Source organism: Saccharomonospora sp. NB11 (genome assembly GCF_015910535.1).
GTDB lineage: Bacteria > Actinomycetota > Actinomycetes > Mycobacteriales > Pseudonocardiaceae > Saccharomonospora.
In genome coordinates this window covers 54,722-458,142 of the sequence record NZ_JACBJG010000003.1, presented here as the reverse complement: position 1 = coordinate 458,142, position 403,421 = coordinate 54,722, and the positions used below count along the sequence as shown (strand labels likewise).

The window sequence follows — 403,421 nt, the reverse complement described above, 5'->3', positions numbered from 1 at the left end:
CCCACCGAAGCCCCCACCGACGGCCCGACCACGACCCGCCCACGACTGGCCGTCCTCGTCGGCAGTGTGCGCATCGATCGTTTCGGGCCCGTTCCGGCGGCCTGGTTCGCCCGACAGGTCCGCGAACACGCGGCTTTCGACGTCGAGGTGATCGACCTCGCCGACTACGACCTTTCGACCACACTGGCCCCGAGCGACGGCGCCGCCGCCCTACGCCCCCGACTCGCCGCCGCCGACGCCTTCGTGGTGGTGACACCCGAGTACAACCACAGCTTCCCCGCTGGACTGAAGTCGGCGATCGACCACTACCGGCAGGAATGGTGGGCCAAACCCGTCGCCTTCGTCTCTTACGGCGGTATGGGCGGCGGGCTGCGCGCCGTGGAACAGCTTCGCCAGGTCTTCGCCGAGCTGCACGCGGTGACGGTCCGCGACACGCTCAGCTTCCACAACTACTGGAACGTGTTCGACGCCGACGGCAGCCTGCGCGACACCGAGACGGAGGCGGCGGCGAAGCGCCTGCTCGACCAACTGACCTGGTGGGGCGTGTCGCTGCGGGAAGCCCGCACCGAGCGCCCGTACCAGGGTTGACCTCTTCCTTACTTGAAGTTTGACACTGTCCGAATGCGAGAGTCGCGATTCGTTGGGCGTAGGGACGAGCTTTCCACTGTGGAACGGCTGTTGAGGGACTCGCGCCGGGGAGGCGGTGGCGCCCTCGTCGTCAGAGGTGAGGCCGGGATCGGCAAGACCACGTTGCTGTCCGAGGTACTCGCCTCGGCCGACGGGATGCGCGTACTGCACACCGTGTGCGTCGAGCCGGAGATCGGCCTTCCCTTCGCCGGGCTGCACCTGCTTCTGCGCCACGTCGAGCCCGACCTCGACGTCCTCGTGCCCGCGCACGCGGAGACGGTGCGATCCGCCCTCGGGCTGTCGAGTGGGGTCGCGGCCACCGACCGGCTCGGCGTGAATCTCGCCGTGTCGGCACTCCTGGGCGCACTCGGGCGCGAACGACCGGTCCTCGTGGCGGTCGACGACGCCCATTGGCTCGACCGGCCGTCGCTCGACGCGCTCACCTTCGCCGCCCGCCGCCTCGACGGACTGTCCGTGGCGATCGTGCTCACCGCGAGGGACGGGCACGCACCGCACCTTCCCGCACCGGGACTCCCCGAGCTTCGGCTGACCGGGCTCGCCGACCGCGACGCCGAGACCCTGCTCGCCGCCCACGCGCCCGACCTGCCAACGGCCGAACGCCGACCGCTGCTCGCCGAGGCCCGCGGCAATCCGCTCGCTCTTCTCGAACTGCGGCACGCCCGGTCGAACCGCGCGGCGCGGGACGTCCGCCCGCCGCTGCACGGCACGTTGACGGCGGTCTTCGCCGAGCGCGTCGCGGCCCTGCCTGCGAGGACACGCATCGCGCTCGTGATCGCCGCCGCCGACGGCACGTGCGACACCGGCACCGTGCTGGCCGCGGCGAGCCGACTCGGCGTCGGGCTCGACGACCTCGCACCGGCCGAGCAGGCGGAACTCGTCCACTTCGACGACACGTGCCTGCGGTTCCGACACCCGCTCGTGCGCGCGGCGGCGTACCGGTCGGCACCACTGCCCGACCGCCTCGCGGCACACCGGGCGTTGGCGGCCGTGCTCACGAGTCCCGACGATCGCGACCGCCGAGCGTGGCAACTCGCCGCCGCCGCGACCGGTCCCGACGAGGACGTCGCGGCAGCACTCGAACGCAGCGCCGAACAGGCCCGCGCGCGCGGCGGGTACGCGGCCGTCGCCCGGGCGTACGAGCGGGCGGCCGACCTGAGTCCGCGGCTGAGCGAGCGGGGCAGGCGGCTGTCCGCCGCCGCGCGCGCCGCAGCCGACGCCGGGGAGCCCGAACAGGCTCTTGCGCTCGTACGGGAGGCCGAGCAGTACTGCCTGACCCCGGCGGCCCGAGTGGGCGCGGCCATGATCCACGCCTTGCTCGCCGGTGATCGACACCGCTTCGGCGAGGCCCACCAGGTCTTGCACGACGCGGCCCTGCGGATCGTGGACGAGGACCCGGCGTCGGCGTCGTCCCTGCTGTTCTGGGCCGCACACTCGGCCTGGCTCGGCGGCGAGGTGGCGAAACTCGAACAGGCCGTCGCGATCGCCGAACGTCGGGAGCTGGTCTGCGCCGAGCACGTACGCTCGTTGCTCCGCGCTGCGTCGGGCACCCCCTCCGACGCCGCCGACGCCCTGCGCGCGCTGGTGGACCACGCGGCAGCGATCTTCCCGCCGTGCGACGACCGGCCGCTGGCGCTGCGGGGCCGACTCGCGGTCGCGACCTGGCTGACCCGCCTTCACGACCACTCCGGTGCTCGCGATCTCGCCTCGTCGGTGGTGCGTGAGTGTCACACCGAGACGGCCGAGGGCGTGCTCGCGCCCGCACTGGCCGCACTCGCCCGCGCCGAGTTCGCGCTCGGCTCGCACCGGCGTGCGCACGAGGCCGCCGAGGAGGGACTTCGACTCGCGGACGAGGCGGGGCAGACCGGTGCGGCCGCCGAGCTGGCGGGCGTGCTGGCGCTGTCCGCATCGGTGCGTGGCGACGCGGACGCGGCCACGACGTACGCCGCCCGCGCCTCGCTCGCGGACGCGAGCCACGCCCTCGCGCTGCTCGACCTGGGACACGGTCGTCACGACGCGGCGGCACACCGCCTGCGGGCCACGCCCGGCCTCGTGTCGTCGGTCCCGGAGCTGGTGGAGGCCACGGCTCGCGCCCACCGCCCCGACACGCGGCAGCTCCACGACGCCCACGCCGCCATCGAGGCGTACGCCGCACACACGCGACACTGCGGCGACGGCACGTCGCGTGCCGTGACGCTGCGCCTCCGCGCCCTGCTCGCCGAGGCGACCGGAACCGACGCCGACGAGGTGACCGCGCTCTACACCCGAGCCGCCGAGCTGCACCACGACAACGACCGGGCCGCGTTCGAGCGGGCCCGCACCGAACTGAACCACGGCGAGTTCCTTCGGCGGCGCCGCCGGACCACACAGGCGCGTGCCCACCTACGGACCGCCGCCACGATCTTCGAAGGGCTGGGGGCGCGACCGTGGGCGGAGCGGGCCCACACGGAGCTGCGCGCAAGCGGGGAGGGTTCGCAGCGGCGTCCGAAAGGCCGGGACCTGATCGCGTCGCTCACACCTCAGGAGAAGAAGGTGGTCGATCTCGCCGCGAACGGCCTCAGCAACCGTGATATCGGCGAACGACTGTTCCTCAGCCCGCGCACGGTCGGCTACCACCTGTACAAGGCGTACCCGAAGCTCGGTGTCTCGTCGCGGCGCGAGTTGGCGCGCCTCGGACTGACGGGCTGAGTCCGCGCCGGGCGTGCCACACTGCGCACCGTGGAGTACCAACTCACGGCCGAACTCGCCTCGCCTCCCGAGGTGGGAGACCTCGACCCGTTGCAGCAGGTCGGCCTCGTCTCGCTGCTCGACGACCGACTGAACAGCCTCGCGAGCATCGAGGGCCCCGACGGCGTCGAGATTCTGCCGATCGAACACTCCCTCGAAGCGCACCTCGACGGCGCCGTCGTCCACTGGTTGCTCGACGCGCCCGCGTTGGTGCTCGCCGAGGAGGCCACCCGAGCCGTGCTGGAGCAAATCATCGACGAGACCGACCTGCTGGCAGGCTGGGAGGTCAAGCACTGCGCCGTGACGGCCACCGACGACCAGCTCGCGAGCGCCCTCGCGGCGTCGCTGGAGCCGGGAGAGGTGCCCGACACTCTGCCCGCCGACCTCGCCGAGGGCGTGGTGGGGCAGGCGTACGTCCTGGGCTCCGACGAGGTCGACGACATCGAGGCCGCCCGCTCGGAGGCCGAACTGGCCGAGCGCAGGTCGAGCCTGCTCCGGGCGAGCAAGTTGCTGCGCGCCTTCGACCTCGACGTGTTCGGCGGCGACGAGACGCGGGCCCGGTACGTGGCCGGAGCGCTCATGCACGGCGTCGAGATGCTCACCGACGAACTCTTCGGTGACGTGCAATTGCTCGACGACGAGGACGCCACCGCCGACGAGGTGGAGGCGCTGTGGGCGGTGGACGAACTGCCGTCGCAGTACACCGACCGCTACACCGCCCTGTTCGCCAAGCAGTTGCTCGTCACCACGGCGATTCTGGGGCACCGGCTGACCAGGCCCGACTGGCGTGGTCCGCTGTCGGTGGCCGAGGCACTCGCCCTCCGCATCGCGGAGTCACGCGCCGAGGTGGAACTCGACCTGGCCGAGTTGGTCGACCCGGACGAGATCGACAGCGTCTACGCCGCGTTCAACGCCGTCGCCTTCGACGGCCTCGACGTCGACTTGCTCTACTCCGCACCCGAGTTCGAGCTGAGCGACGACCTGCTCTTCGACGGCTGGTTCCGGCCGCGGGACGGCGACACCCCGCACCCGTACCTCGTCGACGAGGAGGACCGCGACGACTGAGCCCGGCGGCCGGTCAATCGGCCCGGCCGCCGCGCAGCCACCGCGGGACCACGAACCACAGCAGGGTGAAGACGCCACCGACGACCACAGCCAGCACCACCATCGCCACGCCCCCGAAGATCACCTTCACGATGAGGGCGACGGTGAGCGTGACGGCCACCGCGAGACACACCAACCCCGCCACGACCAGCCGATTGCCCACCCTGAGGATCTCGGTGCGCTGTCCCTCCCGGAACAGCAGCCGATGCCAGGCGGCGGGAGCGGTGAGCAGCGCCGTCGCGGTCGCGGTGAACAGCACCGTCACGAGGTACAGCGCCTTCTCGAACCCGCTCGCCGCACGGAACAGCTCGGTGAACGCCACGGCCAGGAGGAAGCCGAAAAGAATCTGCACCCCGGCCTGGGCGACCCGCAGTTCGGCGAGCAGCTCGTTGAGGTTGCGAGCGAGCTGCTGGTGGCGTGGTTCGCCGGTCACGTCGACACCTTCACGTCCTCCCCTGTGACGACCACGGTCTCGCTGCGCGACCGCTCGTGCCAGCCGAGCGCCGTCACGGAGCACACCACGACGACGAGCCCCAACCACTGCGTGGCCGTCAACGACGCGTCGAGCACCGTGACGCTGATGACAGCGGCGGTGGCGGGGAAGGCCAACTCGGCCAGCGTTGCCCGCGCGGCCGGGGTGGCCTGCATGCCCACGTAGTAGAGGCTCAACGCGAGCAGGCCGGGCACCACCGCCAACAGCACGAGACCCAGCGCGTTGTCCCAGCCCACCGCGAACGGGCTGTCCTGTGCGGCCACGATGGCGGCTGCCACCGGCAGGCCGACGCCGAATCGCAACGCCGTGACGTCCCGGGGCCGCAAGGTGGTGGACACCAGCCGCCCGAGCACGGTTCCCCCCGCCCACAGGGCGGCCGCACCGAGCGCGAGCAACGCGGTTCGCAGAGCCGACACCTGGACGTCCAACGGGTCCGCGAACGCGAGCAGCCACGCCCCGACGAGCGCGGGAAAGGCGAACAGCAGGTAGCCGCCACGCACGCGCTCGCCCAGCACGAGGAACGCGGCGAGCACCGCGAAGACGGGTTGCAGCTTCTGCAGGACCAGCGGCGTCACCGGGTCACCGGTCTGGAACGCCGCCGTGAACAACGCGGTGGCCAGCGCCGACGCCCCACCGCCGATGACGAGCACCGCGAGCCACTCCCGCCAACCGCAGCGCGCCAACGCCCGCAGCGCGGACGGCAGGAACGGCAGCAGGAACAGCACCACGATCGCGTGTTCCCAGAACACGACGCTCGCGGCGGGCAGATCCTCCGCCAGGGGGAGTCTCAACAGTCCGTCGGTTCCCCAGAGCGCGGCGGCGACGGCCACGAGCCAGGTGCGGTCGGCGCGGCCCGTTTCAGACGATGTCGGCACCAGTCCAGGCTACGAGCGACCTCGCCCTGACGGCGGTGTGAGCTTCGACAGGCCGCCACCACTCGAACGCGTGACGTCGCATTGCGACGCAGGCCAGGCCCGTGGTTGACACGAACCATGCGTTCTCGATTCGTCGCCGTCGCCACCGCCCTGTCCGTCGCCGCGACCGGAGCCGTGTTCACCGCACCCGCCGCGTCCGCCGAGGGCGGCCGGTTCAGTGCCGTGGTCACCACCTTCCAGGATCATCCCCACGGGAGCGCCGTCACCTACGACACCCGGCTCGTGCCGGTGGGCGCGCTCGCCGCGGTCGCGGTCCACCGCTCCGACACCGGCACCGTCACCGAGCTGCGGGTCCACGGGCTGTCACCGAACCGCAGCTACGGCGCGCACGCCCACGTCGCACCGTGCGGTGCCACGGGTGAGGACGCGGGCCCGCACTTCCAGCACGTCGAGGACCCGAACCAGCCGTCGACCGACCCGGCCTACGCCAACCCTGAGAACGAGATCTGGCTCGACTTCACCACCGACGATTACGGTGCGGGCGAGGCGAGGTCGGAGGTCGCCTGGACCGTCGACGACCGCCGTCCCGCGTCCGTGGTGATCCACGAACACACGACCTCCACCGAGGACGGTGCCGCCGGGACGGCCGGACGTCGCCTGGCCTGCATCAACGCCTCGTTCTGACGACATCGGTCCCACGCGGAGGGCCCGCGGCGCCCCACCGGCGCGCAGCGGGCCCTTCGTGCGTCCAACTCCCCGTTTCGGCCGCTGCGCACGACCCTCGTTCTGTCATACGGTGACACCCCGGTCACCGAGGTAGGGGCAGATGAACGACAACGCGAAGGCCAAGTCCGGCTGGGGAGAGCTGGGTCCCAAGTGGATCACCGCCATCGCCACCTTGATCACGGCGTTGGCGGGTGCGGGCTTCTTCCTCGGCCGTTCGACCGCGCCGGAGCGCGGCGGCCCCGATCCTGACGCCGAGCACGCCACCACGGTCACGGTCACCGTGCCCGACCGTGACGAACGCGTGACCGGCGGTCCGAACCCGCCGAAACAGGGGGACGTGCGCTGGAAGGGCGAGTTGACGTTCCCCAACGACGGGACGGGCTTCAATTTCGACCTCGTCCCACCCAATTTCACGGCGGGCCGCTTCGTCGAGATCTGGCTCGACGCCCTTCAGGTCCACGGCGACGCGGCCACGGTGACGGTGTGGAAGAGCGGCGGCGTCCCGGACGAGGAGGCCTGCGCCGTCGCCGTGGAGGAGGACGGTGGTACGCGCATCAGCACCGTCGTGAAGGACAACCAGGTGTGCGGTCGGACCTACGAGGGTCGGATCTTCCGCATGACGATCCTCTCCACCGACGGCCCGGTCCGCGCGGACGTCGTCGTGTGGGAGTGAGCCACCGACCGGCTCAGCGGGCGTTCGCCGCGTCGTAGCGGGCCCGCGCCGCCGCGATGTCGCCCCGATGCCGCTGCGCCCACTCGGTCAGCGCGAGCAGCGTTCCGTGCAGTCGGCGGGCCATGTCGGTGAGCGTGTACTCCACTTTCGGCGGCACGGTCGGGTAGACGGTGCGCACCAGGAGACCGTCTCGTTCCAATCTGCGCAGGGTCACCGTCAGCATGCGCCGACTGATGCCCTCGATCGTCCGCTCCAGCTCGGTGAACCGCACGGGCCCGCGTGCCGCTGCGACGAGCACCGCGATGCTCCACTTGCCCGCCACGTGGTCGAGCACCTCGGCCAGCGGACAGGCCTCCTTCTCGAACGCCTCGCTCAGGTCGCCGACCTGGTCGGACACATCCGTGTGACTCCGGGACAAGAAAGTGCCTCCTTCCGCCGTCGCCGATAGTCACACACGATGACTCCTGTTACAAAACGTGCACCAAGGAGTCGGGATGAGACCGTCGCACCACACCACCTCGACACGCTCTCGCTGGTGGGCCCTCGCCGTTCTCTGCACCAGCGCGTTGCTGGCCGTCGTCGACGAGACGATCGTGGCCGTCTCGCTGCCCGCCATCCAGGCCGAGCTGGGATTCACGAACGCGGGCGCGAGCTGGATCACCGGCGCCTACCTCGTCGCGTTCGCCGGTCTGATGCTGCTCGCGGGACGAAGCGGAGACGTGGTCGGACGACGGCGCGTCTTCCTTGTCGGACTCGCGGTGTTCACCGGGGCGTCGGCACTCTGCGGGGCGGCCTGGACACCGGCCGCTCTCGTCGCGGCGCGGTTCGCGCAAGGGTCGGGCGGCGCGGCCATGACGGCCGTGGCCCTGGGCATGATCGTCGGACTGTTCCCCGACGCCCGCGACCGAGCGCGAGCAATCGGGGTGTTCGCCGCGGTCCAGGCCGTGGGCGGCACACTCGGAATGCTGGTCGGCGGGCTCGTCACGGACGCGTTGAGCTGGCACTGGGTCTTCTTGCTCAACGTGCCGCTCGGCGTGGCGGCGTTCGCGCTCGCGGTACGACTCCTGCCCGACGACTCCGGACGGGACGCCGACGTCCGCCTCGACGTCGTCGGCGCGATCCTGGTGACCACGGGTGTCGCGACCGCCGTCTACACCGTCAGCCGCCTCGACCGGTACGGCCCGACGTCGGCACACACGCTCGGCTTCGCGGCCGTGGCCGCCGCCCTGCTGGGCGGCTTCGCAGTCCGGCAGACCCGCGCGGCCGACCCGCTCCTGCCGCCCCGGCTGCTGGTCTCGCGCCGACTCCTGGGAGCGAACGCCGTACTGCTGTTGCTTGTGGCGGCGATGTTCGGCTTCATGTTCCTCACCGCGCTCACCCTGCAACGGGCCCTCGGTTTCGACGCCTGTCAGGCCGGACTCGCCATGGTGCCGACGTCCGTGGTGATCGCCGTGCTGTCCACGGTCGTGACGCCGAAGTTGATCGGCCGGGTCGGCGATCGGAGGGTCCTGCCCCTCGGCCTCGCCGTCGTCGTGGCCGGGTTCGTGCTGCTCACCCGCGTGCCCGCCGACGCCGACTACGCGACCGACCTCCTGCCCGCCCTCATCCTGTTGGGCAGCGGGTTCGGACTGGCGATGCCCGCCCTCATGTCGTCGGGCACGGCGGAGGCCACGCCGCGGGACTCGGGTGTCGTCTCCGGCCTGTTCAACACCACCCAGCAGTTCGGCGGGGCACTGGGGCTCGCCGGTCTCCTCGCCGTCGCGGCCGCCCGTACCGACGCGGCGGCGAACGGCGGCGAGTCGGAGCGGTTGCTCGACGGCTACCGACTCGGGTTCGGGGTGGCCGCCGGGCTCACGCTCACCGCCCTCGCGGCGGCCCTGCTGCTCGGCAGGCGCAGGTCCGGGACGAGGGCCGACGCGACTCCTCCCGAGTCCCGCGCGCCGGACCCACGCGCCTGATCACCAACTCCACCGGTGACAATGGGGGACGTGACCGCGACCCTGCCCAAGCCCGCCCTGAAGATCGGCCCCTACCAGGTCGATCCTCCGGTGGTGCTCGCTCCCATGGCGGGCATCACGAACGTGGCGTTCCGCCAGCTCTGCCAGGAGTACGGCGCCGGGCTCTACGTCTGCGAGATGATCACCGCTCGCGCCGTGGTGGAGCGGCACCCGGGAACCATGCACATGATGACCTTCGGCCCCGACGAGCGGCCCCGGTCGATGCAGCTCTACGGCGTGGACCCGAAGACGATGCGGGAAGCCGTCAAGATCATCGTCGGCGAGGGACTGGCCGACCACATCGACGCGAACTTCGGCTGCCCGGTCGCCAAGGTGACCCGCAAGGGCGGAGGCGCGGCGCTGCCGTACAAGCGCACGCTGTTCGCCAACATCGTGCGCGCGTCGGTGGAGGCGGCCGAAGCCGCCGGGGTTCCGTTCACGGTCAAGTTCCGCGTGGGCATCGACGACGACCACCACACATTCCTCGACGCGGGTCGCATCGCCGAGGCCGAAGGCGCCGCCGCGGTCGCACTGCACGCGCGCACCGCGGCCCAGCGCTACTCGGGCAAGGCCGACTGGTCGCAGATCGCCCGGCTGAAGGAGGCCGTCACCAGCATCCCCGTGCTGGGCAACGGCGACATCTTCACCGCCCAGGACGCGCTGCGCATGGTGGCCGAGACCGGGTGCGACGGCGTCGTGGTGGGACGCGGCTGCCTGGGCAGGCCGTGGTTGTTCGGCGAGCTGGAGGCGGCGTTCGCGGGCAGGCCCGTCCCGGAGGGACCGAACCTGGGCGAGGTCGCGCGCGTGCTGCGTCGTCATGCGGAGCTGCTCGTCCGCCACGACGGCCCGGACAAGGCGATGCGCGACCTGCGCAAGCACATGGCCTGGTACTTCATGGGCTTCCCCGTCGGCTCGCAGCTCCGCCGTCGGTTCGCGATGGTGTCGTCGCTCGACGAGCTCGACGAACTGATCGCGCAGCTCGACCACGACGCGCCGTTCCCCACCGACGCGCTCGGCCCGCGTGGCCGGCAGGGCTCGCCGGGGAAGGTCACGCTGCCGCACGGTTGGCTGGACGACCCGTACGACCCCTGCGTGCCCGAGGGCGCGGACATGATGCACTCCGGCGGCTGATCGCCGGTTGTCGAAAGCAAGCACGCTTCGTTCGCGCCAGGCTGGAGTAGTCTCCCCTCCATGGGCGGCCGGCGACGCTACGGGCAGTACTGCGGCCTCGCCCACGCGGTCGAGCTGGTGGGCGAGCGCTGGACCCTGCTGATCGTGCGCGACCTGCTCGTCGGGCCGAAGCGCTTCACGGAACTCCGTCGTGGCCTTCCGCGCATTCCCACCAACATCCTCTCGGACCGGTTGAAGCGGCTGGAGGCCGACGGTCTCGTGCGACGGCGGCTGCTGCCGCGTCCCGCGAGCGCGGTCGTCTACGAACTCACCGAGTACGGGCACGACCTGGACGAGATCGTGCTGGCGCTCGGCCGGTGGGGCGCCCGGACGCTCGGCGCGCCGCGTGAGGACGACGTCGTCACTCCCGACTCGATCGTCACGGCCCTGCGGGCGACCTTCCGCCCGGAGGCGGCCGTGGGGCTCTCGCTGATCGTCGAGCTGCACGTGACGGACGTCGTGGTGACGGCTCGGATCGACGACGGCGTGCTGACCACGCGGGAGGGAACGGCCACAGAGGTGACCGGCGCCGAGGCCGACGCCGTGGTGACCGTCGGGCCGGGACTACGCGCTTTGCTTGCGAGAGAGATCACACCCGAGCACGCTCTCGCCGACGGTGGACTCACGGTGTCCGGGGAGCCGTCTGCGGCCGAGATACTGGGGTCGGTCTTCGTTCTCGAACCCACGCCCGCGGCGGCGCTCGACGCCCTCGACAGCGAGTCCGAGACCAGCACGAACAGTGAAACCGCACTGGGCCGTCTCCGTGACCGTCAACACGAACCGGCACCCTCCGTCGAGGGATACCCGGGAGTATGACAACGGAGCGTAAAAAGCTCGCGGCACGGTGTCGTCACAAACGGCTGATATACGTACGATAACGAAAACCGTCCTCGCGGCGATCAACAAGCAGATGTGGGAGCCCCACAAGGCAACCTGAGCGAAGGGAGCGTGCGTGTCCGACGATCACGGCACTCCCGGCCTCACCTCTCAGGCTGAGGAATGGCGAGCACGCGCGCAGCGCAACCGCGAGGAGGCCGAGAGGAAGCGACGCCGGGCGCTCGACACCCAGGGCGGCATCAGCGTCGCCGAGATGCTCGCACGGCATGCCGCCGAACGTGGCGCGGAGTCCAACGGACGGCGCTCGTCCCGGCCGCATCGACGCGCGGCACAGGAGGACGAGCCGACCCCACCGCGTCGCTCGCGGCACAGCAGCGACGACGTGGTGGCCGAGGACGAGAGCCCACTGCCGCCGACGGCAGGGCACGCGATGCCGTCCTCGCCGTCCTCACCGCCGTCGGTGCCCTCGATGCCCCCGGCAACACCGTCGGGACCCTCGGCGCACTCGGCGCCGTCGGTGCCCGCCATGCCTCCGGTGTCCCCGCCGCCCGCCCACACCAACGGACGGCACCAGCGGCCGAGCGCTCCGGAACCCCCGCCGTCCACGACGCGACCCCGGCAACCGGAACGTCCCCGGGGCGGAATCTCGCCGTCACCGGGCCTCGGTCGCCGTGACGCCGGTCGGCCGGAACCGGTACGTCCCGAGTCCGCCCAGTTCCGCCTGCCCTCGGGCGACGACGCACCGGGTGCGCCCCCGACCGACCTCGGCCACTCCCTCCCGCGTGGCCCGCAGCCCCGGACGCCGGACATGCTCCGCTCCGGCCACTTCCCCATGCCCGAGCCCGGGCCCGAGCCTCCCCGGCACGTCCCCGTCCGCGGCGAGACGCCCGGACGCGATCACCCGGCGGCGGGGCGGCCGACCGGCAGGTACCCGACCCCACCGCCGCCCTCCCGGCCCGCGCCGCCCGCGCCCGCGCGCGAGGCGCTGACCAGCCACATCCCGAGCATCGAGGCTCCGCCGGAACGGCGGGGCGAGACTCCGCCCCCGCCGTCGCGCGCCCCCGAGGCGAGCCGCGGACCGGTGCCACCGAGCGGCAACCCGCTCCCACCGCGGGGTCGGCCACCACGGCCCGCGCCCACATCCGAGCCGCCCGCGGCGCCCCCTGCCGGGCCTCCCCGGCCCGCCGAACCGGCACCCGTCGCGGCCCCGGTGGCCTCCGAGCCGGAGGAATCCGCGGAGCACCGCCCGAACCCGCCACGGCCCCGTCGTCGCCCCCTCCCGGAGCGCCCGGAACGGTCGCTCGAAGACCGGCTCACCATGACCGACCAACTGGAGCCGATCGACGACGCCACCCAGTACCGGCGCAAGATCGACGAGTCGTTGGCCCGGTTCTCCGCGGCCCACGACGAACTCGAGGCCGAGGAACGCCGCAAGCGGCAGAAGCGTGCGCGGTTGCTCGAACACACCATGACGGCGTTGCAGCGCGTCGTGCCCGTGGGCTCGCGATCTCCTCGTCGGGGTGGCCCACGCAGCACCCACACCGACCCCGACGACGACGGAGAACCTGCACCGGCCGATTCACTCGACACCGACGACCTCGCCGCCCTCGCCGCGCTTGCCGACCTCGCCACAGTCGACGACCTCGTCAAGAGTGATCACCTCGCCGAGAGTGACGACCGCGCGAAGAGTGACGATGCCGTCAAGAGTGACGACCCGGTCAAGCGCGAGGCCACCGTCAAGGGTGAGGCCACCGTCGAGCGCGAGGACACCGCGACCGACACGGCCGAGGAGTCCGACGAGGGCGAGGCCGAGGCCGACCGCCGGACCCCGGTCCGCGACCGGCGGGTCCTCGTCTCGCGGGCGACCGCGATCGTGATCGCCACCTTCGTCTTCCTCGCCAGCGGCATCGGCTGGGGCGCCAAGACCTGGTTCGAGGGGCAGTTCAACGAGATCGCCGCGCTCGACGAGGACTCCTCGGACATCCGGCGCGCATCGGCTCAGCTCGGCGACGAGAACTTCCTCATCGTCGGCTCCGACACCCGGGAAGGCGCGAGCGGCGGTGACAACGTCGGCACGGCCGACACCGTCCAGGGTGCGCGGTCGGACACCGTGATGCTCGCCCACATCCCGAAGGATCGGGAACGGGTCGTCGTCATCTCCTTCCCTCGGGACCTGGAGATCTCCCGCCCCGAGTGTCAGCGATGGGACTCGACCACCGGCGAGTACGGCGAGACGGTCGAGGCGGCCGAGGAAGTGAAGCTGAACTCCTCGTTCAACCTCGGCGGGCCGCGCTGCGTCACCAAGGTGATCCAGCAGATCACTGGTATGAAGATCAACCACTTCGTCGGCATCGACTTCCAGGGCTTCAAGGCCATGGTCGACTCCGTCGGCGGCGTGACCATGCACTTCGACGAACCCATGCGTGACGCCGAACTCGGACTGATCGTCGCGGAGACCGGGGACGTAGTGCTGAAGGGCGACCAGGCGTTGAGCTTCGTCCGGGCCCGCAAGGTCTACGGCGACCCGACGTTCTCCGACTACGGCCGGATGCAGCGCCAGCAGCAGTTCCTGTCGTCGCTGCTCAACCGGGTCATGTCGGGCGACGTGCTGCTCGACGTCGGCAAGCTCACCGGCTTCGTGCAGGCGTTCGCCCGGTCCACCTTCGGCGAGAACATCGGTGTCGACCAGATGCTCACCCTCGCTCAGTCGATGCGCGGCATGGACTCGGGCAAGGTCACGTTCCTCACCGTGCCCACCGTCGGCGAGGCGAACGAACGCGGCAACGAGGTGCTGCTCGAAGCCGACACCGACGCGTTGTTCAGCGCGCTCATCGAGAACACCCCGCTGCCCGGCGAGGAACCGCCCGAGCCGCAGCACACCCAGGTGGGGCAAGGCGACCCGGGCCGGACGCAGCAGGCCGCTCCCGCGTGAGACGAACCCGTCGAGAGGTCAGCCGAGGTTCATCCGGGGTTCATCCCGCTGTACGGCACGGGTGGTAACCCGGACGTAGAGTGACGGGCATGCGCGAGGCTTACCACGTCGAACTCGAGAACCTGGCCACAAGGCTGGCCGAGATGTCCGTCCAGGTCGCGGACGCCATGGAACGGGCCACCAAGGCCCTGCTGGAGTCGGATCTGAAGCTGGCCGAGCAGGTCATCAGCGACGACAGGCTCGTCGACGACGCCCGTGCCGACTGCGAGGAGCAGGCCTACGCCCTGCTGGCTCTGCAGGCGCCCGTGGCCACCGACCTGCGGATCGTGCTGGCCGCCATCCACGCCGCGGAGAGCCTGGAGCGGATGGGAGACCTCGCTCTCCACGTGGCGAAGGCCGCCCGGCGTCGCCACCCCGATCCGGTCCTGCCGGCGAACGTCCAGCCGTACTTCGCCGACATGGGCACGATCGCGGTGCGGCTGGCCCGGAAGGTCGAGCAGATCATCAAGACGCGGGACGTCGAGGCCGCCCGCAGCCTCGAAGAGGACGACGACCACGTCGACGACATCCACCGGCACCTGTTCAGCGTGATCATGGACAAGAACTGGGAGCACGGCGTCTCCACGGCGGTGGACGTGACGCTGCTGGGCCGGTTCTACGAGCGCTACGCCGACCACGCGGTGTCGGTGGCGCGGCGGATGGTGTTCGTGGTCACGGGGCGTATGCCGGGTTACAGCTCGTCCGACGCGTGAACCACTCGAACGAATGCTTGACACACCGGACGTCCACGTTCTGTACGCCTGAGAACCCCTGCAGAGCCAACGCAGCGTCACGCCGTCGTGATGTCGCCGTGATGTTCGCTGGATGTCCGGTTTCGTTCAACTTCCGTTCACCAACGCTGCCCTACAGCGTCAACTGCGGCCCATAGCGTCCTGCCCGTGAGCATCCCCCGAGGTCGGCAGCGACCGGCCTCCACCCTGTGGAAGAGGTCTACTGTGAAGCGTTACCCCCTGGGCCGCGTCATCGCTCTCCCGGCGGCTGCCGCGCTCACCCTCGGCATCGCGGCCTGTGGTTCGGCGAACGAGCAGGGCAGCGGGCAAGGCGGCGACGGCTCGGGTCTGTCGGGCACGATCTCGGGTGCCGGCGCCAGCTCGCAGGAGGCCGCGCAGAAGGCGTGGCAGGCCGGTTTCCTCGCCGACAACCCCGACGTGACGGTGAACTACGACCCGATCGGCTCCGGCGGTGGCCGTGAGCAGTTCATCAGCGGCGGTTCCGACTTCGGTGGCAGCGACGCGTTCCTCGACGACGACGAGCTGAAGGCCGCGCAGGAGCGGTGCGGCAACGTCGTCGAGATCCCGACCTATGTCTCGCCGGTCGCCGTGATCTTCAACATCGAGGGCGTCAACGAGCTGAACCTCAAGCCCGAGACGATCGCGAAGATCTTCAACCAGAAGATCACCAACTGGAACGACCCGGAGATCGCCGAGTCCAACCCGGGCGTCGACCTCCCCGACCTCGCCATCACCCCGGTGAACCGCTCGGACGAGTCGGGCACCACGGAGAACTTCGTCGAGTACCTGAAGGCCGCCGCGGGCGAGGAGTGGCCGCACGAGCCCAGCGGTGACTGGCCGGTCAAGGGTGGCGAGGCCGCGCAGGGCACCTCGGGTGTCGTCCAGGCCGTCACCAACGGCAACGGCGCCATCGGCTACGCCGACGCCAGCCAGGCCGGCAAGCTCGGCACGGTGAAGGTCGGCGTCGGTGACGACTTCGTCGCCTACTCGCCGCAGGCCGCCGCGAAGGTGCTGGAGGTCTCGGAGCGCATCGAGGGTCGCGGCGACACGAGCTTCGCCTACGAGCTCGCACGCGACACCACGGAGGCGGGCACCTACCCGATCGTCCTCGTCTCGTACGCTTTGGCCTGCACCGACTACGATGACCCCGCGAAGGCCGACGTCGTCAAGTCGTACTTCAACTACATGATCAGCTCCGAGGGCCAGCAGGCCTCGGCGGACAACGCCGGTTCCGCCCCGATCTCCGACGCTCTGCGCAAGGAGCTCCAGCCTGCCGTCGACGCGATCGGTGCGGGGAGCTGAGACTGACAACCACACGGGTTCCGGGTGGTCACCACTGCCGGTGACCACCCGGTCGGCGTGTCAGAAGTCGTGGAACGTCATCGTGCGGGCACCGCGACAATCACCGGAAGGGATGGCAATTGCCCAGCACAGCGGAAGGGCCGCGAGCGCGCAAAGTGCCACAGCGGCCAGGGGACCGCATCTTCGCCGGTGCCTCCACAGGCGCAGGCGTCCTGATTCTTGTCGTACTCGCGGGTGTCGCGGCGTTCCTGCTGGTCGAGGCCTGGCCCGCGCTCCTCGCGCCCGCTGAGGACATCCCGAACGGCGAGGGGCTGGCCGTCTACATCTGGCCGCTGCTGTTCGGCACCCTGCTCTCGGCGGTGTTCGCGCTGCTCATCGCGGCCCCGCTCGCCGTGGCGATCGCGCTGTTCGTGACGTACTACGCACCCCGGCGTCTCGCGCAGGTCCTGGGGTACGTGATCGACCTGCTCGCCGCCGTCCCGAGCATCGTGTACGGCCTCTGGGGCTTCAACCAGCTGGCGCCGTTGACCGTGGAGCCGACGGGCTGGCTCGCGGAGAACCTCGGCTTCCTTCCGTTCTTCGAGGGACCGCCGTCGGCGACGGGACGCACGATGCTCGTCGCGATCCTGGTGCTCGCCGTGATGATCCTGCCGATCATCACCGCCGTCGTGCGCGAGGCGTTCCGGCAGACGCCGAGGCTGCACGAGGAGGCGTCGCTGGCGCTGGGCGCCACCCGATGGGAAATGATCAAGATGGCGGTGCTGCCGTTCGGCCGGTCGAGCATCATCGGCGCGTCCATGCTCGGCCTCGGCCGCGCGCTGGGCGAGACGATGGCCGTGGCGATCGTCCTGTCGGTGTCGGGCGGCGTCACCTTCAACCTGATCAGCACCGGCAACCCGGGAACCATCGCGGCGAACATCGCGCTGCAGTTCCCCGAGTCCACCGGCATCTCCGTCAACACGCTGATCGCCTCCGGCCTCGTGCTCTTCGCGCTGACGCTGGTGGTGAACATGATCGCCCGCGCGGTGATCGAGCGGCGCAAGGAATTCTCGGGAGCCAACTGATGCCCACTTCGACGAGTTCTCCCGACACGAACACCCCCGACCTGCACACTCCGCTGTCGGGTGTGCCCCTGACCCACGGCCAGCTCCCGAAGTACGCGTCGTGGCTCGTGCTGGCGGTCGCGCTGCTCGCCGGACTCGGGCTCTGGGGGCTCGCCGACTGGAACGTCGCCGGTGCGGCCGTGGTGGCCGCCCTGGGCTACACCGTCGTCGTCTACACGTGGGCCCGTGGCGTCGAGGGACCGCGCAAGGCCAAGGACCGGCTGGTCACCGCCCTGGTCACCGGCGCGTTCCTGCTGGCGCTGCTGCCGCTGATCTCGGTCGTCGTCACCGTGGTCACGAAGGGCATGGCCCGCTTCGACGTCGAGTTCTTCACCTACTCGATGCGGGGCATCCTCGGCGAGGGCGGTGGTGTGTACCACGCCATCATGGGCACGCTGATCATCACCGCGCTCGCGACGGTGATCTCCGTGCCCGTCGGCATGCTGACCGCGATCTACCTGGTGGAGTACGGACGCGGCAAACTCGCCAAGGCCATCACGTTCTTCGTCGACGTCATGACCGGGATCCCGTCGATCGTCGCCGGTCTGTTCGCCTACGCGCTGTTCGCGCTGGTGTTCGGGCCGGGGGTGCGCATGGGCATCATGGGCGCCGTCGCGTTGAGCGTGTTGATGATCCCCGTGGTGGTGCGCTCCACCGAGGAGATGCTCAAGCTCGTGCCGAACGAGCTGCGCGAGGCGTCGTACGCGCTCGGGGTGCCCAAGTGGCGCACCATCCTCAAGGTGGTCCTGCCGACCGCGCTGGCCGGTATCGCGACCGGTGTCACGCTCGCGATCGCGAGGGTCATCGGTGAGACGGCGCCGTTGCTGGTCACGGTCGGGATCACCACGAGCGACAACTTCGATCCGTTCGACGGCCGGATGGCCACGCTGCCGGTCTTCTCGTACTACCAGTACGTGGCTCCGGGCACGCCGCCCGAGCCGGCACTCGATCGGGCCTGGGCAGCGGCGCTGCTGCTCATCATCATCGTGATGGCGCTCAACCTCGTCGCCCGGCTCATCTCCCGGCTGTTCGCGCCGAAGACCCGCGGCTGAAGTCAAGAACCTGGATAGGAAGCACTGTGGCAAAGCGCATCGAGGTCAAGGATCTCGACATCTACTACGACAAGTTCCTCGCCGTGCAGGGCGTGTCGATGACGATCCAGCCACGGGCGGTCACCGCGTTGATCGGTCCTTCCGGCTGCGGGAAGTCCACGTTCCTCCGCACGCTGAACCGCATGCACGAGCTGGTGCCGAACGCGCGGGTGGAGGGCCAGGTCGTGATGGACGACCAGGACCTGTACGCCCCGAACGTCGACCCGGTGCGCGTGCGGACCCAGATCGGCATGGTCTTCCAGCGCCCCAACCCGTTCCCCACGATGTCGATTTACGACAACGTGGCGGCCGGGCTGAAGCTGAACAACCGGAAGATGAAGAAGTCCGACATGGACGACATCGTCGAGCAGTCGCTGCGCTCGGCGAACCTGTGGAACGAGGTCAAGGACCGCCTGAACAAGCCCGGTTCCGGCCTCTCCGGCGGTCAGCAGCAGCGGTTGTGCATCGCCAGGGCCATCGCGGTGCACCCCGATGTGCTGCTGATGGACGAGCCGTGCTCGGCGCTCGACCCCATCTCCACGCAGGCCATCGAGGACCTGATGCTGGAGCTGAAGGAGAACTACACGATCGTCATCGTCACCCACAACATGCAGCAGGCGGCGCGGGTGAGCGACGCGACCGGGTTCTTCAACCTCAAGGGTGTGGGCCAGCCGGGCGAGCTGGTGGAGATCGACGAGACGACGAAGATCTTCTCGACGCCGAAGAACAAGGCCACCGAGGACTACATCTCCGGTCGCTTCGGCTGACGGGACCGCCGGGGCGTGGGCGGGGTGCGAACCCTGCTCACGCCCCCTTCGCGTACTGGACGTCCGTCTCGACCGTGGTGAAGCCGAGCTTGCGGTAGACGGCGACGGCGGGAGCGTTGTCCCCCTCGACGTAGAGGATGATGCGGTCGAGTCCACGGTCACGCAGGTGGCGCAGGCCGGCGAGGGTCAACGCCTTGCCCAGCCCACCTCCCTGCGCGTCGGGGTCGACTCCCACGACGTAGACCTCGCCCACGGGCACGCCGTCGAATCGGCGGGGGTTCGCGGGATGCACCTTCGTCCAGTGGAACCCCAGCACCCGTCCCTCGGCGTTCTCGGCGAGGAAGAAGCCGTCGGCGTCGAACCAGCTCTCGCGTTCGGCCTGCTCCAGCGCCGCGACGTCGAACGCGCTCTGCTCCGGGTGCCAGTCGAACGCCCGCGCGTTGACGTCGATGACGGCCTGCTCGTCGCGGCCCGGCACGAACGTCCGCAGCCGCACGCCCTCGGGCAGGGTCGGTTCCGGCCACTCCTGCTCCGCCGACGACGCACCCATGACCAGCAGTTCCCTGGCACGCGAGAGTCCGAACCGCTCCGCGAGCCGGACGGCGGCCGGGTGGTCGCCGTGCGCCCAGACCCGCAGCGGGCCGCTCGCCTCGCGCACCACCTCGTCGAGCATCGCCGCGCCGTGGCCGTGCCGCCGGTGGGCCGGATGCACGATCAGTTCGACGACCTGCCTGCCGAACGCGTCCGTGTCGAGGTGCGCGTAACCCGCCAGCACCCGGGAAGGGCCGTCACCGACCAGGCACAGCAGGTGCCGGGGGCCGGTGAACTCCCCCGGCAGTGCACCACCGGGCTCGACGTCCGGCCTGCCGTCGGTGTCGCGGGCGGCGAGCAGCAACGCCCGCACGTCCTCGGTCCGGTCGCCGGTCAACTCGTCGGCCCACACGAAGTCGCGCATGACCCAACCCTAGCCCGGGGGCACGTCAGCGGGACGGCACGAAGCGCAGGTGGGGACGCTGCCGCAACCGCAACGCGAACGCGCCCGCGACGACGGCCAGCAACACCACCGTGCAAAGCATTCCGTGCGCCAGCCCGCGCAGCAGGTACGCCTCGTCGACACCGTCGACCGCGTACGTGGCGATCTCCCGGCTGAACCAGAACGGCAGCGCCTTGGCCAGCATGGTCGCGGGGTCGGCCATCATCTGCAGCCCCGTCACGGCGAGCAGGATCAGCGTCCCCTCCAGTTCCCGGGGGAACACGGCGCTGAGCGCGAGCCCGAAGGGAGCCGAGATCAGCACGGTGATCGCCATGATGAGAGCCACGGAACCGTGTCGGACGTCGGCCTGGTCCACCAGGATCAACACGAAGTACGGGATCGAGAGCACGACCCCCACGAGCCACAGCGCCCCGAGCCTGCCGAGGTAGAGGTGGTGACTGCGGTAGCCGGACAGGCGCAGTCGTGGCTCCATCGAGCTGCCGGAGTTGCCCGCGAACAGCGCGGCCGTGCTCAACGCCCAGCCGAGCCCGAGACAGACGAAGCGAATCGACTGACCGAGGTGGTCAGAGCGCCTGCTGAGGTAGAACGCCAGCGGCAACAGCAGCAGGATGACCAGCACCGAACGGCGTCGCAGCACCTCCCGCAGCGCCATCTCGGCAACCGTGACGATCTTGTTCACGCGACAGCCCTCCCCGCCGAGGTCAGGTCCAACACGGTGTCCACGCGGTCGAGCTGGCTCAGCAGGTGGGTCACCACCACGACGGCCTTGCCCGCGTCCCGCCATTCCCACACGTGCTGCCAGAAGTCCAGGTAGGACCCCCGGTCGAAACCCTGGTAGGGCTCGTCGAGCAACACGATGTCGGGGTCGCCCAGACCCGCGAGCACGAGGTTGAGCTTCTGCCGCGTGCCCCCGGAAAGGTGGCGCGCCTGCCGCTCCCGGGCGGGCTGCCAGTCCAGCTCCGCGGCCCTGCGACGTCCGACGTCCGTGGCGCGCCGCCGGGACAGCCCCCGCCCGGCTCCGATGAGGACGAAGTGCTCGTCGGCCGTCAGGAAGTCGGCGGTGCCGCCGTTCTGCGGGCAGTAGCCGAGTGTCCCGTGGACCCGGACCTCACCGCTGTCGGTGCTCACCAGTCCCGCGCAGATGCCGAGGAACGTGCTCTTGCCACAGCCGTTGGCACCGACGACGGCCACGATCTGGCCCGCTCGGACCGTGAGGTCGACACCGGACAGCACCGTGTGACGGCCGTACTTCTTCGTGATGCCCCGGACATCCAGCAGGACCCGGCCGGGAGGACGCCGCGTCCTGCCGAGGCTGTCGACCACCACGTCGGCGTACAGCCGCGGGTCGCCGAAGGTCTGCACCGGCGGTTCCCCGCTGTCCTGCAGGTGAGTGGCGGTCTCGGCGACCACCTGCCGTAGGGCGGGCGGCGCCACGCCTCGCCTTCGCAGCTCACTCGCGAAAGCGGCGAGCCAGTCGTCGTACTGCGTCCTGCGCGTCGTCATCAGCGTCCTTTCCCCAGGATCGAGTCCACGCCGTGGCGGAAGGCGTGCCACTCCGCAGCGGTGTCCCGCAGGGCCTCTTCGCCCGCCGGGGTGATCCGGTAGTACTTGCGGGCCGGACCGACGGTCCCCTCACGCCACGTCGCGGTGATCAGCTCCCGCCGTTCGAGGCGCAACAGCAGCGGGTACAACGTGCCCCCTTTGACGGGGCCGAGGCCGGCTTCCTCCAGCGCGGCGGCGAGCTCGTACCCGTACGACTCCCGGCGCCGCACCAACGCCAACACACACGGCTCCAACACGGCGCGTAACCACTGAGCCCGTCGATCGTGCTGCACAGGGGCGAACGGTAACAGCAGACTAAGTAGGCTCGCTACCTAGTACCCGAAAAAGAACGCCACCCCGCCCGAAGGCGGGATGGCGGCCTCATGACGTCGAAGCAGAGCCCGAGACTCAGCGCGAGGTGAGTTCCCGGGTGTCGGGGGTCGCCCCCTCGGCGACCGGCTTGCCGGGGCGTTCGAACTTGTAGCCGACGTTGCGCACGGTGCCGATGAGCTGCTCGTGCTCCGGACCGAGCTTGGCCCGCAGCCGTCGCACGTGCACGTCCACGGTGCGCGTGCCACCGAAGAAGTCGTAGCCCCACACCTCCTGCAGCAGTTGCGCCCTGGTGAAGACGCGACCGGCGTGCTGGGCGAGGTACTTGAGGAGTTCGAACTCCTTGTACGTCAGTTCGAGGGTCCGCTTGCGCAGCCGAGCCGTGTAGGTGACCTCGTCGATCACGAGATCGCCCACCCGGAGCTCCCCCTCGGGCTCGTCCTGGGTGCCCTCGCGGGTGGCGACCAGCCTCAATCGGGCGTCCAGCTCGGCGGGCCCGGCGTTGGGGAGCACAATGTCGTCGGTGCGCCAGTCGGAGTTCACGGCCACGAGCCCGCCCTCGCCCACGACCGTGAGCACCGGGGTGGTCGACTCACCGGACCCCTTGAGCAGTCGGCAGAGGCTCTTGGCCGACGCCAGGTCGCTGCGGGCGTCGAGGACGATGACGTCACAGTGCCCCGCGTCCAGGATGGCGGTGACCTCCGGAGCGCGCACCCGTACCGTATGCGGCAGCAAGTCCAGTGCGGGGAGGACGGAGATGGCTCGCTGTTCAGGGGTCAGCATCAACAGGTCCAGGCTCATCGCCACCACCTCGCACGTCATGCTTTCCATGGACACCGAAACGGGGTCCCGGTTCGGTCGAGAATAGTGCCGGGTCCGGCGGCCACAGCAGTTCTGGAACCGGGGTCACACCAAATCGGGGCCGCTGAAACACGGAATTAACAGAACGGATGTGGTTGTGAACACCGCGGTAACCGACAGGACGCAGCCGGACGGGACAAGGAGCCGACGCCGGATGAAGCGCCTCGTGATCGTGCTGGTCGTGCTCGTGGGACTCCTCGTGGGCGCCGACTTCGCCGCCGCCACCTTCGCCGAACACACCGTGTCGCAGAAGGCCCGCGAACAACTCGATCTCACGCATGACCCGGCTGTCACCATTCACGGTTTCCCGTTTGTCACCCAGGCGTTGTCCGGCGAATACGATCACATCAACATCAGCGCCGACGGCGTGCGCGTGCAGGAGTTGCAGGACGTCTCCGTGCGCGCCGACCTCTACGACGTCACGGCCCCCATGTCGGACCTCACGGCGGGCAACGTCGACAACATCGAGATCGGTCGCCTCGCGGGCGAGATCACGCTGAAGGCCAGCGACATCGCCAGGGTCGCCCCGCTCACGAACATCGACGACCTGCGCATCGAGCCGTCCTCGAAGGCGTACGTGCTCCACGGAGAGGGCGTCGACGAGGAGCAGGAGGCCCAGGTCGAGGAGGACTCGGACGAGTCCACGGCAGGGGTGCGCCTGTCGGGCAAGGCCGACGTCGCCGGCGAGCGCATCGAGATCTTCGCCTTCGCCATGATCGAGCTGGACGGCACGACGATCCGCATCACGCCGCACCGGCTGCAGTTCGGCAACGACCAGGAGACGACCGTCGTGCCTCCCGAGGTGCAGCAAGCCCTGCTCCCGCACTTCGAGGCCGACATCAACGCGGGCGAGATGCCGTTCACGGTGACGCCGACCGCGATCCGGGTCGAGTCGGGCTCCCTCACCCTGCACGGCGAGGCCGAGAACGTCACGTTCTCGGGCGTGTCCACCGCCTTCGGCGGCTGACGGTGCGGCGATGACCGGCCTGTGGGTGCTCGTGGGCACGCTCGTCGTGGGCGTGCTCACCGGCACGCTGCTGTCCCTGCGCAACGGGAGGATCCGCCGCGCCATGTCGACCACACCGTCGAACGCGTCGTCCGCACTGCCGAGCGCCGTCGCCGACGCTCTCGACCCGCACGCGATCACCCTGGTCCAACTGTCGACCACCTTCTGCGGGCCGTGTCGGCACGCGCGTGCCGTCCTGACGCGGTTCGCCGACACCACCGAGGGCGTCACCCACGTCGACCTCGACGTCACCGACCGGCCGGAGGTAGCGCAGTCGCTGCGGGTGCTGCGCACTCCCACCACGATCGCCTACGCCCCCGAAGGCACCGAACTGCTGCGCATCAGCGGCGTTCCCACCCTGGACTCGGTCCGCACCGCCCTGGCCCCGCACACGCGTCTCACAGAGTGAACGTCGTTCCCGAGAGTGTGTGAGCTGGGTACGCTCGGTGCGTGACCAGGCTGCCCCGCTACCTGCTGACGAAACGGCGCGCCGTCGATCTGTGCCGCGTGCGGAGCAGCCTGTGTCCCACGTCCCGCGCCGCGCACAGCCAGCGATCGACGTCTCGGAGGTGACATGTCCGCCGGAGCATCCGTGGACCCACGTGGCCCTCGGTTCGCGGCCGCGGTCACCACGGTCGTCCTCGCGGTGGTCCTCCTCACCGACTGGTGGCCGCTGCTCGCGGCGCAGACCGTGGTGTTCGCACTCGGCGCCTTCCGCGGGCCGTCGGCGACACCGTATTCGGCGCTCTACCGCGCACTCGTCGCACCACGGCTGAAGCCCACCACCGAGCGGGAGTCGGTCGCGCCGCTGCGGTTCGCCCAGGCCGTCGGCCTCGGGTTCGCCCTCGTGGGCACCGTCGGGTACGTGACCGGCCTGACCGGTCTCGCGCTGGTGGCCACCGCGTTCGCGCTGCTCGCCGCGTTCCTCAACGCGGTATTCGACTTCTGTCTGGGCTGCGAGGTGTATCTGCTGCTGCAGCGGGTCACACCACGAACCAAGCGCGCCTGAACCACAACCACACCCCAGCAGCCTGGTCGTTGCCCTTTTTCACCGATGAAGAAAGTGAGTGCCGCCATGAGCCGTGAAGACGTGCTGGTCACCACCGAATGGGCCGAGGAGAACCTGAACACCCCGGGTGTCGTGTTCGTCGAGGTCGACGAGGACACCACCGCATACGACGGCGGCCACATCCCGGGTGCGGTGAAGATCGACTGGAAGACCGAGCTGCAGGACCCCGTGCGGCGCGACTTCGTCGACCGCGAGGGCTTCGAGAAGCTGCTGTCCTCCAAGGGCATCGCCAACGACGACCTCGTCGTCCTCTACGGCGGCAACAACAACTGGTTCGCCGCCTACGCCTACTGGTACTTCAAGCTGTACGGGCACGGCCCGGTGAAGCTGCTCGACGGTGGCCGCAAGAAGTGGGAGCTCGACGGCCGCCCGCTCTCCACCGACGCGGTGACCCGGGAGAGCACCGACTACAAGGCCTCGGAGCAGGACCACTCGCTGCGCGCGTTCCGCGACGAGGTCGTCGAGGCCATCAACGCGAAGAACCTCGTGGACGTCCGCTCGCCCGACGAGTACGCGGGCAAGCTCGTGGCCCCGGCACACCTGCCGCAGGAGGCGGCTCAGCGGGCCGGCCACATCCCCACCGCCATCAACGTGCCGTGGTCGAAGGCCGCGAACGAGGACGGCACCTTCAAGTCGAACGAGGAGCTGGAGCAGCTCTACCGCGACGCGGGGCTCGACACGACGAAGCCCACCATCGCCTACTGCCGCATCGGCGAGCGTTCCAGCCACACGTGGTTCGCGCTGCGTGAGCTGCTCGGGCTGCAGGACGTGAAGAACTACGACGGCTCGTGGACCGAGTACGGCTCGCTGGTCGGCGTTCCGGTGGAGACGGGAGAAGGACAGCGATGAGCGACGGTTGCGGAGCCCCCGCCCAGACCGCCACCCCGGCCGACGCGGACGCGAACGGCCAGGTGGTCGTCGCGGGCACGGTCATCGGTACGGACGGCCCGTTGGGCGGCGCGTACGTGCGGCTGCTCGACGCGACGGGCGAGTTCGCCGGCGAGGTGCAGGCGTCCCCGCAGGGTGACTTCCGCTTCTACGCCGCGCCCGGTGCGTGGACGGTGCGCGCGCTGCACCGCTCCGGCAAGGGCGAGGCCGCGTTGCACGTCGACGGCCCCGGCATCCACCGGGTCGCCGTCGCCGTGTCCTGACCTGCCGAACCGCTGCCGAGTCGACTCCGAGGCCGCCTCACCCGCCGTGGTGGGGCGGCCTCGGTTGTGTCAGGACTCTCAAGGCCCGGGCCGGTGCGGCGGGCCCGGCGCGGGTTATCCTTCGGCCGTGGAGTTTCTGTTTACGGCACTGATGGTGTTGGTCGTCGTCGCGTCCATCTGGTTCAGCGGGTACGTGGTGTACCGCCTGTACACCGACCACTGATCGACGCCCACTTCGACACCGACACTCAGCGAGCCACGACGTCATGACGAGCGGCGACGACGCTATTCGGGCTGCCGCGGAACGCGCCGAGAAGACGGCGCACCGCAATCTGCCGCAGTTCGACGACCTGCCCATCTCCGGTGACACCGCGAACCTGCGACAAGGCGCCGAGCTGAACGACGCCTGTCTGGCCCTGCTCCCCCTCGTGGGGGTCTGGCGGGGCGAGGGCGAGGTGAGCTACCCGACGGTCGACCGCACGTACCGGTTCGCCCAACAGCTCGTCATCGCGCACGACGGCAGGCCGTTCCTCCACCACGAGTCCCGCACATGGCTGCTGGACGACGACGGCGAAGTACTTCGCCTCGCCGCCCGTGAGACCGGCTGGTGGCGACCCCAGCCGGACGACACCATCGAACTCCTGCTGGCCCACTCCACCGGCATCGTCGAGATCTTCTACGGCAAGCCGCGCAGCCAGACGGCCTGGGAACTCGGAACCGACGCCGTGGTGCGCACCGCGAGCGCCAAGGAGGTCACCGCGGCCAAGCGGCTGTACGGCCTCATCAACGGCGACCTCGGCTGGGTCGAGGAGCGCGCGATGGTGAACGAGCCGATGACCCCCCACTGCTCGGCGGTGCTGCAGCGCGTGGTCGGCTGACCGCTAGGCGTACTGGCTCTCGTAGGCGTCGCACAGCTCGCTGTGGATGTCCGTGGAGTCGGGCAACCGCGTGCCGTCGAGCGTGTGCACCCGGGTCACCTTGCGCACCGACGACGCGAGGAACACCCCGTCGGCCGAGGCCAACTCGTCCGCCCGCAGGGTCTCCATCTTCACGGTCCAGCCCGCGTTCTCGGCAGCCCGGAACACGGCACGTTGCGTGGTGCCCGGCAGGATGCCGACGGTCGGTGGCGGCGTGTACAGGGTGCGGCCCTTCGCCACGAGCACCGTGGACGTCGGTCCCTCCAGCACCGAGCCGTCCGTGGCGGTGAAGATCACGTCGTCGGCGCCGCGACGGCCCGCCTCCCGCAGCGCGGCCAGGTTGACCGCGTACGACAGCGTCTTGGCACCGAGCAGCAGCCAGGGAGCGCGCTGGGAGATCTCCGGCCCGAAGCCCCGGTCGAGCGTCACCACCGCGATGCCCTCGGCGCGCGCGGTACGGATCTTGTCGTCGATGTCCATGCCGAGCGCGTAGCAGAACGGCTCGACGTCGGGGTCACCCTCGGAACCACGGGTGTAGACCAGCTTCACGGCGATCTCCGACGAGCCCTGCCAGTTGTCGATCACCTGCTGGACGGCCTGCTCCCACAGGGGCAGGTCGGGCTCGGGCAGGTCGAGCATCGCCGCGGACCGGGCCAGGCGGTCGAGGTGCGGGCCCAGTTCCCGGGGCTTGCCGTCGACCACGAGCACGGTCTCGAAGATCCCGTCACCCCGAAGCACACCCGTGTTGTCCACGCGGACGTACGGTTTCGTGGGGTCGCCGAGCGTCCCGTCGAGGAAGGCCAGAACTCGCATGGGACCACCGTACTCACCCGGGATCGACGAACCAGCCTACGATCGGGGTATGGCGTATGAGTCTCCGCTGCTGAGGCGTCCCGGCGCCGTCGCACCTCCCGACGATCTTCCCGAGGCCGGTGTGCCCTGGCACTGGGGTGACCCGTTCGCCGAACAGCGCACCGCCAGCCGCGGTGTCGCCGTCGTCGACCGATCACATCGGCAGATCATCACCGTCTCCGGCGAGGAACGACTGTCGTGGCTGCATCTGGTGATCTCGCAGCACGTCACCCAGCTCCCGGACGGTGAGGGCACCGAGGCGCTCGTCCTCGACAGCCAGGGGCGGATCGACGCGCACATGGTGCTCGCCCACGTCGACGAGGTCGTCTACCTCGACACCGACCCGGGTGCCACCGCCACCTCGGCGCTGCCGAGAGGTGAGGCCAAGCAGACGTTGTTGGCCTACTTCGAGGCCATGAAGTTCTGGTCGAAGGTCGAGATCACCGACGCGACGGACGAGTGGGCGCTGTTGACGTTGCTGGGGCCCGAGGTGCCCTCGATGCTGGAGCGGTTCGACATCGCGCTGGAGCAGCGTCCGTACGCGGTCGCGCGCTTCTCCGGCGGCGTGGCGCGCCGGATGCCCTGGCCCGGACCGTCGAGTGTGGACCTGCTCGTGCGCAGGGCCGAGCTGGACGACTGGTGGACCCGGCTCACCGACGCCGGAGCCCGGCCGACGGGCTCCTGGGCCTTCGACGCGCTGCGCGTGGAGTCGCGGCGGCCGAGGCTGGGTGTCGACACCGACGAACGCGCGATCCCGCACGAGGTGAACTGGATCGGCTCCGCCGCCCACGTGGCGAAGGGCTGCTACCGGGGGCAGGAGACCGTCGCCAAGGTGCACAACGTGGGCAGGCCGCCCCGGCACATGGTGCTGCTGCACCTCGACGGCTCCCAGGAGATCTACCCGGAGACGGGCGATCCCGTCCGACTCGGCGACCGAACGGTGGGACGGGTCGGCAGCGTGGCCCAGCACCACGAGCTCGGCCCCATCGCGCTGGCGCTGCTCAAGCGCTCCACGCCGTGGCACGCGGAGTTGACGGCGGGCACCGACGACCGTGTGGTGCAGGCGTCCGTGGACCCGGACTCGCTCCCCCGCGAACACGCCGCTCCCGGCCGAGAAGCCGCACAGCGTCTACGTGGCTGAAAGTACGCCCGTCCACTGGTGGATTCCGTCGTCGTAGAGCAGGATGACCCCGTGATCGAAGTCCGGCCCGGCGGCCGCCGTCGGATCGACCGTGTGCTGGCCGACGACTACGCGCGAGACCTCGGCGGCCTTCCGATGTCGACGTTGCGGGAACGCCGCAACGAGGCGGCACAAGAAGAGACCGACCTGTCCTACCTGCGGCGACTGCTCCACGCCCGCATCGACATCGTGAAGGCGGAGCAGCAGCGACGTGCCTCGGGTGGCCAAACCCGCGTGGTCGACCAACTCACCGCGATCCTCGCCGACAACGCGCTCGGCCCGGCCACCGGATCGGGTCGCTACCAGAAGCTGGAGCCGTCACGGGCGGGCGAGTACCGGCGCAGCGCGGAGGCACTCGTGGGGGATGCCGACCTCTCCGACGTCACCTCGTTGTCGGACGGCAGACTGTCCGAGGCCCTCGCGAGCTACCGGGAGCAGGAGAAGTCCGTCTCCCAACGTCGTCGCGAGGTGCAGGCCGTCGTCGACGCGTTCAACGCGGAGATCGCACGCCGCTACGCGCAGGGCGCCGCGTCGGTCGACGAACTGCTGGACAGCGAACGCCGTCAGAGCCCTGTCGACGGCGAGCCGGACTGAGAACGGAAGTGCATGAGTTTCGCGACGGAGAACCCGGTGCTGGTCGAGGTGGCACGGTCCGGGTTCGTGGAGAGTGTGCATCGAGGCGCCGTGGTGGTCACGGCACCGGACGGCACCGTCCGGGCCGCCCTCGGCGACGTGGACACCCCCGTGTTCCCCCGGTCGAGCAACAAGCCGTTCCAGGCGCTCGGCATGCTGAACGCCGGGCTGGAGATCTCCGACGACGATCTCGCTCTCGCGTGCGCGTCCCACTCGGGTGAGTCCGGCCACGTCGAGCGGGCGCTTGCCGTCCTGGCCGCCGCGGGCCTGGCCGAGGACGACCTGCACTGCCCTCCCGACCCGCGTCGGGCGGCGATGAACTGCTCCGGCAAGCACGCCGCCATGCTGACCACGTGCGTGCAACGGGGTTGGCCGACGGCCACCTACACCGATCCCGACCACCCGTTGCAGCGCGTCATCGCCGACACTGTGGTCGAGCTGACCGGCGAGAAGATCGCCGCCGTGGGTGTCGACGGGTGCGGCGCCCCGCTCTTCGCGTTCTCCCTCACGGGGCTCGCCAGGGCGTTCGCGGCGGCGGCCCGGACCCGCGTCGGCGAGGTGATGCGCACCTATCCGTGGCTCGTGGCGGGCACCGGCCGCGAGGACACGCTGTTGATGCTGTCCGTGCCCGGCCTGCTGTGCAAGGGAGGCGCCGAGGGCGTCCACGCCATGACGCTGGCCGACGGCACCACGGTGGCGCTCAAGATCGACGACGGCGGCTCTCGGGCCCGGGGACCGATCCTGGTCGCGGCGCTGCGGGCACTCGGCGCGCTGCCGGACAACCCGGCCGCACAGGCGGTGCTCGACGGCCTCGGCCGCGGTGCCGGTCTGGTGCTCGGTGCGGGTCGCGAGGTCGGGGAGCTGCGGGTGACCGACGCGGTGGAGGCCGAGCTGGCCCGCCTGGCGTGAGTCAGTTGAAGCGTTCGCGCGAGGCCAGGTCGCCCCAGTAGTCGCGCAGGTTCTCGAACGCCTCGGCGACCTCCTCCACCGACTCCCGACGCAGCCCGTCGAGGATCGCGTGCACCTCGTCGGCGCTCGTGTCGGTGGCGAGCACCGGGTCCTCGATGAGCTGCACGAGACCGCCGTAGTCGAGCTCGACCGCCGACAGCGGGTGGAAGCTCGACAGCCAGCGGCTGGTCTCGGCGAGGATGCGGCTCGGGCCCGAGTCCTCCCCGAGTGCCTCACGCACGAGCTGCTCGGCCTCGGTGATGCGGTCCATCGCGTCGGCCATCGCCACCCGCCACGACACCTCCCGGATCGGGTCCGACGGTCCGGTGCCCAGCACGATGCGCCGCTCGTCGGGATCGACGATGGTGAACCACGGCAGCGGGACGGTCCAGTTGGTCGACAGCACGTGCATGGTCGAGCCGTAGAGGTCGCGCAACGCGGCGGTCGAGCGGCTCCGCACCGCCTCCGGGGTGAGCCCCTTGGCGTCGAGCACGGCCGCCTGCAACGCAGGAGGGGCGTCGTCGAGGAAGCTTGCCAGGGCGGCGGCCGAACGCACCCTGATCTCCAGAGGACAGACGAGCGGCTCGGTGGCCAGCTCGACGCTGTCGTCGCTGATCGGCACCTCGCCCGGTTCGATCACGAGCACGTCGGTGCGCAGACTCGGCCCCGCCTTCCCGTCCGCCGTCTCGGCGGGCAGAGTGTGGATGGGCGAAATCTGTGACTTCAGCCATAGCCACTGCTCGCGCGCGATCGCCTCGTTCGGCGTCATCTCGGAGCGTTCGACGGCCGCGAGCAGCGCGTCGTCCGGCGGATCGCCGAAGGACGACAGCGGTTCGTACACCCTGAGGTAGGCCGCGAACGGTCGAAGCACCCGTGAATCGTGACACGACTCGCCCACTCGCCGGGCACCGGCTGGTCGCTCGGCGCCGTCGCGGGGGATACTGTCAGCGGTCGCACACCGTGCCACGTCGCATAAGCACCCGGAGGCACGGTACGGTGTGGTTAGGAAAAGTAGTCGAGACGACGCGGGGCCGCCGATTACCCCCGGCCGCCCCGCCCCTGTGCAAGGGGGTCGAGCCATGGGGCGCGGCCGAGCTAAGGCCAAGCAGACAAAAGTGGCCCGGGAGCTCAAGTACAGCGTTCCCACCACGGACTTCGATGCACTGCAGCGTGAGCTGTCGGGCAAGTCGTCCAACGACGACACCCGCGAGGACGAGGATCGGTACGAGGACCCGTACGACGACGGGTACGACGACTACCGCCGTTGATCCGACGCCGGCGCGAGGGTGGATGCGGGACACTCGAATCCCCCCTCGCGTCAGCGTGTGTGCTCGGCATCGGACTTCAGTGGTCGGCGTTCACCGGCGTGCGCAGCACCTGGCGCCGGTGAACGCCGGGCCTGTCTCACCGTTGTCGTGCTCTAAGCTGCCGCTGTGGAGACCGTGGAGCCAGTGGACTCGCCGCTGAGAGTGGGCCTGGTCGGCGCAGGGTCGTGGGCGACGCGGATACACGCGCCCGGGATCGTCGATCACCCCGCCACCACGTTGAGTGCCGTGTGGACCCGTCGGCCCGAGGCCGCGGCCGAACTGGCCGACACCTACGACGCCACCGCGTGTTCCTCCTTCACCGACCTGCTCGACTCGGTCGACGCGGTCGCCTTCGCCGTTCCCCCGTCCGTTCAGGGAGAACTCGCCGTCACCGCCGCCGAGGCGGGCAAGCATCTCATCCTCGAAAAGCCCCTCGCCGCCGACGTCGCGCAGGCCGAGCGCGTGGCTCGCGCCGTGTCGGACGCCGACGTGGTGGCGTTGCTCATGCTCACGCTGCGCTATGCCGTGCGTACCCGCGACTGGCTGGCCGGGCTCGCCGAGACCGGCGGGTGGACCGGGGCCAGCGCCCGCTGGCTCTCGGGAGCATTCCTCGGTGACCAGTACGGCAACGCCGCGTGGCGGCACGAGATCGGGGCTCTCGGCGACATCGGTCCCCACGTGCTCGACCTCGTGGACGCGGCACTCGGCCCGATCACCGACGTCGTCGCCGCGCGCCGGGACGACGGTGAGCTGTGGCACCTCATGCTCGCCCACGAGAGCGGGGCGACCAGCTCCGTGGCGCTGGCGTCACGGCTGCCCGTCCGGCCCACCGCCGTGGAGTTCGCGGTCTACGGCGAACACGGCCTGCGCGTGCTCGGTCGGGAGCACAACGGCGGACCGGAGTCGTACACGGCTCTGCTGGACGACTTCGCGGCGATGATCGACTCCGGGGTGCGGGAGCACCCCTGCGACGTGCACAGGGGTGTCCACCTGCAACGGGTGCTCGAATTGTGCCGGGCCCGCGCCTCCCGCTGAACGCCGGCGATCAGGAAGCCCCGACCTCCTCGCGGTTCCTGCCCTGCGACAGCAGGCGACGCAGCAAGGGCCAGGCCAGGATCAACGCCACCACGACGTAGACGGTCACCGCCATCGGCGAATCGACCAGACCGATCAGGTCGCCGTTGCTGATCTGCAGCGCACGACGCATCTGCAGTTCGGCCGCCGGGCCGAGGATCACGCCGATGATCGCGGGCAGCACGGGAAGCCCGAACCGGCGCATCACGAACCCGATCACGCCGACGACGAACAACAGCACCAGGTCGATCGCCTGACCACCCACGGAGTACGCGCCCACGGCGGCGAAGAACAAAATGCCCGCGTAGAGGTACGGCCGTGGGATGCGCAGCAACTTCGCCCACACCGGAGCGAGCGGCAGGTTGATGACCAACAGCAGCACCAACCCCACGAACAAGCTCGCCACCAGCGCCCACACCAGTTCCGACTCGTGGTCGAACAGCAGCGGCCCGGGCTGGATGCCGTACTGCTGGAACGCCGCGAGCATCACTGCGGTGACGGCCGTGGTGGGCAGCCCGAGCGTGAGCATCGTCGTCAACGTCCCCGCCGCCGACGCGCTCGCCGTGGACTCCGGTCCCGCCACGCCCTCGATGGCGCCCTTGCCGAACTCGTCCTTGCGCTTGGCCAGCCGCCGCTCGGTGACGTACGACAGGAACGTCGGGATCTCCGCACCACCGGCCGGAATCGCCCCGAACGGGAAGCCGATCACCGGGCCACGCAGCCACGGCTTCCAGGTGCGTCGGAGATCGTCGCGCCCCAGCCACGGCTGTCCCGCCGCCAACGGCTTCTCGGGTGTCTGACGCAGGTGCGCCGCCACCCACAGGGCCTCACCGACCGCGAACAGGCCGACCGCCACGATCACCACGTCGATCCCGTCGGACAGATGCAACGAACCGAACGTCAGCCGCGCCTGCCCGGTCATCTGGTCGAGACCCACGAGGCCGATCGACAACCCGATCAACAGGGACGCGAACCCGCGCACCCGCGACCTGCCCAGCACCGACGTCACCGCGACGAACGCGAGCACCATCACGGCGAAGTAGTCCGGCGCGCCGATGTCCACGGCCAGCGACGCCACGACCGGCGCCAGCAGCACCAGCGCGAGAGTGCCGATCAGGCCGCCGACGAAGTTGCCGATCGCGGCCGCGGCCAGCGCCTGCGGTGCCTTGCCCCGCTTGGCCAGCGGATAACCCTCGATCGCGGTCACCACCGAAGCGCTCTCGCCCGGAGTGTTCAGCAGGATCGACGTGGTGGAGCCACCGAACATGCCGCCGTAGTAGATGCCCGCGAACATGATGAACGCGGCGGTGGGGTCCAGCCCGTACGTCACGGGCAGCAGCAGAGCGACCGCCATCGCCGGGCCGATTCCCGGCAACACCCCGATGGCCGTCCCGAGCACCACGCCCAGCGCGGCGAACAACAGGTTGGTCGGGGTGAGCGCGGTGCCGAAGCCGTCGATCAGGTTCGACAGCGACGCTGTGACGTCCATCGGCTACAGCACCTCCATCAGGGGGCCACCGGGCAACGACACGCCCAGCAGCTCGTTGAAGACGAACCACGTCGTCACCGACAACACCGCTGCGATCAACGGGTCGCGCACCGTGTCACGGCTGCCCAGCGCGTAGGCCACGCCCCAGAACATCAGTGCCGACGACAACGGGAACCCGACCACGTCGATCAACGCGGCGTTGGCAAGGAACGCGCCGGAGAGGAGTAGCACCGTCCGCCGGTCGGGCGGCGTCGACAGGTCCACGTCCTCGCCGCCCTCGGCCTCGCCCCGACCCCCGCGCAGCACGTCGACGGCCAGGAAGGCCGCGACCAGCAGCAACAGGCCGCCCACGACCACGGGCACCGCCTTCGGCCCGAGTGGGCCGCGCTGGGTGAAGTCGGTGGGCAGGCTCACCGCGTCGGCGATCACCAACACGCCGAGCGCGAACAGGAACGCACAGAGTCCCAGCTCGCCGCGCCCCTGCCACCAGCGGCGTGGCGCGCGGTCGTCGGGTTCGGAATCGTCGGTGGTGTTCACGGCAGGTGCGTTCATGCCAGCCCCAGCTCCTTCAGCACCGACGCGACCCTGGCGTTCTCGGCCGCGAGGAAATCGCCGAACTCCTCGCCGGTGGCGAACGCGTCGTCCCAGCCGTTGAGCCGCAGGGCCTCACGCCACTGGTCGGTGTCGTGCATCGCGGTGAACAGGTCGATCAACTTCCGCCGGTCGTCGTCCGACAGATCCGGCGGTGCCACGACGCCGCGCCAGTTGGTGAAGCTGACGTCGACGCCCACCTCCTGCAACGTCGGGGCGTCGATGCCGGGAACCCGCTCCGGGCTCGTCACGGCCAATGCCCGCAGCTCCCCCGCCTCGATCTGGTCGCGGGTCTCTCCGACTCCCGACACGCCGAACGCGATCTTCCCGCCGAGTACGGAGGCCATCAGCTCGCCGCCGCCGTCGAACGGCACGTAGTTGACCTTCCTCGGGTCGAGTCCCACGGCCTTGGCCGTCAACATCGGCGCGAGGTGGTCCGGACCGCCGGGCGACGAACCACCGCCGACCGGCATGCCGTTCGGGTCCGCCTTCCACGCCTCCAACAGGTCGTGGACGTCCTCGTAGGGCGAGTCCTTGCCGACGACGATGATGTCGGCTTCCTCGGTGAGCTTCGCGATGGGCGTCGTGTCCTGCAACGTCGACGGCGACGAGTTCGTGTAGACGGACCCGACCACGCCGAGCCCCATCGACATGGCGAGCTTGCCGTTGCCACGTTCGGCGACGAGCCGCCCCAGCGCGACCGTGCCGCCCGCGCCCGGCAGGTTGAAGACCTCCGTCGGCCCGTTCAGGTCGGCGTCCTCGAACACCTTCACCGCCGTGCGGGCCGTGATGTCGTAGCCACCGCCCGGCGTGTTCGGCACCATCACCCGCAGACCGCGGATGCGCGAGTCCGCCTCGTCACCGCCCGTGGAGATCAACGGTGGAACGAGCAACACGAGCAGTACCGCGCCGAGCACCGCGAGCCACGTCTTCGGTTGGCGCACTTCTCACCTCACTGTGAGGGCTGATCTGACAGCGCGTCATCGTGCCCGAGCGGCCCCCATACCGTCGCGGTTACGCACCTAACGATCGTTGTGGTCGTTGTGGTCGTCCGCCGACCCGCGCAGCCGGTGTCATAGTGGCCCGGTGGGGAGCAAGAAGTCGCTGGCCAGGCAGTTGTTGGGCTGGCACCTGTCGCTCGTGTTCGCGCTGCTCGGCTGTGTGACCGTGTACTCGGTGATCCAGTCGAACGACAACTTCGTCGAGGACGAGGGCCGCGCGCTGCTGTCCGTGGCGGAGAACGTCGCGGCCACCCCCGGCGTGGGCGCGAGCCTCACCGATCCCGTCAACCACGACCCGCTGCCCGGCTTCGCCGAGAGCGCGCGGAGCCTGTCCGGAGCCGACTTCGTGGTCATCGCCCAGGCCGACCGCACCGTCCTCGCCACACCCGACCCCTCGCAACTGCGCACGCCGTTGCCACTCGGCGACAGCACGGTGACACGAGGCCGCGCCTGGGTCGGCGAGGTGGACGGCTCCCTCGTCGCGCACGTGCCCGTGATGGACGCCCGCGGCCGCATGATCGGGATCGTCGCCGCGGGCAAGGCCATGCCCGGCTTCTTCGAGGGCGTCGCCAACCGGCCCGCCGACGCGCTCGCGCTCCTCGGCATGGCGCTGGTGCTCGGCGTCGCGGGGTCGTTCCTGCTCGCGTGGCGGGTGAAGCGGCAGACCCTCGGGCTCGAACCCCGCGAGATCACCGGGCTCGTGGAACACCGGGAGGCGTTGCTGCACGGCATCAAGGAAGGCGTGGTGGGCCTCGACCAACAGCACCGCATCACGCTGGTCAACGACCACGCCCGACAACTGCTCGCCCTCCCCGTCGACTGCGTCGGCGCCGCCGTCGACGACCTCGACCTCGGCGGGCGGCTGCGCGACGTCCTCACCGGGCAGACCGACGGAGTCGACCAGATCGTGCTGCGCGCCGGGCGGGTGCTCGTGCTCAACCGCATGCCCGTGTCGCGCGACGGCCGCCGCCTCGGCGCGGTGGTGACCTTGCGCGACCGCACCGAACTCGTGACGTTGCGGGAGGAACTGGCGACCAGCTCGCGCACCACCGACACCCTGCGGGCCCAGGCACACGAGTTCTCCAACCGCCTGCACACCATCGCCGGACTCATCGAACTCGGCGAGTACGACGAAGTCCGCCAGTACGTCGACCTGGTCCGGCGCGAGCACGAGGAATGGCACGACCAGGTGACCGCCCGCATCGGCGACACCGCCGTGGCCGCCCTGCTCATCGCCAAGGCCAGCCTCGCGGCCGAACAGGGCACCGGGCTGCGACTCACCGACGACAGCTACCTCTCCGACACCGACGAACGCCTGTCCGCCGACCTCGTGACCGTGGTCGGCAACCTCGTCGACAACGCCCTCGACGCCGTACGCGGAGCACCGGACGCCTGGGTGGAGGTCGACGTCCGTGACCACGACGGGACGGTGACGGTGGTGGTGCGGGACTCCGGCCCCGGCGTGGCGCCGGAGATCGCCACCGAGGTGTTCGCGCACGGCTTCACCACCAAAGCCGCCGAACACGGACGCGGGCTCGGGCTCGCGCTCACCCGTCAGGCGTGTCGTCGCCGCGGCGGCCGGGTGGAGCTGCACAACGACAGTGGTGCGGTGTTCACAGCGGTCTTGCCCTCCGCGCCGCCGACCGAGATGGTGGCACCGTGATGCGGGTACTCGTCGTCGACGACGACTTCATGGTGGCCAAGGTGCACAGCGGGTACGTCGACCGCACACCCGGGTTCACCGTGATCGGCGCGGCCCACACCGGCGCGGAAGCGTTGCGGCTCGTCCGGGAGGAGAGACCCGACCTCGTCCTGCTCGACATCTACCTTCCCGACGTCGACGGGCTCACCGTGCTGCGGGAATTGCGCGCCGACCCGACGACCGTGGACATCGACGTCATCGTCATCACCGCCGCGCGCGACGTGGACACCATCCGCCGGTCACTGCGCGGCGGGGCGCTGCACTACCTCATCAAGCCGTTCTCCTACGCCGCGCTGCGCGACCAGCTCGACCGAGCGGGGTCGCTGCACCGGAAGTTGGCCCGGCTGGCGACCCGTCCGGCGGCAGCGCAACCCGACGTCGACGACGTGTTCGGGACCCGCCGGCCCGGCACGGCACCGCTGCCCAAGGGCCTCACCACGCAGACGGCGGAGCTGGTGAAGGGCGCGCTGACGGCTCACCCCGAAGGGCTGTCGGCGACGGAGTGCGCGCACGTGACACGACTGTCCCGCCCGAGCGCCCGCCGGTACCTCGAACACTTCGTCGACACCGGCCAGGCGGACGTCCGCCTCCGCTACGGCCACACCGGCCGCCCCGAACGGCAGTACCACTGGCGCCCCTGAGCAACCCAACCCGGCGTGTCCGCGAGCTGCGCGCGCGTGTCCGCACCTCCCGCACTCGTGTCCGCGAGTTGCGCACGCGTGTCCGCATCTCCTGCGCGCGTGTCCGCGACGTGCGGCGCAAACTTGCGTACACAGACCGGGGACACGAGTCCCCAGACCGAGGACACGAGTGCACAGGCCGAGGACACGCGCGCGCGGGCTGCGGACACGACGTCCGGGGGGGTCAGTCGTCCCAGGAGCGGCGGTTGCGCTTGAGCTGGGAGCGGCGCTTCTTGCTCGCGAGGCGGCGTTCCTGCGAGCCCCTCGTGGGCTTCGTGGGACGGCGCTTCCTCGGCGGCGGAGCCGCGGCCTGCCGCAACAGGGCGACCAGCCGCTCCCGCGCCGCCCGCCGGTTCGCCCACTGCTCCCGGTGCTCGCTCGCCACGACGGTGAGCACACCCTGGACGAGCCGCCCGCCCAACCGTTCCAGCAGCCGAGCGCGCAGCGCGTCGGGCACCGACGGCGAGCGGGCCACGTCGAACGACAGCTCGACCCGCGACGAGGTCGTGTTGACGCCCTGGCCTCCCGGGCCGGACGCTCGGGAGAACCGCTCCGACAGCTCCGACTCGGCGATCACGAATCGGGCGCTGACCCGCAGGTTCTCGGCCATCACGTCCGTGTCAGAAGCGAGGATGGTCCCCGGTCAGGGTCACGCGCGGACCGTCCGGGTCGTCCGACGGCCGCACCTCGCCCAGCACCCACGCGGGCACGTGCCGGGCCGTCAGCACCGCGAGCGCGCGATCGACGTCCTCGGGCGAGACGACGACCACCATGCCGACGCCCATGTTGAAGGTGCGCTCCATCTCCTCGCGCTCCACGCGGCCGCGCTGCGCGATCATCGCGAAGACCGGGTCGGGCGTCCACGTCTGACGTTCAAGCTGCGCCACGACGCCGTGCGGCATCACGCGCGCGAGGTTCTCCTGGAGCCCGCCGCCGGTGACATGCGCGAACGTGCGCACCTCCGCCTCGGCCACGAGCGCGAGGCAGTCCTTCGCGTAGATCCGGGTGGGTTCGAGCAGCTCCTCGCCGAGCGTGCGACCGAACTCCTCGACGTGGCCCTCCAACGGCATCCGCGCGATGTCGAGCAGCACGTGCCGCGCGAGCGAGTAGCCGTTGGAGTGCAGCCCCGTGGAGCCGAGGCCGATCACGACGTCACCCGGCCGCACCAGTTCCGGTCGGAGCACGGCCGAGGCCTCGACCACGCCCACACCGGTGGCGGACACGTCGTAGTCGTGCTCGCCCATCATGCCGGGATGCTCCGCGGTCTCTCCGCCGAGCAAGGCACAGCCGGCTCGCACACAACCTTCGGCGATCCCCGACACGATCGACTCGATCTTCTCGGGGATCACCTTGCCGACGGCGATGTAGTCCTGGAGGAACAGCGGCTCGGCGCCGGTGACCACCAGATCGTCCACGACCATCGCCACGAGGTCGATGCCGATGGTGTCGTGCTTGTCCAGCGCCTGGGCTACGGCGATCTTGGTGCCGACACCGTCGGTGGACGACGCGAGCAGCGGCTCGGTCCACCGCCCCGCCTTGAGCGCGAACAGTCCGGCGAAACCGCCGACCCCGCCCACCACCTCGGGCCGAGCCGCTCGCTCGGCGTGGGGCTTGAGCAGTTCGACGGCTTTGTCGCCTGCGTCGATGTCGACACCGGCGGCGGCATACGTGGCGCGCGCGGACTCGCTCACGGAAGCGGCTCCATCCTCACTTCGTAACGACTAGGGACGCCGAACGGCATCTTCGGCACCGTACCCCGGCGTCGCGGAGGGCAACGGACTCGGTTTGTCCGACGACTCCGTCGGGATCGCTTCGGGGCCGCTCTCGCCGAGGTTCTCGAGCACGTGCTTGCCGATCAGCTCTTCGTCGGGCAGCGGAATCGGGTACTCGCCGTCGAAACAGGCCGCGCAGAGCCGCGACGCGGGCTGTTCGGAGGCGGCCACGAGGCTGTCGAGTGACACATATCCCAACGAGTCGGCCCCGATCAGGCGACGGATGCCGTCGAGGTCGGCGCCGTTGGCGACGAGCTCGGCACGCTCGGCGAAGTCGATGCCGTAGAAGCACGGCCAGCGCACGGGCGGCGAGGCGATCCGGACGTGCACCTCGACGGCACCCGCCTCGCGAAGCATGCGCACGAGGGCGCGCTGGGTGTTGCCGCGCACGATGGAGTCGTCGACCACGACCAGCCGCTTGCCGCGGATGACCTCGCGCAGCGGATTGAGCTTGAGGCGGATGCCGAGCTGCCGGATGGTCTGCGACGGCTGGATGAACGTGCGGCCGACGTAGTTGTTCTTGACCAGCCCGGAGCCGTAGGGGATGCCGGAGCCCTGGGCGTACCCGATGGCGGCGGGGGTGCCGGACTCGGGCACCGGGATGACGAGGTCGGCGTCGGCTGGGTGTTCCTTCGCGAGCCTGCGACCGATCTCGACCCGGGTGGCGTGCACGCTGCGGCCGGAGATCACCGTGTCGGGACGGGCCAGGTAGACGTACTCGAAGACGCAGCCCTTGGGCTCGGGGTTGGCGAACCGGCTGGACCGCAGGCCACCCGCGTCGATGGCGATGAGTTCGCCGGGCTCGACCTCGCGCACGAACGACGCGCCGACGATGTCGAGGGCGGCGGTCTCGCTCGCCACCACCCAGCCGCGTTCGAGCCTGCCGAGCACGAGCGGGCGGACCCCGTGGGGGTCGCGGGCGGCGTAGAGCGTGTTCTCGTCGGCGAACACCAGGCAGAACGCGCCGCGCACGTCCGGGAGCAGTTCCAGGGCCGCGCCCTCCAGCCCCCGGTCGGCGGCGGCGTGGGCCAGCAGGCCGCAGAGCAGGTGCGAGTCGGTGGTGGCGCCGCCACGTTCGACCACGCCGAGCCGCTGCGCGCGTTCGTGCAGCTCGTGGGTGTTCACCAGGTTGCCGTTGTGACCGAGCGACAGTCCCGTGTCGGCCTTGGTCTGGTGGAAGACGGGTTGGGCGTTCTCCCACGTGCCGGAGCCGGTCGTGGAGTAGCGACAGTGACCGACGGCGACGTGGCCCTGCAACGACGACAGCACCTGTTCGTCGAAGACCTGGCTGACGAGACCGAGGTCCTTGAACACGACGATCTGCTTGCCGTTGGACACCGAGATGCCGGCCGCCTCCTGGCCGCGGTGCTGCAGCGCGTACAGGCCGTAGTACGTCAGCTTCGCGACGTCCTCGCCCGGCGCCCAGACTCCGAAGACACCGCATTCCTCACGAGGTTCCGGCTCAACCTCATCCGTCCGGACTCGATTCACGAAGAGGGCTCCCTACAGACGAGAACGGGCCGCCCTCAGTCTAGGCCCGAAGCCTCCCGGGGCGACCCGTTCCCGTGACGCGAAGCTCATGCACTGGCGCGGAGGTACACCGATCGCCCTCGGTCGTTGCCGACCCAGCAGCCTCGGCCGAGCGCGCGGGCCGTGGGCGGCGTCTCGGGCACGTCGGGCAGGTCGAGCAGCGCGTCGACGACCTCGTACATGTCACCGTCGCGCCGCCACTGCACGCTGGTCGGAGCGAGGATGTTCGACTCGTCCGACGGCATCCGCATGGCGGTCACGTCGTCCTCCGCGTCGAAACGGACGACGTCGACGACGGTCCCGTGCACGCGAACCCCGACCACCGCGACGATTTCGCCCTGGGGGTCCCTCGGGTGCACGAACGTGTAACCACGCGCGATGAGCCTGCCGAGCACGTCCTCCACCGCGGCGGCCTCGGCCTGCTCCTGGGCAGCCATGCTGTCCACATCGGAGCTGAGAGCAGTGTCCACGGCGTCCACCTCAGACAGCAAGGTCATCGAACTCACCGTCCTTGGCGCCCGCGAGGAACGCGGCGATCTCGGCTCGCGTGTAGACGAGGGCGGGACCGTGCGGGTCACGCGAGTTGCGGACGGCCACGTCACCGGAGGCCAGGCGGGCGACCTCCACGCAGTTGCCCATGGCGCCGCTGTAGGAACTCTTGCGCCAGGTCGCCTCCGGGAGACTGTCCGCGGGCACCGCAGCCGTGGTACTCGCCGTGTTCGCAGCGCTCGCGACACCGTGACCGATCGCCTTCGCCATGATCCTCACCTTCCCGACCGACAACCTTCGGAGGATGCATCTGCACGTGCATTCGATTGTGCGCGAAGAGTAGCACCGCCGCGCGCACAGGCGAATGCACGTGCAGCAGCAAGCGCGCGGGATTAATCACATGGTGATGGGGGCCACAATGAGCAACCTATAGCGCTGGTCAGTGCGTCAGGGGAACCGGGCTCAGCTCTCCGCCAAGATCTCCGCGATCAGCTTGCGGGAACGCTCCGGCGTCTCCGCGTCCACGGCGAGCCGGTCGAGCGCGCGCCCGATCAACTCGATCTCGTCCGGCTTCTCCAGGTAGATCCCGCCGGCGATGTGGTCGACGTAGCCGATGTTCGGCAGTTCGGGCTGGGCGAAACGCAGCAACGTGAAGGGACTCTCCGCCGCGTAGCCGCTGCGGCTGTAGGGCACGACCTGCACCGTGACGTTCGGCAGCGTCGTAGCGTCGAGCAGCCGTTCGAGCTGCGCGCGATGCACCGCGCGGCCACCCAGCGGCCGACGAATCACCGACTCGTCCACCACGGCCCACAGCTTCGGCGGGTTGGCGCGCAGCAGCAGTCGCTGCCGCCGCATCCGCACCTCCACCCTCGCCTCGGCGGCCGAGTCGGCGACCTCGGGCAGCCCGTGCGTGATGACGGCTCGCGCGTAGTCCTCGGTCTGCAACAGACCCGGCACGTACTGGAGCTCGTAGGTCTGGATGCGCGACGCCGCCTGTTCGAGCCCGAGGAACGGCTCGAACCACTTGGGCGTGTAGTCGTTGAACTTCTGCCACCAGCCCGGCTCGTTCGCCTCGCGAGCCATCCGGAGCAGGACCTCACGCTCGTTCTCGTCCGTGACGCCGTACAGGGTCAGCAGGTCGGCGACGTCGCGTTCCTTGAAGCCGACACGCCCCAGCTCCATGCGGCTGATCTTCGAATCGGAGGCCCGGATGTGATAGCCCGCCTGGGACCGGCTGATCTCCGCCCGTTCCCGCAGCCCACGAAGTTGCGCACCGACGATCATCCGACGAGTTGTCGGAGTGGTGGCCTCAGCTCCGACACCGTCCTGCGCAACCATCGTTCGCTGTCCGTTCCCTTCCTCGTCGTGAGAGCCGACGCTGATCGCGGCTGGTGAATCGTAACCGAGCGAAACCCCTGATCTTGGGGAAACTACTCTCCGCGTCGAAACGGTCAAGTTGCGTCACGACGAGTCGACCCGGTCATTCCGGGCGCGAGGAGGACAGCCGCACGATCGGCAGCCACTGCGAGACGTCGGCGCGCGTTCCGGACGCCGAGACGCGTCCGCTGTCGACCGCGTCGGTCCACTTCAGACGCCCCGTGGCCAGTTCGAGCCACGTGCGCGGGTCCGTCTCGACGACGTTGGCCGGGGTGCCTCGCGTGTGCCGGGGACCGGCGACGCACTGCACGGCCGCGAACGGCGGCACGCGCACCTCGACGCTGCGGCCGGGGGCCACAGCGGCGAGTGTCTTCAGGCTCGACCGCACGGCGGCGGCCAGCTCAGCCCGCGCGGGTTCGTCTCCGCCGTCGAGCCAGGGCAGCACGCGCTCGCACGCGGCCCGCAACTCGCCGGGATCAATCAAGCGTGAAGACGGCATGCCATCACAGTAAAGTGGGAACGAAAGCCGGCACGGACACCACCTGGGGAAGCACATGGCCCAGCGCGACGACCCTCACCGCCTCGTGCCCGAACAGTCCGCCGCCGTCCGCAAACCCGAGATCACGGCCGAGATGCGGGCGAACGCGCGGGCGAACCCCGGTAGCTGGCTCTACGTGATCGACGAGGCGTTCGACCCGAGGGGCAACGTGCCCGAGTGGGCCGTCGTCGGCGCCTATCCCGTCGACAACCACGGCGAGATCGTGGACGACTTCCACTTCAACGATCAGTACCGACCGTCACCGCAGGCGCTTGGTTTCCCCGAGCCCAGCAGCGAACTGGAATACCTGCTCCAGCTCGTCTACACGCGGCATCGTCCCGAGGAGGACATCGCACCCGCGGTGCTCGGCGCCGATTTGTACGTCTACGCATACAGCCCGACACAGCGCACCTTGGTCGGGTTCCACGACCTCGACGGCGACGTGGTCGTGCCCGCCTACACGGCCAAGGCACTCGCTCCCCGCGACTGGCCGTACGCGCGGAAGGTCAAGGGCGCGGACGTCGTCGATCTCCTCGGCGGGTGTTCGCTCGCGTTGAACCCCGACGACGTGATCACCGCGACCGTCACGCCGGAGGAACTGGAACACGCGCGGATGTACCCGCTCTGAGACGCCCCGCCCGGACCGCCCGGCCCGAACTACGCCGAGTCACCCGGCGTTTTTCGTTTCGAGACACCGTCGCGCCACATCCGTCTCGGACCACATCTTTCGACGGGGAATGACACCTCCTTTCGTCGGGAATCGGGCATAAAAATTACCCACTCGGCCTAAAGTCTTCACGTCAACTAGTGACATCCCGGGCGCGCTGTGCTCACAATCGACCGCCGAACCGACACCTTCAGTGAACGGTTCGGCGCGAGGGCATAGTTGATGAAAGGACATCTCCGATGGGCATCGGATGGAGAAGGTGGCGGATAGCAGCCGCCACCGTCGCCGCGTCCGTCAGCGCGCTCCTGCTCGGCGCACTGACCCCCGCGGCGGCCGACGTCGACACCAGCGCGACCGGCCAGAACCAGGTCGATCACGCCATGGGTTCGCAGATCAGGAAGCACGAGGGCGACCACTCGACCTCGTTCACAAAGAAGCGCGCCCTGGAACCGCAGGGCCTGAACTCCGACGGGATGCAGGCCTACGCCACTGTCCCCGGTATCGACGTCAGCAGTTGGCAAGGAAACGTCGACTGGGCGTACTGGTGGAATCAGGGCAAGAAATTCGCCTATGTCAAGGCGACCGAGGGAACGAACTACAAGAATCCCTACTTCGCGCAGCAGTACAACGGTTCCTACAACGTGGGAATGATTCGCGGCGCGTACCACTTCGCGCGTCCGGACGTCTCGTCCGGCGCGGCGCAGGCGAACTTCTTCGTCGACAACGGCGGCGGCTGGTCGCGTGACGGCAAGACGCTGCCCGGCGCCCTGGACATGGAGTACAACCCGTACGGCGCGACCTGCTACGGCAAGACGCAGGCGCAGATGGCGGCGTGGGTGAAGGACTTCCACGACACCTACTACGCCCGCACCGGCCGCTGGCCGGTGATCTACACGTCGACGAGCTGGTGGAACCAGTGTGTCGGCACGGCGGGCGACTTCTCCGGCACCGTCCCGCTCTGGGTGGCGCGGTACGCGTCGTCGGTGGGTGAGCTGCCGTACAACTGGGGCTACCACACCATCTGGCAGTACTCGTCCGACCCGATCGACCAGAACTCGTTCAACGGCGCGTACGACCGGCTGCAGGCGCTGGCCAACGGCTGACGTTCCACCCCGACGAGTTCGGACGAGTCCGGGCAAGTCCGGGCAAGTTCGGACACTGTGGACATAACTGAACAGTCCCACGCAGAGGGCTTCCACTCGGTCTCACCGGTGGGAGCCCTCTGTCGTGACAGTCCCATAACTGCTGCGTTGTCCGCCTTCTCGTCACGGTGAATCATCGCCTCGTCACCCGGTGACACCGGTGTGTGTCCGGACACGCCCCCGCACCTCCGGGGCACGTGCATGCAGGCAGAATGCGCTCACACCGACGCGCGCCCGGGGGAACCGAAGGATCGGGCCGCGGCGTCTGAGGGAGATCCACGACGCGCTTCACGGGGGAGCGCAGCTGAGGGAAGGCACAGCAGTCATGACCTATCCACCCCAACCCGGTCAGCCCGGACAGCCCGGACAGTCACCGTACGGTCAGCCAGGGCCGGTGCCAGGGCCGCCCTCCGGCGGTTTTCCGCAGCAGGGCGGCCAGTACCCGGGCATGCCCGGCTATCCGCAGCAGGCCCAGTACGGCCCGATGGACCCGAACCAGTACGGCCAGATGGGCGGCTTCCCACCGCAGGAGCCGAAGAAGAGCAAGACCGGCCTGTGGGTCGGTATCGGCATCGCGGTGGTCGCCGTGGTGGCGTTCGTCATCACCGCATTCGTCGTTCCCGGCTTCCTCCTGAGCGACGACGACGACAGTGAGAGCACGTCCGGCGACTCGGGAACGAGCGCGGGAGGCCAGCAGGGCGGGGACGGCGGTCCCGGTGCTCTCGCCCAGCAGATCGCCGACGCGCTGACCTCGGGTGACAGCGCCACGCTGCAGAACCTGCTCTGTGCGGACGCGACCGAGATGGTGAACGAGGCCGTCGGGATGGCGGGCTCACTCGGCCAGGTTCAGATGACCGGTGAGCCGCAGGTGCAGGGGGACCAGGCGGCCGTTCTCGGCACGGCGGGCGAGTACAAGGTCGCCGCTCTGCTGAAGGACTCGGGCAACGGGTGGTGCTGGCAGGACGTCCAGATCGACACCTCCGGCGCCGGCGGTGACATCGGGGCGCCCGCACCCGGCGACACGGGCTCCACGGGAGACACCGGTTCGACCGGCGACACCGGCTCCACGGGCAGCGGCAGCCCGTCGGACCTGAGCAGCGAGGGCCAGCAGTTCCTCGACAAGGTCATGTCGACCCTGGACAAGGGTGACAGCGCCGCCCTGCCCGGCATGGTGTGCGAGGGCTGGGAGGACGCGCTGGAAGACCTCAAGACGAAGGCCTCCAGCAGCGAGACCCTCAAGATCGAGGAGGTGGAGCTCATCGACTTCGGCGGCGGCGCCGAGGGCTTCACCGCGACGATGACGTCGGACACGGGCGGGCTCATCATGTCCGCCGAGAACACCACGGGCACGTACTGCATCTTCAGCGCTGCGGGCTACTGACGAACACGACGAGGTCGATTCCGCACACGAACAAGGCCCTGGGTACCGACAGCACGTCGGGTCCCGGGGCCTTGTCGTATTCGCTCGGGCTTCCGCGATTGTGACTCGCCTCGAACTTCGATGAGTTCCACCTGGGGCAGTCTCCGACATGCGATTCTGGCCTCTGGTCAGGCGTCGACCGGAGAACACCAGTGCTTTTGCGGTCGCTCGCGCCGCGAGTACCGATACGTACCACCGAAGCGCCTCATCAAGGAGGAAGTTGATGACGTTTCCGCCCCAACCGGCCTGGCAGCCGTCCCCCGATCAACCCCACGGTCCGTTCCCGAGGCAACCCGCAGACGGTGCGGGGCTCCCGAACCAGATCCACCAGCACCAGTACGGCAATCCGTGGCCGGGCCCCGGTCAGCAGGGCGGTTTCGAGCCACCATCGAAGAAGCCGCGCAAGGCAGGCCTCATCGTCGGTATCGGCATCACCGCCGTCGCTCTCGTCGCGTTCCTCGTCACCGGCTTCCTCACCCCTGGCTTCCTCGTCGAGCAGCGAGACCCGGTCGTTGCCCAGAACGCGGTCGCGACTGGACAGCCCGTGCCGCCGGGAGACGGTGTGGCTGGTACGACCGAGACCAGCCAGGCATCGACAACGGACCCGTCGTCGTTCGCTACTCGATTCGTGGATGCCGTTGTCGGAAAGGATACGGAGACCGCCATGGGCTTAATCTGCGACGAGATCAGAACTGACGCCGAAGGACCAGTTCAATCCGCCATCACCGGCTCAGCTCGATATTCTGTGATTGGCGAACCCCTCAAGAACCCGGGTAACGGCTGGAATGCGTATGTAGTCCAATTGTCGGGCACACTCAACAGTACGCCCGTCAAGGGCATCATCACGGTGCTCGAACTCGACAACGGAGCGAGAACCTGCATCGGCGGTTTCACACCGGACGTCTCGAACATCGAAGGCGCGGGGCCGGACGGAATCAGCAGCGACGAGTTCATGAAGCAGGTCAACGACGCTCTCGACGAGAGTGACTCCGCGGCACTGAGCGGCATGATGTGCAGCGAGCCTCGGGAGGGGGCGGCGCAAGCGGTTCAGGAAGCCGCTGCCTTGGACGGCAGCTTCACCATGGAGAACGCGGACCTCGATTCCTATACCGCACGCGCCGACTTCACACACTCGGAGGAGACACTCTTCGTCCTGGCACAACACTTCGACGAGGAAGGCGGATTCTGCATCCTCGGCGCCTATATCCACTGATCGGACTCGTCACGAGTTGAGTAGTGCAGGAGTCCATCGACACCCGGGGCCGTGGACGACATCAAGCCCACGGCCCCTCGAACATCCAGCGCGTCAGCCGAACAGCGTGGGCAGCGTGCCCTCCCAGGCCTCGCGCAGCTCGTCGAGGCCGAACTCGGCCACGTCCTGGATGTGCACGGCGTCGGCCTCGGGGTCGACCACGCCGGTCTTGCGCCACGGCAGACCGCGGGCCGAGCACATCTCGGTGAAGCGCAACTCCTCCGTCCTCGGCACGGCCACGAGCACGCGGCCCGCCGACTCGGAGAAGAGCTGCACGAACGGGTCGGCGTCCGGGTCCAGGACGATGCGCGCCCCGCACTGCCCGATCAACGCCATCTCGACGATGGTCTGGGCCAGGCCGCCGTCGGAGACGTCGTGCGCCGCCGAGATCATGCCGTCGCGGGAGCCCGCCACGAGGATCTCGGCCAGCAGCCGCTCGCGCTCCAAATCGACCTTCGGCGGCAACCCGCCGAGGTGACCGTGCACGACCTGCGCCCACGCCGACCCGCCGAACTCGTCGTGGGTCTCACCGAGCAGCAGCAGGCTCTCGCCCGCCTCCGCCCCGATGCCGGTGGGGATGCGACGGCTGACGTCGTCGATCACCCCGAGCACACCGACCACCGGAGTCGGCAGGATCGCCTGGTCGCCGGTCTGGTTGTAGAAGCTGACGTTGCCGCCGGTGACCGGAACACCCAGCTCGGCACACCCGTCGGCGAGACCGTGGACGGCCCGCTCGAACTGCCACATGACACCCGGGTCGCGGGGCGAGCCGAAGTTCAGGCAGTTGGTCACCGCGACCGGCATCGCACCGCTCGTGGCGACGTTGCGGTACGCCTCGGCGAGCGCGAGCTGCGTCCCCGCGTAGGGGTCGAGGTAGACGTAGCGGCTGTTGCAGTCGGTGGCGACGGCGACGCCGCGACCGGTGGACTCGTCGATCCGGACCATGCCGGAGTCGGCGGGCTGCGCCAACACCGTGTTGCCGCGCACGTAGCGGTCGTACTGCTGCGTGACCCATTCCTTCGACGCGAGGTTCGGCGAGGAGATCAGGCGCAGCAGCGTCTCCCGCAGCTCGTCCGGCGTGGACGGGCGGGGGAGGGAGTCGGGCGTGTCGGCCTGCAACGCGTCCTGCTCGGCGGGGCGCGCGTACGGGCGATCGTAGACCGGACCCTGGTGCGCCACCGTGCGCGGCGGCACGTCGACCACGGTCTGACCATGCCAGTCGATGACGAGTCGCTCGCCGTCGGTCACCTCACCGATGACGGTGGCGGTGACGTCCCACTTGCGGCACACCTCCATGAAGGCGTCCACATCGGACGGCCGGACGACCGCGCACATGCGCTCCTGCGACTCGCTGGACAGGATCTCGGCGGGGGTCATCCCCTCCGCCCGCAGCGGGACGCGGTCGAGGTCGATGTGCATGCCGCCGTCACCGGCCGCCGCCAGCTCCGACGTGGCGCACGCGAGCCCCGCGCCGCCGAGGTCCTGGATGCCCACGACGAGCTTCTTCGCGAACAGCTCCAGCGAGCACTCGATGAGGACCTTCTCCATGAAGGGGTCGCCCACCTGCACGCTCGGCAGCTTCTTGCGGCCACCGGAGTTCTCGTCACCGGAAAAGCTGTCACTGGCGAGCACGGACACGCCGCCGATGCCGTCGAGGCCCGTGCGCGCCCCGAAGAGGATGACCTTGTTGCCCGTTCCGGAGGCGTGGGCCAGATGCAGGTCCTCGACCCGCATCGCACCGACGCACAGAGCGTTGACCAGGGGGTTTCCGGCGTAGCTGGAGTCGAACACGACCTCGCCGCCGATGTTGGGCAGGCCGAGGCAGTTGCCGTACCCGGCGATGCCCGCGACCACCCCCGGCAGCACCCGACGCGTGTCGGGAGCGTCCGCGGGCCCGAAGCGCAGCGGGTCGGCCACCGCGAGTGGCCGCGCGCCCATCGCGAGGATGTCGCGCACGATGCCACCCACGCCGGTGGCCGCACCCTGGTACGGCTCCACATAGGACGGATGGTTGTGGCTCTCCACCTTGAACGTGACGGCCCAGCCGTCACCGATGTCGACCACGCCCGCGTTCTCACCGATGCCCGCGAGCATCTTCTCGCGCATCTCCGGGGTCGTGGTCTCGCCGAAGTAGGCCAGGTGCTTCTTGGACGACTTGTAGGAGCAGTGTTCGCTCCACATCACGGAGTACATGGCGAGTTCCGCGTCCGTGGGCCTGCGCCCGAGGATCTCGCGGATACGCGCGTACTCGTCGTCGGCCAACCCCAGCTCCACGTAAGGCTGGGCCTGCTCCGGGGTCTGCTCGGCGAGTGCGGTGGTGTCGACGGCGGGGGTTTCCACGTGAGGTGCTGCCACGGGACCAGACTAACCGCAGGCTCTCGTCAGGCCGACGTGACCAGCGACTTTGCGTCGAGTGCCGAGAGGAACACTCCCAGTCCGTCGTCGGACGGCCCGGTCAGCGCGTCGATGGCGTGTTCGGGGTGCGGCATGAGGCCCACGATGCGGCCGTCGGCGCTGCACACACCCGCGATGTCGCGTCGCGAGCCGTTGGGGTTGCCGTCGACGTAGCGGAACACCACGCGACCCTCGCCCTCCAGCTCGTCGAGCGTCGCCTCGTCGGCCATGTAACCGCCCTCACCCGACTTGAGCGGGATGAGCACCTCGGCGCCCTCGTCGTAGCGCGTCGTCCAGCTCGTCGAGGTGTTCTCGACCCGAAGCCACTGGTCGCGGCACACGAAGTGCAGCTTGTCGTTGCGCACCAAGGCGCCCGGCAGCAGTCCCGCCTCGCAGAGGATCTGGAAGCCGTTGCAGATGCCGAGCACCGGCATGCCCCGACCCGCCGCCTCGACGACCGAGGTCATCACGGGCGCGAACCGGGCGATGGCGCCGCAGCGCAGGTAGTCGCCGTAGGAGAACCCTCCGGGGACGATCACCGCGTCGACGCCCTTGAGATCCTCGTCACCGTGCCACAGGGACACCGCCTCGGCGCCCGACCGCGTCACCGCGCGGGCGGCGTCGACGTCGTCGAGCGTGCCAGGGAAGGTGATCACACCGATGCGGGCGCTCACGAGTCGATCCTCCGAACCGTCCATTCCTCGATCACCGGGTTGGCGAGGAACCCCTCGGCGATCTTGGCGAGCGTCTCGTCGTCGACGTCGTCGTCGACCTCCAGCTCGAAGTGCTTGCCCTGACGGACCTCGGTCACCCCGGTGAACCCGAGCCTGCCGAGCGCACCGGCGACGGCCTGGCCTTGGGGGTCGAGGATTTCGGGCTTGGGCATGACGTCGACGACTACTCGGGCCACGACTGGCTGCTCCTAGGCTCTGCGCAGGTCAAATGCAGTTCGAGCGTAACCCAGGGGCCGAGAAGCCCCCGACACCCCTCGGCCCCTGAGCCAGCCGGCACCGACTGCTTGCACACCTGAAGACGTGTGGACCTCGGAGGCCGTTGCTCGCACGAGCGCGAGCGAGTCGGGATTCGCCGGAACGGCCCAGGCGAGCCCCCTCGGACGGTCACGGTGCGCGATCGGCGATCCGCCGTTCCCGGGAGGGAGGGACACGGATCGCCGATCGCGGTCTCGGGGCGGTCAGACGTTGGCCACGGTCTCGGGTCGCTCCGGCGGCTGCTGCTCGGACCGACCGCGGGTCAGCACTCGACGCAGCCCGAAGGCCCCGGCGACGCCGACGAGCGAGACGACGATGAGGAAGATCAAACCGGTGAGCGGCGAGCCGGTCGCGTCCACGACCGCCGCGATGCCCATCGGCCCGAACCCACCGCCGAGGTTGCCGATGCCGTTGATCGCTCCGATCCCCGCCGCCGCGGCGGCACCGGTGAGGAACTTCGGCACGAGCCCCCACATCACCGGCTGTGCGGCGTAACCACCGATCGACGCGACGCAGATGCCGACCATCTGCAACGCCGGCGACGACACCAGCGCCGCGAGCGTGAAGCCCGCCGCCGAGAAGCCCAGCATCGCCGCAAGCCAGCCGAACGGCGTGCCCCTCGTCCTGGCCAGTCGCGGGACGGCCAGCAGTCCCACCATCACGCACACGTACGGGATGGCCGACACGAGTCCGACCTCCAGCCCCGACAGACCGCCGAAGCCCTCGACGATGGTCGGCAGCCAGAACGCCAGACCGTACGTGGCGAGCGGGAAGCAGAGGAAGAAGACGGCCATCGCGAGCACGCGGCGGTCGGCGAGCACCTTCCACGGGTTGTGCGGTTGGTCACCGGCCTCGGCGTCCTCGGCGGCGAGAGCATTCTTGAGGGCTGCGCGCTCGCCGTCGTCGAGCCACTTCGCGCTGTCGGGGTCGCGGGGCAGGAGCCACAGCACGACGGGGGCGGCGAGCACGGCGGGCACACCGGTCGCGATGAAGATCCACTGCCAACCGGCGAGACCCCACACGCCGTCGAGGTCGTTGAGCGCACCCATCAGCGGGTTGCCCACGATGAACGAGATCGGCCCGGCGAGCATGAACAGCCCGATGGCGGCACCTCGGTGGGCCGAGGGGAACCACCGCGTCAGGTAGTAGATGACACCGGGGAAGAACCCGGCCTCCGCCGCTCCGAGCAGGAATCGAGCCAGGTAGAACTGCCAGGTCTCGGTCACCAGTACCGTGGCGACGGTGACCAGGCCCCACGTGATCATGATGCGGGCGATCCAGCGGTGGGCCCCGAATCGGTGGAGCGCCAGGTTGCTGGGCACTTCGAGCACCGCGTAGGCCACGAAGAAGAAGACCTGGCCCAACGTGAAGACCGTCGCCGAGAGCCCCAGCTCCTCCTGGAGCGTGAGCTTGGCGAAGCCGACGTTCGATCTGTCGATGTAAGCGATCACGTAGAGCACCGCGAGCAAGGGCAGAAGTCGCAGCGTGATCGCTCGGATCGTGCGCGGTGAGACCCGCGAGGTGTCAGGGTGCACCGTTGTCTTCCCCGATCAGTTACGTCCGAAATTTCGGACCACGTCCGTCATTGCGTTGGCGGAACCGTAAGACCAGCCCCTTGCGCTGTCAACGGTCGCAGCCCTAATGTCGTTCGCAGACACGAATGCCATCCGATATTTCGGACAAGATTGGTGGATGCGGTGGAACGGTCGCGATCCTTCCTGCGCTCGCTCGGACTGCCTTCGACAGACCCCGGCGAGCTCCCGAGCAGCACGAAACGCTTTCCCGACGGCGCCGCGTACCGCGTCGAGATCCCCAGTGTCGAGGGGGTCGAGGCGATGGAGGCCGTCTTCAGCGAGGCCGACGCCCGAGGAGTCACCGTCCACCGGGTCTCCCAGGGCAGCGGCGGCATGCTGCTCACCCGGACCGAACTCACGGCCATGGCCGCGCTCGCCGAGGCGCGGAGCGTGGAGCTGAGCCTGTTCGCGCGCCCCGTGGCCGGGTGGGACACGGGCGCGGGGTCGCTCGCCCAGGGCGGCGGGTCGATGGCCGCGCAGGCCAGGGGAACCGAACAACTCGTCCACGTGCTCGCCGACATCCGGCGCACCGCGGAGGCTGGCGTCCGCAGCGTGCTCGTCACCGACCTCGGTGTGCTGAGCGTCGCCTCCCGCATGCGCGAGACGGGCGAACTCCCCGCCGACCTGCAGTTCAAGGTGAGCGTGCAGATGGGATTGTCGAACCCGGCGTCCATCCGCATCGCCCAGGACCACGGTGCCGACACCTACAACGTGCCCACTGACCTCTCGCTGGCCCAGCTCGCCGCGGTACGAGCGGCCATCGACATCCCGATCGACATCTACGTCGAGTCACCCGACGACCTCGGCGGGTTCGTCCGGCACTTCGAGATCGCCGAGATCGTGCGGGTCGCCGCACCCGTGTACCTCAAGTTCGGCCTGCGCAACGCGCCGAACATCTACCCGAGCGGCACGCACCTGACCAGCACCGCCGTCAGTCTCTCCCGGGAGCGCGTGCGTCGCGCCGAGATCGGCCTTGAGACCCTCGCCCGGTACGCCCCCGACGCCGTGGCGTCGACGCTGCCCGCGCAGGGGCTGGCCGTCCCCGACACCACCGCCGTCACCGAGCCGACGAGGAGTGCGACGTGAAGATCACCGATGTCGAGACGTTCGTGATGGGCACGCCGTGGCGTGATCTGACCTTCGTCCGCGTCACCACCGACGAGGGGCTGACCGGCGTCGGCGAGACTCGGATGCTCGGCCACACCGAGGCGTTGAAGGGCTACCTGACGGAGGCCGTTCCCCGGCACGTGCTCGGCGCCGACCCGTTCGACATCGAGGCCCTGGTGCAGCGCATGAAGCGCGGCGACTACGGCAGGCCCGGCGAGATCATGATGTCCGGCATCGCCTGCGTGGAGATGGCGTGCTGGGACATCGTGGGCAAGGCTCTCGGCCAGCCGGTGTGGCGGCTGCTCGGCGGCAAGGTGCGCGACCGGGTCAAGGCGTACGCCAACGGCTGGTACACCGTCGAACGCACGCCAGAGGAGTTCCACGCCGCCGCCCGGCGCGTGGTCGATCGCGGCTACCGCGCGTTGAAGTTCGATCCCTTCGGACCGGGCCAGTGGGAGCTGGACTCGCGGGAGCGCACGCGTTCGGTCGAACTCGTGGAGGCCGTGCGCGACGCCGTGGGTCCCGACGTGGAGATCCTCGTCGAGATGCACGGCCGGTTCGCGCCCGCGGAGGCGGTCCGGATCGCCCGCTCGCTCGCGAAGTTCGACCCGAGCTGGCTGGAGGAACCCGTGCCGCCGGAGAACCTCAAGGCGCTCGCGAAGGTCGCCGAGCAGGTCGACGCCCCGGTGGCCACCGGCGAGCGCATCCACGACCGGGCGGAGTTCCGTGAGCTGTTCGAACTCCAGGCCGCCGACGTCATCCAGCCCGACATCGGCCACCTGGGCGGCATTCTGGAGACCCGCAAGCTCGCGGCCACGGCGGAGACGCACTTCGTGCTGGTGGCTCCGCACAACGTGGGCGGCCCCGTGCTGACGATGGCCAACCTGCACCTGGCCGCGTGCACACCGAACTTCAAGATCCAGGAACACTTCAACGACTTCGCCGACGAGCACGTCAAGCAGGCGGCGCCCGGACTGCCTCCCGTGGAGGACGGCTACTTCACGCTGCCGACCGCGCCGGGCCTCGGTGTGGAGCTCGACACCGACTTCGTGGCCGAGCATCCGTTCCAGGCCGCGCGCTTCGACCTGTTCGCCGAGGACTGGCAGTTCCGCGGCACCAAGGCGACCGCTCCGGAAGGAGACGACGCATGACCGACGTGACCGACACTCTGCTCACCGCGGCGGCCGAGGCCGCCCGGCCGTGGGCGCAGCTTCCCGACACGACGCGCGCGAAGGCGCTGGAAGCCGTCGCCGACGCCCTCGACGCCGCCGCCGACGAACTGGTGCCGCTGGCACAGCAGGAGAGCCACCTGCCCGAGGCGCGGCTGCGTGGCGAGCTGGTGCGCACCACCTTCCAGCTCCGGTCGTTCGCGGGGCAGGTGCGGGACGGCTTCGAGGTGATCGAGGACGAGCCCGACCCCGACTGGCCCACCGGGCCTCGTCCGGCGCTGCGGCGCGTGCTGCTGCCGCTCGGCCCGGTCGTGGTGTTCGCGGCGTCGAACTTCCCGTTCGCGTTCTCCGTGGCGGGCGGCGACACGGCCTCGGCGCTGGCCGCGGGCTGCCCCGTGGTGGTGAAGGCGCACCCCGGCCACCCGAAGCTGTCCGACGCCACCGCGGCGATCGTGCGGACGGCGTTGGCGGAGGCGGGTGCCCCCGAGGGGACGTTCGCGCTCTTCCACGGCGAGGCCGACGGCCGGGACGCGGTTCTCGACCCGCGCACCAAGGCTGTCGCGTTCACGGGGTCGCTGCGGGGCGGTCGGGCGCTGTTCGACCTCGCCGTCTCGCGTCCGGAGCCCATCCCGTTCTACGGCGAGCTGGGCAGCGTGAACCCGGTGTTCGTCACCCGGGCGGCAGCACAGGCCAGGGGCGAGGAGATCGCCACCGGCTACGTCGACTCGTTCACGCTCGGCACCGGCCAGTTCTGCACGAAACCGGGACTGCTGCTCGTGCCGTCGGACTCCCGACTGCCCGAGCTGGCCGCCGAGCACGCCCGCAGCAAGAACGCCACCGCGATGCTCAACGACCGCATCACCGACAACTACACGACGGGGTTGGAAGCCCTGCGCGGCCACCCGTCGGTGCGCGTGCTGGTAGAAGGCGCCCTGGGCGAGGACGGACCGACCCCGACACTGCTCGCCACGACGGCGGCCGACCTGCTGGCCGACCCCGACGCACTCGCGACGGAGTGCTTCGGACCCACGTCGCTCGTGGTGACCTACGACGACGACGAACAACTGCTCGCCGTCGCCCGGTCGCTGGAGGGCCAGCTCACCGGCACCGTGCACGGCGAGGAGTCCGACGACGTCGCCCGCCCGCTGCTCACCGAGCTGGCCGACCGCGTGGGCCGGGTGCTGTGGAACGGCTGGCCCACGGGCGTGTCGGTCACCCCGGCCATGCATCACGGCGGTCCGTACCCCGCCACGACGTCGCCGCTGCACACGTCGGTGGGAATCACCGCCTCGGCGCGCTTCCTGCGTCCGGTTGCGTTCCAGAACGTGCCTTCGACGCTGCTGCCCCGCTGAACCACCTCGCGCGAAGGGCCGTCGCCAACCGGCGGCCCTTCGTCGCGCGGGCTCACGAGTTCACCGGACGACCGCCCAACCGGCGCGACAACTCGGCGGCGCCTTCCCGCACGAGCTTCTCCCACGTCGGCCACGCCTCGTCGCTGTGCCGCGAGGTGGGGATGGAGATGCTCATGCCCGCCACCCACTGTCCCGTGGCGTCCACGACGGGCGCCGCGACACAGCCGGCGTCGACATTGGACTCACTGCGTTCGAACGCGACCCCCGACGTGCGCACCTGATCGAGCTGCGCGCGAAGTTCGGTCCGCGACGTGATGCTGTGCTCCGTCAGGGCCACGAGTCGTCGCCCCTTCAGCCGCTCGGACAGTTCCGCGTCGGACAGTCCCGCCAACAGCACCTTGCCGACGGCCGTGCAGTGCGCCGGAAGTCGCCGTCCCACCTCGGAGATGAGCCGCACCGAGTGCGTGGAGTCCACCTTGGACACGTAGACGACCTCGATGCCGTCGAGCACTCCGACGTGCACGGTCTCGCGGCACTCCGCCGCCACCTGCCGCGCCACCGCGTCGGCCTCGGCGGCGAACTCCAGCCGCTGCTGGTAACGCGATCCGAGCTCCAGCAACCGCGGACCGAGCTGATAGGTCGTCTCCTCGCCCGAGCGCCGCACGAGGTAATGGCGTTCGACCAGGGTGGTCAGCAGTTCGTGCGCCGTCGACCTCGGCAGTTCCAGGCGTCGGCCGATCTCGGCGGCCGACAGCGTGGCGTCGTCGCCGAGGAACAGTTCGAGGATGTCGGCCGCGCGGAGCACGGCGGGCACGAGACGAGCCATGCGTCCAGCCTACCAGCAATGTCCGAAACTTCGGACGTTGTCCGGTCTCACGGACGTCGTGGTCAGCGCCGGTGCAGGAACCGCACGAGCTTGCCCACCAGCTCGTCCGTCTTGGCCGTGCGGGCGAACGTGGTCATCACCAGCGGCATGCGATAGCGCTGCCGCGCGATGGCCTTCGGCCGCGCGAACTCCCGCAGCCCCTCGGGACCGTGGATGCGGCCGAAGCCCGACTCCCCGACCCCGCCGAAGGGCAACGTCGCGATACCCGCGAACGACAACGGCGCGTTGATCGCGGTCATCCCGGTCCGCAGTCGGCGCGCCAGCTCCATCCCACGCCGACGTGAGAACACCGTGGACCCGAGCCCGTAGGACGAGTCGTTGGCCTTCTCCACGGCCTCGTCCATGTCGGCGACCTGCGTCACCGTGATCGTGGGGCCGAAGGTCTCCTCCCGCACGGCCTCGGAGTCCTCGGGCACGTCGACCAGCACCGTCGGCTGCACGTAGCGGTCGCCGACGGCGTCCGCGCCACCCACGAGCGCACGGCCGCCCTTCGCCAGGGCGTCGGTGATGTGTCGGCGCACCACATCGAGCTGCGACCGCATGGTCATCGGCCCGTAGTGCTCGCCCGGCCGGATACCCCGGGCCCGCTCGGTGAGCTTCGCGACGAACTCGTCGTACACGGCCGTGTGGACGTAGACGCGCTCGACACCGACACAGGTCTGTCCGGCGTTGGAGAAGGCACCCCACACGGCGGCGTCGACCGCCGCGTCGAGATCGGCGTCGGAGTCGACCAGCAACGGGTCCTTGCCACCGGCTTCGATGATCACCGGGGTCAGGCGTTCCGCTGCCGTGGCCATGATCTTCTTCCCGGTGGCGGCCGAACCGGTGAACGCGATCTTGTCGACGTCGGAGCGCACCAACGCCGCTCCCGTCGCGCCGAACCCGGTCACCAGCGACAACACCGGCTGCTCGGGCACGGCCTGCGCGAACGCGTCCACCAGCCAGGCGCCGACCCCGGGCGTGTACTCGCTGGGCTTGAACACCACGGCGTTGCCCGCCGCGAGCGCGTACGCGATCGACCCGAGGGGGGTGAAGACGGGATAGTTCCAGGGCCCGATGACCCCGACAACCCCGAGCGGCTGGTACTCGACGGTGGCGGCCTGGTTGGCCAGCAGCAGGCCGGAGGATCGACGCCGAGGTCCGAGCACCTTCCGTGCATGGCGCGCCGCCCACTCGATGTGCTCGACGGCCAGCACGATCTCCAACTGCGCGTCACCACGCGGCTTGCCCGTCTCGGAACTCACCACGTCGCACAGCTCGGACATGCGGCGAACGAGCACGCCCTTCCACCGGCGGAGCCGTTCGGCGCGTCCGGCGAACCCGAGCGAGGCCCACCATCGGGCGGCCTCGCGGGCCTTCGCGACGGCGGCGTCCACAGCGGCGGCGTCGTGCACCGGGTAGGTGCCCACGACCCGGTCGGTCGCCGGATCGAACGAGTCGAACGTCTCGACGGCCTGCTCGGTGCTCGTCATGCTGACAGCGTAGGGAAGCCCCCGGTTACTGCCAACCCGCCAACAAGGGAGTCACCGTGAAGTTCGTCCACTACGGGCACTCGTGCATGCTGCTGGAGACCGACCATGCCCGCCTGCTGTTCGACCCCGGCGCACTCTCCAGCGGCTTCGAGTCACTGCGCGACCTCGACGCGGTGTTGATCACCCATCAGCACTACGACCACATCGACGTGGAGAAGCTGCCCGCCCTGCTCGCGGCCAACCCCTCCGCACGCCTCGTCGTCGACCCCGGCACCACCAAGACCATCGACAACCTGGAAATTCCCGTCGTCACCGCCTCCCCCGGCGATTCCCTCGACTTCGGCGGCACCCGCGTGACGGCCGTGGGAGGGCAGCACGCGACGATCCACAGCGACATCCCCGTGGTCCCGAACGTGGGGTACGTCGTCGACGACGGCGCGTTCTTCCACCCCGGCGACGCGTTCTTCGTGCCCCCGCACCCCGTCGACGTCCTCGCCCTGCCGACGGTGGGCCCGTGGTTGAAGGCCGCCGAGGCCGTGGACTACCTGCGCGCGGTGGCACCCCGGCTCGCGATCCCCGTCCACGAGGCGCTGCTCGCCAGGACCGCGGGCTACTTCGGCCTGTACACCAACCTCGCCCCGGACGGCACCGAGGTGCGCGTCGCCCCGCACGGCGAGCCGATCACGCTCTGAGGGCCACTCGCGCTACAGGATCGGAGCCGGCTCGTAGGTCGCCGCGTCCGGGAACCGGCGCACGATCTCCTCGACGCGCGCGACGATCGTCTCCACCTGCGCGCCCGCCGTGCCGGTGAACGCGAGTCGATCGGCGAGCAACGCCTGCAACTCCTCGGCTCCCAACGGCAACCGCTCGTCGGCGGCGAGCCGCTCGACCAGGTCGTTCTCCTGCTGCCCCTGCTCGCGCATGGCCAATGCGACGGCGACCGCGTGCTCCTTGATGACCTCGTGGGCGGTCTCCCGCCCCACCCCGGCGCGCACCGCGGCCATGAGCACCTTCGTGGTGCCGAGGAACGGCAGGTACCGCGCGAGTTCGCGGTCGATCACCGCGGGGAACGCCCCGAACTCGCGGAGCACGGTCGCGAACGTCTCCAGCAGACCGTCGAGGGCGAAGAACGCGTCCGGCAACGCCACCCGGCGCACCACCGAGTCCGACACGTCGCCCTCGTTCCACTGGTCGCCCGCCAGCTCGCCGACCATGGACAGATAGCCCCGCAGCACCACCGCCAGGCCGTTCACCCGCTCGCAGGACCGGGTGTTCATCTTGTGCGGCATGGCCGACGAACCGACCTGACCGGGCTTGAAGCCCTCGGTGACCAGCTCGTGGCCCGCCATCAGCCGGATCGTCGTGGCGAGGCTCGACGGGGCCGCCGCGAGCTGCACCAGCGTCGACAGCACGTCGAAGTCCAACGACCTCGGGTACACCTGGCCCACGCTCGTGAACACCCGCTCGAACCCGAGGTGCGCGGCCACGCTGCGTTCCAGGTCCGCGAGCCGCTCCGGGCTCCCCACGAGGTCGAGCATGTCCTGCGCCGTGCCGACCGGCCCCTTGATGCCCCGCAGCGGGTACCGCGCGAGCAGGTCGTCGAGCCGCTCGAACGCCACCAGCAACTCGTCGGCGGCCGTCGCGAACCGCTTGCCGAGCGTCGTCGCCTGCGCGGCGACGTTGTGCGACCGACCGGCCATGACGAGCTCGCTGTGCTGCGCGGCCAACTCGGCGAGGCGAGCCAGCACGGCGGCCACCCGCACCCGCAGGTGCTCCAGCGAACGCCGCACCTGGAGCTGCTCGACGTTCTCGGTGAGGTCCCGCGACGTCATGCCCTTGTGGACGTGCTCGTGCCCGGCGAGCGCGTTGAACTCCTCGATGCGGGCCTTCACGTCGTGTCGCGTGACGCGCTCGCGAGCGGCGATCGAGTCGAGGTCGACCTGGTCGATCACCCGCTCGTAGTCGGCGACGACCTCGTCCGGGACCTCCACGCCCAGCTCCCGCTGCGCCTTGAGCACCGCGAGCCACAGATCGCGTTCGAGCCTGACCTTGTGCTCGGGGGACCACAGCCGCACCAACTCGGCGGAGGCGTACCGGCCGGCGAGCACATTCGGGATTCGGGGCTTGTCCGTCACACGGTCAGGCTAGCCACGCCACCTCGACCACACCGGACACAGGGTCGGCTCCGCGCCTGTCGTCCCAGTGCGTGGACGGATCGAGTCAGCTCAGTTCCTCTCGCAACACCCGCGCCGCGACCCCACGCGGATCGGGGTCCACCGCGACGAGCGCGTTCACCACGGAGCCGTCCACCAGGGCGATGAGACGTTCGAGACGCTCGGCGTCCATGTCCACCCCCGACCGCACGAAGATCTCCATGAGCAGTTCCCTCAGCTCGGCGGACAGCACCCGCATCAAGGGGCGCAGATGCGGTCGGCGGCCGGTGCCCACCAGCCGCTCGTAGCGGCCCACCACGGCCTCGTAGTGCGGGTCCCGCCCGAGCAGCAGGTCGAGCACCAGCTCGACCACGTCGTCCACCTGCCGGGTCTGCGTGGGCAGCTCCGCCAACCTCGCCCGCCCGGCCTCCAACTCGGTGCGGCCCTGATGCTCCGCCGCCGCGCACACCAGCTCGTCGAGCGACTCGAAGTAGTAGGTCGTCGACGCCAGCGGCAGCCCGGCGCGTTCGGCCACGGCACGGTGGCGGACGGCGTCGAAACCGCCTTCGTTCAGCAGTTCGGCAGCGGCCGCGACGAGCGCAGCGCGTCTGCGCTCGCCCTTCGGCGTACTCGCGGCGGAGGTCATGGCCGGATAGTCTGCCACCCCGACCCGGCGGGTCACGCGCCGTGCGAACGACGTGTTCGGTCAGCCCAGCGCGGCGGCAAGGCGGTCGGCGAGAGCGGGAAGCTCGTCCCGCAACGGCACGTCCGACTCGTCGGCGCTGCCCTCGGCGGTCGCCACCACGGTGAGGCGCTGCGTGCCGACGTTCCGATCGACCACGACGCTGGCCACCTCCGGCGGCACGGCGACGACGCCGTCAGCGTCGGGATGGAGGACGACGGCGACCACACCGCCGGGCACCCGGAACGCCGCCGAGCGCGACCCGGGATCGGAGCACGGGCCGTAGCCGACGGGCGCCTGCCCGGGATCAATCGGAAGCTCGCCAGCGAGGGCAGTGGCGAGCTCCCGATCGATCGCCTGGCACCCAGGAGTGCCCTCGGCCCGAGGGCCGTCCTCCCCGTTCGACCCGCCGCCCTGCTTCGGCGAGCCGTCGGGGAAGCTCTCGACACCCTGTCCACGCGGACCGTCGCCCTCGGGTTGCCCCGTCTCCGAACTTTTTTTCGCGACCTCCTCGGACGGCTGCGACTCGCCGGGGGCGAGCGCCGTCGTGTGGCCCTCACCAGGGCCGTTGCCCGCGGCACCCACCACGACACCGGTCACCGCGCCCACGCCCACCACGACCGCCGCCGCCACGGTCGCCAGCGAACGCCGCCGTGCCGTGATGCGCCGTGACGCGGAGGTCACGTCGTCCACCGTGAACGACGGTGCGGGCACCTCGCCCGCCGCGTCGTTCAACAACCGTTCGAGCCGTCGCTCGTCCAGCTCACCCATGCGCCTCCACCTCCTCGCCCAACGCCGCCCGCAGCTTCGCCAGGCCCCGCGCCGTCTGGCTCTTCACGTTGCCCTCGCTGCACCGCAACGCCCGCGCCGTGCTGCTCACGTCGAGGCCGTCGAAGTAGCGAAGGACGAGCACGGCCCGCTGCTTCGCCGGGACCTTCGCGAGCCCGGCGAGCAGATCCGCCCGCACGCTCACCCGATCGGCCAGCGCGTCGGCGTCGGACGTTCCCCGAGGCTCGGGCAGCTCGTCGGTGTGCTGCTCCCGCCGCCACGGCCGCCGCGACTCGTCGATCGCGGCCCGCACCAACGTCTTGCGCAGGTAGGCGTCCACGGCCGCACGGTCGCGGATCTTGCGCCAGCGCCGGTGCAAGGACACGAACGCGGTCTGGGCGAGGTCGTCGGCCTTGTGCCAGTCCCCGCACAGCAGGTACGCCGTTCGACGTACCGAATCTCGCTTGGCCGCGAAGTACTCCGCGAACTCGTCGTCGTCATGGTGGGCCACGCAGACGTCTCCGGTCGGTCTTGTTGTCGACGGTGGAGACGGAAGGACCCCGCTCCACGGTTGCACGTGCCGAGCAGTGTCACCCATCGGCGGGGGCCGAGGCGAGCGACGTCCGGCATGTGATGTCATCGGGCGCGTGACGGTCGATGACAGCTCTGCCTCGCTCCCGCCCCTGGACTTCCGTTCCGACACGGTCACGAAGCCGGACTCCCGCATGCGATCGGCGATGGCCGAGGCCGAGGTCGGCGACAACATGATCGACGTCGATCCCACCGTCCGCGCGCTGGAGGAGCGAGCGGCCGACGTGCTCGGCATGCCCGCCGCGTTGTGGACCCCCAGCGGGACGATGGCCAACCTCGCCGCGCTGTCGACCCACCTGCGCCGTGGCGACCGGTTCCTCGCGCCCCGCAACGCGCACGTGTTGATCAACGAACTGGGCTCTGCGGCGTGGCTGGCCGGAGGCATGCCCGACCCGCTCGACCACGACGGCGGCCCCGGCCGTCCCACCCCCGCGACCGTGCGCGCGGCTGCGGGCGGCGACGGACCGTACTACGCGCTGCGCACCACGCTGCTGTCGCTGGAGAACACCCACAACGCGGCAGGCGGAGCCGTCACCCCGCCCGAGGAACACACGGCGCTGGTCGCCGCCGCACACGACACGGGCCTTCGCGTGCACCTCGACGGCGCTCGCATCTGGAACGCCTCCGTCGCCCTCGGCGTCCCGCCCGCAACGCTGACCGCCGGGGTCGACAGCGTGTCGGCGTGCTTCAGCAAGGGCCTCGGCGCTCCCGTGGGCTCCGTGCTGGCGGGCAGCGTCGAGTTCGTGGAGCAGGCTCGGCGGATGCGGCAGATGCTCGGCGGTGGGGTACGTCAGGGCGGCGTGCTCGCCGCGGCGTGCCTGGTCGCGCTCGACCGCGTCGACGACCTCGCCCGCGACCACGCCAACGCGAAGCGGCTCGCGGCCGGGCTGCGCGACCAGGGTTGGGACGTCGTGGAGCCGGAGACCAACATCGTCCTCGCGGCAGCCGGCGACGTGTCCGCGACCATCGCGACGCTCCGCTCGCTCGGTGTCCTCACGCTGCCCATGGCGGGCAAGGTGCGCTTCGTGCTGCACCGGGACGTCGACGACGACGACGTGACCGAAGCGCTCGACCGGATCGGGAAGGGAATCCGCGCATGACGTGGGTCGTGTTCGACTACGGCGAGGTGCTCTGCACCCGCACCGAGGCGTTGCCCCGGCTCGCCGCTCGACTCGGCGTGTCGCCCGAGCGGTTCGAGTCCGCCTACTGGGCCCACCGCGACGCGTACGACCGAGGCTGCTCCGACGAGGAGTACTGGACCGCGGTCGCCGCGACCGCGGGAGCCGCCCTCGACGCGACCGCCGTCGAGGAACTGACCCGAGGCGACGTCCACGGTTGGTCGCAGCTCCACCCGGCGTCGGCCACACTGCTCGACGACCTCACCGAAGCCGGGGCACGCCTCGCGCTGCTGTCCAACGCACCGGCCTCGTTCGCTCGCTTCGCCGAGCGACAGCCGTGGGCCGAGCACTTCCGGGTGCGCGTCTTCTCCGCCGACGTGGCGTGCGCCAAACCCGACACGAAGATCTTCGACCTGCTCACCGACCGGCTCGGCGCCGAACCCGGTGACTGCGTGTTCTTCGACGACCGGGAGGTCAACGTCGTCAGCGCGCGGGAAGCCGGGCTCCAGGCACACCTGTGGCAGGGTGCCGACCACGCCCGCCGACTGCTGTTCGCGGCCTGATCAGGACTTGAGCTGCTTGCGCTTGTCGTTCTTGAGCGCCCCGTAGGCGGCCGCCCCGAGGAACACACCGCCGCCGATCACGGCGATCCAGAAGACCGCCTTGACGAGGAAGCCGATGGCGGCGCCGATCACGATGAAGGCCACCCACGCCAGGAGCAAGCCGCCGACGATCTTCCAGAACATGATTCCTCCGCTGCCTCGCGCTGTCGCTGTGTGCTGTCCAGCCTGTCACGGTCGGGTGCCTTCGCGCCGCAACCGGAGCCGACTTTCAGGGACATCTCCGGGTTGTGCCCTACCGGGACAACCACGCACCGAGCCGCCGCACCGCCTCGGTCACCTCAGCCTCCGAGGCAGCGTACGACAACCGGACGAAACGCCCACCGTTGACAGGGTCGAAGTCCACACCCGGCGTGATCGCCACGCCGGTCTCGTCGAGCAGCCGACGACACCAGGCCAGGCTGTCGTCGGTGTGCTCCGCGACGTCGACGTAGGCGTAGAACGCGCCGTCCACCGGGGCGACCTTGCCGAACCCGATGTCGGCCAGCCCGTCGAGCAGCACGTCCCGGTTGGTGCGGTAGCGCTCGACGTTGGCGTCCAGTTCGGCGTAGGACTCCTCGGTGAACGCGGCCACAGCCGCGTGTTGGGCGAGAGCCGGGGCGCAGATGGTGTAGTTGCCCATCAGCACGTCCACCGCGCGGTGCAGCCGCTGCGGCACGAGCGCCCACCCCAGCCGCCAGCCGGTCATCCCGAAGTACTTCGAGAACGACCCCAGCACCACCGCTTCCCGTGACGTCTGCCAGGCGCAGTCGACCTCGGCCTCGTAGCTGATGCCGTGGTAGATCTCGTCGCTGATCAACTGCACGCCCCGCGCGTCGCACCACCGCGCCACCGCCGCCAGCTCGTCGGCGGGCAACACCGTGCCCGTCGGGTTGCTGGGGCTCGCCACGATCACGCCCTGCACCTCACCCAGCTCGTCGAGCAGGTCGGTGCTCGGCTGGAACCGGGTGCGTTCGTCGGTGTCGAACTCGACGACCTCGCACCCCAGCGACGCGAGCATGTTGCGGTAGGCGGGGTAGCCGGGCCGAGCCATCGCGACCCTCGCCCCGGCCTCGAACGCCGCGAGGAACGACAACAGGAAACCGCCGGACGACCCCGTGGTGACGATGACGTCGTCGGGCGACACCGACAGCCCGTACCAGCGCGCGTAGTGCCCGGCGATCGCCTCGCGCAACTCGGGAATGCCGAGCTGACCCGTGTATCCGAGGTCGGCCTCCCCCAGTGCCCGCTGAGCGGCCTCCAACACCGGTCGGGGCGCACCCGACGTCGGCTGACCGGCGCACAAGGCGATCACGTCGCCGTGTGTGCGCTGCCGCTCCTTCGCGGCCGACAGCACCTCCATGACGTGGAACGGCGCCACGTCGCTGCGGCGAGACGGCCCGGGCATGCGTGCGGAATCGACCACCATGCCGCCACCTTAAGCGGCCCCCTGGACGGACGGGCCCGCCCCTCGTGCGGGACGGGCCCTGGCAGGTCGGCGTCCGTGCTCCAGGCCCTAGTAGCCCTGGTACGCGCCGCCCTGCGCCATCGACTTCAGGCCGGGGTGTCCCTCGAACCCGCCGTAGCGGTCGAACGTGTACCGCACGCCGGCGATGATGTTGTCGACCGGATTCCAGATGTCGTCGTGCCCGGGCAGCTTGTACGCCTCGAAGGTCGGGTCGATGCACTGCATCAACCCCTTCGACGGCGTGCCCTTCGCCGCGTTGGAATCCCAGTCGTTGATGGCGTGCGGGTTGCCACCCGACTCCTTCTCGATGATCGTCCAGATCTCGTCGATGTTGTCCTCGGTGACCGGGATGCCGTTGGCCTGGAGAATCCGGATCGCCTCGCGGATCCACTGCTCCACGTTGCCCGGGGGCGGGCCGCTGGTCGGCGGCGGTCCGCTGGGACCGTACCCGGCGAGGCCCCCACCGGTGCTTCCGCCGGACCCGCCGGTTCCCCCGCCACCGGTGCCTCCGCCGCCGGCCGAACCACCTCCGCCGGTGATACCGCCCGTCGCCTGCTGCTGGGACTGCGCCGAACCCGGTTCCGGCACGCTGGAGAACCCGTCGCCGACCTCGGTCTTCATGAGCTCCTGCGCCCGTTCGATGGCCTCGACCGACTGCCGGAGCAGCTCGTCGATCCGTTTCGCCGCGTCCTGCGCCGTCCGGCTGTTCCGCTCGCCCGCCTTGGCGATGATCTCCTCCGCCGTCGGCGACGGCGGAGACTCGCGCTCACCGTTCTCGAACGCCCGCATCGCGGCACTGGCCGCATCGGCCTCACGTTGGGCCTGCTCGTTGCGGTCGGTGATCGCCTGCTCCGCCTCGTCCTTGACCGTCTCGATCTGGCGTTTGATGGTCGAGAGCGTCTCCTGCAGGGCCGTCAGTTCGGCGGCGACCTCGTCGAGCTTGTCCCTGACCTTCTGGCCCGCCTCGGCGATCGAGTTGACGTAGTCGAAGAAGGCGTCCGCCGCCGGCCCCGACCACACACCGCCATCCCGCAGCGGCTCCGCGGCGTTGGTGAGATCGGTGGTGTGGTCGGCCGCGTTGCGCGACGCCTCGTCGAACTGACGAGCCACCTCCTCGATCGCACCCGGGTCGACCTTGTCGACCCGCGCCGCCTTCTTCTCGACCTCGGCCCACTCGGCCGGTATTCCGGCGCCGGTCATCAGAGGTCCCTCGCCGTCAGGTTCTCGGCCGCCACCGCGTCGGCCTCCGACATCGCCTCGACCGCCTTACGCAACGCCGCACCGGCAGCGTCGACCCGGCTGGCAGCCGCCGAGAACTCCGACCGCATGCCCTCGGTGAACCGCCCGACCGTGCCCGCGACCTTGTCGGGGTTGTCGGGGTCCTCCACCTCGCCGAAGGGGTTGTCGCCCTGGATGCCCTTGAGCTTGTCCATCGAAGTGCGGAATTCCTCCGCGATCTTCTCGACCCGTTGTGCCGTGATGGTCATCGATTCCGCGTCGTACACCGGCACGTCTCTGTCCTCCCCGTGACACACCTGACTCGCCCGATGCCGCAGTCAGTCACGCGTCTTCTACGACGTGGCGACCACGCCCACGGTTCCCCTGCGCAGCAAAGCGAGCACGGAGAGTGCTCAGACGTCGCCGAGCAGCTCCCACACTCGTTCCGCCAGCAGCGTGTTGTCCGCTGGAGCCACGGTGGCCCAGTCCCGGCGGTCGCCACCAGGTGCCACTTGGAACAGGTACCGACCCGCGTCGGTGTCGTAGAACGCGACGACCCGCTCGGCACGGCGCACGCGACCGTCGCGGTCGAGTCGCTGCGCACCGAACTGCCCGCGCGTCACCATGCCGAGCAACATGCCCGCGAGTTCCTGCGCCTGCCAGAGCTCGACCCCACGGTCCTGCAGGGCCGGGACGAGCGCCTTCGCGTCACCGCGTGCCTCGGCGTCGGCCTCGATGAGCACGTCGTGCGGCACACTGACCGACCGTCCCACTCCGGGAGCCAGCTCGCCCGCCACCGACACCGCCGACGCGGCGAGCGCCTCGTCGCGGGACGGGATGAGCCACACCTCGCCCGAGTCGACGACCCCCAGCACGGCGTCGCGACCCGAACTCGCCGCCAGCCCCGTGATCCGTCGGTCCGTCCACACCCACACGTCGACGCTCGTCCGCGGCCTCGCGAGCAGGTGCATCAGGTCCGCGATCTCGGGCACCACCCTGCGTCCACGGGCGAGTCCCCGATCGGCCAGGCTCTCCCAGGCCTGCTCGACGAACCGCGCGCGTTCGGTCCAGGTGACCCCCGGACTCGGTACCTCCAGCGCGACGTGTCGGCGAGCCAGGTCGAGTTCGTCCCACAGCACGTCGAACTCCAGCGCCGACAGCACCACGCTGTTGCCAGCAACGGTCACGGGCGACCGTCCGCACCGTCGTCGCCGATGACGTCCGGCGCGACCATGCGCTGGTCGGTGAAGAGGTCGTCGTCCTCCACCGCGAAGCGCCGGACGTGCTCACCGTCCTCGTCCTCCCCGGGCACCGCCTTCTCCAGGAATTCCTCCTTGCGGGGCGAGGCTCCGGGGTTGAGCCGCTCGGAACGACGCTGGACCTTGGCCTCCTCCTCCGGCAGATCACCCACCGCGAGCGGACGCGGCGACAACTGGGCGCCGGGGGCGCTGCGACCCACACCCCGGCCGGACCGTTCCTGTCCTGCCAGCGCACCGGCCACACCACCCGCACCGAGTGCCGCGATGCCACCCCCGACCGCGTTCAGCGACGAGCCGCCGCCGTCGGGAGTCGGTGCCGATCCGCTGAGGACGGCCGGTTCGTCCTCCTGGGGCACCACGGCCCCACTCGCCAGGCCGGGTGCGAGTTGGCGCTCGGTGGTCATCGACTTGGCCGTCCCCGCCCCGGCGTGGGGAGCGCCGCCCGGACTCGGAGCACCGCCGCCTGCCGACCGGGTCCCTCTGCCCGCATCCCCGTCCGACGTGGTGGGCGCCACGGGCGCTCCCGCAGTCTTCTGCCCCCGAGCGAGTTCGTCTCCACGGCCGACACCCGACGTTCCCGCTGCACCAGCCGCACCCGCTCCGGCGACACCCGCGACACCTCCGACCGCCGCCGCGGTCGGGGGCACACCGGCCCCCGCCTGCTGCGGCGTCCCACTCGGGTTCGGGGTCGCCGGAGACGACGGGGCGGGCGCCTGCGCCCCGACCCGGGCCCCACTCGTCGACCGGGCCGACGCATCGGTCGCCGGCGCGACCGACGAGGGTGTGACCACACCGGCTGCGCTCGTCGACTGCGTGGCCGACGCGGACGACGCCGCCTGGGGCGGCGGAGCGGACTGCCCCGACGACGACCCGGGAGCGGCCGGACCGGCGGACACACTCGCCGCCGACGTGGCTCCACCGGGTCCGCCACCGGCGTCGATCGACTGGGGCACGCGCTCCGGCACCTTCGCGACGAGCCGTTCGGGAGCACCCAGCTCCTCCACCCCGACGAGGTTCTCCCCGCTCTGCCGCGCGTAGGCGTCGAGCGCCTGGATGGCCTGCTCCCGCGCTTCGAGGCACTGTTCGAGCCGCTTCACCTGGTCACTCTCGAACCCGAGCAGGCTGAATGCGAAGTCGGTGAACCCGGGCTCCGGCCTCGGCGCCCGCAGGACCGCGGAATCAGGCAACGAGTGCACCGTGCGGTTGTACGCCTCCCCCTGGGCGAAGACCCGCTCGGCGGAGTCGTTCACCTTCTCGCCCGCCTCACGCGAGAAGTTCGCACCGCTGTCGACCACCGACGCCGCCTCGCGGCCCGCGTCGCTGTTCCACTCCACGCCGAGTTCGGCGAGCTGTGACCGCAGCGTCTCGTCGGTCTCCTCCAGCGCGCGGGCGACGGCCTTGAGTGCGGCGACCGTGTCGGACAGTCCCGCGACGCCCCGACCCGAGCGCATCAGGTCGATCTCGTCGGCGAGCATCGCGTCCGTGTAACCGGTGAACCGGTGGTCGCGGATTCGGGCGGCCTGAGCCGTGATGTCGACGTCGTTCATGTCGCGTCCTTGTCTGGCACCGTCTGACGACTCTTCGGAAGAACTGGGAGCAGGCCGAGCCGAGCCGGGTGACCGCGACGCCGGAGGTGCCGAGCGTGACGGTGGTGGCTCCGCGGGCGCTCCGAGCTGCACGGCCTGTCGGAGTTGTCGATCTCGTCGGAGTGGACGAGGCCGCACCACCGAGCAGGCTTCGTCACGGCTGCCGTCCCTCGCGGGAGTACCGGCCGGGACCGGCCGCCGAGACCCACCGGAGCAGGGCGCGAGGCAGGGCAGGCCGTGCGGTTCATCAGGAGCTACCTGCCTGCGGCGTCCTGGATCGCCGCCGCGCCGTCCTCGTCACCCGCCTGGTAACGGCGACCGGCAGCGCGCAACTGGTCGGCCAGGTTGTGGAGCCCCTTCACGTAGGCGAGCACCCGATTCCGGTACGAGTCCTGACCGCCGCTGATGACCGTGTTCCACACCTCGACGGCTTCTTGCGACACGATGTCGTCCGCGGGCGCGGGCAGACTCAGCGCACCGATGTGCTCGGTGATCTTGCGTTCGAGGGCTCGCGCCTGCTCCTCGATCACGTCGGCCACCGCCACGATCTTGTCCGGCGAGACGGTGATGTCCTTGATCACGGGCAGGGCCGGCACCTCGGGAGCCGGCGGTGCCGCGCCTCTCTCATGCTTCGGCCCGAGGAGCGACCACGGCGCCTGCGCGGATTGTCCTGACACTCTCGCACCCCCTGCTACGGCCTGTAGCCAGCCAACTCTCGCTGCAGGCTACCAACCGAAACGCCACCGTGGCCGACGAATCGGTGAGCGAAAGGTACCGTCGCTACGCCTATTCGCGAAGGAAAACACCCCGCCGACGTGCGGTGTGTCAGGAGTTCGGGACCGACAACTCGCCCCGAGCGGCCCGGGCCGCGATGTCGGAACGATGGTGCGAACCGGCCAGGTTGACGCGGGCCACGCGCTCGTACGCCTGCTCCCTCGCCGCGGTGAGATCGGGTCCGGTGCCGACCACCGACAGCACTCGGCCACCGTAGGACACCACGGCGCCGTCGTCCCTCCGACGAGTGCCCGCGTGGAGCACCCCCTCGGCCTCGCTTCCGGTGATCACGTCGTTGACACGCGGCTTGCCGGGATACCCGTCCGCGGCCACGACCACGGTCACCGCAGCGCCCTCGGCCCACTCCAGCGGCGGCTGCTCCGCCAGCCTGCCGGTGGCCGTCGCGTGCAGCAACTGCGCCAGCGGCGTGCGCAGCAGAGCCAGCACCGCCTGGGTCTCGGGGTCACCGAAGCGACAGTTGAACTCGATCACCTGCGGTCCCGACGACGTCAACGCCAGCCCCGCGTACAGCAGTCCGGTGAACGGCGTGCCGCGTCGGGCCAACTCGTCCACCACCGGCCGCACGATCGTGGAGACCACCTCGTCGACCAGCTTCTCGGGCGCCCACGGCAACGGCGCGTACGCACCCATGCCACCGGTGTTCGGGCCCGCGTCGTCGTCGCCCACCCGCTTGAAGTCCTGCGCGGGCAGCAGCGGCACCACGGTCTGGCCGTCGACCAGGCAGAACAGCGACGCCTCGGGGCCGTCGAGGAACGACTCCAGCACCACGGGATGACCGCCGTCGAGCAGCATCAACGCGTGCTGACGGGCGCGATCGAGCTGGTCGGTGACGACCACGCCCTTGCCCGCGGCCAGGCCGTCGTCCTTCACCACCCACGTGGGGCCGAACCGGGCGAGCGCCGCGTCGAGGTGCGCCGGGTTGTCGACCACCTCGCTCCGCGCCGTCGGCACTCCCGCCGCCGCCATCACGTCCTTGGCGAACGACTTCGACCCCTCGATGCGAGCGGCCTCCGCGCTCGGCCCGAAACAGGCGATGCCCGCGGCGCGCACGGCGTCTGCCGCGCCGGCCACCAACGGGACCTCGGGGCCGACGACCACGAGGTCGGCCTTCCACGACACCGCCAGGTCGGCGATCGCCTTGGGGTCGGTCAGGTCGACACCGAGGGTTTCCGACACGGACGCGGTTCCGGCGTTGCCCGGTGCACAGGCCAGCGCCGTCACCGCCGGATCGTGGGACGCAGCGAGTACCAGAGCGTGCTCCCGAGCTCCGGAGCCGATAACGAGGACGCGCACGGGCACAGCGTAAGCGGCAACGGTCGGGCTTCGTTCACCGGTCCGTCCCCTTGCGGACGCCGGACCGTCGCCCCATCGTTCCGGTCGAAGATCAAAGTTCAGGTGAGACCCACCCACACGTGGAAGGCGGGAGAATGCGAAGGAAACTCGCACTGCTGGCCCTGTGCGGCCTCACGGGGCTCGGGGGCGCCCTCGCCCCGGCGAGCGCGGAACCCGGCACCGAACCCGGCGCTGAACCCAAAGACGCGCGCGGGAAGGACGAGTTCGTGATCGTCGGTCACCGAGGCGCGTCGGGCTACCGGCCCGAACACACCCTGGCGTCGTACGAACTCGCCGCGCGCATGGGCGCCGACTACATCGAGCCCGACCTCGTCACCACGTCCGACGGCGTGCTCGTGACCCGGCACGAACCCGAGATCGGTGGCACGACCGACGTCAGCCGACGCCCGGAGTTCGCCGACCGCAAGACCACCAAGCTGGTCGACGGCGAGCCCGTCACCGGGTGGTTCGCCGAGGACTTCACCCTCGCCGAGCTGAAGACGCTGCGAGCCGTCGAACGCATCCCCGACCTGCGACCCAACAACACCGTCTACGACGGGCGGTTCGAGATCCCCACGTTCCAGGAGGTCGTCGACCTCTCCCGCCGGCTGTCGCGCGAGCTGGGGCGTCCGATCGGCCTCTACATCGAGACCAAGCACCCCACGTACTTCGCCGAGCAGGGCCTCGCCCTCGAACCCAAGCTCGTCGAAGCGCTCGACCGCAACGGCCTGAACCACCCGCGCGCGAAGGTCTACGTGCAGTCGTTCGAGGTGACGAACCTCAAGCAGCTCGACGACCGGCTGCGGGTCCCACTGGTGCAGCTCGTGGACGCCTCGGGAGCGCCGTACGACTTCGTGCACTCCGGCGACCCGCGCACCTACGACGACCTGCTGACGCCGGAGGGGTTGGCCGAGGTCGCGACGTACGCGGAGGGGCTCGGCCCGGCCAAGGACCTCGTCGTGGCCCGTGACGAGGACGGCAGCCTCGGCGAGCCGACCTCTCTCGTGGCGGACGCTCACCGTGTCGGTCTCGACGTGCATCCGTGGACGTTCCGGGCGGAGAACGAGTTCCTTCCCACCGACCTGCGGTCGTCGGACGACCCGGCGGCGTGGGGCCGCATCTTCGAGGAGTACGAGGCGTTCCTCGCGACGGGAATCGACGGCGTGTTCGCCGACCACCCGGACATCGCCGTGGAGGCCGTGCGCTCACACCAGGGCTGAACAACTGCGAAGACCCGTACGGGAAACGCCAACAACCGTTCCTGGACCGCGGACACGCCGGGGAGAGGTCCCCTCGCCCGGCGTGTCCGCACCTTTCGCACTCGTGTCCGCACCTCACGCACGCGTGTTCGCGGTTCGGCGTCGGGGCGGGGCGGGGCGGATCAGGCGAACTCGTGACGCACGATCGTCTGCTCGCGGCCCGGGCCCACGCCGATGGCGGAGATCCGGGCGCCCATCAGCTCCTCCAACCGCTCGACGTACGCCTGCGCGTTGGCGGGCAGCTCCTCGAAGGCGCGGCAGCCGCTGATGTCCTCGTGCCAGCCCGGCAGTTCCTCGTAGATCGGCTTCGCGTGGTGCACCCCGGTCTGCGTCATCGGCATGTCCTCGGTGCGCTCACCGTCCACTTCGTACGCCACGCACACCGGAACGGTGTCCAGTCCGGACAACACGTCGAGCTTGGTGAGGAAGTAGTCGGTGATGCCGTTGACGCGCACGGCGTAACGCCCGATGACCGCGTCGAACCAGCCCGTGCGCCTTGAACGGCCCGTGGTGACGCCGAACTCGCCACCGGCCTTGCGCAGGTTCTCGCCCGCCTCGTCGAGCAGCTCCGTCGGGAACGGACCGGAGCCGACCCGTGTGGTGTACGCCTTCAGGATGCCCAGCACCGTCGTGATGCGACCCGGCCCGATGCCCGACCCGGCGCTCGCGCCGCCCGCGGTCGGGTTGGACGAGGTGACGTAGGGGTAGGTGCCGTGGTCGACGTCGAGCAGGGTGCCCTGCGACCCCTCCAGGAGCACGGTCTCCCCGCGCTCCAGCGCCTTGTTCAGCTCCAGGCGGGTGTCGGCGATGCGGTGGGCGAACTTCTCGCCCTGCGAGAGCACCGTGTCCACGACCTCGTCGACGTCGAGCGCCTTGCGGTTGTAGACCTTGACCAGCACCTGGTTCTTGACCTCCAGGGCCGCCTCGATCTTCTGGCGGAGGATGCTCTCGTCGAGCAGGTCCTGCACGCGCACGCCGACGCGGGCGATCTTGTCCTGGTAGCACGGTCCGATGCCGCGGCCGGTGGTGCCGATCTTCTTGTTGCCGAGGTACCGCTCGGTGACCTTGTCGATGGCCACGTGGTACGGCATGATCAGGTGCGCGTCGGCCGAGAGCAGCAGCTTCGAGGTGTCGACGCCGCGTTCCTCCAGGCCCGCCAGCTCGTCGAGCAGCACACCCGGGTCGACCACCACGCCGTTGCCGATCACGTTGGTGACCCCGGGCGTGAGGATGCCCGACGGGATGAGGTGGAGCGCGAAGTCCTGACCGTTCGGCAGCACGACGGTGTGACCGGCGTTGTTGCCGCCCTGGTAGCGGACGACCCACTGGACGCGGTCGCCGAGCAGGTCCGTGGCCTTGCCCTTGCCTTCGTCGCCCCACTGGGCACCGACGAGCACGATGGCCGGCATGTAACACTCCTGGTATTCGAGGTCTGACCGTCGGGCGGGACGGATGACACGCATCAAGATGCCGGTGCATGAGCCTAACCGAGGAGCGAGGCGTGAGTGGACTGGTGTTGGCTTGCGGAAACGCGGCGGATTCGCTAACGGCCGTCGACGGCGTCCGGATCGAACGGCTGCCCGCGCGGCCGGGCAAGAAGGACGTCGACCCGCTGTTGGAGCCGACCCTGGTGGTGGCGGGGACCGACGCCGACCTGGCGGCCGTCGCGCTGCGGCTGCTGCGGAAGGACCTGCTGGAGTCGACCACGGTGGGCTTCGTGCCCACGGACCGGGACTCGGCCGTCGCGGCGCTGTGGGGCCTGCCCACCAAGCCGAGTGAGGCGTTGGAGGTCGCGACCACGGGCGAGGTGCGCCCGGTGCCGCTCGTGCGGGACGACGTCGGGGGCGTCCTGGTGGGGCGGGGCGAAATCCCCCGCGTGCGTGGCGTCGGCTACTGCGACGACACCGTCGCCCTGCGTGGTGACGCGCGCTCGCTGGAGGTCCGCCCCGGGCCGGAGGGCCTGGTCGTCACCGTGACGCGCGGTCGCCTGCGGCGACGTCGCACCACGTATTCAGGCCGGGCGTTCCAGCTCGGCTGCGACCCGGTGGTGCCCGTCTCGGACGGCGTCGCCCACCCGCGTTCCATGGAGCGCTGGACCTGGTACCGGCACACGCAGGACCTTCGACTGAGGCGTCCGGCCGCGTCCTGACCGGACGGGAAAACTTGTCCGTTCGCGCGCAAATCCGACCTGCGGTTTCGTGACTCGGGACGGAAAAGATCGGCGTGACATTGACAACGCCTGTTGTCGCAACAGAATCCGACCGGGGACAGCGTTGTCACAAGTTCACAAGGAGCGCCCATGCGTCCACCCGGTCGACGTCTTCTCAGCTCGCTCGTCACCGCCGTCACCGCCCTTCTGGTGACCGGCCTCACCGTGGCCGCGGGTCACCCCGCACAGGCCGAACCGACCGCCGCCGACGACTTCTACACCCCGCCGAGCCCGCTGACCGGCGAGCCGGGGGACGTGTTGAAGTACGAGGAGAGCACCTTCTACATCGATCCGCTGAAGCTGATCAAGCCAAACGCGGACGTGTACCGACTCATGTACCGCAGCAGCGACACGCACGGCGAGGCGAACGCCGTGACGGGGACGCTGCTCGTGCCCAACCGCGAATGGCGAGGCGAAGGCGCCCGACCGCTGGTCAGCTACGCGCCGGGAACGCAGGGCGTCGGTGACGACTGCGCACCGTCGAAGAAGTTCTCGCTCGGGCTCGACTACGAGGGGCCGTTCGTCTCCGGCCTGCTCGCCCTCGGCTACGCGGTCGTGGTGACCGACTACGAGGGTCTCGGCACGCCGGGCGTCCACACCTACGTCAACCGCGCCGCCGAGGCACACGCGGTGCTCGACGCGGCGAAGGCGGCCCAGCGCATTCCCGAGGCCGGACTGTCGGCCGACAGCCCCGTGGTGCTCGCCGGCTACTCGCAGGGTGGCGGGGCGTCCGCCGCGGCGGCGGAACTCGTCGACGAGTACGCGCCCGAGCTGGACGTCAAGGCCGCCTACGCGGGTGCGCCGCCCGCGAACCTCGCCGAGGTCGCGCCCGTGCTCGACGGCCACTACGCCGCCGGTTTCCTCGGGTTCTCGCTGCTGAGCCTCGACGCCGCGTACGACGAGATCAACCTCGACGAGGTGGTGAACGACGAGGGTCGGCGCCTGCTGGGCGAGATCGCCGACGCCTGCACCGAGGACGCGATCCTCAAGTACGCGTTCATGAAGACCTCGAAGCTCACCAAGGACGGCAGGGCGCTGCAGGAGTACCTCGACGAGGAGCCGTACGCCTCCGCCGTGGCGGAGCAGCGCATCGGGCTCCGCGCGCCCGACGTGCCCGTGTTCGTCCTGCACAGCAGGCTCGACGACATCGTGCCGTACGGCCAGGGCAGGCAGATGGCCGTGGACTGGTGCGAGCGGGGCGGGACCGTGCAGTTCACGACGTCGTACGTGCCCTCGCACATCGGCGGCATGCTGCGCGCCTACCCGGAGGCGGTGGCCTGGCTGTCCTCGATGCTGAACGGCGGGCAGCCGAAGAACAACTGCTCCAGCCTGCTCGGCTCGTGAGCCGCGAGTGACGACAGCACGGCGGGGAGCCCTCGGAGCGATCCGGGGGCTCCCCGCTCGTCTTCTCGTGTGACGTTCACCGTACGTATTGAGTTGTTCACCCGAATCGGTCACAGTCGAGTGGTGCGCAAGTCAACCACTCTCCGTGCAATAGCCATCACCGCCAGTGTCCTCTTGCTGGGCGGCTGCGCCGCCGTCAAAGACCGCGTCGAGGGGGCAACCGACAGCTCCACGACGGCCACGTCCGGTGCGGAGACGGACGCCGCGGACACCGCGCGTCGGCAGCTCGACGAGCTGAAGGTCGCCCCGGACGGCCCCATGGACGGCTACTCACGCGACCGCTTCCCGCACTGGAGCAACCAGGGCGAGGGCTGCAACACCCGCGAGGTGGTCCTCAAGCGCGACGGTGACGGCGTGAAGGTGGACGACAAGTGCCGCCCGACGACCGGCTCGTGGACGAGCCCGTACGACGGGGAGACCTGGACCGACCCGTCCGACGTCGACATCGACCACGTCGTGCCGCTGGCCGAGGCCTGGCGCTCCGGCGCGAGCACCTGGACCGACGACGAGCGCGAGCAGTTCGCGAACGACCTCGACGGCGTCAACCTGCTCGCCGTCACCGACCGCGTCAACCAGGCCAAGGGCGACAAGGGCCCCGAGTCCTGGCGGCCACCGCTGGAGAGCTACTGGTGCACCTACGCGATCTACTGGATCGACGTGAAGCACACCTGGGAGCTGACGGTGGAGGAGGACGAGAAGGTCGCGCTGAAGGACATGCTCGACCGCTGCTGAGACCCGCTCACTCGGCCAGGCCGGTGGCCTTCGGCGCCTCGGGGTCGGAGTCGGCGAGGAACGTCGAGCACCGCTCCCACTCCTCGGTCTCACCGATGTGCTTCGCCGCACGCGCGAGCGCGGCGAGCGAACGCAGGAACCCCTGGTTCGGCCGGTGCGACCACGGAACGGGACCGAACCCCTTCCAGCCCGACCTGCGCAACTGGTCGAGTCCCCGGTGATACCCCGTGCGGGCGTAGGCGTAGGCGGCGACGACCTCGCCGTCCGCCAGCGCCCGCTCCGCCAGCGCGGCCCACGCCTCGCTGAAGTCCGGGTGCTCGGCCGCGACGTCGGCCGGGTCCGTGGCGGAGTCGAGAGCGGCCTGCGCCTCGGGCCGCTCCGGAAGTCGGGTGGGTTCGGGTTCGAGGAGGTTGCCGTGCGTCATGACGTCATTGTGCGCCATGACGCACGGCGGGCCCTCGACAGCGCCGGGTCGGTCAGAGCTTGCGACCGGCCGACTTGAGGTGCTCGGCGGCCTGCACGACGCGCGCGGCCATCGACTCCTCGGCCTTCTTGAGGTAGCTGCGCGGGTCGTAGGTCTTCTTGTTGCCGACCTCGCCGTCCACCTTCAGCACGCCGTCGTAGTTGGTGAACATGTGCGCCGCCACCGGGCGGGTGAACGCGTACTGCGTGTCGGTGTCGATGTTCATCTTCACGACGCCGTACGACACCGCCTCGTGGATCTCCTCCAGCAGCGAGCCCGACCCGCCGTGGAACACCAGCTCGAACGGCTTCGAGCCCTCGGGCAGCCCGAGCTTCTCGGCGGCCACGGCCTGGCCTCGCTTGAGCACGTCGGGACGCAGCTTGACCGCGCCGGGCTTGTAGGCGCCGTGCACGTTGCCGAACGTGGCGGCGAGCAGGTAGCGGCCCTTCTCCCCGGCACCGAGCGCGTCGACGGTCTTCAGGAAGTCGCCCTCGGCGGTGTAGAGCTTCTCGTTGATCTCGTTGGAGACGCCGTCCTCCTCACCGCCGACGACGCCGATCTCGACCTCCAGGATGATCTTCGCGTCGGCGGCACGCTCCAGCAGCTCCGCGGCGATCTTGAGGTTCTCGTCGAGGTCGATGGCCGAGCCGTCCCACATGTGCGACTGGAAGAGCGGGTTCTCCCCGCGCTTCACGCGCTCCCGCGACAGCTCGATCAGCGGGTTGACGAAGCCGTCCAGCTTGTCCTTCGGGCAGTGGTCGGTGTGCAGGGCGACGTTCACCGGGTACTTCTCGGCGACGACGTGGGCGAACTCGGCGAGCGCACGCGCGCCGGTCACCATGTCCTTCACCTTCTGACCGGAGGCGAACTCCGCCCCGCCGGTGGAGAACTGGATGATCCCGTCGCTCTCCGCCTCGGCGAATCCCCGCAGCGCGGCGTTGAGCGTCTCGGACGAGGTCACATTGATGGCCGGGTACGCGAACTCGTTCGCCTTGGCCCGGTCCAGCATCTCGGCGTAGACCTCGGGTGTGGCGATGGGCATCGTTGTCCTCCTCGGGAACGGGCGCTTGCGGGACGGCGCCCTCGCGCGTCGACACGCGCGCCGGGCACCCTCTCGCCCGCATAGTACGAGCGAAGACGCACTCTCGCGGTGAGCCGCATTACCCCTTCGGACCCTGATCGATCAACCCCTTGTATCCGAATCGATCAACCTCCGAGTCCCAACGCCTCGGCGAGTTCGCGGTAGGCGGGAAGCGGGTCCGGCCCGTGCGGCAGGACCTGGACGCAGACGTGGTCGGCACCGGCGTCGAGGTGGGCCCGCACGCCTCGGGCGACCGTGTCGGCGTCGCCGTGGACGGCGAGCTGGTCGACGAGCGCGTCGCTGCCGCCGTCGGCGACGTCGGCCTCGGTCCAGCCGAGCCTGCGGAGGTTGCTGACGTAGTTCGTCAGTCGAAGGTAATGCGACACCATCGGGCGAGCGGCCGCGCGGGCCCGCTCGGGGTCGGGGTCGAGCACGACCTTCTGCTCGGGCGCGAGCAGAACACCGTCGCCGAGGATCTCGCGTGCCCGGCGGGTGTGCTCGGGCGTGGTGAGGTACGGGTGCGCTCCCGCCGTCCTCTCGGCGGACAACCGCAGCACCTTCGGGCCGAGCGCGGCGAGCACGAGGGCGTCGCGGGGCACCCCTTCGGCGTCGAGAGTGTCCAGATAGGACACGATCCGGTCGTAGGGCTTCTGGTACTCCTGCGTGACCTCGCGGTGGCCGACGCCGACGCCGAGCAGGAAGCGTCCCGGGTGCTTCGCCGCGATGCGGTGGTAGGAGCGGGCGGTCTCGACCGGGTCGGCCTGCCACATGTTGACGATGCCGGTGGCCACGGCGATGCGCTCGGTCGCGTCGAGCAGCTCCTCGACGGCACGCAGGTCGGCGGGCGGTGAACCACCCAGCCAGACGGCTCCGTAGCCGAGTTTCTCCGCCTCGGCCGCGAGCGAGGCGTCGAGGTGCGGCGCGACATGCCAGATCCCGATGGAACCGAGGTTCACTGTCATGCCCCTGGCAACGGAAGGTCGTCCGCGATCATTCCGACCACAACCCTACCGCGGAGTAGCCTACTTCGAGTAAGTTGCGGATCAGCCGTGCAGACCGCAACGAGGAGAGGCACCCGATGACGTCGCTGCCCACCTGGTGGACCACGAGGAACGTGCGCAACAAGGTCGTGCTCATCACGGGCGCCGCCCGAGGGATCGGCGCGGGACTCGCCGAACGACTCGCGGCCGACGGAGCGAAGGTCGCCCTCGTCGGTCTGGAGGCCGAGGAACAGCAGCGGGTCGCCGACCGCATCGGCCCCGCCGCCCGCTCGTGGCAGGCCGACGTCACCGACTGGAAGGCCCTCCAGGCCGCGGTCAACGGCGTCGTCGCCCACTTCGGCGGCATCGACGTCGTCATCGCCAACGCGGGCATCGCCACCACGGGCTTCGTGCGCTCGGTCGATCCGGAGGCGTTCGAGCGGGTCTTCGAGGTCGACCTGCTCGGCGTGTGGCGCACGTTCCGCGTCACGCTGCCGCACGTCATCGAGCGCAAGGGCTACCTGCTGGCCATCTCGTCGCTGGCCGCCATCACCCACGCGCCCGGCATGGCGAACTACGCCGCCGCGAAGGCCGGGGTCGAGGCGTTCTGCAACAGCCTGAGGGCCGAGGTCGCCCACCTCGGCGTGAAGGTCGGCGTGGCTCACCCGACGTGGATCAAGACCGACCTGGTGGAGAGCGCCGACGCCCACCCCGTGTTCGGCAGGCTTCGGGGATCCATGCCCGGCCCACTGGGCAAGACCTACCCGTTGCGGGTCGCGCTCGACGACCTCCAACGAGGCATCCGCAGGCGGGCCCGCACGATCCACGTCCCTCGCTGGGTCGGCGCGATCAAGCTGATCCGCGCGTTCCTTCCGCCGCTCGTCGAGCTCGGGTCACGGTCGCGGGTTCCGGCGGCCGACCGGGCGGCGCTCGACGACATCGCCCGACGAGGCGCCAAGGAAGCGGCGATCACCGGCCACGGCGGCCGAGCGGCGACCGTGAGTCGGAAGTAGGGTCCGGCCCGTGGCTGCTTCGTCGCGCCGCGACGCGATCCGGATGACCGACGACGAGGTCGCGCGATTCGTCGCCGACCGCGCCGCCGACAGCACCGTCACGATCGCCACCCTCGGCCCGAACGGCCGACCGCACCTGGTGCCGCTCTGGTACGTCGTGCGCGAGACCGACGGCTCCAAGTGGCGGCTGGCGAGTTGGACGTACGCGCGGTCGCAGAAGGCGCAGAACCTCCGCCGCGACCCGCGCGCGACGCTGCTCGTGGAGTCCGGGCAGTCCTACGACGAACTCCGCGGGGTGTCGCTGGAGTGCGACGTCGAGCTCGTCACGGACCTCGACACGGTGACGAGCATCGGACTCGCCCTCGCCCTCGCCCGCGCTCCGGAGGGCACCGACCCCGACGCCGTGCGTGGGCTGGTCGCCGCTCAGGCGACCAAACGCGTGGGGTTGGTGTGCACGCCGACGACGGTCGTGAGTTGGGACCACACGAAGCTCGGCGGCGGCTACTGACCCGTCAGCCAGGCTCCCAGCACCGGATCGAACTCCCGCACCGTGCGCTCCGCCAGCACGCCCTCCAGGTGGTACGGGTCGGCGTCGATGATCCGCTGCAGGTGTTCCCGGTCGTCCGCCCGGTAGATGACCATGCCACCCGTGTCGCCGACAGGACCCGCGACCGCCACTGTGCCGTCCTCCACCAGCGACGCCAGGAACTGCCGGTGCCGGGGCCGCACCGCGGCGAACGTCTCCGGCACGTACGTCTGCTCCACCACGAACCACGCCATGCCTCCACGCTACGGCCCGGCCGACGTGCGCGAAGAAGGCGCCCCCGACGCGGGACGCCCGTACGTTAGGTCCGCGGGTCGACAGCCGATACGCTCTTGTCCAGGAGAAGTCGACGAGGATGGGCGGGATTTTCGATGCACGGCAGCGCCGAGCCGATGCGACACCGTGGGGTCGCGCGCGGAGCGGAGCGTGACGTCGAACAGACGCTGTCCCATCTGCGCACGTTGGACGCTCCCGTCCAGCGGGTGCAGCCGTCCGGCCCGCTGACCCTGGAGGACCTCTACCGGCAGCACCGGATGCGGCTCGTGCGCCTGGCGATCCTGCTCGTGGACGAGCCCGCCACGGCCGAGGACGTCGTGCAGGAGGCGTTCACGGGTCTGCACCGCAACTGGGGCAAGCTGCGCGACGCCGCCGCCGCGGTGTCGTACCTGCGGACGGCCGTCGTCAACGGCTCCCGCAGCGTCCTGCGTCGACGCAAGACCGCGCGGGACTACGTGCCGCCGCACGTTGTCAACGCCCGCTCGGCCGAGAGCCTCGCCATGCTCTCCACCGAGCACCAGGCCGTGGTGGCCGCGCTGTCGAAGCTGCCGCCGAGGCAGCGTGAGGTGCTCGTGCTGCGCTACTACGGCGGCCTGTCCGAGGCGGAGATCTCGGAGGCCGCGGGCATCTCGCGGGGAACGGTGAAGTCCACGGCGAGCCGCGCGTTGGAGGCGTTGCAACGCGCGATGAACGACGGCCGAAACCCGAGAGGTCACTGACGCGGACGCCGACCGGCGCAAGCCACGTCACGTCCGCGACGACCCCGGACGATGGCTCCCTCTTGGTCTGGACCAATAAGATGTGACTGTGAACGGCACCGACATCGTCCTCACCGGCGCACGCGTCCACTGCCCCGACGGAACGCTCGACACGGGGTGGCTCTCCGTCTCGGGTGAGCGGATCAGCGCGGTGGGGACGGGAACGCCCCCGGCGGGCGAACACCTCGACCTCGCCGGCGCGCACGTCGTGCCCGGCTTCGTCGACATGCACTGCCACGGCGGCGGAGGCGGGTCGTTCACCAGCGCCGACCCCGACGAGGCGCACACCGCGATCGAGACCCACCGGCGGCACGGCACCACCAGCCTGGTGGCGAGTCTCGTGTCGGCGACCCCGGACGTCATCGCCGACCAGCTCGCGGCGCTGCAGGACCTCGTCACCGACGGCGACCTCGTCGGCACACACCTGGAGGGACCCTTCATCGCCGAGGCCCGGTGCGGGGCACACGACCCCGCCGTGCTGCGCGAACCCGACCCCGCCGTCGTCGAAAGCCTGCTCGACGCGGGCCACGGCACCATCCGCATGGTGACGTTGGCCCCGGAACTCACCGGCGGCATCAAGGCCGTGCGCGCGCTCGTCGAGTCGGGCGTGATCGCCGCCATCGGACACACCGACGCGGTGGGCGAGCAGGTGCGGGCCGCCGTCGACGCGGGCGCCACCGTGGCGACCCACCTGTTCAACGGCATGCGGCCACTGCACCACCGCGAACCCGGACCGGTGGGCGTGCTGCTCGACGACGAGCGGGTCAGCGTGGAATTGATCTGCGACCTCGTCCACGTCCATCCCGACGTGCTGCGGCTCGCGGCCCGGCACGCGGGGCGTTCGCGGACGGTGCTGGTCACCGACGCCATGTCGGCCACGGACGTCGCCGACGGCCGGTACCGGCTGGGCAACCTCGACGTGGACGTCGCGGGCGGGGTCGCCACGCTCCCGGACAGCGGGGCGCTGGCGGGCAGCACCCTCACCATGGATGCCGCGTTCCGCAACCTGGTGCTCGACGCCGGTCTGGACATCGCCGACGCCGTCGCGGCCACTGCCACCCACCCGGCGGCGTTGCTGGGCATCGACACCGAGACCGGTTCGCTGCGGCCCGGCCTGCTCGCCGACCTGGTGGTGCTCGACGACGACCTGCGACTCACCGGTGTCCTGCGCCGCGGTTCCTGGGTCGTCACCCCGCCAGGCGTGGTCTGAGCCGGTGGGAGCCCCGGACGCGCGCGTGCGACACCACCGTGGGGGCCCGGTCGACGTCCGACGCCCGGACTACGCTGAGCAGCGATGAGCGACGACCCGGAGCGCCTGCTTGCGGAGGCGTTGCGTGCGCAGGCGCGGTACGCACCACCGGCAGCCCCCACGGCGCCGACGGTGCCCTCGACACCGCCCGCACAGACCACGCAGCCGACGCCGCCCGCGCGACCCACCATGCCCGCCGCACGACCGGCGCCCGGCACGGATCTTCCCGGCGGCTCCGCCGGGTACGGGTTGCTCTCCGGCGCCGCAGACGGCGAACCGCCCGCCCGACGGGCGAACGACGACACCGACACCCACACCGCCCAGGCCGGACGTGGCAGTCACCGGCTGGAGACGGAACCGCTGGCCGCACGCTGGGTGTTGCTCCTCGCCGCGTCGCTCGGTCTCGCCGTGGGATCGGTGATCGGCCTGTTCACCGTGCTCTGACGGCGCGCGTCGTCAGAGCGAGAACATCGACCCCGGGTTGAACAGGTTCTCCGGGTCGAGGGCGCGCTTCAGTCGCCGGTGGACGTCGATGCCCACCGGACCGATCTCGCGGCTCAACCACTCCTGCTTGAACTTGCCGACGCCGTGCTCGCCGGTCACCGTGCCGCCGAGCGAGAGCCCGAGGTCGAGGATCGCGTCGAACGCCCGCTTGGCGCGCTCGAACTCGCCCTCGGCGTGTGCGTCGTAGACGACCGTCGGGTGCATGTTGCCGTCACCCGCGTGTCCCACGACGGCCACGGTCAGTCCCACGTCATCGGCGATGCGCTCACAGCCGGTGATCAGCTCAGCGATGCGGGTCCGCGGCACGCACACGTCGTCGGTCATGCACGTGCCCCGGCTCTCCAACGCGGTGAGCGCGACCCTGCGACCCCGCATGAGCAGGTCGCCTTCGACGGCGTCGTCGGTGTGGTAGGTCATCTCGGCGCCCGCCTCGCGGCACACCCGTTCGATGGCCGCAAGCTCCGTGCTCGCCTGCGCGCCACCCGCGTCGGACTGACAGAGCAACAGCGTTCCCCGGTCCGACCCCGTGCCGAGGTCGGTGCGCAGGTACGTCTGCACGGCGTCGATGGTCGCCGCATCCATGATCTCCATCAGCGACGGCACGAGCCCCTCACGCACGATGCCGCTGACGGCCGCGCCCGCGGCGGGAGCGGACGGGAACGCGGCCACGAGGGTCGCAGGAGCCTGCGGCAGGGGGCGCAACGCCAGAGTGGCCTCGGTGATGATCCCGAGGGTCCCCTCGCTGCCCACGAAGAGCCGGGTGAGGTCGTACCCCGCGACGCCCTTGACCGTGCGCCGACCGGTGCGCAACACCGACCCGTCGGCCAGCACGACCTCCAGCCCGAGCACGAAATCGGCTGTCACGCCGTACTTCACGCAGCACAGTCCGCCCGCGTTGGTGGCGAGGTTGCCGCCGATCGTGCACCAGTCGTAGCTCGACGGGTCGGGCGGGTAGAAGAGCCCGTGCTTGGCCACCTCGTCGCGCAGCGCCTGGTTCACCACACCCGGCTGGACCACCACCAGGCGGTTCTCGGGATCGACCTCCACGATCCGGTCGAGCTTCGTGGTGACGACCACGACACAGCCGTCGACGGCGTTGGCCGCCCCCGACAGCCCGCTTCCGGCGCCCCGGGGCACCACGGGCACCCGCGCCTCGGCACACGCCCTCACCGCGGCCTGGACTCCGGCGGCGTCCTCGGGCAACACCACGGCCAACGGAGTGCCCGCAGGCGCGAGCGGCATCTGGTCACGCGAGTAGGTCGCCATGACGTCGGGGTCCGTCACCACGGCCGCGGCACCGAGGTCGGCGCGCAGCCGGTCGAGGAGGGCGTTACTCATACACTCACGCTAACGGGTGAACCGTGAATCGTTCACACCCGACCGGAAAGTGTTCGCAGGTGCTACTCCTCACAGGTGAACGACTTGCCGGGCACCCGCCGACGCCGGGATCGTTGCCGTGACCACTCTGCTCCCCTCGACCGACCATGACAGCGGAATGAATCCATGTCTGCGCAGCTCTCCCACCCCGACGACCCCGACGGCAGCACCGACCAGGTGGCCACCCAACTGGTCCGGCTCGTCCGGTTGACCGCCCGCGCCAAGTCCCGGGTCACGAAAGAGGGGCCGGACGGTGTGGAGCGCGCGGCCTACGCGATCCTGTTCCACCTCGTCGACCGGGGACCGCAGCGCACGAGCCGACTGGCGGAGTCACTGCACTCCGACGTCTCGACGATCAGCAGGCAGATCAGCTCACTGGTGGAGCACGGCCTCGTGGAACGTCTCGCCGACCCCGCCGACCGGCGGGCCTCGCTGCTCGCCGCCACCCCGCAGGGCCGACGCGTGTTCGAGACCAACCGGGAGCGCCTGAACCACTGGCTGGAGCACGTCCTCGACGAGTGGTCCGAGGCCGACCGGGTCACCGTGAACGTGCTGCTGCGTCGCCTCAACGACCGCATCGAGACCTGCGACCCGCTGGCCGCACCGAGCACCTCCGAGCACCGGACGACCGGGCACTGAGCGTGACGCCGGGGTCGCGACACGACCCGCGTCGCCGTGGCCGCTGCGGTCCGCACCGCTTCACGTCACCGTCGATCCCGGCAGCCGGGCACCACGACGATCGCCCGGCACGTACGCTGCCGACGTGGATGCAGTCAACGCCGAAGCCACGACGATCGGACTCGACTGGCTGTCGACGGCCGGGCCGCTGTTGGTATGGCTCATCGTCCTCAGCTTCGTGTTCGTCGAGTGCGCGCTGATCGTGGGACTCTTCCTGCCCGGCGACTCGCTGCTGTTCGCCGCGGGGGTGGTGCTCGCCCAGCACGACGTCGAGGGCCAGGCGTGGGCGCTCTCGGGCGTCGCGCTCGCGACCGCGGTCGTCGGCAACCAGGTCGGCTACTACGTCGGACGGCAGACCGGGACCCGGTTCATCGCCCGCCGAGGCGGCAAGATGCTGAATCAGGAGAACCTGGACCGCGCCAAGTCGTTCCTCGACCGCAAGGGCTTCCTGGCCATCGTGGCCGCGCGCTGGATCCCGTGGATTCGCACGCTGGCCCCGTTGATCGCCGGGGCCGCGGGCATGAACCCCCGCCGGTTCATGCTGGCCACCGCCGCGGGCGCCGTGCTGTGGGTGCCCACCCTCGTGCTGCTCGGCTACTACGCCGCCGGTCTGCTCACCGCGATCCCGTGGCTCAACACCGTCCTGGTGTGGGGCAGCGTCGCGTTCTTCGTGATCGGGACCGCCTACGGTGCCTGGCGCTACCGCCAGGAGATGCGCAAGCCCGTGGACGACGAGGCGGAGGCCGCAAGCGCCTGACCGCCCCGCGTCCGCGCGGGCGGGCGGGTCACACCGCGAAGTGGGGCAGCTCCATGTCCTTGATCACCAGGTCGGCGCGCTGCGCCGTGGGGGCGATGAGGTCGGCGTTGCGCTGGTCCGAACCGCGTGCCCGCTGCTGTGCCTCCACGAGCGACCGGCCGAACTTGCGATGCCGGGTCACCAGCCGCTCGATGCGGGCGTCCTCGTCCGGTTCGAGGAACCAGACCTCGTCGAGCAGCGACCGCAACTCGCTCCACGGCTCGGTGTCGAGCAGCAGGTAGTTCCCCTCGGTGATCACCAGACGCACATGCGGCAGGACCGGTACCGCGCCCGCGATGGGCTCCTCGATCTCCCTGCGGAACTCCGGCGCGTACACGGGCTCGTCACCCGCCGCGAGACGCCGCACGAGGTTCACGTAGCCGTAGGCGTCGAAGGTGTCGGGCGCGCCCTTGCGGTCGGTGCGACCGAGGCGGTTCAGCTCCACCTGCGCGAGGTGGAAGCCGTCCATGCCGACCACGACGGCGTGAGCCCCCAGCGCGTCGGCCAACCGCCAGGCGAGCGTGGTCTTGCCCGACGCGGGCGCGCCCGCGATGCCCAGCACCGTGCGCTCACCCCGGTCCACCAGGGCGTGCGCCCGGTCCAGCAGTTCCTCGAACGACGTCATCTCTCTCCCATCATTGCCCTGACCGGGCCGATCCAGCTCCGGGGTCCCACGTGCCGCACCCGCTCGGCGGCCACAGCGTTGGCGAAGGCGATGTCCTCGACGAGGCGGTCGTCGTTCCGGTGTTCCCCGGCTCGCCCTGGGCCGAGTCGGGACACGAACGCTCCGTGCCACACGTCACCCGCCCCCAGAGTGTCCCGCGCGTCGACCTCCGGCACGGCGACGGTGCCCGAACCGCCGCGCGTCCGCCAGCGAACCGGCTCCGGCCCCGCCGTCGTGACCACCACCGCGACGTCGTCCAGAGCGCCCTCGGGGGCTCGGAACCGCGCGGAACAGGCCACCACGGCGGCGAGGGGGAACACGTCGGCGAACACGGGCTTCCAGCTCCCCGCGTCGACCACCAGAGGCCGGTCGTGACGACGCGCCCAGCGCGCGGCGGCGAGAGCGAGCGCCGGGTGGTGACCGTCGACCAGCACGGCGTCCGGCCGCCGTCGCTGCCACGCCGGGTGCTCGTCGAGGTCGAACGCGTCGACCGCGTCCTCCAGGGCCGCCGCGTTGTGCGAGACGACGGTGCGCTCACCATCGTGATCACGGACGGTGACCGAACTGAGCGGCGGTGGCGCGTCCCGTTCGGGAAGCAGGTCGATCACGGTGACCCCGTGGTCGGCGAGGTCGTCCCGGGCGAGCAGTGCCAGCGGATGGCGGCCCAGGACCGTGAGCAGCGTCGCGTCCCCTCCCAGCGCAGCGACGGTGACCGCGGCGTTGGTGGCGGGACCACCGGCGGCCACCTGGACGCCACCGGACTGCACCTTCTCCCCGGGCGCGGGCAGGTGCGTGACGCGCTGAACGAGATCGACGGTGCACAGCCCCGCCAGCAGCACGCTCACCTCTGACATGCCTCCCGGCCTCGAATTCCTGCCACGCACGGTAAGCAACGGTTAGGGTGGCGGCAAGCGTTTGCGCAAACGCTTGGCGGTGCAGATCGACGACTTGTGATCAGGAGAGGTGCACCATGCCGCCGCCCCGAAGACCGACCCAACGTGACATCGCCGAACTGGCCGGGGTCTCCATCACCACGGTCTCCCACGTGGTCAACGGAACCCGGCAGGTGGCACCGGAGACTCGCGCCGCCGTCCTCGACGCCGTCGCCCGCACCGGCTACACCTCCGACGTCATCGCGCGCTCGCTCGTGACCGGTGGGACGCGCACCATCGGCGTGGCGATCTCCCTGCTGGCCAACCCGTACTTCGCGACGCTCATCCAGGCCATCGAACGCGAGGCCGCCGACGCCGGCTACACGGTGCTGCTGTCCGACACCCACGACACCGTCGACACCGAGCAGGAGATCGTGCGCGCCCTGCGAGCCCGGCGAGTCGAAGGTCTGCTCCTGACCCCGGTTCCGGGCGACGGGAGCGTGCTCTCCGAGTTGGAAACGGTGGGCATCCCCACCGTGCTCGTCGACCGGCTCAGCCCACGGTCCGACCACGACCAGGTCGGTACCGAGAACATCCAGGCGACCTCCGCACTCACGCAGCATCTCGCCGCGCACGGTCACCGACGCATCGGGCTGATCAGCGGCGCCGCAGGACTGGCCACCAGCGACGAACGCACGCTCGGCTACCGCCTCGGCCTCGGCAGGGCGGGGCTGCCCTGGAATCCCGAACTCGTGGTCTGTGGCTTCTCCGAGCGACGCCGGGGTGCCGAGGCGCTCGGCCGGCTGCTCGACCTGCCCGAGCCCGCCACCGCGGTGGTGGTGGCCAACGACGCCATGATGGTCGGCGTCCTCCACGAGGCCAGGCGGCGCTACCTGCGGATCGGGACCGATCTCGCCGTCGCCGGCTACGACGACCCCGAGTGGGCCGAGCTCGTCGAGCCGCCGTTGACCACGATGGCGCAACCGGTGGCGGAGATCGGGAGAGCGGCCGTCCGGCTCCTGCTCGACCGCCTGCGCGACCCGAACCGGCCACCCGAGACCGTGCGGCTCGCCCCGACACTGCGCCACCGGCAGTCGTGCGGATGTCCACCGCCCCTGACGTGACCAGCGGCGTGGCACCCGGGCGTCACCAGGCCTTCGACAGGTCGGCGTGCTCCCGCACCCAGGCGTGCATGACGATGCCCGCGGCCACGCCCGCGTTGATCGACCTGGTGGTGCCGAACTGCGCGATCGACACCACGAGCGAGGCGGCCTCCTGCGCCGCCTCCGACAGGCCCGGCCCCTCCTGCCCGAACACCAGCACGCACTCCCGGGGCAGACTCGCCGTCTCGATCGGCCGGGCGCCCGGGGTGTTGTCCACGGCCACGATCGTCAGCCCGTGGTCGGCGGCGAACTGCACGAGACCGGACACCTCGGCGTGGTGATGCAGGTGCTGGTAGCGGTCGGTGACCATCGCCCCGCGCCGGTTCCAGCGCCGCTTGCCCACGATGTGCACCGCCTGCGCCGCGAACGCGTTCGCGGTCCTGACCACCGTGCCGATGTTGTGGTCGTGCTGGAAGTTCTCGATCGCGACGTGGAACGGATGCCTCCGCGCATCCATGTCCGCCACGATCGCCTCGCGCCGCCAGTAGCGGTACCGGTCGACGACGTTGCGGCGATCGCCGTGTTCCAGCAGTTCGGGGTCGTACCGGTCGTCCGTGGGCCACGGCCCCTCCCACGGGCCCACGCCCACGTCGTCCCGGTGGGTCCACTCCGTCGGCCCCACCGCCTCCGGCTCGTACGCGGGTGTCGAATTCTGGCTCGTCCGGCGGTTCACCCCGCCATTGTGCTCGCGTCCGAGGTCGTCGAGCCGCCACGGGCCCGCCAACGCAGGTACGCCCCGAGGTAGGAGAACACGACGAGCGCCAACGCGCCGATGCCGACCACCGGCAGCGCCTCGCGGGGGAACAGCGTGCCGTAGATGTAGTACTCGTTGAACCCGCCCGGCAGCGGGCCCAAGCCCTGCAGGCCGCGCAGGTGGTCCTCCAACTCCGTCAACGGACACGACAGCGGAAGGACGTTCACCGCGACGCCCCACAGAGCGAAGACGATGTGGACGAGGATCGCCCGCGGCCAGAACCACGCGAGGAACCCGCCGAGACCGATGTAGAGCAGCGCCAGGAAGTGGACACCCGTCGTCAGTGTCGTGAGAAACCCCAGCATCGGCCACCTGCCCGTGTCGACTCCCCCTGGTCAGGGCAAACGTTACTCCGACACGGGCAGGTGGGGAGGGTTTCGAGAATCGAACGGAGACCGGATCGTGAGCGGACTTCGGTCACCGGCGGGCCGTGCCGGTGACCTTCCGACACGACCGGCGGACGATCACAGACCGAGGTCGTCCAAGTCGAGCAGATACCGGTAGGGCAGCCCCCTGGCCTCGATCGCCTCACGGGCCCCGGTCGCCCGGTCGACCACCGTCGCCACGCCGACGACGGTCGCGCCCGCCTCGGTGAGGGCGTCCACGGCGGTGAGCACGCTGCCGCCGGTGGTCGAGGTGTCCTCCACCGCGAGCACGCGCTGGCCCGCCACCTCCATACCCTCGATACGTCGTTGCATCCCGTGTTCCTTGAGCGACTTGCGCACCACGAAGGCGTCGAGGACCACGCCGTCGGCCGCGGCCGAGTGCAGCATCGCGGTGGCCACGGGGTCCGCACCGAGGGTGAGGCCGCCGACGGCCACGAAGTCCCAGTCGGACGTCAGTTGCCGCAACAGCCTGCCGATCAGCGGAGCGGCGCGGTGGTGCAGGGTCGCCCTGCGCAGGTCGATGTAGTAGTCGGCCTCCACCCCGGAGGCCAGGGTCACCTTGCCGTGCACGACACAGAGTTCGCTGACCAGCCGAGCGAGTTCGATCTTCGCTGCGGAATCGAGGGAAGGGGAAGGGTTCGCCACGGACACCAAGTCTGACACGACCCGTTTTCCGCGTGGGGTGTGGCTCAGGTGCGGTCGCGTCCCGCGAACCGCGCACCGAGCCTGCGCACCAGCTCCCTCGGCAGCAGTCGTCCGACGGCCACCACCGCCTTGTACCGCCTGGTCGGCACCGAGATCACCCGACCTCGCCGCAGGTCGGCGAGCGCCTCGTCCACCACGCGGTCGGCCGACAACCAGAACGCCTTCGGACCGGCCTTCTCCAGGCTCGCGCGCTCGTGGAACTCCGTGTGGGTGAAGCCCGGGCACAGCGCCATGACGCGCACCCCCGAGCCGTGCAGCGCCGACGCGAGGCCGTCGGAGAACGACGTCACCCACGCCTTGCTGGCCGTGTAGGTGGAGCCCCGTCCGGAGAAGAACCCGGCGACGCTGGAGACGTTGACGATCGCGCCGGAACCCCGCTCACGCATCACGGGCAACGCCGCCCTGGTCAACCGGAGCACCGCCGTGACGTTCACGTCGAGCTGGTGCTGCAACTCGTCCATCGAGGCGGTCCAGAACTCACCGGCCAGGCCGAGGCCGGCGTTGTTGACGAGGAGGTCCACACCGGGGTCGGCCAGGCGTCGCTCCACCGCGGCCATGCCGTCACGCGACGACAGGTCGGCGGGCAGCACCTCCACCGTCACGCCGTACTCGTCCCGCAACCGCTGCGCCTGCTCCGTCAACCGCGATTCGGTGCGCGCGACCAACACCAGGTCGACGTGCTGCGACGCGAGTCTGCGGGCGAAAGCGGCCCCGATTCCGGCGGTGGCTCCTGTGATCAGCGCAACGGGCATGATCCCAAACTACCGCCCTGCGGAGCGCGTCACGGGACACAGGCAGTATCTTTCGACCGGAGTGACCGCGGGGCCTGCGCCGGTGCGAGGAATGACGCCACATGGAGAACGGTGAGATCGACTACCTGTCGTTCGTTCGCGGCTTCACCGCAGCGCTGGACTGCACCGATGTGTCCGAGGTGCCCGAACCGTCGGATTCGGACGTCGACCCGCGTTCCTACGCGGAGGGCGTCGCCGCGGGGTCCCAACCCGTCGAGCACACCTTGATCTACCGAGAACTGTCGACCCGGGACGAGGGTCGGTTCACAGGAACGCTCGATCTGTCCGGTCTCGATCTCGAACCCGACGCCCACAGCGTCGCGGGCCCGTGGCAGCAGCCCCTCGGCCAGTCACGCACCGAAGTGCCGCCGACTCGCGCTCCGTTGCCCGTGCCCGAACCCCAGGTGCACGAACCCCGCCTGCCCGAACCTCCGGTGGCCGAGCCGCCGCAGGACGACCGGGTGCACCTGTCGGGAACCCTCGAACTCGGCTGAGACCTCCGAGCCGGGCCGACGGACGCGGCTCGAAGATCTCAGTCCCGAGGCTTGTCGTCGGGCGCGTCGGCCGACGCTCGCCCGCTCGCGAGGCTCGGTTGCACGACGTCGTCGTCGAACGGGTCGACGATGTCGGCGATCTCGCCGAGGTCGCGCAACAGCCGCTCCAGTCGCGACGGCCCCACGTTCGGCGCGACGCTCGCGAGCACCCACTCGCCCTCCAGCCACGCCACGCCGACGTCACCGCCGAGCGCGTCGGCGGAGTCCACGAGATCCTGGCTGATCATCGCCCTCGCCCCGCTCAGGTCGTCGGCGAACGCGTACCGCTGGCCCACCGGCCCCAGCAGCTCCGGCATCTCCGCGCGCTGGAACGGCACGCTCGCCAGCCACAGCTCCAACAGCACCGGGTGGACCCGGTTGCAGCGCACGGCCACGATGACCGCGGGAATGACGTTGTCGGCCTCGATGTCGAACACGAACACCGGACGACGACCGTCGGAGGTGAAGGTGGAGCCCGCGACGACGTTCACGGCACCCTGCGCGCCGAAGTAGCCGATCGCACCACCCGACCACTGCCGGGGCAGCCGCTCGTCCTCCTCGACGTACTGCCAACCCCGCAGCTCCGCCCAGCGTGCGCGCTCGCGGTTACGCGAACTCTCCCGCGCCCGGTCGGCGGTCAGCAGGGCGAGCCCGGCCACCGCGGCGACGGCGGCGATGACGAACCAGATCCACGCTGGAATACCCACGGCGATACAGAGTAGCCGTCACGACCCGCCGACCAAGATCAAGCGGGCCGTGTCGGCCGTACCCGTTCGGAGCATTTTCGATCATTCGACCCGCGAGACCTGGAGAGCGTCCTGACCGGTGTCGATCTCGGGCGTGTCGACCAGCACCGTGTCGCCGTCCCGCACCTCGCCTGCCAGCAGTTTCCTCGCCAGCTGGTCGCCGATCGCGGACTGCACCAACCTGCGCAGCGGCCGGGCGCCGTAGATGGGGTCGTAGCCGTTGAGCGCGAGCCACTCCCGCGCGGCGGGCGTGACCTGCAACGTGAGCCTGCGCTGCGACAGCCGCTCGGCCAACCGCCCGATCTGGATGTCGACGATCGCCCCGAGCTGCTCGGTGTCGAGCGCGTGGAACACCACGACGTCGTCGAGCCGGTTGAGGAACTCCGGCTTGAAGTGCTGCTGAACCACCGCCATGACCGAGTCCCGACGCTGCGCGTCCGACAGGGTCGGGTCGGCGATCGCCTGCGAACCCAGGTTCGACGTCAACACGAGGATGGTGTTGCGGAAGTCCACCGTGCGGCCCTGGCCGTCGGTGAGCCTGCCGTCGTCGAGCACCTGCAACAGCACGTCGAAGACGTCCGGGTGGGCCTTCTCCACCTCGTCGAGCAGCACCACGGTGTAGGGCCGCCTGCGCACCGACTCGGTGAGCTGGCCACCCTGCTCGTAGCCGACGTACCCGGGCGGGGCTCCCACGAGGCGAGCCACCGAGTGCTTCTCGCTGTACTCGCTCATGTCGATGCGCAGCATCGCGCGCTCGTCGTCGAAGAGGAACTCAGCGAGCGCCTTTGCCAACTCGGTCTTGCCGACGCCCGTCGGGCCGAGGAACAGGAACGATCCCGTCGGCCGGTCCGGATCGGACACTCCCGCGCGCGCCCGGCGCACCGCGTCGGACACGACCTTCACGGCGTCGGACTGGCCGACCACCCGCTTGGTCAGCTCCTCCTCCATCCGGAGCAGCTTGCCGGTCTCGCCCTCCAGCAGTCGCCCGGCCGGAATGCCCGTCCACGCACTCACCACATCGGCGACGTCGTCCGCGCCGACCTCCTCCTTGAGCATCACGTCGGCGGCCTTCGCCTCCGTGGCGCGCGTGGCCTCCTCCAGCTCCTTCTCCAGCGCCGGGATGCGGCCGTACCGCAGCTCGGCAGCCCGACCGAGGTCGGCGTCCCGCTCGGCGCGGTCGGCCTCACCGCGAAGCTGCTCCAACTGCTCCTTCAGCTCGCGGACGCGTTCGATCGAGCCCTTCTCGTTCTGCCAGCGCGCGGTCAACGCGTTCAGTTCCTCGCGCCGCTCGGCGAGTTCCGCCCGCAGCGCCTCCAGCCGCTCCTTCGAAGCCGGATCGTCCTCCTTGGACAGAGCCATTTCCTCGATCTCCAGGCGCCGCACCGCACGCTCCACCTCGTCGATCTCGACGGGGCGCGAGTCGATCTCCATCCGCAGACGCGAGGCGGCCTCGTCGACGAGGTCGATGGCCTTGTCCGGCAGGAAGCGGGCCGTGATGTAGCGGTCGGACAACGTCGCGGCGGCCACCAGCGCGGCGTCGGTGATGCGCACACCGTGGTGCACCTCGTAGCGCTCCTTGAGCCCACGGAGGATGCCGACGGCGTCCTCGACCGACGGCTCGCCCACGAACACCTGCTGGAACCGCCGCTCCAGGGCGGCGTCCTTCTCGATGTGCTGGCGGTACTCGTCGAGCGTCGTGGCACCGACCATGCGCAACTCGCCACGCGCGAGCATCGGCTTGATCATGTTGCCCGCGTCGAGCGAGGAGTCCCCGCCGCCTGCCGCGCCCGCGCCGACGATCGTGTGCAGCTCGTCGATGAAGGTGACGACCTGTCCGTCCGACTCCTTGATCTCCTTGAGCACGGCCTTGAGTCGCTCCTCGAACTCGCCGCGGTACTTCGCACCCGCCACCATCGACCCGAGGTCGAGCGCGACCACCCGCTTGCCGCGCAACGACTCGGGCACGTCACCCGCGACGATGCGCTGGGCGAGCCCCTCAACGATCGCGGTCTTGCCGACACCCGGTTCGCCGATCAGCACCGGGTTGTTCTTGGTGCGCCGCGACAGCACCTGCACCACCCGGCGGATCTCGGAGTCCCGGCCGATCACCGGGTCGAGTTCCCCCGCCCTGGCGCGCTCGGTGAGGTCGACGCCGTACTTCTCCAACGCCTGGTAGGTGCCCTCGGGCTCGGGCGTCGTGACCCGGGCCGAGCCACGGACCTTGGTGAACGCCTCCCGCAGCGCCTCCGGTGTCGCACCGTGGCGCTTGAGCAGGCTCGCCACCGGACCGCCCTCGGCAGCGAGCCCCACGAGCACGTGCTCCGTGGAGACGTACTCGTCGCCCAGCTCGGTGGCGAGCTTCTGCGCGTGTGTCAGCGACTTGACGGCGTAGGTGTCGAACTGGGGCGTCGACACGGTGGCGCCCGTGGCCGACGGCAACCCCGCCGTGAGCGGCTCCAGCTCCTTGCGCACCTCGGCGGCGTCGGCTCCCACGGCCGCGAGGAGAGGGGCGGCCAGCCCGTCACTCTGGGACAGCAGCGCGCCCAACAGGTGTGCGGGCGAGATCTCCGGGTTACCCGCCATGGTGGCGGCCTGCGCAGCGGACGAGATCGCCTGCTGCGTCTTCGTCGTCGGGTTGAAAGCGTCCATCCCTCACCTCTGTCGTGTGCTGCGAAGAACCGTCTTCGACATCATCAACGTCAGAAAAGTTGAGTCTGTTCCGCTCAACAACCCACGATCGTGGCGTTTGGCGGTAACAATGGGTAACAGATTCACGGTGACTCTTGCCACAGCCCACCCTTTGGGGTCAACTACCGGACCATGTCTGTCATCACCAGCGTCACCGTCTCGGCGAGCCCGCCGGCCGCCACAGGAGACACGGCCACCACGGTCCTCGCGGCCGAGGGCGGCTTCCTCGGCTCGATCGAGGAAGGAATCAACAACGTCTTCCAACCGGTCACCGACGCGCTCTCCGGGTTCGTCTTCGGTGAGGTCACCGTCGGCAGCATCTCGTTCCCCTGGATCGTGGCTTGGCTGATCCTCGCCGCCACGATCTTCTCGATCTACTTCGGCTTCATCCAGTTCCGGAAGTTCAAGCTCGCCATCGACATCGTCCGCGGCAAGTACACGGACAAGTCCGAGCCGGGCGAGATCAACCACTTCCAGGCGCTGAGTTCCGCGATCTCGGGCACCGTCGGCCTCGGCAACATCGCCGGTGTCGGTGTCGCCGTCACCATCGGTGGCGCGGGTGCGACCTTCTGGATGATCGTCGCTGGTCTGCTCGGCATGTGCACGAAGTTCGTCGAGTGCACCCTGGGCGTGAAGTACCGCGAAGTGCATGAGGACGGCACCGTCTCCGGTGGCCCCATGCAGTACCTGCGGAAGGGCCTCGCCGAGCGCATCCCCAACGCGTTCGGCTCCGTCCTCGGCAAGGTGCTCGCCGTGCTGGCGGCCATCATGCTGCTGTTCTTCGCCCTCGCGGGCGGCAACATGTTCCAGGCGAACCAGACGTTCGCGCAGCTTCGTGACGTCACCGGTGGCGCCGACGGCTTCCTCGGCAGCGACGGTGCCGCCTTCGTCTTCGGTGTCCTGCTCGCGGTGATCGTCGGCCTGGTGATCATCGGCGGCATCAAGTCCGTCGGCGCGGTGACCAGCCGCCTGGTGCCCTCGATGGCGATCATCTACATCGCCGCGTGCCTCATCGTCATCGGCGTCAACATCGACGCCGTGCCCGCCGCGTTCGGCGAGATCATCTCCGGCGCGTTCAGCGCCGAAGGCGTCGCCGGTGGTGTGGTCGGCGCCCTGATCTGCGGTTTCCAGCGTGCCGCGTTCTCGAACGAGGCCGGTCTCGGGTCCGCCCCCATCGCGCACTCCGCGGTCAAGACCAAGAACCCGATCACCGAAGGCTACGTCGCGCTGCTGGAGCCGTTCATCGACACGGTGGTCGTCTGCACCATGACCGCGCTGACGATCGTCATCGCCAAGACGCAGTTCTGGGAGGACGCCAAGCTCGCCTACGTGCAGAACGGCGAGACCGCCGACGGCGTCACCGTCACCTCCGAGTCGTTCGCGACCGTGCTGCCTTGGTTCCCATACGTCCTGACGCTCGCCGTGGCGCTCTTCGCGATCTCCACGATGATCACGTGGGGCTACTACGGCCAGAAGGCGTGGGGTTACCTGTTCGGCGAGTCCCGCGGCAGCGAGCGCACGTACCAGGTGATCTTCTGCGTGTTCATCGTCGCCGGTTGCGTGCTGACGCTGGGCAGCGTGCTCGACTTCGCCGACGCCGTGCTGTTCCTGCTGGCCCTGTTCAACATCATCGGTCTGTACATCCTGGTGCCGGTGGTGCGCAACGAGGTCAAGGACTTCGCCGCGAAGCTGCGCTCGGGCGAGGTCAAGCGGGTCGACAAGGGCGAGCCGAGCGAGCCGCCGCAGACGGACAAGGTGGGCTGACACCACTCGACCCACGACGAGCGGCCCCCGGGACCGTGCGCACCGGCAAGCACCGGCGCTCCGCGGTCTCGGGGGTCGTCCGCTGCCACCATCCGCGTTCCAGCGCGAACCCCGACGTCTCGGGCACACTATGGGCGGTCGACAACTCGTCGTACGAAGGAGCCAGGGTGTTGCGTGGCAGTGCGTACTACTCGCGCTCGGCGCGGACGCTGTGAGGCGGGCTGATGACAGACACGTTGTTCAGCCCCATCCCGGAACTGGCCCCGCCTCGGGAAGCTCCCCCCGCCGTCACCGATCTCGTCGAGAACGTCGAACGCAGTTGGCAGTACGCGGCTCGGTACCGCGACCAGGTGGAGCAGGAGTTCTACCGGCTCCTGTTCCACCTGTCGCCCTCGGCGCGAGACTTCTTCCCGGTCAGCATGCAGGCCGAGAACGGGCGGGTGGTGCGGGCCCTGCTGCGGGTGCTGCGGCTCGTGCACCGGCCGGACGATCTGGTGCCGGTGTTGCGGCAGCTCGGCCGTGACCACCGCAAGTTCGGCCTGCGGCCCGACCACTACGAAGCCGTGGGCACCGCACTGCTCGGCGCGCTCAAGCACTGCCTGGGTCCGGCGTGGACGCCCGAGGTCGAGCGCGCCTGGGCCGAGGCGTACACACTCGTGGCCAGGGCCATGCAGGACGCGGCGGAGGAGGCCGACGCCGGCGGTGCCGAACCGCCGTACTGGCTGGGCACCGTCGCCGAACACCACCGGCTGAGCTGGGACCTCGCCCTCGTCCGGGTGGAGTTCGAGCACCCCGTGCCCTACCGCGCCGGACAGTACGTGAGCGTCGAGGTGCCTCAACGGCCCCGACTCTGGCGCTGTCTCTCCCCGGCCAACGCACCGGCGTCCGACGGGGCGATGGAGTTCCACGTCCGCGCGATCGACGGGGGCTGGGTGTCGCGGGCCATCGTCGGACACACGCAGATCGGCGACGTGTGGAAGTTCGGCGCTCCGATGGGGCAACTCCGCATCGACCGGGAGTCCCAGCGCCCGGTGTTGTTGATCGCGGGAGGCACGGGCGTCGCCCCGATCCAGGCGCTTCTGCAGGACCTCGGCCGGTGGGTCGACAACCCCCAGGTCACGCTGCTCTACGGAGCCCCGCACTGGGACGAGCTCTACGCCTTCGACCAGCTCTACTCGTTCTCCGCCACGAACCCCTGGCTGACGGTGTGGCCGGTGGTCGAGGACGCGGCCTCCGCGCCGGAGGCGGAGCACGGGACGCTGGCCGAGGTCGCGGCACGCTGGGGCTCGCTGCACGACCACGACATCCTGGTGTCCGGCCCGCCCGGGATGATCGAGTCCACCGTGGTGGCCCTCCGCCGCTCGGGCGTGCACCCGAGCCGGATCGCCTACGACCCGATGCTCACGCTGTGAGGGTCAGGACCGGCTCGGTCGCCACACCACCAGCGCGTTCTGCCTGCGGGTGGGAACCAGGTCCTTCCGGTAAGAGGCGTGCACGGCGGCGGCTGCCTGTTCCGCCGCCGCGTACGCCGCGGCGAGTTCCTCGGTCAGCTCGGTGACCCGCTGCTGCAATTCGCCGACCTGGTTCTCCAGTTCGATGATCCGCTTGATGCCGGCCAGGTTGACGCCTTCCTCCTGCGACAGCCGCTGCACCTCGCGCAGCTGGGCGATGTCACGCAGGGAGTAGCGGCGTCCGCCACCCGCCGTTCGGCCGGGACTGACGAGCCCCAGCCGGTCGTACGAACGCAGCGTCTGGGCGTGCAGCCCGGACAACTGCGCGGCCACGGAGATGACGAAGACGGGCGTGTCCTCGTCGGCACCGTTGGGCAGCCCGCTGGGGAAACCTGAACCGAACATCGTCAACCTCACTCCCTGTCGCGCAGTAGTGCGGTGATCTCCGGCCGCGGATCGTGCGACGCGACCGCCTCGGCGTACGCCCGCAACGCCTCGGCTGCTTGGTCGTCCAGTTTGCCAGGCACGACGACCTGCAGGGTGACGAGAAGATCACCCTTCGTTCCGTCGCGCTTGTGAATGCCCTTGCCACGCACCCGCAACACCCGGCCGCTTCCGGTGCCGGGCGGAATCTTGACCGTGACCTTCGAGTCCAGGGTCGGAACCGTGACCGTGGCCCCCAGGGCCAGTTCGGCGAAGTCGACCGGCAGCGTGACGGTCAGGTCGTTGCCGGAGCGGCCGAACACCGGGTGCGGAGTGACGTGCACGCGGACGTACAGATCACCGGCGGCAGCCCCACCACGCCCGGGCTCGCCCTGCCCGGCGAGGCGGATGCGCTGGTTGTCGTCCACCCCGGGCGGAATCCGCACCGTCAGCGTGCGGGTCCGGGTGCTGACGCCCTCACCGGAGCACTCGGGACACGGGTCGTCGATCACCGTGCCCCGACCACGGCACTCCCGGCACGGCTCGGAGAACGCGAACGCCCCCTGACTGCGGTTGACGAGCCCGACGCCCTGGCAGACCGGGCAGGTGCGGGGAGACGTCCCCGGGCGTGCCCCGTTGCCACCACACGTGCCGCACGTCGCCGGGCTGGACAACCGCAGCGGCAGCGTGGCCCCCTTCACGGCCTCGGCGAAGTCGATGCGCACGTCGGTCTCGACGTCGGCGCCCCGCTGACCCCGAGCGGTCGACGTGGACGCACCGCCGCGCCGACCGAAGAGGTTGCCGAGCATGTCGCCGAGACCGCCGAAGCCGGCGCTGCCACCGGCCGCGTTGCCGAAGATGTCGCCGAGGTTCACGCCACCGGCTCCACCGCCGGGCGGCGGGAAACCGAACCCACCGGCACCGCCGGAGCCGAACAGCCTGCGGGCCTCGTCGTACTCCTTGCGCTTCTCCGGGTCGGACAACACCCCGTACGCCTCGGAGACGGCCTTGAACTTCTTCTCGGCCTCGGCGTCGCCGGGATTGGCATCCGGGTGGTTCTCCCGGGCGAGCTTGCGGTACGCCTTCTTGATCTCGTCGGCGGAGGCGTCGGAGGAGACGCCCAACTCGCGGTAGAAATCCTTACCGAGCCATTCCCTCGCGCTCATCAGGCGTCCCCTCCTTTCCGTGTCGTGTCAGCGCTCGGTCTCATCAGCCTTGTCGACCGGCAGCTCACCGTTGACCGGCTGATCGATCGCCTCCTCGGCGTCGCCCGAGGGTTGCGGAGCCGGCTCGTGGTCGGTGACCCCGACCAACGCCGCCCGCAGCACCCGGTCGCCGAAGCGGTAACCCCGCCGCAGGACGGTGGTCACCGTGGGGCCGTCGACGTCGGGCGAGGTGTCGTGCTGGACGGCCTCGTGCACGGTCGGGTCGAACTCGTCGCCGACCGCGGCGAACGGCTCCAACCCGGCCTTCTCCAAGGTCGCCAGCAACTTCTCGGCCACTGCCTTGAACGCACCGGTGAGGTCACCGTGCGCGTCAGCCCGCTCGAGGTCGTCGAGCAGGGGCAGCAGGTCCCCGACCACGGCGGCCTTGCCGCCCTCGGTCATCGCCTCACGCTCGCGTTCGACGCGGCGGCGGTAGTTGGCGTACTCCGCCTGCACCCGCTTCAAATCCGCGGTGCGCTCGTCGAGCTGCTTCTCCAGTTCGGACACGTCCGGACCGGTGACGCCCTCGCCCGCCGTGCCCTCGGCGGCGTCCGCCTGCGCGGGCGCCGCCGAGTCGGCCGGCACTTCCTGGGCCTCCTCCGCGTCAGTCTGGGCGCCGTCCTGGGCGCGCAGCTCACCGGTCTCGGGATCGATCTTGCGACGGTCCCGCACGACCACTGGCTCCTGTTCCCGCTCGTCGGCTCGCTCGGACTGGGATTCGGTCACTTCTTGTCCTTGTCGTCCTCGTCCACGATCTCGGCGTCCACCACGTCGTCGTCGGCCTTGGCCGAGGAGCTGTCGGCCCCGGCGGCACCGGCGTCAGCACCGCCCGCCTGCGCACCCGTGTTGGCGTACAGCGACGTGGCCAGCTCCTGGGAAGCGGAGTTCAGCTTCTCCATCGCTTCCTTGATCTTGGCCGTGTCGGTGCCCTTCAGCGCCTCGTTGGCCTCGTCGATCGCGGTCTTGACCTTGCCCTTGAGTTCCTCGGGCAACTTCTCGTCGTTGTCCTTGACGAACTTCTCGGTCTGGTAGACCAGCGTCTCGGCCTGGTTGCGGGTCTCCGCCTCCTCGCGGCGCCTGCGGTCCTCATCCGCGTGGGCCTCGGCGTCCTTGATCATCCGGTCGATGTCCTCCTGCGGCAGCGCGGAGCCACCGGTGATGGTCATCGACTGTTCCTTGTTGGTGCCGAGGTCCTTCGCGGTGACGTGCACGATGCCGTTGGCGTCGATGTCGAAGGTGACCTCGATCTGCGGCACACCACGCGGTGCCGGCGGGATGCCGGTCAGCTCGAACATGCCGAGCTTCTTGTTGTGGGCCGCGATCTCGCGCTCACCCTGGAAGACCTGGATCTGCACCGACGGCTGGTTGTCGTCCGCGGTGGAGAAGATCTCCGAACGCTTCGTGGGGATCGTGGTGTTGCGCTCGATCAGCTTGGTGAACACGCCACCCTTGGTCTCGATACCGAGCGACAGCGGCGTGACGTCGAGCAGCAGGACGTCCTTCACCTCGCCCTTGAGCACACCGGCCTGCAGCGACGCACCGAGCGCCACGACCTCGTCGGGGTTGACGCCCTTGTTGGGCTCCTTGCCGCCGGTCAGCTCCTTGACGAGGTCGGAGACGGCGGGCATCCGGGTCGAGCCACCCACGAGCACCACGTGGTCGATGTCGGCCACCGAGATGCCGGCGTCACGGACGACGTTGTTGAACGGCGCCTTGGTGCGCTCCAGCAGGTCGGCGGTGATGCGCTGGAACTCGGCCCGCGACAGGGTCTCGTCGAGGAACAGCGGGTTCTTGTCCGCGTCCACCGTGATGTACGGCAGGTTGATGTTCGCGGTGCTGGAGCTCGACAGCTCGATCTTGGCCTTTTCCGCGGCCTCCTTGATGCGCTGCAGCGCCATCCGGTCCTTGGTCAGGTCGATGCCGTGCGAGGCCTTGAACTTCTCGACCAGCCAGTCGACGATGCGCTGGTCCCAGTCGTCACCACCGAGGTGGTTGTCACCGCTCGTGGCCCGCACCTCGACGACGCCTTCGGCGATCTCCAGCAGCGAGACGTCGAACGTACCGCCACCGAGGTCGAAGACCAGGATGGTCTGTTCCTTCTCGCCCTTGTCGAGGCCGTAGGCGAGCGCGGCCGCCGTGGGCTCGTTCACGATGCGCAGGACGTTGAGGCCCGCGATCTGTCCGGCCTCCTTGGTGGCCTGGCGCTGCGCGTCCTCGAAGTACGCGGGCACGGTGATGACCGCGTCGGTGACCTCGTCACCGAGGTAGGCCTCGGCGTCCCGCTTGAGCTTCATGAGCACACGCGCGCTGATCTCCTGCGGCGTGTACTTCTTGCCGTCGATGTCGACCTTCCAGTCGGTGCCCATGTGACGCTTCACCGAGCGGATGGTGCGGTCGACGTTGGTGACGGCCTGGTTCTTGGCAGGCTGGCCCGTCAGCACCTCGCCGTTCTTGGCGAAGGCGACGATGGACGGAGTGGTACGGGCGCCCTCCGAGTTGGCGATGACCGTCGGCTCACCACCCTCGAGGACCGCGACGACCGAGTTGGTCGTACCCAGGTCGATGCCGACCGTGCGCGCCATGTGTCTTTCCCTCCTGCGTTTCCTGATGCCTGTGGCCGACTCGCGGGCGAACAGTGGTGTCCGCTCCGGGAGCAGCAAACTTGAGTCAGGTCTACTCAAGTTCTAACCGGATCGAGCTTACGCCGTCAATCCGGAGTTGAGTGAGGCACACTCAAGGTTTCTGCTTCGTCCAACGAAGCCGCTCGTCCCGATGTTCCCGGGCCCCGCCGAGAGGAATCCCGCGGGGCCCGGTCTGACACGTCACACCCCACGCACCGTGACGTCCCCGCTCGTAGCGGTGATCCGCAGTGTCCGGTCGGCAGCCGGATCGTCCCCCCGAACGTCCTGGTCACCACTGGTCGTCGACACCTCGGCCCGGTAGTCGCCCTCGGGAACGACGACCTCGATGTCACCGCTGGTCGCCTCCGCCCGGACCGCGTCGACCTCCCCCACGTCGAGCGACAGGTCACCGGACGTCGCCGTCACCTCGGCCTCCCCCACCTGGTCGAGGTCGAGCACGACGTCGCCGGAGGTGACCGCGACCGCCACCCGCCGTGCCCCGCTCAACCGCACCTCGATGTCGCCGGACGAGGCGCGCAGGTCCACGTCCCCCGTGTCCTCCACCACGACGTCACCCGACGTGACCGACCCCGAGACGGTCACGTCGGGCGGCACCGTCACCTCGTAGTCCGCCGAACAGCCCGCACCACAACCGGCGAGCCTCAACGTAAAGCCGTCCACGTCGAACGCCCGGTCCGGCTCGCCACCGACGTGGGTCAGCTCCTGCCGCACCACCGTCTCGGCGACCTCCCCCGCGCGGATCTTCACCGAACCCGAGCCGTTGTCGATCTCCACGTGCCGGATCGCGGCGGACACCGTGTCCGTGCGCTCCGTCGTCGTGGTGAACGACCAGTTCGTCGCGACGGCCAACCCCACGACCACGAGGATCGCTCCCCCGACGGCCAGCCCGACGCGACTCATCTTTTCTCCGTTCCCCCGGCTCACCGTGCCTGTGCCTGTACGAGGCTAGGGAGCCGAGGCACCCCGCCACATCGGGGAAGCCCCCGAACCGACCCTGGGGCGAACCCCCGGGGTCCTCACTAACCTGACCTCACAGACATTCGGCAACTCCGACGACTGGAGGCACCCATGACCCGAGCGGGCTCGGCTCCGAACCCGTACGACGCGCTACCCCCCGTCCCGTCGTTCCGCCTGCGCAGCGACGACGTGGCCGAGGGCGAGACGCTGCCGGTGCCACAGCGCAGCGGCATCATGGGCGCGGGCGGCGAGGACCTCTCCCCCCACCTGGCCTGGGAGGGTTTCCCCGAGGAGACCAAGAGCTTCGCGGTGACCTGCTTCGACCCCGACGCCCCCACCGGGAGCGGCTTCTGGCACTGGGCGGTGTTCGACATTCCCGCGTCGGTCACCGAGTTGAAGTCCGGCGCCGGCACCCCGGACCGGGGCAGCCTGCCCGAGGGGGCGCGCATGCTGAGCACCGACGGCGGCGTCCGGCAGTACGTCGGCGCGGCCCCGCCGCCCGGACACGGCCCGCACCGCTACATCTTCGCGGTCCACGCGCTGGACGTGGAGTCGCTGGACGTCGCGGAGGACGCCACCCCCGCGGTGCTCGGCTTCACCATGTTCGGCCACACGTTGGCCCGCGCCACGCTCACCCCGATCTACGAGAACGAGGGCTGAGCGGACCACATCGCACTCGCGCGGCACGGCCTCGGCGGGGTGGACGCCTGCCCCGCCGAGCCAACCCGACGACACCCTTCTCCTCCGTACGGCGCAACGGATTCCTCCCCGAGGCCGACGTTTTCCGCGTGCCGCGAATCGCCTCCACCGTCCCTTTCGGAGTCCGTATGCTGGACGCCCGAGCGAGCGCTCCAATGCAGCCGGAGGTGGTCGGTGAGCAGCTCTGCGCCGCGTGGCCTGATCGGCTCGGCCAGGCGCGCCCTACGGGTCCTGGAGATCGTCGCCGCGGAGGGGGACGGCGTCTCCGCGAAAGCGGTGGCCCGCCGTGCCGGGTTCACCCTCTCGACGACGTACCACCTGCTCAACACCCTCGTCCACGAGGGCTACGTGGTACGCCTCGGCCACGGGCGCGGGTTCGGCCTCGGGTACAAGATCGACACGCTGCACCGGCGGCTGTGCGCGGAACTGAACGTCGACGACGTGGTGCGGGAGGAGTTGAACCTGCTGCATCGCCACGCACGGGCCGCCGCCTACTACACGGTGCTGCGCGACACCGACGTCGTCGTGGCCGCCGTCGCCGACTCCGCCCGGTATCCCCGGGCCACACCGGTGGAGTTCGGTCTCCACGAGGCGGCGCACGCCACGGCGTTCGGCAAGGTCCTGCTCTCGACGTTGACGCCGAGACAGCGACGGTCCTACCTGGAGGGCACGGGCATGCCGCGGCTCACCGACCGGACCCGCGTGCGGTTCGCCGACCTCACCCGCGAGCTGGAGCTGGTCAGGCGCTCGGGCGTGGCGAGGGACGTCGAGGAGTTCCAGCGCGAGGTCGCGTGCGTGTCGGCTCCCGTGCGGGGCGCGGACAACCGGGTCCGGGGCGCGGTGGCGTTCTCCGTTCCGATCAGCGAGTTCGCGGCGCGGCACGGGGAACTCGAACGCACCGTCGCGCGGGGCGCGGCCCGGCTCACCCGGGTGCTGGCCGACTCGGCGAGCCTCGACCCGACCGCCGTCAGTGCGGTTTGAGCAGGTAGTCCACCACGGGACGAAGTTCCTCGGCCGTCGGCGGCTCGTCGTCGATCAACCCCTGGATCAACAGCCCGTCGATGCCCGCGAGGAACACCCGGAACGGCACCTCGTCGTCGTGCTGGACCATCGACGTCAGCACGTCGAGCCAGCGACGCGCCGCAGGGCGCAGTTCGGGTCGGCGCGCGGCCAGCAGATACAGCTCGTACTCGGCCATCGTGCGCCCTCGACGCGGCCCGAGCGCCTCGGCCAGCAGGTTCGCCACCTCGTCGGCACCTCTGCTTCCTCGGGAGCGGGCGCGGTCGATCATCCAGTAGACCTCGGTGGCCATGTCCCTCGCGCAACTGATCAGGGTCGCGATGAGCAGGTCGTCGAGGCTCGCGAAGTGATAGGTGGTGGACGTGGTGGGGATGCCCGCCTCCTTGGCCACCGTGCGATGGGTGACCCCGGCGACGCCGTCCCGCTCGATCACGCGCAGCGTCGCCTCGATGATCTCGTTGCGACGCTTCTCGCCCCGGGCCCTTCGCCCGTCGACCTGTTGTCTCACTGCTGTTGACCTCCGAGTTCCAGGAGGACGACGCCGCCGATCACGAGCACCAGTCCGGCGATCATCGTGACGTTCATGCGTTCACCCAGGAACAGTGCGCCGATGACGGCGACGAGCGCGACCCCGAACGCCGACCAGATCGCGTAGACGACACCGACGGGCATGCCTGCCTTGAGCACGAGGGAAAGCAGGTAGAACGCCGTCCCGTAGGCGACGGCGACGATCACCGAGGGCACCAGCCTGGTGAAACCGTCCGCGTACTTGAGCGACACGGTGCCGGTCACCTCGGCCACGATGGCCGCCGCCAACAGGACATAGGGGTTCATGACTGTTAAAATACCTGAACGAACGTCCCAATATCCGGCGAGTCGTGCGCCACATCAGTGGGACGCCGGGAGAGGCAGTAGGTTACTCATCAGTACGAACCATTAGCCTTTCCCCGACCCACCGCGAAGCTCCCGAACCGAAAGGCCCCGAGCATGGGTGCACTGCAGATCACGATGGGCGCGATCGGCGTCCTCGTCAGCATCGTCGCCTGGTCCGTGTTCGTCTCCGGCGTGCTCCGCCAGATTCGCATCATCCGACTCGGCCAGCCCGACTCGACCCGCAACGGTCCCTTCGGGCCCCGCCTGCGCACCCTGATCAAGGAGTTCGCGGCCCACACCCGCATGAACAAGTTCCGCCAGGTCGGCCCGTGGCACTGGCTCGTCATGTGGGGCTTCTTGCTGGGCTCGCTCTCCGTCTTCGAGGCCTACGGTGAGGTCTTCGTTCCGGAGTTCACCTGGCCGATCATCGGCCACTGGAGCCTGTGGCAGCTCCTGCTCGAACTGCTCGGCCTCGGCACCGTGGTCGGTGGTGTCGCCCTGGCGATCATCCGCCAGGCCAACCACCCGCGCCGCGCCGACCGGCAGTCGCGCTTCGCCGGGTCGAACTTCGGCTGGGCCTACTTCGTCGAGGCCGTGGTGATCATCGAGGGTCTCGGCATCCTCGGCGTCAAGACGTTCAAGATCGCCAGCGGCATCGAGGACCCGGCCCTGTGGTCGAGCTTCGTCACCAAGCCGCTCGCCACCCTGCTGCCCACCAGCACCGCCGCCGTGTCGGTCATGGCGCTGGTCAAGCTGCTCTCGGCGATGATCTGGCTGATCGTCGTCGGCCGCACCCTGACGATGGGCGTGGCCTGGCACCGGTTCAGCGCCTTCTTCAACATCTACTTCAAGCGTGAGGCCGACGGCGGTGTCGCGCTCGGCGCCCTGAAGCCGATGATGAGCGACGGCAAGCCGCTCGACTTCGAAGAGGCCGACCCCGAGAAGGACGTGTTCGGCGCGGGCCGGGTCGAGGACTTCTCGTGGAAGGGCTGGCTCGACTTCTCCACCTGCACCGAGTGCGGTCGCTGCCAGTCGCAGTGCCCGGCCTGGAACACCGGCAAGCCGCTGTCGCCGAAGCTGGTCATCACGCAGCTCCGCGACCACGCCTACGCCAAGGCCCCGTACCTGCTGGCGGGCGGCAAGAAGGACGTCACGGGCGAGGAGGTCGGCCTCACCGGCGACAACCCGTACGCGGGCATCGACGTGCTGGCGCTGGCCGAGGCCGAGCGCCCGCTCGTCGGCACCGGCGACGACGGCGGCGTGATCGACCCCGAGGTGCTGTGGTCGTGCACCACCTGCGGCGCGTGCGTCGAGCAGTGCCCCGTGGACATCGAGCACGTCGACCACATCGTCGACATGCGGCGTTACCAGGTGATGATCGAGTCGAACTTCCCGAGCGAGCTGAACGGGATGTTCAAGAACCTGGAGAACAAGGGCAACCCGTGGGGTCAGAACGCCCGCGACCGCCTCGCCTGGACCGAGGACCTCGACTTCGAGGTGCCGGTCTTCGACGGTGAGCTGGGCGACGCCGAGTACCTGTTCTGGGTCGGCTGCGCCGGCGCCTTCGAGGACCGTGCCAAGAAGACGACCCGCGCGGTGGCCGAGCTGCTGCACATCGCGGGCGTGAAGTACACGGTGCTCGGCCCGGAGGAGACCTGCACCGGCGACCCGGCTCGCCGCGCGGGCAACGAGTTCGTGTTCCAGATGCTCGCCCAGCAGAACGTCGAGGTGCTGAACTCGGTGTTCGAGGGCGTGGAGCAGAGCAAGCGCAAGATCGTCGTGACGTGTGCGCACTGCTTCAACACGCTCGCCAACGAGTACCCGGAGCTGGGCGGCACCTACGAGGTCGTGCACCACACCCAGCTGCTCAACCGCCTCGTGCGCGAGAAGCGACTCACTCCGATGGCGCCGATCGCGCAGGACGTCACCTACCACGACCCGTGCTACCTGGGCCGCCACAACAAGGTGTACGAGGCGCCGCGTGAGCTCGTGGGTGCGTCCGGCGCGTCCCTGCGCGAGATGCCCCGCCACGCCGACCGGTCCATGTGCTGCGGCGCCGGTGGTGCGCGCATGTGGATGGAGGAGCGGATCGGCAAGCGGATCAACGTGGAGCGAGTCGACGAGGCGCTGGGCACGGCGCCCTCGAAGATCGCGACGGGGTGCCCGTTCTGCCGCGTGATGCTCACCGACGGCGTGACCGCCCGCCAGAACGAGGGCAAGGCCGCCGAGACCGTCGAGGTGGTCGACGTCGCGCAGCTCCTGCTGTCCGCGGTGAAGCGTGGTCAGCCGGTGGGCGCGGGTGTCTCCGGCTCGGGTGCGGCCGGCGGTGGCGCCGAGATCGGCGGTGAGGCCGAGGCCGACGGCCGCGCGGACGTCCCCACCGACGAGGTCGGTACCGGAACGACGCAGCCTGACGAGGACAAGTAGTCACCAATCGGCGGGGTCGCTTAAAAAAATCCCAAATACTCACGGATTATTCTTAAACGCGACCCCGCCGTCTGGCCCCCAAACCGCGCTAGCATGACAACCTCGCGAGCCAGTAACAAAGCGAGGACAAGGCAGCAACATGCAAGGCGGAGATTGCGTGGGTAGGCCGGACGATGCCGAACCGACAGGGGCGGGTCATGACGAGGAGGCTTTCAGCACCGACCTCTTCTCGGACCAGGCTCCGCACGAGGGCTGGCGACCCTCACCCGCCCCACGCAAGCGCACTCCCCGCCCGGCGCGCGTCGTGATGTCCCAGCACGACGCGTTCGCCGACGAGGAGGAGAGTTCCACGACGGGCAGACTGCGCGCGAGACCCTACGTCCTCACCAAGGGACGCACCCGCGCTCGCTCCGACCTCGCCGTGGAAACGCTCGTCTCCGCCGAACCCCACGCTCGATGGCACCTCCACAAACCCGGCTCCGAGTACCGCAAGCTCGGCCAACTCTGCGCCGTTCCGGTGTCGGTCGCGGAGATCGCCGCGAACCTCTCGGTACCGCTCGGCGTCGCCAGGGTCCTGATCAGCGACCTCGCCGAGACCGGTTACCTGCGGGTGCACCAGGCCGCGCCCACCAAGGGCGGCAGGCCCGACCGAGCCCTGCTCGACCGCGTGCTGGCCGGACTGCGCAACCTCTGACTCCTCGTCGTACCGCCCGTACGAGCACGCCCGCCCGACGCCCCTTGTTCGAGCGCCGGCAACGGTGCTTCACTCCGTGCTCGGCGACCACCGGCGACACCGGACCGGTCGAGCACGGTCAGCCCCTTCGCGCGAGAGGAGCCCGCGATGCCACCCACCCACGAGGTCACCAACCAGGTTCCGCTGCTCGTCGACCACGACGTGGCCGACGACCCCGCGTTGCTCGACGGTCTCCGTCGCGAAGGCGCGGACTGGGCCGAACCGGAGGTCCGTGAACTCGGCGTCCTCGCAGGCGGCGAGCAGGCTCAGGAGTGGGGCAGGCTGGTCAACGAGTACCCGCCGGTGCTGCGCACGCACGACCGCGTCGGCAGACGCATCGACGAGGTCGAGTACCACCCGTACTGGCACGAGTTGATGACCGTCGCGGTGGAACACGGACTGCACGCGGCTCCGTGGACGCAGGACCGTCCTGGCTCGCACGTGGCCCGCACGGCCAAGTTCTACGTCTGGAGCCAGGTCGAGCCGGGGCACACGTGCCCGATCTCGATGACCTACTCGGCCGTTCCGGCCTTGCGGCACAACGCCGAGCTCGCCGCCACGTACGAACCGCTGCTCGCCGCTCCGCACTACGACTTCGGCCTGCGCGTGCCCACCACCAAGCGCGGTCTGATCGCGGGCATGTCGATGACCGAGAAGCAGGGCGGCTCGGACGTCCGCGCCAACACCACCCGGGCCGTGCCGAACGGCGACGGCACCTACCGCATCACCGGGCACAAGTGGTTCACCTCCGCGCCCATGTCCGACATGTTCCTCACGCTCGCGCAGGCCCCGGGCGGACTGTCGTGCTTCCTGCTGCCCCGCGTGCTGCCCGACGGCACCCGCAACGCGCTGCACTTCCAGCGACTCAAGGACAAGCTCGGCAACCGGTCGAACGCCTCCGGCGAGGTCGAGTACGACGGTGCGGTGGGCTGGCTCGTCGGTGAGGAGGGCCGGGGAGTCCGGACGATCATCGAGATGGTCAACAACACCCGACTCGACTGCGTGACGGGCAGCGCCGCAGGCATGCGCTACGGCACGGTGCGCGCCGTGCACCACGCGCAGCACCGCCACGCGTTCGGCGCCGCGCTCGACCGGCAGCCGCTCATGACGAACGTGCTCGCCGACCTCGCCGTCGAGGCGGAGGCGGCGACCACCGTGGCGTTGCGGCTCGCGGGAGCCACCGACCGCGCCGTCCGAGGCGACGCGCAGGAGGCGGCGTTCCGCAGACTCGCCCTGTCGGTCACGAAGTACTGGGTCTGCAAGCGTGCCCCCGCCCACGCCGCGGAGGCGTTGGAGTGCCTCGGCGGCAACGGCTACGTGGAGGAGTCGGGCATGCCGCGCCTCTTCCGGGAGTCGCCGCTGTCGTCCATCTGGGAGGGCTCGGGCAACGTCGCCGCGCTCGACACGCTGCGTGCGATGACGAAGCAGCCCGAGGCCGTCGAGGCGTTCTTCGCCGAGGTCGGGCTCGCCGCGGGGGCCGACTCCCGACTCGACGAGGCGATCGCCTCGGTGCGGCGCGAACTCGGCGACCCGTCCGACGCGGAGTACCGGGCCAGGCGGGTCGTGGAACGGCTCGCGCTCGTGCTCCAGGGCTCGTTGCTGGTCAGGCACGGCGACAAGGCGGTGGCCGACGCGTTCTGCGCCTCCCGCCTCGGCGGCGACTGGGGTGTCGCGTTCGGCACCCTGCCCCGGGGAACGGACGTCGAGCGGATCGTCGCCCGGGCCCGGGTCGCTCAGTAACCGAAGTTCTGCGTCCAGTACCAGCCGTCGGGGTTGAGTCCCACCCCGATGGCGGTGATGTCGCAGTTCAGGATGTTGCGGCGGTGGCCGTCGGAGGACATCCACGCGTCCATGACGGCCTCCGCCGACGACATGCCCATGGCGATGTTCTCGGCGGCCGGGCTCGGGTAGCCGGCGTCCTCGATGCGGTCGTCGAATGACCTCCCGTCACGGGAGGTGTGGGAGAGGTAGCCGCCCGCGGCCATGTCGTCGCTGTGTCCCTGAGCCGAGGCGACGAGTCGGTCGTCCACGCGCACCGCCGCGCACCCGGCCTTCGCGCGTTCGGCGTTGACGAGCTCGACGACCTGCTCCTGCGCGGAGCCCGTCGGGTTCTCGGCACCGTCGGGGGTGGTGCTGGTGGTGGAGTCGGTCGTCGGGGTGCTCGACTCGGTGTCGGGGGGCGGGGAGCTGGTCTGCGACGAGGTGGTGGGCTCGTCCTGCGCCTCATCGGTGTCGGGGGTGGAGGTCGTCGGCTCGGTCGTCGGAGTGGGGCTCGGCTCCTCGGACGACGTCGCGGTCGTGGTGCTCGGCACCGGCACGCCACCGGCCTGCGCGCCACCGGGCCGAGGCTCGGAGGCCGTCAGCACTCGGGTGTCGTCCGGGCCGGGTTGCAACCAGAGCAGGTGACCGCCGGCGGCGACAGCCACCCCGACGAGCACGCTGGCGAACACCAGCAGTGACCGGATTCGGGAACTCGGGGCAGGCACGGCGCGAGAAGTTACCACCGACGAGTGCTTTATTGAACCGTGATGTGATTGGCGGCAACCTTGTGACGCCCCGTGGATCGGGGAGGTCAGCGGCGGGTGTCGACCCGGTCGAAGTTCTTGTAAGCCCTGCTCGGAGTGGGTCCACGCTGGCCCTGGTACCGCGATCCGACCTCGACCGACCCGTACGGATACTCGGCGGAACTCGTGAGCTGGAACAGGCAGAGCTGGCCGATCTTCATGCCCGGCCACAACGTGATCGGCAGGTTGGCGACGTTCGACAGCTCCAGCGTGATGTGCCCGCTGAAGCCGGGGTCGATGAACCCGGCCGTCGAGTGCGTGAGCAGCCCGAGCCGCCCCAGCGACGACTTGCCCTCCAGGCGACCCGCGAGGTCGTCGGGGAGCGTGAACAGCTCGAAGGTCGACGCCAGCACGAACTCGCCCGGGTGCAGCACGAACGGGTCGTCGTCGCCGTCCTTCTCCACCAGCGACGTCAGCTCGTCCTGCCGCAGCTTCGGGTCGATGTGGGTGTACTTGCTGTTGTCGAACACGCGGAAGAAGCGGTCGAGCCGTACGTCGACGCTCGACGGCTGCACCATCGCCGGGTCGAACGGGTCGATCTTCAGGCGTCCCGACTCCAGCGCCTTGCGGAGGTCACGGTCACTCAACAGCACCGCTTCACCCTAACCGGGCCGTCGTCGGCCTCGTCCGGGCGGCGGAGGACGGCGGGACGGTGGTGCGCATGTGCCGGGAATAGGTGGGGTCGTGCTCGACCAGACGTGAGAGTCGTTCGGCGTAGCGTTCTCGGGCGAGCGCGCCCAACCGCTCCTGGAGACGCGTCGCGCCCGGAACCCACTGGCGGACGGTCTCGGCGGCGAAGTTGCCCGCCGCCGCGGCGACGACGGCGGCCTGCGCGATCGGGTCGTCGGGAAGACCGAGGAAGTCCGCGTTCCTGCTGCCCAGCACGAGGCGACTGATCGAGCCGTGGACCCGCACCGACAGCTCACCCAGCACCTCACCGAGTCGACCACGGTCGGCCGCCACACCGGCGTGCGACCGCAGCAACGCCGCCGCGAGCCGCTTCGAGTCCTCGTCGGGCAGGAACTCCGTGACGGCCAGCAGCCACCACAGCCGCCAGGCGTCGTCCTCGGTGGCGGGCAGCAACTCGTCGTCGACGCCCATGAGCCAGCCCACGTACCGCCAGAGGTGGAGGATGTCGGCCCGCTCGGCCGCCGTGTACCGCACGCCGAGCAGCCGCATGCCCAGCACGTACACCAGCGAGAACAGCATGAGCGTGCCCGCGGTCTGCACCTGGTTGATCGGCCGGTCCCACGCGGCGTAGTCCCAGTCGTCCCGCTTGTTCATGGCGGCGCGGACGTGGGCGTGGACGATCCGCACCCGCAACGCCGCCGCGTACCCGGTGGCGTTCACCCGCAGCGCGCCCGGGGTGGTGACGTCGAGCCACCAGCGGGTCGTCTCGATCAGCCGACGGGTGGCCGCGTACTCGATCGCCCCCGTTCCCACCAGCGATTTCGCGGCGCGCGAGGCGAGATAACCGCCCATCAGGGCCACGTCGCCGAGGGGGAAGAGGCTCAGCACTCCCGAGCGCACGATCGCGCGGGCACCCCGGTCGAGGCGACGCTGGTCCACCCAGTACGGCGTCGACTCGACCGTGGCGAAGAAGTCGACGAGTTCCTTCGGCGGGTCGTCGAGGGAGGCGACGCCCTGCTCGACGGCCTGGTCGAACAACGCCCGACCCCGACCACGCGGCAACCGACGCATCATCGCGACGACGGCGTCGGCCAGCGGGTCCTCCCGCTCCGCGAACTCCCGCAAGCGACGTCGTTGCCGCTCGGTGGCCCGAATGTCCTTGGGAGCGAACAGCAATGTGGCGAGGCGGAGGCCGCCCTGGCGTAGCAACTCCGGATCAGGCACCCGCTCGTCGGCCATCATGGACAACAAGTGTTGTCAGTTCGTGTGCGCAGCGTCAAGAGCGACGAACAGGGAGAAGACAGAACTCGAACGCGCCGACGAGCGACACACCGCCGAGGGACCACCCGCGTGCCGTCGAGTGATCGGCATCGTGTATGCTGTGAGCTGCTGCGGATGTAGTTCAATGGTAGAACATCAGCTTCCCAAGCTGAGAACGCGGGTTCGATTCCCGTCATCCGCTCTCACCGAAACCCCCAGGTCGATCCGGCCCGGGGGTTTCGTCGTCTTTGGGCTCGCCCCCGCGTCCCCTCCGCCCCGCGCAATGGGCCGATCGGCAGGCAGGACGACCCCGAACGTCCCCGTCCACCTCTTCCAGCTCGGTGAACCGTGAAACCCGGACGACACGACCGGTGTCCTCCGCCGATGAACGGGAAGAGATGACCTGCCATGGCACGGCAGAAGGAGGGCGACCAGGTCAAACGCAAGCTCAGGAAGTGGCCGTGGATCTTCGCGATACTCGCGGTGCTCGTCGTCGTGATCGTCGTGAATACCAACCGGGACGGCGGCGACACGGCCACTCCACCCGCCCCGGTGCCCGAGGAGGTGGCGGAGCCCCAGCCCGCGGGAGTGGGCCAGCCGGTTCGAGACGGGCTGTTCGAGTTCACCGTGCTCGACGTCCAGGACAGCCCGTCGGTGGGCGACGAGTTCCTCTCCGAGACCGCCCAGGGCCGCTACGTGCTGGTGAGCGTCCGGGTCGCCAACGTCGGCGACGAGGCCCGTAGCTTCCTCGACTCCGACCAGTACCTCTTCGACGCCGCCGATCGGCGGTTCTCCACCGATCTCAGCGCCGAGTCGTTGCTGCCGGACAACGACGTGCTCACCAACCCGATCAACCCCGGCACCGTGGTCGAGGGCACGCTCGTCTACGACGTGCCCGTGAACGTCGAGCCCACCCGGATCGAACTGCACGACTCGTCGTTCAGCCAGGGAGTGTCGGTCGACCTGCGATAGGCAGACGCGTTCCCACGACGCCCACACGCGTCCCCACGACGGCAACATGCGTTCCTGCGACGCCGACATGCGTTCCTGCGACGCCAACACGCGTTCCTGCGACGCCGGCATGCGTTCGCCGGGTGCGGACACGCCGCGTGGGACCGGGAGCTTCGGCACACTCGCACCGTGGACACGACATTTCGTGGAGCCACGACTGACCCGGACGGCCCCGCGCCCCACGACTGACTTCGACCCGGACCGCTATGCGCCGCGACTCACCCCGGACGTCAGCCGTCGAGCCGCCTGCGCAGTGTCGCGGGTGCCTTCCGCCGCCACGCCTGCTCCACCAGCTCGGCCAGTTCCTCACCGTCGATCTCGTCGAGGTCGACGAGCACGGCACCGTAGCCGTCGTAGTGCGGGGTGGTGTGGAAGGCGAGCGAGCCGGACGCGAGCATGGCTTCCTTCTCGTCCAGGCCGCACATCACGACGAGCCAACCCTCGGCCTCGGTGCGCAGACGCAGGAAGGTCCGACCCCCGACCTTCGCCGCCGGGGTGCGGTAGGACGTCGCGATCTCGACCCCGGGCAGCTCGCTCGCGAGCCGCACGACGTCGTCCCAGGTCTGCATCTCGTCGATCCTCCCACCGCCCGTGTCCTTCGGCGATCGGTCATCGGCCGGACGGCCGAGGCACCCCGCGAGGGCGGTCCGCTCGACCGAGGTTTCCCACCCCCACCGCGCCATAGCGTCGAGGCATGACGACGGCACAGCAGACAGCACTGGCGTACGGGTTCGGCGGGTTCCTGGTGGTCTGGACCGTGCTCGTGATCCCGCAAGTGATCGTCCACCTCGCCAGATTCGGTCGCGTCGATCGTCGCCGTGTCCTCACCACCGGCGTCGTCACGCTGTACCTGTGTCTCGCGGTGGCGGTGGTGCTGCTGCCACTGCCCGCGCCGGGAGACGCACGCTTGACGCAAACCGTGCAGCTCGTGCCGTTCCAGTGGGTCGACGACATGGGTGTCGAACTGGCGAAGTACGGACTGCCGGACAGCCACGCCCTGCTCACCCAGACGTTCCAGCAGCTCGCGATGAACGTGTTGCTGTTCGTTCCGTTGGGCGCGCTCTGCGTCCTGCTGTGGCGACGGGGCCTGGTGGCGACCACGGCGATCGGGTTCGGCGGGTCCCTCCTCATCGAGATCACCCAGCTCACCGCAAACTTCGGCACCGCACCGTACGTCTACCGGATCTTCGACGTCGACGATCTGATGGCGAACACGGCGGGCGCGGTGCTCGGCTGGACGGCCACCACGCTGGCGCTGGCGTTGCTCCGCCTCAGGAAGGCGGCCGCCGACCGGGCATCGGCAACCGCTCGGACCACGCAGTTCGCGGCAGTGGTTCCGCCTCACCCAGTCGCACCAGGTGTTCGTGCCTTCGCCGGGCCTGTCGGCGTGCCTCACGCTGATCTTCGTACGCAACCGTCACCGCAGCCGCGATGAGCAGCAGGCTCGCGATGACGAAGACCAGAGCCAGTTGCACGCCATCCCCCTTGATGCCGTCGTGTGTTGCCCATCACAGAGTAGGCCGTCCGTGGCGCTGCCACCACCCTTTGTGGTGGTCAGGTGCGCCTCGGGCCGTCACTCAGCGCGGCGGGAGGACACAGAACTCGTTCCCCTCCGGATCGGCGAGCACGACCCAGGGCTGGCGCGGCGCTTCGTCGATCACCCTCGCCCCCAGCCCCACCAGCCGTTCCACCTCGTCGGCCTGACTTCCCCGGGCCGCGAGGTCGAGATGCCACCGGTTCTTGACCGTCTTCGGTTCGCCGACCGGCTGGAACAGCAGAGCGGGGTCGCCGTCGAGCTGGACGTAGGTCAGCCCGTCGGCGTCCCGCCATCTCCTCGGCTCGGCGTAGTCGAGGGCCTTCCGCCAGAACTCGGCGAGCGCCTCCGCATCCGCGCAGTCGACGACCACGGCGATCACGTGAGCGGACATGCCGACGCATACCCGGCCGAGACGAGGCGCACTCACAGCGCCGCCGTCGCACCACTCGGTGCACCTGGTGTGGTTCGGTGTAACCAGTTCGGTCCAGCGGGAATACCCCATCCAGGGGAGCGGCACGCAGGGGGCGAGCGTGCGGAGGGAGGACGGATGGCACACGGGGCACGCACCGGGCGCGGCGCGCTCGGTCTCGACAGGGCGACCCGAACATTGACCGTGGCCGCCATCGACTCGGTCCCGCTCTTCCGCGAGGGGCTCAGCGCCGTCGTCAGCCGGACACCCGGGCTGCGGTGGGGCGGGCACGCCGCCAGTCACCACGCGGGCATCGCGCTCTGCGACCAGCTCCGCCCGGACGTCGTGCTCGTCGACTCGGCGCTGGATCCGCACGGTCACCTCACCCACCTGCTGGCCGAGGGGCACCCGATGCTGGCGGTCACCGTGCTCGTCGACTCGGCCCGGCGCACCGCCGCCTACCTCGCCACGCTGGTGGACGCGGGCGCGCACGGCGTGCTCCCGCGGACGGTCGACCCTCGCCAGCTCGCCGAGGGCATCCGCCGTACCTACGTCGAGCGGCACTACACCGACCCGACCCTGGCCCCTCTCGTGCCGAAGCAGCGGACGGGTGAGGCGAGCCCGACCCGGACCCCGATGCCGTTGTCGCGGCGCGAGTACCAGGTGCTCCAGCTCATCGCCGAGGGCATGGAGAACTCCGCCGTCGCCGACACGCTCTTCCTGTCGGTGGAGACGGTCCGGACACACGTGAAGAGCATCCTGCGCAAGTTGTCCGCACGGGACCGCACGCACGCGGTGACGAAGGCGTTCCGCTCGGGACTGCTGGTCGTGTCCCCCGGCGAGGACGAGGCACGCTCACCGCGACTCTGACCTTTCGGCAGGTTCCGCCCCACACCAGGCCCGTCGCTCTCCCCGAGCGGCGGGCCGCTGTCGTTGCGAGCCGGTGAACGGGCCCGTTCCGGGCCGGATTGGGCCAGGCAGGTGGCCGCACGTCACAGTCCTGCCGCGATGCTCGCAAATGTTACCCGTTGGTATTATCCTGATGTTACCGGCCAGTAGGGCAGTGCCGGTCACGCTGATCCGCGTGTCCTGTCGGCGGCAGAAGTGCCCAGCCGGAGTGCCGAACAACCCGTACGGAGTGACGACATGGGCCACTACAAGAGCAATGTCCGAGACCTGGAGTTCAACCTGTTCGAGGTTCTCGGTGTGCAGAACCGCCTCGGCAAGGGCGTGCTCGCGGAGTCCGACGAGGAGACCGCGCGCGGTGTGCTGTCCGAGCTGAACAACCTCGCCGTCGGCCCGCTCGCCGAGTCGTTCGCCGACGCCGACCGCAACCCGCCGGTGTACGACCCGAAGACCTTCTCCGCGACGCTGCCGGAGTCCTTCAAGAAGAGCTACCGGGCTCTCTGGGACGGCGAGTGGTGGCGTCTCGGCCTCACCAACAACCTCGGTGGCTTCGGCCTGCCCCCCACGGTGCAGTGGGCCGCCGCCGAACTGATCCTCGGCGCCAACCCGGCGCTGTACATGTACATGGCGGGCCCCAACTTCGCCATGATCCTCGACCGCAACGGCACCGAGGAGCAGCGGCGCTGGGCCCAGATCATGATCGACCGCGCGTGGGGCGCCACCATGGTGCTCACCGAGCCGGACGCCGGTTCGGACGTGGGCGCGGGCCGCACGAAGGCCATCAAGCAGGAGGACGGCTCCTGGCACATCGAGGGCGTCAAGCGGTTCATCACCTCGGGCGACCAGGACATGACCGAGAACATCATGCACCTGGTGCTGGCCCGCCCCGAGGGCCCCGGCATCGAGGCCAAGCCCGGCACCAAGGGCCTGTCGCTGTTCCTCGTGCCGAAGTTCCACTTCGACACCAACACCGGCGAGCTGGGCGAGCGTAACGGCGCCTTCGTCACGAACGTCGAGCACAAGATGGGCCTCAAGGTGTCCACCACCTGCGAGCTCACCTTCGGCCAGCACGGCGTCCCCGCCAAGGGCTGGCTGCTCGGCGAGGTGCACGACGGCATCGCGCAGATGTTCCAGGTCATCGAGTACGCCCGCATGATGGTGGGCACCAAGGCCATCGCGACGCTGTCCACCGGCTACCTGAACGCGCTGGAGTACGCCAAGGAGCGCGTGCAGGGTCCGGACCTCACCCGCCAGACCGACAAGACCGCCCCGCGCGTCACCATCACGCACCACCCCGACGTGCGCCGGTCGCTCATGCTGCAGAAGGCCTACGCCGAGGGCCTGCGTGCGGTGTACCTCTACACCGCCTCGTTCCAGGACCAGGTGTGGACGCAGGAGGGCGACGCCGAGTCGCTCGACCTCGCCGAGCGCGTCAACGACCTGCTGCTGCCCATCGTCAAGGGTGTCGGTTCCGAGCGCGCCACCGAGCAGCTCGTGCAGTCGCTCCAGACGCTCGGTGGCTCCGGCTTCCTGCAGGACTACCCGATCGAGCAGTACATCCGCGACGCGAAGATCGACTCGCTGTACGAGGGCACGACCGCCATCCAGTCGATGGACTTCTTCTTCCGGAAGATCGTCCGTGACAAGGGCAAGGCGCTCGCCTACATCGCGGGCGAGATCGTGAAGTTCATCGAGTCCGAGGCGGGCAACGGCAGGCTCAAGAAGGAGCGCGAGCTGCTCAAGCAGGCGCTGGACGACGTCCAGGGCATGCTCGGCACGATGATCGGCTACCTGACCTCGTCGCAGGAGGACGTCACCAACGTCTACAAGGTCGGCCAGAACACCGTGCGCCTGCTGATGTCGGCCGGTGACCTGCTCGTCGGCTGGCAGCTCCTCAGGCAGGCCGAGATCGCCCAGGCCAAGCTCGACGAAGGTGCCTCCGAGAAGGACGTGCCGTTCTACCAGGGCAAGCTCGCCGTGGCGTCGTTCTTCGCGAAGAACGTACTGCCCGAGCTGTCGGCTCGCCGCGCGATCGTCGAGGCCACCGACAACGACCTCATGGAGGTCGACGAAGCCGCCTTCTGATCGGCGTCGCTCCGCACCGAGAGCCACGAAGGGCCACCTGCACCGTTGTGCGGCAGGTGGCCCTTCGTGTGCGCGGAGGTTGAGATCAACTCAAGTGGGTACCCCTATCGGGTCAACGAGTCCGGTGACGAGGGAGCACGCACCATGGCGATTTCGGGAATCATCTCGGCGATTCTGATCGGTCTTTTGCTCGGGGTACTCGCCAGGTTGTTCGTGCCCGGCAAGCAGAACATCCCGGTCTGGCTCACGATCCTGGTCGGTATCGCCGCCGCGTTCCTCGGCACGGCGATCGCCAGGGGCCTGGGGTACGCCGACACGGACGGTTGGGACTGGCTGGAGTTCATCACACAGCTCGTCGTGGCCGCGATCGGTGTCTCGATCGCCGCGCGCATGCACCCGCGCGGGCGCATCAGGGCCTGACCCGGGACTCGGTCGGGGGTGTCCGGCGCATCGCGCTGCCGGACACCCCCGACCGTTTGTCCGCCTCAGGTGGGAGTGCCCCACACCGTGACCTGCACCGTCGACGTCGTCGCAGCGGCGTGGACGGCAACGGCCGCGCCGGTGTCGTTGCGCACCGTGCCCTGCTCGGTGACGTGGAGACCGGCCTGGGCCAGCGCGTCGCGCAACACCGCTTCCAAGGGCGGCGGGGCACCGTAGGCGGAGAGGTCGACGGTCTCGCCGGAGCGCACCACCGCACCGTTGAGCCGCCCCAACGCCGTTCCCATGCCGGCCAGTTCCTCCGGCGAGTGCCCGGCCGACCGGGCCGTCGCGAGCACGTCCGTGATGCCAAGGGCCTGGACGTCCGCCGTCCGCACCGACGGCTCGACGGGCTGGTAGAGCACCGGCACCTCACGCCGGTCCTCCGGTGCCGAGGCCACGGCCTCGATCAAGCCCGCGAACGTCCGCTCCCAGTCGATGCGCACGCCGGGCACCGAGGGCACCACCTCGGGCACCCCCGCGCGGAACACGAGCGCGGCGTCCCGCGCCGGACGTTCGGTGTCGTCCAATTCGCCCTGCACCGCGCCCCGCAGCACGTCGGGCTTGAGAGTCACGGCCAGAATGGCTCGACCGGCGCCGTCGTCCTCACCCCCGGCGCTCTCCCCGCCGTCCCCCGCGTTCCCGTCCCCGTCGTCGAGGGGACGCACCTCGACGGCCAGCGCCCTGCGGAAGTCCTCCGGCAGGAGCACGGACTCACCGCCGTCCCCCCGCAGCACGACAGGCCCCGCCAACAACGGCCGGATCGTGCCGTCGAGCACGGTGTGCACGGCCTCCGAGGTGAGCTTGGGCCGCACCGTCTCCACGGCCACGTCGATCCGCTCGACCTGCGGCCAGTGCGCGCGGATCTCCACAACGGCGGCCTCCAGATCGGACAGTCGGACCCCGGCTCGTGGCTCGATCGCGTACGCCCTCACCCCGCCGTCGTCGCCGTCCGGCCGGAAGGCGATGCCGCCCTCGATCGCGGGCCGGTTGAGGCGCTCCTGGGCGAGGCGACCCAGCGCGATCCGCAAGCTTCGGTCGTCCACGGTCGTCACCAGGTCGAGCTCGCGGCCACCGAAGAACGAGCCGAACCGCTCCCACGGCAACCAGGGCTGCGCGCCGGCCTGCTCCACCGTGGCGGCCCAGTCCACACCCAACCCGGCCTCGGCGGGGTCGAACGACGCCTCACTCTCACCGGCCCGCACCACCACCGGTCGCGTCACCAGCGGCTCCAGCTCCCGACGCAGCCGGTCCTGCGCCTCGGCTCGGTCGAGTCCGCCGATCTCCACCCCGGCGACCGTCACCCCGCGCGGGACGTCACCGACCTCCATCAACATGTCGACGACGTACGCGATCGCGAGCAGTCCGGTGAGGGCCCCGAGGACCACGAGCACGTTGCCGAGCCTGCGGCGCCGCCGCAGCGCCGGATCGACGCGGGTGTCGTCCGCCCAGAACTCCGGGTCGCCCGGTTCGGTGAGGTCCTCGACGTCGTCGTCCCAGTCGGCGTCGAGGTCGGCGTCGGAGAAGGCACTCTCGTCGCCCGGGCCGTGAACGTCATCGCCGTCATCGTCAGCACGAGCCACGGGCGCCTCCGGTGCCTACAAGTACAGGCCCGTCCCGTGCTCGGCCCGCTCGCTCGCGACCGCGTGGATGTCGCGCTCGCGCAACACGTAGTACGCGTTGCCCTGGATCTCGACCTCCAACTGGTCCTCTGCGTTGAAGAGGACCCGGTCGCCCACCTTGACGTTGCGCACGTTGTTGCCCACTCCGAGCACGTCACCCCACGACAACCGCCGTGCCACCTGGGCGGTCGCCGGGATCACGATGCCACCGTTGCTGCGACGCTCGCCGTCCTCCGACGGCATGCGCACAAGCACCCGGTCGTGCAGCATCTGGATCTCTAGTTTGGCGTCCGAGGCGAGTGGACCGTTGGTTTCTGACACGGTATTCATGCTACGTCGCGGTAGGGAGCCGGTTTCCCGCCCGCCCCGACGCGATCGCCCGCACGAGCTGGGACGGCCTTCGCTTACTCGGCCGGGGTTCCCGCCATGACGAGAGGCAATGCCGACGCCCCACCGGATTCAATCCGAACGGGGACACCCCAGTCCTGCCGGGTGATGCGGCACACCGGGTGTTCGGCGTCCGAGGCGCAACTGGCGGCCTGCGCCACCACCTGGAGCACACCGCCCTCCACGTCGTCGGCCAGCGTCACCGTGCGTTCGAGGTCGGTGCCGACACCACCGCCGTCGACCAGCAGCTCCGGCGGCGACGCGCTCACTTCCAGCCGGGTGGACGGCCCGAAGCGGTCGTCGAGCTTCTCGCCGGGAGGCGGCACGAACGTCACTGTCAACCGCACCTCACCACCACCCAGCACCGTGGGCGGGCGTCGCACGGCGAGCGCGTCACCGGCGACCACCTCGGTGTCTCCGTGCAACGGACGCAGCCGATGTGCCGCGGACTCGACCACGAGCACGCCCGTGTCGGTGACCACCAGGTCCGACGGCTCGGCCAGCTCGCGCACGAGCGTGGACACCTCCCCGGTTCCGGGGTCGAACCGCCGCACCGCACCGTTGTAGGTGTCGGCGATGCCGATGGCCCCGTCGGGCAGGACGGTGAGCCCCAGCGGATGCTGCAACAGCGCCGTGTCGGCCGTGCCGTCCCGATGGCCGAAGGTGAACAGGTCCGATCCCACGGAGGTGTGCACCACGTACCGGCGCTCGCCGTCGGCGGCGTCGTCCGTGGCAGGCTCCAGGTATCGCAGTGCCGAGGTCTCGGCGTCCACGAACCACAGCCGGTCGTCGGCCACGGCCAACCCGGAGGTCTGCGCGAAGAACGCCTCGCCCGCCTCACCGTCGCGAAGCCCCTCCACTGTGGTGCCCGCGAACCGCGAGATCGTTCCCTCGACGGGATCGAACAGGCTCAGCGTGTGGTTGCCCGCCATCGCGATCACGACCCCGCCGGCGGTCTCCCACCACCGCACGTCCCACGGGCTCGTCAGGTCGACCTCGCCCGCCTTGCCCGAGTCGTCGCCGTCACGCCACTGCCGTCCGGTGCCCGCGACGGTGCGCACGGACCCCGTCCGCAGGTCCACGCCCCGCAGGAGGTTGTTGGCCGTGTCGGCGACGATCAGGTGGTAGCCGACCCGGTCGGCCACGTGCGGGGGCAGCAACGCCAGCCCCGACGGTTCGGCGAAGCGAGCGACGTCGAACGCACCGTCCGCCGCGCCGCGCTCACCGGAACCGAACCGCCGCAACAATGTCTCGGCGTCGGAGGCGAACTCGGCGATCGAGTGGTTCGCCGTGTCGGCGACGAGGACCCGCCCCTCCGCCGTGACGACGGCCTTCGAGGGGAACCGCAGCCCGTCGAGCCGCGCCCGCTCGGCCTCCTCCCGCTGCGTCCGTGCGATCTCGCTCCAGTCGAGCTCGCCACGACGCAACGTGCCCTTGCGCTCGTGCTCCTCCACCAGGTCGGCGATCACCCGGCGCAGGGCCTCCCCGTGGCCCTCCCCGGCAGCGACGTGCACGACGTAGCCCTCCGGGTCGACGACGACGAGGGTCGGCCACGCCTTGACCGCGTACTGCTGCCAGAGACTCATGTCGGGGTCGCTCACCACCGGGTGCTCCACACCGAGGCGCGCGACCGCGGCGGCCACCGACTCCCGATCACCCTCGTGCGCGAACTTCGGCGAGTGCACGCCCACGGTGACGAGCACGTCGGCGAACTCCTCCTCCAGCGGACGCAGCTCGTCGAGCACGTGCAGACAGTTGATGCACCCGGAGGTCCAGAAGTCCAGCAACACGACGCGGCCACGCAACCCGCGCAACGTCAACGGCTCGCCACCGGTGTTCCACCAGGCGTCGCCGGTCAACTCGGGGGCGCGGACACGGGACTTCGACTGCTCAGCACTCACGCCCGAAGTCAACAACACCCCTCCGACAGCTGTTCCGCCGAGGGGGCCGGTGTGGCCGTAGTCAACTCCATCGAGCGTCGAGGTCACGACGGACCGGTGAACGTAGCCGGCATACGTGGAGGCGGCCGCAGGGAGCTTCTGCAGCACTGGATGACGACACGCGTGCAGGAGACGGCATCATGCGTGCACAGGGCGCGGACAAGCGTGCAGGAGGTGCGGACAGGCGCGCGACGGGTGCTCAGGGCGCCCGCGTGGGACCTCCCGCCGGCTCGGTGAGCGTCACCGTCGGGGACGTCGACGGCGCACGGGTGTCCGGTGGTACGGCCTGTTTGCCCGAGCAGGCCACGAGGCCCCCGAACAGGACGAGAGCGACGACGAACGGCGGCACGAATCGCATGGTTGGTGTGTTTCACTGACGTGAGGGGGCGGGACACTCGCGTCATCGCCTCCGCCGGTCACGGTGTTACGGCGCCACACCGGATCGGCGCAGCGCACCGTCGCACGTCACGGCCGTGCCGTCAGGTGCCGTCAGGTGCCGTCAGGTGCTACTGTTGCGACGCAGCGTCCTCGTCACGCCGGCGGCCACCGTCGTGACCAGCACCCACCCCGTCGCAATGAACCCGGTCGACACCCACTTGTCGGCCCCGGCCATGTGCCACCGGCCCTTGTTGCCGAAATCCGCGATGGGAACCAGCAGGTCGACCGTGTAGAGCACGGGATTCCACTCCAGACCCGTGTCGTCCATGTTCACCGCGCAACGCTCACCGTGGACGACGAACCGCTCCTCGTCCTTGGCGCAGTCGTCGCTGCCCAGCCCGAACCACAGACTGCCCAGCACCAACAGCCCGAGCAGCCACGCCAACGCCCGCACCGGGCGGTAGCCGTAGCCGACCATCCACCGCTGCAACCAACTCCACAGGCGCACGCCCGCCCTGAAGAACCAGCGGTACCCGGAGCCGAGTGCCTCGTAGCGGTACTGCTGCTTGCGCATGAGCACCGTGTCGGCGTGTTCCTCGTTGCCGCCCGCGCGCAGCATCGCCGCGAACTGGTCGTAGGGGCCGGGTCGGTACCCGCGCATCGCGTGCCGCAACCAGCTCAGGCGTAGCTCGATCTGCCGGTCGTCCCACAACGGGATGGGGCTGTCGAGAGACTCGTAGCGGAAGTCCTCCAGCTTCACACCGCCCGTGGCGTGCCAGAACTGCTCGTTGTCGTGCAACGTCCCGCACTGGGCACCCCGTAGCGACACCCGACCGTCCGGGGCGTCGATCGGGGTGAGTTCGAACTCCTCGGCCCTGACGTCCCCGGCGTCGAGCGCGAGCCCGTTCTTGCCCGCCACGAGCCGCGCCCCCGCCAGACACAGCTTGCGTTTGATCACCGCCCCGTCGAGGGTGACGCCGCCGCCCTCGGTACGGAACGAGTGCCCGCCCCCGCTGTGCATGAGGACACTGCGCGCCACCTGCACCGACCGCAGGTCGACGGCCCAGTCTGCGGAACTCTCCGGCTCGGGATCGGTCACCGTCGTGTTCTGCATGTCGATGCTGCCGCCCACCGTCATGCCCTGCAGCCGCACCGTGCCGCGCACCCGGGACGTGCTGAGCATGAGATTGCCGAACACGTGGCTGCGTCGAGCCGAGAATGCGTCCCGCGACGGGTGCGACAGCCGAGCGTCCCTGACGAACACGTTGCCGCGCACGGTCACATCGGCCAGCCGGAACTGTCCCTCGGTGCGCAGCTTGCTGCCTTCGAGGTCACCGTTCACGAAGCTGCCGTCGAGGTGGATCGCACGGTCCATGTACGGCGGTTCGGGATTGCGCAGCACGCTCACCGTCGCTCCCGCCAACCGCAGCGACCCGCCGACGTGGATGTTCACCATGCGCAAGGTGCCCGTCGCGCGGAGCCCGTCACCCATCTCGACGTTGCCGTCGACGTGCATCCGGTCGGCGATGAAGGCGGGGTGTGGATCGACGTACCAGTCGCCTGTCTTCCAGGCGTCGACCGCGATCTCCCCCGTCGGGTCGACGGCCAACTGCGCTCCCCGGAACACGCAGTCCCCGGCCACGCGCATGCTCGGCAGGTAGACCATGCCCGACGCCGAGAACGGGCGCGGCGCGCCGGGCCGGTAGTTGTCCACCTCGCACAGCAGACTGCCCGACACGGAGATGCCGTTGCCGTTCAGCGCGAACCCCTTCGGGTTGGTCAGCCGCGCACCGGAGAAGTTGACGTTGCCGCCCGCCTTGAGACCGGGAATGCGCACCTCACCGGCGGCGGTGAGCCGGTAAGCGAGGAAGGCGCCGGTGATGTCGAGCCGGTCGGCCTGCAACGCCTTGCCGCTCGGGTGGTTGATCCGGGTTCCGGTGAGGATCACCGTGCCCTTCACCACGGCGTCGGTGAAGTTCACCGCCGCATTGGGCACCCCGCGGTCGGTCTTCGACGTCAGCACGTCCGTACCCGCGTCGGGTCTGTTCGTGTCCACCTCGACCCGGCACCGGATGAGCCGCACGTCGTTGAGGCTGCGGAAGTTGCGCGCCTTCAGGCCCGGCAGCCAGCACCGCCGGAACGAGAGGCCGAGCAGGTTCGCCTCACGCACGTCGGGCGGGAACTCGAAGCGGCAGTTCTCGAACCGGAACAACACGCCGAGATCCGCGGCCCGCAGATCGAGTCGCCCCCGGACGAACTTGTTCTCCAGTTGCAGGATCGGCGCGTTCGACGCCTGTCGACGCCACCGCAGCAAGCCACGACCGTCCTGCTCCAGAAAGGGCCGCAGCAGCTCCTCGGCGTCCACCGTCGCCGCCTCCGGCGGGTCGGGGTCGAACGGGTCGAAGTCGACCGGAGCCGACACGTCCGGCTCAGCACCGTCGGGGGAACCACCCGGGATGCGCCGCCACCTCGTCGGCACGCTTCCTCCCTCGCTCGCGCCCGAACGGCGGGATCTCCACCGCTGTCAGGTGAGACGATCGCGCGGAGCGACGAGTTCCCTGCGGAGCGTGTGGTGTGCGTCCCGGACGAGTGATCAGTCCTGCGCGTGCACCGGGTTCAGCACCCGCGAGAGGAAGGTCTGGGTGCGTTCCTGCTGCGGGTCGCCGATCACCTGCTGCGGCGGCCCCTGCTCGACAACCACGCCGCCGTCCATGAACAGCACCGTGTCGGCGACCTCGCGAGCGAACTGCATCTCGTGCGTGACGACGAGCATCGTCATGCCCTCGTCGGCGAGCTGGCGCATCACCTTGAGGACGTCGCCCACGAGTTCCGGGTCGAGCGCCGAGGTCGGCTCGTCGAACAGCATCACCGACGGCTCCATCGACAGCGCCCTGGCGATGGCCACGCGCTGCTGCTGCCCGCCGGAGAGCTGGCCGGGCATCGAGCCGGCCTTCTCCGCCAACCCCACCTTGGCGAGGTTGTCCCTGGCGATGCGCTCGGCCTCCGCCTTGTCCCGCTTGAGCACCTTGCGCTGGGCCACGGTCAGGTTGTCCAACACCGACAGGTGCCCGAAGAGGTTGAAGCCCTGGAAGACCATGCCGATGCCACGCCGGGCCCGGTCGATGTCGCAGTCGGGGTCCGTCAGCTCGAAGCCGTTGACCGTGACCGTGCCGGAGTTGGGCTCCTCCAGCAGGTTCACGCACCGCAGCATCGTCGACTTGCCGGAACCGGACGGCCCGATGATGCACACGACCTCACCCCGGCGCACCGACAGGTCGATGCCTTTCAGCACCTCCAGCGAACCGAAGGACTTGTGCAGGTTCGAGACCTCGACGATCACGTCACTCATCAGGCCGTCACCTTCAACCCTTGCTCCTCCTTGCGGCCGCTGCGGCGCTCCAGGTAGCGCGACAGGTAACCGAGCGGCACCGTGATGATCAGGTAGCACAGACCCGCGAGCAGGATCGGCGTCAGCGAGCCCGTCGCGTTCAGCCCCTCACGGCCGAACTTCGCGAGCTCGTACTCGTCCCGGGCCAGGCCAAGCAGGTAGATGAGCGACGAGTCCTTGGTCAGCAGGATCAGCTCGTTGGTCAACGGCGGGAGGATGATCCGGAACGCCTGCGGGATCACCACCGTGACCGTGGTCCTGGCCTGCGACATGCCCAGCGACCGCGCCGCCTCCACCTGGCCGTGGGGCACGGCCTGGATGCCGGCCCGCAGCGTCTCGGCGATGTAGGCCGAGCCGACGAGACCCAACGCGATGGCGGCGGTGGAGTAGATGTCGAACCTGATGCCGAACGCCAGCGGCACGCCGTAGCCCAGCGCGATGAACACCAGCAGGGCAGGGATGCCGCGGAAGAACTCGATGTACAGCGTCGCGATCCAGCGGTACGGGCCGACCGACGACAACTTCATCAGCGCCAGCACCATGCCGATGCCGAGACCCAACGCGAAGCCGAGCGCCGTGTAGACGATGGTGTTGACCAGCGCGTCGGTGAAGATTGCGGGGAACTGCGACGAGGCCGCATCGACGTTGAAGAACGCGTCCTTGACCGTCCCCCAGTCCGCCAACACCCCGATGAGCACCACGGCCAGGGCCAGCACCGCGTACTGGACCGCACGAATCACTCGGGCGCGTTTACGCCGCGACATCGCCATGACGACAATCTCCTCGCTGGGCGTGGGTGAGGGCCCGAACGGTAACCGATCCGTATCGGGCCCTCACCACTGCCTTCGTTCTTTCGAAGCAGGCCTTTACTTGCTTTCCGGCTTCTTACCGAACCACTTCTCGTAGATCTCGTCGTAGCGGCCGTCCTGCTTCGCGGCGTCGAGCACCTCGTTCACCTTGGCGAGCAGCGCACCGTTGCCCTTGCGGACGGCGATGCCGTACTCCTCACCGGTCTCGAACTCGGTGGTGACCTCCACGTCCGGGTTGCTCTTGACGAAGTCGTACAACACGGAGTTGTCGTTGATGCCCGCGGTGATCTGGCCGGTCTTCACCGCGGTCTCCAGCAGCGCGAGATCCTCGAACTGGCGGGTGGTGTAGCCGAACTCGTCCTTGTGCTCCTCGGCGTACTGCTCGCCGGTCGTGCCGAGCTGCACCCCGAGCACCTTGCCGCGCAGGTCCTCCAGCCCCTCGATGCCGGAGTCCTTCTTCACCAGCAGCGCCTGGTTGGCGTCGTAGTAGCCGTCGGAGAAGTCCATGACCTTCGCGCGGGTGTCGTTGATGGTCATGGCCGCCGCGGCGAGGTCGCACTGGCCGGTGTCGAGAGCGGCGCCGGACTCGATGCTCTCGAACGAGGTGTCCGCGATCTCCTGCTTGACGCCGAGTTCCTCGGCCACGAGGTCCACCAGGTCGACGTCGAAGCCCACCGTCTGGCCGCCCTCGGTGAACTGGAACGGCTTGTAGGGCAGGTGGGTGCACGTCGTGAGCGTGCCCTCCCTGATCAAGGTGATCTCGCCACCGGCCTCGGTGTCTCCGCCGGTGTTGACCTCCTCCGCGCAACTCGCCGCGGTGACGGCGAGAGCGAGGGCGGGCAACAAGGTCAACGCCCTGGTGAGTCGACGCGCCACGATGTCACTCCTCGTAATCCATACCGGCCAGTTCCCGCATCCTGCCACCTGGATGCGCTACAACGCAGCATCGCGTTCGTTACAGACGAGTTGCAACGTGAGTCAGCTCGTGGCGTGAGCGTCGAGCACCGTCGCCACCGTTTCGGTGACCTGCTGGGCGTAGTCGAGGTGCAACCACTCGTCCGGCACGTGCGCGTTCGAGTCCGGCCCCAGCGCGCCCGTGACGACGAACTGCGCGTCGGGGTACTTCTCGCCGAGCAGTCCCATGAACGGGATCGACCCGCCGAGCCCCACGTTGCCCCACGGCTTGCCGAAGATCTCGTCGCTCGCGCGCTGCAACGCCGCCGTCAGCCACGGAGCCGGCTCGGGTGCGTTCCAGCCGTCGGCGGCCTCGACACCGCTGAGCTCCACCGTCGCGTCGTACGGCACATCGGTGGTGAGCGCCTTCGTGATGGCCTCCAACGCGGCCTGCGAGTCGGCCGTGGGCGGGAGCCGGAAGCTCAGCGCCAGCGTCGTGCTCGTGCGCAGCACGTTGCCCGCGTCGGCCGGCTCGGGCATGCCGGACGCGCCGATGATCGACAGGCTGGGCCGCCAGGTGTTGTTGATCAGCAACTCCATCTCGTCGGACGACACCGGCTTGGTGGAGCCGTGCCACGGCGTCGTGCCGATGATCGACCCGGGAACGGCCTCGACGGTCTGCTTGGCCTCGGCGATCCGGTTGGGCGGGATCTCGACGTTGCACTCGGCGAGCGTGATCTCGCCGGTCTCGGAGTTCTCCAGCCGGTCGAGCAACATGCGCAGCACACGGAACGAGCTGGGCACCACGCCGCTCGCCATGCCCGAGTGCTGGGCGGTCTCCAACACCCGCACCGTGACGTGCACCTGGGCCAGACCACGCAGGCTCGTCGTCAGCCACAGTCGTTCGTAGTCGTTGCCGCCGGAGTCGAGACACACCACGAGCGACACCCGGCCGAGCCGGTCGGCGAGGTGGTCGAGGTAGGCGGGCAGGTCGGGGCTGCCGGACTCCTCACCGGTCTCCAGCAACACCACGATGCGGGCATGCGAGCCACCGGCCTCGCGGACAGCCGTCAGGGCCGTCACCGCCGCGTACCCGGCGTAGCCGTCGTCGGCCGAGCCGCGACCGTAGAGTCGCCCGTCCTTCACCACGGGCGTCCACGGCCCGAGGCCCTCGGACCACCCGCCCACCGGCGGCTGCTTGTCGAGATGCCCGTACATGAGCACGGTGCCCTTGTCCTCGGCCCCCTCGGTGGCGGGGACGTCGAGCAGGAGCACCGGGCTGCGCCCCGGGAGGCTCACCACGTCGACGGTCGCGCCGGGCAGGTCGCGCTCGGTGAACCACGCGCGCACGTGGTCGACGGCGGCGGCAAGGTGTCCGGTCTCGGCCCAGTCGGGATCGAACGCGGGCGAGAGCGCCGGGATCGAGACGAGCGTCGAGAGGCTGGGCAGGACGTCGTCGGCCCACATCCGACGCACTGAGTTCTTCACGCTTTCCAGTTCCACGGGCCCCATCGTGCCACCCACTCCGACAAGTGGCGTTCGTCACAATTTCAGCCGCCGGGGGCCGGGGCGGGTGCCGCCACCACTGCGTCGTGGCCCCGTCGCGCAGCGCGATCACGAGCCCGACGCCACTGGTCCCGCCGTTGCTCGCGGGTGCGACTTTCGGCGGTTGCACGGTCGGTATTCCGAGCATTTCCGCAGCTCAGACCACTGACCGCCACAACGAATCCGCTTCAGGGGCTCTCCACAACGGCCGTTTCCGTGCCAGGATGAGCGCGTGAACCGTCACCGCCGACGGTCATCCAGCGCTGCCGATCCAGTTGCGCACCCCGGTGGCCGGCGGCGCGTCGCACGCCGCCACAAGCGGTCGTGCGGCACGACACCAAGGAGATGCGATGTCGTCCCCAGAACAGTGGACGCGCCCGCAATCCGGCGCCGGTCCGGCCGCGACAGCGGCGCAGCCGACCCCGGAGCAGGTCATAGCGGGACTGCGTGCGACCACCGAAGGCGGAGCTGAGTTGACCCAGCTCCTCAACCCCGAAGGCGAGCGCCTGCCGTCGGCGCAGTTCGACCCCTACGTCGCCGACATCGATGCCGAGGCACTGCGCGGGCTGTACCGCGACATGGTGCTGGTCCGGCGGGCCGACCGCGAGTCGAACGCCATGCAGCGTCAGGGCCAGCTCGGCATCTGGGTGCCGCTGCTGGGCCAGGAGGCGGCGCAGATCGGCTCGGGCCGCGCCCTCAAGCCGCAGGACATGGCCTTCCCCAGCTACCGCGAGCACGGCGTCGCCTACGCCCGAGGCGTGGACTTCAGGGACCTGCTCGGCATCTTCCGCTGCACCGACCACAGCAGTTGGGACTTCGCCAAGCACCGGTTCCACCCGTACACCATCGTGATCGGCAACCAGGTGCTCAACGCCGCCGGTTACGCGATGGGGCAGAAGTTCGAGGGCAAGGTCGGCGACGACCCCGACGCCGAGGCCACGATCGTCTACTTCGGTGACGGCGCCACCAGCCAGGGAGACGTCCACGAGGGCTTCGTGTGGGCCGCCGTCTACGACGCGCCGCTGGTGTTCTTCTGCCAGAACAACCAGTGGGCCATCTCCGAACCCACCGAACGCCAGTCGCGCCTGCCGCTCTACCAGCGGGCCCGCGGCTACGGCTTCCCCGGCATCCGCGTCGACGGCAACGACGTCCTCGCATGCCTCGCGGTGACCCGGTGGGCGCTGGACGAGTGCCGCAGGGGCAACGGCCCGGTGTTGATCGAGGCCTTCACCTACCGCATGGACGCCCACACCACCACCGACGACCCGACGCGCTACCGCCTGTCGGACGAGGTGGAGACGTGGAAGCTCAAGGACCCGATCGAGCGGGTGCGCGCCCACCTCTCCCGCACGGGCGGCGCCGACGCCGCGTTCTTCGACGAGGTGCAGGCCGAGGCCGACCGCTTCGCCGCCGAACTGCGCGACTACTGCTTCAACATGCCCGACCCGCCGCCCGAGCGGATCTTCTCCAACGTGTACGCGGAGCCGTCGCCGCAGCTGGAGGCCCAGCGCGAGGAATACCTGTCCTACCTGTCCGGCTTCGCCGACGGAGGTGATCGTTGATGGCCGCGCCCACCCAGCCCGTGAACGCCTCCGACGCCGCGACCACCACGGCGCAGAGCAATGCCGTGCAGAAGCTCACGATCGGCAAGGCCCTCAACGCCGGCCTGCGTGCCGCGATGGAGGCCGACGACAAGGTCGTGGTGATGGGAGAGGACGTCGGCAAGCTCGGCGGCGTCTTCCGCATCACCGACGGTCTGCAGAAGGACTTCGGCGAGCACCGCGTGCTGGACACGCCGCTGGCCGAGTCCGGCATCATCGGCACCGCCGTGGGCCTCGCGGTACGGGGCTTCCGACCCGTCTGCGAGATCCAGTTCGAGGGCTTCATCTTCCCCGGCTTCGACCAGATCTCCAGCCAGCTCGCCAAGCTGCACTACCGGACCCAGGGGGCCGTCAAGGTCCCCGTGGTGATCCGGGTGCCGTTCGGTGGCGGCATCGGTGCGGTGGAGCACCACTCGGAGTCGCCGGAGTCGCTGTTCTCGCACATCCCCGGCCTGAAGGTCGTGTCGTGCTCCAACCCGGTGGACGCCTACTGGATGATCCAGCAGGCGATCCAGTGCGACGACCCCGTGCTGCTGTTCGAGCCGAAGAAGCTCTACCACTCGGGCGCGCTCAAGGCTCCGGTCGACCCGGCGGCCACGCCCGCCCCGCTGTTCACGTCCCGCACGCTGCGGCAGGGCACGGCGGCCACGCTGGTGGCCTACGGCCCGTCGGTGCAGGTGTGCCTCGCGGCGGCCGACGCCGCCGCCGAGGAGGGCACGTCGCTGGAGGTCATCGACCTGCGGACCCTGTCGCCGCTGGACCTGGAGCCGGTGTTCGAGTCGGTGCGCCGCACCGGTCGCCTCATCGCGGTGAGCGAGGCGTCGAGCGAGTCCTCGTTGACCTCGGAGATCGCGGCCCGGGTGCAGCAGGAGTGCTTCTACTCGCTGGAGGCTCCGGTGCTGCGGGTGACGGGCTTCGACACGCCGTACCCGCCGGCCAAGTTGGAGGAGCACTTCCTGCCCGACCTGGACCGGGTGCTCCACGCCGTCGACCGCGCGCTGGACTGGTGAGGGGAGTTCGATGCCCGAGTACAAGCAGTTCCCCCTGGCCGACACCGCGGAGGGGCTGACCGAGGCCGAGATCATCGACTGGAAGGTCAAGCCCGGTGACGAGGTGACGGTCAACCAGATCGTCGTGGAGATCGAGACGGCGAAGGCCGCCGTCGAGCTGCCGATTCCCTGGGCCGGTGTGGTGACCGAGCTGCTGGTCGAGCCCGGTCAGACGGTCGAGGTGGGCACGCCCATCCTCACGGTGGACGTCGACCCGAACGGCGAGGCCGCGAGCACGCCCGCGGCGTCGGCTGCTCCGGCCGAGGCCGCCGCCGACGAGGAGGAGATGAAGCCTCTCGTCGGGTACGGCTCGAAGGCGTCGTCGGCCAAGCGTCGGCCGCGCAAGAAGGCCGCCGCGGCCACCACCTCGCCCACCACGCCCACCTCGCCCACCTCGCCGTCCGCCCCGGCCGCCGCCACCGCGGCCCCGGTGCAGGCCGTGGAGGTGGTGAAGCCCCGCACGCCGGTCGAGGCCGAGGTCTCTCCCGCCGCGTACGTGCCGTTGGCGAAGCCTCCGGTGCGCAAGCTCGCGAAGGAGCTGGGGGTCGACCTGCGCACGGTGACCGGGTCCGCCGAGGGCGGCGTCATCACCCGCGAGGACGTCCGTCGCGCGGCGGAGGGTGCCACCAACGGCGTCGCCAACGGCACCACCAACGGCACCGCCGTGGCCGCCGCGTCGACCGCCGCCGGGTCGTACGACCCCGCCACGCGGGAACGGCGGGTGCCCATCCGTGGTGTCCGCAAGGCGACCGCCCAGGCGATGGTGAACAGCGCCTACACCGCACCGCACGTCACGGAGTTCCTCACGGTCGACGTGACGCCGATGATGGAGCTGCGCGACAAGCTGCGCCGCACCCCGGAGTTCGCCGACGTCAAGCTGACCCCGCTGGCGTTCGCGGCCAAGGCCGTGTGCCTGGCGGCCAAGCGCACCCCGGACGTCAACGCGGTGTGGGACGAGGCCGCGGGCGAGATCGTCTACAAGGACTACGTGCACCTCGGGATCGCGGCGGCCACCCCGCGCGGCCTCGTGGTGCCGAAGGTCCGCGACGCCGACGCGATGTCGTTGGCGGAGCTGGCCCGCGCCATCGGTGACCTCACCACCACCGCACGCGACGGCCGCACCACCCCGGAGGCGATGCTGAACGGCACGTTCACCATCACCAACGTCGGTGTGTTCGGCGTCGACACCGGCACCCCGATCATCAACCCCGGCGAGTCGGCCATCCTGGCGCTCGGGGCGATCCGGGACATGCCGTGGGTGGTGGACGGCGAGCTGGCCGTGCGCAAGGTGATGCAACTGTCGCTCAGCTTCGACCACCGCGTAGTGGACGGACAACAGGGCTCGCAGTTCCTCGCCGACGTCGGCGCGCTGCTGGCCGACCCGGCCATGGCGATCACCTACTGAGCCGACCCGACCTCCGGCCCGTCGAGACTCTCTCGGCGGGCCGGAGGCGTTCGGACCAGTTCGGGCGGCACGACCGTGTCCACCGACCTCGTAGGTCGACGTCGCCGGGAGTCAGTCGCCGGGAGTCAGTCGAGCAGACCCGCCGCGTGCAGGTGATCGAGCACGGCCCGGCTCGCGAGCGACACCGGCACGGCGTCACCGTGGCGCACCCACCGCACGTCCTCGATCTCGTGGTCGGGCGTGATCGTGCCCTCGTGCTCGGCGGTGTAGCACGTCATCCGCACCACCACGCCGTTCCCGCTGTCGGCCGGTGCCTCGAACACCCCGACCAGCGACTCGGTGCCGCGCACGACCGTCACCGAGAGCTCCTCGGCGACCTCTCTGGAGAGCGTGTCGACGTCGCTCTCCCCGGGCTCCCGCTTGCCCCCGGGCAGGTAGTAGACGTCCTTGCCCCGCGATCGGGCGAGAAGCACCCGACCACCGTCGAGTTCGATCCACGCCACTTTGTCGATCACCTTGCCGACCGGTGCGCCGGTCGCCGCGTCGCCGCTGTGCACGGCCAGCAGGCTAGAGGCCCGGGCGAGGGAGCAAATCGCCCGCCCCGTACGTTGAACCCCATATGGCCGCCATCTTCCTGCTCTGGGTGATTGCCGAGATCGCCGCGATCTGGGCCGTCGCCTCGCTCGTCGGCTTCCTCGCCACGCTCGGGCTCCTCGTCGCGGGCGCCCTGCTCGGCTCCGCGCTCGCGCGACGCGAGGGAGGCAAGGCCGCCCGCGCCGTCATGGAGACGGCACGGTCAGGCCGGTCGCCGCATCACGAGATCACCGACAGCATGCTCGTCGGCCTCGGCGGACTGCTGATCTTCGTGCCCGGTTTCGTGAGCGACGTGGCGGGTCTGCTCCTGCTGCTGAAGCCGACCCGCGGCCTCGTGCGCCGAGCGTGGTTGAAGCGCCTGGAGCGGCGCGTCCCGACCATGCCGGGCGGTTTCGGCGCGCGTCGGTCGCGAGTCATCGTGGTCGACAGCGAAGTCGTGGACGAGTCGAGCAACGACGAGCGGCGCGACCCTCCGCGGGTCATCGAGTCCGAGTGAACAACCGGACACACCCGGTGTGATCCGCCGTATCTCCTGCTCAGGTAGCGTTTGGCCCGACGACGGGAGGTACTGGTGGCGCAGGACGTCAAGCGCTCGCCCGAACGGGCCAAACGACTACCCCGACCGGTGCGGGAGAAGCAGATTCTCGACGCCGCGGTCCAGGTGTTCTCGCGACACGGCTACCACCTCGCCTCCATGGACGAGATCTCGGACGTCGCCGGGGTCTCCAAGCCGATGATCTACAGCTACCTCGGCGCCAAGGAAGAACTGTTCGGGCACTGCGTCCGCAGGGAGTCGCAGCGGCTGCTGCGGACCGTGCGAGACGGTGTCCGCACCGACGTCCCACCCGACATGCAGCTCTGGCACGGCCTGCGCTCGTTCTACGGCTTCGTGGCCGCCTACCGGGAGTCGTGGATCGTGCTGCACCGCCACGCGCTCACCGCGGGCGGTCCGTTCGCGGAGGAGATCACCGCGCTGCGGGCCCGAGCCGTCGCACTGGTCCGTGACCTCGTGGTGTCGGCGGGAACGGAGCGCGGCCTCGCCTCGCAGGCGGAGTTCTCCGGAGAAGGCATGGCCGCCGCCCTCGTCGGGGCGGCGGAGTCACTCGCCGACTGGTGGCTCGATCACTCCGACGTGGCCGACGGCGTGCTCGCGTCGTGGCTGATGAACCTCACGTGGCTCGGGTTCAACGACCTCGTGGAGGGCGACGTGTGGCGCCCCACCGAGCAGCCGGAATGACGCTCGGCGGGGCCGCCCACGCGAATGGTCGGCTCAAAGCGCCGTGATGGTGCCCTTGAGGTGTGGCTTCGGCTTGCGGGCGTTCCACAGCTCGAACGCCCACCCGGCGTCGTCGGTGCGCCAGGTCGTGAACGCCACCTTCGCGGGCAGCAGCACCGGGAGCTGGAACCGCACGTCGACGGTGTAGGCGTCCGGCAGCCTGCCCTCGAACGCCGCGAGGCAACGGGCCTTCGACCACATGCCGTGCGCGATGGCCGACTTGAACCCGAACGCGCGCGCCGTCAGCGGGTGCAGGTGAATCGGGTTGCGGTCGCCGGACACCTCCGCGTACCGACGTCCGATGTCGCCCGGGACGGCCCACACGCCGTTCGGGGCGGGTGGCGCCAGTTCGGTCTTCTTCGGTGACGAGGATCGGCCCGTACCACCCCGGTGCAGGTAGGTGCTCACGTCCGCCCAGACGGGCGTGTCCGTCGCACCGAGTTCCGGCAGCAGCTCGCTGACGACGTCGAACTGGGTGCCCTTGTCGTGCGGTCGCAGGTTCTCCACCCGTACCCGCAACGTGAACTTCTCGCCGAGCCTCACCGGCCGGTGCTGGGTGATGCGGTTGGCGACGTGCACCATGCCGAGCAGCGGGAACGGGAAGTCCGACTCGGTCATCAGCGCCATCTGCAGCGGGAACGCGAGCACGTGCGGGTAGGTGGCGGGCAGGTCGTCGGTGAGCCGGAAGCCGCACACCCGGTTGTAGGCGGCGAGGTGGCCCGGGTCGACGGTGACGCCACCGCGGACGTACTCGATGTCGGGCAGCGTGTCGGTCGCCGCCTTCGTCCTGCGGAGTCCGCCGAGCGCCGCCTTCGGGTAGAGGGTGGACAGACTCGGCGAGCTGGTCAGCTCCTTCACGGTCATGGCTCAGGCCCCCAGGAAGCCCTGGCCGCACACTCGCACGACGTTGCCGTTGACGGCGGCCGACGCGGGGTTGGCGTACCAGGCGATGGTCTCGGCGACGTCCACGGGCAGGCCACCCTGCGCGAGGCTGGACAGCCGCCTGCCGAACTCGCGGATCATGAGCGGCACCTTCGCGGTCATCTGCGTCTCGATGAAGCCGGGCGCCACGGCGTTGATCGTGCACCCGCGCTCGGCGAGCGTGGGGGCGGTGACGTCGACCATGCCGATGACACCGGCCTTGCTGGCCGCGTAGTTCGCCTGCCCCACGTTGCCCGCGATGCCGGCGATGGAGGACACGCCGACGATCCGGCCGTTCTCCTTGAGGACGTTCTCGGCGAGCAGCAGGTCGTTGACCGCGAGCTGGGCGACGAGGTTCACGGTGAGCACCGAGTCCCACGCCGACGACGACATCTTGCCCAGCGTCTTGTCGCGGGTGATGCCCGCGTTGTGCACCACGATGTCGACGCCGCCGTGGCGCTGGGTGAGGTGGTCGGCCAGCTTCCGGGGTGCATCGTCGGCGGTGATGTCGAGCTGAAGGGCCGTGCCGCCCACCCGGTTGGCCACGGTCGACAGCTCGCCGCCCTGCGCCGGGATGTCGAGCGCCACGACATGGGCGCCGTCGCGGGCGAGCACCTCGGCGATGGCGGCGCCGATGCCTCGCGACGCCCCGGTGACCAGCGCGGTCTTGCCGGCGAGCGGCTTCGCCCAGTCGGCGGGCGCCTCGGCGGTCTTGGTGCCCGCGGTGCCGACGCGGATCACCTGGCCGTCGACGAACGCCGACTTGGCCGACAGCAGGAAACGCATCGTCGACTCCGACGCCTCCTCGGCGCCCTGGGCGACGTAGACGAGCTGCGACGTGGCCCCGCGCTTGAGTTCCTTGCCCACGGTGCGGGTGAAGCCTTCGAGTGCCCGCTGGGCGATGCGCTCGCGCCCCTCGACGAGTTCGGGCGGGGTGCCGAGCACCACCACCCGGCCGGACGGGCCGATGTCCCGGATCACCGGGTGGAAGAACGAGTACAGCTCACGGAGCTGGGTCGGGTCCGTGATGCCGGTGGCGTCGAAGACGAGCGCGCCGTAGCGCACCCCGTCGCCGGGTTCCCGCACGATCTCGATGCCGGCCCTGCCGAGCTGCTCGGTGAGCGTCTTCTCCAGCCTGCTGCCCGGCGCCGCGCCCAGAAGTGCGGGACCATCGAGTGGCGGCTGGCCGGGGCGGTAACGCCGCAGCACGGGCGGCTTGGGCAGCCCGAGCTTCGACGTGACGAGCTTGCCCAGGGGTGTCGTGGTGAACTGCTGGTACTTGTCAGCCATCCGTTGCCTCCCGTGCCCAGTGTGCAGCGCCAGCCTAACCTACCGGCGAGTAGGTTACACTGTCGACGGGTCCCGAGAACGCTGACCAGGGAAGGCGAGAGCCATGAGCCAAGCGCAGAAGTCCGGCGGTGGCCGGTCGCGGTCGAGCCGGAACAAGGCAGCCGGGTCGTCGGCACCGACGTCCACCGGAACACGGTCGATCCGCAAGGTCGCGATCGTCGGCGCCAACCGCATCCCGTTCGCCCGCTCGAACGGCCCCTACGCCGACGCGTCCAACCAGGACATGCTCACCGCCGCCCTCGACGGGCTGGTCAGCCGGTTCTCCCTCCAGAACGAGGAGATCGGCGAGTTCGCCGCCGGTGCGGTGCTGAAGCACTCGCGGGACTTCAACCTCGCCCGCGAGGTGGTGCTGGGGAGCGCGTTGTCCGCCACGACGCCTGCCTCGGACGTGCAGATGGCGTGCGGCACGGGCCTGCAGGCCATCGTCAACGTCGCCAACAAGATCGCGCTGGGTCAGATCGACTCCGCCATCGCGGGTGGCGTCGACACCACGAGCGACGCGCCGCTGGCCGTCAACGACCGCCTGCGCCGCCTGCTCGTGAAGCTCAACGCCGCGAAGACCGCGGGTGAGCGGATGAAGATTCTCTCCAAGATCCGCCCCGGCCACATCGTGCCCGAGATCCCGCGCAACGCCGAGCCGCGCACCGGGCTGTCCATGGGCGAGCACGCGGCCCTGACCGCCAAGGCGTGGGACATCACGCGCGCCGAGCAGGACGAACTCACGGCGACGAGTCACCAGCGCCTCGCCGCCGCGTACGAGCGAGGCTTCTTCGACGACCTCCTCACCCCGTACCTCGGCCTGTCGCGCGACCAGAACCTGCGGCCCGACTCGACGCCGGAGAAGCTCGCCAAGCTCAAGCCCGTCTTCGGCGGCCCCGAGGGCACGATGACGGCGGGCAACTCGACCCCGCTGTCCGACGGGGCGTCCGTCGTGCTGCTCGCCACGGAGGAGTGGGCCAAGGAGCGCAACCTTCCGGTGCTGGCGTACCTGACGTTCTCGCAGACCGCGGCCGTCGACTACGTCCCCGGCGACGAGGGCCTGCTGATGGCGCCCGCCTACGCCGTGCCGCGCATGCTCGACAAGGCCGGGCTGACCCTGGCCGACTTCGACTTCTACGAGATCCACGAGGCGTTCGCCTCCCAGGCGCTCGCCACGCTGAAGGCCTGGGAGGACCCGGGCTTCGCGAAGGAACGGCTGGGGCGCGACGAACCGCTCGGCCGCATCGACCGCGCGAAGCTCAACGTCAACGGCTCCTCGCTCGCCGCGGGCCACCCGTTCGCGGCCACCGGCGGCCGGATCGTCGGCACGCTGGCCAAGCTGCTGGCGGAGAAGGGATCAGGGCGTGGCCTGATCTCCATCTGCGCTGCGGGCGGTCAGGGCATCACCGCGATCCTGGAGCGCTGAGCACTCCACACCGTTCGTCTCGCAGGGCCGCTCCCACCCGACGGGTGAGGGCGGCCCTGTCGCGTCTTCCCCCTCCGCCACGCCCGTTCCCGCTGATCACAGGCCCGGCGCCGACGCGGGCGCGCTCTTACGCTGAAGGCATGCCTCACACGGACGGCACCGTCGCTGTCCGCGCTCGCGGCGTGGTGAAGACCTACGGGTCCACGCGAGCGCTGAACGGCGTCGACCTCGACATTCCCACCGGCCAGGTCCTCGGACTGCTCGGCCCGAACGGCGCGGGCAAGACCACCATGGTGCGCGTCCTGACCACCCTGCTCAGGCCCGACGCGGGAGAGGCGACGGTGGCGGGGCACGACGTGCTCACCGAACCGGACGCCGTACGACAGAACATCGGCGTGTCCGGGCAGTACGCCGCCGTCGACGAGAACCTCACCGGCGCCGAGAATCTGTACCTGATCGGCAGGCTGTACGGGTTGTCGAAGCGCGAGGCGAAGGACCGCGCCCGCGAGCTGCTCGACCGCTTCGCCCTCACCGACGCAGGCGACCGCTCCGCCAAGGGCTACTCGGGCGGAATGCGCCGTCGCCTCGACCTCGCCGGAGCCCTCGTGGCCGAGCCCCGGGTCGTGGTCCTCGACGAACCCACCACCGGCCTCGACCCCCGCGGGCGGCTCGGCATGTGGGAGGTCATCGAACAACTGGTCGCCACGGGTGCGACGGTCCTGCTCACCACGCAGTACCTGGAGGAGGCCGACCGGCTGGCCGACACGATCGTGGTCATCGACAAGGGCCGGGTCATCGCTCGCGGCACCGCCGACGAACTGAAAGACCAGATCGGCGGCGAACGCCTCGAACTCGTCGTGGGCCAGGACACCGACCTCGAACCGGTCGTCCGCGTGCTCAAGGAGGTCGGCACGAGCGAACCGGTGCTGGACGAACACACCGGCAGCGTCTCGGTGTTCGTCGACACCGGGGCGAGTGCGCTGGTGGAGGCGCTGCGCAAGCTCGATGCGCGGGACGTCGCCCTCGCCGACGTCGCCCTGCACCGCCCCACCCTCGACGACGTCTTCCTCTCGCTCACCGGCCGCGCCACCGAGGAGGACCCGACACCGTGAACGCCACCAAGGTCGTCTCCGACTCCGCCGTCATCACGTGGCGCAACGTCATGAACGTGCGCCGCAACCCCGACTGGCTGCTCGGTGCCACCGCGTTCCCGATCATGTTCGTGCTGCTGTTCGCGTACGTGTTCGGCAACGCGATCGGTGGGGCGGGCGCGGACGGCGGCGCGGCCTACCGCGAGTTCCTGATCGCCGGAATCTTCGCCCAGACCGTCGCGTTCAACTCCTCCTATACGGTCATCGGATTCGCCAACGACCTGCAGAAAGGCATCATCGACCGGTTCCGGTCGCTGCCCATGTCACGGCTCGCGGTGCTCGTCGGCCGCACCACCGCCGACCAGGTGCTCAGCGTCGTGGTGCTGGTCGTGATGACCGTGTGCGGGTTGCTCATCGGCTGGCGCATCCACAGCGGTTTCCTCGACGCCCTGCTCGGCTACCTGATGATTCTGCTCTTCGCGTTCGCCCTGTCGTGGGTCGGCGCCTACATCGGGCTGGTCGCGCGCAGCGTCGAGGTCGCCAACAGCGCGGGCCTCATCTGGATGTTCCCGCTGACCTTCGTGTCGTCGGCGTTCGTGCCGCAGGAGAGTCTTCCCGGCGTGCTGGGCAGCATCGCGGACTGGAACCCGTTCACCGCCGCCGTCAACGCCACCCGACGCCTGTTTGGCAACGAAAGCCCGCCGGGGTGGCCCGAACCGTCCGGCTGGCCCGCCGAGAACGCCGCGCTCTACGCGATCCTGAGTTGCATCGTCATCATCGCGATCTTCGCGCCGTTGGCCACGGCCCGCTACAGCCGCGTCTCGAGCTGAGCAGGTCAGTGGCCGAACGCGGACTTCCGACGCCGCTTGTCGCGCTTGCCCGCCACCGCCGCCACCGAAGCCGGCAACGCGGCACCCTTCACGGCGCCCTTGGCCGCCTTCATGGCCTTGCCCTTGCCTTTGACGGCCTTGCCCTTGCCCTTCACGGCACCCGTGACCGCGCCGGTGGCCTTGCCCGCCCTCGTGCCGGCCGTGGAACTCACCTTCGCGGCCTTGAGAGCGGCCTTCTCGGTTGCCAGTCCCGTCTTGACGGCGGCCTTCCCGGCCTTGCGCTGCACCGTTCCGGCCGCACCCTGCACCTGGTGGCTCGCCAGCTCGGTCGTGTGCCGCGCCCGCCAGCCGAGCGAGGGCTTGCCGCCCGTGTCGGCCACCGCCAACAGCAGCCCTCCGGCGAGCCCGGCGTTGCGCAGGAACTCGACGAGCTGCTCCTGGCGTTGCTCCGGGTCCTTCTCCTCCCAGAACGCGTGCGAGGTGAGAGTGGTGGGCACGAGGCTGGTCAGCAGCAGGGCGGAGGCGACTCTCGGCAGCACCCCTAGCGAGAGCATGGTCCCGGCCGCGATCTTCACCGCGGCTTCCACCTGCACCATCGTCACCGGATCGCCCGGCAGTGCCCCTGCCGACCCTGCCGCCCCTGCCGACCCGGAGGCCTCGGCGGAGTCTGCCGACTCCCCGGACCGACGCTGCGGATCGGCGGCCTTGTCGAGGAAGGACTGGGACACCGCGATGTGGTCGTCCCGCTGCCGCAGCATGTTGACGCCGCCCAGGACGAAGACCGAGCCGAGCAACGGGCGTGCCACGCGACGGAGAATCATGAGACCTCCTAAGACGAAGTCCGGTCGTGGGAACTGTCTGGTAGCTACCCACTCCCGACCGTTCTCATCCGCGCCACGCCACCGCGGGGGCCGCTCCGACAGTGCCCGGGTGGGTCCAGACCACTGCCGGGACGCACCCACAGCCCGACGTCACTCGACGGGATGGCGCGGAACCATGGGGTGACACCCACGACCGCGCACCGCACAGGCCCAGTCCACCCGAAGGTGTGATCCACGCTACAAAGAGGTTTGGGTGTAACGCAGCCGAGACCCCGCTCGATAGACCCGGTGACCCCGTGATGCTGGCGGACCCCCGACCTGGCAGCATCACGGGGTTTCCAATTCTGGAGGCACCGCCGCGCACTGTCTCTTCCTTTTCTCAGGACACGGTCGAAGGTGGGGACCTCTCACGAAGGTCCGGACCAAGGTCCGGACCACACCGGGACGTGCCCCAGGTCGGTCCCGCGGAGAAGTGGTGCCAACATTGAGTCGTCGGAATGCCTCACTCGGTAGGGTCGTCTCGATGTCCAGACAGGGGTTAGTGCTCGCAGGAGCCGCGCTGATGGTCGCGGTCACCGTGACGTCGTGCGTCACCGAGGTGGACGGCACCGCCGCGCCACCGACCACCCACGCGGTGGCAGGCAGCACCGAGACCCCGGCCCCGTCCTCGGACTCGCGCGCCCCCTCGGGCGACGACGAAGGCATCGCAGCTCCCGGGGAGTGCGTCGACGGCAACGATCCCACTCCCGTCGACTGCGAGGAGCCGCACACCGTCGAGATCACGGCCACGGGTTCGTTCGGCGGCGCCATGGCCGAGGAACCACCAGGCCGCGACGAGATCTTCGCCGCCGTGTTCCCGTCCTGCCGTCAGGAGGCCGCCGACTACCTCGGCAGCAACGACTTCGACCTCACCACGCTGTCGGCCTGGCTGCTGTGGGCGGGTGAGGACGCCTGGGCGCGTGGCGAGCGGTGGTATCGCTGCGGTGTCGTCGAACTCGACAAGGCCAACGCGGCCAAGCAGCGCACCGGCTCGATCCGCCACGCGCTGCGGGGGGACGGTGTCCACGCCTACCGGCTCTGCTCGTTGACCGCACCGGCGGAGGAGTCGCCCGCCCCGGCGTCCTGCGACCGGCCGCACCGCGGCGAAGCCGTCGCACTCGTGCCGATGGGCGAGCGCACCGACCCGATGCCGAGCGAGCAGGACTTCCACTCGGCCGCGAAGGACGCGTGCGAGAAGGCCGTCGTCGACTACCTCGGCGCGACCCGCGACGACGTGTCCGCCGCCTGGCGCTGGCCCGACGAGACCGCGTGGAAGCAAGGCTTCAACAACCTCACGTGCTACCTGCAGACCGAGAAGCCGGTCATGGCGTCGCTGCGAGGCATCAAGACGAAACCGCTGCCGCAGTGATCGAAATGACGCGGCGAGGTTGACACGAGATCTTTGCAGCGCGCGGACTCCGGTCTAGCGTGCTCGCATGTCGAACGACACACGCCACGAGGACGTGGCGCAGAACATCCCGCAGGGCTGGAAGGAGCGCCTGCGCCACATCGGTCCGGGCATCATGGCGGCGGCCACCGGCGTCGGTGCCGGCGACCTGGTCGCCACGATGGTCGCGGGTTCGCGCTACGGCTACATGTTGCTGTGGGCCGTGATCCTCGGAACGATCTTCAAGGTCGCACTCGGCGAAGCCGTCGGACGTTGGCATCTCGCGTCCGGGCAGACCCTGTTGGCGGGCTGGCGGACGCTCGGCCGCTGGGTGCTCGTGTACTTCGGCGCCTACGCCGTCGTCTGGGGCTTCGTCTACGGCGCCACGGCGATGTCGGCCTCGGGTTTGCCGCTGAACGCCCTCATGCCGGGGTTGTCGGTGCGGTACTGGGCGATGATCTGCGGCGTTCTCGGTTTCGTGCTCGTGTGGTTCGGGCGCTACGCCGTCATCGAGAAGATCATGACCGTCCTCGTGGGCGTCATGTTCGTGACGGTCGTCGGCACCGCTGTGCTGGTGACGCCGAACCTCCTGGAGGCGGGCAAGGGACTCACACCGTCGCTGCCCGACGGGTCGCTCGTCTACGTGCTCGGCCTGATCGGTGGCGTCGGCGGCACCATCACCATGGCGGCGTACGGCTACTGGACCATCGCCAAGGGCTGGCACTCGCCACGCTGGCTCGGCATGATGCGGCTGGACAACACCGTCGGCTACATCACCACCGGGGTGTTCGTGGTGGCGATGCTCGTCGTCGGCTCGGAGCTGCTGCTCAACCAGGAGATCGTGTCCGGTGACGCGGGCCTGCTCTACCTCGGTGACGCGCTCGCGGAGGACTACGGGCAATGGGCCCGCATCCCGTTCCTCATCGGCTTCTTCGCCGTGTCGTTCACCTCGCTGATCGGCGTGTGGAACGGCGTGAGCCTGCTGTTCGCCGACTGGTGGCGCACGTGGCGGCTGCCCCGACACGTCAAGGGAGAAACGGCGGAGGCCGACCTCGACGACTACGAGCGCAAGGCCGGCGAACGCAGTCCCGTGTTCCGCGGCTACCTGGTGTGGTTGACGTTCCCGCCGATGGCGCTGCTGTTCCTCGACCGGCCGTTCCAGCTCACCGTGGCCTACGGGGCGCTGGGTGCCCTGTTCATGCCGTTCCTGGCGGGCACACTGCTGGTGCTGTTGAACTCCCGCCGCGTGGTGCCGGAAGGCCGGTCCCGCTGGGTGTCGAACACGCTGCTCACCCTGTGCCTCGCCCTGTTCGCCGTCCTGGCGGTCAACGAGCTGATCGGCCTGTTCGAGTGAGCGAGCCAGTCGTCAACGCAGCCGGGTGATCACCCCGGCGAAGGAGTCGAGGGCGTCCTCCAGCACGGTGAAGTAGGTGATGCCGTACCGCGCACGGTGGGCACGCAGTTGGTCGGCCGTCGAGCAACTGGTCGGTGCTCGCGACCTCGCGGGCCAGCAGCACCGGGTTGTAGAAGCCCGCGTTGAGGACGAACGTGCCGAGACGGACCCTGGTCGTGGCCTCCGCAGCCGCGACCAGCGCCGGGAACGGAGCGAATTTGCCCAGGTGATCGGCCACGCACACGATGTCGTAACCGAACTGCTCGGCCCGCCGAACACGATCGACCAACTCGGCGCGACTGGCGAAGCGATGGAGGTTTACACCGAACCGGAAAGGCTTCTGCTCTGCCACACGACCACGGTAACGAGACCCACGACGCCGGAAGGCCGCCTTCGCACAGAGCGAACGACGGCCTTCCGAACTGTCCTGACAGGACTGCGCGACGTCAGCCCAGTCGCTGCTTCATCGACTCCAGCTCGTCGAGCAGCGCCGCCGGGATCTTGTCCCGGCCGATCTTGTCGAACCACTCCTCGATGAGCGGGATCTCCTGCCGCCACTCGTCGGGGTTCACGTCGAGAGCGGCCTGGATGTCGGCCAACGGCTCGTCGAGACCGTCCAGGTCCAGGTCCTCGGCCCTCGGCACGAAGCCCACCGGGGTCTCCTGCGCCGAGGCCTTGCCCTCGATGCGCTCGATGATCCACTTCAGGACCCGCGAGTTCTCCGAGAAGCCCGGCCACAGGAAGCGACGGTCGTCGCCCCGACGGAACCAGTTCACGTAGAAGATCTTCGGCAGTTGCGCGTTCTCGGCGTGCTTGCCGATCTCCAGCCAGTGCTGGAAGTAGTCACCGACGTGGTAGCCGAGGAACGGCAGCATCGCCATCGGGTCGCGACGCACCTCGCCGACCTTGCCCGCCGCCGCGGCCGTCTTCTCCGACGACATGGTGGCGCCCATGAACACGCCGTGCTCCCAGTCGCGGGCCTCGTTCACCAGCGGCACGGTCGTCGCGCGACGGCCACCGAACAGGATCGCCGAGATCGGCACACCCTTCGGGTCGTCCCACTCCGGCGCGAGGATCGGGCACTGCGACATCGGGGTGCAGTAGCGCGAGTTCGGGTGCGCGGCCGGCTCACCGGCCTCCCCGTCGGCGGGCGTCCAGTCCTTGCCCTTCCACGACGTCAGGTGCTCGGGCTTGCTCGACATGCCCTCCCACCACACGTCACCGTCGTCGGTCAGGGCCACGTTGGTGAACACCGTGTTGCCCTGCTCGATGGTCTTCATGGCGTTCGGGTTGGTGTGGTTGTCGGTGCCCGGAGCGACACCGAAGAACCCGAACTCGGGGTTGATGGCGTAGAGCCTGCCGTCCTCGCCGAACCGCATCCACGCGATGTCGTCGCCGAGCGTCTCGGCACGCCAGCCCGGGATGGTCGGTTGCAGCATCGCCAGGTTGGTCTTGCCGCAGGCGCTGGGGAACGCCGCCGCGACGTAGTAGGCCTTGTTCTCCGGGGAGATCAGCTTGAGGATCAGCATGTGCTCGGCGAGCCAGCCCTCGTCACGGGCCATCACCGAGGCGATGCGCAGCGAGTAGCACTTCTTGCCGAGCAGCGAGTTGCCGCCGTAGCCGGAGCCGTAGCTCCAGATCGTGCGCGTCTCGGGGAAGTGGCTGATGTACTTGGTCTCGTTGCACGGCCAGGGCACGTCCTTCTCGCCCGGCTCCAGCGGCTTGCCCACCGAGTGCAGCGCAGGCACGAACTCCCGCTCGGTGCCGTCGGGCGCGATGAACTTGTCCAGCGCGGCCTTGCCCATCCGCGTCATGACCCGCATGGAAGCGACGACGTAGGCGAAGTCGGTGATCTCGATGCCGAGCTTCGGGTCGTCGGCCCCGAGCGGTCCCATGCAGAACGGGATGACGTACATCGTGCGACCACGCATGCAGCCCCGGTAGAGCTCCGTCATGGTCGCCTTCATCTCGTCCGGAGCCACCCAGTTGTTGGTGGGCCCGGCGTCGGCCTCGCGCTCGGAACAGATGAAGGTTCGCTCCTCGACCCGCGCGACGTCACTCGGGTCGGAGGCCGCCCAGTACGAGTTCGGTTTCGCCTTCAGGGGCACGAACGTGCCTGCCTCGACGAGCTCCGCGTTGATGCGCTCGGCCTCTTCGTCGGAGCCGTCCACCCACACGACCCGCTCGGGCGTGGTGAGCTCGGCGACCTCCCGCACCCAGGCGAGCACGCCGCTGTGTGTCGTTGGTGCCTTCTCAAGACCGGGGATGGCTACTGCAGTCATCTCTACTCCTGTCTTCGACGACAGAAGCCCACAACCTGGACGCGCGTCAGGCACACGTCCGGATGCGGGCTCCGTTGCCGGCGACCGAATGGCAAAGCGCACCGTCGAGCGGTGTGCTGGCGTTTGGGATGCCCCGAGAGTAGCGCTCCGACACAGGTCAACAGGCCCTTCGAAGAGTCGGTTCTCTCACAAGAACGATAAGGGGATCGATTCAGTTTTCGCTGAATCGCGCAAGTGCGAAAGGTCTTCCGAGACGCCCAGGCGGCCACACGGAAAAAGGCCCGGCGCCGCAGCGCCGAGCCTCCCCGAAATTCGCTTTTGTCGCTTTTCGTGGACGAGCGTTCAGTTCTGGCTGATCCACTGACCGGTGACCGAGTCGATGCGAGCCACGCCCTCCAACGGCTCGGGCCGACCCCACGCGTGGTCCGGCTCGCTCGCCGCCCCGACGGGACCGGTGCTGTCGACCTCGACCCACTCGCCGTCACCGGAGTGCTCGTAGGTCACCGCGTTGCCCGTCTCGTCGATCGTCACCGCGACGTCGGCCTCCCCGTCGCCGTCCATGTCGGTGAACGCGATGGTGGTGCCGTCCTCCGAGGTGACGACGGCCGTGTCGTTCACGCCGTCCTGGTCGGTGTCCACCGTCGCAGGCCCGACCTCGACGTCCCCCTCGTCGAACTCGGCCGTGATGGTGCCGCCCGTGCTCGCCTGTGTGCCGACGTCGCCTGCGTCCCCCTCGCCACCGGGCGACTCCTGGCCCACCCAGTCACCACTGGCTTCGTCGTACTCGGCGTACGCCGTGGTCTGCCCCTGCGCGTCCACCGCGAGGTACGCGTCGGCCTGCCCGTCGCCGTCTTCGTCGACGAACGCCTGCAACGAACCGTCGGCGTGCTCGATGACCGCGGTGTCGGCGACCCCGTCGTCGTCGATGTCGTAGTTGATCGGCGCGGAGTACTCCTCGCCCTCGACGGTGACCAACAGGTCGTCGGACGGCCCCTCGGCGCCGCCGCTCTCCTCAGCCCACACTGGTGATACTCCCCCTCCGTCAGGGCACGATGTGCTCGTTCGTAGCGACGTACTTCGTAGGACTTACCGTAGGCAAGTTCGGTTCCCGAACCAAGAGCTCTCGGCCCTCTCGACGCAGGTGGTCCGACCACTCAGCCCTGTCGCGGCCGGTCGCGCAACGCCCGGATCCGGCCCAGGAACGCGTCGGCCTGCCGGGTGCCCTCCTCGACCTCCTTGGCCCTGCGCCGCACCTGGGAGAGCTTGCGGGCCCGCTCCTTCTCGTCGAGCTTGATCGTGGTGTCGAGTTCCTTCAGCTCCGCCTCGATCGCCTCGATGCGGCGGCTCAGCGCGTCGTCCAACGCGAGCGCGAGCTGCTGTTCGGCCTCGATGAGCTGTTCGGCGACGAGCTGGTCGAGCGTCGAGCGGGCCTCGGCGATCGACTCGATGAGCCACTGCTTGGCGTGCTGCTTGTCCGCCGCGTGCCGCCGGGTCCGGGCCATCCACCACCCCGCCCCGAGGCCGATCACGATCGTGGCGGGCAGCACCACCGGCGTGAACAGGGCCGCGCTCACGAACGGTGCCGCGACCAGCTTGGCCGCACCGGCTCCACCGGAGACGCCCATGAACACCAGCAGCTTGTCCTCCGCCGTCGGAGGCCGCTTCTCCGGAGGGCGCAGCACCACCGTCGGTCCCCCTGCGCCCCGAGCCAACTGCCCGCGGATCACGGCCAACTCCTCCGCCGAGAACAGGTCGGCCAGCACGGCGTCCGTCACCTGGGTCACCCGCTGCGCGAGCAGCGCGGACACGCGTTGCGACACCGACTGCAGGGCGGCGTCGACCTGCGGGGCGAGCGAGGCCAGTTCCTCCCGGGTCGCCGCCTCGATGCGCTGCCGGAAGTGGGTCTGCGCGTCACGCACCTGCCTGCTGACCTCGTGCCCCAGCTCTACCCGGGCGCGCTGGATCTCACCACGCATCCGCAATTGCCAGCCCTTCGTGGAGGACCGGCGGTCTGCCACCAACTGGTCGCGGCGCTCCCGCAACGCCCGCGCCTCCGACTCCCCGGAGGTCAGCGCCCGCTCCTGCGCCGCCAGCCGGACCCTCTGCTCGCCCAGCGCGCTCGACAGCGCCCGCAATGTGTTCGCCTCACCGAGCATGGCGGCGCGTCCGACCAGCAGTTCCTGCAACGCACCCTGTAGGTCGGCCACACCCGACTTCTGCCGCAACAGGGCCGCGGCCTGCTCGTTCGGCGCTTTCGCGGCCAACTCGAACATGCGCGCCGAGACGGGGTGGATCGGCGCGTCCGCGAACCGCGGGGCGTGCTCGGCGAGCAGCGCGCGGTCGGCGTCGAGGATCTGCCGCCAGCCACGGAACTGGTCGGTCTTCGACAGGGCGAACACGACCGTCTCGACCCGGTCGGCCATCTCGGTCAGGAATCGCAGCTCGGGGGCGGTGAACGGCGCGGAGGCATCGACCACGAACAGCAACGCGGTGGCCCCCGCGGCGGCCTCCATCGCCAACTCGCCGTGGGCGGAGTCGAGCCCACCGACGCCCGGGGTGTCCACGACGCTGATGCGTTCCAGGAGCGGAACCGGCCCGCTCACCTCCACGTAGCGCGGCGGCAACTGCCCCTCGGGCAGGTCGTGGCGGGCGCTCACCCACCGGTCGAGTTCGTCGAGATCGAATCCCACGGGCGCCAACTGGCCCGGGTAGCACGCCTGGGCCTGCCACTCGTCGGCGTGCTCGAACACGAGGTACGTGGCCGTGGCGACCTCGGCCTCCACCGGGGACAACCCCGGCTTGGCGAGCAGGGCGTTGACGAGCGAACTCTTGCCCCGGTTGGTCTCGCCGACCACCACGACCGACGGCTTGGTGGTGCGCGCACCGCGCTGGTCCTCCACCGACTTCGCCGCCTGCGGGTCGAGGTCGCGCAGCAACGCGAGCAGCGATTCGCGGGCTTTCTTCACCTGCGCGGGCAGGCTGGGCTTACCGAGGGAAGGTGCCGTGCTCACGAGGCGGACCCTATCGCGGTGTCACCCGGTCCGGTGGCGCGTTCCACTCTCCGACGGTCGCCGTCGGTCGAGCGCTCGCCTCGTCAGCGACGCGTGTAGACCGTCACGATCGGCGCGCGCAGCAACCGGTCGTGGTCGACGAAGCCCACCAGTTCCGTCTCGGCGACGGTTCCTTCGAGGGAGGCGTCGTCGGTCGGCACCGCTCCGCCGGCCTCGTGCAGCGAGGGGTCGAACCGCTGACCGTCGGGACGCATCGCGTGCACCCCGATCCCGGCGAGCCCCTGCTCGATTCGTTCCGCGACCCCGCCGCTTCGGGCCCGGTCCATCGCATACAGGCAGAGCTGGATGAGCGCGTGTCGATCGGCGAGTGCCTGCTCGTGATCGATCGGTGCGGCTACTCCCACGGGTTCCACGCCCGACTTCGACGCACGCGGTCGGGGAGCGGTTCCCCCGTCGGCGGGCACGTCGTCCGCCGGGTCGAGCCGCCCGGTGGGGGTGTCCTCCTCCAGCGCGTGCACCGCGCCCGTGGCCTCGTCGCCTGTCGTCGTGCTCATCGGTGGTCTCCCGACGCCCTCAGTTGCTGCCAGATCAGGAAGTACGCCCGGTGGACCACGTGTGCGACCCGGCTCTGTGCAGGCGTCGCGCCGAACGACGCGAACGACCGCCACCAGCCCGCACGTTCCAGCGCGTACGTCGCCAACTCCGCGGGGGAACTGCCGGACTTGCCGAGCTGCGCCGCGACGTCGGCGTTGCTGCCCACCCGCAACACCTCCTCGGTGAGGTCGTCCGGCATCTCCACCGCACCCGACGCCACGAGGGTCAGCGCCTCCAACACCCGGAGCTGGTGCGCCTCCGGTTTGGCGAGCAGCACCTCGATGGCGTCGTGGACCCGCTGCCGTTCGGCGGCGTTGCCCGACGCGTGGGCCAGCGCCGTGACCGACGCCAACGCCGCCGCGGCCTTGATGCCGTCGGCCCTGGCGGCGAACACGGTGTTCAACCTCGCCCGCACGGCCGCGAGCCCAGAGACGTCGAGCAGCATCCGTCGCAGTGCGCCCGCCGTGACGTCGGGGTCCTCCCGCACGGCGTCGACGGCGCATCGGATGCCGAAGAGGTCGAGCTTTTCCAAAAGCCGCGCCCGCACCCCGGCGGGGACGTCGCACTCCCAGCTCGTGAACATGTCGGCAGAGAGCAGCATGACCTCCAACGACTCGTCGTCGAGCGCGGCGAGCTGCCGCAGCGCGTCGGCGTCGGAGGAGGTGAACTGGCCCGACTCGGCCGACTCGGCGATGAGCCCGATGACGGGCAGCACGTCGGCCACCCGAGGCTTGAGCACCTCGGCCTGCTTGCGTGCCAACAGAGTCGCCGCACGCCACGTGTCCCCGTCGGCGCCCTCAACCGTGTCGGCGACGATCGTGTCGGCCTTGTTCAGCACCGCGATCGCGTTCACCGGACCCGCCTCCCGGCTCGCGGTGGCGGCCGTGAACGCGGCCAACGCCTGCTCGTCGTCGGCCCGCAGCCCCTGCGTCATCACGTAGAGCACGGCCTCCGCGCCCGCCACCGCGTTGCGCGAGGTCTCGTCGAGTTCGTCGGGGCCCCGGTCGTCGTCCTCGTCCCAGTCGGTGTCCTCGCCCGCCTCGGCGCTGCCCCTGCGCGCCGCGCTCAGCAGGTGCTCGGTACGCGCCACCGACGCGGCGTCGAGCGACCCGAGCCCCGGCGTGTCGATCACGGTCATGTGCTGCAACGCCGCGTTGGTCAGATACGCCTCGATGTGCGAGACCGTGTCGATGTCGACGCCCAGCTCCGCCGGGATGGAGCCGTCCGCCGCAAACGGCAGGACCTGCTTGCCCCCGTCCTTGAACACCACCTCGATACGGTCGACCGTGCCGTACTGGAAGCGGGTGACCAGTCGCGTGCACTCACCGATGTCGGTGGGCGCGACACGGCGTCCGATCAACGCGTTGACGAGGGTGGACTTGCCCGACTTGATGCGCCCTGCCACGGCGACCTGCAACGGCGCGCCGAGCCGTCGCAGCACCTGGGTGAACCCGGCCGCCGTTCGCGGCGACACCTGCGGCTGCAATCGTCGGCACAGGTTCGCCACCGCTGCCGACAGCGGTCCCACCGGCCCGGCGACCCGGCCTCCCTGCTCCGTCGTGCTCACTGATGCCCCCTGTGTCACGCGGGCAATCCTCCCACGCGGAGCGAGGGGTCAACGGTACGGCGCAGGGTCGATGGTGAGCGGATCGCGGCCCGCCTGGAACACCTCGGCGTAGTAACGCCCCCAGTCCGGCCTGCTGCCGTCGACGTCGGTGAGGTCGTAGGTGCGGGCGAGCGTCCACGAGGCCAGCGTCCGGCCCGAGAACCGCGCCACGTCCGGGTCCGTGGCGAGGGCGGCGACCCCACGGGCCAGGTAGTACGGCGTCTCCGACACGGCGAACTCCGGCCGCTCGTCGGTGATCGCGTCGCGCCACGTGGCCTCGGTGACACCGAAGAGGTCCAGAATCGCCTCCGAGCGGAGGAACCCCGGCGTCACCGCGAGCGCCGTGCCTCCGTGCTCGGCGAGCGTGGGCGCCAGTGCCCTCGCGATGGCCCGCACTCCGCACTTGACCAGGTAGTACGGCAGTGCCGCGCCGTGCACGGTGTCGTCCTCGCCGTCGGTGACCTCCACGAGCAGCCCGCCGGGACGCCGCACGAGCAGCGGCAACAGGCGGTGCAGCGCGATCAGGTGGGTGTCGAGTCCGTTGCGCACGAGCGTGAGGGCGTCGTCGAGGTCCGACTCCCAGTACGGCGAGCTGTGGTCGGCGTAGCGGTCGCCGCCCCACACGTCGTCGACCAGGACGTCGAGCCCACCCTCGGCGGCCACCCGCTCGGCGAGGGCGGCCACGTCGGCGACGGACGTGAAGTCGCAGCGCACTGCAACGCCCCGACCGCCCGCGGCCTCGACGAGCTCGGCCGTCTCCTCGATCGTCTCCGGCCTGCCCAGCACCGACGCGGACTCGCGCGTGCTGCGGCCGGTGACGAACACCGTGGCTCCCGCCCGACCGAGTTCGACCGCGATCGCACGTCCACACCCCCGGGTCGCGCCCGTGACGACCGCGACCTTGCCGCCCAGTCCCGTCACGCCCACCAACTCCTCGTGATCGCCTCGACGTCCTGTTCCAGCCGCGTGACGAGGTCACCGCGCGGGCGAGCCGACCAGTCGATCGCGCTGCCGTTCGCCACGGCGAGCAGCACCCGTGCCGCGACGTCGGGTTCCGGCCCCCGCCAGTCGTCACCCGCCGCACTCGCGGCGTCGCGAAGGAGGTCACCCAACACGCCCTCGACGGCGGCGTAGTGCTCGGCGAGCAGGTTCCGCAGGGTCGGATCGGCCAGGTCGACCCCGAGTTGGGCCAGGTGGTTCGCCGCTTCCCGGGCGTCGCCGAGGTCGGCGTACAGCGCCACGAGCGCCACCCGCACGGCCTCGCGTGGCGAGGGTGCCGCGTCGGCCGCCTCGCGGAGCACGGCCACCACCCGGCGGGTCGCCGACTCGCTCAGCGCCACGAGCAGGCCGTGTTTGGACCCGAAGTGCCCGGCCACGCTGCCGACCGACACTCCGGCCTGCTCGGCGACCCTGGCCAGCGTGAACGCGGGCCCTTCCTGCGCGATGACCGTGGCCGCCGCGTCGAGCAGCCGGCGTCGGTCGATGGTCCGAGGTCTCGCCACCCCATTATTGAACCACGGCTCATTAACTGGCCGCAACTTCAGGGTCGAGGTCAGGGGGATCACCGAGTCACCGCACCGCGATCATCAGGCATCCTGGAAGGACACGGGTGCTACCAGGGAGAACTGATGATCGAGGCAGTCGGCCTCACGAAGCGCTACGGCAAGACCCTTGCCGTCGACAACCTCTCGTTCAGTGTCACGCCGGGCAAGGTCACCGGCTTCCTCGGACCGAACGGCGCAGGCAAGTCCACCACCATGCGCATGATCCTCGGACTCGACACCCCCACGTCGGGCCACGTGCGCATCGCGGGCAAGCACTACCGGGAGCTGCGTCATCCACTGAGGACCGTCGGCGCACTGCTGGACGCCAAGTGGGTCCACCCCAACCGGACGGCGCGCGCCCACCTCACCTGGCTCGCGAAGTCCAACCGCATTCCGCTCGGCCGGGTCGACGAGGTGCTGGAGACCGTCGGACTCGGCTCGGTCGCCGACCGCAGGGCAGGCGGGTTCTCGCTCGGCATGTCGCAGCGACTCGGCATCGCCACCGCGTTGTTGGGCGATCCCGAGGTGCTGCTGTTCGACGAGCCGGTGAACGGGCTGGACCCGGAAGGCATCCTGTGGATCCGCCAGTTCATGCAGCGGCTCGCCGGTGAGGGCCGCACCGTCTTCGTCTCCAGCCACCTGCTCTCGGAGATGGCGCTGACCGCCTCCGAGCTGGTGGTCGTGGGCAAGGGCAGGCTCATCGCGCAGAGCAGCACGGAGGAGTTCGTCGCCCGCGCGTCCGCGTCGACCGTCAAGGTGCGCAGCCCGCAGCTCGACGTGCTGGCCAAGGTGCTGCGTGCGCAGGGCGCCGAGGTGGTCGACGACGACGAGGCGTTGCTGGTCTCCGGTCTGGACAGCTCGCGGATCGGCGAACTGGCACACGAACACGGCGCTGTGCTGCACGAGCTGAGCCCCCAGCGCGGCTCGCTGGAGGAAGCCTTCATGCAGATCACGGGCGACGCCGTCGAGTACCACGCCGACGGCGTCACCGACGCCGCGAGCGTTCCCGCCGACACCGCCGCCTGACCGACCCGCCCGACCGACTCCTGACGAGGCAAGAAACGATGACACTGCTCGCGGTCGAACGCATCAAGCTGCTCTCCACCCGGTCGCCGTGGTGGTGCGCGGTGGCCAGCGTCGTGCTGGCCGGTTCCTTCACGGCCCTCGTGGTCGGCAACGCCACGCCGGAGTTCCCGGCGACCGTCGCCGCCACGCAGTTCGGCTACCAGTTGGCGCTCGCCGTCATCATGGTGCTCGGCGCGTTGTCGGTGACCACCGAGTACCGCTTCAACACCATCCGGACGACGTTCCAGGCCGTGCCCAACCGCACCGCGGTCCTGGTGGCGAAAGCCACCGTCGTCGCCCTGTTGGCGCTGCTCATCGGCGAACTCACGGCGTTCTCGTCGTGGGGGCTGTCGTTGCTGCTCGCACCCGACTACGACCTGGCGCTGGACAGCACCGCCGACGTCGTCAACGTGGTCGGCGTGGGCCCGGTGTTCGCGGTCGCCGCGGTGATCGCCGTCGCCGTGGGATTGCTCGTGCGACACAGCGCGGGTGCGATCTCGCTGCTGATGATCTACACGCTGGCCGCCGAGAGTCTCGTGCAGCTCGTTCCGCGGTTCGGCGACGACATCTACCAGTGGCTGCCGTTCAACGTGGCGCACAAGTTCCTCACCGGTGACGGCGAGTCCAGCGGCGGGGCGGGTTTCGCTGGGCCACCGCTGTCGACGTCGCAGCTCAGCCCCGGCTGGGCGTTCGCCTACTTCGCGGCGATCGGGCTGGGCTTGCTGATCATCGCGATCGTCACCACCAACAAGCGCGACGCCTGACGAAAAATTCGAGGGGTCGTGGGCGCCGAGCGCGTCCACGACCTTTTTTCGTGTCCAATCGGGTTAATTGCCGGTAAAATGCCTGTGAGGGGGCCCACTCAACCGGTTTCGGCACGCGTCGAGGCGTCATAGTGGGTACCTCGGCGTCAGGAACAGCCCGGAGGTACCCCTTGACGGCGATACGCATTCCCCTCCAAGTCCAGCCGATGGCCGACCTCGAATGGGCCGACGCGATAGAGCAGGCCTTCCAACCCCCGACAGCGGCGTCACCAGCGGAATCCCGGTGCGCCTGGATCCATCACGCCGCCGAGTCCGAAGTCCTCACCCTGTACCGGGCCGTGCGGTCGTACGGTCCCGTCCCGGCACCGTGGTGGTTGCGTGCCGTCGCGGCCGGACGACTCCGCTCCCGTTCCGACGGTTTTCGGATCGAAGATCGCATTCACGCGTTGCTCTCGGAACGCGGCGGGTGGGAATACGTGCCGTGGGCACCCGACGGAGAATCGGGTTACTGGGAATTCCTGCCGTCCGAGAACACCGTTTCGGGTCACGGTTTTCCGACCACGGTTTCCACCACTGATCGGCACGACGGCTGGATCGACGTCCTGCCCGCCCATGTCGGTCCGCCGCCGCATCCCGTGGCGGTGGCGGGACTGGCCGGGCTCGCCGCGTCGGCGGCGGAGTTCGAGGCGCTGCGCTGAGACCCGGATCGCACGGCTATCGTGCGCGTCGTGGGTAGCGAGCACCAGCCGAGAATGCGCAGCGTCGTCAGTTACGTCAAGCGCGGCGGGCGGATGACGGCAGGGCAACAACGAGCCTGGGAACGACTGTGGCCGTCGTGGGGCCGGGCGGTGTCCGACCTGCCGGAGGGGCCGATCGACTTCGCCGAGTGGTTCGGCAGGCAGGCCCCGGTGGTGCTGGAGATCGGCTCGGGCATGGGCGAGGCCACCTCGCAGTTGGCGGCGGCGGCCCCCGACGTGAGCTACGTCGCCGTCGAGGTGTACGAGGCCGGACTCGGCCAGTTGATGCTGCGTGCCGAGCAGCTGGGCGTCGAGAACCTTCGGCTGCTCCACGGCGACGCGGTCGTGCTGCTCACCGACCATGTGGCTGTCGAGTCGCTGTCGGCGGTCCGGATCTTCTTCCCCGACCCGTGGCCCAAGAAGCGCCACCACAAGCGCAGGCTGATCCAGCCGTCGTTCGTGTCGTTGGTGGCCTCGCGACTCGCCCCGGGCGCGACGCTGCACCTCGCGACCGACTGGGAGAACTACGCGGAGCAGATGCTGGAGGTGTGCTCGGCCGAGCCCACGCTGCGCAACCGCTACGACGGCTGGGCTCCGAGGCCCGACTTCCGTCCGGTGACGAAGTTCGAGCAGCGAGCGCGCACCGAGGGCCGCGAGAGCCGCGACCTGATCTTCGAGAAGATCTCCTGACCTGCCGGGGGCCACCCGCAGCGCGGGCGACCCCCGACCCGGTCAGTCGTCGGACAGCGGTTCGGCACTCACCCGCTTCAGGGCGGGCACACACACCGACGCGGCGATGAGGGCGGTGACGGCACCGACCACCACGGGTGCCAGCGCCCACGGTGTCACCACCGGCGACGACTGGGTGAAGATCCAAGCCAGTCCTCCACCGACCGCGACGCCGGTGGCACCTGCGCCCACGGTCGCCACGAGCGCGGGCATCGCGGCCTCCGTGCGCAGGGCCCGGCCCAACATGTGCACCGGCGTGCCCGCCGCCAGGAGCGCTCCGAAGGTCCGGCGCCGATCCATCACCGACCCGGCGGTGGTGATCGCGGCGCTGCACCCGCTCAGCAAGGCGGCGAGGACGAGCCCGATCACGGTGACGCGACGCAGGTCGGCCAGTTCCGCCTGCTGCGAGGCGAGTCGGGAGGACACGCTCTCGATCTGCAGACCGTTCGCCGCCGAGGCGAGCGCCGTGCGCACGAGGTCGGCGTTCTCGGGCGTGTACGACACCGCGACGATGGTCGGCTCGGGGTCGAAGCCGACGGGCAGCGCCGAGGGGTCGATCAGCACCGGAACGTGGATGTCACTGGCCTCCACCTCGATCCGGTGGCGCGGGGTCCCTTCGGGGAGCTCCGCCTCGGCTCCGTCGTAGCTCGCGACGACCGCACCGTCCAGCGATTCGGGCATCACCATGTCGGCGACCCCCGGTTCGGCGCAGGCCTTCCCCATGTCGATGCGGAGAAGTCGGGCGGCGGCGTCGCAGTCGAGGACGTACGCCTCCGTGCCGAAGTTCTCGTCGAACCTCATCTCGACGGTGGCGATCCGCTCGGTGCGCTGCGCGATCCCGTAGCGGGCGAGCACGGCGTCCGCGCGGTCGGCGACCTCGTCGGCCTGGGCGTCGGCGTACACGTAGAGCGTCGAGTCGCGGTACGGCGAGGACGACCCGGCGAGTGTCTCGATCGTCGGCAGCACCGTCAGCGCCATCGACCCGGTGAACACCGCGAGCACCACCCCGGCCGACGCCCGGTAGGCGCCCTTCGGGTCGTGTCGCAGCCTGCGTCCCGCCAGGAGCACCGACGGCTTGCGCCAGGACCGGGAGAACAACGCGCCGATCGCGGCCGTGACGAACGGTCCTATCAACATCGACGACGCGATGATCAGGCCCAACGCACCGATCAGCAGCACGACCCCGAGCTGGCCGGAGAGGTTGCGCAACAGCAGGAAGAACACCAGTGCGGCGGCGGGCAACGACAGCAGTCGGCTCCAGTGCGGTCGCCGGGGACGGTGGGACCCGGCCGCTCCGAGCGGGCTTCGCACCACCCGCCAGACCCCGATCACGGCCGCCGCCAGCACGAGCAGCGGGACGGCCACCACCACGGCGAGGGTCACGACGGGCGAGGTGGTGAAGTCGCTCGGCTCCCAGGTGCCGCCCTGCCACGGCACGTGGGAGGCCGCCCACCGCGCGAGCGGACCGAGGGCCAGGCCCAGCAGAGCGCCGCCGACCGCGGCGATGGCGTTCTCCCCCGCCACCATGCCGACCACCTGCCGGGGCGTGGCACCCGAGAGCCGCAACGCCGCCAGGCGCTGTTCCCGACGCGTCGCGGTGAGCCGGGCCGCGGAGGCCACCAGCACGAGACTCGGGACCAGCAGCACGACCATGCCCACGCCGGCGAGGAGGTCGAGGCTCGCATCCCACGAGTCCCCCGGCAGGCCGAAGCCGAACACCGACATGGCGGCCCCGCCCAGCTCGGCCTCGGTGTGGCCGACGAGTACGGCGAGCTGGTCGGGATGGGTCAGCGCGTCCGTGCCCAGTGTCCCGACGACCTCGCCGGGGAACCGGTCGGCCAGCACCGAGGCGGGCAGCCCGGCGGCGAGCTCCCGCAGCGCGGGCGACATGAGGACCTCTCCGGGACCGGGGAACCGGTCGATCCCGGGTGGCAGCTCGATGCCGGACGGGTCGGTCGAGGCGACGTCGACCCGGGTGATCGTGCGGTTGTCGTAGCGGTCCTCGCTGATGTTCATCAGCATCGGGCCGCCGCCGGCTTCCCCCACGAAGTCGGCGGCGGCCGGATCCTGCCACGCGGCCCTGTCGACCCGGGACTGCGCGGCGCCCGGCAGGGCGACGAGAACGAGCATCAACGTGGTGGCGACGGCGACCCCCACCCCCATGAGGATCGCCGAGGTCCGCGTGCGCCGGTCGTGGCGCACCACGCGCAGAGCGAGGCGGATCGCGATCACGACTGCACCCTGCCGTCCCGCATGGACACCGTCCGGGGCAGGGAGGCGGCGAGTTCCAGGTCGTGGGTCACCACGACCACGGCGGCGCCGCTTTCGGCCGCCGCCTCGCGCAACGCCTGCATGGTCTCCGCACCGGTGCGGGTGTCGAGGGCGCCGGTGGGCTCGTCGGCGAAGATCACGCTCGGCCGGTGGCCGAGCGCACGGGCGATCGCCACCCGCTGGGCCTCGCCGCCCGAGAGTTCACCGGGCAGTCGCTCGGCCTTGCCGCCCAGCCCGAGCCTGTCCAGCCACTCATGGGCCGTCCGCATCGCGGACGCACGCGCCGCACCGCCGAGCAACAACGGCAGCGCCGCGTTCTCGGCGGCGGTCAGCTCGGCCACGAGCATTCCCGACTGGAACACGAACCCGAACTCCTTGCGCCGCAGCTCGCTGCGGGGCCCCTCGCCGAGTTGGTCGATCCGGCGGCCCGCGAGCAGGACCTCGCCGGTGTCGGCGGGCAGGATGCCCGCGAGCACGTGCAGCAACGTGCTTTTGCCCGAACCCGACGGCCCGACGACCGCCACGGCGTCGCCCGCACCGATCTCGATGTTCACGCCGTCGAGAGCACGCTGGGTGCCGTACGTCTTGATCAGTCCTCGGCCGACGAGAACGGGCCCGGTGCCGCCCGACTCCTGGGGCTGGATCGTCTGTGTCTCCGAAAGCATGCGCAAGAGCCTCCCGCGCGGGGGCGTCTTTCCACCTCGGACGGACGGGTGGAACCGGGGCGTCCGGCTCGGCCGATCGACCGAGTCGAAGATGACCGAACGGCCGCGCTGGGAGCGAGCCTCACTGCTCTAACGTCGTGTCGTGCCCACCCGGTCCCCTCTCGAACGCATCACTCACTACTCCCGGCAGCTCGGTCTGCCCGGCATCGTGCTGCTGGCCGCCGTGCTGTGCGACCTGGTGATCATCACCGACGCTGCGACGGACACCTGGGGCCCGCGCGGTCTCGACCTGTGGTTGGTCCCCGGCATCCTGGCGCTGGCCGCGTGTGCCGTGTGGTCGCAGCGCAACCCGCTGCCCGCCGGGGTCGCCGGTGCCGGCGTACTGCTGTCGGCCACCGGGCTGATCGTCGTCACCGGTGCCCCGTCGTACACGGCGTTGCTGGACCACATCACCTTCAGTGAGACCGTCGCGGGAGTCGAACTCGTGTACTTCGCGGTGTCGACACTTCGCCCCTTCGCGGCGACGTTCGTCACCAGCACGCTGGTTTTCACCGCGGTCGTCGTCACCGTGGCGCGGGCGGGCACCTGGCGGTACGGGCCAGACAATTTCGCGTTGACCGCCATCGGCGGGGCCGCGCTGGTCGTGGTCACCGTCGCCGCAGGCATCTACCACCGGCGAGCCAGACGCCCCCGACGCGAGCACAACGAGCTGCTGACCTTCCTCAGCCGCCAATGGCCCCTGGTCATCGTGCTGTCGGCGCTGCTGTTTCTGGAGCTGTCCTTCGTCGAGCCGCCGCCCAGCCTCGACCTCCTGGTGCTGTTGTGTGCCTTCGGCACGGCGGTGCTCGCCGTGTTGGGGTCCAAGTTCCCGTCGCAGGCGGTGGTCTACTACTGCGCGCTGCTCCTCGTCTCCGGCATGCTGGTCCGCTCAACCGGACCGCTCTACGACGACTTCTACGGCCTCACGTTGAGCCAGGTCGCCAGCGGCATGGCCCTGGTCGTGATGGTCGTCCGGTACGAACCGACGAAGCGTGCGACCTGGATGGTGGTGCTGCAGTCCGTCGCCGTCGGCGTCGTCACCGTCATACACACCCCTCACACGATCACGCTCGACGCTTCCTCGCTGCGCTCGGCGTTCGCCGCGGCCCTGCTGACCCTCGGCATCTGCGTGTCCATCGGCATGTTCCTCAAGGCCCGCGACTCCGAACGCAACCGCGTCATCGCCACGGCCGTCGGTGACGCCCAGACCGCCGAGCGCATGGCGTTGGCGCGGGAGTTGCACGACGTCGTCGCCCACCACGTGACGGGCATCGTGGTGCAGGCGCAGGCCGCGCGCATGGTCGCCGAACAGAACCCCGCCGTGGTCACCGACGCGTTGGCGCAGATCGAACGCGCCGGAACCGACGCGATGACCGCCATGCGACGACTGGTCCGCAGCATGCGGGGCGACGCCCCCGCCGGTGCCAGCGAGTTCAGCGAACAGGCCACCACCGACCTCGCCGCCGACCTCCGGCGACTGGTGGACACCGGCAACCACGGGATTCCGACCGACCTCACCGTCGACGTGCCCGACGACCTCCCGCCCGAGGTCGCGCGGTCGGCGTTGCGCGTGGTCCAGGAGTCGCTGACCAACGTCGGCAAGCACGCCGCGAACGCGAGCCGGGCCGTCGTCGTGGTGGACACGGTGTCCGGGGTGGCGGGGGAGGAACTGCACATCCGCGTCACCGACGACGGCACCGAGAGCACCGACAGGCGAGGTCGGCCGTCCGAGGACTCCGGATACGGTCTGGTCGGGATGCGGGAGCGCGTCGACCTCCTTCGCGGCCGGTTGTCCGCGGGGCCGTCGCCGGAGGGCGGCTGGCTCGTCGAAGCGTGGATTCCGCTCAGGACAGGCGAAAGGAACGGCGAGTGATCCGGGTACTGATCGCCGACGACCAGGACATGGTGCGCGCGGGCTTCAAGCTGATCCTCGGCTCGCAACCGGACATCGAGGTCGTCGCCGACGTCAACAACGGCGTCGACGCCGTACGCCAGGCGCGGGAACTGCGGCCCGACGTGTGCCTGCTCGACATCCGCATGCCGGGTCTCGACGGCCTGGAGGTGACCCGGCAACTGGCCGGTCCGCAGGTGTCCGACCCGCTCAAGGTGGTGGTCGTGACGACGTTCGACCTCGACGAGTACGTGCACGCGGCGTTGCAGGGCGGTGCGTCCGGTTTCCTGCTGAAGGACGCGGGGCCCTCGTTCCTCATCGAGGCGATCAGGGCGGCGGCACGCGGGGACGCGCTCGTCTCACCGCAGATCACGGTGCGCCTGCTCAAGCACTTCAGCGGCAAGCAACGTCCGAAGGCCCCGGCGCCGTCGACGGAGCTGACCCCGAGGGAACTCGACGTCGCACGGGCCGCCGCGCGCGGGTTGACGAACAGCGAGATCGGCGCCGAGCTGTACCTGTCGCTGTCGACGGTGAAGACCCACCTCGCGTCGGTGCAGAACAAGCTCGGGGTGCGCAATCGGGTGGAGATCGCGGCCTGGGCGTGGCGGAACGGGATCATGGACGACGAGTAGTCGCCTACGATCGCCGTCATGGCCCTCCGTCTGCACGCCCCCGTCGTCCTTCCCGCCGATCCCGCCTGCTCGGTGGTTCGCGACGGGGTGGTCGACGTCGACGACCACGGCCGCATCTCCTACTGCGGCCCCGCGGACTCGGCGCCGACGGACACGCGGGCTCCCGCGCTCACCCGTCGCCTCGGCGGCATCCTGCTGCCCGGGCTGATCAACACCCACGCGCACAGCCCCATGGTGCTGTTGCGCGGTATGGGCGGTGACCTGCCGTTGTTGCGGTGGCTGCGGGAGGTCATCTGGCCCGCGGAGGCGAAACTCCGGCCGTCCGACGTGCGTGCGGGGATGACGCTCGGGTCGGTGGAGATGCTGCGCCGGGGAGTCACCACGAGCACGGAGATGTACTTCCACGCCGACGAGATGGCCGCGAGTGTGCTGGAGACCGGTGCGCGGGTCGTGCTGGGTGCTCCCATCATCGACCTGCCCGGTCTGCGCTGGCAGAGCATGCTGGCCGAGACGGAGCGGTGGATCGACGCCGACGGTCTCCGCTTCGGCGACGGCGACCGGATCGAGCTGAGCTACGCCCCGCACTCGGCCTACACGCTGCCGATCGAGGCGCTGGAGGCCGTCGCCGCCTCGTCGTCCGACCGGGGTGCGCTGGTGCAGATCCACGTGGCCGAGTCCGCCGACGAGGACGCCGAGCAGCGGGCCGCCCACGGGTCAGTTCCGTCCATGTTGGACAAGCTCGGCCTGTTGCGTGGCCGCCTGCTCGCCGCGCACGCCGTGCATCTCTCGGACGCCGACATCGCTCTGTTCGCCCGTACGGGCACCGGAGTGGCGCACTGCCCGGGCTCCAACGCGAAGCTCGCCTCCGGCATCGCCCGGCTCGCCGACCTGCGCGCGGCGTCCGTCGCGGTCGGACTGGGAACCGACGGCCCCGCCAGCAACGACGACCTCGACCTGTGGCAGGAGGTGCAGCTCGCCGCGATGCTCGCTCGATTGTCCACCTCGGACGCCACAGCGCTGAGCGCCGCCGACGCGCTGCTGCTCGCCACCCGAGGTGGTGCGGAAGCACTCGGCCGCGACGATATCGGCGCGTTGGAGGAGGGCCGCTGGGCGGACCTCGTGCACGTGAACCTCGACGACCCCGCGTTCGCCACCGGGCTGGACGTGCCCGACGAGCAGGTGCTCGCCAATCTCGTGTGGGCGGCGGGCTCGCGGACGGTCACCGACGTCTGGGTCGCGGGGCAGCAGGTGGTCGCCGGCGGCGAACCCACTCGGGTCGATCGCGCCGCAGCGCAGGCGGACGTGGCCGAAGCCTCCGTCCACCTGCGCTGATCCCCTGTCGACGCGTCCGACCCCCGCGTGCCCGGATCAGGGCACAGCGCGACGCGTCGTCATATAGGCGGCACCGGCGAACAGCACCGCGATCGCGGCCGGGAATCCCGCCTGCAACACGATGGCGGGCAGCTCGGAGAAGAACCGGCCGAGCTCCGACCACCAGTTCTGCCACTCGACCACCAGCACGAGACCCACCACGAGCAGGCTCAGGCTGACGGTCAGCACCCACACGCCGAGCTGGTTCCACCGCTGGAACACGATGCCGATCCAGAGCCCGAGGAACGACAGCATCACCAGCGGCACCGTGTAGGCGAGGAACTGCAACACCACGTTGTCGTGGCTGAGGAACGGCAACGCGAGGAACGTGACGTCGAGCCCCCACCCGTCGGTGGCCTCCTCGACGAACTTGCCCGCGGTGAGCAGGACGCCGTACCCCGCCGCCTGGCCGAGCACCACGAGTGTCGTGGCCCCGAAGAACGACTTCCGCGTCACCGAGAGCCCGAGGGCGAACGGGAACATCTGCGTCATCGTCTGGAGGTGGACCACCAGCATGGTGACGTAGAGGGAGAACACACCTCCGGTCACGAACCCCTCGCCGTTGGTGAACGCCGCGGCCACCACCAGGTTGCCCACCAGCACCAGAGCCGTGATCAACAACGGGAGAACGAGCACCGAGAACGCGTTGACGAGCTGGATCTTCGCCACCCGCACGAGGTGTCCCATCACCGGACCTCCTTACCGTTCGTCGTGCCCTCGAACACCTGCTCGCGGCCCGCGAGCTGCGTCGCACGGACCACGAGCTGCTGCAACGACACCGGCTCGAACTGGAGATTCTCCGATTCGCGCGGCGGCGTCGCCCCCTGGACGGTGAGGCGCAGGATCCCGCCGAGCTGCTCCCTGTACAGCTCGGTGTGGCCCGCGGCGAACCGCTCCACCTCCGACGCCGGACCGGTCACCGTCACGGCCCGCGACCGCAGGACCTCGGCGCTGTCGTTCATGAGGATGCGCCCGGAGTCGATCACGATCACCTGCTCGATCAGGTCGGCGACCTCGTCGATCAGGTGCGTGGAGAGCACGATCGTGCGGGGATGTTCGGCGTAGTCGGCGAGCAGCCGGTCGTAGAACATCTGCCTCGCCACGGCATCGAGCCCGAGGTAGGGCTCGTCGAACAGCGTCAGCGGCGCCCGGGCGGCCAGCCCGATGATCACCCCGACGGCCGAGAGCTGTCCCCGGGAGAGCTTCTTGATGCGCTGGTTCGTGCGCAGCCGGAACTCGTCGACGAGCTCGTCGGCGAAGTCGGCGTCCCAGTTGGGGAAGATGAGGCTCGCGGCGTCGAGCGCGTGGCGCACCCGGAAGATGTCCGGGTACCGCTGCGACTCCTTGATGAAGCAGACCTGCCGCAGCACCTCGGTGTTCTCGTACGGCGCCGAACCGAACACCTCGATGGTGCCGTCGGTCTGGAGGTCCTGGCCGGTGAGCATCCGCATGACCGTGCTCTTGCCCGCGCCGTTCCGGCCCAACAGCCCGTGGATGCGGTCGGCGTGGAGGTCGAAGGACACGTCGGCCACGGCAGTGGTGGAGGCGTAACGCTTCGTCACGCCCCGCAGGCTTGCGACGGTCATGCGTCCTCCCAGTTGTCGATCATCTTCTTCAGGTCCTCGGCGTCCATCCCCAACCGGCGCGCCTCGGCGAGCAACGGCGCGATGAACTTCTCCGCGAACGCGTTACGGCGCCTGTTCAGAAGCGCTTCCCGCGCTCCCGCCGCCACGAACATCCCGACCCCCCTCTTCTTGTAGAGCAGCCCGTCGGCGACGAGCTTGTTGATGCCGTTCGCCGCGGTGGCCGGGTTGATCCGGTGGAACGCGGCGAGTTCGTTGGTGGACGGAGCCCGGCTCTCCTCCGGCAACGAGCCGTCGATGATCGCGTCCTCGATCTGCTCGGCGATCTGCACGAACAGCGGGCGCCCGTCGTCCATCACACTCCCCGTCCGGTGAACCAGTCCGTTGGTTCATTAGTCATGTAGGTAACCATGCCACTAAGCCACGGATGTCGTCAAGCTGCTCGCGACACACGTGGACGGAAATGGGCACGGTGGACCGCACCGGAGCAGGAAGGGAGGACGTCGACCGCCCGCTGCCGCGGGCGCGACAAATCACGACGCGGCACCACTCGACGGCACACGCCCGGATCACGCACGTCCGGTAAGGCGCGCTACTCCGAGCCTTCATCGGCGATGACGCCGCGCCGTGAGGCGTGTCGAGCGCGCGATGTTCCCGCCGAGGGAAACCGGCGGTGTTCGCGATCGGTGTCGGCGGCCTGGGCACCTTCAGCCGCACGTTTCGCGACAGCACAGCCGCCGACCGGCGTCACGACAGCAGTTCGGGAAGCCTCTCCGGCCACGCCCGAGGGTCGACCCGCTGAACGCGATCACGCACTCAGCGCCCGACCAGGACGAGGCCGTGAAGTCCTACGTCGGCGAGCTGGGCCGACACAGTCCTAACGCGTCGGCCGAGGACGAATCGTCAGCTCCGTGAGATGCGCGTCGGGGCTCGCGGTCACGGCTGCGGCCACGGCAGCGGCGACCGATTCGGGACGCAGGTACTTCTCCGGCTGGTACTCGCCACCCTCGTGACTCACCACGGCCTGCTGCATGTCGGTGTCGGTCCGTCCCGGATAGACGCTGGTGACGCGGACCCCGGCGCTCTCCTCCTCGGCGCGCAGAGCGTCGGCGTAGGCGCGCACGGCGAACTTGCTGGCCGCGTACGGCCCCCAACCCGCGCGGGCGGCGAGGCCCTGACCCGAGTTGACGAACACGACGTGTCCCTTCGCGGCGCGCAGCGCGGGCAGCAGCAGGCGCGTCAGCTCGGCCACGGCGACGAGATTGACCTCCAGGTTCTCGCGCCACACGGCCGCCTCGGACTCGGCCACCGACCCCAACCTGGCCACTCCCGCCGAGTGCACCAGCACGTCGAGCGAGTCGATCGAGGCGCACGCCTGGCGAAGCGCGTCCGCGTCGGTGAGATCCACGGGCCACGCCGAGGCGTCGGGCAGCTCCTCGGCCCGCGCCTGCAGGCGTTCGGCGTCCCGACCTCCGAGCAGCACCCGATGGGTGGGCGCGAGCGCCGCGGCCACGGCCGCGCCGATGCCGCGAGTGGCGCCTGTGACGAGAGCGAGGGGTCGGTCAGCCATGCGTCCACCGTAGAACGCGGGGCCGACCGACCCCGGAACGGGCCCGTGGCGGCGGATCAGGAACCGATCAGACCCGGACGGCCGTGCGCGCCCTTCTTCCACACCGCCACGATCGCCGGGCGTGCGGGCGACGTGCCGCCGTCGGGCCAGTGCGACTGCGGCTCCTCCGGCGTCCCGTCCTCACCCGGGTGCTGCACGGCGACCACGACGACGTCGTCGGTCACCACCGGACCGCAGGTCTCCGCACCAATAGGCACGCTCAGGAACTGCTTGACGTGGCCGCGGTCCGGCCCCTCGACCGGCACCGAGAACAGCCCGTCGTTGGCGCCCAACGCGTTGCCGTCCGTGGCGACCCACAGGTTGCCGTGGCGGTCGAACGTCACGTTGTCGGGACACGAGATCGGGCTGACCTGGCCCTTGTCGAACCCGCCGAAGTAGGTGTCCGCCTCGGCAGGGTCGCCGCAGACCAGCAGCAATCGCCAGGTGAACCGCGTCGAGGCCGCATCGCCGTGCGCCTCCTCCCACTCCAGCACGTGACCGTTGCGGTTGCCGTTGCGAGGGTTGGCCTCGTCGGCGGCGGCCTTGCCGGCCATGCCGCGGTCGCTGTTGTTGGTCAGCGACGCGTACACCCGCCCGTTGACGGGGTTCGGCTCGACGTCCTCGGGACGGTCCATCTTGGTCGCACCGACCCGGTCGGCCGCCTCTCGTGTGAAGACGTACACCTCCTCGGCCGTCATCCCGGGCACGTACGAGACGTCGCCGCTGGCCAGCGGAATCCACTCACCCGTGCCGTCGAACTCGCCGTCCGAGGGCAGCGTTCCGGAGCCGTCGATCTCCTCGGCCGGGCTGTCGCCGGTGAACTTCGCGACGTAGAGGGTGCCGTCGTCGAGCAGGCGCGAGTTGTGCCTGCGGGCGTGGGCGCTGCGGCCCGGCTTGTAGCGGCCGTTGGAGACGAACTTGTAGATGTACTCGAACCGCTCGTCGTCGCCGGAGTAGGCGGCGACCCGGCCGTCCTTCGTGATCTTGATGGTGGCGCCCTCGTGCTTGAAGCGGCCGAGCGCCGTGTGCTTGATCGGCGTGGAGTTCGGATCGTTGGGGTCGATCTCGACGATCCAGCCGAACCGGTTGGGCTCGTTGGGTTCCTGCGCGATGTCCCAGCGCCGGTCGAAGCGCTCCCACTTGCGGGTGGACGCACCGGGCGCGAACCCGTACCGCCGGAGCCGTTCGGCCTCCACCGGGTCGGTGACCGCGTCGGCGTTGGCGAAGTACTGGTGGATGTTCTCCTCGCCGGACAGGATCGTGCCCCACGGCGTGACCCCACCCGCGCAGTTGTTCATCGTGCCGAACACGGTGCGCCCCTCCGGGTCCGCCGACGTCCGCAGGTACCGCGACCCCGCGACGGGACCACGAACCTCGAACTCGGTGTTCAGCGTGATGCGGCGGCTGTACCGGCTCGGCACCACCCGCAGCCCGCCCTGCGGGTCGCGCTCGGTCTGGACGACCGTGAGGCCGTGCGCCGCCCACCCGATCCTCACCTGTTCCTCGGTCGGGTTCTCGGGGTCGTAGGTTCCCGCCGGGAACATGTGGCTCTCGGTGGTGTACTCGTGGTTGACGACCATCAGGCAACGGCGGCCCGAGGCGTCCTGCGGGACGAGGCCCACGAAGTCGTTGTTGTAGCCGAACTGGCGGGACTGTGCCTCGGCGGTCTGGTTGTGGAAGTCGAACTGCGGCGCACCGGGCAGCACCGGGTCGCCCCAGCGGATCACGACCCGGTGGTCGTAACCCTCGGGCACCGTCACCGCATCGTCCCGGTTGGGCGTCACCGGCGTGAAGTTCGTGCCCGGCACCGGACGTCCCTGACGACGGCCCGACCCGGCGAGCGCGGCGGGCACCGACGGCTCGGCGGCGGCCGTGCCCGACAGTGCCGCGAACCCGGCCGCAGTCGCCGACAGCACCGCCGTCGCCTTCAGCGCTCCGCGGCGCGAGAGCACGCCGCGGGCCACCTCGGCGAAGGTGGTGTTGTCGGACGTGTTGGGCGCGGGGTGAGCACACGCGTTGCCACAGCGGTACTCGCACGTGACGGCCGATCGGCCGGGACGGTGGGAGCTCAGCAGTGGCAGCAGACGTCCGGGCTCGACAGACACACGACCTCCAGGTCACTCGATCGGACAAGCCCCGGTGACGTTAGGTCGGCCAAGCAAGCGCCGGTATGCCTGGCGGTGAACATCAAACGAACGGCCTACACCGCGTGTTCGACACCGTGAGCGTCACACCCGCTCGGCCGTCGCCGCGGGTGACGTCGTGCGCCGTCCCGCCGCCAGCACACCAGTGGCGATCAGGCACAGCACCGCCGCCACCAGGAACGGCGCCTGGTCCGATCCCAACCACTCGGCGACGTGCCCGACGAGCGTCGCGGCGGCGGCACCGCCCAGCCAGCGACAGAAGTTGTAGCCCGCACTGGCCACCGGTCGCGGTGCGTCGCTGACCGACATCGCGGTTCCGGTGAACAGCGTGTTGAGCAGCCCGGACACCAGACCGCTGACCACGATGGCGACCACGAGCACTTCCTTCGCGGGCACGAGCATGACCGCCATCAGGACGCCGTAGCCGAGCACGGACACGACGGTCGCGGTGCGCTCCCCGAGCCGGGCGGCCAGCTTCGGCGCCAGCACGACCCCGGCCACGGCGACACACACGCCCCAACCGAAGAACACCAGACCGATGGCGACCGCACCCCATTCGAGCACGAACGGCGACCACGCGAGCACCGTGAAGAACGCTGCGGTGTAGCAGGCGGAGCCGATCGAGACGCGCGCGAGCCCGGGGTGTCGCAGAGCCCGCAGCGGGTCGGTGATGCGAACGCGGGGACGCTGTTGCCCACTGTCGTTGTCCAGGAAGGCGGCGCAGAGCACCAGCGCGACAGCCATGAGCACGCACGTGCCGAAGAAGGGACCGCGCCAGGAGATGTCGCCGAGCACCGCCCCGAGCAACGGCCCCACCGCGAGCCCGAGACCCAACGCGGCCTCGTACAGCAGGATCGCCCCCGCCTGTCCTCCGGTGGCCGCGCCCACGATGACGGACAACGCGGTGGCGATGAAGAAGGCGTTGCCGAGTCCCCACACCGCCCGCAACCCGATGAGCTGCTCGATGCTGCCCGCGAAGCCGCAGGCCAACGTGGCCAGCACGATCAACGTGAGCCCGACGAGGACCGTTCGCTTTGCCCCGAACCGAGCGCTGGACGCGCTGGTGACGAGCATCGCGAGGACCTGGATGCCGAGATAGGAGGAGAACAGGAGGGTGACCTGCGACGGCGAGGCGTCGAGTCCCTCGGCGATCGACAGCAGGATCGGGTCGACCAGACCGATGCCCATGAACGCGATGACGGCCGCGAACGCGGTGATCCACACCTGCTTCGGCTGGCCCTTGACGGCGGAGAACAGAGCCGAATGGCTTTGCGCACTCACAGCTTGGCGATCCCTCGCACGCGTAGGAGTGACTCGCGGCAGCACCACGAGAATTACTTAGACATGCTAAGTGTAATGGTTAGCTCCTACAAGCAACTGCGATGCCGATCGCACCCCGAGACGACGAAAGGCCACCTCGCACTCGGCGAGATGGCCTTGTCGGCACGACCGGAGCGGGTCAGCGCTCCACGTCACCGCGGATGAACTTCTCCACCGCGTCGCGGGCGGTCGAGTCGTCGTACTGCTGCGGCGGCGACTTCATGAAGTACGACGAGGCCGACAGCAGCGGACCGCCGATTCCCCGGTCCTTGGCGATCTTCGCCGCGCGGACGGCGTCGATGATGATGCCCGCCGAGTTCGGCGAGTCCCAGACCTCCAGCTTGTACTCCAGGTTCAGCGGCACGTCACCGAACGCGCGCCCCTCCAGCCGCACGTACGCCCACTTGCGGTCGTCGAGCCACTGCACGTAGTCCGACGGCCCGACGTGCACGTTGGCCTTGCCGAGGTCGCGCTCGATCTGCGAGGTGACGGCCTGGGTCTTGGAGATCTTCTTCGACTCCAGCCGCTCCAGCTCCTTCATGTTCTTGAAGTCCATGTTGCCGCCCACGTTCAACTGCATGGTGCGGTCGAGCTGGACACCCCGGTCCTCGAACAACTTGGCCAGCACTCGGTGCGTGATCGTGGCACCCACCTGCGACTTGATGTCGTCACCCACGATCGGCACGCCCGCCTGCTCGAACTTGGCGGCCCACTCCGGGTCGGACGCGATGAAGACGGGGATCGCGTTGACGAACGCCACCCCGGCGTCCAGCGCGGCCTGGGCGTAGAACTTCGACGCCTCCGAGGAACCCACCGGCAGATACGACACCAGGACGTCCACCTCGGCGGCACGCAGGGCCTCCACGACGTCCACCGGCTTCTCGTCCGACTCCTGGATCGTCTCCTGGTAGAAGCGGCCGAGACCGTCGAGCGTGTGCCCGCGCTGCACCGTCACACCCAGCGGCGGGACGTCGCAGATCTTGATGGTGTTGTTCTCGCTGGCGAGGATCGCCTCCGACAGGTCCTGGCCCACCTTCTTCGCGTCCACGTCGAAGGCCGCGACGAAGTCCACGTCACGCACGTGGTAGTCGCCGAACTGAACGTGCATCAGTCCGGGCACGCGCGAGTTCGGGTCGGCGTCGCGGTAGTAATGGACCCCCTGAACAAGCGACGCCGCGCAGTTGCCGACGCCAACGATGGCCACCCTTACGCGGCGGTTCTCGCCCATGCCGGTATCTCCTTACTAGTCATTGCTTGGGTACTGACGCCGAGCGGCGATGACGGATTCAGCTCTGCTGACCCCGCTGCTCGGCCTGTTCGTGCGCGATCAGCTCGTTGAGCCAACGCACCTCCCGCTCACTCGCCTCCAGCCCGAGCTGGTGCAGCTCACGGGTGTAGCGGTCGATCTTCTCCTCGGCCCTGGCCAACGCTGCCCGCAGACCTTCGCGACGTTCCTCGACACGGCGGCGCCTGCCCTCCAGAATCCGCATCCGCACGTCGGCCGGCGTCCGGGAGAAGAAGGTCAGGTGCACCCCGAACCCCTCGTCGTCCCAGGTCTGCGGACCGGCGTCGGCGAGGAGTTCGGCGAACCGCTCCTTGCCGTCGGCGGTCAGCTTGTAGACACGCTTGGCGCGACGGTTCCACCCCGTCGTGGTCTCGGCCGGCTCCTCCACGATCAGTCCCGCCCGCAGCAGCCGCCGCAGGGTCGGGTAGAGCGAGCCGTAGGAGAACGTGCGAACCATGCCGAGCGTCTCGTGCAAACGCTTGCGCAGGACGTAGCCGTGCATCGGTGCCTCGTGCAGCAGCCCCAAGATCGCGAGCTCCAGCACACTGCACCTCCTCACAGGAATGTCGAGCGCCTCACCCGGCGTTGGCGTCGTGGGGCCGCCATCCTTCGAGTACCCAACCTACCGCCGATTTATATCGGACCGATACATCGAAGTGGTGCAACTAACCTCGTCGCGCTCGTGTGAGCGGGGTCGGATTCACCGGATCGTTACCTTCTTCCTCGGCGTGTCCGCGCCGTCACCGCACGTCCCGAGGCCGAGGCCGAACCCTCACCCCCACGAAAACCCGTACGCTGTGAACGTGCGAAACCAGCGGCAGGTCGTCGACTACGCGCTCCAGAGGCGCGCGGTGTTGGCCGAGTACTACTCGGGTCGGGTCAGCACCCTCGATGTCTGCGATGCCACCCCGTACCTGCTCAGGGCCGCCAAGTTCCACGGCACCCCGAGCGACGAGGCGTGCCCTGTGTGCCGCCACGACGCACTGACCGACGTCGCCTGGGTCTACGGCGACGAGCTCCGCCACGCCGCCGGCTCCGCGAGAGCACCGGAGGAACTCGACCGAATGGCCGATCGTTTCGGCGAATTCACCGTCTACGTGGTGGAGGTGTGCCGGTCGTGTGGCTGGAACCATCTCCGCAAGTCGTACGTCTCCGGAACTGGGGACCCGCATCCGCCGTCCCGGAGGACCGCGGGGCAGTGACACACAACACCGGCTGCACACTTGTTGCCACACTCGATGCCGCAACGCACGTAGGTTCGGTTCGCAGAACGGCGTGTCAGCAGGCGCCGATCTGGGAGGGTCTTGAGTGAACGACCAGGGAAACCATCACTGGCCCGAGGAGGAGCCAGGCGACCGACGCCACGGCGCCGAACGGCCCGGCCCATCGGCCGGACCGCAATGGCCCACTGGTGACGAGCGCTCGCGTGCTCCCCGTTCCCCGGAACGTCGCCCCGGACCGCCGCCTCAGCCCGGTGCCCGGCCGCGGCCCCCGCAGGGAACGCCACCGGCAGGCGCGCGACAGCCGCAGCGCCGCCCGCAGAACCCCCAGCGTCCACCGCAGCCACCATCGGGTGCTCCCGGTACACCGCAGTCCCGACCCGGATCGCCCGACCAGGGCGCCCCGCGCGGGCCTCGGCGTCCCCACGGCGCCCCGGGTGAGCGTCCCGTTCCCGGCGACCGCAGGGCGCCCCAGGGCGGTGCTCGTGCCACGGGCGCGACGCCGCCGCAGGGTCGCAGGCCCGGCGCCCCGCCTCCCGGAGCGCGCCCGCCGCGTCGGCCCGGCGACCGTGCCGCGGGAGCCGCCGCCGCGGGGGCCGCGGCCGGAGCGGGAGCAGCGGCGGCCTCCGAGTCCGCCGGCCGCGAACCGGAACTCATCACCCACCGCGCGTACAACGGCACGACCGACGGCGCGGACGGGTACGACCGCTTCGACAACAGCGTCGACGACGGCTTCGACGACGCCCGAGGACGGGCCGACGCCCACCACGAGGCCGGGCTCGACTCGGCAGCCGGTGACGAGCCGTCGGGACCCAAGAAGAAGGGCAAGGCCGCGCTGACCCCGGCTCAACGGCGCAAGCGCCGCTGGAAGATCATCCGACGCTCCCTCTACGCCTTCGTCGGGGTGTTCTTCGTTCTCCCGGCCATCGCCTTCGCCGTCACCTACTTCCTGGTCGACGTCCCCTCTCCGCGCGAGGTGGCGCAACAGCAGGGGAAGGTCGTCACGTACTTCTACGCCGACGGAACGGAGATGGGACGTGACGTCCCGCCCGGCGGCGACGGCAACCGCATCCTGCTCAAGCCCCACGAGATCCCGGACCACGTGAAGTACGCGGTCTACGCGGCCGAGGACTCCACGTTCGAGACCAACCCGGGCTTCGACATCACCGGCATCCTGCGCGCCGTGTACAACCAGGTCACAGGCGGTGTCGGCGGTGGTTCCACCATCACGCAGCAGTACGTGAAGGTGGCCACCCAGAACGACGACTACTCGTTCATGCGCAAGTGGACCGAGATCGTCAAGGCGTTCAAGATGAGCAACGAGCAGTCGAAGAACGAGATCATCACCGCCTACCTCAACACGATCTACTTCGGTCGCGGAGCGAACGGCATCGAGACCGCCGCGCAGGCGTACTACGGCAAGTCGGCCAGGGACGTCACGCCGTCCGAGGCGGCGTTGCTGGCGGGCATGATCCAGCAGCCCGGCCGTGTCGACATGCCGGAGGTCCGGGAGAAGCGCTGGAACTACGTCATGGACCGGATGGTCTCCAACGGCTGGCTGACCCAGAAGGAGCGCGACGAAGCCACGCTTCCGGAGCTCGTCGACGAGGAGGACTACAAGCCCGAGGCCATCACCGGGCCGGAGAAGTTCATCCAGCAGAAGGTCAAGCGTGAGCTGGAGGCCAAGGGCTACCCCGAGGAGAAGTTGCAGTCCGGGGGCTACAACGTTCATCTGACGATCGACAAGAAGGCCCAGGAGGCCGCCGAGCAGGCGGTCACACAGGTCATGGAGGGCGAGGACCAGAAGCTGCAGGAAGCGCTGGTCGCCGTCGACCCCAAGACCGGCGGAGTGCTGGCCTACTACGGCGGACCGTGGGACCCGGACGTCCCGGGCGGTCAGTACGACTGGGCGTCGGCCCAGCGCAACCCCGGCTCGTCGTACAAGCCGTTCGACCTCGTCGCGCTGTTGAAGAAGGGCAAGGGCCTCGGCGAGACCTACGACGGCACCTCACCCCGGGAGTTCGGCGGCCGTGAGGTGCGCAACTCCGGGAACGACTCCTGCGGCGAGGTCTGCACCGTCGAGGAAGCCATGAAACGGTCGATCAACACCGTGTTCTTCGACATCGTCGTGAACGAGGTGGGTCCGCAAGCCGTGGTCGACGCGGCCACCGAGGCGGGCATCCCGGAGAAGGGCGACGGTGCCGACCCGCGGCCGACCATGCCCACGCTCGACGGCAACATCTCCATCGGCGGTGGTGACACGATGGTCTCGCCGCTGCACATGGCCTCGGCCTACGCGACGTTCGCCGACAACGGCATCCGCCACGAGACGCACTTCGTCGCGAAGCTCACCACCCCGGACGGCGAATTGATCTTCGACGAGACCTCGGACGTCGCGACCGAGGGCGAGCCCGCCTTCTCCAGCGACCCCGAGGAGAGCAAGCGGATCGCGGGCAACGTCACCAAGTCGCTCATCCCCGTGCTGGAGCACTCGAGCTTGATGTGCGAAGGCGGGCGCGCCTGCGCGGGCAAGACCGGCACGCACCAGTACGCCGGCCCGGGCGAGGAGAAGGTCGACGAGAACTCCGAGGCCTGGATGGTGGGCTACAGCCCCCACGTCTCGGCGGCCGTGTGGGTCGGGACGGGGCGCAACGAGCCCATTCGCAACGCCGACGGCGGGAAGATCTACGGCAGCGGCCTTCCGGGGCAGATCTGGAAGACCTTCATGGACACCTACCTCGCGGACAAGCCGATGGCCGAGTTCCCCGAGGTGGAGCCGATCGGCAAGATCCCCACGACACCGACTCCCGAGCCACCGCCGCCCGCGGACGAGCCGGAGGAAGAGGAAGAGACCTCCGAGGAGCCGGAGGAGCCGGAGACGACGGAACCCGAGGAGACCGAGCAGCCGCCGGGACCACCGGACGGCAACTGGCCCCCGGGTGGTCCCGGGGAGACCCCGCCCGTCGAGCCGACCGACCCGACCGACGACGACGGCGGCTGGTGGTTCGGCGGCGGGCGCGGCCGAAGCGACACTCCGGACACCGCCGCTGCGTGACCGACGGGTCGCGAGCGGATGAGCTAGGACACGTAACATTCGCGACGTGTCCAGCGATAGTCATGGCTCGTCTTCCGCTCCGACGCCCGACACGGCGTCGCTGGACGTCGCGCAGCGGGAGATTCCGAGCTGGTCCGACCCACTCGCCCAGGCGGCCACCCGGCCCCTGGGCGGGCCGCTGGGCACTCACGCGGTCGTCGGTCGGCACTGGTTCTGGACCCCGCTGCGGGTCTGTCTGCTGCTGGCGGTCGTCGGCCTGACGGCGGGCTGGTTCGGCAAGGCCGCCTGCATCCAGCAGTACGTCACCGACGACGGCCGCACCGAACTCGACTGGCGATCGGGGCGGCAGTACGTGGCGATGTGCTACTCGGACATCGTCCCGCTCTACACCGCCGAGCGACTCGACGAGCCCGACTCCTTCCCCTACGCGACGAGCTGGGTGGAGAACGAGGGCACCGATCGCGAACAGGTCCGGTACATGGAGTACCCGGTCCTCAGTGGCTTGTTCCAGTGGGTCAACGCCAAACTCACGCACGCGTGGACGTCGGCGTCGGAGTCGGGTTGGCTCCCGACGGCGTTACCGGTGGCGATCTACTTCAACCTCACGGCGTTCTTCCTCTCGGCGGCCTGGCTCGTCACCGTCTGGGCCGTCGCGCGCACGGCCCGGCGCAGAGTGTGGGACGCCGCCATCGCGGCGATCTCACCGCTCGTGGTGGTGCACGCGTTCACGAACTTCGACGCGCTGGCCACCGCCGCGGCGGCCACGGGTCTGCTCGCGTGGTCGCGACGGAAACCCGTACTGGCCGGCGTGCTGCTCGGCATCGGGGCGGCGGCGAAGCTGTACCCGCTGTTCTTCCTCGGTCCGCTGCTCGTCCTCTGCCTGCGCGCGGGCAAGGTGGCGGCGTGGGCTCGCGCGGCCGGGGCCGCGGGAGCCACCTGGCTGGTGATCAACCTGCCGTTCCTCGTGTTCCTCCGGGACGGGTGGTCGGAGTTCTTCCGACTCAACACCCAGCGGGACATGGATCCGGACTCGCTGTACAACGTCGTGTCGTACTTCAGCGGGTGGCAGGGCTTCGACGGCCCGCTCGCCCAGGGCGAGGCTCCGACCGTGCTCAACGCCGTCAGCGGTGCGCTGTTCCTCCTACTGTGCGCGGGCATCGCGTACGTCGGTCTCGCCGCACCCCGACGCCCTCGGCTCGCGCAACTGTGCTTCCTCGTCGTGGCCGCGTTCCTGCTCACGAACAAGGTCTGGAGCCCGCAGTACTCGCTGTGGCTGGTCCCGCTCGCCGTGTTGGCGATACCCCGGTGGCGGCTGCTGCTCGGCTGGATGCTCGTCGACGCCCTGGTGTGGGCGCCACGGATGTTCTACTACCTCGGCATCTCCAACAAGGGTCTGCCCGAGGGATGGTTCCTCGGCACGGTGGTCGTGCGTGATCTCGTCGTGGTGCTGCTCTGCGTCCTCGTGGTGCGGGAGATCTACCGTCCGCACCACGATCCGGTGCGTGCCGCAGGTGTGGACGACCCCGCGGGCGGTGTGCTCGACGGTGCCGCCGACGTCGTCGTGGTGCGTCGCCGCCGCACTCGCCGGGTCGGCGACGGTCACGTCGACAACCTCGCCCGCAGGAACTCGATGTCGGCGCCCTGACCATCCTGCGGAGTCTCGACGATCACCGGGGCCTTCGCCTCACGGGCCACGGCGACCAGCAACTCCGGGTCGATGGTGCCGTCGCCGCCGACGACGTTCGCGTGCCGGTCGCGCTGCGAGCCGTGCTCGTCGCGGGAGTTGTTGAGGTGCACCAGGTCGATCCGGCCCGTGATCGCCCGCACGCGTTCCACCGCCTCCGCGAGGTCCCACCCGGCGGCGTACGCGTGGCAGGTGTCCAGGCAGAAGCCCACGCCGAACTCGCCGACCTCGTCCCACAACCTGGCGAGGACGTCCAGGTCACGAGCCATGGCCCCCTCACCGCCCGCCGTGTTCTCGATGAGCACGGGAACGCCGAACCCGCCCTGGTCCTGCTGCCGCTGGAAGAGCTTGCGCCAGTTCACCAGCCCCTCGGCCGGGTCCTCGCCCTTGCGTACGTGACCGCCGTGCACGATCAGCCCGCGCGCGCCCGTCTCCGCCGCCGCGGCGGCGTGCTGGGTGACGGTCTTGCGTGACGGGATACGGATGCGGTTGTTGAGTGACGCCACGTTCAACACGTACGGCGCATGGATGTAGACCTCCACGCCCGCGTCGGCCAACTCCGCCGCCTGCGGATGCGGTTGCGGTTTGGTCCAACTCTGTGGATCAGCGAGGAAGAACTGCACCGTTTCGGCCGAGCGTTCCCGAGCCGCCGACAACGGATCATCATCACGGACGTGCGCGCCGATCTGCATCACTCGAGAGTAACGATTCCCAGGCCGCGAAATCGAGTACCGTGACCGTGTCCCGGACAAATGACGAAGATCGTATTCGACGGAATGCGGGACAGGGACCCACACCCGGAAGTGAGGACGACACGGCTCATGGACAGCGGGAATCGGCATCTCAAGCGCATCGGCTCGACCGGCATCGCCCTGACGGCAGCGGCGGCACTGGTCCTTCCCGGCACGGCCGCGGCCGCGGAGAAGAACGCTGTCGTCGCAGGTCAGTGCGCCGACCAAGCAGCCGGAACGAAGCAGGAGGACGCTCGGGACCCCGACGACGCGAGGGTCCGGACCACCGACGCGAACGACAGCGCCGACGGCGAAGGGGAAACCGACGGACCGGCGTCGCTCTCCCTGACCGGCACGCTCGATCTTCGCGCTTTCGACGCACTGACCGGCCTGCTGTGCGACGCGAGAAAGGGAGCGGTGGACGCACTCACCCGGCCGGGTTCCCAGAACGGCGAAACATCGAATCCCGATCCGGGTGACACCCCGGAGAGTGATTTCGACGAAAACGATTCGGACAATACGACGTCACCCGAATCGGGCACCGACACGGAACCGTCGAGCACGAATCTGAATGCGCTCTCGGACCGGACGCCGACCTCCGACTCCGCCACGAGCACCGCACCCGGTACGGGCGCGGACGGCGGCGGGTGGGGAGTCAGCACCGGCCGGACACCCGGCGCACTGGACACGCCTCCGACGTCCTCGTCCGACGGAAGCCTCTTCAGCGCGACGCCGCACGAGCCCCGCGCGGCGAAGGACTCCGAGCCCGCCGCGGCCACCGACCGACTCCCGCTGCTGCTCGCGGTGCTGTCGCTGGTCCTCGTGTCCGCCGCGCTCGCCCACACCTGGGCCCGTCGAGCACTGCTGCGCTGACCGCCCACCGGGATCCGCCGGTGTAGTCCAGCTCACTCGGCACCCGTGCGTCATGGCGTCACCTCCCCGTGTCATCGTCGTTGTCCACACGACGGCAGCTCTGCCGGAAGAAGCCGGAGAACGACACCGATCGGCCGCGCCGGTCATGAAGGCCCACCGTCGGGCCGACCACGGCGCGACGGCCGACGAGGGAGGACCCACGTGCGGATCAGCTCCACCGCTCTCGCCCGGACGACCCGCCGCGCCGTCGCCTCTCTGGCGGTGGCGGCCACCGTCGCCGGCACGGCGGTCCTGACCGCGGGCACGGCCTCGGCAGGCGACGCCACGGTGACGACGGACAACTGCACGTCGGTGATCGGTGGACGCGTCGGCGACACCGTGCTCGTCGACGGCTCCGCGGTGTCCGAGCTGGTGCGGCAGGGCGCCGAGGAGGCCAGGACCATCGTCGTGATCCACCACTTGACGATCTGGCCCAACCATCTGGCCCGCAAGATCGAGAAGGAGCAGATCGAGGTCGGCACCATCCCCGACCGACGCACCAGCACCGTCGACGGCGAGGTGATCGGCGCGGCGGTGCGCAACGCGTTGGAGGGCAAGGCCGGTCTCGGGGCTCTCAAGTCCACGAAGGAGACGACGCTCGACACGATCGCCGAGCGCGTCGCCGAGGCCTGTTCCCTGACGATCGAGGCCGTGAACGCGGCGGGGTCGACCTCGTCGCCGCAGGCACCGGGCACGTCGGCGCCGAACGCGGGCGACGGCTCGGGCAAGGGCTCCACCGGGGGCGACCGGCCGACGTCCGGCGGCGAAAGCCGGGCCGACCTGCCCGACGAGGGCCTCCAGACCACCGGGGACAGCCGGGCCGAGCGCCGCGACTACGGCGGCATCCCGGTCGCCGAAGCCCCGGGCGCGGGCATCTCGGTGCCGGAGGACCTGCGCTACGGCCCCGGCAGCGGCCTGCCCGGCGACCTGACCACCCCTCGCTACGGCGTCGTGGGTGACGACTCCGGCAACAGCGCACACGGCGGTGCCGACGTGCGGGACGCGGGCCAGGCCGACACACTGGCCGCGCAGGACCTGCGTCAGGCCGTCCAGCTCCCGATGCTGATCGCCGTGATCGCGTTGGCCGCCGTCACCGCGGGCCTCGTCCGCAGTTGGGTGCTTCGCCGCGCCGCGTGAACCCGGCCGACTCCCGGCGGGGCGGAAACGGCCTGGTCGGACACCGCGGCTAGACTCGACCCGACAACCCTCCTGTCACGGACAGTCCGTGACCGTTCAAGCCCGTAGGAGGTGAGTGGTTGTGTCACGCCATTACGAGGTCATGGTGATCCTCGACCCGTCGCTCGACGAGCGCACCGTCGCTCCCACACTGGAGAACTTCCTCCAGGTCATCCGCTCGTCCGGTGGCAGTGTCGAGAAGGTCGACGTGTGGGGCCGTCGTCGCCTGGCCTACGAGATCGCCAAGAACGCCGAGGGCATCTACGCCGTCCTCGACCTCGTCAGCGACTCGGACGCGGTGAAGGAGCTCGACCGGCAGCTGTCGCTCCAGGAGACCGTGCTGCGCACCAAGGTCATCCGCAAGCGCGCGCCGCGTGGCGCGAAGAAGGCCGCCAAGGCCGCCGCGAAGGCCTGATAATCGATGGCCGGAGACACCATCATCACTGTGGTCGGCAACCTCACCGCCGATCCTGAGCTGCGGTTCACGCCGTCCGGTGCCGCGGTCGCGAACTTCACGGTCGCGTCCACGCCACGTACCTTCGACCGGCAGACCGGCGAGTGGAAGGACGGCGAGGCGCTCTTCCTCCGCTGCAACATCTGGCGCCAGGCCGCCGAGAACGTCGCCGAGTCCCTCACCAGGGGCGCCCGCGTCATCGTTCAGGGCAGGTTGAAGCAGCGCTCGTTCGAGACGAAGGAAGGCGAGAAGCGCACGGTCGTCGAGCTCGAGGTCGACGAGATCGGGCCTTCCCTGCGCTACGCCACGGCGAAGGTCAACAAGGTCAGCCGCGGTAGCGGCGGCGGCGGATTCGGTGGCGGCAGCAGCGCTCCGGCCGACGACCCGTGGGGCTCCGCGCCTCCGGCGGGCGGCGGGGGCGGCTTCTCCGACGAACCGCCGTTCTGACGCCTCGACCGAACCAACCACACCGACGTTCCCCAGGAGTACATCGTGGCGAAGCCACCAGTTCGCAAGCCGAAGAAGAAGGTCTGCGTGTTCTGCAAGGCCGAGAAGCAGGGTCACCCCGAGCTGATCGACTACAAGGACACCAACATGCTGCGGAAGTACATCTCCGACCGCGGCAAGATCCGCGCCCGTCGCGTCACGGGCAACTGCAGCCAGCACCAGCGCGACGTCGCGACCGCCGTCAAGAACTCGCGTGAGATGGCGCTGCTGCCCTACACGTCGACGGCTCGCTGAGGAGGAAGTCAGACATGGCAAAGATCATCCTGACGACCGACGTCGCGAACCTCGGCGGCCCCGGCGACATCGTCGAGGTCAAGGACGGCTACGCGCGCAACTTCCTGCTGCCGCGTGGCCTCGCCATCACGGCAACGAAGGGCGCGGAGAAGAACATCCGCACCATCCGGCGGGTTCAGGAGGCGCGGCGCATCCGTGACCTCGACCACGCCAAGGAGATCCGCTCCACCCTGGAGAAGCTCGGCACCATCCAGGTCAAGGGCAAGGCCGCCGAGGGCTCGAAGAAGCTCTTCGGCTCCGTCACCCCGGCCGACATCGTGAGTGCCATCTCCGCCGCCGGTGGTCCGCAGCTCGACAAGCGGATCATCGACACCGGCCAGCACATCAAGACGCTGGGCAAGCACCAGGTCGTCGCCCGCCTGCACCCCGACGTGACGGCGGACGTGCGGCTGGAGGTCGTCCCCCAGTAAGGGCACGGCTTTCTCGACGACGGCAACGGCGGGACCCTGCACACGGGGTCCCGCCGTTGCCGTTTTGAGATCCAGAACGGGAACCCGACCACTCCTGATGACGTCCGAATGAACGGGCGAGCTAGAGCGCTTGCGCGCTGCGTCCGCCCTGAGCAGACTGCTTCTCACCGCTCGGCGTGAAGGGGACAGGGCATGGTTTATGCAGTAGACGGTGGCGCGAGTGTGGGTAAGGCCCTCGGGGGGATGATCTCGGTCAGCGCTCCGGCCATCGCCGGAGCTCCGGCGCCGAGCAGCGGTGGTTACCGGTTCTCGCGCGAGGAGATCGACAGCGTCATCAGCCAGTGGGAAGACCTCCACTCGAACCTTCTCGACGACTACCGCCAGGCCGAGGGCATGGCGCGGGTGCGTCCCCCGGGCTCCGAGCCCGCGAGCCAGGACTTCACGTCGTCGGCCAATCCGTCGGGGCAGGCGTTCGCCGAGGCCACCATGCGGATGATCAAGTACGTGGAGAAGTACATCGAGGCGCTCCGCAACGCCCGCGACGGCATCACCACCCGCGAAGAGCAGACGGAGGACACGGTCAACCAGTTCGGTTCGGGAGTGATGGAGGTATGAGACGCCGAACCTGCGCGGCAGTCGCGTTGCTCGCCGGGGCGTTTGTGCTCACCGCGTGCGGGGGCGACTCGGAGCCGACCGCTCCCACCGGGCAGCCCGACGTCACCGCGCCGACCGTGCCCTCGGACTCGGCGGGCGCGGAGGTTCCGACGGTGTCCGACCCGCTCGACGCGGCGGCGTTGACGTCCGAACCGTGCACGGCGTTGACGTCCGCCCAGCTCGACGAGCTGGGCCTCACCGAGGGCGAGACGCGACCGAACGACCAGTTCGAGGGCGAGGCCTGCCGTTGGAAGTCGACGGAGGACAGTCTCGACTCCGTCGATCTCACGGCTCTCGACAACACCGACGGACTCGCCGGTGTCTACGCGGCGAAGGACGAGAACGCGTACTTCGAACCGACCGACGTCGCCGGTTACCCGGCCGTCTACTCCGGACTCGTCGACGCCAGGGACTCGGGCGCGTGCAACCTCTGGGTCGGGGTGGACGACGAGACCGTGCTTCACGTCCTGACGAACCTCGGCTCGGCGGACTCCGCCGACGCGTCCTGCGGCTTCGCCGCCGACGTCGCCGAAGCCACCATCAGCACCCTGGGGGGTTGAATCGCAATGCCCTTGTTCCTGGTTCCCATCGTCGTCGGCGCCGCGGCAGGTGCGGGCACCGCCGGTCTTCTCACCCAGGAGAAGGCGGGCGACTACTCGGCCGACGTCGGTGGCCGTCAGCTCGACGCCTACCAGATCTACCAGCAGCTCCACGCGGGCGACAACGGCAGCTCGCTGATGACCGGTCGCGAGTCCGCCAGCACGCTGAAGAGCAACTTCGCCCAGCGCATCAGTGAGATGGACACGCTCGCCAAGCGCATGGACGAGGCGTGGCAGGGCGACTCGGCCGAGGCCGCGAAGGCGGGCGCGCACCCGCTGAAGCAGTGGCTGCAGGACTCCGAGGGCAAGCTGCACTCGAGCGACAACACCATGGCCTCGCAGCTCGACGCCTACAACACGGTGCTCTCGCAGGTCCAGCCGGTGCCCGCGAAGCCGCCGGAGAGCAACTTCCTCAACGACATCACGCCGTGGACGACCGACACCGACCGGGCGATCCAGCAGTACAACCAGATGGCGCAGGCCAACGTCGAGGCCTACAACGCCTACTACTCGGTGAGCAACGCCAACGGCCAGCAGATGCCGCACTACACCGTCGTCGACGGCGAGTTCGGTGAGGTCGAGGTCGACGGCTCCGGCTCGGACTCCGGCGGCGGCGGCAACGGCGGTGGCGGCGGCACCGGCGGTGGCGGCAACGGCGGGACCGGTGGTGGCGGCAACTACCCCGGCGGGAGCCCCGGCAGCGTCAGCCCCGGTGGTATCCCAGGTGGCAGCTACCCGGGCGGGAACTACCCCGGTGGCACCGGTGGTGGTACGGGAACCGGCACCGGCACCGCCGTGCCCGTGGGTCCGTACCCCGGTGGCACATATCCCGGCGGCACGAACCCCGGCGGTGTCGGGCCGGGTGGGATCGGCGGCCCGGGTGGTCCGGGCAGCATCTACACCCCCGGCCAGTGGGACGACGGCACGAGCGCCTCGAACTTCACCCCCGACAAGAAGCTGCCCATCGGGCCTGGCGGTGGTCAGCCCAACACCCTTCCGGGCGGTACCCCTCCGACCACCCACCTCGGCGGCGGCGGCGGTGGCACCCCCGTCAGCGGCGGCGGTGGCCTCGGTACGATGCCCGGCCCGCTCGGCCCGAACTCCCCTGGTGCGTCGACCGGTGCCGCTGCGCCCGGTGCCGGCGCGGGTGCAGCCGCCGCCGGACGCGCCGCGATGGGCGGCGCGGCAGCGGCGGGAGCGCGAGGCATGGGCGGCATGCCGATGGGTGCCATGGGCGGAGCCGGTGCCCGGGGCCAGGGCTCCGAGGACGAGGAACACCAGACGAAGTACCTGGTCGAGGAGGACGGCGACTCGCTGTTCGGCAGCGACGAGCTCACGGCGCCGCCGGTCATCGGCGAGTAGTTCGCGTCCTGGCGACGTCGGGACGCGTCCCACACCGTCACACCGAGCGCCGACCCCGGCCCTCGAAGTTCTACCTAGTTCGACCTGGCCCGGTGCGGTCCGCGTGAGTGCGAACCGCACCGGGTTCCGGAGAAAGAGCGGGGAACCACCGTGCTGGAACAGCAGGTGAGCATGTCCACGTCCACCATGCTCGCCCTCATTCGCCGCATCGGCGCCGAACCCCACACCGTGCTCGCGAGCACGCCGACGTGGGAGGACGAGAAGGCCAGAAGGCTGAGCGACCAGCGAGCCGACGCCGAGCTGGCCGGCATCGGTCTGCACGACGGCCGCGCCGTGCACCCCGCGTTGCAGGCGACCGTCGAGGCCATCGCCCGGCCCGCGTTGGAGTACTACGCCTGGATCAACGGCGGCATCGAGAACCAGGCGGTGAACTACACCGTCCTGGCCGGTAGCGGTTCGGGTACGGCGTTCGTGCTGGTGAGGCACTCGGACGCGGACGTGGTGGCGCTCGGCTCCGTGCATCCCCACGAGCTGTTGGAGAACTTCATCGCCCAGCTTCCCAACCTCGGTCCCGGCCGCGGTCAGCCCGTGAACGTGCCCAAGAGCGTGATCTCCGGCGACGGCGCACGGCGGGAGTTCGACGGCGAGAACTTCTCCGTGATGTCGAACGGTCGGCGTAGTCCGACCGCGGAGGCCGCCGGGGAGATCCGCCGCATCCTCGCCTTGCCGAGGTTGGGCGGGGGCAGCCTGTACGTGGCGGGACGGAACCGCAACGGCAGGCGGGAACGCGTCGAGCGGCCGGTGAACTACATCGACACCACGGAAGGTCGGTGGCTCACCGAAGAGGTGCCCGGCAGCGGAGAACCGGCCATCGCGTTCACTCCGGCCACTCCGCACGTCCTCGCCGAGCGGCTACGCAACGCACAGAGCCGCCTGCCTCTCACCTGATTTCTCCCCGCCCGTTCAGCCCACCGTGCAGTGACTGAACGCTGGGTCACGTTGTCCACAACCACGGCCCGGGGTCCGGTTCGGCCCCGGGCCGCGACACGCCGAGGGGCGTGTTTCCCACGACACGCCGAAGTTTTCCCCACAAAGTTTTCCACAGGTTATCCACAGGGTTTGACCTGCGGTTTTCTGAAACCGGACACGACTTGTCCCCAGGTTATCCACAGTTATCCACAGGCCTGTGGTTGATTGGGGCCAGTCTTCCCCAAGTTATCCACAGGTGCATCCACAGGCTGGATTGCCATGGTCCGACCGAGCGATCTAGCGTGCCTGCGGACGCGCCGAACGCGGGTCGCGTGACCCGCCCTCCCGCACGCCGTCCTGACCCAGCCAGTCGAACGGGTGTTCGACCCTCTGTCGACCTTTCAGGAGGTGCCTGCACCAGTGGCGATCACCGACGACCGGAGTCCCGCGTTCACCGCTGAGACCGGTGGGTTCGAGCGCCAGCCGCCCCAGGACATCGCGGCGGAGCAGTCGGTGCTCGGTGGGATGCTGCTCTCCAAGGACGCGATCGCCGACGTCGTCGAGGTGTTGCGCCCCGGCGACTTCTACCGTCCCGCGCACCAGGCCGTCTACGACTGCATCCTCGACCTCTACGGGCGGGGCGAGCCGGCCGACCCCATCACGGTGTCGGCGGAGCTGGAGCGACGCGGCGAGCTGGCTCGCGTGGGTGGGGCTCCCTACCTCCACACGCTGATCGCCACCGTGCCCACGGCCGCCAACGCCGGGTACTACGCGCGGATCGTCGCGGAGAAGGCCATTCTCCGAAGGCTCGTCGAGGCCGGCACCCGCATCGTGCAGTACGGCTACGGCGCCGACAACAACGACGGCGGCGACATCAACGAGGTCGTCGACCGGGCCCAGGCCGCGATCTACGAGGTCACCGAACGGCGCACCAGCGAGGACTACGTCGCGCTGGAGGAACTGCTCCAGCCGACGATGGACGAGATCGACGCCATCGCCTCCCGGGGCGGCGTGTCACAGGGCATCCCCACGGGCTTCGCCGACCTCGACGAGGTCACGAACGGGCTCCACCCCGGCCAAATGATCATCATCGCCGCCCGCCCCGGTGTCGGCAAGTCGACGCTCGGGCTCGACTTCGCCCGGTCCTGCTCCATCAAGCACGGCATGACCAGCGCCATCTTCTCTCTGGAGATGAGTCGCACCGAGATCGTCATGCGCATGCTGTCGGCGGAGGCGAAGATCCGACTCGCCGACATGCGTGGTGGCCGCATGACCGACGACGACTGGACCCGGCTGGCCAGGCGGATGAGCGAGATCAGCGAGGCGCCGCTGTTCATCGACGACTCGCCGAACCTGACGATGATGGAGATCCGGGCGAAGGCGCGAAGGCTCAAGCAGCGCAACGACCTGAAGCTGATCATCGTCGACTACATGCAGCTGATGACCTCCGGCAAGCGCGTCGAGTCACGCCAACAGGAAGTCTCGGAGTTCTCCCGGCAACTGAAGTTGCTCGCCAAGGAACTCGAAGTGCCGGTGGTGGCGATCAGTCAGTTGAACCGTGGTCCCGAACAGCGCACCGACAAGCGCCCGATGCTCGCCGACCTGCGGGAAAGTGGCTCGCTGGAGCAGGACGCCGACATGGTCATGCTCATCCACCGCCCCGACGCCTGGGAGCGCGACGACCCGAGGGCGGGCGAGGCCGACCTGATTCTCGCCAAGCACCGTGCGGGTCCGACCAGCACCATCAGCGTCGCCCACCAGCTCCACTACAGCCGGTTCACCGACCTCGCCCACGACTGAGGTCACCCGGCTGATTGAGACTTCTCGGCCATCGTCCTGCGGGTTTCCCGGGCGAAGTCTCACAAAGCGGTTCAATGACACGCTCGAAAGAGAGAACATTTCGCCTCTCGGAAGGACTGGTCATGACCGCAGAAGAGCTGGTGCGCCTCGTCGGCTCCTACGACGGTGTCCACAGCGTCGAGCACGAGGGAGACACGTTCTTCTTCTACGGGTTTGACGGCGACGTCGACATCGCCCGCACGCTGCCGTTCGCGACGATCGTGACGGGCGATCACGGCGAGACCGTGTCGCAACTGGCGGCCGACGGCGCGTACCGGCTCAACATCGGGCTTACCAAGGCGAGCTACGTCGAACGGTTCGGGCCCGCGCCCACCGAGCGCGACGACGAGGGCGTGCTGCGGACCGGCGTCGACTACACGGCACGGGACGTGCTCATGCCGCACCCGTTCTACGCCTCGCAGCACTGGGTGGCCGTGGTGAACCCGAGCCCCGCGACGGTCGAACGCCTGCACCCGCTGCTTACGGAGGCGCACGCGTTCGCGAAGCGGAAGTACGACAACCGGACGGCGCGCGCCGAACGGTGAGCGGCCCTCAGTCGAGCACGATCCCGGCGTCACGCAGTGCCTGCTCCACCCGCAGCCGTTCGACGTCCCGCTCGAAGCCCTCGTCGATCTCGTCGAGGCGATGTGGGACACCGACGGACGCGCACGTCTGGACGAGCAGGCTGTCGTAGGCGGCGGTCGCGGCCCTGCGCCGGACGAGAGGCGTTCCGGACCCGAAGTGGACGAGCGTCCTGCGGACCCGGCGCAGGTCCGCGGCCAGCTTTTCGAGAGGTGGCCGGGTCGGCACGGGCGGACGCGCGCGGCGGGCACGGACAGCGGCGACGATCCGCGGCACCGATGTGATCGCGACGAACAACGCGGTGGGGGCCACCACGACTCCGAGGTAGATCAGGATGTTCCCGACCATTCCTCATGGTAGGCACACCCGCGTCGCTGGTTTCGGCACGCGCGCCCCGCTATTCTGATGGTTGAAGTTTCAACCTAATGGAGCTGGAGCCATGGCCGACCGCATGCCCGTCCTGTACCTCAGCCACGGCGCACCACCACTCGCCGACGACGTCACGTGGACCCGGCAGTTGGCGACCTGGGCCGCCGACCTCCCCCGCCCGAAGGCGATCCTCGTCGTCTCGGCGCACTGGGAGGAGGCTCCGGTCACCATCGGTGCCACGACCACGGTGCCGTTGCTCCACGACTTCTGGGGTTTCCCCGAGCGGTACTACCGGGTGACCTACCCCGCTCCGGGCGCGCCCGAGCTCGCCGACCGGATCGAACGGCTGGTGCGCGCCACCGGCACCCCGGTGCACCGCGACCCGACCCGCGGCCTCGATCACGGCGCCTACGTGCCGCTGGTCGAGATGTTCCCGCAGGCGGACGTCCCCGTGTTGCAGGTGTCGATGCCCTCGCTCGACGCCACGGCGCTGTACGACTTCGGTCGCACGCTCGCGCCGCTGCGCGACGAGGGAGTGCTCTTGATCGGCAGCGGATTCTTCACCCACAACCTCAGCGCGATGCGTACCGGGGTCGACGGTCCCCCTCCCTCGTGGTCGGCGGAGTTCGATCACTGGGGTGCCGAGGTGTTGGCAGCGGGCGACGTGGACGCCGTCCTCGACTTCGAGAACAAGGCCCCGGCGGCCGCCCTCGCCCACCCGAGGACCGAACACTTCGCCCCGCTGTTCGTCGCGTTGGGCGCCCAGTCCACCGGGCCCGCACCGCGCACCGTGATCGACGGCTACTGGTACGGGCTGGCGAAGCGCTCACTCCAACTCGACTGACCCGCGTGTCGGGCAGCGAGGCATCCTGATCATCACCGCCGGACCCGATACGGTGGCCTCGTGAGGGAGTCGGAACACGGGGACGGGGGCCGTCACGGCCCCGGAGAACGCAGGAAATCGGTGCTGTCCACGGACGCGGACGTCACCTATCTGGTGCCCAAGTCGCTACGGGTGACCGCGGCGCTGTCGTGGCGTTTCCTCGTCGTCATGGCCGCGCTCTACGTGGTCGTGTGGATCGTCGGATACCTGTCGTTCGTCGTCGTTCCGGTGGCCATCGCGCTGCTGCTCGCGGCGCTGCTCGGGCCCGCCGTCCTCGGCCTGAGCGCGCTCATGCCGAGACCGCTCGCCGCAGCCGTGGTGCTCATCGGCGGGCTCGGCGTGCTGGGCGGCCTGCTCACCTTCGTCATCACCGAGTTCACGAGCGGCCTGCCCGAACTGCAGAACCAGCTCAACCGAAGCCTCGACCAGGTCAAGGACTGGCTGATCAACGGGCCGCTGCACCTGCGCGAGACCCAGATCGTCGACTTCGTCAACAACGCGGTCGAGTTCCTGCAGAAGAACCAGGCGTCCATCGCCGACAGCGCGCTCACCACCGCGGGGACCGTCGGCGAGATCCTGACCGGCTTCCTGCTCACCCTCTTCGTGCTGATCTTCTTCCTGGTGAACGGTGAGGAGATCTGGGAGTTCCTCACGCGAGGCATCCCGGAGTTCGCACGCAGCCGATTCGACCGCGCCGGTCGTCGGGGCTTCGCCTCGCTCGTCAGCTACGTCCGGGCCACCGCGGCGGTCGCGGTGGTGGACGGCGTCGGCATCGGTATCGGCCTGTGGATCGTCGGTGTTCCCCTCGTGTTCCCGCTGGCGACGCTGGTGTTCCTCGGCGCGTTCATCCCCATCGTCGGCGCGGTGGTGACCGGTGCGGTCGCCGTGCTGGTGGCGCTCGTGACCAACGGGTTCGTGACCGCGCTCGTGGTGCTCGCCATCGTGGTGGGCGTGATGCAGCTCGAAAGCCACGTGCTGCAGCCACTGTTGTTGGGCCGGGCCGTCCGGTTGCACCCACTCGCCGTCATCCTCGCCATCACGGCGGGCATGACGACGGCGGGAATCCCGGGCGCGTTGCTGTCCGTGCCGCTGCTGGCGGTGTTGAACTCGGGCATCAAGTCGCTGCTCCACGACCGGGAACCGCAGGCAGAACAGCCCCACCGCTCGGACGACGCCTCTCGTGGTGACGACACCGACGACACCCCGGAGGTCTCCGACGGCACCCGGCGGGAGCCCGACCCGGTATGAGCACCTCCCCGTCGTTGCGGGACCCGGTGACACCGATCTGGTACGGCACCGTCGTCCTGCGTTGGGTGACCCTCGGCTTCGCACTCGGTGCTCTGCTCGTGCACCTCGACGGCTACGTCCGTCCCTGGCTGGCCTGGACCGCGTTCGCCGGCATGGTGGCGTGGACCTGCGTGTCGAGCCTGGGCTACGTCCGGCCGCGAGGCCGCGCGCCGTGGTTGGTGGTCCTCGACGTCCTGATCACATGCGGCATCATGCTGACCTCGCCGTTCGTGCTGTCGGACGCACAGTACGCCGAACTCGCGCCGCTGGTCACCACGGTGTGGGCTGCGGTGCCCCCGCTGGCCGCAGGCGCGCGTTTCGGCGCCGTGGGCGGGATCGTGGGAGGTCTGGTCCTCACGGTGTGCACTGCCGCGGCGCGCCTCGACGTCGATCTCGACGTGGCACGGGACGGCGTCCTGTTGACCGCCAGCGGCCTGCTGATCGGAATCACGGCCACCACCGCTCGCCGGTCGCAGGCCGCGCTGGCACGGGCCATGCGCACGGAGGCCGCCACCGCCGAACGGGAGCGACTGGCCCGCTCCATCCACGACAGCGTGTTGCAGGTCCTCGCCCGGGTCCGCCGGCGTGGCTCCGAGCTGGGTGGCGAGGCGGCCGAGCTGGCGCGACTCGCAGGTGAACAGGAGATCGCGCTGCGAGCACTGGTCACCACCGAGCCCGCGGGGGCTTCGGACAGCGACACGGCCGACCTGCGCTCGGCACTGCAACTGCTGTCGACCTCGCGCGTGCAGATCGCAGCACCCGCGGGCGAGGTCACGATGCCCGCCGCCGCGGTCGACGAACTCGTGGCCGCTGTCCGCGAGGCGCTCTCCAACGTGGAGAAACACGCGGGACCGACGGCGAAGGCCTGGGTGTTGCTCGAAGACCTGGGGGAGGAGATCGTGTTGACGGTCAGAGACGACGGACCCGGCATCCCGCCGGGCAGGCTCGAACAGGCTCTCACGGAGGGACACCTCGGTGTCGCGAAGTCGATCCGAGGCCGCGTCGCCGAGCTGGGCGGGACGTGCACCCTCATGACCGCCCCGGGCGAGGGCACCGAATGGGAGTTGCGCGTTCCCCGGCCGAAACCAGGAAGGAGAGCCCGATGACGGTGTCGGTGATGATCGTCGACGATCACCCCATCTGGCGTGACGGAGTCGCCAGGGACCTCGCCGAGCACGGCTTCGACGTCAAGGCCACCGCACCCGACGCCGACGCGGCGGTGCGCATCGCCCGTGCCGTGCGCCCGGACGTCGTGCTCATGGACATCAACCTCGGCAACACCTCCGGCGTGGACGCCACCAGGGCGATCACCGGCGAGCTGCCCGACACCCGGGTGCTCGTGCTGTCGGCCAGCGGCGAGCACAACGACGTCCTCCAGGCCGTGAAGGCCGGCGCGTCGGGCTACCTCGTGAAGTCGGCGTCGGTGGCGGAACTGGTGGACGCCGTGCGCCGCACGTCCGAGGGCGACCCCGTGTTCACCGCAGGACTCGCGGGCATGGTGCTCGGCGAGTACCGCCGCATGGCCGACGCCCCCACCGCGGGCGAGCCCCCACCGCGACTGACCGAGCGGGAGACCGAGGTGCTGCGACTCGTCGCCAAGGGCCTCACCGCGAAACAGATCGCGGACCGACTCGTGATCTCGCACCGCACGGTCGAGAACCACGTGCAGTCGACCCTGCGGAAACTCCAACTCCACAATCGCGTGGAGCTGGCCCGCTACGCCATCGAGCACGGACTCGACCGCGACACCTGAGGTCGGCGTCAGGTGGAATCCGGGGTCGCTTTCAGGGTTTCACCGGATTCCGCGAAGCCCGCGGCTACCTAGCATTTTCGTCGTGAGCAACGACAACGCCGAGCCGCAGCAGAACGACACCGAGGCGGGCCTGACCCCGGAACAGCGCAGGCTGCGCGGACTGCGAGTGTCCGACGCGGAACGTGAGCACGTGGTGGAGCTGCTGAAGACGGCCATCGGCCGCGGCATGCTCACGCTCGACGAGTTCAGCGAGCGCGCCGACATCGCGTACGCGGCCCGCACTCGCGGTGAGCTGAACGACGTGCTCACCGATCTCCCCGGGCTCACGCACCCGGAAGCGCCCCCCGCGGTGTACGGGACCCCGGCGGGCGGGGTGACCGGCATGCCGCCGACGTCGCCCTCGTACGCCGCGGGCGAATCACTCGTGGTCCGGGCACACGGCTCCAACCTGGTACGCAAGGGCCAGTGGACCGTGCCCGCGTCCCTGGTGGTGCGCAACCGGTACGCCGAGACACGGCTCGACTTCACCGAGGCCGTCATCACGAGCCAGACCGTTCAGGTGGAGCTCGACGTCAAGTGGGGTGCGGTGCACATCGTCGTTCCCGACCACGCGGCGGTCGACCTCAACGCACTGCAGGACATCAAGTGGTCGTCCATCAACGACAAGACGCGCGGCAACGTCGGTACCCCGCGGTTCGTCGTCACGGGACGCCTGTACGGGGGAACGCTGCACGTCCGGCACCCGCGCAGGGGCCTGTTCGGCTAGTCGCCCCGGTGTTGGGAGGCGCGACGGCTACTGCGTCTCCGCCACGGCGACCCGGGCGTCCGCGGCCGTCGGTGCCGCCAGGGCGGCCTCGGCAGCCCGCCGACAGTCGTCGAACGTCACCGACGCCAGGCTCGCGCCGACCGTGCGGACCGATCCCGCGTTCATGGACAGGCTCGTGATCCCGAGGCCCGTGAGCACCCGCGCGAGCAGTGGATCGGCGGCAGCCTCACCACACACGCCCGCGGGCTTGTCCTTCTCGCGCGCGGCCTCGCCGACGAGCGCGATGAGCCGCAACAACGCCGGTTGCCACGGGTCGTTCAGGGCAGCCACCGCACCGAGCTGCCGGTCGGCCGCGAACGTGTACTGGGCCAGGTCGTTGGTGCCGAGCGAGACGAAGTCGACGGCGTCGAAGACCTCGCGGGCGGTCAACGCCGCGGACGGCACCTCGATCATCACGCCCGCTCTCGGCAGCCCGGCTGCCCGGACCCGTTCGGCGAACCACGCGGCCTCCTCGGCCGTCGCCACCATCGGCGCCATCACGGAGACCTCGGCACCCGCCTCCTCCGCCGCACCGGCGATGGCGGCGAGCTGCCGATCGAGCACCCCCGTGCGGTCGAACGCCACTCGCAACCCACGCACTCCGAGCGCCGGGTTCGGCTCGTCCTCCTGCGCCAGGAACTCCAACGGCTTGTCGGCACCGGCGTCGAGCGTGCGCACGACCACCGACTTGCCCGCGAACGGGGTGAGCACCGCCGTGTAGGCGGCCTGCTGATCGGCGACCGTGGGTTCGTCGCCCGCGTCGAGGTAGGAGAACTCTGTACGGAACAGCCCGACGCCCTCGGCCCCGGCCTCGGCGGCCGCCAGCGCGTCGGCGGGCGAGCCGACGTTGGCGAGCACCTTCACCCGGTGGCCGTCGGACGTGGCACCGACGCCCTCCCAGTCGACGTTGCCGGCGTCCGTCGCCGTCACCACGGGCGCCGAAGGATCGACGGGTCGCACCTCACCGGTGAGTCCGTCGACCGCCACCGCCTCCGCGTCCAACGAAAGGACGTTCTTCACCGCCACCACGGCGGGGATGCGCAGCGACCGGGCGAGGATCGCGGTGTGACTGGTGGGACCGCCCTCCTCGGTGACGAGCGCGAGGACCATGTCGGGGTCGAGCGCCGCCGTATCGGCCGGTGCGAGGTCGCGGGCGACGAGCACGCTCGGCCGCTCCAGCGTGGGCACTCCGGGCGGCTCGATGCCCTGTAGCTCGGCGATGATGCGGTCGCGCACGTCGTGCATGTCGCGGACCCGCTCGGCCATGTAGCCGCCCGCGGACGCCAACGCGGTGGCGAAGTTGTTGGCCGCCTCGTACACGGCGCGGGCGGCGGGAATGCGCTGCGCGGTGACGAGCTGCTCGGCCTGGCTCACCAACGCCGGGTCGGCGGCCATGGCCGCCGTCGTGGTGAGGATCGCGGCCGCGTCGCCACTGGCCCGCTCCGCCGTCGCCTCCAGCCGGGCGGCCACGGCCTGCGCGGCGGGCGCGACGCGAGCTGCCTCCGCGTGAGGATCGTCCGGCGCCGGTGTGTTCGGCGGTTCCTCGATCGACTCGGTGACCTTCACGACGGGGCCACTCGCGCGGCCGGGACTGACCCCGACTCCGGAGAGCTGCGGTTCACGCATGCTGGATCACCCTAGTTCGGCGGACGTGGGATAGGACGGCTGGGCACCCCGACGGGTGACCGAGAACGCGGCGACCCGAACGGCGTGCTCGACCGCGACGGACAGCGACGTCGGACGGGAGTCCGTGGAGTCGTCCCGGCCCAGTGCGTGCGCCAGCGCACCGGCGAAGGCGTCACCGGCTCCGGTCGTGTCGACGGCCTCGACCTGCGGCGAGGGCACCTCGCTCGTTCCGGTCGGCTCGACGACCACGGCACCATGCGCGCCCGCGGTGACCACCGCCGCCCGCGGTCCCAGGTCGAGCAACGCGGACAGTTCCGAGGTCCGCACCACCGAGGCGTCCCCCGAACCCCCGAGCAGCCACGCGGCCTCGTGCTGGTTGACGAGCAGCACGTCCACGGCCGCGAGCGTCGACCTCGGCACGGTCGCCACGGGGGAGAGGTTGAGGATCGTCCGGGCCCCGGCCGCCGCTGCCGTGGTGAACGCGGCGTCGACGGTGTCGAGCGGAATCTCCAGGGACACCACCAAGACCCTCGCCCCGGCCACGGCGGGCGTGACGTCCTCGGGCCGGAGCGCGCTGTTGGCGCCGGGGGAGACCAGGATCGAGTTCTCGCCGTCGGGAGTCACGGTGATGAAGGCGAGTCCCGTGGGTCGGTCGACGACCCGCACGAAATCGGTGCGGACCCCGGACGTCGAGAGCGAGTCGAGCAACAACCTGCCGTGAGCGTCGTCGCCGACCGCGCCGAGCAGCGCGACGTCGGCTCCGAGCCGAGCCGCCGCGACCGCGGTGTTGGCTCCCTTGCCCCCGGGCAACACCTCGGTGTCGCCGCCGAGGACGGTCTCGCCTCCCGCCGGACGACGCTTCGCGGCCACGATCAAATCGGCGTTGGCCGACCCGACCACGAGCACCTGTGCTGTCACATCAGCAAGAGTGCCACGGAAGCCGACCGGCCCGCCGACGGACCGGTGTGGATCACCCGGCCCGGTCGCCGGAACGCGGTGAGAACCGTCCGACACGGCGACGTCCGAGAGTTGTGCGGACGCGAGAGTTATTTGTAACTTTCACGCGCGCTGGAACGAGAGGTAGGCGGGAACCCCTCAAAGGTCACCCGTTAGGGTGAAGTTAGTGTCGGTGCGTCACAACACCGCCACTAGGAGTTCTTCACTGGCACCACCGCCACAGTGCGGGGTGTGTCCGAACTCCCGCGAGGGAGGACGGGCATCGGGTCGCCGGCATCGGTCACGTAGCCCCCCGAGTGATCGGTGCCGGCGGCGCCCGTCCCGCTCACTTCACCACGTTCACCAACCGCCCCGGCACGACGATGACCTTGCGCGGCTCCGCTCCGTCGAGCAACGCCGCGATCTTCTCGTCGGCCAACGCCGCCTTCGTCACCGCCTCGGTGTCCGCGTCCGCCGCCACCGAGATGCGCGACCGGACCTTGCCGTTGACCTGGATCGGGTACTCGACGGTCTCGGCCACCAGGTAGCGCTCGTCGGCCACCGGGAACGGACCGTGCACCAGCGACTCGTCGTGGCCGAGCCGCGCCCACAGCTCCTCCGCCACGTGCGGACACAGCGGTGCGAGCATCAGCACCAACGGCTCCGCCAGACCACGCGGGGTCGCCGCCTGCGTGCCGTAGTTCTTGGTGACGTAGTTGTTCAGCTCGATGAGCTTCGCGCCCGCCGTGTTGAACCGCAGGTTGGCGTAGTCCTCGCGCACCCCGGCGATCGTCCGGTGGAGCTGACGCAGGTCGTCCTCGGTCAGCTCGGTGTCGGCGACCCGGACCTCGCCCGTGGCTTCGTCGACCACGAGGCGCCACAACCGCTGCAGGAACCGCTGCGCTCCCACGACGTCCTTCGTGGCCCACGGCCGGGACACGTCGAGTGGACCCATCGCCATCTCGTAGAAGCGGAAGGTGTCGGCGCCGTAGGTGTCGGCGATCTCGTCGGGAGTCACGACGTTCTTCAGGCTCTTGCCCATCTTGCCGTACTCCTGCTTCACCTCCTGGCCGTCGTGGAAGAACCGGCCGTCCCGCTCCTCGACCTCGTCGGCCGGGACGTACACGCCCCGCGAGTCGGTGTAGGCGTAGGCCTGGATGTAGCCCTGGTTGTAGAGCCTGCGGTACGGCTCCTCCGACGACACGTGGCCGAGGTCGTAGAGCACCTTGTGCCAGAACCGCGAGTACAGCAGGTGCAGCACGCCGTGCTCGACGCCGCCGATGTACAGGTCGAGACCACCCGGGTCGTTCGGGCCGTGTTCCTCGGGCCTCGGGCCCATCCAGTAGCGCTCGTTCTCCGGGTCGACGAACCGCTGCTCGTTCTCGGGGTCGATGTAGCGGAGCTGGTACCAGCACGAACCCGCCCACTGCGGCATCACGTTGGTGTCGCGGCGGTAGGTCTTCGGCCCGTCGCCCAGGTCGAGCGTCACCTCGACCCAGTCGGTGGCCCTCGCCAGCGGCGGCTCGGGTTCGGCGTCCGCGTCCTCCGGGTCGAACGTCTTCGGCGAGTAGTCGTCCACCTCGGGCAGCACGACCGGCAACTGGTCTTCCGGCAGCGGGATCGGCGTGCCGTCCTCGTCGTAGACGATCGGGAACGGCTCGCCCCAGTAGCGCTGCCGCGCGAAGAGCCAGTCGCGCAGCTTGTACTGCACGGTGCCTTCGCCGTGGCCCTTCTCCTCCAGCCACGCGATGATCGTGTTCTTGGCGTCGTCGACGCCCATGCCGTTCAGGTCGATCTCGTCGTTGGCCGAGTTGATCGCGGGCCCGTCGCCGGTGAACGCCTCGCCGTCGAAGTCGGCGTCGGGCTGCACCGTCCGCACGATGTCGAGGCCGAACGCCTGCGCGAAGTCCCAGTCACGCTGGTCCTGCGCGGGCACCGCCATGATCGCGCCCGTGCCGTAGCCCATCAGCACGTAGTCGGCCACGAACACGGGGATGCGCTTGCCGTTGACGGGGTTCACGGCGTACGCGCCGGTGAACACACCGGTCTTGTCCTTGCTCTCCTGACGATCGAGCTCCGACTTGCGCGACGTCCGCAGCCGGTAGTCGGCCACCGCCTCGGCCGGCGTCGCAGCACCCCCGGTCCACCGCTCGTCGACCCCCTCGGGCCACGCGTCGGGCACCAGCGAATCCACCAGCGGATGCTCCGGAGCCAGCACCATGTACGTGGCGCCGAAGAGCGTGTCGGGCCGCGTGGTGAACACCTCGATGGTCTGTTCACCCGAGCGGAACCGGACGTTCGCACCGCGCGAGCGGCCGATCCAGTTCCGCTGCATCGTCTTGATCTTCTCGGGCCAGTCGAGGCGGTCGAGGTCGTCGATCAGCCGGTCGGCGTAGGCGGTGATGCGCATCATCCACTGGCGCAGGTTGCGGCGGAACACCGGGAAGTTGCCGCGTTCCGTCCGCCCGTCCGCGGTGACCTCCTCGTTGGCCACCACCGTGCCGAGCCCGGGAGCCCAGTTCACCGGCGCCTCGGACAGGTACACCAGGCGGTGCGAGTCGATGATCTCCCGCTGCTCCTTGCGCGACAGCTCGGCCCACGGCCTGCCGTCCGGCGTGGCCCGCCTGCCCTCGGCGTAGGCCCGCTCCAGCTCGGCGATCGGCCGCGCCTTGTCCTGCTCGGTGTCGTAGTAGGAGTTGAAGATCTGGAGGAAGATCCACTGCGTCCACCGGTAGTACTCGACGTCGGTGGTCGCGATCCGGCGACGCTCGTCGTGACCGAGCCCCAACCTGCGGATCTGCTCCAGGTACCGCGCGATGTTGGCCTCGGTGGTGGTCCGCGGGTGCGTCCCCGTCTGCACCGCGTACTGCTCGGCGGGGAGACCGAAGGCGTCGAACCCCATCGTGTGCAGCACGTTGCGGCCGTTCATGCGGTGGAACCGCGCGAAGACGTCGGTGCCGATGAATCCGAGCGGATGCCCGACGTGCAGCCCCGCCCCCGACGGGTACGGGAACATGTCCTGCACGAAGAGCTTGTCCGACGGCACCGCCTCCCGCGCGAGTTCACCGACCGGGTTCGGCGCGTGATAGGTGCCGTGCTCGGTCCAGTAGTCCTGCCAGCGCTTCTCGATCCGGTCCGCCAGCTCCGCCGTGTAGCGGTGGGTGGGCTTCGTCTCGGTGCCGTCCGTCATCGTCCTTCTTCCTTCGCACACGGCTCCAGAAACAACACAACCCCTCCGCCGGAAGGCGTGAGGGGTTTCGCCGCGCGAACCGAGTCGGTCAGCGCGGCCCGCCAAGGAGCGAACGTGCCGTCTTCATCCCGCAAATGGTAACCGCCCGGGTCACGCCGTCGGCCCGACGGCCCTGCTCACGACGGTGCGGCCGTGAACAAGAGCACACGTCCGCGGGCCCCGCCGCCGGGCCGAGGGGTCAGTATCCTGACAGCGTGTTCGTGCTCGCGTTGATTCCCGCAGTACTCGGCGTCCTGGTCGGTTGGGGCGGCTTCCTCGGTTGGCGGGAGAAGCTCCCACGTTCGCGCGGCGCGGGAGTGCGGACCGACGCCACCATGCGCAGTGACGAGGCGTTCCGCGTCGCCAACCGCGTGGCGGCGGTGCCCACCATGGCCGCGGGTGTGGTCGGCGTGCTGGCCGGTGTCGCCGCGCTGGCGATGCCCGACACCCTCGGCACCGTCCTCGCGACGACGTTCGGGATCGTCGCCGTGTTCGTCCTCGTGGCCGGTGGCGGAGTCCTCGGCCACCGCGCCGCCAGCGCGATCCCCGCTCCCGTGGAGCCCGCGGGCTGCGGTGGGTGCGCCTGTGGTGGCGGTGGGTGCGGCGGCGCTGCTCTGCGCTGACACAGCCGGACTCAACCCACCGGGTCGGGCTCCTGGGTCGGTGACCCGGCCTCGAAGCGGCGCAGCGACGTGTTGCCCGCCGCCAACGCACCGAGCCCGACGAGGCACAACAGCCCGCCGGACACCGCGGCGAACGCCGGGGACGTGACGCCCGCGACCGCGCCCGCCCGGAAGTTGCCGAGATCGGGCAGGGCCGCACCGACGACGAACTCCGCCCCACTCACCCGGCCGCGATGCGAGTCCGGGGTCGCGAGCTGGACGAGCGCCCCTCGCGACACCACCGCGACCGTGTCCGCCGCGCCGGCGACCGCCAGGCAGACGAGGGCCAGCCACAACGGGGTCGCGAGGCCGAAGCCCAGCAACGCCACACCCCACACCGCTGCGGCGACGAGCTGCACGACGCCGAGCCGCCGGAGCTTGGTGAACGACCCCGACAGCAGTCCCGCCGCCAGCCCACCGACCGCGATCGCCGACAGGAACCAGCCGAGCGTCTTCGGGTCTCCGGCGAACCGCTCGGCGCTCAGCGCCGGGAACAGCGCGATCGGCATGGCGAGCACGGTGGCGAACACGTCGGTGAGGAACGCGCCCGCGAGCACCGGGGCCCTCACGACGTACGTGAGTCCCTGCACCACCGTCGCGGGCCGGACACGCGTGCCCCCGGCCGGTCGCATGGCGGGCAGGCGGAGCACGCCGTAGGCGGCGACGAGGAGACAGCCGGCGTCGGCCGCGTAGCACGCGCTGGGCCCCCACTCGGCCGTGACGACCCCACCGAGGGCGGGGCCGACCAGCATCGCGGCCTGGAAGCTGATGTTCGCCAGGGCGAGCCCCGCGCTCACCTGGTGCTCCGGCAGCAACGCCGCGAAGAACGTCCGCCGGGCCGCCGCTCCCAGCGAGGCGCACCCGGACTGCAGGCCAACCAGCAGCAGGAGCAGCGAGAAGGAGCCGAGGTGCGCAAACGCTTGCGCGGCGAGGCCCGTGGCCGCCACGATCTGACCCGCGGTGGTCGCGAGCACGAGTCTGCGCCGGTCGAACACGTCGGCGAGCACACCGCCGACGAGTCCACCGGCCACCATCGGCACGGCCTGAGCCAGTCCGACCGCTCCGACCGCGACGGGGTCGCCCGTCAACTGCCAGGACTGCGCGAGCACCGCCACGAGGGCGAGCTGGTGGCCGAACGAGGCGAAGGTCGTGCTCACCCAGATGCGCCGGAAGCCGGGACTGGTCCGCAGCGGCCGGACGTCGAGGACGCGGTCGAGCGCGCTCACGACGACCGCCCCTCGGCCCGGTCGAGTCGCTCGGCGACCCGCTCCCGGAAGGACCGCCTCCGCAGCGCCTCTTCCATGTCGCGCACGGCGCGGGCCAGCGAGTACGGCAGTTCGGCGTCCAGCTCGGCAATCGCCTCCTCCGTGGCGCGCCACTCGGCCTCCAGGAACGGCAGCAGCTCGCGACCCGCGTCGGTCAGCTCGACGAGCCTGGTCCGCGCGTCGGGCCCGGGCCGGGTGGCGACCAGACCGTCCTTGCGGAGGGTCGCGACGGTCTGGCTCATCGCGGAGTGGGTGACGTCGGCGGCGGAGGCGAGTTGCCTGATCGTCATCGGGCCGCGCCTGCCGAGTCGGATCACCGGCAGGGCGTACCGAGGTCGAATGGGCACGCCGTGGTCGGCGTAGAGCCGCGCGAGCTCGGCGTCCATGGCCTCCTGGAGCCGCCGCAACGGCCGCCAGTAGCCCTCCTGTGCGGTGGGGTCGGAGTCCGGCCGGGCAGACGTCATGGCAGCACTGTAACAGCGCTTGCGTAAGTGCTGTTACATCAGAGGCTCAGTTGCGCTGCAGATCCCCCGGGTGCGTGGCGAGCAGCGCCGTCGGGAGCCCCTGCCTGCGCAGCACGTGACCCCACAGGTCGCGCATCGGCGTCGCCAGCACGTCACCCGGCAACGCAGGCACGATCAGCCAGTCCCCCCGGTCGATCTCCCCGGCGAGCTGCCCCGCGTCCCACCCCGCGTACCCGGCGAACACCCGCAGACCGCGCACCTTGTTCGTCAGCAGGTCGGGGTCGGAATCCAGGTCGACGAGCGCCACCGGACCGCGCACCGCGATCACGCCGGGCACCGACGCGGCCGTCTCACCCGTCCGCAACGCCGCGAGACACAGCGCCGTCTTCTTCTCCACCGGTCCGCCCACGAACACCGAGCCCGGCTCGGCGACGTGATCACCCCAGTGCGGCAGCACCTCACGCACCGGTACCTCGCTGGGCCGGTTCAGCACGACCCCGAGGGTGCCCTCGTCCCGGTGATCGATCACGAACACCACCGTCCGACGGAAGTTGGGGTCGGACAGAGTGGGGGCAGCGACCAACAGTGTCCCCGGTTCCACCTCCGCGTCTGCGCTCACCCTTCCATGATCCCACCCGCCGTCGCGACCAGCGGTGCGGTGTCGGCGCAGGAGACCGTTTCCACCGACGCGTTAGGCTCCTCGCTCGTGACCACGGCTGGCAACACGGCACCGATCACCGTCACCTCGGCCGACGGCCTCGTCCGCGCCACTCTCGGCCCCCACGGCGAACTGAGCGACCTCGAATTCGCTCCGGACGCCTTCGAACGGACCGACCCCGCGCAGCTCGCCGACACCGTCCTGGACGTCGTCCGTCGAGCCGGCCAGGACAGAAAGGCGATCCTCGACCCGCCGACCCGACAGTTGGCCCCCGTGCGCCCACCGAGACCGACACCGAAGCGTGCCCGTCGTGCCCGATAAGTTGAGTGCCGGTTAACTCGTTGCTCACATCCGCGGCGCCCTGCCACACCGCGACCCCCACGCACGGTAAAACACGTGTGAAGTCACGGGGGACACACTGACCTAGGGGGAAACCGTGCGCTACCGAGTCGAGGTGGCCGACCGACCCGACGCGCTGTACGCGTTGTGGGACGGTCGCATCTTCCACGCCAAGCGCTCCACCGCCGACAACACCGTCCTGCTCGTCGTCTGCGACGGCGAGGACGCACCGGAGGGCTTCGACGCGACGGCCGACGGTAGACCCGCGAAGGTGGTCCCGGCGCAGGAAGCCCCGGCGACGTTCGCCCTGCACACGTACTGCCTCTACGACGACGAGCCGTACCGCATCGAGCCCCACTCGACCGACGCCGAACTGACCCTCCGCTGGGACGGCACGGACGAGGCCATGGCCGCCGCCCTCGGCCTCACCGGGTTCAGCACGACCACCGACGACCCGGACGCGCTGACCGCCCTCTGGCAGGAACGGCACGACTTCGCCGAGGAGAACGCGCCCCGCAGCGAACCCGGCAGCGGTGACGCCGACGTGCTGCTGCGTGCGGTCGGACAGACCCTCCGGTCGTTCCTCCCCGCGGGGTGGCAGCGGGTCGCCGCGCAGTTCCGGCAGCTCGGCGACTTCTCCGAGCTCGAAGTCAAGGCCGTGGCCGACGACGTGGTGGTGTCGTTGTCCGCGCCGCCCGCGCTGGGCCAGCTCTTCGCGCAACTGCGCTCGGCGATGTACACCCCGGACGAGGGCACGTGGTTCCAAGGCACCTACACCCTCGACTCGGCCGGGAACTTCGACTTCGACTACGACTCCGTCAACGAACCGGCCTGGCGACTGGGTCCCGACGAGCGCCGGACCGCCGCGAGTTACGACGTCGAGCTGCGGTACTACCCGAGGCAGTCCGTGCCGGACTGGCTGGCCGCGAAGGCGGGACTGCCCCTCGACGTGCGGTTCCGGCACGCGCGCGTCGTCGACGGTCACGCACCGGGGGAGAAGCCGGTGGTCAACCGCGCACCGGTGCCGCAGGAGCAGGTGCGCGACATCCTCAACTACCTCTACCGGGCGCCGGTCGTGCACACCAAGCCGGGACCGTTGCCCGACCTCTTCGTGCCCGGTCCGCCGAACGTGCCCGACGCGTTCCACACCGACGGCACCTGGATCTGGCCCGCGGCCGTCCCCCACTACCTGCGCAAGTACGGCGTGCCGCCGGAGCCGGAACTGCTCGACCACATCAGGGCGGCCGGGTTCACCGTGCCGTACGTCGAGCCCCAGGTCAGGGCCACGGCGGAGGCCGACGTCCTCGGCGCTCCCCGCCCACCGCGGTCGACCCACGACGTCGCCAAGCCGGACCCCGTGGCGCTGGTCGCCCGCGGCGAGGAGCCGCCGCGCCCGCTGCGTGCCTCGGAGGTGCTGCGCATGACGCGCCAGCGCCTGACCGAGCTCGGGGTGGCGGAGACGGCCTACCGCCTCGGCGACTCCGCCGACGGTGCGTGGTGCCTGCGCCGTACCGACCGGGGATGGGAACTCGCCCGTCACGCCGACGGCGGGCCGGTCGACCCGCGCTACTTCTCCGGGGTGCAGGAAGCGGCCGAGGCACTCGTCGGCGCCCTGCTGCTGTTCCCGGGCCGGGCCGCTCCGACGTCCGAACCCGCCGAGGGACCGGATGCGGCGGCTCACGCGACCGACTGGCCGATCCTCCCACTCCGGGGTGAACCGCCGTTGCCGTTCCTCACGCGCAAGCGTTTGCTGCGGCTCCCGGCCGGCGCGGTCGTCGACCGGTTCGGTAACGACGCGGGCAACCTGGTGCACCCGGAGAACACGCCGTTCGCACAGACCGCGCTGACGTTGGACCGCGAGTTCGCCCGCCGCCGCTACCGCGTCGTCCGGCCGATCGGCGTGCTCGCGGGTGTGCTGCGCCCGTGGGGGCCGCTGCCCGGCGGCGGACTCGGCTACCTGCTGCCCCGTCCGATCGCCCAGCACGTCGAGAGCGGCGCCCTCGAAGCGCTCACGTAGTGCCGCACGGCCCCGGTGACCGCCGGGGCTACTCGCTCTCGGTCGACTCGGGGACGTCGATGCCCTGCTCGGCCGCCCAGCGACGCAACTCGGCCACGGCCTCGTCGTGGTCGAGGGGCCCGCGGTCCAGGCGCAGCTCCTTGAGGTGCTTCCACGCCCGGCCGACGAGCGGCCCCGGCTTCAGACCGAGGATGCGCATGATCTCGTTGCCGTCGAGGTCCGGACGAACGCGCGCGAGATCCTCCTCGGCCGCGATGCGGGCGATCCGGGCCTCCAGGTCGTCGTAGGAACGCTGCAACGCGGCGGCCTTGCGCTTGTTCCGCGTGGTGCAGTCGGCCCGCACCAGCTTGTGCAGCCTCGGCAGCAGCGGCCCGGCGTCGGTGACGTACCGGCGCACCGCCGAGTCGGTCCACTCACCCTTGCCGTAGCCGTGGAACCGCAGGTGGAGGAACACGAGCTGGGAGACGTCGTTGACGACGTCCTTGGGGTAACGCAGCGCCCGCAAACGTTTGCGCACCAGCTTGGCGCCGACGACCTCGTGGTGATGGAAGCTGACCCCGCCACCCGGCTCGAATCGGCGAGTGGCCGGTTTGCCGATGTCGTGCAGCAACGCCGCGAGCCGCAGCACCAGGTCGGGCTCCAGCGTGGGCTCGTGACTCGTCTCCAGGTCGATCGCCTGCTCCAGCACGGTGAGCGAGTGCTGGTAGACGTCCTTGTGTTGGTGGTGCTCGTCGATCGCCAGCCGCATGCCGGGCACCTCCGGCACCACGTACTCGGCCAACCCCGTGTCCACCATCAGCTCGATGCCCTTGCGCGGGAACCGGCCGACGAGGAGCTTGGACAGCTCCGCCTGCACCCGCTCCGCGGTGATCCGGCGGAGTTCGCCCGCCATCTCGGTCATCGCCGTCACGACCCGAGGCGACGGCCGGAAGCCGAGCTGGGACACGAACCGGGCCGCCCGCAGCATCCGCAACGGGTCGTCGGCGAACGACTCCTCGGGAGTCGCCGGGGTGTCGAGCGTCCGCCGGGCGAGTGCCTCCAGCCCGTCGTGCGGGTCGACGAACGACTTCGTGGCCACCTCGACGGCCATCGCGTTGACGGTGAAGTCGCGGCGCACGAGGTCGCCCTCGATGTCGTCACCGAACACGACCTCGGGGTTGCGGCCGACCCGGTCGTAACTGTCGGCGCGGAACGTGGTGATCTCGCACGTCGTCCCGTTCTTCGCGGCACCGACCGTGCCGAACTCGATGCCGGTGTCCCACACCGCGTCGGCCCACCCGGAGACGATGCGTTGGATCTGCTCCGGCCGGGCGTCGGTGGTGAAGTCGAGGTCCGTGGAGAGCCTGCCCAGCAGCGCGTCCCGCACGCTTCCCCCGACCAGGTACAAGCGGTGACCGGCGTCGGTGAACCGGGAGGCGAGCTCGTCGGCGATCGGGGAGACACGCAGCAGCTCGGCGACGGCGTTACGCTTCGCCTCGGTCAGACGCCGTGCGGCACTCGCCTCGCTGTTCCGCTCGTTCACCGTGGTCTGACTGCCCAAGGGTTCCCCTTACTACACGGCCGGATCGACATGGACACGCCAAGCCAGGGTAGGCGACGTGCCGTTTGCTCTAGCATCGCAGCATGCCTGGATCGGCTGGTCGCTCTGGCGGCCCCAACCCGGGACGCCGGTCCCGGCGCCGCCGCCGGACACGGCTGACCACGGTGAACGAGACGTCCGCCGGCGGCCTCGTCGTGGATTCACAACGGCGTCACGCGGTGCTGATCGGACGGCTGGACCGGCACGGCAGACTGCTGTGGTCCCTCCCGAAGGGACACATCGAGGACGGCGAGAGCACGGAGCAGACCGCGGTGCGTGAGGTGAAGGAGGAGACCGGCATTTCCGCGCACGTCCTCCGCAAGCTCGGCACCATCGACTACTGGTTCGTCGCCGAACAACGTCGAATCCACAAGACGGTCCACCACTTCCTGCTCGAAGCCGACGGCGGGGAGCTCTCCGACGAGGACGTCGAGGTGACCGAGGTCGCGTGGGTTCCGCTGGCCGAACTCGACTCCAGACTCGCCTACTCGGACGAGCGGAAGCTGGTGCGCAAGGCGCGCGAGCTCTTCGCGAAGGACGCACGAACTGATGGGGACTGATGGGCTGATGTGCGACGGGAAGTGCAAGCCGTGAGAAAGCTCGCCGCGTTCGGTCTGGCACTGCTGTTCCTCGCCGGTCAGGCGCTGTTCGCCACGTCGGCGACGTCGTCAGGGGGATGGCCGTGGCCGGCCGCGCCCAGCGCTGCCGCCGCGGAGTCGAACGACGTGCTGCGGGTTCGCGTCGACGAACTGAGCCCACGGCTCGTGCGCTCCGACACCAGCGAGGTCACCGTCGTCGCCACGATCACCAACGTCGGCAAGCGACCGGTCTCGGAGATCGTCGGCCGGATCCAGGCGGGCCAGCGGCAGTCCACGGCGACCCAGTTGTCGCAGACCCTCGCCGAGCCTCCGGCGTCGGAATCCGGCTGGTCGCAGTGGGTCGGGGTGCGCGGCGGTCTCGCACCGGGGGAGAAGGCCCGGCTCCGCATCTCCGCCTCGCCCGCGACGTTGGGGTTGACCGAGCCGGGCGTGTACCCGTTGCTGCTCAACGTCAACGGCACACCGTCCTCGGGCGCCCCCGCGCGCCTCGCGGCGGTGAACCTCCTGCTGCCCGTCCTCGGTGAGGCCACGGGTGGGTCGCCTGCGCCGACAGGGGTGTTGTGGCCCATCGCCGCGCGCGAGCCGAAGGTGGTCTCCGCGCCGCACGACGGGCCTGTCGTGCTCGCCGACGACAGCCTCGCGGGCGAACTCGCCCCCGGTGGCCGACTGCACTCGCTGGTGTCGACCGCCGAGAGCAGGCGCGGTCAGGCGGCCCTCTTCGGTTCGCTCTGCTACGCCATCGACCCCGACCTGCTGGAGACCGTCACCGCGATGGGGCGCGGCTACCGCGTCCGCACGTCCTCCGGCACGGTCGAGGGCACCGGCAGCGAGAGCGCGCGCCTGTGGCTCGACGCCCTCAAGACCCTGGTTCAGGGCCAGTGCGTCATCGAGACGCCCTATGCGGGCGCCGACCTCGCGTCGTTGACCACGGTGCAGTCCGAGGTGGACCTCGTGGGCGAGGCGGTGACCAACGGGGCGACGTTCCTCGACGTGCTCAACCTCGGCCCCACGCCCGGCGTGCTGTGGCCCGGTGGCCGCCTGACGCCCTCCGCCGTGGCCGCCGTCGCCGACGCCGGAACGACGACCGTGATCACCGCCCCGGGTCGCGCGGGCGGCTCCGACACCTCCGCCGGAGGGTCGGGCGTCCGCGTCGTCACCTACGACCCGCTCGTGGCGGCGGGGTTCGGCCACGCCTCGGCTCGTGGCTCGAACAGCGCGGTCGAACAGCCCCGTGTCGCCACGCAGAACGCATTGGCCGCGATCGCCCTGCGCGGTGGGCTCTCGGACGAGGCGGGCGGGAAAGCCATGCTGGTGGCACCGCCCCACGACTGGAACGTGACCGGGGACGATCTCACCGCGCTGCTCGACTCGCTGGCGGAACTCCAGGGCAGGCAGCTCGTCGACCCGGTGCCGGTCACCGAGTTGCTCGACGCGAACGCCACGCCGGCCGAGAACACCACGGGACGTTCGGCGCGTCCGGCGACCCGCCCACTGCCGGACTCGTTGGTCTCCACCCTGTCGGAGGTCGAGTCCACCGTCGCCGACTTCCAGGCGGCCATGTCGGTCGACCCCACCCGCCAGGTCGAGCCCGTGAACCTCGTCCGGCCGCTGCACAACGCGGTGATCAGGGCGACGTCGGCGTCGTGGCGGACCGAACGCGCCCAGCGCAAGGCCACCGAGGCCGCGGTCAGCCAGGTGCGCCAGCTCACCGGTCGGGTCAGCGTCACCACCCCGTCGCAGCCGGTGTCACTGGCGTCCGGCTCCAGCCCGCTCCCGGTGACCTTGAGCAACGACCTCCCCGTCGCGGTCACCGTGCGGATCAAGCTCACCAACAGCCCCGGGTTGCGGCCGTCCCGCGTCGAGGACACCCCGTTGGCCGCACACAGCAGGGTGAGCCGCTTCATTCCCGCCGAGACGCTGCGGTCGGGCCGGTTCATGGTGAACGTCTCGCTGAGCACGCCCACCGGCACCACGCTCGGGCACACCGCGCGCATGGAACTCATGTCGACCGAGTTCGGCGTCGTCACGGTCGTGCTCACGGCCACGGCGGGCGCGGCCCTGGTCTTCCTGTCCGGGCGGCAGATATACCGTCGAGTGAAGACCCGGGGGGAGGAACGGGGCTGAGGTCCGGCCGCGAATCCGTCTACCCTGAATCGACGAAGCGGACCATCGACGGATAGGGCACGTGTTGGACGAACAGTCGGGCAACCCGCCCGAGCGTGGGGGCGGGCCCGCGCGTTCGGAGCGCGTGCCTCCTCGACGACCGGGACAAGCACCACAACACCCGAACGGCCCCGTTCCGCACGGGCCGGTCGGGAGCGGACCACCTCCCAACGGACCTCACCCCGGCGGCCCACCGAGCGGTCCGCAACCGCGGTACCCCGCGCCGGGTGACACCCCGCCTCCGCCGGGACGACGGCCACCGCACGGCGCACCGCCGCCGACCCGGCACCTCGCGACACCGCCACCTCCCGGCGCCCGTGGCATGGGCGGCAACCCGGCTCCGCCCCCCGCACCGGGCGTACCGGCGTCCCCGCCACAGGGCGTCCCCGCCGGACGGCCACCACAGGGCGGTCCGCCTCCGGGAACCGCTCCGGCCCCGCCTCCGGGAGCCCCGCCACGCGGACCGGGTCACGGGCCCGCCGGTGGTCACCCACCGAACCCACCGGGTGGACCACACCCCGGCAATCCGTCCGCCGGGCCTGCTCCCGTGGCACCGCGTCGCGGTCGCGGAGCGCAGCCGCGCCGCCAGCCCGTGAGGCCGTGGCGGCAGGAGGCCCAGCGCCGGAGGCCGGTGCCCCCACCGCGGGACTCCGAACGCACGCTCTTCATCCCGCGGGAACGCGGCATCCCTCCCGGGGTGCGTTGGCCCGCGGCGGACCCCGACGTCCTGCGCCCCTACGACGAGCTCGCGACGCGGATGATGCCGCGCATCTCCGCGGAGCCGATCGGGGAACGGCTCCCGGAGGTCCAGCTCGACCGTCCGAAGGACGATGAGAAGAAGGCGCCGTCGCTGGCGAAGGCGAGCGGTCGCATGGCCATCGCCACGCTGACCAGCCGCATCACGGGTTTCGCGTGGAAGGTCATGCTGGCGTGGGTCGCCACGCTGGGCGTCCTCTACGACTCGTTCACCGTGGCCAACACGCTGCCGCTCATCATCAACGAGCTGCTGCTCGGCGGTGTGCTGACCAGTGTCGTGGTGCCGCTGCTCGTGCGGTCGCAGGACGACGAGGACGGCGGCGAGGCCTACACCCAACGACTGCTGACGCTCGCCGTCAGCGTGCTCGGTGTGGGCACCGTGGTCTCCACCGCGTGCGCGCCGTGGCTGACGGGCTTGCTGATGGACGACACGGGTGACGCGGACCCGCAACTGGCGACGTGGTTCGCGTACCTGCTGCTACCCGGCCTGCTGTTCTACGGGTTGTTCGCGGTGCTGTCGGCCATCCTCAACGCCAAACAGATCTTCGGCCCTGCCCAATGGGCGCCGGTGATCAACAACTTGGTCATCTTCGCGACGATCGCCGCCTTCGCACTGGTTCCGGGCGATCCGACGATCGTGCCGACGCAGATGACCGATCCGCAGGTGCTCGTCCTCGGCGTCGGCGTGCTGACGGCGATGGTCGCGCAGGCGATGTTCCTCGTCCCCGCGCTGCGTCGCTCGGGCTTCCGGTTCCGTTGGCGCTTCGAGCTGGACGAACGACTCAAGGAGTTCGGCGGTCTGGCCGCCTGGATTCTCGGGTACGTCGCCGTCAGCCAGATCGGCATGGTGGTCAACACCCGCGTGCTCACGGGTGGTGCCGCCGGTGGTCCGTCCATCTACTCGAACGCGTGGCTGCTGTTCCAGCTCCCGTACGGCGTCATCGGCGTCTCGCTGCTGACCGCACTGATGCCCAAGATGAGCCGGGCCGCGGCCGACAACGACCACCGCAAACTCGTCGGCGACCTGTCGTACGGCTCGCGGATCACCACGATCATGCTGATGCCGGTGTCGGCCGTCATGGCGGTGGCGGGCCCGTCGATCGGTGTGGCCCTGTTCGCGCTCGGCAAGGGCTCGGTGGAGGACGCGGAGCGACTCGGTCAGGCCCTGGCCGTGTCGGCCTTCGGCCTGGTGCCGTACGCGCTGGTGATGCTGCAGATGCGCGTGTTCTACGCGATGAAGGACTCGCGGACGCCGACCCTCATCATGTGCGTGATGACGGCGGTGAAGATCCCGCTGCTGTACCTCGCGTCGTCGGTCCTCGAACCCACCAACGTCGTGCTCGGCGTGATGATGGTGAACTCGCTGGTCTTCGTGGTCGGCGCCGTCATGGGTCAGGTGTGGCTGTGGGTGAAGCTCGGCAACCTGCGGAGCAGGCGCGTGCTCGGCGTCATCCTGTTCACCGTCGTGGCGAGCGGTCTCGGCGCGCTGGCGGCGGCCCTGATCGCGCAGCTCGTCCCGAGCTTCCTCGGCGACATCGGCACCGCGTGGGTGACCCTGATCCTGCAGGGCATCGTGGGGCTCGTCGTGTCCTTCGGCGTGCTGATCGCCCTGAAGGTGGAAGAACTCGCGCCCGTGACGCGCCGGATATCCGGTTTGCTCCGGCGCGGTTAACCCGCTCGGCCCGGATGCCACACGACGACCGGCGTCGTTCACGTACCCTTTTCCCAGGCACTGTGTGATGCGGGACAGCAGGGGGAGGGCGACCGAGTGGGCATCCGAACACACGGCGGATCGCTGGCACCCGGCGGGGTCGTCGGCGACGGCCGGTACCGGCTGCTCGCGCAGTTCGGCATCGACGAACGCGTCGGCGCCCATCTGTGGAGGGCACGCGACGGCCAACTGCGACGCGACGTCGCGCTGACCATCCTCGTCGGTGATCCCGCCGACGTGGAAGCCGCACGTCAGGGGCGGCGGACGCTCGAACGCGCGGCGCACGCGGCGAAGTTCACGCACCCCAGCGTGGCCAAGGTGCTCGACGTGCTGACCCTCGGCAACGGCATCAGCTCCAGCGAGGGGCTGCTCGGCATCGTGGTGTCGGAGTGGACCAAGGGCACCGACCTCATCGACCTGGTCCACGAGAAGCGCATCCCGCCGAGCACCGCGGCCAGGATGGTGCAGGCGCTCGCGGAACCCGTCGAGCGGGCCCACCAGTCGGGACTCGTGCTCGGTATCGACCACCCGCAACGGCTCCGGGTGACACCGGACGGCAAGCTTCGCCTCGCGTTCCCGGCCCCGCCTCCCACCACCACGCTGCGCGACGACGTCAAGGCGCTCGGCGCGGTGCTGTACCTGCTGCTCACCGGACGGTGGGCACTGCCGGGCGGACCACCCGCGCTTCCCGCCGCGCCCCGCGACCCGAACGGCCAGCTCGTGCCGCCCCACGTGCTCGAACCCCGGGTGCCGCACGAGATGTCGTCGCTCGCGGTGCGGACCGTCTCCGACGGCGGGCAGGGCGGGATCAGGACGAGTGCCGCCATCCTGCGAGTCCTCGACAAGGTCGCCTCGGAGGAGGAGCGCACCCGCAAGGAGCCGGAGGCCGTCGACCCCGACGGCACGGTGTGGACCACCAAGAAGCCGGTCAAGGACGCCGCCCGCCGCCGCAAGCTGGCGCTGGGCGTGAGCGCGCTCGTCATCGCGGCGGTCGCAGCACTCGCCTGGGTCGGCATGATGGCGATCAGCTTCTTCCGCGACGACCCGCCCTCGGGTCCTCCCGTCAACCTGGCGGAACAGAGCAGTACCACCCAACCTGCCCCCGAGGACGACGGCGACGACGCGGGGGACGGCGGCGACCAGAGCGGCTCGCTCGGCAGTCCCGTGCAACCGTCCGGGGTGGAGGTGTTCAACCCCGAGGGTGAGGGCGACGGGGTGGCCGACGCCCCGAACGCCGTCGACGGGGACGAGAGCACCGCGTGGGCCACGGATCAGTACCGACAGCAGTTCCCGGTGTTCAAGACGGGTGTGGGCCTGCTCGCGTCCTTCGACGAGTCCCTCGAACTCGGAGCCGTCCGCATCGTCTCCGACACCCCGGGCACGGAGGTCGAGATCCGGCTCGCCGACTCGGCCCAGCCGAGTCTCGCGGAGACCACCACCGTGGCCACCGCGCAGTTGGAGAACGGCACCACCGAGGTGGAGTTCGACCAACCGGCGAGCGGGCAGTACGTCATCGTCTGGATCACGACGCTGGCGGGTGAGGAACCCGAGTTGCAGTCCCGGCTCGCGGAAGTGACGTTCCTGCCCGTGAACTGAGTTCGTCCTGACGGCCCTCTGACGGTCGGTATCCGGGTGACTCCATCGAGGTCGTCCGAACGGCGGGTCATCGACTTAGTACGCTCTGCGGGGTGACCGCAGCAGCGCCCACGGACGCCGATCTCATAGCCGCCCACGCGGCTGGGGATCCTCACGCCTTCAACGAGCTCGTCCGGAGACATCGCGACCGGATGTGGGCTGTTGCCCTGCGTACGGTCCGTGATCCGGAGGAAGCCGCCGACGCTCTCCAGGACGCGTTCATCTCCGCCTTCCGTGCCGCCGCCAACTTCCGGGCCGAGTCCCAGGTGACGACGTGGCTGCACCGGATCGTGGTCAACGCCTGCCTCGATCGAGTGCGTCGCAAGCAGGCGCGGCCCACGGTCCCGCTGCCCGACACGTCACACAACGAACCCGCCGTCCCCCGCGACTCCATGTCCGAGCGCGAAACTCGCCTGGTCATCAAGGAGGCGCTCGACCAGTTGCCGGAAGAGCAGCGGGTACCCATCGTGTTGGTGGACGTGGAGGGGTACTCCGTCGCGGAGACGGCACAGATGCTGGGTATCGCGCAGGGGACGGTGAAGAGCAGGTGCGCCCGCGGACGGGCGAAACTGGCAAAACTTCTTGGTCATCTACGGAACCCGAGCATTCAGGGTGACGTCCCAACTCACGAAAGCAAACACGGGGAGGGACGATGACGGACATGAGCAGGGGGCGTGGCGGGACCGTCGGCCCCCCATGGTCTGTCGACGTGCTCGCCGACCTGCACGCAGGAGTTCTGGACGAGCAGGACGCGGCCGATCTGTGGCCTCGGGTGAACGCGGACCCGGAGGCCCGGGCCGTCATCGACGCCCTCGAGTCCACCACGTCCGACCTCTCCGGCTTCGCCGAGTTGGACGTCACGCCGATGCCCGCCGACGTCGCCGCCCGCATCGACGCGGCTCTGGAACGGGAGCGACAGTCGCTGCCACCGGCGGCCGCCCCCGCACCGGCTCCGCCACAGGCACCACCGGCACCGCAGACACCACCGCCGTCGAACGTCGTGAGCCTCGACGCCGCCCGCGCCCGCCGCAACAAGCGCCTGGGCTGGGGTGCCGGGCTGCTGACCGCCGCGGCGGCCGTCGTCGCGGCCGTGCTCGTCGTCGTCCCGGGGACCGGCGGCGAGAAGGGCTCGGAGAACCTCGCGCAACCGGAACCGTCGTCCGGGGCCGGCAGCACGCCGCCGTTGGCCGTCGACAGCGGCAACGTCTCGGCCGCCATCGGTGACATCAGCGGGGTCCGCGACTTCGGCCCGTTGGACAACGAGGCCCGGCTCGACGCGTGTCTGGAGGCCAACGGCGTCGATCCCGCCGTGCAACCCGTCGGGTTCCGACCGGTGACCGTGGATGGCGAGGACGCCCTCGTCGTGCTGCTCACCACGGGACAGAAGGGGCAACTGCGCCTGATGGCCCTCGCTCCGGACTGCGGTGCCGACAATCCCGGACTGCTCATGGACGAGACGGTCGGCCACCAGGGCTGAACGTCCCGGCTGCGCCCTCTGCCACACGACGCCTCGGGAACAGGCACGCCTACGATGCTGTTGACCAGGGTGAGTAGGCAGTGATCCGACGCGCGGTCCGTCCAGGACCCGGCGCGTGATGCGGAGGGCGCAGGTGAGCGAAGACATCCGGAACCTCATCATCGTGGGGTCGGGCCCCGCTGGGTACACGGCCGCGGTGTACGCGGCCCGCGCGCAGCTCGAACCGTTGGTGTTCGAGGGCACGCAGTACGGCGGTGCGCTGATGACCACGACCGAGGTCGAGAACTACCCCGGCTTCCGATCCGGAATCCAGGGTCCCGACCTCATGGAGGAGATGAGGGAGCAGGCGAAGGTCTTCGGCGCCGAGCTGCGGCAGGAGGACGTCGAGGAACTCGACCTGTCCGGCCCCGTGAAGTACGTGACGGCCCACGGCAAGCGGTACGCCGCTCGCGCGGTGATCCTCGCGATGGGTGCCGCGCCACGCTACCTCTACGTTCCGGGTGAGCAGGAGCTGCTGGGGCACGGTGTCTCGTCCTGCGCCACGTGCGACGGCTTCTTCTTCCGCGACCAGGACATCGCAGTGGTCGGCGGCGGCGACTCGGCGATGGAGGAGGCGACCTTCCTCACCAAGTTCGCGCGCAGCGTCACGATCATCCACCGCCGGGACGAGTTCCGAGCCTCGAAGATCATGCTCGAACGCGCCCGCGCCAACGAGAAGATCAAGTGGAAGCTCAACTCGCAGGTCACCGAGGTGCTCGGCGACGGCAAGGTGAGCGGTGTCAAGCTCCGGGACACCGTGACCGGTGAGGAATCCACCCTGGACGTGACCGGGTTCTTCCTCGCGATCGGCCACGACCCCCGCAGCGAACTCGTTCGCGGACAGGTGGAGCTCGACGAGGACGGCTACGTCGTCACCAAGGGCCGCAGCTCCTACACCGACGTCGACGGCGTCTTCGCCGCAGGCGATCTGGTTGACCGCACCTACCGCCAGGCCATCACGGCCGCGGGCTCCGGTTGCTCGGCCGCGATCGACGCGGAACGCTGGCTCGCCGAGCACGCCGACGTCCCCCAGGCACACGAAAGCACCGAACTCGTGGGCGGTGGTTACGCCGCTCGCGCGAACTGACCTTCACGGTCGAACCACGACAGGAGAGATGATGACGCACACCGTTCAGGTGACCGACACGAACTTCGCCGACGAGGTCCTCACCCACGACAAGCCGGTGCTCGTGGACTTCTGGGCGACGTGGTGCGGACCGTGCAAGATGGTCGCGCCGGTGCTGGAGGAGATCGCGGCCGAGCACGGCGACAAGATCCGGATCGCCAAGCTCGACACGGACGCCAACCCGAACACGGCCAGGGACTACCAGGTCATGTCCATCCCCACCATGATCCTCTTCCAGAACGGCAAGCCGGTGAAGCAGATCGTGGGCGCGAAGCCGAAGGCAGCGCTGCTCAACGACCTCGCGGACGTGCTCCAGTAAAGCGACTCGTCACGAAGGTTCGAACCCGGGATGCGCCCATCCAGTGGCGCTCCCGGGTTTTCTTTCGTTGGGCCATCCGTGTGGGTTAAGCGGCGATGTAGCCCTTCGTCCTCACGCTCCGTTCGCACGGCACAATAGGTGTGGACAGGCCCCCGGCCCATGACATCTGCACAACCACGAGAGCACTTGGTGCCCAACGAATAGCGAGGAGTGCATGCGGGTACTCCGCCGCGGCGACACCGGACCGGAAGTCGCCGAGATCAGGTCCATGCTGTCGGCGCTGGAGCTCCTTCCGCGCAACGACCAGGCGAACGGACACGGCTCCACGTTCGATCAGGCGGTCGAACACGCCGTTCGCGCGTTCCAACAGCAACGCGGGCTCATCACGGACGGGGTGGTCGGCCCGGCCACCTACCGGGCGCTGCGCGGTTCGACCTACCACCTCGGCAGCAGGCCGCTGGCGTACCTGGTGTCGTCGCCGGTGCACGGGGACGACGTGTTCGCTCTGCAGGAGCGGTTGACGGAGCTGGGCTACGACGCCGGACGACCCGACGGCGGGTTCGGGCCGCAGACCGAGCGAGCGTTGAAGAACTTCCAGCGCGACTACGGGCTGGTGGTGGACGGCATCTGTGGTCCGGCGACCGTGCGGGCGTTGCGGCAACTGTCGCCGCGCGCGCGTGGTGGCCGGCCGGTGTTCCTGCGGGAACAGGAGCACCTTCGCAGGTCCGGCCCGCGATTGCGTGGCAAGCGCATCGTCATCGACCCGGGTCACGGTGGTCCCGACCTCGGGGTGTCGGTGGACGGCGTGCACGAGTCGGCCGTGGCCTGGGACCTGGCCCGTCGACTCGAAGGTCGGATGAAAGCCACCGGCATGGAAGCCCTCATCTCTCGCGGCCCCGACCACAGTCCGTCGGAGGTGCAGCGCGCCCAGTTCGCCAACGACGCGGGCGCGGACCTGTTCCTCTCGTTGCACTGCGACGGGAATCGGTCCCCGAGGGCCCAGGGCGTCGCCAGCTTCCACTTCGGCACGGGCAACGGCACGACGTCGACGGTGGGAGAGTTGCTGGCGGGCTACATCCAGCGGGAACTGGCCGCCCGCACGGGGCTGCTCGACTGCCGAACGCACCCGAAGACGTGGGACATCTTCACGCGCACCCGCTGCCCGGCGGTGCGGGTCGAGATCGGCTACCTGACCAACCCGGAGGACCGTGCGCGGATGTCGGACCCGGCGTTCCGCGACGTGGTCGCCGAGGGCATTCTCATCGCGGTGAAGCGGCTCTACCTGCTCGGCGAGAACGACCAGCCCACGGGCACCTTCACGTTCGCGGACGTCCTGGCTCACGAACTGCTCAAGGCGGAGTGACCGGGGGGCTGCCGCCCGCACATCGCAGCAACCTGTGCACAACCTGTGGATAACTCGACCAGTTATCCACAGGTTGTGTGCTGTTCGCTGTCCTAGGCGCGCGTCGCGCTCGACTCGGCCGTGGTGATGCTGACCTGCCCCAGCAGCTTCTCCAGCGCGGCCTCGACGTCGGCCTTCCAGGAGATACCCGAGCGAAGCTCCATCCGCAGCCTCGGCCACCGCGGGTGCGGTCGCACGGTCTTGAACCCCACACTACGCAGGAAAGCCGCGGGCACCACGCACACGTGCTCGTCGCCCGACTCCTCGGCCTCGCTGGCGTCACCGAACGCCTCGATGGCCCGCACCCCGCGACTGGTCAGGTCGGCGACGACGGCCTGCACCAGCGCACGGCCGAGGCCGCTCCCACGGAACTCGGGCAGCACGTAGAACGCGGTGAGCAGCACGGCGTCCGCGCTGGGCGGCGACGTCGGGAAAGCCTGTGCCCGGGGGACGGCGTTCGGCGGCGCGTAGAGCACGAAGCCCACCGGGATGTCACCGCTGTACACGATCCGGCCGCACGAACCCCATTCGAGCAGCACCGACGACACCCAGGCTTCCTTCTCGACCTCGGTCTCGCCGAACTGCTCCACCTGCTCCCGCAAGTGCGGAGGGACCTCCCAGTACACGCAGCGCCTGCACCGGTGCGGCAGCTGCTCCAGGTTGTCCAGCGTGACGCCCACGACCCGTCGCGGCACCGAACCTCCCCCACGAATGAGATGACTCGCCTGTGACCGAGGCGTGACCCGAGTGTCGACGCCGTAAGCCCCGCCCGAGCATATGGGTCTGTGAGAAGCCCCGCCAAGACCGGAGTACGACGAGGGACTGAAGTTACACTCCAGGGACACGCCTTGAGCAGGGATGCCCCGATCGACGTGCTTCGTCACGAAGCGGAAGCGATGTGTCCATGACTTCCTCCCAGCCGCCGCAGCCGGCACGGCCGGGCTCCACGCCCAGTCGGCAGAACCTCGATCCGCACCTCGACCGGTACGCCGCGCGCACCGCAGGCATGACCGCGTCCGAGATTCGAGCGCTCTTCGCGGTGGCCAGTCGACCCGAGGTCGTCTCCCTGGCGGGCGGCATGCCCAACCTCGCGGCCCTGCCGCTCGACTCGCTGTCGACGCAGATGGCGGAGGTCGTGGCCGAGGACGGACTCGTGGCGCTGCAGTACGGCTCCGCGCAGGGCGTCCCCGTGTTGCGGGAGCAGATCTGCGAGGTGATGGCCATGGAGGGCATCACCGCGCATCCTGACGACGTCGTGGTCACCGTCGGCTCGCAGATGGGCCTCGACATGGTGACCCGACTGTTCTGCGACCCCGGTGACGTCGTGATCGCCGAGGGGCCGTCGTACGTCGGCGCGCTCGGTTCGTTCGCCGCCTACCAGGCCAACGTCGTGCACGTCGCCATGGACGACGACGGCCTGGTGCCCGAGAACCTCCGGGAGGCACTCGCGCAGGCCGCGAAGCGCGGTCAGCGGGTCAAGTTCCTGTACACGATCCCGAACTTCCACAACCCCGCCGGCGTGACGCTCTCGGTCGAACGCCGCGCGGAGATCGTCGAGATCTGCGCCGAACACGACGTCCTCATCGTCGAGGACAACCCGTACGGGCTGCTGGGATTCGACGGTCAGACCTATCCGTCGCTGCACTCGCTCGCGCCCGAGAACGTCGTCTACCTCGGTTCGTTCTCGAAGACCTTCGCGTCGGGTCTGCGCGTCGGCTGGGTGCTCGCCCCGCACGCGGTGCGCGAGAAGCTCGTGCTCGCCGCCGAGTCGGCCACGCTCTGCCCGCCGACGCTCAACCAGCTCGTGGTGTCGCGTTATCTCGAAACCCACGACTGGAAGGGGCAGATCAAGACCTTCCGCGAGAACTACCGTGAACGCCGCGACGCGATGCTGTCCGCGCTGGAGCAGCACCTGCCCGCAGGCTGCACGTGGACCCGGCCCGAGGGCGGCTTCTACGTGTGGGTCACGGTGCCCGAAGGCGTCGACACGAAGGCCATGCTGCCCAGGGCGGTGACCGCGCGGGTCGCCTACGCCTCCGGCACCGGCTTCTACGCCGACGGCTTCGGCAGCAGGCAGATGCGCCTGTCGTACTGCTACCCGACGCCGGAGCGCATCCGTGAGGGCGTCCGTCGGCTCGCCGGAGTGCTGGAGTCCGAAATGGAGCTCATGCGCACGTTCGGTAGCGTGACCACCCGCGCCGTGTCCGGTCCGCAGTTCCCGAGCCCCGACACGGCCTGACGCCGCAAGCGGCCCGGCCGCGCGCGTCCTTCGCCCCACCCGATCGAACATCACGAGGAGACCCCGTTGGCCGAGGGTACTGTCGCCGTTCTCGCAGGCGGACTGTCACACGAGCGAGACGTCTCGTTGCGGTCGGGCCGCAGACTGTCCGTGGCGTTGCGGGACCAGGGTCTGACGGTGCACGAGTGGGACACCGACTCCGGTCTGCTCGAACGACTGCAGAACGAACGCCCGGACGCCGCCGTCGTCGCCCTGCACGGCGGGGCGGGGGAGAACGGCTCGGTGCAGACCATTCTGGAGATGCTCGGGGTGCCGTACGTCGGGACCAGCTCCCGGGGTTGCCGCAAGGCCTGGGACAAGCCGATCGCCAAGGCGCTGGTGGAGAATGCCGGCTTCAGCACGCCGCGATGGGTGTCGCTGCCGCACAGCACCTTCCGCGAGCTCGGCGCGCAGCCCGTGCTCGACGCGATGGTCGAACGGCTCGGTCTCCCGTTGATCCTCAAGCCCGACCAGGGCGGCTCGGCTCTCGGCGCTCAGGTCGTACACGACGCGGCCGAGCTGCCCGCCGCCATGGTGGGCTGTTTCGCCTACGGCGACACCGTGCTGGCCGAGCAGTTCGTGGACGGCGTGGAGGTGGCAGTGGCGGTCGTCGAGCGCGACGGCGGTCCTGAGGCGTTGCCTCCGGTGGAGATCGTTCCCGAAGGCGGTGTCTACGACTACACCGCCCGCTACACCGCGGGTCTCACCGACTTCTTCGCGCCCGCGCGGTTGTCCGACGAGTCGCGGGCGGCCGTGCAGGAACTCGCCGTGCAGGCGCACTCGCTCCTGGGGCTCCGTGACATCTCGCGTACCGACGCGATCGTCGCGGAGGACGGCACCGTGCACTTCCTCGAAGTGAACTCCTCGCCCGGCCTCACGGAGACCTCCACGGTTCCGATGGCGTTCGAGGCCGCCGGGACCTCACTCGGCGCGGTGTTCACCGATCTCGTTCATCGCGCCGCTCAGCGAGGCGGTTGATCCGCTGCGGGGTAGTTGATCGGCCGCGAGGTGGTTCGGAGCCATCCTCGCGGCCGATTTTCCTTTCGTCACCGTGACATAATGACCCGGTGTCATTGGTCGTCGGTTTTCGGCGACCTTTTTGTCTGATTTTCGGTCATCAGTGCGACGATCCGCTCCAGGTCGTCCACCGAACCGAACTCGACCACGATCCGGCCCTTCCGACGCCCGACGTCGACCTTCACCCTTGTGTCGAACGCGTCGGACAACCGCTCGGCGAGCGCCTCGACACCCGGCATCGTCTTGGGCTCCCGGGCCGCCTTCTTCGGCTTCGGCTTCTTCTCGCTCTTGGCGAGAGTGACCGCTTCCTCGGTCGCCCTGACCGACAGGCCCTCGGCCACGATGCGCGCCGCGAGCTCCTCCTGCCGATCGGGTTCCTCCAGTGACAGCAGCGCACGGGCATGCCCCGCCGAAAGCACCCCGGCCGCCACCCGTCGCTGCACGGGGAGAGGCAGCCGAAGCAAGCGGATGGTGTTCGTGATGACCGGTCGACTCCGGCCGATCCGCGAGGCGAGCTCCTCGTGGGTCACCCCGAACTCGTCGAGCAACTGTTGGTACGCCGCCGCTTCTTCGAGCGGGTTCAACTGCACGCGGTGAATGTTCTCCAGCAGCGCGTCCCGCAGCATCGCCTCGTCGGCCGTGCTCCGGACGATCGCCGGGATCTTCTCCAGACCCGCCTGCTGCGAGGCGCGCAGCCGGCGCTCGCCCATGACGAGTTCGTACTCGTCCGGCCCCAACTGCCGCACCACGATCGGCTGCATGAGGCCGAACTCGCGGATCGAGTGCTCCAGCTCGGCAAGCGCATCCTGGTCGAAGACCTGCCGCGGCTGCTTCGGATTGCGCTTCACCGACTCGACGGGCACCTCGCGGTACACCGCACCGGCGACCTCACCGCCGACGGGCTGAACGGCGCCGTTCGCGGCGAACCACCCCTTGTCGCCCGCCGCACCGCTGCCTGCGGAACCACCGCGCGGGGCGTTGCCGGGGGCCTCACCGCCCCCGGAATCGGCCGGCCCGGTGGGGATCAAGGCGGCAAGGCCGCGGCCGAGCCCCCCTCTGCGTTCACTCATGGTTGTCGTCCCCTGCTCGATCCACGTTCGGCGACCTCACGCGCCGCATCCACGTAACTCATCGCACCCCGGGAGCCGGGGTCGTACGACAGCACCGTCTGGCCGTAGCCCGGCGCTTCCGAGACCTTCACGCTGCGCGGGATCACCGTCCGCAGCACCACGTCGCCGAAGTGGCGGCGGACCTCCTGGGTCACCTGGTCGGCCAGCTTCGTCCGCCCGTCGTACATGGTCAACAGGATCGTCGAGACGCTGAGCGACTGGTTCAGGTGCCGCTGCACCAGGTCGATGTTGTTGAGGAGCTGACCCAGACCCTCCAGGGCGTAGTACTCGCACTGGATGGGGATGAGGACCTCCTGCGCGGCGACGAGGGCGTTGACCGTCAGCAGGCCGAGCGACGGAGGGCAGTCGATGAAGACGTAGTCGACACCCAACGCGTCGAGCGCCTCCGCGGTGAGGGCTTCCTTCAGTCGCGACTCCCGCTGCGCCATCGACACCAGCTCGATCTCGGCGCCCGCGAGGTCGATGGTCGCCGGGACGCAGAGAAGGTCCTGAGACTGCGTACTCGTTTGCACCGCGTCGACGAGCGACACCTCACCGAGAAGCAGCTCGTACACCGACGGTGTTCCCGAGCGATGGTCGACGTCGAGCGCCGTGCTGGCGTTGCCCTGCGGGTCGAGGTCGATGACCAGCGTCCGCACCCCGTGCAGCGCGAGCCCGGCCGCGAGGTTCACCGTGCTGGTCGTCTTCCCGACCCCGCCCTTCTGGTTCGCCACGGTGATGATGCGGCGCCGCACCGGGCGCGGCATGGAGTTGGCGTCGGGATGGAGGACACGGGCCGCGCGGACCGCCTCCTCGGCGATCGGGGTGCCCCTGAGACCGGCGTCGGAAGAGGTCATCGGGCACCACCCCGCACCGCCGCGCCGTGCTGTTTCACGTGGAACATCCGCCGCTCCGTACTGGTCGTCATTCGCTGCGCCAATCCTCTCAGTGCTTCTTCCGTCCGCGTTTCCGCGCAACTCCGGGCGCGCCCGACTCCACCCGTTCGATGGCAACGACGGTGGTCGGGGTCTCCAGGACTGAAGCGCCGCAACGCACGATCCTGGGCTCGCCACCCCCTGCCTTGCGCACAGCAGACCGATCGCGCTCGATCTCGTCGGCTGCCGTCTGCCCCTTCAAGGCGAGCAGCGTCCCCGAGGGTCGGACGAGGGGGAGACACCACTCTGCGAGCCTCGCCAGCGGAGCGACTGCTCGGGCGGTCACGACGTCCGCGCCTTCGATTCGGCGTCGCACCACTTTCTCCTCCGCGCGGCCACGCTCGACGCTCACCTCAAGCGCGAGCGTCTCGACCACTTCGGTCAACCACTCGACCCGGCGAGCCATGGGTTCGAGGAGAACAATATCGAGATCAGGCCGCGCGATGGCGAGAGGTATTCCAGGAAAGCCTGCCCCGGAGCCGACGTCGACCACGCGCGCCCCGTGCGGAACGAGCTCGGCGAGCACGGCCGAGTTCAGCACGTGTCGGTCCCACAGCCGGTCGACCTCTCGCGGCCCGATCAGACCACGCTCCACCCCGTGGGTCGCGAGCATCGCGACGAACTGCTCCGCCGCCTCCACGTGCTCGCCGAACACGACGCTCGCCGCTGTCGACACCTCCGACCCGACGTCCTCTGGCTCCACTGGCACTCCTCCCGATGCGGCCCTGTTTCACGTGGAACAGGCTGCGCACGATTGTCCCCGATGCCGTGAGCGCGGCTTCGCGTTGCCCACCTGCGGCGCGTTTCACGTGAAACACGAAAGCGGCCCGCCAGGATTGACCTGACGGGCCGCTTGGTATGACGTCGCTCGACGCGCCGCTACTCGGGCTTGACCACCACGCGACGCTTCGGCTCCTCGCCTTCACTCTCACTCGTCACGCCGTCGACCGTCGCGACGGCGTCGTGCACGATCTTCCGCTCGAACGGACTCATCGGCTGCAACCGCACCGGCTCACCGGAGTCGCGGACCGTCTCCGCGGTCGAACGACCGATCGCCCGCAGCTCCTCACGCCGGGCAGCGCGCCACCCGGCGATGTCGAGCATCAGCCTGCTGCGCGTCCCGGTCTCCTGCTGCACCGCCAGCCGCGTCAGCTCCTGCAGCGCCTCCAGCACCGTGCCACGGGGACCGACGAGCTTGTCCAGGTCGTCACCGCCGTCGATGCTCACCACCGCGCGCCCGGCCTCGACATCAAGGTCGATGTCGCCGTCGTAGTCCAGGATGTCGAGCAACCGCTCCAGGTAGTCGCCGGCGATGTCGCCTTCCCGTACCAGAAGGTCCTCGTTGTCGTCCGCGTCGTTCACCACCGCTCCAGCGGTGTCCTGTTCTCCGGCGCCGACCACCTCGGCCGTATCGGACATGTCGTGTCTCCCTTCCCAGCCCCGTGTCAGCGCCGCTTACGTCCCTGGGCCTTCTTGCTGCCCGCGGGTCGGTTCCCGCCGTTCTTCGCCCAGGCGCCACCACGTACGTTGCTGCCGCTGTTCTTCGGGGACTTGCCGTTCTTGGTGTTGTCGCTGCTGTTCTGCTGCTTGGGCTGACCCGCCTTCGGGGCCGGCTTCTGCCCCGGCCGCGGCTTCTGGCCGACCTTCGGCTTCTGGCCCGGCTTCGGGGCCAGGTCGTCGCGCTTCTGCCTGGCGGCTTCCTTCTTGGCTTCTTCTTCCTTGTCGATCCGCGTGTAGACGAGGCGCTGCTGGCCCAGCGTCCACATGTTGTTGGCGAGCCAGTAGATCAGCAGACCGATGGGGAAGAAGGCACCGAACACCAACACACCGGCGGGGAAGATCCACAGCGTCAGCTTGTTCATCACCGCGGTCTGCTGCGTGGCCGCGGCCGGGTTCTGGCGAGCGACCGAGTGTCGGGCGGTGAAGTGGGTCGCCACGGAGGCCACGATCATCAACGGCACGGCGACCGGCGCGACGTCCCAGTGCCAGCCGGACTCGCCGCTGCCGCCCATCATGCCGAGGTGGTTGATGGCGTCACCCAGGTTCACGCCGAAGATCTGCGCGTCGACGTAGGAGGCGACGTCCGAGGCGTCGAAGAAGTAGTTCGACTCCGCGCCGGGACGGAAGTTCCGGAGGACCCAGTTCAGACCGATGAACACCGGGATCTGAAGAAGCATCGGCAGGCAGCTGCCCAGCGGGTTGACGCCGTGCTCCTTCTGGAGCCGCTGCATCTCCATCGCCTGACGCTGCCGGTCGTTGGCGTACTTCTTCTGGATCTTCTTGACCTCGGGAGCGAAGTCCTGCATCTTCCGCATCGAGCGGACCTGGTTCACGAACGGCTTGAACAGCAGCCCGCGGACGGTGAACGTCAGGAAGATGATGCCCAGGATCCAGGCGATGGCGTTGTCTTCACCGAAGACGAAACCGAAGACCTTGTGCCACACCCAGAGGATGAACGACACAGGGTAGTAGATGAAGTCGAGCACTAGAGCTACTCCTCGGTAGACATACCAGGGCCTTGGTACCGGAAGCTGAACTTCTCGGGAACCGGGTCTCGCCCCGGAGCGGTCCACGGTCCGCAACGCAGCAACCGACGCACGGCGAGATAGGTGCCGCGGGCGGCGCCGAAGCGGGTGAGGGCTTGGGCCGCGTAGGTGCTACAGCTCGGGTAGAACCGGCACATCGGGGGAAGGTACGGGGAGATCGCCTTGCGGTAGAAGCGGATCGGCAGCAGCAGGACCCACGCCACGGGCGTCGGCCGAGGTGACGCGCCGGTGTCGCGCTCGTCGACCGGGGCTGTCCCGGCCGGGTGGTCTTCGTTCACGCCGTTGATCCAGTGTTGTCGCGGGACGACGACAGTCCCAGCCGCCGCAGTGCCGCATCCAGGTCCGCACCGAGCTCTGCGCTCGACGCGGCAGCGGCTGCAGGAAGTGCTCGAACGACCAACGCACTGCCTTCGGGTAAGGTTCCGAGCCTTTGCGCGACGAGGTGCCGAAGTCGCCGCGTCACCCGGTGTCGGACAACGGAGTTGCCCACAGCCTTGCTCACGACGAAACCTGCCTTGCGCGGCTGGTCGGGTTCGACGCGCGCGTGCAGCACCAAACGGCGGCGCCCGCATCGGACGCCGCCCCGCATCACGGCACGAAACTCGTCGCTACGCCGCAAACGAGCGTCGGCTGGTAACACGCCGCGCCCCGTCGTCGCAGGCTGCGACGTGATCAGGCCGAGAGCCGGTTGCGGCCCTTGCGACGGCGGGCCGCCAGGATGGCGCGGCCTGCACGCGTCCGCATGCGCAGCCGGAACCCATGGGTCCGCGCGCGACGACGGTTGTTCGGCTGGAAGGTGCGCTTGCTCACGGCAGTGGTTCTCCTGGTCTTGCGGCGTTCGGTCGTCGGTGCCACCGCGACGAGCAACTCGATCCCCGCCCGGCACTGAAAGGCGGGCAGGCGAAAGGCGCCGCTGTCAGCGGTAGACCTTACGAGGGTACGCAGTGGCCACCTGGCCTGCGACACCGCCCCCTGGTGAGCGGCGACGGCGCTCACGTCCCGAGCCTACGAAGCCCACCGCCGACGCCGTCCGCGCGGTCCCCCTGGCGGGCGAGCGGAGATCACATCACCCGTTTGTACAACTGCGCTGGCGATGTGCCAAACCCCGTGGTTTCCTTGCCCTCGCGCGCGGCTTGTGGCCACGCGCACAGCTTGTTAGCGTCACCCCTCCTCGGTCGTCACGACCGCGACCGGGGTGGTGACGTCGGCGCTGAGAGTGGTCCGGGGCAACAGCGTGGTCCCGCGGGATGGAGGGTCCGCGGGTCGGGCGTACATTGGTTCACAAGTTGTGGACAACTCTGTGGATACCTGCTGCGCGGGTGGCCACACCGACCTGCCGTGACGCTCCGCCGAGCCGTCGAGGAGGGAAAGGTCGAGGGGAGGGGAGCGGAGCAGCGTGTCTGAGCATCAGCTGAATCTGGCTGTTGTCTGGGAGCAGGTTGTCGCAGAACTCTCCGACGGAACGCTGTCCCCGCAGCAACGCGCGTGGATGCGGGTGACACGCCCCATCGGGCTGCTGGACGGCACCGCACTGTTGGCCGCTCCGAGCGACTTCGCCAAGGAAGCCATCGAGCGTGCGCTTCGTGAGCCGATCACCTCGGCGCTCTCCCGACACCTGGGTCGTGAGGTGTCCCTGGCGGTGAAGGTCGACACCACGGAGAGCGCACCGGCTCCCCCGCCCGCGCCGCCGACCAACACCGCCCCGGGCGGAACGCCTCCGGCTCGTTACGGAACAGGCCCGAGTTCTCCACCGCCGCCCTCCGACAGACCGACGGTGTCGCAGGGCAGGCCGCCAAGCATGTCCTCGGGCGAGGACACCATCATCATCCCGGCCGTTCGGCCGCGTTCGGAGTCCGTGGAACCGCGCATGCCCGGACCCGCACACCGCACCCACCCACCGACCATGCCGGCGGCCCATCCACCGCCTCGGCCGGGTGGGCCGCCGCAGCCTGCGACCACTCATCCCAAGCACTCGGCGGAGAACGACGAGGCCGAGGAAGAGGTCGACGAGGAAGGCGAGGCCCTCGCCGCGGTCCACGAGATCTGGCCGACGTTCTCGGGGCAGCCGATCGCGGGTCAGCCCTACACCGCGCCCGCGCAGCCACAGACATCGAAGACCCGGCTGAACGAGAAGTACAACTTCGACACGTTCGTCATCGGCGCGTCGAACCGCTTCGCGCACGCCGCGGCCGTCGCGGTGGCCGAGGCGCCGTCGCGTGCCTACAACCCGCTGTTCGTCTGGGGCGAGTCGGGGCTGGGCAAAACCCACCTGCTGCACGCGGTCGGCCACTACGCGCAGCGCCTGTTCCCGGGGATGCGGGTGCGCTACGTGTCGACGGAGGAGTTCACCAACGACTTCATCAACTCGTTGCGTGACGACCGCAAGGTGGCCTTCCAACGTCGGTACCGCGACATCGACATCCTGCTCGTCGACGACATCCAGTTCCTGGAGGGCAAGGAAGGTACTCAGGAGGAGTTCTTCCACACCTTCAACACGCTGCACAACGCGAACAAGCAGATCGTGGTGTCGTCGGACCGCCCGCCGAAGCGGTTGGAGACGCTCGAAGAGCGGCTGCGCACCCGGTTCGAGTGGGGTCTGATCACCGACATCCAGCCGCCGGAGCTGGAGACGCGCATCGCGATCCTCCGGAAGAAGGCCGCCCAGGACCGGTTGGCCGTCCCGGGCGAGGTGTTGGAGTTCATCGCCGCGCGGATCGAGGCGAACATCCGCGAGCTGGAGGGCGCCCTGATTCGGGTCACGGCGTTCGCGTCGCTGAACCAGCAGCCGGTGGACGTGGGACTCGCGGAGATCGTGCTGCGTGACCTCATCCCCACCGACGCGCAGGCTCCGGAGATCAGCGCGGCCACCATCATGCGCGCCACGGCGGAGTTCTTCGACGTCTCGCTCGACGACCTCTGCGGTCCGGGGAAGACCAAGGCGCTGGCGACCGCGCGGCAGATCGCGATGTATCTGTGTCGGGAACTCACCGACATGTCGCTGCCGAGGATCGGGCAGGCCTTCGGCGGCCGAGACCACACCACGGTGATGCACGCCGACAAGAAGATCCGCAAGGAGATGGCCGAGCGTCGCCGGATCTACGACCAGGTGCAGGAACTCACCTCCCGTATCAAGCAGCGCGCCCGCCAGTAGCGTCGCCGACCGCTTCCTCTTCTCTCTCGCGCCCCCGACGATTCGGGGCGCGTCGTCGTCTCATCGGCCGCTTCCGACGCGCCGCGTCCGTTCCGTGCTGCGCGTCGTCGGCCTGCGCCGTTGCCGGGCCACCCCGTACGAACGCTGTTCCCGTCGCACCGACGACCGCGTCGCGAACGGACCGTCCCGCAGACACTGACTGACGCTGCGTGCCGGGGGTGCTGGGACGACGCTGCTCGTCGGCGGGACTCGGTGCCCGGACCTCCCGCCACGGAGTCGTCCCCGGCCGCCGGAGCCGTCGGTACTGGAGCTGCAGGGTGTCGGAGCCGTCCCGGGGCGCCGCTTGAGCCGTGAGGTGCCGGAGCTGCGAGGTGCCGAGCCTCCCTGGGCGCCGCCGAAACCTGCCGGAGAACGCCCGAAGTCACGGGGAACGTTGCTGGATCAGGCCTTCGGGAGCCTGTTCTTACTCACAGCGGGGGACTCGTCGAAAAAAGTCACACGTGCTGGTTTTTCGAGTTATCCACAAGGTAACCCGATTGGGGATAAGTCTGTGGATAGGTCCCAGGACGAGCGACGACGCCGAGTTGTCCACACCTATCCACAATGTTTCCACAGGCAATCCACAGGGTTGCCCACAGTTTCGTCCACAACACGGGGTCGAGCGCGCTGGTGGGCTGTGGACCTGTGTGTGGACGGTGGACAACCTGGGTACAACTCGGCCGAAATCTGTGGATAGAACTGTGGACAACTTGGCCGAGATGTGGATAGTTCCTTGTTGGCACTCATCCATCCACCGGTCCGCCGAGTTATCCACGGATCCATCACCAGGCTGTCCACACCCCGATAGGGGCAATGAGCTGGGAAAACGAGGGTTGTCCACACTATCCACAGCCCTTACTACTACGACTACTCTTGTTCTTCTTCTGAGAAGAAAAGAAGAAAAACAGGCTCGGCTCGAAGTTGGGGACAACTCGCTCCGGACGAGGCTCCGAGAGGCCTGGGGGCCGGTCTCTCGAACCCCTGGGCCGAGGTGACGTCGTCGATCGGCACGCTCTACCGTGGGAGTCCACACGTCGGTGTGCTCGGCGCGCCGGGACAGGTGCCGGTGGTCGCCACGAAGCGTCGCCGTGCGGACCCAGAAGCCTCGCCGGGAGTCATCCACCGGCGGTATGCGATCTCACGAGCTCCAACCGGCTCGGCTGTCGAAAGGATGGGCGCATGAAGATCCGCGTCGAGCGCGACGGGCTTGCCGACGCCGTCGCTTGGGTGGCCCGGAGCCTGCCGTCGAGGCCGCCCGTTCCCGTCCTCGGTGGTGTGCTCCTCGACGCGAGTGGTGACTCCGAAGCGCTGACGGTCTCCGGATTCGACTACGAGGTCTCGGCCACGGTCGGGGTTCCCGCGACGGTCGCCGACGAGGGCCGCACCCTCGTGTCCGGTCGACTGCTCGCCGACATCACCAAGGCGCTGCCCGCCAAGCCGGTCGACATCGCGGTCGAAGGTGCACGCGCCACCATCACCTGTGGCAACGCCCGGTTCAGCCTGCCGACCATGCCGGTCGAGGACTATCCACAGCTTCCCGCGCAGCCGGAACTCGCCGGCGAGGTCGCGGGTGACGCCTTCGCCCAGGCGGTCGCCCAGGTGGCCGTGGCCGCGGGCAAGGACGACACGCTTCCCATGCTCACCGGCATGCGCGTCGAGATCACGGGAAGCACGCTGACCCTCGTCGCCACGGACCGCTTCCGGCTCGCCATGCGCGAGTTCAGCTGGCAGCCCGCCGACGGTATCGCCGACTCGGCCGTGCTGGTCCCGGCGCGCACTCTCGCTGACGCGGCGAAGTCACTCGGCTCGGCCGGCACCACGGTGCAGATCGGTCTCGCGGGTGGGGACGGCCTGCTCGGCCTCTCCGGAGCGGGCAAGTTCACCACCACGCGGCTGATCGACGCCGAGTTCCCGCCCTACCGACAGTTGCTTCCCTCCGACCACTCGTCGCGAGCGGTCCTGTACGTCCCCGCCCTCGCCGAGGCGATCAAGCGGGTGTCGCTCGTCGCCGAACGGGGCACCCAGGTCAGGCTGGAGTTCGCGGACGGTTCGCTGCGACTGTCGGCGGGCGGCGACGACGAGGGAAGCGCGGAGGAGGAGCTTCCGGTCGACTACGAGGGGGACCCGGTGACCATTGCGTTCAACCCGGCGTACCTGGTCGACGGACTCGGTGCTCTGCACTCCGAGCGGGCCGAGCTGACGTTCACGACGCCCAACCGGCCCGCGTTGATCAAGCCTGCCGACGACAACGGTGACGTCGTGCCCGGCTACCTCTACCTTTTGATGCCGGTTCGGCTTCCTGGCTGAACACGGCACAGTCGAGACGGGGAGTATGCGAATGGCACAGCTTGGACTCGTCGGTCTGGGCAAGATGGGCTTCAACATGCGGGAACGCCTTCGGGCGGCCGGCCACGACGTGGTCGGTTACGACCGCAACGCCGAGGTCAGCGACGTCGCGTCGCTGCAGGAGCTGGTCTCGGGGTTGGCGGCTCCGCGCATCGTGTGGGTCATGGTGCCCGCAGGGGAGGCGACCCGGCAGACCGTGGCCGACCTCGCGGAGCTGCTCGACGAAGGCGACCTGGTCATCGACGGCGGCAACTCCCGGTACACCGACGATGCCCACAACGCCGAACTGCTCGGTCGGCACGGCATCGGTTACCTCGACGTCGGTGTCTCCGGTGGTGTCTGGGGCAAGGACAACGGCTACGGCCTGATGGTCGGTGGCGACGAGGCCGACGTGGAACGCGCGATGCCGATCTTCGACGCGTTGCGGCCCGAAGGTCCCCGAGAGGAAGGCTTCGCCCACGCGGGCGGCGTCGGGGCGGGGCACTACGCGAAGATGGTGCACAACGGCATCGAGTACGGCCTGATGCAGGCGTACGCCGAGGGCTTCGAACTGCTCGACGCCTCCGACGTGGTGAAGAACGTGCCCGCCGTCGTCAAGGCGTGGCAGCGCGGCACCGTCGTACGGTCGTGGCTGTTGGAGCTGCTGGTTCGCGCTCTCGACGAGGACCCCGGGCTGAGTGATCTCGAAGGATACGTCGAGGACTCCGGCGAGGGACGTTGGACGCTGGAGGAAGCGATCAACAACGCGGTCCCGGCTCCGGTGATCTCCGCGGCGTTGTTCGCCCGGTTCTCCTCCCGGCAGGAGGACTCGGCGGCGATGCGGGCGGTGGCCGCCCTGCGTGAGCAGTTCGGTGGACACGCGGTCAAGACGAAGAAGGTATCCGGCTAGGTGTACCTGCGGCACCTCCAGGTGACCGACTTCCGGTCGTGGGAGCACGTCGATCTCCCGCTCGACCAGGGGCCCACGGTGTTGGTGGGGCCCAACGGGCGGGGTAAGACGAACCTGCTCGAAGCCGTCGGTTACGTGGCCACGCTCGGGTCGCATCGGGTCTCGACCGACGCACCTCTGGTGCGGCACGGACGTGATCGCGCCTTGGTGCGTGCGGCGGTGGTGAACGAGGGCCGCGAGCTCACCGTGGAGTTGGAGATCGCGCCGGGCCGGGCGAACCGGGCTCGGGTCAACCGCGGCGCAGTCGGCAGACCTCGCGACGTCCTCGGGATTCTGCGAACGGTGCTGTTCTCGCCGGAGGACCTGTCGTTGGTGCGGGGCGACCCGTCCGAGCGTCGACGGTTCCTCGACGAACTGTTGGTCCAACGTGCGCCCCGGTTCGCGGGGGTGCGCTCCGACTACGACCGCGTGCTTCGGCAGCGCAACGCGCTGTTGAAGACGGTGGGTCGCGGTCGGCGGGGCCGCGGCGACGATCCGTACGTGGAGTCGACGTTGCAGGTCTGGGACGACCAACTCGCCGAGGCCGGGGCGGAGTTGTTGGCGGCTCGACTGAATCTGGTCGCCGACCTGGCTCCGTTCGTGGCCTCGGCCTACGCCGAGGTCGCTCCCGACTCGCGACCGGCGTTGATCTCCTACCGGTCGAGCCTGGGTGACGCGCTGCCCGAGGGCAGTGGCGTCCCCGACGGGCCGAGAGTGACGCCGGACCGGATGGCCGAGGTGCTGCGGGGTGCGTTGGCGCGCTCGCGGGACGCCGAGCTGGAGCGTGGGGTGAGTCTGGTGGGGCCGCACCGGGACGACCTCGACCTGGTGCTCGGACAGGCCCCTGCGAAGGGGTACGCGAGCCACGGCGAGTCGTGGTCGTTCGCCCTCGCGCTGCGGCTGGCGTCCTACCAGTTGTTGCGTGACGAGTCGGGTGGCGAGCCGGTGTTGCTGCTCGACGACGTGTTCGCCGAACTCGACTCGCGGCGGCGGGCCCGACTGGCCGACGTTGCTGCGAAGGCGGAGCAGGTGCTCGTGACCGCCGCCGTCGAGGGGGACGTGCCGACGGAACTCGACGGTGCGCGGTACTTCGTGTCCGAGGGCGAGGTGACTCGTGGCTAGGCGGCTCTCACCGGAGAATGTGACGGCCGACACACAAGTTACCCACCGATCTGGGGACAACTCTGTGGATAGTGTGGATAACTCGGGTAGCGCGCTACCACAAGACGGCTCGATCAGCGCGTCGAGGGGGCCGGCGAGCCCGCGGACTCGCGAGCGGAGTCCAGAGCGTAACAGCGGCGCGGAGGCCGACGTGGCCGGGGGCCGGGCCGACGCGTCGGCCGGTGTGACCGGCGACGCGAATCAGCCTCGCGGCCGCGACCTCGCTCGTGCCGCCTTGGCCGCGGCGAAGGAACGCGCCGCCGCCCGGGGCACCGAACCCGGCGTCCGCAAGCCCGGCACGTCGACGCCGGGTGTCCGCGCACTCTCGGGACAGAACCCGCGTCGCCGCCGCTGGTCGGGGCCCGGCGCGGACGAGCGGGACCCGCAGCCCTTCGGGCGACTGGTGTCGCGGCTGTCGACCCAGCTCGGGTGGACGAGCCGACTCGCGAACGGCCGGGTGTTCGGGCAGTGGGCGACGTTGGTGGGTGCCGAGGTCGCCGAACACGCCCAGCCGGTGTCGTTGAACAACGGGGAGCTGACCGTGCGCGCCAGCTCGACGGCCTGGGCGACCCAGTTGCGTTTGCTGCAACGGCAACTCCTGGCAAGAATCGCAGCGGGCGTCGGCCACGGCGTGGTGACCACGATGCGGATCCAGGGGCCGACCGCGCCGAGTTGGCGGAAGGGCCCGCGACACATTCCAGGAAGGGGGCCCCGAGACACCTACGGTTGAGGTGCCAGTGGGGCGTCGGGTGTGTCCGGTCACTCTGGGGAACCGCTCGCGGAACGCAGCCTGAGATCGCACGGGCCGGGTCGGCCCGGATGGCGTCCGAGGCCGGACTCGCACCGCCACGATTTCGCGGCTCTGTGACGCAGTGAGGGCTGTCCTTGGTGCCTGTGAGCGCGACTGGCCAAGTAAACTTGTCACGGCAAGCCGGATTGGTGCCGGAACGCGTGTCAGCTTCAAGCCCGACGTGGGACCCGTGTCACAGTGTCCCGTGGGCGAGACGAGGAGAAGTCAGCCGGTGGCAGCGAAGAACAGCGAATACAGTGCGTCCTCCATCACAGTGCTCGAGGGCTTGGAGGCGGTCCGCAAGCGCCCCGGTATGTACATCGGTTCGACCGGTGAGCGTGGCCTGCACCATTTGATCCAGGAGGTCGTGGACAACTCCGTCGACGAGGCGATGGCCGGGTTCGCCACGCGCGTCGAGGTCACGTTGCTCGCCGACGGCGGGGTGCGGGTCGTGGACGACGGTCGAGGCATTCCCGTCGACGTCCACCCGGTGCACGGCAAGCCCACGCTGGAGATCGTGCTGACGCAGCTCCACGCGGGCGGCAAGTTCGACAGCGAGACCTACGCCGTCTCCGGTGGTCTGCACGGTGTCGGTGTGTCCGTGGTGAACGCGCTGTCCACCGCGCTCGACGTCGAGGTGCAGCGCGACGGCAGGATCTGGGTGCAGCACTACGAGAAGTCCGTGCCCGGTGAGCTCATCGACAAGGGGCCCACCGACAAGACGGGCACCAGCGTCACCTTCTGGGCCGACCCCGAGATCTTCGAGACCACCGAGTACAGCGCGGAGACGGTGGCCCGCCGCCTGCAGGAGATGGCCTTCCTCAACAAGGGCCTCACCATCGTGCTGCGCGACGAGCGGGTCGCCGACGAGAGCGACGAGGACGCCACCGGGGAGCGCGCCGGCATCAAGGAGCGCACCTACTACTACCCGGGCGGGTTGCAGGACTTCGTCTCCTACATCAACGCCTCGAAGGACCCCATCCACCCGAGCGTCATCTCGTTCGAGCAGAAGGGCGAGGGCCTCGAAGTCGAGGTGGCGATGCAGTGGAACAGCAGCTTCACGCCGTCGGTCTACACCTTCGCCAACACGATCAACACGCACGAGGGCGGTACGCACGAGGAGGGCTTCCGCGCCGCACTGACCCGCGTGGTCAACGCCTACGCGCGCGACAAGAAGCTGCTCAAGGAGAAGGACGCCAACCTCACCGGTGACGACGTCCGCGAGGGACTGGCGGCGATCATCTCCATCAAGGTCGCCGAGCCGCAGTTCGAGGGCCAGACGAAGACCAAGCTCGGCAACAGCGAGGCGCGGTCGTTCGTGCAGACCACCTGCAACGAGTGGCTGGCCGACTGGTTCGAGCGCAACCCCGCCGAAGCCAAGATCATCATCAACAAGGCGGTGTCGAGCGCGCAGGCGCGCATGGCCGCCCGCAAGGCCCGCGACCTCGTGCGACGCAAGGGCGCGATGGACATCGGCGGCCTGCCGGGCAAGTTGAAGGACTGCCGCTCGCGCGACCCGGAGGAGTGCGAGCTCTACATCGTCGAGGGTGACTCGGCCGGTGGGTCGGCCAAGGAAGGCCGCGACTCGCGCTACCAGGCGATCCTCCCGATCCGAGGCAAGATCATTAACGTCGAGAAGGCGCGGATCGACCGGGTGCTGAAGAACCAGGAGGTCCAGTCGCTCATCACGGCGCTGGGCACCGGCATCCACGACGACTTCGACCTCTCGAAGCTGCGGTACCACAAGATCGTGCTCATGGCCGACGCCGACGTCGACGGCCAGCACATCCGGACGCTGCTGCTGACCCTGCTGTTCCGGTTCATGCGCCCGCTGATCGAGCACGGGCACGTCTACCTCGCCCAGCCCCCGCTCTACAAGATCAAGTGGCCTCGGTCGGAGCCGGAGTACGCCTACAGCGACCGCGAACGCGACGGGCTGCTGCGAGCGGGCGCCGAGGCGGGTCGCAAGCTTCCCAAGGACGACGGCATCCAGCGGTACAAGGGTCTCGGCGAGATGAACGCCGAGGAGTTGTGGGAGACCACGATGGACCCCGCCAACCGCGTGTTGCTGCAGGTCAGCCTCGACGACGCGGCGACGGCCGACGAGCTCTTCTCCGTGCTGATGGGCGAGGACGTCGAAGCACGGCGTTCGTTCATCACCCGCAACGCCAAGGGCGTGCGGTTCCTGGACGTCTGACGGCGGTGCCCGTACCCGTGCCAGACGTCCGACCGTGTGAAAGGAACATCCAGCCGTGACCGAAACTCTGCCGCCGAGCCCCCACGGACGCATCGAGCCGGTGGACATCCAGCAGGAGATGCAGAACTCGTACATCAATTACGCGATGAGCGTGATCGTGTCGCGAGCTCTGCCGGACGTGCGGGACGGCCTGAAGCCGGTGCACCGCCGCGTCCTCTACTCGATGTACGACTCGGGCTTCCGGCCCGACCGCGGGTACAACAAGTGCTCGCGCGTCGTCGGCGACGTGATGGGCAACTACCACCCGCACGGCGACTCGGCGATCTACGACGCCCTGGTGCGGCTCGCCCAGCGGTGGTCGATGCGGTACCCGCTGATCGACGGCCAGGGCAACTTCGGCTCGCCCGGCAACGACCCGGCCGCCGCCATGCGGTACACCGAGTCGCGCCTCGACCCGCTCGCGATGGAGATGCTGCGGGACATCGAGGAAGAGACGGTCGACTTCTCCGACAACTACGACGGCCGCACCCGTGAGCCCGACGTCCTGCCGAGCCGTATTCCGAACCTGCTCGTCAACGGCGGTTCGGGCATCGCGGTCGGGATGGCGACCAACATCCCGCCGCACAACCTGCGCGAGGTCGCCGACGGCGTGTTCTGGGCGCTGGACAACCCGGACGCGGACGACGAGGAGCTGCTGGAAGCCCTGATGCAGCGCATCAAGGGCCCGGACTTCCCCACGAGTGGTCTGATCCTCGGGACCCAGGGCATCGCCGACGCCTACCGCACCGGTCGTGGTTCGATCCGCATGCGGGCCGTGGTGGAGGTCGAGGAGGACGCCAAGGGGCGCACCATCCTCGTGGTCACCGAGCTGCCGTACCAGGTGAACCCGGACAACCTCGTCGAGAACATCGCGATGCTGGCCCGCGACGGCAAGATCACCGGCATCGCCGACATCGCCGACGAGTCGAACAGCCGCAGCGGCATGCGCATCGTGATCACGCTGAAGCGTGACGCGGTGGCCAAGGTCGTGCTGAACAACCTCTACAAGCACACCCAGCTCCAGTACAACTTCGGTGTCAACATGCTGGCGCTGGTGGACGGGGTGCCGAGGACACTGCGCCTCGACCAGATGGTGCGGCACTACGTCAACCACCAGATCGAGGTCATCGTCCGCCGGACGCGGTTCCGGCTGCGCAAGGCCGAGGAACGCGCCCACATCCTGCGTGGTCTGGTCCGAGCCCTCGACCAGCTCGACGCGGTGATCGCGCTCATCCGCCGGTCGCCGAGCGTCGACGAGGCCCGCGCCGGGCTGATGGAGTTGCTGGGCGTGGACGAGGTGCAGGCCACCGCGATCCTCGACATGCAGCTCCGTCGACTCGCCGCCCTGGAACGGCAGAAGATCATCGACGAGCTCGCCGACATCGAGGCGAAGATCGCCGACCTGCAGGACATCCTCGACAAGCCGCAGCGGCAGCGGGCGATCGTGCGGGCCGAGCTGGCGGAGATCGTCGACAAGTACGGCGACGACCGCCGCACGCAGATCATTCCCTACGACGGCGACGTGTCCATGGAGGACCTCATCGCCGAAGAGGACGTCGTCGTCACGATCACGCGCACCGGCTACGCGAAGCGCACCAAGACCGACCTGTACCGCTCGCAGAAGCGCGGCGGAAAGGGAGTGCAGGGCGCGACGCTCAAGCAGGACGACATCGTCGAGCACTTCTTCGTGTGCTCCACACACGACTGGGTGCTCTTCTTCACCAACAAGGGTCGGGTCTACCGGGCGAAGGCGTACGACCTCCCCGAGGCCAACCGCAACGCGCGCGGTCAGCACGTGGCCAACCTGCTGGCGTTCCAACCCGAGGAACACATCGCGAGCGTCATCCAGATCCCGAACTACGAGGTGGCGCCCTACCTCATCCTCGGCACGAAGAAGGGCCTGGTGAAGAAGTCCAGGCTCGCCGACTTCGACTCCCCGCGGTCGGGCGGTCTGATCGGTATCAACCTGCGCGAGGGCGACGAGCTGGTCGGTGCGGTGCTCGCCTCCGCCGAGGACGACCTGCTGCTGGTGTCGTCGGATGGGCAGTCGATCCGCTTCCACGCCACCGACGAGGCGTTGCGGCCGATGGGCAGGGCCACCTCCGGTGTGTTGGGCATGCGGTTCAACAACGGCGGCGAGCTGCTCAGCATCAACGTCGTCAAGCCGGGCACGTACCTGTTGGTCGCCACTTCGGGCGGCTACTCCAAGCGCACCGCCGTCGAGGACTACCCGGTGCAGGGCCGGGGTGGTAAGGGCGTGCTGACCATTCAGCACGACACGAAACGTGGCAGTCTGGTGACGGCGCTCATCGTCGACGCAGACGACGAGTTGTTCGCGATCACGTCGAGCGGCGGGGTGATCAGGACGCCTGCGGCGCAGGTGCGTCAGGCCGGACGGCAGACCAAGGGCGTGCGGCTGATCAACCTCGGTGAGGGCGACACCCTGCTGGCGGTGGCGCGCAACGCGGACCGGCCGTCGGACGTCCCCGAAGTGGAGGAGCCGGAGGGCGCCGACGCGGACGCCGAGGGCACGGTGGCCGAGGCTGGGGCCGAGGCCGTGACCGACGGAGATGCCGTGCCGGACACCGACACGGAGCAGCAGTAGTGGCTCGCGACAGACAGAGGGACTGACGGGTTGTGACATCACCTGACAACACCGAACAGCGCGGCTCCGGTGGGGCCGACACCAGTGCGGGGGAAGTTCCACCGTGGCAGCGGGTCGCCAAGGACGGCGCCACGGAATCGCCGGACGGTGACGGCGACGCCGCCACGCAGTGGCTTCCAAGCCAGTCGGGTCAGGATGATGTCAGCCCGCCCTCGTCGTCAGTACCGTCCCCGCAGGAGGGCGGTGCCACCGAGCCCGCGTTCGCCTCGGCCGGAGTGGGTGCCGGGCTGTTCGCCCAGGGCGGTGACTCCGGGCCCGCGGCGAGGACCAGCACGGCGTCGGCGTCCCGGCCGGTGAGTGCGTTCCGCAGGCCGGGCCGCGGACCCCGGAGGGCGAACCTCCAGGTGAAACGTGTCGACCCGTGGTCGGTGCTCAAGCTGTCGCTCGTGCTCGGGGTCGCGTTGTTCTTCGTGTGGCTCGTGGCCGTCGGGGTGCTGTACATGGTGCTCGACGGCATGGGCGTGTGGGACAACATCAACGGCACCTACAACTCGCTGGTGGCCAACGACGCCGCCGCCGACGGCGACGTGCTCATCACGGCGGGCACGGTGTTCGGCGCCGCGGCCATCGTCGGAGCCGTGAACATCGTGCTGATCTCCGCGCTGACCACGGTCGCCGCGTTCGTCTACAACGTGTGCGCCGGCCTCACCGGCGGCCTGGAACTGACGTTGTCGGAACGAGAGTGACCCCTCTGCGAGGGCGCTGATCCGCTTGCGCTAAGCTGGTCAGCGTTCAGGGCCCATAGCTCAGGCGGTTAGAGCGCTTCGCTGATAACGAAGAGGTCGGAGGTTCAAGTCCTCCTGGGCCCACAGAAACTCAGCCCCCGTCTCCCGGTAGGGAACGGGGGCTGAGTGCTGTGTGGGGCCTGCGTCGGCGGCACGTACGCTGGAGGCCGCAGGCTTGCCGGACGGGACGGCCCGTTCGTTCGGTCGACGCGAGGGACGACCCTCGCGGAAGAGGACGAGTTTCCCCGTGTTCAGTGCCTCGGTGCGTTCCGTCGTCACGCCCGTCGCGATCGCTCGCATACTTCTCGGTTGGGGCGCCGTCGCCGTCCTGAGCGTCGCGAGTTCGCTGTTCGAACCGCCCGTCGCTGCTCCGCTGTTGGTCGGTGCACTCGCCGGGATCGTCGGTGTCGTGCTGGTCTGTGCCTTCGGCGTCGTCCACGAGGCCGAGCACCTCGCTCGGCGGCTCGGCGATCCTTACGGCACCCTCGTGCTCACGTTGTCGATCGTGGCGATCGAGGTGATCCTCATTTCCGCGGTCATGCTCGGGCCCGGCGACCACAGCACCATCGCGCGCGACTCGGTGATGGCGGTGTCGATGATCATTCTCAACGCGGTGGTGGGGCTCTGCCTGCTCGTCGGCGGGCTCCGGCACGGCGCTCTGAGACACAACCGCGCCGGGACCTCGACCTACCTCGCCCTCATCGTCGTGCTCTCGATGCTGGCGTTCGCCGTTCCCGCGTTCATCGGGCGTGACGGCTCCTACCTGCCGGGGCAGGCGATCCCCGTGATGGTGGCCGTGCCCGCGCTGTACGCCTTCTTCCTCGTCCGGCAGACGGGGGCACAGGCCGACGACTTCCGCGAGGTCGATCATCAGGCAGCCGTCGCCGAGGGTGACAGCGGTCGCGGGCGGGTGTCCGCCGGACACCGTGGCGAGGTGCCGGCCCGGGTCGGGTTGCTCGTGGTGACGGTGCTGCCGATCGTGCTGCTCTCGCACGACATGGCCACGCTCCTCGACGACGGACTCGGCCGCCTCGGGGCGCCCGTGGCACTCGCAGGCCTGCTGATCGCGGTCATCGTGTTCCTGCCCGAGACCCTCACGGCGGTGCGGGCGGCGCTCCAGGGCGAGATCCAGCGCGTGAGCAACCTGTGCCACGGTGCGCTGGTGTCCACGGTCGGGCTGACGGTCCCCGCCGTGCTCGCGATCGGCACCGTCACCGGACAGCCCGTCGTGCTGGCCGAGTCGCCGGGCAACCTCGTCGTGCTCGGCGTGAGTCTCCTGCTGTCGGTGACGACCTTCGCCGCGAACCGGGTGACCGCTGTGCACGGAGCTGCGCACCTCACGGTCTTCCTCGGCTACGTCCTCACCGTGTTCGCGTGAGACCCCCGGTCGGCTCGATCGCTGTCCGTCACAGGCGTGATTCGCGCGCCGTCAGCCGTTGAAGCGCTCCCGTCGCGGGTAGCTACGGGCTCGGAACGGTCGGTGGTAGGTCGTCGACCAGGGCGAAGGGAGGCGAGGGATGGCAGCGGCCCGGCCGGATTTCCTCCTGCAGGCGTTCGTGGACGCCGCGAATCAGATGGAGGATTTCGCCATGGGTGTCACGCTGAGTGTCTCCGGCGGAATCATCTCCGGAGATCTCGTCACCGCTCCGCGGTGGATGGAAGAGGTCGCCACTCTCGTGGAAATGGAGGGTTCGGAAGCGGCCTACCACATCGCGAACGTGTATCGAGAACAAGCCGTCGTGTACAAGAAACGGGCGGCGCAGAATCGCGGAGAAGTGCACGGCGAGGTGACCTACATTCATCTGCGTGACTCGCAATGGCTCACGCAGGACGGCCATCTCGGTCCGGAACCCGGGGTGCACTGGCGCGGTCTGCTGACCGAGGTGTCGGGTTGGGCGCTGGGGCGCCTTCCGCTGCCGAGCATGCGCTACTGAGCGTCTCCCGTTCCACGTGGAACCGAGATGGCCGGGCGTCGACCTGCGCTTCTACTGCCGGCGACGTTCGCGTTCCTCGGCCTCGCGGGCCTCGCGCTGCGCCTGTTCGGCCTGGCTCTGCTTCTCGGCGGCGTCCTTCTGGGCGTTGCCCTTCTCCTGCTGCGCGCCACCTTCGCGCTGCATGTCGTCGTTGCCGAGCACCGTCCCGGCGGCCTCCTTCGCCCGCCCCTTCAGATCCTCGACCGCGCCCTTGATGCCTTCCTGGTTCTTGTCGACACCCGCCATCACAATTCCTTCCATTCGTCCGATCCTGGCGATCAACTACCCGACAGGAGGACCGCGTAAACGGCGCGACGGTGCCGTGGAGTAACATCACGAGTGCACGGTCAGCAGGTTGTCGAGGAGGGCTTCACCGTGAAGAAGCTGTTGACGTTCGCGGTCATCGCGGGCGGCGTTTTCTTCCTGATCAAGCGCAACAAGGACGCGAAGGCCGAGGCTGACCTGTGGCGCGAGGCCACCGCACCGACCGTGGCCCCGACCGGGGCTTCCTCGAACGGCAGCGCGCCGGCGAAGGCCGGTTCCGACGCCGCGAGCAAGAACTGAGAGACTTCCCCGTGGGCATTGCGGCCCGCGGTTCGGGGCTGTAGCTCAATTGGTAGAGCGCCGCTTTTGCAAGGCGGAGGTCAGGGGTTCGATTCCCCTCAGCTCCACAAGGATCGAGAACCCTGTCCCGCAGGATCGCGGGGCGGGGTTCTTTCGTTGGACGGCTCTCCGAGTACCGCCCACGGCATCTGAGTCGTCGTTTCAGCCCTCCCCTCCGGGGTATCGAGGAGTCGTCAGCACTCCGCCTGCGAGGAGCCTGGAGGCGTCATGGGATCGGACCGTCCGTTGCGGGACGACGAGATGCAGACCGTCGGTGGCACCGGGCCGCAAGCCCGGGACTCCGACAGCACCGACCGCGGCGACGACACCGACGCGCGCGACACCGACAGCGACGCGAAGGACGCCGACGCGGACGCCACGGACGCCGACTCGGACGCGACCGATGCCGACGCCGATGCCACGGACGCCGACGCCGACGAGACCGACGCGGACAGCACGGACTCACGGGACTCGTGAGGTCGGCCGTGGCGGACGCCCTCGAACGGTGCGTCGGTGACGTCGAGCGGTTCGCCGACGAGGTCTGGGGTCGACGGTCGCTCGTGCACGGGCCGACCGACGGGTTCGAGGACCTGCTGAGTCTCGACGACGTGGACGCGCTGCTCACCCAGCACGCGCTGCGCACCCCGGCCTTCCGTCTCGTGCGCGACGGTCGGACGCTGCCGTCGTCGGAGTACACGCGGACCACCCGCATCGGCGGTGTGTCGGTGACCGGGGTCGCCGATCCGGCTCGGGTGCTGGCCGCGGTCGAGGACGGCGCGACGGTGGTGTTGCAGGCGCTGCACCGGTACTGGCCACCGCTGGTCGACTTCTGTCGGGAGTTGGAACTCGCGCTCGGGCACCCCTGCCAGGTGAACGCCTACATCACGCCGCCCGGCGCGCAGGGGCTTCGACCGCACGGCGACGCCCACGACGTCTTCGTGTTGCAGGCGTTCGGGGTCAAGTCGTGGCAGGTGTGGCGCTCTTCGGACCGGGAGGCCGACGAGATCGAGCTGCGCCCCGGCATGGCGCTCTACCTGCCCACGGGCACGCGCCACGCGGCCCGGGCACAGCACGTCGTCTCGGGCCACCTCACGGTCGGCATCCACCCGACGCGGTGGCGGGACCTGATCGAGGCCACGGTGACGCGGGTTCTCGACGACCCGGCGTGGAACGCGTCGCTTCCCGTGGGGCACCACCGGCAGCGGGACTCCGTGGCCGACGAACTCGGACGCCACCTCAAGCAGGTCGGTGCCCAGCTCATGGGTGCCGATCCGGTGGAGGCCGTCGAACGGCGGGTCGAGCACTTCCTCACCACCCGGCCGTCGGTGTTGCGTGGAGGACTGTCCGATCGGCTCCGCGTGTCCGCGTTGGGCGACGACGACCGCCTTCGGCGTCGTCCCGGGGCGGTCTGCGAGTTGCGTCCCGGCGAGGACGTGTTGCGCCTGCTTCTCGGCGACCGGGAGTTGAGGGTGCCCGATCGGCTCGAACCGGTGATCCGGGAGATCGTCGCGCGGGACACCTTCACGGTCCGGGACCTGGCCGACCTGCTCGACCGGGACAGTCGACTGGTCCTCGTGCGACGTCTCGTGCGGGAGGGCCTGCTCGAGGTCGTGGATGCCTGACCTGCCGTTCCGCTGTCGCCACCGCAGCGAGGAGCTGCACGAGTCGCTGTACGGCACGGCGTCCACGGTGACCAGGTGGGTGTTGTTGGAGGAACCCGGCCCGTGGGGTCCGGACGCCCTGCGCGACAACCGGCTCGACCGACGCGTGCTGTCCCGGCTGCGTGAGGTGACGCGGCCGCTGCGGATTCGGGTCGTCTTCGTTCGGCGGGTGCATCGTCGCGGTGGCGCGAGTCGCGAGCGCCGCCGGTGTCTGCTGGCCTGGACGGGACGCGGGGGCGGGTGGGTCGAGGAAGCGGTTCTCGACCGGCTCGACCAGGTGCTGGACCTGGACTTCGCGGCACTGGCCCGGGGGCGCTCACCCGGGTTGCGGGAGGTCACGCACCCGCTGTACCTCGTCTGCACCCACGGTGCCCACGATCCCTGCTGCGCCGAGCGCGGTCGCCCGGTGGCGCGGGCGTTGGCGCACGAACGCGCCGCGCAGACGTGGGAGGTCTCCCATATCGGGGGCGACCGGTTCGCCGCCAACGTGCTCGTCCTCCCCGACGGCCTCTACTACGGCAGGGTCCCGCCGGAGGACGTCGTGCGTCTGGCCCGCACGCACGAACGCGGGGAGATCGACGTGCCTCACCTTCGAGGCCGCGCGAGCTACGCGTTCGGCGTGCAGGCCGCCGAATGTCTGCTGCGGGAGCGGACTGGTCTGCGAGGGCTCGACGACGTGCCGCTGCTCTCGGCGCGCCGGGAGGGCGACGAGACGGAGGCGGTGTTCGCCGCGCCGGAGGGCGGCTCCTACCGCGTCCGCGTCCGCAGCCGACCGGCCTCCGTGGAGCGGGCTCTCACGTGTCGGGTCGGACGGTCGTCCGCGCCGCCCGAGCACGAACTCGTGGCCGTCCGCTTCGAGCCCGACTGACCGAGGTCAGCTCACCGCCCTGCGCACCAGGTCGGCGATGTGCTCTTCGACCTCCGGGGTCATCCGGACGAGCGCGAACGAGGTGGGCCACATGTCGCCGGCGTCGAGCGCGGCGATGTCGTTGAAGCCCAACGTCGCGTAGCGGGCCTTGAACTTGTCCGCGTTCTGGAAGAAGCAGACCACCTTGCCGTCGAGCGCGTAGGCGGGCATCCCGTACCAGAGCTTCGGCGCGAGTGTCGGGGCGTTGGCCTTCACGATGGCGTGGACGCGTTCCGCCAGCGCCCTGTCGGCGTCGGACATCGCGGCGATCTTGTCGAGCACGTCGCGCTCGGCCTCCGCCGCCTTGTCCGCACGGGACTTGCGGCGGGCTTCCTTCTTCCGCTCCGCGGCGTGCTCCTTCATCGCGGCGCGTTCCTCGGCCGTGAATCCCTCGTCCGTGCTGTTCATGCTGTGTCCCCTTCCCCGAACCTCGCGACTTCTACCAAGGGAAACGCTAGGCGGGCTGGGCTCGGCGGTGCTTCTCGATTCCTGACCGACTCACACGCGCTCGACGACGGTGTGCTGCCGCCCCGTGTACAGGCGGTGCAGCACCAGCTCCAGCGGGCCGCGGCTGAAGCGGCGCAGCCACAGCGTCGCCGAGACCGCCAACAGCGCGCTCACCGCTGCCCAGGCCACGATCACCCACCACGGTGGGGCGTCGGCGAGCGTCTCCGCGAGTCCGAACCCCCAGCCGTAGCAGAGCACGCTGCACACGAGGTTCTGCAGGACGTAGCACGACATCGCCGACCGTCCCGTCGCGACGAGTCCACGACGGACGACTCCGGCCCGCGTGCGCCATGCGATCTCCACGATGGCCGCGAGCAGTCCGAGCGCGACGATCGGCGGCAGGACGTAGCGATCGACGAAGAACCATTCCGGGCCCGCGAACGCGGTGACGAGGTTCAACGGCAGGCCCGCGCCGAACCCGACGACAAGCAGCCGCCGTCGGAGTCGGGCGCCGGAGGTCTCGAAGACACCCGCCCGCACGAGTTCGATCCCGACCAGGAACAGCACCGTGGACAGCGGGACGATGAGGAGCAGTTCGCTGCGGAAGTAGACGGCAAGGTCGATGCGGGCGAGCACCTGGTCGGTCCAGCTCCCGGACGGGTACAGGGGTGTGCTGCCGTCCGAGGACAACGCCCCGGAATGCGCCGCCAGCGTCAACAGACCGACCACCGCCAGGTGCGCGGTCGCCGCGAGCGCCAGCCAGACGCGCCGCGTCCGGTCGCGCCGGGACACCAGGAACGCCACGTGCACCGACACGAGTGCGTAGCCCATGAGCACGTCGAACTCGAAGATCAGCAGGTAGTGGATCAGTCCCTCGGTGAACAGCACCGTCGCCCGCAGCAGGTAGCGCCCGGGCCAACGGCGTCCCCTGCGCACCGCCGACCGGTACTGCAGCTCCATGCCGACGCCGAAGAGGAGGGACAACAACGCGAGGAACTTCCCGTTGGACAGCGTCAACAGGAGGGTCTCGACGACGCCGGATCGCTCTCCGGCGTCCGTGGAGACCCAGCCGAGCGCTCCCCGGGGGTCGGTGAAGATCCAGATGTTCGTGCCCAGAGTGCCCAGGATCGCCACACCACGGGCGAGGTCGAGGGCGTCGATGCGTCGTGTGCCGGACGGCGCGATGTCGTGGTCGCTCACGGTTCGGCACCGTACGGAGCAGGTCGCGCGCGCGGCTCCACTCGCGGGTGGAGATCCGGGTGGAGATTCGTCGACTCGGGTGGAGGGCGTCAGTCCTCGACCAATCCCGCCCGGTAGGCGTAGCGCACCGCGTCGGCGCGGTGACGTGCGCCGATCTTGGCGAAGGCGTTGTTGATGTGGGTCTTCACGGTGGTGTGGGCGATGTGGAGCCGTCGCGCGATGTCGGTATTGGATAGTCCGGCGCCGATAAGCGTGAGCACCTCCCGTTCCCTCGCCGTCAAGGCCGCCGGGTCGGTGAACGGACGGGAACCACGGGTCAGAGCCTGCACCAGCCGGTCCGACACCTCGGTGGTGAAGGTGGCCTGCCCGGCGACGACGGCCCGCAACGCGGCGTGGATTTCGGCGCGGCCGGTGTCCTTCGTCAGGTAGCCGCGTGCCCCCGCCGCCAAGGCGTCGCGAACGGAGTCGTCGTCGGAGTAGGTGGTCAGCACGAGCACGGCCACCTTTGGGTGTCTGCTGTGGACGATGCGCGTGGTGGCGACGCCGTCGAGCACCGGCATCCGCAGGTCCATGAGGACCACGTCGCAGTCCGTGCGCCCGAGGACGTCGAGCACGTCCCGCCCGTCGCGGGCCTGCCCGACGACGGTGACGTCGTCCATCAGCTCCAACAGCGCGACCAGTCCCTCGCGCACGAGTTGCTGGTCGTCGGCGACGACGACACGGATGGTCATCCGGACACGACCTCCTTCGGTGCTGCGTCGGCGAGTCGGGTGGGCACCACCGCGGTGACCGACCAGCCGTCGCCGTCGGGCCCGGCCGTCAACGTTCCGTCGCAGAGGGCGAGTCGTTCGGCCATGCCGGTGAGCCCGAACCCGGTCCCGCGCACGGGCGGGGTGTCGGTGGGGTTGTGCACCACCACGCGGACGGCCGTGTCGGTGTGGTCGAGGGTGACCGTGATCGGTGCCCCGCGAGCGTGCTTGGTGGCGTTGGTCAGGGCTTCGCGGACGGTGCCGAGCAGCGCCACCGTCGCGGCGGACGGCAACGGGCCGGCCACGCCGGACTGGTGAAGGGTGGCAGGCACGCCGTGGTCGCGTTGGAAGGCGTCGACGAGTTCGGCGATCGCCTCGTGGAGTGCGGGCACGTCGCGTCGCAGGGCCGACACGGCCTCCCGGGCTTCGGTGAGCCCGTCGGCGGCGAGGGCCCGGCATCGAGAAAGCCGCCGGAGAACCGTGTCCGGGTCCTTACCCGCCTCCAGCTCCGCCTCCGCGACCTCGAGCTGCACGCGCAGCGCACCCAGCGAGTGGGCCAGGACGTCGTGCAGTTCCCGCGCGATGCGCGTGCGCTCGTCCAGCGCCGCCGCGCGGGCGTGTTCGCTGCGGGCCAGCCGGGTCTGTTCGAGCAACAGTTCGGTCTGCTGGGCGCGAAGCTGGTACTGCCTGCGGTTGGTGCCGATCAGCAGTACCACCACCACGACGAGGGAGGTGGAGACGAGCGTGGCGACGTCCGCACCCACGACCACGCCGGCCCCGGTCGTGAGGGCGAGGTCGGCCAGGCCCACCACGACGATCGTGCGTGTCGAGGGCGCGGGATGGGAGGCGTAGACGGCGAGCGCCATCGCCGAGGCCACGAACGCGGCGAACTCGCCCGCCATACTCGCCGCCGACGCGAGCAGCGAACACACCGCCAGCGTGCCCGCCGCCACGCGAGGACGGCGTGGGGACAACACGACGAACGCCACCCAGCAGGCGAACGCGCCGACGAGGGTCGTCCCCAACCACCACGGTGGGTCCGAGAGCAGGATTCCCGCCAGGGCCCACCCGAAGAGCAGCAGTGTCAGCCCCTCGGCGATCCACCAGGACCGACCGTGGTGGTCCATGAAACTCGGCTGTGTAGGCACTTCAGCGGTCCTCCGTGGACTCCGCCGTCGCGGACAGGCAGGCGTGCAGCAGCGCCGAGCCGTCGAGCAGCGCGGTGGCTCTGCGGTGCACCTCCTCGGCGCGGGTTCTCACGGCGTCCCGCAGCGCGTCGGTGCCTCCGGCCTCGCGTGCGGCGTCGAGCACGGCGCCGATCCGCGGCAGCGGATAGCGTGCGCGGCGCAGGAGGTTGATCGTCCGGGCGTCCCGGACGTCGGCGGGGGAGTACACCCGGTACTGCGTGCCCTTCTCCCATCGCGGGGTCAACAGCCCCTCGGCCTCCCACACGCGCAACGTGGACGTGCGCACGCCCAGCACACGCGCTACTTCCCCGATCCGCAGGTCGGTTCCGGGGAGCCGCGACGGCCGGTCGACCACGTCGAGCGCGTCCGTGATCTCCCGCAGCTCGCGGCGGGTCTCGTGCAGCTCGGCGTGGACGGCGTCGAGCAGTTCCAGCGCCCGTCGCCGGTCACCGGCGTTGACAGCCGGCAGGATCTCGCGGGCGGCCTGTGGCCCCGCGCCCGGCAGAAGCGCTCGGTAGGCGAGGAGAGCGTCGCGGTGCTTCGGGAGGTAGACGCGGTACCCCGCCGCGGTGCGCTCGGCAGGTGGCAGGATGCCCGCGTCGGTGTAGCTGCGGACCGCCTGCGTCGACACGCCCACGAGGCGCGCGAGATCCACCTGACGAAACGTCCGTGGTCGAGCCACTCGTCCCCCCAAGTCGTCGTCTTCCAGTATGGCCGAGCGGACACGGGCCGGGGCAGCGAACGCCGGTGGCCGTCGCGGAGTCGATCACGTCTGGTTCACTGTGCCAGTTATGCGAACAAGCCTTGTCGTGATCGGTACGGCCGTCGCCGCGTTGGTGGTCGGCTGTGGGGACGCCAGCCAGCCGCAGGAGCCGTCGGACACCGGATCGTCGAGCGCCGCCGACGCGACGGTGGCACTGCCGCCGGAGCCGGAACCGGAGATCGAGCAGGACTGCCCGTACCTCGACACCGAGTTCGTGGCTCAGACCAACGGGCAACGCGTCGGCAGCGTGCGAACGTCCGCAGAGGACACCCACCCGGCGTGCTTCTTCTACCGCCCTGACGGGGACGTGCAACTGACCGTGCGGGTGTACGTCGGCGAGGAGGACGTGGCGCGTGCGCTCGTCGACGAGGCGGCGCCGGTCGACACCTCGAATCCGACGTCGCAGCCGACCGGTTGGGAGGGCGGTTACGAGTCGCGTGACGACGGCGCCGTCTACGCGGTCTCGAAGGGGGGACACGCTGTCGTCGTGACCACGAATCAGCAACAGAGCGTGAAGGCCCGGACGGTCGCCTTCGAGGCCATCACCAGGCTCGGGTTCTCAGAGTGACGACAAGACACCGCTGCGTGCAGCCCAGTTTGATCTTGTATTAGGGTTACGCCCACGCGCAGGCTCACCCCAGAACGGCACGCCCCTACCGGGTTACCGGCTACACGGCGTGCCGAAGCCGCATCGCGGCCCTGCGACCGAATCGTGGAATCAGACTGTGAAGGATGGGATCCGTGGCTGACACCCTGAAGGAAATCCTGCTCGACTCCAGCCGTCGTCCGACCGTGGTGGCTGACCTCCAGACTCTGATCGACGAGGAGGTCGCGGCCAAGAGCGGTGTCTCGGGCACCGTCATCAAGACCGGCTACGCCGCCGTCAAGAAGATCAAGCCGGGCATCATCGGCGCCGCTGTCGAGAGCCTCCTCGACGAGTTCGTTGCCGCGCTGGAGCCCATCTACGCCGACTTCAAGGCGAGCGGTGCGTCCGACTTCGGCACCTACCTGCCCACCCGCCCGGACGCCGCCGACGCTCTGCTGTCGGTGACCGACGCCCGCGCGGAGAAGAGCGACCGCGACAGCATCAAGAAGGTCTACGGCAAGCTCCGCCCGAAGGGCAAGGAGAACGTCGAGGAGGCTCTGCCCCGCCTCGGCAAGCTGATCGACAAGCACGCCGCCTGAGCGTGACACGAGAAGACCCCCGGTGACCCGATCGAGGTCCCGGGGGTCTTCCCATGTGGACGGTCGCACGAGCCGTCGCGTCAACTCTCGGCGGACTTGCTCCCCTGTGTGGTCGGTGTCGACTGCTGTCCCGGCGCCGGGTTCGTCGCCTGCCCGGAGGACGTCGTGGTCGAGGGAGCGTCGGTGCTGCGCGGCGGTACCGGCGCGATCGCCGGTTCGTCCTGACGCGACTTGGCGTAGGCGGCCGCCCCCGCGAGCGCGGCGAGGCCCAGCAGCCACGGCCACCGCCGCCGACCGCGCTTCGCGACGCCCCGCTTGGACACCGCCTTCGCCTCCGCCATCGCGGCCTTGAACTCCTTCTTCGCAGCGCGGAAGTCGCGCTTGGCCCTGCGTCGCGACTGTCCCGCCGCCTTCGCGGCCTTCAACGCGGCCTTCTTGGCCTTGCGGCCGGGCTTGCGCAGTTCCTTCGTCCGCAACTCGGCGACGGTGCGTGCTTCCTTCGCGTTGCGGACGGCCTCCTTGCGGGTCTGGGCCGCCCTGCGGGCGAGTTCCTTGCGGGCGATCTCGGTGCTCTCGCTCAATCGCTGTTCCGCGACCTGTGCCGCCTGCGCGGCCACCTCGGCGCTCACCTTGCCGGCCTCGACGGCGCGGTCACGCAGGGCGCGCGCGCCGTTCTTGGTGGCGTCGCCCACCGTCTGGGTGGTCAGCCCCTTCGAACCCATCGGCCTCACCTCGTCATTCTGTGGTCTGCGTGGCTCGTGCGCCTGCAGCTCATCCTGCCCCTTTCCTCCCGATCTCGCCGTGGATGGCACGATGAATCGCGTGACTGACAGCAACGCAACCCCCAGTGGCGGGACCATCAAGGCCACTCTGCACACGAACCGCGGCGACATCCGCCTGGTGCTCTTCGGGGACCACGCGCCCAAGACGGTGGCGAACTTCACCGGTCTGGCCGAGGGCACGAAGGAGTACACCCAGCCGAACGCCAAGGGTGAGAGGTCCGGTCCGTTCTACGACGGCTGCATCTTCCACCGGGTGATCGACGGCTTCATGATCCAGGGTGGTGACCCGACGGGTACCGGTCGTGGTGGCCCCGGCTACAAGTTCGGCGACGAGTTCCACCCCGAGCTGCAGTTCAACCGGCCGTACCTGCTGGCGATGGCGAACGCCGGCCCGGGCACGAACGGCTCGCAGTTCTTCATCACCGTGGCCCCGACGCCGCACCTGAACTTCAAGCACACCATCTTCGGCGAGGTGGCCGACCAGGACTCCCGCAACGTCGTGGACGCCATCGCCCGCACCGCGACCGGCCCGGCCGACAAGCCGCTCGAGGACGTCGTGATCGAGCGCGTCACCGTCGAGCGCGCCTGAACGATCCCGAGGACCAGGTAGGTTGGTGGTGGGCCACGCGCGTGTGTCGGCCGGGGCGCGTGGTGAGCGATTCACCTCGTGGACGGATCAGGCCGTGAACACAGGAGTGTCGACAGCACTGTGACCGAGCCCCCCACCCCTCCGCCGTACGGGCAGCCACCGCAACAAGAGGCTCTGCCCGGTTGTTGGTGGCACCCGGCGAGGCAGACCGGCCTGCGCTGCGTCCGCTGCGAGCGCCCCGCCTGCCCGGACTGTCTCCGCGAGGCGTCCGTGGGCTATCAGTGCATCGACTGCGTGTCCACGGCGCAGCAACAGCACCGCGCCCAGGCGGCGGCCTACCGCAAGGCCGGTTACGGCGCCCGTACGGTGGCGGGGGCGCGGGTGCCGCAACGGCTCGTCGTCGTTCCCCTGTTGATCGCGGTGAACGTCGTGGTGTACGCACTCACGGCGTTCCAGGCGAGCGACGTCATGAACAACCACAACTCGCCGGCGTTCGCGGACGGTGTGTTGTGGCCCGAGGCCGTCGTCGTCTTCGACGAGTGGTGGCGGCTGCTCACCTCGGGTTTCCTGCACTACGGCCTGATCCATCTCGCCATGAACATGCTGGCGTTGTGGGTGCTCGGGCGAGATCTGGAAATGCTGCTCGGGCGCGTGCGGTTCGTGGCGCTGTATGTGCTGTCCCTGTTCGCCGGCGGGGTGGTGGTGTTCGCTTTCGGCGCGGAGGACACCGGCACGGCGGGCGCGTCGGGCGCGATCTACGGCTTGATGGGCGCCATCCTGGTGGCGGTGCTGCGGCTGCGCCTGAACCCCACCACGGCCATCGGGATCATCGTGCTGAACGTGATCCTGAGCGTTTCGATCCCGAACATCTCGCTGCTGGGGCACCTCGGCGGTCTGGTCGCGGGTGCTGTCGTGATGGTGGCGATGGTGTACGCGCCGGAGAAGAACCGCGCGGCGTACCAGGCGGGGGCGCTGGCGATCGTGACCGTCGCTCTGATCGGCCTGGTCGTCTACCGCGACACCCAGCTCGCCGACCAGTTGTGCCTGTCCTACCCGGTGCTGTGCGGGGTCTGACGTAGTCGGACGAGCTCGTCGTGGACGTCGTGCGGGTCGGCTCCGAGTTCGACCCAGCCCAGCACGGTGAGTCGGTCACCGCTCTCGATCTCGACGGTCCAGGCGTCGCGCCCGTAGCGCTTGGTCGTGGCGAGACGGACGACGACCTCGGACCACCGCAGCACCCGGGTGCCGCCGAGAGTGCGGAGCCGGATGCCGGACGGGTCGGCGGCGAGCCTCGGACGGACCACGGTGCCGTGCAGGGACAGCGCGGCGAACGCGATGGTGATCACGCCGAGCAGCAGGCTCCCGGGCCGGTCGCCGGAGAGCACGATACCGGTGAGTGCGCAGGCCGAGATCACCGTGAGAACCCAGCCGACCCCGACGAGGCCGGGCCGGGGAGCCCAGGCGCGGGTCGGGTTGTCCACAGGGTTGTCCACAGTGGGGATGAGTGATGCTGCTTCGGCTACGCGCTCAACGCCATCTCATGGTCATGAGCAGGCCGGTGATCATGAGGGCGAAGCCGATCGCGAAGTTCCAGTCACCGAGTTCGGTCATGAAGTCGATCTTGTGGCCGGCCAGGTAGTTGACGACGAGCCAGGCAAGACCGAGGAGCATGAGACCGAACATCACGGCCTTGTAGACCGGATGCGACGGGCCCGCCGCGCGCACCTTGACCGGCGTGCGGCGATCGGCCGGCGGCGTGTACGCCGTCTTCTTGCGGACCTTGGACTTGGGCATCGGAGTCCTCGCGTGCTCTTTCGGCAGAATGATCGGCAGTGCGCAACTGCCACCTTCCCCACACGTTAACGTAATCGGGCAGGCGCCAGAACCGGGGAGCGAGCGCTGGTCAGCAGATCGTGATGACCGCGTGTCGCCCGCTCGAGAGGAGCTCGCTTGTCGAGGTACGAGGACCCGGAGACACGGAAGTACACCGCGCCCTCGCGCGGTCGGCTGCCCGAGACTCCGGGTGACGGAGCCATGCGCGGCAGGCCCGACGGCGGGGAGCCACCTCCACGGCGGCCACGCCCGCACGAACGTGCACGTCAGCAGCCGCCCCGGCCCGGTGAGCAACCTGCCCGGGGAGCCCTTCCTCCCGAGCCCCCGCGGCGTCCTCGGCGTCCTCAACCTCCCCGATCGGCCCAGCCGCCCCGCGTGGCCGGTCCGGGTCACGATCCCCGCGGTGCGCAGCGACCTCGTCACGTGCCGCAGCGCCCTCGGCCGGGAACTCCCCCCGACATGCCGCCGGGGCCCGCCGCTCCGCCCGCGCGTGGACCGGCGGCTCGGCCGGGCGGCCCACCGCGAGCGGGCGGACCCGTGGCTCCCCGACGCCGGGCCCGCCCCGCACCACCGACGGACGCGATGGAGGACGCGCCGACCCGGCCCGTGCTGCTCCCGGCCGACGGCCCGCTTCGGCAGCGACCGCCCCGATCGTCCGAGCCTCCCGCCGAGCCGGAGGAGACCCACCTCGACGAAACCCCCCTCGACGAGGCCGAGGTGGAGGAGATCGAGGACTCCTCCGACTCTCCGGACGAGCCACCGTCGGACGACTCGCCCAAGGCAGCCAAGCGTGGCGGCGGCAAGGGGCGTGCCGCCGTACGGGCGTTCGGCGAGGTGCTCATCACGCTCGGACTGGTGATGCTGCTGTTCGTCGTCTACGAGCTGTGGGTCACCAACCTGATGTCCGAGGAACTCCAGCGCGAGGCCAGTGCCGACCTGGACCAACGGTGGTCGCAGGAACGGCAGATGCATGCCGAGCCCATGGACGGGCAAGCGTTTGCGCGCCTCTACGTCCCTGCCTTCGGGGTCGACTGGAACTTCACGATCCAACAGGGTGTGGACGCCGCGACGTTGGAGATCGGCCCGGGCCACTACAAGAAGTCGGCCATGCCCGGCGAGCCCGGCAACTTCGCCGTCGCCGGTCACCGCGTCGGCAAGGGCGCGCCGTTCAACGACCTGGACCTGCTCGGGTCGTGCGACGCCGTGGTGGTCGAGACGCTCGACATGTTCTTCGTCTATCGGGTGCTGCCGATGAGCGAGGAGATCGAGGGCTGGACCGAGGGCAAGGGCGCGGACCCGCGTTGCGAAGGCGTTCGTCCGCTCACGGAGATCGACCCGGCGTACGAGGAGACGGTGGGCCGCCGGATCGTCCTGCCCACGCGGGGTGACGCCGTGGCGCCCGTGCCGTACCGGCCCGACGCTCCGGTGATGGAGGCGAACCTGGTGGAGCTGCTGACCCTCACCACGTGTCATCCCCGGTTCTCCGACCGCGAGCGCATGATCATTCACGGGGTGTTGACGAACGTCTACGAGAAGCAGGCTGGCGCGACCTACGAGAAGCTGCTGAAGGAGATCGGGGAGGCCTGATGTACGGGTGGATCTGGCGGCACCTGCCCGGGCCGCTCGTCGTGCGGATCGGCATCGCCACCGGCCTCGTGCTCGGAGTGGTGGCGCTGCTGATGTTCGTCGTGTTCCCGTGGGCGGAGCCGCTGCTGCCCTTCAACGACGTCGCCGTGGAGGAATGACCGGAGGCCCGACCGGCGTGTCCGCGCCCTGCGCACGCGTGTCCGCGGTTCAGCGACGCGTGTCTTCACCTCGGCGACGCGCGATCAACGCCTCCACCCCGTCGAGCAGTAGGTCGAGGCCCGACCAGAAGTCGGCCTCGTCGACCCAGGGCCCGTCGCCACCGGCGAACACGCGGTCGCGGGACAGGCGCGCGAGGCGCGGGTAGGTCTGCTCGTCCACGAGCTCGGCCACCAACTCCCCGTACGCGGCCGCACTGGACGGATTGGTGGTCGTCGGCGACTGCTCCAGTGCGGTGATCAGCGACGCCTGGGTGAGGGCGTAGCCGTTGAGCGTGGTGCCGATGAGAATCTTCTCGTTGTCGTCGAGCGGCGTGTCGTCCAACGCGCCGAGCAGGTGTTCGAGCCAGAGCAGCCCGCGCGGCCCCAGCGGTGGGCCACTGCGGGCGATGGACAGCAGCCACGGGCGGGCAACGAACACATCGGTGTTCGCCTTGGTCCAGCGCGCGAGGTACTCCCGCCGAGACGCCCCGTCGAGGGGTGGAGGTTCGCCGGAGGCGGCGTCGAGCAGCGCGAGCAGGAGTTCGTCCTTGCTCCCGACGTAGCGGTAGAGCGACATCGGGGCGACGCCGAGTTTCGAGGCGACCGTGTTCATCGACACGGCTGGCAGCCCGTCGGCGTCGGCGATCTCGATCGCGGCCCGGGTGATGCGGTCGAGGTCGAGACTCGGCCGCGGGCCACGTCGTGGCGTGGGTTCCCGCCCCCACATGCGGGCCAGGACCGCAGGCAGCTCGGGACGTTCGCTGTCCGCCATGGGCCTCCTCCGCTGATCTGTCCGCCCTCACCTTATGCGGCGTGGGCGGCGCCTTGACCGTGGTCCACGAAACTGCGTACGGTAAACAGTGTAAGTCTTAAACTGTAAACCATACGCTGTTCATCCGAGAGGATCGCCATGTCACCGCCCGCCGTGGAGGCACGAGGAATCCACAAGACCATCGGGGGCCGTCCGGTGCTGAACGGGCTGGACCTGACCGTCCCGACCGGCACCCTGCTCGCGTTGCTCGGCCCGAACGGGGCCGGCAAGACGACCACCGTGCGCCTGTTGACCACGTTGTCCAGCCCGGACAGCGGCACGGCCGAGGTGTGCGGCCACGACGTGCGCACGGAGTCGGCCGCGGTCCGCCGTTGCATCGGCGTGACCGCGCAGCAGTCGTGCGTGGACGAACTCCTCACCGGACGCGAGAACCTGGAGTTGTTCGCGGGGCTGCATCACCTGGGTCGCCGTCGCTCGCGGAAGCGAGCCGCCGAACTGCTCGAACGGTTCCGGCTCACCGACGCCGCCGATCGCAGGGCGGGCGAGTACTCGGGCGGCATGCGACGTCGGCTCGACCTGGCCGTGAGCATGGTCGCCGAACCCCGGGTCCTGTTCCTCGACGAACCCACCACCGGGCTCGACCCGCGCAGCCGCGTCGACCTGTGGGAGGTGGTCCGTGACCTCGTGCGCTCCGGGACCACGATCCTGCTGACCACGCAGTACCTCGACGAGGCGGACCGGCTGGCCGACCGGGTGGCCATCCTCGGCGGCGGTCGCGTCGTCGAGGAGGACACGCCGGCCGGGCTCAAGCGACGGATCGGCGCGGAACGGCTCCACCTCACCCTGGTGCAGCCGCATCACGTCTCGACGATTCTGGCTCTGGCTCCCGATGCACATCGCCGACCCGAGACCGGCGAGGTGGTGATACCGCTGTCGGGGCCGGACCAACTCCGCACGGTGCTCGACGACGTTCACCGGGCCGGAATCCCACTGGCCTCGGTGTCCGTGTCGGCTCCCACGCTCGACGACGTGTTCTTCCGGTTGACCGACGAGGAGGTGGCGGCATGACGAGCCAGCCCATCGTGCGCGTCGGCAGGGTCGGCGAACTCGCGTTGCTGACCCAGCGCGCACTGCGTCGGGAGTTTCGGCAGGTCGACGGCCTGCTCGTCGGGGTGGCGCTGCCGATTCTGTTGATGTGCGCCATGGTCGGTGTGTTCGGCCGAGCCATCGACACCGGGAGCGGCCTGGCCTACGTCGACTACGTCACGCCCGCGGTGATGCTGCTGTGCGCCGGGTACGGGGCGGCGACGACCGGGGTCGGCCTCACCGAGGACCGCAGGTCGGGCCTCACACCGCGATTGTTGACGCTGCCGATCGCGGGCTGGGGGTTGCCCGCGAGTCAGGTGGTGGCGTCGGTGCTGCGCAACGTCGTCACCACGGGCCTCGCGGTCGCCGCAGCGTTGGCCCTGGGGTTTCGGCCCGAGGCCGACGTCGGGAACTGGCTGCTCGCCCTCGCGGTCGTCGTCGGCTTCGTCGTCACCGTGGCCTGGTGGTCGGTGGTGTGGGGGCTGCTCGTGAGGAGTGTGCAGGCAGCGGGGGCGTTCTCGTTCGCGGTGCTGTTCCTGCCGTACCTGTCGAGCGCTTTCGTGCCGGTGGAGGCACTCCCGGGCTTCCTCCAGCCCTTCGCTGAACACCAGCCGATGTCGCCGTTGGTGGAGCTGCTGCGAGGGCTCCTGCTGGACACCCCGACGTCGGACGGCGTCGGATGGGTCGTCGCGGCGTGGCTCGTGGGCGGCGCTGCGGTGGCAGTGCCACTGGCCACCGCGCTGTTCCGGCGTCGTGGACAGGGTTGACGTGCGACGACGTAGGCTTGCCCCCATGCGCGTACTCGTCGTCGACAACTACGACAGCTTCGTCTACAACCTGGTGCAGTACCTCGCCCAGCTCGGCGCCGAGTGCACGGTGTGGCGCAACGATGTGGTCGACGTCGACAGGGTCGCCGACTTCGACGGGGTGCTGGTGTCGCCCGGCCCGAGCACGCCGGAGCGGGCCGGACGCAGCGTCGAGGTCGTGCGCCGTTGCGCGGACGAGTCGGTTCCGCTCCTCGGGGTCTGCCTCGGCCACCAGGCCATCGGTGTCGCCTGGGGAGCGACGGTGGACCGCGCCCCCGAGCTGCTGCACGGCAAGACCAGCGACGTGGAGCACCACGGCACCGGCGTTTTCGCGGGACTGCCGAGCCCGTTCACCGCGACGCGGTACCACTCGTTGACGGTGCTGCCGGAGACGATCCCGGACTGCTTCGAGGTCACCGCGCGGACCGCCTCGGGGGTCGTGATGGGCCTGCGACACCGGGAACTGCCGGTCGAGGGCGTGCAGTTCCATCCGGAGTCCGTTCTCACCCAGGGTGGACACCGGATGCTCGCGAACTGGATGGCCTCGGCCGGGCATCCGGTGAGTGACCGGCTGGTCGACGAGCTGGAGCGTGACACTCGCGCGGTGCAGCTCGCCGCCATGGCGTAGATCACACTCCGCCGATCACCCGAGCGAACTCGACGTCCTCACGACGAAGGCCACCCCCCGACCCGAGGGGTGGCCTTCACTCGTCGATACCGGTCACCAGGGCAGGCCCGGGCGGCCGTTGTCGTCCGACGGCTCCGTGGAACCGTCCTCGTCCGCCCCGATGATCAGCGTGATGTTCTGGTTCTTGGCGATCGCGCTACCTGCGGGTGGGTTGGAGCCGATCACCCGGCCGACCATGTCCTCGTCGTCGGTGGTCTGCGGCTGCTGCGACGCCGTGCCCGTCCAGCCCGCGTCCTTCAGCGCCTTGACCGCTTCCTCGTAGGTCATGCCCGTGAAGTCGGGGAGCTGGATCTGGCTCTTGGACCCGTTGGACACGCTCAGCACGACCGTCGAACCGGCCTCCACGCTGCCGCCGTTGGGCTCCTGCGACACGACGGTGCCCTCGGGCTCCTCGTGGTCGACGTCCTTGCGGTCCACGACGAGGTCGAGACCTTCGAGGGTCGCCTTGGCCTCCTCGAAGGACTTGCCGGTCATGTTCGGCACCTGCACCATGTCCGGCTGCTTGCCGACCTTGATGCTCACCGAGTGCCCCTGCTCGACCTCCTTGCCCGCCGCCGGGTCCTGGCCGACCACCTTGCCGTAGAGGTTCGGGTCGTCGACCTCCACCTCTTCGTAGTTCTGGTCGAGCCGCAGGTTGACGTCCGACAGCTCGGTCTCGGCCGCCTCGGGCGAGAGACCCTTCAGGTCGGGCACGGAGACCTTCTCCGGTGCCGTACCGACCCGCAGGAGGATCTTGTTGGTGAGTTCGGTCTCCGCGCCGGCCGGAGGGTCGGTCTCGATGACCTTGCCGATCTGGTCGGCGGTGCACTTGGCGTCGCCGGACGGCGGGTTGTCCAGACAGACGACCTCTTCCCGGTCGATCTCGCTGAACCCGGCGTCCCGCAACTCCTTCTCCGCCTGCTCGACGCGAAGGTCGACGACGTCGGGCACCGTCCCCTGGGCGGGGGTCGACTTGAACCCGCCGTTGATCCACGTGATGAACGCCACAGCGCCCAGTACGAGAAGGGTCAGTGCCACCGCCGTGATGGCTCGCCGCTTGCGGCGCTGCCGCGCGTCCTCGGCCGGGTCGTCGTACGGCTGCGGTTCGTACGGTTCGTCGGCGGGTTCGGGCGTACGCGGTGCGTTGAGCACCTGCGTGCGCTCGTCCTCGACCGGCACCGCACCCGCCATCGGCGCGGCGGGCCGCTGACCCGACAAGGTCCGCACCAGGTCGGACCGCATCTCCGCGGCCGACTGGTAGCGCTCACTGGTGCTCTTCGCCAGCGCCATCAACACCACGGCGTCGAGCTCGGGGCTCACCGCGGGGTTCGACTCCGACGGCGGGTTCGGCGCTTCCCGCACGTGCTGATAGGCCACGGCGACCGGGGAGTCACCGGTGAACGGCGGCTCGCCGGTCACCAGCTCGTACAGCACGCAACCCGCGGAGTACACGTCCGACCGGGCGTCCACGGTCTCGCCCCGCGCCTGCTCGGGCGACAGGTACTGCGCCGTGCCGATGACGGCGGCGGTCTGCGTCATCGCCGCTTGCCCGTCGTGCACCGCACGCGCGATGCCGAAGTCCATGACCTTCACCGCGCCCGTGCGCGTGATCATGACGTTGGCGGGCTTGACGTCGCGGTGGATGATGCCGTGGCGGTGGGAGAAGTCCAGGGCGGCACAGACGTCGGCCATGACCTCCATGGCGCGCTTCTGCGGCATCGGACCCTCGGTCTTCACGATGTCGCGGAGCGTCCGACCCTCGACGTACTCCATCACGATGTAGGGCAGCGGCCCGTACTCGGTGTCCGCTTCCCCGGTGTCGTACACGGCGACGATCGCCGGGTGGTTCAGGGCCGCGGCGTTCTGCGCCTCCCTCCGGAAGCGCTCCTGGAACATGGGGTCGCGGGCGAGGTCGGCACGGAGGATCTTCACGGCCACTTCGCGGCCGAGACGGGTGTCGTGACCATGGTGGACCTCGGACATACCGCCATAGCCGAGTGTGTCACCCAGCTCATAACGGTTCGAGAGCAGTCGGGGTGCGCTCATTGCTCGGTGCCGTCCCATTCACTCGGTCTTCTACTCACGCCCGGCTCTCGGCCGGATCGTGTCGCCAGTGCCCTGCGGCCAACGACATTCACCTGCGGATCTCCATCGAGGGTGTGACCATCATGCCTTGCCCGCCACCGCCGTCGGAGGGCTCGGCTCCCGACGACGACCAGTCGGTGCCCATCGGAGGTCGGCCGATGTCACCGCCCGAGTCGTTGTCCCGCCACACCGTCAGCGCCAGCACCAGCACGACCACGATCAGCAGCAGCACCACGGCCACGGCCAGCAGCGTCCATGCCGGGGTCCGTCGCCGGGCCTGTCCCATCGGCATCGGCGGCGGTACCGGCGCCATCGACGGGTGTGAACCCGGCCCGACCGGACCGGAGTTCGGCGCCACTGTCGGCACCATCGGTGCACCCGGCGTGTACGGGGGATTCGGGGGTACCGGGTGCGTGAGGTAGCCGGCGGCGGCAAGCCTCGACGGCGGTGGGAGCGGTCGTCCCGCCCGCACGGCCGCGACTGCGGACGCGAACTCGCCTCCGTTGGCGTAGCGCTGTCGTGGGTCCTTGACGAGGGTAGCTTCGATGACGGCGCGCGCGCCCGGAGGCACGTCCGGCGGCAGCGGCGGGGCGGCGTCCCTGATGTGCATCATCGCGACGCTCACCGCGTGCTCCGACAGGAACGGCCGGTGGCCTGCGAGGCACTCGTACCCGCAGACGGCGAGAGAGTACACGTCGCTGGCGGGCTCCGCGTCGTGGCCCACGGCCTGCTCGGGGGCGATGTAGTGGGCCGTGCCCATCACCATGCCGGACCGGGTCACCGGAGCGGCGTCGGCGGCCTTGGCGATGCCGAAATCTGTGACCTTCACCTCACCGTTGGGCGTGACGAGGATGTTCCCCGGCTTCACGTCGCGATGTACGAGCCCACGCTCGTGCGCCGCCTGCAGCGCCCGACCGGCCTGTTCGAGGATGTCGAGGGTGCGTTCGGGGGACAGCCGACCCTCGCGCGCGAGGATCGCCGCGAGCGGCTCGCCCTTGACCAGCTCCATCACGAGGTACGCGATGGAACCTTCCTCGGTCTCGGTCTCGCCGTAGTCGTGCACCGCAGCGATCCCGTGGTGGTTCAACGACGCCGTCGTGCGTGCCTCGGTCCTAAACCTGTGCAGGAACTCGGCGTCGCCGGACAGCTCGGCCTTGAGGATCTTCACGGCCACGGTGCGGTCGAGCCGGGTGTCGTTGGCCTCCCACACCTCGCCCATGCCACCGACCGCGATGCGGTTGTCGAGTCGGTAGCGCGAAGCGAGCAGTTGCCCGGACGACAGCATGACTCAGCCACCTCCGAGCGCGGCGGCGATGGTCGCGCGTCCGATCTCCGCGGCGACGCGGCCACCGGTCGCGGCGAGGCCGTGGTCACCACCCGACTCGACGATGACCGCGACGGCGACCTTCGGGTCGTCGTGCGGGGCGAACGCGGTGTACCAGGCGTGCGGCGGGGTCCGCTTCGGGTCGGCGCCGTGCTCGGCCGTCCCGGTCTTCGACGCGATCTTCAGCGACGGGTTCTTGCCGCCGCCCTGAGTGTTGGCCTCCGAGGCGATCATCATGTCGGTGAGCACCTCGGCGTTGGCCGCCGACATGGCGGCGTCGCCGGTGAGTTCCTCTGGCGAGAAGCTCTCGATCTCCGACAGGTCGGGCGCCAACAGCTGCTTCACGAGCCGGGGCTTCATGGCCACGCCGTCGTTGGCGACGGTGGCGGCGAGCAGCGCCACCTGCAGCGGGGTCATGCGGACGTCACGCTGCCCGATGCCGGTCTGGTACAGCGCCGCGTCGCTCTCCATGTCACCGAGCGCGGACGGCACCACACCCATGGGGATGAAGAGATCGTCCATGCCGACGCCGAAGTTGGCGGCGGTGGCGCGCAGCTTCTCGGCACCCAGCTCGGCCGCCATCTCCGAGAAAGCGGTGTTGCAGGAGTACGCCAGCGCGTCCTTCAACGTGGTGCCGGGGCAGGTCTGCCCGTTGTAGTTCTCTAGCGTGGTCGACGTGCCCGGCAGCGTCACCCGCGGCGCGTTCGTGACCTTGGTGTCCGCCGACGCGCCGTTCTCCAATGCCGCGGCGGACATGAGGATCTTGAAGGTCGAACCCGGCGGATACGTCTCCCGAATGGCTCGGTTGAGCATCGGGTTGTCCGTGTCGTCGTTGTACTTGCTCCACGCCTCCTGCTGTTCCTGGGAGTCGTGGGAGGCCAGGTCGCTCGGGTCGTACGACGGGGTGGAGACCATGGCCAGGATGTCGCCGGTCTTCGGGTCGAGCGCGACGACGGCGCCCTTGTACCCGCGATCGGTCATCATCTTGTAGGCCGCCTCCTGCACGGCGGGCTTCACGGTGAGCCGGACGTTGCCGCCTCGGGGGTCGCGCCCGGTGATCATGTCGCTGAGTCGCCGGACCAGCAGTCGCGAGTCGGAGCCGTTGAGGAACTCGTCGTAGGCGCTTTCGAGGCCGCCCGCGCCGTAGACCACGGAGTAGTAACCCGTGACCGGTGCGTACATCGGCCCGTCGAGGTAGGTGCGGCGGTAGTTGAACAGGCTGTCGGTGGGTTTGACCCCCGCGAGCACCTGTCCGGCGTCGTCCGAGGTGATCTTGCCGCGTTCGCGCGAGTACTCGTCGTAGAGGATGCGGTTGTTCCGGCCGTCGGTCCGGTAGTCCTCGGCCTTCACGAACTGGATGTACGTCGAGTTGGCGAGCAGCATGGCCACCATCACCAGCATGGCGATGCCGACCTTGCGCAGCGGTGTGTTCACGGTTGCCTCCCCCCTTCGGGCGGCTGGCCCGGCCCGAGCGGCCCGGGCTCGGTCGGCGGGCGCTGCACCATCACGGTGTGCGCCTCTGCCAACGGCGCCTGCGCCGCGGGCTTGGGCTTGGCGGGGCGCTGGGGCCTGCGCGCAGCGTCCGAGATGCGCAGCAGCAACGCCACGAGAGCGTAGTTGGCGAGCAGCGACGAGCCACCGGCGGAGAGGAACGGCGTGGTGACACCCGTCATCGGGATCAGCTTCGTGACACCGCCGACGATCACGAACAACTGCATGATGATCGCGAACGACAACCCGCCGCCGAGCAGCTTGCCGAACGTGTCGCGCACGGCCAGCGCGCTGCGCATGCCCCGCATGGCGAGGATCAGGTAGACGACGAGGATGGCGCTGAGTCCGATCAAACCGAGCTCTTCACCGAGCGCGGCGCTGATGAAGTCGGTGTGCGACTCGGGCACCGTGTCGGGCCTGCCCAGCCCGAGGCCGGTGCCGAACATGCCGCCGGTGCCGAGGCCGAAGAGGCCCTGGGCGATCTGGTAACCACCGCCGGCGTCGTTGTACGTCGCCAGCGGGTCGATCCAGTTGATCACGCGCTGCTGCACGTGGGTGAACAGCGAGTACGCGATCACGCCACCGACAGCGAACATGCTCACGCCGAGCACGACCCAGATGATGCGCTCGGTCGCGACGTACAACATCATCAGCACGATGCCGAAGAACAGCAGCGCCGTGCCCAGGTCCTTCTCGAACACGAGGACGCCGAGGCAGGCGATGGCAGCGATGATGATCGGTCCGAGGTCACGGGCGCGGGGGAACTCCACGCCGAGCACCCGCTTGCCCGCCGTCATGAAGAGATCTCGCTTCGACACCAGGAACGACGCGAAGAAGATCATCAGCAGGATCTTGGCGAACTCACCGGGCTGGATCGAGAAGCCAGGGAGCTTCAGCCACACCTTCGCGCCGTTGACCTCGGAGAGCGAGCTGGGCAGCACGGCGGGGAGCGCGAGCGCCACGATGCCCACGAGGCCGCAGGTGTAGGCGTAGCGGGTGAGCTTGCGGTGGTCCTTCACCACGATCAGCACGCCGAGGAAGAACGCCAGCGCGACCACGGTGAAGAAGACCTGACGCGGGGCGTTGGTCGCCGCCTCGGTGCCTCGGGCCAGCGCGGCGCGGGCCTCGGCGAGATCGATCCGATGGATGATCACCAGTCCGAGGCCGTTGAGCAACGCCACGCACGGGAGGATCAGCGGGTCGGCGTAGGGCGCGAACCGCCGCACGGCGGCGTGGGCGACGCTGAAGATCGCCAGGTAGGCGAGCCCGTACCAGAGCACCGACCACGACAGTTCCTGCTCCTGGTTCGCCTGCACGAGGACGAACGCGAAGGTCACGATGAACGCCGAGAACGCCAACAGGACGAGTTCGGTGCTCCGTCTCGTCGGCAGCTCGCGGGGCGGGTTCGTCGTGTACTGAGCCGCCCCGCCGGGGGTACCTGCGGGCTGCGCCATCAGTTACCGCCTGAGTTGGGCGCCGGGCGGCAGTCCACGCCCGGACGCTGCCCGCCCTTGTCCTGTCCCGCGTCGGTGTCGGTCGGCTGACCAGCGTCGGAGTCCTGCTCCGGCTGAGACTCGTTGGCCGCTCCGCCCTGTTCCACGCCGCCGAGTCCGCCGCCCTGGGCCTGGTCGGACTCGTCGTCGCAGATGTCGAGCAGGTTGTTGCGGCGCAGTGTGTTGAGGTACTGCCGCGCGTCGTCGAGGCTCTCGCGCTTGACGCCGTTCGTCACGGCCACCCGGGCGTCCTGCTGCAGGTCCGACAGGTGCAACGGCTCGCACAGCGAGGCTTCGGGCGGGCACGAGTTCTCGGCCTTCTTCTGCAGGTCGAGACCGAGGATGCTGCCCGGAACGCCCTGGTAGACGACGACTTCCTCGTTCTCGTCGACGCCCACGTAGTACTGCCGCAGGACGAAGTACCGAGTGGCGAACGCTGCCGCGGCCAGCAGCACGAGAGCGAGTCCGAATGCCAGGAGCAGGCGGACCCGCTTACGCCGTTTGGCTTTTGGGTCTGGGGGTGTCTCCAGTTGTTCGGTCTGCGTGGGCTGCGGCGGCGGTGGCGGCGCGGTGAGCGCTCGCGCCCGAGCCGCCGGCGAGTCGCCCTGCGGACCTTCGTCGGAACCGTCACCGGCCGCGCCCCCGACGATGGGGGCGTCCTCGCCGAAGTCGACGTCGACGACGTCGGCGATGATCACGGTGACGTTGTCGGTGCCGCCGCCCTTGAGCGCCAGCTCGATCATGCGGTCGGCGCACTCCTGCGGGTCCGGGATGCGCAGCGCCTCGGCGAGCGTCTCGTTGCTCACCATGCCCGACAGTCCGTCCGAGCACAGCAGGTACCGGTCGCCCGCGCGCGCCTCGCGCACGGTGACGCTCGGTTCGACCTCGTGGCCGGTGAGAGCCTTCAGCAGCAGCGAACGCTGAGGATGGGTCGCCGCCTCCTCCTCCGTGATCCGGCCCTGCTCCAGAAGCTCGTTGACGAAGCTGTCGTCGCGGGTGATCTGGGAGAACTGCCCGTTGCGGAGCAGGTAGGCGCGCGAGTCGCCGACGTGCACGAGACCGAGCCGCGAACCGGAGAACAACACCGCGGTGAGTGTCGTTCCCATTCCGTCGAGTTCGGGATCGTTGGCGACGAGTTCGGAGATCGCCTGGTTCCCCTGGTTGACGGCGTCGCGCAGCTGGGTCACCAGGTCGTCGCCGGGCTCGTCGTCGTCGAGATGAGCCAGGGCGGCGATGACGACCTTGCTGGCCACCTCACCGGCGGCGTGGCCGCCCATGCCGTCGGCCAGGGCGAGCAGGCGAGGGCCGGCATACACGGAGTCCTGGTTGTTGGAGCGAACCAGGCCCCTGTCGCTGCGGGCCGCGTAGCGTAGGACGAGAGTCATGGGCGAAGCTCGATCACCGTCTTGCCTATCCGGATGGGGACACCGAGTGGGACTCGGAGGGGTGCAGTGACCTTAGCCCGGTCGAGGAAGGTGCCGTTGGTCGAGCCCAGGTCTTCGACGTACCACTCGTCACCTCGCAGCGACAGGCGGGCGTGCCGTGTCGAGGCGTAGTCGTCGTCGAGGACGAGAGTCGAGTCGTCGGCCCGCCCGATCAGGATCGGCCTGCCGTCCAGGGCGATGCGCGTACCGGCCAACGCCCCGTGGGTGACCACCAGTTGCCTGGGCAGCTTGTTCCTGCCCAGTAGTGGCTTCTTCTCCTTCTGCCCGCGGCGGAGGCTGGGCACGTTGACCCGCAGCCCCGACGCCGCGTAGAGGTCCGAGCGCACCACGCGCAGCGCGGCGAACACGAACAGCCAGAGCAGGACGAGGAATCCCACTCTGGTGAGTTGTACGACCAGCTCTGGCACCGGTTGTGTCAGCTCCCGCCTTCTCGCGCCCGACCTCTGGCACCTGCCGCCGTGCGATTCGCCGCACGACTTCGTGGCTCCACAGGTCACCCCGTGTGGCCGTCATTATGCGGGACACACGTGTGGTTACCGTGCGGGACGCCGAAAGTCGTCGGCGTTCGGTCGTCCGGCTCCGCTCGTCGGGCGGTTCACCGGACGTTCGACAGGTGTTTCGTCGGGCGTGCGACGAACTCAGCCCTGGGTGCGGAACACCAGCGAGGAGTGACCGACTCGGATCACGTCACCGTCGGCGAGCTGCCAGGTCTGCACCGGGGTGCCGTTGACCGTGGTGCCGTTGGTGGAGCCGATGTCGGCCAGCGTGGCGCTCTGCCCGTCCCACGTGATCTCCAGGTGGCGTCGTGAGACGCCGGTGTCCGGGAGTCGGAAGTCCGCGTCCTGGCCCCGACCGATCACGTTGCCGCCCTGCTTCAACGAGTAGGTCCGGTTGGACCCGTCGTCGAGCTGCAGCATGGCGTTCAGCGGCCGGTTCGCGGGCGGCATGCCACCACCCGGGTAGCCACCCTGCTGCGCGTAGGGGTCGGCGCCGGGCGCCGGTGGCTGGGCGGGGTAGCCGGCGGGCGGGCTCGGGGGAGCCGCGTAGCCCTGGTCGTACGCAGGCTGACCGGTGGGCGTCGGCTGACCGTAGCCCTGGTCGTAACCCTGCTGGCCGGGCTGACCGTAGCCCTGGTCGTAGCCGCCCTGCTGACCGTAACCCTGGTCGTAGCCCTGCTGACCGTAGCCCTGGTCGTAGCCGCCCTGCTGACCGTAACCCTGGTCGTAGCCCTGTTGGCCGTAGCCCTGGTCGTAGCCGCCCTGCTGGCCATAGCCCTGGTCGTAGCCCTGTTGGCCGTAACCCTGGTCGTAGCCGCCTTGCTGGCCATAGCCCTGGTCGTAACCGGGCTGTCCCTGTCCGTAGCCGTACTGGCCCTGCTGGCCGTACGGGTCACCCTGGTCGTATTGGCCGTAGCCGCCGGGCTGGCTCATTGGTCGGTCTCCTGCGTCGCTCATATGTGCCGACCGTGCGAAACTCCCGGCGTCCTGTGCCTTGACATCCGGGTCCACGGTCGAGCGGGTTCTGAACTTTCCAGTATGCAGCGCCTCGTTGCGCTCTAGCGAAACTACGACGTCACCATAGGTGTCCCAGCCGTGCTCAGCGAGATGCTCGGACACGGCCTCGGCGAGCATGCGAGTGACCCGCTGCCCGTCCGCAGCCATGCGGTCGTAGTCCTCGGCGCCCAACGAAACGACGTAGTGGTTGGGTGCGAGCTTGCGCCCGCCCGCGAGGTCTCGGACGTTGTCCTCACACTCCCGCTCCAGTTCCAACGCCACTTCTTGCGTGACGACGTTGCCACCGAATATCCGCGCGAAGGCATCTCCCACGAGGCTCTCGAGGCGCCGATCGAAGCGCTGCACGCGTCCCACCGGAACCACCTCCTTCCACGTGTACCTTCGGAGCCGATCGTATCGGGTTTTTACGGTGAAACACGGGCCCCCGTGCAAGCCGCCCGAAACGTCTTGCTACGCTGTCGTCAGCGTCAAGGAAGTTGCTCGGGCGAGTGGCGGAATGGCAGACGCGCACGGTTCAGGTCCGTGTGTCCGGAAGGACGTGAGGGTTCAACTCCCTCCTCGCCCACAGAGAGAACGAACCGCCGTCGGGGATGGTCCCGGCGGCGGTTTCGCGTTTGAAGGGCTGATGACGTGGCTGGTGTGAACGAACGGTGGTCGGCCCGGACCAGGGCGATCGTGGCGGGCCGGCCCTCAGGGCCCGGGCAACCGATGAATGTGCCCATCACTCCCGCGAGCATGTTGGGGCTGGAGTACTCCCGTGAGGACGGCACTCCGACCTGGGCGGCGTTCGAGACCGCGCTCGGGGAACTGGAGGGCGGGGAGGCCGTCGCGTTCGCCTCGGGGATTGCCACGGCGTCAGCCGTGCTCGACTCCCATGCCGTCGGCGCGACGGTGGTGGTCCCGCGGGACAGCTACGCGGGCACCCGCAGCTACTTCGCCCACGAACAGGAGACGGGCCGGATCACGGTCGTGTCGGTCGATCCGACCGACACGGGTGCCTGGCTCGACGCGGCGGCCGACGCCGAGCTGCTCTGGTTGGAGTCGCCCACGAACCCGAGTCTGTACGTCACCGACATCGCCGCGATCGCGCGGGAAGTGCGCTCGTGGGAGCGCAGGCCGACGATTGTGGTGGACAACACGTTCGCGACTCCGCTGGGACAACAGCCGCTCGGACTCGGCGCCGACGTGGTGGTGCACAGCGCGACGAAGTTCATCGGAGGGCACAGCGACCTACTCCTCGGGGTCGCGGTGTCGAACGACCCCGCTCGGGTCACGGCGCTGCGGCGGGCACGGACGCTGATCGGTGCGACCCCTGGTGCATTGGAGGCGTTCCTGGCGCTGCGTGGTCTGCGCACGCTTCCCGTGCGATTCGCGGAAGCGTCGGCGACGGCAGCGCTGTTGGCGGAACGGCTCACTGGACATTCCGTCGTGAATCGGGTGCGGTATCCGGGATACGGGGCGATGTTGTCGTTCGAGGTCGCCGACGCGAATAGCGCCGACCGAATCTGTCGGGAACTGCAACTGGTGCAGCACGCCACGAGCCTGGGTGGCGTCGAGAGCACAGTGGAGCGACGAGCGGCACGTCCTGGAGACGCGCATGTGGCCGAAGGGTTGCTTCGGTTGAGCGTCGGTTTGGAAGATCCCGAGGATTTGTGGGACGACCTAAACCGAGCGTTGTGTTCAGTGAACTGACCGAGGCTGCTTCCATCCCTCCGTCGGGTAGTGGGAATTGACGTTGTGTGTATGCTCCGCAACGACTGGTGTCTGATCTTCACCTGACTGGGTTTTCCCCTCCCACTGTCTTCTTAGGAGACTCATGAGCAGCAGAAGAACGTTGGCCAGGGTCGGCGCGCTCGTCGCCGGAACTGCTACCGCCCTTTCCCTCGCCGCGCTTCCGGCGTCGGCCGAAGGTGCGAAGGCGGACATCGTCTCCGGCGGTGGCGATTCCGGCCACAACGTCAATCTCGGCCAGGGTTCTCGCAACATGCAGACCACGCTGTTCACGCTGAACATCGAGGGCGGCAACACGCTCCGGGCGTACTGCGTCGAGATCAGTGTCAGCGTGGACCCGAAGCGTTCGATGTTCGAAAGCCCGTGGGACGAATTCCCGAACCCGGACTCGCCGTTCCACGCCAATCGCGCCCACATCAACTGGGTCCTGCACCACGGTTTCCCGGTGAAGGATCTGGCCGAGTTGGAGCAGACCCTCACCGAGCAGGGCGTCGAGCTCCACAACGGACTCGACAAGAAGGAAGCCATCGCGGGCACGCAGGCCGCGGTGTGGCACTACAGCGACGGCAAGGACATCGACCGCGACGACCCGTCGTCCGCGCGGGACGCCGGTTCGGACGCCGACGTGTTGGCGCTGTACGACTACCTCACCGGTGAGTCCAATGTGGGCACCGAGGAACCCGCTCCGGCGCTGAAGGTCTCGCCGGAGACGGTGTCCGGTGAGGCGGGTGACCGTCTCGGCCCGTTCACCGTGGCCACGACGGGTGAGATCAACGAGATCTCGGCCGAGCTCCCCGAGGGCGTGACCCTGACCGATGCGGACGGCAACGCGCTGGCCGCCGGTGACATCACCGACGGCACCGAGATCTACGTCGACGTTCCCGCCGAGGCCGAGGCGGGCTCCGGTGCGTTCTCCCTGAACGCCACGGCGCGCCTCGCCACCGGTCGGCTCTTCGTGAGCGAGGGCTACCAGCGCAAGCCCGCGCAGTCGCTGATCGTCGCGTCGTCGGAGGACACCAAGCTCTCGGCCGGTGCCACGGTGGAGTGGGCCCCCGCCGCCCAGCCGACCCAGCCGGAGGAGACGACCGAGACCCCGGTCCCGAGCGAGACGTCCGAGGCTCCCGCTCCGACCGAGACCACCGAGCCGTCGGTGAAGCCGCAGGCGGGCTCGGAGGACCTGGCGCAGACCGGTGCCTCGCCGATGCTGCCGCTGCTCATCGGCCTCGGCCTCGTCGGCGCCGGTACGGGTGCGATCCTGCTGCAGCGCAAGAAGAAGAACGCGTGAGGTCGGGCGTAGCCCGCTGAACTGACCGAGAGCCACCTCTCCCGCCTCGTGCGGGGAGGTGGCTCTCGTCGTGTGTGGAGGTGTGCGATGTACGGAGTCGCGCCGCCGGAGCGACTCGGGGAGTTCTCGCTGGCGGACGGTCGGACGCTCGGCTGGAGCGAGTAGGGTCGCGAGGACGGCACCGCCGTGCTGTTGTGTCCCGGCGCGGGGACGAGTCGACGGCCTGCTTTCGGCACGTGCACGAGCTCGGGGTCCGGCTGGTCTCGTTCGACCGTCCCGGGCTCGGCGTGTCGACCCCCGCGCCAGGTCGGAGGTTGTCGGATTTCCTGGCATCCCGCATCCCCGGTGCGGTCCTGCGCACGCTGGCAGGAGAGGCCGGTTCGGTGTTGTGGACGCGTGGTGAGGAGCTGCTGCGACGGATCGTGACCTGACTCGGTCTCGTTCGGAGCGTGAGGGTTAGTGTTCACCCCTCGTCTCGGCAACCGAGCGCGATCGGCCGGGAGGTTCATGCAGATTCGAGTTCTGGGCCCGTTGCAGGTGGTCGACGGAGATCGGGAGATCACCGTGCCGGCCGGTCGACTCCGCGTTCTGCTCGCCGCGCTGGTGTGCAACGCGAACCGGGTGGTCTCGGTGTCCGAGCTGATCTCCTACCTGTGGGATGAGCCCGGCCCCGGCGCACCCGACACGGTCCGGTCCTACGTCCGGCGGCTCCGGGCCTGCCTGCGGCAGCTCGATCCGAACCGGGAGTTCATACGACTGCGCAGTCCCGGCTACGTCCTGGTCGTCGAGGACGACGAGGTCGACCTGTTGACGTTCCGGGCGCGGGTGGCCGCCGCGCACGACCTGGCCGATCCCGCAGAGGCGGCGGAGTCGTTGCGGTCGGCGTTGTCGCTGTGGCGGGGAGCGCCGCTGGCCGACGTGCGATCGGACGCGCTGACCCGTGCCGTCGTGGCGTCGCTGGAGGAGGAACACACCCGCGCGGTCGAGCAACGCATCGACCGCGAGTTGGCCGCGGGTGAGCACGGCGCCCTCGTCGGCGAGTTGACGGCGTTGGTGGAGAAACATCCGTTGCGCGAGCGGTTGTGGGGGCAGCTCATGCTCGCGTTGGCGCGCAGCGGTCGGCAGGCGGAGGCACTGGCGGCGCATCGACGCCTGCGAGCCGTCCTCGCCGACGATCTCGGCGTCGACCCCGGGCCCGAGGTGCAACGCATCCACGCGGCGATCCTGCGCGGCGAGGACGAGGCGATCGGCGCGCCGGAGGTTCCGGGCGACGCTCCCGTGCCGCGGCAGCTCGTCGCCGACTGCGTCGGTTTCGTCGGGCGGGCGGCGATGGTGGACGAGTTGACGCGCTGGCTGACGACGACGCGGGGCCGTCGGCTGCTGGTGCTCAGCGGACAGCCGGGCGTGGGGAAGACGGCACTGGCCGTGCGGCTCGCCCATCGCGTCGCCGAGCGGTTCCCGGACGGTCAGGTGTTCGTCGACCTGCACGGCTTCTCGGGTTCGTCGGTCGTGGAACCCGGTGAGGTCCTGGCGCGGGTGCTGAAGGACCTCGGCGTCCCGGCCGCACGGCTTCCGGAGGGCGTCGATGCGAAAGGCGCGTTGCTGCGGGCGACGTTGCGGGGGCGGCGGGTGCTGTTCCTGTTGGACGACGCGGTGTCGGCCGAGCAGGTGCGGCCTCTGCTCCCGGGCGGCGACGACTGCGCGGTGATCGTCACCGCGAGGTACGCGCTGTCGGGGCTCGTGGCGTTCGACGAGGCGCGAGGGGTGCGAGTGCCGCCGTTGAGCACGGCCGACTCGACGACGTTGCTGTCGCGGCTGCTGACGGGACGGGGCGACTCCAGCGACGACCTGCGACGACTCGCGCACGCGTGTGCACACGTGCCCTCGGCGCTCCGGCTCGCGGCGACCTACCTGGCCTCGCGACGGCACGTACCCGTGTCGGTGTTGCTCGACTCGTTGCGGGAGCAAGGGCCCGAGCCGTTGGCTGTGCCCGGGGACGAGCGGGCGAGCGTGTTCGGGGCGTTCGCGCGGTCGCTGGCACGCCTGTCCGACCCGACGAGGCAGGCGTTGTTGGCGACGAGCGTGTTGCCGGGGCCGGCCGTCACCGTCCAGGCCGTCGCGGCACTCGTGGACTGCGACGGTGGCACTGCCGCTCGGATCGTCGCGGAGTGGGAGGAGGCCGGTCTCGCCGAGTCCGTCGGACCGCACCGGTACCGGCTCTTCGATTTGGTGTGGGCGTGCGGTCTGCGGTTCGGCGAACGAGAACTGCCGGGTTCCGTGCGTGCCGACGCCGCGAAGCGGCTCACCGAGCACTACGTCCAGACGGCCCTGCGGGCGAGCAAGTTCGTGCGTCGGGCACCGTTGCCGCTGGGCCTTCCCGCGCACTCGGACCGAACGCCCACGGTGCGGTTCGACGGCCTCCACGACGCGTTGTCCTGGTACGAGGCCGAACGGGAGAACCTCGTCGCCGTCGTTCGGGAGTGCGAGCGGCGCGGTTGGCACCATTACGCCTCCGCCCTGCCCGTCGTGCTGTGCACGTTCTACGTACTGCGCAAGCACTGGACGGACTGGGAACAGACCCACGAGGTGGCGTTGCGGGCGGCCCGTCGTGGCCGGGACCGGCGTGCGGAGTCGACGGTGCTACACCGGATCGCCGCACTGCACAACAGCCGCGGGGAGTACGACGCCGCGTTGCGGGCCAACCGGACGGCGGTCGCGATCGGTGAGGAACTGGACGACCCGCGCCTCGTCGCGACGGCGCTGACGGGACTGGGCAGCACCTATCGCGCGCTCGGGGAGTTCGAGCAGGCGGAGCGGTGTTACGAGCGGTCGCTTCGGCTGTCCACGGAGGTGGGTGATCCGTACGGGCGGATCGGTCCGTTGGTCAACACCACGCGCCTTCGCCGGCAACGCGGCGAGTTCGATCGGGCGATCGCGTGCGGTCGGGAAGCGATCAAGGTGGCCGTGGAGTACGGCTCGTCGAGTCATCCCGCCGTGGCGTGGCTCGATCTCGGTGAGGTGCACCTGGCGGCGGGGCAGCGCGACGAGGCGGTGACGGCGTTGCGTGAGGCGGTGCGGCTGGCCACCGACGCGGGAGACGTCGTCACGCAGGCGCGGGCGAGGGAGCTGCTCGCGTCGGGGACGTCGCCGCTTCTCGACGCCGTGGAGTGAGGTCGTGGCACAGAAGTGTCACGCGGGGTGCACGCCGCGCGCGGCACGCTGGCGGATGCCGTGCGGGGGCCGGCTTCATCGTTGCCGTTCGAAGCGGGACGAGTGCGACAGGCGCTGAACGGGGGTCGTGACGGCTTACTCGTCGTTCGCCCGTACCGCGCGGTGGAGGGGACCGGCGCGTGCCGGTGAACGGGCTGGTGTCGCTCGCGAAAGCAGTGCCCGCTTCCGCGAGCGGCCCGGCTGCGCCGCGTTCGTGCGCGCGTCGAGTCACCGCGCGAGTTCTGCCAGTCGACGGTAGGAGTCGAGCTGGGCGGTGCGGTCGTAGGTGTTCATGGTGACCAGTACTTCGTCCGCTCCCGTGCGGTCGACGAGTTCCGACAGTTGCGTTCGGACGGTGGCTGCCGTGCCGTACACGTGTCGCTCCATCGCCTCGGCGAGCTTGGTCGCCTCGCGCTCGGTCGGGGTGGGCAGGTCGTCCGGCGACCGCAGTGGTGGAAACACGCCGCGGGTGCGTGAGTACACGAGTGACCAGGCTTCCGGCAGCAGCAGTCGCCGGGCCTGCTCCCGGGTGTCGGCCACGGCGACGGCCACGGACACCGTCACGTGCGGACGCGACCACAGCGAGGACGGCCGGAACTCCGCCCGGTACCGGTCGATGTGCTCGACCATGGTGTCCACACCGGACACAGAAGCGATGACGAGGGCGAGCCCGGTCTCGGCCGCGACCCGGGAGCCGGCCCCGGTCGCCAACACGAAGGCCGGGACGCGCAACCCCTCCGTCGGGTACGCGTGGACTCCGGGGTGGACGGTCGACGTCCCGGCGAAGTAGCCGAGTAACTCACGGATGTGCTCGCCGAACTGCTCGGCCTCCCGCTTACCCGCACCCAGGGCGTCGCGTTCCCGCCGAGTGAACCCGACCGACCGGCCGAGGCCCATGTCGATCCGGCCGGGATGGAGAGCCTCCAGCGTCCCGAACTGCTCGGCCACCACGAGCGGCCGGTGGTTGGGCAGCATCACCCCGCCCGTGCCGACGCGGATTCGACGGGTTCTCGCCGCGACTGTCGACGCGAGCACGGTGGGCGCCGAACCGGCGATGCCGGGCACACCGTGGTGCTCGGCGACCCAGAATCGGTGGTAGCCCCACTGCTCCAGCAGCCGGGCGAATTCCACCGTGTTCCGCACGGCGGTGGCCGCATCCTCGCCGTGGCGCACAGGCGACCGGTCGAGCACGGACAACGGAACCGGCCAACGTCGTCTCTCCATCGACGTGTGCAACGCCGGGGCGGGTGGGCCGATTCCGTTGCGGGAGCCGTCGTCAGGCGTGCTCGGCGAGGGCCAGTACGCGACGTGCCTGTTCGACGTGCAGGTTCTCCACCATCCGGCCGTCCACCGTCGCCACCCCACGCCCCTCGGCCATCGCCGCGTCGAAGGCGGCGACGACGCGGCGCGCGTGGTCGATCTCCGCGTCGGACGGGCTGAAGACGCGGTTGCAGGGTTCGAGCTGGCTCGGGTGGATGAGCGTCTTGCCGTCGAAGCCGAGCTGTCGCGCCTGGACGCACTCCGCTTCGAAGCCCTCGGTGTCGCGCACGTCGTTGTACACGCCGTCGAGCACCGGCTTGCCCGCGGCGCGTCCGGCGAGCAGACACAGCGAGAGGCTGGTCAGCAGCGGCGCCCGGCCCGGCACCGCCTCGGCATACAGTTCCTTGAGCAGGTCGTTGGTGCCCAGCACCAGGACGGACAGCCGGTCGGACGCCGTCGCGATCTCCTGCGCCCTGAGCACGGCGGTCGGTGTCTCGATCATCGCCCAGATCGTCGTGCGGTCCGGCGCTCCTGCGGCGGACAACGCGGCCTCGACGGCGTGGACGTCGGCGGCCGAGTCGATCTTCGGCACCACCACGGCGTCCGGACCGGCCTGCGCGGCGGCGCGGACGTCGGCGTCGTGCCACGGCGTGTCGAGACCGTTGACGCGGATGGCTACCTCCCGTTGCCCGTACGGGGCCGCGGTCACCGTCTCGCACACGCGACGCCGGGCCGTCTCCTTGGCGTCGGGTGCGACCGAGTCCTCCAGGTCGAGCACCAGCGCGTCGGCGGCGAGCGTCGCGGCCTTCTCCACGGCGCGCTCGTTCGCTCCGGGCAGGTAGAGAACGGAACGGCGTGGCCTCACGTGTCCTCCTCGTGCCGTGCGGGCGGCGTTCGTCCCCGGCACCCTACGACTCCGCGGCCGGACGGGGTGGGCGGGCACCGTCGTCGACCGTTCGGCCGCATGTCACCCATACGGCCGCACCGCTCGACCGAAGTCGTCCGACCGCCCATCGACCGATCACCGACTGTTGGGCGCCGCCGATCGCAGGTACGGGCTGAAGACACACCTGGCGCCCGTTTGCGCTGGTACTCAAATCACGTGCCGTTTCGACACGGCACCGGCACACAGCGGACTTCAGGGAGGCGGACTTCGTGGCGGTATCACCCGGGCAGACCGCGACAACGAGCGGATCGAACGACGTTCGGTCGATCTCCGGTCGCATCGCGCCCACACTGGAACTTCCCGCCAACCCCGCTGACCTCGCGAAGCGGGCCGCCCCGCTGCTGGGGTGGCAGGGCACGGTGCTGCCGCAGCTGACGCTCTTCGGGCGCCGCGTGTTCGTCGTGGCGCGGCTGCGCCCCGAGGCGCACGCCGAACGCATCGCCACGGGACTGCGGCCGATGACCGACCGGGCCACCGTGGCCACGTGGGCGTGGCCGGAGTTCGCCCGACTCGCTCCGCCGCCCGCCGTCCACATCGCCGGAGTGCTGGCCGTGGCCCGGCACTGGCGGACGGGAATGGCGGCGACGGTGCCGTTCGCTCGTTACGGAGAGGCGGCGATGGTGCTGCCCGGCACGGCGACGTTGAGCCACGACTACGTGGACAACTGCCTGCCGAGGGCCCGGATGTACGGGCTCGGCGTCGTGGCGGCGGACGACGATGCCAACGTCGACCTCGACGTCGCGTGCGGTGACGACCGCATCAACCTCGGGTCGGACGAGGTGTGGCGGTGGGTCCACGAGGTGGCCTACGAGCGGCTGCTCGCCTGCGAGGCGGCCGGGGCGCTGGCCTGATCACGTTCCGCTGCCCGAGGCGGTGAGGGCGGCTAGTGTCGGCCTCATGCGAGTCGTCATCGCCGGAGGACACGGCAAGATCGCGCTGCGCCTGGAGAAGCTGCTCGCCGAGCACGGCGACACCGGCGTGGGCATCATCCGCAAGCCGGAACAGGCCGCCGACCTGCGAGACATCGGCGCCGAGCCGGTCGTGCTCGACCTGGAGAACGCGTCGCTCGACGAGGTGATCGAGGCGGTGTCGGGCGCAGACGCGGCGGTCTTCGCCGCAGGTGCCGGGCCGGGCAGCGGGGTGGCGCGCAAGGACACGGTCGACAAGGGCGCCGCGGTGCTGTTCGCGGAGGCCGCCGAACGCGCCGGGGTCCGTCGCTTCGTCCAGATCAGCGCGATGGGTGCGGGCGACGAGATCGACGCCGACGTCGAGGCCAGGGTGGGCGAGGTCTTCGCGGCCTACCTCCGGGCCAAGGCGGCGGCCGAGCAGGACCTGCGTCGACGCGACCTCGACTGGACGATCCTGCGTCCCGGACGACTCACCGACGACCCCGGTACCGGCCTGGTGCGGCTCGCCGACGACGTGCCGCGCGACGACGTGCCGCGCGACGACGTCGCCGAGGTGGTGCGGCTCCTGCTGTCCGACACCACCACCTACGGGCGCACCCTTGAACTGACCTCGGGCAACACGCCCGTCGCGGAGGCGCTCGAACGGCTGTGAGCGCCGGACAGGCTCAGCCGACCGGGCCGAGGACGCGATCCAGGTAGGCGTTGCCGAACACGCCCTGCGGGTCCAGCTCGGCGCGGACGCGCCTGAAGTCGTCGAACCTCGGGTAGAGCTCACGCAGCCGGTCGGCACCGAGCGGGTGCAGCTTGCCCCAGTGCGGTCGGCCGCCCACCGAGTCCGCGATCTCGGCGAACGCCTCGAAGTACTCCTCGTAGGGCATGCCGACGTACTGGTGCACGGCCACGTAGGCGGAGTCCCGGCCGTAGGCGGTGGAGAGCCAGATGTCGTCGGCCGCGGCCACGCGGATCTCCGCGGGAAAGGCCACCGGATGCCGCAGCGTCGGGACGAGCGCGCGTAGCCGGTCGAGCACGTCGAGCAGGGACTCGCGGGGCACCGCGTATTCCGACTCCACGAAGCGAACGGTCCGTCGGGTCGCGAACACGCGATGAGCGGCATCGCTGTAGCGACGAGTGGACGACGCCGATGCGGCGAACGCGCCGAGTGTGGGGACGAGCCGCGGGACGGCCCGGCCCAGCCGACAGAGCGCGCCGAACGCGACGTTCTCCATGAGCGTGTAGTCGACGAACCGGCGGACCGCCGACAGCGGGCGAGCCGGGGTGCCTGGGGCGCATCGGGTGTTGCGCTTGACCAACGCGGTGCGGCCGTAGGGGAACCAGTAGAACTCGACGTGGTCCTCGCGGTCGGCGAGCTCGTCGAAGGACGCCAAAACCTCGTCGAGCGGCAACGGACCCTCGTGGGCCTGGAGCACGAAGGCGGGTTCACAGCGCAACGTCACCGAGGTGATGACGCCGAGCGCGCCCAGGCCCACGCGAGCGGCGGCGAAGAGGTCGGGCCGCTCGTCGGGGGAGCAGCGCACGAGCGAGCCGTCCGCCGTCACGAGTTCCAGGGCCGCCACCTGGGTGGCGAGTCCGCCGAAGGCGGCGCCCGTGCCGTGGGTGCCGGTGGAGATCGATCCCGCGACGGTCTGGGCGTCGATGTCGCCCAGGTTGGTCATCGCGAGGCCCAGCATGTCGAGCAGCGCGTTCAGGCGGCGGAGGGTGGTGCCCGCGCGGACGGTGACCAGGCCGGTCTCCACGTCGGCCGAGACGAGACCCGACAGGGCGCCGAGGTCGACGGCGTCGCAGCCCGGGTCGGTCGCGGCGATGGCGGTGAACGAGTGGCCGCTGCCCACTGGTCGGATTCGGCCGCCACGGTCGGCCACAGCGGTCACGACGGCGCGTAGTTCGTCGATGTTCGACGGGCGGTGAATCCGTCGGGGGTGCGTCGATGCGGTCCCCGCCCAGTTCGTCCACGGTGTCACCGGGCCTCCTCAACGTTGTGGCCACGATAGGTGAATGAGATTCGCGTTCACAAGGTTCCTGCCGTAACGTTCGAGGGGTGAACGCCTTCACCGCCGCGCCGTACGACCACGCGACCCGGGACCTCGACCCGCCCTTCGCGGTGGTCGACCTCGACGCCTTCGACGCCAACGCCGACGACCTCGTCAGGCGTGCCGGTGGAGTTCCCGTCCGCGTCGCGAGCAAGTCCGTGCGCTGCCGTGCGTTGCTCGAACGCGTGCTCGCCAAGCCGGGGTTCTCGGGCCTGCTCTGCTACACCCTTCGCGAGGCGCTGTGGCTGTACGAGCGCGGTACCTGCGACGACCTGGTGGTCGCCTACCCCACCACCGACCGCGCGGCCCTGCGGTCGCTCGCGGCCGACGCCGCTGCGCGTTCGGCGATCACGATCATGGTCGACTCGGTGGAGCAGCTCGACCTCGTGGACGCCGTGCTCGGCCCCGACCACCCCGACCTCCGAGTCTGTCTGGAGTTCGACGCCTCGTGGCGGCCGTTGCCGGGTGTCCACGTCGGGACGCGCCGGTCCCCGGTGTTCACCCCGCGGCAGGCCGTGCGGCTCGCCCGCCACATCGTCGAGCGGCGTGGCTTCCGGCTGGTCGGTGTGATGGGCTACGAGGGGCAGATCGCCGGGCTTCCGGACGGTGACGCCGGTGTGCGCGGGGCGGTCGTGCGCTGGATGCAACGACGCTCGGCGGCCGAACTGACGCGGAGGCGAGGCGCCGTCGTGAGTGCCGTCCGTGCGGTGACGGACCTGGAGTTCGTCAATGGCGGCGGGACGGGGAGTCTGGAGTTCACGCGCGCCGATCCGTCCGTCACCGAGGTGACGGCGGGCTCCGGCCTCATCGGACCGACGCTGTTCTCCCGCTACCGACGGTTCTCCCCGCGTCCGGCGGCCATGTTCGCCCTGTCCGTGGTGCGGAGGCCGAACCGTCGGACCGTCACCCTGGCCGGGGGCGGGTACGTCGCGTCGGGCCAGGCGAGCGCGACCCGACTGCCTTCGCCGTTCCTGCCGTCCGGACTGCGGCTGCTCGCCGTGGAGGGCGCGGGCGAGGTGCAGACGCCGGTCACCGGCCACGCCGCCCGCAGCCTCGCCCTCGGCGACCGCGTGTGGTTCCGCCACGCCAAGGCGGGAGAGCTGGCCGAACACTTCCCGGAGTACCACCTCGTGTCGGGTGACCGCGTCGTGCGCACCGTCGCCACCTATCGCGGCGAGGGACAGTCCTTCGGCTGAGGCGTCGACCTCACTCGCCGAACTTCCCCGCCAGATAACCCTTGATCAGCGCCTTGGTCTCGTCGATGACGGCCTGGTCGCCCTGAGGGTCGAGCCGGAAGGCGTACTTCAGCAGCCCGTCGGCGGCCTCCACCGCGATCGAGATCGGCAGCGTGGCCTCCTCCGGTGGCACGTTGACGTGCGCGGTGAGCAGGCCCGTGAGCGCGTCGATGATGACGCGGTTGTTCGTGCGCCCCTCGTCGAGCAGTTGCAGGTCGACCACGTCGCCGAAGTGCACTGTGGAGAATCCCGGCACCTGGCGGTGCATGGTGAGGTAGATGTCGAGCAGCGAGTCGACGACGTCCCACCAGTGGCGCGGGTCGAGGGAACTGAGGCGTTCGTTGACGGCGGCGATGAATCGTTCGAGGTTGCGTTGGGTCAGCGCCTGCACCACGGCCCGTTTGTCCGGGAAGAACTGGTACAGGGAACCGACGGCCACGCCCGCGCGCTTGGCGATGAGCGTGGTGGTCAGCCCTTCGTAGCCGATCTCGTCGAGCAGTTCGGCGCTCGCGTCGAGCATGCGTTCGACCCGCCTGGCGCTGCGTTGCTGGACCGGCTGTCGGCGGAGAGGTGTCGCCGCTTGCGTCACCGATTGGTTCTCGGACACGTCGTGCTCCTTGCTGTGCAGGTCAGCGACTCTAGCGCGTCCACATTCGCGTTCACCGTCGAGTGAATGCCTTGTGCCACAAGGGAAATCGAGCGCACGTGGGGCCGTAGGCCGGTGCCGGTCGGGGGGAGGGGGAGTGCAACGGCACCGGCCCACGGTGTATCGGGGCCGCACCACGGGCGGGGATCTCGCGGTGTGCGATGTGGAGTTGTCGTCCGAGAAGGGGCTCCGCGGATCAGCCTCCGTGGAGCGGTGAGGAACCGGCGGCCGAGCTCGTCACGCTCGGGGGTACGCACGACCCGGCCGCCGGCGATCGGGTCCGCCCTGAGGCGGAGGGAAGGGGAGGGGTCCGTGTCACCGGCCCGCGCCTCCCACGAGAGCGTGCTTGCCGCTCGGCTGCGCCGTCGCGCGCCGTCCGGTGTCCGGCACGGAGGGCGCCGAGCGGGGTGCGGGTGGCATGCCGGCCGAGGCGCGGCGAAGTCTCCGGGTGCGACGGGAATCCTGGAAGTGGGCCAGTCCACCCGCCACCAGGTGGTCGTGGGCGACCTGCCACACCGAGCACGGCGCCTTGCAGCGGTGCCAGCGGGTGGAGCAGGTCGGGCAGTCGCCTCGCTCGTCCGGCTCGTGGGCGGAGAGCATCACCCGCCACCCTTCGGTCAGCCGAGGCAGCTCGGAACGGGCCGCCGAGAGCAGCGCCGGTGAGTCGGTCTCGTTGGCGAGCTCGGCGAGCATGTCGAGACGCTCCCAGACCGCGTTGCGCAGTACCTGCCCGAGTATTTCGTCCACCTGGCCCTCACCGTCGCCTTCCCGCCAGTTCGGCGGCTTCGTTCAGTGCGGCCCGGAGTTGGCCGAGCTGGCCGGCTGACAGCCGCGCGGTCTCCCCGGGTGGTCCGACGAGGACCACCTCGCCGTCGTCCACGTAGACCGTGAGACACCGGTCGCGGCTGATCAGATCTCCGCACTGCACGCGCCAGACCACCTGGCCGCCTTCGTAACGTCGCCCCGAGTCGAGGTAGGGATCTGTCGTGCTCGACGGCGCGATGGCCCGGCGCGTGGGCTTGTCGGGACCGCGGAGCGTGGACACCGTGTCGGTCCCAGCAGAGCCTGCTGCGATCGAATGCACGTCCACCACGCCCTTCGTCGATCCCGTCGTTCGCGGTTGTTCCTTCCGGCGGTGACTGCGGACCGTGTTCGGTCGGCCACTCACCTCCTGCCCATACCTTGCGGGGAAATGGGCGGGGTGAGAAGCCTCGGTGGGTTCGCCAGCGGCGACCGGCCCGAGCTGAACGCCGAACGGTCGCCCGAGTTCGGTCCGACCGATCAAAGCCCCACTTCCGGGTTTCGCACGGTTCAATGGGCGTTGCTTACGCTGCACACCGACGCCCGACGGGACTGTGGAGGGGCGGACATGGACGCCAACGAGGACGCGAAGCAGGGGCGCATCAACCCCGAGGTCTGGGAAGCCCGCGACATGCGTGACGCCCTGGCGAACCGCAACATCAGCGAGGTCTACCGGCAGCTTCGGATGCACGGCATCTCGCAACGCCAGATCGCCGCGATGACCGGCCAGTCGCAGTCCGAAGTGTCGGAAATCCTCAAGGGCCGCCAGGTCATGGCCTACGACGTGCTGTCCCGCATCGCCAAGGGTCTCCGCATCCCCAGGGGATACATGGGTCTCGCCTACGACGAGGCCACGCAGAACCAGGTCGTCGGTGACGGCGACGAGCAGCAAGCTGAGGAGGACGAGTCCGTGAAACGACGGAAGTTCCTCGCACACGCCGCCCAGGTCACGATGGGGGCCGCGGTGTTCGGCCCCGCCTCAACGGCGTGGGCGTCGAGCCCCGGCAGGACCCCGGCACCGGGGCGGATCGGGATGACGGACGTCCGCCAGGTGGAGGCGGCGACCCGGGCGCTGCGAGCGTTGGACTACCAGTACGGCGGCGGTTTCTGTCGTGACGCGGTGGTGGCCCAGCTCTCGTGGGGCCAGCAGATGCTCCAGGCCAGCGGCTCGGAGAAGGTCAAGTCCCGGTTGTACGTGGCGTTGGCGGATCTGCACAGCCTCGCGGGCTGGACGTCGTTCGACATCGACCTGGTCGACTCGGCGCGCAACCACTTCGCGCAGGCGCTCGAACTCGCCAAGCAGGGCGACAACCACCCGCTCGTCGCGAACATCCTCTACCGCATGGGCAGGGTCTACCTGCACCAGGACGCCCCGAACGACGCGCTGAAGCTGTTCCAGCTCGGGCAGCTCGCCGCGCATGAGTCGGGTTCGGAACTCGCGGTGGCGGTGTTGTGCGCCAACGAGGCGTGGGCCTACGCGGCGATGGGCAACGCGGAGCAGGCGATGAAGCTGCTCGGCCGGACCCGGGACGAGTTCCAGCGCGCCGACGTGGCCAACGCCGAGTCGTGGGTGAAGTTCTTCGACGAGACCGACGTGCACGCGATGATCGGCACGGTGCACACGACGCTGGCGCAGCAGGTCGACCCGTCGCACACCCGCTACGCCATCCCGGCGCTGCGCAGGGCCACCGACGCCTACGGCGACGACATGGCGCGGAGCAAGACCTTCAGCCTCAGCATGTTGGCCACCAACCACATGCTGGAGGGCGACATCGACCACGGTGCGAAGATCGGTGGCAAGGCGCTGGACTGCGCCGAAGGGCTCAAGTCGGCCCGGGTGAAGAAGCGGATGGAGCCGTTGCGGCAGGAGGCGCTGCGGCGCAGCAACAACAGCGACGCCCGCGACCTCGCCGAGCGGATGACCGAGTTCTTCTCCTGAGCGTGGTCGGCCGGGTGTCGCCGCCGCCGGGCGGGCGGTTCGCGAGGCCGGCACTGGACGACGTCGTCCGCGAGGTGTGCGCGTCCATCGGTCTGGACCACACGGACGCCGTGTTGCTCCGTTTCACCAACAACGCGGTGTACGACCTGGCCCGCGAGGCCGTGGTGGTGCGCGTCGTCGGTTCGCTCGCGCTGCGGCGTCGGGCCGACACGGTGGTCCGGGTGGCTCGGCATCTCGCAGAGCACGGTGTCCCGGCCGTCCGTCTCGTGGAAGATCTGCCGCAACCACTGGACGTGCGCGGCTACGCGGTGACGGTCTGGCACCGGGTGAGTCCGACCGGCGGCACGGCGAGTCCGGCCGAGCTCGCGGACCTGCTCGGGGCGATGCACGCGGCACCGCCGCCGCCGGACGTCCCACGGTGGACGCCGTTGGCGGACGTGCGCGCCCGGATCGCGGACGCCGAGGAACTCGACCCCGCCGACGAGCGGTTCCTGCTGGACCGGTGCGCCGACGTCGAACAACGGCTGCGCGAGCTGGACTTCCCGCTGCGCCCGGCACTGGTGCACGGCGACGCGCACCTGGGCAACGTGATCGTGGGTGAGCGGGGTCCGGTGCTGTGCGACTTCGACTCCTCGTGTGTGGGGCCCGCCGAGTGGGATCTCGTTCCGCTCGCCGTCGGGCACGAACGTTTCGGTGATCCGCCCGACCGGTACACGGAGCTGGCGAAAGGCTACGGCTTCGACGTCCGGGACTGGGACGGCTTCGCGGTGCTCAAGGCGATCAGGGAGCTGAAGCTCACGACGAGCGTGCTGCCGATCGTCCGTAGCCAGCCCGCCGTGAGGGCCGAACTGGCGCGCAGACTCGCCGATCTGCGCCACGGGCGCCCTCGCACTCGTTGGAACCGGTACCGCTGAACGGCCGCACTCGCGGTTTTCCCGCCCGCTCGGCGTCGTCGACGTGCTAGCGGAGCGCGTTCGCCGACGGTTGGAGGCCGTTCGCCGCTTCGCCCCGACGCGCGGGCGAGGCGGGTTGTGCATCGCGAGTTCGGCCCTGCCGAACTCCGCTGGTGTCGCACGTCACACGAGTGGGGTGCGGGAGAGGACCGCGGCGAGGCCGTAGGCGAGTCCCATCACGGAGAGTTCCACGACGGCGAACGTGGCCAGGGCCGTGCGTCGGTGCCGGACGACGCCGGGCATGAGCTTCCAGCGCGTGTAGCCGCCGAGCGCGGCGACTCCACCGAGGGCGACGGCCTTGCCGAGGAGGAGTTGGCCGTACGAGGTGGTGAACAGTCCCGGCCACAGCTCCACGGTGGGGTGCTGCACGAACTCGGCCACCCCGTTCAACAGGCCGGTGGCGGCCACGACACCGAGGCAGACGGTGGCGAGGCGCGAGAACCGCGGCAGCGCGACTGCCAGCAGGCTCCGGTTCCGGGCCGCCAGCGCGATCAGCGCGCCCAGGCCGCCGGTCCACGCGACCGCGCTCACGATGTGGAGTTCGAGCAGCAGCATGGCGTACTCGGCGAAGTGCGAGTCGCCCGCGTGGCCGGTGACCGGGAGCGGGAACAGTGCGAACAGACCGGCACCCGCGACGAGTTCGGCGGGGACGCGGCGGCCGAGTCGCATGGCCGCGAGGGCGAGCCCGAGCTGCAGCAACGTGAACCCGGCGACCACCAGCAGCGCCTTGCCCGCCATGACGGTCTCGACGTAGGAGCGCAGGTCGGACAGCGACACCGCGTCCGTGCCCGGCCGGTACTCGGCGGCCTGCAACACGAGGCTCGACAACGCGGCGAGCGCCCACACCAGCGCCGAGATCGCGACGCCGAGGCGGGCCTGCGCGAACACGGTCGCGGCAGAGCCGGGAGGGCGGTCGCCGGCCAGCAGTGGGAGGATCGCGCACCCCACGGCGGCGACGGCGGCCAGGTCGAGCACGGCCCTCGCGACGGGGAGGCCCACGCGCACCGCGGTGTCCACCTGCGCGATCCCCACCACGGGCGTGGTGGTCGTCAACGCCAGGCCGACCAGAACTCCCGACAACGCGGCCGTGACCACCGCGATCACCGGCGCGAGACGCGGTGACGACGGGGACGCGGTCGCGGGCCTGCTCACGCTGGGAAGCCTACGCATCGACGGGGTGTCGTTCGACCGCCACGTGGCCGACGAACAGCGCCGTGACCGGGGGATTAGCGGGGGCCCGAACGGGCAACCTCAGCCGAACCAGCAGGCACGTTGACCGACGGTGGTCGATCGGACGAGATTGGCGATCAGGTGCGAGACGAGTCGCAACAGGACAGCGAAGCCGGTCCCGAGGCACGTGCCGAGACACCCGACGGCGCGGCCGACACCGCGCGGTCGACCGTCGTGGCGGACCGGCCCGCCCGGACCGACCGCGTCGTCTTCGGGGTGGCGGCCGTGGTGGCGCTCGCGATCGTGGCCTGGGGAATCGCCTCGCCCGGCAGCCTCGCCACGGTGGCCGACACGGCGTTGAACGACGCCGTCATCCCCTACGGCGGTTGGGCGTTCGTGCTGACCGCGAGCGGGTTCGTCGTGTTCGCGATCTGTCTCGCCATCAGCCGTTACGGGCGAATCCCGCTGGGCAGGGACGACGAGCGACCGGAGTTCCGCACCTCGTCGTGGGTCGCGATGATGTTCAGCGCCGGCATGGGAATCGGACTCATGTTCTTCGGCGTCTACGAGCCGGTGGCGCACCTCGCGAGCCCACCACCCGACACGGCGGCCCCGAACTCCGACGAGGCGGTCCACCTCGCGATGGCCACCACGCTGTTCCACTGGACGGTGCACCCGTGGGCCATCTACGCCGTGGTGGGGCTCGCCATCGCCTACAGCGCCTTCCGCAAGGGGCGCAGCCAGCTCATCTCGGCGGTCTTCGCGCCGCTCATCGGCACGCGGCGCGCCGAGGGGCCGTTGGGCAAGGCCATCGACATCATGGCCATCTTCGCGACGTTGTTCGGGTCGGCGGCCTCCCTGGGCCTGGGTGCGTTGCAGGTCGGCGGTGGTCTGGCGGCGGTGGGATGGACGGACAACCCCGGCACCGGCCTGCTGGTGGCGATCATCGCGGTGCTCACGGTGGCGTTCGTCGCGTCGGCGGTGTCGGGTGTCGCCCGAGGCATCCAGTGGCTGTCGAACATCAACATGGTGCTCGCGGCCGTCCTGGCCGTGTTCGTCCTGGTGGTCGGGCCGACGGTGTTGATCCTGAACTTCGTGCCCGGCGCGATCGGCGACTACTTCCGCGAGCTGCCCGCGATGTCGGGTCGCACCGGTGCCGTCGGCGGCGACGCGATGCGGGAGTGGCTCGCGGGGTGGACCGTCTTCTACTGGGCGTGGTGGATCTCGTGGGCGCCGTTCGTCGGCATGTTCATCGCCCGTATCTCGCGGGGCCGCACGATCCGGGAGTTCGTCGTCGGAGTCATCGCGGTGCCGAGCGTGGTGAGCCTGATCTGGTTCTCCATCTTCGGCGGCGCGGCGATCAGCCGACAGCGGGCGGGTGTCGACATCGCCGGGACGGGGGCCAGCGAGGCCGCCACGTTCAAGCTCCTGGAGACCCTGCCGTGGTTCCTTCCCATCGCGATCATCGTGATGCTGCTGGTGTCGATCTTCTTCGTCTCCGGCGCGGACGCGGCGTCGGTGGTGATGGGGACGCTGTCGCAGCGCGGCACCGTCGGGCCGCACCGGAGGGTCGTGACGTTCTGGGGCGTGCTGATGGGCGCCGTGGCGGCCGTGATGCTGCTGGTGGGCGGTGACGACGCCCTCACGGGGCTGCAGAACCTCACGATCCTGGTCGCGGTGCCGTTCGTGCTGGTCATGATCGCGTTGTGTGTCTCGCTCTACAAGGACCTCAGCCGCGATCCGCTGGTGGTGGCCGAGGACGAGGTCATGCGCTCGCTGCGCGCGCTGCACGAGGAACGCAAGGCCGAACGAGCCAGGGAACGCCGACGGCGAGGTCGCCGGTAGCGACTCGACGAGAAGGGCCGGGCCCGCGTCGAGCGGAACCCGGCCCTGGTGCGTCGGTGTCGCTCAGTCCTGCGAGCGACCCATGCGCAGTGCCACCACGAGGCCCGCGACGAGCAGGACTCCCGCGCCGACGAGCCACACCCACACGGGCACGCCCGTGGAGTCGTCGTTCGCGGCCCGCGCGTCGTCCGAGGGGGACTGGGCCTTGCTCTGTTCACCCGGTTGCGGCTGTCCGGGTGCGGCCTCGCCCGTCTCCGGCGACACCGAGTCGGGTGTCCCGCTGGCCTCGCCGGGGCCGGGCTGGGTGAGGGTGAACCGGATCTCGTCCGACACCGGGTGTCCGTCGGCGGACAGGACCCGGTAGCCGATGACGTACTCGCCTTCCGGGCCGAGAGGACGCAGCGGTGCGGTCACCGTGGTGCCGTCGACCTCGACGGCACCGTCGACCCACGCGTCACCGAGCGGGCCCGTCACGGCGATCTCGTTGACGTCGGCGTCCTGGACCGGCTGGTCGAAGGTGAGGACCACCTCGGTGGGTGCCGTGTCCAGCTCGTCGCCCTCGGCGGGGTTCGACGACACGAGCACGTTGTGTGCGGACGCGGGCAGTGCCGTCGCCAGCACCGTGAACAGCGCGACCGCCGAGGCGGTGACGAGCGTGGCGATTCTCCTCATGACCGACCGGCCTTCCTCACTCGCAGGGCGGCGCCGAGTCCGAGGCCGAAACCGAGCGCGCCGAGCGCGAGCCCGGCCCCGCCGAGCCAGCGCGCGGTGTCGTCGGTGCCGTCGCTCGCCGCGGCGGTGTCCTCCGAATCGGCCTGCGCCGCGCCGCCGTGGCCGTGTCCGTGGCCGGACGACTCGGCGAGCGTGACCACCGGGGCGGGGCGTTCCGGTTCGCCGTCCTCGGCGGGTGGTTCGTCCCAGGCCACGACGGTGCCGTCGGAGTAGGTCTGGCTGGTGGGCAGCACGAGGGTGTCCACGTCGTCGGGCAGTGCGCCGAGAACGACCTGGAACTCCTCGTACGAGGTGGTGCCCGCGGCGATCTCGTGGCCGTCCTCGGCCGTCCAGGTGACGCCGGTGACGACGTCGTCGGTCTCCGTCACCTCCGCGGTCCAGCCGGGCACCGGCTTGGTGCGGGCCGAGGTGATGCCGTACTCGGCGGGCACGGTCAACGCCACCTCGGTGGTTCCCACCTTCTCGTCCTCGTTCGGCACCCGCAGGACGATGGCGCCGTAGCCGCCCTTCTCGGGGGCGTCCCCGTAGACGTTGGCGGTCACGTGGGCCGAGGCCACACCACCGGTAACGAGCAGGCCGGTCACGGCGACGGAGCCGAGCACGGCGGCTCGCGCCTTGAATCGATTTGTCGACACTCTCTCTCCTGAATTCGTCGATGGACCACGCGGAATCAGGAGAGCGCGGGTGGGCCGCGTCGCGGGTGTGCCCGTCGCAGGTGGACGGAGTACGCGCAGTCGCCCTCCGCGCTGCGCACGACGGCGCCCGAGACCACCCGAGGCACGGGCGGGAGGACGTCGGTGACCAGCACCCGCAGCGCCGACAAGGCCGACGCGGCGACGGCGAGCATGGCCTCGGCGTGCGTCAGGACGACGGCCGTGGCCAGTGTCGCGACGGTGTGTCCGGCGAGCATGCCCACACCGCCGACCTGGTGACCCGACAGTTCCCCGAGCACGAGGTGCGTCGCGGCCTGGGCGCTGCCGAGGACGACGACCACGCCGCCGATCCCCCGCGTCCGGTCCGCGACGGCCGTGGCGATCCACGCGACGAGCACCGTGATCGCCGCCGTGGAGAGCAGGTGTGGAGCGTGCCCTCCCCCGAGCAGGTGAGCTGTCACGCCGAGCGTCGCCGAGCAGCTCGCGAGCAGGACACCACGGACGCCACGCATCACGTGTCGGGTCCTTTCGCGCCTGCTCATGCGGCCAGCCTATGGGATCGGGAGGATGAGACGAACGACTCCGAAGGTTGCCGATTCTGCGCCGTTCGTGAATCGTGTTTGGGCCACTGACATGTGCGAAGCGACGTGAGCGGGTGGTCCGTTGAATCTGTTCGAGTACGTGGCCGATCGGTGGGACCGGCTGTCGCTGCAGGCTTTGCTGCACGTCAGCGAGGTGGTGCAGTCGACTCTGCTCGCCGCGGTCATCGGTGTGGCGATCGGGGTCGCGGTCTACCGGAGCCCCGTCGGCTCCGCCGTCGCGACCGCGTTGGCGAGCACGATCCTCACCATCCCGTCGTTCGCCCTGCTGGGTCTGTTGATCCCGGTGTTCGGGCTCGGAGCGACGCCGACGGTGATCGCGCTGGTGTTGTACGCGTTGCTGCCGATCACCCGCAACACGATCGTGGGGCTCGCGGGGGTCGACCCGGCGGTGACCGACGCGGCCAAGGGCATCGGCATGAGCCGCCTCGGTGTGCTGACCAGGGTGGAGCTTCGCCTCGCGTGGCCCGCGATCCTGGCCGGGATGCGGGTCGCGACGCAGATGTTGATGGGAATCGCGGTGATCGCCGCCTACGCGAAGGGGCCCGGACTCGGCAGCGAGGTGTTCTCGGGGCTCACGCGGGCGGGCAGCGCCAACGCGACGAACCAGGCGCTGGCCGGAACGCTCGGCGTCGTCATCCTGGCCCTCCTGCTGGAGGGCGTCTACTTCCTGATCGCTCGCCTGACCGTTTCGAGGGGTATCCGTGGCTGACACACCGAGTGGTGCCGAGATCCAGTTGGAGCACGTCACGAAGCGCTATCCGGGAAGTGCGGAGGCGGCCGTCGAGGACGTGACCATGACGATCCCCGCGGGGAAGATCGTCATTCTCGTGGGGCCTTCCGGCTGCGGGAAGACCACCACCATGCGCATGATCAACCGCCTGATCGAGCCGACGTCCGGCCGCATCACCATCGGCGGCGAGGACGTGATGTCGCTCAACGGTGACGTGCTCCGCCGCAAGATCGGTTACGCCATCCAGCAGGCCGGGCTGTTCCCGCACTTCACGGTGGCGCAGAACATCGGCGTGGTGCCGGGCCTGTTGAAGTGGGACCGCAAGCGCATCGACGCCCGGGTCGACGAGCTGATGGACCTGGTGGGGCTCGACCCGGCGGAGTTCCGCGACCGCTATCCGCGGCAGCTCTCGGGTGGGCAGCAGCAGCGGGTCGGGGTCGCCAGGGCACTCGCGGCCGACCCGCCCGTGCTGCTCATGGACGAGCCGTTCGGCGCGGTGGACCCGATCACCCGAGGCAGCCTCCAGGACGAGTTGCTGCGACTGCAGGAGAACCTCCGCAAGACGATCGTCTTCGTGACCCACGACTTCGACGAGGCGGTCAAGCTCGGCGACAAGATCGCGGTGCTCGGACAGAAGTCGTCGATCCAGCAGTACGACACGCCGGAGGCGATCCTGGCCAACCCGGCCAACGACATGGTGGCCGGGTTCGTCGGCGCCGGGGCGTCGCTCAAGCAACTGACGTTGCTGCGGGTACGGGACGTGTCGTACAGCAACGATTCCCTCACGGCGTCGGTCGACGAGTCGCCGTCAGACCTGCGCGCCCGCATGGCGGAGAAGCGGGCGACGTACGCGCTCCTGCTCGACGGTCGCCGTCGACCAGTGCGCTGGGTGCACGTGCGGGAGCTGTCGTCGGCCACCTCGCTGTCGGCGGTGGGACGGCCCATCGGTGACTCGGTGAGCACGGCGTCCACGCTGCAAGACGCCCTGGAGGCGATCCTCGCCGAGGGCGGCAACGCCGTGGTCACCGGATCGCGAGGCGAATACGTCGGCACGATCGACATCACGACCGTCACCGACACGATCCAACAACTGCGCACCGAGCACGTCGAGTCGGAAAGTGCCCAGTCATGACGTCCACGGAGCTGATCGAGCCCTCCACCGAGGCGGCGAGCCGCCGCGCCGACCGCATCCGCCTGTTGGCGCAGCCCGCCGTCGTCGTGGTGATCGTCGCGGCCGTGGTGACGTGGGCGTTGACGAGGGACAACGACGTCATCGAGGCGGAGTCGCTCAACGCCCCGTTCCTGTTGACGAAGACGTGGGAGCACCTGCTGTTGACCGCCGTGGTCACCGTGATCGTGGTGGCGCTCGCCCTGCCGCTCGGCGTGGTGCTCACCCGACGCTGGGCCCGTCCCGCGACCCCGGTGTTCATGGGCATCGCCAACATCGGCCAGGCGGCGCCGGCGCTCGGCGTGCTGGTGCTGTTCTTCCTGTGGAGCGAGTGGGAGGGACTGTGGGCCGCGGCGTTGCCCATCGCGTTCTACTCGTTGCTCCCGGTGCTGCGGAACACGATCGTCGGCATCGAGTCCGTCGACCCCACGCTGGTGGACGCGGGGCGAGGCATCGGCATGTCGTCGACGTCGGTGCTGTTCCGTATCGAACTGCCGCTGGCGGTGCCGCTGATCCTCGCGGGGCTGCGCACGTCGCTCGTGCTCGCGGTGGGGACGGCCACGCTCGCGTTCTTCGTCAACGGCGGCGGGCTCGGTGAGCTCATCGACGCGGGTTACAAGCTGAACCGCACCGCGGTGCTCGTGGTGGGCGCCGTGCTGTCCGTGGGCGTCGCCCTGCTCGTGGACTGGCTCGGGGCGGTGCTGGAGAAGTACTTCGGACCGAAGGGACTCTCATGAGGCGTGGCGCGAACCGACGACGCGTGCTGTGCGCGGTGCTGGCCGCCGTGTCGCTGCTGGTGAGCGCGTGTGGCCTCAACGTCAACGCGGCGCTGCCGTACGACGTGCAACCGGGGTCGATCCCGCACATGCCGGAGCTGGAGGGCGTCGAGATCGTGGTGGGGTCGAAGGACTTCACCGAGAACGTCGTGCTCTCCTACCTCACGCAGCTCACGTTGAAGGCGGCCGGGGCGAGTCCCGTGGACCTCAGCAACATCGCGGGTTCGAACGGCGCGCGGGCGGCGTTGCAGAACGGCCAGATCGACGTGATGTGGGAGTACACCGGCACCGGCTGGCTGTCGTACCTCGGCGAGGAGGAGCCGATCGCCTCGGAGGAGGAGCAGTACGAGGCGGTGCGCAAGGCGGACCTGGAGCGCAACGGCCTGGTGTGGCTGCCGTACTCCGACGTCAACAACACCTACGGCTTCGCGACCACGGAGGACTACGCGCAACGCCACGGGCTGTCGACGATGAGCGACGTGACGGAGTTTCTGAAGCAGAACCCGCAGGAGGCCGAGTTCTGCCTCGACACGGAGTTCGTCAACCGGCCGGACGGCATGCCGGGCGTGCGCGCGACGTACGGACTCACCGTGACCGAGACCAAGATCTTCGGGTCCGGCGCGATCTACGCGGCGGTGGTCAACGGCACCTGCAACTTCGGCGAGGTGTTCACCACCGACGGCCGGATCGCGGGGTTGAACCTGCGGGTGATGGAGGACGACAAGCGGTTCTTCCCCCAGTACAACGCGGCGGTGACCCTGCGCGAGGAGACGCACGAGCGGTACCCGCAGATCGCGGAGGCCCTGGCCCCGGTGTCGGAGGCGCTGAACAACGAGGAGATCACGGAGCTGAACAAGCAGGTCGACGTCGACGGCCGGGACGCGGCCGAGGTGGCCAAGGACTGGCTGGTGGAGAAGGGCTTCATCACGGTCGACTGACGCGGGGAGCAGATCCGTGCCGTACGAACCGGTCGTCGTGACCCGGGGGAGCCGTCAGCGTGGCGTGCCCACCCCGAGGCGGCGCAGTACCTCCAGCTCGATGACGTCGAGTTCGGCGCCGACGGCACGGTGGGCGGCCTTGCGGCGGGCCACGGGCATGTGCTCGGCGGCCCGCACCGACGCCGTGAGCTGCTCCAACGTCGAACGGCTGCGCTCGACGAAGTCGCGGTCGCCGTCCGTGGCTCGCTCGGAGTCCGCGAGCTGCGTCAACGCGGTCGATGCACCCGCGATGCGGGCCAGCAACGCGCCACCGCGACCGCTGTACTCGGAGAGCTGCCCGACGTCGACACCGAGGCGTCGCGCCTGCTGCCGGTCGTACACCTCGCGCACCGCCCCGGCCGCACGGAGGACGAGCGGCGCGACCGCGGGAACCACGGCGGGCACCAGGACCTTCGCCACGCGCACGGCGTTCTTCGCCTTCTTCGGCGTGAAGTCGAGGTCGTCCTCGGCCACGCCGTGCGCCCGCTTCGCCCTGCGGCCCATCATCCCTCCATCGCCGTCCGGGTACCGATCTTCTCCCGTGAACTTACTGTTCGCGCAGGAACCGGGCACGTCGGCTCCATGTCGGTGGGCTCTCATACAGTGAAAGGCATGTCTGTCGAGGTGTTGTTGGACGCGGGGGTCGTCACGCGGTGTCGCCGTCGCGTACACCTCGACCACGATCCGACCATGCGCGACGCGGAACTCGCGCCGCCCGATCCGGCCTCCGAGCAGCGGATCGCCGACGCCCAGGCACACCGGGCCCGCATCGCCGAATGGTTGCGTGCGGAGACGGAGGGAAGCTGGGCGGAGATCCCCGCCGAGCTGAGCGGCAGGGAGCGCGCCGAGCTGACGTCCGCCGCGTTGCGAGAGGGCGTGGCGTTCGTCTGGGGAGCCACGTTCCCGGCCGACCGCGACGGTGGTCGACGGGGCGGCATCAACCTGCTGGTGCGGACGCCGAGCGGGTACGTGCCCGTGCTGGTGGTGCGGCACCGCATCACCGACCCCGGCGAGGGGGCTCGCACCACGGTGCTGCCGGATGTCGACCCGGCGCACGTGGAGGCGGACCCGAAGCGCAAGGTGCGGTCGCATCCGCGTGACCAGCTCCGGCTGGCCCACACGCGACGGTTGCTGGAGGCCGCGGGGTACGCCGAGACCGATCGGGCGTTGGGTGGAGTCGTCGGGCTGGACGCCGACGTCGTGGTGTGGCACGACCTGACGGCGCCGACCTGGCCGGGTGGCCGCAGCGCGCTGGAGGAGTACGACGCGCGGTTCGCCGACCGCCTTGCCGTGGCGCGTGCGGCGGCGTCCGGAGAGGAGGCGCTGGCGGAGCCGTCGCGCATCCTGGAGTGCAAGCGGTGCCCGTGGTGGCCGGTGTGCGAGGCGGACCTGACGCGCACGCGGGACGTGAGTCTCGTCGTGCGCGGGGAGGACGCCGCGGAGCTGCGCCGCGCCGGTGTGTCCACGGTGGACAAGCTGGCCGCGCTCGACCCCGCCGACGAGCCGCCGATCCAGTGGACCGGCACCAGTTTCGACGACGCCGTCGTGCTCGCCCGCGCCTGGCTTGCCGATCTCACGGTCGTGCGCCGGGTCGAGACGGTGCGGGTGCCGCGCGCCGACGTCGAGGTGGACATCGACATGGAGAGCTTCGGCGACTCCGGCGCGTACCTGTGGGGTTGCCTGCTCAGCGGGGCCGACATCGGCGTCGAGCAGGGCTATCGGGCGTTCGTGACGTGGGACCCGCTGCCCACCGACGACGAGGCGCGCTCGTTCGCGCGGTTCTGGGCGTGGTTGTCCGACGTGCGGGCGAGAACGGAGGCGGCAGGGCTCACTTTCCGCGCCTACTGCTACAACGCGCTGGCGGAGAACCGGTGGCTGTACGCGTCGGTCGACCGGTTCGCGGGCGTCGACGGTGTGCCGACCCGGGCGGAGGTGCGGCGGTTCGTCGAGTCCGACGAGTGGGTCGACCTCTTCCGCAGCGTGTCCGAGCAGTTCCTGTGTTCGCGGGGCAAAGGACTCAAGGTGGTCGCGCCGGTCGCCGGATTCACCTGGCGCGACCCCGAGGCGAGCGGTGAGGCGTCGATGCGGTGGTACCGCGACGCCGTCGGCATGGACGGCAACCCTCCCGACGTCACTCAGCGGGAGCGGTTGTTGCGCTACAACGAGGACGACGTGCGGGCCACGTACGCGCTCCGCGTGTGGATGACCGACGAGGCCGCGCACGCCGTTCCGTTCATGGGCGAGCTGTAGCCACTCAGCGCGGCGCCATGCGCAGCGCGCCGTCGAGGCGGATGACCTCGCCGTTCAGGTAGTCGTGCTCGACGATGTTCAGGGCGAGCTGCGCGTACTCGTCCGGCGTGCCGAGGCGCTTGGGGAACGGCACGGACGCGGCGAGGCTCTCGCGGAATTCCTCGGTGATCCCGGCCATCATCGGGGTGTCGATGATGCCGGGCGCGATGGTCATGACACGGATGCCGCTCGACGCGAGGTCGCGGGCCGCCGGGATCGTCATGCCCGCGACGCCGCCCTTGGAGGCGGAGTAGGCGATCTGCCCGATCTGGCCCTCGAAGGCGGCCACCGACGCGGTGTTGATCACGACGCCGCGCTGTCCCTTGTCGTCGACCGGCTCGGTGGCGGCCATCGCCTGGGCGGCCAGGGTCATGACGTTGAAGGTGCCGACGAGGTTGACCTCCACGACCTTGCGGAACAGGTCGAGGTCGTGCGGTCCCTTCTTCGACAGGATGCGGGAGGCAGGCCCGATCCCGGCGCAGTTGACGACCACGCGCAGCGGAGCGCCCGACTCGGTCGCCGCGTCCACGGCGCGCTGCACCGCGGCGGCGTCGGTGACGTCGGCCTCGACGAACGTGACACCCTCGGTGGCCTCGGCCTTGGCGATGGAGGACTCGAGGTCGGCCGCGAACACCCGGGCTCCCTTCGCGGCCAGTGCCTTCGCCGTCGCGGCGCCGAGGCCGGACGCCCCACCGGTGACGATGGCCGCGGTGTTGGCGATCTGCATGTTCGCGTCCCTTCTGTGGTCGTGACACTTTCGACAATTGCCGCCGACGTGACGGTGGCCATAGGTTAACGGGCGTTCGCGTCGTCGCCGGTCGAGTGTGCGCGAGGCGACTGTCAGTTAGTTGTAGGTACGAAGTGATCACCCGTATGGTCGACACCGTGTTCACGTCCAGACCAGAACTCGCCGGCACCCACGGCATGGTCGCCACCACGCACTGGCTTGCCTCGGCCACCGGCATGGCCGTCCTGGAGGACGGCGGGAACGCCTTCGACGCGGCTGTCGCGGCCGGCTTCGTGCTCCAGGTCGCCGAGCCGCATTTGAACGGACCCGCTGGTCAGGTCCCCGCCCTCTTCGTCACGGCGCAGGACCGCACCCCGCGTGTGCTCTGCGGGCAGGGCGTCTCCCCCGCCGCGGCGACGCCCGAGCACTTCACCGAGCTCGGTCTGGACCTCGTCCCCGGCTCCGGTCTGCTCTCCGCCACCGTCCCTGGGGCATGGGACGCGTGGTTGCTGCTCCTGCGCGACCACGGCACCAAGAACCTCCGGGACGTGCTGAAGTACGCGATCTCGTACGCCTGGAAGGGCGTGCCGGTGGTCAGCCGCATCACCGACACGATCGACGCCGTCTCCGAGCTGTTCGTCCACCATTGGCCGACCTCGGCCCAACTGTGGTTGCCCGACGGTCACCCGCCCACCCCCGGGTCGCTGCACCGCAACCGGGCGTTGGCGCGCACCTGGCAGCGCCTGCTCGGCGAGGCGGAAGCGCATGCCGGGCGCGAAGCGCAGATCGACGCCGCCCGGCGCGCCTGGTCGCACGGCTTCGTCGCGGAGGCCATCGACGAGTTCAGCCGCAGGCCGTTCCGCGACGACTCCGGTCGCGACCACGCGGGTCTGCTCACGGGCGACGACCTCGCCTCGTGGGAGGCCACCTACGAGGACGCGGTGATCACGGACTTCGGCGAGTGGAGTCTCGTCAAGTGCGGTGCGTGGACCCAGGGGCCCGTGCTCGCCCAGCAGTTGCGGCTGTTGGAGGGCTTCCGGGACGAACTCCGCTACGTCGACGGCAGGCCGGACGCCCGCACGGTGCACCTGGCCACCGAGTGCGCGAAACTCGCGTTCGCCGACCGGGAGGCCTACTACGGCGACACCGACGTCGACCTGGAGACGTTGCTGTCGTGGGACTACGCCGAGAGCAGGCGCGCGCTCGTGGGCGACGAGGCGAGTGCCGAGCTGCGACCGGGTGGGCCGAACCCGAAGCTCCCGGCCGTGCTGGAACGGACACGTGGCGAGCAGGCGGGTACCGGAGCGGTCGGCGAGCCCACCGTGGACCCCGCGGGCCGCACGCGCGGCGACACCGTGCACATCGACGTGGTCGACGCCGAGGGCAACATGATCTCGGCGACGCCGTCGGGCGGGTGGCTGCAGTCGTCGCCGACCATCCCCGAGCTGGGATTCTGCCTCGACTCACGGGCACAGATGTTCTGGCTGGAGCAGGGACTGCCCAACTCGTTGGCCCCCCGCAAGCGCCCCCGCATCACACTCTCGCCCTCGATGGCGCTGCGCCACGGCGAACCGACGATCGCGTTCGGCACGCCGGGCGGCGACCAGCAGGACCAGTGGCAGCTCTGCTTCTGGCTGGCCCACACCGTCGGCGGGCTGAACCTTCAGGAGTCCATCGACGCGCCCGCGTGGCACACGACGGCGTTCCCGAGCTCCTTCTACCCGAGGTCGTGGCAGCCGAGGGAGCTGGTCGTCGAGTCGCGCCTCGGCCAGGACACGATCGACGAACTCCGCGAGCGAGGACACGACGTGGTGGACGGCGGACCGTGGGCGCTCGGCAGGCTCTCGGCCGTCTCCCGGGATGCGGCGTCGGGCATCCTGCGCGCGGCGGCGAATCCGAGGGGCATGCAGGGCTACGCCGTCGGCCGCTGACCCGACACCCTCAGGCGGTGGGGTCCTCGGAGAGGATCCAGTACTCGGCGAACCGGTCGCCCGAGATCCGCAGCAGGTCGTGGCCGTGGAAGGTCACCGGTCGTCCTCCGAAGCGGCCTCGTCCGCTCCATCGGGCGGCGACGAGGTCGTCCTGCACGATCGGACCGACGACCAGCTCGAACCTGCTGTCCGTGATCACCTCGCGACCCTGCCGCACCACTGCGGCGAGCTCGGCGGGACCGTGCACGAACCCGGGCCGACCAGGCCAGTGCCCCACGAAGTCCGGGGTCACGATGGCGGCGGCGGCCTGGTCGGGGTCCTTTCCGTTCCACAACTCGGCCAGCCATCGCCGATACAGCTCGGTCGCGTCCATGCCCTCATGGTGCGCGGTGAGCTGGGGGGCTGCCGGGGACCCTCGCGCCACCGGTGGCCCGACCGGAGCCGGAAACACGTGTGCCTCCCGCGCGACGGCACGGGAGGCACACGGCGACTGTCCGGGTCGGACGTCAGGACTGGGTGTAGGTCGGCGGAGCGTGGTTGACCTGCTGCTCCAGGAGTTCGCTGAACACCGGCTCGACGTTCTTCCGGCCCTCACCGAAGACGTCGACGATGATGACGCGGTCGTACAGGACGTAGACGGCGCGGAAGACGCTGTCACCCGACGCGCCCGCGGCGAAGACCTGCACGCCCTGCATGGAGAGCTCGCGCTCCGCAGGGATGCCACCTTCCTGCTGCGCCATGCCGTACTCGGTGGCGACAGCGACGGCGTCGTCCTCGCTACCGACCTCGATGGCGTACAGGCCGATGGTGATGTCGTCGTCGATGGTGCTCTTCAGCAGGCCGTCGTCCATGTCGGCGTCGCCGAGCGCGTCCACCACGGTCTGCGGCAGCATGTCGCCGTTCTTCTCGAGGAACTTGTAGTCGAACGGACCGCTGCCGGGGCGTTCCTTGCCGGGCGGATCGATGAGTGCCGCGTCGTTGTCCGGCGGCTCCTCCTTCGGAGGCGGCGGCTTCGGCAGCGGCGTGCTGGTCGGCGTGACCGGCGGCGGCGGTTGCTGCTGCGACTGCGACGGATTCGCGGGGCCGGCGTTGTTGCTGCTGTCGCCCGAGATGAACAGGAAGTACACCGCGACGCCGATGCCCGCGACCAGCAGGGCCGCGACCACCGACAGCAGCACCTTGCGGCCCTTGCCGGTCGACTCGGTGTCGTCGAACGACTCGGGGCCCTGGCTGACACCCCATTCCTGGCTGCCCTGCGGGGTCAGCGGGGGGAAGTCGCCCCCGCCCCACGGCGGCGAGGAGTCCTCCTGCGCGGCGTTCCACGGTTGACCCTGAGGCTGCGCGAAGCCGCCGGGGGGCGAGGCCGTGGGCTGCTGGAACCCGCCAGGCGGGGACGCCGGGTATGCCTGGCCGCCCTGCTGTTGCTGCTGCATCTGCTGCATCTGCCAGGGCGAGACGGCCTGGGTGCGCTCCGCGCCCACGTCGCTCGGCGACACCACCTGGGTGGCCTCGGGAGCGGGTTGCTGACCGGACTGCTGCTGGGAGCTCGAAAGTGGTGCGATGACCTGCGTCGAGTCCGCGTTGCTCGGCTCGGACGTCTCCGCCTGTTCGGGCGAGCTCACCGCGGAGGAGAGAATCTGGTCACGACGGGTGCGGTACTCGTCCGCGGAAAGGTTGCCGGACGCGAGACTCTCGTCCAGCTTGCGTAGCTCTTCCTGCCAGGTCACCCCCGGCCCCCCTTCGGGACTTGTTGCCGACAAAGAATTTGCGAGCGCACTCGGTCAACCGCGCCAGCACGTAACTTACTGTGTGACGTCCGGGGTGAGGCAGGCAGATCGCGCATTAGCCCTGATGACACCGGGTTGTTATCTGGGGTTGTCCGCGAGGGCTTTTCCGATGGTGCCGATCACGTCGTCGCGCAGCAGCGAGCTCCCGCCGTTGGCGAGGATACGTTCCACGAACTCGAAGACCACGACGTCACGGTCGCCCAGCAACTCGGCGATCTGGTGTGCGTCCCCCGACGCCACGATGTCGGAGTGCGCGATGAGGAGGTTGCGGTTGGTCGCCGCGAGGAACGGCGAGGCGAACTGGGTGAACGAGTCGGCGACCACCCCGACGTTGCCGTTGTAGACGCCGGTGACCTCTTCGCCGAACTGCCGGGTCCGCAGCGGCACCTTGAAGTCGCTCGCGATGTAGCGGGTGAGGTCTTCCTTGCCGTCCGGCGCGAGCGTGTACTCGTGGAGGTCCCACGTCTCTGAGCGGCCGAGCAGCCGGACGAGGTCGGCGGGCCAGTCACGCAGTTTGCCCTGCTCGATCTGCCAGGTGCGGGTGATGCCGGGCGAGATCTGTTCGGCCACCGCGTAGGTCATGGTGAGTCCACCGGCGAAGTTCCAGTGGCTGTCGACCGCGCTGTAGGTGTCGGTGTCGAGTTGTTCGGCCGTGCGGCGCAACGGTTCGCGCAGGTCGATGGCGCCGGTCTCGGCCGGGATGCGACGCCAGAACTCCTCGCTGCGGGCGGCGGCGCACTCCTTGCCGACGTAGTCGTCGGGAAGACGCTCCGGCATCGCGGTGGTCTTGTTGGGGGCCACGACCAGCACGAACTTGCGTCCGGAGGCCTCGACAGCGTGGCGCAGCTTGTTGAGCGCCGCGACGACGTGGTCGACGTCCATGACGGGGAAGCACTTGCTCGCGATGTCCTCGCCGAGGAACAGCCAGTCGTCCTTGCCGGAGATGACACGCGGGTACAGATCGCGCGGCACCACCTGCTTGGGCTCGTCCTCCGGCTGCACGCCTGCCGTCCCCGACCGGGCGCCGGACTGCGCTCCCGGCGGGTCGCCGAAAAGGCCGGTACCGACGGCGTCGGCCGCCTCCACTCCCGCCTCCCGCAGCGGCAGGTGGTCGGTGGCCCAGGCCGGGAGGTCGGTGAAGAAGCTCCAGCCGTCGGCGAGGCTGGGGAAGTCGTGCAACTCCCGGTTCTCGAACGGCTCCGCGCGAACCCCGAGCACGAAGGACAGTGCGGGGGCGAGGAAGAAGACCACGGCGCAGACCAACGCCGTGCGCTGTTTCGCGCTGTGCCGAGGCCGGTAGAGGTTGTGTTCCTGCGGCAACCACGACTCCGGCGTCGGCGGCAGGACGGGAGCCTTGGGTGGGTGTGGCGGTATGCCGGGGAACACGCGCCGTATCGTAGCCGCCGGTCACGGCGTGGGAGGCCCGATCGGGAAGATCGGCGCGTGCGGGAACGGAGTGGGCGTTGGAGCGGGGACTGTCCAGAGGTGCCGACTACGCGGAGCGGCTCGCCGCCGAGCACGGGACGTTCGCCGTGCAGGAGGACGTGCACGGCAACCTTCCGGAGTCGGCGCACCGGTGGTCGGCCCGGCACATGCTGCCGAAACTGCATGAACTCGGCGTGGAGAGCATCGGCTCGCTGATCGTCGACGAGATCCGGAGCCGGGCGCGTGAGGCGGCCGAGCAGGGGCGCGACGCCGTGGTGCTCTCGCTCGGCAGCGGCAACGGCGACCAGGAACTGGGGTGGCTGAAGGCACTTGCCGCCGACGGTGTCGACAACGTGCGGGTGCGGCTGCTGGAGATCAACCACGACATGCAGGCCAGGGCGGCCGACGCCGCCGCTCGGCTCGGGTTCGCAGACCGCGTCGAACACGTCGAGACCGACTTCAACACGTGGAAGGCCGACACCGAACACGACGTCGTGGTGGCGTTCCAGGTGTTGCACCACGTGCTCGACCTCGAACACCTCTACGGACAACTCCGCGAGGGGCTGCGCTCGAACGGCGTGCTCGTGGTGCACGACATGATCGGCCGCAACGGACACCGCCGGTGGCCCGAGGCCCTCGAAGTGATCGAGCGGATCTGGGCCACCTTGCCACCCGAACTGCGTCGCAACTCCATCACGGGCGCGATCGACGAGCAGTTCGACGACATCGACTGCGCCGTCGACGGCTTCGAGGGCATTCGTGCCCAGGACGTGCTGCCGGTGCTGCTCGACTACCTGCACCCGAGCTTCTTTTTGGCACTCGGCAACGTGATCGACCCGTTCGTCGACCGCGTGTACGGCCACAACTTCGACATGGACGACGAGCGGCACCGCGCTCTGATCGACGACATCGGGGTGCTCGACGACAGCCTCATCGACCTCGGCGTCGTGACCCCGACCCGGCTCACCGCGCTGTTCCACCCGACTCCGCAGGAGCTGCGGGCGTACCGCGACCGCACGCCGGAGCGGTCGGTGCGCCGCACCGACGTGGTGGACTCGGCGGGACGGGTGTCGTTCCACCCTGCCGCGTCCGACCCGCATCGGCTGGTGCGGGGCGGCGGGCTCGCGGTTGGCCGCTGCAACGGGGTGCTGCACGACCGGTGGGTCGGCCGGGAGGCGACGCTCCCGGTGCGCACGACGGCACCGGTCGACGCGGTCGAGCTGGAGTTCTGGGTGCCGGACTGGATGCCCGAGCGCGGAACGCTCACGGTCCTCGCCGACGGCGAGGCGGTGGCGGCGTTGCCGGTCGAACACGGGCTGCTGCACCGGACGGTCCCGGTCGCACTCGACGCCCACACCACGGCGGAGCTGACGTTGCGTTCGGACTGGTGGGTCAACCCGCACGCGGCCGGAATGGGCGAGGACCGACGCACCCTGTCCTACGTTCTGAACGCGGTCACGCTGCGGGAAAAGCAGAACCTGGCGCCGTGAAGCCCCGGTGAGGCGATAACCTGCCCGGCATGGCGGGTGAGGCTGTGGGGGAATCGAACGGTCGGACGGCGGCGAGATCCGAGGACGGTCGGCTCATCGAGTGGACGGGCGAACGCTGCGTCCCGTGGGTCGACGACCACCAGGTGATCTACGAGCACTACCACCGCTACGCGTTCGCCCTGCGATTCGCGAAGGGCAAGCGGGTGCTCGATCTCGCCAGCGGCGAGGGGTACGGCAGCGCGATGCTCGCGGCGACCGCGGCCGAGGTGGTCGGTCTGGACATCGACGAGCGGTCCGTCGCCCACGCGAACCGGAACTATCCGCTCGACAACCTGCGGTTCACGGTCGGCTCGATCACCGACCCCGACGTGCTGGCCGACGAGGAGCCGTTCGACGTCGTCACGTGCTTCGAGGCCGTGGAGCACGTGGTCGAGCAGGACCAGCTTATGCGGCTCGTGAAGGCCCGACTGGCGCCCGACGGTGTGTTCCTGTGCAGCACGCCCGACGTCGAGGTCTACACCCACGACCACGGCAACGAGAACCCGTACCACGTCAAGGAACTCACCCACGACGATTTCCGGCGGCTGTTGGCCGACAGCTTCGAGCATGTCGTGTTGCTGCGGCAGAACGTGGCCGTGGGCTCGCTCGTGCACGACGGGCCCGAGCAGGGCGACGTCGAACTCCACACGCTGACCGCCGCCGAGGGCAATGCCTGGACGGTGTCGCCCGGGGCGCCGCACACGTACCTGCTGGGAGTGGCCTCCGCCGTTCCCGTGGAGGTCCCCCGCGCGTCAGTGCTCGCCGACCCGGATCTCACCCTCGTCGCCCACGCCCGCGACGGCGAAATCGCGCAGCTCACCGACACCGTGGTGTCGCTGCGCGGGCGCCTGGACTCCGTGGAGAACAGTCTTCGCGACGAGCGGGAGGCGTCGCAGCGGCACGCCGACGAGCGTGACGCCGCGCTTGCCCGGGCCTCGGAGGCCGAGCACAGGTACGCCCGGAGCGTCGACGAGAACACCGATCTCCGGGAACGGCTGGCCCGCACCGAGAAGCGGTTCGACTGGTTGAGCGAGCACACCGCCGAGCTGCGGCGGACGGTCGGCACGCTCGCGGCCGAGAACGCGGCGTTGAAGGCCGAGCAGTCGGCGTTGGCGCAACGACTGATCAACCGTTACCGCAGCACGGTGGAGCGTGTCGCCCCGCGTGGCAGCCGCCTGCGCGACGTCTACGAGGGCGCACTGGGACGGCCGAAGGGCGTGCTGCCCGCGCCGGCGGAGGACACTTCGCCCGTGGGGGTCACGACGAGCGTCGACCCGATCGTCAGCGTGGTGATCCCCGTCTACGGCAACTGGGCGTACACCCGCAGGTGCCTGGCGTCCATCGAGGCGAATCTGCCCGCGACGCCGTTCGAGGTGATCGTCGTGGACGACGCCTCGCCCGACGGCTCCGCCGACCTCGTCGCCCAGTGCCCGGGGGTCCGGTTGGTGCGCGCGGAACGCAACCGGGGCTTCGTGCACTCGTGCAACCTCGGTGCGCAGCACGCGGGTGGCGAGTTCGTCCTGTTCCTCAACAACGACACCGAGGTCCACGACGGCTGGCTCGACGCGTTGGTGACGGTCTTCGACACCCATCGTGATATCGGGCTCGTCGGGTCCAAGCTGGTCTATCCCGACGGCACCTTGCAGGAGTGCGGCGGCATCGTCTGGGCCGACGGCTCGGGCTGGAACTACGGGCGCGGCGACAATCCGCACGAGCCGCGTTACGCGACGATGCGCGACGTCGACTACTGCTCGGGCGCCTCGATCATGGTCCGCAAGAGCCTGTTCGACGCCGTGGGCGGCTTCGACACCCGCTACGCGCCCGCCTACTACGAGGACACCGATCTGGCGTTCGCGGTGAGGGCCGCGGGCTACCGCACGGTGGTGCAGCCCGAGTCGGTCGTGACCCACCACGAGGGCGTGTCGAACGGCACCGACCTCTCGTCGGGCGTCAAGCGCCACCAGGAACTCAACCGCGACGTCTTCGTGGAGAAGTGGGCCGACGCGCTCGCGAAGCACTGCGCCGAGGCCAGCCCCCGCAACGTGTGGCTCGGCCGCCACCGCACCGGTGCCGGGCACGGTGGTGGTGTGGTGCTGGTCGTCGACCACCAGGTGCCGCGGACCGACGAGGACTCCGGCTCGGTCCGGATGTCGCGCATCCTGGAGTCGCTGGTGGGTCTGGACCAGCGCGTGGTGTTCTTCCCCATGAACGGCGCGTTGCCCGAGCGGTACACGCGCGCGCTCCACCAGGCAGGGGTGACCGTGCTCGCCGACGCCGGACAGCAGCAGGAGTTCCTGCGCGAGGTGGGTCCGGAGCTGCGCCTGGCGTTGCTGTCGCGCCCGCAGATCGCGTGGCAGTTGTTGGAGCAGGTCCGGCAGTACGCACCGGACTGCGTGGTCGCCTACGACACCGTGGACCTGCACTTCGTGCGGCTGAACCGGCAGGCCGAGCTCGCGAAGGAACTCGGTGACGAGGCCGAGTTCGTGTCGTTGTCCCGGAGGGCCGAGGCGTTGCGGGAGATGGAGCTCGGCCTCACGCGCGCCAGCGACGTGACGTTGACGGTCTCCGAGGACGAGCGGCGCACGCTCGCCGAACTGGTGCCGACGGCGCGGGTGGAGGTCTTGTCGAACATCCACGAGGTCTCGGCGGCTCCCACGTTCCCCGCCGGGCGGCGCGACCTGCTCTTCGTCGGTGGTTTCGACCACGTGCCCAACCGGGACGCCGCGCGCTGGTTGGCCGAGGAGATCATGCCGCTGGTGCGGAAGGAGTGCCCCGACGCCGTCGCGCACATCGTGGGCAGCAATCCACCGCAGGAGGTCCTCGACCTCGAACGCGAGGGCGTCGTCGTGCACGGCTGGGTCCGCGACCTCGCGGCGATGTACCGCGAGACGCGCGTGGTCGTCGCTCCGCTGCGGTTCGGCGCGGGTGTGAAGGGCAAGATCGGCGAAGCCCTGTCGCACGGTGTGCCCGTGGTCGGCACGACGCTGGCCGTGGAGGGCATGGGGTTGCGCCACGAGGAGAGCGCGCTGATCGGGGACACTCCCGAGCAGCTCGCGCGGGGGATCTGCCGCGCACTCACCGACGACGCGTTGTGGGTCGAGCTGGCCCGAGCGGGCGCGGCGGCGGTGGAGGCCACCTTCGGGCCGCGCGTGGCCGAGCGCACGCTTCGTGGGTTGCTGACGAGGGCGGACACGACGAACTGACTTCGACTTCTCGCGGGGGGGCGGTGAAGAGTGGTTCTACGGCAGGGACGGCGGCGATTCCGTGAGTACGCGGACCCCAACATCGGGTTCGGCTGGTTGCGGCTCATCGGCGCCACCACGGTCGTCGTCGATCACAGTTGGCCGATTCTCGACCCGTCCCGGCTGACGATCTTCCCGGCGAGTTGGGACGCCTCGCCCGGCTATGTGGCGCTCATGGGGTTCTTCGCCATGAGCGGTTTCCAGATCAGCCAGAGCTGGGCGAGCGATCCGTCGTGGTGGCGGTTCAGCGCGAAACGGTTGTTGCGCATCTTCCCGCCCGTGATCGCCGTGGTGGCCGCGCTGGTGTTCGTGATCGGCCCGCTGTTCACCACTCTCTCGGCCGCGGAGTACTGGAGCGACAAACAGACCTGGCGCTACCTCGTCGGCACGTCGCTGCTGTTCCTCCTGCAGCACCAGCTTCCGGGTGTGTTCGTCGAGAACCCGTACCCGTGGTCGGTGAACGGGTCGTTGTGGACGTTGCCCATGGAGATGATGGGCTACGTCGTCGTGCTGGCGGCGGGGCTGTTGATGCTGCTCGGCCTCGGCAGGTGGGTGGTGCTGCCGGTGCTGGTGGCGCTGCTCGTGGCCGACAGCCAGATCCAGGCGACGATGGGCTACCACGGTGACGTCGGCTCGCTGATCGAGGTGCCGATCGGGTCGACCGTGGCGTTCATGGTGCCGTTCGCCATGGGCATGGTGCTGTTCGCCTATCGCGACCGCATTCCGCTGAACCCGTGGGTGGCGTTGGGGCTGCTCGGACTGTGGATCGCCGTGCACCAGACGCCGGCCGACCGGTACGTGCTCGCGATCATGGCTTCGTACGGGGCGATCGTGTGGGCCCACCACTGGCCTCGTCGGCTCGAAGTGGACGGTCGGTGGATCTTCGGCAGCTACGGGATGTACATCTGGGGCTTCCCCGTCCAGCAGTTGATCATCGTCGCCGGGGTGGACGACCCGCGGCTGCTGGCGGTGCTCGCGGTGCCTGCCGCGTACCTGTGCGGAGTGGCGTCCTGGGTGTGGGTCGAGGTGCCGACCCAACGCCTGCGTCGTTACCTGAAGAAACCCCGCCCTGCGAGGCCGGCACCTCCGCCGTCCCCGGTCACGAGGGCGGGAACGCCTCCTGCAGAGGCTCCACGACCTCGGTCGTGATCGCCGCGAGTTCGATGTCGTCGGCGGGCGTGGGTTGGGAGACCCAGAGGTTCACCGCCACGGAGTCCGAGGCGTACCAGGTGCCCCGCAGGGTGCGGTCGCCCAGCTCGCCGGTGAGGCCGCCGTCGATGTCCTCGACGTCGGTGAATCCGGCCGTCACCGTCATCGCGCGCAGCTCGGAGGCGAGCGATGACGCCTGCTCGGCGTCGGGCGTGGGGATGACGAGCAGGAAGTAGTTCGCGTCTCCGTCGGTGGACGCCCGGTGAACGACCTCGTTGACGCCGTGGTCGGTGAGGATCGCCGCCGACTGTTCGGGGTAGAGACCGAGCTCGACGCCCTTGTCCACGGCCAGCGTCGAGTCGTTGGGGCTGGGCACGCCGGGCAGCGCGGGGACCCGGTCCTCCAGCGCGGGTTCGTCCGCTGGGGCGTCGTCAGTGGAGCCGGGCGCGGCGATGTGGGAGCCTCCGTCTCCGGAGGGCGGTGGCTCCGAGCGGTCCTGCCCCAGCCACCAGGCTCCGCCGATCACCGCGCCGAGGGCGAGGAAGACCGCACCCGAGATGGCGACCCAGGTCAGCCCGGTCCGGCGACCCCGCTGGTCGGTGCTCTCGTCGTCGGCGGTCGGGACACCGGGAGGCGGGGTGGAGAAGTCGATCCTGCGCAGTAGTTCGGTCGGTCGTTCGTCGGCGGGGCTGGGAGCCGTCGTCGGTCGCGTCGTCGACAGCAGCGCCGCCGCGCTCGGTGTCGACGGTCGATCGTTGTCGGACTCGGGGCGCGTGTGGGCCGGGTTGGCAGCCTGCCAGGTGCCGCCGTCGGACGTCGTGTCGGACGTCGCTTCGGCCGTCTCGTCGGACGGCTCGTCGGACGGCTTCTCGGCCGGCTCCTCGGACGGCTTCTCGGGGGTGTCGGCCGAGGCGGGGGCAGTCGAGGTGGAGCCCTCCGAGGTCGTCGGAGACGGTCCCGCCGGGGTCGTCGACACCGTGCTCGCGGCGGGCCGGGCGAGGGCGGCCAGCGGAGCGCCCGACACCTCGGCCAGGATGTCCTCACGTCGACGTCGGTGCTCGCTGCTGGTGATGGTCCCCGCCGCGAGTTCGCTGTCGAGACGACGCAACTCTTCCTGCCAAGACATCGCCAACCCCCTGAGCGCCGGTGCAGCTGATACACCATAGTTCGCCACCCGTTCGCGTGACATTCTGGCGGTACGATCGAACGTATGGTGTTGTTCGGTCGAAACAAGACGCAGCTGGTGTCCGCGGACGAGGCTCTGCCCGGGCGGGCGGAAGCGCTTGTGACGCCCGACTTCCACGCCGTCTTCACTGATCACCGGATCAAGCCGCCGTTCCCCGACGGAATGCGTACCGCGGTGTTCGGCCTGGGCTGTTTCTGGGGCGCCGAGCGGTTGTTCTGGCAGACGTCGGGCGTGTACTCCACGGCTGTCGGCTACGCGGGCGGGTACACGCCGAACCCCACGTACGAGGAGGTCTGCACGGGCCTCACCGGTCACGCCGAGGTCGTGCTGGTCGTCTTCGACCCCGCGGCGGTGTCGTACGAGGCGTTGCTGAAGGTGTTCTGGGAGGGACACGATCCGACGCAGGGCATGCGGCAGGGCAACGACGTGGGCACGCAGTACCGCTCGGCCGTCTACTTCACCGACGACGAGCAGCGTCGGGTCGCCGAGGCGTCCCGGGAGTCGTTCCAGAAGGCGTTGACCGCGGCCGGCCATGGTCGGATCACCACGGAGTTCGCGCCGCTGCGGGAGTTCTACTACGCCGAGGAGTACCACCAGCAGTACCTGTACAAGGTGCCGAACGGATACTGCGGGCTCGGCGGTACGGGCGTGTCCTGCCCGGTCGGGATCGCCTCGGTCGAGTAGGCGTCCGTCGAGCGCAGCGCGAAACGACGAAGCACGAACCGACGAAGGGCGAGGCCGTGGTGGCCTCGCCCTTCGTGTCGAGAGCGGACGACGGGACTCGAACCCGCGACCCTCACCTTGGCAAGGTGATGCGCTACCAACTGCGCTACGTCCGCGTGCTCTCGGATCTCTCGATCCGCGCGAGAAACAGTGTATACCTACCCCTCTCGGCCACTCGATGGAGGGTCGGGTGATGACACTCGGCCGATCCGACAGGTACGAATCGGGTGCGGGTGGTCGCGTGACTCCGTATGGTGTTCGAAGTTCAACCAAACGGGATACGGCCCGGAGGGGGTGCCTGGCTGTATGTCGAGCGACTCGGTCCCCGCATCCGACCAGCCGGGTCTCGTGGATCGCATTCGGTCCGGGGACGACGCTGCTTTCGGTGAGCTGTTCCAGGCCCACGAGTCGGCCGTGCGCAGCCTCGCACGCGGCCTCGTGTCCGACGCCTCCGACGTCGAGGACCTCACGGCCGAGACGTTCTTCCGCGTGCTGCAGGCGATCCGCCGGGGAAACGGTCCACGGGAGAACGTGCGTGCCTACCTGCTGACCGTGGCCCGTCGGGTGTCGTGGGAGTGGCAGGCGGCCCGACGCGAGGTGCCGGTCACCGACGACGAACTCGTGGCGCGGGCGGGGATTCGTGGCGACTCCCAGAGCGGAACCGCCGAGTCGGCCCTGATCACCCGCGCCTTCACCAGCCTCCCCGAGCGGTGGCGAATCGTCCTGTGGCACACCGAGGTGCAGGGCGAGCAGCCCGCCGTCGTCGCGCCGCACTTCGGCCTCAGCCCCAACGCCACGGCCGCGTTGGCGCGCCGCGCCCGCATCGGGTTGCGAGCGGCCTACCTCCAGGCGCATCTCGCCAGCGACACCACCTCCACGGGATGTCGCAACGTCGTGCGCAAGCTCGGCGGCTACACCGTGGGCAGCGTGACCGGAGCGGAGGCTCGCAGGATCCGCAGTCACCTCGGCGACTGCGAGTCGTGTCGGACGACGCTGGAGGAACTGAAGCAGGTGTGTTCCTCGCTGCGGGCGCACGCGGGGGTGCTGGCCCTGTGGGTGCCGTTGACGGGCCTGGCGTTGGCCGGATCGGGTGCGGGCGCGGGTGCCGGTGCGGGTGCCGGGGCCGCCGTCGCCGCGGGTGGTTCCGCCACGGCGAGCGGGGTCGCCGCCGGGGGTGGAGCCGGTGCCGCTGCCGCGGCCTTCGGGACCGGCAAGTTCGGGCTCACGTTCGTCTCCGCGGCGGCCGTCGTGGGGATGGCGGGCGGGCCGATGTTGCCGGACATGGAGGTCCAGCGTCGGGAACCCGAGCTGCCGAGCAGCGGGTCGATCAGGTTGTCGGAGGCCGGGGACGGCCGGTCGGCGTCGCACACCACGGTCGTGATGCCGGAGTCGGTGGCCTCGCACGACAGCACCAGGTCGCGGTCGACTCTGCTCCCGGCCGAACCGGCGCGGGACACGCACGGTCCCACCGACTACACGCTTCCCGCCGAGATCAGCATCGGGGAGGGCGGTTCGGCGACGTTGCCGACCAGTGAGTCCGGCCGTTCCGAGACCGTGCCGAGCGAGGTGCCGTCCCAGGACCTCTCGTCGCCGCCCGAGACCACCTCCGAGCGGCCCCAGACCGCCACGGGCAGTCGACCGCGCGACGACGTCGAGGACCCGGTGCTGCCGCCGGGACAGGGTGGTGTCCGGCCGTCGGAGGTCCGGGGCACGCCGTCCTGGGCGGCCGGTACCGAGGGCACCACCGCGCTGACGCAGCCCACGGGGTGAACATCGGACTTCCCGAGGCCGGGACGATCACGGTAACGTTGCGGTGACGTTCTGCATTGTCGGGGCTAGCGGAGGAAGCGATGAACCGGCTTGTCCAGGGATCCGACGGCCGGGATTGGGTCATCCGTGCGCACATGGAGTGGCGGAAGCCGGCCACGGCCGACGACTTCGAACACGACGTCGCCGCCAACCAGGCGCCCGGTCTCGCGATGCTGGGTGTCGCGGTCGCGCTGGGTGTCGTGCTGCTGGTGTGGATGCCCGAGGACGTGGTGGTGCCGAAGTGGGTCCCACTCGCACTGCTGCTCGTGGTGTTGTTCTTCCCGTTGCGTTGGGTCCTGCGCAGGCCGTGGACCGTGGTCGCCGAGACCGAGGGCGACGCCACCGGTGAGAAGCCGTCCGAACGGTGGGTCGGCACGGTCATCGGTATGTTGAACGTGAGGGGCGAGGTCGCGCGCATCGCCAAGTCCATCCACAAGCACGACCTGCCCGACTTCGACGGCCCACTACATCCTGTCGAGTAGCCCATGCCCGAGTTGCCCGAGGTCGAAGCCCTCGCGTACTTCCTCAGGGAGAACGCGCTCGACCGCGTGGTGACGAGGGTCGACGTGGCGTCGTTGACCGTGCTCAAGACCGTGAGCCCATCGCCGACGGAACTCCACGGCAGGACGGTGACCGGCACTGCTCGCCACGGCAAGTACCTCGACGTCGACTGTGACGGGCTGCATCTCGTCGTCCACCTCGCCCGAGCCGGGTGGCTGCGGTGGTCCGACGCTCTCTCCCCGGCGCCACCGCGCCCCGGGCGTGGTCCGGTGGCGCTGCGGGTGCGGTTGTCGGACGAGGAGGGCAGCCCGGGGTTCGACCTCACCGAGGCCGGAACGAAGAAGGACCTCGCGGTGTGGCTCGTCGAGGACCCCCGGCAGGTGCCGGGCATCGCGAAGCTCGGCCCGGACGCGCTCGACCTCGACCGCGACGGCTGGGCGCGAGTGCTGCGCGGCAGCAGCGCGCGGTTGAAGACGGCGCTGGTGGACCAGTCGTCGGTCGCGGGCATCGGCAACGCGTACTCGGACGAGATCCTGCACACCGCGCGGCTGTCGCCGTACGCGACGGCGGGGAAGCTGTCCGAGGAGGCGCTCGATCGGCTCGTCGACGCCGTGCGCGTGGTCCTGACCAAGGCGGTCGACGCGTCGGTCGGACAGAAGGCCGCGAGACTGAAGGGCGAGAAGCGGTCGGGGATGCGGGTGCACGGCCGGACGGGACTGCCGTGCCCGGTGTGTGGGGACACGGTGCGCGAGGTGTCGTTCGCCGACCGGTCGTTCCAGTACTGCCCCACGTGCCAGACGGGCGGGAAGACGTTGGCCGATCGAAGGATGTCCCGGCTGCTGAAGTGAGATCGGGCGACCCCTCGACGGCCGGATCGTGACGCAGCGTGGCGAAACCCACCGTCGTCGAGGTTGATCGAGTACGGATGGTGTGCGGTCAGATCTTGCACGTGACGGTGTGAACGCAGAGCATGGACGCTGTGTCAAGTGTGTTGACCACGCAGACCGTCGTGGCCTTCGGTCTGGGGGCGTGCCTCGTCGGGTTGGTCACCGTCCTCGTCGCCGTCGTCAGACGCCGCAACCCGGGCGGAGCCGTCGACGAGGCCGTCCTCGACGCCGTCCGGTTCATGTCGGACTCGCCGCTCGACCTCCGGCGAGGTCTGACCCCGGACGCGGCCGACAAGATCACGTCCCGGCTGTTGCGGCTGTTGCGCTGTGTCGCGGTGGGTATCACCGACCGCGACGGGAGCCTGCTGTCCTGGGACGGTGAGGCCAACGACCACTACGTCGACCTGGTCGACCCCATCGGGACGGCGATCCGCAAGAAGCGGCACGAGATCGTGTCGCACAACAAGGTGCCGTGCAACCACAAGAGCAGTTGCCGGATGCGTACGGCCGTCATCGTCCCGCTCATCGTCGAGGAAGACCCCGAGGCCGTCCTCATCGTCGTCGGGCGCACGCGGGGCCGGGTGATCGCGCACCTGGCGGAGGCGGTCTCGAAGTTCGTGCGGACGCAGTTGGAGGCCGCGCGCCTCGAACAGGCCCGGCACGAGCTGCAGCGGGCCGAGATCAAGGCGCTGCGGGCGCAGATCTCGCCGCACTTCGTGTACAACGCCCTGAACACGATCTCGTCGCTCATCCGGACCGACCCGGAGGAGGCGCGGGAGCTGTTGCAGGACTTCGCGGACTTCACGCGCTACTGCTTCCGGGCGGAAGGCACCTACACCACCCTGTCGGACGAACTGCGCAACATCGATCGATACCTCACGATCGAGGGCGCTCGGTACGGCAGCAGGCTGAACGTCCGGCTGAAGATCGCCCCCGAGGTGCAGTCGGTGGTGGTGCCGTTCCTGCTCATCCAGCCGCTCGTGGAGAACGCCGTCAAGCACGGCATCGCCAACAAACCCGGGGGTGGCACGGTCACGGTGGTGGCGCAGGACATCGGCAACGAGGCCGAGATCAGTGTCGAGGATGACGGCGTGGGCATGGACCCCGCGCTTTTGGAGGGGATGCGGTCCTCGCGGAGTAGTGCGCACATCGGCCTCGCGGGGATCAACTACCGCATGAAGCAGGTGTACCACGACCGGTACTCGTTGATGGTCGAGACGGCCGTGGGCGCGGGCATGAAGGTGACCATGCGGGTGCCCAAGTTCGTGCGCGCGGTGCGGCCCGACATGCCCGGCTACTCCGAGAGCGACACCCCGACCGTGCGGCGGGAGGCGGTGTCGAAGCCCGGGGCTGCGCTCGGCTCCTGACCACTCACCGGACGCGAACGCGAGCCTGCGGTTCCGGATGATCAGTACGCTGGAGTCATGAGTCGCAAGGACACCCTGGTCTCCCGCATCCCGAAGCTGGGCGAACGCGTCGAGCGCAAGGACGTCGTCTCCGTCGTCAAGCTTCACGGCGTGATCACGCCGCAGGCGTCGCCGCTGTCCGCGCGCGGTGCCATCAACCTCGCGGCGGTGGAGACGGCGCTGAAGCGGGCGTTCTCCCACGAGCGGCTCCAGGCGGTCGCCCTGCAGATCAACTCGCCCGGCGGCGCGCCGACGCAGTCCGGTCTCGTGGCGGAGCGCATCCGGCAGCTCGCCGAGGCGAAGGGTGTCCCCGTCATCGCGTTCGCCGAGGACGTCGCCGCATCGGGTGGGTACTGGCTGGCGTGCGCGGCCGACGAGATCTACGCGCATCGCACGTCGATGGTGGGTTCCATCGGCGTCATCTCCGGCTCGTTCGGGTTCTCGCAGTTGCTCGAACGGTTCGGCGTGGAGCGCAGGCTCTACACGGCCGGGGAGAACAAGTCGCGCCTCGACCCGTTCACTCCGGAGAAGCCGGAGGACGTCGCGTGGCTGCGGTCGATGCACACGCAGTTGCACGACATGTTCGTGGACTGGGTCAAGCAGCGCCGGGGTGACCGACTCAGCGACGCGGAGGACTTGTTCTCGGGCGACGTCTGGCTCGGCCCCAAGGCACTCGAACTCGGTCTGATCGACGGCCTGGGCAGCCTCCGCGAGGTGGTGGAGCAGCGCTTCCCGAACGCCGAGATCACGGTCGCCGAGCCGAAGAAGCCGCTGCTCGCGCGCCTCGGCGTGTCCTCGCCCGCCGCCGCGATGTTGCAGGCGATCGAACACCGTGCGGCGTGGTCTCGCTTCGGGCTGTGATCGTCTTCTAGGCTGATGTCGACGGGCGGTGTCCGAATCGCCCGGCAGCGTAGTGGACAGAGACCCTTGCAAGCGGCAGGATGCGTGTCACTGTGAGTGCTCCCCATGACACACCGAAGCTGCTCGTCCTCGCCGTCGACGACGAGCCGCACGGTCTTGATCAGTTGAAGCACTGTCTGGAGGCCAACGCCTACGTCGGACGGGTGCTTCCCGCTGTCGACGCCTCCGAGGCGCTCCGGCTCCTCGGCTCCGACGACGACCTCATCAAGGTCCGCAAACAACGCGGCCTGCCACCGGTGGACGCGGTCTTCGCGGACATCAACATGCCCGGCCTGTCGGGTATGGAGATGTCGCGGGTCTTCGCGTCACTGAACCCGGCTCCGGTGCTCGTGTTCGTCACCGGACACGCGGAGGAGGCGGTCGAGGCGTTCGACCTCGGGGCCGTCGACTACGTGTTGAAGCCGGCGCGGCAGGAACGCATCGACAAGGCCGTGTCCCGCGTGGTCGAGAAGATCGAGGCCGCGTCGGGGCACCGGCGCCCCTCGGAGCCCGAACGGGACCGTGACAACGAGGTGATTCCCGTCGAGCTGGCGGGAACCACCAAGCTCATCCCGCGGTCGTCGGTGCGGTGGGTGGAGGCGCAGGGCGACTACGCCAGGCTGTTCACCACCGAGGGCAGCCACCTCGTGCGCATCCCGTTGGCGCAGTTGGAGGAGCGCTGGGCGAAGGCGGGGTTCGTCCGCATCCACCGGTCGTTCCTCGTGTCGCTGCCGCTCATCACGGAGCTGCGCATGGGACAGGGCGGCTACCAGGTCGTGATCGGCAACGAGGAGAAGGTCCTGCCCGTCAGCCGCAGGCACACGCGCGAGCTGAAGGACAAGCTGGTCGGTTCGTCCCGGTTGGGTTAGCCACCCGTGACCGACGACGACTTCTACGGCAGTGTCGACGGCATCCGGCAGCCGGACCCGACGCTGGGCAAGAAACCGCTGCCGTCGGAGACGCAGCGACCCGCCGTCGCGTTGTCGACCCCTTCGGAGCCCGCCGCGAAACCCCGGAGGCAACGGGTCGTGCTCGCTGCGCCGCGCCGCATGTCGAGCGCGTCGATGCGAGCACGGGTGGAGCTGGCCGAGCAGACGAGCTGGGGGAAACTGCTGGTCAAGGACCTCGTGAAGGTGCAGCTACGGGCCGGGTTGTTGTTGTTCGGGCTCGTCGTGGTGGTGCTGGGAGCGTTGCCGGTGCTGTTCCACCAGTGGTCGGAGCTCGCGGCCTGGCGGGTGATCGGGATACCCGTGCCGTGGATCGCGCTGGGCATCCTGCCGTTTCCGCTGCTGTTCGCCGTCGGCATGTGGTACAACCGGCTGGCGGAGCGACACGAACAGGACTTCGTCGCGATGATCGAGAACTGACGCCGTCGGCACAAGCGAGGACAGTCCGTGCAGCTGAATCTGTGGGCTCTCGTCGGTGTCGGAGCGGTGTTGGCCGCGGCCTCCTACCTCGGCCGCCGCACCTCCCAGTTCGCCCGCGCCACCGACGACTTCCTCGTCGCACGGCGCATGGTGCGGTCGCGCCGCAACGCGTCGGCGATCTCGGGCGAGTACCTCTGTGCCGCGTCGTTCCTCGGAGTGTCGGGGCTGATCCTCAAGGACGGCGCCGACGCGCTCTGGTATCCCATCGGCCTCACCGCCGGATTCCTCGCGCTCGGCATCTTCGTGGCGGGGCCGCTGCGGCGCTCGGGCGCGTACACGATTCCCGACTTCGTGGAGGCCCGGCTCGGGTCCGCGGGCCTGCGGCGGACGTCGACCTGGTTCGTGGTGGCGCTCGGACTCGTCTACCTCGTGCCACAACTGCAGGGCGCCACGCTCGCGCTGAAGACCATCGTGCCGGGTGCGGAAACCTGGTGGGGGCCGGTCGCGGTGCTCGTGCTGCTCGTGGTCAACATCGTGTGGGGCGGCATGCGCGCGGCGACGCTCCTGCAGGCGTTCCACCACTGGATCAAGCTCTTCGCGCTGGCGATCCCGGCGTTCCTCCTGTGCGCGGTGTTCCTCGGCAGCGGAGGTGCGGGCGCGACGGGCGGACTCGGTGACAAGGCTCCGCCCGAGTTCACCGAGGAGACGACGGTGACGGTCGGCACCGACGTGGTTCTGCGGGTCGGGGAACCGACGATCGTGCACCGACTCGACGAACAGAACCCCGGACCGCGGCTGTGGTCGCCCGGAGTCGACTACCGCGTGCAGGAGGGGGAGCGACTGCTGTTCCCCGCCGCGTCGGCCGTTCCCGTGGTGAGCGACGCGGAGGCCGACAACGCGAGCTGGCTGCTGCCCGCCGAGGACGGCGACGAGCTCTGGTGGACGTACTCGGTGATCGTGGCGACGTTCCTCGGCACCATGGGATTGCCGCACGTGCTGGCCCGCTTCTACACCAATCCCGACGGCAGGGCCGCCCGCCGCACCACCGTGCAGGTGCTGCTGCTGGTCGGGTTGTTCTACCTGTTCCCCATCCTGCTGGGCGCATTGTCGCGGTTGTACGTGCCGGAGTTGCTCGTGACCGGCGAGGCAGACGCGGCCGTGTTGCGGGTGCCGACGGCGATGCTGCCGGGGCTGGCGGGGCAGCTCCTGGTCGCGGTGCTCGCGGCCGGGGCGTTCACGGCGTTCGTGTCGACGTCGTCGGGACTGCTCGTCAGCGTCGCGGGCATGGTGGCCACGGACCTGCTGTGGAACAAGACGCGCGACTTCGCGGTCGCCGTCGTGGTGGTGGCCGGTGCGGCGACGGCTGCGGCCATCCTGCTGCCGCTCGGCGACCTCGTCCACACGGTGGGGCTGGCGTTCGCGCTCGCCGCGTCGACGTTCTGCCCGCTGCTGCTGCTCGGCATCTGGTGGCGGCGCCTCACCTGGATCGGGGCGCTGCTCGGCATGCTGGTGGGCGGGCTCGGTGTGCTGACCGCCGTCGGCTTCCACGTCGCAGGCCGCCTGACCGGCGAGGACGTGCCGTGGTTCGTCACCCAGCCCGCCCTGCTGACCGTGCCCGCCGCGTTTTTCACCACGGTGATCGTGAGCCTGGCGACCGCCCGCCGGGTGCCCGAGGACGTCGACGTGGTGATGCTCCAGTTGCACGCACCGGACCATCTGGGGTTCATGCGCGACGGCAACGCGCGGACGCGGCGGGAGGCAATGGAGTCCGACTCACGTGGTCGGCACCGCAGCCGATGACGGTTCACGGGCATCGCACGGGACGGCATGCGACGATGAGATCGTGAATCACTCCGGTGTGCCCACGGTTCCGGTCGAGGAGATCCAGGCGGACGACGTCGTGCTGCTCGACGTGAGGGAACCCGACGAGTGGGCGGCGGGCCACGCGCCTTCGGCCGTCCACATCCCGCTGGCCGACCTGCCCGCCCGCGCGAGTGAGCTCGCCGAGCTGGCCGACGACCGTCCCGTCCACGTCATCTGCCGCACCGGTGGCCGTTCGGCCCGCGCGGTGGCGTGGCTCAACGCGGCGGGCGTGGTGGACGCCGTCAACGTCGCGGGCGGCATGAAGTCGTGGCAGGCCCAGGGGCGTCCGTTGGTCGGGGACCACGCGGACGTTCCTCCCGAGGTGCTGTGAGGCGGGTGGCCGGGGAGAGAGCCGCGTGAACTCGCCGGGCGCGCATTGGGGGTCCGGCCCGGGACACCGGGGTGGACGACCCTCGCACGTCTCGGTGCGGTGGGTCGCCTCGCCGCCCGGCCCGGTGCGGGAGCCCTCCGGCCGTCGCGCGCGAGCGCCCTACCTGGGGCCGCCCTCCTACGACACCACGCCGCGGTGGGGATTCCCGCACGTCGTCTGGCGCTGGCCGACAGCCGTGCAGGGGACCAGTGCCGCCACGCCGGTTCCGTCGCAGCGGTTGTTGCTGATCGCCCGCAACGCCGTCGCCGTGCTGTGGACCTTCGTCGGTCTCGCGGGCGTGGCGGCGGGTGCCGAGATCTGGCGCTACGTGCTGCTCGTGCTCAGCCGTGACCAGGCGCTGTCGCCCTCCGTGGTGGGAGCCTCCGACGCTCTGGTGCTGACGTTCGCGTTGCTGACCTTCGTGGGGTCGGTGTTCGCCGTCGCCGTGTCGGTGTGGTGGCTGCTGGTGGCACGTCGGGCGGCGGCGGACGAGGCGGGGCAGAACCCGCCACGGTCCACCTGGCAGGTGCTCGTCGGACTGCTGGTGCCGGGGCTGAACCTGGCGATGGCAGGCTCGATCCTCGCTGAACTCGAACACGCGGCCACGCGAAGGCCCGCTAACCGACGCCCGACCCCGTCGCGTCTGGTGCTGACGTGGTGGGCCGCGTGGATCGCCAATGCACTCCTGCTCGCGCTCACGCTGGTGTGGCGGGCGCGCGACGGCGTGCAGGCGCAGGTCGACGCGGTCACCCTCACTGCCCTGACCGACCTCTCGGCCATGGCGCTGGCGTTCGTCACGCTACAGGTCGTCCGCCGTTTCACCCGGCTGTTGGCGCCGATGGGAGAACAGCCCGTGCGCTCGTTGCGGGTCGTGCGCGTCGAGGGAGGCCCGGAGGTGCCGAGGCGGACGCGCCCGGCCACGGCGTCACGGTGAGCGGAGTTCCTCAGGCGGTCACGCGCAGTCGGTCGAATCCTCGGATGACGAACTCGGCACGCCGGGACGGGGGCTCGGTCTCCTGGAGGTCCGGGAGGCGGCGCGCGAGCGCGGTGAGCGCTGCGGCGATCTCGATGCGGGCGAGCGGCGCGCCGAGGCAGTAGTGCACGCCGCCGCCGAAGCCGAGGTGCGGGTTCGGATGCCGACCGATGTCGAGGGTGTCGGGGGCGTCGAAGACGTCGGGGTCGCGTCCGGCTGCGCCCAGCAACGCCGCGATCTTCTCGCCCTCGGCGATGTGGTGACCGCCGATCTCCAGGTCGGTCGTCGCGGTGCGCTCGAACAACTGCAGCGGCGAGTCGTAGCGGATGAGTTCCTCGGTGGCAGTCTCCGCGAGGGACGGGTCCCGGACGAGGCGTTCCCACTGGTCGCGGTGGGTGAGCAGGGCGTGGACGCCGTTGCCGATGACGTTCACCGTGGCCTCGTGGCCCGCCATGAGCAGCAGCACCGCCGTGGCCACGACCTCGTCGCCGGTGAGGTCGCTCGCGACGAGGTGGCTCAGCAGGTCGTCGCCGGGGTGGGCGGCGCGGTCGTGGGCGAGGGCGCGCAGGTAGTCGGCGAACTCGGTGGCCGCCGCCTCGGCCTGCCGCCGCCGCGGCTCCGGCAGCCCGTACTCGTACATCTTGACGATGGCGTTGCTCCAGCCGACGAGCATCGGGCCGTCGCTCTCGGGCACCCCCAGCAGCTCGGCGATGACCGCGACGGGCAGCGGTTGCGCCAGGTGTTCCAGCAGGTCCGCGTGACCGTCGGAGGCGATGCGGTCGGCCACGGTCGCCACCATGCGGTCGGCGAGGGCCTCCACCGACGGCCGCAACCGCTCGACGTGTCCCCGGGCGAAGGCCGACGACACGAGCCTGCGCAGTCGGGTGTGCGCGGGCGGTTCGTTCTCCAGCAGTGAGTTGCGGTGCAGCAGGTTGAACGACGCGAACTGCTCCGCCGGGGTCGCGTCCTGCCAGATCCGGCCGAGCCTGCGGTCGCGCAGCACGGCGGACGCCGAGGCGTGGGAGACGGCGACGAGCAGGCCGAGCCCGTCGTGCCGATGCACCGGGCCACGCGCGCGGAGGTCGGCGAACACCGGGTAGGGATCGGCGAGGAACTGCGGATCGCTCGGGTCGAACACGCCGCAGAGCGTAGAGCGCCGAGCGTGGGGAGTCGACAGGACGGTCAGAACTCGCTCGTTCTCGACCACTCGGGCGCGAGCATCGAGAACAGCACCGAGTCGCGCCACGCCCCGCCGGTGCGGACGTGGTCGCGGAGCACGCCTTCGCGCGTGAACCCGAGCCGCTTCACGAGAGCGAGCCCGGCCCGGTTGTCGGGCCCCACGGCGGCGGTCACGCGGTGCAGCCGCAACCGGCCGAACGCGAAGTCCAGCAGGGTGCGCACGGCGTCACCGGCGTACCCGCGGCCCTGGTGGTCGTGGGCGATCGCGTACACGAGCCGCCCGGAGTGTTCGTTCGTCCGCTGCAACCGGGTGAAGCCGACGGCCTTGTCCTGGTCGGCGGGGTTGTCCGGTTCGAGCGGGGTGACGGCGAGGAAGTACTCCCGACGAGGACGTTCCTGGCCCCGCTCGATGATGGTCTGCAGCAGCTCCCGGGCCTGTGCCTCGTTGCGGGTGGTGAACGAGAGGAAGTGCGTGACACGGTCGTCGCCGACCACTCCGCGTACCCCGTCGAGGTCGTCCGGAGTGAACTCGCGCAGCCGGACCCTCTCGCCGGTCAGCGCGACCGGGCCCTCGTCGTGCCACGTCGTCGTCACCCTCCCCAGGCTAGCCTCGAAAGCATGATCTCGGAACATCTCGTCGTGTCGACGACGACGGATTCGGAGGCGGCCGCGCGGGAGCTCGCGGCGGGAGCGGTCGAGGCGCGGCTCGGTGCGTGCGCACAGATCGTCGGCCCGATCACCAGCGTCTACCGCTGGGACGGTCGCATCAACACCGACACCGAGTGGCGGGTCGAGGTGAAGACGGCCGCCGACCGGGTCGAAGCACTGGTGGACCACCTGAAGCGGAAGCACAGCTACGACGTTCCGGAGGTCGTGGTGACGCCGATCGTGTCCGGCAGCGAGGACTACCTGGCGTGGGTGGTCGCGGAGACCCGCGAGGGCTGACCCGGACGTCACTCGCGCGGGACAACCCCGTCACGCCTAGTCTTGGGGCGGGTCGAGTAGCGTCGACTCAACCGAGTACGCAGGAGGGCGGCAACCGTGGGCAAGGGCGCACGCAGGAAGGGACTGGGCAAGCCGGAGAAGGCTCGCGACAAGGCGAAGAAGCGGAAGGTCCGCGACGTCTTCGTGGCGCGGCCGTTCGAGGGCCTCGCGGCGGAGCCGGAGCTCATCGCGCTGCGCGAGTTCGTCCCGTCCGCCACTGCTCCGTTGCCCGTGAAGGACGCGGGCGACCGCACGGTCACCCTCGCGTCGGTGCTGCCGGTGGCCGCCGCGGCGATGGTGCGTCACGAGACCGGCGAGATCCTGCTCGGCATGCAGGTGCAGACGCGGTCGTCGGACGTCAGCCGTGACCTCGGGCGCGCGCTGCGTTGGGCGTTGGACGCCGAACCGGGCCAGGTGCTCTCCGTTCCGGACACCACGAGTGAGCCGCAGCCCGGCGAGCGGCTGCAGGACCTGATCGACCCGGACGCGGAGCTGAAGGTCGAGCTGCACTCCGACTTCGGCTGGTGGCTGCACGAGGACGCGCAGCCCACCGGCGAGGTCGCGATGTCGCTGGAGCGCGCCAACGCCGCGATCATGCCCACCGAGCGGGTGCTTCCCGGTGCGTACTGGACCCTGGCGGGCGAGAAGGCCCACTTGCGATGGGTGTGGCCCACCGACGAGAACAAGCTGCTCCAGGCGTTGGCCCGGCTGTCGGCCGCGGGCGAGCTGTCGCTCGGCGAGGGCTCGCGGTACGCGGGTTCGTTCCGCGCGCACGGTCTGCTCGTGCCCGTGTGGGACCTCGACTCCGAGGCACACGCCCGCGAGTGGATCGAGCCGGCGGAGCAGCTCGGCGAGCGGCTGAAGACGGCGCTCGCGACGTTGGACGACGAGCCGCTGAACGCGGCCGAGCGCCGTGCCCGCGACGGACTGATCGGACGTCAGCTCACGCTCCGATGAGCGTGCGGCCGATGCTGCTGCACTTCTGTCCGGCCGCCGACTGGGAGGCCGCCGGTGAGTCCTACCGGACGGCCTCGCTCGACGAGCAGGGGTTCGTCCACTGCTCGGAGTACGGCACGGTGCATCTGCCCGCCAACGCACTGGCGGGCGGCCGGACCGACCTCGTGCTGTTGACGATCGACCCCGAGCTGCTCGACGCCCCCGTCCGGTGGGAGCCGGGTGACCCGGCCGACCCGGACGGCGTGTGGTTTCCGCACGTCTACGGGCCGATCCCGAGGTCGGCGGTGGTGTCGGTCGAGCCCTACGAGCCGGGACCCGACGGGCGGTTCGTGCCGCCGCGTCCCACTTTCGGAGGGTGACTCGACAGGTCCAGGCAACCTCTCGCCTCCCTCACGCGTGACCACCTCAGCCCGACGACCGGAAGGCGCAGACGAGGCCGCGTGAGGGAGGGATTACGGTGACTGCGTTCGTACCCGCTGTGCCCACCACTCCCCACGACGGTCGGTTGACGCGCGTCGCCGGCCACAGGAAGGACCTGGCCGTGTCTGGCGACCTCACGAACTTCTCCGAGTTCGTGGAGGCGAGCCTGCCCGGGTTGTTGCGCTACGGGCATGCGCTCACGGGAAACCCGCACGACGCCGCGGATCTCGTGCAGTCGGTGCTGGAGAAGATCGGCTCCCGTTGGGGCTCGGTCGTGCGCAAGGCCGGCGACCCGCTCGCCTACGTCCGTCGGTCGATGACCAACGCCCACATCAGTCGCTGGCGGCGGCTCCGCCGCGAGAGCCTCGTGGCCGAGGTTCCCGAGCATTCCTCGATCGTGCACGCGGACCCGTTCGAGCACGAGCCGCTCTGGGCGGCCCTGCGCGAGCTACCTCCGCGGCAGCGGGCCGTCATCGTGCTGCGCTACTACGAGAACCTCAGCGAGGCCGAGATCGCCGCGTCGTTGGGTGTCAGTCAGGGCACCGTCAAGAGCCAGGCGAGCAAAGCGCTGAGCTCGCTACGAAAGAAGCTTCGCCACGCCGACAGCGAAGGGAGGGGCGTGCTGTGAGCACTTCCGATCCGAACGGCACGGGCGACGACCTCGACGCACGGCTGCACGCACTGTTCGCGGACCCTCGGCTCGACGTGGTCCCCGCGCCTCGGGTGGGCGAGCAGATCGTGGCCGGTGCACGGCGCAGGCGTCGGCGCCGGGTCGTGCTCACCGGGAGCGGGACGACGCTCGCCGTGGTCGCGGCCACCGTGGCCCTCGTGACGGCCGGGTCCGCCTCGGACGAGCGGCAGAACGACTACAACGTCGCCGTCTCACCGCCCGAGGCTCCGCCCGTCGACGCCTCCACGCTCCACACCCCGCACCCGGAACACCCGGACGGCCCCCCACCGCAGGCCGAGCCGGTGCCCGACGGCCCGTCGGCGGCGACGCCCAGTGCCGAGGTCAGCTCGGCAGTCGTGCCGCCGCCGAGCGCGACCATGGAGACCGGCCGCATCCTCGTCGCCGACGCGGTGCTCGCGGCCGACGGATACCGACAGTTGAAGCTCGGCATGCCGTATCGCGAGGCCGTGGCGACGGAGCTGCTCGTGGTGTCCGCCGACGCGCCCCCGCCGTCGGTGTGCGCGGACTACTCGCTCACGGAGGGCGACTCGTCGGTGAGTGCGGTGACGATCTCCCGCGAGTACGGCATCGTCGGCTTCACCGCCAACAATGCGGTGACGCCCGAGGGCGCAGGCATCGGAACGCCGGTCGGGGACCTGGAGACCCTCTACCCGGAGGGCCGGTCGGTGGACCGAACCTATGTCGTGGACACCGGAGAGGGCGTCTACGAGTTCACCGCCGTCGACGGCTTCGTCGACACCCTCGCGCTGAAGGCCCACACCTACGACTGCTGAGTCGACGAGAAAATCGATGGTCACCGCGTGAGGCGGTGGCTAGGCTTCCCGCCGTGGGAACGTTGTGCAGCGCGCCGATGACGGCGCTCATTTCCTGGATCCGGGACCGCCGCGCCTGACGGCGCGTCGCGATCACCGACCTCACGCGCCGTCGCCCGGGCCGTTCATGCGCCCCGGACGCGCGTCGTTTCCTCGTACCCGACTGCCCGCCGGGGCGCTCCCTTCGTCTTCCGGAGCGCTCACATGCGACACCGTTCCCGTCACGGCGGACGCCACGAACTGGGACAGAACTTCCTCGTCCACCGACCGACCATCGACCGCATCGTCACGCTCGTCGCGGCGACGCGCGGTCCCGTCCTGGAGATCGGCGCCGGTGACGGTGCCCTCACCCGCCCGTTGACGCGGCTCGGGCGCAGCGTCACGGCGCTGGAGATCGACGAACATCGAGTCCGCGCACTCCGTCGACGCGTTCCCCGCGCCACGGTGGTCCAGACCGATGCAGTCGCCGCGTTGGCCCGGGGCGTCGACCAGCCCGTGGTGGTCGGGAACCTGCCCTACCACCTCACGACCCCGATCCTGCGCCGACTGCTCACGGCCCGCGGCTGGGAGCACGCGGTCCTGCTGACTCAGTGGGAGGTCGCGCGGAAACGGGCCGGTGTCGGGGGAGGCACGATGCTCACCGCGCAGAGCGCGCCGTGGTTCGTCTTCGAACTGCACGGGCGCGTGCCTGCCCACGGCTTCCGCCCGGTACCGAGCGTCGACGGCGGGCTGCTCGCGATCACCCGACGGGGTTCGCCGTTGATCGACCCTGCGCGTCGTCGGCCCTACGAGACCTTCGTGCGGGCGATGTTCACGGGACGGGGCCGCGGTATGGAGGCCATCGTCTCGGGATGGACGGGGTGGAGCGCGGCGACGACCCGACGTGTTCTCGGCCGCGCGCGAATCCGGTCGCACCACCTGCCGCGTGATCTCGACGCGCACCAATGGGCGGCGCTGTGGGACGCGGTCAGCTCCCGGGAGACGGTTCGTGTGGCGAGCGCGAGTTCCCGGCCGCACGGCCGTCGCAAGAATTGATCATCGGAAAACGTCTCGACGAGGGTTTTCTCGTCGAGACGTTTCCGGCGTCACAGTTTTCCGCCCGCGACCGGAGGCATGGACGAGTCGTCCTCCTCGCCGACACTCTCCCGGAAGAGGAACTGTTCGACGTCGAACACGTTCCCCTTGGCCATGTCGACCACGTTCAGGAGTCGTTTCATCGAGGAGATCTCCTCGACCTGTTCCTTGAGGAACCACTGCACGAACTCCGCGCCCGTGAAGTCGTCCTCGTCGCGGGCCACCTTCGCGAGCTGCACGAAGTCGGCCTCGACCTCCTGCTCCTGTGCGAGGGCGAGCGCGACCGGTTCCCGGATGTCGGCGAAGTCGTTGCGCACCGCCGGCACGTCGGGAATCTCGACGTGGTGATCGGTGTCGAGGAGGTACTGCACCAGCGCCATCGCGTGGTTGCGTTCCTCCAGTGCCTGTCGGTAGAAGTGCTTGGCCAGCTGCGGCAGGTCCTTGCCGTCGTACCAGACCGCCACCGCCACGTACTGCTGCGAGGCGTGGAATTCGTTGCGAATCTGCGCCTGGAGTAGTTCGTAGAACTTCGACCGAGGATTCCTCTTCATGCTGACCATGCTTCAACCATACGCATGAATTCGGTTCGCGATCCACATGCGGGCGGTGATTCGTGTCCCATTCGGGTACAATTCTGTTAGCCAAGGTTTCCTTCAATTAGTAAAGCCTTCACTAATTGCGAAAAGCCTTACCTAACCTCCACGGCGTCCCGCGCGATCGGGCACGACATGCACCGTGGACCGCCCCGGCCGGAGCCCAGTTCGGAACCGGCGATGCGCACGACCTCGATGCCTGCGTCCTCCAGCCGCGCGTTCGTCTCCAGATTGCGTTCGTAGGCCACCACGACGCTTGGAGCGAGCGCGAGCGTGTTGTTGCCGTCGTCCCACTGCTCCCGTTCCGCCGTCACGGGGTCGAGTCCCGTGTCGATGACGCGCAACCGGTCGATGCCCATCGCTTCCGCCGCCGCTTCCAGGAACGGCGCGGGACCGTTCACGCGGACGCCCTTCTCGTCGTCGGGGGTGAGCGTGTAGGCGATGAGGGAGTCCTGAGCGAGCGGATACATCACCACCGCGTCCGGGCCGACCATCGTGCACACGGTGTCGAGATGCATCGTGGCCCGGTCCTGCGCGATCGGGACGGCCAGCACGGTGTGCGCGAGGTCGTCGGCGAACACCGACCTCGCGAGCGACTCGGCCCCGGCGGGAGTGGTGCGCTCGCCCACGCCGACGGCCAGTACGCCCGGCGCGAGTTGCAGCACGTCACCGCCCTCGACGGGGGCCGAGTGCGCCCCGTACGCGCGCCCCGCGCCCCGGAACCGCGGGTGGTAGGCGTAGACCAGGTCGAGCAGGGCGGTCTCCCTCTTGCGCGCGGGCATCGCCAGCGACGAGATCGCGACTCGGTTCCCGATCCACACCGACGAGTCGCGGGTGAAGAGCAGGTTCGGCAGCGGGTCCACCGCGAAGTCGTGCGGGTGATGCATCCTCCGCACGAGCGAGCCACCCTCCGAGGCGGGCAGTTCCTCGAACGTCATGCCCGACATGAGGACCTCGGTGAGCGTCTCGGGGGAGGCCGTCGACAGGTGTGAACGCAGGACGTCCGCCAACTCGGCGCCCAGCCTCCGGGCGTCGACGGCCGCGTGGACGCCGGCCGCGTGCGCCCTCGGGTCCTCCAAGGCGGTGGTCAGCACGTCGGCGAGGAGCAGGACCTCGACGCCACGGCTACGCAGCACCGTCGCGAAGGCGTCGTGCTCCTCCTGGGCGCGGTCGACCCACGGGATCGAGTCGAAGAGCAACTGGTCGTTGTTTCGGGGAGTGAGTCGCCGCAGTTCGTTGCCGGGGCGGTGTACCAAAACCGTCCGCAACGGCCCGACCTCGCTGTCCACCCGGCCGGGAACGCGTTCGGAAGGGCTGCTGGAGCTGGGAATCGTCGATTCGGTCACAGGCGCGAGACTAATGACCGACGACGCACGCCGCGGGACGTGAAACGACGCGGCGCGGCGTGGTAGCGCCTTCGCTCCGGGGTGCCCTCGCCTCGCAACGAAGTGGGTGCCCCGGGCGCGGTTCGTTGCGTCGACCCGAACGCGGCCCGCTCAGCGCGAGCCGTGAGCGGGCACCGGCGCCGCGGTCGACACCGGGTGCAGTACCCGAGGCTGGTGCTCGCCGCTGGGCACCGTCGTGAAGATCCAGTTGTGGACGCCGCCCCCCATGATGTCGGCGTACCGCTCGGCCGCGTCGCGGTTGGCGAAGCGGATCTGTTGGTCGTTCACCCGGTGGGTGATCTTGCAAGCCATGGTCCCCTCCTGACCGTGTGTCGGTGACGACTCGTGTCGCTCTGGCTCCCGCCCGACCATTCCATTAGAACATGTGTTCGAACATGGTGCAACGTCGTTCTCAGGGCAGCCAGTCGACGTGGTCCCGGAGCGCGGCGTACCCGACGAACGCGACCACGTCGAGCAGCAGGTGGGCCCCGACCAGCGGCCACAGGCGGTTGGTCCGCTGCCAGAGTCGGCCGAAGACGAGCCCCATCACGACGTTGCCGACGAACCCACCGAGTCCCTGATAGAGGTGGTACGAGCCTCGTACCAGTGCCGAGATCAGCAGGGAGCCGTTCTCCGACAGGCCGAGCTGTCGGAGTCGAGTCAGCAGATAGCCGACGACGAGCACTTCCTCGGCGAACGAGTTGCCGAACGCCGACAAGGTCAGCACCACGGGTCGCCACCATGCTTCGTCGAGCGTGGAGGGCTGCACGGCGAGGTTGAAGCCGAGCTTCCAGGCGACGAAGTAGAACGCCAGACCGGGCAGGCCGATCACCGCGGCCAGTGCGACCGCCCAGACCGTGTCGCGGCCGGGACGCGAGCGGTCGAGCCCGATCCGGGACAGCCTGACACCGGCCCGCCACAGAAGGTACAGCCCGAGGGCGCCCCAGCCGACGAGTTGCACGACGCCGAGCAGTTGCTTCAGCAGGTCGATCAGTCCGAGGGTCGCCCGCGAGACGTTCAGGGCGACCTGCTGCTGGGCGAGCGGTTCCGGGCGCAGCAGCGAGTCCAGCAACGACAACGCGCTGCGCACGCCCGACAGGCCGAGCGTGATCGAGAAGACGAGCACGACCTCCACGACGAGCGCACGACGCTCGCGGGGGTCGGTGACGGGCTCGGGGAAAGCCGGGGTGAGCGGACTTATCCAGTGTCGTACTCGCGTGGCCACTGTGGCACGTTACATGAACTTCTATTTGTGCTGGTCAGCGGCTTGTTTTCGAGAGTTTCGGCAGCTCGGGGGGCCATTTCGGCCCAGTTCGGCGTCCTGGGCCACTAGGGTCCTACGGTCCGAAAAATCCGAAGAAGGAGGCAAGCCTCGTGACGGCGACGTCCGAAACTGAGGCCCCAGCGCCCGCCGGGTCACCACGGCGACCGTGGTACTCGTCGGTGGCGCCGAGGGTGTTCTGGCCTTCAGCCTTGATCATCCTGGCCTTCGTGATCGCCACCGTCGTCGCTCCCGACGCGATGAACGACGCGATCAGCGCGATCCAGGAAACCGTCATCGGGACGTTCAGCTGGTACTACATGCTGCTCGTTTCGTTGTTCGTGGTCTTCTCGCTGTGGATCGGGTTGAGTCACTACGGTGACATCAAGCTCGGCCCTGACGAGGACGAACCCGAGTTCCCGTTGAAGTCGTGGTTCGCGATGCTGTTCGCGGCCGGTATGGGAATCGGTCTGGTGTTCTGGGGAGTGGCCGAGCCGCTCAACCACTACGCGGGCCTGCCCAACCGGGCCACGGGAATCACGCAGGACGAGGAGGGAGCGCAGGGCGCGCTCGTCCAGACGTTCCTGCACTGGGGACTTCACCCGTGGGCGATCTACGTGGTCGTGGGTGTTGCCGTCGCCTACGTCATCCACCGCAAGAAGCGCCCGGTGTCGATCCGCTACGCCCTGGAGCCGCTCATCGGCAAGCGGGTGCACGGGTGGCTGGGTGACGTCATCGACATCGCCGCCGTCGTCGGGACGCTCTTCGGAGTCGCGACCTCGCTCGGGTTCGGTGTGATCCAGATCGGCGCCGGCCTCGACTTCCTCGACGTCGTGTCGGATCCGGGCAACCTGATCTACGTGGTGCTCATCGGGGGGATCACGGCGCTGGCGCTGTTCTCCGTGGTCACCGGTGTCAAGCGCGGCATCAAGTGGCTGTCCAACATCAACATGGTGTTGGCCGGAGTGCTGTTGGTCGCCGTCCTCGTGCTCGGTCCCACCCTGTTCATCTTCAAGGACCTGGTGCAGTCCATCGGCGACTACCTCCAGAACCTGCTGCGGATGAGCTTCAACACCACCGCCTACGAGGGCGCCGACGGCAACGAGTGGCAGGGCTGGTGGACCACCTTCTACTGGGGTTGGTGGATCTCGTGGGCGCCCTTCGTCGGCGTGTTCATCGCGCGCATCTCCCGGGGCCGCACGGTGCGGGAGTTCGTGGCGGGCGTGCTGCTCGTGCCGACGGCCGTGACGACGCTGTGGTTCACGGTGTTCGGTGGGACCGCGCTCTACCGCGAGCTGTTCGGCGAGGGCGGTTTGGTCGGCACCGACGAGAACGGTGCCGCGACGGTGGACACCGAGGCGTCGCTGTTCGGCATGCTCGACGGCCTGCCCGGCGGCACCCTGCTGTCGATCGGTGCGCTGATCCTCATCGTGCTGTTCTTCGTGACGTCGTCCGACTCCGGCTCGCTGGTCGTCGACATGCTGGCCTCCGGTGGCGACCCCGAGCCGCCGAAGTGGAGCCGGGTGTTCTGGTGCCTGTTGGGCGGTGCGGTGGCCGTCGCGCTGCTGCTCGCCGGTGGCCTGGACGCGATCAAGATCGTCGCGATCCTCATCGCGTTGCCGTTCAGTGTCGTGATGATCGGCATGTGCGTGGCGATCTGGAAGGAGTTCCGCATCGAGCGCCGGGCGATGGTGCGGATGCAGCGTCAGCTCCAACGGGAGCGGCTCACCGAGCACGTGACGAACAGCCTCATCGACGAGGGGCTCGTGGACCCGGGTGACAAGTCCGGTGGCAGCAACGGGGAGTCGGTCGCGAAGTCCTGACCGGCCCCGGCACGACGAAAGGCGGGCGCTCACCGGAATCACCGGGAGTGCCCGCCTTCGTACGTGGTCAGAAGCGCTCGTGGGCGCTCGGGTCGTCCTGCGCCCGGAACGGGCAGCCGACCAGCTTGCGCAGTTCCATGGCGAGCTGTGGCGTGTTGGCCACGCTGCGGGAGAACGCCAGCCGGACGTCGTGGTCGTCGCCCGCGGTCTCGACGCGGAGGCGCAGACCGCAGCGGTCGAGTCCGAGCGGGCGCACCCGGCCGTCGCGCAGCTCGGGTGGCAGCAGACGGGTGAGGCGCAGCACGACGTCGCCGTGTCGGTGTTCCAGGTGGCGCAGCCACCGGCCCTCGTAGTCGGACAGCGGGTCGGGGGACGCCGCACCGAAGGTCACGGGCGACAGCGAGTGCGTGCCCTCGCTGTCGGAGACCACCACCGTGGCGGGCGTGAGCCGCAACAGGGCGAGGTCGTGGCCGACGTCGAGCAGTCGAGGGTCGGGCTCGGCGGAGCTCTCGGCGATGCTCACGGCCTTGGCGCGGGCGGTGTCGCGGTCGAGTCCGCGCAACCAGCCGGTGAGCCACAGCAGTCCTCGGACGGGTTGCCGCAGCGAGACCGGCGACTGGTCGGTGATCTCCAGCGTGACGGCGAGTTCCGCGCTCGCCTCGCCGCGCAGGCCGACGGCGAGGGGATCGTCCGCGGGCAGCGCGATGCTGACGTCGTCGCCCGAGTGCAGGTGCCACAGTGCGGGGGTGGTCCGCTCGGACGTCGAGTGGCCTGCGAGGGCGGGGAGCAGGTGGGCCGGTCCGCCGCGAGCGGCGATGGAACGCGCGCGCTCGGCGGGAGTCGGGGTCGCGGGCCGGCGGGGGACGGGTTCGCTCACGGTCACCTCCTGATTTAGGTAAGGCTAACCTATCGATCTTGTGGGTGGAACGTGGCGTGGCGCACCTCGCCGACAATGTGTCCGACTGACGGACACTTTTGTCCGTATTTCGTTCGCTACTAGCGTGGGGGACGTGACAAGCGCTGTGGAACTCCCGCCCCCAGGTCCTCGTGGAATCCCACCCCTGCTCGCCCGGCTTGTCGACGATTCGGCGCTCTTCCCGCCAAGCCAGACGACGATGCCCGACGCCCTGGCCGGGTACCTGGACGACCGCGCCGGCGAATACGCCGGAGTGCAGGGAGTTTTCCTGTGCCCCGCCTCCCGGCTCCCAGAGATGATCACGGAGCTGGTCAAGATCCGGCCCGAGCAGCCGCTGCCGCTGTCGCTGATCATCGACACCGGCCTCGGCGGCGTGCCGAAGGCCATCTCCATCGTCGAGTCGCGGGACGAGCTGCTGTCGCTGCGCATGGTGGAGATGCCCGCTCCGTCGGACGTCGACGAGGTCTGGCTGGAGCGGGTGTCGGAGTTCGTCCCCGAGGACGTCGTGCGCGTCGTCGAACCCCGCCGTGGCGTCGGCTGGCTCGACGGTGTCCGCAACGTCATCGAGCACGGCAGTTGGCCGAAGATCCGTTGCGGCGGTCTGTCCACCGAGAATTTCCCCAGCGTCGACGAGGTCGCCGACTTCCTCGCGGTGGTCAGCGGTTCCCCCGGCGCGGCGTTCAAAGCCACCAACAGCCTCCACCGCGCGGTGCGGCACACCGACCCGGAGACGGGCTTCGAGCACCACGGTTTCCTCAATCTCCTGGTCGCGGCGGGGCGGAGCCTGTCGGGTGGCAACGTGCGGGAGGCGCTCGCCAGCACCGACGGCGCGGCGTTGGCCAAGGAGGCGGCAGGGCTGAGCACCGAGGCCGCCAAGGCCGTGCGGTCGCTCTTCGCCTGCTACGCCTCGGCGACCTTCGACGAGTCGGTCGCCGACCTGAAGGGCCTGGGCCTGCTGTGACGCGCGAGAGCTCGCTGACACTGGATCGCGGGCTCGCGCTGTTACAGGCCGTGGCGGACGCCGACGGAGCGTCGGCCACGGTCACCGACCTCGCCGAGGCCGTCGGCGCGAGCAGAGCCGCCGTCTACCGTCTCCTGGTGCCGCTGACCGAACGCGGCCTCGTGTGGCGCGACGGTAGTCGGGTCCGGCTGGGGGCGGGGGTGCTGCGTCTCGGTGAGCAGATGTTGCCGCAGCTTCGGGCGTCGGCTCGCCCGGTGTTGCGGGAGCTGGCCGAGGCGGTCGGCGCGACGGCACATCTGTCGGTGGCCGAAGGCGACCAGGTCTATGTCGTCGCGGTGGCCGAACCGACGACCACGACGTTCCACGTGGCGTATCGACTCGGCAGCAGGCATCCCGTGTCCCGTGGCGCGGTGGGCAAGGCGTTGAGTCTGCGGCCGAAGGGGCGGGCGTGGGCGGCGGCCACCGGCGACCCGCAGCCGGGCGTGCACGGGGTGGCGGCTCCGGTGCGTGGCATCGTCGGTGTCCGGGCGGCCTTGGGGGTGGTGTCGTTGGTGGGGCTGGACAACGCCGACGTCGGAGCGCGGTTGGTGGAGGCCGCGGCCTCCTTGGCGGAGGCGTTCCGCGAGTGAGCAGCCGCGTCAGCCGAGCAGCGCGGTGCCGAAGGCGACGAGGGAGAAGCCTGCGAACACGACGCCCGCGACCCGTTGCAACAGTCGGGGGCGCAGCTTCGTCCGGAGCTTGCGGCCGAGGAGCACGGCGAGTCCGGCGACGGTGACGAGGGCGGCCAACGAACCCAGACCCACGGCGAGCGGCTGAGCGGATCGGGCCACGAGACCCGCGGTGGCGAGCTGGGAGGCGTCGCCCCACTCGGCGGCGAAGAGCACGCCGAACGAGGTCAACGACGCCCGCAGGAAACTCGCGGGTGCGGCGCCGCCGCGTGCGGCGTCGTGGGAGTCGTCGTCGCCGGTGCGGAATCCTTCTCGCAGCAACATGACCGAGCCGACGCCGAACAGGACGCCGACGATCACTGACACGAGCCGGTCGGGCAGGAAGGTGAGCACGCTGCCGAACCCGACCGCGATGACCGTCTGCACCGCGAATGCGGCGGACACCCCGGCCAGCACGGCCTTCGGGACGAATCGGGTGGTGAGGACCAGCGTCGCGACGAAGGTCTTGTCGGGTAACTCCACGGCCAGGACCAGCGCGAACGTCGTCACGAACGCGACGAGAGCAGCAGACACGACGGTTCCTCATCCCCTTTCTGTCTGCAACGATAAAGGGGATTCCGGAAAATGCCTAGCTGATCACTTTCCCGAATTGCTTGTTGAGGGTCGTCGAGAATTGTCGGACAGGTACCCGTAACATTTTTTCAGGCATGCCGAAATTCGAAGTGCGGGACCCCGTCCCGTCCTGGTCGGGACCTTGGTCCCGACCATCCCAGGACCACGGGACCTGACGAGAGCGTGCAGCTCACAGGCAAAGTCGATCTCGTGGAAGTCCTCGACCTGGCTCGCTGGCAGTTCGGTATCACGACCGTCTACCACTTCCTGATGGTGCCGCTCACCATCGGTCTGTCGATCCTCGTCGCCGGGATGCAGACGGCGTGGGTGCGCACGGGTGACGCGCGTTACTACCGCATGACGCGGTTCTGGGGGAAGTTGCTGCTCGTCAACTTCGCCATGGGCGTGGTGACGGGCATCGTCCAGGAATTCCAGTTCGGGATGAACTGGAGTGCCTATTCGCGCTTCGTCGGCGATGTGTTCGGCGCGCCCTTGGCGATGGAGGGCCTCGTCGCCTTCTTCGTCGAGTCGACGTTCCTCGGCCTGTGGATCTTCGGGTGGGACCGGTTGCCCAAGCGCGTGCACCTGGCGTGTGCGTGGGCGTTCTCGCTGGCCACCGTCGCCTCGGCCTACTTCATCCTCGCCGCGAACTCCTGGATGCAGCACCCCGTCGGGGCGGAGTTCGTGGACGGCAGGCCCACGATGAACTCCATCTGGGCCGTGCTGACCAACTCCACGGCGCTCGCGGCCATCCCGCACACGATCGCCGGGGCCTTCGCCGTCGCCGCCGCCTTCCTCGTGGGCATCGCGTCCTGGCACCTGTGGCGCAAGCGGCGCTCGGAGGACGAGGACCGGCCGGTGTGGCGCACGTCGGTGAAGCTCGGGGCCTGGACCGGTGCCGTGGCGTTCGGTGTGCTGGCCATCACCGGGGACGTGCAGGGCAAGCTGATGTTCGAGCAGCAGCCGATGAAGATGGCCGCCGCCGAGGCGTTGTGTCACACCGAGCAGCCTGCGAGCTTCTCGATCCTCGCGATCGGGGACGTCGCGGACGCCGACTGTGAGAGCGTGAAGACCTTCAACGTCCCGGCGCTGCTGTCGTTCCTCGCGCACGGCGACTTCACCACCGAGGTGAAGGGCATCGACCAGTTGGTCGAGGAGTACGAGGAGCGGTACGGCACCCACTACCCGGACGATCCCGCGTTGGGGCAGCTCGCGGGGCAGCCGGTGGACTACGTCCCGAGTCTTCCGGTGACGTACTGGGGCTTCCGGCTCATGATCGGCTTCGGTGCGCTGGGCGCGGCGGTCGGCATGGCGGCGTTGTGGCTGACCAGGGGCGGCCGGATTCCCGAGAGTCGCTGGTTCCCACGCATGGCGTTGGCCGGGATCGTGCTGCCCTTCGTCGCCAACAGTGCGGGCTGGATCTTCACGGAGATGGGACGGCAGCCCTTCGTGGTGGTGCCGAACCCGACCGGGGTGGACGGGCTGTGGATGTACACGGCCACGGCGGTGTCGGACCTGACCGCCGGTGAGGTGTGGACCTCGCTGATCGCGCTGACGTCGATCTACGCGGTGCTCGCGGTCGTCGAGGTGTTCCTGATCGTGCGGTACGTGCGGGGTGGGGTGAACGCGGCGCTGCCCGCCGGGGACGACGGCACGGGCGAGGATCGCGACTCCGACGGCAAGCCCGGCTCCGGCGACACGTTGGCGTTCGCGTACTGAGAAGGGAGCCTCGCGGTGGTTCAAGATCAAGTTTTCCACGGGCTTCTACCTGCGGATTGTGGACAACTTCGGCAGTTGTCAACAGCCTGTGGATCTTTTGTTTCACGTGAAATGTCGATCTTCGAGACCGGGATGCGCTGATGGACCTGCCCACGCTGTGGTTCTGCATCATCACCCTGTTCTGGCTGGGCTACCTCTTCCTGGAAGGGTTCGACTTCGGGGTCGGGATGCTGCTGCCGGTGCTCGGGCGCGACGACACCGAGCGGCGCGTCATGATCAACACGATCGGGCCGGTCTGGGACGGCAACGAGGTCTGGTTGATCGTCGCGGTGGGAGCCACCTTCGCCGCGTTCCCCGCCTGGTACGCCGGGCTGTTCTCCGCGGCCTACCTGCCCGTGCTCGTCCTGCTCCTCGCGCTCATCGGGCGGGGCGTGGCCTTCGAGTACCGCGGCAAGGTCGACTCACCTCGGTGGCGGGCGGCCTGGGACCGCGTCATCGTGCTCGGCTCGTGGCTGCCCCCGCTTGCCGTGGGACTGATCCTCGCCACGACGGTGTTCGGGCTGCCGCTCGACGCCGACGGTGACCGGGTCGGGTCCGTGTGGGAGGCGGTGCGCTGGGAGACCGTGCTCGGCGGCGTGGCAGTCGCGGCGTTCTCCCTGGTGCATGGTGCGGCGTTCCTCGCGCTGAAGACCGAGGGACAGTTGCGGCATCGTGCCCGGTCGTTCGCCGCGCGCTTCGTGCCGGTGGCGCTGCTCCCGCTGTTCACGCTCCTGCTGCTCGTGCAGTGGGACGAAGGCGTCACGTGGACGTTGCTGCCCGTGCTCCTGGTACCCGTCGCCGGTCTCGTCGCCGTGTGGCGACTGCTCGTCGGCCGGGAGGGGCAGGCATTCGCCGCGCTGGGCGTCGTGATCGCGGCGGCCGTGGTGGCCCTGTTCGGCGCGCTGTACCCCAGCGTGCTGCCCTCCACCCTGGACGCGGCGAACTCGCTCACGGTCGACTCCGCGTCGTCCAGTCCCTACACGCTGACGGTCATGAGCTGGGTCGGGCTCTTCGGCGCGCCTGCGGTGTTGATCTACCAGGGCTGGACCTACTGGGTGTTCCGCAAGCGCATCGGCACCCACCACATCCCGAAGGCTCCCGCACACCGATGAACGTGCTCACCCACGCTCCCCTTTCCGCCGAGGTGCCCGAAGCCGACCGGGGCACCACGTGGGTGGGTCGGGGCCCGCTCGGCGCGCTGCCCGCGCTCTCCGCGACGGCGCGCCGAGCGCTGGTCCTCTCGGCCGTCCTGGCGTTCGGCAACGCAGGCGCCCTTGTGGCGCAGGCGTTCCTGCTGGCCTCGGTTCTGGCGGACGTCGTGGCGGGCGAGGTCACCGGGCACGCACCGGTGTTGGCCGCACTCGCGGGGACGGTGATCCTGCGGGGAGTGCTCGGCTGGGCTCTGCGGGTGGTGGCCGCGCGCGCGGCGGCAGGCGCGAAGGAGGAGCTGCGGGCCAAGGCCGTCGACCACGCGCTCCGCCTGGGGCCCGAATGGATCGACGCGCGAGGCGCGGGGGAACTCACCACCCTCACCACGAAGGGGCTCGACGCGCTCGACGCGTACTTCACCGAGTACCTGCCCGCCCTGATCACGGCCGCCGTCGTGCCGTTCGCGGCCGGGGTGGCGGTGCTGGTCGCCGACTGGCCGTCGGCGGTGATCGTCGCGGTCACGCTGCCCCTGATGCCGCTGTTCGCGGTGCTCATCGGCAAACAGACCGCCGACCGGGTGGAGCGGGCCACCGACGCCGTGCACCGCCTGTCGGGACACCTGCTCGAACTGGTCAGGGCGTTGCCCGTGCTGACCGCGTTCCGCCGGGCCGAGGCGCAGGCGGAGGCGGTGCGCCGGGTGAGCGACCGGCATCGCACGACGACGCTGTCGACCCTGCGGCTGGCGTTCGCGTCGGCGTTCGCGCTCGAACTCGCGGCCACGCTGTCGGTCGCGCTGGTGGCCGTGGTCATCGGGGTGCGGTTGGTGTCGGGTGACCTCTCGCTGGCCGTGGGGCTCGGCGTGTTGATCCTCGCGCCCGAGTGCTATCAGCCGTTGCGCCAGGTCGGGGCCGCCTTCCACGCCAGTCAGGACGGTGTGGAGGCCACCCGGCGCGTCGAGCAGGTCCTGGCCGTCGCGCCACCAGCACAGGGCACCCGCGCGCCCCGGCGTGGTCCGGTGGTGGTGCGGGACCTGCGGGTCCGCCGTCGCGACGGGTTCGCGCCGGACGGGGAGACGTTCGTGGTGCGTCCCGGGCAGCGGGTGCGGCTCGTCGGGCGCAGCGGCACGGGCAAGAGCACCACGCTCGCGGTGCTGCTCGGTTTCGTCACGCCCACCTCGGGCACGGTGACGGTGGCCGGCGTGCCGCTGGCTGAGCTCGACCCGCGGCGGTGGCGGGAGGCCGTCGCGTGGATTCCGCAGTCACCGGCGTTCGCGGGTGGCCGGGTGCGTGACGAGTTGAGCCTGACGGGCGCGTCCGAAGGCGAGATCGACGAGCTGCTGACGCGGTTCGACCTCGCCGGGCTGGCCGAGCGGGCGGTCCATCGGCTGTCGGTGGGCCAACGCCAGCGGGTGGCGGTGGCCCGGGCGTTGCTGCGGCTGCGTCACGGGGCGTGGCTGTTGCTCGCCGACGAGCCCACCGCACACCTGGACCCGGTGAATGCGGAGCGCGTGTGGCAGGCGCTGCGGGAGGCGCAGGACGCGGGGGCCGCGGTGGTCCTGGCAGCGCATGACCGCAGTGCGGCACTCACCTCGGCCGAGGCCGCGACCTCGGAGGTGGAGCACGAGGCCGGATCTGCTCCCGACACGTCCACACCGGGGCGGGCCGTGCCGTGGCGGGAGCTGGGGGAACGCAGGCTCGTGCGCGGCGTGGTGCTCGGCGCGGCGGCGTTGCTGGCGGGGATCGCGCTCACGGCGACCTCCGGCTGGCTCATCGCCAGGGCGTCGCAGCAACCGCCCATCCTCACGCTGACCGCGGCCGTCGTGGGAGTGCGAACGTTCGGGCTCGCCCGCGCGGGGCTTCGGTACGTCGAGCGGTTGGTCACCCACGACGGCGCGTTCCGGGTGGCCGCCCGGCTGCGTGAGCGACTGTGGTGCTCGCTCGTGCGACTCGGGCCCGCCCGGACGCGGCATGGCGAGAGCCTCAGCGAACTCGTGGACGACGTGGACACGGTGCGAGACCTGCTGCCGAGGGCCGTGACGCCGTTCGGCGTGGTGGCCGTGGTGGCCGCCGGCGCGATCGCGGTGCAGGCCGTGGTGCTGCCGTCGGCGGGCTGGGTGCTCGCTGCCGCCGTCGTCGTGGCGGGTGTGCTCGCCCCGACGCTGGCCGTGCTGCTCGACCGGCGCGCCACCGCCACGCTGTCCGACGGTCGCCGCGACGTCGCCGCCCGGGTGCTCGCGTTGTTCGACGGCGCCGCCGAACTCGTCGCGTTCGGCGCGCACACCGGCCACCGGTCCGCGTTGGCGACCCGTGACCGCAGGCTTGCCGCGCTCGCGCGCCGACAGGCGTGGGGTGCGGGAGCGGCGGAGGCGGTGGTGACGGTGGCGACCGGACTCGCGGCCGTCGCCGGGGCCGGTCTCGCCGCCGAGGCCGTCGGCGCGGGCACGTTGAACCCGGTGCTCGCGCCCGTGCTGGCCCTCGTGCCGTTGGCGCTGGCCGAGGCGCTGTCGCTGCTGCCGCCCGCCGCGCAGCACCGGGAGGCACTGCGTCGTGCCCGCACCCGACTCGCGGCCACGTTCGACGCCGAACCGGACGAGCGACATGCGCTCGGCACGGTGGAGCGGGCGGCCGGCGGCGAGTTGCGGCTGGAGCACGTGGACGTCCGGTGGCCCGGTGCTGCGGCCCCCGTGCTGCGCGAGGTCGACCTGGACGTTCCTCCCGGCACCTACGTCGCGGTGGTCGGTCCCTCCGGGGCAGGCAAGTCGTCGCTGCTGTCGACGGTCGTCGGCTTCCTGCGGCCGGAACGCGGGCACGCCGTCGTGCCGGGGAAGGTGGCCTGGGCACCCCAGGAGTCGCAGCTCGTCTCCACGACCGTGGCGGAGAACCTGCGTCTGGCCGACCCGCACGCCGACGACGACCGCCTTCGGGAGGCGTTGTCGACGGTGTGCCTCGCCGACCTCGATCTCGATGTGGTGCTGGGCGACGCCGGTCGTGGCCTCTCCGGCGGGCAGGCCCACCGGGTCGCGTTGGCCCGTGCGGTGCTCGCCGCCTCGGACGCGGACGTGGTGCTGCTCGACGAGCCCACCGCACACCTGGACGAGCAGACGGCCCGTGCGGTGTTGACGAACCTGCGTGCCGCGTTGGCGGGCCGGACCGTCCTCCACGTCACCCATCGGCCGGAGGAAGCCGTCGACGCCGACGTGGTGTGGGAGGTCGCGGAAGGGCGGGTCCGTGTCCGGCGAGCCGCCGACGCCCGGATGAGAGCAGGTGAGCACACATAAACTGGGCACTGCTCATGGAACCGAACCTGGCTGCGCGGGCCCTGGCCGCGGCGACCGAGATCACGGCATCGGCGTTGTCCGACGCCGATCCGGGTGCGGTGCTGGGAACCGTGGTGCGGCACGCGGCCGAACTCGCCGACGCCGACCTCGGCCTGGTGATGGTGCGTTCCGACGACGGCGGCGTCACGGTCGAGTCGGCCTACGGCGCCGACCACCGCGACCTGCTCGGCGTCGTGCTCCCGGCCGAGTCCGCCGCCGGACGGGTCGCGGCGGGCGGCGAGACCGTGGTCACCGACGACGTCACGAGCGATCCGCGCACCTCCCGGTTCGTCCCCGACGTCCTGCGTGCGTACGGACCGTTCGCGGCGGCCTCCTTCGGGCAGGGAGGACGGTTGCTCGGCGCACTCACCGTCTACCGCGAGAAGGGCGCCGAACCGTTCTCGGCCGAGACCGTCGAGGTGCTCACGGCGTTCGCGGGACAGGCCGGGGTCGTGCTCGCGCTCGCGGAGGGCGCCAACGCGCGGCACCGCCTCACCCTGTACGAGGAGCGCGAACGCATAGCCCGCGAGCTGCACGACGTCATCGTCCAGCGGCTGTACGCGGCGGGCATGCAGCTCGACCGGGTGCGACGGCGGATGCGATGGCGGTTCGCGCAGGCGGACGGCGCGCGGCTGGGCGAGGCGATCGACCAGCTCGACGCCACCATCGAGGAGATCCGCGGCACCGTGCGGGAGTTGCGCACCACGGAGGTGGAGCCGCGCGAGTCGACCGCGACCGAGACCGATCTGGCCGAGTCGGCGCGCGGTGAGGTGCGGATCGCGGGCGAGCTGCTCGGCTACCCGCCCACGCTGGAACTCTCGGGCGAACTGGCCGACATCCCCGCCGAGCGGGCCGACCACGTCCGGGCCGCGCTGCGCGAGGCACTGTCCAATGTGGTCCGTCACTCGGGGGCGAGCGAGGTGCGGGTGACGCTGCACCGCGACGCCGAGGGCGTGCGGCTGCGGGTGCGCGACAACGGCTGCGGCGTGCCTCGGGACGTGGCCAAACGCGGTCTGCGGCACCTCGCCGAACGCGCCGAGGGCGCGGGCGGGAAGTTCTTCGTCAACTCCTCGCCCAGCATGGGCACCCTGGTGGCGTTCGACCTCCCGCTGGAGTCCTGAGTGGAGCGACGTCAGCGCTGAGGGCGGGAGCCGTGGCGGGCGACCCACGCCGCGGCCTGGGTGCGACGCTGCATGCCCAGCTTCGCCAGCAGCGAGGTGACGTAGTTCTTCACGGTCTTCTCGGCGAGGAAGAGCTGTTCGGCGATCTCGCGGTTCGACAGACCCTGCCCGATGAGTTCGAGGACGCTGCGCTCGCGTTCGCTGAGCATCGACATCGGGTCGCTCTGCGCCGGGTTGCGCATCGTGTCGAGCAGCCGGGCGGTGGTCAGCGGGTCGAGCAGGGACCGCCCGGCCGCGACCTCGCGCACCGCGTTCACGACGTCCTGGCCACGCACCTGCTTGAGCAGGTAACCCGACGCGCCCGCCATGATGGCGCCGACCATCGCCTCCTCGTCGTCGAACGCGGTGAGTACGAGACAGCGTGGGCCGCCGGGACGCGCCCGCAGGTCGCGGCAGAGCGTGATGCCGTCGGTCTCGTTCTCCCCGAGCCGCACGTCCACCACGGCGACGTCGGGTTCGAGGTGCATGGCCACGGCGAGCGCCTCGTCGGCACTGCCCGCCTCGGCGACCACCTCGATGTCGGGTTCGTCGCCCAGCAGCTCCTTCAACCCACGACGGACGACCTCGTGGTCGTCGACGAGGAGCACCTCGATCGCCATGCCGTCGAGCGTAGTCGGGGGCGGAAGCGGTGGGAGCGGTGATGGAGCGGTGGCGACCCGAGGTGACGGCAGACATAGCCTACGAGGTCGTCTGGTGCGGTCATGTGGAGCGAGTCTGACTTGCTTGCAGCCTGTGGGAGGCCGTCCAGGGCCACCCAGCCTCCCACAGGTGCACTGGCTCGTGGGTCGAGGTTGTCTCTGTAATGGAAACGGTCATAGGGAAGGTGGCGTTTCCTGCTTTAGTATTTTGTCCGCTACTTCCCCGAGGAACTCGTCTTCAGGATTTCTCCGCTGCAGGCCAGCGAGCAAGTCGCGCCGCATTTCATGTAATTCGAATTCGTCTGCGCCGCTGATAATATGATTCAGCGCTGCTTGCAAGGGATCGTCACTAGGGGCGGGCCCGTTGGTCTGCAGTTCATGCTGCTCGATGTACTGCAAGACGTCAGGCGCAGCTGTCTTGTCGTTGCTGAGCATCAGTGCGAGCAAGCTGACCTGGCCGGAGTTTATTACACTGGTGTAGAAATCGATCCGTTCCCGGTCGAGCATCCGCTGTTCTTTTTCGATTGCACGTGCGCGCCGGATTGACTCGAGGGTGTGTCGATGGATCCTGCCTTCGCTTGTTAATCGGAGTAGCGCGGTGCCTTCCCCCCAGCTGATTGGCAAGTCGTCGAGCATACGCATGGGTTGGAGCGCTTCGCTCTGCTCAAAAACGCTTTCTAGCCGATCGATATCTATCTTGAGCACTATTGGTCGCAGTACTTCTTCGACTGAGTCTTGGATACAGCTCAGGATATCGATTTCAGGACTTAGGATGAGTCTTACGGGATCGCGAACCTGCCAGTGAACTGCAACGTCCGCTTCGACTACGGCACCTTCGTTCTCGGTTTCCAGGACGCTGTTGAAAGCAACCGTTTGTTTCCTGAGATCAACCTCGTACAGCTTCTCGATCTTCTGTGATGTAAACGCAAGTCCAGCGGTAAGTGGGCTGATGTTGACAGTGCTCCCAAGCTGAAGGTGGGAGCTTGCCCACTCCCCGCCCTTCATGCGTGCTACGAGGGCACTATAGCAATTCTTCCGAAGTTTGTATCGGAGGAGCGCTCTCCTTGGATGAGAATGTTCCTGTATGACGTTCCACTTGCTGCCGATGTTGGGTGTCATGCCGATTCCTCACGAAGAGCGCGAATGAGTCGCTTCAAGGGGTCGAGTCGGCCTTCTTTGTCTTCGTAGAAGGCACGACGGAGGTAGTATGAGAGCCTGGCCCCTGTCGGAGTCCCAGGGTCGAAAGCTGTCGATATGAGAGTGCGTGCGTGTCCTCGGAACTTCTCGCTCTCACCTGCTGCACACCATAAATTCATCTTGATGAGTAGGTTCTGACGGCTCTCGGGATGGCGAGCTAGGGTATCTAGATGCTTCCTGTAGGCATCTACATCTTCACAGAACGAGACATGCGGTGGATGCAGGAGACCAATTGCGATCTCTGAGCACCGGCGAACAAAAGATTTTGCTTGTGCGTTTTTCGGGACCCACTCAAGAAGTGTACGTTGTATCACTGGGCGGTTATCCGGAAAAGTCGCAAGATTTTCGATCGATCGCGTGATGGCTCCCAGTAGGACGACATCGGCCCTGGAAGCGAGATGGCGAAGCATCGCCATCGACTCTTCGACGTAGAGTTGACCGATTGGTCCCTGTAAGGCTGTAGCCGCTGAATACCTCTGGTGAATACTGCTCCATGAGTTTGCCCATTTATATAGCAAGTCGAGCAGCGACTTGTGGTTCTCTGGATTCTGCGAGAACGGCTCCAGGGCGGCGGATGCCATTTTGTTGACCAGATATGAGTCGTCTTCAGTCCAGGGTTCGAGCCACGAACCGAAGGAGCGTTCTCGACTATCGGCTAGCATTTGCCCGAACCGAGAGGCCGCTGCGTCTGAATCCTCGATTCCTAATCGACTCACTAAATTGCTAAGCCAATCCCGGATATGTTCCCTGGCGCCGGGGAAGCTCTTCCAGACGTAGGCAAGTAAACGTCTGCCCCAGCCCGGGGTTTGAAAACGAACTTGATGAGACTCAAACGGGAAGTCGTTCCCGTCGCTAACCAGTCTTGCTGCCGCTCGCTGTAAATGTTCCCGTGCTTCGCGTTCGAAGAGGTCCGGGGGATCGTACGGCCAGATTTCTCCGTTCTCTGGGTTGCTCAAAAGTTTCTGCAACTCAGAAGAAGCCTCGAACATCAAGGTCCAAGGGTAGTTTTCCAAGAAAGCGGCCGAAATAGCAAGACAGCGATCCTGTAGGTCAGCCGTCGTGAACCACTCAGCTACGTCGCGTTCGTCAACTCGGGTGAGTTCGTGACGAATATGCTCAGCGTCGTACTTCCCGTCCATGTAGTCGATGAGCTGGGTCGCCACGAACTTTCCTCGTTGTGGTGACGAGGTTGGGTAAAGTTCGTCGTAGCTGATACCGATCTCGCCGACGAGTTCGTCGTACTTTTCGCGCGAGATCTTTCTCGGCGCAAGATGTGACAGAACTACCGAGGTTACTCGAGGGGGCTCAAGCGTGACGCAATATTCGCTACCGGTGCTTTGGGGTAGTTTATCTCCGACCAGAACCATCTTTCCGCCGACTGACTCCAACCGTGCGCGCAGCTCGGCGAGTACATCATCGAGTGGTCGTCCCGAGTCCCAATGCGGAGGCTGCGCGAGCCAGAGATAGCCGATGGGATCAGTACCCTCGGCGGGTGTAAAATCTTTAGCAACCCGTGAACTACTGCATCTTTTCACGTGGGTAATGCCCATGTCGCAGAGGAGACGTCTCGCTGCGTGTGTTCTTCCGCTGGATTGGCCGCGTAGGACGACGATAGAGCGTTTCTCTAAGATGTCTTTTGCGGCTTGGTAATTAAGCGGAGGGCAGAAGACGTTTCTTGCGTGTTCCAGCTCGCCAGGAGGCTCGGGTGGGTCTTTGACCTCCTTGTCGAAGTTGAAGTGTAGGGGGCCGTGATTGCTTCCGGCAAATACTGCGCCAGCTTGAGCTGCGGTAAAAGTAAAAGATGTCTTAGTTTTTTCGCTGTTGTCGTCTTTTTTCGGATTTTCTGTGGTCTGCTCTTCTTTGGTTGCCGATTCATCGAGCTGACTGTCGGTCATGCGTGTGCGTTTCCTTGGGGGAACCCGAAGTTCATCGGGGCGTAGTTGTTGCCGTTGAAAGTGGCATTAGAAAGGCCGATCGTTTGTGTGCCACTGTTTGGCGCTTGTGTTCGCTCCGATCGTGCTTCCGCTTGACCGGTCGGGATTTCCGGGTCGAGTACCTCGGAAATACGTCTTGCGTCGACGCCAGGAGCACAAATCCAGCATCGGTCGGTGAACTCTTTGTTTTCAACGGTTATACTCGCGAAATCTTCGACGTAGATTCGATCGGTGTAGCGCCCTCGCACTGCGGTCCTGAAAGCCTGGTCGGAAACAATGCCGAATACGGTGTCCGGCCTGAAGTCGCGCAATCGTGTTGCGATGCTTTTCAGGGGAGCTGCGTCGAGGATGCGGGCCAAGTCGATTGGGCCCCTCTGAAAGCTCTCTCGCTCGACCAGGTGCACTGGTGCTGCATGAATGGAAATCCGAAGCCGTAGTTCGGGTTTGTGCCACCTGTTGCGCTCTCGAAGCTTGCGATGCAGTACGTCGATTGCATCGATCAACAGGGGTAGGTCGGCTTCCTCGAACGCTGCCAACGCGCCATCGCCGGTCGGCGCGTAGTTGGCTCGCGCCTCGAGGTCGACCCCTTCGTCGCGGAGAGTGGCGTCGACGAGGTCGTGTGCGGCTGCCCTCAAAGGTTCTAGCTGGTCATCGTCGTGACTCGACGCGCCGATGATGTCGTAGCCGAACAGTGCACGTGTCGATGGCATCTTGCGCATGCCGTCCCCTCTCTTGATCACGGAGCGACATGCTGCCGTATCGCGGGCCTCGGATCTCCCGGGAAACCGGTTGACTAGAGGTTCGGGTGTGCAGTCCGGGAGAGTGCTGCTGGGTCGAGTATCACGAAAAGCTGTCGACCGGTACGCAAGATCCGGTCTCGAGTCAAGGCGGCCAGGGCTTCGTCTACTGTTTTCTCTGAAGCGGCTATGCTTTGCGCGAGTTCACGGCGGGAGAAGCGGCGTATTTCGACGTGGCCCTCGGGAGACGCTTTGCCGAATCTCACACACCACTCCAACAGTCTCGACGCTACTCGTTCGACGACACGCTTGGAGAGGTAGAGAAGTCTCTCTTGGTCCGCCTTTCGTAGTCGATCGTGCGTTGCCAGAAGCATCCGCAGGAGAGCATTCGGGTGTTCGAGTAAAAACTGCCGAAAGACTTTCTCAGGGATCTCGGTCACGCTCGAAGGGGCGTGTGCGGTGACAGTAGCGGATCGGGGGCAGCCTCTCAAAGCGCTCATTTCGCCCAGCAACTCGCCTGGCCCTCGAAAGCCCAACAAGAGTTCTTCGCCAGCCTCGGCGCTCACGGTGACTTTGACGAGGCCCGACTCGAGAATGAGCACCGGTCCAGGGTCGGTACCCTCTAGAAGGAGGATTTCGGACTTCGTATAAGTGCGCCGAGTTCCTCTCTTCCGGAGTTGATGTAACTCGTTCAGAGTAAGGCGACCGTCGGGTTCGTCGTCGACTGTTCTGTTCTCCACAGTGCATCTAGTCTGCTTGAGGCGAGCGTGCGGTGTGCGGCATTTGCGGAAAGCGGTAGGGCCGTCTTATCGCCTTGTGCTGATGTAGAGACGTGCCGGCCGGCTAAGGCCCAGGTGTCTCAGCGGCCCACACCGGCTGAGCCAGGGCTCCCGCATGCCCGTGGACAGGGGGCGGGCCAGGCAATGAGAGATTCCTGTGGCTGGCCGTGGCCGCGTCGTCTTCTTGTTGTCGGAGCGCGACATCGGATGAACTTCCGAGCGTCGTGCGGGAACCTGTGGTCTGTTCGGTGCTCGGTAGTAGGTGGCTACGGCACCGTCCGCTGCGCTGCGTCACGCGCCCGGATGCAGAGCGTAACCCGCAGGGATTACTCGAAGCGCTGGTCAGCCGTGCCCGGGGTTTACTCGGTTGGACCGAAAGGGGTGGCATGACCGAATGGCGTCAGCAGGCCGCCAGCGCGGTCGAGGCCGAGCTCGAACACGCGCGGCAGGCCGAGGAATGGAGCGTGTTGGGTCCGCTGCGGCGGACCGAGGACGGAGACTACCTGGTCGACCTCCGGGGTCGTGAGGTGCGGCCGTGGAACGACGTGCGGATCGCCGGTCCGACGGGGCCTCGCCAGGGTACGGCGGTGCCGGTGAGCACGGCGTTCTCCCGGGGCGTGCTGTGGCTGCACGACGTCGGCCCGCTGCCGCCCGAGTGTGATCACGTCTGGGCGCGCGAGGCGTCCCGGACCCACGAGCTGTCCCGGTTCGCGCGGGAACTCCGGCGGGTGGGCGAGGCGCCGCTGGCCGACCGGCTCGCCGCGGGACGTCTCGATCCGGCGGGCCCCGACGCCTACTCGACGTGCTTCGTGCCCGGTCTGCACCTGGTGTGGGGGCCGCCCGGCAGCGGCAAGTCGAGTGTGGCCGCGCGTGCCGCCGCGACGCTGGGCAGGATCGGCAAGCGGGTGCTGCTCGTCACCGACGAGGTGCTGCCCACGCGGCTCTCGCTCGATGCCATGGACGCCGAGCGCCTGCCGTTGCAGCAGGATCTCGCGGTGTTGGCGCAGGTCGAGGTCGAGCTGGACCGGCTCGACGCGGACCTGGCCGACTACGACCACGAGACGTTCCTCGCCACCGAACGGCGGCTGGAGAACGCGCAGCGGCTCGCCACGTTGCAACAGCAGCTCGCCGAGTTGTCGAAGAAGCACGAGGACCTGGTCCGCGACGCCGCCGAGGCGGCCGAGGAACTGCGGCGGGCGGAGCGCTCCCGCGACCGCGTCGCCGGCGAGCACGCGCGTCGGGCCGAGGCACGAGTGCTCACGCACCAGTTGGAGAAGGTCGAGGAACGGCTGTCCGACCTGCGGGAACGCCTGCACAACCGGAGTCTGCTCCAGCGTGGCCGCAAGACCGACAGGCACGAGTTGCGGGCGGCGGAGGACGAGCGGCGCAGGCTCGTGGCCCGTATCGACGACTGTCGGCGGCGGGTCAACACCGTGTCGGAGGACGTCAAGGAACTCGACGCCGAGCTGGAACGGGTGGCGGAGCGGACTCGCACGGTCGAGCGGGCCGAGTCGGAGGCGCGCGCCCGGGTGGAGGCGGTGCGCGAGGAGATCGCGCGCGTCACCGCGGAGGGCCTGGCAGGTGAGGGTGACGAGCTGTTCTACGCCGACTGCCTCGACCGGGAACTGCCCCAGCGGCATGCCGACCGCGAGTCCCTGCGCGAGCGGGGACGGCACAGGGCGGCGCTGCGGGGTCGGTTCCAGGAACGCCTGTGGTGGATCGGGGAGCGTGGCCGGGAGCGGCGGTGCGCCGACGACGCGCGGACGTGGGATTCGGCGCGCGTCGTCATCGCGACGTCGGCCGAGGTCCCGGACGTGCGGGGAACGTTCGACGTCGTGCTGGTCGACGACGCCGGTTCGGCCCGGTTGAGCGACGTCCTGCTGGCCGTCGCACACGCGCGTGAGACGGCCGTGGTGTTCGGCGACCTGGCCCAACCGTGGCCGCAGGTCGTCCCGCCGGAGTTGGAGCAGCGGTCCGAGGTCGCCCGGTGGACGCTGGCGACCCCGTTCAGCCACTGCGGCATCCTCACCCCGTCCGACGCGCACGCCCACCCGGGTTGTGCCGTGACGACGCGGCAGTACCGGGTCGGGCCCGCGGTGCAGGCGATCGCTTCCCACATCGGGTACTCCGCCCTGTCGTGTGCCGAGGACCGCCGGACCGAGGTGGTGCTGCTGGACACGGCCGGTGAGCCCGTGGAGCGGGCGGCCCTGGTGCGGTTGATCGCCGAGGACGGTGGCGCGGTGCTCGTGCCGTCGGACGAAGCGGTGGCGCCGTGGCGGGCCGTGCTGCGTGACACCTTCACCGTCGACGTGGGAACGGTCGCGACGGTGACCGGGCACGAGTTCGGCACCGTGGTCCTCGACCTCACCTCCGACGGCTGGTACGACCGGGTGCGCGCCTTCCTGTCCGGTATCTCCCGGGTCCGCGACACGCTGTACCTGCTGGCCGATCTCGACGCCGTGCGTCGCGCGCCGACGGGGACGCCGCTCGGCGCGGTGAACGCGCTGCACGCCCAGGGCGGGCTCGTGGTGCGGCGCCTCGGTGAGGTGCTGATTCCGCAGCAGCGGCAACAGTCCGCCACGGACTGGACCCCGACGGTGATCACCGAGCCGACGCCGGATGGCACGATAGCCGGGTGAGTCGCCGATCGGACCTGCGCGCGTTCCTCTCCACCCTGGACCGCGAGACGCTCGTGGACATGCTGTGCGAGCAGGCCGATCGGGACGAGGACCTGCGGCAGCGGCTCGACGCGCTGCGAGCGGAGGGCGAGCCCGCGCGTCCGGCGGCCGAGGACACCGCCGGCCGGCGACCGGACGGCGTGCAGTTCGACTCGGTGCTCGACACGGTCACCCGGCTGCTCGACTCGGGGACCTCGGCCGACGTCACTCCGCTGGCGCGTCGGACCGCTGATCGGCTCGTCGCCGCCGTGCGGGAGCGTGACGATCCCTCCCCGCACCTGCTGGACCGGCTCGACCGCGCGTTGGCGCTCTACGCGCGAGCGTGCGCCGCGCAACCACCGCCCGTCGGCGAGCTCGCCGAGTGGCTCGTCCGGCTCGCCTTCGAGCGGCCGGGACGACCCGAGGTGCACCTCGCCGACTTCGCCGACGCACTGGGTGACGACGGCCTCGCCCAGGTCTCGGCCGCTGTGGACGCCGTGCTCGCCGAGTCCCGGACGACCGACGCCGATCCGCAGCGCATGCGAATCGCCCGTGGTCTGCGGCTGGAGATCGCCGAGATCACCTCGGACGTGGACACCGTGGTGAGCCTGCTGTCCGAGGAACTGCCCCGCCTCGACGTCAGCCTGCGCATCGTGCGCGTGTTGAGGGCGGCGGGTCGGCACTCGGAGGCGATCGCCCACGCGGCGAAAGCGCTGGGCAACGGTGCCGCACACCGCGCCGAGGGGGCGGGCGAGGTCGTGGAGGCGCTCGAACGCGTGCGCACGCGACAGTCGCCCGTCGACACCTCCGACGTCGAGGCGGCGTTGTCGGCGCAGCGCTTCGACGAGGCGTGGAAGGCCGCGAACGGGCACGAGCCCTCCGACGTGATCCCGCTCTATCGCGACTGCGTGGAACGCCTCATCGACTCCCGCAACCCGCAGGCCTACGAGCGTGCGGCCGAGCAACTGCGTCGGCTGCGGCTGTTGTACCGGCGGGCGGGTGCCTCCGCGGAGTTCTCCACCTACCTCGCCGATCTCGTGGCCCGGCACAAGCGCAAGACCCGGCTGCGCGACGAACTCCGCAAGGCTCGCGTCGCGCTGCCCAAGGTCCTCGCCGGATGACTCAGGCCCTGGGCGTCTGCGAGTGAGGCGTCCGCCGTCCCCTGGCGTCGTCGACGTCCAACGCCACGGGGCCGACGGCCATCACCGACAGCACGGCGATCCCCAGAATCGCACCCACCCAGGTCAGAATGTCCGCCATCATCGTGGTCTCCCCCTACAGTCCGTTGCCTTGAGTCCAGGGTGCGGCGTCGCGGTGGGGGCGGGTATCGGCCAGATGGTTGGTACCCGGGGCGCTTGTCGTCCGATCGACCTAGTCATGCGTCGATTCCTCGCTTGGTAGGGCCGGATTCGGGGTCGGACGCGCCGTGCCGAACGTCGTCGCGAGCGCACTCGCCACGGCACGGGCCGTTCTGGCCAGCGCCAAGGGTTCCGACGTGCTGCGTTCGCGTTGAGCGTCGACGAGGTCGTGCACGCCGGAGCGCTCCCCGGCCGACGCTACGCACCGCATCGCGACGTCCACGCACGCACGAAGCGGCCGAGGGGCCCGCATGCGGTGCCACTCGTCGAGCGTGAGCTGCGCCAGCTTCGCGGCCTCGGGAACCCGGCCGAGGAGCAACAGCGCCTCCGCCAGCGCGGTACCCGCCGAGGCGACGATCCACGTGGCTTCGGCGTTCTTGGCGCGCACGCGGGCCCTCGCGAGGCATTCCGCGCCCCGGCGCAGGTCGGTCAGCAGGGCGGCTCGTCCCTCGGCGTACGCGGCGAGGGCGGCGCTGCGTCCGGGGGAGGTCTCGCGGGCCAGTTGCATCGCCACGTCCGCGTGCCGGTGTGCCTCGTTCTCGTGCCCGACGCGCGTCGCCACGAGCGACAGGAACGCGTGCGCGTCGGCCCGGCAGTGGTCCGGCAGGTCGGGCAGCGCGAGCAACTCGTGGCACACCGTCGCGGTGCGGTCGGTGTCCCCGAGGTCGTAGTAGGCGGCGACGAGCGTGTGGACGGCGGCGCAGCGGTGTTGCGGCGTGGCGGCCAGTTCGGCGGCTCTGGCGGCCAAGCGCAACCCCTCCTCGGGCAGCCCGCACCGGAGTGCGGCGTCGGCGCCGGAGGCGGCGGCCAACGGGTGGCGGGACAGCCGAGGGTCGGCGCTCCGGGCGACGGTGAGCTGCCACTCCAGCAGCGCGGGGAGAGGTCGGTAGCGGGTGAGCGTGCCGATCAGGCCGGTGAGGTCGGCGGCCAGGGCGGGTTGCTCCGCCACCGCCCAGCGCAGTGCCGCGCACACCTCGTCCTGCATCGCACGCAACCGCTGGAAGCCTGTGAGGTCGTCGTCGCTGGTCGCCGCCGCCGTGACGGCGTCGACACACCACAGCGCGTGGCGTTGCCGCGCCTTGTGTTCCGCCTCGGTGCCCGTGAACCAGCCCGCGGCGTGCCTGCGCACCAGATCGGGCATGCGGAACGAGGAGTCGGTGGTCGGGGACAGCAGCCCGGCTCTGGCCAGGTCGGCGAGCGGAGCGCCTGCGCCGTCGTCGGCCGACACGACGGCCTCGGCGCCGTCGGTCGGGACGTCGCCGTCGAACACCGTCAGGGCACCGAGGGCGTCCCGTCGTGCCGGGGTGAGTTCGGTGCACGCCCACTCGGCGAGGTCGGTCGGCCACTCCACACCCTCGGTCTCGCCGTCGACCACTCGGGCGGCGAGGATCTCGACGTTGAGCGGTAGACATTCGACGCGGCGCAAGGCGTCCCTGGCCTCGTCGGCTTCGGCGTCGTCGCGAGGATGATCGGCCCGGAGGTGGGTGGTGCGGTCGAGCAGGAGCGCACCCGCGCGCGACTGCAGGACGTCCCGGGTGCCGTCGCGCGCCAGCGGGCCGAGCGGCAGCACGCACTCGCCCGCGAGGCCGAGCCGGACCCGGCTCGTCACGACGATCGTCACGTCCCGACAACGGGCGCGCAGGTGCCGGACGAGCGAGCGGACGTCGGTGAGCACCCGTTCGCACCCGTCGAGCACGAGGACGTGGCGTCGGGCGACGAGGTACTCGGTGAGCGAGACGTCGTCCTCGTCGTCTCCCCGTGCGTGCAGTCCCAGCGCGGTCGCGACCCGACCGCACACCTCGGTGGCGTCGCTCGTGGACAGTCGCACGACGGTGGTCGGCAACTCCGTCGTGGACAGTGCTTCGAGGACCAGCCGGGTCTTGCCGCTGCCCGCAGCACCGGTCACCGTGACGAGCCGGTCGCGCTCGACCATGGTGGACAGTCGAGCCAGTTCGTGTCCCCGTCCCACGAACCGCGTCGCGAGGTGTGGCGTCGCGCGGATCGTGGGCTCCGGTTCCCGGCCCGTCACCGCCCGGTAGGTCTCGCGCAGCTCCGTGCTCGGATCCTCACCGAGTTCGTCGGCGAGCCGTTCGACGAGCTGGTCGTAGCAGGCGACGGCGTCGTCGGTCATGCCGAGCCGATGCAGCGCCCACATGGCGTGGGCGCAGGCACGTTCGCGCAACGGTTCCGCCGACAGCAGCGACAGCAGGCGCTCCGCCGCGTTCTCCACGCGGTCGAGCTGCAGTTCGTGGGCTGCCAGCGACTCGACGGCCAGCGCGCGCACCTGCCGCAGCCGGACGGCTTCGGGGTGGTCGAGACCGTTGCGGCGCAGGTCGGGCAGCGGATCGCCCCGCCACAGGGCGAGTGCGCTCTCCAACGTCGACACCGCTTCCCTCGGCGCGCACCAGCGGGCGGCGTCGACCATGCGCTCGAACCGCACCGAGTCGAGCAGTTCGGGGTTCAGGGTCAGGACGCAGCCGTTCGCCGTCCACGCGAGGTCGGCCTCGGGCGCCAGCAGGGTGCGCAGGCGGGTGACTCGCGCGTCGAGGGAGTCGAGCGGGTGAGTCGGGCGCTCCTCGGGCGGCCACGCCAGCTCCACGAGGGTCTCGGCGGGCACACCTCGGTTCACGTCGGCCACGAGCGCCGTGAGGACGGCACGCATGGCCCGGTCCTTGATCGGGTGCTCGGTTCCTCGCCGACGCACGAATAGGGGACCGAGGACACTGACAAGTGGGGGAGGCGGGCCCTTGCTCACACGGGTCATGGTCGGGCCGCGCCCGTGGTTCGACCACTCGGGGAGTCACCGAGTCGGGTGAAAACTACAACTTGCGCAGGCGGACGCGGTTGATGGAGTGGTCGAAGTCCTTCCGCAGCACCAGCGTTGCCCTCGGCCGCGTGGGTCGGATGTTCTCCACCAGGTTCGGCTCGTTGATCGTTTTCCAGAGGTGACGTGCCTCGGCCCTGGCCTCGTCGTCGGGCAGGCCGGCGAAGTGGTGGAAGTGCGAGGCCGGGTCGGAGAACGCGGTGTGCCGCAGCTTGAGGAACCGCTCGATGTACCACTGCTCGATGTCGGCGGTGTGGGCGTCGACGTAGATCGAGAAGTCGAACAGGTCCGAGACGGTGAGTCGTGGCCCCGGTTGCAGGACGTTGAGACCTTCGAGGATCAGGATGTCCGGCCTGCGGACGACCTGTTCCTCGCCGGGGAGGATGTCGTAGGCGAGATGGGAGTAGACCGGTGCCCTGACCTCCTCGGCGCCGGACTTGACCTCGGTGACGAACCGCAGCAGCGCACGCCGGTCGTAGCTCTCCGGGAAGCCCTTGCGGTGCATGAGGCCGCGCCGGATCAGTTCCTCCCGCGGGTAGAGGAAGCCGTCCGTCGTCACGAGGTCGACCCTCGGGTGGTCGGGCCAGCGCGCCAGCAGGGTCCGCAGGATGCGGGCGGTGGTGGACTTCCCGACGGCCACGCTGCCCGCGACCCCGATGATGAACGGGACCTTCGTGCCGTGGGTCTCCTCGCCGAGGAAGGTGGTGGTGGCTTCGTACAGGCGTTGCCGGGCCGCCACCTGCAGGTTGATGAGGCGGGACAGCGGAAGGTACACCTCGGCGACCTCGGTGAGGTCGATCTGCTCGCCGAGGCCGCGCAGCTTCGCGAGCTCGTCGGCGGTCAACGGCAGAGGTGTCGACCGCCGCAGCTCTTGCCACTGGTCACGTTGTAGTTCGACGTAGGGACTGCGCTCACGGACCCGTGGCATTCGCTCACTCCTCGCCCGTCGATGGGCTGGCGCGTACATCGGCAACTCACGCGCATTCAACGGTAAGTGCTGTCGAGCGGTGGCGGGCTGTGACGTTCTACACCCGCGACGACGCGGTGCCGGGCACCACGGGTGCCGTGAGCGGCGGCGGTCAGCGCTTGCCGAAGACCTCGTCCCACGCGGCGGCGACCTGCCGGGCACAGGTCCGGGGCGACACGCCGCCGACACCGGTACCGAGGCCCGGCATCGCGATCGTCTCCACGACGTCGCGGAAACGCGTGCCGTGTTCGAACTGGCCGTCGCGCCAGAGGAGGAACACCGCCCGAGCCGCCAGGTAGGGGTGCACGGTGTCGTCGGGGAGCCGTTCCCCGGGCTCCCGCATGGTGGGGGCGCTGATCAACCACTCCGGAAGCGCCTCGCCGGTGGGGACGACGACGGCTTCGCCGATGGGGAGTTCCCCGCCGTGGTAGGCGAGGATCGTGCTGCGCACCTGTTGTTCGATGCCGGGGAACGCCTGCGCGTACAGGGCGTCGACGCCGCCGCGCATCCACCCGAAACTGTTCGCGGGACTGACCACGGCCTGCGCGTGGATGTCGAGCACCGACCCCCGATGTACCCGTACCGGTCCGCTCACCGCGTCGGCGACGTCGTGCCAGGCGCGGGCGAGGGAGTCGTCGACCGCGCACAACACCAACTCCGGGGCTGCGGAAAAGGTCGTTGCGCCTGTGCCGTTCCACGTGTGCGTGCCTGATTCGGCGGTCACGCTTCCAGCATGGCAAAAAGTTCCGCCGGGGGTAACCACGTATCCAACCGGCTGGACTCGCTGCGTGGGTGAGGATCGTCTCATCTCGTCTCCGGCGTAGCCTCTGACTCATGTCGCGCATCGCCTTCTTCGGCCCCGTCGGGACGTTCTCGGAGCAGGCCGCCCGGGAGCTCGCCACAGACCAGGAACTCGTCGCGGTGGAGACCATTCCCGCCGCACTGGCGGCGGTGCGCAAGGGCGACGCCGAGTTCGCGTGCGTTCCGGTGGAGAACTCCGTGGAGGGCCCTGTCACCGCGACACTCGACGGGCTGGCCGAGGACTCGCCGCTGGTGGCGGTGGCGGAGGCGCTGCTGCCCGTGCACTTCAGCGTGCTCACCCGGCCGGACGTGGAGACGATCCGGACGGTCGCGAGCCATCCGCACGCGCTCGCGCAGGTACGGCACTGGTTGGAGCGGAACCTTCCGGACGCCCGGCCCGTCGTGGCCTCGTCGACGGCGGCCGCCGCCGTGGCGGTGCGCGACGGGGAGTACGACGCGGCGGTGACCGCCCCCGTCGCCGCGCGGACGTACCCGCTGCGGGTCTTCGCCGAGGGGGTGGCCGACGTCCCGGACGCGCGCACCCGGTTCCTGCTGCTCGCCCCTCCCGGCTCGCTGCCCGAACCGACGGGAGCCGATCGCACGTCGATCGTCGCCTCCACGACCAACCGCACGGGCGCGCTCGCCGAGCTGCTCGCCGAACTGGCGTCACGCGGCATCAACCTGACCCGGATCGACGCCCGCCCGATCAAGGGCAACTTCGGGTTCTACCGATTCTTCCTCGACTTCGAGGGCCACGTCGCGGAGGCGAGGATCGGGGACGCGCTCGCGGCGCTGAAGCGGCGTTGCGAGGTGCGTTTCCTCGGGTCGCACCCCCGGGCGGACGGCGTGCGCGCCACGGTGGGCCCGGACGCCTCGGATGCCGACTTCGCCGACGCCGCCCGCTGGGTCGAGGCCGTCAGGAGTGGCGAACTGGCGTGAGCGCGCGGCCGCGCACCCAGACCCACGCGAGGACGGCCACCCCGAGCATCCCGGCCCCGGAGACGACGAACGTCGCCGACGCCGACCCGAGCCAGCGGGTGGTGAGGCCGCCGAGCAGCGCGCCGACCGGCAACGATCCCCACACGACCGTGCGCCACACGCCCAGTACTCGACCCAGCAGCTCCTCCGGCACCAGGGTGTGGCGGGCCGTGGCGAGCAGGACGTTGACGGTCACGACCGTCCCCGCGAAGAGACCGAACAGCACTCCGGCGACGATCGGGTCCGTCACGAGGCCCATCGCGAGGAAGGCCGCACCGCCGCCGGTCAAGCCGATCAGCAGGGTCACCGTGTCGCCGAGGCGGTCGAGCAGTCGTGACGCCAGTGCCGCGCCGAGCAGCCCACCGACGCCTCCGCCGAGCCCGAACAGCCCGAACGCCGCCTCGTCGAGCCCGAGGTCGTCGAGGGCGTAGAGCACGAGCTGCGCCTGGGCCATCTCACTGACCAGCCCGGTCAGTCCCGCGATCACCACGAGGCGGGCCACCACGGCGTGGTGGCGGACCCAGCGGAGCCCTTGCACGATGTCGGCCCTCACCCCGGCCGCGGGCGAGGTCGACGCGGTGGCGGCGCGTTGCGGTCGATAGGTGCCGGGCAGCACGGCGAGCAGCACGGCGCCCAGCGCGAACGCCACGGAGTCGATGTAGAAGGGGAACGCCGCGAACAGCGCGAACGTCAGGCTGCCCACCGGGGCGCCGAGGAAGGTCTGTCCCACGATCTCCGCGGCCTGCAACTTGCTGTTGGCGCCCGCGAGGCCGTCGCGCTCCACCACGGCCGGGATCAACACGTTGGTGGCGCTGTCCGCCACCGTCTCCGCCGTCCCCACGAGCAGCGCGGCGGCGTACACGACCCAGATCGTGCCGGCGTCGAGCTGCACCAGCAGTGCGACCAGCCCGACCACCGTGGCACGCACGAGATTGGCGACCACGACCGCCTTGCGCCGGTCGATGCGGTCGAGCAACGCGCCCGTGAGGACGCCGAAGAGCAGCCAGGGAAGAAACTGCGCCACCGACAGTCCCGCGATCAGCAGCGGGTCCTGGGTGACCTGCACCGCCAGCAGCGGGAACGCGACCTTCGCGATGCCGTCACCGAGGTTGGCGAAGGCGCTGGACCCCACCAGCAGGTTGAGCCGCTTCCGCGGCGGGCCGACCGCCTCGCTCGTCGTGCTCATCGTGATCGACGTGCTCGGCGGCGGGGGAACTCACCGGTCGCGTCGGACCCGGCGGGGAGGAGGGAGGCTGGCTGCGGCACCGGCTACCCCCAGCCGAGTTCGTGCAGTCGGGCGTCGTCGATGCCGAAGTGGTGAGCGACCTCGTGCACCACGGTGATCAGCACTTCCTCGACGACGTCGGCCTCGGTGTCGCAGATGGCCAGAATCGGCTCCCGGTAGATCGAGATGCGGTCGGGCAACACACCTCCGTAGTCGTGGCCGCGCTCGGTCAGAGCGATGCCGTGGTAGAGCCCGAGAAGGTCGTGCTCCTGTTCGTGCCGATCCTCGACCAGAACGACGACGTTGTCCATGGCCGCCGCGAATTCCGGCGGCAGTTGGTCGAGGGCGTCCGCGACGAGTTCCTCGAAACGCGACCGGCTCATCTCGACGGGCATGTGTCAACCACCGCTTCCCTGGCCGCCGGCCTCCGCGCCGGACTCGGACGAGTCGTCGCCCTCGGTCCCCGAGCCCTCCCCGTCCGAGGAGCCGTCCGAGTCACCGTCACCGTACTCGGTGCCCTCGTCGTCCGTGCCGGAGTCCTCGTCGGATTTCTCGTCGTCCTTGTTGTCCTTGTCGTCCTTGTCGGACTTCTCGTCCTTGGCGCTGTCCTTCACACTGCCTTGGATGGGCGCCAGGCCGCTGTGGTCCTCCAGTGTGGCTCCGACCTTGCAGTTGACGAGCTTGGAGCCGGCCTTCCAACTCTCCTCGGAGCGCGTGTCCCAACTGAGGATGAGACCGTCCTCTGCCAGCGCCTTCACGCTCTTGCCGCCCGTGTACTTGTACACGAGCTTGGCGCACTTGGGTTCGAGCCACTCCTTCTGCTTCTTCTCCGAGGGGTAGGAGTCGAACTCCTTCGACAGGTCGACCGTCGCGACGATCTCGTACGAGTGCTGCGCGTCACAACCGATGGGGTCGCCGACGGTCTTGTCGACGATCGCGAGGCAGGTCCCGGGCTCCCAGACGTAGGACTGGTCGAGGTCGTTCGCGGCCTGGGTGAGCACCTGGAGGCCGCCGCCGGGACCGACCCACTGGAGTCCGCAGTGCAGGGTGCGGTTGCCGTCCGCCCACTGCTTCTCGTCGGGGCGGAGCACGCCGATGGTCAGCTTCCCCTCGGGGTCGAGCGGGTCGTCGAGATAGTCCTCGACCAGGGGGCCGCAGTGCTCCTTCGTGAGTTCCCGCCACGCCTGTTCGTCCGGCATCGGGGCGCGGGGACCGTGGTCCGACTTCAGGTCCGCCAGCCCCACCACCTCGAACAAGTGGTCCTCGTCACACGACACCTTGTGGACGTCCCTGGCGTCCGCCTCGGTCCAGTGCAGGCAGCTGCCCGGCGGCGAGCGGAACGCCTCCTCGCGGACCTTGGCGACCTGCTCCGCCTGCTCCTCCGCCTGTCGCTGGGCTACGACCTCGGGACTTTCGGGTACCCACGAGAAGGTCCAGCTGAGTGCCATCGCGACGAGGGCGCCCAGGAAGGCACCTCCCATCAGCACGCGGAAACGCAGAGCCGGGTCGGGTCGGCGAGCAGGCTGGTCGGACATCAGCACCATCATGCCTGTTCCGCCGTGCGGACGTGAGTGAGTGGCTAAGGTGACATACCGCATGACCCGCGGTCTTGGAGTGCGCGATGACGGATGACAACCAAAAGGATGAGCGGCGCGGCTCGATGCGCTTCCAGAATCCTGAGACGACGACGCCTCGGGAGCCGACGCTCGCCGAGAAACGCGCGCGTGTGAAGGCGATGGAGGACGAGCGTCGGCGTGCCGAGGAGGAACGCGCGGCGCTGGAGGCTGCGGAGGAGAAGGCGCGCAGCCGACGCAAGCTCCTCGGCGCGGGCGGAGTGACCGTCGGTCTCGTCGGCGTGGTCGCCGCCTGGTACCTCGTGGCCGTGCCCGACGAGGTGACCGCGGTGTGCACGACCGCCGACGGCACCATCGTGGACGACGAGTACTGCGACGACGACTACGTCAACTCCCACCACGGCTACCACAGCGGCGGCTGGGTGTTCATCCCCATGCCGGGCGGCGGCACTCAGCAGTACCGCTACAACTACGGCGGTACGGGCACGATCGGACAGCCCGTCAGCGGTGGTACGTACACGCGGCCGTCGAACGCGTCCATCACGACGAAGTCGGGCACCACCATCCAGCGTGGCGGGTTCGGCATCAGCGGCGGCAACTTCGGCAAGGGTGGAGGTTCCTGAGAGTGCGTCGAGAGACCGGGACGCCCCGCGCGAACTGGGAGAAGATCGTCGCCGAACAGGGTCTGGTGTTCGGCACGCCCGCGCGGTACGCGACGGGACAGCCCCGGCCGTACTGGGACGAGTCGGTGCACTACGTCTTCGACATGTCCGAGATCCTGTCGATCGAGGCCGACGTGGAGCTGCTGCACTCGATGTGCCTCGAGGCCGTCGACCACGTCGTGACGGCGGAGCGCTACGCCGAGTTCGGCCTTCCCGAGTGGGTGTGGCCGCACATCGCCGAGTCGTGGCGACGGGGCGACCCGCACGTCTACGGCCGTTTCGACCTGCGCTACGACGGCAGCGGGCCCGCGAAGCTGCTGGAGTACAACGCCGACACCCCGACCTCCCTGCTGGAGGCGGCCATCGTGCAGTGGTACTGGAAGGAGGACGTCCACCCGGACGACGACCAGTGGAACTCCCTGCACGAACAGCTCGTGGAGCGGTGGCGCACCGTCGCGGGCAAGCTGCCGTCCAACGAGCTGCACTTCAGTTGGTCCAGCGCCGACCCCACCGGTGAGGACCACCTCACGGTGACGTACCTGCAGGAGACCGCGGCGGAGGCGGGCCTGGACACGGTCGGGCTCGCCATCGAGGAGATCGGCTGGGACCCGCTGTTGAAGCGGTTCGTCGATCTCGAAGAGGCTCCGATGGACAACATCGTGAAGCTGTACCCGTGGGAATGGGTGATCGACGAGGAGTTCGGTCGCTACGCGGTCGAGTCGCTGCCGCAGACACTGTGGATCGAACCACTGTGGAAGATGCTGCTCTCCAACAAGGCGATCCTCGGCATCCTCTGGGAGAACTACCCGGGACATCCGAACCTGCTGCCCGCCTTCAACGACCAGCCGGGGATGCTCACCGAGTACGTGCGCAAGCCGAAGCTCGGCCGTGAGGGCGCCAACGTGCAGATCGTCGCGCCCGGCTACGAGACCGAGACGGGTGGCGTCTACGGCGCCGAGGGGTACACGTACCAGGCGTTCGACCCGCTTCCGGAGTTCGGCGGGTACCGGCCCGTGCTGGGTGCCTGGATCGTCGGCGACAACGCGGCGGGCATGGGCATTCGAGAGTCGTCGGGGTTGGTGACCGACGACGGCGCGGCGTTCGTGCCACACCGCATCCCGGAGTCGTGATAGGACAGCGGCAGAAAACTCACAAATCCGACCTGGGAGATCTTCGTGCTCGTCGCACTGTCCGAGACCTTCGGTACCGACCTCGCCAGGGGCATCGGGGCGATCATGCTGTACGCGATCGTCGGCCTCGTGCTCATGCTGATCGGCTTCTACGCCATCGACCTCTCCACGCCGGGCAAGCTCAGTGAACTCGTCCGTGCCGGGAAGCCGAACGCCGTGGTGATCACGGCGTCGGGGCTGGTGTCGATGGCGTTCATCGTCGTCGTCGCCATCTGGGCCTCGGCGAGCGACCTGCTCGAAGGCCTCATCACGTCGCTCGTGTACGGCCTGGTGGGCATCGTCGCCCAGGTGCTGGCGGTGCGGACGCTGGAGTTCGTCACCAAGATCGACGTGCGCTCGACGATCGAGAACGAGAAGTACACGGCCGCGAGTTTCATCGTGGCCGCCGCCCACCTGGCGTTGGGTCTCGTGGTCGCGGTCGCCATCTCCTGACGACCGTCCCCGCTGTGGTCCCGTGAGTCCCCGAATGGGGGCCACGGGACTACTCGTGAGTATCGCCTTCGTCTCCGAAACCCGAATCGGGCCGGTTTCTCCACTACGGTGTGTTCGTGCGGTTACTGAGGACACCCGAAGACCGGTTCAGCGACCTGCCCGATTTCGACCTTCCGGCGTTCTACGCCGATGTCGACCACCCGATGGACGGCATCGTCAGAGTCGGTTACGTGGAGGCAGGTCCACCCGACGGGCCCACCGTGCTGCTGTTGCACGGCGAACCGAGTTGGTCCTTCCTCTATCGGCGGATGATTCCCGTGCTGGCCGACGCGGGCATCCGTGCGATCGCGCCCGACCTCGTCGGTTTCGGCCGCTCCGACAAGCCCGCCGACGTCGCCGACCACACCTACGCGCGCCACGTCGAGTGGATGCGGGCGTTCGCCTTCGACGCCCTCGACCTGCGGGACGTCGTGCTCGTGGGCCAGGACTGGGGTGGCCTGATCGGGCTGCGCCTCGTCGCGGAGAACCTCGACAGGTTCGCCGGTGTCGTCGCGGCCAACACGGGACTGCCCACCGGCGACCACGCGATGCCCGACGAGTGGTGGGCGTTCCACGACGCGGTGCAGCAGGCGCCCGTCCTCGACATCGCCCGGTTCGTGCAGTCGGGCTGCACCCGGACCTTGACCGAGGCGGAGCGGGCGGCCTACGACGCCCCGTTCCCCAACGAGCTGTACAAGGCGGGTCCGCGCGCGATGCCCGCACTGGTTCCTACCAGTCCGGACGACCCGGCCTCGCAGGCCAACCGGGCCGCGTGGCAGACCCTGACGAACTCGTCGCTGCCGTTCCTCTGCGCGTTCTCCGACGGCGACCCGATCACCGCGGGAATGGCGCCGATCCTGCGGCGTGCCATGCCGGGGGCCGCGAAGCTGAGCCATCCGACCGTCGAGGGAGCCGGCCACTTCCTGCAGGAGGACAAGGGCGAGGAGCTGGCGGGCATCGTCGCCGAGTTCACGCGCGACCTGTCGGCGCGGGGCTGAGCGCGAGAACGAGTGACCGGGTTGGCAGGGGGGAACCGGTCGCGGTCTAGGCTGGCTAACCGTGATTGACCTGAGGACTCTGCGCGAGGAACCGGACGTCGTGCGCGCGTCGCAGCGCGCCCGCGGTGAGGACGTCGGCGTTGTGGACAGGTTGTTGTCCCTCGACGCCGAACGCAGGTCCGCGATCGCCACCGCCGACAACCTCCGTGCCGAACAGAAGCAGCTCGGCAAGCGCATCGGCAAGGCGTCCGGCGAGGAGCGCGAGGCGCTGCTCGCGCGGGGCAAGGAACTCGCGGCCCAGGTCAAAGCCGCCGAAGCGGAGCAGAACCGCGCGAGCGAGGAGTTCGAGCAGCTCCACCGGGTCGTGCCGAACGTCGTGCACCCGGACGTCCCGGAGGGCGGCGAGGACGACTTCGTGGTGCTCAAGCACGTCGGCACCCCGAGGGAGTTCGACTTCGAGCCGAAGGACCACCTCGAACTGGGTGAGTTGCTCGGTGCCCTCGACATGGAGCGCGGCGCGAAGGTGTCGGGTGCCCGCTTCTACTTCCTCACCGGCATCGGGGCTCAGCTCCAGCTCGCCCTGCTCAACATGGCGGCGGCGCAGGCGGTGGAGAACGGCTTCCAGCTGATGATCCCGCCGGTGCTGGTGCGCCCGGAGGTGATGGCCGGGACGGGCTTCCTCGGTGCGCACTCCTCCGAGGTCTACCGCCTTCCCGACGACGACCTGTACCTGGTCGGCACGTCGGAGGTGCCGCTGGCCGGGTACCACCTGGACGAGATCGTCGACCTCTCGGACGGGCCGCTGCGGTACGCGGGTTGGTCGTCGTGCTTCCGCCGCGAGGCGGGCTCGTACGGCAAGGACACGCGCGGCATCATCCGCGTCCACCAGTTCGACAAGGTGGAGATGTTCGTCTTCTGCACCCCGGAGCAGGCCGAGGCCGAACACGCGAAGCTGCTCGCGTGGGAGGAGGAGATGCTCGCCAAGATCGAGGTGCCCTACCGGGTGATCGATACGGCGGCGGGCGACCTCGGAACCAGTGCGGCACGCAAGTTCGACTGCGAGGCGTGGGTGCCCACCCAGCAGGCGTACCGGGAGCTGACCTCGACGTCGAACTGCACCACGTTCCAGGCGCGTCGGTTGTCGGTGCGGTACCGGGACGACGACGGCCGTCCGCAGATCGCCGCGACGCTCAACGGCACGCTCGCGACGACGCGGTGGCTCGTGGCCATCCTGGAGAACCACCAGCAGGCCGACGGGTCGGTGCGCGTGCCGGAGGCGCTGCGGCCGTTCCTCGGTGGACGGTCGGTGCTCGAACCGAAGGCCTGATTCGAGTTTTCGACTCCCGCAGCTCGCCCCGAGGCCGGGTTTCGCGGACTAGTCTGTGCGTGCCGGCCGGAAGGGCGACCTGGGGGAGGACTCGGTGCGCGGGAGAGGGTTCGCCGTTTTCGGCCTCGTCATGGCGTTGCTGGCGGGCTGCACGACGACGGTGACGGGCACGGCCGCACCCGGCTCGCCCGCGTCCGGTGTCGAGCCCGGGACGAGTTCGGGCGAGCCGTGCGACCTGCTGACCCCGGAGCAGGCCACCGCCCTCGACTACGAGGAGGAGGGTGCGTTCACGCCCGGCACTCCCGAGCAGTTGATGCCCGCGTTCTGCACCTGGTCCCCGCTCTACGACGACGTGGGCAGGGACTCGCTCGACGTGTACTTCTCCGTCGACATTCCTCTCGTCGACTACATGGACGGTGTGGGGCCCGAGTGGGAGGAGCAGATCGGCGGGCTGACCTGGGCCCGGTACCCGCTCTCCCTCGGGGGCGATTCCCTCTGTGCGTTGGTCACCGAGCTCTCGCAGTCGTCCTTCGTGCTGATCATGACGAGCAACATCCTCGACGAGGAGGCCGCCTGTGACCAGGCGGTGGAAGCGGCGCCGTTCGTGTCCTCGAACTTGCCGGGCGGTGAACCCGCGACGATCGAGCCGCGCGAGTCGAGTCCGCTGGAGTCGGTCGAGCCGTGCTCGCTGCTCACCGCCGAGCAGGCGGAGAAGCTCGGGCGTCGCGGCCACGGCGAGTTCCAGGAGGCGGACGAACTGTTGCCCGCGCGGTGCGAGTGGGTGGCCGCCGACGGCGACCGGCGGAACTCGACCATCGTGGGCCTGGCCGCCGACCGGCCCGTGCCCCGGCTCCCGTACGACGCCGAGCCGAGGGACGTCGAGGCGGGCGATCACACGTGGGTGCTGTACCCGGCGTCGATTCCGGGGCTGTGCAAGGCCGACCTGTTCGTCACCGACCACTCCTACGTCACCATCACGGTCGCCGAGAGCGAGGCCGAGATGGACGAGGTCTGCGCGAAGGTCGAGGACACGATCCCGTACGTGACGAAGAATCTGCCGACGTCCTGACGGTCAGCGCGGCGCGCCGACCCGGTCTGCGACGTACGCGGCGATCTCGAACGCGCTGGTCGCCGCAGGCGACGGAGCGTTGAGCACGTGAATCTGGCCGGGCGCCTGCTCGATCACGAAGTCGTCGGCGAGTCGCCCGTCGGGCAGCAGGGCCTGGGCCCGCACCCCGGCGCCGTGGCGCACGATGTCGTCGGCTGTGACGGCGGGAACGAGCCGAGCGAGGCTGTCGGCGAAGCGCCGCTTCGACAGTGAGCGTCGCACTTCGTCCCAGCCCACGGGGAAGGCGTAGCGTGCGGCGAACCGCCAGGTGCCGGGAAAGCCGAGTTCCTCGGCGAGGTCACGGGGCGAGACGTCGCGCCAGCGGTAGCCCTCGCGGCGGAGCGCGGGCACCGCGTTCGGTCCGGCGTGGACGCTGCCGTCGAGCATCCGCGTGAGGTGGACTCCCAGGAACGGCAGGGACGGGTCCGGCACGGGGTAGATGAGGCCGCGCACGAGGTGCCGGCGCTGCGGTCGCAGTTCGTAGTACTCGCCGCGGAAGGGCACGATCCTCGCGGCCGGGGTGAGCCCGGCCAGCCTCGCGACCCGGTCGGAGTGCAGCCCGGCGCAGTTGACCAGGACGTCGGAGGACACCACTCCCGTCGGTGTGGCCACCTCGACGCGGCCGCCGGTGGTGCGGACGGCGAGCGCGGGGGCGTTCAGTCGCAGGTCGGCGCCGGATTCGCGCAGCGACGACACGAGGGCTCGGCACACCGCCGGGAAGTCGATGATCGCGGTGGTGTGCACGCGCAGGGCGCGGACGCAGGACACCTCGGGCTCGTACTCGCGGGCCTGCGCGGGGTCGAGCAGGGTGGCGGGCACGCCGTTAGCCCGCGCTCGTTCGGCGAGCGTGGCGAGTCGTGGCAGTTCCGATTCGGACGTCGCGACCACGAGCTTGCCGCACACGTCCACCGGCACGCCGTGGTCGCGGGCGAAGGCGACCATCGAGCGGTTGCCCGCCACGGACAGGCGAGCCTTCAGCGAACCGGGCCGGTAGTACAGGCCTGCGTGCACGACGTTGGAGTTGTGGCCGGTCTGATGGGCCGCCCAGCGGTCCTCCTTCTCCACCACGGTGACGCGGTAGCCGCGCCCGGTGAGCTTCCAGGCGACGGCGAGGCCGATGATGCCGCCGCCGATGACCGTCACGTGCCGCACGGTGCGGCAGCCTACGCCGTCGAAAGCGTTCCGGTCGGGGCCACCGCGTCACACCTCGGAGGCGAAGACCCCTCAGCCCCGGAATGCCGGAAGCCGCGGCCAGACCAGCGCGGCGAGGTCTTCGGCCACGTCGCAGGCAGTCGAGTCGAACGTCATGGCGGACACGGTGAGGATTTCGCGTTCCTGCGGGTAAGCCTCGGAGAGCGGGATGTGCGGGGTGGACACCTCGCACAGCAGCTCGTTGCCCGCCACCCTCGTGGGTCGACCTCCGAGCTTCGTGGAGAACTCCTCCAGGTCCACGGGCATCTCCACCTCGAACGCCAGCTCGACCGACGGCGCCGTCGGCGGACCCCACGTGCAGCCGTGGCCGCCGACCCGCTCGCGAGCGACCAGGTCGTCGTCGAAGGCGTTCGAGGCGGCGTCGTCGTCGAGCAGCGCGCACGCGTCCAGCTCCGCCAGTGACCCCTCGCCGAACGTTCGCGGGAACGTCTTCTCCGAGAAGGCGGCCTCGACGACCCCGTCGGTCACGATGTCGGCGACGCGGCAGAGCGCCTCCATGTCGACCTGCTCGGCGTCCCTCAACCCCTGCGCGAAGACCTGAATGCCGATCTCGTCGGCGAACAGCAGGCTCCGCAAGCACCCGACTTCGGTGTCGAACGTCTGGCGATGCACGGAACGCGACAGCGGTTCGTCCTCCGAAGGCAGGTTCTGCTCCACGGCGTTGTCGTACAGTCCGCCGATCATCACGGTCATCGTGGTGGAGGGAGCGTCGACCCCGACGAGGCAGTGCCGGAAGTCCGGGACGGCGAAGTCGACGGTGGCGCCGGTTCCCTCGACAGCTTGTTCGTCGAGGAGTTCGCAGAAGTCGATCGCGCCGAGGTCACCGAAGGCTTCCTCCGACGTCAGCACCGGCTCCGACGGTGCCCCGGTGCTGGTGGCCGCCTTCGTCAACGGGCTCTCGGCGGTCTCCTCGGTCCCCGAGGCCGCACACGACGCGGTCAGGATCACCGCCACCCCGGCGGAAAGAAGTCCGAAATGTTTCTTGTGCACGGTAGGGGTATCGGTTCCCCGTGGGTGGCATAACGGGTCCGGCTCTTTCGTGACGATCACGAGAGGCCGTTGTTATGCCCCTTCACCGTTCGGTGACCTCGGTCGTCGACGACACACGCGCTGTGAGTCACCCCGTCGGTCGTCGGGAGCAAGTAGCTTCGTCACCGAAGGGGTGCGCGTCGGTCTAGCAGGCGGGGTGTGGTGTGACGGCGGTCACGATCGTGGCGTGGCTCCTGTTGGCCGCGTTGCTGGTCATCGGGTGGTCGCGAGTCAACGAGCGGCGGTTATGGCGGTTCGGCGCGCTCGGGCTGACGCTGGTGCTGGCGTTGTTCCACCAGCTCGCCTACGCCACGGTCGCGGGCGACGCCTACGTCACCTTCCGTTACGCGCGCAACCTCGCCGAGGGCCACGGGCCGGTCTACAACATCGGCGAGTACGTCGAGGGCTACGCGAACTTCCTGTGGATGGTGCTGGTCGCGATCCCGGGGGCACTGCTCGGCGATCCGGACGTCATCGTGGCCGCCGCCGTGACGCTCGGGGTCGGCTGCGTGTTCGGGTGCGTGCTGCTCGCCTACACGCTCACCAACCGGATCGTGCGGCTGGCCGCGCCCCGCGGGCGGCAGTTGCCCGGCCTCGGAGTCGTGGCCGCCGCGTTCACCGCCGCCTCCAGCTCGTTGACCGCCTACGGCGCGTCGGGCGTCGAGATCCCGCTGTTCGTGCTGCTCGTCCTCGTCGTGTGTCTCGCGTTGACGTCCGGGAGGGCGGTCGTGGCCGGGGTCACGGCGGCTCTCGCCGTGATGACCAGGCCCGAAGGGCTCGTGGTCGCGGCGATCGGACTGCTGTGGTTCGTCGTGGAGGCCGCCCGAGGCAGGAGGCCCGGTCCGGCCGCGGTGGCGTACCTCGCCGGGTGGGCCGTGCTGCAGGTGCCCTGGACCGTCTGGCGGCTCACCGCGTACGAGCACCTCGTACCGAACCTCTCCGTGGCCCGGTGGAGCGGCGACTGGTCGGGCCGACTCGCGACGGGCTGGGACTACGTGGCCGGATTCCTGCTCGCCTACCTGGCGTTCGTCGCGCTCGCCGTGGTGACGCTCGCGCTGGTGTCGACGCGCCGTTCCGTGGACGCCCGGGCGCGGTCGGTGCTGTGGCTGCTCGCCGCGCTGGCCGCGGGGCAGCTCGTCGGTGTGCTCGTGTCCGGGGGCGGCTGGATGCCCACGTGGCGGTTGCTCGCCGCGGTGCCCGTGTTGCTGGGGGTCCTGGGTGTCGCGGCGTTCGGGGTGTACGTGGTGACCGCGCCCGTCGACGAGAGCGTCTCGGGTTCGGTCGTGAGCGGTCCCGAACCACTGGTCCGGGGGCGGACGGTGCCGGTGGTGGCGACGGTGCTGTGCGGGTTGGCGCTCGTGGTGACGACCGTGCACCCCCGGGCACTGCCCGCGATGCAGCAGTTGAGCGCGCGGGCCGACCAGTTGGCGGAGATCGGGCGGTGGTTCGGCTCGTCGTTGCCGCCCGGCACCGTGGTCAGCACCCATCACACGGGTGCGTTGGCCTACGAGGCGGGCCCGTCGATCGTGGTGGTGGACGTGTACGGCCGCACCGACGAACACATCGCGCGTCAGGGCAGCCCGCTGCCCGCGGCGCAGGGCATCTACGTGAGCAGGGACTTCGACTACGTCGTGAACGAACGGGTCCCGTCCGTGGCGATCGACGACCCCGGCTTCACGACGTCGCAGGAGTGCGGCATCAACCCCGCGTACGCGGGCCTCTACGAGGTGGCGAGCTTCCGGCGGGTCGGCACGCCGTACTGGGTGTCGGTGTACGTGCGTCGCATGGCCGCGTCCGAGCTGATCGAGCTGCTCGACGCCGACCCGAACTTCTCCTACGTCTCGTGTCCGTAGTGCCCGGGGTCAGAACCAGCGTTCGAGCACCTGCGCCACGCCGTGTTCGGCGTTGGACGCGGTGATCTCGTCGGCGGCCTCCAGCACCGTCGGGTGAGCGTTGGCCACCGCGACACCGTGCCCGGACCAGGACAACATGGGCAGGTCGTTGGGCATGTCGCCGAACGAGATCGTCTCCTGCGGCGTGGCGTCCAGGCGCTGCGCGACCTCGGCCAGCCCGCTGGCCTTGGTGATGCCGGGCGAGGAGATCTCGATCAGCCCGCCGCCGGTGGAGAACGTGATGTTCACGGAGTCGCCCAGCACACTGCGGGCGGCGACGGCCATCTCGTCCGACGTCATCCTGCGATGGCTCACCAGCATCTTCACCGCCGGGTGGCCGAGCACCTCGGCGCGCGGCACCTCGAAACCCTCGCCGTCCTGCCACGGGTTGTGGTAGTCCGACTCGATCACGAGGTTCTGCAGGTCGTCGTCCACCGCCTTGGTGCCGACCCGCTCGGCGGCCAGCGTGCACCCGGGCAGGGCCGAGTCGAGCGCGTCGGCCAGGTCGGAGAGCTGCACGGGGTCGAGCAGGCCGTGGACGTCGACGACGCGGTCGGCGCCGATGTCGTACAGCACGGCACCGTTGGCGCACACGGCGTATCCGGTGAGTCCGGTGGCTTCCGCGACCGGCGGGATCCACCGCGGCGGTCGGCCGGTCACGAGGACGACCGGGACCCCGTCGGCCATCGCGCGGGCGACGGCGTCAGCGGTCCGCGGAGCCACCTGCTCCATCGGGGTGAGCAGGGTGCCGTCCACGTCGGAGGCGATCAGTCGGGGTTTCTCCACTCCGCCAGTCTCCCAGAACGAGCCCGTGGTGCGGGGTGTCGTGTTTCACCGATAGCGTCGAGCATGTGCGCGTAGGCATTGTGATCCTCCCCGAGGACAGGTGGTGGGCCGCCGAGCCGAAATGGCGGGCCGCCGAGGAATACGGTTTCGACCACGCGTGGACGTACGACCACCTCGGTTGGCGTTCGTTGGTCGACGGGCCCTGGTTCGGAGCGGTTCCCACACTGGCCGCGGCGGCGATGGTGACGTCCACCATCAAACTCGGCACGTTCGTCGCCTCGCCGAACTTCCGGCATCCGGTGCCCTTCGCCAGAGAGGTCGTCACGCTGGACGACCTCGCCGACGGGCGGCTCGTCCTGGGGATCGGCGCGGGTGGACGGGGCTACGACTCCTCGGTGCTGGGTGGTCCGGAGCTGTCCGCCGCGCAGCGTGCCGACCGTTTCGTCGAGTTCGTCGAGGCGCTCGACCACCTGCTCCGCACCGACGGGGCCGACCACACCGGCACCTACTACACCGCTCGGGGCGCGCGCAATCTCCCCGGCTGCGTACAGAAGCCGCGGTCACCGCTGCTCTTGGCGGCCGACGGGCCGAGGACGATCCGCTTCGCCGCCGAGGCGGGGGACGGCTGGATCACCACGGGCCGTCCGCAGGACGGTGAGACGTACGACGACTGGTGGGCTCGGGTGCGGGAGCTGTCGAACCGCTTCGACGACGCGCTCCCCGAGTCGCGTCGCGACCGCGTGGCGCGGTGTCTCAACCTCGACTCCTCGCCCGTGTTCTCGTTGTCCAGCACCGAAGCGTTCGCCGAGGCGGTCGGCCGGGCCGAGGAACTGGGCTTCACCGACGTGGTCGTCCACTGGCCGCGTGGCGGTGAGCCGTACCAGGGAAGGGAAGCGGTGCTGGAGGAGGTCGCCGCCGACCTGCTGCCCAAGGTGCAGGGGCGGGACCAGACCAACTGAGTCGCTCGAACGGGTGAATTGCTCCGATGGGTGGACACCGAAGGCCGCCGTCGTTCGTCCAACGGCGGACGGCGTGGTCGACGGACGCCCGGGGAACAGGGAGCGCCAGGGGCAGCTCGACCCTCGTGCGGCGGGCGCGAGCAGCGTGGCAGCAGCCCACTTAACAGGGTTTTCATAACCACGGCCTCACCGCACGAGGGTCGATGCGCGTCGGTAGCCTTTCGCTCGTGAGCGCGGACACGAACACCACAGACAACACAAGCGGCGCCTACACCGGTTACGACCTGGTGGTCGTCGGCTCCGGTTTCTTCGGCCTCACCGTGGCCGAACGCGCCGCGAGCCAGCTCGACAAGCGCGTGCTCGTGCTGGAGCGGCGTGACCACATCGGCGGCAACGCGTACTCCGAGGCCGAGCCCGAGACCGGCATCGAGGTGCATCGCTACGGGGCCCACCTCTTCCACACGTCGAACAAGCGCGTCTGGGACTACGTCAACCAGTTCACCGAGTTCACGGGCTACCAGCACCGCGTGTTCGCGAAGTACCAGGGGCAGGTCTACACGTTCCCGATGAACCTGCACCTCATCAACCAGTTCTTCGGCAAGTCGCACTCGCCCGACGAGGCGCGTGAGCTGATCGCCGAGCAGGCCAGCGAGATCGACACCAAGGACGCCAAGAACCTGGAGGAGAAGGCCATCTCCCTCATCGGGCGTCCGCTGTACGAGGCGTTCGTCAAGGGGTACACGGCCAAGCAGTGGCAGACCGACCCGACCGAGCTGTCGCCGTCGATCATCACCCGGCTGCCGGTGCGCTACAACTTCAACAACCGGTACTTCAACGACACCTACGAGGGTCTGCCCGTCGACGGCTACACCGCGTGGCTGGAGAGGATGGCAGACCACCCGAACATCGAGGTCCGGACGAACGTCGACTACTTCGAGGTGCGGGACCAGATCCCGGAGGGCACGCCGACGGTCTACACCGGTCCGCTCGACCGCTACTTCGGGTACTCGGAGGGCAAGCTCGGCTGGCGCACGCTGGACTTCGAGCAGGAGGTCGTGCCCACGGGTGACTACCAGGGCACGGCGGTCATGAACTACAACGACATCGACGTGCCGTACACCCGTATCCACGAGTTCCGGCACTTCCACCCCGAGCGGGAGTACCCGACCGACAAGACGGTCATCGTGCGGGAGTACTCGCGGTTCGCCGAGGACGACGACGAGCCGTACTACCCGATCAACACACCGGAGAACCGCGACAAGCTGGAGCGGTACCGCGAGCTGGCGAAGAAGGAGGCTGCCGAGCGCAACGTCCTCTTCGGTGGCCGCCTCGGTACGTACAAGTACCTCGACATGCACATGGCCATCGGCTCGGCGCTGTCGATGTTCGACAACAAGGTGGCGCCGCACCTGACCGAGGGCGCTCCCCTCGACGGGTCCATCGATGCCTGAGACGCAGTCCGCCGGGAAGGCCGTGGGTGAGCACATCCCACGGCCTTCCGGGGAACTCGCCGTCCTGGCAGGCGTCCAGCGGGCGATCGCCCGCCCCGCGGTGGTCAAGGCCGCCCGCGGGTTGTCGCACTTCGGGGAGCACAGCGCGGGTTGGGTCGCGCTGGGCCTCGTGGGCGCGGCCGTGGACGCCGAGCGGCGCAGGGAGTGGCTCACGGCGGCGGCGGGTGCGGTGGGTGCGCACGCCGCCTCCATCGCGGTCAAGCGGGTCGTGCGCAGGCGCAGGCCCGAGCACCCGGCCGTCACCGTCGGCGTCGGTACACCCAGTCGGTTGAGCTTTCCGTCGTCACACGCCACGTCGACCACGGCTGCTGCTGTGCTGTACTCGGGGCTGGTCGGGCGTAACCTCGTGCCGGCCCTCGTGCCGCCGATGCTCGTGTCTCGACTCGTGCTCGGTGTGCACTACCCGACCGACGTACTCGCCGGCGCCGCCCTGGGTGGTGCCGTCGGCGGCGTGCTGCGCCGCAGGCTGACCACACGGAAGCGGATCAGACGATGAGTGAGACGACCGAGCGTGCCGGCGTCGAGGGCGGTGCCTCCACCCGGAAGGGACCGGTCCCGACGCTGTTCGGCGTGCTGCGTACCGCGCGGCCACGCCAGTGGGTGAAGAACGTCCTCGTGTTCGCGGCCCCGTTCACCGCGGCGCAGATCACCAACGTCGACGTGCTCGTCGACGCCGCGGTGGCGTTCGTGGCGTTCTCCCTCGTGGCAAGCTCGGTCTATCTCGTCAACGACGCCGTGGACGTCGAGGCCGACCGCGCGCATCCCACCAAGCGCAACCGGCCCATTGCCGCGGGGATCGTGCCGATCCCCGTCGCGTACGCGTCCGCGGGGGTGTTCTTCGCCGCGGGCATGGCCGTCGGGGTGCTCGCGGACTGGCGGTTGTTGATCGTGCTCGGCGTCTACGAGGCCGTGCAGCTCGGCTACTGCTTCGGCCTCAAGCACCAGCCCGTGATCGACCTCGTGATCGTCGGCTCGGGCTTCCTGATGCGGCTGATCGCCGGTGGTGTCGCCACGGGCATCACCCTGTCGCAGTGGTTCCTGCTGGTCACGGCGTTCGGCTCGCTGTTCATGGTGGCGGGAAAGCGGTTCGCCGAGGTGATGCTCTACGAGCGCACCGGGGCGAAGATCCGGTCGTCGCTGAAGAAGTACTCGGGCAGCTACCTGCGCTTCGTGTGGGCGACGTCGGCCGCGATACTGATCATGACGTACTGCCTGTGGGCGTTCGAGCAGCAGCAGCGCGTGCCGGGCACGGTGTGGAGCGTGATCTCCATCGTGCCGTTCGTGATCGCGGTGCTCCGGTACGCGGTGGACGTCGACGGCGGCCACGCGGGCGAGCCGGAGGAGATCGCGCTGCGCGACCGCGTGCTGCAGGTGCTGGGCGCGAGCTGGGTCGTCACGCTCGCGTGCTCGTACTACCTCTGAGTCTCCGAGCGGATCATGCTCTCCAGTGGCGGTGCCACGTAGTCGAGGCGGACCACGCTCATCTCCTCCCGTAGCTCGTCGCCCCGCAGGTAGGTGGGCACCGGGACGAGTCTCGCGACGTCGAGCAGCGGGGCGTAGGGGCCGCCCGCCTCTGTCGCGTAGGACATGCCGGTGAGCCATCGGCTTCGCGGGCCCACGGTCACCAGGTGCCTCACGGGTTGTGTGACCCCGCCCGAGAGTGCGGCCGGTCGCCGACAGGGCAGGAAGTACGCGCTCACCCAGTCCACCGCCACGGGATCGGATGCCGGCAGGTACTCCCGGAGTGGGACGACGCGGGGCACGCGGGGAGTGCCCACCGCAACCCAGCCGCCCTCACCGCGGTCGACGGCCACGACGCGCACGCGGGCGGCGTCACCGGGGTCGAGTCGCGCCTCACGCCAACTGCCGTCGCCCAGCCGGAGACGGTTCTCCCGCACCACCGCGCCGTCCGCTCCGGCGAACTGGACCGTGGCCGACACCGCGCCGCGTCCGGCCACGGGGACGACCAGCGGTGCGGAGTCCTCGCGCCCGCCGGGCAAGGGATACCAGGGGCTCGTCCACGACACCGGGTGGTGCTTCGTCGCTTCTCCCCGGCTGCCCCACACCGGAGCCTGCGCAGTGCCGTAGGGCTCGGGCGGCGGAGCCTCGGAGGGATAGCCCGCGTTGCGGCGCAGTCCTCGGCCGGAGCCGGTGCCCGCCTCCGCCTGGAGCAGGCCCGCCCGCACGTCGGGCTCGACGTCCAGCCAGTCCTCGATCCCACACCCGCCGGTGAACGACGCGAGCGTCGAGCCCGCGACGGTGTAGGTGTCCTGGCGCGAGTGCAGCGGGTAGGCCAGCGACACCAGCTCCAACGCGACCGTGCCCAGGGCGAGCAGCGGCAGCGTCCACGCCGGGGACGGCAGCCTCCGCCACGCGCCGAGCAGTCCCGCGACCGCCAGCACGAGCCCGCCACCGAGGACGAGATCGGCGAGGTCGATTCCGGCGACGTCCGGTGCCTCCCGCGACCACGGCACGCCGAGGTCGGCCACGAACCACCACCGCAACGGCGCGGCGAGTGCGTAGGCACCGGTCGCGGCCACGGCGACGACGAACAGCGAGCGCTCCCACGGGCGGCGCAGCGCGCCCGCGTGGACGGTGTGGACGGCGGCGCCCACGAGCACCGTGGCGAGGAGGCCGACGGCACCGAAGTGATGGGTGTACTTGGTGGGTGTGAAGGCAAGCGCCACGAAGAACAGCACGGCCACCAGCAGGGCCCGCCGGGTGGGGCCGGGCGCGAGACCCACCGCCCGCCGGGTGACCAGCAGGACGGCGAGCACCGCGACGGCGAGCCACAACAGCAGCAGCGGCATCCGTCGGTTGAGGCCGCCTTGGACGGGATCGAACAGGTCCTCGTAGCGCCTGGCCTCGTCGGTCACGCCGAAGGCCGGTCCGATGCTGGTGCGGACGTCCGTCGAGTGCAGAACCGCGGCGAGTGACTGGTCGGCGAACATGACCAGCAGCGGCAGCGCGGCGGCCCCGAGCAGCACGGGCACGAGCACCGCGCCGTGCCACCGCAACACCCGCCACAGGCCCGGGGCGGCGGCCACGAACGGGAGCAGGGCGACCACTCCGGTCGGGGTGACGGCCACGGTGAGCCCGACGACCGACACCGCGACGGCGAGCGTGACGGCGCTGCGGGTGGCCACGGCGCGTTCCACCAGCAGGAAGACCACGGCCGTGCCGAGCATGACCCACGGCTCGGGGCGCAGCCCGATCCCGAACGGCACGGCGAAGAGCAGGAAGGCCCCGGCCGCGCCGTAGCGTGCCGCGCTGCCGGGCGCACGTACCAGGCGCGGGAGCAGGAGCCGATCGGCGACCAGCCACGACACGACGCAGAGCAGGACGGAGGGCAGCCGCCACCACCACACGGCGTCCCCGACGCCCACGACCACGCGGTACAACTCGTAGAACCAACTGAACGGCGCCTCGGGCGCGTTGAACCAGCGGAAGTAGTTGCCCACGAAGCCGCCGTCGTCGGCAGCCTTGAGCATCGTGACGATGTAGCCGTCGTCCACCGTCGGCGCGCCGAGCACCGACCAGCCCGCCAGGGTCCCGAGCACGACCACGTCCGGGCCGCGCGGTCGCCACCACCCGCGAGGAAGGAGCCGGACGCGGTGGTGGCGAGCGCGTTCGTGCCGGACGAGCAGGACCGTCGTCGCGACCGCCGAGGCGAGTGCCACGACGGCGAGAACGACGCGCAACGGCCCCGGGGAGCTGTCGTACCTCGTGTCCGCGACCACGTCCACCCGCAGATCGGTTTGGCCGACGGCCTCGGTGAACATTCCCGTCACCACAGGCGTGTCCCGGGTGTGGCCGACCGGTTCGCCGTCGATCGACACGACCGTGCCGTCGGGGCCGGACGACACCGCCCACTCGCAGTCGTCACCGGCCCGGGAGGTGATCACCGTTTCGTCGCCGACACGCACCGTCACCAGGCCATCGGCCACCTCGACACCCAATCCGCCGACGACCTGCTTTTCGACAGGCGCGCCAGGGGGAGTCGTGGTAGACAGCAGCAGGCCCTCACCGAGCGTGTTCACGTCGGTACAGCGGAAGGTGACATCCACTCGGTGGGGCTCGTACGGAAAGAGCGGCAACGTCCTGTCCGTCGCCAGAGCATCCGGCCACTCGTACGTCTCGGTTCGTGTCTCCACCGGCGCGAGCACGAAGAGCCCGGCTGCCACCGTGGACAGGAGACCGCACACCGTGATCAACCAGATACGGAAGGTCACCGTTGGAGCCTAGAGAACGGTTCGACGTTTTCTCCCGCCGGGCCACCCTGCTGGTGGTGGCCGGCTCCGCGCTGTTCGCCGCGGGAGTCTTCCTCGTCGTCAAGAACAGCCTCATCGACGACGCCTACATCACCCTCGCCTACGCCAAGAACCTCGCCGTGCACGGCGAGTGGGGGCTCGTGCCGGGCATGCAGGCCAACTCCGCGACCTCGCCGCTCAACGTGTTGCTGTTGGGGGCGCTCACGCTGGTGACCCGGGCGTTCGGCCCGGCGCAGCCGGTCGTGGCCCTCGGACTGCTGTCGGTCCTGACCACGGCCGTCCTCGCGTGGGGCTGGACCCGGCTCGCTCGCGCGTACCGGCTGCCGTGGCCGGTGGCGCTGCTCGGCGTGGCGGTGGTGCTGACCAACCCGTTCGTGCTCTCGGCCATCGGGTTGGAGGTCCTGCTCATCCCGACGGCATTGGTGCTGCTCACCGCGTTCGCGGCGGAGGGGCGTCCGGTGGCGTTCGGGGCGGTGGCGGCGGTGAGCGTGCTGATCCGCCTCGATCTCGTGATCTTCGTGCTGGTGCTGGCGTCGTGCGTCCCGGCGATCCGTCGTCACCTCGGCAAGGCCACGCTGACGGCGGTCGTCGTCGCCGCTCCGTGGTACGTGTTCAGCTGGGTCGCGCTGGGCTCCGCAGTACCCGACACGCTCGTCATCAAGCAGGAGCAGGAGGGGCTGTTCGGCCGGTGGACCTACGCGACCGGTCCGGTCATGTACTACCTCGGCGAGCAGTTCGCGGTGGGCATGGCGTTCGGGCCCGCGCTGCTCGGCCTGGTCGCGTGGTTCGGGCTCGTCGGGTTGCGGCTCGCGCGCCGCTGGACCCGATTCCCCGACGTGTCCGCCCTGGTGGGGCTCGGCGGCGGCGCGGTGGCCTACTTCGTGGTCTACACGGTGCTCGGAGTCGGCCCGTACCACTGGTACTACGTGGCGCCGGGGACGGCGCTGGCCATGTTCGCCGTCGCCGCCCTCGGCACGTGGTTCGGTACGGCGAAGCGGCACGAGACGTTGCTGGAACGCCCGCCGCTCGTCGCGCTCGGGCTTGTGACGCTCTTCGTGGTGGGCGCCGCCTCGGTGGGGGTGACGCGGGAGCTGCCCTGGCGCTCACCCGTCATCTTCGGCAACTGGGCGAGCGCGTCGGACTACGCCCACGTCGGGCGGGAGCTGCGTGAGCGCGTCGGTGACGACACCGTCGCCTCCCCCGGCGAGATCGGCACGCTGGCCTACCACTGCGAGTGCCGCATCATGGACGTGTTCTCCGACCGCGGCCGGGTGGCCGAACTCGTGAACGACCGCATCGCGAAGTCCGGACCGGTGTCGGCGGCGTTGCTGCGCTTCAACTACCTGTTCTTCGACCGGGAGGCCGAGCGGGCGGAGGTCGACTACCGGCTGCGGTACAAGCGGGGCCCGGGGGCAGGGGAGGACACCTGGCAGGTGTACTCCGACGCCCTCGGGGTGGGCCACTTCACCCTCGTACCGGAGCAGCGGGAACAGACCACGCCGCCGGTGTCGACGACCACGCGCTGAGGCTGTCGGCTCCTAACCGTCGGTTCACCGAGCGGCGTGTACCCGGTCGGAGGCGCGGCGCACCTTCATGACGGCGTGCACGTCGCGGGCGTACAACGTGGACCCGTCCGCGAACCGGAACGCGATCACCGGCCGGGGTGGAATGCTGCGGCCGAGGAACGGGGCGTCGAGCGCGGCGAGTTCGCGGGCGTCCCGCTCCTCGAAGGTCCGGAACCCGGGCTCCTCGGCGGCCTCCTCGGCCAGGATCGCGGCGGGGTAGACCACCGCGATCCGCCGGTCGGTGACCACCACGCGCGCCTCGCCGTGGCTGGCGGCGAGGTGGTCGGCGAGCCGGACGGCGAGTCGGTCGGCGTGGTCGGCGTCGACCCAGTAGCCGAGCGTCGGGTCGTCGGTCCAGTCCTCGACGGGCAGGTCCTCCAGCGGCAGCGGCCATCGCGGCCGTTCGCCCCGTACCTCGGGCGTCGCGCGGGTCGGCACGTAGGGCACCTGGCGGTGACCGGCCACGAGCGCGCCGACGTGCGCACGCACGGGTGGGCAACCGAGGAGCAGCCGTTCCCCCTCGGTGAGCCAGTGTCGGGTCAGTTCCGTCTCGACGATCTCGTCGTGTTGTGCCGCCTGTCGGGGGTCCGCGTCCATCAGCGGCTTCTCCACCCCTCGCCCTCGCTCTCCCCGCGCCCCAGCTGAAGCATCCACTCGAAGACGCTCTCGTCCTCGACCCCGAACAGCAGGTCGAGCCCGGAGCCGTCCACGAGACGCACGCGCAGACACGGCCGCGTGCGCATCGCCAGCCTGCGGCGGGACACGGCGATGTCGCCGATCCGGCTGCGGTCGACGGCCGCGACCACCGCCATCGGCGGGCAGGTGACGGGAAGCTCCGTCCCGTCGCCGACGTGGCGTCGTGCGCGTTCGGTGACGATGTTGACGAGTTCCCTGCCGAGGCCGAGCGTCCGGCGCAGCAACGACCCGTCACGCGGCAACGGCACCTTCAGCACATCCAGCACCAGCAGCCGCGCCGACGTCAACGCCCAGGTACGCCACTGCCCGCCGTGGGCGCACACGTGTCGCAGGGCTCGGCGAGCCAGACAGTCGGGGTGGTCCCCGAAGACGACCACGTCGGGAGGGCGGCGTTCGAGGTCGAGGTTCGTCGTCATGGTTCCCGGGTCGCGGTCGAAACCCCCGAGCTCGACGCTTGCCTGCGGGCGTCCTCGTTGGTCGAGCCCCGGGACGTCGTGGGCCACGCGGTCGCCGCTGGCTGCCCACAACACCGGTTCGTCCGGTGCGACCACCTGACGGGCGCGCGTGGTGGGGCCGGGAACGTCGTACGGTGCGTGCCCACCGCGGGACCCGGCCGCCGAGGCTTCCTGCCGGAGTGATCGATGCCGTTGCGCCGGAACCTGGCGCTGCGTCGGGACGGAGTGCAGCGCCCGGTTCCGAAGCTCCCACCGTGTTCGGCCCACGATGCTCCCCTTGCTGGTTCGCGCTAGCTGCCCGCTCACTGTTCTCGTTCGGACGTGCGCGCCTCGTAATCGGTTCCCGGCGATGGGAGCGTGTGCGTCGTTCTCTGCCTCCTAGTCGAGGCACTCCTGGATGTAGTAGTCGAAGAGCGCGTCGCGGGCGGCCTGGACGTCGTCCGGCTCCCGTACCACCTTGGACACCTCGCCGTCGACCTCGGCGTCGCGGACTTCCCGCACCCGCTCCTTCCAGATGGCGAGATCGTCGGCGAGGTCCTCCGGCGGCTCCTTGATCCGGTCGAGGAAGTCGAGCATCTGCTGAGGCATCTCCGGCCCGCTGCCGAAGGATGTGTACGGGGCGAACGCCGTCGCGGCGGCCCCCAAGTCGGCGTCGACCGCCGCGCAGAAGTCGCCGTCGCTTCCGCCGCACCCGGTGAGCAAAATGGCCGCGCTGGCGACCGACAGGGGAAGAGAGAGTCGGGCAGATCGCCGAGTGTTGATCATCATGGGGGCAATGTAGAGACAGTGATCGCCCAAATGGGTGAGAACAGGACAAGACGCTGCATTCGCAAAGACTCGGTCCCCGGCCTGCGGTGGTGCCGTGCGGCGGCACGGGGTTCGCGTCGGGTGGGAGCGCCTCCCCACCGGTGGGAACGCCGAAACAGCCGGTAGCTTACGAACCGGGCCAGGCCGAACGAGTTGGTGGAGATGACCACGGAGACCGACAGACATCCGGACGAGCAGGCGGCGGACGATGTGACCGGCGACAGCCGTGGCCTCACCGCGCCATGGCGCCGACGACTCCGGCCCTCGGCCCGGCCGGAGTGGTTCGTCGGGGCGCTCGCGTTCCTGCTCGGGGTCACGTTCGTCGTCGTGGACCTGGCGTACAACCAGGGCACGCTGATCGCGCCCATCGACGACGCCTACATCCACCTGCAGTACGCGAGCCAGCTCGGGTCCGGACACCCCTTCCAGTACAACACCGGTGATCCCGTCTCCACGGGTGCCAGCAGCCTGCTGTACGCGTTCGTGCTCGCCGCCGCGCACGCCGTCGGGTTCTCCGGCACGGCGTTGCTGGCGTTCGCCGTCGCCTTCGGGGTCGTGTGCTTCACCGCGACCACGGTGCTGGTGTGTCGGCTCGGCGAGGCGCTCGTCGGTCGGGTCGTGGGTGTGTGGGCCGGTGTGCTCACGGCCGTGAGCGGACCGTTGCTGTGGGGCGCGGCCAGCGGCATGGAGGTCGGGCTGACGTCCGTGCTGGTCACCGGCTCGGTGTTGGCTTTCGTGCGCGAACGAGCCTCCGGAGTGTTCCGGTGGACGCCGGCGCTCGCCGCTCTGCTCGCCTTCGTGCGACCCGAGGGCATGTTCTTCGCGTTCGCCCTGTGCGGCGCGATGCTGTGGACGGTCGGGCGTGCGCACGGCTTCCGCGTCGCCCGCATGGCGTGGTGCTGTCTGCCGCTGCTGGTGGGAGTCGCGCAGTACGCGTTCTACCGGCTGGCGACGGGCACCTTCAGCGCCAACGGGGTGCAGTCGAAGTCGCACCTGGCCGACCGGCCCGTCTTCTACCTCGGTGAGTTCGTCGACCGAACGTTCGCCAACGTCCGCGGCATCGTCGACCACTTCAACGGCCTGAACAACACCGACTTCGCCTTCCCGTTCGCGCTCGCGTTCTTCCTCGGCGGACTCTGCTACCTGCTCGTGAAGCGTCCCGAGTGGCGGCCGCTGGCTGTGGCGATCGTCGTCGGGTACGCGCTCGTGGTGGTGTCGGCGTCGACGCTCAGCACCGCGTTGATCCACGAGCTGCGGTACTTCCAGCCGTTCCTGCCGCTGTTCTTCGTCCTGGCCGCCACCGGCGGGTACGCGCTCACGCGCCTCGTCCCGCGTGAGCGGGAGCGGAAGGCGGCACTGCACGCGGTGCTGCTCGTGATGGTGCTGTTCACGGTGGTGGCCACCCCGACGTGGGCGGTGCGACTCGGCCGTCAGTCGGCGACGATCCGCGACACCGACGTGTCGGTGGCCGCGTGGATCAGCGAGCACCTGCCCCCCGACGCGATCGTGGGTGTCAAGGACGTCGGCGCGGTCGCCTACTTCGGGCAGCGCCGCGTCGTCGACACCATCGGACTCGCCACCAACGGCTTCGCCGAGGCCAGCAACAACGGTCCCGGAAGCCTCTACGAAGCGCTCCGTGCGCTGCCCGAGGACCGGCGACCCACCCACGTCGCCGTCTACGAACCGTGGCCGGGGACGTCCATGCAGCCGTTCGTCGACGCGGGTGTGTTCGCCTCACCGCCGCTGACGACCTTCCCCGTGCGGACTCCGCCCGATCTGAACAACCGGCGCATCGTGCCGTTCACCGACCTCGAAGTCCGCAGGGCGGACTGGACGCTGGCGGGCAGCGGCGATCGTGCGCCCGTGCCCGGTGGAGTGCGTGACTATCTCAACGTGGGTTCGCTGAGCAGCGAGGAAAGCCACGACTACGAGGTCCGCACCACCCAGCCGGGGTGGCAGCCGTACACGGTCCTGCGACGACAGGCCGACGTCGTCGACAGCGGACGTGTGGTCGTGGGTGGGGAGACTTTCACGGCCCGCGGGCTCACCCCGGGCGAGGACCTCACGATCGCCACGCGCGTGCTGTCGTCGGCCGAGAACCGCGACGTCCGGGTGCGGATCGACGGCAGGGACGCCGGGGTGTGGCGGCTGCCCGAGTCGCCCGACGCCTGGACGACCGCGCAGTTCACCGTCCCCGGCGAGCTGGTCGGTTCCTCCGAGGTCACCGTCGAGCTGGAGCCCACGCGACCACTGCTCTCGCCGTACCCGGAGTACACGTCGTTCGGGTACTGGTTCGTGCAGTGACGCGCCGGGGTACGTCCTAGATCGGCAACTTGCGGAAGATCGGGCGCGGCACGTGCCGCAGCACCGACATGACCAGGCGGAACGCTCCGGGTGCCCACACCAGGTCCTTGCCCTCGCGGGCTGCCTTCACGGCGATCTCGGCCACCTGTGGGGCGGTCTGCTCCAGCGGCGCCTTGCCCATGCCCTCGGTCATCTTCGTCCGCACCTGGCCCGGACGGACCACGGTGACCGACACCCCGTGGGGGCGCAGCGCCTCGCCGAGTCCGAGGTAGAAGCCGTCGAAGCCTGCCTTGGTGGAGCCGTACACGAAGTTCGAGCGGCGCACGCGTTCCCCGGCCACCGAGGACAACGCGATGATCGTGCCGTGGCCCTGTTCGCGCAGCTTCTGCGCCAGTGGCACGCCCACCGACACGGCGGAGGTGTAGTTCACCGTCGCGAGCCGCACCGCGGTGGCGTGGTCCTGCCACGCCTGCTCCGCGTCACCGAGCAGACCGAACGCCACCACGGTCACGTCGATGTCGCCGTCGGCGAACGCCCGCTCGATCACCGCCGGGTGGGAGTCGGTGTCGAGCGCGTCGAAGTCGATGCTCGTCACCTCGGCGCCCGCGGCCTTCAACCGCGCGGCTGCCTCGTCGCGACGCCGTGACGGCCGGGCCGCGAGCACGATCCGCAGCGGTCGCGAGGAGAGGTACTTCTCCGCGATGGCGAACGCGATGTCCGAGGTGCCGCCGAGCAGCAGCAGCGACTGGGGGTTGCCCACGGCGTCGATCACAGTCCGAGCCTCCTGGCCATGTCGGAGATGAAGATGCGGTCGGGGTCCACGGTGTTGCGGATCGCGCGCCACTCGTCCAGCCGCGGGTACATGCGGTGGAACGTCTCGGCCGTCGTCCGCGAGTCCTTCGCCGTGTAGAGGCGCCCGCCCGCGGCCAGCACCTCGGCGTCGAGCTCGTCACAGAACTCGGCCAGACCACGCTTCACCGGGAAGTCCACACTGAGCATCCACCCCGGCGACGGCCACGACAACGGTGCCGGGTTCGCCTCACCCATCCGCTTGACCACGTTCAGGAAGGAGTAGTGGCCGGAGTTCGCGATCCGGTGGCACAGTTCCTTCAACGCGTCCTCGCGACCGAACGGCACCGAGAACTGGTACTGGAGGAAGCCCCGCGAACCGTAGGCGCGGTTCCACTCGCCCAGCATGTCGAGCGGGTGGTAGAACTGCGTCAGGTTCTGGATCTTCCCGCGCGTTCCCTTCTTCGGCACGGTCCGCTGCCACAGCGCGTTGATGACGCCGAAGGTCAACTTGTTGCCCAACCCGTTCGGGAAGACGTCGGGCAGCGTCATCAGCTGCGGTGCGTCGAACTTGAGCGGATCGGCCTTCAGCTTGTCGGGAAGCTGGTCCACCGTGGCCAGCGAGCCGCGCGAGAAGGTCGCCCTGCCGAGTCGACCGTCGCGCGAGATCAAATCGGGCACGGCCATCGAGTAGTCGTAGTTGAGGTCGGAGCCGTTGGTGAACAGCTCCAGCGTCTCGTCGAGGTCGGCCGTGCGGTCGGCGTCCACCACGAAGTACGCCGACTCGGTCCGCTTCATGCGGATGGTGGCCCTGACCACGATGCCGGTGAGTCCGATGCCACCGACGGTGGCCCAGAACAGGTCCTTCTCCGGTCCCTCCGGGGTCAGCGTGCGCACCGAGCCGTCGGCCGTGAGCAGGTCCATCGACACGACGTGGTTGCCGAAGCTGCCCGCGCTGTGGTGGTTCTTGCCGTGGATGTCGTTGGCGATGGCGCCGCCGACAGTGACCTGGCGCGTGCCCGGCAGCACCGGCACCCACAGTCCGAACGGCAGTGCCGCGCGCATCAGCGCGTCGAGGCTCACCCCCGCGTCGAGGTCGACGAGCGCGGAGTCCGGGTCGATCGAGTGGATGCGGTCCAGCGCCGTCATGTCGACGACGAGTCCGCCCGCGTTCTGGGCCGGGTCGCCGTAGGAGCGGCCCAGACCTCTGGCGATCACGCCGCGGTCGCCCGCCTCGGCCACCGCGCGGGCGATGACGTCGACGTCGGGTGTGCGCAGGACGTCCGACGTGGTCGGCGCCGTGCGACCCCATCCGGTGAGTGTTCGCCGTTGCGTCCGCCGTTCGGTACTCACCCGGACCAGGGTAGCGGCGCGACGGTGCCTAGACTCGGACGGGACGACCCGGAGGTTTTCGCGCCCGCGTGGCCTCTCACTGCCGACGAGGTACTGATGGTGGCAACGGATTCGCAGGCGAGAGGGACCGACGACACCGCACAGTCGGCCTCCCACCCGACCTCGCCCGGTCTGCTCGCCCAGATCGCACGATTCGTCCTCATCGGCGGTTTCTGCGCGCTCGTCGACTTCGGCCTCTACTGGCTGTTGCTCCAGGCGGGCACCTGGGTGCACCTGGCGAAGGCGCTGAGTTTCATCGCAGGTACCACGACCGCGTATTTCCTTAACAGGCGTTTTACGTTTACGGCGGCACAAAAGGGTGGAGTCGGGCAGCTGGGTGGTTTCATCCTGCTGTACACGGTGACGTTCTTCGTCAATGTGGGTACCAACGCTTTGGCCCTCGACCTGCTGCCGGACCTGCGGTGGCGGGTGGCGATCGCGTGGGTCGTCGCGCAGGGCACAGCCACCACCATCAATTTCATCATGCTGAAGTGGGTCGTGTTCAGGGAACAGCGCTCCTGACGGGCAGGCGTCGAGAGGAATCGATCGGCCTGTACCTTACTGGGCGACTCCCGCGTGATTGCTTTTCATTTGGAGGACTGAGGTCTCATGCCCGGTAAAGCGGCACCGGCCACCGCACCAGAGCAGGCCAAATCCGGCAAAACCGCCGCGAGCAAGGCCACGAGCACAGACACGGCCCTGTTCTCCGAGCACGCCGGCACGGGCAGGCTGCTCGCCCAGCGCGGTCTGTACTCCGGGCCGTCCGAGGTGGTGAGCAAGGACCTCTACTCCGAGGTCCTGGAAGGTGTGGCCACCCGTGAGCGGGGCAGCGTCACGCTGGAGCCGTCGGCGCGGGTCACCGGCAACACGTACTTCGGCCGGTTCCCCGCGAGCTACTGGCAGCGCTGGACCACCGCCACGTCCGTGTCCGTCGAGGCCGACGTCACGGGGTCGGGGCAGCTGGCCGTGCGTGCTTCCGACATGGAGGGCGAGCCGCGGACCGTCACCGTGCGCACCGTCAGCGGTGCCAAGCACGAGCACGTGACCCTCGAAGCGCCGCTCGACAAGTTCCTCGACGGCGGCGCGCTGTGGCTCGACCTGGAGACCGAGGGCGAGTCGCTCACCGTCTCGAACGTGCGCTGGACCGTCGACTCCCCGGAGAAGATCCGTCCCACCGCGGTGACCATCTGCACGATGAACCGCGCGGACGACTGCCTCAAGAACCTGTACGCGCTCGCCGACTCGCTGCCCGCGCTCGACACGCTCGACGCCATCTACGTCGCCGACCAGGGCACCGACACGGTCGACTCGCGCGAGGGCTTCGCGGAGGTCGCCAAGCGCCTCGGTGACAAGCTGCACTACATCAAGCAGCCCAACCTCGGCGGCGCGGGCGGCTTCACCCGAGGCCTCTACGAGGTCGCGGGCAACACCGAGACCGAGCACGCCAACGTGCTGTTCATGGACGACGACGTGCTGCTGGAGCCCGACCTCGTCATCCGGTTGACGGCGTTCTCCAACCGGGCCGCCGATCCGATGATCGTCGGCGGGCAGATGCTGAACCTGCTGCACCCGAACCAGCTCCACGTCGGCGCCGAGTACGCGCGGCTCAACACGCTGGAGCCGGGCCAACCCGTCACCCACAGCCTCTCGACGGCCGACCTGCTCGACGTCGACCCCGAGACGGGCAAGCCGAATCGCCAGGAGCGCAGGCTCGACGCCGGGTACAACGGCTGGTGGTCGTGCCTCATCCCGTACGAGGTCGTCAAGGAGATCGGCTACCCGATGCCGTTCTTCTTCCAGTGGGACGACGCCGAGTACAGCTACCGGGCTCGCGCGCACGGCTTCCCGACCGTCACGCTGCCGGGCGCGGGTGTGTGGCACGCCGACTTCCACTGGAAGGACTGGGACGAGTGGCACCGCTACTTCAACCTGCGTAACTCGATCATCACGGCGGCGCTGCACAGCCCGTTCGACACCAACCTGCTCTCGCGCGTGCTGCTGGCACAGTTGGTGCGCTACCTGCTGAGCATGCAGTACGGCCTGTCGGCGACGCTGATCACCGCCGTCGAGGACTTCCTCAAGGGCCCGGACGTGCTGCACGACGGTGGTGTGGCCGCCATGAAGCGCATCCGTGAGATCCGGGCGCAGTACCCGGAGACCAAGCGGTACAAGCCCACCGAGGTGCCGGGCATCGCGTCCAACGACATCGGCATCATCAACACCGCGCCGCGGCCGAGCCTGCAGCGTCTCGTGCTGCTCAAGCGCATCATCTACCGGCTCCTCGGCAAGCACCGCTTCGAGCTGGGCGCCATCCCGAGCGACGAGGCCCACTGGTGGCACGTGTCGCAGTTCGAGACGGCGATCGTCACCGACGCCTCCCAGGAGGGTGTGCGCGTGCGCCGTTACGACCGGCAGCGCATGTTCGAGCTCGCCAAGCAGGGCGTGCAGGTGATCAACCGCCTGCGCAAGGAAGGCAAGCTCGTGCAGGAGGAGTACAAGCGTGCTCTGCCGCGCCTGACCAGCCGGGAGAACTGGAAGCGGCTCTACCAGCTCTGATCCGGACACGACGAGAATCCGACGGGGCCGTGGGCGGTGCGCTCGCGGCCCCGTCGCCGTGTTCGGGCTCAGTGCAGTCCGAAGACCTTGCCCTGGCGATGCAGGTCGTCGAGGTAGGCGGCGGCCACGTGGGCGAAGTTCACGACCACGGACCGGTCCTCCGCCGTGCGGACGGTGTGCACGGAGCCGTGTTCGAGGTGCAGGTGCAGTCGGGCGCGTAGCTCGTCCACCTCGTCAGGGTGGAGCGTGAACAGCAGCGGTTCGCCGCCACTGACGAGGTGGAGGACGAGAGCGGGTGTCTGTTCGGCCATCTCCCCACACCAGCAGGCGCGACCGGCGGACGCAACGCGGTTCGCTGAGGGCGTGACGAGGCGATCGGACGAACGTGCCCCGGCGTGGCGGCCGACTGCTACCGTTCCTGTGCGGTACGTCGATTTTCAGTGGGGGAGCTGGGAATGGTGCAGTCGTTCTCGTTGTCGTTGGCCGCCGTCGACATCCTGTTCGAGCAGCTCAAGCTCGGGCGCGCGCCGTTCCCGTTCGAGGTGCCGCATCTCGGCACCACCCACACGGAGCGCTCGCAGATCAGGCAGGCAGTGCTGCGTGACCTGGAGGGCCGCGACCTGATGCGCCGCGGCAGGCTCGACGCGGACGTGGAGGCGGCCCTGGGCACGTTCACGCGCGGCCGGGTGGCGGTGACGGCGGCGGCGAAACTGGAGAACGGCTCGAAGCTCTTCGCGCGCTCGGCCAGCGACGGTCAGTTCGCGGTGCTCGCCAAGCGCGACGGCAACCTGATCGTGTTCACCCTGATCCGCCCGGAAGGGCTCGTGCCCGAGATCGTCAACCTCATCCCGTCGGCCAGGCCCGCGCCCGGTCAGTCGGTGACCCTGGCGAAGCCGGAACCGAAGCAGCAGACCCAGCCGACCCAGGACGCCTACGACCCGTTCGCAAGTGTGTCGGCGCCCGCGTCGAGGGCGTCGGTGCAGGAACGCGCGGTGCAGCGGATGTTCGAGAAGCCGACGAAGCAGATGGGGCAGTTCACGGCGTTCACGCAGGGCCGCCGCGAGCAGCGCCACCTCGACCCGGTGGTCTGGTTCGACACCGAGGACGGCCGAATCTTCAGCACGCGCCGCACGGCGGAGGACGGCCAGACGTGGCTGACGTACGCGCCTGCGGACAACGCGCGCATCATCCAGCAGCTGATGTCGCAGGTGCAGCCGTATCTGCAGTGATCCGGCAGCGGGGGACTGGGTAGGAGTACCTGTCCTTGCCGGAAGTGCTCAACTGCACGTTTCGTGACCGGTAGACTGCGGCCCGGCCGTAGTCGTGACGCGGGGGTGACGTATGCCGACCTGGGACCAGCCAGTGCAGACCGGTGCTGTGGGTGCTGCCGTGGGTGGTGGAGCAGCGGCGGCGATGGGGGCGAGCCTCAACACCAAGGCCGTCGACTCGATGGCCTCGGAAGCCAAGGAGATGCTGAAGTCGGCGAAGTCCGGCGGCTTCCGAGTGAGCGAGGACGCGGCGGAGCCGATCCGGGACGTGCTCGAAAGATTCAAGGATCGGGTTGACCGAATGAAGGCCGACATGAACATCCTTGCGGCTCGACAGCCAACGTTGGGGAATCATGACTACGGGCAGGCAGTAGCGCTGCATCATCAGCAGGCTGTCACAGAGCGCTCAGGCTCTCCGGTTAAGGTGCTCGAACAGTTGGCTCAGGTGTTAACAGACGCAGACCAAGCATTGAAGATCGCGATGGCAAAATACAAGGAAGTCGAAGACGACGCTTCCGAACCTTTTAAATCGGGGCAGGTTTGATTATGTGCGCTAGGCGTCGCGGTGCCATCGTTCTTCCTCTACTCTCGCTTCTTTTCTTAGTTGGTTGTGCTGATACTGAACCTGGTTCGGCCTCGCCCACCGGCCACAGTGAAGATATGAATACGCCTACGGGTGAGTCAAGTCCAGGTGGGAGCAGAGAGGGCAGCTCGCTAGAGCAAATGGATCCATGCTCTCTCCTTGATGGCGCCGAATTGAATCGCTTCGGAGAATTCGGCCCTGGGGAGTATCGAGATTATGGTACTGGGCGCAACTGCAGGTGGCAGGCTGATCGCGACGGAGCCTCCGAGAAGGTGCCCCTCGTGGACCTCATCATCGAAGATGAAGCAGGAGTAGATGTTCTTCCGGATCTTGGAGGCGGTCTCCAGACCGGGAAGGCTGGCTCAGGTCGAAGCATCGTACGTACTTCCAATGAGGATGGTTGCGTCGTAGCCATGGCGGTGGGTGAAAGCGCCCGCGTAGACGTCATTGTGTCGATGGTTGAGCTCGACAGCGCTTGCTCGATCACCGATGAGTTGGTCGACATTATTGACGAGAAGCTTCCTCTGGGGTGAGTAGTGTGGGAGAAGTGAGTGGGAAAACGCCAACGCCGGACGAATTTGTGTCATGGCCACCGGGTCGGGTAAATGCTTACCTGATGTCCGGGCAGCAGCCGCCGGCTCTATCTGAAGAGCAGAGAGCGCAGCTGCATCAAGACTCGTTGCCGCTCTATCTGGCGTCTACCGGGGATCCCCAATACTCTGGTCTTATTGGCATGTTGCGAGCTGGCGCCGATGCCGACAAATATAACGATCAACGGATTGGTGAGTTGCAGTCCGGTGATCGAGAGTTCATGGACGGCATCCCGCCTTCTGACAATAATTACCCGGCAATAGACCATCAGAAGCTGAAGCAAGATGTCGAGGTCATCAAAGCTGAGGGAATCACGTCCTATAAGGATGGATACGACGACCTGAAACAGCTCTTCTTCGACCTTTCGAACGAGCTCAACGAAGCTGTCGGCAAGTCGAAGCAGGGCTGGGAAGGCGGCGCGGCTGACAATGCCCACGGTTACTTCACGAGTCTGAGCACATGGGCAGATGCCAACTCCGAGAATGCTGAACTCGCCTCCCGCATCATCTCAGAAGAAGCTGAAGCTGCCACCCGGGCACGAGACAGCATGCCAGAGCCCATCCCGTTCAACATGGAACAGGAGATGGACAACTGGAGCCTGAACCCCTTCACCTTCCATGACCAGGTCGACCAGACCATCGAGAAAATGCACAAGAGTCAGGCCGCGCACGAAGAAGCTGCGCAGGTCATGACTCAGTACGATGGCGACCTGTACCAAGCGGGCAACAAGCAGCCCGTTTTCGCCGAGCCGCCGAAGTTCAACGGCGCGAGCGGGTCTGGCGACACGAGCCCCAGCGGCGTCATTTCGATCAACGAGCCGCGCACCAGTACGTCCGGCTTCACCGGTGGGCCCGCCGGGTCCAACGGGGGCAACGTGCCCACGGGTGGCGGGCCGGTGAACGTGCCGTCGTCGCCCGGTGGGTCCGCGCCTCCGCTCGCTCCCGGCGTCAACACCGGTGTGAAGCCTCCGAACACGACACGGCCGTCGGGATGGGCGCCGGGTAGGCCGCCGAACATGCCTCCGCCCGGGCAGCGGAACAACCGCAGCCAGTTCGGCCCCGGCGGTGGGGGCATGCCGATGCCCATGGGCGGCGGTGGTGGTTTCGGCCCCGGTGGTGGCGGTGGCGGTGGCCGCCTCTCGGGTGGCTTCGGGCCCGGCGGTGGTGCCGGAGGTGCCGCGGGCCCCGGTGCGGGTGCTGCTAGCGGTGCCAAGCCTATGGGCGGACCCATGGGCGCCGGACCCGGTGGTGGCGCGGCACCCGGTGCGGCCGCAGCCGCCCGCGGTGGTGGCATGGGCGCCCCCATGGGCGGCGGCGCGGGCAAGGGCGGTCAGGGTGGCGACGACGCCGAACACCAGCGTCCCACCTACCTCGTGGAAGCCGACCCCGACGACGTCTTCGGCACCAGCCAGCGCACCGCGCCGCCGGTGATCGGCGCCTGACCCGACTCACACAGACAGCGGACACACCCCTCGCGGTGTGTCCGCTGTTTCACGCCGACCGCCGTCGGCTCACACTCCCGAAAGGCACGTCTTGACACACCGCCGGCGTGGCGGCCGGACGATCGCGCTGATCTCCGCCGTCGGCATCCTGATGTCCGGATGCTCGTTCTTCGCCACGAGCAAGAGCGTCAACCCCTGCACCGTCCTGACCGAGTCCGAGCTCGCGTCGTTCGGCGACTACCGCGACCACACGAGAAGCAGAATCGGGAAGAACGCGACCAGGTGCCACTGGCTCAACCACACCACCGAGCCCTACCAGACCACGCTGAGGCCGCAGCTCAACATCACGGTCAATCACAAGGTGCGATACCGGCCCGCGGATCCCGACCAAGGTCAGCGCGCCGGTAGGACCGCGTCGGGACGGTCGTTCAAGGAAAGTGAAGACGACCGCACCTGCACCGTGACGATGCCCGTCTTCAAAGAGCCGTCGAGGAAGAAACAGACCGGCACCATCGACATCACCGTGGCGATGCCGAACCCCACGCAGAACTGCCCCACGGCCCGCAAGATGGCCGACCTCGTCGCCCCGAAACTGCACTGACGACAACGGCGGGGCGTGGCCGCTGCGACCACGCCCCGCCGTCACGAACACTCAGTAACGGAAGAAACGTTCCTTGCGGCCCTGCCGCACCAGGCGCAGCCACTGCGCGAACGCCTTCGGGTCGCGCTTCACGGCCATGAAGTACAGGCCGAAGCGCACCAGCTCCAGCGCGCCGATCTTGCGCATACCGGGCTGCGACAGCAGGAAACCCCGGTTGCGGTAGGTGTAGTAGCGCTTGACCTCGTTCTCCGGGTCCTGCGCGTGGAAGCGGCCGCCCAGCATGGGCTTGAACTCGTCCGAGCCGTTCGGGTGCAGGTAGGCGGTGCGCAGCGACGTGCCGAACGGCAGCCCCGAACGCACGAGCCTGCGGTGCATCTCCACCTCGTCACCGCGGACGAACAGCCGCAGGTCCGGCACGCCCGTCACGTCCAGCGTCGACGCGCGGAACAGCGCGCCGTTCATCAGCGACGCGATACCGGGCAGGAAGTCGGTGCCCAGCTCGGCCGTCGAGCGCTTCCACGTCAGGCCCCGCCGGAGTGGGAACGCCAACGTCTCGGGCGCGTCGATGCTGGTCACCACCGGCGACACCTCGGCGAGGTTGCGCCGCTCCGCCTCTTCCAACAGCACCGCGAGCACGTTCTCGTCGGCGGGGCGGCCGTCGTCGTCGGCCAGCCACACCCAGTCGGCGCCCATCGCGAGCGCGTGCAGCATGCCCAGCGCGAAACCGCCTGCACCGCCGAGGTTGTGGTGCGACGGCAGGTACGTCGACGGCAGGCCGCAGTTCTCGACCACGTCCTTCGCGGGCTGGTCCGGACCGTTGTCCACCACCACCAGGTGGTCCACGGGACGGGTCTGGGCAGCGAGCACCTTCAGGGAGTCAGCGAGCAGGTCACGACGGTGTCGGGTGACCACCACGGCCACCACGGCACCTTCCGGCAAGCGCTTGTCCTCCACGTCACGCACCGCTCGTCGCCGACGCCTGGTCGATCCGGTCGAGCGTCTCCTGGCTGACGTTCTCGAACGGATCCCTGCCCTTGTAGGCGGTGAGGACCTCGCGCAGCGAGCCCTGCATCTTCATGCGGCCCTCGTCCATCCAGATGGCCGACGTGCACAGCTCCAGCAGCAGATCGTCCTGGTGGGAGGCGAACACGAGCAGACCCGACCGGTTCACGAGATCGACGAGGCGGTCGCGCGCCTTGTTGAGGAACGCCGCGTCGACGGCGCCGATGCCCTCGTCGAGCAACAGGATCTCCGGGTCGATGGAGGTCACGACGCCGAGCGCGAGGCGCACGCGCATACCTGTCGAGTACGTGCGCAGCGGCATCGACAGGTAGTCGCCGAGCTCGGTGAACTCGGCGATGTCGTCGATCCGCTTCTCCATCTCCTTGCGCGACATGCCCAGGTACAGACCACGGATCAAGATGTTCTCGTAGCCGGAGATCTCCTGGTCCATGCCGACACCGAGGTCGAACACGGGCGCCACCCGGCCGCGCACCCTGGCGGCGCCGCGGGTGGGTTCGTAGATGCCGGACAGCAGCCGCAGCAGCGTGGACTTGCCCGCGCCGTTGTGGCCGACGAGGGCCACGCGGTCGCCGCTCTTGAGCGACAGGTTGATGTCCTGCAACGCCTCGATGATCGGGACCCGGCTCTCGGTGCCGATCTTCCCGCCGACCTTGCCGAGGACTCGCTTCTTCAGCGACCGTGTCTTCGCGTCGAAGATCGGGAAGTCGACGTAGGCGTTCTCAACGTCAATGCTGATCATTTTTGTCACACCCAATACGAGACGCGGGCACGGTAGTTGCGCATGACCACGAGCGCGAGCAGCCAGCCGACGACGGTGATGCCACCGACGACGGCGTAGTGGTGCCAGCTCACCGCGTTGCCGATGAGCGGCGCTCGCACGACCTGGATGAAGTGGTACAGCGGGTTCAACTCGGCGACCCAGTCACGCCAGTCGGCCGTGCCCCCGAACTTGTCCTTCAGGATGTCGGTCGTCCAGACGATCGGCGTCATGAAGAACAGCAGGTTGATCAGGCTCGACACGACCTGCGGGATGTCGCGGAAGCGGGTGGACGCGATGCCGAACAGCAGCACCACCCAGCCCGCGTTGAGGGCGAGCAGGGCGAAGCCCGGGATGGCGAGCAGGACGTCCCAGTTCAGGCCCGGGTGCGACATGCCGTCCTCGGTCATCGTGTAGTTCGGCGTCGTGATGTCGCTCCAGAAGATGGCGACCACGATGAAGTAGATGACCATGTTGTGGGCGAACATGATGCTCTGTCGCCACACGGTCCGCAGTGCATACACCGACAGCGGTGCGGGCAGGTGCTTGATCAGGCCCTCGTTCGCGATGAACGTGTCGGTGCCCTCGGTGAGACAACCGAGGATGAAGTTCCAGACGATGAAGCCCGTGGTGATGTAGGGCAGGAAGGTGCCGACGGACGCGCCGAAGAGCTGGGAGTACAGCAGGCCCAGACCGAGCGCCGTGACACCCATGCTGATGGTGATCCACAGCGGTCCGAGTACCGATCGCCGGTAGCGCTGCTTGATGTCCTGCCAGGCCAGGTGGCCCCAGAGTTCGGGCTGCTTGAAGCCGTTTCTGAGATCCGACAGAGCGCGGCCGAAGGTCCGGCTGTCCGAGGTGGGTGGTGCCGTCTTCATGGATGTCGTCTCTGTGGGGTCGACGGTGCTGGTGGCGTGCACGGCATATGAGGGTACTTGCGTCCGTGCAGGCCGATCGCGCGGTCTGCCTGAACGTCGTGCTGGGGCGTTTCCCGGTCCGTCGTCGCAGGCAGTGCGGACGTGGCTCCGGAGTGAGGTCCGTGTGAAGCGGGTGGGGACGTCGGCGGCGATGCGGGCGGGTCACCACGCTGTGTCAATGGCGGGTGTACGTGGAGCACACACAGGCGAGTCCTGATAACTTCCGCCGCATGACTTCGGGAGTCCTCACGTCCAGCCTGATGGTCGAGCTGCTTCAGGTGTACGCGGACCGGCCCGACCCGCGGTCCGTGGCCGTCGTGGGGAACCAGCCGCTCGCTCCGGACGCCGCTCGCGCCGAGGCCATCGACTCCTGCGACCTGGTGATCCGGGTGAACGGTTTCGTGTGCGACGAGCCCGGTCAGCCGCCGACCGTGGGCTCGAAGACCCACGTCGTGGTGTTCAACCGTGCTCTGCGTGCCACGAAGTTCGTGTTCTCGAACTACCGCTCGCGCCTGTATCTCATGGTGGAGCCGGGCCGGTTGCACTGGGAGCCGGAGGACATCCCCGGGTGGTGGCCGGCCGATCTGGGGTTCGTGCCGGTGTCGAACCGCGAGGTGACGCTGCCGCTGTCGGAGGCGATGGGCCTGCCCAGTCGCGAGGAAGCGGCGTGGGCCACCACGGGCACGATGGCGGCGTGGATCGCGAAGTCGTCGTTCCCCGACGCCGACCTCGTGCTGTCGGGCTTCTCCTTCGTGGACGACCCGACGCAGACGTCGTGGCAGCACGCTGCGGGCGACTCGTGCATCGTCGGCCCCGAACACCGCATCAGCCTCGAAGGCAAGCTTCTCCAGTCGTGGCTCGACGAGGGCTCGGCCCGGCTGTTGCGCTGATCCCCGCCAGACGTTGTTCACGCGATCCCCTCTCGCACCGAAGGAAACCGACTGATGACCTCGACGAACCCGTTGTCCCTGCTTCGCTCCCGGCTCGGCGACAGACTCGCGCGCTTCGTGGACTTCCGGATCGGGGACATGACCCGTGGCCGGTTGGACGACCACGAGGCCCGGATCACCGAGCAGGAGCACTGCACGATCGACCACCGGCGTCGGTTGGACGAGCTGGAGGCCGGGCTGGAACGGGTGCGAGGTGACCTGCTCTGGACCTCCGGCGAGGTGCAGCGACTGATCCCGCACGTGGCGGCCCAGGAGGCCCAACTGGAGGACCTGCGGGAGCGGTTCTCCCTGGTCCCGCCCAGCGACGATCAGCAGGTGGCCGAAGCCCGCACGTTGATCGAGGAGATCCAGCGGCAGCACGCCCAGATCCGGGTCCGGCTCGCGGGCATCGCGCGGTACGAGGACCGGTTGCGGGTCCTGGAGGAACGGACGCAGCAGCCGGCGCATGACTGAGGGGCGGCCCCGGCTGCGACTTCGCCCGGCCGTGGAGGCCGACGCCGAGCTGTTGCTGCGGTGGCGCAACGACCCGGTCACCCGGCGCTGGTCGCGGAACTCGGATGAGGTCGCGCTCGACGACCACGTGCGGTGGCTGCGTGGGGTGTTGGCCTCGGACGATCGGGTGCTGTTCGTCGCCGAGGAGCCCGAGGCCACGCCGGTCGGGACGGTGCGGTTCGACCGACTCGACGCGCACGAGTGGGAGGTCAGCATCGCGGTGGCCCCGGAACACCGGGGCAGGCGGTTGGCCGGGCTCGTGCTCGCGGAGGGCGAGCGGGAGCTTCGGCGTCGTCGCTCACCGGGTACCGTGCTGGCGACCGTGCACCGCGACAACGCGGCGTCGGTGGCGTTGTTCCGCTCGGCCGGGTACGAGTTCGCCGACGGCGACGCCGACGACTTCCTGCTGTTGCGCAAGGCAGTCGCGTTGGGAGATGGGTGATGACCTCGATTCGCATCGGCCGCCACGAGATCGGGCCCGACCACGAGCCGTTCGTGATCGCGGAGGTCTCGGGCAACCACAACGGCAGCCTGGAGCGCGCTCTCGCCATCGTGGACGCCGTGGCGGACGCCGGTGCGCAGGCCGTGAAGTTGCAGACCTATCGCCCCGACACGATCACGATCGACGTCGACACGCCCGCGTTCCGGCTCAGCGAGGACCACGAGCTGTGGAGCGGGGAGAACCTGTACCGGCTGTACGAGCGTGCGCACACGCCCTGGGAGTGGCACGAGAAGCTGTTCGCGCACGCCCGGGAGCGGGGGCTGGAGGTGTTCTCCAGCCCGTTCGACCCCACCGCGGTGGAGTTGCTCGAATCGCTCGACGCGCCCGCGTACAAGATCGCGTCGTCCGAGATCGTGGACCTGCCCCTGATCGAACTGTGCGCGCGCACGGGCAAGCCGCTGGTGATCTCCACGGGCATGGCGAGCGTGGGGGAGATCGACGCCGCCGTGCGCACGGCGCGCGAGGCCGGCAACGACCAGATCCTGCTGTTGGGCTGCACCGCCTCCTACCCGGCGCCGCCGAGCGACAGCAACCTGCGGTCGCTGCCCGTGCTGGCCCAGACCTTCGGCACGGTCGTGGGGCTGTCCGACCACACGCCCGGCATCGGCGCTCCCGTGGCGGCGGTGGCGCTCGGCGCGTGCGCGGTGGAGAAGCACGTGACACTCGCCCGCGACGACGGCGGGGTCGACTCGGCGTTCTCGCTGGAACCGCACGAGGTGGCGGCACTCGTCACCGAGACGCGGCGGGCGTGGGAGGCGCTGGGCACCACCACGATCGGCCCGAAGCGCAGCGAAGAGGAGGGCCTGCGCCTGCGCCGCTCGCTGTACGTCGTGGAGGACGTGCGCGCGGGCGAGCCGGTGACCGAGCGGAACGTGCGGTCGATCCGCCCCGCCGGTGGTCTGCCGCCCGCCGAGATCCGCACCGTGTTGGGGCGGACGTTCCGTGTCGACGCTCCCAAGGGCACGCCGCTGACCTGGGATCTGCTGTAGGGCCTCAGACGCCGAAGAACGAACGCACGGCGTCGATCACGCGATCGGCGTCGGCATCGGTGAGATCGGCGAACAGCGGCAGCGAGATCTCCTGGGCGTAGTACGCCTCCGCGTTCGGACACAGTCCGCGCCGATACCCGAGGTCCTCGAACACGGGGTGCCAGTAGGCGGGGATGTAGTTGACCTGCACGCCGATGCCCTGGGCCCGCAGGTGGTCGAACAACTCCCTGCGTCGGCCGTCGAGCACGCGCAGCGGGTAGAGGTGCCACAGCGGGTCGGCGTCGGCACGGCACACCGGCGTGAGCACACCGGCGACGTCGCGCAGCCCCTCGTCGTATCGCGCGTGCAGTTCGGCCCGGCGCCGCTTGAACGCGGCGAGGCGACGAAGCTGGCTGGACCCCAGCGCACACAGCACGTCGGGGAGCCGGTAGTTCAGGCCGAACGCGTGCACCTCCTGGTGCCACGCCCCCTCGTCGGGGTGGCGCTGGCGGTCGCGGTCGCGCACGAGGCCGTGGTTGCGGAACGCGCGGGCGCGGTCCACCAGCTCGGGCACCGGGCTCACCACCGCGCCGCCCTCGGCGGTGGTGAGGTTCTTGGTGGCGAAGAACGAGAACGTGGTCAGATCGGCCAGCGAGCCGACGGGCCTGCCCTTCCACCTGCCGCCGATGGAGTGGGCCGCGTCCTCCAGCAGCAACGCACCGGCGGTATCGGCGACCTCGTGCAGGGCGTCGAGTTCGGCAGGGTGTCCCGCGTAGTCGACGGCGGCGACGACCTTCGTGCGGTCGGTGACGGCCGCGCGGGCGGCGGCGGGATCGAGGTTCCCGGTGTCGGGTTCGACGTCGGCGAACACCACCGTCGCGCCGTGGAGGGCGGCCGTGGAGGCCGTGGCGACGAAGGTGAGCGGGCTGGTCACCACCTCGTCGCCGGGACCGATCCCGGCGGCGGCGTAGGCGACGTGCAGCGCGGCCGTGCCGGAGGTGACGGCCACGGCCGGGGTGCCGCCGGTGTGCTCGGCGAGGTCGGCCTCGAAGCGGGTGACCGCCGGGCCGGTGGTCAGCCAGTCGCCGCGCAACACCTCGGCGACGGCGGCGATGTCCTCGTCGGTGACCGACTGTCGGCCGTAGGGCAGGAAGTCACTCATGCGCGGCGATCAGTTCCTTGATGTCGTCGGTGGACAGCCAGAGGTCGTTGGTGTCGGACCGGTAGGAGAAGCCCTCGGGCACCGGTTCGCCGTCCGCGGGCGGCTCGTAACCCCAGCCAGCGATGTGCGGCTGCACGACGTAGCGGTCGCCGAGCCGGATCGTCCGGCGCGAGTCGTCGGGGGCGATCATCTCCTCGTGCAGCTTCTCGCCGGGGCGGATGCCGACTTCGTGCATCGGGCTTCCCGGGGCGATGGCCTGGGCGAGGTCGACCAGGCGCATGCTGGGGATACGCGGCACGTACAGCTCACCGCCCTTCATGAGGTCGAAGGAGTCGACCACGAACTTCACCGCCTGCGGCAGGGTGATCCAGAAACGGGTCATCTCCTTGTGCGTGATCGGCAGCGACTCGCCCCGCTCCGCCAGCGAGCGGAAGAACGGGATCACGCTGCCGCGCGAGGCCATCACGTTGCCGTAGCGCACCACGGCGAACCGGGCGGGATGCGCGGCGGCGTAGTGGTTGGCGCTGATGAACATGCGGTCGGCGCAGAGCTTCGTGGCGCCGTAGAGGTTGATGGGGCTCGACGCCTTGTCGGTGGACAACGCGACGACCTTCTTCACACCCGTGTCGATGGCCGCCTCGATGACGTTCTGCGATCCGACGACATTGGTCTGGACGAATTCGAACGGGTTGTACTCGCCGGTGTCGACCTGCTTCAACGCGGCGGCGTGGACGACGTAGTCGACGCCGTGCATGGCGCGTTCCAGCCTGCGCCGGTCGCGGATGTCGCCGATGAACCACCGCAGCCGGGGGTCGTCGCCGAACTTCTGCCGCACCTCGTACTGCTTCAGTTCGTCCCGCGAGAGCACCACGAGCCGACGGGGGTTCAGTTCGGTGAGGGCGTAGTCGATGAACGCCTTGCCGAACGAGCCCGTTCCTCCGGTGAGCAAGATGCTGGACCCGTCGAGCTCGGCCATCCCTACCTCCGCGATGTTGCGATGTTGCCGACCGACATCATGTCACTCATGTCGTCGTCGCCGACCGTGAACGTCGTGA

Annotated in this window: 388 protein-coding genes, 5 tRNA genes and 1 pseudogene (1 of these 394 cut by a window edge); 212 read left to right on the top strand and 182 right to left on the bottom strand. The window is 69.7% G+C overall.

Features of this window, described 5'->3' with window-relative positions:
• Window positions 1–45 precede the first annotated feature (45 nt).
• Genes JAV51_RS06725 through JAV51_RS06715 form a run of 3 tightly spaced genes read left to right on the top strand, consistent with a single transcriptional unit; the run spans window position 46 to window position 4,437 of the window.
• Window positions 46–588, top strand: a complete 543-nt coding sequence (locus tag JAV51_RS06725) for an NADPH-dependent FMN reductase (protein WP_197319788.1) — start codon at window positions 46–48, stop codon at window positions 586–588.
• A 33-nt stretch (window positions 589–621) separates the two neighbouring features.
• A complete protein-coding gene (locus tag JAV51_RS20420; protein ID WP_197319745.1) occupies window positions 622–3,333 on the top strand; it encodes a LuxR family transcriptional regulator in 2,712 nt (903 codons plus the stop codon).
• A gap of 30 nt (window positions 3,334–3,363) precedes the next feature.
• On the top strand, window positions 3,364–4,437 hold the full coding sequence (locus JAV51_RS06715) for a hypothetical protein (protein ID WP_197319744.1): 1,074 nt from the start codon (window positions 3,364–3,366) through the stop codon (window positions 4,435–4,437).
• A gap of 13 nt (window positions 4,438–4,450) precedes the next feature.
• On the opposite strand, the gene JAV51_RS06710 is transcribed toward JAV51_RS06715, so the two are convergent.
• Entirely contained in the window at window positions 4,451–4,909 is a 459-nt protein-coding gene (locus tag JAV51_RS06710) for a DUF6328 family protein (RefSeq protein WP_197319743.1), read from the bottom strand.
• A complete protein-coding gene (locus JAV51_RS06705; RefSeq protein WP_197319787.1) occupies window positions 4,906–5,799 on the bottom strand; it encodes a DMT family transporter in 894 nt (297 codons plus the stop codon). Before JAV51_RS06705 ends, JAV51_RS06710 begins: the two co-directional genes overlap by 4 nt.
• A 162-nt stretch (window positions 5,800–5,961) precedes the next feature.
• On the opposite strand from JAV51_RS06705, the gene JAV51_RS06700 reads away from it, so the two are divergent.
• Both JAV51_RS06700 and JAV51_RS06695 read left to right on the top strand, forming a co-directional pair.
• Entirely contained in the window at window positions 5,962–6,528 is a 567-nt protein-coding gene (locus tag JAV51_RS06700; protein ID WP_197319742.1) for a superoxide dismutase family protein, read from the top strand.
• Between the two features lie 142 nt (window positions 6,529–6,670).
• Window positions 6,671–7,243 (top strand): hypothetical protein, encoded by a 573-nt coding sequence (locus JAV51_RS06695; protein WP_197319741.1) that lies wholly within the window; start codon window positions 6,671–6,673, stop codon window positions 7,241–7,243.
• Window positions 7,244–7,256: 13 nt separating this feature from the next.
• On the opposite strand, the gene JAV51_RS06690 is transcribed toward JAV51_RS06695, so the two are convergent.
• A complete protein-coding gene (locus JAV51_RS06690; protein ID WP_197319740.1) occupies window positions 7,257–7,661 on the bottom strand; it encodes a helix-turn-helix domain-containing protein in 405 nt (134 codons plus the stop codon).
• 76 nt (window positions 7,662–7,737) lie between these two features.
• Between JAV51_RS06690 and JAV51_RS06685 the strand changes: the two genes are divergently transcribed.
• The 9 genes from JAV51_RS06685 (at window position 7,738) to pstB (ending at window position 19,233) form a co-directional block, all read left to right on the top strand.
• On the top strand, window positions 7,738–9,201 hold the full coding sequence (locus JAV51_RS06685; RefSeq protein WP_197319739.1) for an MFS transporter: 1,464 nt from the start codon (window positions 7,738–7,740) through the stop codon (window positions 9,199–9,201).
• A gap of 21 nt (window positions 9,202–9,222) precedes the next feature.
• Window positions 9,223–10,371 carry a tRNA dihydrouridine synthase DusB gene (gene dusB, locus JAV51_RS06680; RefSeq protein ID WP_197319786.1) on the top strand — a complete coding sequence of 383 codons (1,149 nt, stop codon included), beginning with the start codon at window positions 9,223–9,225 and terminating at the stop codon, window positions 10,369–10,371.
• Between the two features lie 60 nt (window positions 10,372–10,431).
• Window positions 10,432–11,226 (top strand): helix-turn-helix domain-containing protein, encoded by a 795-nt coding sequence (locus tag JAV51_RS06675; RefSeq protein WP_197319738.1) that lies wholly within the window; start codon window positions 10,432–10,434, stop codon window positions 11,224–11,226.
• A gap of 136 nt (window positions 11,227–11,362) precedes the next feature.
• The gene (locus JAV51_RS20530; RefSeq protein ID WP_374058981.1) at window positions 11,363–14,179 is read left to right on the top strand and encodes an LCP family protein; all 2,817 of its coding nucleotides are present in this window, start codon (window positions 11,363–11,365) and stop codon (window positions 14,177–14,179) included.
• Window positions 14,180–14,268: 89 nt separating this feature from the next.
• Window positions 14,269–14,931 (top strand): phosphate signaling complex protein PhoU, encoded by a 663-nt coding sequence (gene phoU, locus JAV51_RS06665; RefSeq protein ID WP_197319737.1) that lies wholly within the window; start codon window positions 14,269–14,271, stop codon window positions 14,929–14,931.
• Between the two features lie 243 nt (window positions 14,932–15,174).
• Window positions 15,175–16,272 (top strand): phosphate ABC transporter substrate-binding protein PstS, encoded by a 1,098-nt coding sequence (gene pstS, locus JAV51_RS06660; protein ID WP_197319784.1) that lies wholly within the window; start codon window positions 15,175–15,177, stop codon window positions 16,270–16,272.
• A gap of 119 nt (window positions 16,273–16,391) precedes the next feature.
• Window positions 16,392–17,336 (top strand): phosphate ABC transporter permease subunit PstC, encoded by a 945-nt coding sequence (pstC, locus tag JAV51_RS06655; RefSeq protein WP_197319736.1) that lies wholly within the window; start codon window positions 16,392–16,394, stop codon window positions 17,334–17,336.
• Entirely contained in the window at window positions 17,336–18,427 is a 1,092-nt protein-coding gene (gene pstA, locus JAV51_RS06650) for a phosphate ABC transporter permease PstA (protein ID WP_197319735.1), read from the top strand. Before pstC ends, pstA begins: the two co-directional genes overlap by 1 nt.
• A gap of 26 nt (window positions 18,428–18,453) precedes the next feature.
• Window positions 18,454–19,233: a phosphate ABC transporter ATP-binding protein PstB gene (gene pstB, locus JAV51_RS06645; protein ID WP_197319734.1), complete on the top strand. Its 780-nt coding sequence runs from the start codon at window positions 18,454–18,456 to the stop codon at window positions 19,231–19,233.
• A 37-nt stretch (window positions 19,234–19,270) separates the two neighbouring features.
• On the opposite strand, the gene mshD is transcribed toward pstB, so the two are convergent.
• The 5 genes from mshD to JAV51_RS06620 all read right to left on the bottom strand — a co-directional run bounded on the left by mshD (window position 19,271) and on the right by JAV51_RS06620 (window position 22,900).
• Entirely contained in the window at window positions 19,271–20,188 is a 918-nt protein-coding gene (mshD, locus tag JAV51_RS06640) for a mycothiol synthase (RefSeq protein WP_197319733.1), read from the bottom strand.
• Window positions 20,189–20,213: 25 nt separating this feature from the next.
• Window positions 20,214–20,906, bottom strand: coding sequence for a hypothetical protein (locus JAV51_RS06635; protein WP_197319732.1), 693 nt, complete (start codon window positions 20,904–20,906; stop codon window positions 20,214–20,216).
• Window positions 20,903–21,730, bottom strand: coding sequence for an ATP-binding cassette domain-containing protein (locus tag JAV51_RS06630; protein ID WP_197319731.1), 828 nt, complete (start codon window positions 21,728–21,730; stop codon window positions 20,903–20,905). Before JAV51_RS06630 ends, JAV51_RS06635 begins: the two co-directional genes overlap by 4 nt.
• A complete protein-coding gene (locus JAV51_RS06625) occupies window positions 21,730–22,062 on the bottom strand; it encodes a PadR family transcriptional regulator (protein ID WP_307845753.1) in 333 nt (110 codons plus the stop codon). The genes JAV51_RS06630 and JAV51_RS06625 overlap by 1 nt, the downstream gene beginning before the upstream one ends.
• 115 nt (window positions 22,063–22,177) lie before the next feature.
• On the bottom strand, window positions 22,178–22,900 hold the full coding sequence (locus JAV51_RS06620) for a response regulator transcription factor (protein ID WP_197319730.1): 723 nt from the start codon (window positions 22,898–22,900) through the stop codon (window positions 22,178–22,180).
• A gap of 214 nt (window positions 22,901–23,114) precedes the next feature.
• Here JAV51_RS06620 and JAV51_RS06615 point away from each other — a divergent pair, with 214 nt between their 5' ends.
• The 7 genes from JAV51_RS06615 to JAV51_RS06590 all read left to right on the top strand — a co-directional run bounded on the left by JAV51_RS06615 (window position 23,115) and on the right by JAV51_RS06590 (window position 27,064).
• Window positions 23,115–23,927 (top strand): DUF2993 domain-containing protein, encoded by an 813-nt coding sequence (locus JAV51_RS06615; protein ID WP_197319729.1) that lies wholly within the window; start codon window positions 23,115–23,117, stop codon window positions 23,925–23,927.
• A 10-nt stretch (window positions 23,928–23,937) separates the two neighbouring features.
• Window positions 23,938–24,375 (top strand): thioredoxin family protein, encoded by a 438-nt coding sequence (locus JAV51_RS06610; protein WP_197319728.1) that lies wholly within the window; start codon window positions 23,938–23,940, stop codon window positions 24,373–24,375.
• A 41-nt stretch (window positions 24,376–24,416) separates the two neighbouring features.
• Window positions 24,417–24,539, top strand: a complete 123-nt coding sequence (locus tag JAV51_RS20525) for a putative leader peptide (RefSeq protein ID WP_374058980.1) — start codon at window positions 24,417–24,419, stop codon at window positions 24,537–24,539.
• 1 nt (window position 24,540) lies between these two features.
• Entirely contained in the window at window positions 24,541–24,975 is a 435-nt protein-coding gene (locus tag JAV51_RS06605) for a DUF4395 domain-containing protein (RefSeq protein WP_197319727.1), read from the top strand.
• Window positions 24,976–25,041: 66 nt separating this feature from the next.
• Window positions 25,042–25,884, top strand: coding sequence for a sulfurtransferase (locus tag JAV51_RS06600; protein WP_197319726.1), 843 nt, complete (start codon window positions 25,042–25,044; stop codon window positions 25,882–25,884).
• Entirely contained in the window at window positions 25,881–26,186 is a 306-nt protein-coding gene (locus JAV51_RS06595; RefSeq protein ID WP_197319725.1) for a DUF1416 domain-containing protein, read from the top strand. Before JAV51_RS06600 ends, JAV51_RS06595 begins: the two co-directional genes overlap by 4 nt.
• A 266-nt stretch (window positions 26,187–26,452) precedes the next feature.
• The gene (locus JAV51_RS06590) at window positions 26,453–27,064 is read left to right on the top strand and encodes an FABP family protein (protein WP_197319724.1); all 612 of its coding nucleotides are present in this window, start codon (window positions 26,453–26,455) and stop codon (window positions 27,062–27,064) included.
• 3 nt (window positions 27,065–27,067) lie between these two features.
• Here the strand turns inward: JAV51_RS06590 and JAV51_RS06585 are convergent, their stop codons facing one another.
• Window positions 27,068–27,916, bottom strand: a complete 849-nt coding sequence (locus tag JAV51_RS06585) for an aminodeoxychorismate lyase (protein WP_197319723.1) — start codon at window positions 27,914–27,916, stop codon at window positions 27,068–27,070.
• A gap of 49 nt (window positions 27,917–27,965) precedes the next feature.
• On the opposite strand from JAV51_RS06585, the gene JAV51_RS06580 reads away from it, so the two are divergent.
• The 3 genes from JAV51_RS06580 to JAV51_RS06570 are packed head-to-tail and all read left to right on the top strand — an operon-like array spanning window position 27,966 to window position 30,677.
• Window positions 27,966–29,096, top strand: coding sequence for a folate-binding protein YgfZ (locus tag JAV51_RS06580; RefSeq protein ID WP_197319722.1), 1,131 nt, complete (start codon window positions 27,966–27,968; stop codon window positions 29,094–29,096).
• Between the two features lie 51 nt (window positions 29,097–29,147).
• A complete protein-coding gene (locus tag JAV51_RS06575; protein WP_197319721.1) occupies window positions 29,148–29,729 on the top strand; it encodes an aerial mycelium formation protein in 582 nt (193 codons plus the stop codon).
• 12 nt (window positions 29,730–29,741) lie between these two features.
• Window positions 29,742–30,677, top strand: coding sequence for an asparaginase (locus JAV51_RS06570; protein WP_197319720.1), 936 nt, complete (start codon window positions 29,742–29,744; stop codon window positions 30,675–30,677).
• 1 nt (window position 30,678) lies between these two features.
• On the opposite strand, the gene JAV51_RS06565 is transcribed toward JAV51_RS06570, so the two are convergent.
• Window positions 30,679–31,587: a hypothetical protein gene (locus JAV51_RS06565; RefSeq protein ID WP_197319719.1), complete on the bottom strand. Its 909-nt coding sequence runs from the start codon at window positions 31,585–31,587 to the stop codon at window positions 30,679–30,681.
• A gap of 208 nt (window positions 31,588–31,795) precedes the next feature.
• Between JAV51_RS06565 and JAV51_RS06560 the strand changes: the two genes are divergently transcribed.
• The gene (locus JAV51_RS06560; protein WP_197319718.1) at window positions 31,796–31,984 is read left to right on the top strand and encodes a DUF3073 domain-containing protein; all 189 of its coding nucleotides are present in this window, start codon (window positions 31,796–31,798) and stop codon (window positions 31,982–31,984) included.
• A 165-nt stretch (window positions 31,985–32,149) separates the two neighbouring features.
• On the top strand, window positions 32,150–33,058 hold the full coding sequence (locus JAV51_RS06555; RefSeq protein WP_307845752.1) for a Gfo/Idh/MocA family oxidoreductase: 909 nt from the start codon (window positions 32,150–32,152) through the stop codon (window positions 33,056–33,058).
• 10 nt (window positions 33,059–33,068) lie between these two features.
• Here the strand turns inward: JAV51_RS06555 and JAV51_RS06550 are convergent, their stop codons facing one another.
• The 3 genes from JAV51_RS06550 to JAV51_RS06540 are packed head-to-tail and all read right to left on the bottom strand — an operon-like array spanning window position 33,069 to window position 36,121.
• Window positions 33,069–34,586: a tripartite tricarboxylate transporter permease gene (locus JAV51_RS06550; RefSeq protein ID WP_197319717.1), complete on the bottom strand. Its 1,518-nt coding sequence runs from the start codon at window positions 34,584–34,586 to the stop codon at window positions 33,069–33,071.
• A 3-nt stretch (window positions 34,587–34,589) separates the two neighbouring features.
• Complete coding sequence (locus tag JAV51_RS06545) at window positions 34,590–35,138, bottom strand: tripartite tricarboxylate transporter TctB family protein (RefSeq protein ID WP_197319716.1); 549 nt, start codon at window positions 35,136–35,138, stop codon at window positions 34,590–34,592.
• On the bottom strand, window positions 35,135–36,121 hold the full coding sequence (locus JAV51_RS06540) for a tripartite tricarboxylate transporter substrate binding protein (RefSeq protein ID WP_197319715.1): 987 nt from the start codon (window positions 36,119–36,121) through the stop codon (window positions 35,135–35,137). The genes JAV51_RS06545 and JAV51_RS06540 overlap by 4 nt, the downstream gene beginning before the upstream one ends.
• 142 nt (window positions 36,122–36,263) lie before the next feature.
• Between JAV51_RS06540 and JAV51_RS06535 the strand changes: the two genes are divergently transcribed.
• Window positions 36,264–37,841 (top strand): sensor histidine kinase, encoded by a 1,578-nt coding sequence (locus tag JAV51_RS06535; protein WP_197319714.1) that lies wholly within the window; start codon window positions 36,264–36,266, stop codon window positions 37,839–37,841.
• The gene (locus JAV51_RS06530) at window positions 37,838–38,521 is read left to right on the top strand and encodes a response regulator (RefSeq protein ID WP_197319713.1); all 684 of its coding nucleotides are present in this window, start codon (window positions 37,838–37,840) and stop codon (window positions 38,519–38,521) included. Before JAV51_RS06535 ends, JAV51_RS06530 begins: the two co-directional genes overlap by 4 nt.
• A gap of 223 nt (window positions 38,522–38,744) precedes the next feature.
• Here JAV51_RS06530 and arfB read toward each other — a convergent pair whose 3' ends face one another.
• From arfB to JAV51_RS06495, 7 genes are all read right to left on the bottom strand, one after another.
• Entirely contained in the window at window positions 38,745–39,170 is a 426-nt protein-coding gene (arfB, locus tag JAV51_RS06525) for an alternative ribosome rescue aminoacyl-tRNA hydrolase ArfB (RefSeq protein ID WP_197319712.1), read from the bottom strand.
• 10 nt (window positions 39,171–39,180) lie between these two features.
• Entirely contained in the window at window positions 39,181–40,251 is a 1,071-nt protein-coding gene (gene purM / locus JAV51_RS06520; protein ID WP_197319711.1) for a phosphoribosylformylglycinamidine cyclo-ligase, read from the bottom strand.
• 30 nt (window positions 40,252–40,281) lie between these two features.
• A complete protein-coding gene (gene purF / locus JAV51_RS06515) occupies window positions 40,282–41,823 on the bottom strand; it encodes an amidophosphoribosyltransferase (protein ID WP_197319710.1) in 1,542 nt (513 codons plus the stop codon).
• An 86-nt stretch (window positions 41,824–41,909) separates the two neighbouring features.
• Entirely contained in the window at window positions 41,910–42,359 is a 450-nt protein-coding gene (locus JAV51_RS06510; protein ID WP_197319709.1) for a hypothetical protein, read from the bottom strand.
• Window positions 42,343–42,621, bottom strand: a complete 279-nt coding sequence (locus tag JAV51_RS06505) for a DUF397 domain-containing protein (RefSeq protein ID WP_231641379.1) — start codon at window positions 42,619–42,621, stop codon at window positions 42,343–42,345. The genes JAV51_RS06510 and JAV51_RS06505 overlap by 17 nt, the downstream gene beginning before the upstream one ends.
• A gap of 192 nt (window positions 42,622–42,813) precedes the next feature.
• Window positions 42,814–43,689: a helix-turn-helix transcriptional regulator gene (locus tag JAV51_RS06500; RefSeq protein ID WP_197319708.1), complete on the bottom strand. Its 876-nt coding sequence runs from the start codon at window positions 43,687–43,689 to the stop codon at window positions 42,814–42,816.
• A 142-nt stretch (window positions 43,690–43,831) separates the two neighbouring features.
• Window positions 43,832–44,227, bottom strand: coding sequence for a sterol carrier family protein (locus JAV51_RS06495; protein WP_197319707.1), 396 nt, complete (start codon window positions 44,225–44,227; stop codon window positions 43,832–43,834).
• A gap of 55 nt (window positions 44,228–44,282) precedes the next feature.
• Between JAV51_RS06495 and JAV51_RS06490 the strand changes: the two genes are divergently transcribed.
• The 4 genes from JAV51_RS06490 to JAV51_RS06475 all read left to right on the top strand — a co-directional run bounded on the left by JAV51_RS06490 (window position 44,283) and on the right by JAV51_RS06475 (window position 48,708).
• Entirely contained in the window at window positions 44,283–44,894 is a 612-nt protein-coding gene (locus JAV51_RS06490; RefSeq protein ID WP_197319706.1) for a type VII secretion system-associated protein, read from the top strand.
• Window positions 44,895–45,172: 278 nt separating this feature from the next.
• Window positions 45,173–46,036 (top strand): lysozyme, encoded by an 864-nt coding sequence (locus JAV51_RS06485; RefSeq protein ID WP_197319705.1) that lies wholly within the window; start codon window positions 45,173–45,175, stop codon window positions 46,034–46,036.
• Window positions 46,037–46,469: 433 nt separating this feature from the next.
• Complete coding sequence (locus JAV51_RS06480) at window positions 46,470–47,456, top strand: hypothetical protein (protein ID WP_307845751.1); 987 nt, start codon at window positions 46,470–46,472, stop codon at window positions 47,454–47,456.
• 262 nt (window positions 47,457–47,718) lie between these two features.
• Entirely contained in the window at window positions 47,719–48,708 is a 990-nt protein-coding gene (locus tag JAV51_RS06475) for a hypothetical protein (protein WP_197319703.1), read from the top strand.
• 93 nt (window positions 48,709–48,801) lie between these two features.
• On the opposite strand, the gene purL is transcribed toward JAV51_RS06475, so the two are convergent.
• The 4 genes from purL to JAV51_RS06455 all read right to left on the bottom strand — a co-directional run bounded on the left by purL (window position 48,802) and on the right by JAV51_RS06455 (window position 53,665).
• Window positions 48,802–51,087, bottom strand: coding sequence for a phosphoribosylformylglycinamidine synthase subunit PurL (purL, locus tag JAV51_RS06470; RefSeq protein ID WP_197319780.1), 2,286 nt, complete (start codon window positions 51,085–51,087; stop codon window positions 48,802–48,804).
• A gap of 41 nt (window positions 51,088–51,128) precedes the next feature.
• On the bottom strand, window positions 51,129–51,815 hold the full coding sequence (gene purQ / locus JAV51_RS06465; protein WP_197319702.1) for a phosphoribosylformylglycinamidine synthase subunit PurQ: 687 nt from the start codon (window positions 51,813–51,815) through the stop codon (window positions 51,129–51,131).
• The gene (gene purS / locus JAV51_RS06460; RefSeq protein ID WP_197319701.1) at window positions 51,812–52,051 is read right to left on the bottom strand and encodes a phosphoribosylformylglycinamidine synthase subunit PurS; all 240 of its coding nucleotides are present in this window, start codon (window positions 52,049–52,051) and stop codon (window positions 51,812–51,814) included. Before purS ends, purQ begins: the two co-directional genes overlap by 4 nt.
• Before the next feature lie 282 nt (window positions 52,052–52,333).
• Window positions 52,334–53,665, bottom strand: a complete 1,332-nt coding sequence (locus JAV51_RS06455; protein ID WP_197319700.1) for an MFS transporter — start codon at window positions 53,663–53,665, stop codon at window positions 52,334–52,336.
• A 162-nt stretch (window positions 53,666–53,827) separates the two neighbouring features.
• Here JAV51_RS06455 and JAV51_RS06450 point away from each other — a divergent pair, with 162 nt between their 5' ends.
• The 3 genes from JAV51_RS06450 to JAV51_RS06440 are packed head-to-tail and all read left to right on the top strand — an operon-like array spanning window position 53,828 to window position 57,332.
• Window positions 53,828–54,790, top strand: a complete 963-nt coding sequence (locus JAV51_RS06450) for a U32 family peptidase (protein WP_197319699.1) — start codon at window positions 53,828–53,830, stop codon at window positions 54,788–54,790.
• A complete protein-coding gene (locus JAV51_RS06445) occupies window positions 54,787–55,962 on the top strand; it encodes a mandelate racemase/muconate lactonizing enzyme family protein (protein WP_197319698.1) in 1,176 nt (391 codons plus the stop codon). Before JAV51_RS06450 ends, JAV51_RS06445 begins: the two co-directional genes overlap by 4 nt.
• A complete protein-coding gene (locus JAV51_RS06440) occupies window positions 55,959–57,332 on the top strand; it encodes an aldehyde dehydrogenase (NADP(+)) (RefSeq protein ID WP_197319697.1) in 1,374 nt (457 codons plus the stop codon). Before JAV51_RS06445 ends, JAV51_RS06440 begins: the two co-directional genes overlap by 4 nt.
• Before the next feature lie 52 nt (window positions 57,333–57,384).
• Here the strand turns inward: JAV51_RS06440 and JAV51_RS06435 are convergent, their stop codons facing one another.
• Both JAV51_RS06435 and JAV51_RS06430 read right to left on the bottom strand, forming a co-directional pair.
• Complete coding sequence (locus JAV51_RS06435; protein WP_197319696.1) at window positions 57,385–58,158, bottom strand: IclR family transcriptional regulator; 774 nt, start codon at window positions 58,156–58,158, stop codon at window positions 57,385–57,387.
• 62 nt (window positions 58,159–58,220) lie between these two features.
• Window positions 58,221–59,690 carry an aldehyde dehydrogenase family protein gene (locus JAV51_RS06430; protein ID WP_197319695.1) on the bottom strand — a complete coding sequence of 490 codons (1,470 nt, stop codon included), beginning with the start codon at window positions 59,688–59,690 and terminating at the stop codon, window positions 58,221–58,223.
• Between the two features lie 56 nt (window positions 59,691–59,746).
• On the opposite strand from JAV51_RS06430, the gene JAV51_RS06425 reads away from it, so the two are divergent.
• Window positions 59,747–60,382: an MBL fold metallo-hydrolase gene (locus tag JAV51_RS06425; protein ID WP_197319694.1), complete on the top strand. Its 636-nt coding sequence runs from the start codon at window positions 59,747–59,749 to the stop codon at window positions 60,380–60,382.
• Between the two features lie 12 nt (window positions 60,383–60,394).
• On the opposite strand, the gene purB is transcribed toward JAV51_RS06425, so the two are convergent.
• The 4 genes from purB to JAV51_RS06405 all read right to left on the bottom strand — a co-directional run bounded on the left by purB (window position 60,395) and on the right by JAV51_RS06405 (window position 63,804).
• Complete coding sequence (gene purB / locus JAV51_RS06420) at window positions 60,395–61,825, bottom strand: adenylosuccinate lyase (protein ID WP_197319693.1); 1,431 nt, start codon at window positions 61,823–61,825, stop codon at window positions 60,395–60,397.
• A gap of 85 nt (window positions 61,826–61,910) precedes the next feature.
• The gene (locus JAV51_RS06415) at window positions 61,911–62,489 is read right to left on the bottom strand and encodes a TetR/AcrR family transcriptional regulator (RefSeq protein ID WP_197319692.1); all 579 of its coding nucleotides are present in this window, start codon (window positions 62,487–62,489) and stop codon (window positions 61,911–61,913) included.
• Window positions 62,490–62,549: 60 nt separating this feature from the next.
• Window positions 62,550–63,296 (bottom strand): hypothetical protein, encoded by a 747-nt coding sequence (locus JAV51_RS06410; RefSeq protein ID WP_197319691.1) that lies wholly within the window; start codon window positions 63,294–63,296, stop codon window positions 62,550–62,552.
• Window positions 63,289–63,804, bottom strand: coding sequence for a SigE family RNA polymerase sigma factor (locus JAV51_RS06405; RefSeq protein ID WP_197319690.1), 516 nt, complete (start codon window positions 63,802–63,804; stop codon window positions 63,289–63,291). The genes JAV51_RS06410 and JAV51_RS06405 overlap by 8 nt, the downstream gene beginning before the upstream one ends.
• A gap of 136 nt (window positions 63,805–63,940) precedes the next feature.
• Here JAV51_RS06405 and JAV51_RS06400 point away from each other — a divergent pair, with 136 nt between their 5' ends.
• Window positions 63,941–64,984: a low specificity L-threonine aldolase gene (locus JAV51_RS06400; RefSeq protein ID WP_197319689.1), complete on the top strand. Its 1,044-nt coding sequence runs from the start codon at window positions 63,941–63,943 to the stop codon at window positions 64,982–64,984.
• A complete protein-coding gene (locus tag JAV51_RS06395; protein ID WP_197319688.1) occupies window positions 64,981–65,565 on the top strand; it encodes an HAD family phosphatase in 585 nt (194 codons plus the stop codon). Before JAV51_RS06400 ends, JAV51_RS06395 begins: the two co-directional genes overlap by 4 nt.
• On the opposite strand, the gene JAV51_RS06390 is transcribed toward JAV51_RS06395, so the two are convergent.
• The 8 genes from JAV51_RS06390 to purD all read right to left on the bottom strand — a co-directional run bounded on the left by JAV51_RS06390 (window position 65,566) and on the right by purD (window position 73,220).
• Window positions 65,566–65,748, bottom strand: a complete 183-nt coding sequence (locus tag JAV51_RS06390) for a hypothetical protein (RefSeq protein WP_197319687.1) — start codon at window positions 65,746–65,748, stop codon at window positions 65,566–65,568. It lies immediately after the preceding gene.
• 109 nt (window positions 65,749–65,857) lie between these two features.
• Window positions 65,858–67,027 (bottom strand): pyridoxal phosphate-dependent aminotransferase, encoded by a 1,170-nt coding sequence (locus JAV51_RS06385; protein WP_197319779.1) that lies wholly within the window; start codon window positions 67,025–67,027, stop codon window positions 65,858–65,860.
• Between the two features lie 90 nt (window positions 67,028–67,117).
• Window positions 67,118–68,269, bottom strand: coding sequence for a transglycosylase SLT domain-containing protein (locus JAV51_RS06380; protein WP_197319686.1), 1,152 nt, complete (start codon window positions 68,267–68,269; stop codon window positions 67,118–67,120).
• Window positions 68,269–68,580 (bottom strand): hypothetical protein, encoded by a 312-nt coding sequence (locus tag JAV51_RS06375; protein ID WP_197319685.1) that lies wholly within the window; start codon window positions 68,578–68,580, stop codon window positions 68,269–68,271. The genes JAV51_RS06380 and JAV51_RS06375 overlap by 1 nt, the downstream gene beginning before the upstream one ends.
• Window positions 68,581–68,700: 120 nt before the next feature.
• Window positions 68,701–69,474, bottom strand: coding sequence for an ESX secretion-associated protein EspG (locus JAV51_RS06370; protein WP_307845750.1), 774 nt, complete (start codon window positions 69,472–69,474; stop codon window positions 68,701–68,703).
• Window positions 69,471–71,093: a PPE domain-containing protein gene (locus JAV51_RS06365; protein WP_197319684.1), complete on the bottom strand. Its 1,623-nt coding sequence runs from the start codon at window positions 71,091–71,093 to the stop codon at window positions 69,471–69,473. The genes JAV51_RS06370 and JAV51_RS06365 overlap by 4 nt, the downstream gene beginning before the upstream one ends.
• Before the next feature lie 293 nt (window positions 71,094–71,386).
• The gene (locus JAV51_RS06360) at window positions 71,387–71,713 is read right to left on the bottom strand and encodes a hypothetical protein (RefSeq protein ID WP_307845749.1); all 327 of its coding nucleotides are present in this window, start codon (window positions 71,711–71,713) and stop codon (window positions 71,387–71,389) included.
• 244 nt (window positions 71,714–71,957) lie between these two features.
• Window positions 71,958–73,220 (bottom strand): phosphoribosylamine--glycine ligase, encoded by a 1,263-nt coding sequence (gene purD / locus JAV51_RS06355; protein WP_197319682.1) that lies wholly within the window; start codon window positions 73,218–73,220, stop codon window positions 71,958–71,960.
• 134 nt (window positions 73,221–73,354) lie between these two features.
• Between purD and JAV51_RS06350 the strand changes: the two genes are divergently transcribed.
• Window positions 73,355–74,479 (top strand): glycerophosphodiester phosphodiesterase, encoded by a 1,125-nt coding sequence (locus tag JAV51_RS06350; RefSeq protein ID WP_197319681.1) that lies wholly within the window; start codon window positions 73,355–73,357, stop codon window positions 74,477–74,479.
• 161 nt (window positions 74,480–74,640) lie between these two features.
• Here the strand turns inward: JAV51_RS06350 and JAV51_RS06345 are convergent, their stop codons facing one another.
• Complete coding sequence (locus JAV51_RS06345; protein WP_197319680.1) at window positions 74,641–75,927, bottom strand: adenylosuccinate synthase; 1,287 nt, start codon at window positions 75,925–75,927, stop codon at window positions 74,641–74,643.
• Window positions 75,928–76,019: 92 nt separating this feature from the next.
• Between JAV51_RS06345 and JAV51_RS06340 the strand changes: the two genes are divergently transcribed.
• The 3 genes from JAV51_RS06340 (at window position 76,020) to JAV51_RS06330 (ending at window position 78,863) form a co-directional block, all read left to right on the top strand.
• Window positions 76,020–76,667: a hypothetical protein gene (locus tag JAV51_RS06340; protein ID WP_197319679.1), complete on the top strand. Its 648-nt coding sequence runs from the start codon at window positions 76,020–76,022 to the stop codon at window positions 76,665–76,667.
• A 150-nt stretch (window positions 76,668–76,817) separates the two neighbouring features.
• The gene (locus tag JAV51_RS06335; protein ID WP_197319678.1) at window positions 76,818–78,071 is read left to right on the top strand and encodes a lipase family protein; all 1,254 of its coding nucleotides are present in this window, start codon (window positions 76,818–76,820) and stop codon (window positions 78,069–78,071) included.
• Between the two features lie 123 nt (window positions 78,072–78,194).
• Window positions 78,195–78,863 carry an HNH endonuclease family protein gene (locus tag JAV51_RS06330; protein ID WP_197319677.1) on the top strand — a complete coding sequence of 223 codons (669 nt, stop codon included), beginning with the start codon at window positions 78,195–78,197 and terminating at the stop codon, window positions 78,861–78,863.
• A gap of 7 nt (window positions 78,864–78,870) precedes the next feature.
• Here JAV51_RS06330 and JAV51_RS06325 read toward each other — a convergent pair whose 3' ends face one another.
• From JAV51_RS06325 to JAV51_RS06315, 3 genes are all read right to left on the bottom strand, one after another.
• Entirely contained in the window at window positions 78,871–79,287 is a 417-nt protein-coding gene (locus tag JAV51_RS06325; RefSeq protein WP_197319676.1) for a DUF3151 domain-containing protein, read from the bottom strand.
• A gap of 52 nt (window positions 79,288–79,339) precedes the next feature.
• The gene (fbaA, locus tag JAV51_RS06320; RefSeq protein ID WP_197319675.1) at window positions 79,340–80,368 is read right to left on the bottom strand and encodes a class II fructose-bisphosphate aldolase; all 1,029 of its coding nucleotides are present in this window, start codon (window positions 80,366–80,368) and stop codon (window positions 79,340–79,342) included.
• Between the two features lie 164 nt (window positions 80,369–80,532).
• Window positions 80,533–81,369 carry an LLM class F420-dependent oxidoreductase gene (locus JAV51_RS06315; protein ID WP_197319674.1) on the bottom strand — a complete coding sequence of 279 codons (837 nt, stop codon included), beginning with the start codon at window positions 81,367–81,369 and terminating at the stop codon, window positions 80,533–80,535.
• A gap of 116 nt (window positions 81,370–81,485) precedes the next feature.
• Here JAV51_RS06315 and JAV51_RS06310 point away from each other — a divergent pair, with 116 nt between their 5' ends.
• Together JAV51_RS06310 and JAV51_RS06305 are read left to right on the top strand one after the other, a co-directional pair.
• Window positions 81,486–82,400, top strand: a complete 915-nt coding sequence (locus JAV51_RS06310) for an SDR family oxidoreductase (protein WP_197319673.1) — start codon at window positions 81,486–81,488, stop codon at window positions 82,398–82,400.
• A 43-nt stretch (window positions 82,401–82,443) separates the two neighbouring features.
• The gene (locus tag JAV51_RS06305) at window positions 82,444–82,908 is read left to right on the top strand and encodes a pyridoxamine 5'-phosphate oxidase family protein (RefSeq protein WP_197319777.1); all 465 of its coding nucleotides are present in this window, start codon (window positions 82,444–82,446) and stop codon (window positions 82,906–82,908) included.
• Here the strand turns inward: JAV51_RS06305 and JAV51_RS06300 are convergent.
• A complete protein-coding gene (locus JAV51_RS06300) occupies window positions 82,902–83,180 on the bottom strand; it encodes a YciI family protein (protein WP_197319672.1) in 279 nt (92 codons plus the stop codon). The genes JAV51_RS06305 and JAV51_RS06300 overlap by 7 nt on opposite strands.
• 135 nt (window positions 83,181–83,315) lie before the next feature.
• Between JAV51_RS06300 and JAV51_RS06295 the strand changes: the two genes are divergently transcribed.
• From JAV51_RS06295 to JAV51_RS06285, 3 genes are all read left to right on the top strand, one after another.
• Window positions 83,316–83,939, top strand: a complete 624-nt coding sequence (locus JAV51_RS06295) for an RNA polymerase sigma factor (RefSeq protein WP_197319671.1) — start codon at window positions 83,316–83,318, stop codon at window positions 83,937–83,939.
• Window positions 83,940–84,027: 88 nt separating this feature from the next.
• Entirely contained in the window at window positions 84,028–85,188 is a 1,161-nt protein-coding gene (gene nagA / locus JAV51_RS06290) for an N-acetylglucosamine-6-phosphate deacetylase (RefSeq protein WP_197319670.1), read from the top strand.
• A gap of 84 nt (window positions 85,189–85,272) precedes the next feature.
• Entirely contained in the window at window positions 85,273–85,671 is a 399-nt protein-coding gene (locus tag JAV51_RS06285) for a hypothetical protein (RefSeq protein WP_197319669.1), read from the top strand.
• A gap of 12 nt (window positions 85,672–85,683) precedes the next feature.
• On the opposite strand, the gene JAV51_RS06280 is transcribed toward JAV51_RS06285, so the two are convergent.
• The gene (locus tag JAV51_RS06280; protein WP_197319668.1) at window positions 85,684–87,069 is read right to left on the bottom strand and encodes an FAD-binding oxidoreductase; all 1,386 of its coding nucleotides are present in this window, start codon (window positions 87,067–87,069) and stop codon (window positions 85,684–85,686) included.
• Between the two features lie 165 nt (window positions 87,070–87,234).
• Here JAV51_RS06280 and JAV51_RS06275 point away from each other — a divergent pair, with 165 nt between their 5' ends.
• Together JAV51_RS06275 and JAV51_RS06270 are read left to right on the top strand one after the other, a co-directional pair.
• Window positions 87,235–87,747 carry a MarR family winged helix-turn-helix transcriptional regulator gene (locus tag JAV51_RS06275; RefSeq protein ID WP_197319667.1) on the top strand — a complete coding sequence of 171 codons (513 nt, stop codon included), beginning with the start codon at window positions 87,235–87,237 and terminating at the stop codon, window positions 87,745–87,747.
• Between the two features lie 124 nt (window positions 87,748–87,871).
• Window positions 87,872–88,543, top strand: coding sequence for a DedA family protein (locus JAV51_RS06270; RefSeq protein WP_197319666.1), 672 nt, complete (start codon window positions 87,872–87,874; stop codon window positions 88,541–88,543).
• Between the two features lie 28 nt (window positions 88,544–88,571).
• Here the strand turns inward: JAV51_RS06270 and JAV51_RS06265 are convergent, their stop codons facing one another.
• Both JAV51_RS06265 and JAV51_RS06260 read right to left on the bottom strand, forming a co-directional pair.
• Window positions 88,572–89,207: a nucleoside/nucleotide kinase family protein gene (locus JAV51_RS06265; RefSeq protein WP_197319665.1), complete on the bottom strand. Its 636-nt coding sequence runs from the start codon at window positions 89,205–89,207 to the stop codon at window positions 88,572–88,574.
• On the bottom strand, window positions 89,204–90,091 hold the full coding sequence (locus JAV51_RS06260) for a PfkB family carbohydrate kinase (protein WP_197319776.1): 888 nt from the start codon (window positions 90,089–90,091) through the stop codon (window positions 89,204–89,206). Before JAV51_RS06260 ends, JAV51_RS06265 begins: the two co-directional genes overlap by 4 nt.
• Before the next feature lie 125 nt (window positions 90,092–90,216).
• On the opposite strand from JAV51_RS06260, the gene JAV51_RS06255 reads away from it, so the two are divergent.
• Window positions 90,217–91,242, top strand: a complete 1,026-nt coding sequence (locus JAV51_RS06255; RefSeq protein WP_197319664.1) for a LacI family DNA-binding transcriptional regulator — start codon at window positions 90,217–90,219, stop codon at window positions 91,240–91,242.
• Between the two features lie 22 nt (window positions 91,243–91,264).
• Here the strand turns inward: JAV51_RS06255 and JAV51_RS06250 are convergent, their stop codons facing one another.
• The 4 genes from JAV51_RS06250 to JAV51_RS06235 all read right to left on the bottom strand — a co-directional run bounded on the left by JAV51_RS06250 (window position 91,265) and on the right by JAV51_RS06235 (window position 93,878).
• Window positions 91,265–91,954 (bottom strand): RNA methyltransferase, encoded by a 690-nt coding sequence (locus JAV51_RS06250; protein ID WP_197319663.1) that lies wholly within the window; start codon window positions 91,952–91,954, stop codon window positions 91,265–91,267.
• Window positions 91,951–92,340 carry a DUF2784 domain-containing protein gene (locus JAV51_RS06245; RefSeq protein ID WP_197319662.1) on the bottom strand — a complete coding sequence of 130 codons (390 nt, stop codon included), beginning with the start codon at window positions 92,338–92,340 and terminating at the stop codon, window positions 91,951–91,953. The genes JAV51_RS06250 and JAV51_RS06245 overlap by 4 nt, the downstream gene beginning before the upstream one ends.
• Window positions 92,341–92,499: 159 nt before the next feature.
• A complete protein-coding gene (gene pyrE, locus JAV51_RS06240) occupies window positions 92,500–93,084 on the bottom strand; it encodes an orotate phosphoribosyltransferase (protein WP_197319661.1) in 585 nt (194 codons plus the stop codon).
• A 26-nt stretch (window positions 93,085–93,110) separates the two neighbouring features.
• A complete protein-coding gene (locus tag JAV51_RS06235) occupies window positions 93,111–93,878 on the bottom strand; it encodes an SDR family oxidoreductase (RefSeq protein ID WP_197319660.1) in 768 nt (255 codons plus the stop codon).
• A 101-nt stretch (window positions 93,879–93,979) separates the two neighbouring features.
• Between JAV51_RS06235 and JAV51_RS06230 the strand changes: the two genes are divergently transcribed.
• On the top strand, window positions 93,980–94,411 hold the full coding sequence (locus JAV51_RS06230) for a hypothetical protein (protein ID WP_197319659.1): 432 nt from the start codon (window positions 93,980–93,982) through the stop codon (window positions 94,409–94,411).
• A gap of 38 nt (window positions 94,412–94,449) precedes the next feature.
• On the opposite strand, the gene JAV51_RS06225 is transcribed toward JAV51_RS06230, so the two are convergent.
• Complete coding sequence (locus JAV51_RS06225; RefSeq protein ID WP_197319658.1) at window positions 94,450–95,157, bottom strand: hypothetical protein; 708 nt, start codon at window positions 95,155–95,157, stop codon at window positions 94,450–94,452.
• An 81-nt stretch (window positions 95,158–95,238) separates the two neighbouring features.
• Complete coding sequence (gene clpB / locus JAV51_RS06220; protein ID WP_197319657.1) at window positions 95,239–97,845, bottom strand: ATP-dependent chaperone ClpB; 2,607 nt, start codon at window positions 97,843–97,845, stop codon at window positions 95,239–95,241.
• 171 nt (window positions 97,846–98,016) lie between these two features.
• Between clpB and JAV51_RS06215 the strand changes: the two genes are divergently transcribed.
• Together JAV51_RS06215 and JAV51_RS06210 are read left to right on the top strand one after the other, a co-directional pair.
• Complete coding sequence (locus JAV51_RS06215; RefSeq protein ID WP_197319656.1) at window positions 98,017–99,648, top strand: sodium:alanine symporter family protein; 1,632 nt, start codon at window positions 98,017–98,019, stop codon at window positions 99,646–99,648.
• Window positions 99,649–99,872: 224 nt separating this feature from the next.
• Complete coding sequence (locus JAV51_RS06210) at window positions 99,873–101,060, top strand: FAD-binding oxidoreductase (RefSeq protein WP_197319655.1); 1,188 nt, start codon at window positions 99,873–99,875, stop codon at window positions 101,058–101,060.
• Between the two features lie 3 nt (window positions 101,061–101,063).
• Here the strand turns inward: JAV51_RS06210 and JAV51_RS06205 are convergent, their stop codons facing one another.
• The 5 genes from JAV51_RS06205 to JAV51_RS06185 all read right to left on the bottom strand — a co-directional run bounded on the left by JAV51_RS06205 (window position 101,064) and on the right by JAV51_RS06185 (window position 106,269).
• Complete coding sequence (locus JAV51_RS06205; protein WP_197319654.1) at window positions 101,064–101,504, bottom strand: heat shock protein transcriptional repressor HspR; 441 nt, start codon at window positions 101,502–101,504, stop codon at window positions 101,064–101,066.
• An 8-nt stretch (window positions 101,505–101,512) separates the two neighbouring features.
• Window positions 101,513–102,688 carry a molecular chaperone DnaJ gene (gene dnaJ, locus JAV51_RS06200; protein ID WP_197319653.1) on the bottom strand — a complete coding sequence of 392 codons (1,176 nt, stop codon included), beginning with the start codon at window positions 102,686–102,688 and terminating at the stop codon, window positions 101,513–101,515.
• A gap of 27 nt (window positions 102,689–102,715) precedes the next feature.
• A complete protein-coding gene (gene grpE / locus JAV51_RS06195) occupies window positions 102,716–103,453 on the bottom strand; it encodes a nucleotide exchange factor GrpE (protein WP_197319652.1) in 738 nt (245 codons plus the stop codon).
• On the bottom strand, window positions 103,450–105,309 hold the full coding sequence (gene dnaK, locus JAV51_RS06190; protein WP_197319651.1) for a molecular chaperone DnaK: 1,860 nt from the start codon (window positions 105,307–105,309) through the stop codon (window positions 103,450–103,452). The genes grpE (JAV51_RS06195) and dnaK overlap by 4 nt, the downstream gene beginning before the upstream one ends.
• Before the next feature lie 240 nt (window positions 105,310–105,549).
• The gene (locus JAV51_RS06185) at window positions 105,550–106,269 is read right to left on the bottom strand and encodes a DUF4097 family beta strand repeat-containing protein (RefSeq protein ID WP_197319650.1); all 720 of its coding nucleotides are present in this window, start codon (window positions 106,267–106,269) and stop codon (window positions 105,550–105,552) included.
• A gap of 168 nt (window positions 106,270–106,437) precedes the next feature.
• Between JAV51_RS06185 and JAV51_RS06180 the strand changes: the two genes are divergently transcribed.
• On the top strand, window positions 106,438–106,986 hold the full coding sequence (locus JAV51_RS06180; protein WP_197319649.1) for a YbhB/YbcL family Raf kinase inhibitor-like protein: 549 nt from the start codon (window positions 106,438–106,440) through the stop codon (window positions 106,984–106,986).
• Window positions 106,987–107,199: 213 nt separating this feature from the next.
• Entirely contained in the window at window positions 107,200–108,006 is an 807-nt protein-coding gene (locus JAV51_RS06175; RefSeq protein ID WP_197319648.1) for an IclR family transcriptional regulator, read from the top strand.
• On the opposite strand, the gene JAV51_RS06170 is transcribed toward JAV51_RS06175, so the two are convergent.
• Together JAV51_RS06170 and JAV51_RS06165 are read right to left on the bottom strand one after the other, a co-directional pair.
• Entirely contained in the window at window positions 107,993–108,553 is a 561-nt protein-coding gene (locus tag JAV51_RS06170) for a TetR/AcrR family transcriptional regulator (RefSeq protein WP_197319647.1), read from the bottom strand. The two genes, JAV51_RS06175 and JAV51_RS06170, sit on opposite strands and share 14 nt — an antisense overlap.
• Window positions 108,550–108,879 carry a multidrug efflux SMR transporter gene (locus tag JAV51_RS06165; RefSeq protein ID WP_197319646.1) on the bottom strand — a complete coding sequence of 110 codons (330 nt, stop codon included), beginning with the start codon at window positions 108,877–108,879 and terminating at the stop codon, window positions 108,550–108,552. The genes JAV51_RS06170 and JAV51_RS06165 overlap by 4 nt, the downstream gene beginning before the upstream one ends.
• 153 nt (window positions 108,880–109,032) lie before the next feature.
• Between JAV51_RS06165 and JAV51_RS06160 the strand changes: the two genes are divergently transcribed.
• The 3 genes from JAV51_RS06160 to JAV51_RS06150 all read left to right on the top strand — a co-directional run bounded on the left by JAV51_RS06160 (window position 109,033) and on the right by JAV51_RS06150 (window position 113,818).
• Entirely contained in the window at window positions 109,033–111,345 is a 2,313-nt protein-coding gene (locus JAV51_RS06160) for a (Fe-S)-binding protein (RefSeq protein ID WP_197319645.1), read from the top strand.
• Between the two features lie 157 nt (window positions 111,346–111,502).
• Window positions 111,503–112,039, top strand: coding sequence for a DUF742 domain-containing protein (locus tag JAV51_RS06155; protein ID WP_307845748.1), 537 nt, complete (start codon window positions 111,503–111,505; stop codon window positions 112,037–112,039).
• A 147-nt stretch (window positions 112,040–112,186) separates the two neighbouring features.
• Window positions 112,187–113,818 (top strand): acyl-CoA dehydrogenase family protein, encoded by a 1,632-nt coding sequence (locus JAV51_RS06150; RefSeq protein WP_197319643.1) that lies wholly within the window; start codon window positions 112,187–112,189, stop codon window positions 113,816–113,818.
• On the opposite strand, the gene JAV51_RS06145 is transcribed toward JAV51_RS06150, so the two are convergent.
• From JAV51_RS06145 to JAV51_RS06135, 3 genes are all read right to left on the bottom strand, one after another.
• Window positions 113,812–114,564, bottom strand: a complete 753-nt coding sequence (locus JAV51_RS06145) for a CAP domain-containing protein (RefSeq protein ID WP_197319642.1) — start codon at window positions 114,562–114,564, stop codon at window positions 113,812–113,814. The two genes, JAV51_RS06150 and JAV51_RS06145, sit on opposite strands and share 7 nt — an antisense overlap.
• An 86-nt stretch (window positions 114,565–114,650) precedes the next feature.
• On the bottom strand, window positions 114,651–115,235 hold the full coding sequence (gene dcd / locus JAV51_RS06140) for a dCTP deaminase (RefSeq protein WP_197319641.1): 585 nt from the start codon (window positions 115,233–115,235) through the stop codon (window positions 114,651–114,653).
• Window positions 115,236–115,239: 4 nt separating this feature from the next.
• Window positions 115,240–116,514, bottom strand: a complete 1,275-nt coding sequence (locus JAV51_RS06135) for an oxygenase MpaB family protein (RefSeq protein ID WP_197319640.1) — start codon at window positions 116,512–116,514, stop codon at window positions 115,240–115,242.
• Between the two features lie 149 nt (window positions 116,515–116,663).
• On the opposite strand from JAV51_RS06135, the gene JAV51_RS06130 reads away from it, so the two are divergent.
• Both JAV51_RS06130 and JAV51_RS06125 read left to right on the top strand, forming a co-directional pair.
• Window positions 116,664–116,734 (top strand) — tRNA-Gly (locus JAV51_RS06130).
• A gap of 206 nt (window positions 116,735–116,940) precedes the next feature.
• On the top strand, window positions 116,941–117,504 hold the full coding sequence (locus JAV51_RS06125) for a DUF4352 domain-containing protein (RefSeq protein ID WP_197319639.1): 564 nt from the start codon (window positions 116,941–116,943) through the stop codon (window positions 117,502–117,504).
• A gap of 269 nt (window positions 117,505–117,773) precedes the next feature.
• Here JAV51_RS06125 and JAV51_RS06120 read toward each other — a convergent pair whose 3' ends face one another.
• Complete coding sequence (locus JAV51_RS06120) at window positions 117,774–118,112, bottom strand: MmcQ/YjbR family DNA-binding protein (protein ID WP_197319638.1); 339 nt, start codon at window positions 118,110–118,112, stop codon at window positions 117,774–117,776.
• Window positions 118,113–118,237: 125 nt separating this feature from the next.
• On the opposite strand from JAV51_RS06120, the gene JAV51_RS06115 reads away from it, so the two are divergent.
• The gene (locus JAV51_RS06115; protein ID WP_197319637.1) at window positions 118,238–118,978 is read left to right on the top strand and encodes a VanZ family protein; all 741 of its coding nucleotides are present in this window, start codon (window positions 118,238–118,240) and stop codon (window positions 118,976–118,978) included.
• Window positions 118,979–119,120: 142 nt separating this feature from the next.
• Here the strand turns inward: JAV51_RS06115 and JAV51_RS06110 are convergent, their stop codons facing one another.
• Window positions 119,121–119,471, bottom strand: a complete 351-nt coding sequence (locus JAV51_RS06110; RefSeq protein ID WP_197319636.1) for a VOC family protein — start codon at window positions 119,469–119,471, stop codon at window positions 119,121–119,123.
• Window positions 119,472–119,627: 156 nt separating this feature from the next.
• Here JAV51_RS06110 and JAV51_RS06105 point away from each other — a divergent pair, with 156 nt between their 5' ends.
• From JAV51_RS06105 to JAV51_RS06095, 3 genes are all read left to right on the top strand, one after another.
• On the top strand, window positions 119,628–120,359 hold the full coding sequence (locus JAV51_RS06105) for a response regulator transcription factor (protein WP_197319635.1): 732 nt from the start codon (window positions 119,628–119,630) through the stop codon (window positions 120,357–120,359).
• Between the two features lie 276 nt (window positions 120,360–120,635).
• Entirely contained in the window at window positions 120,636–122,480 is a 1,845-nt protein-coding gene (locus JAV51_RS06100; protein ID WP_197319634.1) for an acyl-CoA dehydrogenase, read from the top strand.
• A gap of 144 nt (window positions 122,481–122,624) precedes the next feature.
• On the top strand, window positions 122,625–122,900 hold the full coding sequence (locus JAV51_RS06095; protein WP_197319633.1) for a GlsB/YeaQ/YmgE family stress response membrane protein: 276 nt from the start codon (window positions 122,625–122,627) through the stop codon (window positions 122,898–122,900).
• A gap of 65 nt (window positions 122,901–122,965) precedes the next feature.
• On the opposite strand, the gene JAV51_RS06090 is transcribed toward JAV51_RS06095, so the two are convergent.
• The 9 genes from JAV51_RS06090 to JAV51_RS06050 all read right to left on the bottom strand — a co-directional run bounded on the left by JAV51_RS06090 (window position 122,966) and on the right by JAV51_RS06050 (window position 133,887).
• Window positions 122,966–124,540: a peptidoglycan binding domain-containing protein gene (locus JAV51_RS06090; protein ID WP_197319632.1), complete on the bottom strand. Its 1,575-nt coding sequence runs from the start codon at window positions 124,538–124,540 to the stop codon at window positions 122,966–122,968.
• Between the two features lie 15 nt (window positions 124,541–124,555).
• Window positions 124,556–124,909 carry a co-chaperone GroES gene (locus JAV51_RS06085; protein ID WP_197319631.1) on the bottom strand — a complete coding sequence of 118 codons (354 nt, stop codon included), beginning with the start codon at window positions 124,907–124,909 and terminating at the stop codon, window positions 124,556–124,558.
• Between the two features lie 74 nt (window positions 124,910–124,983).
• The gene (locus JAV51_RS06080; protein WP_197319630.1) at window positions 124,984–126,885 is read right to left on the bottom strand and encodes an NHL domain-containing thioredoxin family protein; all 1,902 of its coding nucleotides are present in this window, start codon (window positions 126,883–126,885) and stop codon (window positions 124,984–124,986) included.
• A 220-nt stretch (window positions 126,886–127,105) separates the two neighbouring features.
• Entirely contained in the window at window positions 127,106–127,264 is a 159-nt protein-coding gene (locus JAV51_RS06075; RefSeq protein WP_197319629.1) for a hypothetical protein, read from the bottom strand.
• 141 nt (window positions 127,265–127,405) lie between these two features.
• Window positions 127,406–129,763, bottom strand: a complete 2,358-nt coding sequence (locus JAV51_RS06070; protein WP_197319628.1) for an oxidoreductase — start codon at window positions 129,761–129,763, stop codon at window positions 127,406–127,408.
• A 114-nt stretch (window positions 129,764–129,877) separates the two neighbouring features.
• Window positions 129,878–130,633, bottom strand: coding sequence for an amino acid ABC transporter ATP-binding protein (locus tag JAV51_RS06065; protein ID WP_231641370.1), 756 nt, complete (start codon window positions 130,631–130,633; stop codon window positions 129,878–129,880).
• Window positions 130,633–131,442: an amino acid ABC transporter permease gene (locus JAV51_RS06060; RefSeq protein ID WP_197319627.1), complete on the bottom strand. Its 810-nt coding sequence runs from the start codon at window positions 131,440–131,442 to the stop codon at window positions 130,633–130,635. Before JAV51_RS06060 ends, JAV51_RS06065 begins: the two co-directional genes overlap by 1 nt.
• A gap of 96 nt (window positions 131,443–131,538) precedes the next feature.
• On the bottom strand, window positions 131,539–132,357 hold the full coding sequence (locus JAV51_RS06055) for a basic amino acid ABC transporter substrate-binding protein (RefSeq protein WP_197319626.1): 819 nt from the start codon (window positions 132,355–132,357) through the stop codon (window positions 131,539–131,541).
• 102 nt (window positions 132,358–132,459) lie between these two features.
• A complete protein-coding gene (locus tag JAV51_RS06050; protein WP_197319625.1) occupies window positions 132,460–133,887 on the bottom strand; it encodes a M20/M25/M40 family metallo-hydrolase in 1,428 nt (475 codons plus the stop codon).
• A 383-nt stretch (window positions 133,888–134,270) separates the two neighbouring features.
• Here JAV51_RS06050 and pdhA point away from each other — a divergent pair, with 383 nt between their 5' ends.
• The 3 genes from pdhA to JAV51_RS06035 are packed head-to-tail and all read left to right on the top strand — an operon-like array spanning window position 134,271 to window position 137,975.
• Entirely contained in the window at window positions 134,271–135,482 is a 1,212-nt protein-coding gene (gene pdhA, locus JAV51_RS06045) for a pyruvate dehydrogenase (acetyl-transferring) E1 component subunit alpha (protein ID WP_197319624.1), read from the top strand.
• Complete coding sequence (locus JAV51_RS06040) at window positions 135,482–136,531, top strand: alpha-ketoacid dehydrogenase subunit beta (protein WP_197319623.1); 1,050 nt, start codon at window positions 135,482–135,484, stop codon at window positions 136,529–136,531. The genes pdhA and JAV51_RS06040 overlap by 1 nt, the downstream gene beginning before the upstream one ends.
• Window positions 136,532–136,541: 10 nt before the next feature.
• Window positions 136,542–137,975, top strand: a complete 1,434-nt coding sequence (locus JAV51_RS06035; protein WP_197319622.1) for a dihydrolipoamide acetyltransferase family protein — start codon at window positions 136,542–136,544, stop codon at window positions 137,973–137,975.
• A gap of 125 nt (window positions 137,976–138,100) precedes the next feature.
• Here the strand turns inward: JAV51_RS06035 and JAV51_RS06030 are convergent, their stop codons facing one another.
• Window positions 138,101–138,532: an NUDIX domain-containing protein gene (locus tag JAV51_RS06030; protein WP_307845747.1), complete on the bottom strand. Its 432-nt coding sequence runs from the start codon at window positions 138,530–138,532 to the stop codon at window positions 138,101–138,103.
• A 62-nt stretch (window positions 138,533–138,594) separates the two neighbouring features.
• Between JAV51_RS06030 and JAV51_RS06025 the strand changes: the two genes are divergently transcribed.
• Together JAV51_RS06025 and JAV51_RS06020 are read left to right on the top strand one after the other, a co-directional pair.
• Window positions 138,595–139,065, top strand: a complete 471-nt coding sequence (locus JAV51_RS06025) for an FxsA family protein (RefSeq protein WP_197319621.1) — start codon at window positions 138,595–138,597, stop codon at window positions 139,063–139,065.
• A gap of 75 nt (window positions 139,066–139,140) precedes the next feature.
• Window positions 139,141–139,806 (top strand): TetR/AcrR family transcriptional regulator, encoded by a 666-nt coding sequence (locus JAV51_RS06020; RefSeq protein ID WP_197319620.1) that lies wholly within the window; start codon window positions 139,141–139,143, stop codon window positions 139,804–139,806.
• Between the two features lie 33 nt (window positions 139,807–139,839).
• Here the strand turns inward: JAV51_RS06020 and JAV51_RS06015 are convergent, their stop codons facing one another.
• Together JAV51_RS06015 and JAV51_RS06010 are read right to left on the bottom strand one after the other, a co-directional pair.
• Entirely contained in the window at window positions 139,840–140,709 is an 870-nt protein-coding gene (locus tag JAV51_RS06015) for a MaoC/PaaZ C-terminal domain-containing protein (RefSeq protein WP_197319619.1), read from the bottom strand.
• A 3-nt stretch (window positions 140,710–140,712) separates the two neighbouring features.
• Complete coding sequence (locus JAV51_RS06010) at window positions 140,713–142,056, bottom strand: 3-oxoacyl-ACP reductase (RefSeq protein ID WP_197319618.1); 1,344 nt, start codon at window positions 142,054–142,056, stop codon at window positions 140,713–140,715.
• Between the two features lie 103 nt (window positions 142,057–142,159).
• On the opposite strand from JAV51_RS06010, the gene JAV51_RS06005 reads away from it, so the two are divergent.
• From JAV51_RS06005 to JAV51_RS05995, 3 genes are all read left to right on the top strand, one after another.
• Window positions 142,160–143,521 carry an acetyl-CoA C-acetyltransferase gene (locus tag JAV51_RS06005; RefSeq protein WP_197319617.1) on the top strand — a complete coding sequence of 454 codons (1,362 nt, stop codon included), beginning with the start codon at window positions 142,160–142,162 and terminating at the stop codon, window positions 143,519–143,521.
• Between the two features lie 140 nt (window positions 143,522–143,661).
• Window positions 143,662–144,633 carry an ATP-binding cassette domain-containing protein gene (locus JAV51_RS06000; RefSeq protein ID WP_197319616.1) on the top strand — a complete coding sequence of 324 codons (972 nt, stop codon included), beginning with the start codon at window positions 143,662–143,664 and terminating at the stop codon, window positions 144,631–144,633.
• Window positions 144,630–145,442, top strand: coding sequence for an ABC transporter permease (locus JAV51_RS05995; protein WP_197319615.1), 813 nt, complete (start codon window positions 144,630–144,632; stop codon window positions 145,440–145,442). The genes JAV51_RS06000 and JAV51_RS05995 overlap by 4 nt, the downstream gene beginning before the upstream one ends.
• 5 nt (window positions 145,443–145,447) lie before the next feature.
• Here the strand turns inward: JAV51_RS05995 and JAV51_RS05990 are convergent, their stop codons facing one another.
• Window positions 145,448–146,263 (bottom strand): DoxX family membrane protein, encoded by an 816-nt coding sequence (locus JAV51_RS05990; protein ID WP_197319614.1) that lies wholly within the window; start codon window positions 146,261–146,263, stop codon window positions 145,448–145,450.
• A 523-nt stretch (window positions 146,264–146,786) separates the two neighbouring features.
• Here JAV51_RS05990 and JAV51_RS05985 point away from each other — a divergent pair.
• Window positions 146,787–147,671, top strand: a complete 885-nt coding sequence (locus tag JAV51_RS05985; RefSeq protein ID WP_197319613.1) for a septum formation family protein — start codon at window positions 146,787–146,789, stop codon at window positions 147,669–147,671.
• Between the two features lie 67 nt (window positions 147,672–147,738).
• The gene (locus tag JAV51_RS05980) at window positions 147,739–149,043 is read left to right on the top strand and encodes an Nramp family divalent metal transporter (RefSeq protein WP_197319612.1); all 1,305 of its coding nucleotides are present in this window, start codon (window positions 147,739–147,741) and stop codon (window positions 149,041–149,043) included.
• A gap of 112 nt (window positions 149,044–149,155) precedes the next feature.
• On the opposite strand, the pseudogene JAV51_RS20200 reads toward JAV51_RS05980, so the two are convergent.
• From JAV51_RS20200 to JAV51_RS05940, 8 genes and pseudogenes are all read right to left on the bottom strand, one after another.
• Window positions 149,156–149,434 (bottom strand): annotated as a pseudogene (locus JAV51_RS20200) (LLM class flavin-dependent oxidoreductase); the annotation flags it as partial.
• 94 nt (window positions 149,435–149,528) lie between these two features.
• Window positions 149,529–151,364 carry a phosphoenolpyruvate carboxykinase (GTP) gene (locus JAV51_RS05970; RefSeq protein WP_197319610.1) on the bottom strand — a complete coding sequence of 612 codons (1,836 nt, stop codon included), beginning with the start codon at window positions 151,362–151,364 and terminating at the stop codon, window positions 149,529–149,531.
• 342 nt (window positions 151,365–151,706) lie between these two features.
• Entirely contained in the window at window positions 151,707–152,387 is a 681-nt protein-coding gene (locus JAV51_RS05965) for a DUF6802 family protein (protein ID WP_197319609.1), read from the bottom strand.
• 131 nt (window positions 152,388–152,518) lie between these two features.
• Window positions 152,519–154,375, bottom strand: a complete 1,857-nt coding sequence (locus JAV51_RS05960; protein ID WP_197319608.1) for a dynamin family protein — start codon at window positions 154,373–154,375, stop codon at window positions 152,519–152,521.
• Between the two features lie 83 nt (window positions 154,376–154,458).
• The gene (gene grpE, locus JAV51_RS05955; protein WP_197319607.1) at window positions 154,459–154,929 is read right to left on the bottom strand and encodes a nucleotide exchange factor GrpE; all 471 of its coding nucleotides are present in this window, start codon (window positions 154,927–154,929) and stop codon (window positions 154,459–154,461) included.
• A complete protein-coding gene (locus JAV51_RS05950; RefSeq protein ID WP_307845746.1) occupies window positions 154,926–156,536 on the bottom strand; it encodes a dynamin family protein in 1,611 nt (536 codons plus the stop codon). The genes grpE (JAV51_RS05955) and JAV51_RS05950 overlap by 4 nt, the downstream gene beginning before the upstream one ends.
• A 48-nt stretch (window positions 156,537–156,584) precedes the next feature.
• Entirely contained in the window at window positions 156,585–157,487 is a 903-nt protein-coding gene (locus JAV51_RS05945) for an SDR family oxidoreductase (RefSeq protein ID WP_197319773.1), read from the bottom strand.
• A gap of 5 nt (window positions 157,488–157,492) precedes the next feature.
• Window positions 157,493–158,077 carry a TetR/AcrR family transcriptional regulator gene (locus tag JAV51_RS05940; RefSeq protein ID WP_197319772.1) on the bottom strand — a complete coding sequence of 195 codons (585 nt, stop codon included), beginning with the start codon at window positions 158,075–158,077 and terminating at the stop codon, window positions 157,493–157,495.
• A 126-nt stretch (window positions 158,078–158,203) separates the two neighbouring features.
• Between JAV51_RS05940 and JAV51_RS05935 the strand changes: the two genes are divergently transcribed.
• From JAV51_RS05935 to trmB, 4 genes are all read left to right on the top strand, one after another.
• On the top strand, window positions 158,204–159,145 hold the full coding sequence (locus tag JAV51_RS05935; RefSeq protein ID WP_197319605.1) for an ABC transporter ATP-binding protein: 942 nt from the start codon (window positions 158,204–158,206) through the stop codon (window positions 159,143–159,145).
• 38 nt (window positions 159,146–159,183) lie between these two features.
• The gene (locus JAV51_RS05930; RefSeq protein WP_197319604.1) at window positions 159,184–159,948 is read left to right on the top strand and encodes an ABC transporter permease; all 765 of its coding nucleotides are present in this window, start codon (window positions 159,184–159,186) and stop codon (window positions 159,946–159,948) included.
• A gap of 206 nt (window positions 159,949–160,154) precedes the next feature.
• Window positions 160,155–160,646 (top strand): hypothetical protein, encoded by a 492-nt coding sequence (locus tag JAV51_RS05925; protein ID WP_231641368.1) that lies wholly within the window; start codon window positions 160,155–160,157, stop codon window positions 160,644–160,646.
• Window positions 160,647–160,667: 21 nt separating this feature from the next.
• Window positions 160,668–161,375, top strand: a complete 708-nt coding sequence (gene trmB / locus JAV51_RS05920; RefSeq protein ID WP_374058976.1) for a tRNA (guanosine(46)-N7)-methyltransferase TrmB — start codon at window positions 160,668–160,670, stop codon at window positions 161,373–161,375.
• Window positions 161,376–161,417: 42 nt separating this feature from the next.
• Here the strand turns inward: trmB and JAV51_RS05915 are convergent, their stop codons facing one another.
• The gene (locus JAV51_RS05915; RefSeq protein ID WP_197319601.1) at window positions 161,418–163,646 is read right to left on the bottom strand and encodes an FtsX-like permease family protein; all 2,229 of its coding nucleotides are present in this window, start codon (window positions 163,644–163,646) and stop codon (window positions 161,418–161,420) included.
• On the bottom strand, window positions 163,643–164,350 hold the full coding sequence (locus JAV51_RS05910; protein WP_197319600.1) for an ABC transporter ATP-binding protein: 708 nt from the start codon (window positions 164,348–164,350) through the stop codon (window positions 163,643–163,645). The genes JAV51_RS05915 and JAV51_RS05910 overlap by 4 nt, the downstream gene beginning before the upstream one ends.
• A gap of 142 nt (window positions 164,351–164,492) precedes the next feature.
• On the opposite strand from JAV51_RS05910, the gene JAV51_RS05905 reads away from it, so the two are divergent.
• From JAV51_RS05905 to JAV51_RS05895, 3 genes are read left to right on the top strand one after another with little or no spacing between them, the layout of a single operon-like run.
• Window positions 164,493–166,262, top strand: coding sequence for a histidine kinase (locus tag JAV51_RS05905; protein ID WP_307845745.1), 1,770 nt, complete (start codon window positions 164,493–164,495; stop codon window positions 166,260–166,262).
• On the top strand, window positions 166,259–166,912 hold the full coding sequence (locus tag JAV51_RS05900) for a response regulator transcription factor (RefSeq protein WP_197319599.1): 654 nt from the start codon (window positions 166,259–166,261) through the stop codon (window positions 166,910–166,912). Before JAV51_RS05905 ends, JAV51_RS05900 begins: the two co-directional genes overlap by 4 nt.
• Window positions 166,913–166,930: 18 nt before the next feature.
• A complete protein-coding gene (locus JAV51_RS05895; RefSeq protein ID WP_197319598.1) occupies window positions 166,931–168,244 on the top strand; it encodes an amidohydrolase family protein in 1,314 nt (437 codons plus the stop codon).
• Between the two features lie 36 nt (window positions 168,245–168,280).
• Here the strand turns inward: JAV51_RS05895 and JAV51_RS05890 are convergent, their stop codons facing one another.
• The 8 genes from JAV51_RS05890 to JAV51_RS05855 all read right to left on the bottom strand — a co-directional run bounded on the left by JAV51_RS05890 (window position 168,281) and on the right by JAV51_RS05855 (window position 176,768).
• The gene (locus JAV51_RS05890; RefSeq protein WP_197319771.1) at window positions 168,281–168,970 is read right to left on the bottom strand and encodes a hypothetical protein; all 690 of its coding nucleotides are present in this window, start codon (window positions 168,968–168,970) and stop codon (window positions 168,281–168,283) included.
• Entirely contained in the window at window positions 168,970–169,869 is a 900-nt protein-coding gene (locus JAV51_RS05885) for an ABC transporter ATP-binding protein (protein WP_197319597.1), read from the bottom strand. Before JAV51_RS05885 ends, JAV51_RS05890 begins: the two co-directional genes overlap by 1 nt.
• On the bottom strand, window positions 169,866–170,222 hold the full coding sequence (locus tag JAV51_RS05880) for a GntR family transcriptional regulator (protein ID WP_197319596.1): 357 nt from the start codon (window positions 170,220–170,222) through the stop codon (window positions 169,866–169,868). The genes JAV51_RS05885 and JAV51_RS05880 overlap by 4 nt, the downstream gene beginning before the upstream one ends.
• Window positions 170,223–170,743: 521 nt before the next feature.
• Complete coding sequence (locus JAV51_RS05875) at window positions 170,744–171,436, bottom strand: SDR family oxidoreductase (protein ID WP_197319595.1); 693 nt, start codon at window positions 171,434–171,436, stop codon at window positions 170,744–170,746.
• A 56-nt stretch (window positions 171,437–171,492) separates the two neighbouring features.
• Complete coding sequence (locus JAV51_RS05870) at window positions 171,493–173,580, bottom strand: PhoX family phosphatase (RefSeq protein WP_197319594.1); 2,088 nt, start codon at window positions 173,578–173,580, stop codon at window positions 171,493–171,495.
• Window positions 173,581–173,703: 123 nt separating this feature from the next.
• Entirely contained in the window at window positions 173,704–174,900 is a 1,197-nt protein-coding gene (locus tag JAV51_RS05865) for an MFS transporter (RefSeq protein ID WP_197319593.1), read from the bottom strand.
• A 178-nt stretch (window positions 174,901–175,078) separates the two neighbouring features.
• Entirely contained in the window at window positions 175,079–176,167 is a 1,089-nt protein-coding gene (locus JAV51_RS05860; protein ID WP_197319592.1) for an inositol-3-phosphate synthase, read from the bottom strand.
• A 58-nt stretch (window positions 176,168–176,225) separates the two neighbouring features.
• A complete protein-coding gene (locus JAV51_RS05855; protein WP_197319591.1) occupies window positions 176,226–176,768 on the bottom strand; it encodes a PadR family transcriptional regulator in 543 nt (180 codons plus the stop codon).
• A 259-nt stretch (window positions 176,769–177,027) separates the two neighbouring features.
• Here JAV51_RS05855 and JAV51_RS05850 point away from each other — a divergent pair, with 259 nt between their 5' ends.
• The 3 genes from JAV51_RS05850 (at window position 177,028) to JAV51_RS05840 (ending at window position 182,144) form a co-directional block, all read left to right on the top strand.
• Window positions 177,028–177,426 carry a DUF5318 domain-containing protein gene (locus tag JAV51_RS05850; RefSeq protein WP_197319590.1) on the top strand — a complete coding sequence of 133 codons (399 nt, stop codon included), beginning with the start codon at window positions 177,028–177,030 and terminating at the stop codon, window positions 177,424–177,426.
• A 106-nt stretch (window positions 177,427–177,532) separates the two neighbouring features.
• A complete protein-coding gene (locus JAV51_RS05845) occupies window positions 177,533–180,499 on the top strand; it encodes a transglycosylase domain-containing protein (RefSeq protein ID WP_307845744.1) in 2,967 nt (988 codons plus the stop codon).
• Between the two features lie 46 nt (window positions 180,500–180,545).
• Entirely contained in the window at window positions 180,546–182,144 is a 1,599-nt protein-coding gene (locus JAV51_RS05840; RefSeq protein WP_197319589.1) for a glycosyltransferase family 87 protein, read from the top strand.
• On the opposite strand, the gene JAV51_RS05835 is transcribed toward JAV51_RS05840, so the two are convergent.
• Window positions 182,099–182,875: a deoxyribonuclease IV gene (locus JAV51_RS05835; protein ID WP_197319588.1), complete on the bottom strand. Its 777-nt coding sequence runs from the start codon at window positions 182,873–182,875 to the stop codon at window positions 182,099–182,101. The two genes, JAV51_RS05840 and JAV51_RS05835, sit on opposite strands and share 46 nt — an antisense overlap.
• A gap of 129 nt (window positions 182,876–183,004) precedes the next feature.
• On the opposite strand from JAV51_RS05835, the gene JAV51_RS05830 reads away from it, so the two are divergent.
• The 12 genes from JAV51_RS05830 to JAV51_RS05775 all read left to right on the top strand — a co-directional run bounded on the left by JAV51_RS05830 (window position 183,005) and on the right by JAV51_RS05775 (window position 192,635).
• Complete coding sequence (locus JAV51_RS05830; RefSeq protein WP_197319587.1) at window positions 183,005–183,787, top strand: hypothetical protein; 783 nt, start codon at window positions 183,005–183,007, stop codon at window positions 183,785–183,787.
• Window positions 183,788–183,988: 201 nt separating this feature from the next.
• Window positions 183,989–184,963, top strand: a complete 975-nt coding sequence (locus tag JAV51_RS05825) for a hypothetical protein (RefSeq protein ID WP_197319586.1) — start codon at window positions 183,989–183,991, stop codon at window positions 184,961–184,963.
• A gap of 121 nt (window positions 184,964–185,084) precedes the next feature.
• Window positions 185,085–185,417 (top strand): 30S ribosomal protein S6, encoded by a 333-nt coding sequence (gene rpsF, locus JAV51_RS05820; RefSeq protein ID WP_197319585.1) that lies wholly within the window; start codon window positions 185,085–185,087, stop codon window positions 185,415–185,417.
• A 6-nt stretch (window positions 185,418–185,423) separates the two neighbouring features.
• Complete coding sequence (locus tag JAV51_RS05815) at window positions 185,424–185,903, top strand: single-stranded DNA-binding protein (RefSeq protein WP_197319584.1); 480 nt, start codon at window positions 185,424–185,426, stop codon at window positions 185,901–185,903.
• A gap of 45 nt (window positions 185,904–185,948) precedes the next feature.
• On the top strand, window positions 185,949–186,197 hold the full coding sequence (rpsR, locus tag JAV51_RS05810; RefSeq protein WP_005442459.1) for a 30S ribosomal protein S18: 249 nt from the start codon (window positions 185,949–185,951) through the stop codon (window positions 186,195–186,197).
• Window positions 186,198–186,211: 14 nt separating this feature from the next.
• Window positions 186,212–186,667: a 50S ribosomal protein L9 gene (gene rplI / locus JAV51_RS05805; RefSeq protein ID WP_197319583.1), complete on the top strand. Its 456-nt coding sequence runs from the start codon at window positions 186,212–186,214 to the stop codon at window positions 186,665–186,667.
• 192 nt (window positions 186,668–186,859) lie between these two features.
• On the top strand, window positions 186,860–187,282 hold the full coding sequence (locus JAV51_RS05800; protein WP_197319582.1) for a hypothetical protein: 423 nt from the start codon (window positions 186,860–186,862) through the stop codon (window positions 187,280–187,282).
• Window positions 187,279–187,881: a DUF3558 domain-containing protein gene (locus JAV51_RS05795; protein WP_197319581.1), complete on the top strand. Its 603-nt coding sequence runs from the start codon at window positions 187,279–187,281 to the stop codon at window positions 187,879–187,881. Before JAV51_RS05800 ends, JAV51_RS05795 begins: the two co-directional genes overlap by 4 nt.
• A gap of 6 nt (window positions 187,882–187,887) precedes the next feature.
• Window positions 187,888–189,282 (top strand): hypothetical protein, encoded by a 1,395-nt coding sequence (locus JAV51_RS05790; RefSeq protein ID WP_197319580.1) that lies wholly within the window; start codon window positions 187,888–187,890, stop codon window positions 189,280–189,282.
• Window positions 189,283–189,432: 150 nt separating this feature from the next.
• Entirely contained in the window at window positions 189,433–190,230 is a 798-nt protein-coding gene (locus JAV51_RS05785) for an ESX secretion-associated protein EspG (RefSeq protein ID WP_197319579.1), read from the top strand.
• A 441-nt stretch (window positions 190,231–190,671) separates the two neighbouring features.
• A complete protein-coding gene (gene dnaB, locus JAV51_RS05780; protein ID WP_197319769.1) occupies window positions 190,672–192,051 on the top strand; it encodes a replicative DNA helicase in 1,380 nt (459 codons plus the stop codon).
• A gap of 122 nt (window positions 192,052–192,173) precedes the next feature.
• Window positions 192,174–192,635 carry a DUF6194 family protein gene (locus JAV51_RS05775; RefSeq protein ID WP_197319578.1) on the top strand — a complete coding sequence of 154 codons (462 nt, stop codon included), beginning with the start codon at window positions 192,174–192,176 and terminating at the stop codon, window positions 192,633–192,635.
• A 7-nt stretch (window positions 192,636–192,642) separates the two neighbouring features.
• Here JAV51_RS05775 and JAV51_RS05770 read toward each other — a convergent pair whose 3' ends face one another.
• Complete coding sequence (locus JAV51_RS05770; protein WP_197319577.1) at window positions 192,643–193,020, bottom strand: hypothetical protein; 378 nt, start codon at window positions 193,018–193,020, stop codon at window positions 192,643–192,645.
• A gap of 91 nt (window positions 193,021–193,111) precedes the next feature.
• On the opposite strand from JAV51_RS05770, the gene JAV51_RS05765 reads away from it, so the two are divergent.
• From JAV51_RS05765 to JAV51_RS05745, 5 genes are all read left to right on the top strand, one after another.
• Window positions 193,112–193,885, top strand: coding sequence for a dioxygenase (locus JAV51_RS05765; RefSeq protein ID WP_197319576.1), 774 nt, complete (start codon window positions 193,112–193,114; stop codon window positions 193,883–193,885).
• Window positions 193,886–194,005: 120 nt separating this feature from the next.
• A complete protein-coding gene (locus JAV51_RS05760; RefSeq protein ID WP_197319768.1) occupies window positions 194,006–195,172 on the top strand; it encodes an AI-2E family transporter in 1,167 nt (388 codons plus the stop codon).
• Entirely contained in the window at window positions 195,169–196,317 is a 1,149-nt protein-coding gene (gene macS / locus JAV51_RS05755) for a MacS family sensor histidine kinase (RefSeq protein ID WP_197319575.1), read from the top strand. The genes JAV51_RS05760 and macS overlap by 4 nt, the downstream gene beginning before the upstream one ends.
• Complete coding sequence (locus JAV51_RS05750; protein ID WP_197319574.1) at window positions 196,314–196,964, top strand: response regulator transcription factor; 651 nt, start codon at window positions 196,314–196,316, stop codon at window positions 196,962–196,964. Before macS ends, JAV51_RS05750 begins: the two co-directional genes overlap by 4 nt.
• An 82-nt stretch (window positions 196,965–197,046) precedes the next feature.
• Window positions 197,047–197,730: a DUF1707 domain-containing protein gene (locus JAV51_RS05745; protein ID WP_197319573.1), complete on the top strand. Its 684-nt coding sequence runs from the start codon at window positions 197,047–197,049 to the stop codon at window positions 197,728–197,730.
• Window positions 197,731–197,757: 27 nt separating this feature from the next.
• Here JAV51_RS05745 and ptsP read toward each other — a convergent pair whose 3' ends face one another.
• The 3 genes from ptsP to leuS form a co-directional block, all read right to left on the bottom strand.
• Complete coding sequence (gene ptsP, locus JAV51_RS05740) at window positions 197,758–199,395, bottom strand: phosphoenolpyruvate--protein phosphotransferase (protein ID WP_197319572.1); 1,638 nt, start codon at window positions 199,393–199,395, stop codon at window positions 197,758–197,760.
• 6 nt (window positions 199,396–199,401) lie between these two features.
• Window positions 199,402–200,313: a ribokinase gene (locus JAV51_RS05735; RefSeq protein WP_197319571.1), complete on the bottom strand. Its 912-nt coding sequence runs from the start codon at window positions 200,311–200,313 to the stop codon at window positions 199,402–199,404.
• 364 nt (window positions 200,314–200,677) lie between these two features.
• Window positions 200,678–203,521 carry a leucine--tRNA ligase gene (gene leuS, locus JAV51_RS05730; RefSeq protein ID WP_197319570.1) on the bottom strand — a complete coding sequence of 948 codons (2,844 nt, stop codon included), beginning with the start codon at window positions 203,519–203,521 and terminating at the stop codon, window positions 200,678–200,680.
• Between the two features lie 254 nt (window positions 203,522–203,775).
• On the opposite strand from leuS, the gene JAV51_RS05725 reads away from it, so the two are divergent.
• Window positions 203,776–204,183, top strand: coding sequence for an SdpI family protein (locus JAV51_RS05725; protein WP_197319569.1), 408 nt, complete (start codon window positions 203,776–203,778; stop codon window positions 204,181–204,183).
• 11 nt (window positions 204,184–204,194) lie between these two features.
• Here the strand turns inward: JAV51_RS05725 and JAV51_RS05720 are convergent, their stop codons facing one another.
• The 3 genes from JAV51_RS05720 to JAV51_RS05710 are packed head-to-tail and all read right to left on the bottom strand — an operon-like array spanning window position 204,195 to window position 206,570.
• Complete coding sequence (locus tag JAV51_RS05720) at window positions 204,195–205,448, bottom strand: MFS transporter (protein ID WP_197319568.1); 1,254 nt, start codon at window positions 205,446–205,448, stop codon at window positions 204,195–204,197.
• Entirely contained in the window at window positions 205,445–205,951 is a 507-nt protein-coding gene (locus JAV51_RS05715; RefSeq protein WP_231641366.1) for a MarR family winged helix-turn-helix transcriptional regulator, read from the bottom strand. The genes JAV51_RS05720 and JAV51_RS05715 overlap by 4 nt, the downstream gene beginning before the upstream one ends.
• A gap of 46 nt (window positions 205,952–205,997) precedes the next feature.
• Window positions 205,998–206,570 (bottom strand): YqgE/AlgH family protein, encoded by a 573-nt coding sequence (locus JAV51_RS05710; RefSeq protein ID WP_197319567.1) that lies wholly within the window; start codon window positions 206,568–206,570, stop codon window positions 205,998–206,000.
• Window positions 206,571–206,657: 87 nt separating this feature from the next.
• On the opposite strand from JAV51_RS05710, the gene JAV51_RS05705 reads away from it, so the two are divergent.
• Both JAV51_RS05705 and JAV51_RS05700 read left to right on the top strand, forming a co-directional pair.
• Complete coding sequence (locus JAV51_RS05705) at window positions 206,658–206,930, top strand: YbaB/EbfC family nucleoid-associated protein (protein ID WP_197319566.1); 273 nt, start codon at window positions 206,658–206,660, stop codon at window positions 206,928–206,930.
• Window positions 206,931–207,045: 115 nt separating this feature from the next.
• Window positions 207,046–208,965 carry a TNT domain-containing protein gene (locus JAV51_RS05700; protein WP_197319565.1) on the top strand — a complete coding sequence of 640 codons (1,920 nt, stop codon included), beginning with the start codon at window positions 207,046–207,048 and terminating at the stop codon, window positions 208,963–208,965.
• Window positions 208,966–208,993: 28 nt separating this feature from the next.
• Here JAV51_RS05700 and JAV51_RS05695 read toward each other — a convergent pair whose 3' ends face one another.
• A complete protein-coding gene (locus JAV51_RS05695; protein WP_197319564.1) occupies window positions 208,994–210,505 on the bottom strand; it encodes a CCA tRNA nucleotidyltransferase in 1,512 nt (503 codons plus the stop codon).
• An 83-nt stretch (window positions 210,506–210,588) separates the two neighbouring features.
• On the opposite strand from JAV51_RS05695, the gene JAV51_RS05690 reads away from it, so the two are divergent.
• From JAV51_RS05690 to JAV51_RS05650, 9 genes are all read left to right on the top strand, one after another.
• On the top strand, window positions 210,589–211,104 hold the full coding sequence (locus JAV51_RS05690; protein ID WP_197319563.1) for an NUDIX hydrolase: 516 nt from the start codon (window positions 210,589–210,591) through the stop codon (window positions 211,102–211,104).
• Window positions 211,105–211,134: 30 nt separating this feature from the next.
• Window positions 211,135–213,267, top strand: a complete 2,133-nt coding sequence (locus JAV51_RS05685; RefSeq protein ID WP_197319562.1) for a DUF6049 family protein — start codon at window positions 211,135–211,137, stop codon at window positions 213,265–213,267.
• Between the two features lie 631 nt (window positions 213,268–213,898).
• Window positions 213,899–215,734, top strand: coding sequence for a murein biosynthesis integral membrane protein MurJ (gene murJ, locus JAV51_RS05680; RefSeq protein WP_197319766.1), 1,836 nt, complete (start codon window positions 213,899–213,901; stop codon window positions 215,732–215,734).
• 96 nt (window positions 215,735–215,830) lie between these two features.
• Complete coding sequence (locus JAV51_RS05675) at window positions 215,831–217,369, top strand: protein kinase family protein (RefSeq protein ID WP_197319561.1); 1,539 nt, start codon at window positions 215,831–215,833, stop codon at window positions 217,367–217,369.
• Between the two features lie 92 nt (window positions 217,370–217,461).
• Window positions 217,462–218,064, top strand: coding sequence for an RNA polymerase sigma factor SigM (sigM, locus tag JAV51_RS05670; RefSeq protein ID WP_197319560.1), 603 nt, complete (start codon window positions 217,462–217,464; stop codon window positions 218,062–218,064).
• Window positions 218,061–218,885, top strand: a complete 825-nt coding sequence (locus tag JAV51_RS05665) for a hypothetical protein (RefSeq protein ID WP_197319559.1) — start codon at window positions 218,061–218,063, stop codon at window positions 218,883–218,885. The genes sigM and JAV51_RS05665 overlap by 4 nt, the downstream gene beginning before the upstream one ends.
• Window positions 218,886–219,018: 133 nt before the next feature.
• Window positions 219,019–220,011 (top strand): thioredoxin-disulfide reductase, encoded by a 993-nt coding sequence (gene trxB / locus JAV51_RS05660; protein WP_197319558.1) that lies wholly within the window; start codon window positions 219,019–219,021, stop codon window positions 220,009–220,011.
• Window positions 220,012–220,042: 31 nt separating this feature from the next.
• Window positions 220,043–220,369, top strand: a complete 327-nt coding sequence (gene trxA, locus JAV51_RS05655; RefSeq protein ID WP_197319557.1) for a thioredoxin — start codon at window positions 220,043–220,045, stop codon at window positions 220,367–220,369.
• A 214-nt stretch (window positions 220,370–220,583) separates the two neighbouring features.
• Window positions 220,584–221,732 (top strand): N-acetylmuramoyl-L-alanine amidase, encoded by a 1,149-nt coding sequence (locus JAV51_RS05650; RefSeq protein WP_197319556.1) that lies wholly within the window; start codon window positions 220,584–220,586, stop codon window positions 221,730–221,732.
• 92 nt (window positions 221,733–221,824) lie between these two features.
• Here JAV51_RS05650 and JAV51_RS05645 read toward each other — a convergent pair whose 3' ends face one another.
• The gene (locus JAV51_RS05645) at window positions 221,825–222,466 is read right to left on the bottom strand and encodes a GNAT family N-acetyltransferase (protein WP_197319555.1); all 642 of its coding nucleotides are present in this window, start codon (window positions 222,464–222,466) and stop codon (window positions 221,825–221,827) included.
• A gap of 209 nt (window positions 222,467–222,675) precedes the next feature.
• On the opposite strand from JAV51_RS05645, the gene JAV51_RS05640 reads away from it, so the two are divergent.
• Both JAV51_RS05640 and JAV51_RS05635 read left to right on the top strand, forming a co-directional pair.
• Complete coding sequence (locus JAV51_RS05640) at window positions 222,676–224,010, top strand: PLP-dependent aminotransferase family protein (RefSeq protein ID WP_197319554.1); 1,335 nt, start codon at window positions 222,676–222,678, stop codon at window positions 224,008–224,010.
• A gap of 66 nt (window positions 224,011–224,076) precedes the next feature.
• The gene (locus JAV51_RS05635; protein WP_197319553.1) at window positions 224,077–225,027 is read left to right on the top strand and encodes a D-alanine--D-alanine ligase; all 951 of its coding nucleotides are present in this window, start codon (window positions 224,077–224,079) and stop codon (window positions 225,025–225,027) included.
• Window positions 225,028–225,119: 92 nt separating this feature from the next.
• On the opposite strand, the gene JAV51_RS05630 is transcribed toward JAV51_RS05635, so the two are convergent.
• From JAV51_RS05630 to rpmH, 8 genes are all read right to left on the bottom strand, one after another.
• On the bottom strand, window positions 225,120–226,136 hold the full coding sequence (locus tag JAV51_RS05630; protein ID WP_197319552.1) for a ParB/RepB/Spo0J family partition protein: 1,017 nt from the start codon (window positions 226,134–226,136) through the stop codon (window positions 225,120–225,122).
• Complete coding sequence (locus tag JAV51_RS05625; protein ID WP_231641363.1) at window positions 226,133–227,032, bottom strand: ParA family protein; 900 nt, start codon at window positions 227,030–227,032, stop codon at window positions 226,133–226,135. The genes JAV51_RS05630 and JAV51_RS05625 overlap by 4 nt, the downstream gene beginning before the upstream one ends.
• Before the next feature lie 88 nt (window positions 227,033–227,120).
• Window positions 227,121–227,813 carry a 16S rRNA (guanine(527)-N(7))-methyltransferase RsmG gene (gene rsmG / locus JAV51_RS05620; protein ID WP_197319551.1) on the bottom strand — a complete coding sequence of 231 codons (693 nt, stop codon included), beginning with the start codon at window positions 227,811–227,813 and terminating at the stop codon, window positions 227,121–227,123.
• 176 nt (window positions 227,814–227,989) lie between these two features.
• Complete coding sequence (locus JAV51_RS05615) at window positions 227,990–228,529, bottom strand: R3H domain-containing nucleic acid-binding protein (RefSeq protein ID WP_197319550.1); 540 nt, start codon at window positions 228,527–228,529, stop codon at window positions 227,990–227,992.
• 26 nt (window positions 228,530–228,555) lie between these two features.
• Window positions 228,556–229,596 (bottom strand): membrane protein insertase YidC, encoded by a 1,041-nt coding sequence (gene yidC / locus JAV51_RS05610; protein WP_197319549.1) that lies wholly within the window; start codon window positions 229,594–229,596, stop codon window positions 228,556–228,558.
• Between the two features lie 5 nt (window positions 229,597–229,601).
• Window positions 229,602–229,934 (bottom strand): membrane protein insertion efficiency factor YidD, encoded by a 333-nt coding sequence (yidD, locus tag JAV51_RS05605; RefSeq protein WP_197319548.1) that lies wholly within the window; start codon window positions 229,932–229,934, stop codon window positions 229,602–229,604.
• Window positions 229,931–230,296: a ribonuclease P protein component gene (rnpA, locus tag JAV51_RS05600; protein WP_197319547.1), complete on the bottom strand. Its 366-nt coding sequence runs from the start codon at window positions 230,294–230,296 to the stop codon at window positions 229,931–229,933. Before rnpA ends, yidD begins: the two co-directional genes overlap by 4 nt.
• A gap of 32 nt (window positions 230,297–230,328) precedes the next feature.
• Window positions 230,329–230,466, bottom strand: a complete 138-nt coding sequence (gene rpmH / locus JAV51_RS05595) for a 50S ribosomal protein L34 (protein WP_005442542.1) — start codon at window positions 230,464–230,466, stop codon at window positions 230,329–230,331.
• Between the two features lie 586 nt (window positions 230,467–231,052).
• On the opposite strand from rpmH, the gene dnaA reads away from it, so the two are divergent.
• The 11 genes from dnaA to gvpU all read left to right on the top strand — a co-directional run bounded on the left by dnaA (window position 231,053) and on the right by gvpU (window position 245,631).
• Window positions 231,053–232,807 (top strand): chromosomal replication initiator protein DnaA, encoded by a 1,755-nt coding sequence (dnaA, locus tag JAV51_RS05590; protein WP_197319546.1) that lies wholly within the window; start codon window positions 231,053–231,055, stop codon window positions 232,805–232,807.
• Between the two features lie 1,218 nt (window positions 232,808–234,025).
• Entirely contained in the window at window positions 234,026–235,153 is a 1,128-nt protein-coding gene (dnaN, locus tag JAV51_RS05585; RefSeq protein WP_197319545.1) for a DNA polymerase III subunit beta, read from the top strand.
• A 31-nt stretch (window positions 235,154–235,184) separates the two neighbouring features.
• A complete protein-coding gene (gene gnd, locus JAV51_RS05580; RefSeq protein WP_197319544.1) occupies window positions 235,185–236,081 on the top strand; it encodes a phosphogluconate dehydrogenase (NAD(+)-dependent, decarboxylating) in 897 nt (298 codons plus the stop codon).
• Window positions 236,082–237,242 (top strand): DNA replication/repair protein RecF, encoded by a 1,161-nt coding sequence (gene recF, locus JAV51_RS05575; protein WP_197319543.1) that lies wholly within the window; start codon window positions 236,082–236,084, stop codon window positions 237,240–237,242.
• 190 nt (window positions 237,243–237,432) lie between these two features.
• Window positions 237,433–238,011 carry a DciA family protein gene (locus tag JAV51_RS05570; protein WP_307845743.1) on the top strand — a complete coding sequence of 193 codons (579 nt, stop codon included), beginning with the start codon at window positions 237,433–237,435 and terminating at the stop codon, window positions 238,009–238,011.
• Between the two features lie 292 nt (window positions 238,012–238,303).
• Window positions 238,304–240,268: a DNA topoisomerase (ATP-hydrolyzing) subunit B gene (gene gyrB / locus JAV51_RS05565; RefSeq protein WP_197319542.1), complete on the top strand. Its 1,965-nt coding sequence runs from the start codon at window positions 238,304–238,306 to the stop codon at window positions 240,266–240,268.
• Between the two features lie 55 nt (window positions 240,269–240,323).
• Complete coding sequence (gene gyrA, locus JAV51_RS05560; protein WP_197319541.1) at window positions 240,324–242,912, top strand: DNA gyrase subunit A; 2,589 nt, start codon at window positions 240,324–240,326, stop codon at window positions 242,910–242,912.
• Window positions 242,913–242,944: 32 nt separating this feature from the next.
• Window positions 242,945–243,658 (top strand): DUF3566 domain-containing protein, encoded by a 714-nt coding sequence (locus JAV51_RS05555; RefSeq protein ID WP_197319540.1) that lies wholly within the window; start codon window positions 242,945–242,947, stop codon window positions 243,656–243,658.
• Window positions 243,659–243,707: 49 nt separating this feature from the next.
• Window positions 243,708–243,781 (top strand) — tRNA-Ile (locus tag JAV51_RS05550).
• Between the two features lie 178 nt (window positions 243,782–243,959).
• Window positions 243,960–245,075 (top strand): calcium:proton antiporter, encoded by a 1,116-nt coding sequence (locus JAV51_RS05545; RefSeq protein ID WP_307845742.1) that lies wholly within the window; start codon window positions 243,960–243,962, stop codon window positions 245,073–245,075.
• A 139-nt stretch (window positions 245,076–245,214) separates the two neighbouring features.
• Entirely contained in the window at window positions 245,215–245,631 is a 417-nt protein-coding gene (gvpU, locus tag JAV51_RS05540; RefSeq protein ID WP_197319538.1) for a gas vesicle accessory protein GvpU, read from the top strand.
• Window positions 245,632–245,682: 51 nt separating this feature from the next.
• On the opposite strand, the gene JAV51_RS05535 is transcribed toward gvpU, so the two are convergent.
• Window positions 245,683–245,916 carry a CsbD family protein gene (locus JAV51_RS05535; RefSeq protein WP_197319763.1) on the bottom strand — a complete coding sequence of 78 codons (234 nt, stop codon included), beginning with the start codon at window positions 245,914–245,916 and terminating at the stop codon, window positions 245,683–245,685.
• Window positions 245,917–246,045: 129 nt separating this feature from the next.
• Here JAV51_RS05535 and JAV51_RS05530 point away from each other — a divergent pair, with 129 nt between their 5' ends.
• The 5 genes from JAV51_RS05530 (at window position 246,046) to JAV51_RS05510 (ending at window position 248,802) form a co-directional block, all read left to right on the top strand.
• A complete protein-coding gene (locus JAV51_RS05530) occupies window positions 246,046–246,234 on the top strand; it encodes a DLW-39 family protein (RefSeq protein WP_197319762.1) in 189 nt (62 codons plus the stop codon).
• A 34-nt stretch (window positions 246,235–246,268) separates the two neighbouring features.
• Window positions 246,269–246,341 (top strand) — tRNA-Ala (locus JAV51_RS05525).
• 160 nt (window positions 246,342–246,501) lie between these two features.
• Entirely contained in the window at window positions 246,502–246,750 is a 249-nt protein-coding gene (locus JAV51_RS05520; RefSeq protein WP_197319537.1) for a hypothetical protein, read from the top strand.
• Window positions 246,747–247,895: a cupin domain-containing protein gene (locus tag JAV51_RS05515; protein WP_374058975.1), complete on the top strand. Its 1,149-nt coding sequence runs from the start codon at window positions 246,747–246,749 to the stop codon at window positions 247,893–247,895. Before JAV51_RS05520 ends, JAV51_RS05515 begins: the two co-directional genes overlap by 4 nt.
• Window positions 247,888–248,802, top strand: coding sequence for a sucrase ferredoxin (locus JAV51_RS05510; protein WP_197319535.1), 915 nt, complete (start codon window positions 247,888–247,890; stop codon window positions 248,800–248,802). The genes JAV51_RS05515 and JAV51_RS05510 overlap by 8 nt, the downstream gene beginning before the upstream one ends.
• A 6-nt stretch (window positions 248,803–248,808) precedes the next feature.
• Here JAV51_RS05510 and JAV51_RS05505 read toward each other — a convergent pair whose 3' ends face one another.
• From JAV51_RS05505 to JAV51_RS05485, 5 genes are all read right to left on the bottom strand, one after another.
• Window positions 248,809–249,249, bottom strand: coding sequence for an iron chaperone (locus JAV51_RS05505; protein ID WP_197319534.1), 441 nt, complete (start codon window positions 249,247–249,249; stop codon window positions 248,809–248,811).
• A 90-nt stretch (window positions 249,250–249,339) separates the two neighbouring features.
• A complete protein-coding gene (locus JAV51_RS05500; RefSeq protein ID WP_197319533.1) occupies window positions 249,340–250,488 on the bottom strand; it encodes a DUF418 domain-containing protein in 1,149 nt (382 codons plus the stop codon).
• An 89-nt stretch (window positions 250,489–250,577) separates the two neighbouring features.
• Complete coding sequence (locus JAV51_RS05495; RefSeq protein WP_197319532.1) at window positions 250,578–251,219, bottom strand: response regulator transcription factor; 642 nt, start codon at window positions 251,217–251,219, stop codon at window positions 250,578–250,580.
• A complete protein-coding gene (locus JAV51_RS05490) occupies window positions 251,216–252,364 on the bottom strand; it encodes a sensor histidine kinase (protein WP_197319531.1) in 1,149 nt (382 codons plus the stop codon). The genes JAV51_RS05495 and JAV51_RS05490 overlap by 4 nt, the downstream gene beginning before the upstream one ends.
• Before the next feature lie 22 nt (window positions 252,365–252,386).
• On the bottom strand, window positions 252,387–253,079 hold the full coding sequence (locus tag JAV51_RS05485; protein WP_197319530.1) for a MerR family transcriptional regulator: 693 nt from the start codon (window positions 253,077–253,079) through the stop codon (window positions 252,387–252,389).
• Between the two features lie 136 nt (window positions 253,080–253,215).
• Here JAV51_RS05485 and JAV51_RS05480 point away from each other — a divergent pair, with 136 nt between their 5' ends.
• Both JAV51_RS05480 and JAV51_RS05475 read left to right on the top strand, forming a co-directional pair.
• Complete coding sequence (locus tag JAV51_RS05480; protein WP_197319529.1) at window positions 253,216–253,755, top strand: DUF2020 domain-containing protein; 540 nt, start codon at window positions 253,216–253,218, stop codon at window positions 253,753–253,755.
• 173 nt (window positions 253,756–253,928) lie between these two features.
• A complete protein-coding gene (locus JAV51_RS05475; RefSeq protein ID WP_197319528.1) occupies window positions 253,929–254,372 on the top strand; it encodes a hypothetical protein in 444 nt (147 codons plus the stop codon).
• An 80-nt stretch (window positions 254,373–254,452) separates the two neighbouring features.
• Here the strand turns inward: JAV51_RS05475 and JAV51_RS05470 are convergent, their stop codons facing one another.
• Window positions 254,453–255,094 (bottom strand): hypothetical protein, encoded by a 642-nt coding sequence (locus JAV51_RS05470; protein ID WP_197319527.1) that lies wholly within the window; start codon window positions 255,092–255,094, stop codon window positions 254,453–254,455.
• Window positions 255,095–255,185: 91 nt separating this feature from the next.
• Here JAV51_RS05470 and JAV51_RS05465 point away from each other — a divergent pair, with 91 nt between their 5' ends.
• Window positions 255,186–255,743 (top strand): peptidylprolyl isomerase, encoded by a 558-nt coding sequence (locus JAV51_RS05465; RefSeq protein ID WP_197319526.1) that lies wholly within the window; start codon window positions 255,186–255,188, stop codon window positions 255,741–255,743.
• A gap of 120 nt (window positions 255,744–255,863) precedes the next feature.
• Window positions 255,864–256,817: a rhomboid family intramembrane serine protease gene (locus JAV51_RS05460; RefSeq protein ID WP_197319525.1), complete on the top strand. Its 954-nt coding sequence runs from the start codon at window positions 255,864–255,866 to the stop codon at window positions 256,815–256,817.
• On the opposite strand, the gene JAV51_RS05455 is transcribed toward JAV51_RS05460, so the two are convergent.
• Together JAV51_RS05455 and crgA are read right to left on the bottom strand one after the other, a co-directional pair.
• On the bottom strand, window positions 256,793–257,224 hold the full coding sequence (locus JAV51_RS05455; protein WP_197319761.1) for a PH domain-containing protein: 432 nt from the start codon (window positions 257,222–257,224) through the stop codon (window positions 256,793–256,795). The genes JAV51_RS05460 and JAV51_RS05455 overlap by 25 nt on opposite strands.
• A 46-nt stretch (window positions 257,225–257,270) precedes the next feature.
• Window positions 257,271–257,537, bottom strand: a complete 267-nt coding sequence (gene crgA, locus JAV51_RS05450) for a cell division protein CrgA (RefSeq protein WP_197319524.1) — start codon at window positions 257,535–257,537, stop codon at window positions 257,271–257,273.
• Between the two features lie 621 nt (window positions 257,538–258,158).
• Here crgA and JAV51_RS05445 point away from each other — a divergent pair.
• Window positions 258,159–259,163, top strand: a complete 1,005-nt coding sequence (locus tag JAV51_RS05445; protein ID WP_197319523.1) for a class E sortase — start codon at window positions 258,159–258,161, stop codon at window positions 259,161–259,163.
• Window positions 259,163–259,321, top strand: a complete 159-nt coding sequence (locus JAV51_RS05440; protein ID WP_197319522.1) for a hypothetical protein — start codon at window positions 259,163–259,165, stop codon at window positions 259,319–259,321. The genes JAV51_RS05445 and JAV51_RS05440 overlap by 1 nt, the downstream gene beginning before the upstream one ends.
• A 49-nt stretch (window positions 259,322–259,370) precedes the next feature.
• On the opposite strand, the gene JAV51_RS05435 is transcribed toward JAV51_RS05440, so the two are convergent.
• Complete coding sequence (locus JAV51_RS05435; RefSeq protein WP_197319521.1) at window positions 259,371–260,132, bottom strand: TetR/AcrR family transcriptional regulator; 762 nt, start codon at window positions 260,130–260,132, stop codon at window positions 259,371–259,373.
• Between the two features lie 138 nt (window positions 260,133–260,270).
• Between JAV51_RS05435 and JAV51_RS05430 the strand changes: the two genes are divergently transcribed.
• From JAV51_RS05430 to JAV51_RS05420, 3 genes are read left to right on the top strand one after another with little or no spacing between them, the layout of a single operon-like run.
• On the top strand, window positions 260,271–261,200 hold the full coding sequence (locus JAV51_RS05430) for an ATP-binding cassette domain-containing protein (RefSeq protein WP_197319520.1): 930 nt from the start codon (window positions 260,271–260,273) through the stop codon (window positions 261,198–261,200).
• A complete protein-coding gene (locus JAV51_RS05425) occupies window positions 261,197–261,985 on the top strand; it encodes an ABC transporter permease (RefSeq protein WP_197319519.1) in 789 nt (262 codons plus the stop codon). The genes JAV51_RS05430 and JAV51_RS05425 overlap by 4 nt, the downstream gene beginning before the upstream one ends.
• A 25-nt stretch (window positions 261,986–262,010) precedes the next feature.
• Window positions 262,011–262,652, top strand: a complete 642-nt coding sequence (locus JAV51_RS05420; protein WP_197319518.1) for an aminodeoxychorismate/anthranilate synthase component II — start codon at window positions 262,011–262,013, stop codon at window positions 262,650–262,652.
• 93 nt (window positions 262,653–262,745) lie between these two features.
• On the opposite strand, the gene pknB is transcribed toward JAV51_RS05420, so the two are convergent.
• The 7 genes from pknB to JAV51_RS05385 form a co-directional block, all read right to left on the bottom strand.
• Complete coding sequence (gene pknB, locus JAV51_RS05415) at window positions 262,746–264,737, bottom strand: Stk1 family PASTA domain-containing Ser/Thr kinase (RefSeq protein WP_197319517.1); 1,992 nt, start codon at window positions 264,735–264,737, stop codon at window positions 262,746–262,748.
• Window positions 264,738–264,825: 88 nt separating this feature from the next.
• Window positions 264,826–266,061, bottom strand: a complete 1,236-nt coding sequence (locus tag JAV51_RS05410; protein ID WP_197319516.1) for a serine/threonine-protein kinase — start codon at window positions 266,059–266,061, stop codon at window positions 264,826–264,828.
• A gap of 3 nt (window positions 266,062–266,064) precedes the next feature.
• Window positions 266,065–267,534, bottom strand: a complete 1,470-nt coding sequence (locus JAV51_RS05405; RefSeq protein ID WP_197319515.1) for a penicillin-binding protein 2 — start codon at window positions 267,532–267,534, stop codon at window positions 266,065–266,067.
• Window positions 267,531–269,045: an FtsW/RodA/SpoVE family cell cycle protein gene (locus JAV51_RS05400; protein ID WP_197319514.1), complete on the bottom strand. Its 1,515-nt coding sequence runs from the start codon at window positions 269,043–269,045 to the stop codon at window positions 267,531–267,533. Before JAV51_RS05400 ends, JAV51_RS05405 begins: the two co-directional genes overlap by 4 nt.
• Window positions 269,045–270,469, bottom strand: a complete 1,425-nt coding sequence (locus JAV51_RS05395) for a Stp1/IreP family PP2C-type Ser/Thr phosphatase (protein WP_197319513.1) — start codon at window positions 270,467–270,469, stop codon at window positions 269,045–269,047. The genes JAV51_RS05400 and JAV51_RS05395 overlap by 1 nt, the downstream gene beginning before the upstream one ends.
• Window positions 270,466–270,936 (bottom strand): FHA domain-containing protein, encoded by a 471-nt coding sequence (locus tag JAV51_RS05390; protein ID WP_197319512.1) that lies wholly within the window; start codon window positions 270,934–270,936, stop codon window positions 270,466–270,468. The genes JAV51_RS05395 and JAV51_RS05390 overlap by 4 nt, the downstream gene beginning before the upstream one ends.
• 231 nt (window positions 270,937–271,167) lie before the next feature.
• Complete coding sequence (locus tag JAV51_RS05385) at window positions 271,168–272,397, bottom strand: FhaA domain-containing protein (protein ID WP_197319511.1); 1,230 nt, start codon at window positions 272,395–272,397, stop codon at window positions 271,168–271,170.
• Between the two features lie 128 nt (window positions 272,398–272,525).
• Here JAV51_RS05385 and JAV51_RS05380 point away from each other — a divergent pair.
• The 5 genes from JAV51_RS05380 (at window position 272,526) to JAV51_RS05360 (ending at window position 278,230) form a co-directional block, all read left to right on the top strand.
• Window positions 272,526–272,608: transfer RNA gene (locus JAV51_RS05380), tRNA-Leu, on the top strand.
• Window positions 272,609–272,673: 65 nt separating this feature from the next.
• On the top strand, window positions 272,674–273,735 hold the full coding sequence (locus JAV51_RS05375; protein WP_197319510.1) for a PLP-dependent aspartate aminotransferase family protein: 1,062 nt from the start codon (window positions 272,674–272,676) through the stop codon (window positions 273,733–273,735).
• 124 nt (window positions 273,736–273,859) lie between these two features.
• Complete coding sequence (locus JAV51_RS05370) at window positions 273,860–275,059, top strand: Cys-Gln thioester bond-forming surface protein (protein ID WP_197319509.1); 1,200 nt, start codon at window positions 273,860–273,862, stop codon at window positions 275,057–275,059.
• Window positions 275,060–275,295: 236 nt separating this feature from the next.
• Window positions 275,296–275,490, top strand: coding sequence for a hypothetical protein (locus JAV51_RS20195; RefSeq protein WP_231641359.1), 195 nt, complete (start codon window positions 275,296–275,298; stop codon window positions 275,488–275,490).
• Window positions 275,491–275,566: 76 nt separating this feature from the next.
• Window positions 275,567–278,230: a BTAD domain-containing putative transcriptional regulator gene (locus JAV51_RS05360; RefSeq protein WP_197319508.1), complete on the top strand. Its 2,664-nt coding sequence runs from the start codon at window positions 275,567–275,569 to the stop codon at window positions 278,228–278,230.
• Between the two features lie 267 nt (window positions 278,231–278,497).
• Here the strand turns inward: JAV51_RS05360 and JAV51_RS05355 are convergent, their stop codons facing one another.
• Both JAV51_RS05355 and JAV51_RS05350 read right to left on the bottom strand, forming a co-directional pair.
• The gene (locus JAV51_RS05355; protein ID WP_197319507.1) at window positions 278,498–279,493 is read right to left on the bottom strand and encodes an LLM class flavin-dependent oxidoreductase; all 996 of its coding nucleotides are present in this window, start codon (window positions 279,491–279,493) and stop codon (window positions 278,498–278,500) included.
• 52 nt (window positions 279,494–279,545) lie between these two features.
• The gene (locus JAV51_RS05350; RefSeq protein ID WP_197319506.1) at window positions 279,546–280,394 is read right to left on the bottom strand and encodes a CoA ester lyase; all 849 of its coding nucleotides are present in this window, start codon (window positions 280,392–280,394) and stop codon (window positions 279,546–279,548) included.
• 290 nt (window positions 280,395–280,684) lie between these two features.
• Between JAV51_RS05350 and JAV51_RS05345 the strand changes: the two genes are divergently transcribed.
• Window positions 280,685–281,326 (top strand): hypothetical protein, encoded by a 642-nt coding sequence (locus tag JAV51_RS05345; RefSeq protein WP_197319505.1) that lies wholly within the window; start codon window positions 280,685–280,687, stop codon window positions 281,324–281,326.
• Window positions 281,327–281,372: 46 nt separating this feature from the next.
• On the top strand, window positions 281,373–282,035 hold the full coding sequence (locus tag JAV51_RS05340) for an NAD(P)H-binding protein (protein ID WP_197319504.1): 663 nt from the start codon (window positions 281,373–281,375) through the stop codon (window positions 282,033–282,035).
• A 13-nt stretch (window positions 282,036–282,048) separates the two neighbouring features.
• Here the strand turns inward: JAV51_RS05340 and JAV51_RS05335 are convergent, their stop codons facing one another.
• Complete coding sequence (locus JAV51_RS05335) at window positions 282,049–283,362, bottom strand: D-arabinono-1,4-lactone oxidase (RefSeq protein WP_197319503.1); 1,314 nt, start codon at window positions 283,360–283,362, stop codon at window positions 282,049–282,051.
• 77 nt (window positions 283,363–283,439) lie between these two features.
• Between JAV51_RS05335 and JAV51_RS05330 the strand changes: the two genes are divergently transcribed.
• Window positions 283,440–284,627 (top strand): amino acid deaminase/aldolase, encoded by a 1,188-nt coding sequence (locus JAV51_RS05330; RefSeq protein WP_197319502.1) that lies wholly within the window; start codon window positions 283,440–283,442, stop codon window positions 284,625–284,627.
• 10 nt (window positions 284,628–284,637) lie between these two features.
• Here JAV51_RS05330 and JAV51_RS05325 read toward each other — a convergent pair whose 3' ends face one another.
• The 3 genes from JAV51_RS05325 to JAV51_RS05315 form a co-directional block, all read right to left on the bottom strand.
• Window positions 284,638–285,273, bottom strand: a complete 636-nt coding sequence (locus tag JAV51_RS05325) for a TetR/AcrR family transcriptional regulator (protein WP_197319501.1) — start codon at window positions 285,271–285,273, stop codon at window positions 284,638–284,640.
• Window positions 285,274–285,627: 354 nt separating this feature from the next.
• Window positions 285,628–286,059 carry a hypothetical protein gene (locus JAV51_RS05320; protein WP_197319500.1) on the bottom strand — a complete coding sequence of 144 codons (432 nt, stop codon included), beginning with the start codon at window positions 286,057–286,059 and terminating at the stop codon, window positions 285,628–285,630.
• Window positions 286,060–286,066: 7 nt separating this feature from the next.
• A complete protein-coding gene (locus JAV51_RS05315) occupies window positions 286,067–286,405 on the bottom strand; it encodes a hypothetical protein (RefSeq protein ID WP_197319499.1) in 339 nt (112 codons plus the stop codon).
• 276 nt (window positions 286,406–286,681) lie between these two features.
• Between JAV51_RS05315 and JAV51_RS05310 the strand changes: the two genes are divergently transcribed.
• Both JAV51_RS05310 and JAV51_RS05305 read left to right on the top strand, forming a co-directional pair.
• Entirely contained in the window at window positions 286,682–288,052 is a 1,371-nt protein-coding gene (locus JAV51_RS05310; protein WP_197319498.1) for a helix-turn-helix transcriptional regulator, read from the top strand.
• Window positions 288,053–288,054: 2 nt separating this feature from the next.
• Window positions 288,055–288,966 carry an aminoglycoside phosphotransferase family protein gene (locus tag JAV51_RS05305; RefSeq protein ID WP_307845741.1) on the top strand — a complete coding sequence of 304 codons (912 nt, stop codon included), beginning with the start codon at window positions 288,055–288,057 and terminating at the stop codon, window positions 288,964–288,966.
• A gap of 162 nt (window positions 288,967–289,128) precedes the next feature.
• Here the strand turns inward: JAV51_RS05305 and JAV51_RS05300 are convergent, their stop codons facing one another.
• Complete coding sequence (locus tag JAV51_RS05300; protein ID WP_197319497.1) at window positions 289,129–290,175, bottom strand: copper resistance D family protein; 1,047 nt, start codon at window positions 290,173–290,175, stop codon at window positions 289,129–289,131.
• 141 nt (window positions 290,176–290,316) lie between these two features.
• Between JAV51_RS05300 and JAV51_RS05295 the strand changes: the two genes are divergently transcribed.
• The gene (locus JAV51_RS05295; protein ID WP_307845740.1) at window positions 290,317–292,020 is read left to right on the top strand and encodes a BCCT family transporter; all 1,704 of its coding nucleotides are present in this window, start codon (window positions 290,317–290,319) and stop codon (window positions 292,018–292,020) included.
• 63 nt (window positions 292,021–292,083) lie between these two features.
• Here JAV51_RS05295 and JAV51_RS05290 read toward each other — a convergent pair whose 3' ends face one another.
• Genes JAV51_RS05290 through JAV51_RS05280 form a run of 3 tightly spaced genes read right to left on the bottom strand, consistent with a single transcriptional unit; the run spans window position 292,084 to window position 293,947 of the window.
• The gene (locus JAV51_RS05290) at window positions 292,084–292,692 is read right to left on the bottom strand and encodes a copper resistance CopC family protein (protein ID WP_197319495.1); all 609 of its coding nucleotides are present in this window, start codon (window positions 292,690–292,692) and stop codon (window positions 292,084–292,086) included.
• Complete coding sequence (locus JAV51_RS05285; RefSeq protein WP_197319494.1) at window positions 292,689–293,387, bottom strand: YcnI family protein; 699 nt, start codon at window positions 293,385–293,387, stop codon at window positions 292,689–292,691. The genes JAV51_RS05290 and JAV51_RS05285 overlap by 4 nt, the downstream gene beginning before the upstream one ends.
• A gap of 35 nt (window positions 293,388–293,422) precedes the next feature.
• A complete protein-coding gene (locus tag JAV51_RS05280; RefSeq protein ID WP_197319493.1) occupies window positions 293,423–293,947 on the bottom strand; it encodes a hypothetical protein in 525 nt (174 codons plus the stop codon).
• A gap of 121 nt (window positions 293,948–294,068) precedes the next feature.
• On the opposite strand from JAV51_RS05280, the gene JAV51_RS05275 reads away from it, so the two are divergent.
• Genes JAV51_RS05275 through JAV51_RS05260 form a run of 4 tightly spaced genes read left to right on the top strand, consistent with a single transcriptional unit; the run spans window position 294,069 to window position 297,619 of the window.
• Window positions 294,069–294,716, top strand: coding sequence for an ABC transporter permease (locus JAV51_RS05275; protein ID WP_197319492.1), 648 nt, complete (start codon window positions 294,069–294,071; stop codon window positions 294,714–294,716).
• Window positions 294,709–295,869 (top strand): ABC transporter ATP-binding protein, encoded by a 1,161-nt coding sequence (locus JAV51_RS05270; RefSeq protein WP_197319491.1) that lies wholly within the window; start codon window positions 294,709–294,711, stop codon window positions 295,867–295,869. The genes JAV51_RS05275 and JAV51_RS05270 overlap by 8 nt, the downstream gene beginning before the upstream one ends.
• A complete protein-coding gene (locus JAV51_RS05265) occupies window positions 295,866–296,642 on the top strand; it encodes an ABC transporter permease (RefSeq protein WP_197319490.1) in 777 nt (258 codons plus the stop codon). The genes JAV51_RS05270 and JAV51_RS05265 overlap by 4 nt, the downstream gene beginning before the upstream one ends.
• Window positions 296,639–297,619, top strand: a complete 981-nt coding sequence (locus tag JAV51_RS05260) for a glycine betaine ABC transporter substrate-binding protein (protein ID WP_197319489.1) — start codon at window positions 296,639–296,641, stop codon at window positions 297,617–297,619. Before JAV51_RS05265 ends, JAV51_RS05260 begins: the two co-directional genes overlap by 4 nt.
• Before the next feature lie 54 nt (window positions 297,620–297,673).
• On the opposite strand, the gene JAV51_RS05255 is transcribed toward JAV51_RS05260, so the two are convergent.
• Window positions 297,674–298,162: a DUF6474 family protein gene (locus tag JAV51_RS05255; protein WP_197319488.1), complete on the bottom strand. Its 489-nt coding sequence runs from the start codon at window positions 298,160–298,162 to the stop codon at window positions 297,674–297,676.
• Window positions 298,163–298,270: 108 nt separating this feature from the next.
• On the opposite strand from JAV51_RS05255, the gene JAV51_RS05250 reads away from it, so the two are divergent.
• Window positions 298,271–299,908, top strand: a complete 1,638-nt coding sequence (locus JAV51_RS05250; RefSeq protein ID WP_197319487.1) for a TM0106 family RecB-like putative nuclease — start codon at window positions 298,271–298,273, stop codon at window positions 299,906–299,908.
• 4 nt (window positions 299,909–299,912) lie between these two features.
• On the opposite strand, the gene JAV51_RS05245 is transcribed toward JAV51_RS05250, so the two are convergent.
• Entirely contained in the window at window positions 299,913–300,674 is a 762-nt protein-coding gene (locus tag JAV51_RS05245; RefSeq protein ID WP_197319486.1) for an SDR family NAD(P)-dependent oxidoreductase, read from the bottom strand.
• Window positions 300,675–300,820: 146 nt separating this feature from the next.
• Here JAV51_RS05245 and JAV51_RS05240 point away from each other — a divergent pair, with 146 nt between their 5' ends.
• Window positions 300,821–302,605 (top strand): gamma-glutamyltransferase family protein, encoded by a 1,785-nt coding sequence (locus tag JAV51_RS05240; protein WP_197319759.1) that lies wholly within the window; start codon window positions 300,821–300,823, stop codon window positions 302,603–302,605.
• 10 nt (window positions 302,606–302,615) lie between these two features.
• Here the strand turns inward: JAV51_RS05240 and JAV51_RS05235 are convergent, their stop codons facing one another.
• The 3 genes from JAV51_RS05235 to JAV51_RS05225 form a co-directional block, all read right to left on the bottom strand.
• Complete coding sequence (locus JAV51_RS05235) at window positions 302,616–302,978, bottom strand: ester cyclase (RefSeq protein WP_197319485.1); 363 nt, start codon at window positions 302,976–302,978, stop codon at window positions 302,616–302,618.
• Window positions 302,979–303,111: 133 nt separating this feature from the next.
• Window positions 303,112–304,332, bottom strand: a complete 1,221-nt coding sequence (locus JAV51_RS05230) for an SHOCT domain-containing protein (RefSeq protein ID WP_197319484.1) — start codon at window positions 304,330–304,332, stop codon at window positions 303,112–303,114.
• Between the two features lie 138 nt (window positions 304,333–304,470).
• Window positions 304,471–305,778, bottom strand: coding sequence for a hypothetical protein (locus JAV51_RS05225; protein WP_307845739.1), 1,308 nt, complete (start codon window positions 305,776–305,778; stop codon window positions 304,471–304,473).
• A gap of 77 nt (window positions 305,779–305,855) precedes the next feature.
• Between JAV51_RS05225 and JAV51_RS05220 the strand changes: the two genes are divergently transcribed.
• The 3 genes from JAV51_RS05220 to JAV51_RS05210 are packed head-to-tail and all read left to right on the top strand — an operon-like array spanning window position 305,856 to window position 311,737.
• Window positions 305,856–307,307, top strand: a complete 1,452-nt coding sequence (locus JAV51_RS05220) for a trans-aconitate 2-methyltransferase (protein ID WP_231641357.1) — start codon at window positions 305,856–305,858, stop codon at window positions 307,305–307,307.
• Window positions 307,308–307,336: 29 nt separating this feature from the next.
• Entirely contained in the window at window positions 307,337–310,549 is a 3,213-nt protein-coding gene (locus tag JAV51_RS05215) for a glycosyltransferase (RefSeq protein ID WP_197319483.1), read from the top strand.
• Window positions 310,550–310,579: 30 nt separating this feature from the next.
• Window positions 310,580–311,737: an acyltransferase gene (locus tag JAV51_RS05210; RefSeq protein ID WP_197319482.1), complete on the top strand. Its 1,158-nt coding sequence runs from the start codon at window positions 310,580–310,582 to the stop codon at window positions 311,735–311,737.
• On the opposite strand, the gene JAV51_RS05205 is transcribed toward JAV51_RS05210, so the two are convergent.
• On the bottom strand, window positions 311,688–312,863 hold the full coding sequence (locus JAV51_RS05205; RefSeq protein ID WP_197319481.1) for a hypothetical protein: 1,176 nt from the start codon (window positions 312,861–312,863) through the stop codon (window positions 311,688–311,690). The genes JAV51_RS05210 and JAV51_RS05205 overlap by 50 nt on opposite strands.
• A gap of 84 nt (window positions 312,864–312,947) precedes the next feature.
• Between JAV51_RS05205 and msrA the strand changes: the two genes are divergently transcribed.
• Window positions 312,948–313,607 carry a peptide-methionine (S)-S-oxide reductase MsrA gene (gene msrA / locus JAV51_RS05200; protein ID WP_197319480.1) on the top strand — a complete coding sequence of 220 codons (660 nt, stop codon included), beginning with the start codon at window positions 312,948–312,950 and terminating at the stop codon, window positions 313,605–313,607.
• A gap of 82 nt (window positions 313,608–313,689) precedes the next feature.
• Here msrA and JAV51_RS05195 read toward each other — a convergent pair.
• Window positions 313,690–313,762, bottom strand: a tRNA-Gly gene (locus tag JAV51_RS05195).
• Window positions 313,763–313,952: 190 nt separating this feature from the next.
• On the opposite strand from JAV51_RS05195, the gene JAV51_RS05190 reads away from it, so the two are divergent.
• The 10 genes from JAV51_RS05190 (at window position 313,953) to JAV51_RS05145 (ending at window position 323,683) form a co-directional block, all read left to right on the top strand.
• The gene (locus JAV51_RS05190; protein ID WP_197319479.1) at window positions 313,953–315,416 is read left to right on the top strand and encodes a sigma-70 family RNA polymerase sigma factor; all 1,464 of its coding nucleotides are present in this window, start codon (window positions 313,953–313,955) and stop codon (window positions 315,414–315,416) included.
• A gap of 80 nt (window positions 315,417–315,496) precedes the next feature.
• On the top strand, window positions 315,497–315,937 hold the full coding sequence (locus JAV51_RS05185) for a DUF983 domain-containing protein (protein WP_197319478.1): 441 nt from the start codon (window positions 315,497–315,499) through the stop codon (window positions 315,935–315,937).
• Window positions 315,938–315,940: 3 nt separating this feature from the next.
• Window positions 315,941–316,804, top strand: coding sequence for an Fpg/Nei family DNA glycosylase (locus JAV51_RS05180; RefSeq protein ID WP_197319477.1), 864 nt, complete (start codon window positions 315,941–315,943; stop codon window positions 316,802–316,804).
• A gap of 122 nt (window positions 316,805–316,926) precedes the next feature.
• Window positions 316,927–318,210, top strand: a complete 1,284-nt coding sequence (locus tag JAV51_RS05175) for a histidine kinase (protein ID WP_197319476.1) — start codon at window positions 316,927–316,929, stop codon at window positions 318,208–318,210.
• Between the two features lie 57 nt (window positions 318,211–318,267).
• Complete coding sequence (locus JAV51_RS05170) at window positions 318,268–319,110, top strand: S49 family peptidase (protein ID WP_197319475.1); 843 nt, start codon at window positions 318,268–318,270, stop codon at window positions 319,108–319,110.
• An 80-nt stretch (window positions 319,111–319,190) separates the two neighbouring features.
• Window positions 319,191–320,018, top strand: a complete 828-nt coding sequence (locus JAV51_RS05165) for a LytTR family DNA-binding domain-containing protein (RefSeq protein WP_197319474.1) — start codon at window positions 319,191–319,193, stop codon at window positions 320,016–320,018.
• A gap of 6 nt (window positions 320,019–320,024) precedes the next feature.
• The gene (locus JAV51_RS05160) at window positions 320,025–320,516 is read left to right on the top strand and encodes a hypothetical protein (RefSeq protein WP_197319473.1); all 492 of its coding nucleotides are present in this window, start codon (window positions 320,025–320,027) and stop codon (window positions 320,514–320,516) included.
• Between the two features lie 27 nt (window positions 320,517–320,543).
• Window positions 320,544–322,316: a cation acetate symporter gene (locus JAV51_RS05155; RefSeq protein WP_197319472.1), complete on the top strand. Its 1,773-nt coding sequence runs from the start codon at window positions 320,544–320,546 to the stop codon at window positions 322,314–322,316.
• A 43-nt stretch (window positions 322,317–322,359) separates the two neighbouring features.
• A complete protein-coding gene (locus JAV51_RS05150) occupies window positions 322,360–322,710 on the top strand; it encodes a rhodanese-like domain-containing protein (protein ID WP_197319471.1) in 351 nt (116 codons plus the stop codon).
• A 94-nt stretch (window positions 322,711–322,804) separates the two neighbouring features.
• Window positions 322,805–323,683, top strand: coding sequence for a DUF4328 domain-containing protein (locus JAV51_RS05145; protein ID WP_307845756.1), 879 nt, complete (start codon window positions 322,805–322,807; stop codon window positions 323,681–323,683).
• 10 nt (window positions 323,684–323,693) lie between these two features.
• On the opposite strand, the gene JAV51_RS05140 is transcribed toward JAV51_RS05145, so the two are convergent.
• Both JAV51_RS05140 and JAV51_RS05135 read right to left on the bottom strand, forming a co-directional pair.
• Window positions 323,694–324,860 carry a cytochrome P450 gene (locus JAV51_RS05140; protein WP_197319469.1) on the bottom strand — a complete coding sequence of 389 codons (1,167 nt, stop codon included), beginning with the start codon at window positions 324,858–324,860 and terminating at the stop codon, window positions 323,694–323,696.
• Between the two features lie 44 nt (window positions 324,861–324,904).
• Window positions 324,905–325,495 carry a GNAT family protein gene (locus JAV51_RS05135; protein WP_307845738.1) on the bottom strand — a complete coding sequence of 197 codons (591 nt, stop codon included), beginning with the start codon at window positions 325,493–325,495 and terminating at the stop codon, window positions 324,905–324,907.
• A 24-nt stretch (window positions 325,496–325,519) separates the two neighbouring features.
• On the opposite strand from JAV51_RS05135, the gene cutA reads away from it, so the two are divergent.
• The 6 genes from cutA (at window position 325,520) to erm (ending at window position 329,800) form a co-directional block, all read left to right on the top strand.
• Window positions 325,520–325,846 (top strand): divalent-cation tolerance protein CutA, encoded by a 327-nt coding sequence (cutA, locus tag JAV51_RS05130; RefSeq protein WP_197319467.1) that lies wholly within the window; start codon window positions 325,520–325,522, stop codon window positions 325,844–325,846.
• 96 nt (window positions 325,847–325,942) lie between these two features.
• Window positions 325,943–326,842 (top strand): DUF5926 family protein, encoded by a 900-nt coding sequence (locus JAV51_RS05125; protein ID WP_197319466.1) that lies wholly within the window; start codon window positions 325,943–325,945, stop codon window positions 326,840–326,842.
• 11 nt (window positions 326,843–326,853) lie between these two features.
• Window positions 326,854–327,201, top strand: a complete 348-nt coding sequence (locus JAV51_RS05120; RefSeq protein ID WP_197319756.1) for a DUF952 domain-containing protein — start codon at window positions 326,854–326,856, stop codon at window positions 327,199–327,201.
• Window positions 327,202–327,299: 98 nt separating this feature from the next.
• Complete coding sequence (locus tag JAV51_RS05115; RefSeq protein WP_197319465.1) at window positions 327,300–327,890, top strand: SigE family RNA polymerase sigma factor; 591 nt, start codon at window positions 327,300–327,302, stop codon at window positions 327,888–327,890.
• Window positions 327,887–328,726, top strand: coding sequence for a hypothetical protein (locus JAV51_RS05110; protein ID WP_197319464.1), 840 nt, complete (start codon window positions 327,887–327,889; stop codon window positions 328,724–328,726). The genes JAV51_RS05115 and JAV51_RS05110 overlap by 4 nt, the downstream gene beginning before the upstream one ends.
• Before the next feature lie 243 nt (window positions 328,727–328,969).
• Window positions 328,970–329,800 carry a 23S ribosomal RNA methyltransferase Erm gene (gene erm, locus JAV51_RS05105; protein ID WP_197319463.1) on the top strand — a complete coding sequence of 277 codons (831 nt, stop codon included), beginning with the start codon at window positions 328,970–328,972 and terminating at the stop codon, window positions 329,798–329,800.
• Window positions 329,801–329,850: 50 nt separating this feature from the next.
• Here the strand turns inward: erm and JAV51_RS05100 are convergent, their stop codons facing one another.
• The 4 genes from JAV51_RS05100 to JAV51_RS05085 all read right to left on the bottom strand — a co-directional run bounded on the left by JAV51_RS05100 (window position 329,851) and on the right by JAV51_RS05085 (window position 333,042).
• Window positions 329,851–330,399 (bottom strand): ferritin, encoded by a 549-nt coding sequence (locus JAV51_RS05100; RefSeq protein ID WP_197319462.1) that lies wholly within the window; start codon window positions 330,397–330,399, stop codon window positions 329,851–329,853.
• Window positions 330,400–330,527: 128 nt separating this feature from the next.
• A complete protein-coding gene (locus tag JAV51_RS05095; protein ID WP_197319461.1) occupies window positions 330,528–331,778 on the bottom strand; it encodes an arginine deiminase in 1,251 nt (416 codons plus the stop codon).
• 150 nt (window positions 331,779–331,928) lie between these two features.
• Window positions 331,929–332,129 carry a hypothetical protein gene (locus JAV51_RS05090; protein ID WP_197319460.1) on the bottom strand — a complete coding sequence of 67 codons (201 nt, stop codon included), beginning with the start codon at window positions 332,127–332,129 and terminating at the stop codon, window positions 331,929–331,931.
• 100 nt (window positions 332,130–332,229) lie between these two features.
• Window positions 332,230–333,042 (bottom strand): CPBP family intramembrane glutamic endopeptidase, encoded by an 813-nt coding sequence (locus JAV51_RS05085; protein WP_197319459.1) that lies wholly within the window; start codon window positions 333,040–333,042, stop codon window positions 332,230–332,232.
• 149 nt (window positions 333,043–333,191) lie between these two features.
• Here JAV51_RS05085 and JAV51_RS05080 point away from each other — a divergent pair, with 149 nt between their 5' ends.
• Window positions 333,192–334,901 carry a BCCT family transporter gene (locus JAV51_RS05080; RefSeq protein ID WP_197319458.1) on the top strand — a complete coding sequence of 570 codons (1,710 nt, stop codon included), beginning with the start codon at window positions 333,192–333,194 and terminating at the stop codon, window positions 334,899–334,901.
• Window positions 334,902–334,968: 67 nt separating this feature from the next.
• Here JAV51_RS05080 and JAV51_RS05075 read toward each other — a convergent pair whose 3' ends face one another.
• Window positions 334,969–335,778, bottom strand: coding sequence for a DUF2470 domain-containing protein (locus JAV51_RS05075; RefSeq protein ID WP_197319457.1), 810 nt, complete (start codon window positions 335,776–335,778; stop codon window positions 334,969–334,971).
• Between the two features lie 145 nt (window positions 335,779–335,923).
• On the opposite strand from JAV51_RS05075, the gene JAV51_RS05070 reads away from it, so the two are divergent.
• On the top strand, window positions 335,924–336,778 hold the full coding sequence (locus tag JAV51_RS05070) for a hypothetical protein (RefSeq protein WP_197319755.1): 855 nt from the start codon (window positions 335,924–335,926) through the stop codon (window positions 336,776–336,778).
• Window positions 336,775–337,407 carry an IclR family transcriptional regulator gene (locus JAV51_RS05065; RefSeq protein ID WP_197319456.1) on the top strand — a complete coding sequence of 211 codons (633 nt, stop codon included), beginning with the start codon at window positions 336,775–336,777 and terminating at the stop codon, window positions 337,405–337,407. Before JAV51_RS05070 ends, JAV51_RS05065 begins: the two co-directional genes overlap by 4 nt.
• A gap of 9 nt (window positions 337,408–337,416) precedes the next feature.
• Here JAV51_RS05065 and JAV51_RS05060 read toward each other — a convergent pair whose 3' ends face one another.
• Window positions 337,417–338,019: a TMEM165/GDT1 family protein gene (locus JAV51_RS05060; protein WP_197319455.1), complete on the bottom strand. Its 603-nt coding sequence runs from the start codon at window positions 338,017–338,019 to the stop codon at window positions 337,417–337,419.
• Between the two features lie 249 nt (window positions 338,020–338,268).
• Here JAV51_RS05060 and JAV51_RS05055 point away from each other — a divergent pair, with 249 nt between their 5' ends.
• The 4 genes from JAV51_RS05055 (at window position 338,269) to JAV51_RS05040 (ending at window position 345,402) form a co-directional block, all read left to right on the top strand.
• A complete protein-coding gene (locus tag JAV51_RS05055; protein ID WP_197319454.1) occupies window positions 338,269–339,777 on the top strand; it encodes a cytochrome ubiquinol oxidase subunit I in 1,509 nt (502 codons plus the stop codon).
• A gap of 140 nt (window positions 339,778–339,917) precedes the next feature.
• Window positions 339,918–340,928 carry a cytochrome d ubiquinol oxidase subunit II gene (gene cydB, locus JAV51_RS05050; RefSeq protein ID WP_197319453.1) on the top strand — a complete coding sequence of 337 codons (1,011 nt, stop codon included), beginning with the start codon at window positions 339,918–339,920 and terminating at the stop codon, window positions 340,926–340,928.
• Window positions 340,925–344,242: a thiol reductant ABC exporter subunit CydD gene (gene cydD / locus JAV51_RS05045; RefSeq protein ID WP_197319452.1), complete on the top strand. Its 3,318-nt coding sequence runs from the start codon at window positions 340,925–340,927 to the stop codon at window positions 344,240–344,242. The genes cydB and cydD overlap by 4 nt, the downstream gene beginning before the upstream one ends.
• A gap of 14 nt (window positions 344,243–344,256) precedes the next feature.
• The gene (locus JAV51_RS05040; protein WP_197319451.1) at window positions 344,257–345,402 is read left to right on the top strand and encodes a GAF domain-containing sensor histidine kinase; all 1,146 of its coding nucleotides are present in this window, start codon (window positions 344,257–344,259) and stop codon (window positions 345,400–345,402) included.
• An 11-nt stretch (window positions 345,403–345,413) separates the two neighbouring features.
• On the opposite strand, the gene JAV51_RS05035 is transcribed toward JAV51_RS05040, so the two are convergent.
• The 5 genes from JAV51_RS05035 to JAV51_RS05015 all read right to left on the bottom strand — a co-directional run bounded on the left by JAV51_RS05035 (window position 345,414) and on the right by JAV51_RS05015 (window position 350,708).
• Window positions 345,414–346,061: a response regulator transcription factor gene (locus JAV51_RS05035; protein WP_197319450.1), complete on the bottom strand. Its 648-nt coding sequence runs from the start codon at window positions 346,059–346,061 to the stop codon at window positions 345,414–345,416.
• A gap of 213 nt (window positions 346,062–346,274) precedes the next feature.
• The gene (locus JAV51_RS05030; RefSeq protein WP_197319449.1) at window positions 346,275–347,219 is read right to left on the bottom strand and encodes a hypothetical protein; all 945 of its coding nucleotides are present in this window, start codon (window positions 347,217–347,219) and stop codon (window positions 346,275–346,277) included.
• A complete protein-coding gene (locus tag JAV51_RS05025) occupies window positions 347,216–349,192 on the bottom strand; it encodes a hypothetical protein (RefSeq protein WP_197319448.1) in 1,977 nt (658 codons plus the stop codon). The genes JAV51_RS05030 and JAV51_RS05025 overlap by 4 nt, the downstream gene beginning before the upstream one ends.
• Window positions 349,189–349,950 carry a hypothetical protein gene (locus JAV51_RS05020; RefSeq protein ID WP_197319447.1) on the bottom strand — a complete coding sequence of 254 codons (762 nt, stop codon included), beginning with the start codon at window positions 349,948–349,950 and terminating at the stop codon, window positions 349,189–349,191. Before JAV51_RS05020 ends, JAV51_RS05025 begins: the two co-directional genes overlap by 4 nt.
• A 74-nt stretch (window positions 349,951–350,024) precedes the next feature.
• Complete coding sequence (locus JAV51_RS05015; protein ID WP_197319446.1) at window positions 350,025–350,708, bottom strand: Crp/Fnr family transcriptional regulator; 684 nt, start codon at window positions 350,706–350,708, stop codon at window positions 350,025–350,027.
• Window positions 350,709–351,133: 425 nt separating this feature from the next.
• Between JAV51_RS05015 and JAV51_RS05010 the strand changes: the two genes are divergently transcribed.
• Entirely contained in the window at window positions 351,134–353,386 is a 2,253-nt protein-coding gene (locus JAV51_RS05010; protein ID WP_197319445.1) for a hypothetical protein, read from the top strand.
• A complete protein-coding gene (locus JAV51_RS05005) occupies window positions 353,383–354,525 on the top strand; it encodes a hypothetical protein (protein WP_197319444.1) in 1,143 nt (380 codons plus the stop codon). The genes JAV51_RS05010 and JAV51_RS05005 overlap by 4 nt, the downstream gene beginning before the upstream one ends.
• Before the next feature lies 1 nt (window position 354,526).
• Here the strand turns inward: JAV51_RS05005 and JAV51_RS05000 are convergent, their stop codons facing one another.
• The 4 genes from JAV51_RS05000 to JAV51_RS04985 form a co-directional block, all read right to left on the bottom strand.
• A complete protein-coding gene (locus JAV51_RS05000) occupies window positions 354,527–354,667 on the bottom strand; it encodes a hypothetical protein (RefSeq protein WP_197319443.1) in 141 nt (46 codons plus the stop codon).
• A gap of 108 nt (window positions 354,668–354,775) precedes the next feature.
• Complete coding sequence (locus tag JAV51_RS04995) at window positions 354,776–357,424, bottom strand: BTAD domain-containing putative transcriptional regulator (protein WP_231641351.1); 2,649 nt, start codon at window positions 357,422–357,424, stop codon at window positions 354,776–354,778.
• A 157-nt stretch (window positions 357,425–357,581) separates the two neighbouring features.
• A complete protein-coding gene (coaA, locus tag JAV51_RS04990; RefSeq protein WP_197319441.1) occupies window positions 357,582–358,514 on the bottom strand; it encodes a type I pantothenate kinase in 933 nt (310 codons plus the stop codon).
• 151 nt (window positions 358,515–358,665) lie between these two features.
• The gene (locus tag JAV51_RS04985) at window positions 358,666–359,277 is read right to left on the bottom strand and encodes a macro domain-containing protein (RefSeq protein ID WP_197319440.1); all 612 of its coding nucleotides are present in this window, start codon (window positions 359,275–359,277) and stop codon (window positions 358,666–358,668) included.
• A 110-nt stretch (window positions 359,278–359,387) separates the two neighbouring features.
• Between JAV51_RS04985 and pheA the strand changes: the two genes are divergently transcribed.
• The gene (gene pheA, locus JAV51_RS04980; protein WP_197319439.1) at window positions 359,388–360,293 is read left to right on the top strand and encodes a prephenate dehydratase; all 906 of its coding nucleotides are present in this window, start codon (window positions 359,388–359,390) and stop codon (window positions 360,291–360,293) included.
• Here the strand turns inward: pheA and JAV51_RS04975 are convergent.
• The 3 genes from JAV51_RS04975 to JAV51_RS04965 all read right to left on the bottom strand — a co-directional run bounded on the left by JAV51_RS04975 (window position 360,271) and on the right by JAV51_RS04965 (window position 363,104).
• Window positions 360,271–361,518, bottom strand: coding sequence for an MFS transporter (locus tag JAV51_RS04975; RefSeq protein WP_197319438.1), 1,248 nt, complete (start codon window positions 361,516–361,518; stop codon window positions 360,271–360,273). The two genes, pheA and JAV51_RS04975, sit on opposite strands and share 23 nt — an antisense overlap.
• An 83-nt stretch (window positions 361,519–361,601) precedes the next feature.
• Window positions 361,602–361,952, bottom strand: a complete 351-nt coding sequence (locus JAV51_RS04970; RefSeq protein ID WP_197319437.1) for a metallopeptidase family protein — start codon at window positions 361,950–361,952, stop codon at window positions 361,602–361,604.
• Between the two features lie 3 nt (window positions 361,953–361,955).
• Entirely contained in the window at window positions 361,956–363,104 is a 1,149-nt protein-coding gene (locus JAV51_RS04965; RefSeq protein WP_197319436.1) for a septum formation family protein, read from the bottom strand.
• Between the two features lie 74 nt (window positions 363,105–363,178).
• On the opposite strand from JAV51_RS04965, the gene JAV51_RS04960 reads away from it, so the two are divergent.
• The 6 genes from JAV51_RS04960 (at window position 363,179) to JAV51_RS04935 (ending at window position 368,848) form a co-directional block, all read left to right on the top strand.
• Window positions 363,179–363,754 (top strand): hypothetical protein, encoded by a 576-nt coding sequence (locus JAV51_RS04960; protein ID WP_197319435.1) that lies wholly within the window; start codon window positions 363,179–363,181, stop codon window positions 363,752–363,754.
• Window positions 363,755–363,756: 2 nt separating this feature from the next.
• Window positions 363,757–364,923 (top strand): glutathionylspermidine synthase family protein, encoded by a 1,167-nt coding sequence (locus JAV51_RS04955; RefSeq protein WP_197319434.1) that lies wholly within the window; start codon window positions 363,757–363,759, stop codon window positions 364,921–364,923.
• A 45-nt stretch (window positions 364,924–364,968) separates the two neighbouring features.
• The gene (locus JAV51_RS04950) at window positions 364,969–365,415 is read left to right on the top strand and encodes a DUF350 domain-containing protein (protein WP_197319433.1); all 447 of its coding nucleotides are present in this window, start codon (window positions 364,969–364,971) and stop codon (window positions 365,413–365,415) included.
• Window positions 365,416–365,531: 116 nt separating this feature from the next.
• Window positions 365,532–366,452, top strand: a complete 921-nt coding sequence (locus JAV51_RS04945) for a haloalkane dehalogenase (protein WP_197319432.1) — start codon at window positions 365,532–365,534, stop codon at window positions 366,450–366,452.
• Between the two features lie 61 nt (window positions 366,453–366,513).
• A complete protein-coding gene (serS, locus tag JAV51_RS04940; RefSeq protein WP_197319431.1) occupies window positions 366,514–367,779 on the top strand; it encodes a serine--tRNA ligase in 1,266 nt (421 codons plus the stop codon).
• Window positions 367,780–367,834: 55 nt separating this feature from the next.
• Window positions 367,835–368,848 (top strand): DUF3558 family protein, encoded by a 1,014-nt coding sequence (locus JAV51_RS04935; protein WP_307845737.1) that lies wholly within the window; start codon window positions 367,835–367,837, stop codon window positions 368,846–368,848.
• Between the two features lie 3 nt (window positions 368,849–368,851).
• Here JAV51_RS04935 and lhgO read toward each other — a convergent pair whose 3' ends face one another.
• Both lhgO and JAV51_RS04925 read right to left on the bottom strand, forming a co-directional pair.
• Window positions 368,852–370,039: an L-2-hydroxyglutarate oxidase gene (gene lhgO / locus JAV51_RS04930; RefSeq protein WP_197319430.1), complete on the bottom strand. Its 1,188-nt coding sequence runs from the start codon at window positions 370,037–370,039 to the stop codon at window positions 368,852–368,854.
• Between the two features lie 72 nt (window positions 370,040–370,111).
• Window positions 370,112–371,089 (bottom strand): hypothetical protein, encoded by a 978-nt coding sequence (locus JAV51_RS04925; protein ID WP_307845736.1) that lies wholly within the window; start codon window positions 371,087–371,089, stop codon window positions 370,112–370,114.
• A gap of 203 nt (window positions 371,090–371,292) precedes the next feature.
• On the opposite strand from JAV51_RS04925, the gene JAV51_RS04920 reads away from it, so the two are divergent.
• Window positions 371,293–372,981: a hypothetical protein gene (locus tag JAV51_RS04920; RefSeq protein ID WP_197319429.1), complete on the top strand. Its 1,689-nt coding sequence runs from the start codon at window positions 371,293–371,295 to the stop codon at window positions 372,979–372,981.
• 9 nt (window positions 372,982–372,990) lie between these two features.
• On the opposite strand, the gene JAV51_RS04915 is transcribed toward JAV51_RS04920, so the two are convergent.
• On the bottom strand, window positions 372,991–373,806 hold the full coding sequence (locus tag JAV51_RS04915; protein ID WP_197319428.1) for an HAD family hydrolase: 816 nt from the start codon (window positions 373,804–373,806) through the stop codon (window positions 372,991–372,993).
• Window positions 373,807–373,886: 80 nt separating this feature from the next.
• Here JAV51_RS04915 and JAV51_RS04910 point away from each other — a divergent pair, with 80 nt between their 5' ends.
• The 4 genes from JAV51_RS04910 to JAV51_RS04895 all read left to right on the top strand — a co-directional run bounded on the left by JAV51_RS04910 (window position 373,887) and on the right by JAV51_RS04895 (window position 377,698).
• A complete protein-coding gene (locus JAV51_RS04910) occupies window positions 373,887–374,765 on the top strand; it encodes an LLM class flavin-dependent oxidoreductase (RefSeq protein WP_307845755.1) in 879 nt (292 codons plus the stop codon).
• 203 nt (window positions 374,766–374,968) lie between these two features.
• Window positions 374,969–376,216 carry a UDP-galactopyranose mutase gene (gene glf, locus JAV51_RS04905; protein WP_231641347.1) on the top strand — a complete coding sequence of 416 codons (1,248 nt, stop codon included), beginning with the start codon at window positions 374,969–374,971 and terminating at the stop codon, window positions 376,214–376,216.
• A complete protein-coding gene (locus JAV51_RS04900) occupies window positions 376,209–376,772 on the top strand; it encodes a phosphatase PAP2 family protein (protein WP_197319425.1) in 564 nt (187 codons plus the stop codon). The genes glf and JAV51_RS04900 overlap by 8 nt, the downstream gene beginning before the upstream one ends.
• Entirely contained in the window at window positions 376,769–377,698 is a 930-nt protein-coding gene (locus tag JAV51_RS04895) for a decaprenyl-phosphate phosphoribosyltransferase (RefSeq protein ID WP_197319424.1), read from the top strand. The genes JAV51_RS04900 and JAV51_RS04895 overlap by 4 nt, the downstream gene beginning before the upstream one ends.
• Here the strand turns inward: JAV51_RS04895 and JAV51_RS04890 are convergent.
• Complete coding sequence (locus tag JAV51_RS04890) at window positions 377,689–380,508, bottom strand: arabinosyltransferase domain-containing protein (RefSeq protein WP_197319423.1); 2,820 nt, start codon at window positions 380,506–380,508, stop codon at window positions 377,689–377,691. The genes JAV51_RS04895 and JAV51_RS04890 overlap by 10 nt on opposite strands.
• Before the next feature lie 2 nt (window positions 380,509–380,510).
• Here JAV51_RS04890 and JAV51_RS04885 point away from each other — a divergent pair, with 2 nt between their 5' ends.
• Window positions 380,511–382,073 (top strand): hypothetical protein, encoded by a 1,563-nt coding sequence (locus JAV51_RS04885; RefSeq protein ID WP_197319422.1) that lies wholly within the window; start codon window positions 380,511–380,513, stop codon window positions 382,071–382,073.
• Between the two features lie 24 nt (window positions 382,074–382,097).
• On the opposite strand, the gene JAV51_RS04880 is transcribed toward JAV51_RS04885, so the two are convergent.
• The 3 genes from JAV51_RS04880 to JAV51_RS04870 all read right to left on the bottom strand — a co-directional run bounded on the left by JAV51_RS04880 (window position 382,098) and on the right by JAV51_RS04870 (window position 384,031).
• Window positions 382,098–382,709, bottom strand: coding sequence for a hypothetical protein (locus JAV51_RS04880; protein WP_197319421.1), 612 nt, complete (start codon window positions 382,707–382,709; stop codon window positions 382,098–382,100).
• A complete protein-coding gene (locus JAV51_RS04875; protein WP_197319420.1) occupies window positions 382,709–383,530 on the bottom strand; it encodes a hypothetical protein in 822 nt (273 codons plus the stop codon). The genes JAV51_RS04880 and JAV51_RS04875 overlap by 1 nt, the downstream gene beginning before the upstream one ends.
• 111 nt (window positions 383,531–383,641) lie before the next feature.
• Window positions 383,642–384,031, bottom strand: a complete 390-nt coding sequence (locus tag JAV51_RS04870; RefSeq protein WP_197319419.1) for a hypothetical protein — start codon at window positions 384,029–384,031, stop codon at window positions 383,642–383,644.
• Window positions 384,032–384,232: 201 nt separating this feature from the next.
• Between JAV51_RS04870 and JAV51_RS04865 the strand changes: the two genes are divergently transcribed.
• Window positions 384,233–386,374 carry a hypothetical protein gene (locus JAV51_RS04865; protein WP_197319418.1) on the top strand — a complete coding sequence of 714 codons (2,142 nt, stop codon included), beginning with the start codon at window positions 384,233–384,235 and terminating at the stop codon, window positions 386,372–386,374.
• Between the two features lie 16 nt (window positions 386,375–386,390).
• Here the strand turns inward: JAV51_RS04865 and JAV51_RS04860 are convergent, their stop codons facing one another.
• Both JAV51_RS04860 and JAV51_RS04855 read right to left on the bottom strand, forming a co-directional pair.
• On the bottom strand, window positions 386,391–387,146 hold the full coding sequence (locus tag JAV51_RS04860) for a decaprenylphospho-beta-D-erythro-pentofuranosid-2-ulose 2-reductase (RefSeq protein ID WP_197319417.1): 756 nt from the start codon (window positions 387,144–387,146) through the stop codon (window positions 386,391–386,393).
• Entirely contained in the window at window positions 387,143–388,516 is a 1,374-nt protein-coding gene (locus JAV51_RS04855; protein WP_197319416.1) for an FAD-binding oxidoreductase, read from the bottom strand. The genes JAV51_RS04860 and JAV51_RS04855 overlap by 4 nt, the downstream gene beginning before the upstream one ends.
• 96 nt (window positions 388,517–388,612) lie before the next feature.
• On the opposite strand from JAV51_RS04855, the gene JAV51_RS04850 reads away from it, so the two are divergent.
• Both JAV51_RS04850 and JAV51_RS04845 read left to right on the top strand, forming a co-directional pair.
• On the top strand, window positions 388,613–389,077 hold the full coding sequence (locus tag JAV51_RS04850; RefSeq protein WP_231641345.1) for a GtrA family protein: 465 nt from the start codon (window positions 388,613–388,615) through the stop codon (window positions 389,075–389,077).
• 87 nt (window positions 389,078–389,164) lie between these two features.
• Window positions 389,165–391,111 carry a glycosyltransferase gene (locus tag JAV51_RS04845; protein WP_197319415.1) on the top strand — a complete coding sequence of 649 codons (1,947 nt, stop codon included), beginning with the start codon at window positions 389,165–389,167 and terminating at the stop codon, window positions 391,109–391,111.
• Window positions 391,112–391,179: 68 nt separating this feature from the next.
• Here the strand turns inward: JAV51_RS04845 and JAV51_RS04840 are convergent, their stop codons facing one another.
• Window positions 391,180–391,422 carry a hypothetical protein gene (locus tag JAV51_RS04840; protein ID WP_197319414.1) on the bottom strand — a complete coding sequence of 81 codons (243 nt, stop codon included), beginning with the start codon at window positions 391,420–391,422 and terminating at the stop codon, window positions 391,180–391,182.
• Window positions 391,423–391,566: 144 nt separating this feature from the next.
• On the opposite strand from JAV51_RS04840, the gene JAV51_RS04835 reads away from it, so the two are divergent.
• From JAV51_RS04835 to JAV51_RS04815, 5 genes are all read left to right on the top strand, one after another.
• Window positions 391,567–392,340, top strand: a complete 774-nt coding sequence (locus JAV51_RS04835; protein WP_197319413.1) for an ESX secretion-associated protein EspG — start codon at window positions 391,567–391,569, stop codon at window positions 392,338–392,340.
• 112 nt (window positions 392,341–392,452) lie between these two features.
• A complete protein-coding gene (locus JAV51_RS04830; RefSeq protein ID WP_197319412.1) occupies window positions 392,453–392,923 on the top strand; it encodes a hypothetical protein in 471 nt (156 codons plus the stop codon).
• 2 nt (window positions 392,924–392,925) lie between these two features.
• The gene (locus JAV51_RS04825) at window positions 392,926–393,495 is read left to right on the top strand and encodes a DUF3558 family protein (RefSeq protein ID WP_197319411.1); all 570 of its coding nucleotides are present in this window, start codon (window positions 392,926–392,928) and stop codon (window positions 393,493–393,495) included.
• A gap of 14 nt (window positions 393,496–393,509) precedes the next feature.
• Entirely contained in the window at window positions 393,510–394,994 is a 1,485-nt protein-coding gene (locus JAV51_RS20190) for a hypothetical protein (RefSeq protein WP_307845735.1), read from the top strand.
• A gap of 91 nt (window positions 394,995–395,085) precedes the next feature.
• The gene (locus JAV51_RS04815) at window positions 395,086–395,595 is read left to right on the top strand and encodes a DUF3558 domain-containing protein (protein WP_197319410.1); all 510 of its coding nucleotides are present in this window, start codon (window positions 395,086–395,088) and stop codon (window positions 395,593–395,595) included.
• A 51-nt stretch (window positions 395,596–395,646) separates the two neighbouring features.
• Here the strand turns inward: JAV51_RS04815 and JAV51_RS04810 are convergent, their stop codons facing one another.
• Genes JAV51_RS04810 through JAV51_RS04800 form a run of 3 tightly spaced genes read right to left on the bottom strand, consistent with a single transcriptional unit; the run spans window position 395,647 to window position 398,253 of the window.
• Window positions 395,647–396,558: a glycosyltransferase gene (locus JAV51_RS04810; RefSeq protein WP_197319409.1), complete on the bottom strand. Its 912-nt coding sequence runs from the start codon at window positions 396,556–396,558 to the stop codon at window positions 395,647–395,649.
• The gene (locus JAV51_RS04805) at window positions 396,551–397,357 is read right to left on the bottom strand and encodes an ABC transporter ATP-binding protein (protein ID WP_197319408.1); all 807 of its coding nucleotides are present in this window, start codon (window positions 397,355–397,357) and stop codon (window positions 396,551–396,553) included. The genes JAV51_RS04810 and JAV51_RS04805 overlap by 8 nt, the downstream gene beginning before the upstream one ends.
• A gap of 5 nt (window positions 397,358–397,362) precedes the next feature.
• Window positions 397,363–398,253 (bottom strand): ABC transporter permease, encoded by an 891-nt coding sequence (locus JAV51_RS04800; protein WP_197319750.1) that lies wholly within the window; start codon window positions 398,251–398,253, stop codon window positions 397,363–397,365.
• A gap of 299 nt (window positions 398,254–398,552) precedes the next feature.
• On the opposite strand from JAV51_RS04800, the gene JAV51_RS04795 reads away from it, so the two are divergent.
• The 4 genes from JAV51_RS04795 to pseI are packed head-to-tail and all read left to right on the top strand — an operon-like array spanning window position 398,553 to window position 401,225.
• Window positions 398,553–399,182: a glycosyltransferase family 29 protein gene (locus JAV51_RS04795; RefSeq protein WP_197319749.1), complete on the top strand. Its 630-nt coding sequence runs from the start codon at window positions 398,553–398,555 to the stop codon at window positions 399,180–399,182.
• Window positions 399,183–399,236: 54 nt separating this feature from the next.
• A complete protein-coding gene (locus tag JAV51_RS04790; RefSeq protein WP_197319407.1) occupies window positions 399,237–399,695 on the top strand; it encodes a hypothetical protein in 459 nt (152 codons plus the stop codon).
• Window positions 399,688–400,176, top strand: a complete 489-nt coding sequence (locus JAV51_RS04785) for a GNAT family N-acetyltransferase (protein ID WP_197319406.1) — start codon at window positions 399,688–399,690, stop codon at window positions 400,174–400,176. Before JAV51_RS04790 ends, JAV51_RS04785 begins: the two co-directional genes overlap by 8 nt.
• Entirely contained in the window at window positions 400,176–401,225 is a 1,050-nt protein-coding gene (pseI, locus tag JAV51_RS04780; protein ID WP_197319405.1) for a pseudaminic acid synthase, read from the top strand. Before JAV51_RS04785 ends, pseI begins: the two co-directional genes overlap by 1 nt.
• 4 nt (window positions 401,226–401,229) lie before the next feature.
• Here pseI and JAV51_RS04775 read toward each other — a convergent pair whose 3' ends face one another.
• Entirely contained in the window at window positions 401,230–402,366 is a 1,137-nt protein-coding gene (locus tag JAV51_RS04775; RefSeq protein WP_197319404.1) for a DegT/DnrJ/EryC1/StrS aminotransferase family protein, read from the bottom strand.
• Window positions 402,359–403,342, bottom strand: coding sequence for a UDP-N-acetylglucosamine 4,6-dehydratase (inverting) (gene pseB, locus JAV51_RS04770; RefSeq protein ID WP_197319403.1), 984 nt, complete (start codon window positions 403,340–403,342; stop codon window positions 402,359–402,361). Before pseB ends, JAV51_RS04775 begins: the two co-directional genes overlap by 8 nt.
• Before the next feature lie 39 nt (window positions 403,343–403,381).
• On the opposite strand from pseB, the gene JAV51_RS04765 reads away from it, so the two are divergent.
• Window positions 403,382–403,421 carry the 5' end (the start) of a cytidylyltransferase domain-containing protein gene (locus tag JAV51_RS04765; RefSeq protein WP_197319748.1) on the top strand. It continues 719 nt past the right edge of the window, so the window shows 40 of its 759 coding nt (coding positions 1–40); the start codon lies at window positions 403,382–403,384; the stop codon falls past the right edge of the window.

Bases quoted from the DNA above. Each gene is read 5' to 3' on its own strand.
- JAV51_RS06125 (WP_197319639.1), top strand. From the start codon at position 116,941: ATGGCACGGCAGAAGGAGGGCGACCAGGTCAAACGCAAGCTCAGGAAG.
- cydB (WP_197319453.1), top strand. From the start codon at position 339,918: ATGGACCTGCCCACGCTGTGGTTCTGCATCATCACCCTGTTCTGGCTG.
- JAV51_RS06600 (WP_197319726.1), top strand. From the start codon at position 25,042: ATGAGCCGTGAAGACGTGCTGGTCACCACCGAATGGGCCGAGGAGAAC.
- JAV51_RS06230 (WP_197319659.1), top strand. From the start codon at position 93,980: ATGGAGAACGGTGAGATCGACTACCTGTCGTTCGTTCGCGGCTTCACC.
- JAV51_RS04800 (WP_197319750.1), bottom strand. From the start codon at position 398,253: ATGAAGACGGCACCACCCACCTCGGACAGCCGGACCTTCGGCCGCGCT.
- JAV51_RS05835 (WP_197319588.1), bottom strand. From the start codon at position 182,875: ATGCAGATCGGCGCGCACGTCCGTGATGATGATCCGTTGTCGGCGGCT.
- JAV51_RS06580 (WP_197319722.1), top strand. From the start codon at position 27,966: ATGGCGTATGAGTCTCCGCTGCTGAGGCGTCCCGGCGCCGTCGCACCT.
- JAV51_RS05030 (WP_197319449.1), bottom strand. From the start codon at position 347,219: ATGACACCCAACATCGGCAGCAAGTGGAACGTCATACAGGAACATTCT.
- JAV51_RS06590 (WP_197319724.1), top strand. From the start codon at position 26,453: ATGACGAGCGGCGACGACGCTATTCGGGCTGCCGCGGAACGCGCCGAG.
- JAV51_RS05290 (WP_197319495.1), bottom strand. From the start codon at position 292,692: ATGAGGAGAATCGCCACGCTCGTCACCGCCTCGGCGGTCGCGCTGTTC.
- JAV51_RS05480 (WP_197319529.1), top strand. From the start codon at position 253,216: ATGCGAACAAGCCTTGTCGTGATCGGTACGGCCGTCGCCGCGTTGGTG.
- JAV51_RS04775 (WP_197319404.1), bottom strand. From the start codon at position 402,366: ATGAGTGACTTCCTGCCCTACGGCCGACAGTCGGTCACCGACGAGGAC.
- JAV51_RS04840 (WP_197319414.1), bottom strand. From the start codon at position 391,422: ATGGCCGAACAGACACCCGCTCTCGTCCTCCACCTCGTCAGTGGCGGC.
- JAV51_RS06235 (WP_197319660.1), bottom strand. From the start codon at position 93,878: ATGCCCGTTGCGCTGATCACAGGAGCCACCGCCGGAATCGGGGCCGCT.
- JAV51_RS06105 (WP_197319635.1), top strand. From the start codon at position 119,628: ATGGCACACGGGGCACGCACCGGGCGCGGCGCGCTCGGTCTCGACAGG.
- JAV51_RS06115 (WP_197319637.1), top strand. From the start codon at position 118,238: ATGACGACGGCACAGCAGACAGCACTGGCGTACGGGTTCGGCGGGTTC.
- JAV51_RS04965 (WP_197319436.1), bottom strand. From the start codon at position 363,104: ATGATGGTGCTGATGTCCGACCAGCCTGCTCGCCGACCCGACCCGGCT.
- JAV51_RS05020 (WP_197319447.1), bottom strand. From the start codon at position 349,950: ATGCGCAAGATGCCATCGACACGTGCACTGTTCGGCTACGACATCATC.
- JAV51_RS06180 (WP_197319649.1), top strand. From the start codon at position 106,438: ATGACCCGAGCGGGCTCGGCTCCGAACCCGTACGACGCGCTACCCCCC.
- fbaA (WP_197319675.1), bottom strand. From the start codon at position 80,368: ATGCCCATCGCCACACCCGAGGTCTACGCCGAGATGCTGGACCGGGCC.
- JAV51_RS05035 (WP_197319450.1), bottom strand. From the start codon at position 346,061: ATGGCGATCGAGGTGCTCCTCGTCGACGACCACGAGGTCGTCCGTCGT.
- JAV51_RS05340 (WP_197319504.1), top strand. From the start codon at position 281,373: ATGCGAGTCGTCATCGCCGGAGGACACGGCAAGATCGCGCTGCGCCTG.
- JAV51_RS04785 (WP_197319406.1), top strand. From the start codon at position 399,688: ATGACTGAGGGGCGGCCCCGGCTGCGACTTCGCCCGGCCGTGGAGGCC.
- msrA (WP_197319480.1), top strand. From the start codon at position 312,948: ATGGTGTTGTTCGGTCGAAACAAGACGCAGCTGGTGTCCGCGGACGAG.
- JAV51_RS05420 (WP_197319518.1), top strand. From the start codon at position 262,011: ATGCGCGTACTCGTCGTCGACAACTACGACAGCTTCGTCTACAACCTG.
- JAV51_RS04995 (WP_231641351.1), bottom strand. From the start codon at position 357,424: ATGCGTGCCGTCCTCACGGCGCTCGTGGCCGACGTGAACCGAGGTGTG.
- JAV51_RS06095 (WP_197319633.1), top strand. From the start codon at position 122,625: ATGGCGATTTCGGGAATCATCTCGGCGATTCTGATCGGTCTTTTGCTC.
- JAV51_RS06545 (WP_197319716.1), bottom strand. From the start codon at position 35,138: ATGAACGCACCTGCCGTGAACACCACCGACGATTCCGAACCCGACGAC.
- JAV51_RS06350 (WP_197319681.1), top strand. From the start codon at position 73,355: ATGCGAAGGAAACTCGCACTGCTGGCCCTGTGCGGCCTCACGGGGCTC.
- JAV51_RS05665 (WP_197319559.1), top strand. From the start codon at position 218,061: ATGACGGACATGAGCAGGGGGCGTGGCGGGACCGTCGGCCCCCCATGG.
- JAV51_RS05830 (WP_197319587.1), top strand. From the start codon at position 183,005: ATGGACAGCGGGAATCGGCATCTCAAGCGCATCGGCTCGACCGGCATC.
- JAV51_RS06430 (WP_197319695.1), bottom strand. From the start codon at position 59,690: ATGACGAGCACCGAGCAGGCCGTCGAGACGTTCGACTCGTTCGATCCG.
- JAV51_RS05885 (WP_197319597.1), bottom strand. From the start codon at position 169,869: ATGACCGTCGCAAGCCTGCGGGGCGTGACGAAGCGTTACGCCTCCACC.
- JAV51_RS05410 (WP_197319516.1), bottom strand. From the start codon at position 266,061: ATGCTGTCGTCCGGGCAACTGCTCGCTTCGCGCTACCGACTCGACAAC.
- JAV51_RS04795 (WP_197319749.1), top strand. From the start codon at position 398,553: ATGGTCGAGCTGCTTCAGGTGTACGCGGACCGGCCCGACCCGCGGTCC.
- arfB (WP_197319712.1), bottom strand. From the start codon at position 39,170: ATGGCCGAGAACCTGCGGGTCAGCGCCCGATTCGTGATCGCCGAGTCG.
- JAV51_RS06050 (WP_197319625.1), bottom strand. From the start codon at position 133,887: ATGGGGCCCGTGGAACTGGAAAGCGTGAAGAACTCAGTGCGTCGGATG.
- JAV51_RS06485 (WP_197319705.1), top strand. From the start codon at position 45,173: ATGGGCATCGGATGGAGAAGGTGGCGGATAGCAGCCGCCACCGTCGCC.
- JAV51_RS06040 (WP_197319623.1), top strand. From the start codon at position 135,482: ATGGCCGCGCCCACCCAGCCCGTGAACGCCTCCGACGCCGCGACCACC.
- JAV51_RS05170 (WP_197319475.1), top strand. From the start codon at position 318,268: ATGAGTCGCAAGGACACCCTGGTCTCCCGCATCCCGAAGCTGGGCGAA.
- JAV51_RS04880 (WP_197319421.1), bottom strand. From the start codon at position 382,709: ATGGACGCGGACCCCCGACAGGCGGCACAACACGACGAGATCGTCGAG.
- JAV51_RS05985 (WP_197319613.1), top strand. From the start codon at position 146,787: ATGTCCAGACAGGGGTTAGTGCTCGCAGGAGCCGCGCTGATGGTCGCG.
- JAV51_RS06000 (WP_197319616.1), top strand. From the start codon at position 143,662: ATGCCTCACACGGACGGCACCGTCGCTGTCCGCGCTCGCGGCGTGGTG.
- JAV51_RS06500 (WP_197319708.1), bottom strand. From the start codon at position 43,689: ATGGTTGCGCAGGACGGTGTCGGAGCTGAGGCCACCACTCCGACAACT.
- JAV51_RS04830 (WP_197319412.1), top strand. From the start codon at position 392,453: ATGCCGACCTGGGACCAGCCAGTGCAGACCGGTGCTGTGGGTGCTGCC.
- JAV51_RS06630 (WP_197319731.1), bottom strand. From the start codon at position 21,730: ATGACGACGCGCAGGACGCAGTACGACGACTGGCTCGCCGCTTTCGCG.
- JAV51_RS06010 (WP_197319618.1), bottom strand. From the start codon at position 142,056: ATGGCTGACAAGTACCAGCAGTTCACCACGACACCCCTGGGCAAGCTC.
- JAV51_RS06075 (WP_197319629.1), bottom strand. From the start codon at position 127,264: ATGCGATTCGTGCCGCCGTTCGTCGTCGCTCTCGTCCTGTTCGGGGGC.
- JAV51_RS20420 (WP_197319745.1), top strand. From the start codon at position 622: ATGCGAGAGTCGCGATTCGTTGGGCGTAGGGACGAGCTTTCCACTGTG.
- pdhA (WP_197319624.1), top strand. From the start codon at position 134,271: ATGTCGTCCCCAGAACAGTGGACGCGCCCGCAATCCGGCGCCGGTCCG.
- JAV51_RS06365 (WP_197319684.1), bottom strand. From the start codon at position 71,093: ATGAACGACGTCGACATCACGGCTCAGGCCGCCCGAATCCGCGACCAC.
- JAV51_RS05280 (WP_197319493.1), bottom strand. From the start codon at position 293,947: ATGAGCAGGCGCGAAAGGACCCGACACGTGATGCGTGGCGTCCGTGGT.
- JAV51_RS05890 (WP_197319771.1), bottom strand. From the start codon at position 168,970: ATGGGACACCTCGTGCGGGTGGCGAAGATCCAGCTCGTCAACGCGTTC.
- JAV51_RS06060 (WP_197319627.1), bottom strand. From the start codon at position 131,442: ATGGCGATGTCGCGGCGTAAACGCGCCCGAGTGATTCGTGCGGTCCAG.
- grpE (WP_197319607.1), bottom strand. From the start codon at position 154,929: ATGAGCACGACGACAGGCGACGAGGCCACGGGCGCGGTGCACGCGCTG.
- JAV51_RS05245 (WP_197319486.1), bottom strand. From the start codon at position 300,674: ATGCAGATCGCCAACACCGCGGCCATCGTCACCGGTGGGGCGTCCGGC.
- JAV51_RS06300 (WP_197319672.1), bottom strand. From the start codon at position 83,180: ATGGCGTGGTTCGTGGTGGAGCAGACGTACGTGCCGGAGACGTTCGCC.
- JAV51_RS05025 (WP_197319448.1), bottom strand. From the start codon at position 349,192: ATGACCGACAGTCAGCTCGATGAATCGGCAACCAAAGAAGAGCAGACC.
- JAV51_RS05120 (WP_197319756.1), top strand. From the start codon at position 326,854: ATGCTGCTGCACTTCTGTCCGGCCGCCGACTGGGAGGCCGCCGGTGAG.
- JAV51_RS05370 (WP_197319509.1), top strand. From the start codon at position 273,860: ATGAGCAGCAGAAGAACGTTGGCCAGGGTCGGCGCGCTCGTCGCCGGA.
- JAV51_RS05715 (WP_231641366.1), bottom strand. From the start codon at position 205,951: ATGACGTCTGCCCGGCCGGACTCCGACCCCACCGCACAGGAGGGCTAC.
- JAV51_RS06495 (WP_197319707.1), bottom strand. From the start codon at position 44,227: ATGCCGTCTTCACGCTTGATTGATCCCGGCGAGTTGCGGGCCGCGTGC.
- JAV51_RS06310 (WP_197319673.1), top strand. From the start codon at position 81,486: ATGACGTCGCTGCCCACCTGGTGGACCACGAGGAACGTGCGCAACAAG.
- JAV51_RS05040 (WP_197319451.1), top strand. From the start codon at position 344,257: ATGGAACCGAACCTGGCTGCGCGGGCCCTGGCCGCGGCGACCGAGATC.
- JAV51_RS06065 (WP_231641370.1), bottom strand. From the start codon at position 130,633: ATGAGTGACGTGATCGTCGAGGTCTCGAACCTGCACAAGTCCTTCGGT.
- JAV51_RS06275 (WP_197319667.1), top strand. From the start codon at position 87,235: ATGTCTGCGCAGCTCTCCCACCCCGACGACCCCGACGGCAGCACCGAC.
- trxA (WP_197319557.1), top strand. From the start codon at position 220,043: ATGACGCACACCGTTCAGGTGACCGACACGAACTTCGCCGACGAGGTC.
- JAV51_RS05860 (WP_197319592.1), bottom strand. From the start codon at position 176,167: ATGGGCGAGAACCGCCGCGTAAGGGTGGCCATCGTTGGCGTCGGCAAC.
- JAV51_RS06160 (WP_197319645.1), top strand. From the start codon at position 109,033: ATGGGTGCACTGCAGATCACGATGGGCGCGATCGGCGTCCTCGTCAGC.
- JAV51_RS05615 (WP_197319550.1), bottom strand. From the start codon at position 228,529: ATGTCCGATACGGCCGAGGTGGTCGGCGCCGGAGAACAGGACACCGCT.
- JAV51_RS05400 (WP_197319514.1), bottom strand. From the start codon at position 269,045: ATGGCGCAGCCCGCAGGTACCCCCGGCGGGGCGGCTCAGTACACGACG.
- JAV51_RS04870 (WP_197319419.1), bottom strand. From the start codon at position 384,031: ATGATGATCAACACTCGGCGATCTGCCCGACTCTCTCTTCCCCTGTCG.
- JAV51_RS04805 (WP_197319408.1), bottom strand. From the start codon at position 397,357: ATGATCAGCATTGACGTTGAGAACGCCTACGTCGACTTCCCGATCTTC.
- JAV51_RS06305 (WP_197319777.1), top strand. From the start codon at position 82,444: ATGACCGACGACGAGGTCGCGCGATTCGTCGCCGACCGCGCCGCCGAC.
- JAV51_RS06185 (WP_197319650.1), bottom strand. From the start codon at position 106,269: ATGAGTCGCGTCGGGCTGGCCGTCGGGGGAGCGATCCTCGTGGTCGTG.
- JAV51_RS04825 (WP_197319411.1), top strand. From the start codon at position 392,926: ATGTGCGCTAGGCGTCGCGGTGCCATCGTTCTTCCTCTACTCTCGCTT.
- JAV51_RS05910 (WP_197319600.1), bottom strand. From the start codon at position 164,350: ATGCTTTCGGAGACACAGACGATCCAGCCCCAGGAGTCGGGCGGCACC.
- JAV51_RS05260 (WP_197319489.1), top strand. From the start codon at position 296,639: ATGAGGCGTGGCGCGAACCGACGACGCGTGCTGTGCGCGGTGCTGGCC.
- JAV51_RS06675 (WP_197319738.1), top strand. From the start codon at position 10,432: ATGGGCGGCCGGCGACGCTACGGGCAGTACTGCGGCCTCGCCCACGCG.
- JAV51_RS06295 (WP_197319671.1), top strand. From the start codon at position 83,316: ATGCACGGCAGCGCCGAGCCGATGCGACACCGTGGGGTCGCGCGCGGA.
- JAV51_RS05180 (WP_197319477.1), top strand. From the start codon at position 315,941: ATGCCCGAGTTGCCCGAGGTCGAAGCCCTCGCGTACTTCCTCAGGGAG.
- pseB (WP_197319403.1), bottom strand. From the start codon at position 403,342: ATGGCCGAGCTCGACGGGTCCAGCATCTTGCTCACCGGAGGAACGGGC.
- JAV51_RS06285 (WP_197319669.1), top strand. From the start codon at position 85,273: ATGAGCGACGACCCGGAGCGCCTGCTTGCGGAGGCGTTGCGTGCGCAG.
- JAV51_RS06505 (WP_231641379.1), bottom strand. From the start codon at position 42,621: ATGGCGAAGGCGATCGGTCACGGTGTCGCGAGCGCTGCGAACACGGCG.
- JAV51_RS06005 (WP_197319617.1), top strand. From the start codon at position 142,160: ATGAGCCAAGCGCAGAAGTCCGGCGGTGGCCGGTCGCGGTCGAGCCGG.
- JAV51_RS05625 (WP_231641363.1), bottom strand. From the start codon at position 227,032: ATGACCTCTTCCGACGCCGGTCTCAGGGGCACCCCGATCGCCGAGGAG.
- JAV51_RS05425 (WP_197319519.1), top strand. From the start codon at position 261,197: ATGACGAGCCAGCCCATCGTGCGCGTCGGCAGGGTCGGCGAACTCGCG.
- JAV51_RS05750 (WP_197319574.1), top strand. From the start codon at position 196,314: ATGACGGTGTCGGTGATGATCGTCGACGATCACCCCATCTGGCGTGAC.
- JAV51_RS05800 (WP_197319582.1), top strand. From the start codon at position 186,860: ATGGTTTATGCAGTAGACGGTGGCGCGAGTGTGGGTAAGGCCCTCGGG.
- JAV51_RS04960 (WP_197319435.1), top strand. From the start codon at position 363,179: ATGACGGATGACAACCAAAAGGATGAGCGGCGCGGCTCGATGCGCTTC.
- JAV51_RS05505 (WP_197319534.1), bottom strand. From the start codon at position 249,249: ATGAACAGCACGGACGAGGGATTCACGGCCGAGGAACGCGCCGCGATG.
- JAV51_RS06205 (WP_197319654.1), bottom strand. From the start codon at position 101,504: ATGTTCGGTTCAGGTTTCCCCAGCGGGCTGCCCAACGGTGCCGACGAG.
- JAV51_RS06585 (WP_197319723.1), bottom strand. From the start codon at position 27,916: ATGCGAGTTCTGGCCTTCCTCGACGGGACGCTCGGCGACCCCACGAAA.
- JAV51_RS06380 (WP_197319686.1), bottom strand. From the start codon at position 68,269: ATGACCGGCGCCGGAATACCGGCCGAGTGGGCCGAGGTCGAGAAGAAG.
- dusB (WP_197319786.1), top strand. From the start codon at position 9,223: ATGGGGGACGTGACCGCGACCCTGCCCAAGCCCGCCCTGAAGATCGGC.
- pknB (WP_197319517.1), bottom strand. From the start codon at position 264,737: ATGAGCGCACCCCGACTGCTCTCGAACCGTTATGAGCTGGGTGACACA.
- JAV51_RS05435 (WP_197319521.1), bottom strand. From the start codon at position 260,132: ATGGCGGACAGCGAACGTCCCGAGCTGCCTGCGGTCCTGGCCCGCATG.
- JAV51_RS05935 (WP_197319605.1), top strand. From the start codon at position 158,204: ATGATCGAGGCAGTCGGCCTCACGAAGCGCTACGGCAAGACCCTTGCC.
- JAV51_RS05000 (WP_197319443.1), bottom strand. From the start codon at position 354,667: ATGATGGCGGACATTCTGACCTGGGTGGGTGCGATTCTGGGGATCGCC.
- JAV51_RS06135 (WP_197319640.1), bottom strand. From the start codon at position 116,514: ATGATGGCCGACGAGCGGGTGCCTGATCCGGAGTTGCTACGCCAGGGC.
- JAV51_RS05165 (WP_197319474.1), top strand. From the start codon at position 319,191: ATGCGTGTCACTGTGAGTGCTCCCCATGACACACCGAAGCTGCTCGTC.
- JAV51_RS05765 (WP_197319576.1), top strand. From the start codon at position 193,112: ATGGCCGACCGCATGCCCGTCCTGTACCTCAGCCACGGCGCACCACCA.
- JAV51_RS05240 (WP_197319759.1), top strand. From the start codon at position 300,821: ATGGTCGACACCGTGTTCACGTCCAGACCAGAACTCGCCGGCACCCAC.
- JAV51_RS06475 (WP_197319703.1), top strand. From the start codon at position 47,719: ATGACGTTTCCGCCCCAACCGGCCTGGCAGCCGTCCCCCGATCAACCC.
- JAV51_RS04975 (WP_197319438.1), bottom strand. From the start codon at position 361,518: ATGAGCACGACGAGCGAGGCGGTCGGCCCGCCGCGGAAGCGGCTCAAC.
- JAV51_RS05255 (WP_197319488.1), bottom strand. From the start codon at position 298,162: ATGGGCCGCAGGGCGAAGCGGGCGCACGGCGTGGCCGAGGACGACCTC.
- JAV51_RS06120 (WP_197319638.1), bottom strand. From the start codon at position 118,112: ATGCAGACCTGGGACGACGTCGTGCGGCTCGCGAGCGAGCTGCCCGGG.
- JAV51_RS04790 (WP_197319407.1), top strand. From the start codon at position 399,237: ATGACCTCGACGAACCCGTTGTCCCTGCTTCGCTCCCGGCTCGGCGAC.
- JAV51_RS06150 (WP_197319643.1), top strand. From the start codon at position 112,187: ATGCCACCCACCCACGAGGTCACCAACCAGGTTCCGCTGCTCGTCGAC.
- JAV51_RS06210 (WP_197319655.1), top strand. From the start codon at position 99,873: ATGACAGACACGTTGTTCAGCCCCATCCCGGAACTGGCCCCGCCTCGG.
- JAV51_RS06035 (WP_197319622.1), top strand. From the start codon at position 136,542: ATGCCCGAGTACAAGCAGTTCCCCCTGGCCGACACCGCGGAGGGGCTG.
- JAV51_RS05465 (WP_197319526.1), top strand. From the start codon at position 255,186: ATGAATCGCGTGACTGACAGCAACGCAACCCCCAGTGGCGGGACCATC.
- JAV51_RS05980 (WP_197319612.1), top strand. From the start codon at position 147,739: ATGTCGAACGACACACGCCACGAGGACGTGGCGCAGAACATCCCGCAG.
- pstA (WP_197319735.1), top strand. From the start codon at position 17,336: ATGCCCACTTCGACGAGTTCTCCCGACACGAACACCCCCGACCTGCAC.
- JAV51_RS06415 (WP_197319692.1), bottom strand. From the start codon at position 62,489: ATGACCTCCGCCGCGAGTACGCCGAAGGGCGAGCGCAGACGCGCTGCG.
- coaA (WP_197319441.1), bottom strand. From the start codon at position 358,514: ATGCCACGGGTCCGTGAGCGCAGTCCCTACGTCGAACTACAACGTGAC.
- JAV51_RS05970 (WP_197319610.1), bottom strand. From the start codon at position 151,364: ATGACTGCAGTAGCCATCCCCGGTCTTGAGAAGGCACCAACGACACAC.
- JAV51_RS04900 (WP_197319425.1), top strand. From the start codon at position 376,209: ATGCCTGAGACGCAGTCCGCCGGGAAGGCCGTGGGTGAGCACATCCCA.
- JAV51_RS05925 (WP_231641368.1), top strand. From the start codon at position 160,155: ATGGCCGACCTCGAATGGGCCGACGCGATAGAGCAGGCCTTCCAACCC.
- JAV51_RS04865 (WP_197319418.1), top strand. From the start codon at position 384,233: ATGACCACGGAGACCGACAGACATCCGGACGAGCAGGCGGCGGACGAT.
- JAV51_RS05990 (WP_197319614.1), bottom strand. From the start codon at position 146,263: ATGATTCTCCGTCGCGTGGCACGCCCGTTGCTCGGCTCGGTCTTCGTC.
- JAV51_RS05630 (WP_197319552.1), bottom strand. From the start codon at position 226,136: ATGAGTGAACGCAGAGGGGGGCTCGGCCGCGGCCTTGCCGCCTTGATC.
- JAV51_RS05690 (WP_197319563.1), top strand. From the start codon at position 210,589: ATGCCTGGATCGGCTGGTCGCTCTGGCGGCCCCAACCCGGGACGCCGG.
- JAV51_RS05100 (WP_197319462.1), bottom strand. From the start codon at position 330,399: ATGGTCAGCATGAAGAGGAATCCTCGGTCGAAGTTCTACGAACTACTC.
- JAV51_RS05440 (WP_197319522.1), top strand. From the start codon at position 259,163: ATGTACGGGTGGATCTGGCGGCACCTGCCCGGGCCGCTCGTCGTGCGG.
- JAV51_RS05770 (WP_197319577.1), bottom strand. From the start codon at position 193,020: ATGGTCGGGAACATCCTGATCTACCTCGGAGTCGTGGTGGCCCCCACC.
- rplI (WP_197319583.1), top strand. From the start codon at position 186,212: ATGGCAAAGATCATCCTGACGACCGACGTCGCGAACCTCGGCGGCCCC.
- JAV51_RS04835 (WP_197319413.1), top strand. From the start codon at position 391,567: ATGGTGCAGTCGTTCTCGTTGTCGTTGGCCGCCGTCGACATCCTGTTC.
- JAV51_RS06325 (WP_197319676.1), bottom strand. From the start codon at position 79,287: ATGACGCACGGCAACCTCCTCGAACCCGAACCCACCCGACTTCCGGAG.
- JAV51_RS05175 (WP_197319476.1), top strand. From the start codon at position 316,927: ATGGACGCTGTGTCAAGTGTGTTGACCACGCAGACCGTCGTGGCCTTC.
- JAV51_RS06395 (WP_197319688.1), top strand. From the start codon at position 64,981: ATGACGTGGGTCGTGTTCGACTACGGCGAGGTGCTCTGCACCCGCACC.
- JAV51_RS06440 (WP_197319697.1), top strand. From the start codon at position 55,959: ATGACCGACGTGACCGACACTCTGCTCACCGCGGCGGCCGAGGCCGCC.
- JAV51_RS06390 (WP_197319687.1), bottom strand. From the start codon at position 65,748: ATGTTCTGGAAGATCGTCGGCGGCTTGCTCCTGGCGTGGGTGGCCTTC.
- macS (WP_197319575.1), top strand. From the start codon at position 195,169: ATGAGCACCTCCCCGTCGTTGCGGGACCCGGTGACACCGATCTGGTAC.
- JAV51_RS05235 (WP_197319485.1), bottom strand. From the start codon at position 302,978: ATGGACGCGACCGAGCTGTATCGGCGATGGCTGGCCGAGTTGTGGAAC.
- dnaK (WP_197319651.1), bottom strand. From the start codon at position 105,309: ATGGCGCGCACGGTCGGCATCGACCTGGGTACGACCAACTCGGTCGTC.
- JAV51_RS06345 (WP_197319680.1), bottom strand. From the start codon at position 75,927: ATGCCGGCCATCGTGCTCGTCGGTGCCCAGTGGGGCGACGAAGGCAAG.
- leuS (WP_197319570.1), bottom strand. From the start codon at position 203,521: ATGACGGACGGCACCGAGACGAAGCCCACCCACCGCTACACGGCGGAG.
- JAV51_RS06245 (WP_197319662.1), bottom strand. From the start codon at position 92,340: ATGCTGGGGTTTCTCACGACACTGACGACGGGTGTCCACTTCCTGGCG.
- JAV51_RS06610 (WP_197319728.1), top strand. From the start codon at position 23,938: ATGACCGGCCTGTGGGTGCTCGTGGGCACGCTCGTCGTGGGCGTGCTC.
- gvpU (WP_197319538.1), top strand. From the start codon at position 245,215: ATGGCAGCGGCCCGGCCGGATTTCCTCCTGCAGGCGTTCGTGGACGCC.
- JAV51_RS05640 (WP_197319554.1), top strand. From the start codon at position 222,676: ATGACTTCCTCCCAGCCGCCGCAGCCGGCACGGCCGGGCTCCACGCCC.
- JAV51_RS05895 (WP_197319598.1), top strand. From the start codon at position 166,931: ATGGCCCTCCGTCTGCACGCCCCCGTCGTCCTTCCCGCCGATCCCGCC.
- JAV51_RS04850 (WP_231641345.1), top strand. From the start codon at position 388,613: ATGGTGGCAACGGATTCGCAGGCGAGAGGGACCGACGACACCGCACAG.
- JAV51_RS04895 (WP_197319424.1), top strand. From the start codon at position 376,769: ATGAGTGAGACGACCGAGCGTGCCGGCGTCGAGGGCGGTGCCTCCACC.
- JAV51_RS06335 (WP_197319678.1), top strand. From the start codon at position 76,818: ATGCGTCCACCCGGTCGACGTCTTCTCAGCTCGCTCGTCACCGCCGTC.
- pheA (WP_197319439.1), top strand. From the start codon at position 359,388: ATGTCGCGCATCGCCTTCTTCGGCCCCGTCGGGACGTTCTCGGAGCAG.
- JAV51_RS06700 (WP_197319742.1), top strand. From the start codon at position 5,962: ATGCGTTCTCGATTCGTCGCCGTCGCCACCGCCCTGTCCGTCGCCGCG.
- JAV51_RS05470 (WP_197319527.1), bottom strand. From the start codon at position 255,094: ATGGGTTCGAAGGGGCTGACCACCCAGACGGTGGGCGACGCCACCAAG.
- JAV51_RS06165 (WP_197319646.1), bottom strand. From the start codon at position 108,879: ATGAACCCCTATGTCCTGTTGGCGGCGGCCATCGTGGCCGAGGTGACC.
- JAV51_RS05430 (WP_197319520.1), top strand. From the start codon at position 260,271: ATGTCACCGCCCGCCGTGGAGGCACGAGGAATCCACAAGACCATCGGG.
- JAV51_RS06570 (WP_197319720.1), top strand. From the start codon at position 29,742: ATGAGTTTCGCGACGGAGAACCCGGTGCTGGTCGAGGTGGCACGGTCC.
- ptsP (WP_197319572.1), bottom strand. From the start codon at position 199,395: ATGCGTGAACCGCAGCTCTCCGGAGTCGGGGTCAGTCCCGGCCGCGCG.
- JAV51_RS06435 (WP_197319696.1), bottom strand. From the start codon at position 58,158: ATGGCTCGTCTCGTGCCCGCCGTGCTCCGCGCGGCCGACATCCTCGAA.
- JAV51_RS06015 (WP_197319619.1), bottom strand. From the start codon at position 140,709: ATGACCGTGAAGGAGCTGACCAGCTCGCCGAGTCTGTCCACCCTCTAC.
- JAV51_RS06025 (WP_197319621.1), top strand. From the start codon at position 138,595: ATGGCCGCCATCTTCCTGCTCTGGGTGATTGCCGAGATCGCCGCGATC.
- JAV51_RS05090 (WP_197319460.1), bottom strand. From the start codon at position 332,129: ATGGCTTGCAAGATCACCCACCGGGTGAACGACCAACAGATCCGCTTC.
- JAV51_RS04845 (WP_197319415.1), top strand. From the start codon at position 389,165: ATGCCCGGTAAAGCGGCACCGGCCACCGCACCAGAGCAGGCCAAATCC.
- JAV51_RS06280 (WP_197319668.1), bottom strand. From the start codon at position 87,069: ATGAGTAACGCCCTCCTCGACCGGCTGCGCGCCGACCTCGGTGCCGCG.
- JAV51_RS06560 (WP_197319718.1), top strand. From the start codon at position 31,796: ATGGGGCGCGGCCGAGCTAAGGCCAAGCAGACAAAAGTGGCCCGGGAG.
- JAV51_RS05310 (WP_197319498.1), top strand. From the start codon at position 286,682: ATGGACGCCAACGAGGACGCGAAGCAGGGGCGCATCAACCCCGAGGTC.
- JAV51_RS05775 (WP_197319578.1), top strand. From the start codon at position 192,174: ATGACCGCAGAAGAGCTGGTGCGCCTCGTCGGCTCCTACGACGGTGTC.
- erm (WP_197319463.1), top strand. From the start codon at position 328,970: ATGCGACACCGTTCCCGTCACGGCGGACGCCACGAACTGGGACAGAAC.
- JAV51_RS06410 (WP_197319691.1), bottom strand. From the start codon at position 63,296: ATGGGTGAGCTGGACGAGCGACGGCTCGAACGGTTGTTGAACGACGCG.
- JAV51_RS06620 (WP_197319730.1), bottom strand. From the start codon at position 22,900: ATGAGCCTGGACCTGTTGATGCTGACCCCTGAACAGCGAGCCATCTCC.
- dnaJ (WP_197319653.1), bottom strand. From the start codon at position 102,688: ATGAGCGCGAGGGAATGGCTCGGTAAGGATTTCTACCGCGAGTTGGGC.
- JAV51_RS05795 (WP_197319581.1), top strand. From the start codon at position 187,279: ATGAGACGCCGAACCTGCGCGGCAGTCGCGTTGCTCGCCGGGGCGTTT.
- JAV51_RS05190 (WP_197319479.1), top strand. From the start codon at position 313,953: ATGTCGAGCGACTCGGTCCCCGCATCCGACCAGCCGGGTCTCGTGGAT.
- mshD (WP_197319733.1), bottom strand. From the start codon at position 20,188: ATGCGCGACTTCGTGTGGGCCGACGAGTTGACCGGCGACCGGACCGAG.
- JAV51_RS05510 (WP_197319535.1), top strand. From the start codon at position 247,888: ATGCCTGACCTGCCGTTCCGCTGTCGCCACCGCAGCGAGGAGCTGCAC.
- gnd (WP_197319544.1), top strand. From the start codon at position 235,185: ATGGCACAGCTTGGACTCGTCGGTCTGGGCAAGATGGGCTTCAACATG.
- JAV51_RS06215 (WP_197319656.1), top strand. From the start codon at position 98,017: ATGTCTGTCATCACCAGCGTCACCGTCTCGGCGAGCCCGCCGGCCGCC.
- JAV51_RS05880 (WP_197319596.1), bottom strand. From the start codon at position 170,222: ATGGACGACGGGCGCCCGCTGTTCGTGCAGATCGCCGAGCAGATCGAG.
- JAV51_RS05395 (WP_197319513.1), bottom strand. From the start codon at position 270,469: ATGACTCTCGTCCTACGCTACGCGGCCCGCAGCGACAGGGGCCTGGTT.
- pseI (WP_197319405.1), top strand. From the start codon at position 400,176: ATGACCTCGATTCGCATCGGCCGCCACGAGATCGGGCCCGACCACGAG.
- JAV51_RS06110 (WP_197319636.1), bottom strand. From the start codon at position 119,471: ATGTCCGCTCACGTGATCGCCGTGGTCGTCGACTGCGCGGATGCGGAG.
- JAV51_RS05875 (WP_197319595.1), bottom strand. From the start codon at position 171,436: ATGGCTGACCGACCCCTCGCTCTCGTCACAGGCGCCACTCGCGGCATC.
- JAV51_RS06490 (WP_197319706.1), top strand. From the start codon at position 44,283: ATGGCCCAGCGCGACGACCCTCACCGCCTCGTGCCCGAACAGTCCGCC.
- JAV51_RS05445 (WP_197319523.1), top strand. From the start codon at position 258,159: ATGGAGGACGCGCCGACCCGGCCCGTGCTGCTCCCGGCCGACGGCCCG.
- JAV51_RS05815 (WP_197319584.1), top strand. From the start codon at position 185,424: ATGGCCGGAGACACCATCATCACTGTGGTCGGCAACCTCACCGCCGAT.
- JAV51_RS05205 (WP_197319481.1), bottom strand. From the start codon at position 312,863: ATGTCTTGGCAGGAAGAGTTGCGTCGTCTCGACAGCGAACTCGCGGCG.
- JAV51_RS05495 (WP_197319532.1), bottom strand. From the start codon at position 251,219: ATGACCATCCGTGTCGTCGTCGCCGACGACCAGCAACTCGTGCGCGAG.
- JAV51_RS05490 (WP_197319531.1), bottom strand. From the start codon at position 252,364: ATGGACCACCACGGTCGGTCCTGGTGGATCGCCGAGGGGCTGACACTG.
- JAV51_RS05185 (WP_197319478.1), top strand. From the start codon at position 315,497: ATGAACCGGCTTGTCCAGGGATCCGACGGCCGGGATTGGGTCATCCGT.
- JAV51_RS06315 (WP_197319674.1), bottom strand. From the start codon at position 81,369: ATGACAGTGAACCTCGGTTCCATCGGGATCTGGCATGTCGCGCCGCAC.
- JAV51_RS05360 (WP_197319508.1), top strand. From the start codon at position 275,567: ATGCAGATTCGAGTTCTGGGCCCGTTGCAGGTGGTCGACGGAGATCGG.
- JAV51_RS06605 (WP_197319727.1), top strand. From the start codon at position 24,541: ATGTCCGCCGGAGCATCCGTGGACCCACGTGGCCCTCGGTTCGCGGCC.
- JAV51_RS05650 (WP_197319556.1), top strand. From the start codon at position 220,584: ATGCGGGTACTCCGCCGCGGCGACACCGGACCGGAAGTCGCCGAGATC.
- JAV51_RS06685 (WP_197319739.1), top strand. From the start codon at position 7,738: ATGAGACCGTCGCACCACACCACCTCGACACGCTCTCGCTGGTGGGCC.
- JAV51_RS06265 (WP_197319665.1), bottom strand. From the start codon at position 89,207: ATGACGTCGTTCGAGGAACTGCTGGACCGGGCGCACGCCCTGGTGGAC.
- JAV51_RS05250 (WP_197319487.1), top strand. From the start codon at position 298,271: ATGTCTGTCGAGGTGTTGTTGGACGCGGGGGTCGTCACGCGGTGTCGC.
- glf (WP_231641347.1), top strand. From the start codon at position 374,969: ATGCGCGTCGGTAGCCTTTCGCTCGTGAGCGCGGACACGAACACCACA.
- JAV51_RS05300 (WP_197319497.1), bottom strand. From the start codon at position 290,175: ATGCGTAGGCTTCCCAGCGTGAGCAGGCCCGCGACCGCGTCCCCGTCG.
- cutA (WP_197319467.1), top strand. From the start codon at position 325,520: ATGATCTCGGAACATCTCGTCGTGTCGACGACGACGGATTCGGAGGCG.
- JAV51_RS05535 (WP_197319763.1), bottom strand. From the start codon at position 245,916: ATGGCGGGTGTCGACAAGAACCAGGAAGGCATCAAGGGCGCGGTCGAG.
- JAV51_RS05265 (WP_197319490.1), top strand. From the start codon at position 295,866: ATGACGTCCACGGAGCTGATCGAGCCCTCCACCGAGGCGGCGAGCCGC.
- dnaN (WP_197319545.1), top strand. From the start codon at position 234,026: ATGAAGATCCGCGTCGAGCGCGACGGGCTTGCCGACGCCGTCGCTTGG.
- crgA (WP_197319524.1), bottom strand. From the start codon at position 257,537: ATGCCCAAGTCCAAGGTCCGCAAGAAGACGGCGTACACGCCGCCGGCC.
- JAV51_RS05930 (WP_197319604.1), top strand. From the start codon at position 159,184: ATGACACTGCTCGCGGTCGAACGCATCAAGCTGCTCTCCACCCGGTCG.
- JAV51_RS06085 (WP_197319631.1), bottom strand. From the start codon at position 124,909: ATGAATACCGTGTCAGAAACCAACGGTCCACTCGCCTCGGACGCCAAA.
- JAV51_RS04970 (WP_197319437.1), bottom strand. From the start codon at position 361,952: ATGCCCGTCGAGATGAGCCGGTCGCGTTTCGAGGAACTCGTCGCGGAC.
- JAV51_RS06695 (WP_197319741.1), top strand. From the start codon at position 6,671: ATGAACGACAACGCGAAGGCCAAGTCCGGCTGGGGAGAGCTGGGTCCC.
- clpB (WP_197319657.1), bottom strand. From the start codon at position 97,845: ATGGACGCTTTCAACCCGACGACGAAGACGCAGCAGGCGATCTCGTCC.
- phoU (WP_197319737.1), top strand. From the start codon at position 14,269: ATGCGCGAGGCTTACCACGTCGAACTCGAGAACCTGGCCACAAGGCTG.
- JAV51_RS05215 (WP_197319483.1), top strand. From the start codon at position 307,337: ATGGCGGGTGAGGCTGTGGGGGAATCGAACGGTCGGACGGCGGCGAGA.
- JAV51_RS06615 (WP_197319729.1), top strand. From the start codon at position 23,115: ATGAAGCGCCTCGTGATCGTGCTGGTCGTGCTCGTGGGACTCCTCGTG.
- JAV51_RS06595 (WP_197319725.1), top strand. From the start codon at position 25,881: ATGAGCGACGGTTGCGGAGCCCCCGCCCAGACCGCCACCCCGGCCGAC.
- JAV51_RS05520 (WP_197319537.1), top strand. From the start codon at position 246,502: ATGGGATCGGACCGTCCGTTGCGGGACGACGAGATGCAGACCGTCGGT.
- JAV51_RS06510 (WP_197319709.1), bottom strand. From the start codon at position 42,359: ATGACCTTGCTGTCTGAGGTGGACGCCGTGGACACTGCTCTCAGCTCC.
- JAV51_RS06100 (WP_197319634.1), top strand. From the start codon at position 120,636: ATGGGCCACTACAAGAGCAATGTCCGAGACCTGGAGTTCAACCTGTTC.
- JAV51_RS06550 (WP_197319717.1), bottom strand. From the start codon at position 34,586: ATGGACGTCACAGCGTCGCTGTCGAACCTGATCGACGGCTTCGGCACC.
- JAV51_RS06255 (WP_197319664.1), top strand. From the start codon at position 90,217: ATGCCGCCGCCCCGAAGACCGACCCAACGTGACATCGCCGAACTGGCC.
- JAV51_RS05355 (WP_197319507.1), bottom strand. From the start codon at position 279,493: ATGGAGAGACGACGTTGGCCGGTTCCGTTGTCCGTGCTCGACCGGTCG.
- cydD (WP_197319452.1), top strand. From the start codon at position 340,925: ATGAACGTGCTCACCCACGCTCCCCTTTCCGCCGAGGTGCCCGAAGCC.
- JAV51_RS05010 (WP_197319445.1), top strand. From the start codon at position 351,134: ATGACCGAATGGCGTCAGCAGGCCGCCAGCGCGGTCGAGGCCGAGCTC.
- JAV51_RS05790 (WP_197319580.1), top strand. From the start codon at position 187,888: ATGCCCTTGTTCCTGGTTCCCATCGTCGTCGGCGCCGCGGCAGGTGCG.